The following is a 461,373-nucleotide window of genomic DNA, read 5'->3' as shown; positions in this document are numbered from 1 at the left end:
CATACAATGCTGAGGAATTGGCGGAATACCTGCATAATGTATGGATTGGGTTAAGGGTAATGGCAAGAACCTCGGCTTCCAAAGAAAAGCTTCACCGTATTACTCATATTTCGATGAAGCTCTTGGAAGAATAAGGGTAATTGTGGTAGTCAGTTCAGATGTGAAGTCTCCCTTCTGCTAATCCATGCTCTTTGCGATCGAGTTATCTTACGCCTATTTTAGAATGAACATTCTCAAAAATAATCGCCGAAAGAAGCTCTAAAGCATAGTTTATAATGAAGTTTATCAGCGCAGTTAAAACAACAAACAACACAACACACAAAAACAACAGAGTAAGGCACGCAGCATTTTTTTTACGATATTGAGAATGATCGTTCTCGTTAGAAAACAAGTATCGAGTAAAACTCGCTTACCGTACTTACTACGTATCAAAACGCGGACCGAATAGCTTCAAGAAAACAATTTCATAAACAGAATACAATAAAAGGAGCACATGAAAATGAATATTTCTCAACAAGTTGCATTTGTCACTGGCGCGAACCGAGGTTTTGGTCGCCATCTTGCCCTTGAACTTCTATCCAGAGGGGCTAAGGTGTATGCCGGAGCAAGAAATCCGCAGTCCATTGACATTCCCGGTGCAATTCCTGTAAAGCTTGATATTACGAACCCTCAAGAGGTAGCTGCAGCTGCTATGGCCGCTCAAGATGTAACGCTTCTGATCAACAATGCAGGATCGGCTACAGGCGCTACTTTGCTTGACGGTGATCTCGATCAAATTCAGTTGGAATTTAATACGCACTTCTTTGGCACATTATCCATGATTCGCAATTTCGCACCTATTCTTATTAATAATGGTGGAGGATCCATACTGAATATCCTTTCCGCATTATCATGGTTCAGTAGTGGGGGGAGTGAAGGCGCTTATTCGGCTGCAAAGGCGGCTGCGTGGGCAATGACGAACGAGTTGCGCTTAAATCTGTATCCTCAAAATGTGAGAGTAGCTGGCTTGCATGTGGGCTTTATGGATACAGACATGACGTCAGGCGTTGAAGCTCCGAAGTCCAACCCTGCTGATATTGCAAAAATTGCAATTGATGGAATAGAGTCCGATAGCTTTGAAATTCTTGCTGATGAACCGAGCCGTCAAATCCAGCGTGCTCTAGCTGGCGGTGTAGCTGTTATTTACCCACAGCTTAAATGATGAGCAAAACTGTACTAATTACCGGAGCGTCGGGCGGAATTGGAAAAGAGCTGGCGGATCGTTTCGCCAAAGACGGATACGACTTGGTGCTGGTCGCACGCAGCGAGGACAAGCTCGTGGATCTCGCGAGGGAATATCGGGAAAAGTACCGTATCCAAACGACATACATCGCCAAAGATGTTGCGTTACCTGGCGTGGCGGAGGAAATCTACAGGGAGCTTAAAGAAAAAGGGATCACCGTCAACTTTCTTGTTAATAATGCGGGCTTCGGCTTGTACGGGGAATTCTTGGAGACACAGCTGGAGCAAGAGACGAATATGATCGACATTAATATCAAGGCTCTGACTGTAATGACGAAGGTGTTCTTACCGGATATGGTCAAAAGGCACCAAGGGGGCGTGCTGAATGTGGCTTCGTTGGTGGCTTTTTTTCCTGGACCACTGATGGCAGTTTACTACGCGACAAAAGCGTACGTACTATCGTTCACTGAGGCTTTGGAGAATGAGCTGCGCGGCACAGGCGTGACTGTGTCCGCACTCTGTCCGGGAGCGACAGCGACTGGCTTTGTCGATCGTGCTGGGCTAGCCACCTCAAAGCTGTTTAGAAGCGGCGTCATGGAGGTTGGGCAGGTGGCTGACATAGGATATCGCGAATTCTTGCGGGGCAAGACTTTAATCATAACAGGGGGGCGCAACAAGTTCATGGCGTTCTTGCCGCGGTTGCTGCCTCGCAAGCTCATGACAAATGCGGTCAGATCCGCACAGGCTAAAGTGGAGCGATAATCGAAAGAAACATTGGAGTTAATAAAATAGACTCAATTCAAAGAGGGGTTTTTAAAATGGAAAAACTGTGGAGCAAAACGAAAATTGGCAACCTGGAATTACCCCATCGGTTAGCGATGGCACCAATGACACGAAGTAGAGCGCAAGAGGATGGTACGCCGGGAGAGCTAACTTCCCATTATTATGCTCAAAGAGCATCAATGGGTTTAATTATTACTGAAGGCACACAACCTTCTGATGATGGTCAAGGTTACTTAAGGTCACCGGGCATCTATACGGAAAAGCATATTGAAGGTTGGAAAAAGGTTACGGATGCGGTACATGAAGCAGGTGGATTTATATTTATCCAATTAATGCATGTCGGTCGTGTTTCGCACCCCGACAATACACCACATCATCGTCAACCCGTTGCACCATCTGCGATCGCACCTGGTGTAGAAATGTTTACGGCTAAAGGGATGCAGGAAATACCCGTTCCAAGAGAGTTAAGTGAAGAAGATATCCAGACGACAATTGCAGACTTCCGGAAAGCAGCAGCGGCAGCTATTAAAGCAGGAGCTGACGGCGTTGAAATTCATGGAGCAAATGGTTATCTGATTAATCAATTTATTGGGGAGAATTCTAATACACGATCGGATAAATACGGTGGATCGATAGAGAACCGTGCTCGCTTTGCAATTGAAGTAACGAAAGCAATCGTTGAAGAAATTGGAGCAGAACAAACAGGCTTCCGTATTTCGCCGGGAACACCTCTTAACGGAATTGATGAGGGCGAACACGGTCCTGAAGTTTATCTTCACCTTGTAAAAGAATTAGCTCAATATAATTTAGCTTACCTCCATGTTATGCATTTAGGGAACGAAACACTGCTCCGTGAAATTCGCAACATCTGGCCAAATCCATTATTAGTCAATAGAGCTGGACGGGCTCTAGAAGATCTTAGTGTAGATATTGATAATGGCCTTGCTGATATGGCGCCAGTCGGGGTATGGTCATTAGCTAATCCGGACTTAGTTGAACGTCTTAAAGAAGGCTTTCCTTTAAATGAAGCAGATCGTAAAACATTGTACTCTGGTAACGGAAGCGAGGGTTACACAGATTATCCTACGATGAAAGAACTCAACAACAGTAAAGAATAACATGGATATTGCTTTATGATGGCGTACAAGTTAAAGTACGCCGTCAATTTTTCCAATAAACGAATGTGGAATTAAGATAAATGAGAAAAGGAGAAGATGAAGAATTGAAAGCTGCACAAATGGAAAAATATTCAAAACAAATCCAATTAGAAATAAACAATATAAAAATACCGGAAATCAATAACCATGAGGTTCTTATCAAAGTAAAAGCTGCAGGTGTAAATCCCTTAGACATTCTTATTTTAAATGGTAGTATTCGCATGATTGCCGATTATGACTTCCCTTTAACTTTAGGAAACGAACTATCCGGCGTTATTGAGGCTGTTGGAAAAGATGTTGTGAAATTCAAGGTTGGAGATCCCGTTTATACGAGGCTGCCAATAAATAAAATCGGAGCTTTTGCTGAGTATGCGGCAGTCCATGAGGATGCGATTTCCGTTATGCCTAAAAATCTTTCTTTTATTGAGGCCGCCGCGGTACCCCTCACGGCTTTGACTGCATATCAAGCCTTGCATGATGTACTTCATGTTCAACCCGATAAAAAACTATTTATTCCTGGAGGAACTGGCGGCTTTGGTACGATGGCTATCCCGATTGCCAAATCGATGGGGTTATATGTGATTACGAGCGGCAGTGAAAGAGGGAGATCACGTACACTGTCCATCGGCGCTGATCAATTCATTAACTATAAAGAGGAAAATTATTTTGATTTGCTATCTAATATCGATTATGTTATCGATACATTGGGGGCAAAAGAAATTAAAACGGAACTTGCTATTCTCAAACCCCAAGGGAAATTGGTATCATTGAAGGCTTTACCCAATTACCGCTTTGCTGCTGAAAATTACTTTCCAATATGGAAAAAGCTATTGTTTGGTTTAGTAGGTGCTCGTTTAGATCGATTAGCAGTTAAACAGAATAAAGAATATCGCTTCTTATTCGTGTCCGCCAATGGCAGGCAATTACAAAAACTGACGAAACTAGTTGAGGATGAAGATATTAAGCCCGCTATAGATTCAGTTTATAATTTTGATGACATTAACATGGCTTTAAATAAAGTTTCTACTGGCCACTCCGAAGGAAAAGTGATAGTAACCTTTTAAGGAGAGGATATATGAATTTTGGAAATACGCTCGAAAGGTGCCTTGGCATAACACCGCATTCACGCTTCGTAGCATTTGGCTGATTACGCTCCCTCAGAATAATTTAATTTCCTCACGCAAGCTCGTCTATTCGCAGGATTTCATCCTTTAGACTATGATGATGAATGAAAGATAGCGAGATATATTAGGATGTGTCGTTAAAAAGGTGTGCGGGAACAGAGGTGGAGTTGAATCACCCAATTCATTCCAAATGCTGCACGTATTCTCCACGATGCCCTTAGCGATTTTCACTCCCATGTCTCAACGGGTCAGTAGCCCTTACATTCCTTCGTCACATCTATCTAAGGGGTGGAGGTCGGTCTTTCTAACGGAACAGGTCAGAGCCTTTTTGCGTAACGTATCCCGATACTCCGTGCTTTCTTTGTCTCCTGCGAATAAGCCAACTTGCGTGAGATAAGGGTTATGTTAAGCTGCTAATGCAAAAATTTTATCGGGGTTGTAAGCTTCATCACTACGAGCCATTCCTACTAAGAGTCGAGCTAGCTTTCCACATAGCTTCATGATAGACTTCATCTTTTTAAGCTTTTTCACCTGAACATTGTAGTGGTGTAAGGCTTTAAATTCTTGGTTACTCATGACCATACACATCGTAATTAAATAGAGAAAGTGACGCAGGCGCGGACGGCCTCGTTTGCTGAGCTTCAGTTGCCCCTTCCATTTCCCAGAGCTTGCTTCGGTTATATTAAGTCCTGCATGACGGAGTAGAGCGTTCCCGTGCGCATAACCGCTAAGATCCCCCGACTCTCCTAAAACACCAGCTAGAGCAATTGGACTTATTCCAGTAATGGCAAGGATTTTGCCTGAATAGGGGATACGTTCAACAACGTCTTTGGCTTCTTTTTCGATCCTCTGCAGTTGTTTAGTGGCTAAGTCGTGCTCCTCAAGGAGCTGCTCTAGATGGAGTTTGTAAGCATGTGTTGCCTGCTTACATCCAACAGTTTTCTTGGCAAGATCGATGAGTAGATGAGCTCTGCGTACACCAGAATGCCGCTTCATTGATTTCTGCCATCCTTTAATTACATCGTCAGGATTTAGTTTACATAGGTCCGCCGGGAGCGGAAAAAGCCGAAGGGTTAACAATGCACCCTTGCAAGTTAAGATCTTAATGACTTGTCTGAGTTCAGGGAAGACAATGTCGACCCAGCGGTGGATCTGGTTAACGGCACTTACGAGTCGTTTAACGACCGTTTCTCGATTAACCATGAGCACTCGTAGCTCCTCGTATTCGGAAGAATGGAAGCGGACAGGGGAGTAGTAGCCGTTTTTCACCATGTCGGCAATAACTAAAGCATCTTTTTTGTCGCTTTTAGAGCGTGTATTGTCACGGTTTTCTTTATTCTTTTTAACTAGGTGAGGATTAACGAGTACGGCTTCAATGGCTTTGTTTTTGAGCCACCCGGCGAGGCTTAGCCAGTAATGGCCAGTCGGTTCCATACCAACGATAACTTGAGATAATTTAAATGAAGCTAACAAGTCGCGAATCCAACGGTCGAGGGACTTGAAACCATCCTCGTCATTACTAAACACAAAAGGATTTCCGAGAGCGACACCTCGAAAGTTAACCGCTCTGGCAACATGGGACTCCTGAGCAATGTCTACACCAACAACAATATGATTAACGGTAATGTTTTCAATGAGTTGATTTTGCTTATCTTGTGATTTAAACTTCATAGTAGAGCGTCCTCCTGGATGATGGAATTAAAGGGCTTTTGACCCGTAGCGTACTTCCATCGTACAGAGGCGCTCCTTTTTATACAAAGCTGAAATTTATCCATCTACAGGAATCTAACGGGAAACGTTTGTTCAATAACACCAATGGTAGGCAGCCGGTTTAGGGGCCTGTTTTTTTGTCAACAGGCCCTTAGGTCGGCAGCTTTGCTGTGCTCACGGGCAGAATACATACAATTATGTTATAAAGCACCATAAACTAAAGCCATTCCACACAAAATGAGGAAAATATTATATGATTGAATGAAAATGGCTTCTAAATTCTATGAGGAGGTTGGCTGATTTGAAAAGAATAGGGATTATTGTTGGTAGTTTAAGAGGAAATTCGGTTAATCAAATGATTGCGAATACGATCCCTGAACTCGTAGATTCCGCGAACTATGAATACATATCGATTGAGAATCTTCCCTTGTATAACGCGGATTTGGATCATGGAGAAGGGCCAGACCCAGTTATGCATTATCGTGAGGCGATTCAAAAGACGGATGGCATCATCATCGTTAGCCCAGAGTATAACTCAGGAATACCGGGTGTACTAAAAAATGCACTGGACTGGGCATCGACACCAACCAAAACAGCCGTCTTAATTCATAAGCCTGCAGGTGTGATAGGTGCAACGCCTGGCGCAAAAGGAACGATTTTGTCGCAGCAGCAAATTAGGCAAACGTTGGATGCCACCCAGTCATATGTTATGCCGTCTCAAAAAATGTATATATCTCAAGTTTTGGATAAGATTGATTCAGATACTCGCAAGCTCATAGATGAAACGACCCGCAAATATCTGCAGCGCTATGTACAATCGTTTATGCAATGGATAGACCAGGTACAACGGATGAATGAGTAGTACAGGTTCTACATCACATACAGATTTCATAGTTGATCGAATATTAAAAGAAGTTAAAAGAAGGTTTTCCTGACTTAACAAACAGAGACGAATTGGAGGAGCCTGCAGCGAAGCAGCTCCTCTTTCTCATTGAAGACGGGCAGGATAGCGGAATAAAGTATGGAATAATACAGTGCTCCATGTGACTTTTCTTGAGAAAGAAGATTACATATGCTATGGGTGATACAATAAAGAAATGTTTTTTCTGAATTTTACCAAAACTTTACCTCTACAAAACATTTAAATAATGAAAGTCTTCTAAACTAGTATTTGTAACCATTTACTGAGGCACAAATATAAAGGAGTGAAGAGAGTGAAGAAATTCATCATACCTGCACTTGCAGCATCATTTGTACTTTCATCCGTCGGTTCTGTTTTGGCTGCACCTCATGACCAACAGAAAATCAAATCGGTAGATTTCATAGGAATGGATGCACCGAAAACGGATCAAGAGAAGAATAATCTGATGTATTCGAAAGCATCGGTAGAAGTTACATATGTGGATGGGAGCAAAAAAAAACTTCCGCTAAGCTATGAAACATTGTTCAGACCTGGTGATGTGATTAATGGCAAAACAGCCGGTATCACAATGAATGCAAATGGTGAGATAATGACTAAAGCAGATGGTACTCCCTATGTGTCGACTGCACCGGATATGAATAGCTTAATGAAAGTGCCTGGGTTGCAGGAAAACACCTATTATATGATCAGTCACTATGAATCGATGCCGAAGAATGAAAATGGGCTTGAAAACCCAGGAACAATGAGCTTAAGTACGGTAAAAATGGATCCGGCTACTGGTAAACTTACGGTTGTGGATATCAAACCCATCGATTTTTCAGCCGTACACGGTATTTGGAAGCCATGTGCTGGATTGTTAACTCCTTGGAATACACATCTTGGTTCCGAAGAGACAGATCCGGATGCTAGAGCTCATGAAGCGAATCCTTCTAAATCTCCTGTTACAAATTTTATGAAAAACTATTATAATGATCCGACTATGATCGGAAATCCTTATTTTTATGGCCATTTACCTGAAGTTATGGTGAACGCGAATGGAGATACAAGTGTTGTCAAACATTACAGCATGGGTCGGATGGCATTTGAGCGTGTTAAGGTCATGCCTGATAACCGAACAGTGATTTATGGTGTTGACAGCAACCCGGGTGGATTCTTTATGTATGTAGCCGACAAAGCTCAAGATTTATCAGCAGGAACATTATATGCCGCAAAGTGGTTTCAGACTAGTACAGACAATGAAGTTTCAGCAAATCTTGAATGGATCAAGCTTGGACATGCAAGCGATGCAGAAATTCAGCAATTGGCGGAAACCAAGAAATTCAGTGACATTTTCGACGTGACGGATGACGCTGTTAAAGGGAAAGCTGAGGGATACACGCCAGTAAAAACACCAGCTAACGGTAAAAAAGTGGAATGGCTGAAAGTGAAGTCAGGAATGGAAAAAGCCGCTGCTTTCTTAGAAACACATCGGTATGCAGCTTACGTTGGTTCAACGGTAGAATTTAATAAAATGGAAGGTCTTGATTTCAACGAAAAAGATAATAAGGCATACTTAGCCATTTCCTATCAGGAAAACACGATGCTAGCTGAACCTACCGCACCTGCCGATGACATTCAATTGCCAAAAATTAGTGCGGGTGGAGTTTATGAGCTTTCCTTCCAACCAAACCGTAAAACCCAAGATGGCGAAAAGATTGATAGCCATTATGTTCCTGTAAGCATGGCTGGTCTTGTGATGGGTGAGGATCTGGCTACCCCGGATGCAGACGGTAATAAAGCGAACGTAGATAAAATTGCTAACCCAGACAACCTTGTCTATTCGCCAAAAATGAGAACCTTATTTATTGCTGAAGACTCTGATAAGCATGAAAATTGTTATACATGGGCTTACAATGTGGATACTAAGAAGCTTTCTCGCATCCTTTCAGTTCCAGGTGGTGGGGAGTCTACTGGATTACAAATGATCGATAATCTAGATGGATTTACTTATCTCATGAACAGTTCACAAAACCCTGGATATGTAGGGTACTTTGCTGGGCTTCCATCTTTAGATGGGGAAATTAAAGCAAAAAAAGATAAATAAGTGTGTATTTTCTGGAGCAGTCTTGTGAGCAAGACTGCTTTTTTAAATTTTTTTTATAATTGTACGTAGGAATAAAAAGGGAAAATCTCAGCGCTTATAAATCTATTCCAAGAATTTAAGATATTTTGGGGTTAATTAAAGTAGAAATATTCCACTAACGGGGATCGTTTTCTCAATAAACATACCTTAAAAGGCTGCCGGCAAGATCGGCAGCCTCATTACGTTGACGGGCAGGAAAGCCCCGAATGTATTAGTCTTGTAGCCTGTCTAACTATCTCTAGGTAATGTTCCAATATAATTGAATTCAACTAACTTCTGTCCGAATTACTTTGATATTATTTAACCAATGGTGGTTATGGGAGAACATTTAGTTGGTGAGCTGATCTTGCGACAGCTCCTTCTTTGTATAGTGAAGAGTAACTGGTAGAATAATTCAACTGTTTAAGTACAACACATTTGGAGGGGAAGAACTATGTCTTATCAAGTAGAGGTTATTTTAAGAATCTGCCCGTGCTGCTCGTTCAAATGGATGCAGGTGAGAAGCTTCCAAACGGGCAAGAAATGAATTTCGGCAAGCTCATTCAGGAGAAAATAACCGCTGCTCCAGCGCAAGCAGATACGGTCTCTCCACTCAAATGGACGACTATGGCCAGTGAACAAGAAGCCATCGATGCGATGAACAGAGAGCAAGCTTACGCAGCGATTATCATTCCTGCCGATTTCAGCCATAAGCTAGTAAGCTTATTGTCCCCTGGGCCGCAGGCATCCTCTCTAACGGTTTATGTGAACCAAGGGATGAATAACACGGCGGCTACGATGGCAAATGGCGTGTTGGGGCAGATCCTTAATGGCATTAACGGTCAGGTCAGAGAGCAGCTGCTGGCGCAAGTCAGCCAAAAAGGCGGAACCCTCACCGTTGACCAAACCAAAGCGTTCGCTTCACCTATCGTCGTCACCAGCAAAAACGTAAACGCTGTGGGCACAAACAGCGCAAATGGCAACGCCCCTGTTGTGTTGACACAGCTGGCTTGGTTTGGAGCGATGGTGACAACGCTGCTGCTCTTTATGGCTGCAGGCAAAGCTACACAAACGGGCTCCCGCCTGCATCGCTTCGGCATCCAAGTTTCCCAATTGCTCAGTGGTGTCGTGATCACCGCGGCTGCTGCTGCCAGTATTCTTCTGGTAGCAGGAAAATGGTTGGGCTTATCCATTCCAAGTTATTGGGAGATCGGTTTATTCCTTACTTTAGTCGGTTTCGCCTTCTTCCTGTTGCAAACGGCAGTCGTCAGCTGGCTTGGTTTAAAAGGAGTGCCGCTGTTCGTGCTCGTTTTCTTCTTCGGCGCACCGGTGCTTTCATTGCCGCCAGAGTTATTGCCTAGCTTCAGTCATGACTGGCTTTATTCTTGGCTGCCGCTGCGCTTCTCAGCAGAAGGACTTCGCGATTTGTTCTACTTCGGTCAGAACTTGAATTTGAGCAGCCCGGCGTGGACCTTAGGGGTCATTGGTGCAGTGGCTATCGTGGTTATTTTCTTATCCCTGTTGAAAAAGCACGAGCAACCAGCTGCTAAAGTAGAGGCTTCACGTTCGATGTAATCTGTTGTAGATACAACAGAAAAGTGGCTTTAGCAGAAGGCAGGGGTGTAGATACCTGACCTCATGTAAGTGATCAGCTCCCCAAAATCAGAAAAGCCTCCAACCTGAACACACAGGTTTGGAGGCTTTTCTCACTTTTGCAACCATCAACGCAAATCATTATAATGCTGCATCTTCATGAAATGAATGGTAACCGTGGTCCCCTCGCCTTCGGTCGATGTGATCGACAGATCATGGCCGAGCTTGATCGCCATTTGCTTGACTAAATAGAGCCCCATCCCGGTAGAGCGGCTGTGTGTTCGGCCATTTTTGCCTGTGAAGCCTTTATCGAACACGCGACCCAGATCAGCGGAATCAATCCCTATCCCTGTGTCCTGAATGATCAACCGTTTCTCGGAATCGGTTTCTTCGGAGCGGAAGGTGATGCTGCCGCCATTGTCGGTGTAGGTTAAGGCATTCCCCACGATCTGGCCCACGATGTAGCCCAGCCACTTGCTGTCACTATTCACATGGTGAGTGAGGTCTTCCATATCCGGACGTATACGTTTGGCGATAAACAGTTTGGCCACCTTCTTGACACTATCCTTCACAAGGGTGGTCAGCGACAACTCTGAGATGAAGTAATCTCTGGAAAAGGAGTCAATACGCGAGTAGTAGAGTGCTTGCTCAACATAGCTGTCGATCTTGCTAAGCTCATCTTCGAGCTTGTCCACGAGATATTCCGCGGTTTTGCCGGCGCGGTTCTCCATAATGAGGCGGCTGGCTGCGATAGGCAGCTTCACCTCATGAATCCAGGAGAGGATGAAGTCCTGATGATTACGGATCTCCGATTGCAGGAGATGCGTTTCATTCGCTTGGTCCTTCGACAGCTGAGTTAACAGCTGCAGATAGAGCTCTTGCTGGTTGGTTTGAGGGTCGGGCATTGCCGCGATGGCCCAATCTTGATGTTGGCTTTTGCCAAGAAACTCATTTAGCTCCTTATAGAAGGACTTCCGATAGAAGTAGCCAAAGATTATATACAAGGCAGCGAATAGAAAACAGCCCGCATTCGTGTAGGTGATATTGTTAAGGGCTGCCTGCCCTTTTACACTGACAAGCATGATCAGCGAAACGAATAGCATCGTCACCGCATACATCCCCATGAAATATCGTTTATCCTTCAAATAGGAGAGAAAGCTCATGGGATCATGTACCCTTGCCCTTTCTTGGTTGTGATGAAATCATCGCGTCCAAGTTCAGCAAGCTTTTTACGCAGGCGGGTAATATTAACAGTTAACGTATTATCGTCGACGAAACTTTCATCCTCCCAAAGTCCACGCATCATCTGCTCTCTGCTGACAATGGCACCTTGATGCTGCATGAGAATGGTGAGAATTTTGAATTCATTCCGGGTAAGCTCTGTTTTCTGATCCCCGCAGGCGATGTCACCATCCTTCAAATTCAGGACGACACCATTATGGGCCATTACATTGGCTGATGTCTCCATGTAGGAGTAGGTTCTGCGCAGCAGGGCATTGATTTTTGCCACGAGGACATCGGTGTAGAAAGGCTTCTGGATAAAATCATCGCCACCCATATTCATCGACATGACCATATCCATAGGTGTATTACGAGACGAGAGGAAGAGAATGGGCACGTTCGATACTTCCCTGATTTGGCGGCACCAGTAGAATCCGTCGAACGCCGGTAAATTTATGTCCATCAGCACGAGATGGGGATTTTCGTTCACATAAACAGTGAGTACGGAGTCGAATTGTTCGATAATAATCGTTTCAAACCCCCAGCGGCCAAGTGCTTCAGCTACCGTATCCCGTATCGTTTTATCATCTTCCACGATCATAATTTTCATAGACATTTCCATGCCTCCTAAAGGGACGAATGAGCCGATTATAACACTTCACCAGAAATGGTAGCATAATCATGACAAAATTGTAAGGTAACGCGGAGGAGTTGTAAGTTACTTCGATGGTTGCATGGTCTCGGAGATAGTAGGATAGAGGTATTAAGAAGCAAACCATGCTTATTGGAGGAATAACCGATATGAAAATAATCGCCCAAGCCAAACAACTGAAGAAAGTATACGGCACCAAAGGAAATGTATTTACGGCGCTGAAGGATATCGATTTAACGATTACCCAAGGTGAATTCGTAGGCATTATGGGGCCTTCCGGATCGGGCAAAACGACGCTGCTGAACTTGTTAGCCACGATCGACCAGCCCACCTCAGGGGAAATCATTGTTGACGGGATTAGTCTAATGAAGATGAAGGAGGCAGAGCTAGCGAACTTCCGGCGTGACAAGCTGGGCTTCATTTTTCAGGACTACAACTTGCTCGATACGTTGACTGTGAAGGAGAACATTATACTCCCGCTAGCTCTAGCCAGAATGAATGTAGCTGAATTGGAGCGCCGCGTAGAGGTGATCAGCAAGAAGTTCGGCATCGATTCGCTGCTAGATAAGTACCCGTACCAAATTTCTGGCGGGCAGAAGCAGCGAACAGCCGCATGCCGCGCCATCGTGTCAAACCCCAGTCTCGTACTGGCAGATGAGCCGACAGGGGCACTGGATTCCAAGTCTGCGACAGAGCTTCTAGAAAGCTTGCAGAGCTTGAATGTACAGGATAAATCGACCATTCTTATCGTGACGCATGATGCTTTTGCAGCCAGCTATTGTACACGTGTTGTCTTTATTAAAGATGGTCAATTATTTACGGAGTTAAATAAAGGGACGTCTTCGCGCAAGGAATTTTTTAATAAAGTCATGGATGTGCTCTCGGTGCTAGGGGGTGGGGCAAGTGACCTTATTTAGTCTGGCCAGAAGGAATGTCATCGGTAATCTGAAAAATTATTTGATCTATTTCATCTCGATGATTTTCAGTGTTGTGATCTACTATACGTTCGTTTCCTTGCGCTACAGTGAGGAGATTGCGGCGAATGTGCAGAAATGGGAGGGTATGAAGTCCGTTTTTACGCAAGCTTCGATCGTGCTCATTCTGTTCGTTGCGGTGTTTATCTGGTATTCCAACTCGTTTTTCACCAAAAAGCGGAAGAAAGAAGTAGGCCTGTACGCCTTGCTTGGCGTGAGGAAGCGTAAGATTGGCACGATGTTATTTTATGAAAATATGATGATGGGCATTGACGCCGTTGCGGTGGGCATTGTTCTGGGGACTTTACTATCCAAGTTGTTTGCGATGATGTTCCTCAAATTGCTGGATTCAGCCGTTGAAGTCAGCTTCAGTATTGCCTCTGAGGCGATTGTGAACACACTGATCGTATTTGCCATTATCATTGTAATAACTTCGATCCACAGCTATCGCTTGATCTATCGCTTCCAACTCGTGGAATTGTTCAAGGCAGAGCAAGAAGGGGAACAGGTTCCGAAGCCATCGGCTTTCTCAGCGGTTTTGGCTGTTGCGTTATTAATTATCGGCTATTGGACGGTGTTCCAACCTATGACGACTTCTGCTCAAATGGGGCGGAACTTCCTCATTATCTTCGGCACCTTGATCTCCGGCACGTATCTGCTATTTCGGTATGCGCTCATATATATCTTGAAAATCGCCCAAAAGACGAAGTCTCGCTACTATAAAGGCATGAACATGATTTCCACAGCGCAATTGATTTATCGCATTCGAGGGAATACGCGAATGTTCACGATGATTGCACTGCTCAGTGCGCTAACGCTTTGTGCAGTAACGGTAGGATCAAGCGCCTATTTCACGATAACCAAGGAAGCAGAGGAAGAAGCTCCTTTCAGCTACATGCACATTTCACAAGGAGCAAGCTTCGATGGGCAAGTTAGCGCCATTTTGGAGCAGGATAAAGAGCATCCGATCGAAAAGAAGCTGGATGTACCCATTATCCGAGTTACGGCGGACGTGACGAATTTCTTCTATCATCCATCGAGTCATTCGCCGAGTTCCGTTCCAATCAAGCTGGTGTCAGCCTCCATGTACAATCGTACCTCAGAGACGTTAGACAGAGAGGGTCAGGTTGTACTCCAAGATCATGATATCGCGGTCATTCAGCCGAAATATTCGACATTCACCTTGAATGAAGTGTTGGGAGACACGATTTCCTTTGAAGCTCAGGCAGGCAAGCAAACGCTAACGGTCCAGCAGATTATTGTAGGGAGAATGCTCCCTTGGAGCTTCCCTGATCTCGTCTTTATCGTCAGTGACACCCTGTATGCCAAGCTGCTGCCCGGATCAGAAGAAGTGACATACAAAGGGTATGTCGTTAAGAATCAAGGGTCAACGAAGCTGACCTCTAATTCCCTGATCAAGCTGAAAACAGAACAGAACGGAATGTCTACCTACTATTATCAATATCGCCAAAACATGGAGTCCGCTGGCATGGATATCTTCACGCTGGGCTTCTTAGGGCTTGTCTTCCTGGCCGCGACGGGATGTATGATTTACTTCAAACAGCTAACGGATGCGAACGAGGATAAAGAGCGCTATGCGATACTGCGCAAAATCGGTGTAAGCCGCAAGGAAATTAGGACGACGATCGCCAAACAGACACTGTTCGTGTTCATGCTGCCGCTCATACTAGGCGTTGTGCATAGCATCATGGTTCTCAAGGCTCTGACGACGATCCAGCTGATTAGCGGAGAGATCCTAATCCCGGTGCTTACGACGACGATCATTTATGCAGCTATTTATTTCTGCTACTTTGTGCTATGCCTCGGAGCCTCGAACCGTATTGTCAGCAGGTAAAATGGTGAACGCGACGCCATCGCTTTCATTCCGAGCCTGAACGCTCATCCCGTGATGATCCATAATTTGTTTCACGATGGCTAAGCCGAGTCCGAACTGCCCCTTGCCGCCGGTGCGGAAAGGCTCGAACAGATTATCCGCGATTGTCTGATCGAGCAGCGGACCGTCGTTACTCATTTGAATTTCAAAGTGAGGAGCGGGACTCATGCGAATTCGAATACAAGTTTCGGCATAACGAAGCTGATTATCGAGCATGTTTTCCAAAGCTATCTTCCACTGTTCCTGATCTCCGATGAGCTTGTAAGGAGCTAAGTGCAGATCCCAGTTGATCTCGGGACGCTTATAACGGAGTCGTTCTACAACATCTTCGATGACCGCTTTGATTTCAAAAGCATGGAAAGGCTTCTCTTTGGCCGTGAAATAATTCAATTTGTTCAGCAATAACAGATCGCGGATGCGCTTCTCTAGGCGTTCGCCTTCTTTCATAATGACGCCTAAGCTTGCACTTAACGTGCCTTTCGGAAAAACACCGTCTTGAATGGATTGCGCATAACTGCGGATCACCATGACCGGTGTTTTTAGTTCGTGCGACGTATGCTGCAGGAAGAATTGCTGCGCACGATCTTGCTTCACAAGACGCTGCCGCATCCCTTCAATCGCTTTGCCTAGGCGGCCAATCTCATCATTGCGGCGGCCTGTATCGATAGGTTCATGCCAATCGCGTTCAGCCATGCGTCCCACATGCTGTTCCATCTGAACGAGTGGACGCGTGAAATACCGAGCTAACAATAAGCAGGGGAGCCAGCTGATCACGATAAGGCCAACCATCAATAGGATCAGTCGGAAGAACATCGACATGATGAGATCATTGCGGTAGTTGCCCCAAGCATAGGAAACGATAAAGTTGGGTGCTCCTTGGACGACCTCTTTGCGGATGACATAAAAGATACTGTTATTATCGATACTGCGCGTATACTTGGCAACGGGCTGCATCTGGGATAGCGCATCTTTCTCCATGGCTGCAATGAAAGGCTCGGTGCTGGAGGCCGTTGTCTCGATCGCTTGTGCGGCTTGTGCACCGTTAATCATAAAATGACGAATAGACGGGCCAGTTAGTGTAGCCTGTACAGGCAAGGTGAGCTGCGTGGCCAGCGTCGAGGGATCTATCGCTGCGCCAGCTTCCAATGGAACCCTAACGGGTGCTGCTTCCCCACTGACAATACTCGTTCCAGCGAGTACTTGTGCTTTCTGTGCGACGACCACACGACTTTCTAACGTTGGAATCGGATTCGTAGTGATTTCCACGGGCTGAGGGGATAAAGGGAAAGCGAAAATAGGACTCGCTATCGCCTGCGCCTGGGTTGCCTCTACTTGTAGACCACTTTGGGTATCCATCAAAATATCATATAGCTGCTCGGTGAAAAACCCTTTTAACGTCCAAGGCAATAGCACGGCAAGCAGTGTGAAAATGAACAGTGTCAGCGCGGCGAAAGCCCCCCATAATTTCATGGCGAGCGGCCACTGGCCTAGTCGAAGACTCATGATTTCACCATCCTATACCCGTATCCGTATACGGTTTCTAATCGCATGTCTGGCAGCTTGCGGCGCAGTCTGCGTACTAAATCGTCGACGACACGATCCGTACCGAAGTAGTCGATGCCCCAAACAGAGCGTAGAACTTGTTCTCGTTCAAGCACGTGTCCCTGATGTTGAATGAAGTAGAGCAACAGCTCGAATTCCTTCGAGGTCAAATCGAGCGTGCTCCCATCACTATCGGTTACGGTGCGAGCGGGCTCGTCGATGGTGTAAGAAGCTAACGTAGTAAGCTGCGCGCGGCGCTCCATGGAAGCTGTCAGTACGCTGTTTCCTTGCCGCGCATATACGCGTTCTAGCAGCTTGCGACAGCGGATCACTAGCTCGCGTGGCAGAAACGGCTTCGCCAAATAGTCATCGCTTCCAAGCTCAAGTCCAATAATGCGATCGATATCGGCATCGCGGGCCGAGATGAAGATCACGGGCTGTGACGGTTGGTCGGCTTTAATCTCACGGATGAGTTGGAAACCATCCACGCCCGGCAGCATAATATCGAGGACCCACAAGTCCGGCCGCTCCGAGATCGCTTCTCTGGCTGAGGTTCCATCGGGGAACGAACGCACCTGCCACCCCTCTTTCTCCAAATAGGCTGCAAGCACGCCTCTTAAATGCTCTTCGTCTTCTACTAAAAAGATGCTATACATCGTATATCGCTCCTTCCATGCCTGATAACATGGGGAAAAGTGGAGCCGAATCGCTTGTCGCGATCGGTTCCACCTTTCGTTTTACTTATTTATTGTCAGCTTCAGCTGATTGTGTTTCTTTGATTTTTTTAGCTATTTCACGCATGTCTTCGGTTCCCTTTACAAAATCCTTCAATAAATCCGGAAGGATAGCACGGATCGCTTCTGCATCATCCGCTTCTACCGCCTCTGTTAATTTTTGTTGAAGTTTCATGCTCTCAGACTCCACAGGCTTAGCTACCATTATATCACTCGCAACCCCAGCCTCAACTGGAAGAACACGGGTAATCTGCTCAGTCGTCGTTCCATCGGCCGGCGCAGGTCGTGTGATGAAGACTTTTTTAGGAGCGTCTGCCCCTTGTGGAAGATTATCGATCTCTCCTTGCGTTAGAGCGGGCAATGGAGGTAAAGCTTCAATCGCTTCTCCACCTTCAAATGTAGTAATGAAAGTAGCATCTACAGAAGGGAATACTTGCACTTTACCATCTGCATCATCTTTGGAAATCGTTACTGTCTTAGCGAAAGTAGGCTTTGGCAGATCTGCTTCTGCTTGCTTCCGATCGTCGAGCGCTTTCTTCCAGTCAGCGAGGGTATCCGGAGCGTATGTAGTAGCAAGCAGCTTCAAGTAGTTGCGCTCATGAGCGGGTTGGCCAAGCAAGCCTGCACTCGCAGAGCGGATGTGAAGGGCTGGTACTGCTCCAACAGCTTTCACCATTTGAATAGCTTTCGTAGGTTTCGCTTCCGTTGTCGTATCTGCCGCAGATGCGCTTACAGCACCGAATGCGATGGTTGTCATAATAGCGAGCATGCTCGTTTGAACGGCGCGTTTTTTCCATGTTGGTTTCATAGTGAGATGAACTCCTCTCGATTTATGTAGCATGTAGGGATAGTTGATTTCCCTTACACCTTTACTGTATCGAAAGATTATGGACATCCTATCGTAAGATTGTGGGAAATTATGTGAAAGAAAAATGAGGTGCTGTTTCCAAACGGTGAGCGGGGAAGCAGTTAATATTTTAGACTTAGAGATCTAGCGGAAATGATGGAAATGTATATACCGATATTCCCCAACGGATGCCGGCTTTGGAGGTAGTTAAGAAAACGTTGGCAAAGGTAAGGAGGACGAAAGTAACGGTTAGGTCATTGTGCAGGAATGAGAAAGAAGAGTTGAATAACTACAAACAAGAGGCTACCGGCGAAACCACCGGTAGCCTTATTAACGCTCTAGGGCACGATATTTGAATATATATCAATAAGAAGATATGCAAAGTAGGCTCGGACTTCCTTAAAATACCATCCATAGAAAGCGCTTTACAAATAAATATCAATCACATATAATCATAAACGACAACAAACAATCAAATTAATGACTGTATATGCGCAATTTATTATTGGGATAGGAGGGGATCATGATACTGTTTGAAGAAGAACGTCAGCATAAGATTGCCGATTATGTTCAAGAAAGAGAGCGTGCGTCCGTTCAGGAACTGGCCCAGCATTTTCAGGTGTCTGAATCAACGGTCCGCAGAGATTTAAAGATCCTTGAGGAAGAAGGCAAGCTTCGCCGTACGCATGGAGGAGCAGTTGCTTTTGTCAGTGATAATTCAGAGCCAACTTTTGTAGAAAAAGAAGATCGCTATCGTTTACAAAAGGAACTGATTGCCAAAGAAGCCGCTTCTATGGTTCGAGAAGGCGATTCCATCATACTCGATTCGGGAACTACAACTTATTATTTAGCTAAGGAATTGAAAACATTCAAAAAGCTTACGGTTGTAACCAATTCCGTTGCGGTGGCTCAAGAATTGTCTGCCAACACAGGAATCGATTTGATTCTTACAGGCGGTACCTTACGTCATGAAACGTTGGCAATGGTAGGTCCGTTAGCGGAGAAAGCGCTGGAATCCGTACATGTTGATAAGGCCTTCGTGGCGATCAATGGTCTAGATCCTGTCATTGGATTGACAACGCCGAATATGTTGGAGGCTTCGACCAAAAGGGCTTTCTTCCGTTCAACCAAGCAAGTGATTTTACTCATGGATCACAGCAAATACGGACGAGTATCTTTTGCTAAGGTTGCGGCATTATCCGAGATTGACCAACTGTTGACGGATGATGGTATATCGGACAATGCATTGAAAGAGCTGGATACGGCTGGGATTACTGTTACCATCGTACAGACGGATGGGAGGAAGTCATGAAGCCTGTCTTAACAATTACACTGAATCCAGCCTTGGACAAAACAGTAACGGTGGAAGATTTTGTTCTTGGCGGATTGAACCGAATTAAAGAATGGCGAATGGATGCTGGAGGAAAGGGTATCAATGTTGCCAAAGTTCTTAAGAATTTTTCCGTTGAGGTGTCAGCTTGGGGCTTATGTGCAGGACGTCAGGGGAATGTGCTCACGGATACACTTACGAGCCTAGGCATCCCGAACTGGTTTGTTCAGGCTAAGGGTGAAACGAGAACGAACCTGAAGTTGTATGTGGAATATACCCGGGAAACAACAGAGTTGAATGAGCCAGGATTCACGGTAGACGATGACGTGTTAGGTCAATTTCTTAATCGATTCAGAACAGATGTTCGCCACGTTTCCTTGGTTGTCCTGGGGGGCAGTTTGCCAAAGGGAATACCTAGTGATTTCTATAAGACACTTATCCAGATAGCTAATGAGGCAGGTGTTCGGACCGTATTGGATGCCGATGGCGAGCCTTTCGTCCATGGGATTGAGGCTGTTCCCTACGCGATTAAGCCTAACATTCATGAGCTGGAGTCGTTCTTCGGAGAGTCTTTCCAGACGGATGAAGAGATTATCGATGCGGCAAGAAGATTAATCGTTAAAGGAATTGCTTACGTGGCCGTTTCTTTAGGTGGAGAGGGATCGATTCTTATAACGGAGACGGAGGCCATTCGCGCCAAACCTGATCCAATTACGCCCCTAAGTACAGTGGGGGCTGGAGACTCCATGGTAGCCGCGCTCATTTATTGCATGCTGCATGGCATGTCGCTGGAAGAAGCTGCGAGGTGGAGCTCGGCTGCAGGAACCGTAACGGCTTTAAAGCCAGGAACACAAGTTTGTACGCTTGCTGAAGTTGAACAAAAACTAGGCAGTGTGAACATATGGTCAATACCAAAAACAACTAATTCGAATTGAAGGCGGGGGCGTCTATGAAAAAGATTCTTGCGGTTACAGCTTGTCCAACCGGTGTTGCTCATACGTACATGGCTGCTGAATCCTTAGCAAAAGCAGCTAGAGAAAAGGGTATTACGATTAAAGTAGAAACCAGAGGAGCCGTTGGTGTAGAAAATGAATTTACCGAGCAGGAAATTGCCGAAGCTCATGCCATTATTGTAGCTGCGGACACGGATGTATTAGAATCCCGTTTCGCTGGAAAGCCGGTTGTTAAAGTCCCTGTGGCGCAGGCGATCAAAAATCCGGCAGGACTTCTCGATGAAGCTTTAAATAAAGAAGCGGCCTCTGCGGATGATTATCTGAAACAAGTAGAGCAGTCGAAATCTCAGCGCAGCGCTTCACGAACCGGAGCCTATAAGCATCTGATGACAGGTGTTTCAAACATGCTTCCTTTGGTTGTTGCTGGCGGATTGCTCATTGCACTTTCTTTCATTTTCGGAATTGAAGCATTTAAAGAACAGGGTACATTTGCTGCTGCTTTAATGGACATCGGCGGCGGAGCAGCTTTTGCACTAATGGTACCGATCTTAGCGGGATTCATCGCTTTCTCGATTGCGGAAAAGCCAGGCTTGGCACCTGGGCTTGTTGGCGGGATGCTCGCTTCAAAAATCGGTGCAGGTTTCCTTGGTGGAATCATTGCCGGATTCCTCGCAGGTTATGTAGCGAAGCTGTTGAAAGATTATATCAAGATGCCAAAGAATTTTGAAGGCTTGAAACCTATTCTAATTATTCCTTTACTGGCTACTGGAATTACTGGACTTTTAATGATCTATGTCATTGGCGAACCCGTAAAAGCAATTATGGATGGTTTGACGGTATGGCTCAAATCGCTAGGATCCACGAATGCTGTATTGCTCGGTCTTCTATTGGGAGCGATGATGGCCTTCGATATGGGCGGCCCTGTGAATAAAGCGGCGTATACGTTCGCGGTAGGGTTATTGGCCAGCAGTGTATACGGTCCGATGGCAGCAGTAATGGCTGCCGGTATGACACCTCCGCTTGGTCTGTGGCTGGCAACGATACTGGCTCCAAAGAAATTTACGAAGGAAGAGCGGGATGCCGGTAAAGCGGCTTCTGTTCTAGGAATTTCATTTATCACGGAAGGTGCCATTCCGTTTGCCGCAGGCGATCCGTTCCGCGTGATCCCTTCGATCATGGTCGGCTCCGCTTTAACAGGCGCTCTATCCATGTTGTTTGGTGCTACTTTACGCGCACCTCATGGAGGAATTTTCGTCCTGCCGATCCCGAATGCGGTCAGCCACTTGGGTATGTATGCTCTTGCTATCGTAGCAGGGACCGTTGTTACAGCTATCATGCTGAATATATTGAAGAAGCCTGTAAAAGACTAAAATTTTACTTAAAGCTAATCACGCAGGGGGAATCTCTTCCCCCTTTACTTTTAGGGAGGATACGATTATGAATATTCAAGAACTGCTGAATGAACAAAGCATTTTGATCCCTTTGGAGGCAACAAGTAAAGAAGAATGTATGAAATCCATGATCGACGGACTTGCAGCCGCTGGCTGTATTTCGGATAAAGCAGCATACCTAGAGGCGGTCTTGAAGCGGGAAGAGACAGGTTCGACAGGTATAGGCTTCGGTGTCGCTATCCCTCACGGAAAGTCGAATGGAGTTAGCAAACCGGGCGTTGCTTTTGCTAAGTTGACTGAGCCTCTTGATTGGAAATCTCTAGATGAACAGCCTGTTCGCATTGTCTTCATGATTGCTGTGCCGGAGGCTGCTGCAGGCAATGAGCATCTGCAAATTTTGATCGCTCTTTCCCGTAAGTTGATTCATGAGGAATTCCGCGAAAGCTTATTGAAAGTGACTGAAGCGCAGCAATTAATAACGATTCTACAAACCATCTAAGAGGAGAAGACAACAATGATTTCAAAAGAACTTACGATCCGGAACGATTCCGGCTTTCATATTCGTCCTGCCCAACTGTTTACGGAAAAAGCGGGATCTTTTCAATCAACAGTAAAGATTGAATATTACAATGAACCTAATAACGCGATGATAGACGGAAAAAGCATTCTTGGTCTTATGACGTTAGGGCTGGAGAAAGGCTCAGTTATTAAACTGACAACAGAAGGACCGGATGAACAAGCGGCGCTGGATGCTTTGGCTGAATTAGTGGAAAGCGGCTTTGGAGAAGTATAAGAGCTGTTTATAGCAGCTTGAGGGATAGGAGATGCTAGCATGACGGAGAGAGTATTGAAAGGTCTAGGGGTATCTGCCGGCATTCGCACTGGTAAAGCATTCGTGTACGCACCAGTGCGGCTAACGGACGTAGAGAAAAAGAAAACGCAAGATACCGATACCGAGGTTGAACGGCTTCGCAAAGCCAAAACTGCGTGCGAAGCTGAACTGCAAGTTCTGATTGAAAAGGCGCAGCGTACACTTGGGGAAGAAAAGGCTGTGATTCTGAAAGGGCAGATCAGCTTTTTGCAAGATCCAACCTTTTATCCACCCATGGAAAAATTAATAGTAGGCGTACAGTTGACAGCGGAAAGTGCGATACATCAAGTGGTCACGCAGGTTGCTGCTCTGTTCGAAAGCATGAAGAATGAATATATGCGGGAGCGCGCGGCAGATGTTCGTGATGTAGGAAACCGGATGTTCGCTCAATTATGTGAACGCAAAGGAACACAGCTTTCCGATATCGGGGAGCCTGTCATTCTCGTAGCGGATGATTTGACACCTTCGGATACGGTTCAGTTGGACAAAAATTTGGTGCTTGGGTTTGTCACCCGTATCGGCGGCAAGACTTCCCACACGGCTATTTTGGCCAATTCATTAGGGATTGCTGCGATCCTGGGATTGGGGGATGGGGTTGATCAGATTCAGCATGGAGATGAGCTTCTTATTGATGGCTCGACTGGAAACTGCATCTTAAACCCATTGGTATCAACCAAAGAATCCTACCACGCTCTTATGCAGCGGGATGAAGCCGAAAAGGCTGAGCTGCAAGCCTATGTTGATCGGGACGCTGTTACGAAAGACGGCTTCCGTGTCGAACTGGCAGCAAACATCGGTACGGTGGAAGAATCGGTAAGCCTGCTGAGCCAAGGGGCTGAAGCGGTAGGACTGTACCGTACTGAGTTTTTATTTATGGGACAATCTCAGATGCCTGACGAGGAAACCCAGTATAAGGCTTACCGGCAAGTAGCAGAAGCAATGAAGGGGCGTCCTGTTATTATTCGTACGCTCGATATTGGGGGCGATAAGGAGCTTCCTTATCTGGATTTGCCGAAGGAAATGAATCCCTTTCTTGGCTACCGAGCCATTCGACTTTGTCTAGACCGCAAGGAACTGCTTATTACTCAGCTTCGTGCTATTTTGCGGGCAGGGGTTCACGGCGATGTGAAAATCATGTTTCCGATGATTTCGGGCATGGAAGAATGGCGTCAGGCGAAAGAAATATATGAGCAGGTGCGTGAACAGCTAAGCACAGAAGGAATCTCTTATGCGGATTCTGTCGAGTTGGGGATTATGATTGAAATTCCGTCAGCAGCATTGCTCGCTTCCAGATTTGCCAAGGAAGTAGACTTCTTCAGCATCGGGACGAACGATCTTGTGCAGTACACGGTTGCCGTCGATCGTATGAATGAGAAGGTAGCTTATTTATACGATTACTTCCATCCTGCCGTCATTCGTCTGATCAAGACAGTCATTGATGCTTCTGGCGATGTTGGCAAATGGACCGGAATGTGCGGAAGCATGGCCGGAGATCCCCTTGCCGCACCGCTTTTGCTCGGCTTAGGTCTGCATGAATGGAGCATGGCTGCTTCATCGCTTTCCAAGGTGAAGAAAGTGATTACGGATTTGAACCGCAGCGATTGCGAGGCTTTAACAGAAAGGATTTTGGAGATGGACACGGCGGCCGAGGTTAGAGAGGCATTGCTGGCGTTCAAGCCATAAAAAAGGGGCTTCCCAAAAGATCAATTGATCTGGACCCTTTTTTGTCAAGGACACTTGAAAAAAGAGTTGTTTATGTCTAGGAGACCAACAATAGATGATTCCTGTATTGCGTAATGCACAGGGGTCATCTTTTTTTATGCCCATTATACCGATAATGGAGGGACAACTATGGTGGTAAAAAAATGACCCGCAGCAACGGGCTGTGGGTCTAAGTTTATATATTTTAAAGGGGGGTTGGTCTTTATTATAGGCAAGTTACATTAAAACAACATGAAAGTTAGATTTCATTTTCATTACAAATTTGTCAGTGGTAAAATAAGTTGGAAAGCTAAGCAGAAGCTTGAGATAGAGAGCGGGGTATTTTCCTATTGAAGCATTATTCCATGAGATCACATCTAACGATTACCTTCGCCCTAATGGCCTTGATACCAATCCTGATTCTAGGCGGTTTCCAGGTTTCTCAAATCAAGCATATTACACAGGAAACGAATCAAAACCAGCGCCAAACGACGTATCGTCTCGGAGACGCGGTAGAAGCTTATATGTTCTATCATCGCAATGCCGTTGAAACCTTAGCGGCTACGATCTCGGCTTCGGATGCGGCTTTTCGAACCCGGGAGAGTCTGACTTTGAAGCTGCAGTCGTTGCAAGAGAATCTGGAGGGATTCACAGGCATTTATGTGGTGGACGATAAAGGGACAATCAAAGCAACACACCAGATGTCGACGGATCTGATTGGAACGGATGTTAATGATCGTGACTATACAGCACGTGTGAAGGCTGGACAGAAAGCGATAATATCTTCGTTATTTAAAGGTCCTGAGAGCTTAAACCAACCAGCTATAGCAATTACCGTACCGATATACAAAGGCAGTAAACAAGTGGACGGCTTCGTGTTGGCTGTTCTAGAATTAGCGCCAATTAAGACGCTCGTTACGAAATACGATTATGGGACAGAAGCCTATCCTGTCGTGCTGGATCATGCGGGCAAGCCGATTTATCATCCGAATGCAGCGTTGACGGAATCCATGGCGGATTTATCGAAGGAGCCAGTCGTAGCAGATGCTAAAAGGCAAAAACAAGGCGAAGGTACCTATACATTAGGCACCTCTTCACATAAAGAGCTCATTACTTTTAAGCTGATTCCTGATTTGAATCTCATTGTATGGGTAAGCAGGTCGACAGCAGCTGTCAATGCAGCATTCAACGAATCTTTACGGATCACGCTGCTGTTGTTAGTGTTCACGCTTATCTTAACTGTGCTGTTAGGCAGTCTATTGGCTAAAAGATTGAACGGTACGATCCATGCCTTAGTTGGGTATACACAGCGATTAGCTGGAGGTTCGTTCGCACAGCCTGACCAGAAGGTCGTACCGCGCGGAGCGCCCTCGGAGCTGCATCAGCTTGCTGAGCATTTCTTCCGCATGGCAGCGCAGATCAAGGAAAACCAACGCGCCTTGCTGCAATTGAATAGCGAGCTTGAACATCGCGTGGAGGAGCGAACACAGCGATTGCAGGACGAGCATGCGACGTTGAATGCCGTCCTAGAAAGCATGTCAGATGCGATTGTGCTTATTGATGTGCAGCATAACGTGCTGTATGCCAATCATCAGATGGCGGAAAGCTTTGCGATTCCGATGGGGGAATTGGCCCATATGCGAGAAGCTGATTTATTTGAACGGATAGCTGAGCTATTGCCTGACGATCAGGACGAGCTACAGTTGCGTAAGTTGACGGCGGAACCGAGGGTGCAGAGCGCTTTAACGGTGAAAACAGAGCAAGGCAAGCCACGCTTTATGATGGTATCCGCGTTTCAGGTTGCGCGGGAGGGGCGGGTGTTTGGCCGCGGTTATGTGTGGCGTGACAGAACGAAGGAGCATGAAATCGACGCGCTTAAGAACGATCTCATCTCACTCGCATCGCATGAATTCAAAACTCCGATCACGAGTATCCGCGGTGGTGTGGAAACATTGCTGCGCAGGGATGCGCACTGGGATGAGGACTTTAAGCTGGAGCTGCTTGAAGGCATTCATGAGGATATAGGCCGTATCCAAGATCTTATCGATGAGTGGCTGGATATATCCAAAATCGAATCAGGTGCAATGGGCATTCATCCGCAGCCGTTGAAGCTAGCCGCCGTGATCGAAAGTGCTAGACATAGACTGCCTGAAGATATCAGCGCTGCTCGGCTTCAGTTCGAGGTTGAGCTGCCTGCATATACACCTCTTGTTTTTGCAGATAAGCTCCGTATGGAGCAGGTATTTTTGAACTTGTTTATAAATGCGGTTCGATATAACGAGCGGGAACCGCTCATTAGGGTGACCACGCACGCGGATGAGGAGTATGTCTACGTTTACGTACAGGATAATGGAATCGGCATTGCCGAAGAGCATTTGGCTAAATTATTTGATCGCTTTTATCGTGTAGATGTGTCATCTAGCCGCCAAACCGGGGGAACAGGACTTGGTCTGGCGATTTGTAAAGGAATTATGGAAGCCCATGGCGGAGCCATTCAGGTCGAGAGCCAGCTTGGTGAGGGTAGCCGATTCCTACTAACGATTCCACGGTTTAATGGGGGAGATGAACTAGCATGAGCGCAAAGAAAATCATGATCGTTGACGATGAGCCCAAAATTATTCGTTTTATCGCGGCGAATTTGAAATCCTTAGGTTTCGAAACGGTGGCCTGTCAAAGCGGGGCCGAGGCGCTGGAGAAGGCAGAAGCCGTCGATCCAGACTTAATTTTGCTGGATCTAATGATGCCGGGGATGGATGGCTTCGAAGTACTGCGAAAGCTGCGCACCTATTCAAGTGTGCCTGTCATTATGCTAACAGCAAGGAGCAATGGTGCGGATAAAGTACAGGGGTTAAATCTCGGGGCAGATGATTATTTAACCAAGCCATTCTCGTTGGACGAGCTATTTGCCAGAGTCAATGCCGTGTTGCGCCGCTTGGATGGACGCATGCCAGCACCATCTACCGTCAGTGAATTAACCGTTGGACCTGTTAACGTCAATCTAGCTCAGCGACGTATTCGACTGAGTGGAGCGGAAGTGAAATTCACCGAGACGGAGTATAATCTGTTCGTTCTACTGTTGCAGCATGAAGGCAAAGTAATGACGCATGAGCAGTTGTTGAGCGAAATTTGGGGAAGCGAATATCGCGATGAGGTCGAGTATTTACGTGTTACCATCGCGCGGATTCGGCAAAAGCTGAAGGCCCACACCGAGGGGCAGGAGCTGATTGTGACCTACCCTGGTGTTGGTTATATGGCGAAGGGGGATTAGTGAAGACGATATCTAACGTACAAGCTATGAAAGCGGTTCTTAACATGTAGAACTTATGAAGCATTTTCTTGCCTAAAATCAGATGATTTTAGGCTATTTCCATTCCCCTAAGATATATTTGAATCATTTCTGTATGGTTTTTTCTAAAAAACTAGTCGTTTATATGCAGTTTAAAAAGTTATTGTATGCTATGCACACAAATACAAACATCCCGGGAGGAACGAATATGAAAAAAAATATCTTAGTTAGCGGAGCGAGTTTCGCCGGCCTCTCAACAGCCTACTGGATGAAGCAGTTGGGTTACAACGTAACCGTTGTTGAGATCGCCGAAGGTCTCAAAAAAGGCGGCACACCTGTAAATATCCGCGAAAATACCGTCGAGATCGTGAAACGTATGGGGCTGCTCGAGCAGATCCAGTCGAACAAAATAGACATGGAAGTGACGGAATTTAAAAATTCCGATGATGTCACTGAAAGATTGGAATTGCGTGAGCAGCTCGCAGAAGATGAATATGAAATCGAGCGAGATGTATTGCTGAATATCATGTTCGAGACTGTCAAAGATGATGTCGAGTTTATTTTCGGCGATAGCATAACGTCGTTGAAGGAAGGAAGTAATGGCGGCGTCGACGTAGCTTTCAAAGGGGGAGAAAGGCGCTCGTATGACCTGGTATTCGGCTGTGATGGTATTCATTCGGTCGTCAGAAAATTGTGCTTCGGCGAGGAAGCGGAATTTTCGCATTTTCTTAAAACTTATTTCTCTATCACGATCGTGGATAAGTTGTTGATCCGGGAGAATACGACACAGATGTACAATGAGCCGGGCAAAGGGGTCATGCTCAACACCTACAACAATAAAACCGATATTGTCCTCTGCTTTTCTTCGGATAAGGAAATCCCTTACGATTACCGAAACGAAGAACAGCAGCGGAAAATAATTTTGAATCAGTTTTCCGGACTAGGCTGGCGAACGCCAGAATTGCTGGAAGAAGTGAAGAACTCGAAAACTTTTTACTTTGACAAACTTTGCCAAATGAAAATGACGTCATGGACAAAAGGCAGGGTAGCACTAGTCGGTGATGCTGGATACTGCGCCTCTCCGGCTGCTGGCATGGGTGGATCACTGGCCATAGATGGGGCGGCAGCCCTGGCTGATGCCTTCCAAAAAAGCCATGGAGATTTTGAACTTGCGTTCCAAGAATACAATAAGAGTTTCCGTCCATTCATCGAGGAAGTGCAATCAAACGCGGCAATGTTTGTAGATTTTCTTGTCCCACGAACTGAAGAAGCCATTCGCGAAAGATATTCGAGCCAGCATAATTAACAGCAAGAACGTATTGAAATATATCAGCTGAGACTATTTATTCGTCAGAAGCTGCACATCAAGCGGGTAATCGGGCAGTTCGAATTCGCGTGTCGTACCTGCTGACAGGTCAACCACCGTCATCCCATTCCAGCCGGTATCGGCATAAGTGACGCCCCCTGTAAGATAGGCATAGCGACCATCGGCGCTGCTGGCGACCATTTGGTGCATGCGGATTAACGGAAGGACTTTCTCTGTATAGGTGTTCACATCGAGTATAGTCAAATTAGGCTTGCCTGTGGCGCTGCCAGCTGAACCAATACCAACGATCAGTAGCTGCTTGCCGTCCGGGGTAAGCGTAACACCCTCCTGATGTGTGTTGCCCGTCAAGGGTTCAGTTGTGTAGCTGCCGCTCTTCGGGTCAAGCACCACAAGACCGCGGCCTTGGTAAGGCAAAAGTAAGCGGCCGTCAGCTCGAACTGCGGCGTAATGCGGCTTCTCGAAGCCGCCTTTACCGAAGGGAGCAGCCTCTAATGTGCGACCTTTTAGGTTAAAAGGATCGACAGCCGTCACCGTGTACCCGTCGTGGTCGATACTGTATACTTCACGGCCATCTAAGCTAGTCACAACATCAAATGGTCGAATGCCAACAGGAACATGCCCCGTCATTGCGAGCTTTTCTGTATCCAGGATCTCAAGCTGACTTTTACCGGCGTCGAGATACACACCGACATATGTGAATTTACCATTTGGCGATACCGCAATCCCCATGCCACCCGAGCGATATTCACCAAAGCGTGGTTTACCGACATTGGCCTGGTAGGGGACAAGAGCGATCCGTTTACGGAGCTTCGTATCAATAACGGCTACCCCTTCGGCTGTCGACACATAAGCGCGATGATTCGGACCCTCTGCGATGGCAAATGGGGCCTTACCTACGACAAGTTTCTCCATACGGCCTGAAGCGGGATCAAGGAAGGACATATAGTCACTTTTCGAATGCGTCACCATGAGAGTTGTAGCCGTAGCCGCTGAAGGCGAAGGGCTCACTGTCGCAGGTAACGAACTTGTCGTTGGTGTTTGTGTTGCAGCAGCGGTAGGTGATGGTGTTGTTGACTTTGTCGGGTTGAGGCTGTTGACTGGAGGCGACTGTTGGCTGCTACAGCCAACTAAGACAAGAAGCAGTGTGAGCGGTGTTAAGCGTGCGAATAGGGATCTATTTGTGAATACCATATAGATGGTCACCTCTTGATTTAGAGTATATGAAGCTAAGAATACAGTATCTGTGGATAAGTTTAGCAAACGAAGGTAAGGAAGAGAACCTGATTGCAGGTCATCTTCCTTATCTTTTTGTCATTCGATTGTAAAGTTACATTTACTTTTTCAAGTTTAAAGTGACTCCTGTTGCCGTAGCCCATGCACCCACTGGCGCAACTGAGTACGTTGTATCTGGAGCCAGCCCAGCATTATTCAAAAGCGTGAACGTACCAACGGCACCTTTGCGTGTCGTCAAGCTGTATTCAGCAGTCAGAACTGTGCCATCGGCAGCAGTTAGGGTTACGCGGCGTGAAACGAAGATTTCATCCTTCGGATCTTGCGTTAGTGTGACTGCAATCGTCTTCGCATCAACCGCGGCAGCGGATTGAAGCTGGAGCGGAGCGATTTCTTTTGCCGTAAAAGTAGGGTTCTTCAGCGTCGCCCAGTCGGCGGAAACCGTATATTTTACACCAGGGTGGAATTTCTCTCCGTTAGGCAAAATGAACTTAGGCGCTTGGCGACCATCTGTTGCTTGCGTGAATGGCAAGTAATTAGCCGTCATCGTTGCTCCACCCTCAGGGGTGATTTGAACTTGGCGATTGCGCATGGAAGATAGGATTTGGTAGGTCGTACCGTTGTAACGATTCCATGCATCAACGATAAATGAACCTGGACGGCCCTTGCTGTAAGCCGCGATGACATAACCATAATCCGCTACACCATCAGTTAGATGGGATTCTACTTCAAATAGGTCATTGGCAACCTGAGCAGTGGAATCCAAACGGATTTTCTCTGTGCTAGCTGTGAAAGTAACGGCAGGTTGACCTTTATACGTCAGCGAGTACGTCGTGCCTGCTTTCTGTGTTGGAACCGGTACAATATACGTGGATACAGAGCCTGTTTTCAGGCGCGGCACGTTATTGATGGCAAGGCCATTGTCAAAAACAAAGTTTTTGGACGCTGGATCCAGCTCTAATTCTGCAGTAGGAATCGGTGCTGAGAAGGTCACCTGCAGGGAAATTGCATTCAAAACTTCAAGCTTTGTCACACGAACAGGAGCTACTTTCTGAGCTTCAACCAGAAGCAAGGCAGCTTGACCGCGTGTTACTTGGCTGCTGAGTGATGCGTAGCTTGGCAACTGACGAATCGTTGCAGTGTCTACTTTAAGCACCGATGCAATGATACTGCTCAACTGCTCGGCAGTGATCGTTTGCGCCCCGGCGAATTGTTGGCCGGACACACTATTCATAGCACCTAGTGCCTGTAAGGAAATGGCGTAGTTATAGTACCAATCTTGTGATGTTACATCTTGAAAAGGATTAGCTGTCGTTGTATCCACAGCCGTGTTTACGTGGAAAGAGAGGGCTACCATTTTGGCAATCTCACTGCGTGTGACGGCTTGATTAGGTTTGAAGGTATTGTTCTCATAACCGGACAGCACCTGCTGCTGAGCTAGTTGCTCAATTGCAGTCTGGATTTGTGCAACACTTGCGGAATCCGTGAATGGATTGGCTGCTAGGGCATGGTAAGGAAGAATGGCGGATAGTCCGACAGTTGCTGAAATCGTGAGAGCGGCTAGAACTTTTTTATTATTTTTCATCGAGAAACACTCCTCAAGTGGATTGGATTTGTTTGTTGCGCTGTTGTCTACAGGACTAAGCTTACTAATTCGCGCATAACAATCGCATAAAAATGAGGGGCGAGACATTACAATTTCGTAAAATTTTTTTCATAACATTTTGGCTAGTGGTAATATAAAGCTATCTTAATTTCGAAGGTGGACTGAAACCAATTGAAGCAGAAGATAGAGTATGACAATCTCATTCCAATTAATGCGTATCTTTGGTGTCCAAAACCGTATCCACAGCCTCTTCATTTCCATTCTAGCTTGGAAATTGGCTATTGCCTGGGAGGGCGAGGGCAATTTATTTTTGAAAATAAGCTTTACGAAGTTCGCAAAGGCGATGTCTTTATTGTTAATAATACGGAGCTTCATATTGCTCAATCCGCGCAGCATGATCCAAGCCGATATATTTTTTTGAATTTTGATCCGAGCCTCTTCCTTGAAGAAGATGAAAAATTATTGCTGCCATTTGCCTATCGGTCTGAGAGATTTGAGAATCATATTGGGGCTGGAACACCGCTTGCGGGGCAAATCGGCGTCCTTATTCAACAGATTTATGAGGAGCTTAACGCGAAAGCGGAGGGGTATCTCACGATTTCGCGTTGCAAATTGCTAGAGTTGGGTGTTATTTTGCTGCGGCATTACAGGAGTGCCTTCAGCAATGAGCAATGGAAGCATATGTCCAATTCGCAGCGCGAGATCAAAGAAGTGATGCTTTTTGTGAAAGAACGGTATCAAGAGCCCCTTCAACTTACCGACGTTGCTGAGCATCTAGGCTGGAGCACCGCGCGGACAAGCCGCCTTTTTAAGGAGCATACAGGCATCTCCTTTATTGCTTATATGACACAGCTACGGATTAGCGAAGCGAAGAAACAGCTTGTCACGAGCCTGGATAGTATCGCAGACGTTAGCTTTTCCAGTGGGTTTCAGAGCTTGGCCTCCTTCTATCGCGCCTTTAACTTGGATGCCGGACTATCCCCTCAGGAATATCGTAAACAATTTGGCGTCAAGCAATTATTTTGAGAAGTGTGAAAGAAATTGAGAAGATTCGCTGAGGCCAAATTCGTATAATCAGCTTAAAATCTTACATAAAAGGTGGTTTTACGATGGCTGGCTGGGAGCATTTAAAGGGAATTGTACATGCTGAAATCAAACAAAGGGGAGAAGAAGGCTGCGATGTCAGCGGATTTCTAGACAAGTGGGCTGAAGCTGAAGATGATGACGCGAAGCTAATGGCTGTGTACCAGCAGTTGATGGCGCTTGAAATTCGTGCAGACTTTCCCTATCAAGAGCCTTCCGACTTGCCTGGCATTCGTGCGACTCGGCCCGAAGGGCCACGGCAATTACCGGCGGATAAATCAGAAGCTGCATGGCTCAATCAATTTCAAGGTGCGTGGCTCGGCCGAAGTATCGGGTGTGCATTAGGTAAACCGTTTGAGAATGGTCAATTTATGTATGGCAGTGGTGGAAGAGACGGATGGAAGAATATTGAGCTATGGTTCAAGGGCGCAGATGCTTGGCCAATTAGCGGCTATACACCAGGGACTTCACGAGCGTCAGCCGAGTATGATTTGAAAGTGAATGACTGGTGCAAGAAAAGCTGGAAAGAAAACATTCAGTTTATGGAAACCGACGATGATATCCGTTATACCGTGTTAGGTTTGATTCTTTTAGAGGAAAAAGGATTGAATTTTGATAGCTGGGATATTGGCAAGCTGTGGCATAAATATCTTAGCTACCAGCAAGTATGTACAGCGGAGACGCAGTCTTATTTGAATTTCGCCCAGGTGACCTCGCATATGCAAGGTGAAAAAACAGAGGACTGGGCACAGAAGAGTGAATGGGTACGAACATGGTTAAATCCGTATCGGGAGTGGATTGGCGCTCAAATCAGAGCCGATGGCTTTGCTTACGGTGCCGCGGGAAATCCAGAGCTTGCAGCTGAATTAGCATGGCGGGATGCTTCCTTTTCCCATGTGAAGAACGGTATTTACGGGGAAATGTTTGTGGCTGCCATGATTGCAGCGGCTTTTAACGAAACTGATAATGAACGCATTGTGGAAATTGGACTTAGTGAAATTCCTCAAGATAGCCGACTGGCTCATGATATTCGACAAGCGGTAGACATTGCACGCAGTGCGGTTGATCAATTAGATTTAGTCGAGCGGATTTGGAATGCGTTCGAGCACTATCATTGTGTGCATACGAACAATAATGCAGCCTTAGTTGCTGCGTCGCTGATCTTTGCTAAGGACGATTTTGAGCTAGCTGTTACGACATCGGTTCTAGGTGGTTGGGATACCGATTGTAACGGCGCTACCGTTGGATCGATTATGGGTGCGAAGCTAGGGGCTGACAAACTTCCGGCCTCGTGGGCCGAGCCGCTTAACGATACGTTATACGCAGAGGTGACAGGGTTCCATCCGATCGCGATTTCGGAATGTGCCAATCGCAGCTATGAGGTATTTAAGAAGATATCGGCTGAATATGCTGCTGGAAAGTAGCTTATATCCACGTAAAGACCCAAATGAAAGAGCCATCCTCAAGTAGATCAGCTACTTTGAGGGTGGCTCTTAATTGTTTGACGAATATGAGGTAAGGTACTAGGCCGATTAAGAGTGATTAGTGAATCAACGCATCCTGCGAATTCTCAGTTTTCACGATACTGTGTGAAGATGAACCGGTAAGACGCTGTGGAGGGAAGACTTGGCGAACGGGCGCAATGATAAGTGCAGCTACGAACGCTTTAATCGCATCTCCAGGAAGGAATGGATAGCAGCCTTGGGCAAGTGCTTTTGCTAGTGTGTAGGAAGGCACCTTATACATTAACCACGGTACGCCGGCCAAATAAAGAAACAGGGAACCGAAAACTTCAAGAACAAGAAACGCAGCGACATAGCCCATGATGCCATTTAAACGAATACGAGGTAAAATAAAACCAATGAGCATCGCGGAGATAGGCCAAATCATAATAAAGCCACCAGTAGGTCCGAGGACAACACCTAGACCACCACTGCCATGAAGGAGTGGGAAACCAACGGCAGTAAGTACAACGACAAGGGCCATACTTAGAAATCCGTAGCGCGCGCCTAGTAAACCTCCAGCGAGCATAACAGCTAATGTTTGAAGGGTAATGGGTACTTCTGTGCCAACTGAGATTTTGAAGAAGCTGAATAACACGAGAATAGCTGCAAATAAAGCACTGAAAATAACACCACGTAGCGTAAGTTTCATATTGTTGACCACTCCTGTTTCTGGTATTGTTAATCTATTGTCAACCGATTGGTTTACAACAAAGTTGACAATACAGATGATAGCACAACTGCTAGAAAAGTGAAAGGAACTTTTTTACATATGCGTACAAGAGAGAAATTAGTGTCATTAAAGAATGCTTCGATCGTCTATCGAATGGAATCGGGAGAAGGGCGACGCGTATGGTCAGGTGTCTCGCTAGACATTCATAGAGGTGAGTGGGTTGCTGTTGTGGGGCCTAATGGGAGCGGGAAAAGTACACTTGCTAGTGTGCTGCTAGGTATGAACCCATTGTCGGAAGGGCAAGTTCAGCGTAGAACGGACGATGTGACTTCGATGACAAGAGGCGTTCTCCAATTGCCGGAAGCCCAATTCATAGGGGAAACGATAGCGGAGGAACTAGACTTCTTACCGCAAGCGCAGCAATTAACGGCCGAGGGACGCAGGAGTTGGTATGCGGAAGTTTTAGCTGCGGTAGGCTTGTCACTTTCGCCGGAGCGTACAATGGCTACCTTATCTGGGGGGCAGAAACAGTTGGTAAACCTCGCTGCCGCACTCGCAACAAGTCCAGAAATTCTGCTTTTGGATGAACCGACAGCGATGCTGGACCCTGCTTCTCGCAAAGAAGTTCGCGAAGCTGTGCGCCAGGCGCATCAAGGTGGAACGACGATTGTTTGGATTTCACATCGGCTGGAAGAGGTGGCGGATGCGACTCGTGTGATCGGTTTTGGAGCGGGAAGGATTACCTTTGATGGGGAGCCGCGGAAGTTCTTTTATGGGGAAGTTGGGGAGAAATCAGAGAAATTTGAGAAAATCAAGAAATTCGAGAAATCATCGCCTTGTGTGGAACTTGGTTTTGATCCGCCCTTTGTGATTCAAACGGCGATGCATCTGCTAGAACAGGGACTCACTTTACACCCTCTTCCGCTGAACATGGAAGAATTGGCAGAGGTGATTTCATGTCGATAGCCTTGAAGGGAATAGAGGTTACAGCCCCCGAGTCACCTGAGGTGACACTGCTCCAGGATATAAGCTTTACCCTAGAAGAAGGTTCCATGACGTTGCTTATCGGGCATGCAGGGTCAGGAAAATCTACGCTGCTGCAAGTGATGTCGGGTCTACTTAAGCCGCAGGCTGGATCGATTACGCTGGATGAGCAGCCGATTTGGCTGAAGAATAACAAGGCTGATTCGAAACTGCTGCTTCGCTTCGGGTTAACGTTCCAATTCCCCGAGCAGCAGCTGTTCGCGAGGAGCATACGCCAAGAATTCGCCTACTCGCTCCGGCCGTACAAGCTACCTGCGGAAGAGCGGGATCGCCGCATCCGCGAGGCGACTCATGCGCTCGATCCCCATGGCGTCTTCGCCATGGATCGCTCGCCCTTCGCGCTCAGCGGCGGCGAGCAGCGCCGGCTCGCGCTGGCGACGACCTTCGCCACGGCGCCGGATTGGCTCCTCATGGATGAGCCAACTGCAGGCCTCGAGGCGGCCGCCGTCCGCGAGCTGCTGCGCATGCTGCGCGCGCGAACCCGTGGCGGACTCGTCGTCGCCACACATGACCTGGACACGTTCTTTCCGCTAGCGGACCGTGTCCTCGTTCTAGACCATGGCGAGCTCGTCTTCGACGGCTCGCCGCAAGAGCTCTGCCGCGCGCCCGAGGTGCTGGCGCGCGCCGGGGTGGGCCTCCCGAGCAGCGCGGAGGCCTCGCAAGAGCTGGCGCGCGTTGGCATCGCCATCGCGCCGGATCAGCTCACGCCAGCGCTTGCCGCGGCGGCGATCTTGGCTGCGCTGCGCGAAGGCAGCAGCGCCAGCGCTTCGGCGCCTGCGGAAGCGGCGCCGTCAGCTGCCACGCGCGAAGCAAGCGTGGCGGTAGAGCAGCAGCTGGCGAAGCCGCTGCTGTCTGGGCCACCCGCGCCGCAGGCGGGGTGGCTGGGGCTGGACCCGCGCGCGAAGTGGCTGCTCTACCTGCTGCTCGCCATCGGCACGATGGGGCAGCAGGGGTGGGGCAGCCTCGCGGTGGCCGCGGCGCTTGTCGGCTGCGCTTTTCTCGGCCTCCCGCGCAGTGTGTTGCGCGGGATCCGCAAAATCGCATGGTCCTATGCGATTTTCCTGATCTTTTCCGTAGCGCTGGCGGGGATCGAATTCTCACCGCTCGGCTACTCCGTTGACAATGGCTGGAGCACCACCTTCTTACTGGTACGCTTATTTGTTGTCTTGTTGGCAGGCTACTGGCTTGCCATGTCGACCCCGTACGGTCAGCTCGTGCAGGGGCTTAACTGGGCATTGAAATATTTGTACAAGGTGAAGCTGCCCGTGGCATCCTTCTCCTTGGCGGTTTCGTTTGTTTTCCGCTTCATCCCGCTGATTCTGCGGGAATGGCAGCAATTCTCAGCCATTGTACGAGCACGAGGTAAAGCCTCAGTCCGCCCAGGTAGTGTTCGCGTGCGTGACATCCCTGCACTGGTAGTTCCACTATTACTAGGCATGTTCCACAAAGCGGAACAAATGACCGTCGCGATGGAGATGAAACAAATCGACGGTACAACGTTGCTGCTACGGAAGAACACGTTGGAGTGGCAGAGAGTGGATACGATCTTAGTGGTGGTTGCTTTACTTGCTTGGGGGCTTTTGCTATTTACGTAGTAGTATCAGCAACCTAGTAGCATCAGTAGTCTAGTAGTAGCCAGCAAGCAGGCTGCTAACGGACAGGGCAGATGCTATTAGGTTGTATTTAATTGTTCAGATAGGCTAACGGACACAGCTGCTCTTATTTGCCTGAAATCAGGCAACTATCGGCTTGCTAGAGCCATTTAACGGCTATGGTGTCCGTTAGTTCCTGAAAAGCCCCGTTCTGGCACAAATAACGTCACTCGTGTCCGTTAGAATTTGCTCTCTCTAGTCCTCCGTTCTTTTGATCTGTTCCTACGCTTCTTTGCTCTCTCTAGTCCTACGTTCCTTTGATCTGTTCCTACGCTTCTTTGCTCTCTCTAGTCCTACGTTCCTTTGATCTGTTCCTACGCTTCTTTGCACCTCTCTAGTCCTCCGTTCCTTTGATCTGTTCCACGTTTCTCCGTCCCTCCGAGTCCTCCGCCTCCTCTGACCCTGTCCCCACGCTTCTCCATTTCTCTATAGTCCTCCGCACCTCCGTTCTCCTCCTAACTCCCCACCCATTATCGAAATCTAGGAATATTTCTCTCAATCACTGCTTACAAATAGAGTGATAGATGATTCCTTCAGAAATGGGTGGTTTGCTATGAACGTCCGAAGGAAGAGGTTCCTATTTTACACGTTACTAGCGGGGTTGTTCACGCTTCTTTTTCTCTTAGTCATCAGTGCTCTTAATTCTTCAACAGCTCCCACCCTCATAGAAGTACAAGCCGAGGAATTAAGCCAATCTCCCGTGTCTGCACCTGTGCCTGTGCCCTTTGAGGAGGTGTCTTCCGTTCCACCGGACAAGACTGAGCAGCCACTCCCAGCTCAAGCGGACACAATCCCAACGCCGACGCCATCCGTTCAGATGGACATGATTCCAGCACCAACACCAACACCATTCGTCCAAGTAGTCACGGCCCCACCTAAGACAACATCCGTTACAGTGGATACTTACATGCCCAATGGGGTTGTCACTCCTTCTGCCTCATCAAAAGTCAGCATACCCGTCCTTAACTACCATAGCGTGACGATTGACCCAGGCAATGTGGTCGTTATTTCCCCAGCGAAGCTGGAGGAGCAGATGAAATATCTGCATGATCATGGCTATACCCCTGTTTCACTCTCTACGTTCATTGGCCTTATTGAAAATGAAAGTGGGCTCACAGCCCCCAAAAATCCGGTACTGCTCACGTTTGACGATGGCTATGTGGATAATGTGGAGGAGGCTATGCCTATTTTGGCCAAATACAATTTCCCTGCGACACTCTTCATGTCACCAGGCATGGTTGAGGACACTGGTTATCTGAATTGGGAACAGGCTAAGCAACTGCATGAAGCCGGTTGGGACATTCAACCACATGGCATGACACACCCGCATCTTCCCCGACTTTCAGCGGAACAACAAGTATTCGAGATCACGGAGGCTAGAAAGCTAATCGAGGAAAAACTAGGCACACAAGCAGACGTATTCTGCTATCCTTATGGGGAATATAACCAAACAACGTTGAAGCTCTTGAAAGAGCACGGCTTTCGTTACGCGTTTACGATTGACCAAGGTTTCACGACCAATCAGCAGTCCCCTTACTTGCTGAAAAGGCTGTTTATCAACGGGGAAGAAAGCCTGAAAGCCTTCATAAACAAGCTACCGAAAGCCAATTAGGGAGATGTTTCCTTATGTCCCCTTAGGTTTAGACAAGACAAAAAGAGCTAACCACATTGTAGGGGCTAGCTCCTTTTTGTCATGTTTGGGATTTCACACCATTACCTCAAACGATTGCAATAAGCTTCAAGTTCATGGAACGGTATCGTAAAGAGGGCCAAGGTGTTCACGATGGATTTTGTGGAGCCGGGAAGAGCGAGGAATTTGGCAATGAGTCGATCTAGTTCCTCTTCGGCCGCGGAAGCCCAGAACTGAACCTGCCGGACGTCGGGATTGCCTGCTTTGATGGCATGTACCAGTGCACGTAGTCCTTGTGCGAATAATGTTGTACTCCGCAGCTCTTTCTCAATAAAAGCCACCTCGATCTGACAAATATACTGATCCTCATAATCGCCTGGACCGGTGCCGTAGCCGAAACCGGCCGCGCCGACCATATCGTAGGACTCTTCGCTGATGATGAGCATGGCTTTACCTAGAAAGAGAGGACTACTGATGAAACTGAGTGTCATGCCGAACGTGTAAGGCAAATTCAGTTCGTCGTGATGACGCAGCAGGAAGTCCATATAGGCTTCATGATCCATTTCAAATTCGCTGACTCGGAATTCATAAGACATTACTGTGGCTGTACGCGAAGAGAATCGTTAACCTTAACGATCTTACCGAAGCCGCTTCCTTTTTTAGAACCTTTGTCGAGAGTTGGGGGGACTGGGAACATACGGATTGCCTCCTTTATGTCGGAATTTGTCTTGCCTTTTTCCATTATATCCTAGTAAATTTCTTTAGGGTATCCCTGAGAATGTTAATTTTCTCACAAAAAACGACTTCTTTGCCGTGGCTGCCTTCGCGTTCGAAGCGTGATCTTGTAAATTTGGCATACAACCGACAGAGATAGTCGTTCTCGGCCAAGGCGGCAAGCCTGAACTCCTGGACCTGCGGATGTCCCTCTATGATCTGATTCACCATATAATTTAGTCCCTGGATAAATAAGCGTGACCCTCGATAAGCTTTATCGGCAATGGCAATATCTACTAAAGCAACATCCTTATCCTGAAATTCCTGGTTTGGCGTTCCGTAGTAATAGGCCACGATGCCGACCACACGGTTATCGGCATCCCTCGCACAAATCAGATTGCCCTGAGTCACGTAGGAATAGATGAGAGTAATCATTTCTAACGTGGAATAAGAAGCATGCAGGTCGCGCTTATGGGCTAACATGAATAAACTTGCCTTGGCGAAATCGTCATCGCTTACACACTTGTGGTAGCTTAACGTCATCGTGTGTCTCCTTTCAGACTTCCAGTCATTATCGGATTCGTTTCTGAAGTGTTTGTTCCAACGATTGTAGAATCTGCGGGTGTTCGGCCATTAAACGGTGAAAAGCTTCTTGTCTGACGGATAACAGTACCGAGGGCCCCATTGCCCTTACGGTAGCGTTTCGGGGTACATTGTGAAGCAAAGCAATTTCGCCGAAATGATCCCCATCTTGCAGCACAGCGACCCGTCGTTCCCCACCATCGGGCATACGTTTTATAATCTCAAATTTACCACGGACAATAATGTAAAATTTGTTGCCCTCATCGCCCTCGCTCACAACATTCTCGCCTTCTTTGCAGGTTTCGGTTGTACATAACATAGCGATGTTCTTAAGCAGCGGAGGTGCAATACCTTCGAAGAAGGGAATCTTGTTAAGTCTGTCCATATCGACTGTGGCATAGAGCCCGTCCTGAGAAAGGTTAAATCCGACCTGTTTATCCCACAGGTTGCGGTAGAAATTGCTCTTATGTAGCAGCTCATGGTGAGTACCGGAGTCCACAATTCGGCCGTCATGGAAAACATAAATGCAGTCAGCGTTTTTAACTGAGGATAAACGATGTGTCACGGATACAATGGTCTTCTCGGATCTAAGCCGATCAACGAGTTGATTAATGTCCGCCTCGGTAGCTGGATCCAATGCTGATGTTACTTCATCGAGCAGCAAAATGTTCGGCTTCCTGAGGAGCGCTCTCGCAATCGATAAACGTTGGCGTTCGCCACCTGATAGTGAGCCCCCTTCATGATGCACCTGTGTATCGTATCCGTCAGGCCAACTTGCAATGACATCATGGATGTTCGCCTGCTTGGCCGCCTCGATCATTTCATCTTCCGAAGCACCGCTATCCAGCAGCAAGTTATCCCGAATGGTCGTATTAAATAAAAAAGTATCCTGAGTAACGAGTGTGGACTGTCTTCGTAAAGAAGCTTCACTCAGGGTGCGAATGTCGTAGTCATCCATAGAGACAGAGCCTTGCTTCGGATCATAAAAGCGGGACAATAGCTGCAGTGCAGTACTTTTGCCAGAGCCACTGGTGCCAATGAAAGCCACATAGCTCCTAGCTGCAATTTGCAAGCTTACATGTCGTAATTGATCGGAGTCCTCGTTATAACCGAAGGTCACATCATTCATCCGAATCGAGGGAAGAGAAGAAGGAAGCTCTAGAGGATGAGGGACCTCCTGAACGCTAGGTTGATGATCCATAATTTCTTGAATGCGCCGAAAGCTAATATTGGAATCGATAAGGTTCGGAATGATGTAGGCTAAATTAGAGCCTGACTGTCCTACACTTAAGAATAAGGTGAAAAAGGCCATAAAATCGCCTATGGTCATCATGTCATGGAAGATCAAATAACCGCCGAAACCAATCATAATTCCGTTCAAAATCAAAAGTGATATAAGAGGGAGCCGCTCCATCATGGAATTGGTAAGTTGCAATTTTAGGCCAAAGGAAAAGAGCTCATGCACCTGTTTACGGGCTCGCTCTTGAAACCTGGCTTGCAGATGCAAACTTTTAATCGTTTTATGTCCCTTAACCATCTCATCAATCGTATTCGTGAAACGTTCCTGCGCTTCTTTGTAGTGAATATTGGCGGCTTCCGCGCGTCCTTGTAGGAGTCTTGGCCCGATAAACATTAGCGTGGAGCCAGCAAGCATAGCTAGTGTGAGTTTCCATTCAATAGAGAATAGTAAAATGAGTCCAAGCAGAACGCTTAAAGCTTCCTTCAGAAAAAATGGGAATGCGATGCGAACCACTCTTTCTACGGAGCCCATATCTGCCGAGAATCGGGTGACAAGATCGCCGACTCTGTATGTTTGATAGAATGGGAGCGATTGCCGCTGTAGGTGTGTAAATAGCTTGATCCGTAGTTTTTTGATGATCTGGCCGCCGAGATTTCCTAGTGCGTATTCTCCGCCAATACTTGCACAAATATTGAGAAAGCCGGTGCCAAGGAGTATGGTCAAGATGATTGCGAAATTTTGAAGATTTTTGGGTATAAAAGCCTCGTCCACCAGATATTTCAGGCTCACAGGAGCGGCCACCGAATATCCGACTTCTAGGAGTAGGCAGAATAAAAAAATGCTAGTCAGTCGCTTATAGGGAATCCAAAGATTCAAAAGGGTTCTTAGGAAATTCAGGAATTATCGCCACCTTTCATAGAATTAGATTACAGCAGTTTTTTAGGGTTGTAAACGACACGATTTGTCATAATTCGGAAAAAACGGAGGTGGTTTTGATCGGAGAACGCTATTTCCCAATTCCACTGCCCCTAATGAATTCCATCCTACCGGGATGTATAATAGGCATATACCTTCATCCCTTTAAAAGGAGTCGCTATGACCCAGAGCAGTTAGACGGCATCCTGCCCAATAAGGGAGATATAAGAATCTAACCGACGGTGGTGAAGCCATGGAACAGCCGTACACAATCTACGAACAGCAAATGAAGGCGAAGCTGAAGCGTTGGGAAATTCGTTTGCAAAAGAAACCTAACCTGATCGAGCGCGCCTCCAAATCAGTTCAAAATCGCATCAATCAAGTGATTCCCGAGAAGATACACAATACGATCACCGCGACGGTAAAAGGGATTGTGCAAACGACTTTGTTCGGAATTAATTATATGCCTGCAACGGAGCCGCTGAAGGGCGTATCCATGGCAGACCTCGATGCGAAAGCCGAGGAGTTGCTGTCACTTTACAAAAAAATCGCCGCCGCCGAGGGTGCAGGTGCAGGGGCCGGTGGGATTTTACTTGGCCTAGCCGATTTCCCGGTTCTCATCGGGATTAAGCTGAAATTTCTTTTTGAATTAGCACATATTTATGGGTATTCCACCAAGGATTATAGAGAAAGATTGTTCATTCTGTATGTGTTTCAGTTGGCGTTCTCGAGTGCGAAGAAGAAGCCGGATCTGCTTCATACGATTAAGAATTGGCCTACAATTTCGCAGACGTTCCCGCCTGCCGCTGACTATATGAACCAAGTGGATTGGTTGCAGCTGCAGCAGGAGTATCGAGACACGATTGATTTTCGTAAAATGCTTCAACTCATCCCCGGCATCGGAGCAGTAGTAGGCGCATGGGCTAACTTTGGCTTGCTGGAGGAGCTCGGGGTGGCAGGCATGAACTGCTATCGGCTGCGCAATTTGCAAGACAAAGCTAGGAACGCCAGCGAGTAATAATTGCATGACATTTATCTTGGTGCCCTGATTGAAATGGAACACAAAAAAACCTGAACGACAGTCGGATTAATGTCCAACTATTGTTCAGGTTTTTCTTGTTGTGTTTATTCATGATTCATCTGAGGGTAAGTCCTTGGGAACCAGCTTGAAAATATCCCCCGACTCGAATGAATCAATAAGCCTATCAAGCCATTTGTAATAATGAATAGCTGAATCTATTTTATCCAAATCCTGTTTAACAACAGCTTGTAAAGGGAGACTGTCAGGAAATTGTTCGTTCAGCTTTCGGAACTCATTTTTGGATTTGGTAAGCGCAAGCAGGTTAACTTCTAAGGCCTTTCGCCATTTGAGGCTAAAGAAATCAGCGAAAGTTTGGAACCAGTCGGATTCAACCTCATAGAGATCCTTACGGGAACCTTTTTCCCACACTTTATTAACCATTTTCAGATCAACCAGCGTCCGCACGCCTGTGCTCATGCTGGTTTTGCTCATTTCCATAGCTTTTCCCATTTCGTCTAATGTCATCGGCTTGTCTTGAAATAAAAGTAAACCGTATAAATGACCGGTAGATTCACTAACACTATATAAATCCATGTTATTTCCAATAGATTCTATGATTCGTTTTCGAGCCTTCTGTATGACGAGATCTTGTTCTACGCTGATGCCCTCTATATGATTCATTATCTCCTCACCCTACCTTTAGGTTTACATCGTTATTGTAAGAAACAATTTTGAAAAAGTAAAGAAAAACACCTACTAGGAATAGTATACTAAACTTCGTTATAGTTTGTACAGTTTTTTCTGTTTGAACTGTTTGTACAGAATTTAAGGTTGACACAAATGATGATTATTCGTTAGACTTGGTGAAGTGGACGACATGCAAACAGAAGAAAGGAGTGAGCATATGTCGGTTATCCAAGTTAATCAGGTGACAAAAATATTTGGTCCCGATCCCGCATCTGTTCTTCCGTTGCTTTCTCAGAAACAAACGAAAGAAAAGATTTATAAGGATACGAAGCATACTGTAGGAGTCAATCAGGCTAGCTTCTCTGTTGAAGCCGGTGAAATATTTGTAATTATGGGTCTCTCAGGTAGTGGTAAATCAACATTGGTTCGACTTCTGAATCGGTTGATTGAGCCAACGAGCGGAAGTATCACAATTCACGGTAAGGACATTGTTCGCATGAATGATGAGGAGCTTAGAAATGTCAGACGAGAACAAATCTCAATGGTATTTCAGAAGTTTGCGTTATTTCCTCATCGAACAGTCGTTGAGAATGTGGAATACGGGCTAGAGGTTCAAGGGTGGGATAAGCAAAAAAGGCGTGTGAAAGCGCTAGAGTCTCTGAATTTGGTAGGATTACAGGCTTGGGTAGACAGTAAGCCTTCGCAATTAAGCGGCGGCATGCAGCAGCGGGTGGGGCTTGCGCGGGCTTTAGCCAATGATCCGGATATCCTTTTGATGGATGAGGCTTTCAGCGCATTAGACCCTCTTATTCGGAAGGATATGCAAGATGAACTCGTAGAGTTGCAAGATAAAATGAAGAAGACCATCATTTTCATTACACATGATCTGGATGAGGCTCTTCGTATTGGAGATCGAATTGCGCTAATGAAAGACGGCGTTATTGTCCAAATCGGCAAACCAGAAGAAATTATGATGAACCCAGCAAATAAGTACGTCGAAAGGTTTGTGGAGGATGTTGATCTATCCAAGGTACTGACCGCAACGACAGTCATGCGCCGGCCTGAGACCATAGGCCTTGATAGAGGGCCGCGTGTGGCGCTGCAGCTCATGAGGCAAAGCGGGATATCTAATTTATTTATTGTAGACAAAGGCAAGAAGTTAATTGGTGTTATAACGGCGGAGGATGCTTCGGGTGCTGTTCGCTATGAGAAGAGTCTCGAGGATATTGTGATTCGAGATATACCAACTGTTGGCCCGGATCAACTGCTGCATGAATTATTTGAAGTTTGCAGCAATGCCAAGTATCCTGTGGCAGTCGTGGATAGCGATGGGAAAATTAAGGGTGTTATTGTTCGCGGCGATGTTCTTGGGGCTCTTGCAGGTAACGTTGTGGCAAGAGAGGATGTGAATAACGAATGACTAAAGTTCCATTGGATGATTGGGTTGAGAAGGTTGTTGATGGGTTAGGAGCTAATTTATCATGGCTCTTCGATTTCATGTCACTCCTCATAGAGGGAGTTGTGGATGCATTTTCTGCCGTTTTTCATTTCCCTCCAGCGCTGGTACTTATCGCTTTGATTACGATTCTTACTTATTATCTTGGCAAATGGCCATTCGCGCTATTTGCCGCCGTAGGATTGTTATTAGTCGATAATCTTGGCTTGTGGGAACATACGATGGACACACTGGCACTGGTTATGACCTCAGCAGTCATTTCCATTCTCATTGGTATTCCTTTAGGCGTATGGTGTGCCCAAAGCGACCGAGCACGAGGGATCATCACACCAGCGCTTGATTTCATGCAAACCATGCCAGCTTTCGTTTATTTAATCCCTGCTGTTACCTTTTTTGGACTGGGTGTGGTACCTGGGGTCATTGCATCCGTTATTTTTGCTGTACCGCCGACGATTCGGCTGACGAATTTGGGTATAAGGCAGGTTGCTGAAGATTTAGTTGAAGCCGCAGATGCTTTCGGTTCAACCCCTATGCAAAAATTAGTAAAGCTGCAATTTCCGTTAGCGATGCCGTCTATTATGGCGGGAATTAATCAAACGATTATGCTTGCGCTCTCGATGGTTGTTATTGCTTCCATGATTGGGGCACAGGGCGTAGGGGCTGATGTGTATAGGGCTGTTACTCAAATCAAAATTGGTCAAGGCTTTGAAGCCGGATTGGCTATTGTTGTATTAGCTATTTTACTTGATCGCATCACACAATTATGGATGAAGAAAAAAAGGAGTGTTTAAAGATGTTGAAGAAAGCCGCTAAGACATTAATATTCACTAGCTTGACCAGTTTACTTGTCGTGACAGGCTGCTCGAAAGATAATGCTTCAGAATCTAGTGTAGGCAGCAGTGTGAATCACCAAATTATCGGAATTGACCCTGGTGCAGGATTAATGAAGCAGACGGATCAAGCGATGAAAGATTATGCGCTTACCGATTGGAAATTAGTTGAAGGCTCTAGCGCAGCCATGGCGGCAGCGTTAGATAAAGCGTATAAAGCAAAGGAACCGATCATCGTGACGGGGTGGACACCTCATTGGATGTTCGCTAAATATGATTTGAAATATCTGAATGATCCTAAGGGTGCATTTGGTAAGGATGAAGAGATTCATACGATTGCTCGCAAAGGTTTGAAGGAAGCAGCGGCGTCAGCATATGCAATGCTAGATCGATTTGAGTGGACGCCGGAGGATATGGCTGTGGTCATGTCAGCTGTGGTTGACGGTAAGAAGCCCGAAGATGCAGCTGCAGATTGGGTTGTGGGCAATGCTAGTAAAGTGGATACTTGGGTGAAAGGTCTTTCGCCAGAACAAGGTAAGAAGCTGAAATTAGCTTATGTGGCTTGGTATTCGGAGATTGCCAGCACGAATGTCGTGAAAACCGTATTGGAAATGAAGCTCGGGTATAAAGTAGAGATGCTGCAAGTTGAAGCCGGACCGATGTGGGCTGGACTTGCTGATGGAAGCGCTGATGCGATTGTGGCTGCATGGCTCCCGACTACACATAAGGATTATTTCGAGAAGTATGCCGCTAAACTAGAAGATCTTGGTGCAAACTTAAAAGGGACCAAATTGGGTCTAGTTGTACCTGCCTATATGACAATCAGTTCTATTGAAGATTTGAAAACGAAATAGCCTAAATAGTAGAGAGAAGACTATCGATAATCTTATCGATAGTCTTTTCAAATTATAGAGGGGACAATCCCAGATATTTAGGTCATTTGGAAGTGATATTTGCAGAACACATGCATACACTAGAAGAGAGTCGGTTACCGGCTCACCTTGTGAGAAGATGTGATTATTTTCACAAGCATATATGTGATTAATTTCACAAACGGAGGAGTGTTGAGGCAATGAGCAAACCCAAAATCGTGATCCTAGGCGCAGGCTATGGCGGACTTGTCACAGCGATAAGGCTGCAGAAAAAGATGAGAAGAAATGAGATGGATGTGACACTGGTTAACAAACACGACTATCACTTTATTACGACACATCTGCATATGCCGGCTGCCGGTACGGATCATCATGATAACGCACGCGTGACCATTTCGGACTTGATTGATGAGCGGAAGATTCGATTCGTGAAGTCGACGGTAAGAGAAATTTTGCCGAGTGATAAGAAGATTGTGCTGGAAGATGCTACGCTTGACTACGACTATCTCGTGGTAGGACTCGGGAGTGAGACGGAAACCTTCGGGATCCCGGGTATGCATGAATATGCCATGTCGATCAAAAGCATTAACAGTGTCCGCTTTATTCGGCAGCACATTGAGTATATGTTCGCCAAGTCCAAAATGGCCCCGAAGCGCAAAGATTATCTGACCTTCGTCGTTGGCGGCGCGGGTTTCACGGGTACGGAGTTCGTTGGTGAGCTGGCGGACCGCATTCCTGTTTTGTGCAAAACGTATGATGTCGATCCGACAGATGTCCGGATTTATAATGTGGAAGCTTCTCCGTCGGCGCTGCCTCCCGGGCTGCCGGAGGATCTGGTCGAATATGGGATGGAAGTGATGCGCCGCAAAGGGGTGCAGTATAAGCTATCAACCGCAATCAAGGAATGCACATCGGAAGGGGTTATTCTGAGCAACGGCGAGTTCATTCGTGCAGGCACGGTAGTCTGGTCGGGAGGGATACGCGGTAATTCGCTGCTGCAGGAAGCGGGTTTTGAGGTTCAGCGGGGACGGGTGAAAGTGGATAGCTGCTTGCGCTCCTATCAGTTCCCGGAGATTTTCATCACTGGCGATTGCTCCATCGTCACGAGTCCAGAGGGTACACCCTATCCGGCCAATGCGCAGATTGCTGTCCAACAAGGCTATAATGCAGCTAGGAATCTCATCCAGACAGTTCGAGGCAAAGAGATGAAGCCATTTGTCTATGATTTCAAAGGCACGGTAGCAACCTTGGGGCGCGGTGAAGCCGTTGGTTTACTCAAAGTTAAGAAGGTGAAAGGCCGCTTGGCCTTATTTATCAAAAAAATGATTGATGCCCGTTATCTATTTCTTATCGGCGGCATTCCACTCGTTTGGAAGAAAATGATTTGGAAGCAGAAGTCTACGACTCGCAATTATCATGTACCGAATTAACCCGAATGGACATATCCCCTCCAAGTAGACACTCAACAAAAACCTTATGGTAGCATAAGGAACGAGTTGCAGCTTGGAGGGGATTTTTTATCTAGTACCCACTAACTATAGCGATTGGATCGATATTGAGTGGGAGACACGCCTTCTCGTTTACGAAAAGCTCGGGAAAAATTATTTTCGTCTACAAACCCAACCTGCTCAACAATTTCCTTAATAGAAAGATGGGTGGTTTCGAGTAACTCCTTGGCTTTTTCAATGCGAATTTTTGAGACATACTGCATCAAGGGAAGGCCATTTTTATTTTTGAAATAACGTGTTACATAAGATGGTGTAAGGGACAACTCTTCAGCAACGGTAGAGAGGCTGAGATTAAAGTCCATATAATTCTGGGAAACGTATTCTAGCATAGACGTATATAAGCGATTATTCGTTGAATCTTCGCCTAAGCTGTCTTGTATGCTGCGTGCTGCATCAAGCAGACTAGCGCAAGCTTCTGCAACGGTTTTGGACTGGAATTCCGCAAGCGATTCTAGTTTATATTTGATCGCTTCGCGGTGGGACAGCGGGATATTATTGACGAGTTGGTTTAATGTGAAAATGATTTGTTGAAACGTTAGGCGGAAAGTTGGAGCATCCTCCAGCCGAGTAAATCGTTCTTCCATCTCTTGGATTAGCAGTTGCAGATCCTCTGAGTTCTTGGAGCAGACGACAGTATGGAGTGCATCTGCTGAGTCAGAAATTTGCTGCTTATCCATCGTCGTATGCTCGATTTTCTGCTGAGACCACTCAGAAGGTGTGATGATGGATTGTTTACCAGCAAAAATCCGATATTCAGCAAGCGATGTTGCCGAGTTGAAAGATTGATGCAAGTCATTCGTAGGTTGAGGTTCTCCTACCATACAGGATAGCGAGAGGGCAAAATGCCTATTCATGAACGCGATGATTTGCTCTGAAAAAGCACGACTGCGAGCTTCCCATTGATCTGCAAATTCGTTATTCCACGAAACAATACCCACAATGCCATTATCGATAGCCAAATCAAGCGCATAATTGACGCCGTGCACACCTGATAAATTTTCCAAAACGTTGCAAATGGTATATTTCATCAACCACTGTTCACTAAGCGGTTCTTTACTTACCTTTGAATTGTAATCATCAAAAATAATGACAAGTACACTGCTCGTATGCCGTGTATCAAATAGTTGATGCAGGGCGTTTCGGTTATCCTGTGTCGTATTATCTACATTCAGCTTCCCCATTAATACCGCAAGCAGCAGCTGGTTCCTCGTTAAAACCTCTTGATTATGCATCATATTGGACAAATGGATGCTCTCATCTCTCATCTGCTCGATATAGCGAGTAAGTTGGTCTAATTCATCGGTATTGCCTTTCGGCATCTTGTCCGATGGCAAGGTAGGGAAACGGTTAGATAACTCTTGGATCGGTTGATAACTCTTGCGTGCAGACCTGAAACAAAGCACAATCCCTAAAGCAAGCGATATGAGGAATATGGTTAGTGAAACCGTGAGTGCCACATCATATTCGTGAAAATAGTCACTACGGCGAATGGCGTTAACCACATGAATGTTCTGTTTCGACGACGTTTCCTGCATGAAGAGATAGCCAGGGATTCGTGCTTTCGAGTTTTTCGCTGCTATTGCAAGTTCACCCCAGGCTAGATCAGAAGCTCCTTTTACATACAGAAAAGGCATGTTGGATTGGTCAAAGGCAATAAGGCTGCTATTACTGTCAATTGTCTGTTGGAAATTACTTAACAGAGCTGAATAGTTCAGTTTGTAGATCATAATTCCACTAGAGTAAGGCGTGCTGTCAAGCGGAACTAAGAGGAGCAACACTTGTTCTTTCCCATCAGGATTGTCTTCGTTGGCCAATGAGGATAGCAGCATAGGTGATCTTAGATGCTCCAACTTGCTCTGCAAGCTTTCTGGCGAAATTCGGCTATCGCTGACGAGTCGGCTGTAGCTCTCCGGTGTATAGATCCCCGTATCCGTAAAAATAGTATTTTGAAGCGAGCTATAAGCTGTGTTTCGATAGAACAAACCAATGGAATCAAGATCAGCAGACAGCGCCTTTAACTTTTCAAGTTCATCGGCAATGACATACGGATATTGTAAGGACTCTTGTAATTGATAGGGAAGCAATTTGGTATCCCGTGACAAGGTTAATGTCAATTTTTGCAGGTCCAAAATGCGCGTATCCAGCAGACTGGTCGTATTGGCCATAGATCGCTGGGTATTATCCATTAGCCGATTATAGGTATTTGATAGCGAAATGATATTGGTCACTAAGAATAACAGACCGGTTACGGCCAGAATCAGAAGGTGCCCTAGAAGAAATTTTCGATAGAGCTTGGACTGAATCGCTTTCCGCAATATAAACACATCCTCTGGTCGAATAGGTCTTGATTTCTTACGAGTATATAAATTTTGCGCTATGTTATCAATTCATGGCAGGCAAAAAGCTGAAAATTAACTAGGTATTGAGAAAAATGCAGGGTGCCATTTATGTGCTAAAACCATTTTTTGCTGTGAAAAGCCGATTATCAATTGTTGTAGGGGGTTCCAAATTTATTTATACTCGGAGCCATAGGAAACCGATTCTGGCGCCGAATCGATTCTGGCTATCCACTTTTCTATCGTTCGACGAAGGAGGCAGCTATATGACTGCGAAGACCAAGGCTGCACATGCCCCCATACCTAGGTCTAACAAAAAAAGGTTTGGGTTGCAAAACAATTGGGATTATCTCATCTTTGTTATCCCCGTTGTCCTTTATTTTCTTATTTTCTGCTACGGACCTATGTATGGTGTACAACTGGCATTCAAACGCTTCAATCCGATTCACGGAATCATGGGCAGTCCTTGGATTGGTTTGGATAACTTTGAAAGGCTTTTCAATTCATTTCAGTTTTATCGCATTGTTAAGAACACGCTGGTTATCAATCTATTTAAAACACTGATCAGTTTTCCCATTCCGATTATGCTTGCTCTTATGTTCAATGAGATGAGAAAAGAGAGATTGAAGAAGACGCTTCAGACGATCACTTATGCACCGTACTTCATCTCGACGGTCGTCTTTGTCGGCATTATCAATTTATTTCTCGGCGGGGAAAATGGGTACTTGAATCATTTGCTGGGGATGATCGGAATCGATTCAATGCCTTTTTTAACGAGTCCTGACTACTTTCCTGGTGTCTATATTGGTTCTGACATCTGGCGGAATAGCGGTTGGAATTCCATTATTTTTATCGCGGCGTTAGCTGCCGTAGATCCCCAGCTTCATGAATCTGCGCAAATTGATGGGGCTAGTCGGTGGAAGCGGATGATTCACGTGAATCTGCCTTGTATTATGCCAGTCATTGTCATTCAATTTATTTTACTCATGGGGAAAATGATGACTCTCAGCTACGAGCGTATTCTTCTTATGCAAAATAGCTTGAATATGGAAACCTCAGAGGTCATTTCCACTTATGCTTACAAGACAGGTCTAATCAATATGGATTATGGATTCTCTACCGCTGTGGGCCTCTTTAACAATGTCATCAACATCATTTTGCTGCTTGCGGCCAACAAGATTGCCAAACGATATAGCAGCAGCAGTCTGTTCTAAAAGGAGAGGTGAACATGGAGGTCGTTTCCCACAAAATTCGAGAGTCTAACGGAGATCGGATTTTTCTGGCCATTACGTATGTACTTATCGGGATTCTTGTGTTAATTGTGCTGTACCCGCTGATCTATGTCGTTAGTGCCTCATTCAGTGATCCCAAACTGGTGATCGCTGGCAAGATAGGACTGATCCCAAGCGGATTCAACGTGGAAGCCTATCGACGGGTATTTACGAATACGGAAATATGGATTGGCTATCGAAATACGCTGCTCTATACGACCATAGGAACGTTAGTCAATATTTCATTGACCATGATGGGGGCCTATCCGTTGTCACGCAAAAATTTTCGATGGCGTCGCGGGCTTATGATATTCTTCACCATTACGATGTTTTTCAGCAGCGGTATGATACCGATGTATCTACTCGTTAAGAATTTGGGACTTTATAATTCGATGTGGGCATTAATATTGCCAACGGCGATCAGTGTATACAATATGATTGTTGCCCGAACGTTCTTGGAAACCAATATTGATGAGCAACTCTATGAATCGGCCTATATGGATGGCAGCGGCAACATCAGATCTTTTTTCTCCATCGTGCTGCCCCTGAGTGCGCCGATCATGGCTGTTCTTGTGTTATTTTATGCCGTGTATCATTGGAATTCCTATTTCGAGGCGATGATTTATTTGAAGGAACGTTCGCTTTATCCGCTGCAGCTCTTCCTGCGGGAAATTCTAGTGATGAATCAGTCGGATAACGTGATGATGGATTCGATTGAGATGGATACAAGCAAATTTCTAGTTGCAGAAGGTGTCAAATATGCCGTTATTATCGTATCCAGCGGACCCATTCTTATGCTATATCCATTCCTTCAGAAGTATTTCGTTAAAGGTATGATGATTGGTGCCCTTAAAGGTTAATGTGATTAATAATGAAGGAGATGACTAACGAATATGAAAAGAAAATTAGTCTTACTGACAGCTGCCATGCTGATTACATCGATTCCAGTACTAAGTGCTTGCAGCGATAAAGATAAAGGGACAGAGCCCGTTGCAACCGGTGCGAATAAAACAGGTGCTAACATTACTAAGACAGGTATGCCGATTGCTAGTGAGCCAGTTCAATTAAAAGGTCTGGTCTCCAAATATGAGCTGGTCAAGGATTGGAACGAGCATAAAGGCTTGAAAAATTATGAAGCGAAATCGAATGTCATCATTAAATGGGATACGGTACCGCAAAACGCCTTTGATGAGCGCAGAAATCTGATGTTTGCCTCCAATGATCTGCCAGACTTTGTCATGCGGGCGAATTTGTCGCCGCAATTGATTACTTCTTACGCAGCAGCGGGTCAGATTATCCCTTTGGATCCTTTGATTGAGGCGGGATATGCGCCGAATCTGGCAGCACTTATGAAAGGAAATGACGGGATTCGCAAATCGATTACTTCGGCTGATGGCCATATTTATTCGCTTCCGAATATTAGTGAAGCAGATGGACGTATTTCTTCCTCATGGATTAATAAGAAGTGGTTGGACAAGCTTGGGCTTAAAATGCCGACAACAACGGACGAATTTTATAAGGTGTTGAAAGCCTTTAAGGAACAGGACCCTAATGGGAATGGCAAAGCAGATGAAGTTCCGATCTCAGGGTACAAAGAGGGCAATAAGAACTACGGTGATCAATTTATTAAATCGTTCTATGGCAGCTGGGGATTCGGAGGGAACTCCGGGATCATCGCTCCTTTTATGGATGTTGATAACCAGGGCAAAGTTCGGTATATCGCAACGGACAATACCTTCAAAGACATGATTACTTTCTTTAACAAGCTTTGGCAGGAAGGATTAATCGATAAAGAAATTTTATCGCAGGATATGAAGCAGGAAATCGCGAAGGTTGATGATGAACGTGTCGGCTATGTAGCGAAGGGTAACAACAATTTGTGGATGGGCAAAAATCGAAATAATTACGTCCAGAACCCTGTCCTAAAAGGCATCGACGGTAAAGTGTATTGGACGGGTATCTCTCCGAAAGTTCGGGACCTAGGCTCATTCGTTATTACGAGTAAAAACCCGAATCCCGAAGCAACGCTGCGCTGGGGAGATTATTTCCTAAGTGAAGAAGGGACGGCTCTGGCTAGACTTGGTATCGAAGGTGTGACGTATACGATTGGCAGCGATGGATTTTATAAGTTAAAGGACGAATTTGCGAAAAATCCGAACGGACTTACGGTGGATGAGGCGCTCTCCGAATATACGATTTTCCAAGGTGGCGGTATTCCACAGCGCGTGACGCAAAAGGTTGATCAAAGTGCTGCTGTTCTTCCAGAAATGATTGCGAATAAAGATGTCATTCGTCCAAACTTAGTGCCTGACGCGAAATTGATGATTCCTACTTTTACCGAAAAAGAGAATATCGAATTAAGCTCGTATGCAACGGATATCGAAGCTTATGCAGATGAGAATATTGTTAAATTTATTACTGGCGCTAAACCGCTTAGCGAATGGGATAAATATGTAAGTACGTTAAATAAAATGCAGCTCGATAAATATCTGGCGATCTATCAAGCAGCGTATGACCGCTGGAATCAGAAGTAATCAGCGTATAGAAGGAGGGACTAACAATGAGGTTTTACGGTACAAGCGCAGCCGAAGGAATACCGAATCCATTCTGCTTCTGTTCCGTTTGCAGCCATGCGCGCAAGGTAGGAGGGGCAGAGATACGCCGACGTTCGATGTTCCGAATCAATGAGCAAATGTGTATTGATTTAGGCGCGGATTCTTTTCAACAAGCAATCGAATATGGCGACTTTACCAAGCTTCGGCATGTCTTAGTGAGTCATACTCATGAAGACCATTTCAACTATATGATGATGAATGTTCGAAATATGTCGATTGAACGGTTGAAGGAGCCTCTGCATTTCTACTTTACAGATCAAGCTTATGACATCGTCGACTTCTATCGTCAAAGCCGACCGATCATGAAAGGGATGACTTCCGATTTGGAGTCGCGCGGCGTAGTGGCCTTTCATAAGCTGGCGTTTAACAAATCGGTGACCATCGCTGGCATGGAAGTAACGCCGCTTCGTGGGAACCACTTGGGTAATATGGGGGAGAACTGTGCGAACTATCTGATTCATAACGAGGATGGTCAGAAGCTTTACTACGGCGTGGATACAGGCTGGTACTTGCCGGAAACGTTCAAGGAGCTGGAGAATGCTTCACTGGATGTGTTGATAAGTGAATGCACCTTCGGGCTGACCAACGGCCGGGGCCTCCATCCAAACGGCCATTTGGACGCCTTTAGCTGTATGGAATTATTTCGCAAACTGTTAGCGCAAGGGACTTTACATGCTAACTCTCGCATTTATCTTACGCATATTAACCACTTTACCTCTACACATGCAGATCTAGTAGGCTGGATTCAGGAACAGCAATTCCCATGCCCGATTACGGTCGCATGGGATGGCATGATCATTTAAACGGAAAGAGCGACCTCCATCATACGGAGGTCGCTCTTTTTTGTGGAACAAGCATTTATTCAACTGCGGTCTTAGGAATTCCCGTTTTTCCTACCGTTTCTGTTACCGAATGCTCAGTAAGCCTCTTTTTCGCATAATTCCTGTATAAGATCGAGCTTCCTATCGTTAAAAGCGCAACCACCGCCATCCCCCAGATGAGGTTGTCAAAAGCACGTTCGAGCGGCAGTGATTTCTGCCAGACCAGTGCGCTCCCCGAGAGCGCAACGGCGAATGCGCCGCTGAAAAATTGCAACAATTGGAACAAGCCCATGCCTGATCCGATGCGATCTTTGGTCAATTGCCGGGATAGTTCATTGGATACAGCGCTTGAAAGTGTCGTAAAGCTGATGCTGACCAAGATGTAGAGTGCAGCAATCCAGTAATAGGAATAGCTAGCAGTCAGGGCAAGCAGTACGGTTGAAGCCAACATCAACCAGGGTACATAGCGGAGCAACGCTGTATTCCCATAACGGTCGATGATGCGACCCACGCGGTTGGAGACGAGCATGGCTAACAGAGCGCCAGGGAAGAGCAACAGTCCCGAAGTAAGCGGAGCTAAGCTGAAAACCCGTGCAAGCATCTGAGGAGCAAGGAATAAGAAGCCGAAGCTGATCATGTAGGAAGACACGCCGATTGCGCTGAGCGCCATATAAGGTCTGTCGCCAAAGAGAGCAGGCAGCACGAACGGTTGTGAGGCTCGGCGAATCCGCAGAGCGAATAAGGCAATCGCAAGTACGCCTGCTATGAGGGCAACGATGCTCTTGGAAGTTAGGAAGAGCAGCAACCCCGTCGTCCCAATCCCGAGAAGCAGAGCACCGATGAAATCGAACGAGCCGCTTTCTGGTTTTTCTTTTGGGAGCAGGATGAGAAAGATGGGAATAAGCAGCAGCGTGACCCCTGTAATGACGAACAGGAAATGCCATCCCAAATACTGAACGATGGAACCGCCTGCAACGGGACCTAGTCCCAAGCCAAGTGAAGCCGCGGAAAGGATAAGCGACATGGCTCTTCCCCTGCGAGACAACGGAATGTAGCGGGTTACGAGTACGATACCAAGCGAGGGGATCGCACCTGCGCCGGATGCTTGAATCAGCCTTGTAAGCAGCAACAGTCCGAAGCTGTCCGTGAACAGCCCTAGAACGGAGGCGCCGCCTAGCGAGAGAAGGGCGATGACGTAGAGCCTGCGAATAGGCACGAAGTCGGACAAGCGGCTGTAGGTGATCGAAGCGATGGCGAAAATGATCGAGTACCCCGTAACAATCCACGACGCCGTTGAGGGACTGAGTTCGAATTGTACGGAAATTTTAGGCAGGGCCAGATTGAACATCATCGTGTTCATGATGACAAGTACAATAGTAAAACAGAGCAACCAGGAGACAGGCGTTTCTCGTAAGCGACTAGGCATCTCAGGTTGAGCGTGTGTTGTTCCTTGAGCTGATGAGGTCGCGTTGTCTGACATTGTACACCTTCCGATCCGAAACTATAATTTTAATTTTTACAGTTTATCATGACCGGTAGGGTGTGTCAATGAATTGACCTGTATTAAACCAATAAGGATTGAATGTTTATACTTATAATTGTATTATTATTCACAAAACACATGGAGAAATACGATGGGACACGTGATAAGAAAAGTGGAAATCGAAGATTTGGAGGCACTAACAGAGCTGATGTGTGCCTATATTGTAGGCTTTTATAAGAAGCCACAGCCGCTGATCTCTTCTATTCATCGACTGATTAATAACTTGCTTCAGGAACAAGGCGGTATACAGTTTGTTGTCGACAAAGAGGGGGAACTCGTCGGCTTTGCGACCCTGTATTTTGCCTGGAGTACGATGAAGGCAAATCCCATTACGATCATGAATGACCTCTTCCTTCTCGAGTCTTTTCGGGGAACCGCTGCAGAAGAAGACTTGTTCCAGAAGTGCCAAATCTATTCCAAGGAAAACGGCTATGCCTACATGTCATGGATCACCGCGCCGGACAATCATCGTGCACAACAGTTTTTTGACAAAATGGGCGGAACTCGCGTGGATTGGGTGAATTACACGATTGTTTAAAGGAAGCGGTTGTTAAATAACTGGGTTTCATACACTTAATTTCAGCCATTTCTGCTCTTTTTGAAAATTAACTGGATTTTCTGTATTTATTTTCGATCAATTTGCTCGGATACTGCAAAAACCACTGAAATAGATGGAGTTTTTCCATTAATTCAGTATAAAAATCTAGATATACTAGAATTAAATGTATTTTTTCCATCTAAACGACGAACCTCTCACTTGGCAATCACGTTACCAAGGTAGTGTCATAAAGTGAAAATTCCCTACATCCAACGGAATATTCGCACGAACCAGTAACCTTGGCGGATTGCAACCTTGCTGTTTAGTCAAAATACGCCGATTACCTATGAAAATGGAAGATAATCAATGATTCAGTTAATTGTAAGCGAATTAATGATGGAATCAAGAGGTGGAAGAGAGCTTTTTACGTTTTTTCCCTCCTTTACTATGTTGGTAGAAGAGAGTAGTATTCAACACGTACATGAACAGTTGAATATTTCGCTTAATTTTCTTTTAAGAAAAGCGGGGGAACCACGAGTAACATGGGGTGAATAATGGTACGGATACCTAGTACTTTTTAGGGCAGATTTCTCGCGGCCCGAACCCGGCAGCTAACCTCGTAAGCGATCGTGAGAAAGGAGAACATGTGTTCAAAACACAAGGTCTATCCTTGTGTTTTTTTGCGTCCATTTTTCAAATGTGATGTGTGATATTCGTATTAATTGGAGGAACAAAGGCGAAATGACAAGTGATTCATTGAAAAAAATTGTGTTTGGTAAGCCGCTAAAGTCGAGTGAGATTGAGTCGGAGAAAATGCCTGTCTGGAAAGCTCTCCCTATCTTGTCGTCAGATGCCTTATCATCCGTATCGTATGGGACGGAGCAAATTCTGTTAGAGCTCGCGACAGTAGGGGTTGCTGCTTTTGCCTTCTCGTTGCCGATTGCGGTTTCGATTATCGCGTTGATTCTACTGCTCGTGTTGAGCTATAGACAGGTGATCGAAGCGTACCCGATGGGTGGCGGCGCTTATATGGTTACGAAAGAAAATTTAGGCATGGTCTGGGGACGACTAACAGGTGTCTCTCTGCTAATCGACTACACCTTAACCGTGGCCGTTTCGATTTCGGCTGGTGTCACGGCGATTACCTCTGCATTTCCATCAGCTGTACCGTACATTGTTCCGCTGACCATCTTACTGGTTTGGATTATGGTCTGGCTGAATTTACGAGGTACTTCCGAATCAGGAACCGTATTTGCGATTCCAACGTACTTTTTCATTTTTTGTATCCTTTTGTTAGTAGGTAAAGGTATTTTCGATTTACTGACAGGATCAATGAATACACATGCGATCGAATTCGCACCAAGCGCAGCGACGAACTCGTTAACGTTATTCGTACTTCTCAAGGCGTTCTCATCCGGTTGTTCAGCTGTAACGGGGATCGAAGCGATTTCCGATGCCGTACCGCATTTTAGAACGCCATCAGTCAAAAATGCCAAACGAACACTTATCTCTTTAGGCGGCTTGTTGGCCATCGTGTTCGGCGGTGTGACGCTGATTGCCTTAGGGTATGGAGTGGCACCTGATCATAATGGTCATACGTCGGTTCTATCGATGGTGACGGAGCAAGCCTTTGGCCGAGGCGTCATGTACTATGCGACGCAGATCGCGACGATGCTTATCTTGGTGCTGGCTGCGAATACAAGCTTCAACGGATTCCCGATCTTGGCGTCGATCATGGCCCAAGACAAAAACTTCCCGCGCATGTTTTCATTCCGTGGGGATCGGCTTTCGTATCACTATGGCATTATTACACTAGGCGTATTGGCCAGCCTGCTATTGATTGGCTTTAAAGGTAAAACCGATGCACTCATTCCTCTTTATGCGATTGGCGTATTTTTATCTTTTACACTTGCTCAGGCAGGTTTGGTTCGTAAATGGCTCAAAGAGCGCGTATCTGGCTGGATCGGGAAGCTGATCATTAACGGTCTAGGCGGTATCGTTTCCCTTGCTGTTCTTATCATTTTCTCAGTCACTAAATTTAGCGAGGGTGCTTGGATTGTCATTATCATTACACCGATACTCCTCTGGCTCATTACGAAAATTAGTCACCATTACGACGACGTAGCCAAACAGCTGCGTATTGATATCACACAAGACCGTGTGTGTACCAAAGAACCGGTCATTATCGTACCTGTAGCTGGGATTCACAAAGCTGTAGAGCAAACCCTGAATTATGCCAAATCGCTTTCGCCTAATGTCATCGCGTTCTATGTATCCTTCTCGGATGAGGAGGAAGAATCGATGCAGGAGAAGTGGCAGATCTGGGATCCTGGTGTTCGACTCGTTGTGTTCAAATCACGATACAGGACGATCCTGAAGCCGCTGGCCGAATTCATTGATCGCATCGACACCCATGTGTCAGAGAAGCAGTCGATCATGGTTATTCTTCCGCAATTTATGCCGAAAAAATGGTGGCATCGTCTGCTTCACAATCAGTCTGCCGCGCGTATCCGCTCGAAGCTTCAAGCCGATAAGGATATCGTTGTTGCGACAGTGCCGTATCATTTACACCAATAGACGTGTACGTGTACAATAATAGGGAGAACATGTAGACGAGGTGACCTTATTATGGTGAAAAAGAAAGCTAAAATGACGCCAGTTGCGGCTAGCGTGCAAGATAAACCTGCAACGCTGAAGGATCTGCTGCGTCCGGAAATACTGGAAGGGCTCAAAGCCCAGGCTGACGCGATGAAAGCGGAAGAACAAGCGAAGAAGGACGCAGAGAGAGCCAGGGTAGAGGCGGCTCGCAAGGCGGAAGAGAAGCGTCTGGAAAATGACTTTGCTTACCAGCTGGAGAAAAGTAAATTAGACTGGCGGAAACATAAATGAGGGGGCGCACGATGTGCCTCCTTTTCTTTTTGAGTGTGATGATTGCGCTTGCAGGCTGTGAGGTGGAGCAGCCTGCTGTGAAAGTGGAAACGGCGGTTGCACCTACCACTGCAGGGACTACATCTTTGGCATCAACACCCATAATTGAACCATCAGCCGCGCCTACTGTGAACACAACACTAACAACCCCAGTGAGCAGTCCAACAGAGTCACCTGTCTCAACGACCTCATCCCATCCTTCATCCGATAGTCCATCAGTTAAAACGGAAAATATTGAGGCTGTCCCAGCCTTTGCGTCGGTGGAACAATCATTGATCGCTCGTTATGCCTCTGTGATACCAACGAAGTGGGGAGAGCGTGTCACTGGCGTGAAAACACGTTTACAAACGAAAGACAAAGTGATTGCCCTTACCTTTGATGCCTGCGGAGGGAAGGAAGGCAGTGGCTACGATGAGAAGCTGATCCAGTATTTGATTCAGGAGCAGATTCCAGCTACGTTATTCATCAATGCAAGATGGATTGCTGCGAATCCGTCTACTTTTCAGCTACTTGCCGCGAACCCCTTGTTTGAGATCGAAAATCATGGGACCGAGCACCGCCCCTTATCCGTGACAGGCAAGCTGGCATACGGTATTGCGGGTACGAAGAACGTCAAAGAAGTCATTCATGAAATGAATGACAATGCGGATCAGATTGAGCAGCTAACGGGGAGAAGGCCCGCATTTTTCCGTTCGGGTACGGCATTTTACGATGAGGTTGCGGTGTCTGTTGCTCATGAGCTTGGCTTCGAGCTAGCGGGATACTCTGTACTCGGGGATGCTGGAGCGACTTATAATACGGAGCAAGTGTACAACGCTATATCGAAGGCTCCGAGCGGGTCCATCGTCCTCGCACACATGAATCATCCTGAGAAGGATACAGCGGAGGGTGTTATCAAAGCGATCCCTCATCTGCGGCAATCAGGCTTCCGCTTCGTTCAGCTAGCCGCAATGGAACTTATCGGATAGTAAGAGGAAGTAGTTGTAATTTCTTTTAGCTCACTATGCAAGTAGTCGCACAGTTCAAAGAGCCCCTGAGAGGGGGATACGTGTGTAATAAATAGTTTACAGGTAAGCGTTTTCATGATACTATCTTCCTAATTTGTTATATTCTCATCTACGGGGTTGTTGTCATCATGAATAGAATGAAATTGGAAAATCCAACGAATTTGGCGTTTACTTTTCTACTAGTTTCTAGCGTTTTATTTTGTCTCTATGTTTTAGTGCCTACGACATCGCCGAAGTCTTTGGAGCAGACAATAGTGCCAGAACAAGTAATAAGCGAAGAACGACTTGTGCCTTCTTATGATCAGTTACCTGAACAAGCAGCAGAACAAGAAGTGAAAAAAGAAGTAAAACAAGTAGTACAACAATTAGAACTTGAAACGCAACAACCCCAACAGCATCAAGTAAATACACTATCTTTTATTCAAGCAGATTATAGTAAACAAAAGGTTCATTATACAGACAAAGTCATTGTACTGACCTATCATCACATTGATGAAAAAGAAAACGGGATTACCATTTCCCCAAAGAGATTCAAAAGTCACATGCAAAGATTGAAGAAAGAAGATTACAATGTCATCTCTATGGAACATTTTCTTCATTTCATGAAGGGTGAGGCAGCGGTACCTCAAAATGCGGTTTTAATCACGTTTGATGATGGCTATGAATCATTTTATACCCAGGCGTATCCTGAATTACTTAGCTTAGGTTTCCATGCTACTAAATTTATCGTTGTTGATTCTATAGATCATCCTAAGGCACCGCGTTTAACATGGGATCAGATGAGAGAAATGAAACAGAATGGGATGAGTTTTTATTCTCATACGTACGATCATCATGATAAAGTCAAGGCGGGTTCAAGCAATACACTAATGCCAATGCTTACAAATCCCATTTATTTGGAAGCTGAGAAGAGATTAGAAACCGACGTTGAGTACCGAAATAGAATAAAACACGATCTGATAAAGGCTGAAAATCGAATTGAGGAAGAGTTAGGACCACAGTATCGTCTACTTGCTTTTCCTTTCGGTGCCTATAATGACACTGTCATTGGGGTAGGTAAGGAATTGGGAATTGAACTTTTCTTTACGACCAAAGAGGGGATCAATACCAAAGGAAGTAACGAGATTTATAGAGTTCATGCAGGCACAGCGTATATGTCAGAAGATGATTTGATGTGGAAAATGAAGTTATATCATAAAAAATAAAGTGAAACGATAGCTAGGAGCCGCATTGAAGCGGCTTCTTTTTCGTTCACAAACAGAGCCCTACCTTTTTTTCATCTCAAAAAACTCACAAGCTGCCCGATCATAATAGGTCAGATCGCTTACGCGTGTCTGCACAACGACCGTCGTATCACTGAATCGTAGAACAACGGCATTGGAATCGACGATATGGTCATCTTTGAATATTCGAACAACACCCTGCCGATCAATGACCTCCTGAAAATCTGAATCCGTATGTAAACGTTGGTTCCTTGCCATGTAGATTCTCCCCTTACTTCGTTAAAATCGCTTTTAATATTGTACCACAATGTGGCGAAATGCCCGAATTTAGATGAACGCCTACGCCTAGCCGAGCATAGTATGTAGCACCAATTGCTGCTTGGGCTGAGAGGGTGTGGTGCAGGATGGATATTCAACTTTTACCGATTCATTGGGTCTATTTAGTGTTCATTGGTTTCATTCTTACGCTTCTTGTTAAACGCAGAGATACGACGATGATTTGTGTGGTGGGTATTTTTACACTAGGGTTGTTAGCAACGGAAACATTGAGCGGCTCTGTATCGGGGGTATTTAACAGCTTTATTTATGCAACCAAAGAGTTGATGGGGACGATTATGATTATCTCCATTATCGTGGCCATGAGCCGCGTCTTAATTCGCACGGGGATCAATGAAACGATGGTGGCGCCGCTGACCAAGTTTCTGAGAACCCCAGCACTCGCCTTCTGGGGTATCGGCATCATTATGATGGTGACATCTTGGTTTTTTTGGCCTTCACCAGGTGTTGCGTTGATTGGCGCCGTGCTATTGCCAGTTGCTGTTCGCGTTGGCTTGCCAGCACTCGGTGCCGCGATGGCGATGAATCTCTTCGGTCATGGGATTGCACTGTCTGGGGATTACATTATTCAAGGGGCGCCCAAATTGACAGCGGATGCAGCTGGATTGCCGGTATCCGCCGTAATGGAAGCGAGTATACCGCTCGTTATTGTGATGGGGCTTGTTACGACGATAACAGCTTTCTGGTTCATGCGGCGCGATATGAAAAGTGGCAAATGGCGCAGTGGGCTCATCGATACTCGCTTAGAGGAAAGTGGCGGTCTTGTTGCCGTAGAGGAAGAGGGCAAAGTGCTGATCGGACAGCGTTTGAAGCGGAGCTTAGCTATTGCAATCCCTGTGCTCTTTGCTTTAGATGTCATTGCGATGTTCGTCTTGAATTTGCAAGGCGGTGATGCAACCGCTCTCGTTGGCGGTACAGCGGTGTTTATTCTAATTGCTGTCACCTTAATCGCTCATCGTAATGCAGGTGTGGAGAAAATAACTTCCTATTTAATAGAAGGCTTTGTATTCGGCTTCAAAGTTTTCGGACCCGTCATTCCGATTGCGGCGTTCTTCTATCTAGGTGACTCTGCGATTACGGATCTATTCGGCAAAATACTGCCAGAAGGTTCACACGGCATCGTGAACGATCTAGGCGTGGCACTCGCAGGTGTCGTGCCGCTCAATGGAGCCATTGGTGCCGTGACGTTAACCGTCGTCGGCGCAATTACCGGCCTCGATGGCTCCGGCTTCTCGGGTATTTCCTTGGCGGGCTCCATCGCGCAGCTGTTCGCGACCGCCATTGGTTCCGGCGCAGCGGTGCTGACCGCGCTAGGGCAAGTAGCCGCCATCTGGGTCGGCGGCGGGACTTTGATCCCGTGGGCGCTCATTCCAGCTGCGGCGATCTGCGGTGTGAGTCCGTTCGAGCTCGCGCGGCGGAATCTGAAGCCCGTGCTCATCGGCTTAGCGGTGACAACAATCGTGGCGATGTTTTTGGTTTAGGTAGTGGGCGGAGAAGGAAGAGCACGACGGTGGAAGGGGCTCGAAGCCATGTATGTGGCGGGGGGCTCCTTTTTGTCATTTTTAACCTCAACCGCAGAAGCACTGGACGTATGTAGAGTGGTACCTATTTCCGCCAAAAAGTTGAACAATCTGCCTTATCCGCCACATTAAACGCGATCATTTTCTCAAGTAATGAATAATCAACCGGGCTATTCCACTTGATACGCACCAACTCCTTGGTGTGATCATAGCCGGCTTGTACAATGTCATCAGCGAACTGAAGAATCCCCGCCTTTTCAGGGGCGATAGCCAAATGAGGTTTGGCTACGCTAAAGCCAATAATAAATGTGCCGTGGTCGGTAAACATAGGCTGATTCCACGCGATTTTTGGCTCCAAATTTGGGAACTTCTCAGATACCCAAGTCAAAACTTCTTCCGTTCGATCCCGATGTTGCGGGTTATCAATACGCCCTAAAAACTCTGCGAAAACTTCCATGGCATTTCCTCCAATTTAATTGATGTGCTTTACTTGAATTCTTTATTTGTTATTTTTCGAAATAAACTTTTTTATACTAACACTTGAAGCTTACGTTACGTAATGTTTTATACTCTAGTTATCGGTAATGATTGTAGGACGTTCTGAGAAATCAAAGTTAAATTCATTTTGGAGGGATTAGACATGAGTCAAAATAATGAAACAAACAAAACCGCAGCGCAAGTTGGTGACCGCGAAATCGTAATCACCCGTGTAATTGATGCTTCACGCGAGCTTGTGTTTGAAGCTTGGACGAAAGAGGAGCACCTGTCGAAGTGGTGGGGACCTCAAGGTTTTACGACAACTTTTCAGACGTTTGATCTGAAACCAGGAGGTACATGGCAGTTTATCATGCATGGTCCTGATGGGGTTGATTATCCCAACACCAACGTCTTTGTTGAGATCGTTAAACCTGAGAGAATTGTCATCAAACATGATGTGTTCCCCCATTTTCAGGCGACAGCACTTTTTGAGAACATGGATGGTAAGACCAAACTTACGTATAGCTCCGTTTTTGAAGAAAAAGCGGATGTATTCGATAAGGTGAAAGTATATGCCGTTCCAGGTGCCGAACAAACGATGGATCGTCTTAAGGAGCATCTAGCAAGTATGTCAAAGGAAAAGATGTAATTAGGATACCACAAAACGGAATTACAAGCCCCTGGGCACGACAGTTAAAAAAGGATATATTATCCAGTTACAACCATTTTTGTCTTAAACATATGAAACCACTTGGGCCTCACATCGTATCAGTGAGTATATGAATGCACAAGGAGGCAATTTACACATGTCCATGTTCAAACGAATGCTCGCAAGCGTCGGGATCGGCGCGGCCCAAGTAGATCTTATGCTCCATCAAGATACAGTGAATGCGGGGGATGAAATCAGCGGTGTTGTCCGGATTCAAGGGGGGCGCGTGGATCAGCAAATCAATGACGTTTATGCCTTCGTGATGACGCGTTACCTGAAGGAGCAGAACGATACAAAGATGCAAGTAGAAGCTCCCGTGGCCAAATTCCAGCTTACTGGGGAATTTACCGTAGAGGCGGAGCAGGTCTATGAGTTCCCGGTCTCGTTCCAGCTTCCAAACATTACGCCAGCAACTTTAGGGAGAACCCCTGTATGGATACAAACAGGACTGGATATTAAAGAAGCGATTGATCCGAAGGATCAAGATCAGCTTCAAGTAAGACCACATCCACATTCCGAGGTTGTACTGGAGGCTGTCAATGAAATTGGATTCCGACTCCGCGAGGTAACTTGTGAATACGCGCCAGCTATCGGTAGAGAGAACGGATTGCCTTTCGTTCAAGAATTCGAATTCGTGCCCACCATGCAATTTCGGGGCCAACTGGATGAGTTGGAAATCATCTTCTTCCCGGACGAGGACGGTGTCGAATTGCTGCTTCAGATCGATCGCAAAGCGCGCGGTCTAGCCGGCATATTTGCCGAAGCGACGGGTACGGATGAAAGGTTTGTAAGGGTACGATTCGACCGTAATCAACTTGATTCCGGTACTGGCTATGTTGCCGATGAACTAGCCGAGTTGATCCGCAGGTACTTATAAGATTTCATAGTCATCCCAATAGTGATAAACGCTAAGAAGCCTTTCCCGTTGTGGGGAGGCTTTTTTCCCGTTCATATTCCCAGCCAAATGATCAGTAAACCCACTAATACAGGGTTGCCTATGTCCATCTTTCGCAGTATCCTTGCATATAGATGATTAGACGATGGATGACTAAGGGAGCTGAGAAAGATGGAAGCCAAATTTTGCATGAGCTGCGGAGCTGCCATGGAGACGCGTGATGTGGATGGAACGGAGAGACGGGCCTGCACAGCGTGTAGTTTTGTTCATTGGGGGAACTACAGCATCGGCGTCGGTGCGCTTGTGATGAAGGATGAGAAGATTTTGCTTGTGCGTAGAGCGCAAGAACCAGGTAAAGGGCGCTGGACGAACCCTGGTGGCTATATTGAGCAGCATGAATTGATCCAAGATACGATTGTGCGAGAAGTTTTGGAAGAATCCGGAGTCGAGGCGTCAGTCACACGACTGGTAGCTGTGCGCGATCTGCCAAGAAGCATACATAATGTGTACATCGCATTCGAAATGTCTTACATTAGCGGAACCCCGCAGCCGGATGGCATAGAGGTAGATGCGGCAGGCTTTTATAGCCTAGATGAAATGGCTTCCATGCCAGTGGCCGATTTCACCAAGTGGCTCATTGATGTCGCTTTGCATGCTAAAGGGGATGGTCTTATTGAGGATAAAGAACCTGTTATTCCGATGGCTGGATACGGATTGTACCGTGTGCCCAAGGTTAACAACGTATGATTCAACTTCGCGGGCATCACCTGCTCTGTTTGTTAGGCTACCGAGGAATGGGGTATTCACCAGCGTTTTGTGAAAATATGACGACGGTCTACGAACAGCTGCGCACAGTGCCTGAAACAATGATTCGCGTCGTGCTCGGTCCTGATGATTTGTGCGCGGAATTTCCGCAGGATCAAGTTGCGCATTGCGAGAATCGGACCGTGTATCAACGTGACGCAGAAATCGTTGCCAAGCTCGGCTTGGAGGTAGGGATGGAGCGGACTTGGTCCACCATTTGCGCTCAAGTTGCCCTTGAAGTAAAGCCGACAGATATCAGCAATCTCTGTGCGACATGCCGTTGGGAGCCTTACGGTGTTTGTGCGGAAGGCGTACGTATTATAGGGGAAGGCGGCGCATTGCCACCTGTACCCAAGAGAGAAAAGGACTTGCGCGTATGCGCAAGTCCTTTTCTCTCCACATAAGAATTTATAAGATTCCGGAACTCGGAAGAGCTAATTCTTATTGGCGATAAAAACTACATTTAAAACGCGGTCGTACATCTTCGAAGTACTTCGATAGAAGTTTTTCTCATACAAAAATGCTGACATCTGAGCCGATTTCCAGCTTCTCAGCTGGGGAAGTAAGAATATTAGCAACCATCCGCATTTCATCGATGGGTTGTAGATAGGATCTTAACTGGCGACTATCCTTCTGGTCAGGCTGCAGCCATTTCTCCATCTGTTCCTCATCAAGAATAGCTGGCATGCTTGCGTGGTATGGCGAGACAACGGAGTTGGATTCCGTCATAAGCATCATACACGTACGAAGCTCCTCTTCCCCTGAAGGGGCTTGCCAAATGTCGTACAGCCCAGCAATACCGAACGTGCCGCTTCGCATTTTGAAACGAATCCACTCCGTCTCCTTACCTTCCGTTCGCCCTACATAGAAGCTGCTGCAGGGGATGACACAACGCTGCTTTTTGACGATGCGCTCGAAAACAATGTTGGAGAAAATGGAATTGCGATCACCGCATACAGCATCTTTCGCCCAGAAAGGCATCAAACCCCAGCGGAATTCATCTAATAAGCGTTCTCCCTTGCGATTGATCATCACCGCAGACACAGATTCAGTAGGGCGCACTTCATACCGATTGGAACTGTAGGATAAGAGCCGATCGACGCGGAATTGTTTCATGACTTCTTGAACATCAGCCAGAATGGCTATGGAATGACACATCATTATCACCTCATTTAATTTTTGGTTACCACATAAGTAAGCGCTAAGTTTTTGGCTTCCGAAAACAGCTTGCTTATTGGCGATAAAACCTACATCTACACGCGGTCGCTCATCTTCGAATGGCCTCGATAGTGGTTATTATCATTATTTTCCTAATGCAACCAATTCATGTATGAGGTTTAACACTTTTTTCCACGGCAGCTCAAATGAAAAAACCAGAAGCATTTCGCTCCTGGTTGTGAAGGTTATTCGGCTATTTGCACTTGAATATCGGAAGCATGGACATGTATGCGGTTCTTGCCGTTGCGTTTGGCGGTGTACAAGCATTCGTCGACAAGCTGAAACCATGCCTTTTTCATCGTATTCCGATTATAGGTCGCGAGTCCAATACTCATCGTCAATCTCTGATCAGGCATTTCAGGAATGACAGTTTCGCGTATCGATTCCATAATTTTTTCGCAAATGACTAGCACATCTTGATGCGATTTCCCAACGAACAATACGGCAAACTCCTCCCCGCCATAGCGAAAGGACATATCATCTGGACCAAGCACTTCCTTAAGAATGGAGCCGATTGTTTTGAGAACAACATCGCCAACCCAATGACCGTAATTATCATTAATGTACTTGAAATTATCAATGTCCATCAAAGCAAGCTCCAGCGCTGTATCATGGGGCATATGCGAAATAAGGTGGTCCGTATGCTCCTGAAAAGAGCGGTGATTAAACAACTCGGTAAGCGCATCGACCTTGGAAAGACGATCAATCATGACGTTGCGAATCAGCAGATCTTGCTCGCGTATGACGGAGTGCTTAAGCTTGGCAAGCAGGTCGAGTCCACGGCTCATAATGGTAAAACAAAGCATTGAAGTTGCGCTTAATGTGGTCAGAGAGACGATGATTTCGTAAGGGGTCGTTGTTTGTCCCTGTTCCTTCTGTATAAGCAATAAAATGAATAAACAGGCAGCACCCAGACTGTAGGCGAAAATAACGTATTTTTTATGAAAATAAATCGAGGCCAATAAAATGGGCATGCAAAGCAGCTGATAGCTGTGTGTCATTTCAGGAATACAAAGGATGAATATACTAACCATGGTCATTGTCCATAGGATCATGATAAACTCACTATAGCTCTTTAAATAATGCATGGACAAATAGCCTATGCCCATAAGAAGAAGCTGTAACATCGTAGGATAAAGTTGAAAGCGCATAAAGCTATTAAACCAATTCGACGGCTGTTCGTTGATTTCAAAGCATAAAGCAATCGTAGCAGCTACTTCATAAATGATGAGGATCCACCATAACGTTAGAATGAGTTTTCGATTCCAAGTTGGATCATGTGTTGGAAATTGTTCCATCAAAAAGTGGCCACTTTCCTTTCAGGGCAGTAGATGTCGAAATGATTTGTGCCTTATCCTGATATTGTAAAGAATAACACCCTCTTTAGGCAAGCTATTAATATTGTTAATCGATTTGATTTGAACAAAAATATATTAAAGTCATTGGGGAGGCCTATGACAGCTCAAGGGTATGTGCATGCATGGGAACATTATAAGGATGAGCTTCAACTGTTAGATAAAAAGCTGGAGCTTCTCTATAAGCGCCGTCAAAAGCTTACACCAGATCCGCAAACGGATTCATTCCGCGGGATGTTCGTATCGGAGGACGAATTTATTCGTCTCATTGGCGGGTTTGGCAGTGCCGAAGAGAGAGATGAGGATGAGCAAGAAGTACTGGGGATGATCGAGCAGCTAGAAAGTGCTATCATTATTCGCCTTACAAAAAGCCGCAAGGCAGGCACATTTCTGCCTTTGGCTTACCTATCGACTGTCTTCGGCCTTACTTCTATAGAAGAACGCTTCGTCATGCTGGGGCTTGCCGTGGAATTAGATCGGAAATATGAGCGGATTTTTGGCTTTCTATTGGACGATCTAACTAGCAAAACGCCGAATATTAGCTTGGCGCTGCAGATTGCTTGTCCTAGTCCGGAGGACATGCGGGCTGCGCGTACGACCTTCATGGCACCGGACGGTAGATTGGCTCGCTATGTGCTGCATCCAGACACATTGGTCGCTAGTGGCCAGACACTGTTGTCCAAATCCTTGCAATTGGATAAACGGATCGTGACCTTCTTGCTGGACTCAGGTGAGTTGGATCCGAAACTCAAGCCAGCAGTCGAGATCATCTATCCGGATGATCAGATCTCACCGTTGCTTGTGCAGGAGGATTTCCAGCAACGGCTCCGAGGCTTTATTACAGACGTGTATGAAGCGCCGGCAGCTGAGCGCAAACGCCTTGCCTTCCATCTGTGGGGGAATGCCGGGGCTGGCAAAAAGCTGCAGGTGAAGCATCTCAGCCGCTACTTCCATAAGCCGCTGCTGTTGGTGGATCTTGCTGATGTGCAGCTGCATGCGGCTAGCTTTGAAGAATCGCTTAGCGTTATTATACGCGAAGCGATTCTTCATCAAGCCTTGCTGTGCTTCACACGGCTGGAGGTGCTTTACCCCGCTGAGCCGGATCTGGCAGCGCAGCAGCGGCTCGGGCGGTTCCATGAGCTGCTCGATGGCTATGGCGGCATGATCTTTCTCTTAGCCGGGCGATTCAACCGGCTAAGCTGGAAGCCCAAGGAGCGCCTGCTCCTTGAGCATGAACTTGCCGTGCCCGACGAAGGCGGGCGCGAGCGCCTTTGGCAGGCATTCGCGCAGGAACTCGGCGTCGCTGCCGATGTGGACTATCGGGTGATGAGCGGGAAATTCCGCTTCACCCCGGGGCAAATACGCCGCGCGCTCACGCTGGCGCGCGGGTACTCCTCCTGGCAGGCGGCATCTGCCGGGAATGGCACTTCGGGCGCTCTGCGCAGCGACGCGCTGTATAAGGCGTGCTACCAGCAGGTGCAGCACAAGCTGGAGCGCAAAGCGACGCGCATTGAGCCTCGCTACGGATGGGGGGATGTCATCCTCCCGCCCGAGCAGAAGGATCAGCTCCGCAACGCGTGTAATCAAGTGAAGTATCGCGGTGTCGTTTACGGCGAATGGGGATTCGAGAAGAAGCTGGCCTATGGCAAAGGGCTCAGCATGCTCTTCGCCGGTCCGCCGGGCACCGGGAAAACGATGTCGGCGCAGGTCGTAGCCGGCGACTTGCAGCTGGAGCTGTATAAGGTGGACCTCTCGCAGGTGATTAGCAAATACATCGGTGAAACCGAGAAGAACCTGCACGAAATCTTCGAAGAAGCGCAGCTGAGTAACGCGGTGCTGTTCTTCGATGAAACGGATGCGCTTTTCGGTAAACGTTCCGAAGTGAAAGATTCACACGATAAGTACGCGAACATTGAAACAGCGTATTTACTCCAAAAAATGGAGGAGTACCAAGGTATCACTGTGCTCGCTACCAATCTATTAAATAACATTGATGAGGCCTTTCTGAGGCGGATCAATTATGTCATTAAATTTCCATTTCCGGATAGTGAATATCGCGAAAAAATTTGGCAGTCGATGTTTCCGCCGACTGCGCCGCTTAGCCATGATGTTGACTTCAAATACCTCGCACAGCGATACGAGATTGCGGGAGGGAACATCAAGAACGTCGTTCTCTCTTCTGCATTTTTGGCAGCGGAATCAGGTGAATCCATCCGAATGCAGCATATTATCAAATCAATTCGGCATGAGCTGCAGAAATCGGGCAAAATCCTCGCACGACAGGAGTGGGAGGATTACTAGATCAGTAGACAAAGGACAATCTTACAATTTTGTGAGATTGTCCTTTGTCGGTTATATACACCGATTTTCAGTCAAAAATCGCCATTTTCCGGGATAAAAACATAAATAAATACTAGAATCCTATAGTCAACCTGACGGTTTACATTTATAATAGGAAAAGATACACAATGTGACAGATTAAGCATCTTTTTTACATGATTTATAGGTATTTAGAGGCAGGAAGTGACACTCATAGGCAATTATTCTGTCATCGCTGATGTAAGTGCATCTTTAGTCAAGCTACTTAGAGAAAACATGACCCCAGATCCCATTCCGCAACCAGAAATGATTGGTCTCGCATCACCTGTAGATAAAGGGGATTTCTATCTTTCACTCTATCTATATAACGTTCGTGAGAGCGGCAACAATCGCCAAACCCATATGATTGCTAGAGGAACGAACGAGATTCAGTTTCCACCTATGGTTGTCGATTTAAGTTACCTGCTTACCGTGCAATCGCCGGCTGAACTCTCATCCCGTGCGCTAGATGAGCATCGGATTCTAGGCAGAGCCATGCAGGTATTCTACGATCATTCTATCCTTCGAGGTTCGATGACAGTAGGCACATTAGCTGAGCAAGATGAAGAAGTTCGTATCGTCATGGAGCCTTTCAAGGGTGAAAGCCTCATGAATATGTGGAATTTCTCAGACACCCCTTACAGACTCTCAGTCGCCTATACGGTTGGGCCTGTACATATTGACTCTACGCGTATTAAAACAACAAAAAGGGTTTCGGAAACCGATTTTCGTATTCAAGGTTAGGAGGATTCCACTCGTGGATCAGATTCGAATATCACAATTGAGATCCCGTGTTTCCCTGGTTGTGTGTGTGATTGACGCACTCACCTCTCAAGCTCCTCTTGGCAATAAGACCACAGTTCACCTAGAAGGCACCCGTTCGAAAGCAATTCGCAAATCGAATGGTTCCTATATATTCAACGATTTATCCCCCGGCGAATACCGGTTATCGGTACATAGCGAATACTATTTTCAGGAACAAACACACATCACGGTTAACGCACATAATTTTATTGAAGTTGTTCAAATGAAACCGCTACCTTCGTACCCTTTTTCTCAAGGGGCAGGACTGATTCGCTTCATGCTTCAGAACGCAGCTGGCGCTCCAATTCGCGATGCTCACTTACAGTCAACCGTGCTGACGGAGGACTGCGCGCGCGCGCGCGTAATGGTTGATCAAGCCGACAAAGGTGCTAGTGAAATGACATTAGGTTCATTTACAGGAGGCATTGTAGTTGGCGATGCGTACCTGCTGCGAGGGAGAGGTTCCCAACCGGAGGAAGAAGTCATCCGAATTTCGGAAGTGCTGGAGCACCAGAAACGGTTTCGACTTGCGAATCCATTGACGAAGTCGTATATGCGTGGCGCTATGCTGCTGCCCGTTCAAGAAACCCGTAGTACGGAACGCGGAGAGGTTGTGATTGCTTTTCGAGGCAATCGGATTCCGACGTTTCATACCCAATTGGTTATTACGTACGGGACGGATAGCGAGCATAAGATCAAGGATCTCGCAGTGGCAGAAGGAACAACCACTAACCTTGGCACGATACATCTCGCGTAACCCTAATTAGTAGAATGGACACGTCCATCTTCTATACAAAATGACAAGCAGAAAGGAGAGAACTGGTTTCATGTCTTTGGCCATATTTATTGAGTAAGCAGTGCCATCTGACTGAACTGGGGAACAATGGCTGACTATTTATCACCTGGAGTCTATGTGGAAGAGTTTGACAGCGGAGCACAACCGCTTGAGGGTGCAAGCACAAGTACGGCCGGGTTTATAGGGCTTGCGCAAAGAGGGGAAATTGAAGGTGTCCCTCAACTGGTTACGAGCGTAGCTGATTTCCACCGTTTATTCGGGAGCTACTTGTCCGAGAATGAATTCGGCGAATATCGTTTCCTTTCTTATGCAGTAGAGCATTTCTACTTAAACGGAGGTAATCGCTGTTTCGTTATGCGTGTAGCGCCAACTGACGCGAAGGTAGCAACGAACAAAGCGGCTTCGAATAAAGAATCAGCAATTCTTGAGATTGCTTCCAAGAACCCGGGAACATGGGGGAACCAAGTACGTATCGTTGTTGTGCCAGCTAGCAAAGCTAAGACGCAAATCTATGAAGTGCTAAGCGAGTCACAATATCGCGTGAAAAACAACGCTGGCTTTAACGTTGGCGACGTTGTTGCATTTGAAGCAGCAGGTGTGAAGCAATACAGCAAAGTTGTCGCTTCCCAAGATAACATTATCTCGCTATCTGAAGCTCTTGATGGCGATGTTGTGGATAGCGGACTACTTCCAGCTAAAGTATTGACGACAAGTGAATTCACTCTTCACGTATTCTATGGTGACGAAGCTGAGACGTATGAGAAGGTTTCCCTGAACATTACGGCAGCGAATCACATTGAGAAAATTATTTCCCGCTCGAACATTATCACAGTGAAGGATTTGACAGAAGGTCAAGATCTTGGCGCAATTGCTCCTTTCGAGGTGCTTTCCGGCGAGAACGAAACAGCTGGCAAATTCCAAATCGCTTTGTCTGGCGGCAGCAACGGTTCCATCGCGAATGTAACGCCTGATATCTACATGGGTGTTGACCGTGGTCCTGGTAAACGTACAGGAATTCAGTCCTTCATCGATAACGATGTTGTGTCCATCATTGCAATTCCAGGTGTAACTGAGCCTACGGTTCAATTATCCCTTGTAGCGCACTGTGAAAACTTGGGCAGCCGTTTCGCGGTTCTCGATATTCCACGCGAGAAAACAAAGGTAGCGGATGTTATGACACACCGCAACATCTTTGACAGCTCTTATGCAGCGATGTACAACCCATGGTTGCAAGTATTCGATCCATTAGACAAACGCAACATTTACATACCGCCATCTGGCTCCGTTATCGGTATCTACTCCCGTTCCGACCAATCCCGTGGCGTGCAAAAAGCGCCTGCGAATGAAGTTGTTCGTGGTGCAGTAGGCCTAGATTGCCAATATAACAAAGGCGAGCAAGATATCCTAAACCCACAGGGCGTAAACTTGATCCGTCATTTTGCTGGACAAGGTATTCGTGTATGGGGTGCTCGTACAACATCGTCGAACGGTTTATGGAAATATGTGAACGTTAGACGTTTGTTCATCTTTATCGAAGAGTCCATCAAGAACGGCACGAACTGGGTTGTCTTCGAACCGAATGACGAACAGCTTTGGGCACGTGTACAGCGGACGATTGATGCGTTCTTAACGCGGGTGTGGAGAGATGGTGCTTTGATGGGTGGAAGTCCTTCAGAAGCGTTCTACATCAATATTGGCCGCAGCACAATGACACAGGATGACATCGATAATGGTCGATTGATCTGCGTAATCGGGGTTGCTCCGGTAAAACCTGCCGAGTTCGTGATCTTCCGCATTACTCAGAAAACAAGAGAAGAATAGTCTAACGTTAGATATTACGCATATTAGGAAAGGGGTATACTATGGCTGGCGAACGTAGGGATCCATACCGCAATTTTAGATTTAGAATTGAAGTAGAAGGTATTCAACAAGCTGGATTCAGCGAAATTTCTGGATTTGATGCTTCCTTATCGGTAATTGAATACAGAGAAGGAAACGAAACCATCACGCCTCGGAAGCTTCCGGGTCTTGCTAAATACGGTAACATCTCATTGAAATGGGGAGTTACAGACTCCATGGATATGTACAACTGGATGTCAGAGTCCATTCAAGGCAAAATCTCCCGCAAAACGGTCACGATTATCGCGATCAACGAAGAGGGCGGAGACGTAGCTACTTGGCAAGTTATCGAAGCATGGCCATCCAAGTACTCAGCACCAAGCTTCAAAGGGACTGGGAACGAAGTTGCTATCGAAAGCTTAGAACTTGCACATGAAGGTATGACACGTACGAAGTAATGTTTAGCTAGAGTAGGTGCCGGAGCGAATACCTCCGGTTCCTGACTCTTCTTTTTGTTAGGAGGCTTGGCTAAGCCTTATCATCACGAAGGGGGTAAAGACAACATGGCTTTCAAAACAGAATATGAATTTGAACTTCCTAGAGGGTATGTAGATGACAATGGTACGCTTCACAAAAAAGGTGTTATGCGCTTAGCGACAGCTGCGGATGAAATTTTACCGATGCGTGACCAACGTGTTCAGCAAAACCCAGGCTATTTAACGATCATTTTGCTTACACGTGTCATTACAAATTTAGGGGACTTGCGTGCGATTGATACACGTGTCGTTGAAAAGTTCTTCACAGCAGATTTAGCATTCTTGCAAAACTTTTATCGCCAAATTAACGAAATGGACGTGCCAAGGGTTCATACAAGCTGCCCAAAATGTGAGCACGAGTTTGATGTGGATGTGTCTTTTTTGGACGAGATGGCGTAACGGGCTATCCCATTGACAAAATATATGAAGAAGTAGGCTTCATTGCATATTATTTTCATTGGTCACATGATGAAATTATGTCCATGGAACACCGTGAACGCCGTACGTGGTGCGAGGAAATTTCCCGCATCAACCGTAATTTGAACGAAGAAGGTAAAAAACAGCCAGACAATCCTTTTGATGTGTTTCGGTAAGAGGTGAGTAACAAACAATGGCAAAGAATTCATCCAAATTGCATAATGTAGGTGGCAATTTTCGATTTCTAGTGGAGCTTGATGGGCTAATCGTCGGAGGTTTCTCTGAGGTGACAGGCATGAAGTCAGAGATCGAAGTCAAGCCGTATTGGGAAGGTGGCTTGAACACGCATCCACACTACATGGTTCAACATACGAAGTATCCGAATATCGTGCTCAAAAGAGGCATCAGCAACTCCAGCGAGTTGTGGGATTGGTACAATAATGCTGCACAAGGCAAAATTAGTCGCAAGAATGGCTCTATTCTTTTGTACAACATTGAGGGTAAAGAGATGTGCCGTTGGGAATTTACAAGTGCATTTCCTGTGAAATGGAACGGACCAGATCTGAATGCGAGCAGTGCCAATGTCGCGATTGAGTCGATCGAGCTGGTGCATGCGGGGTTGAAGACAATTTTTAAGAAATAAGTAGGAAATTCAAGTACCAGTACAAGCATATGCTTACGAAGTCAGTTTTCTGACGAAAACTTTTAGGGGGATTGTTCATGAACTCTCGACAATCGCATAAACCCCGTAGGAACAAGAAGAAGGGTTCATTACGCTTTGCTGAAGGTAAACGCACGACAACTGTTGGTCAGACTTCTCGTCAGGCGAAGCTGTTTGCTTCAGGCATTATGGGCAAGTATGGATTCGATCGGAATAATTATTTAGGTATGTTTGCTCTTATTTTTAAGAGCAAAGGATTACTGACAGACAAAGAATTAGCATCTATCAAGAACCCTAGTGATCGGGCTTGGATTCTGCAATTACAGCTACAACTGCAAAGTTTGAAACATCCAGACTCAGCACCTTTTATTACGAAGCAGCAAACGATTCAGCAAATTCAGAAGTTAGTGACACAAAGTGGATATCGGTTACCGAAGCAAGACCTCATTGATGAAAGTCAAAAAGAAGAAAAAAGAGTGTCCTCTGAACAAACACCGGCAGCCGTTGATGTGCCTGTCAAGAAGAAGAGGGGACGTAAAAGCAAGAAGGAGAAGGAATTAGCAGCCCAAATCCTAGCGGAACAAGAAATGATTAATGCCGCTAAACGTAATTTTGCACAATCTAAACAAGAAACAATTAACGTCGTTAATAAACGAAACTCACCGATTATGCAGCGTTCGATGAGGCAGCTCGTTGCTTCGATAGGTATGTTAGCTCATTCTACAAGCAGCAAGATGAATCAACCGAGCCCTACGGTGAATGGCGTTCAACATACAGGTCATACAACGAATAGTAGCCAGAAAACAGTAAATTTATTATATAAACAAGCTTTACGTGACAACAAGGATAGCAGTCTAGTTCGTTCACGTGAGCAGGATGGACATACAACAGTTAGGGCGAATCATTCTAACGTCGCTCAGCATGTGGACGCCATTCGAAGTACTTCCGTTTGGCTTGAGCAGTTCCAGTCTGGGAAGTTGAGTTTGGGACGAAACGACGATGAGGCTTTTGGTGTCCGTTTATCTGGGCAAACCTTGCTGCAGTCGAATCCTTCTTTTTTGAGTGTGGCTAAGCTGATCTTACAAGAGGTAGCGCAAACACCAATGAGTCACAGCGGGTCGTCACAGCAAGGTTCACGCAACATGAGTGATTCCGAGCTGCCAAGATCGAGTTTTACAGATCCACAAACAATTGGAATTAGAAAGCCGTTAAAGCTGGGAGAGGGTCCTTTTTCGGAAGAATCATCGCCAAGTACGGTTCGCTTTATTCGTAGTTTACTACGCAAACATGCTGAAGGGCAGGATGCACAAGCGAGTAAACAACAACCCGCTAAACTAGATCAGGCAGAAAGTTCAATACGCACAAGAAGAAGTGAATCTTCCATTGCGAAGGGGTTTCTTTCTTCCAGCCTACAACCAATGGCAATTAATGCTGCAAGCTTAACTTCACGTTTACCTAGATCTATGCATGCTTCTGTAAATTCAACTAGTCCTAGTCGTTCTAGAAATAGGGAATTTGATGCGAGCACGACAAGGATTTGGCGTAAGGCAGGTGAGCAACAGGAAGCCGCTCAGCCAAAGCCGTCTTCACATGTGTTGCAAGAGCAAGGGGCACTAACAGAAGTAGTCCAACAATTACAACAAGAACGTGATGAAATAAGGCTTCAGGAAGCTGCGTCAAGTCAGTCGCCAGTGATCGAACAACTGCGTATTCAACAAGAGCAGCAAGAAGTTCAACTACGGGTACAACGGGAAGAGTTGCAAGAGCAGCAGGAAGCACAACAGCGTAGACAAAGAGTAGAGCTACAAAAGCAGCAGGAAATTCAACAACGAGCACAACGTGAAGTGTTGGATGAGCAGCAAGCAGCGAAGCAACGGGTACAACGAGAAGAACTACAAGAGAATGAGCAGACTGCTAGTCTAGCGCATGAGCGGGAACGACAAGATCACAACCAGAGGCAAGTTAGAGATGATTCGCATGAAGTGTCTGAACTACAAGCAACACAAAACACTAATGAACTTGGCTTACAACGTGAGCCTCAAGTTAATCTAGGGCAAGAAGAGCAACGCGTTCAACAAAAGCAGCAACTAGGGCAGGTAGAGCAAGTTCAACAAGCTAAACAAGAGCAACAAAAGCAAGATGTGGACATTGCAGAATCTGTGATTTTGCAACCGATTGAGCAGCCTGTTAAGCGAAAAAGAGGACGACCACGCAAAAATAGCGGTGTCCCACAGACAAGTAAAGAAACAACGAAAGAAACAATCGTCGGCTCCCACGAGAGTTCACCTATTCCTTCAGATGTGCAATTACTGGAGAAGACGATATCCGATTCTGAGACTGTGGGAATGCCAGAGCAGGAAAAAGCAGCATCCAGACACGTTGAGGTTGTGACAGCTCATCCGAGTCAGATGTACAGGAAGCCTGTGCTTATGGAAAATAGACGTCCAAAGGCTCAGAAAATTCAAAGCAACGAGAGCTGGTTGCAGCAGCTCGTTACCATACAAAGACAACCCTCTTCTAATAACGATTCTCTCATTAGGAGTACAAATAGTGTTAACAAAGATGGCAAGCAAGCCGTAACTAATAGGGCTTCTGCCCAATTATCCGTAAACGTAGTTAAACCTGATCTAGGTACAGATGTGTTGGCTAGATCAACAAGTAAGCTTAGAGATCAGCGTATAAGAGAATCTGCCATAGTTCCTAGGAATACTAGTCGAACTTTCAACGGAAAGGAACAGCGTGGAAGTACTCGGCTGCACCGTCAACAGGAGAATCGAAGCGTAGATAGTCAAAGCCTACATATCCAACGAGAGCTGGGAATATCACAAGGGCTGCAAGAAGATAAGACTAGACAACAACAGATAAAGCAAGAAGACCAGCTTGAAAGCAATATGATAGTGGTAAGTGAGAAGAGTCCTACTGGAAAGTTAACCCCTGAGATTGCAGCTAGAATCGCAGGAGCGAGCGCTCGATCCATAGGAACTTTGCTTTCAACACCTATACAACAGAGAAGTACAGAAAACAGAGAAGTTGTTCGTCTATTGCGGACTACATTACGCCCATCCGGAGTAAGCAACAACAGGATGGCAGATCAACAACAGCCTGATTTGAGAGTGGATCATGCAGGATCGGGTCCACAAGGGATGACAATCAGACGAACCTTAGCCGCTGAAATCGCAGCAAAGGTGGCACAAAGCAGCATGACCTTCGTGAATTCAAGCAAAGTTGCACTGGACGGTTCGCAGCTACTTCAACGCAGCTTACACCAACCAGCTAGTTTAGTTCAAGAGGGTCGCAGCCTTGTTTCAACAGAAGCGTCGAGGGAGAATGGGCCTCACAGTACTGTTGGAGCAAGTAAAGTGAAATCAAGTGTCAAAGAAAACGCTACTGTCAAACCAACGAATGAAACAACGGAGCTTGGAGTTGTTCAATCAGCTAGTCTGACTCCTCTAGTTATGGTTAGGCGAGCTGGAAGTCCGTCCCGTGTTAATCAGGTGAGAGAGCAGCGAGCTAGTATCCAGCGTAATATCGACTTAGGACAGTTTATATCGCGAAAACCAACACTTAGCACTCGTACCAAATCATCTTTAACAAGTAGTGAAAGTGATACCACGATTTCGCGTTCAACTGGTTCATGGGTGAGAGATCAGCTTACACTTCGGGCAGGACGAATAGAGAATGGCACGGTAACAAGACGAGCAAACGGTTCGGATTATACGCAGCCATTGGAAATGATAAGTGCTGCGGAGCAAGGAAGTGTGCAGCGGTTAGCTGATGCTGATCAGAAGGACGAGAGACAGCATACCAGTGCTGAAAGCCTTGAACTAACAAGTGAACCTGTATCAGGGGAAGTAGTAGCACGGACTTCTTCGGTCAGGGAGAATCGAAATCCAACTAGCAGAATGGATGCACATATCGAACAACAGAATTCCGATGCTGCTGCAGAGATTCAATTGAGACGAATGGATGGAGCGGTGGATACGCAACTTAGTCAGCCGGCAAGAGAGGTTGTACGTGGGGAGCTTATGCAACGGCCGTATTTTGTAGAAAAAAGCAGGCAATCGAATCAGATCAACGGAATTGAACATCCTCTGCAAGCTAGAAGTATAAGCAATTTAGTATTAGGAAAGCTCGTTCAACGCTCGCTAGGGATTACGAATGGTATTCAGGTAAGAAGAGCTAATCAAGCAGACAACGTTCAATCACGTAGTGCATCGGGTGAACTCGTACGTAGAAATCTTGTGCAAAGATCACCTGAGAACGAAATCAGGCAGAATGCAAGACAAGTTTCTATACGTGAGACAGAAGGACGGACGGACAGAGCAGTTGATTCAGAATCAATACGATCTGTGCAACGCGCTTCTGTAGGAACAACAAGTTCGTCTCAGATTAAGCGATCTGTTGAGCTAACCAGCCGTCAGAGGCTTGGTCAGAATACGATGGAAAGTTCGAACCGGATACAAAGTACAGGAAGCATTGGTACTGGCAATCCGATTCAACGGACGAGTGAGACGAGAATTAGGCAAGGTGTTACCCAGCCTGCGGCTTCCCAAACTTCGCCAAAGCGTAGCGCAGTACATCGGACTGGGGCGCAAGCCGAACATGTCCAGAGACGCGTAGCTGTCGATGGCAGTGAGCGCGCGCCTATGCGGGAAGCGCATGGTTCGGAGAACCACTTGGAAGCGGATCGCTTCCAAGTGGATTCGGCGGAGCAAACCATTAGGGCTATGGTGAGCGCGCAGGTAGAAGAGCAGCGCGCGCAAGGGCTAGAGCCTGCGGCCGCTTCGCGGGCCGCAGAGACGGTCACGGCCGCGCGCGCCGCACGCGCGCCGAGGGCTCGCCAGAGCACGAGCATGACACCGCGTGTCATGCCGCTGCTGGCGAGCAGCGCAGGAGCGCTTCGCGCTGCTCCTGCGGGGATGGCTGCGGCTTCGCCTGCCGCAGCGGAACACCGACTGCCCGCCCGCGGGACGGGCAGTCTCCTACAGGCGGCTGCCTCTGGCGGAGCCGCCGCAGCAACAACTGGCGCGTTAAGTAGCGCCAGCATCACGAACAGCAGCAGCCAAGGCTGGGCTGCTGCTGCATTAACCAAGCCGCTGCCCACGCAGGTGCAGCGGTTTGCCAGAACCGTCGGCGGTATGCAAGGCAACGCCGCCGACATGCACCAAGGCACGCCAGCGATGAGCGTGCCGATGCAGTCCCGCACGCAGCAGCCGTCCATCGGCGCGAGCCACCAAGGCTCGTCACCTATGAACGTGCTCCTGCAATCAGCAAGTCAAGAGCATCTTGCTTCACCACTCAGCATGCTGGAGCATAAACAAGCTCCAACGAGTCAACTTGCGAACGCACCGCTGGACATGGACTGGCTGCGCACCAAAACGAGCGCAGACTCAGAACCAATGCCAACAGCGCCTGTCGATCAGACGCCGCCGGAGCTAAGCGAAGAGCAGTTGAAGGAGCTGATCAAGCAGATTCCACAGCTAGACATCTCCAAGATCGCAGATAAAGTGTACCGCGAAATCGAGAAAAAAATGAAATTCGAACGGCAACGCCGAGGAATATAAGCTTTTATATAAATTTCACATAATAAATTGACTATATTTCTCCACAAGGAGAGGAGTTAGTCGATAAAACCGACTAACTCGAGCGCGCCGGTGGCAATTGTAGTGAAGTTAGTCGATAAAACCGACTAACTCCAGCACTCCAGCGGCAATTCTAGTGAAATTGGTCGATGAAACCGACTAACTCCAGCAAGCCACACTCGATATGTAATTAATTATTATGGCAGAAAGGACAGATTCCTATGGCGCTCAAGAAAGCAATGATTATCGTTCACAAAGGCAGCAAAACCGAAAATGTGCAAGTCATGTTCAATCCGGGCGAGTATACAATCGACACCGGTAATGAATATTCTTGGAAAACAGTGCCGGGTCTGTCCATGCCAATCGCTCAATTCGTTAGCGGGGGGACGACGTCACTTACGATGGATTTTTATTTTGACACCTATGAAAAAGGTACGGACGTTCGACTGCTAACGAAGAAAATTTCAGGTCTCCTCGATGTAGAAAAGGAAATTCATGCACCGCCGCTTTGCCGTTTCGTCTGGGGTTCCTTGGATTTCAAAGGTGTCGTCGTGAATGTGAATCAGCATTTTACGATGTTCCTAGATACAGGAGTACCAGTGAGGGCTAAGCTGAAAGTGACATTTAAATCCACACTAAGCAAGAAAGATCAACTAAAGCAAATTCCGCGTCATTCGGCAGATCGAACGAAGTTGAAGATGCTTAATCAAGGGGATCAACTGTGGACGATAGCTGCCAATGAGTACGAGGATCCAACGATGTGGCGAGAAATCGCCAAAGCGAATGGGATCGATAATCCAATGAAAGTAGCCACGGGACGCCGCATTTCAGTTCCGAGGTTGGATTAAGCCGATGGCCTTAGATCTGGATACGAGTTCTTTTACCTTTGACGACCTGGCCAAAAAATATGGTGATTTTTACGCCCCATATTACGATATTAAAGTGGATGGCACGAAACTGTCCGATGATATCGCACTGGATAATCTACGTGTGGAGACAACGATTGATGGCACGGCTGACTCTTTTTCTTTTCGAGTAGCAAATGCGTACGATATTACGAAGAATGAATTTCAATGGCTATCTACGTTCTCATTAGGTAAAGCCATTGATATCGGCCTAGGTTATGTAGACAAATTTACCGCTGTTTTTACGGGACAAATTACTTCTGTCGTCGTGGATTTTCCCGAAGACGGCGCCCCTGGTCTCGTTGTTCGTGGGATGGATATTTCTTATCTCATGATGAAAGGGACGAAGTCTCGCTCTTGGAATAAGAAGAAATACAGTGAGGTCGTTGAAGAAATCGCCAAAACATATGGCTTCAAAACCAATGTGGATGCCACGACAACGGTATTTCCGGCACTTTCACAGAGTCAGATCAATGACTATCACTTCATTCAAAATCTAGCGAATTTAGTTAACTATGATTTCTTCGTTGTGGGGAAAAATTTGTATTTCCGTAAGCCATTAACGGCGATGACAGCCGTGATGACGTTGGAAATGGGAAAGACGCTCCGCAGCTTAATGATAGATCACAATTTGGCCGAGCAAATTACGGGCGTAACAGTACGAGCTTGGGATAATAAAGAATTAAAAGTCATCGAAGGCAAATCAGCCAGCGTGACGAAGCTCGGTGGTAACAGCAAGACGGGCAAGGATATTTTAGGCTCAAAAGGTGATTTCATCGAGCATATGTATACGAATGTAACCTCTGTGGAGGAAGCGAAAAGCTACGCAGATGCGATATTAAATCGCCGAGCCATGAAGCTGGTTAGCGGCAGCGGGGAATGCATTGGGATTCCAGAGATTCGCGCGGGGCGTTATATCAAGCTCAGTGGCGTTGGCAAGACGTTCGACCAACCGTATTATATTACGGGAGCAACCCATATTTTTGATGATGAAGGTTATACAACTCGGTTTCAGCTGGGAGGGAATGCGGTCTAATGTTCAAAACTCCCGATATTACAATTGGTGGCATATCCGATTTTGCCAGTCAGAAGATTGGCGGCGTCATGGTGGCTGTGGTTACGAATAACACCGATCCTGATAAAATGGGACGTGTAAAGCTTAAGCTGCCGATGCAAGAAACCGAAACAGAGACAGATTGGGTCCGTATCGCGACGTTAATGGGCGGTAAGGAAATGGGCAGTCTATTTATCCCGGAGGTTGGGGATGAGGTGTTGGTTGCTTTTCATTTAGGCGAGCTGCGGATGCCATTCGTGATTGGTATGCTGTGGAATCCGAAAAATATGCCGCCAACACCCGCAGAGAAGAATGATTTGCGTATGATTAAAACAAAATCAGGTCATGAGCTGTCTTTCAATGATAAGAGCGGTGACGAGAGTATCACAGTGAAGACGAAAAAAGGCCAGATCATTGAACTTAAGGACAAGGATCAGAGCATTTCGATTGCTGATTCCAGCGGGAACAATAAGATTCTGATCAAAGGCGGATCGGCGAATGAAATTTCGGTCGTCAGCCAAACATCGAAGATTACCTTGAACGCCAAAGGCGAGGTCGGCATTGAAAGCACGAAGGAAATCAAAATTAAATCTACGCAAATTAACATAGAAGCTTCAGCAACAATGGCTTTGAAAGCAGGGGCGACTTTAGATCTGAAGTCCGATGGTATCATCAACATTAAAGGCAGCATGGTCAAAATTAATTAGCGAGAGGGCGTGGCGAGATGTCGGAAGCATTTTTGGGACGAGGATGGAAATTCCCGATTCAGGTTGATCCTGCAACAGGAAGAATCCGAATGTCCGAGTATGAGGAAGACATCGCTGAAGCGATTCGCGTAATTTTGGGCACCACGCAAGGAGAACGTGTTATGCGTCCTTCTTTTGGATGCGGTGTTCAGGAATTTATTTTTGGCCTAACCGACGATACCACTCTTCATTTGCTGCAAAGTAATATTGAAGAAGCGATTCGCAACTGGGAACCGCGGGTTCACGAGGTTGAAGTGAAGGCCATTCCTGAAGCGGATGATCCCGCTAAAGTCATGATTCATATTGCCTATCAGGTGCGTACAACGAACAACTTGTTTAACCAAGTCTATCCGTTTTATTTATTTGAAGGTTCGAAATAGAAAGAGGATGCGGAAGCGATGACGATACGTGTAGAGAGGAGGTGGAGCTGTGCAACCTCCCAAAATTGATCCCAGAGACATACCTGATCTGATCGCCCAAATGAAGGAAATGGCGCCGTATTATACGCCTGAGTGGCGATTTACGCCTGAGAACCCGGATCCGGGTTCAGCGCTATTCCTGATGTTTGCTGATATGTTTCACGACAATATTAAACGATTGAATCGGGTACCTACGAAGAACCTGATCTCGTTTCTGAATATGTTCGATGTCACGCTGCTTCCAGCAAGACCGGCTAGCAGTTACCTGACATTTGCATTGAATGAAGGAACGAAAGAATCTGTGTTCATTTCGGCTGGCACGCAAATTGCCGCTGCAATAGAGGCCGATACGATTCTATATGAAACGGCACGCAGTGCGTTACTGACGCCGGCCGTGCTCTCGAGCATTTATGTGACGAGTCGTAAACAGGATATCATTGTCAGGATTGCGGATGAGTTCTTAGTTGCAAGTCGTCAAGGCTATGCAGCGCCGAAGAAGTTGTTTCGTCTTCAGGATGGCGACAATTTACAGGAGCATGCCCTGTATTTAGAGCACAGCTCACTCTTCACCCTGACCAATCCGGCACAAATTGAGATCGAATTCCGCAACTCGACGAAGCGTTTTGAGGAATTCGCGATGGCCAGTCAACTCGCAGATCCCGAACTTACCGAGTGGCTGTACGCAACAGCAGATGGTTGGCATGAATTTGACGCCGTGGAAGCGAAGGGAAATCGGGTTATTTTGCTCAAAAGTGTCCGTAAAGAGCTTGCTCCCAAAGAAGTGAATGGCCTAAGCGGTCGCTGGATTCAATGTCGATTAAAGCCACACCAATCGGGTCGTACTACGCTCGCTGACAGCAGACTTTCTATGGATCATATTTCTTTCAAAACAGACTATGTGGATACACTCGAAACGGGTGGTATTCAGCCTGATCAGATGTTTTACAATGATATTGATGCGGATCCTTCGGGGTTCTATCCATTTGGTGATCAATTCGCTCTGTATGGCTCCTTTTATATTGGCAGTCAGGAAGTGTTCACGAAAACCAATGGTGATATTAAGCTAAGCTTCGGGCTGCAGGCGATTGAGAATCGTTTTGGAGCAGAAAACGCGGATCAAGTTGACTGGAAAATGGTCATGAAGAAGAATAAGTTCGATAAAGCACCTGTTGTGCATGTGACGGTTCTTCAAGTGGCTTGGGAATATTGGAATGGTACGACGTGGGTACGGCTTGATGTGGGCAAGGATGCGGAGAAGCTCTTCTACTACCCTGTGCAACAAAAAGTACGCAAAGAGATTGAATTCCGCTGTCCACCTGATCTCCAGGCTACCTATGTGAACGGGAATGAGAACCGCTGGATCCGAGCACGGATCTTACATATCGAAAATGCGTATATCGCACAGGCCTTATATCTATCACCTTGGATAGACGAAGTAGCGCTGACCTATCAATATGAGGATCGTCTTTATCAAGCGGAACGCTGTTTGTCCTTCAATAACACGGTTTTCGAAGAACGGACCAAGCATAGCCGTCAATTGGCAGGCGGATTTGAACCCTTCCAGCCTTTGGAGGGAAGCCATCCAGCACTATGTTTTTCTTTTGATACACCGCCTGTGAGAGGTCCAATTTCGATATTCGTCTCGATTAAACAACAGCGATTCTCGGAGCATGATGTCCCTATGCTGGAGTGGGAATATTTGCGGGCAGGCTTGCTCCCAGGAGCTCCACCGGAGTGGGTGGCACTCAAGGTTATTGATGAAACGAAAGGCTTGACGCAAAGCGGAACGGTCCAGTTCGTGGGTCCATCTGATTTTGCAGGCGTCTCTTTATTCGGTCAAGAGGGTTACTGGATTCGGGCTACGAATCGGGATGATATCTATGATGATGTGACGGGGCGCGTACAGATTCCCACGATTCAGGGCGTGTATATGAATACGGTTTATGTCCTCCAGCAGGAGACAATTATAGGTGAAGTTCCTGAGGTTAAAGGACTGGAAGAAACGGAATATCAGCTGAGCAGGCAAGGAATCGTATCGGAGGAAGTATGGGTGGATGAGACCGAGTTTGTGACGGAAGAGGATATCTCTGAGTACGAGTTATCTGGAGCACCTCTCATGGACATTCGCCGTGATTCTGAAGGTAATATTCTGCAAGTATGGGTTCGTTGGACGGCTGTTCGCGATTTGACGTTATCGAGTAGCCGAGATCGACATTATGTGATTGACCACACCTTTGGACGCATACGTGTTGGGGATGGTGTTCATGGGATGCACCCACCGAAGGGCGGACTAGAGCAATTGAAGGTCACCTACCAAGTTACAATGGGCCAAATCGGTAATGTCGCTGCTCGTCAGATCAATCAGATGCAGGATTCGATTGCTTTTGTGGGAGAGGTATATAACCCTGAACCTGCATCGGGCGGCTGTCAGGCTGAGAAGCTGGAGTCTGCGCTAGTGCGGGGGCCAGAGATGTTGAAGCATCGTAACCGAGCTGTTTCGTCCAAAGACTATGAGTGGCTGGCTAGAGAAGCCTATCCGAACATCGCGAAGGTGACGTGTATTCCGAATCGGAATGCATATATGCAGAAAGAAATCGGAGCGATGACGCTTGTTATTTTGCCAAAAGAGGGTCAACAAGGCAGTTCAACGTTTCCTGAGCTGAAAAAACAAGTGGAACGATTCATTCTAGGGCGTGCCTCAAGTCTAGTTGCTTTCCCGGAACGCTTACAGGTCATTGAGCCGGTGTATATGGAAATATCGGTTTCTGCTGTTGTCGCTGTTGAGGGAATGGATACGGTCGTTCTCACGGAAATTCAGGCGATTGAGAAATTAAATCGATTCCTTGATCCGTTGACGGGTAATTTTGATAATAAAGGTTGGGCTATCGGTGCGCAGATTCATCCTTCCGTCTTTTACGCGCTGTTAAAATCGATTCGGGCGATCAGCCATGTCGAAAAGCTGTATATGACTGTCTACAAAATTGAAGACGGCGAGCGCGTGGAGTTGGATGTTAATCGTCTGCCTTCGCTGCCGCATAGCATTATTGTGAGCGGAAAGCACAAGGTGGTTGTGAACGTACTTTAGGAAAAAAACATAAAGCGTACTCTTACGAAGCTAGTTTTCTAACGAAAACTTAAGTGTATGCTTACGAAGTCAGTTTTCTAAAGAAAACTTTAAGGAGGTGAGCACAAGTGCTGCCAATTCCCAATTTAGATGACCGGATGTTCGAACAAATGGTGATGGAGGCGCGGAAGTCGATTCCGAAGCTTTTTCCAGAATGGACAGATGAGAATGAGCATGATCCCGGGATTACGCTGCTGGAGTTAATGTCATGGATGACTGAGATGCAGCAGTATTACTTAAATCGGGTGACGGAGCGCAGTGAACGTAAGTTTCTAAAGCTGTTGGGGATTCGTCCTCGCGATGCGGTGTCCGCGGTTTGCGATGTGACGTTTACTGGCGCTACGCAGCAGCTTGTGCTCCCTAAAGGGACACCGCTGACCGCGATGGATCTGCGTTTTGAGACGCAGAATACGGTACAGTTAGTTCCAGCTGCATTGGAGAAGGTGCTCGTACGTACGGAAACAGCTGCTGCCGATTATACGTCGAACAATCAGGCCAAAATTGCTTACTATGCTTTTGGTGCTGATGCTCGCAAGGGAGCTCATCTGTATCTTGGTTTTGATCAAGCATTGCCAATGAATACGGAGATTTCGATCTATTTTAATTTGTTTGATCGTTACCCTGTGACCGTAAGTCATCATGCAGAAAAGATGGCGCCGATGATTTCATCAGCGAAAGTAGCTTGGTCTTTCGCAGGTGCAGGCGGAGATGGACAGTCGGAGAGCTGGCTGCCGATTGAGCCAAAGAGCGATTCCACGGTTCATCTATCGCAAAGCGGGGAGTTTAAGTTTTTTATTACTTCGGAAATGAAACCGATGTCCTTGTATCCGGCTGATGATCGTAGCCGCTATTGGATCTGCTGTACATTGGAGGAGGACGGCTATGAGCTTGCTCCCAAAATTGAGAAAATCACGCTCAATGCTGTTAGGGCTGTGGAACAGGAAACCTTTAGCGAAGTGACGGCTTTTAGCAGCTCAGGTGAGCCTGGGCAAAGCTTCGAGCTAAGCTCGCATCTTGCTTATAACGGCCTGCACACGATTCAAGTGCTGGACGAGCAGGGGCGTTGGCGCGACTGGCACACGGTCGCTGACTTAAGTGCCTGCGGGCCTACTGATCTCTGCTGCGAACTGCAGCAGGATTCGGCCCGTAGGATGACCCGTCTTCGCTTCGGCGACGGGGTGTATGGCAGTATCCCGCCGCAGGGTGCGCAGCGGGTGCGGCTTGTTGCTTATACGGCTGAGTTTGACTACAGCCGGTATGTGGGAGGCAGCAAAGGTCTGCCTGGGCAGACCTTTGAGATTAGCCGTGGACGTGTGTATAAGCCTAGCAGCATGCTGCTGCAGGTTGGTTACCGTCCGCGTGGTGAGGATGACTTCGTCTGGGACGACTGGACGGCCGTGGATGACTTCGATAACTCGAAGTCAACGGACCGCCACTACGTCTACGACGCCGCTGCAGGCACGATCCGCTTCGGGAATAACGAAGCGGGGTTAGTGCCGCGCAAGTCCGGGGAACCGAACATTCGGTTCCTGGTCTTGCAGGCAGGCGGGGGCGTGCGAGGCAACGTGAAGGACGGCCTCGTGACGGGGTTCACGGCTTCGCCAGGCGTGAGCGTGACGAATCCGTTCCCGGCGCGTGGCGGCCTGGAAGCGGAGACGCTTGCGCAAGCGAAGCTGCGCGTGCAGCGCGAGCTGGCTGCGCCAACGCGCGCGGTGACCGCCGAGGACTACGAGGCGCTCGCGAAGGCGGCGCCGGGTCTCCGCGTCGCGCGGGTGAAGGCGATCCCGCTGTATAAGCCGGGGATGCGGGATTTCCCGCGGGTATCGGCGCCGGCGCAGATGACCGTGGTGGTTGTGCCTTACAGCGAGAGCGACAAGCCGAAGGCTGGTAAGGGCTTCTTGCAGACGATCAAGCTGCATCTGGATCGGCATCGGCTTTTGACAACGGAGCTGCATGTCATTCCAGCGGAGTATATCAAAATCACCGTCCACGCTGTGGTGGTGATGGAGCCGAAGTATAAGAACGAGCAACGGCGCATCGCGCTCGAGCTCAAAAATCTGCTTCAACCTATGGATCATGGCCAGGGCGCGGAGGGTTGGCGTTTTGGACGGACCGTGTATAAGGGAGATATTTACGGCGTCATTTCCCGCATCAAAGGTGTCGTGTATGTGCAGGACATTTGGCTCGATGCCGAAGGCACGGGCTTCCACAAAGATGGCGCTGGGGATATTCATATCCCGCCGTATGCGTTAGTCTACTCCGGCAATCATGAGATCGAAACGATTAGTCAGACGGATTTGTAGGTGCCGGTGTGGCTGGCGGTTGGGGATGTGTGTTAAGTAGAAGTAGAAGTAGAAGTAGAAGTAGTGATCAGTTGAGTAGCTAGCTTTCAAATAGATGCAAAATATACAGCTAATTTTGCCGTATTACCTGAGCTTTAGCGATTAGATGGAAAATGTACAGTTAATTTGAGCAAGATTGGCTGTTTGGTGGATTTTGGCGGAAATTAACTGTAGGAAATCCATCTAATGCTCCCAGATGGGGAGAATCAGCAAAATTAGCAACATAAAATCCATTTAATTTGTTTGGGGCGGCGAAGAGTTGGCCAGGGCAGGTTGTGGTTGCAGTTACAGTTGCAGTTGTAGTTGTAGTTGTAGTTGTAGTTGTAGTTGTAGTTGTAGTTGTAGTTGCCGTTGTTAATTGAATTTGCACTTTCTAATTGTACCCATAGAAGCAAACCATAGAAAAGAGGTGACGAACGATGCAGGATGGACAAACATTTTTTTCGCTAAACAAGAGAATGGATTGGGAAGAAGGCTTTGATGCGAATGTTCATATGCTGGAGCAGGGTTTTTCGATTCAGCAGTCGGAGAAGTATAGCATTCATCGCATCGTTCGCACAGATGAGCTGGAAGGGATTCCGCCTATTTGCGAGATGACGGTGGGGCCTGGCCGTAAGTTGATTTTGCTAGATGAGTCAGCGAATGTGTGGATTTATGATGATGAAAGCCGACACAGGGAGTTACTGTTTCGCCATGGTCACGAATTATTTAGCTCGCAAGCGATGCTTGCATCGATGTCGGATCTTCTCGTGATTGCAGATAGCAGTGAGGGTACGGAGAGAAGGCTTGCTGTCTACTCCATCTCGAATGGTCAGACCATGTGGGCGGTTCAAGATTGGGATGGTTTAAGTTTATATCCACTATCCCTGAATACGAAGCTTCAAACCGCGAATACGCTATTTATGGCGGTTCCTCTGGACATTGCGGTTGGTATGAATGGAAGTCCCGAAGTCCCGAAGGACGGTCGGATTGGCATTATACAGTGGAACTCGGCTGGTGAAGTGATACGTGTGTATGAGCATGACGCACATCGTATGCCGGAAGCAATTCCGATTTCGAAGTTGCAGGAGCGCTATTTTACTGCGGCAGCAGATGGCACTATTGCCCTACTGGATAACCAGCTTCGGTCGGTGACGGTGTTCCATGAAGATGGGCGAGAGCCGTTCCATTTCCAATTGGAGCAGGAGGGGCGATTTGCTGGAATTTCCATTGATACGAATCATAATCTCTATATAGGGGATAGCGGTTACGCGCAGCAAGAGGGTGTGACGGAGCGGTTTATTTTAAAATATCGCGGCAACGGCACCCCCTTGGATAAGGTAACAGGCTTCCGAGGACGAACGGATAAATTAGTGCAGGATGGTCGTAATCGACTGTATGTGTTTGATCGTATGAGCGGTCAGATCAGCTTGCTGGACCTTCGAGCTCGAACGATGCTGCTAGAGGATACGCAATTGCCGGAGGCAGTATACTTCTCATCTGATCTCGATACGACCGAGACGGAGACGACGTGGCACAAAATACGTCTAGAAGCAGATATCCCAGAGGAGACGCAGGTTCGGTTTTCGTACTTTGCCTCGGATGCAAGTGAAGGGATGGTTGATGGCGATTACGTAAATCTCACCAGCTATTTCACAGATCCGGATATCTCGGTCAAAGAAAAGCTAAGAGCGACGCGTGACCTATGGTCGGAGCCGATTCTGAATCCGAAGGATGCGCTGCTGATGAATGCGAAGGGTCGATATCTTTGGTTCAAAATCGAGCTCGTCGGCAGTGAGCAGAAATCACCGTTTATTCGTAAGTTGAGGGTGTATTACCCTCGCACCTCACTTATCGCGTATTTGCCCCCGATGTATCAGCAGGATGAGGAACATAGCCCTTTCCTGGAGCGATTCCTAGCGATGTTTAGTACGTTTTTTGACGATATGGAGGATACGATTGATCGGATTTCGGGTCATTTTGATCCGGATGCGGTGTCGGGGCCGTACTTGGAATGGTTGGGCGGTTGGCTTGCCATTACGGAGCACGAGGCCTGGGGTGAGAAGAAGCTGAGAGAGCTAATCAAGCGGGCGCCAGAGCTATACAAGCTGCGGGGGACGCGCGAGGGCTTGTTGAATATGCTCCAAATTTACACGGGCGCTGAGCCATTCATATTGGAATATTTTCAATTTAAGCAAATGCAAGAAACGTCAGAGCTGCGGCAGCTTTTCACCCAGTTATATGGCGATAATCCGTATACCTTCTGTGTCCTGTTGAGGCCAGAAAGTGTGCGTACAGATGAACAGCGCTTAGTTATTGAGCACATTATTGAAGATCAGAAGCCGGCTTATACCGAAGGCAAATTGATTGTGCTGCAGCCTTGGATGTATGCGGATATGCATACCTACCTAGGTATTAATACGTACTTGTCTGAACCTACTTTATTAACCCTCGATCAGCGCTCGTCGATGCCTTACAACACTGTGCTGATTGATGTGGATCGTGATAAACGAATGGATATACATACGCGCTTGGGACTAGATTCCGAAATCGAATAAATGAAATGAGTCAGAGAAGGTGAGGGGATCGTTATGAAAAAATCACGTTATTACCCGTTTGAACGCAATCGGTATTTCTATGGGAAGCTGCTGACGGTCAGAGATTTCGAGTCCGAGCAAAAGTATTTCAATGATAAACGCAGAATGATGAACCGGTTGCTGCATGGTTCTGGCGTTCTAACCGGCTTGCAGGTCGTAGCGGTGGATGAGAAGTCCGTTTCGGTCGAAATGGGTGCCGCCATTGATGCCTTAGGACGGGAAATTGTTGTGCCATCTCCGATGACGATGAAGCTGTCCATGATGGATGGGTTCAGCAATAATCAGTACGCTAAGAACGTTTACCTGTGTATTGCCTATGATGAAAAAGAAAAAGAGCCCGTCCACGCTGTAGCGAACTCTTCCGTCCGTTCGGACGAAATTAATGATTATAATCGTGTGTTGGAAAGCTATCGTCTGTTTATCCGTGAGGATGCGCCAGACCCAGCTTCATTGCCGCTGGCTACGTTGTCAGATCAGACGATTGTGCTGTATCAGGATAAGCAAGTACGTGTCCTGCAAACGACACCTCGCTACGTGAATCCGGGGCAATTGTTCGAGATGACGCTGCGTTTTGAGAAAACGCTGAAAGCTGGCAGATTATCCTTCCAATATGAGCTTGATGCTCGTCGTGTAGAGGCGATCAACGGGACGACCATTGTGTTTCAAGAGCCGCAAGATGCGCAAGAGAGCGAATATGAAATGAAAGTGCTGCTTCGTGCCGATAGTACTGCTGCCGTGAAAGCGTCAGTTGGTGTAAAAGCGGGTACAGGGGCTTTGAAGCTGGATGATCGGCAGTTAGAGCTGCAAGCACAATCTATCGGTGAAATTAGCATCGTGACTGAAGCGGTGAAAGAGCGGTTAATGTCGGATTTCGTGAAGCAATCCTTGGAAGCGTCCTTGGAAGCCCCGTCGGAGCCGTGCATTTATTTGGCCAAAATATGTTTGATCCAAGTCGGGCCGACTTATGTCATAGAAAGTGTTGACCAAGTACCGTTCGGTGAATACGTCTACAATACGTCCGTTATGTACCGACTCGGTCAAGCGAGTCAATATCGGGAAGAAACGTCCGGGCAATTCGTAACGAAGTCCAAAGTGAAAACCTTAGCTCCAGGACAAATGCCAGAGCTGAATGTCAATTACAACCCCTTGATCAGCGAGTTGTCTTTCGATTTGGGAATTCCAGCTGGCGGCGGCAGCGGGATTGCAGGCATTGTAAGCGGATATGTCGACATCCCGATTGAACCTTTCACGAAGATTGCCGTTTCGCCATTCGGGCGCGCGATGAAGAGCTTCTATTCCGGTGAAATTGTTCACGGATTAGGGGAAGGCAATGTACTGATCATTACGAGCTTGGAAGAGCGGAACGGCGATTCTTTCTCCGATATTTTGGCAAGTGGCGATCGCGTATATGGCGGTGCTTCTGAAGTATTTAAAGGCAGCGAATTTGAGCCGGATGCACCTGAAGTAAAGATCGGAACGATCGCATACCCGCAGAAGGGCACGTTCCGTATCGGGGTGAAAGTGCAGCAATCAGGTGAGCAAGGCAATGTACGTGTGCGTTGGTGGGCATACAGTGCTGAGATGGCAGGCGTAGCGCAAGGTAGTGGCGGAAGCGGCGATTCCTTGGACGAAGCGCTGTCAGCAATGAGAGAAGCGGCTTCGGCAGGTAGTGACGCGGAGTAGCATGTAAATAGACCGTCCTGAACAAGTTTGACTTGTTCGGGACGGTTTTTTTTGGCGTCGTCGTGGGAGGTAAGTCCTTAACGGACATGTATGCTGCTATTTCATATATATGCTGGCAGTTATGGTGATAACGGACAGGAGTATCGCTATTTATTGAAAAGAAGCCTGTTGGACAAGCAAAATGATGGGATAACGTCGCTGCTGTCCGTAACATCAGAAAAGGGGGCATATTGCGTGGAATAACGTCTCCCTTGTCCGTTAGGATACGGGTGACGCAATCATGTTCCGCGATTTGCATGAAGGGAATTAACGCGTTTTCACCAGTTGTTACAGCAGCCACTTCGCCTAATGCGATGATGGGAAGGGTCCATAAACACGTTGCCAAGTACAAAGAAGACGGCCGATTGGCCGCCTACTTTAATTTCTTGTTTTGTTGTAGTTGGACTTAGCGCACAGCCCTTACTGTACTTTGTTCAACAATCGGTAAATCACAACCGCCGCCTGTGCTCTAGAAGCGTTATCCGAGGGAGCGAATTGTCCCCCTGTTGTTCCGCTGAGTAGACCTAAGGCAGAAGCGATTCGGACGTAGGATCTAGCCCATGTACTAATCGTGCCTTCGTCGGCATATTTGACTTCTTGTGTGGTGACGATATCTTCAAGCTTTTTACCTGTTGCATGTAAATAAGCATTGACCATGGTGAGGGCCATTTGTTCCCGCGTGATAGGCGCATCCGGAACAAAGGTTTGCTCGCTCATGCCGCTGATAATACCCGCAGAATAGGCTGCATAGACGGAATTCCGATACCAAGCATCCGAGGATACATCTTGGAATAGGGATGCCTGGTCACTTTGCTGTAATTTTAACGCTTTAGCGATGATAGTGACGAATTGTGCTCTTGTCAATGTGGTATCAGGTTGGAAGGAGTCTTGATCGATGCCATCGATAATCCCTTTGCCAGCCAAGTTTTCAATTTCTTTTTGTGCCCAATGGTCCTTAATGTCCTTAAGGATCGTATCGTTTTGCTTCTCAAGAACGGCATATTTGGAGAAATGAGCAAGTGAAGCCGTCATGGTGCCATCCGAATTGAGGGTGCCGTCGATTGGCGTCCAAGCACCTTGTGCCTCATCATAGACATAGACGCTAAGTTTATGAACATCTTTGACCTTTTTCGTATCAAAAGGAATCGTGACCTTCACAGGTGAAGCGAATGTGCTGATCTTCGACCCATCCTCGGTTACGGAGAAATCATAAATAGCGGATGCTGATGTGAAATTCGGGATGGATGTATTGGTTTTGCTTGATGTAAATAGGATTTTGCCAGTCGAAAGTTTGATCGGCCAAGCATTCGGTGGAATCTGTAAGTTGATATCATTAGACGCGATAACGATGGGTCTGTTCATTTGCGAAGCCTTTTGAACAATATCAGCATCCATCTCGACGGAGAGGATATCAACGTTTTCCTTTGTTTTGGCATCCAGGGTTAAGTCTGACAAAGCTTTATTTAATAATATTAATAAATCAACGTGTGCAGGTTTGAACTCATAAGCCATTTTCCCATCGGCATTGAGGGAGGGCGGTTGTTGTGAGCTGCCACCGCCGCCACCGCCACCGCCGCCTACGACTGGAGCTTTAACCGGAGGAATAGTTGGCGGAACAATCGTATACGTGTATATAGCCGTATCACTATACACATGGTTTTTTAAGGAATAAGTCACAAGCGTACTATTTTTATTAATGGTTATCGGGCCTGTATACGTTTTTGTTGTCTTATCATTGTCACTATTAAGTAATACATAGCTGATTTCTGAACCCTGCGTACCGCTTAACGCAACAGTGATATTTTCATTATAACTACCTTCGTTATGATCTGCTTGTGGCATATTTGGTTTTTGGATAAGAGTTATTTCGTTCGAACGTATATGTTTTTGGTAGCTGGAATCCTCTACGTAAAAGATATAATGGTAAGCAGCTGATATAGAGTCTGATAAATGGAATGTCGTAGATCCTTGCCCATTAATTAAATGCACGAGACTTCCATTAACATCTAAATCACTGCTTAAAATGGCATCCCTAAAAATAGAATCTTCCATAATAGAGTAATTATATACACTTACATAAAAGTTTGAATCTGTTATATTCCCATAAACATCTTTATCGTATACGTTCAACGTGACCGTATTGTCAGTACCGATGACAGGATTGATTTCTAATCTGGGAAGTGTAAAAAGTTTCTTGCCATTGATTAGCCCATTACCATAGAAGTCAGATCCTCCTAACACATTATTTCCATAGCGATTCACATTAGCAAACGGCAAGTTTAAATTAGGCATTGGGGTTGCCGTATTTTCAATAAGTGAAGTTATATTCGCAACAGATATAGTAGGGTTATTCGCTTTAATGAGGGCAGCAAGTCCTGACACAAATGGAGTTGCTTGTGAAGTGCCTGCATAAACTTGATATCCGCTATTTAAATAGGTGCTATAAATATTAACGCCGGGAGCAGCCACATCAACTTTTATTGTATTTGAAAAATCAGCAACAGTTAAACTTGTGTCATCTAGTTGTTCTACGGCTCCAACACTAATGACTTCCTCATATAATGCTGGATAGTCAGTTATTTGTGCTTTTCGGGTAATATCTGTTTGAGGATCGTCTAGTTGACCAGATTCGGTCTTAATCCAATTATTACTTCCATTACCAGCAGCAGCTACAACTAAAATATTTCTGCTCACAGCTTGTTTTATTATCTCATGTAAAGCCTGACTGTTTTCATCGGAACCCAAACTTAAATTAATAATATTAGCATTATGGTCAATAGCATATTGAATGCCTGCTATTACGGTTTCTGTTGTACCAGCGCCTTTCTGATCCAAAACCTTAATTGGCATGATTTTAGTCCCAGGCGCAACGCCAGTGTATCCAGAAATATCATGAGCTTTTGCAGCTATAATCCCAGACACGTGTGTTCCATGACCATTATCGTCCTGGGGAGTATTTTTGTTATTAACAAAATCATATCCCTGTTCGATAGAATCCTTTAGATCTAAGTGTGTTAAATCTATACCAGTATCAACAACAGCTACAACAACATGGGAACTTAATTGTTGAGGCGTTTTAGAAGAGGCATACGTGAGCTCAGTAACTGTTTTACCCCAATTCTCCATGTATGCCATGTTATCTCCATCATAATAAATGGATTGAGTGGTGATTTCAGACTGAGGTACTCCGCTGATTTGGAATTTATAAACCGGCTCCGCATACTCCACATTCGGATCCTCTTGAAGTTCGGCGAGCTTATCTGAGACAGAAAGCTCATTGCTGAAGCTGAGCGTTGTCCATGAAGAAGCTGAGCGTGCGGACAATGCCTGGAAGCCGTTAGCAGCAGGCTGTTTGTATTTCACGAGCACCTTCCCCGGAACGATGTCGTTCTCATTGAAGGAAGGTGTAGTGGATGTGCTAGCTAGTTCATTCGGTTCTTGAGCAAAGCCGAGTGATCCAAGTGAAAGATTAAAGACGGTAAAGAGTGAAACGAGTGCAAGAAGTAACTTTCTTTTATACAAAACCATGACATCCCCCTAGTAAATGTAATATAAATATGAAATTAAAAGATCCATTTCATATTTTACATGGCGAGAGGGTGGAGATTTGTCGGAATATGTCGACGTTCTCTAAATATTCGATAAAACACTTGGTTGAGTCGTGTTTACTCGACGTTGCTGTCTTCCGAACGAAATATAGTAGAGACCGAGTATGATAAGCTGTGAACCGACCAACACAACATAGATATTGCTAAAAATAGTATCAGATCCTTGGCTGAAAAGTGGATTCCAGCTAGTCATCGAAGCCGAACCTAGATCGACGGCCTTACTATATAGACCGATGGCAATACCCTGCCCAATGAAATTGGCCATCGACAACATGCCCATCCCCACGCCGACCTGATCCGCCGGAAGTGTTCGGGAAACGGAATTATTCACCGCAATGACGATGAAGGACTGACCCACATTGCCAAGAACCAGGAAAACGGCAATAAGCAGCGGTGAGCTGCCAGTAAATGTGGCAAGCAGAAGGAAGCAGGCTAACAATAAGCTGGAAGCAATGTAAGCAACGTACGAGTTGCCTTTGGCATCGGCGAGCTTGCCACCTCTGCGGCCAAATAGGGCAGACGCAGCAGCGGCAGGAACCAAGGCAAAGCCAATCCATACGGAAGGAAGCTGTTGAACATCCGTTAACAGCAAGGGACTAAGTACATAGAGTGAGCAGCAGCTTCCGCTAATGAGGAACGAGAGGGTAAGCCCGAGTGTGTATTTTCGATTTTGAAATAGCTTCGGTGCAATAAATGGCTCACCCGCGGTGCGAATACGCACCATGAATAATCCAAGAACGAGCAGTGCGCCGAGTAAAAGCCAGAAGCCGTTCGTCACGCTGAGCAGCAGTAAAGCAATTGTGATGCCTAGCAAACTACCGCCAATCCAGTCGAATTTGCTTGAACTTACGGGTTGTTCATTGCCTAGGTATTTGCGGTAAAAGGGAAGAGCGACCAGCACAACGAGAGATACAGCGAACAACCAACGCCAGTGTAGTGTGCTTATAATGAGGGCTGCAATAACAGGCCCAAGCGCATTGCCAAAAGCTAGACCGACAGCTGTCATGCCAAGGGCAGCTCCTCTTCGCTCGGGAGCGAAGTAGCGTAACGGGATAATCATGGCAATAGCCGGAATGACCGCGGCACCAGCGGCTTGTAAGCATCGGCCAACTAACGCCATGCCAAATGTTTGCGACGTCAGTCCGATTACGGAGCCTAGTGCGAATAGGAGGAGTCCGAAAGTAACTAAATCTTTTAATCTATAACGATCAGCGAGCTTTCCATATGTGACGGCGCCAATGGCGTAAATCATAATATAAGCAGAAGATAACCAGCTCACTTGGGCTATCGTCAGCGCAAATTCCTTACTGATTTTTGGGAGGGCTATGTTGAACATAACGCCGCTCATCATGGATAAGGTCATGGTGAACATGAGCACACGCATTAATTTGTCAGCGGTTTGCAGTGGAGCTTTGATTGCCATAAGAGGGCACTTCCTTTCAAAGAATGACTGTCAGTACTTACTGTCATGTGAGTGAGAAAAAAACTAGGGCCGTAAAGCCCTAGCAAATAATTTAACACTCTCCTGAACGAAGGGTGCTAAGGTAATGCCGGGATAGCTTTTTTGAGCATCAAGATCATTCATGAAAGCCCCAAAATGCATCATAATAAAGGTAAAGGCATGCATCTCTGGATTCGTTGTGACGATTTTCCCTTTTGCAGACATTTCGATAAAATAATTTGTCAGGATCTCCAACAGCTGTTGAGGATGCTTCTGGGTACGAGCGCGAAAGCCGGGCAATTGACCCTCATCTTCTTTGAGGGAGATCTGAATCATTTTCCGATTCCTATTCATAATCTCATGATAGGTCGTACTCACGAGGAGAAGATCTGTCTCCAAATCCCAGACGAGCTTCTCGGCAAACAGTTTCTTCATCTCTTCCGCATAATGATAACGGTCGAAAGCCGCTTCGAGAAGTTTCTGTTTCGTGCCAAAATGGCGAAATAAGGTCTTCTCGCTGAGGCCAGCCGCGGTGGCGATTTCCAGCGTCGTTACGCCGTTGTAGCCTTTTTCCGCGATTAAATGGAGTGCTGCTAATAGAAGTTTATCGCTGCTTCCCAGCTTGCTGCTACTGCTGTCGTTCATGGTATCCCTCTTTCGAACAAAATGTCAGTACTCACTGACATTTATATTAAACGGGTTAGACGTTATAGTCAATGACGATTTCAGATTGGGCTTGTTAGCGTACAGCCAGCACAAACGAGAGTGCTCATAAATGGATATGAAGGATCCTTACATGTTAAAAAAAGTGCATGGAAGCGATGGAGAAACCTGTAACAACGGGCTTCTCTTTTTTGGTCTTCGACTATTTACGAAGCAATAATTGGTCATTGTCACGGAAGAAGCGGTCGGGTACGATCGGATATGTGCAAAGCAAAAAGACTTAACCTACATAAGGAAAAGAAATTTGTTCCATGTTCTGTATGATCGATAGAATGTGATCGGGAGGATGAATTCATGAAGAAGATCAAAAAGAAAGTCAGTGTGCTGCTAGCTGCGAATTTGCTTTTTAGTCTGGTTGCCTCGATTGTTCCATTTTATGAAAGCGCAACCAATAAGGCGGAAGCTGCTACGGTGAATCTGATGACGAACGGGAGTTTCGAGCAGGCGACAACGGCAACGGATACTAATTGGAGCAGTGTAAATGCACCCGCGGGTTGGGGGCTATGGATTCCTACTGGAAGCGGGAAGGCTCCAAACAAAACCGTAAATGTAACACTGGATTTGGCGACAGCCCATGAGGGTAGTAAGTCGGTATTGGTAGATGCATTTGCAACAAGCAGAGTATCAATTAATCAAACGGTAACAACGGTGACCGCGGGGAAATCCTATCGATTGAAAATGTGGTTGAAAACGGAGAATGTTACGGGTACGGGTGCATACTTCAGAACGCAATTTTATAATACAAGCAAAGTTGGAGACGGCCCCTCATCCCCGAAATTGTTAGGTACGAACGGTTGGACGATGCAGCAGGTATTTATGACGATACCAACAAATGCAACCAAATTGGTCATCGAACCATTTCTTGAGACCGGTATGGGGAAAGTATGGTTTGATGAGGTAAGTCTGGAGGAATATAACGGAATTACAGGAATTGCTTTGGACCCATCCGTGATGTCCATGACAAAAGATACAATGGCTACGCTCACTGCGGCTCTCACTCCGACGAACGCAGTGGATAGAACGGTAATGTGGACTTCCAGCAATCCGGATGCAGTCACCGTGGACAGCAATGGGAAAGTGGCGGCCGTAGGAGTTGGGACGGCAACGATTACTGTTTCAACACCAGATGGGACGATTTCAGCGCAATGTACAATCAACGTTGAATCAGCGGAAATGGCCGCATCATACAGTGCGCTTCGACAGAAATGGACCGATAAATTAACGGGAGGTGCCCTGTTCAATCCTGCCGATTCGGATATGGCCGCTAACCTCACTAAACTGGCAGATAGTGTATCGAATACAGCTCAAACGGGCATCTGGGATCGATTGAATAAAGCTACTAATCGGACAAATGTATGGAGCGATATGACGAGCACAACCGATTCGAGCCAGATTAGCACCTCCTATGCTCGTTTAAAAACGATGGCATTAGCCTATTCCATGCCTGGGACTCCTTTGTATCAAAGCACTTCGCTGCGAGATGATATCGTAAGCGCTATGGAATGGATGTACACGAACCGATATAACGAAAACAAGAGTCCATACGGTAATTGGTGGGACTGGGAGATTGGTATCCCGCAAACATTAAATGATCTCATCGTGCTCATGTACGGGCAATTGACACAGGGGCAGATCACCAAGTATATAAAGCCGATTGATAAATTTTGTCCAGATCCGAAGGTAGGTTCCGTTCTTGGTGTCAAAGGAAGCAAAATGACGGGGGCTAATCTGCTGGATAAAGCACTGGTTGCTACGGTTCGGGGTGTGATTGGAAATAACAGTGCAAAGATTATTCAAGGGCGCGATGCGATGGGTCCAGAATTTGTTTACGCGGATCATGGGGACGGCGTTTACGAAGACGGTTCTCTCGTTCAACACACCAATATCGCGTATACGGCGGGATACGGAGCAGTTTGGCTAAGCCGAGCAGCTGATATGACGTACTTGTTGAACGGTTCCCCTTGGCCTGTAACAGATCCCAATGTCAATAACGTTTACAAATGGGTGTCAGATACGTTTGAGCCGGTGATTTATAAAGGCGTCTACATGGATATGGTCAATGGCAGAGGCATGTCGAGGCAAGCGTCAGGCAGTGCCAGAGGCACGATTACAACATTGCTTCGCTTAGCTGAAGGGGCTCCGGCTGATGTAGCGTTATCCATTAAGCGTATGGCGAGTGAGTGGATCTTGTCGGACACAACTTATAGCAATTATTTTGATGGATTATCTGTCTACGAATTGAGTCTTGTGAAAAATCTCTTAAACGATGGCTCGATTCAGCCTAGAGGTGAATTGATCAAAAACCAGGTATTTGCTGGTATGGACCGTGTTGTCCATTTGCGCGAGGGGTACGGCTTCGGAATCAGCATGTTCTCCAATCGAATCTCAGCGTTTGAAAAAGGTAATAACGAGAATTTAAAAGGTTGGTATACGGGGATCGGTATGACGTACCTTTACGATCAAGATCTCAACCAATATCGCAATGATTTCTGGCCAACTGTAGATTCATTTCGTTTGCCAGGTACGACAACAAATGGTTCAGGTAAAGGCGTGACGCCAGGTGAATGGACCTCGTACATGAATGCGAAAGAGTGGGTGGGAGGATCCACAATCGATGGGCTTTACGGTGCGTCAGGGATGGACTTTTCCTTGGCCAAAGTGACCGGAAGCGACCTGCAAGGCAAAAAGTCGTGGTTTATGTTCGATGATGAAATCGTCGCATTGGGCGCAGGCATTTCAAGCAGCAAAGCCGGGCCGCAGCCTGTAGAAACGATCATTGATAACCGCAAGTTGAGTGATGCTGGGGATAATAGGCTAACCGTGAATGGAGCAGCCAAAACAAGTCAGCTCGGTTGGTCGGAAACGATGGAGAACGTCAAGTGGGCTCATTTGGCTGGCAATATGCCGGGAACTGACATTGGCTATTATTTCCCAGAAGCGGCCAATGTTTATGGACAACGCGAAGCGAGAACAGGCAAATGGAGCGACATTAACAGCGGCCAATCGGCGACGCCAATCACTCGGAATTATATGAGTCTAGCTTTTGAACACGGGGCAACGCCTTCAAATGCTGCGTATTCGTACGTGATGCTGCCTCATAAAGACACACAGGCTACTGCGCTTTATAGCACCGCGCCTGATGTAGAAGTTTTGAGCAATACGACAGATGTACATGCGGTTAGAGAGAAGAAGCTTGGTATTACCGCAGCGAATTTCTGGAATCCGGGTACAGTTGATTTTATTACAGCACTTAATCCTTCATCTGTCATGGTGAAGGAAAACGAATCCGAGTTAAACATAGCGGTATCCGATCCAACACAAAAGCAAAGCACGATTACGCTTGAGCTGAACAAGGCTGCGTTATCCCTCGTGCGTAGTGATGATACAGTTACCGTTGTACAAACGTTGCCGACTTTAAAGCTCCAGATTAACGTAGCTGGTTCAGTAGGCAAAACGCATGTCGTAACGTTCAAGAAGGATACCACAGCTCCGAGTACGACAGATAACGCAAAGCCAGATTGGCAGCGTAATGCTCAGACTGTGACATTGATGGCAAACGACGAGGGCAGTGGCGTGCTGAAGACATTCTACAAACTAGATAATGGCACGTATACAGAAGGTAACTTGGTTACAATCGTTGAAGATGGCCTGCATGAAATCCACTATTATAGCGTCGACAGTGCCGGCAATCAAGAATCGGTCCAAACAGCGATTGTCAAAATCGATGCATCAGCTCCCGTCATCGTTCCAACCGTTTCGATGAATGTCTACTGGACGGCTGGCGGCAGCCTGAATTTCGATGTTTCCGATTCTATAAGCGGAGTAGCGGGGAAGTCGCTCACACTGAACGGCAGTGAAGTTAGTCTACCCTACACGTTCAGTCCTATAAGTCTGTCAATTGGCGATCATCCCGTAGTCGTTACGGCAACGGATATAGCGGGGAACGAAACAAGATCAGCGTTCACGCTAAAAGTAATGATGGATGGGGATCACTTGGATGAATTGGTAAGGTATGCGTACCAGCAAGGCTGGATTACCAACCAAGGCATTTATAACAGCTTGCTAGCCATGATTGATGCTCTTCAAAAGCATTTGAATCAGACACAAGATCAGAATTCATTCAATGCGTTAGAAAATCATATTCGTGCACAATCAGGTAAAAAGATCGACGCAGGATTCGCTGAAAAGTTGTTAAACGCTATTGCCTTTTTAAAGTCATAAGCTTACTAAATTCATTCAAACATATACAGCCCGACTTCGTCTATTTGATGAAGTCGGGTCATCCTTATTTCTCGTGATACTTGATTTTATATGGCTAACCGATTAAAATGCTCATTATTCAGTTAGCGAGGTGATTGCCCTGCGCAAAATAATAACGAATTTTTGGAAGCGTTTTTTTCGACGCAAAACGATCTTTCGCAATATGGTCACTCTTTCCTTGTTCGCTGCAATTATTCCTGTCCTCGTTGTTGGGATTGGGAGTTATTTATATTCAGCATCCGCTGTACAAAGTGAAGTGAACCAATCGAATGTTCGGATCTTAAATAACGTATCTTCCACCATCGATTCCACGTTAGATCGCTTGCAAAACAATGCGATTCAAATGTTGCTAGGTTCATTTTTTAGTTCCAATTTGGTGGAATTGAAGAGCACGAATTACACGGGTTTTTACTCAGGGATTTCACGTGAATTATCTGCACTCATCAATGGTAACAAAGAAGCTAGCGATGTTGCTGTGTACGTGCCGGATGAAGGCTATTTGATCTCTCCGATTTATGGGGGGAGACGAATTGAGGGCATGGGGGAACGTGAGGCGCTCCTTAAAGAGCTTGCTGTGGATGATCAGCTCAAATGGGTAAGCGGACCCTACCCTTCCTTACCTGGCTATAACGACAATGGCGTTACGTTAGTTGCCAAATTGCCACTACTTGCTAAACAGCCCATCGGGCTCATGTTTATTCGTATTAATGAAGATCTCTTTAAAAACATTATGAAACGTTTTATCAGCTATAAAGGTGAACAAATGTTCATTTTGGACGAAAAGGGAGCACTTGTGACCTCGATGGGAGGAAGTGACGTTCCAGAGGGTTTATTTGATCGGGTTGCCCATAAAGGTTCCGAACAGCGTTTCCAGTTCGCCTTCAAGGGAACCGAATATATGGTGACCCCCATTACTTCTTCTTTGAATCAGTGGCAATATATCAACATGGTTCCGATCGATCAATTGAATGCCAAGTCCAATGGGATCAAATTAATCACACTGATCATCGTTCTCATATGCTTGGTGTTCGGAGCACTTATAACGCTATGGGGAACACGTCGTGTATATCGCCCTATTCAGAATCTTGTCGCTTATGTGAAAGACGGACAAACGGATGAAGTGGAAACCGATGAAGTGGGCTTTGTGCATAAACGATGGGCGGAGCTAAGCAATACAGCTAATGACATGCAGCAGCAGCTGAGTGACCAGTTGCCGCTGATTCGTGAAATCTTTGCTCTGCAGCTCTTGCAGGGACGCTTTCTCTATTATTCTGAGGATCAGTTAGCGGCTATGCTGCGCAGATATAACGTGCCTGCACATAAGGAAAGTAGCGTCATCGTGATCGCCTTCGATTTGCAGTCGGAAGGCAAGGTGCGTTTTCAAGAAAATGACCGTGAGTTAATCGTATTTGCTGTAAAAAATATTGCGAGTGAACTTCTACAAACCCATGAGATGGAAGGGATCGGCATCAATCTGCTGAATGATCAGGTTGCTGTTTGGCTGTATCGGGATCCTCTGCAAGCTGAAGACGAAGAGTCGGACATCAAACAATTTGCTGAGCGGCTGCGGCTGCTTGTATCTGACTATTTACGCCTTCAAGTTACGATTGGGCTAAGTGGCAAAAGCGAGCAACTTAGCGAGTTGCCTGAACTGTACGAGGAGGCGCTGCTCGCAGTCCGTTCACGTATGATCGTTGGTGGGAATCAAGTCATTGCCCATACGAGTGGTAAAAGGCATGTAGACATGCATTATCGATATCCTTTGGAGATCGAGACGCATTTTGAGAATTCGTTGCAACTGGGTGATCGTGATGAAGCGGTCAGGATGATGGACGAGTTTGCGAAAGCGATGGGTGCTGCTATACAGAAGCCTGAGCTTATTCAAATGTCGTATTATCGCTTGCTTACCGCTGCGATTCGAACTGCCTACATGCTTGGATTGGATACCGCTCAATTATTTGGTGAATCGAATGAGGATCCGTATCTCCATATTCGCAATATCAGTACGACCTATGAATTGAATGCCTGGTTTAAAGAACAATTGGTCGAGCCCATTGTTGCCTATGTGCATGGCAAGCAGCATCAGGAGCATGAGCAGTTAATTGCGAAAGTTGTTCGGTATATGGAAGAGAACTATCACTTTGATTTGTCACTGGATCAGTGTGCACAAATTTGTGGGTTAAGTCCGCAATATTTAAGCAAGTTGTTCAAAAAGAAAAAGGATGTCTCCTTTATTGAATATTTGACCAAGGTAAGGATTGAGAATGCCATCGAGTTGCTGCGTACAACGGATTTATCGGTTTCAGATGTTGCTGAGCGAGTGGGGTATCAGATGAAAAACTTTATTCGGGTATTTAAAAAGCATATGGGCGTAACGCCAGGGCAATTCCGAGGATCAGACGAGGAAAATTAGAATGCCCAAAAATCGTTTTATCAATTCATATGGAGGCGAAAAAAGAGGAAAAAGTGAGGAGAAACCCCGTAGTTACGGGGTTTCTCCTTTTTTGTCTTTACCGCAAAGCGTGGATAAGAATTGGTCATTGTCCCTATGACTTACGATCAAGTACGATCGTCTCAAGCAAAACAACGAGATGCAAACGTAATAATGAGAGGTGATGACATTGTCACATAGTCAGGTGGAACAGTTTCAGAAAGTGATGCCGAGTGGACTAGAAGAAAGAAAGACATCTAAGAAATCATGGGTACACGAGTGGCAGGTCGCGCTGAAGCGTGACAAATATCTCTATCTATTGGCAGCGCCAGGATTACTATTTTTCCTCATATTCAAGTATGTGCCGTTATGGGGATTATTACTTGCTTTTCAAAATTACTCTCCTTATTTAGGTTTCTGGGAAAGCGAATGGGTTGGCTTGAAGTACTTTCATGAGTTTTTCACGAATCCCGATTTTATGTTGTTGTTTCGAAATACGATGGCGATCTCACTTCTCAATATCGTGTTTTTCTTCCCCATTCCCATTGTGGTGTCCCTATTGCTGAATGAGGTGAAGAGTTTACCCTTTAAGAAATTCGTACAAACGGTCATCTATTTGCCCCATTTCTTATCCTGGGTTATCATCGTCGGTATTTGCTTCCTAATATTGGGTCAAAGCAGTGGGGTCATTAATCAATTGATCGTCGAGTTCGGTGGGCACAAGATTGAATTCCTATCGGAGCCCAATTATTTCTGGGCCATGCTCACGGCTCAAAGTATCTGGAAGGAAGCGGGTTGGGGGACAATCATTTTCCTGGCTGCCCTTGCAGGGATTAACTCAGAGCTCTATGAAGCAGCACAAATTGATGGTGCGACAAGATGGCAGCAGATGAGGAATGTCACGATTCCCGGTATTAAAAGCACGATTATTGTTTTGTTAATCCTACGTTTAGGTCAAGTCATGGATGTAGGCTTTGAACAAATATTCCTTATGGCAAGCGGACCTGTATCGCAGGTGGCTGACGTATTTGATACGTATGCTTACCGCGTTGGTATTCAACAAGGTCGGTTCAGCTATGCCACGGTTGCTGGATTGTTCAAATCAGTTGTAGGACTCATACTGGTTGTTTCTGCAAACCGTGTAGCCAAGAAGTTCGGGGAGGAGGGACTTTACTAATATGGATAATCAGATAGGTTCTAAGATATTTAATGTCCTAAACTATACGGTATTAACAATAATTGGACTTGTTACATTACTGCCTTTCATTTACGTTGTCATCATTTCATTTACAGATCCTACTGAGTATCTGACGAAGTCTTTAGTTCTGATTCCTGAAAAATGGAGCTTGTCTGCTTATGAATACATCTTCTCTACGAATGCTTTCGTTCATGCGATGGGCATAAGCGGAATACTAGCGGTGTTCGGTACCTTACTAAGTTTAATTGTTACAAGTGCGTTAGCCTATGTGCTCTCTCGCAAACGGTTGAAAGGGAAGAAGTTCTTTCTAGTTGCCATCCTAATGACCATGTTGTTCAATCCGGGCATGATTCCGAACTACTTGCTCGTGGATAGTCTTGGTTTAATGGATTCCATTTGGGCACTTATTTTGCCAGCATTGACCAGTGCTTGGTACGTGTTCTTAATGAAAAACTTTTACCAGGAAATTCCTGATGAACTAGAGGAAGCAGCTAAAATGGATGGTTGTTCGGATATCGGCGTGTTTTTCCGCATTATGCTGCCGATTTCCGTCTCGGCGCTTGCCGCTTTCGGGTTATTCTACGCTGTAGCGTATTGGAACACGTACTTTAGTGGCGTACTTTACATCAATAGTGACAGCTTGCGTCCGTTGCAGGTACTCCTTCAAATGCTGCTCATTTCTGCATCGCAAATGGCTGATCCTTCGATGGCTGCTATGTTGGAAAGTGAACGTACCGTGCCGCCACAGGTGATCAAGATGGCTGCCGTTGTAATCTCCTCTTTACCGATTGTCATGGTGTATCCGTTCTTACAGAAATATTTTGTTAAGGGTATGATGGTTGGTTCCGTGAAGGGGTGAGAGAACTGTACGGAGAGGGGTGATACAGGCAGGGAAGTATTGGACATGCAGGTTGATATTACGGATTGTATAATAAGCATATAAACGGGAGGTCTTTACATGAAACCAATGGTCAAAAAATTGGCAGTACTCTTAACAGCAACGGGGCTAGTCGCTTCTTTAGCGGCTTGTGGTAAAGCGAATGAAGCTGCGCCAGCAAGTTCGGCAGCGAGTACAACGGCGGCATCAGCTAAACCCGCTGCAAAACCAACCGATATTTCCATTACGACACTTGCTTTCGCTGCTGCACCTACAGGTGAGTTGGAAGCTGTGAAAAAGCTAAATGAGAAGCTAAACGTCAATCTAAAGTTAAATTGGATTCCAGCAGCCCAAATTTCAGAGAAATTGAATGCACTTCTTGCTTCCCGCGATTTGCCTGATGTTCTATTCGTAGAAGATTTTAACTTAACGCCTGCCTTCTTGAATGCGATCGATCAAGGCGCTTTCTGGGATCTAGGTCCTTATATTAAAAACTATCCAAACTTAGCTAAGTATCCAGAAAACGTATACAAGAATGCCTCTTTGAAAGGTAAACTGTACTCCCTTCCACGTGTAAGACCGTTGGATGGCCACGAATCCATGCTAATTCGTAAAGATTGGTTGGATAAGCTAGGCTTACAACAACCGAAAACGATGGATGAGCTAGCTACAGTTCTCGAAGCCTTCACACAGAAAGACCCAGATGGTAACGGCAAACCAGATACCTACGGTGCTGTCATTCCAGGATCTCCTGGACCTGCTAGTTATCTGCTCTCGATGTTTGGCACGGGCACGAAGTGGAAAGAAGAGAACGGTAGTCTAATCCCGTATTGGTATACACCACAAGCCAAAGATGCGCTAGCTTTCTGGAATAAATCATTTAAAGCAGGCGGCATTCTTCCTGATTTCCCTGTACTCAAGGCAGCGCAAATTAAAGATATGCTCGTTCAGGGCAAAGCAGGTGTAGCATTTGCCAACGTGATTGATGCTTATAAATATAATTTGGAATTGCAAAAGGTAACTCCGCAAGCGAACCTTATTGCTGTGGAATTACCAAAAGCACCAGATGGCAAGGCCTATTATGAGCAAGCAAGTGGTTATTATGGACAATTCCTGATCAATAAGAAATCGGTTGATGAGGCGAAGCTGAAGAAAATCCTAGAAGTCTATGATTATACAGCTTCGGTTGAAGGGTATAACCTTGCTACTTACGGCATACAAGATGTTGACTATAAAGTGAAGCCTGACGGAAGCGTTGAGCAAACCGAAGAAGGCAAGAAAAAAGGATATTCCGGTGATACGACAGGCCAATGGGTAACCGGCTACTTTGATAAATATTCGAGAGCAAAAATCTCGGGTATTCCAACGGATGTTTACGAAGCCAATAAAAAAGTGGTTGATGCGATTTCCTCTATCACAGATCCGACTTACGGCTTAATGAAGTCAGCGCCATTTAAGGAAAAGGGAGGCGACTGGGATAAAAAGCTGAACGATATGATGGTGAATGTGGTTTTCGGCAAAAATACGCTTGAGGATTGGGATAAATTGGTGAAACAGTTCAAAGATGATCCAAGCTTCCAACAGCATCTCAAAGAAACGAACGAGTTCTACAAAGAAAAATCCAAATAAGTCTGATGAAATAAAGGACCCGATCGTGCCTGTTGATGGCTTGATCGGGTTTCTTTTCAAAAAGTAGGGTGATCCTTATTGCTACACAAGAGTTGAAGTTATGGTATCGAGGGCCCGCAGAGAAGTGGGTAAACGCCCTTCCAGTAGGGAATGGCAAGTTAGGAGCGATGGTATTCGGAGGCGTAAAGCAAGAACGGATTCAGATCAATGAAGATTCCCTCTGGTATGGCGGACCCAAGAAGAGGGAGCAACCTGACGCCTATAAACATTTAGGGGAAATTCGCAGGCTTATGTTCGAGGGCAAGCCGCAGGATGCCGAGTATTTGGCGCGTATGGCGATGACATCGGGACCCAAATTCTTTGCACCCTATCAAACACTAGGTGATATAAACCTTTATTTTCGACAATCAAATGGGGAAACCACCAACTATAGGCGTGAATTGGATTTGCCGACGGGTATTGCTAAGACTTCATATACCTTGGATGGGACGACGTATCAAAGGGAGATCTTCGCAAGCGCTATGGATCAGGTGCTTGTTATTCGGTTGAGCTCGAATCGACCGGGAACAATCAGCTTCTCTACGAATTTGAGTCGCCGGCCTTTTGAAGGCACGTCAGGTAAAGAAGGCGCAGAAAGCATCGTCATGCAAGGGCAATGCGGGCCGGATGGCGTGCATTATGCGACGGTTTTGAAGGCTGTAGCAGAAGGTGGTAAGGTGCAGGTTATTGGCGATTTCGTATCTGTGGAAGAAGCAGACAGTGTTACGTTGTATGTAGCTGCTGCAACTACGTTTAGACATCAAGATCCCCGTTCCGTGTGCCAATCACGGATAGACGCTAGTATGGCCAAAGGGTTTGAGGCCATTCGTGAGGATCATGTGAAGGATCACCGTTCCTTATTCGAACGTGTTCAATTGGAGATTGAAGATCCCGATGAAGATGATGTAGTGGCTTTGCCGACGGATGAAAGGTTAGTGAGGATTCAGGAAGGCCATACGGATCACGGGCTGATTTCACTATTTTTTCAATATGGCCGCTACTTGCTTATGGGGAGTTCGCGAGCAGGCTCGCTGCCTGCCAATTTGCAAGGCATATGGAATAAGAGTCACACGCCGCCTTGGGAAAGTGATTTTCATTTAAATATTAATTTGCAGATGAATTATTGGCCGGCTGAAGTGTGCAATTTGGCTGAATGTCATGAGCCAGTTTTCGATCTGATGGATCGACTTATGGAGAATGGGCGTAAAACAGCTAGGGAGATTTACGGCGCCAGAGGCTCTGTGGCGCACCACGCCACGAATCTTTGGGCGGAAACAGATATTTGCGGTACGTATGTTCCGGCTATTTTCTGGCCGATGGGCGGGGCATGGATGTCCCTACACCTATGGGAGCATTATCGTTTTGGCGGAGATAAGGTATTCCTGCAATCAAGAGCGTATCCCATTATGAAGGAAGCAGCGTTGTTTTTCCTTGATTTTCTCATAGAGGATGAACAAGGTCGTCTAGTCACAGTTCCTTCTCTTTCGCCGGAAAATACGTATCGATTGCCGAATGGCAATGAAGGCGTTCTAAGTATTGGGCCATCGATGGATTCGCAAATTATCCATGCTCTTTTGGCAGCTTGTATAGAGGCTGGGGCAGTTCTAGGCATAGATAAGGAGTTTCTTGAAGAGCTGGAACAGGTAAGGAAGCGATTACCAGAACCCGCTATCGGCAAGCATGGTCAATTAATGGAGTGGGCGATTGACTATGAAGAAGTTGAACTCGGTCATCGCCATATCTCACACCTGTTTGCCTTACACCCAGGTGAACAAATAACAGTTCCTCATACGCCAGAGCTAGCTGAGGCTGCTCGTCGAACGCTGGAGAGACGACTCGCACACGGCGGTGGCCACACAGGTTGGAGCCGCGCATGGATCATCAACTTCTGGGCGAGATTGCAAGATGACGAACAAGCCTACATCAATTTGATGGAGCTGCTTAGTCATTCCGTGCATACGAGTCTGCTTGGTGACCATCCCCCTTTCCAAATTGATGGCAACTTTGGCGGTACGGCTGCTATCGCTGAGATGCTCCTACAATCCCACAGGGATGAAATCTTGCTTCTACCAGCCTTGCCAAAAGCATGGCGTCATGGCCGAGTTAGCGGCTTGCGCGCGCGTGGCGGCTTCGAGGTTGAGATTGGGTGGCAAGATGGTCAGCTGAAAGAAGCGGTGCTGCATGCCACACAGGATGGCTTGTGTACGATCCGCAGTAAATCATCCCTTATGATCAATAGGGAGGAAGGGGATGAGCTGGTGGTGAACACTATAGGTGGTTCAGTTTATTCCTTTAAGGCAGAGTCAGGAGCAAGGTATTTGGTTCGATGCGCAAATACGGACTTTGCAATTCCTTCTATATCGAAATAAGGAGAGAACGAAATGGTGAAGAAACCAAGTCTCACGTTCGTAGTCTTGACAGATACCCATATTAAAGCCACTTTAGAGGGGACTGAAGCCCAGAATTTTGATCGGGCTCTCAAGGATATCTTGGCAACTTCCCCAGATTGTCACGGAATCATGCATGTCGGTGATATCACGGACAATGGGGAGCGAGCGGAATTTGAAATCATGGAACAGATTTGGAAAGCTAACATGGAGGGGCTGCCGCCAATCAATTTTACTTACGGCAACCATGATGTGCGTTGGAAAGATCTGGATAATCAGATGTTGTTATTTACAGAACATACGGGGATTCACTATGCATACTACGATTTATGGTTGGAAGGGTATCATTTTATATTCCTTGGCACAGAAATTGGCTTGAAAGACTGCGCTTACTTATCCGAGACCCAGCTCAGGTGGTTGGATCAAAAGTTGTCCGAACAAGAAGTGACAGAGAAGCCAGCATTTATTTTTGTTCATGAGCCACTATTGAATACGGTCGCAGGGTCCCAAAGTGAGTTCGGCTGGAATGGGATCAGGCAGGATGCAGAATTAAAGTTGATTTTAGCCAAACACCCGCAATCCATTGTCTTTACCGGTCACACGCACTGGGAGCTAGGCGCCAAGGAGACGATGTACAATAGGAAGTATGCGACCCTGTTTAATGCTGCTTCTGTCGCTTATTTATGGACGGATGACGACGTCCTAAAAGAGGGTTCACAGGGTTTTTTCGTTGAAGTCTACGAGGATAGGGTTATTGTAAAAGGAAGAGATTTTTCCTCAAAATCGTGGGTTATTGATGCAGAATATACGGTACAACTGCCAGTGACCATTCCGGTTGTGGATCTGACGGTAGATCCGGATTGTACGCTCCGTAATCCTGCCATGAATATGAGTAAATCTGCTTTCAGCCCCATGAACAAATTGAGGTTACTTATGTAGGTTCGCTAAGAGAAGATGCCTTCGGCATTTATCTAAGAGGAGCTAAACCGAGTGAGACAGAACCGATAAGTCCTATTGTCCACGTACAGACCAAAACGTTCGGCCAGCCAGATGGCAAGTTGATTTTCAGTGATCTGGATCTTCCAGTTGGCAGTTACGATATGATTTATTTGGGTGAAACGCTGAATACGGAACTCACTCGTTTACCTTTCGATGTAGTAAGTAGATCTTGAAAATTATGACGCATGAGGAGCATGAATAAGATGGCAGTTTCCATAGAAGAAGCAGTAAAGGTCGTTCCCACTCTACGCCAATTGGCATGGCAAGAGATGGAGTTTTATGCTTTTATTCATTTCGGTATGAACACATTTACGGGGAGACAATGGGGATTAGGAGATGAGGATCCACAATTGTTTCAACCGACGGCGTATAATGCTGCGCAATGGGTCGAGTACTGCCGTTTAGCAGGAATGACAGGCGTCATTCTGACCTGTAAGCATCACGATGGATTTTGTCTCTGGCCAAGTAATTACACGGATCATTCGGTCAAATCCACCACATGGCAGGATGGGCAAGGGGATGTTGTAAGAGATGTAGCTGAGGCTTGTCGTGAGCAGGGCTTGAAATTTGGTGTTTATTTATCACCATGGGATCGGCATGAGCCTAGTTATGGGGATTCCCCAAGATACAATACTTATTTCCAGAATCAATTAAGAGAACTTCTTACGAACTATGGTGAAATTTTTAGCGTTTGGTTTGATGGTGCTTGCGGTGAGGGGCCGAACGGTAAAATGCAGGTATATGATTGGGAAGCTGCTTATCGAATTATTCGCGAACTGCAGCCTAAGGCTGTTATTAATATTTGTGGACCTGATGTTCGTTGGTGCGGCAATGAAGCCGGTCATACCCGCGAATCGGAATGGAGTGTAGTGCCTGCTGCTCGATGGAATATCGAGGAAATTCAATCCGAATCGCAACAGGAGGATGATGGTACTTTTTCGCAAAAAATAAATGCAGAAACAGAAGATTTGGGGAGCCGATCTGTTTTGGCGGAAGCTAATCGAATGATTTGGTATCCGGCGGAAGTGGATGTATCGATCAGACCCCAGTGGTTCTACGATCCTGTTGACGATGATAAGGTGAAAACAGTCAATGAATTGATTGATCTGTACGAGAGTACAGTTGGCGGTAACAGCGCACTTCTGCTGAACATTCCACCGGATCAACGTGGGCTCATTCATGAGACAGATGCACGGCATTTGCGTGAATTTGGGCAATGGCTCCGGGCTACCTACGGACAGGATCTAGCCAAAGGAGCGAACGTGTGGGCTTCTCAGACAAGAGATACAAGTGTTGATGCGGGGAATCTAACAGATGGTCGGTCCGATTCCTATTGGTGTCCTCAGGAAGGGATTGAGCAGGCTGAGCTTGTGATTGATCTTGGTAAGGAAATGACGTTTGACCGTATCGTATTCAAGGAATATATCCAATCGGGACAACGGATTGAACGCTTCCAGTTGGCCTACAAACAAGGCGAAGAGTGGGTAAGCTTGTACGCAGGCACAGTGGTCGGGTATAAGAAGATTTGCAGCTTCCAACAGTTGAACGCGAGATACATTCAACTGAAAGTGACCGAATCACGGATCAATCCCACATTAAGCAGCTTCGGTGTGTATTGCAGTAGATAGGTTAAGACGAAGTATAGCCCGACATGGCCATTTTGGACAAAGTCGAGCTTTCTTTGCGTTGAGGCGATTACAAGTTAGGAAACAAACCGTCAGGCAGTTTGCCCTCCCAAGAAGCGGGCGCATCCAGTCCGAGAGCATGGGCGACGACGGTTGCTGTGTCGGCAATGTTGACATTGTCGAGCTTGGTGCCAGGTGCGATGCCAGGACCTGTGCAGCTCCAAAAGATGGTTTTGTCTAAAGGATGATCACTGCCATGATTAAAAGCATTCTCACCACCACCGCCGTGATCGGTGACGGCGATGATAAGGCTATCTTTTAACAGATCAGCCTGTTCAAGTGCTTCTAAAATAACCCCGGTTTGACGGTCCGACTCTTCAATAACGCGAAGCTGTTCCGGCATATTGTACCCGTACTTATGACCAGCGGCGTCAGGGAGATCCAGTTGCACATAGAGCAGCTTGAAATCCGGGTTCTCATGTATGTAGGCAGCTATGGCTTGGACTAGCTCATCATCCGGCATTGAAACTTTATGAACGCCGATTGAGGACTCAATAATCCCATCATTGATGGGCTTCCAGGCGCTGTAGGCTGCTAACTTAGCAAGTGGAACTGCTTCTCTAACAACGCGGAAAATAGACGGATAGGGTGAGTCGTCGGGGAAGGCTTCTACTTCAGCTTTGGTATTCGTGAGTCCATGTTTCACAGGATTAACGCCGTGCAGCAGCGTCCCCCAACACTCCGCGCTGATCGTAGGCGATACGGTTTGCGCTTCAAGCGTGAAAGCCCCAGCTTCAAATAAACGATCTAAATTTGGTGTATGCGCATCTCGGACAAAGTTGCCGGCGCCATCCCAACCAATGATAATGACACGATGATAGGTGCTCATTGATGTTCCTCCCCTTTTTCAACCCCAAAAGCTGATAATTAGAATCCCTAATAAAATTAGAATAGAGCAAAGAATGCGTAATGCGCCTTGTTTCTCTTTGAGGATAACGATGCCTAAAATGGTGGCAAAAACAGTCCCTATTTCGCGCAGTGGGGAAATATGGGCAACAGGCGCGTATTTCATGGCGAAGAGAAATAATAAATACGATGCTGGATTGAGAATTGCGCCGAGAGCAATCGTTTTGAAGTTTATTTTCCACTCTCTACGCAGTTGTTTGGACGCAATGACAAGCGGTGTGAGCCCTGCGACGAATCCAATATTCGTTACTTCTAATAAAGCGATAGGCGAGATATGTGCGAGATTCAGCTTATCGACAAGTACGTAGCAAGTCGTGCACAGCCCTACACTAAGCGCCATTAGGAAGGGCTTAACGGATTTGTCAGACGTCTGTCCAGAAGATCGCGAACTTGTGAAGATTCCGCTGAGTAACAGGAAGCCAATCACCATGCACAACAGTCCCGTCCATCCGAGTGGCGATAAGGATTCGCGTAGAAACAGAACACCGACAATCGGGATAAATAAGGTGTTGGTACCTCTCATAATCGGATAGATCTGCGAGAGATCCCCCATATTGTAGGTGCGCGAGAGCAAGAGAGCGTAAACAGCTTGTAATGCGGCGGATAGTAAAAGTAGTCCGTATGCAGATAAAGTTAAGGGAGTGAACCATAATTCTTTGATCAAATAGGGAAGCAGGATAACGGTGGTAACCATGATGATGGACCATAGGAAGACGCCTTTGTTCAGGCTGCTTTTGGTAAACAAGCTCCAGACGGCATGGGCAAGTCCTGACGCAATAACGAGTAAAATTGACGCAGTTAACAAGTAATCAGCTCCAAACGTAAGTGGGGTTATAGCGTTGGTTGGTGTTCGGGTTGATCACGGATGACGGTGCCGTCAGCGAGTCGCAGCCAGGTCTCGAACGAGCGCTCACCTTCGCGGAGGCGAATCATTCTGGCACCGCGGTGAAAGCCTTCTTTGCCATAGGTGTTGTAGCCAGTTGCTCTGCCATAGCAGAGGCGAATTCCATGAAGCTCGCCCCAGTAATCGTTGATATGGTCATGTCCACAGAAGGTTCCAACGACATTGCCCATTTCAACCATAGCTGCAAAAAGGCCAGAATTCACAGGAGCACAGCAGACATTCTCGTGCTTATTCCCATAGCATGTTGCACGCTCCCATACTTGCTGATACTCCGGAAGCGGGATATGGAAAAAAGCGAGAACGGGCAGTTCACGTTGCTCGTTACGGGACTGTTCGGTATACCAGCTGATTTGGTCATGGCGAATCCAGTCATAGCCTTGAATATGTGGTACGGTTGAATGACTGCCTGAATCGAAAAAGTATAAGCTCGCTGCAGACTGTCCGTCACGGCCATGGAGGGAGAGACGGTAGTTGCCAACTCCGCTAATCTCGGCAGGGCCAGGCTGAGTTACTGAATAGGGATACGTGAGGACACTGTTCATGAGTTCTTGTCTTGTGATGAGAGTTTCGGTGTCGTGATTACCAAATACCACAGCCCATGGGATTTTGCGAGCTTCCACAGCTTGCACGGCGTCGCGAAAAGCTTGGAGTGGCTCTTTACAATGGTGTTTACCCTCAGAAACAGGTCCCGTATAAATGACATCTCCCGTAAAAACGACGAGATCGGGCTGCTCCGCATCGAGTACTTCCTCCATCAGACGAAGGGTTTCTTGATCTTCATCTCTGCCATCGATCCAGTGTAAATCTGTAAACTGCGTGATCGTAAATGTGGAATCTTCACGAAAAGTCAGCTGTTGCGGCTTGAACATGATTATAGCCTCCGATTTGAGTGTTGTTTGTGGAATTGTGTTGATTTGATTAATAATGTTGTTGTTTGTTGCCAATTGTAAACGGGTTAGGCAAAGCTGTCAACGAGCAATTTTTATTGAGATGGGGGGAGCGGGTTCCCTAGATTGACACACCTAGCACGAACACCTAAACTAATGAAAACAACATAAAACAACAACATATATTAGATATCGGTCATACTAGGAGGCCATTATGTCATTAACCTATGAAGATCGCAGGTTGACGATTCTTCACCATTTGGAAATGGAAGGAAAAGTACAGGTGCATCATCTGTCTGAGCTGCTTACCGTTTCCACGGAAACGGTGCGTCGGGATTTGGACCGTTTGGAAAAGGAAGGAAAACTGCGCAAAGTGTATGGTGGCGCCGTCAAAATGCGCATGGAGATGGTCGAGCCTCCCTTCCTAAACCGCGTGCAAATGATGAAACCAGAGAAAGCAGCGATTGGGCAATTAGCTGCGTCCCTCGTTCAGGATGGGGAAACGATCATGCTGGATAATGGGACAACCACGATTGAAATCGTCCCCTTTTTGAGCGACAAGACGAATGTGACGTTAATTACGAACTCCATCCCGATTCTTAACCTGGCGATGGAAACGTTCCGCGGACGTATTATTTTTGCTGGCGGAGAAGTTAATCAAGAATGTAGGGCTGTGACAGGTACGCTGGTGGATCAACTGCTTGATCAATTTAAAGTAAACAAAGCGTTTATTTCGGCTGGCGGCATCTCGTTAACGGATGGAATTACTGATTTTCATTTGGCTGAAGCGGTGATTTCGCGCAAAATGATGCAAAGAGCGGAAGAGTGCATTCTAGTTGCAGATCACAGTAAATTCGGCCTGTCTACATTTGCTAGAGTCGCGAAGTTGGAGGAAATCTCTATGCTGATCACGGATACCGGCTGCCCGAAAGAGTGGGTGGATACGATTGAGGGGCTTGGTATTGAGGTGCGGATAAGTGAGTGATGTGAGTAATGGTTATAGTTGAGACTAATTTGGTCGATAAATGAGATAAATATGGGTACATGTTTGAGACTAAATAATGAAGATAGATGAATCAATCCTTTGATTTGTCTGTCTTTTTTTATTTTCTAATAAAAGGGACTGGGAATTATGTCTATCCAAAAAATGAGATTTTATGCTATTATAAAAACACACTTAAGTTGGTAATAATTGATACTTTTTGTGACGGAGGAGCAACATGAATTGGTCAAAGAACGACTGGAAAGAAGAAGATAATCTCTATAGTCCTAAGCGAAAGGTAAATAATAAGGGAAGTCGTTATCACCCTCATATCATTGGAAGCTTCTACAGTCAAAAAAACAAGCGACCTGTTGAATATGAGTCATTAGGAGAACGATTATTTTATTATTATCTTGAGCTAGATACTTCAGTACTCCGATATTATGTACAACCAATTGTAGTTCCCATTTTTTCTCAAAACGATGAATGGCCACATATACCAGATGTATTAGCATTTAAACTAGGGTTTCAACCTCTTCTCTATCAAATTAAAGATAATCCTGATAATGAACTCACCCCAAAAGAAGAGTTATGCAATCGTTATTGTAGATCGTTGGCTTTAGAAAAAGGATGGGAGTACAGCGTTATATATCCTAAAACTATGCCTCAAACTTTAACGAGGAATATTCGGTTTTTAAAAGGTTTTTTAAAGATGAGAAAATACTATCCTGATTGGTATGAAAAAGTCGTAGATCGGCTCTCATTTCTAGAAAATGGTTCTATTGAGTATCTTGCAATTTCATTCAAAGAAACAATTGACCCTCTCTATCTAAAACCACTTATCTATCATTTGCTTGCAAAAGGAACCTTTTTAACAGATGTAAATGAAATAATCAATTCACAGAGCATAATAACGGTAAATTTTCAAATGGTTGAACCATCAACTCTTTCAAAAGGGGCTGTTAACTTTGTCCTTTAACCAATTAAAAGTATATGATGAATGCTCCTTATATGGAAAAAAGTTTAGAGTTATCACTATAGATGCACCGAATGTGTGGTTAAAAAGACCCGATGGGGAAGATTTAAAGATAACTTACAGTGCATTAATTAATCACCCGACATTTATTCCAGATATAAAAATGAAACAACTTCGGCAAGAAAGTCGAGAATATGAAAATGCACTCGCTAAATTAGATGAGAAGAAACGAGATGAAGTAAGCAAAAGGTTTGAAATTATCCAACCACTTATACTATTGGATAAAATCAAAAATAATAATAGGCAATCCATCTCTCAATTTAACGATAAGTTCAAGGATCTATTAAAAGACAATGAACAAATTATCGACTTAAAGCAAGATGAATTAATAGAAAGAATAAAGAAAAAACATGGTAGTTCAAGGGCAACTATTATGAGGTATCTGAAAAATTATAGAGATGCTGCGGCCGCTTCTCATAATCATGATGGAATGGAGGGACTCATCTCAAATAAAGGTAAGGGCTATACAGGGAGGAAAGACAATAAATTGGTGATGATATGCCACCCCGATAACCCAGAGATAATACTGGATACTATATCTGTTAGGCAATCTGAGAAACAGATTGAAATTTTGAAACAAACGATAGAAAATGATTATCTAACTAAGTACAGAGTATCTAAAGCATATATTCATGGGCTTATAGAGCGTAGGTGTGGAAAAAATAATGAGCAAGGAATAAAGTATAGTACTGTCTCAGATATTATTGATAGAATTGATGAAAAAGCAAAAGAACGATTACGAAACATGAAGAAGGCAAAAGCCATTTATGATGAAGTTGCGCGTGGATATGCGGATCGAGATGCTGACTTCCGATTAGATATTGTTCAAATAGATCATACACGATTAGATATACAAGTGATTGATGATGCGACAGGCTTAGTTATAGATCGACCATGGATCACTTTAGGGATTTGTGTTCATTCTCGAATGCCCTGGTGCTTCTATCTTTCACATGAAGGACCTTCCTCCAATGTTGTAAGAAAAGCAATTCAACACGGTGTATTCGCGAAAAACACGGTTGGGGAATATGGGACAGATTTAGATTGGGAAGCTTTCGGTATTCCTAATATTATTTATGTTGATAATGGGATGGATTTTAAAAGTTCGGATATCAAACGACTTGTAAATGAAACTTTGCAAACAGAGATTATGCATCGCCCTGTGAAAACACCGCATTATGGATCAGTTATTGAACGTTTGTTTGGTACAATAAATACGGAGTTGATTCATAATATTTTAGGCACGACTAAAAGTAATATTTTCAAAAAGGGTGATCTCGAACCAGAGAAGGATGCAGTCCTTACACTAGACCAACTTAGGAAGATATTAATTCATTACTTAACTGATATTTATCAAATTCGCCCTCACAGAGGTCTAGGCAATAACATGTCCCCAGTTGCCAAATATCGTGAAAGTGTGAATGAGGTAGGGTATCCTGAATGGATTTTCCCGGGGGATGAAGAGAAATACAAAATTGATTTCATGTTAACCAAACAAAAGCCTTATACACGAGATGGTGTTCGTTGGGATAACAAAATTTACAAGTCAAAAGAATGTGAGGAAATCATTGGATCAAAAGAAAAGAAATATACGGTGAAATATGATCTGGATGATATTTCTAAGATATATTTATTGCATCCAAAGCAAAACCAATTTGTCGAATTGTTCTGCGAAACACCTCCATATGAGACTGTAGCCGGTGTTAATCAATATACATATAAGAAACTCTTGCAAGCACTTAAAAAGGATGGGGAAGAAAAATTAAAGTTGCTGCCAGGTAAAGCACAAATGCATCGGGCCTGGGAAAGAATTGAGGCATTTATTAAGGAAGGAATTAAAAACAAGAGAAGTGTAAGGCAAATAGCTTCAAAAATGACGGGTATTGAAGTAAATGTAACTACAGCGTTTCAAGCAAATCAATTGTTACAAAATCAGGTTTCTGAAAGTGCAATAAGTAAAGAAGAAGAACTCTTTATGGCAACGATCAAGGCAGAAGAACTGAGAAGGAGTAAGAGAAATGAGTAGGGAAGAAGTAAAGGGATTTGCTCGTAGAATAAGAAAACTATTTATTGAGCATAGGGAGGTAGAAAGAATTTGGAAGCGATTAGATTCAATGAGAGTGTACATTGAAGATGATGAAATAGATGATGAAGATGATGATAAAGATCCAAGACATTTGTTTCTCACAGGATTATCTGGTGTGGGTAAATCCCAGATAGGTAAACGATATAAAAAGCGTAATCCGGGTTATACAGCAGTATTTGATGACGAAGAGATTGATATCATGCCCGTCATATATGTAAAACTTCCATATCCTTTTACACAGCATGCCTTTTATAGGAAAATTCTGAAGGCATTAGGAACTGACAATTTAAGGAATGATGCACGTATAAACATGGTAAAAGATCGAGTGCTCTTTCTCCTAAAGAAACAAAAAACAAAAATGATTATTTTTGACGAAATGAACTTTATTTTAAGAACTAAAAATTTCGATAACCAAACAGCAATGGAAATGTTAAAAGATTTAACGAATGAACACCAAGCAAGTATTGTCTGTATGGGTACTCCACAAATAGAAGTACTCCATACGATGGAGGACGAGTATATTAGAAGATTTGGAAGAGATCATATTAAAAAGTTCGAAACTTGTGATAAAGAATTTTGTGATCTTCTCAAAGACATTGAAGATACAATTAAACCTCCTTCTTATATTGGTTTGCATGAGATCTATTCGGAACTTTTACATGAGTACTCCCAAGGCAGAATTGGATATTTACATTTAATAATTAAAGAAGCTTATAATATTCTAGGTGTTTTCGATGAAAATTGTACTGATTTAAGCCAAGCTAATATAACCGCAGCTGTTTTAAAGCAAGCAAAATACAACGTATTCCGTGTTGATGACCATTTAATTAAGCCAACGAATTAATCTATCTAATTATTATTAGATAAAATAATGAAAACGAGAATTTGGGAAGAAGGATCAATAGTAATATGGATTCAATAAGTCTAACAATACGTCCTAGAGTGAAGTCAGGGGAATGCCTGACTTCTTATTTGTTTAGAGCAGCAAATTCAAATAAAATCCCAATATTGGATATATGGAGATATATTCAAACTGATTATGGATATTTCCTCGGTAGAAGTAGTCTTTTATTTCGACTTGAATACGATATTCATAGTTTTTGTGACAAGAAGATCTTGAACTTGTTAAAGAAAAATATAATAACCATTATCTCCATGACCTTTTTTATAATGTCTTACAAATTTTTTGATGATCCGGAAAGTGAATATAATCGTGCACAATTAATGATTAATGCGAAAGTAGAGAGTAAAAAACGGAAGTTTTGTCCAGTATGTTTAAGTAAAGACCAATGTTTTCAACTTATTTGGCAAGTTAAAGAAATAGAAATATGTTATAAGCATTTAGTAAACCTTCAAACTGAATGTCAACACTGCTATAGACAAGTGGAATATTGGGATAATGTTTTTATCAATGAAGAGGATGCAATTTGTTTAGAATGTATGCAGAGTTTGACCCGAAGGGTTGAGAAAATTAAAAATGAAAAGTATACTAGCACCCAGATTGAGTTTTACAAGGATTGGATTTTTTTACTTAATCCAGACAAGACATTAACAAAATTGATAGAGGGTTTCTCTTTAGAGCAATCAATCGCAATAAAAGTGTTATTCTTAGCACAATCTAAATCAGAAATTTACAATAGAAGTGAAATTAAATTAATGAGTTTAACAGTAATTAAAAACTTAATCTCGCTAATAAGAGGGACTGCCGAATTAAAAAAGGTTTCAATTGGAGATGTTCTTAGTCTAACAAGATATTTAGGTATTAGTCTGGAAGAGTTCAGTGTTATTAAAGTACCAGATATATACGTTTCCTCTCTAACATTAAAGAAAGAAGAGAATAGGCCAAAGTGTTGTCTAGCAAATTGGTGCAAAATGTATAAAAAAGAAGGAAGTATGAATAAAATCAATAATCGAATCGAACCAAGAATGAAAGGAATAAGATATCCTAATTATTACTATTGTACCTATTGTTCAATAAGATACGGATTTGATCCAGCAAATAATAATTGGCAAGAGATTGATGGTAATATTCAAATGCTGAAGAACGTAGAAGAATTAGTTAACAAAGGGTTAACTCGATCGGAAGTATCTAAGCATCTTAAGATTAATTTTTTCAGAGTAAGTGAGATTTTCGGGTACTTAGCATTCCATGGTATTTTCTCGATGGATATCTCGAGGAGATACATCCCGAAAGATTTGATTGAAAATAGTTTGGATTACTTTAAATCAACTCAAATCAGATACGGTTCATATCCCGAAGCTAAATATAAAGAAACAAATGAAAAGTTCGGATGGTCTTTAGTTGAATATAGTTATTATTTTGCAGATAATTATGTGCAAGCGTATCTTATGGAAAAAGAATCAGATTTAAAAAAACCATTGAAGAAATATTCTTCCTTAGAAGAGGATGTTATAAAAAATGTAAAAAACATGGTGACTGGTGAATTAACAATTTCATTACATCAAGTAGCTATGACGCTTGAGTGTAGCGTAAGGACTCTGAATTCGCGTGGACTAAAAGAAGTAATTAACTCGACTAAAGAGATGCAAAAGTCATACCGGCTGAATAATGAAGAAAAAGATTTAAGGGAGAAATTTGATGATTATATGATTAATGCAAAGCACATGAACATACAAATAACATACAAACAAATATATAAACATATTGGGAAAAGTAGGGATTACATTTTCGAGAATTATCCAGGATTCTTCAATTATCTAACAAAAGAAGTTAACTCACATAAAGCGATGATTCATGAAAATGAGATGAAAAAACAACAACTCAAGGTGAAGCAGGCAGTTTACGAAACTTTTTCAACATACGGTAGATTAAATCTTTCTTTAGTTGGGAAGCAGATGGGGATTAAGTTTGTATGTAGTTATCCAATAATTAAAAAGATGATTAGTTTAGAAATTGCTTCATTTTTTTTATTAGAAAAATAGTATAGTTGGTTAATCTCCCTCGGAAACAATAGCATTCCTGTAGAGCGTTAATTATAGCTTTGGAAAAAGAAAAGCGCCTCGGTACGATGGAGTACGCAACGGGTCATAGCCCTTAAAATCCCATCATCCAGGAGGACGCTCTACTATGAAGTTTAAAGCCCAGGACAAACAAAATCAACTCATTGAAAAAATTACCTCTCAGCATCTCGTCGTCGGAATCGACATCGCACAACTAACGCATGTCGCGCGTGCTGTAAACTTTCGCGGGATCGTAATCGGCAATCCGCTATCTTTCTCTAATGACGAAGTAGGGTTTCAGATACTTATTCGATGGATTCAATCGTTGCAAGCAGCCCATAACCTTAGCTCTGCTATCATCGGCATGGAACCGACGGGGCATTACTTGCTAAGCCTCTCCAGATCAGATGGCTATCCGAGAAGCAATTTGAAGTTGTTCTTGTTAATCCTCATCTCGTAATAAAGAACAAGGAAAACCGCGACAATACACCATCGAAGAGCGACAAAAAAGATGCTCTCGTCATCGCAGACATGGCCAAAAACGGCTACTACTCGTTGATTCGCTGGTCATCTGAAGCGTTTGAAGAGCTTCGAGTCTATCTCTCAAATCGAGACTCCGTCGTTACGAGACTCGTTAGTACGAAGAACCAAATACATCGTTGGGTGGACGTTGTGTTCCCTGAACTGAGACAAGTATTTAAGAACCTAATGTGCAGAGGCTCATTGGCCACATTACGACTTTTCCCGACGCCTGAAGAACTGACCGTTTCGTCGTACGAAAGTTGGCTTATTCGCGGGATTTCAAAAGAAAGCACGGGGTACCGGATGGATTGAACCAAAGGGCACAGACCCGTAACTATAGCAAGACCGGCCTCCACCCCTTGGACAGGCGTAACGAGGAATGAGAGGGCAAAGACCCGTTGAGACATGGGAGTGAAAACCTCCAGGGGCGGCGTGGAGAATACGTGCTGCATATGGAATGATATGGAATTTCAACATACCCTCTATTTCCTCACGCCTTCAAGTTGTCCTGGTCTACAAAAAGGGTTCTCTGTCTATCTTTCTTCAATTCTGGCAAGGGTGAAAAACTGCGAATAAGCGAGCATTCGTGAAAAAATTGAATTGTACTGAGGGAGTTCAATAACATCAAGAGAAGGCTATCGACATCAAATGATCGGTAGCCTTCTCAGCTAAAGAGTAGTTTAGTTGAATAATGTGAAAAATAAGTCTACGGATTTACAATTCAACAATTGTTCTTCCACGGGTATCTCCTTTTAATATCTTAGAAAGAACCCCAGGTATCTCCTATAATGAAAATAACGTTTACAATTTCAACGTTTAGATTATCCGGTTTTAAGTCAGTTCCAAGGTGCTTCCATTTTATATTTCGAAGATTCATCGAACAAGAAACTGAATCGATGCCCAGCCAATTTACACCTCAAGAAATAAAGGATGCATCGTAGTAGTTACATTCATACCACCAGTGAAACCGCTAGTATCTACGAATCCATTCACCTGAAGTGTGCTTAGTATATACAGTAACGTGCTTCCTCCTACGCAATCTACTGTCCCTGCCCATCGTTCTTCACGAAGAGGAGTTTGTTCAATTTCAAACATGTCCTCACGATGAATAATTTGTTTTGCTCCCAATCGTCTTTGATAGTCATATTCACTTTTTTCCCTGTACCTGCTACAACTTCATAACCTCTTTTGGAAAGAATATCTACTGCTATGCTATGCTATCTATGCCTCCAGTTGCTCCGGTTACAAGAACCTGACCTTGATTTGGTTTTAAACCGTTTCTTTAAGTTTTTGAATGCACAAAGCGGCGGTAAACCCTGCCGTACCAAGAATCATTGCTTCCCTTGTATTCGATCCATGAGGCATTGGAACTACCCATTTTGCAGGTACAGGAGCAATTTCGCTGAATCCACCATAATGGGATGTACCTAGGCCGTAGCTTGTTACAATGACAGGATCTCCAGACTGGAATGGTTCATCTTTGGACTCTAGAATAACCCCTGCTAAATCAATACGATCGCTACAAAATTGAAGCCAAGAATAGCAAACTCAAACACAGGCACGGGTATGATGTAGCCACATCCTCGGGTCTATTAGGCATGGAGTTCCAAGGCGCTATGGCCATATTCACGGTTAATCTAAAGCGAACATTAAAGCTGATGTAGTAAGAACCACCAGCCAACAGGCTCTCTTAGATCATAAAAAGATGACCCTCATCCCCAAAAAAAGGGGATGAAGGTCGTCTTATTATGAGGTAACCATGCTCTAATTTCCAGAAAAGATCGGTGGCGGGAATATAGGTTGAGAAGCTACAACACTGAAGAAATTTTGTGTCCTTTATAGCAAGATAAGGTTGACGCAAGCAAAATAGAATCTGCTTATGACAGCCCTTATCGATTACGGCGCTTCATCCGGGGATTCGGATTTGCACAGCGGTACCGATACCCAGTTTGCTGAAAAAGGTTACCCCGTAGTCATTTCCGAAGGTGAGCTTAATTCTATGGTCTATATTTTGAACACCGTAACCGGACATTTTAAAGTCCTCTTTGAGCTCGTCGGAAGGAATGCCCATTCCGTCATCGATCACCTTCAATACAATATCCTGTCCATCGCGGTAAGCCTTGATGACGATATTGATTCCCTGCTTGTCATCCCAAATGGCGTGATTGATGCAGTTTTCAACCAGCGGTTGAAGCGACAATTTGACGATTGGACAAGGAAGGACCGTTTCTTCGATATTATAATGCACCCGGAGCAGCCCTGCAAACCGCACCTGTTGGATCGCGATGTAGTAGCGTGTTAACGTGATCTCCTCATGGATCGAAAGAACATTTTTTCCATTGTTCAAGGAGATTCGGTAGAACTTTGCGAGATCAGCCACCATCTTGTTGATCCGCATGTCCCCGTTTTGAATCGCGAGCGATGAGATGGATGCGAGCGTATTGTACAGGAAATGCGGATTGATCTGCGCTTGGAGCACATTCATTTCCGCTTCTTTCTTGTCAATTTCTTTCTTGTACACTTCGGTAATGAGTTTGTTGATACGCTTCGCCATCTTATTAAACGCAAAGCCAAGCTGTCCGATCTCGTCATGGCCAAGCGATTTCATGTTAACGTTAAAATCTTCCTTTTCTACCCGCCGGATCATCTTCAGTAAATATTCCACCCGCTTGGTGAAAATCCGGGAAGCGGTGTAGATAAGCAGCGCGGACAAAAAGATATTAAGCAGCGCGATGGTCAATGACCGCGCTGTCGCAGCCTGGGCTTTGGCCATAAAGCTTTGATAAGGAATGACGGAAACAATCTTCCACCCGAATTTGGTTGTATTATATGCGACAAAAACGTTTTCCCCGTTAAACCGGTCGTTAAATTTACCTTCTAAGGATTCGCTGAATTCATCCCGGATGAACGATTTGAGGTTCATGTTCAGCATTCTTTTATCTTTGGAAGAAATGATGTTTCCCTCCGCGTCCACTATAAAAATCGATTTGTCTTCCGACTCTTGAGCCATCAGGGAATAAATATCTGATTCTGGAATGTTAATGGTTAGGATTCCGTATGGATATTTATCGTAGTTTAGGAGCCGGGCGAGCGTGATTGTAGGAATCCCCCCGGATTCGGTCTGTTGAGTCACGAAACGAATGTCGCCGAACGTATTTGCAAGAGAGAGATACACATGCGATTGCTCAAATTTAGAATCCCATCGCTTGATGTAAACGTTGTCCGCCGGAAGCGTTTGGTTTCTCGTATATACGGTCAATGATTGTATTCCGGGGTTGGTGGTTAAAACATTTTTGATCGTATTGTTGAAGTATTGATAAGCATCCACAAACAAGCCCATGTCTTCCGAGTAGTCCCGGATTAAATAGGCGCGAAGGATGTTGTCCATATACAATGTGCTTGAAATTTTGGAGTACGCATCCAATTTGCTTTCCAAATTCAAATTGATTTGCTCCAAGGAAGTCGCCATATTGGCATACGTCTGATCGGTCAGTTCCCTCTTGATGGTTTGGTGTGAGTAATAAACAAAGGACAGAAGCGGTATGATAGCCACAAAGAAAAACATTATGAATAGTTTTTCTCTTAATCGAATGCGGGAAAACAATTTGTTATGGAACCATTTTACGATATTCATTGGGCGTGCTCCCTTTATGCTTCTGAAAGACGGAACAAAAATACGAAACATTCTCGTAACCGACGGCATGGGCGATTTCGTGTATTTTGAGCGACTTGTCTTTTAACATCTCCGTAGCGTGTTGGATGCGAATTTTTGTCAGGCAGTCAAGAATGGTCTCTCCTTTCTTCTCCTTGAACAGCGTCCGAATATAGTTCGGTGATAAATACACTTCTTTGGCCATATCGTCTACGGTGATCGGAAGATGGTACCGGTCCTCCATAATTTGGACAATATGTTCGACCAAAAGCAGGTTACGGTCCTTGCTGCGTTCCTTCAGTAGAGCGGCAATCCGGGAACAGTAATGGACGACGTATTTCTGTATGTGCATGAGAGAAGCCATGGACGATACTTCTTTCCAATGGTCCGTATACAGAAGATTGTTATTCGAGCCGCCAAGCAGCATGGAAAACTGTTGTTCGATCGCGGCCATCATTCGAATAACGGCATAGATGGCTTGATTTCTCCTAATGTGTGTTTCCCTCAGCTTTGCAAAAAACGAATCTGCAATCGCTTCCGTTTGAGAAGCATTCCACTGTTTTATGGATCGAATCAATTCCTCGGCATACGGTTCGACGTCGACCTCGAGTGTCGCCGTATCGCACGAATCTTCCGGCATGATGACGCTTCCCATATGGCTGTAAAACTTGCATTCATTGGCTTGCTTTGCGGAATCATAAGCGTACGGAAGCCGCTCTAGCCCGCGTTCCGGAGAGGATAATCCGACGGTTACGATCCCGTCCGTATATCTGTTCAGATTCTGACGAATCTGTTGCCAGAAAGAACGCTCAAGAACGGGTTGAACCCGCAGCGGATCCGCATGCGCCAAGACGGCAATGCAGCCCGGTTCCGTATCCAGGGCGATGTAATGGCCCGGCTGTTCCTGCAGAACGGAATGTAGCAATGGAAGCAAATCGGTACCGGCAGGGAAGGCATCCCGTTTTACGCTGTTTTCAAAGGGAGGATCGATAGAGAAGACAGCGATTACATAATCTCCATAAAGAGGAAATCCGGATTGCAGCAAAACGAGCTTGCGAATCCAATCTTGGCGCTGTTCTTCATCCTTTTCGCGAATCAGCCGAAGGACCAGCTTTTCGCACATCGATTCCTGGCTTTGGCTGGCAAGCCGATCTTCTTCGCATTTCTTCTTGACCCGATTCATAAGCTCGGTAAGCTCCTCCAAATCCATCGGTTTAAGCAGATAGCCGACCGCCTCCATGGTCAGCGCAGATTTGATATACTGGAATTCGTTATGGCCGCTCAGGAAAACGATTTTCACGTATTTGTCGATCTGTTTGGCCCTTTTGGCGAATTCCAGGCCGTCCATGATCGGCATGCGCACGTCGGTTAGCACGATATCCGGTTTAAGCTCCTTCAGCTTTGCAAGGGCTTCCTTGCCGTTGTTCGCCGTTCCAGCCACTTTGATCCCCATTTCTCTCCAAGGGGTATAACCTTCCAGTGTCTCCAGTTCCAGTTTCTCGTCGTCCACCAACAAGATCGTGTACATCTCCATGTCACCTCCCCTAGTTTAAATAGTGTCCAACAGTAATTTGTATTATTTATTTTAAGTGCAATAACACATTCCAACAATGCGTGATGATAAATTGTGTAGTTTTCGGTTATGAATCTGAAGAAGCTTGTATGGATTGACGTTACCGGATGCACCTATAATTAAAACAGAAAGCGGTAACATGTGGGAGGGTTCTATGGAAACAACAACAAAGCAGAGTACGGTTCCAATTCGAACGTCTGAGATGCTAAAGCAGAAGCGTCAGCGATCGGAATGGAGCAGATTGAAGGAGCAGAGGTTATTATTCTTGTTGATATTACCTGCATTTATTATTACCTTATTGTTTTCATACGTTCCGATGTTCGGGTTGTATATGGCGTTCACCAATTATTCGCCGGCCGGTGGATCGTTCTTCAAACAATTTTTCACAGCCGAATTTGTCGGATTGTCATGGTTTAAGTATTTCTTCACCAACGGCGATTTCTATATGGTGATGCGCAACACGCTGGCACAGAGCTTTCTGTCGCTGCTATTCGGATTCCCAATGCCGATCCTGCTCGCGCTAATGATCAACGAGCTTCGGAACGGTTGGTTCAAGCGGACGTTTCAAACCGTATCCTATATGCCCCACTTCATCTCTTGGGTCATTGCGGCGAATATTGTCATTACTGTGCTATCCTCGAACGGAGTCGTGAATAACCTGCTCATCGGTCTGGGTTTCATTCAAGAGCCAATCCAGTTCATGCAGAGCGGTCCGATGTTTTGGTGGATCATCGCCTTGTCCAATACATGGAAAGACATGGGGTTTAACGCCATTATGTATCTTGCGGCCATCGCGGCGATTAATCCCGAGCTGTACGAGGTTGCCAAAGTGGACGGCGCAAGCCGATTGCAGCAAATGCTTCATATCACGCTGCCATCGCTTCGTCCGACGATCATCATCTTGGCCATTCTGGCTGTCGGCGGCATTCTCAATGCGGGGTTTGATCAGCAATATTTGCTGCAGAACAATACAATATTGAATTATGCGGAGGTAATCGACACCTATACGTACAAATATGGGCTGCAAAACGGCATGTTCTCGTACGGTGCGGCGGTCGGATTATTCAAATCGGTTGTAGCTTTTATCCTTGTCTTATCCGTTAACACACTTGCGAAAAAAATGAACGAACAATCGCTGTTCTAGTTCGGAATGAAAAAGGGGTGTCAGACTTCATGCACAAACAAAGAAATGACATTGTATTTTTAGCGGCTGTCTATCTTTTCATCATACTGGTATTTCTCATTACCTTCTACCCGTTTTGGAATATATTCATCATTTCCATGAACAACGCAGAAGATACCATTCGGGGCGGACTCTATTTGTGGCCAAGGGATTTCAGTCTGGAGAGCTATCGGCAAATCCTGTCTGACAGCGAAATCTGGAACGCGATTAAAGTAACGCTGGCGAGAACGCTGATCGGCACGCCGCTCGCTGTTATCGTCATCAGTATGCTGGCGTATTCCCTCAGCAAGCGGGAGCTAGTCGGCCGACGGGCTTTATCAATGTACTTTATCTTCACAATGTACTTCGGTGGAGGCCTGATTCCTTACTACATGGTGCTCAAAAGCCTGCATTTGATCGATAATTTCATGGTATTCATCCTGCCGAGCATGATGAATGTCTTCTATATGATAATTGTCCGTACCTTTATGCAGGAGCTTCCGCAGGAGCTGGACGAATCGGCTAAGATGGACGGCGCCAACTACCTGCACATCTTCTTTCGGATCATCCTGCCGCTGACGACGCCGGTGCTTGCGACCATCAGCATGTTTACGGCGATTATGCATTGGAATTCCTGGTTTGATTCCTATGTGTTTACTTATAAGCCGGATCTGAAAACGCTTCAAGCGGTTCTCGTCAAAATTTTGAACCAGTATCAGACAGGCTCTATGGTGAACGCTGCCCAGCAATTGGCCGATTCCTCCAAGCGGATGTCCGTATCGCCTGATACGATCCGGATGGCCGCAACGATGGTTGCGACGCTGCCAATCCTCATGGTCTATCCTTTCCTGCAAAAGTACTTTGTGAAAGGAATGACGCTTGGAGCGGTCAAAAGCTGATGCAGGCAATCGAATTTTCCGTAAGGGGGTGAGAAATGGGGAACAATATTTGGAAGGAAGATTTTCTTGGCTTGGGAACGTTAAATTGAAACTATGAGGGGGAAGAGTTTCCATGAAAGTGAACCGATTGTTAAGTCTTGTTATATCCGTGGCTCTACTATTTACCTTCATCATTGGCTGCTCCGCGAAGAAGGATTCCCCGGACAACAGCCAAGCGTCGAACAACCCTGCAGGCAGCGAAGCGACGAAAGAGGAAAAGCCGATTAAACTGACCTTTTTTGATAAAAATACGGGGGACACGTTCACCAATCCGGTAGCTCAGGAAATCACGAAACGGACTGGCGTAACCATCGAGATTCAACAGCCGACAGGGAACCCGGCGGAGAAGCTGAATCTGATGCTGGCGAGCAACGACCTTCCGGATATCATTCTGATGGAACGCGGCAGCGATTTGGTGAACAAGTACATTTCTGCAGGGGCCATCATTCCGTTGAATGATCTGATCGACAAGTACGGCCCGGACGTGAAGAAAATGTATGGGGATACTTTGAACAAAACCCGGTATAAAGACGGCAAGAATTATTACCTGTCGAATTGGTACGGGTTGGAGAAGGAACCGGTACTCGCATTCAGCATTCGCAAAAATTGGCTAAAAGAGCTCGCCCCGGACAAGGCGGAAGGCGGCGTCCCGTTTACGGCTGACGAATTCAAGAAATTACTGCAGGATTTCAAAACCAAATATCCACAAATCGACGGCAAAGAAACAATCCCGCTCACGATGAACGGATCCGATTTCGGCACATTCAAGGGCATGTTCGGGATGAAGAGCTTCTTTGAAGACAATGGTGTGATGAAATACGACGTAAAAGATCCGAAATACCGCGAAATGGTGCTGTACATAAACGATCTGTTCCGTTCCGGATTGCTGGATAAGGAGTGGGCGATTAACAAGAAGCAGACGTGGGAGCAGAAGCTCGCAAGTGGCACCGTTCTGGCGACGACCGGCGCTTATTGGGATCCTAATAACGCCAACAATAGTCTTCAAAAAGTCGGCGGGGAAGAAGCCAAACTGTACCCGTATAAAGTCGCCGCTCAAGGCGTCGATCCTTCGAAGACGACGTACGGTCCGCGCGGCTCGCTGGGTTGGGACGCCATTGCCATCACGAAAGCGAACAAATATCCGGAACGGACGATGAAGCTGATCAATTTCCTGGCCAGCGAGGAAGGACAGTACCTGCTGATGTGGGGCATTGAAGGCCAGCATTGGGACATGAAGGACGGCAAACATGCGCCGCGTCCGGAAGTGCTGCAAGGTTTCAAGGACGACTGGGATAACTACGCCAAGAAAACGGGAATCCGCAAGTGGACCTGGTTTGTGAAGAACGGTTTGGGTTCCGACGGCACACCGTATGATCTTCCAGGGCGTTATGAACGCAACGCTATAGATAAGATGGCGCTCAAAAACTTGTCCGATACCGTATTCGATAGTGCTTCTTATGAAGGGCTAGGACCTCAAGGCGGAACGCCGGAAGCATTAATCGAGCAGAAAGTGAAGGACATCATGACGCAAGGAGTCACGAAAGCCATTATGGCTAAATCGGCGGATGAGGCAAACAGCCTGTTCGACAAGATGCTGGCTGATATGAAAACGGCCGGTGACGAGAAAGTCGAGAAAATTATCGATCAAAACTACAAAGAGCGCATGAAGCTCTGGAAGTAAGTGTGTTTGATGGAGAAAGCCGGAATGAAGCCCGGCTTTCTCTATTCTTGCTGGGAGGGGGAAGTGAACGTTGAGCAGCCAAGAGATTCGGATAGAAATGCATGCGGCGGCAATGGCCGTGGATAATGGCTTGCTGCGAATAGAATCCGACTTGAAGAGCGGCACGGTAGAGTTCCGGTGGCTGGACGGACTGGCGATTCGGGGCTTGTACGGGGAAGTAATGCTAGGCTCCGAGCGCATTCGCACGACCTATTATGCAACTCATCGGGTGGACAAAGCGTCGATACAGCACGTGGAAGACGGGTTCGGACGAGGCATTTGCTGGTCCGTCGAGCACCTGGAGCCGGGTAAACCGGTCCTGCGGCAGCGGTTTTGGTGTTATGAAGGTCTATCATACGGATTCGTCCAATTGGAGGCCGAGCAGGAAACGGAATGGGAAACGAATGAAATGACTCCGCTGGCGGCGCTGCTTAACGACGGGTCGGTCTTCGATTTCGGTTCCGGCCAGGATGGCGAAATCCGCGTTCAGTTCATCCCGTTTGATAATGACAAGTGGGTCCGATACGGATCGTTCGCGATTCCTTGCTCCATCGAAAGCTGCGAAGTGACTGCGGTGTATCAGACGGAGAGCCGGAACGGTTTCGTTCTCGGTTCAGTGACGCACGATACATGGAAGACCGGTTTGCAAGTCGAAGGCACCTTCGCGAAGGAGGTTTCCCGTCTACAGGTGTACGGCGGCGCCGCAAATCTGCAAACGCGCGATACGATTCCTCACGGTTCCGTTTGCAATAAGAAAAACGTGTCCACACGTATTTTTGTAGGCGCTTTTGATGATTACAGAGATGGGATGGAAGCATACGGACGGGCGAATGCCGTCCTAACGCCGGCGCTTCCTTGGGACGGAGGCGTCCCATTCGGCTGGAACAGCTGGTCCGCCGTCATGGGTAAGCTGGATCTGGAGGTGTATGTCCATACGTCCGACTTTATCAAGAAAGAGCTGCAGGACCTGTGGGGTTCGAAAGATGGAGTTGTCTATATCAATTTCGATGCCTACTGGAACAACCTGACGCCGGAAGAATTGCGGGAAGCGGTGCGCCGGGTACGTTCCAACGGGCAGAAGCCGGGCATTTATTTTACCCCGTTTGCATACTGGGGCAACGATCCGGATCGTTCAGTGGAAGGCGTAGACGGCTCGTACACCTACCGCGAATTGCTGCTTAAGGACGCTGCAGGCCGCCTGCTGCCCAAACTGGACGGCGCTTATGCGATCGATCCGACCCATCCGGCCGCACTGCAAAGGATTACCCGTCAGCTTGACCGGTTCGTGGAATGGGGCTTCGAGTATGTGAAGCTCGATTTTCTTTCGCATGGGGCACTCGAAGGCCGGCACTTTCTTGAGACGGTTCGGACGGGGATTCAAGCTTATAATTTGGGAATGTCCGCGATCCGGGATACGCTCGCGCCGGAACGGATCGACCGGCCTTTTTTTATCAATCTGTCCATTGCTCCGCTCTTTCCGCACGGATATGCGCACAGCCGCCGCATCTCGTGCGATGCGTTCGGCATGCTGGACGATACCGAGTATATGCTGAATGCGTTAACTTACGGGTGGTGGATCAACGACACGCTGTACCGGTTTAACGATCCCGACCATACGGTGCTGTACAAAAGCGAGAACCAGCGGGAAACATCCGAAGAAGAAGGTCTTAGCCGTTTAAACGCCTCCGTCATTGCCGGAACGTCGCTTTTGCTCGGGGACGATTACCGAATGGAGGAAGCGGCCCGGAGAGCCCGCGAATGGATGACTCGCCTTGAAGTGATGGCTCTTGCGAAGACAGGGAAAACGTTCCGGCCGGTTGAGGGGCGGAGCGGCGACCGTGCCGAAGATGTGTTCACGTTGGATGCGGTGGACGGCGAAACATGGGTTGCCGTCTTTAACTTTGACGCATCCCAGGAGGCGGTAAAGGTCATTCCGCTTGAGCGGATCGGAATGGCAGGGGAAAGGGTGTTTGAGGTGAGGGATGTATGGAAGGGCTCTGGAGCAGCACCGAGAACCGGAGCGGACGCGCTGGAAGTAAACCTGAAGCCGGCTGAATCCAAGCTTCTGCGCTTGATCCGAATCTCAACATAAGAAGAGCGGATCATCAATACCAACGGTAATCACACGGCATTAAGTTGCTCCGGGCGGTGATTACGTCACAGGCAACATCAGTTGGCAGGAAGATGAAGATGATAAAGAAATATCGATTCATTCCTATTTTCCATTAATAAGCATAAGGAGATCTATCATGGCCATTTTTCATAGCGAACAAGAAGGGTTATTTCATCTACAATCCAAGGACATGAGCTACGTCATCCAATTGGTTAACGGCTACCCGGCCCATGCATATTGGGGTAAAAGATTACGGCAGCAAGGGAACTTGAAAGGCTTGATTCGTACTGTAGAGCGCTGCTCCTTCATTCCGAATTCAGTTCCGGAGGACACCAGCATCTCCCTTGATACCCTTCCGCAGGAATATCCCCAATACGGAGCCGGCGACTTCCGGAATCCGGCTTATCAGGTGGAGTTGGAAGACGGAACGCGTATAACGGAGCTGAAGTACCGCGCTCACCGGATTTTTCAAGGAAAACCACCGTTAGAAGGGTTGCCTGCTCTGTATACGGAAGAAGGCGATGATGTGCAGACCCTGGAGCTGGATCTTGCGGACTCTTACTCGGGTCTTGTGGTTGTGTTGACCTATACCGTGTTCGGGACGTTCAGCGCCATTGCACGATCCGTGCGGTATTTCAATCAAGGGAAGCAGCCTGTCCGCCTGCTTAAGGCGTTAAGCGCCACTGTGGACTTCCAGGATGCGGGTTACGACTGGCTTTGTCTCCATGGGTCTTGGGTAAGGGAGCGCCAGATCGAGAGAAGGCCGTTGGGACACGGAGGGACCTCCGCGGAGAGCCGCCGGGGCTCCAGCAGCCACCAAATGAATCCATTTGTTGCCCTGCTCCGTCCAAATACGGACGAGGATCAAGGCGAGGTATTCGGCTTCAGCCTTGTATATAGCGGCAGCTTCGAGGCGAAAGCGGAGGTGGACCAGTTTGATCATACGAGGGTATCAATTGGGATCCAATCCTTTGATTTCTCTTGGCTCTTGAATCCGGGGGAGAGCTTTCAGACACCGGAGGCCGTCTTGGTATTTTCGTCGGACGGGATGGGCGGCATGTCCCGAACCTACCACAAGCTGTACCGGACCCGTCTGTGCCGGGGTATCCACCGCGATCGGGAACGCCCGATTCTGGTCAACAATTGGGAAGCGACCTACTTTAATTTCAATGCGGATAAAATCGAAGCCATCGCAGTAATGGCGGCGAAGCTCGGCATTGAGCTGTTCGTTCTGGACGACGGCTGGTTCGGAAAACGGGATGACGATACCACCTCATTGGGCGACTGGATTGTGGACCGGAACAAGCTGCCGAAGGGTCTGGAGGATTTGGCACGCCGCGTGAATGAGCAAGGCCTTCAGTTCGGGCTTTGGTTCGAACCGGAAATGATCTCTCCGGATAGTGATTTGTACCGGAAACATCCGGACTGGTGCCTTCACGTCCCGGGTCGGCGCCGTACTGAGGCTAGGAAGCAACTGATTCTGGACATGTCTCGGCAGGATGTACGGGATTACTTGTTTGATTCGCTCAGTGAGGTGTTGTCTTCCGCGCCGATTTCCTACGTAAAGTGGGATATGAACCGGAACATGACCGAAATCGGCTCCGCGCAGTCGAATGCGGACCGGCAGACAGAGACGGCCCATCGGTATATACTCGGGCTATACGAGCTGTTGGAGCGTTTGACGGCGCGTTTCCCCGACATTCTGTTCGAAAGCTGCTCCGGCGGCGGCGGCAGGTTCGATCCGGGGATGTTGTATTACATGCCTCAAACCTGGACCAGTGACGACACGGATGCGGTAGAGCGTCTGAAAATCCAATACGGCACAAGCATCGTCTACCCTATCAGTACCATGGGTGCGCATGTGTCCGCGGTTCCGAACCACCAGGTAGGTCGGGTTACGCCGCTTGAAACCCGAGGCGACGTGGCAATGTCGGGAAACTTTGGCTATGAGCTTGATTTGACTTTGTTCACAGAGGAAGAGAAAGCCGTTGTCCGGGAGCAGGTAGCAGATTACAAGGAGATCCGGTCACTGGTGCAGAAGGGTGATTTCTACAGATTAAGAAGCCCGTTCGAAGGAAAGGGTAACGAAACGGCGTGGATGTTCGTCTCCGAAGACCGCAAGGAAGCGCTGGTCTTTTTCTACCAGGTGCTTGCAGAGCCGAATGCGCCTCTACGGCGTTTGGCATTGAAAGGTTTGAATCCCGAGCTGGAATACCAAGTGGAAGGATTGGATGCCCCCCTCGGAGGCGATCGTCTCATGCAGGCCGGTATACATCTGCCGTTATTTCACAGCGATTACGCAAGCAGATGGTGGAGGGTAAAGGCAATTGACTACTATTTTCATAATTGATTTTGGACGAATCAAAGATGCAAATCTTCTAGGGTAATGCTCCGTTTATTCAACTACCATGAAAGAACGGGTTAACTTTCATGCTCTGTGGTGCATTGTAGGGATGCATGGACGGCTAGCGGGACACGATTGTGCAATGACTAAACATGAGAAGGCAGCCGAGCAATGTCGGCTGCCTTCTCAGCTAACGAGCAGGGTAGTTATAGTGAGGAGTTAAGAGCAGTTGCCAGCGACGGCAAACTGCTCCTTATTGAGTGTCCAATCAGGTTATAAAATTCTATCTAACAATCTTCCTACTTGTTCAGCAAGAACACGAGGTGAATAAGGCATGCCATTTTTTAGCCACCATTCCACTACACCTACGTAAGCATTTGCAACAAATTCGACAATTACATCTTCACTTTGATCAAAATTCTTGCCTTTTGTTATATCCACGTCTTTTTTGAACTCTTCGATATTATGTTGAACAAACCGGCTGCGAAAATACGGAGCTCCTCCACTCGCCAACATCGTCGCAAAAAACAAATAATTACTTTCAAGATATTCTATGCAATGTACAGTCGATTCAATCCAATCCATTTCAGTTTCCGACTCACAAAGATTACTCATGTTATTGATATGTTCTTCCATGATCTTATCCAACAGATCAAATTTATCCAAGTAATGAAGATAAACAGTTGCACGGTTAATATTTGCCCTGTCAGAAATATCCTGAATGGTAATACTATCGAAACTTTTTTCTGACATCAATTCAAGAAATGCTTTTTTAATTGCTTCTTGAGTCCTAACTATTCTTCTATCCACTGTTGCCATGTTATTAACACCATACCTTTCTTGAGAAACTCGACAATTTTTGTTGACTTGTTGTTTAGACATCAAATCTGATTAAATTAACGATTGTTTTTATTATATTTATTGTATAAATTATAGACAGATGTCGAGAATGCATCAATAGTAGTTTTTTATTTAACATGAAAGGATGTTATTAAATTTGCCAAACATATATTTTTGAGTTAAGCGATAAGGTAACAAGGAAATCAGTTTCATACAAAAACAGGTTTGGAATCAAAATTGCGGCAGATCTCTACTTGCCTAAAGACTTTGATGAGTCAAAGAAACATGCAGCCGTTATTATAGGTGCGCCCTTTGGTGGTGTTAGTTAAAGAGCAGGGTTCCGGTATCTATGCTCAAAATATGGCTGAGCGTGGTTTTGTGGCTCTTGCTTTTGACCCATCGTACAACGGATACAGTAGCGGAGAGCCACGGCACCTTTCTTCGCCTGATCTATTCGTAGAAGATTTCAGAGCCGCCGTTGATTATCTAGGTACGCGTCCATTTGTAGATAGAAATAAAATTGGGGTAATTGGTATGTGTGGTAGCGGTGGTTTTGCGATCAGTGCAGCGCAGCTTGATAGGCGCATCAAGGCGGTCGTCACGGTCAGCATGTATGATATACACCATGCGGCACGCAACGGCTTTAAAGACTTGTTCACCGAAGAAGATCGCAACAGAATGCTCGATGCAATTGCCGAGCAACGCTACGCGGATTTTGAGGGCCACCAGCCATCGCTGACCCCGCGAGGCGCGCCTATTGGATTTGATGGAAATACAAACCCAATCGGTCGCGAGTTTGGCGAATTCTATTCTACGCCTCGTGGGTATCACCATAACTCAATTACTCAATTTACCTGACAAGCAGCATGTCATTTATGAACTTCCCTCTGGTTACTTACATTAAATCGATTTCGCCGCGACCAATTTTGTTCATCATGGGCGAGCACGCTCAATCAAGATACTTTAGTGAAGATGCTTACGATTGGCGGCAGAACCAAAAGAGTTGTTCATCGTTCCAAATGCAGGACACGTTGATTTGTATGACATGACGGATTTGATTCCATTCGACAAGTTAGAAGCATTCTTTACCGAGAATTTGAAGTAACAATCGCTTCAAAAGTAAGAAACGATCAACATTGAAAGCTGATAACGTACAGGACTTACTACCTATGAATTGGTATTATTAAAGCACCATTCTTGGTAAATCCTTAGATAAAGAAATGAAGTTTAAAATACCGACATTAAATTTGAAAGGATGAAAAAACGAAATGACAATTGAAAACAAAGTAGTTATAATCACTGGAGCTTCATCAGGAATTGGTGAAGCAACTGCAAAATTATTGGCCAGTAAAGGTGCTAAAATTGTTTTGGGCGCTCGTCGCGAAGACAATTTAAAAGCATTGACTGAGGAAATTCAAAAAGCTGGTGGACAAGCTGCTTATCGCGTCACGGATGTTGTTAATCCAGATGATAATCAGAAGCTTGTTCAACTAGCTAAAGACACTTTTGGTGGTGTCGATGTAATCTTCTTGAACGCTGGAATAATGCCTAATTCACCACTTTCCGAATTAAAAACTGACGAGTGGAACAGTATGGTTGACGTTAATATTAAAGGTGTATTGAATGGTATCGCAGCAGTATTGCCAACATTTACATCGCAAAAGTCTGGACATATCATCACTACTTCGTCGGTAGCTGGGCTTAAGTCTTATCCGGGCACTGCGGTTTATGGCGCAACAAAGTGGGCTGTCCGCAATTTAATGGAAGTATTGCGCATGGAATCTGCCCAAGAAGGTACGAATATCCGCACAGCAACTATTTATCCAGCAGCAATTAATACAGAATTGTTGACTGCTATCACGGATAAGAATACTTTAGAAGGTGCAACTGCGTTGTACGAACAATATGGTATCTCACCTGATCGAGTTGCCAATGTTGTTGCATTCGCGATCGATCAGCCAGAAGATACGAACGTTAATGAGTTTACAATTGGACCAACAAGTCAACCTTGGTAATAATTACAAGATAAGATGAAACTAAGCTATTCATTTTCTAAGCCAGGCGGTGACGCCAAATGAAATTTATAGCTTCGCAAGGAGAAATAGCGGTGAAAAAATTCTTATGGCTTGTTCTCGGAATGGTAACAGTTTTCACATTATCTGCATGTGGAAGCAACTATAATGACACAACTGATAATATGGGGCAGATGGAAACCGCTGGAGAGGACAGTAAACAATTCGTCCAGGGTCAAGGTAAACACCCTGAATTCCCTGAAAAATACGAGGGTGGTGTGCTCTATTCGACATTAAATCGAGGAAATATCACAGAGCCGCTATATACAAGCCGGGAAGCTATTGAGGCGGCGAAAAAAGGAGAACCGTTCCCTGATGGAACTGTCATTACTCTTGTGATATACAAAGATGAGAAGCTTGATGAAACCCTCGTAGCGGAAAAGCGCAGCGACTGGGGCGACCAGACCTCTTCAGAGAAGCAAAACGGTGACTGGCGCTATCAGGCTTTCAACCCCGACAAGTCGGTTAATGAACAGCGTAGTATCCCTAGCTGTATTTCTTGCCATGCAGGCCGGGAAGTGGATGATTTCACGTTCACGAGAGATAGGATGAAAAGCTTCAAACTTGAGGATTTTACAGCAACAAATGATAACAGTACGAAAACTAGTAATAAACGTATTACTTTGGAGGAAGCACATGCTTTATCCGCTTATGTGGCTGAACTAACAAACGAAAAATGATTATTAATATGGAGATACATTCAAAGGGAGATGTAATGAATAGAAATATGTTAATAAAGCCGGTCATTGATTGTATGATGCTGGTTTTCATGTTAGTGGCGCTGGCTTATGCTATTACCGGCAATCGAATCCATGAAATGCTTGGAATGTTACTATTTGTATTGTTTATAGTCCATAATATCTTGAATCGTCATTGGTATAAGACGATCTTTAAGAGCAAGTACACATTACAACGAATTGTTGGTATAGCTGTGAACCTGTTATTTCTTGTAACAATGGCTTTAGCCCTAATCAGTTCCGTACCTATATCTCAGGAAGTATTCCCCTTTATTTCTACTAATCAGGACATGCTCGCGAGAAAGATACATGTCCTTTCAGCATACTGGGGATTTATACTCATGGCAGTACATATAGGCATATCCTGGGGAAGAATCGTCCAAGCAGCGCGAAAAATGACTGGAATAACCACTGAAAATCGTTTGCGTACTATTATGCTTCGTACCCTAGCGGTATTGATTGTTCTCTATGGTGTACAGGCTTCCATTAATGGGAATATGGGCTCCAAGCTCTTCATATATAACCCTTTTGGCTGGGGCGGAGAAGGTTCTCTTTTAAACTTTATCAGAGATCATCTAGCTATCATGGGAATCTATATCTGTGGGACTTATTATACGTTGATATTTATTCGGAAGCAGCGAAAGATCAATCATTAGGTTTTGAAACGGCAAATGGCTAAATAGTCCTTCCTACATTGAGGGGAAAGCTATTTGGCTTATTTCATATAATCGACATCTCCACTATAATCAAAAATTTAATGCTCCCGCTTTTAAAGTAACCTGCAGGCTCGACCATTCAGGGTTCGCAAACGGAGATACCGGCGGATTATTCTTATTCGGTTAACAGGTATAGCTACCTGGCTGCGCGAAAGCTGGAAGGCCATACACAAGACAAACCGCTATCTTTATTCTTGGCAAGGGGGACGAGACCGGGGAAGAGAAGGTATGGTCAGTACCGATGGATGAAACTGACAGCATCGACTTGCGAGTTGAAGTGCAAAGTGGTGCAGTTTGTAGTTACAGCTATAGTTTAAATGGTATCGAATTTACAGCATTACCAGTAGAACCATTTGTATCCAGCGAGGTTCGCTGGGTAGGGGCGAAGATGGGAGTGTTCGCCTGCGGTTCTGGTGGAGGATATCTCGATATCGATTGGTTTAGGGTTACTAAATAAAATCTGAATACATATGAGAATAACCGAAATAGCTGTTTAGTTTAAAAAGAAATTCAAAATTTCAAGGAATCCGGGAGAATAATCCCCCGGACTCCTCGTATTGTACGCCCAGCATGGGCGTCATCTTTAGGTGGAAGTCCCGAATGGGAGCTGTTGAGTCACCAAGTCATGACGAAATCCAAAGTCGCCAAAGGCTATTGAGTGCGATGTTAAATATGTCCTTACTCTTATGCTTATACTGGAAATAACGTATCCAAAATACCATTTACAAATTCAGCCCGCTCTTCTTGCGACTCCTCACTACCTAAAAAATTCAATTGGAACGTACGTTGAAAACAACTTCCCAGCAATAAATCCGCTACAGCTCTTGGATGCAGTTTCTCGCTGATTCTACCGATATTTTTTTCTTTCAATAAATAAGCTTCCACCGCCTCATTTGCCCCATACGGACTTTCATTTCGTAGAGTAAAACCTTCTCGATAGCGAAGCAACATTTCCGGTTCCGAGAAAATAGAACAGATTAAGGGCATCGAACTATGATAATCCTCCAACGCTGCAAGAGCCACCTGTTTCAGATTACTCCGCACCGTTTCTTTACCAGCTAGGCTATGCAGCAATGTTAAAGTTTCCATCAGATTTTTCAATTTTCCCTGTAAAACATGGAGAAATATATCTTCCTTGTTTCTAAAATGATTATACAACGATCCTTCGGAGCAACCGGCTACCCGAGCGATTTCCTTAGTCGTGGTCTTGGCAAGTCCGTTCGTTAATAATACTCGCTCAGTAGCTTCAATTATTTTGTTTTTTAAATCCAAAATTTATCCCTCGCTATTGACATGACGTTAAAAGCCGTTTATGCTCTTATTATGAGTGCGTACTCACTCAAAGTCAAGTGCTTGATATTATTCATTAATGAGTGAGCAATGGCTATTATTGAGTGTGTGCTCACTCATAAACTGGTGTGAAAGGAGGTTGCTCAATAAAGTAGCGAAATTACCGCAATTACGTTGGCCATCTCCAGTGTAATAACCATTTCTGCTATAGAACTTTCCGTAACGTTGAAGGTAAGACCTGAACGTTTAATGGTTGAGAAGCAGTAATACAAATACCAATAACGGGGCAAAATACTGGTGAACATCAATGTTAATCAAAATGCCAATACTTGCTCTTCTTGATTGAGCTATTTTTATCTTTGATTATTTTATACAGTTCGGTTCAGAAATTAAAGGAGGAAAAAAATTTATGACGTTAGAAATTTTACAAGCAAAATTAGAATTAAGAGAATTAGTTGATGCTTATTCAAATTTGGGAGATGAAAAAAAGATTTCAGAACAAATGCTTTTATTTACGCCTGATACTAGTTTTAAGGTTTACTTCGGTGGCCAATTGGTGTCTGATGTTTCAGGAACAAAACAGTTAGAAGAGGAGTTCACAGGTCACGCTTCTCTTGTAAAACGTTATTTCTCCATTAACGCGCAACACGTTGCGAAAGTGGATGGCGATACTGCAACTGGTGTTTCGTACTCTCAAATGAAAATGGTGAGAGAAGAAGAGGGCAAAGAAGTTATCACTGACTATAGTGTTAAATATGATGACACATATATACGTCAAAACGGAAATTGGTTAATAAAGGCACGTATTTCTCACTTTTCAATCATAGAGGCAAGAACATTACAAGGCTAATTTGATTAATACTTGGAATCATAGCTTAAAGATGGAATGTTTGTAAGTTGTAGAATAATGCAAACAGAACCTGAAAAAAACTTGACTAGTTGTGAAATATCTGAGAGCCTTCAAAGGTAAGTGCGGCTACAATTGACGCTGTAAGGCAACAGTGGACAGACGAATCCTTAAAGGAAATGCGTAATGTGTTTGGAATGGACTTTCCGAAGGCGACAGCTCTTTCGTTTCTTATCAAGCATATCATTCCAGCCGAATAATCACACGGAGATCGAGCTGTTTGATTTCACGCCACCTCGTAATGAGTGTGCACTCACTCAAAGTTAAGTGCTGTAATATTATTCATTAATAAGGAGGAAAAAATTTATGACGTTAGAAATTTTACAAGCAAAATTAGAATTAAGAGAATTAGTTGATGCTTATGCAAATTTGACAGATGAAAAAAAGATTTCAGATCAGATGCTTTTATTAACGCCTGATACTAGATTTACGGTTTACGTAGGTGACCAATTGTTTTCAGATGTTTCAGGAACAAAACAATTAGAAGAGGAGTTCACAGGTCATGCTTCTCTTGTAAAACGTTACTTCTCCATTAACGGACAACATGTTGTGAAAGTGGATGGTGATACTGCAACAGGTGTTGCATACTCCCAACTTAAAATGGTGAGAGAAGAAGATGGCAAAGAAGTTATCACTGACTATAGTGTTAAATATGATGATATATATGTACGTCAAAACGGAACTTGGTTAATAAAGGCACGTACTTCTCACTTTACAATTATAGAGGCAAGAACATTACAGGGCTAATTTGAAAATCATAGATTAAAGATGGAATGTTGAAAGCCGTTTATGCTCCACTGTGAGTGTGCACTCACTCAAAGTCAAGTGCTGTAATATTATTCATAATAAGGAGGAAAAATATATGACGTTAGAAATTTTACAAGCAAAATTAGAATTAAGAGAATTAGTTGATGCTTTTTCAAATTTGGGAGATGAAAAAAAGATTTCAGAACAAATGCTTTTATTTACTCCTGATGCTAAATATAAGGTTTACTTCGGTGGCCAATTGGTGTCTGATGTTTCAAGAACAAAACAGTTAGAAGAGGAGTTCACAGGCCATGCTTCTCTTGTAAAACGTTATTTCTCCATTAACGCACAACACGTTGTGAAAGTTGATGGCGATACTGCAACTGGTGTTTCGTATTCTCAAATGAAAATGGTCAGAGAAGAAGATGTCAAAGAAATTATCACAGACTATAGTGTTAAATATGATGATATATATGTACGTCAAAACGGAACTTGGTTAATAAAGGAACGTACTGCTCACTTTTCAATTATAGAAGCAAGAGCATTACAAGGCTAATTTGATTAATACTTGGAATCATAGCTTAAAGATGGAATGTTTGTATGTTGTAGAATAATGCAAACAGAACCTGAAAATGACTGGACTAGTTGTAAAAAGCTATCCGGTCATTTTTTTTGAAATAGAATAGTTTGAATTTAATTACGAAAACAATACATTTAGTTTAATCAACATAAAAGAACATAATAAATACATTAAAATACGAGGTGAATAAAATATGAAAGTTACTATTTTTGGCGCTACAGGAAAGACAGGCTCATACTTAATCGAAGAAGCTCTAAAACGCGGAATAGAGGTTACGGTTTTTGCACGATCTAGCAGTCCATTTACCCATCCCAAAGTACGGATTATCAGAGGTGACCTGACTGATAAAAAAAGTTTAATGGAAGCGATCCGAGGGGCCGATGCTGTTCTCTCTGCTCTTGGTCCTACCTCGCTGAAACATCCTAAGGATTTGCCAATCACTCAAGCTCTTAAGGCAATTATCTCAGTCATGCAGCAAGAAGGCTTAAAACGACTCATTACTATTTCTACTGGCACTGCTGTAGATCCAGGTGATGGCTTTGATTTGAAAATTTGGCTTCCTGCTTTACTTGTTAAGCTGATGCTTCCGGCGTCTTATGACGACATTATTGAATCGGTAAAGGTTATTCGTGAATCAAACTTAGATTGGACATTGGTTCGTGCAGCAGTTTTAAAAAATCGTCCGGCATCAAAAAAACTGAATCTAGGGCTGTATGGACACACTAAGCATTCGTTAACGGTTTCCAGAGAGGAAATTGCAGCTTTTATGTTTGACCAGATATCAAGCCGAGATTTCGTACGTCAGGCACCAGGAATCAGTTCTCAGTAGATTTTGCTAAAGGAACCCTTATTATGCATTCATCCTCGTTTAGCGTCAGACAGAACTGAAACATAATCAGGTCATTATTCACTGGAGTCCGCTGAATCGCGAAAGCTACGATGCTTGATTGCCCAATCGCTAAGCGACTTAAGCGGCTCAATCAGTGTGTACCCGTGGGGCGTCAGTTCGTAATCAACCCGTGGAGGGATGGTAGGAAAAACCGTCCGTGACACAATCCCTTCTTCTTCCAAACGACGCAACGTCAACGTCAGCATCCGCTGCGATATACCGCCAATCAAACGCCGTAACTCGTTAAAACGCTTTGGTCCATCAGATAATCCCCCAACGATCATAACAGTCCATTTATCACCGATTAGTGAAAGAACATCGCCTAAGACCCGGCATTCGGACTGTTTATCAGTATCACTTATGTTCTCTGGTAACAAAAATGTGCCTCCTTGTGCATTCGCACAACAGTATATATTATTTACTTAGTATCACTTAAATACTATCAAATTATTAGAGAATGGAGAAGCGAATAATGAAAATTGGTGTAAATGGTGCTAGCGGACAATTAGGTACAGCGACGGTAAAACAACTGTTGGAGCGAGCGACTTCGCATAGTGTTGTCGCCATTTCGCGTTCCCCAGAGAAAATTGAAATTAATGGCGTGGAAGCCCGATTCGGGGATTACGATCAACCATCATCGCTGGTCGAGGCTTACAAAGGCTTGGACCGACTACTACTTATCCCCTCGACCAATTTACAGCCCGGTGTTCGTGCGGCTCAGAACATTGCAGCTATTGACGCAGCCGTAGCAGCCGGTGTGTCCCACATTGTTCTTATGTCATCTGCTGGCGCGCGGAACGTGCAAAAACCGAACATCGGAGCCGACTACTTTGCCAGCGAACAGCATCTGATGTGCAAGGCTCGCCAGTGGAGCATACTGCGCATGAGCTACTATGCAGAGGCTCTTATAGCGGAAGCACAGATGTCTCTTGCGCATGGCGTACTTACGGGTCTTACCGAAAACAAAGTCAGCTTTGTCTTGCGCGACGACCTAGCTGCAGCAGCAGTCGGTCTGCTGGTGGGCGAAGGTCACGATGGTGCAATCTACACGGGAACTGGACCAGAAAGCCTGACTGGTGCAGAGCGAGCAGGGGCTATCGCTAAAGCTAGCGGTAAACCATTGACGTTCGTCACACTGCCAGCCGAGACGCTCCATGCACAGCTCCAGCAGGTGGGACTTCCGGCGGAGGTCATCACTGCTGTTGTGAGTATTCAACAGAACTTTTCTAATGGGGACTTCGATATCGTTACGGGAGACATTGAGAAACTGTCTGGTCGTCCAGCGCGAAATCTTGAATCAATCCTGTCAATCGCATTCCAGTAATTGGATCGTGAGAGATAAAAGTTGCAATTTGAGTTGCAATCTTGATTTGAGCAGGAGGGAGAATCTTGAGTACCGCATCTCGTGGAGTTCACATTGGTCCCCCTCGTCTAAAAATAGCGATTCATGCCATTGTTTGGCTAGCCAAAAGCGGCAGTATGCTAAGCAGTGCGATGATAGCGAGCCAAGTCGATTCGCATGCTACCTTTATGCGCAGAGTTATGCAGTCATTGAACAATGCCGGAATCGTTGAATCAAAAAGTGGGCGGGATGGAGGATATTTTTTAAAGAAAACATCTACAGAGATTACATTAGGCGATATTTACGAAGCTATAAACAGTTTCTCCAATGAAGTCGAAGTTGATGTGGATTGCGGAGAAGCCGGGGAACAGTTAGATGTTGAACTTGAAAAGATTCTCCACGAAGCCGAATTAAAGACAATTGAGTATTTGCGGAATTATACGGTTGCTCAATTAATGGATCGTGTCCAATTCGTTAAAGAAGAATAAAGCTGGATATATAACATTAAGTTGCAGGATTACATGCAACTTTTTCTTAGAAATAAAATGTGCTTATTATAAGCACACAAAAAGGAGCCTCAATGTACATTACTATATTTGGTGCCAGTGGAGCTATTGGCAAGATTGTGCTCGAACATGCGCTAAGTGATAAAGAAAATTCGGTTACCGCATACGTCAGAAGACCGGATAGCCTTAAAATGTCATTTCCTAATTTGAAGGTTATCGTCGGAGAGTTAACCAATCAAGCTCTAGTTGGGCAAGCAATTGAGCAATCGGATGTCGTAATTAGCACGCTTGGTCCAGCGTTAGATACATCGCGCAAAATAAAAGGAACTCCCATAGCAGACGGACATGAAACGATTATACATGCCATGGAAAAGTTGAATAAAAAAAGATTCATCACTTTAGCTACTCCCACAGTGAAATCAAACGAAGATAAAAAACAGTTTAGTACAGTTATACCCGGAATAATGGCAAAGCTTCTCTTTCCGGGCGGTTATCTTGAGATGAAGAAGGTTGAGAAGCTTATTAAAGAATCCTCATTGGATTGGACTGTAGTTAGAATTATTAATCCAAACGTAAAGCATAAGAACAATGAATATGAATTTTCGTTCGGTGATAAGCCTGCAAAAATGGCAGTATCACGAGAAAATGTAGGAAAGTTCATTTATCGTGTGGCAACGGAAAATTTATATATCAAGAAAATGCCAATTATTTTTAATCGCTAAGGAGAGATTTAGATGACAGTATTTTCGATTATTTTGCAAAGCTTATTAGCACTCATGTTTTTAATGGCGGGGTTAGGGAAAATTGCAGGCTCCAAGATGCATGTTGAGGGCTTCAAACACTGGGGAATGCCGCAATGGTTCCGAATTGTAACAGGCATTATTGAATTTGTAGGTGCAGCCGCATTAGTCATTGGCTATTGGGAATCAAGCTGGGTCGCCTTAGGAGCGTTAATACTCGGAATTACAGGTATCGGTGGTATTATCACGCACATTCGGGTTAAGGATTCCTTTAAGCAAACATTTATGATACTATTTCTTGCAATCATCGGTATTGTTTTGTTTGCAATTAACGCTTCCGATCTTGCAGATCTTCCGGGGTTTAAATAATGGAGGATATTGAATTTGAGTTTGGAATCTATTCGTTAGGAGAAAGAATCCCCGGTTCATCGGGACAGGCAATAAGCGCAAAGAGTCGGATTGACGATATTATTGCCGCAGCAAGGCTGGCTGATGAAGCTGGTCTTGATCTCTTTGGAATTGGGGAACATCATCGATTGGATTTTGTTACTTCTTCCTATGCCATGATTCTGTCGGCCATCGCTCAAGCGACAAAGAACATTCGCCTAACGAGTACCTTGTCCGTCATTAGTACGGCTGATCCGGTACGAGTATTTGAAGATTTTGCAACGCTTGACCTTGTATCTGGCGGACGTGCGGAGCTTATTGCGGGTCGTGGAGCTTTCTTGGAATCATTCGAGATCTTTGGAGCGGATTTAAGAAAATACGATGAACTATTTGAAAGTAAACTTGATTTATTGCTGAAGTTAAACGAGCAAGAGCGAGTGTCCTGGAATGGACAATTCAGGCCAGCGCTCAACGATTCGCAAATTGCCCCTCGACCGTTTCAACCTAAACTTCCGATTTGGATTGGAGTTGGGGGCACACCAGAGAGTACCGCTAGAGCTGGGAGATTGGGTCTTAACATGGCACTTGGTATTTTAGGCGGAGATCCAAGAAGGGTTAAACCGCTTGTGGATATTTACCGAGCCGCAGGCAAAGCGGCAGGGCATGATCCATCAAAGTTGAGGATATCTGTCACAGGTCACTCATACATTGCCCGGACATCCGCTCAGGCACTCGATGAGTTCCACCCACACTACATCAATTATTTTTCATATTTCTTAAAAGAACGCGGTCAGCGGTTTTGGGTATCACGCTCGGATTTAGATGCAATGACTGCCCCAAACAATGTTCTTGCGGTCGGAAGCCCGCAGCAACTCGTTGAAAAGATTCTGTTGCAGCATGAGCTTTTTGGTCACAGCCGATTTATGGGGCAATTCGACATGGGTGGTCAACCACTGTCCAAAGTTGAGAAAGCTATCGATCTATTGGCTACAGAAGTTGCACCAGTTGTTCGCAGAGAAATCCGAAAGAAACAAATGACTGTGTAATCATGCATGTTGTAAAATGGAACGACACCTTTTTGGGTGTCGTTTCGCGTTTTGCAGGAAAACGGCAATCTGTTAAGCATCGGTGAGATGCAATTTAAGTAAGTTCATGTCGCCTCACAATAGTCCGAAATTTCCACGAATCCCTGTCCGTTAGCGTAATCCCCTCAATACAAAACCCCGATTCATTATCTGAATCGGGTGCCCTTTTCAAATTTATACTCCGCCGCGAGAAACTTGTAACCCGAATTCACGTATGTCAAAAGCTGCCTTAGGGAGCACCATTCTTTCTGTTTGTTTGCTTCAGGTTATATAGAATTTCTATATTTGAATAGATCCTTTCGATATACGATACCTCCTACTCTGGAATTATACTTTAAATACGTAAGAGTAAAAGGTGGAGGTATATCATGATAAAAACTGTTGGGATTATGGGAGGCATGGGTCCGCTTGCCACAGTCGATTTGATGAACAAAATCATACGATTAACACCTGCCCAGAATGATCAGGAACATATTCATTTAATTGTGGATAATTATCCGCAAATTCCTGACCGTACATCAGCAATTATGGGTAAAGGTAATGACCCGCTCCCCTATATGAAGCAATCAGCCAAGACATTAGAAAAGGCTGGGGCAGATTTAATCGTAATAGCTTGCAATACTGCACATTATTATTTGCAAGACATTCAAGATACGATTCAAGTTCCTATTATTAATATGCCAAATGAGACGGCAAGATTCATTGATGAAGTCGGCCTAAAATGCGTTGCGTTGTTAGCGACGGATGGCACTGTGAAAACCATGCTTTATCAGAAATCCCTCCGTGAAAGAGGACTAGATGTACTGTTGCCTGACGAGATTACACAAGCAAAGATAATGGAAGGCATTTATGCAGTAAAAGCCGGGGATATTGCAAAAGGCAAAAGTTTATTAATTCACGCATCTCAAATAATGATTGAAAAAGGAGCGGAAGCGGTTATTGCTGGTTGCACTGAGATTCCGATTGTTTTAAGTGATGCGGAAGAGATTAGCGTGATTGATCCGACCCATATTTTGGCTAAGCAGGTTGTTGATATCGCTAACCAGGAACATGTGTTGTATAAAGACTTTGAAACTGATAGAAAGGGAGCAAAAAACTGAAGAGCCAACTTCGAAAGGAAAAAGATTTTCTTGGAGAAATAGAAGTTCTATGTCATGCCTATTACAGTATTCAAACGATTTGAGCAGTAGAGAATTTCCCCATCACCGGCTATCGTATACATGAATCGTTAATTCGTGCAATGGCAAACGGCTATTTGCTTTTTGAAGGCGAGGGCTCCAAAACCGTTGTGGTTGCAATTGTTAAGTACATGACTGTAAATTATTGTACGTCGAGAAAAAATCTGTTGTATCCGTCATTTGGATGAAAGAGTGTCTAAATTGACATAGGAAAAAGAAAAATTTTTGAGTAAAACAAAGGAATAGAAAGTTCCCCATCTCCTAACACTGAATCAATAAAAGAATCAAAGTATTTTGTCGATATATTCATGTATATTTCTATAAATGCTATGTTAGAAAGGCGGGGGCATTATGAATATTGAAAACATTGAAGCGTTTGTTTATATACACCATTTAGGAAGTTTCAATAAAGCGGCCCAAGCGCTCTTTTTGACGCAACCTTCCGTTTCGGCGCGGATCCAAACCTTAGAACGGGAGCTGGGAAGTCAGCTATTTTATAGGGAAGGCAAGCATATCCTGATCACAGAAAATGGGAAACAGTTTCTTCCTTATGCGCAGCAGATCATGACGGCTTATCAGGAAATCAAAATCAAACTGCAGCAAAATTTGGCGATATCCTATGAATTTAAAATTGGTTGCGCTATTTCCGTTTCGAATTATTTGGTACCGGACATCCTGCCACTTTTTAGTGAAAAATTCCCCGGTGTGAAGATAAAAATTACGACAGGCCATTCCAACATTATTCTGGAGAAGGTCTTGAATAAAGAAGTCGATTTGGGCATTGTCCGCACTGTTACACATCCTAATATTGACAATATACTGTTTCATAAAGACCCCATCGGATTGTTCGTACCTCCCGGACACCCTTTATTAAAAAAGGGAAGCGCTGCAATAGATGAGATCAGCCGGTTTCCTCTCATTTTCTTTGATTACGGCTCCATGGACTGGCTGATGATTACTCGGCTTTTTGAAAATATGAAGCCTAACATCGTCATGGAAGTCGATAGTATGGAAACGGCTAAGAAGCTTATCCAAAAGGGGATGGGGATCAGTTTTTTGCCTGAGCATTGTGTCAGGAATGAGTTTGAAAACGGTCTATTGTATCGTGTCGAGATTACTCCCGAAGTTGATATTTCTATCAGAATCGATTTGATTTATTTGAAAGGTTCGAGCAACCCTTTTTTGAATTTTTTCCAGCAGATATCGTTTGGAAAGACTTAACGCAGAGTATGATTGCTGATCTTGATTTTGAGTTCCAAAGTGTGACAAAATAGGCGCACGCTAATCTAAGGTGTATATTATTACAAATCGATTCGTATTCCATCTCTGAAGAATTCTCCGTTAGGTCCTTCAGGTCCAATCGTCGCTAACCAAAGGATAGATTCGGCAGTTTGCTCAGGGGCTCTTGGAGCAAATGGTCCACCCATATCTGAGCTTACCCATCCCGGATCGACTGCATTTATTTTGATATCACCATGGGTTTCTGCAGCTAGCAATAGTGTCAATCCATTTAGATCAAATTTAGACAACATATAAGCTCCTACTCCTGGATGTGAGATCTCGCTCATCACCCCATATATCTGAGGAAACATTAATAATTCTCCAGTATCCTTGTTTTTCCATGAGGGGAATGTCAAATAAGAATATGATGTCTCTTTACATGAGACAAATCGATAGTCAACTGGATGATGCGGACAAGCACGTGGTCAGCCTTGCCGCTACGGATCTGGATATTCAAACGTTTGGAGCACTCGAATCGGATACTGCCTATCAGTTAGCCAAAGATAGCATAGTATTGTTGAAAAGCGCATTTATTCGAATGATTGATTTTGAAACAAAAAAGCAAGCAACTGAATTATTAGTTGCTTGCTTTTTTATGGTGTTCGAGAATTTGTTTTTCCTTCACCTATAGTGATTTGAAGCTAATATTTAATTATCATAAGCCCTTAGGACATCTTCAACTAATCTTGTTATCGTTGCTAATTCTCTTATGTTCCGGTGTTTAATTAAATTATTCAGAAAATCAATAAGCTTGTCCTTCTCTATTTGATCCTTAGATTTTGAATCATCGTAAGAAATAAATAGATCACCTGGTCGAATGTCTAAGGCTTCCACGATTCGCTCTAATGTATCTAGGGATATATTTTTCTCTCCACGCTCTATTCCACCTATGTATGATTGCGGTTGACTTACTTTTTCACCAAGCTGCTCTTGCGTAAGTCCTCTATTCTTTCTGAAGACCCTAATTCTTGCACCTACATGAACTGATAATTTAGGCAAGGAACCACCACCTTCTATATCAGCTTAAGTAAGTGGGCTCTTAAGTTAAATATACCTATAACATATATAACCAATTGATTTTAGATGTTATAAGATCTATATTTATAATTAATAATTCACATAATAAGGGGTACCAGCATGAATACACTACCTAATCAGATCGTTATTGAAAATGTAATACAATGCAAGATGCGCGGCAAAGTGGCATACCAAAGCCATTTCCCATCATCTGTAGGATTACAACTCATATATGTAAAACCTTTTGATCTACCATCAGGTAAGGGATATCAGCGCCCTGTAGACTCAAAAAGATGTGAAGACTTTGCAAGTTACTTGTCCAAAGGTGAAGATGCGCTATTCACACCGATTTTATTAAATGCTGCATCGAGCTGGGAGTTTATTTGTTACGATCGACATCGTCCATCTTATGGCAGATTGTTTTGCAAAGGTAAAGCTTCATTAATGGATGGTCAACATCGAATGGGTGGCATAGATAAGTACACGAGAGAAACAAATTCGGATTTAAACGTACCGTTTCTTGCTTTTCACTCTTTGGATGAAGATGAGGAAGTTAAACTATTTGATACGATAAATACGAAAGCAAAGGGGATTGGGCCTTCACTTAGTAAATTTTTACGCAGAGATTCGGATGACATCAGTTGGGTTGCAACGGAGCTTATGATCCGTAAGGATAGTCCATTTTATAATATTGGTACCATTATCGGTAAGCGTAGTAAAGGTCGCCACGTGACACTTCAAAATGTGTATAGAACGCTTCACTTACTTACAGCGGATTACCGAATATCGAGTATATCGAAAGAAGAAAAATTGACTGTTGCATTAACCTACTATGACACTATTAGGCAGAATTTTGCCGCGGAGTGGTCAGATTACAAAGAATTTAGATTAACACATATTGTATGTTTAGATGCTCTTTCATTGGCAGGTAACCACGTTCTACTTAAATGCATGAGTGAAGGTAAAAAGCATATTGATCTCACTGCAATTCAGCGGCACGTGAAACGTTTATCTTTGGATTGGTCATCACAAGGTCCACTTAAATATTTAAAAGGTATGAGTGGTTCCAGGACGTTAGCAACGGATTTGAAAGAACAAATGCTTCCCCATTAGTGGGGAGCAAGGGCTGGTGAGGATTTCAAATGTTTACTGTGCGACTTTTACCTAAACCGGGTGAACTATTAAGTAGCTTCTTGCTTCGTTTTGCCAAAGCAAACGGAACAAGTTTATTGACTCTTTGGAGAAAAACTAAGAATAGTGAATTAGTAAATTCTAATAAAGTGGATTTACTTTTAATTGATTTTGCACCATTAAATGCATTTGATATTAAGCTACTTTCAAAAGCCACAAAAATTGCAGTCGAGAATTTACTGGAGATGTCATTTCATTTTGCATTAAAAAAATTCTGCCATAGCAACGAGCTGGTAAGATCTCGTTTTCTAAAAGGTGTTATTCGTGTTCATCTTCATTACTGCCCTCAATGCCTTAATGAAAAAGTACCTTTTATAAAAAAAGAATGGAAGGTAGAGGGGAACGATTACTGTTTAAACCATCATCTACGTTTAATTAATGTCTGTAATATCTGTGGTAATAAGATTAAGCTTACTCAAATCAATGAAATCTCCAATTGCCCTCTATGTGAAGCATCTTTAGGTTTTGATATGCATGAAGAGATTATTTCTGAAGAGGAGCATCGCATTCAATCTTTCCATTCAGAAATATGGAAGGAGCTTTGTGAAAATAATAACGATTATTTAACCCCATCGGAGACTGCAACAAAATTATTATATATATTAAATGAAAAACAAACAGAATTAAATATGAGTATAGTACAGCCGAAGTTACATGAATTGGGAACGAATGCAAAAACTTTCATGCAATATGTAAGAAATACACGACGTGGTCAAAATAGAACATTACATATTAACTTATTAATTAATGTGTTTTATAGAAACAAAATTCCCTTAAGATATCTATTTGAAATGAAGATACCAAATGGTTTTCGTAAAGCTATTATTCCAATTAAGAAGAATGAATTTAAAAATGCTATTTGTTTATCCCCTTGGTGTAATAGCTATATGAAAAATGAACTTCTTGTGAGATCAGGGACAGTATCAAAAAAAAGAAAAAATGGTGAAATACTGCGGGGCTACTCAGCTTGTTTGGCATGTGGTTGTAGGTTTGCTTATGATGAGGAAGGAGAACTTCAAGCAATTGATTTCTTTGCTCAAGGGTATGAAGTATTAAACTTGATTAATTTTGAAGAAGTCTCATCGGCAGAATTAGTTAGACGGACAGGTCTTAGCATAAGTACTTGGCGAAGAATTATTATTTATTTTCAAGTAAGAGGTTTGTATTTAAGTAATAGTGATATAGCGGGAATCATTGATAATTTTTTGTTGGATAAGTTCACAAACGCAATTAATTGTAATGTAGACCTTAATACTATTGCAAAGTGGGAGTGCTGGAAGTCAAAGTTACACTTTCTTTTTCATAGGTATCACCCTGAAATAATGAAGAAATTAATTTTACACAAGAGGCCAGCAATGGAACGGCGGATTGATAGGGATGGGATCAGAGGTGAAATAGTACAGATTTGCGAAGAATTATTTAAATCAGGTCAAGTCATCACAATCGGTGTGGTGTCTGAAAAGCTTAAAGTAAGGAAAAGTACCTTAAGTAAATGGGGCTTGAATGATTACATTCATTCTATGAAAGCTAAGCAACACAAAGAAAATGTAACAAAACTATTACCTAATTGGTACAGTTTAATCGATGAATTCTTTAATTTACATAATGGAGAAAAAGTGCTTACTGAAGAGGTATATGCTTATATAAAATTGAGTCAATCGTATATACGTAGAGTAGCTCCTGAAGTGAATAGATATATTAATGAGATGCGACTTAGGTATAATAGTGAAAAACATAATTTGAATACTTTATAGAACGAGAGAGGATCCTGGTTTGAGTCTAAATCAAGGATCTTCTCTCGTTTTGTTGTAAAATGATATAAATCGGTTTTAGAAGAAAGAAAACCTATGAATTACTCTAGTTTTTATAAAAGCTATTAACTGTCTAATTACTATTTCAAGGAGTAGAAAATGAAGCTATTTACAGTAAGACCAAGACCTCGACCAGGGGAATGTTTAAGTGGTTATTTTCTGAGAATTGCAGAAGCTAATCTGGTTAATTATTTGGATATTAGAAAAAAAATTAATATCGGCTCGACAAGTTATTTCAACTCAGCCGCTATGTACAAAGTAGATTCGTCTCTACAGCTTATTAATTTTAAAATATTTGCGCTTTCGCTGCACCTGGAAGAAAAAATAATAAAGGATCTTACGTTTTTGCCAATATTAGATAAGTTTTTTGATAATCCAAGTCAAGAAGAAAGGCGATTCAGGTCGTTTTTGAATTCTTTAATAGTTACAGATGTAAGAAGATTTTGTTCACATTGTGTAAGGGAAAATAGGTATTTTAAGCTTATTTGGCAGATTAGGGAAATTAAAATATGCTTAGAACATCAAGTTGATCTTAAATCGAATTGCTGCAACTGCAATCAACCACTTCCATATTTTTATGATCATATGAATGAGTTAGTCTGTAACAGTTGCGGTAATTCAATTTATAGCGAATGTGAAATTAAAAATGCACAGAATGAAGAATTTATCAAAAAACAATTTCAAGTTATTTACGATTGGAGGTTTTTGTTGAATTCAGAGTTGTTTCTTACATCGAAATTAGAGAGGTTTACATTAGAACAATCCTTAGCAATTAAATTGCTATATATTTCACAAAACAAGGCCACTACTTTTAATAAACTTGATATCAAGTTATTTTCTCCTGTCGTGGTTCAATCTTTAGTCGCATTAATACGTAATGGTAAATCTACGAAAAGAGTTTTATTAAGTGATCTATTTAAACTAACAGATCACTATGGAATGAATCTAAAAGAGTTTTCGGCAATAGAAGTATCTACAGTCTATATTGCCTCAATAAATTTGGTAAGTGATCATTTAGATTTAGCCCCTAGTTTTTGTTGCACACCTTGGTGCCATTCTTATGGAAAAGATACAGCTATGAAACACATTAATGTTCGCAAAAAAGGAGCTAATAATATTTACTTTAAGCAAGTACATGTTTGTATCGATTGTTATTTATATTATGGCTATTATCAGAAAGAATGGAGAGAAATAAAAGGTGATATTGAGCTATTCATGGATGTAAAGGAATTAGTTAGACAAGGAATAAGTAGGCGTAATATTACATCCACTTTAAAGATTGATTATCATCGTACTTCTTTAATAATAGCTTACTTATTGCGATTTTTTCTTTTAGACACTAAGCAATTTGAGTTAGTTAGAAACGTATCAGATAGTAAGTTAAGTATTCTGTTTGATTCAATTATAGAAGAATACTGGGAATCACCAGAAACGATTTATTATAAAGCGAAAGAAAGGTATGGTTGGGGAGTTATTGAGTTTTATTATTATTTTTTTGATTCCGCGGTACAGAATATTTATTTATTTAGAACTCAAACGAGTAGAACAAAAATCTCGAAAAAAAGGGAACAAGTGAATAGTGAAGTAGATAATAAATTAAAAGACATGATTAATAACAATAGGACGGTTACTGTTAAAAAAGTAGCTGCTTCATTAAAAGTTGGTAGAACTACTATTAATTCGCCGAAATATGCAAAAATTAAAGAGGAGATTACAGAAGAAAAAAAGAAACAACGCTTAGCAGTGAAGGAACAGCAAATTCATTTTTATCTTACTGTTTTTGAAGAGTATAAACAGATGCAGAATGATTTAGGAAGACCTCTTCGTTGTGATGAACTTTACAAGCATCTGGGTGTAAACCAGGCATATATATGCAAATATCACTATGAAATCCAAATGTTTTTTTCAGAAAAGGTGGAAGAAAGCAAGGAATTATTTTTGCAAAAGAAAGTGATAGAGTTAAGTTCAAAAGTACGGAATATCATTCCTATTATTCATAAAGAGCAGGGGAGATTAAGTCAATCTTTAATCGGTAAGTACCTCGGCTTCTCTTATATGAATAGAAAAAGCCGGTTTTATTCGTTACTTATAAGCGTAATTAAAGATGAAATTGATAAGTTTCTACTGAAGAGAACGAATGAATATTAATTAATAAGTTGATTTTGTTTTTGTGATTTAGACTTTTTTTAGTAGAGCGTCCTCCAAGATGATGGAATTTATGTGCTTTTGACACGTAAAGTACTCCCATCGTGCCGAGGCGCTCTTTTTTTATAAGCAAAGCCGAAAATAATTAAATAAACATTTCACTCGAAGCTATAAAAATGAGTAAATCTAAGCCTGATTTGACATAACGGGGTTTATTTTTATTTAGACAAGATAATACAGGAATTTACATTTACTTGTCGAATATTAGGTTAAATATTCCATTAGAAGGAGGGGTTGTATTGGATCTAAGGAAAGAGACCTTATCATTTGGCAAGGTAATATGTGTTGATGGAAGTAAGTTAACAATAAAAGCCGAAACATTAAAAACTGTTGATGGAGAAATTGCGCTTCATGCAGAAGTAGGCTCTTTTATAAATTGTGGTGGTTTTCATGGAGATACAATATGTACTATAACTCGAGTTTTAATTGAAGAAGTTGAACGTAGAGATCGAATCGTAGAGAATAAAATTGTAGAAGTAGCAATAGTTGGTAGCACGGAAGCGGGTAACAAATTTACACGCGGAGTAAATAAATTGCCATCCATAGGAAGCGACTCATATTTTCTAAATGGGGATCAAGTTAATTTTCTTTTGGGTATAAATCTAGATGAACAGGAGAAAAAGAAATACTTTAAAGTGGGTCAACGTTCCATGAGAGGAGCTGGGGATGCTTATTTAAATCTTGATAAGCTCCTAGGTAGACATACTGCTATTGTTGGCACAACCGGAAGCGGAAAAAGTAGCACGGTTGCAAGAATAGCGCAATCCATTTTAGAAAGCTATCCACAACCTAGATTAATCTTTTTTGATATTCATAATGAATATCAAAATGCTTTTTCAGGTCAATGGGAGGGGAAATCCAATTGCATTGTTTGGGATAAGTTCTCCTTACCTTACTGGTTCCTTGATTTAGACGAGTTTATCAGTATTTACTATCCAGAGGCTGGCGGCACCCAGAAAATGTACATTAAAGAATTGATTGAAGAACTAAAGAAAAATGAAGTTGAAGGAACAGAAAAAGCAAAGGTTTCTGTTGACAGTCCTATTTTTTTTAACATGGATGTTCTTCTGGAAAATATTATAGAGAAACGCGATAAAGAAACTACAGAAGCGAAAAAAGATCCATTTAATAAAATGATTTTAAAAATACAAAGCATTCATAATGATACCCGCTTTTCATTTCTAAAAAGCGATATAGTTGAGAAAAAGAGCCTAGCTTACTACTTTAAATTTCTATTAGGACTAAATCAGGAAGAACAAAAGTTTATTTCAGTTTTAGATTTGAGCGGTCTGCCAGCAGAAGTAAGGACAATATGTGTTGGTATTTTAACAAGATTATGTTTCGATTATCGTTACTGGGACATGGATCCAGAAAATTTACCGATGGCGTTAATTTTAGAAGAAGCACACACATACATCCCAGAAGATTCTTCCTCAAAGTATTCTCTTTGTCTTGAAAGGGTTGAAAAAGTTGCAAAGGAAGGGCGAAAGTATGGATTAAGTCTAATAGTGGTAACGCAAAGACCATCAAGTATTTCCTCTACCGTTCTATCTCAATGTGGTACATTTATTACTTTGAGATTAACAAATGATCTTGACCAGAATAAAATTCGACGACTACTTCCAGATACTTTGGGTGATCAGGCTGATATTTTATCAAGCCTAAGAGATGGAGAAGCCTTGATTACTGGCGATGCAATGACCTTGCCGGGAAAAGTGCAATTTGATCCACCAATACCAAAGCCCAAAAGTAATGATGTTAGGTTTCATAAAGCTTGGGTAACCGGACCTCCTCCAGGTTACAGCGTTGATGAAATTTCTAATTGGTGGATAACAAGAGAGAGAAAAAATACTCAAAGGGAATAAAACTATGAATATTAAGTCGATTGAACTTAAAGGTTGGAGATCCTATTCTGGAACGGATGGAGTTACCCTTGAAAATCTAAGAAAAATAAATATTATAATCGGACCAAACAATTCAGGTAAATCAAACTTGTTTAAGTACCTATTTCACATAAGGAGCATTGTGAGGAATACAACGCCAAGACAAGTGAGAAGAAATGAACTGGACCATTACGATCTTCTTAATTGTGTACCTTCTGCTTATAGTAATAGTGATACTTGGGCGGAGGAAGGTTCCGACATTGTTTGCAAATTAGAACTAGAAGAAATTCATGGGTTTAAGAATGATGGTAATGCGCCAACATTACATTTATCGAAGGATATTCAATTAAAAGCACACCACAAAGTAAATGAACAAAAGTCATGTTTTTCTGTTGTATATGAAAATGGCCAATGTTTGTTAGAGGAATTTCAAGAAAACAATCCCAAAATTCTTAATCCTATGCTAGGTCAGTTTATTAACGTTGTAGAAGGAATAGGATATCCACAGGACACGGTTTTATATTGGAAAGCATTTTTAGATACTTTAGTTTTTGTTGACCCAGTAAGACATTATTCTAGGAACAGGTCGGAATTTAATGAAAGTGACTTTGATGGTAGTAACATTGTTCAAGAAATAATCAAGGTACGAAATGAACAAGATGGTGAATGGCGAGAGTTTAAAGGACATATTGAGGCTTGGTTAAGAACCATTCTTCTTGAACCAGAGGTGGTTTTAGATCCTACTAATGATAAATTAAGATTCTATATAAAGCGAGGAACTAAAGAAATAGCGGCTTCTTTTGAAAACATGGGTACTGGAGTATCTCAATTAGTTATGTTACTTTCATACCTCTATTTAAATCGACACAGACATCTTAATGTTTTTATAGAAGAACCAGAAAGCAACTTGCATCCTGAGGCTGTTATCCAACTAGTGAAAATAATGGAAACAAATTTCCAAAATCACCGTTTTTTTATAACAACACATTCTTCAATATTAATAGACCAGGTGAATGATAACTGGAGCATCAACAGGGTTTACCGTAAGTCTGTAGATGCGTCTAAGATAATACCTTGTACTGAGGTGTTGCAACAATACGGGTTACTTGATGAACTTGGGATACGCCCATCACAATTGTTACAAAGTAATGCTGTTATATGGGTAGAGGGACCAAGTGATCGGACATACGTCAAAAAATGGATTACGGATAATTCTGAATTGGTTGAGGGAAAACATTATAGCTTCCTTATGTATGGCGGTTCTAATTTGGCTAATTATGACCTTATTGATGATGATGAGTATATAAATCTACTAAAGACAAGTAGATACTCGATTATTATATGCGACTCTGATAAAGGTAGCGAAAATGATGAACTTAAGGAAAGAGTTACTAAGTTAGTTGAACGAGTGGCTAACATGACATTCTATGATGGGCGATGCCTACGGGATTATGTACATATTTGGATAACCTCCGGTAGAGAGATAGAAAACTATGTACCAAAAGTTTTGCTGGATAGCATCTTGTTTTCTGAATTATATGTAAGAAAATTTATGTTTGTTGAAAACGGTGATGGGCAAAAAGAAAGAAAAAATCTAAAGTATTCACTAGATGGAACTGTATTTACCCCTTATATCCCATTCGATAGCTATTATGCAAATAAATACAGTTTTGAAGATGATACCCCACTTTCATTGGGGCAAAAAACAAACATATCAAACGATTATTCAAAGAAAAAAGCAGGTATTGCCAAAGCTGTAGTTGCTGGATGGCAAACTGAGCACTACGGTGCAGATGATTTAAGCAAGAATATTGCAGATATTATTGAACATATTAAACGTGCTAATTATTTCGGAGCAATTTAAATGTGTTTAATGGTCTGCAATATTTCGGAGGTATTTGTGAAACTGTGGCGCTCAGCAAAATAGACGATCATTAAAAAGGGTGAAAACATGGCATTACCATTAGACTGTGATACAGTAACTCCAAAAGTTGAGAAAAATTCAATTAGGAATGAAGTTAAACGTGTAGTCAAAGAAATTAATAGTATTCATAGTCAATCTGACGAAGTGTACGATGGAATAAAACTCGCTATTGACCAAATTAAAAACGGATCTATTATAGAAATATCCAAATTAATTTACTTTCGATCTATGTTGAACTCTAGAATTGAATCACAAAAAAACTTTACTCCATTTTCCTCTTTGGTTGCAATCACTTGTATGACCACAGCAATATTACTAGCATGGATTGTAAATTCAGTAACAGTAAACAATATTTTGATTTATCTTGGCATACCAAGATTTGTTTTCTTGTTCCTAATTGTAGTTGGTCTATTCGGAGGATTTTCTCTTGCATTCATACTGGTTAATGGCTATTACAAAGCGCTTCGGAAAATGGTGTTAGCCAAAGAAATTATTGATCTTGCAGTTGCTGAAATTAGTAAACAATGAGAATAAAATAATTTATGGAAATCTCTTCACGCCTTAACATGAGGCGTTTTTTTTTCTTGGTTTATTACAAGGGGAATAACGAAATAATGTTTATACCAACTCTGAAGAGAGGATCACTAGTTAGGGGACAGTTTGCAGCCATGTAGAAAAACTTCTAATAAAATTAGAAAAGAAGTGATTAAATGGATTTATTAGATATTATTCAATTTGAGAACGAACATACTTCTGTAGATTTTAAAATGATTTCTTACGAGAAAAAACAAAACAAAAAAGAAGATTTTTTAAAAGATTTGCTTGCAATGGCTAATGCAGAAGTAAACGGCCAACGATACTTAATTATTGGAGTGAAATTGCTAAGTGACGGGCAACGTTCATTTCACTCAATTGAAGAGTACATAGATGATGCAAATTATCAGGAGTTAGTCAGAGAAAACATCGAACCACAACTTAATTTTCGGTTTGATCCCATACGTCTTAATGAATATAATCTTGGTGTATTCACTATTGGTCCGTGTGAAAATAAGCCTTATATGATGAAAAAAGACTGTGGAACGCTTAAAAGAGGAATGTCATATATACGTAGAGGTTCCCAACAGAAACTCATTATTCGAACTGACTTGGAGAACATTTACGAAGATCGCTATAAAAAAAGGAAAGAGGCCGAAATAAAGGAATCATATTTGTATCTTCTTGAACAAGAGTTTCGATATATCCAAGCTCAACTTTGGCAGTTGAAGTCATTAGTTGTAGAGGGCCCATTAATAGAAGAATTATGGTCGCCAGCTTATGAATTAGCAAATCATCTTATTTTAGAAGCATGGGAAGCTATAGTGAAATCAGGGCTTATTTCTACAATAGATTTTGACGAAATGGAAACATACCACGCTGCTGTAAAATCGACTAGAGCTGCATTTAGAAATGTATGTCTTTCCGCAGCAAAATGGCCAAGGTTTCTTCAATGGGATAAAAATATTGAAAAGGGTGAATTAACGCAGATTATACCTCCCAATCTTTATTTAAAACAAGAGGTAGACCAGTGCAAAAGAAGTATTTCTTACGCGGAACAGGCCATTATGAAAGCAATAGAAAGAATATCAATTAGAGAAGGATGATGTAATATTTTGCGTGAACTACTCCTTAGTTTAACAACATGAAAGTATCTGCAACGAAACCTTGTTAAATCAAGGTTTTTTGACTTTGTAGGGAGTTTCTTGTTGTTTTATTACGAAATGAAACTTTGTTTTTCAATTTTCGTAACATTACCAATAAGTGCTAATTAGTAACACCAAAAAGTATGGGGTAAAAATTAGGGGGATTTATGAGCGGAAATTAATGAAGTCAAATACTAAAAGTTATTTATAAATTTATAAGGGTCAGGAAGGTTGGATCTAAATGGGTACTAATTTACTTGCAAACTTGATAGACAATCCAATTGCTTTAATAATACTTGGAGTTTTAGGTGTAATTATTTGTATACGTACTGTTATCTCTAGTTTTTCTTTGAAGAGTATTGATGAAATTTTTTTACCCAAAGAACAAGTTAATTGGTATAGTTCAATAAAAACTGTTTTTGGATGGATTATTTATTATTCTTTTCTATTATTGATTTCCTGGATCTCTTTAAGTTCTACTTCAATTAAAATATTAGTAGAGTTTTGTGGAACTATATCCTGTTTGTTTACTGTATTTGCACTTATTTTTTTAGTTGTTCTCCGAGTATATAAATGGAAAAAATCAACTAGAGAAGCACCATATCAATTTGTAAATGTAAAAAGGATTTCTAGTATACTTGCGTTAAGCTTTATGTCAGTATTTACTTTTTGGACATGTGCTATAATTATTTCAACAGCTAATTTGTATAATGCGTTTCAGATCTCAGATATATTTTATTTCTTAATTATTGGATTAATGCCTATACCATTATTCAGTGTGTCAACTAATGATATTCCTAAAAGTTTTGGTGTAAAGAAGATGCAACCTGATTTATTTATAACTACTTTAGCTGATGGGACAGAAATGTTTCTTATAAAAAGTCTTAAAAATGATATGTTAGTTTTAGGAGATAAATCTACTGAAGGAAAATCAGAGTATTTTAAAGTAATAAATATGAATGTACAAGCAGAATTTGAATTTCGACGTAGTCCTAGTGAATAAAAAATTCACAAAGAACTGGTGTATAATCAAGCTCTATTTTTATTAGAAATTGCAAAAGTACTTCCCGCGGACATTTTTTTAGGGAAGTGTTTTTTTTGTAGTCGCTAAATTGAGAGAACACATGATTTACAAGCCTTTTTGTGTGGAGCAGACTCACTAAAAATAGGCAAAAACTACATGAGATGAAGACGAATATACTTAAATATCCTAGCGTTTAGCGAAAATAAAGCATTAGAGTAGATGGTGTTTAAGGGTCCATTTTAATTTTGTAATATTTTGGTTGTTTAGGAATAGGATAATTGCTATAGTAAATGTGAGAACGTACATTCGATTTTTGTTAGGTTGTAGAAGATGATGCTTATTAGTGAGAATTTTATTTCGAACTTATTTTGGGTATTTCAATATTTATCTTAGTGTTTATTTATTTCCAGTAAATAGAAAATGGGGGATGTGTTGATACCTCATTGCTGATCGTTACAATTACAACTTGAAACTTAATTAATAAATCACATAGGAGGAAATAATTATGGCAAGAAATGTGACGCAATATGATTTATTGGTGTCTTGCCCTTCAGATGTAAAAGAAGAACTTGAAATAATAAAAGAAACGGTTGATAGTTTCAACCGAATGTTTGGAGCCGCCAATAATGTTTCTATAGTCGCAAAGCATTGGTCTACGGATTCTTTTCCTGAGTCAGGTGGTCGTCCACAAGAATTATTAAATGAACAATTTGTTTTTGGTTGTGATGCAGCAATTGCTGTATTTTGGACAAGATTTGGCACTCCTACAGATCAATATGGTTCGGGTACGGAGGAAGAAATTGAGAAACTCATACAAAGTGGGAAACAGGTTTTTCTGTATTTCAGCGATTGCGCAGTTAACCCTTCACAAATAGATAATAACCAATATCAAAAGATATTGTCATTTCGTGATAAATACAAAGATAAAGGAGTTTATGGAACCTATTCAAATATTAATGATTTCAAAAAAGATTTTTTGAATCATCTCTCTTTGTATTTTGTACGGTTATTAACTGACAAAGATAGTACGATCACTACGAAAAGCAAAATGTCAATTAGTGGAGTAGTGAATGGTAAAGTTTCTGAACAACCAAAGTTGTTTATTAAGAATTATTCGAATTCCCAGTTTATACAAGGATTAAAAGATATAATAAGGGAGAAATTCGAGGATATAAAAAGAATTGTCTTACCTGTAAAATTAGTTGAAACAAATGAGAATACGAAAAATGAAATAGTGGCTATTAATAACAAGTTAAATCCTGAATTGAATCGTAAATTTGGAGAACTCGCTTTGATGTTTAAAGATCAATTAAAGGGCATAAATAATATATTTCCATCCTCAAAAGTAGAACTTAGCAATGAGTTTAAGCATGAGATAAGGAAATATTCAATGGAACAAAATATTAATATGCATGACGAGCTCGATTTCTTCTATTTTGGAGAGTTAACAAAACAGCAACAACCTTTTGGTGGAGGTCCACTAGGTACAAATCCATCTATTAATATATCTGGTAGTGATGATGAAAAAAGAAAATATGAACTGTTAAAACAACTGAAATGGAAAATAAATGAATATCAGCAATATATAAATTACTTTTCTGCAATTGATTCGAAATATTATCTTGAATTAGCACTCTCAAACTTCGGATCAAGATACGATGAGGATGTCGATGTAAAGTTATACCTAAAAAAGGGATGTATATGTGATTCTACAAAACTTCCTATTCCAGAAGCTAGTATTGTAGTAGAGGCAAATAGATATATTGGTTCAATCTTCAAACCCAAAAAAACAAGTTCAGTTACTGAATATAGTGATTATCAAATAATTCCTCCCTCACTAAAACATTACAATATATCATACGCTGACGAAGTTGAAAATGAGAAGAAAAATTACAAACAATTGCTTGGAAATATATTTTGTTATGATTATTTTCAAGATGATCATCATGATATTTTGACATTTAACCTTAACTATATTAAGCAGAATACCAGTATCTACTTTCCCTCGGTATTAGTCTTTAATTCACAGCCGAATTTAATTCGATATGAAATTTTGTCAAAGCATTATCCCGATATTATTAAAGGTGAGTTACAAATTATTAGCGCTGAGCGCGAGTGGTAATTGGAGGAAACAACGTGGCGCCTATATACTCTGTTTATCTGGTGGTGGTTTTCGAGAGACTCTGTTCCATCTAGGAGTCATCCGCCAACTACTATTCTTAAATGTATTTAATCAAATTGCAAGGTATTAAATTCATTGGCTAAGTAATAAGCTAATTATTAAACCTAATTAGCATTAACTACAACAAATCTTGTTTATAATTGTAATTACAACGATAAATCTTATTTATAATTAGAGTATATCTCAAGTGGACGTTGTAAAAAGCACCCATTCGGGTGCTTTTCTGTCTCACTTATAACCGTTACTCATAAGTGATGTGTAGTGAGTAGAGAGTAGTAACTAAAGAGCAGCGAGTAAAGAGTAAAGAGTAAAGAGCAAAGAGAAAGACAGAGAAAGGCCAATAGGAGGAACGGTAGCCCGTTCTCTTATTGGCCTTTCTGCGTAATCGACTGCTGATGGGACTGCAGTGCCGAGTAAGTCGATATAATCGACTTACTCGTCGCCAAACGCGGCAAGGAGCCGCTGTAAGTCGAATAAATCGACTTACAGTCGCCGAGCACGGCAGAAAAGCCCAAGTTAGTCGGTTTTACCGACTAACTGCTCACCAAGCAAGGCAAAAGAGCTCGAGTTAGTCGGTTTTACCGACTAACTGCTCGCCAAGCGAGGCAGAAGAGCCTGAGTTAGTCGGTTTTACCGACTAACTACTCGCCAAGCGAGGCAGAAGAACCTGAGTTAGTCGGTTTTACCGACTAACTACGCGCCAAGCGAGGCAGAAGAGCCTGAGTTAGTCGGTTTTACCGACTAACTGCGCGCCAAGCGTGCCAGCTTACTGCACCGTATGGTGCTTCGGCCGGAACTCGCTTGGCGACTGACCTGTCCAGCGGCGAAATTGCCGCGAGAAGTGGCTGGCGGATTGAAAGCCAAGCTTGTCGGCAATATGGCTCATCGACAGGTGCGTTGTAACGAGCAGTTCTTTGGCCTGCTTCAGCTTCAGCTGGCTGAGATACTGGCGCGGTGATAGGCCGTACACCTTGGTGAACAGCTTGCTGCATTGGCTGCGGCTCATGTTCAGCTCTTTGGCGATCCCTGCTACGGAGGCTTCCTCGCCGAGACCAAGCGACAGCTTCTCCTCGATCGCGTGGGCGACGTCAGTTGAGAACAACGACGCATCGCGGTTCGTTGTTTTCACTTCTGTGTGCTGCTGGGCGCGAAGCAGCGCGAGCACGTCATGAATGATGAGCAGCGTGTAGGACTGCAGCAGCAGCTTATCTTCAAAAAGCAGCTGAGACGACCCAGCCTGCTCAGCATTTTGCTCTAACAGCCGGTTGCGCGCCACAACGGCTTCTAATTCACCTACGTAGCTGCGAAGCTTGCTCGTGGAGGCTTGCTTTTGACGGATCAGCTGGAAGGGTGTTGCCGCTAGCAGACTGCGAATTTCCGTATCGTCGAGATCAAAATGGACATTAAAATATCCATAATGCACAGCTGAGGGGTTGGCGGATTGATGTCGGACACCAGACTTAATAAGCAGCCAGTCGCCTGCGAACATGGTGATGGATTGGCGATTGATCTCATGCAAGACTTCACCCTCCGAGCAGTACAGCAGCTCAAATAAATGATGATGGTGCCTCGGATAGGCCCACCCTGGGGGCTGCAACCCAAAGTGACAACCGACGACCTGCAGCGTCTGAATCATATTCGGAAAACGGTAAATATCCCTATATAAATCCTCCATGCGGATTGCCCCCAGTTCGTGTTCGATTGGTGGTATTGATGACTCTAGTTCGCGTTTGTTCGTTGGTTTTAATATTTCTATCATAGCATCCTTTGGCACATTTGGTATAGAATTTGCGCTATTTGGAGATTGAGTAGAACGGTAGGAATCAGCGATGATGAGAGAAGAATAAAGAACATTCATACGGATAATTCGGAGGGATCATCGTGGCGATTTTAACAGCGGGAAGTAAGCAATTTCTATTAGATGGGGAGCCTATCCAACTTTTGTCAGGAGCTATTCATTATTTCCGCGTAGTACCGGCCTATTGGGAAGACCGTTTATTAAAGCTGAAGGCTTGCGGTTTTAATACGGTTGAGACGTATTTACCTTGGAATTTGCATGAACCGAAGGAAGGTGAATTCAACTTCAGCGGCCTTGCGGACGTGGAGGCATTCGTAAAGCTGGCAGGAAACCTTGGTCTACATGTGATCGTGCGGCCTAGTCCTTACATTTGTGCGGAGTGGGAGTTTGGTGGACTGCCGGCTTGGCTGCTTCAATATCCTTCGATGAAATTACGTTGTATGGATACTATGTATTTGCAAAAAGTCGATCGCTATTACGATGAGTTGATTCCTCGTTTGAAGCCACTGCTGAGCACGAATGGCGGGCCGATTCTAGCGGTGCAAATCGAGAATGAATATGGCAGCTACGGGAATGATACTGCGTATTTAACCTATTTAAGAGACGGCCTAATTAGCCGTGGTGTGGACGTGCTGCTGTTTACCTCAGACGGTCCCGAGGATGGGATGCTGCAAGGCGGAACGGTGCCGGGGACGCTGGCTACGGTTAATTTCGGCTCACAGCCGGAAGAAGCTTTCGAGAAATTTCGTCAATATCGCGAGGATGAGCCGCTTTTTTGCATGGAGTACTGGAACGGGTGGTTTGACCACTGGTTGAAGCCCCATCACACGAGGGACGCTGGGGACGTCGCGGATGTGTTCGATCGGATGCTGCGAGCGGGTGCTTCGGTTAATTTCTATATGTTCCATGGTGGGACAAACTTCGGATTCTACAACGGTGCGAACTATCAAGAGAAGTATGAAGCGACAATTACTAGCTACGATTACGATTCACCCTTGTCCGAATGCGGTGATGTGACGGAGAAATATAGCGGTGTGCGTAAGGTAATCGCCAACCATTTGGGCATACCGGTAGAGGAACTTCCCGCGCTGCCTGCGCCAATTCAGAAGAAAAGCTATGGGCAAATTGCTTTGACGGAAAAGGCTGATTTGCTGGAATCTTTGGCGTATCTGACGAAACCAGTCAAGCGTACCTATCCGGTGTCGATGGAGCATCTCGGACAAGATTATGGTTTCATCGTCTACGCAACGAAGATATCCGGGCCTCGAATCGGCGAAAGCTTGCACCTGCAAGAGGTACACGATCGTGCGCAAGTTTTCCTAGATGGCGTGTACCAAGGTACGGTAGAACGCTGGGATCCACGTCCACTCCAAATGGACATTCCTGCTGGGGGAGCGAAACTAGAAATCGTCGTCGAGAACATGGGACGCGTTAATTACGGTCCGCGGCTTCGAGATTGCAAAGGGATCACAGAAGGCGTGAGAATGAATAATCAGTTCCTTTTTGACTGGACGATTCATCCACTGCCACTAGACAATATAGCGGCGGTTCCATTCGTTCAGACGACAGGAGAAGACTTATCAGGAGTCAGCGTGGATAGCGAATTCATAGATCGTCCGACCCTCTATCGCGGGGAATTCCTTGTAGATGGAACAGGAGATACGTTCGTCAAGTTGGCAGGCTGGTCCAAAGGCGTCGTATGGATCAATGGCTTCAACCTCGGCCGCTTCTGGGACAAAGGCCCCCAAAACACGTTATATCTGCCAGCTCCTCTACTAAAAGTAGGGCGCAATGAGATCATCGTATTGGAACTGCACCATACGGAGAATGCCATCATTGAACTGATAGATACGCCTGATTTGGGTTAATACCTAGAATACGAAGCACCTTCGGCTGCAATTGCGGCTGGAGGTGCTTTTTGGTGAGAGCATGGCTGTATCTGGATAATCTCGCGAAACTGGTAAATACTAACGGAAATGTAGTTGGACGGAGGACGCGGTATGGAAATGCAGCAGGATTCTCTTCTGATCTCTGATGAGATCGAGACGAATATACAAAACCTATTCCAGTATTTCCATTCTTCCGACGATGTGCGCTCCAGGGAATTCACCATGCAAAGCCTAAGGGGAAGTCTTCTTTATTTATCAACCATTACAGATACAGATAAGCTGCAATCAGACATTCTCAAACCGTTACTGCAATCTCACGAAGGCCGTCTTGAGGATATACTTCCTATTTTGGATATTGAGATTGTCACCGATTTGAAGACTGCAGCAGCAGGGATGCTTCAAGGTAAGTGCGCTATTCTGTTGGAGCAAAGAATGAATATTGTATTGGTAGATGCAAGTGCAAGAGTCGTGAATACTGTGGGTGAACCACAAAATGAACAAACGATTCGCGGATCACATGTCGGATTCGTGGATGACGTTTATATCAATGGGCAGCTGGTCCACCAACGGTTGAAAAATGCGAACCTAGTTGAGCGGCATTTCACCTTAGGCTCCGAAAGCCCGACGAACGTAAAGCTGTTATACATGTGTGATATTGCCGACATGACAGTTGTTGACGATATTATCGCCAACCTGCTCACGAATCAGGCTACCTTCATTAAATCGTCTGGACAAATTACCGATCGGTTGGAAAGCAGTCATTTATCGCCATTCCCACAATTGCTGTTAACCGAGAGACCCAACACGACTGTTTCGCACTTAATGGAAGGACGTATCGCACTACTCATAGACGGAAGTTCGTTCGCGACGATTCTTCCTGTAACCTTCTTTATGTTTTTTCAAGCGGCAGATGATTTTAATGTCAGGTGGTGGAATGGGACCTTTTTCAGATTCCTCCGGTTCATCAGCGTTATGATCGGTATCGCGCTACCGTCCGTATATATATCCATTGTTTCGAATCATTTTGATATCTTGCCGATTGATTTGGTGTTCTCATTGAAGGCCTCGTTGGAAAATATCCCATTCAATCCGCTCATGGAAGCGATGTTCATGATTACCGTGCTAGAGTTGCTCAGGGAAGCCGCGATCCGATTGCCGAAATCAATCGCAGCTACGCTGTCTATCGTAGGAGGTCTCGTGATTGGAAGTGAAGTTGTGAATGCCAATTTGGTTTCAACGACGATGATTGTTGTCATTTCATTGACAGCAGTCGCTTCATTCAGCATGCCTTCCCATGAAATGCGCCTTGCTATTCGGCTTATCTCTTTCCCCATCATGCTTGCATCTTCGCTGCTTGGTTTTGCGGGTATTGCCTTTAGCTTCTGTCTCTTGTTCATGCATCTAAGTAAACTCGAAACATTCGGTGTGCCTTATTTCTATCCGTTCACGCCTTTCGAACCAAGACGCATTCTGACTACGCTTGTTCAGTTGCCAAAACGGATCTTCCGCCGTAAAGCGTCAGATAGGAGGGCATCATGACTAGGGTTCAATTATTTGCCTTCATTTTGCAAACACAGATCGGTATCGCTGTGCTTTCTTTCCCTTATGATTTGCATAAAGCCGCGGGTGCAGATGGGTGGATTTCAGTTCTTGTGGCTGGAGCTTGCGTCCAACTCATTCTGGTAGCATACGCATTGTTATGCCAGAGATTTCCCCGACAAAATCTATATCAATTTGTTCCTCTCATTGTGGGCAAATACTTCGGGAATGTGATTAATATGGTATATATCTTACATTTTACCTTTACGAGCTGTCTGATTTTATTGATGGAAATGACGTTCGTAGAGTTATGGATATTACCCCACACGAACCCCGGGCTCGTCATCGTTGCGAATTTTATTGTTTGCTTATACATGGCCAAGGAGAATATTCGGATTATTGCCCGTTACAATGCGTTAATTACTCTATTAGTTTTTGTGATGCTGGCGATCATGATGACGAACTTTAGCACGATGGATTACCGCTATCTATTGCCTGTTGGGCAAGAAGGGCTCCATGCCATATTGTTGGGAGTAAAAAGCTCTTTGCTATCCTTTTTGGGATTTGAAGTAGTTTTAGTGCTGAATTCCGATATTCAAGCAAAAGGAAAGAGCTTGATTCCTCCTATTCTGTGGGCAAATGGATTGGCAACCGCCTTCTTTCTGATCATAGTTCTCATCTGCTATACAAATTTCAGTCCGGAATCGATTAACTACATTCCGCAGCCCGTGCCGTACTATCTCAATGGAATTTCCTTGCCGTTTCTAGAACGATTGGATCTTCTTTTTCTTTCTATCTGGCTGGTAAAAGTAACGTCAACACAGATCAGTTATCTTTACAGTGCAGGGAAGGGATTGGGGTACTTATTTCATCGAAATGAGCACAGTAAAGCGATTTACTATCTGGTCCCACTTGTCTGTCTAACGGGGATATTCTGGCGATCGGAGAATAAAGTCCAGTTCTTAGAGCAGATCACTCAATACGATAGCTTTATTATTTTCGGGATTCCGATCGTGCTCCTACTGGTAGCCTGGCTGAGCGGGGAAAGGGGACGGATGCCACCGATATGAGAAAATTAGTGATTAGCTGCCTTAGTCTCCTAATACTATCAGGATGCAACTATCGAAATGAGCTCAAAAACCTGCAGCTCATCTATGCAGCCTCGATTGATATGAACGATCAGCAGGATATCGTCACTACCGTAACCATTCAATCGCCTGGTGGTAAGGAACGAACGGCACCCGTCCATGAGGTGTTAACGGCATCGGGACATACGCTGCAAGATGCGTTATTCAAAAAAATTGGGTTGCAAATCGCAGGCCCGATAGGTACCTCCAAAAATCAAGTCATGCTGCTCGGGGAGAAGGTGGCAAAAAAAGATTTAGCGCAAATGCTGGACTCGTCCTTTCGGACTTCAAATGTTCCTATGCTTGCAAAAGTGGCTATTGTTCGCGGGCAAGCTGGCGACTTGATTCGCCTCGATCGAATTGGGTCTGCAACGGCAGGTGAATATTTGCGAAAAATCCTTAGGAGTGCTAGCTATGAAACGATCATTCCTTCAATGACGCTGCATTCACTCTATCCCATGCTGCATGATTCAGGGCGAGATCCCGTCATTCCGATTCTAAGAAAGGAGACTGATAAAGCTGTGGTTGACGGATTGGCTCTTGTGCATGAACGCAAGTATACAGGTTATTCTTTATCGCCAGAGCAATCGATGTTGTATCTATTAATGAACGGAGATAAAGGTGACATTTGTGTGATCACAAGAGATATTGAGGAGGAAGCTGCCAATGAAAAAGACGAACCCTCCGATTATTTAGCACTTAACATATCGAACTTAAAGCGAAAAAAAGAGGTCTGGATTGACGCGGAGGGGCAAGTGCAGATTCAACTCAACCTGAAAATGAAGGGAAGAGTCATTGAATATGCAAAGAATGACCTAGCCGACAAACAAAAGGTTGAACAATTGAATAAGCAATTCTCCGAGGTCATAACAAAAGAGGCCAATGGGATATGCAAGCAGCTTCAGCAGGCAAATTCCGACGCTTTGGGTATTGCGAGGGATGTGATGGCTTTTTATCCAAATGAATGGAAAAAGATGGACTGGGAGACTGAATATCCGAAGGCGAAATTTCAAGTTTCGATGAAAGTTGAAATTGTTTCCCATGGGATTATTAATTAAGAGTAGGTTTCCTAAAGTATACCCGGTATCTTTAAAGTGCCTACTTCCAGTCGTCCGAATTAATCGTTATACTGATGAAGTTACGTTAAGTAAGTAATTCACTTTATTTTAGGAGGTAACAAAGATGTCGAACGAGCAACTGAAAATTGGTATTATTCTTGGCAGCACCCGTCAAGGTCGTGTTAGCCCGCAAGTAGGCGAATGGGTTAAGCAAATTGCTGACGGGCGTGGAGATGCTGAGTACGAAATAGTTGATATTGCCGAGTATAAACTTCCTTTCTTCGGCGAAGGTACAGGGCAAGAACCTGGACTTGCAGCTTGGAATACGAAGCTTGGAAGCCTGGACGGATTTGTATTCGTTGTTCAAGAATATAATCACAGCATTACAGGTGCTTTGAAAAATGCATTGGACTCCGCACGTGAGCCGTGGAATAACAAAGCCGCTGGTATCGTGAGCTACGGATCAACAGGTGGTGCTCGTGCAGCTGAACATCTGCGTGGTATTCTAGGCGAGCTTTTGGTAGCAGACGTTCGTGTGCATCCGACGTTCTCCTTGTTTACAGATTTCGAAAACTTCTCCGTATTCAAGCCAGCTGACCTACACAAAGACAACGTGAATGCGATGCTCGATCAAGTGAAAGCTTGGAGCGGCGCGTTGAAAACGTTGAGATAAATAGTAGCATAGAAATACCCCACAGGGATGAGCTGTGGGGTTATTTTTATTTGTGGAGGATGACACATCACCTGTATCTAGGTCAGCAACAGCTTGAGTTGTCGTAAATACGAGCGAAGCTCGGGAACGGCTTCAAGATGAGCCTTGTTGGAGGTTTCATAATAAAGGATTATCACGACCCACACAATTTGTAAAATCGCTAAGGCTGCTGAGAAGATCGGCGGCTTTTGTTAAGTATTTTAATAGGCCCCTAACGAGGAAGTGTGTTAAGTTGATATGGATAATTTTTCCTAATGGAGTGTGACGTTCATGATTAAAAGGCCACGAGTACTATCCGTTTCAGGCGTTTCTGGTGGAGGTAAGACAACGACAATCAAACAGTTAATCCATAGATTAGATAATGCTCACGCCCTTTATTTTGATGATTATGAGTTTGAGAATTGCCCAGATATATGTGATTGGGTGGAAGAAGGGGCAGATTACAATGCATGGGTGCTCTCTCCTCTTATTACAGATATTCAGTTGTTACTTAAAGATCAATCACTCGACTATATTGTCCTCGATTACCCTTTTGCCTACTTGAATGATGCCCTGCGTAACTTTATTGATTTGGCATTCTACATTGACACCCCGTTGGATATTGCCATGGCCAGACGTATCTTACGCAACGAGCAAAAACATGCGATGGATGAACTGCAAATCGATTTACAGAACTATTTGGCTAGGGGAAGAGCAGCTTATTTAGAAATGGTAAAGACGGTGAAAACAAATTCGGATGTCATCATTCAAGGTGATTTGCCTACTGATCTCATCGTTGATCGGATGATAGAGGAATTACAGAAGTCTGCTGTTTAACCTTTGATTATTTTACCTTGGGTAAATTCTTGCTTGAATGGGAACATCGTGCGAGAATAGGTGTTGGACAAACCATTAATTATTCATACACAAGAGGAGTTCATTTACATCATGTTGCATTTGAGTTGGGAAATGATGATTTTCGTTATCGTCGGCGGTTTCTTGGCAGCCTATGTAGATTCGGTTGTTGGGGGAGGCGGGCTTATTTCGGTGCCAGTCTTACTTGCAACAGGAATGCCACCAGCGCTGGCGTTAGGTACGAATAAATTAGCGGGGACGATGTCGTCGCTGACAAGCACGATTTCGTTTATGCGGACAGGGAATGTTGATCTCAAAGCGGTACGCGGATTGTTCGTGCTATCCTTGGCTGGAGCGGTGTGCGGGGTATTCGTGCTGCGGCAAATTCCTTCCGATTTTCTAAAACCACTGGTTGTGGTGATGCTGATTCTAATTACGATTTATACGATATTCCGCAAAAATTGGGGAGACATCTCGACCTTCAGTCAGTACTCGGCGAGGACGGCTTTCCTAATGGGTTGCGCTGCGTTTGTCTTAGGTTTCTATGACGGATTCTTTGGCCCAGGAACAGGATCTTTTCTTATTTTCGTTTTTCTGATGGTCGGCTTCGATTTCGTCAAAGCAGCAGGCAACGCCAAAATTCTCAATTTCGGCAGCAACATCGCAAGTTTAATTACCTTTATGGCGCTGGGCTCCATTAATTATTGGATCGGCATCCCGATGGGACTTGCGATGGTGTGCGGCGCATTACTTGGCTCTCGCATGGCGATCCGTAAGGGATCGGCTTATGTGCGCCCGCTTTTTATAACGGTATGTGTGCTGTTGGTGGGTAAGCAGATTTGGAGCTTGATGTAGGGGCAATCGATGCCATGCATGTCCTGACTCATCAGTACCCATTGCGAATTGACCGATGGTTATGATATGCTTTTAGCAGAGTGTAAATTGAAGGAGGTGAAGGTAGGATGAATCGAGAGTTCGTAAACAACCGTGTTAGCCAGTTACCCATTGCGATGGCTGGCATCGTTCATGCAGAAGTCAAAGACGCGAGAGGTCTGTCCACTTATGCGCATACGGTTTACCAACTCACGAAAAGACACCTACCTTAACCCTCTACGGAAATCATCCGAAAGGTCGTAGGAATTTTCCTGCGGCCTTTTTGTGTTAGCTACGTGCAGGTCAGGGTCTGTCTTCAAACCAAGGAGGATCCTTTATTATGTTAATTGTTAATGGTCAAAATATAAAAAAATACCACGGTGCCCAATTGGTGCTCGAGGATGTTACATTTGATATCCATCAAGGGGAACGTGTCGGACTTGTCGGTCGTAATGGCAGTGGGAAATCAACGCTGCTGCGCCTAATTGCCAAAATGGAAAAGCCTGAAGAAGGGCAGCTGACGGTGCGAAAGGATACGGGGATCGGATATTTGGCCCAAATCCCAAGTGCTTGGGAAAGCTTCACGGTGTATGATGTGCTGGCTGCGAGCTTTGGGGAGCTGCTTGCGTGCCGGGCAACGATGCGGGAGCTAGAGAGTGAAATGTCGAGTCCAGCGGTCATGAACGATGAGAAACGGATGGATCAGTTGTTGAAGAGATACGCTGGATTGCAAGAGCGATTCGAGCGTGAAGGCGGCTACGAGCTGGATGCACGGATTGATCAAGTGGCGAATGGACTGAGGATTGCAAAAGGGTTTTATGAGCGAGGCTTTGCCTCGTTATCGGGGGGAGAGAAGACGAAGATCACTTTGGCTTCCCAGTTAATCGGCAAACCAGACCTGTTACTGCTGGATGAGCCGACGAATCATTTGGATTTGGCAGGTGTGGAGTGGCTGGAGGATTACCTGAAGCATTATGACGGCGCTTGTATCATCGTCTCCCATGATCGTTATTTTCTGGACCTAGTCGTCACGAAAATCGTGGAATTGGAAGACGGTGAGTCGACAACGTATCACAGCTCTTATTCGGGCTATGTGAAGGAGAAGGAAGTACGTCTGCTTCAGCAGTTTGCGGAGTACCAAGAGCAGCAGAAGGTGATCAAAAAGATGAAAGAGACGATCAAGCAGCTGATCGAATGGGGGCGTATAGGCGGGAATGAGAAGTTTTTCCGCAGGGCATTCTCCATGCAGAAAGCGCTGGATCGGATGGAAAAGCTCAAGCGCCCTGTGCTCGATCCGAAGGCGGCTGATTTCGATTTGAAGCCGGAGGATCGCTCCGGCCGCAAGGTGCTGCGCTTCGAGAATGTCACGAAGCGATATGGCGAGAAGATGCTGCTAGGGCAGGCGAGCGGCTCCCTCGAATACGGCGAGAAGGTGATGCTGGTCGGGCATAACGGCTCAGGGAAAACGACGCTGCTGAAGATGCTGCTCGGTGAAGTGCAGCCGGATGGCGGGGACCTCGAGCTCGGGGCTCGCGTCGACATCGGTTATCTAGCGCAGCAAGCGTATCCGGCGGATGACAAGAAATCCGTGCTGGCGTATTTCTGCGAGGAAGCGAAGCTGGAAGAAGGGGAAGCGCGAGGGCGGCTGGCTGCGTATTTATTTTATGGCGCGGATGTGTTCAAAGCGGTAAGTTCCTTGTCTGGCGGCGAATGGACGCGATTACGCTTAGCCCTACTTGTACTTCGCAAGCCAAACCTGCTGATCTTGGATGAGCCAACGAATCATATGGACATCCCTTCGCGCGAAGCGCTCGAAGATGCACTGGAGGAATTCCCCGGCACGGTGCTGGCGGTGACGCATGATCGGTATTTTATGAACCGGCTGGCGCGTAAAATATGGGAGTTGGATCAGGGGAAGATTACGGTGTATTTAGGTGATTTTGATGCTTATAAAGAAAAGAGCGGCGAGCTTCGCGCGCGGGAAGCACTTTTAACCGAGGAACGAAGCAGGCTCACCACCGTGGATAAAGCGAAAGTGAAAGAGAAAGTGAAACAGCCTGAGGCTTCCGCTGTTAAGCGGGGGAAACCAGCGGCGGCGTCTGGAAAAGCCGCTCTGGAGAAAAGGATCGCGAGCGTAGAAGCGGAGTTGGCAGCGTTGGATGAGCGGCTGCAGCAGGAAAGCGAGACCCTGACACCGGCGGAGCTCACGGAGCTTTGGGAGAAGCGGGAACTCGTGCAGGGGAAGCTGGAAGCACTGTTTGAGCAGTGGATGTTGGAGGAAGACTAGTCGCAGACCGCAACATTAGCTGATCATCGTGGCTAAGGGACATGAGAGGCCTTAAATCGTGCAAATGAGGGATTTTGAAAAACTAACGGACATAGAAGCTGCTATTCAACGGAATTTGGCCTCAAATGAGGGTAGGATGCTGGGATAACGGTTATAGTGTCCGTTAGTTCATAGAAAGAGCTAATTTGTTTGAAATAACGCCCAGTGTGTCCGTTAGGACACCTGACGCATACAACCCACATGGACTTCGTCACAAAACTGGCTTCGTTCCGCCATTGTTCCGACATGGAGTCCATACCCTGAGTGTGATAAGCTAGAGGTACTTATAGAAGGAGGCGATTGCTGTGATCCAAGTTTTCCCGGCCGACACGCGTAATTCAACTGATTTGGGGTGGCTCAAGAGCCACAAAAGCTTCTCATTTGGCGACTATTTTGATGAAGAAAACGTCAGCTTTGGTGTCATGCGTGTGTGTAATGACGATGATATCGCAGCAGGACGGGGCTTTGGCCCGCATCCCCATAGTGACATGGAGATCGTCAGTATCGTGCTCAGCGGAGCAATTAAGCATGAAGACAGCCTTGGCCATGTAGCTATTACGGCTTCTAATGGTGTACAGCGAATGTCCGCAGGAAGCGGCGTGATTCATGCCGAGTATAATGCATCGGAAACGGAACCGATGAGTCTATTTCAGCTATGGTTTATGCCTGCGAAGCGAGGAATTGAGCCTTCTTTTGAAAATGTGACATATGAGCCAGAGGCGATGGTTAATCATCTGTTGCCGGTCGTAACGCCTGAAGGCGGCCCTCACATCGCAAAAATCCATCAAGACATGAGTATCTACTTGAGTAAACTGGATGCAGGGAAAGAGTTAGTGTTCGAGCAGGGCGAGGGTCGTCGTATTTTCCTTATGCTCGTGAGCGGGAAATGCTCGGCCAATGATGCGGTACTTGAAACAAAGGACAGTGCGCGTATCCAGGCGGAGTCAACGTTAACAATTCGTGCGCTCGAAGATACACATTTCATGCTTATTGATCTGCCATAAGGCGATATTGGAGAGATAGAGGAGGTTGCAGTGATGAAGGAAACGTTTCTAGTGAAGCATGCGGTTGGCGGTCGTGCTTTTATCGATACAAGTAAGCAGTCTGTGCCCTATACGTGGGAGCAGCAAGGCGAACAATGGTTGTTCCGTGTTCAGATTGATCAGCCGGAGCGGATTGCGGAGCTTTTGAAATGGAAAGAGGAGCTTAATGTATTTGTTTTCCAAGAGTTTGAGAATGAGCCTACACGGAAATTATGGTTCTATGTCGGTGATGATGCGGTTCAGTTTGAGGAGGATAAAGGCGAGTTAACGATCGTCGCAACTTCCCATATCAGCTATATTCCCGACCAATTTAGTGTGAAATGATTGGAGCTATACCATGAAAGTTCAGGACCAGCAACTAGAGAAAGCGATCCCTTTTATACAAGAATGCTATACCGAATTAGGCAAAAGTGAGGCTCAAATCAACTCGCGTATTACTGAGATTACGCAAGTGATTCAGTATAAAGGGACGTATGAACATACGTTAGAAGAGCTGACGCATGGTGCGAAAATGGCTTGGCGCAACAGCAACCGGTGCATTGGGCGCTTGTTCTGGGAGTCGCTTCGTGTACACGACGCTCGTCATGTGGAAACAGAAGAAGCAGTGGCTGATGCGCTATTTAAGCATATTGAGGAAGCAACGAATGGCGGCAAGATCCGCCCCGTCATCACGATATTCCCACCTTCGCGTGAAGGGAAGCCTGTTGTTCAGATCAAGAATGAGCAGCTGATTCGCTATGCGTGCTATGAGACAGAGCATGGCATCGTCGGCGATCCTGTTTCACTGGCTTTGACCAAGGCATGTCAGGCACTTGGCTGGCAGGGAGCCGGTACGCATTTTGATGTGCTGCCGCTCATGATTCAGGTAGGCGAGCGTGCGCCAAGACTGTTCGAGATCCCGAGAGCGTTGATTAAGGAAGTGGCGATCACGCATCCGGAGCTGCCAAACTTCGCGGAACTGAACCTGCAATGGTATGCGGTGCCGATGGTGGCCAACATGTACCTAGAAATAGGCGGCGTGATGTATCCCGCGGCACCTTTTAATGGGTGGTACATGGGAACGGAAATCGGCGCGCGGAACTTTGCCGACGAGGCGAGGTACAACATGCTGCCGCGGGTGGCGTCGATCATGGGACTCGACACGCGGCGCGAGTCAACGCTATGGCGGGACAAAGCGCTGGTCGAGCTGAATGTAGCGGTGCTGCATTCATTCGCGCAGCAAGGTGTCGCCATCGTCGATCACCACACGGCCGCGAAGCAATTCAAGCGCTTCGAGGACAACGAAGAGAAAAGCGGGCGCGACGTCACGGGTGATTGGACGTGGCTGATTCCGCCGATGTCCCCGGCAACGACACATATTTTTCATCAGCATTACTCGAATGAAGTGAAGATGCCTAATTTCTTTTACCACAGTAAGAAGCGCTAGTTACGGTTAGTACTTGGAGTCGATAAGTCTACTCACCTTATTCACATTTGATGTGAAGGGTGGGTGGACTTTTTTTGGTTAAAGCCCTGGTCCCACTCGCGCAAGTCGAAAAAATCGACTCACAGCGTGCGAAAGCTGCCGCAGCGCTCCCGTAAGTCGAAAAAATCGACTTACAGCGTGCGAAAGCCGCCGCAGCGCTCCCGTAAGTCGAAAAAATCGACTTACAGCGTGCGAAAGCTGCCGCAGCGCTCCCGTAAGTCGAAAAAAACGACTTACACATATGTTCCATCCCACTCACCCAATAGTTTAATAGCCAAACTAACTCGTATGTAGTATGATTTGGCATATTGAAAGCACTCATTATACGCGAAAAGGGGAACTCCGCTTGTGGCAGAAGCTGGCTAACTGGAATACATTGCGCAATCAGATGTTAACGGGATTTATTGCCGTGATGATCATCGTTCTGGTCTGTGCTGGCGCGATTACGTACAATTCGGTGTCCACCCTCCTCAATACGAAGGCGGAGACACAGATGAAACAAATCGCCAGTCAAGCGAACGGTCGACTGGAAGCGATCATTACACAAATCGATACGTTGACGTTACAGGCTGTAAATGATGTGTATTTGCAGCAATTGTTTTTATCATCGGTTCAAGGGAAGGCACCAAACTTCAGCGAGCGGCAGTCGCTTTTGAAAATCGCCAATCATATCCAAGCCTATAGTGGTGTGAGCAATGTGGAGTTGTATACGACGGATTTTGCGCGTATGTTTCCGCTGGATGAGCAGAGGCTAACGGATCTTATCGAGCCGAACTGGATTGAGCAGGCGGATAAAGAGAAGGGCAGGCTGGTTTGGATTGGGAACGATCCGAAGAATCCGGACTCGGTTCTCGCCATTCGTCGGATCAATTTAATTGACCGATGGTTCTCGAATGGCGGGTATCTGATGGTGCGGATTAATCGCAGCTATTTCGATTTCCAAAGCCAGCTCCCCGATACGGGGCATCGCGAATTAATGCTGTTAGCCGATAGTTCGGCAAGGCCCATTGTTAACGATGGAGCAGCGCTTGCTAACATCAGCGGATTGATGCATACCGATTCGCAGCAAGTTACGCTAGATCAGAATCGGTATATTTTGGTGAAGCAGCTCTCCGAGCAGACGGGCTGGACGTTGATGATTTTGTATCCGGTGAGTGATGTTACTGATGGGATTTCTGTTCTGCGTTTGGCGATTATCGTATCTGGGACCATCGGGTTGGTGCTGTTTATTATCCTGTCGTTCCTTCTATCTTCGATGATAACGAGGCCAATTCTCAGGTTGATGCGAGCCATGAGGAATACAAGGCAAGGGGTGCTTACGCCCAATTTGACGCAGTCTTACACCACAGAGTTGAATGACTTGAACGTGACCTACAATCAGATGGTAGATAATATGAATCGACTCATTAAACTCGTGTACGAGAAAGAAATGATCCAAAGTCGAACAGAGCTGCAAGCTCTTCAAGCGCAGATTGATCCGCATTTTTTGTATAACACTTTAGAAGCACTTTACTGGTCCCTACAGGAAAAAGAGGAAGAAGAGCTGGCTGATCTTGTCGTCGCCATGTCTGATTTATTTCGCTATGTCATCGGCAATCCGAACAAGGATGTCTGGGTCAACCTATCGGAGGAACTGGAGCACATTAAGCGTTATCTTAGCATTATGAGTGTGAGGTTCGGCTCGCGCCTCGTTTGGGAAATTGACGGTGATGAGATGTACAGTCACGTGCATATTCCGAAGCTGCTGATTCAGCCTTTGGTGGAGAATGCAATTTTACATGGCTTGGAGGGCAAAATAGGAGTGGGACTGATCACGATTCGCGTGGAGCCGTCGCCGCTCGAGCCGTCGGAACTGCGCATCACGGTAAGTGATGACGGTCCCGGGATGAATGAACAGACACTTCAAGCTGTGCTAGAGTCGATAGAACGCGGTGGCGCAGCAACGAGCATAAACTCAAGCTCTGGCCCTAGTTCACCGCCTAACATCAATGCCCCATCGGCCAAAGGAAAAGGCATGGCCATCTCCAATGTGCAGCGGCGTCTTCAGCTCTACTACCCGTCACTTCCAGATACGTATCGTGGCTTAACAATCACGAGTAGCCTTGGTCAGGGTACCAGCGTGAGCTTCGATATTCCGATGCAAACGAATGATTTCGAGGCTAGTTATTCAGGTGAAAAACGTTTAGGAGGAAAATGACGATGAATCAATCGGGGAAAACCATTCTCATCGTTGACGATGAGCCATTAACGAGAGAAGGCATACGCAAAACCTTAGAAGCCTGGTCCATTGGGCGTTATGCGATACTCAGCTGCAGCAATGGTACTGAAGCTCTCGAACTTTTACAAACGCGACCCGTACATCTCTTAATTACAGACATCCGTATGCCTGAAATCAACGGTCTGCAAGTCGTGGAAGGTTCGCGAGGTTTCGCCCACAAGCCTGTAGTCATCATCATCTCGGGACATCCGGATTTTCAATATGCACAAACAGCGATCGAATTAGGTGTCGTTAATTATCTGCTCAAACCGATCCAGAAAAGCAAGCTGATTGACGCCGTCCAGCAAGCGCTGCGCATTGAAGAAGAACGTGGGCGTGTAGAGACGATGGAGAAAATGGTGGATACTCGCCTGATGCAGGCGAAGACTTCAGCCAAGAGTTACAGTCCACCTGTCCAGCAAGCGGTGGATTACGTGGAGGTACATCTACAAGACCCCCTCGGCATGAGCGAGGTAGCAAGCCATATTCATCTGAATCCGAGCTATTTCAGCGCTCTTTTCAAAGAGCAAACCGGTTTCACCTTCAGTGAATATGTCACGAGAAGCCGGATCCAGAAGGCGAAAGAGCTGCTGCTGCAAACAAGATTAACGATTGCGGATATCTCGGAGCAAGTAGGCTATCAGACGTCGAAATATTTCATCAAGTTGTTCAAAGAGTACGAAGGGACGAGCCCGAATCAGTATCGAAAACAGATGATGGATACCGATAATCGGATAGATACCTCGAAATAGTGGAATATTACCCGATAGGTGTTACTCCCTGTGGCCTCTATGTAAGCGCTACAATAAAACACGTAGCACACAAATAATTAGGGGGAAACAAACATGGTAAGAAAAACGCTTACATGGTCGCTAACTACGATGCTCGGCCTATCAATGGCACTGACGGGCTGCTCGAGTTCTAGTTCCACAGATAATGCGAGTCAAACGACAGCTCCTAAAGAAACAGCGAAAGCAACCGAAGCAGCAACAGCGCAACCCGCGAAAAAAGTAACAATTAAAATGATGCACCTTTGGCCGACAGGAAACTCGGCAACGCAAAACAAAATTGTAAACGATATCATCAAAGAGTATCAAACAGCGAATCCGAATGTGACGATTGAGCAGGAAGTGCTCGAGAATGAACAATACAAGAATAAAATGAAAGTGCTTTCCACTTCAAATGCGCTTCCTGATGTGGGCTTCACGTGGGCAGCAGGCTACATGGATCCTTACGTAAAAGGCGACATGTTCGCTCCGCTGGATGACTTGCTGCAAGGGGATTTGAAAGATAAGTTCGTGAAAGGCACAACGGATGCTTACGCATTCGGCGGCAAAACCTACGGTCTTCCGGTTGAATTGAACATCGTGCCGGTGTATTACAATAAAGCCCTATTTGCGAAGTATAACCTTGCACCTCCTAAGACGTATGATGAGTTCAAAAACATTGTCAAAACGCTTAGCTCGAACGGTGTAGCCCCAATCGCACTCGGCAACAAAGACCGTTGGACAGGTTCACTCTGGTACATGTACCTTGCTGACCGAATCGGCGGGCCTGAAACATTGAAAAAAGCGATTGACCGCTCAGGCTCCTTCAACGATCCTGGCTTGGTTCGCGCAGCTTCGGAAGTTTCCCAGCTTGTCGACATGAACGCGTTCAACAAAGGCTTTAACGGCCTTGGTAACGACGAAGGTAAAGCCGAGTTCATGAACAGCAAAGCTGCGATGTATATGATGGGAACATGGGAACTACCGAACTACACAACGAACAAAGATGTGCCGCAAGCGTTTAAGGATCAAATCGGATTCTTCAAATTCCCAACGGTAGATGGCGGTAAGGGCAACATGGATAGCTGGGTTGGCGGACCAGGCGTAGGCTTGTTCGTAGCAAACAACTCCAAAGTAAAAGAAGAGTCCAAGAAATTCGTCAGCTTCTTTGTATCGAAGTGGGGCGAGCACGCGATTTCTGAAGCAGGCGTTATCCCAGCAACGAAAGTAGACACATCCAAAGTGAAACTGCCGCAATTGTACATTGACCTATTGAACGAATTGAATAAAGCGAGCAACATTACGCTGTTCGCGGATGTTCAAATGAAGCCTGCTTCCGCAGAAGTTCACTTGAATATGATTCAAGCGTTGTTTGGTAAAGCGGTGACACCGGAAGCATTTGCAAAGAATCATGAGGATGCCTTGGCGAAGGAAGCGAAGTAGCCTAACGAATACGAACGATTTGGGAAAGGACATATCCCTCCAAGTGGTATGTCCTTTGTCATAATCACTGAAAGGGAAGTGCCTGCTATGGATAAAGTCATGTCTAACAAATCCATGATTGCGATCTACGTGATTCCCTCGTTATTTCTGCTGCTAGCCTTGATCTATATGCCGATCATTATGACGGGCTACTACGGACTTATGAAATGGGATGGCGTAGGCAAAATGAGTTTCATCGGTTTGCATAATTATGCAGAACTGCTTAAAGATAAATTATTCTGGGGAAGCGCGAAGCACTCATTCTTGCTGGCGATTTTCTCAACGATCTCCCTGCTTGGCTATTTATTAGTCGCCTTGGTGCTTTCCGCAAACATTCGCGGGGCTAATCTTTTTCGCAAAATTTATTTAATTCCTATGCTGCTTTCTTCTGTTGCTATTGCTCAACTATGGTTGAAAATATTCCACCCAACGAACGGGGTATTGAATGCTATCCTAACGTCTCTGGGGGTCACGCATACACCGGAATGGTTGTCCAATCCATCCATTGTTTTATACGCCATTTTTATGCCGATTTTATGGCAGTACGCCGGATTTTATATTTTGATCTATTATGCCGCGTTGAAAAATGTACCGACCTCGCTGATCGAAGCAGCGCGCATTGATGGTGCCAGCCCATGGCGCATTGCGATCTCCATTCGCGTTCCGTTAATCGCAGAGGTGATGAAGGTTACAGTCGTTCTGGCTGTCGTCGGATCTCTGAAATATTTCGACCTCATCTATGTGATGACAGGGGGCGGACCTAACGGATCCAGTGAAGTGATGGCTTCCTACATGTACCGCAAAGCGTTCAAAGGCTATGATTTCGGTTATGCCAGTGCCATTGGCTTCTTCCTGCTCTTGATTTGCCTCGTGGCTACTTGGTTAATCCGTAAAGCAACGGCTTCCAAAGATGATATTCAATACTCGTAACGAAAGGAGATTCCGATTCCGATGCAACTAGAAACCACCCGTCGTCAGGCACAGGCGCTAACTCTACGAAGCAAGTTACCTGGACAAATCGGATATGGCGTATTGTATATCGTGTTATCGATTGTCGCCGTGATTCAGATTTTTCCGCTCTTGTGGCTTATGCTATTCTCTTTAAAAAACAATGAGGAAATCTTCAATCTCGCGCCGATGGCGTTCCCAGAGAGACTACGTTGGGAGAATTATGAGAAGGTCTGGACGCAGGGCCATATCAATAGTTACTTTTTTAACAGCGTCTGGATGACGTTGGTGTCGGTTGGGGTCACGGTTTTATTAGCAAGCTTGGTGACATTCGCTTTGACCCGGATGAAATGGAAGCTGCAATCCTTTGTGCTGGGTCTGTTTATGGTAGGGATGATGATTCCCGTGCACTCGACGCTCATTCCCTTATTCAGTATGTTTATGAAAATGAACCTAACCAACCATCCGTTGTCGATTATTTTGTCCTACATTGCTTTTAATCTGCCGATTACCATCATGATTATGCTCGGCTTTTATTACACACTGCCGCGTGAAGTGGAAGAAGCTGCCGTTATGGACGGGTGCTCCGTGAATCGAATCTTCTTCAGCATCACGCTGCCGATGACGGCATCTGTGTTATCTACCGCTGTGATCATCAACATGATTTACAACTGGAATGAGTTTATTTTCGTGAATACGTTCATTTCCTCGGAAAAGTATAAGACCTTAACCGTAGGTGTTCAGAATTTCGTCGGCCAATATACGACCGATTGGGGTGCGATTGGCGCGACCCTGATGATCAGTATTTTGCCTATTATGATCGCGTTCATCTTGTTGAGTAATCGGATCGTAGAAGGTATAGCAGCTGGTTCAGTAAAAGGATAATGATCGTAGAGGAGTCCCCGTAAATCGGGGACTTTTTTGCAATAGCCGCGCTGCATGCACCGCTTCGAAAGCATTTCTCCCGCATTAGGATCAGTCACTTCATGGGTCCCATACTTCCTAATATAACCTTAACGGAAACATGAATGTCTGCCTCTGACAGCGCTTCTCCCCAATGATCCTCCACTTTCTTGTATTGATGATATTCATGAGCCCGTGCGTAGAGACCAAGCCCGATCGGGTCGATTTGATGCTTCTGAAAGTTCTTAATGAGGTTCTCAAATTGCTTTTGGACATGTTCGGAAATCATTTTCTCTAGCTCTTTTCCATTCTTTCGCACATCAAAAGGGAATAAACGTTCAGTAAGACCAGCTGTCATTTTAATGTTGATATCGAACCGAAACTTGTTCTGATTGTACGAGGTTTTTATTTTCGGTTTCATTCCTTGAACCGATATACTTAAATGGTCTGTATGTAATGGACCGCTCTTCTTTTGACCAGGAATTGGAAGTGTTAAGCTTACAGGCTTCTTGGCGTTTTTATTTAATATTTGAAGTAAAACGGTTTCCTCTGCACTCAGAGAAGCCACATATTTACCTTTATGATCTAGCAATGTTACGCCAGCCAGCCTGATCTGTTTGGCCGTGTCCAACTGGATTTCGGAGATATAGGGTGTCACCCCCTTCTCATACATTTGCCAATGCAGCTTCTGCAGCGTTGTTTTTGCCGTTTCCGATCTAGTACTTTTCGTATCGACCATCCCCCGCAACAATAAAGGTAACATCGGCTGATCTTTCGGTTGTAGGTAGATAATGTCGGAGATAGATCCATTGAAAGCGATGACTCTTAATGTTAATGGATTTTTCATATCACGAAAGAAAGGGTCCAGTATCGGGAACCAGTCTTCATGTTCAAGTATGCGTTTCCCGATAAGCATGACCTGAACCTTTTTGCCTGTAACAACACCTGGTGCAAATTGATCTTGCTGCTCTCTCGCTTGACGAACAGTGTGCGACTTCGTTTCGATTTCAAGTGTTGTCTTCTTTATATCACTACCGTACGAAGGGCTGTTCGAATATACAAGCAAGTTGTTTTCATTGTCGAGATCCAGACCGAGAGCGAGGTTATTGGTAGAATCTTCCAAATCCAACCGGTCACTACACCCCGGAGCGATAGCCATCATCATAATGATGGCAAAAACGTATAGTGGCCGCTTGTTCATAAGTGCTTTCTCCACCCCAAACGATCATGTATCCATACATATAGGAGTAAACAAGCAGGAACCATGTACTCGACAACAAGGCCGATCTGACCAAGCCAAGTATTCATTCGTTCGCTCTGAAAAAAAGTAGGCATGAAGAAATACGTGCCCACAGCGATGAATAGCCAAAGCAGACGCAAATGATTGCGGTGGTCCTGCTTTCCGATTAGCCAAGTTGTGCAAAAAACGCTCATGTACATCGTCGGTATCCATGATAATGAAAAGATAAGTAAATAAAACGCAAGAAATAACACTTCGATCCGCGCAATAAACTTAAACTCAATCGTTTTCAATACATTGATTGTCGGTTCGTTGTAATCCATAATTTCGTCTGAACTGAAATACACGAAACAGATAACGGTAATGAACAAATACATGAGCATCGTGAGTAAATACGAGATAACAATTCCGGCTGAGGCCTTCTGCTTGTTTTTGAGAAATGGATAGAGAATAAACGTAGTTGAAAAACCAATATGATAATAGAAAGTGCTAGGTACCGCTGAGAACACAGGCTTCCATCCTTCATTAAGCACAGGAAGCAGACGGAGCCAATGGGCGTCCTTAACTGGAATCAAATAAACGAAGGGGATCCATAAGGACAGGAGCATTATCACTTCCGCATATCTGCCCAAGATGCGAGGGCCGTTCCGCACAATGACATAAGTGGGAATGAGCAGCAGAAGCATAATGATATACGCCGGAGTTTGCGGCAAAAGATATTGTTTTGTAATCATTATTGTATAGATAAGACCGGTGTATCCGTAGAAAAAAAGATATAGAGCAAACAGGACGGCTCCCACTTTGCCTGCCCATTTGCCCAAATAAGCCGTCAATAGATCTAACAAGGTGCCATCTGGGTACTTCTTCATCACCTGTATGACGATCAAACTCGCTGCAGTAGAGATCAACCAAACGATGATGAGAGCCATCCAGCCTGACGTACCTGCCTGTTCGGCTAATACTCGCGGCAGCGACAAAAAACCGATGCTCACTACCATACCAAAGTTGAGAAAGATATACTGCATGAAGGTGATTTCATTCAATGCATATTTTTTCACTTGTTGTCCTCCCTTAGAGGTTTTATTTCACTGTTCCCATAGAGCCTAGGATTGTTTTCACGGAAACATGAATGTCGGCTTTGGCCAGCGTTTCACCCCAATGATCTTCCACATTCTTGAAATGGCTGTATTCGTGCGCCCGTGCGTGGAACCCAAGCCCAATCGGATCGATTTTATCCGCTTGTATTTTCTTTATGAGGCTTTCCAACTGCTTTTGTATTTGATCGGATATCTTATTCTCCAACTCTTTTCCATGACTTCGCACGTCGTAAGGGAACATAAGCTCCGATAATCCAACGCGCATGGTAATGTGCATATCGAACTGAAAGTTGTCCCTGAGGTAGGAGGTCTTGATTTTCACCTTTATTTTATCAGCGATTAAACTTAATTTGTCTGTATGAAACGGTCCGATCTTCATTTCGCCGGGAATGGGGATTGTTAAGTTGACGGTCTTTTTCGTACTGTTTTGCAATATTCGCAGTAGAATACTTTCCTGTATGTTCAGGGAATCAGCAAAATTCCCTTTATGATCTAGCAGTGTTATGCCTGTCATCGCAATCTGTTTATTTTTCACTCGAACTTCAGAGATGATGGGAGTGCCGCCCTTTTCACTTATTTGCTCGTGAAGCCCTTGCAAAGTCGTATTTATCGTTTCCGATCTGGCGTCCTTCGTATCGATCATTTCCCGCAGTAATAAGGGCAGCATCGGCTGATCTTTCGAATTTAGGTATATGATTTCAGAGAGAGGTCCATCGAAAGCAATGATCCTTGGAGTTAACGCATTCTTCGGATCACGAAACCAGACATCCGTTAGTTGGAACCAATTTTCTTGCTGCAGGATTCGCTTAGATAACAGTATGACTTGAATACTTCTGCCTTGGAAAACACCCTGTGTATAACTGTCCTGTTTTTCTCTTGACTGACGATTCGTCTGTGGTTTCACCCTAAGTTCACGCGTTTTTTTCTCGACATTTTTACTGAAAACAGGAGATGTACTATATACAATGAACTCGCCTTCCTTATCGAGATCAAAACCTACTAATAAGGCAAATGAAGCATCTTCCATATCTAACCTGTCACTGCAGCTTGAAATGATGACGACAACCATCGCAATGAGAATAATCTGAAGGGGCCGTTTGTTCATAAGTTCTTCCTCCACTGAAAACGATCATGCATCCATAAATAGATGAGTAGGCAACCGGGAAAAACGTATTCGATTCCAAAACCAACCCGAATAAGGAAATCATTCATGCGATCGCTCTGATTAAATGTTGGGATGAAGAAAAACGTACTCACAGCAGTGAATAACCACAATAGCCGCAAATGATTACGATGATCCTGCTTTCCGAGCAACCAGCTTGTGCAAAAAACACCCATGTAGATAGCGGGTATCCATGCTAATGAAAAAATAAGCAAAAAAAATGCGATAAACAGCATTCCTATCCGTTCTACAAACTTAAACTCGATAGATTCTAAGATACTAACCATGGGTTCATTGTACTTCTGAATTTCATCCGGGCTGTAATAGGTAAAACAGATAACCGTAATGAACAAATACCCAACCATCGTCAGTGTATCGGAGATCATAATAGCGCTAGAAGCCTTTTTTTTATTCTTCAAAAACGGGTACAAAATAAACGTAGTAGCAAATCCGATATAAGAAAAGAACGTTGTTGGTACCGCTGAAAATACAGGCATCCATCCTTCCTTTAATATAGGAAACATATTAAGCCAGTTAACGTCACTGAGCGGAAGTAAATATACAAATGGTATCCACCAGGAGATCATAAAAACAATTTCCGCATATCTGCCCAAGACGCGAAGTCCATTACGTGCAATCACATAAGTGGGAATGAGTAATAACAGCATGACGATAGATGCCGAAGTTTGCGGCAAAAGCCATGCCTTCGTAAGCAATACCGCCTGAATGAGCCCCGTGTAAGCGTAATAAAAGAGATAAAGAGCAAAAAAGATGGCAGCCGCCTTACCTGTCCATTTGCCCACATATCGTGTTAGTAGATCAAACAATGTTCCTTCGGGGAACCTTTTCATCACCTGAATAACAATTAAGCTTGCTGCTACCGTAACAGCCCAGCCGATGATGAGTGCGATCCAGCCATCCGTACCTGCCTTTTCGGCTAATTTCCGTGGCATCGACAAAAAGAAAACACTTATCTGAATGCCGCTATTCAAAAAAATATATTGCATAGAGGTGATCTCGTTGAATGCATATTTTTTCATTTCCCATCACCTTTTGGACGATTTGATCCTTGCTTCTGCGATTGAGTCGCTCTTGTGCCTAAAGGTCGCTTGACCATTGTCCACAGCGGTAAACGGACGATCGTATCTTTCCAATCGGCAAATCTTAACGGTGCGAACGGGGTACTGTATGGTGTTCCAAGCGATTCGAGCGCAATAAGATGCCCAATCATGGTCATCAATGCAATAATAATGCCAACAAAGCCGAACATGGAGGCAGCTATCATCATGACGAAGCGGATTAGCCGGACGGCCGCGACCATATCATAATTAGGCAGGATGAACGATGCAATGGCCGTAAAAGCAACGATAATTACCATGGTATTGCTGATGAATCCTGCCTGAACGATTGCCTGTCCAATAACAATGCCCCCGACGATACCAACGGTTTGCCCAACGGGAGCAGGGAGACGCACCCCAGCCTCCCGCATCATTTCTAGCGTTACCTCCATGATGATCGCTTCCAAAAACGGTGGGAATGGTACGCGGCCTCTGAACTCGCCAATCGTGAGCAGTAATTTAACAGGAATGATCTCGAAGTTATAGGAAATAACCGCAATATAGAACGCCGGCAAAAAGATAGCGACGAAAAATGCGAACATCCGCAGCAGCCGTATAAAAGTAGAGATCGACCAGCGTGTGCTGTAGTCGTCGATGTTTTGAAAAAACGACATAAATGCTACCGGTGCTATCAATACGCTTGGTGAACAGTCTACGACAACAGCGAATCTTCCTTGCAATATTTGTGAAGCCGCAGCATCCGGTCTTTCTGTTGTAATAAATTGAGGAAATGGCGAATACGGATTGTCCTCGATAAACTCTGCTAACTCGCCTGTGTTAAGGATGACATCGACATCAACTTGCTGAATCCGGTCTTCCAGCTCTTTCAGCACCTCAGGATTAGCGACATCAGCTAAATATAAGATAGAAACTAAGGTGTTTCCTCTTCGCCCAACCACCAGTTCTTTAATTTTCAATTCACGGTTTTGAATATAGCGACGGATTAAGGCAATATTCTGACTGCCTGTTTCAACAAAGCCTTGATGCGCTCCCTTTAAAGAAACCTCGATCTGTGAGTCTTCAATCGCCCGCTGTGGCCAGCCTTGCGTTCCTAAGGCGGAGGCTTTTGTCCGCCCATTAACAAAGAGAACACTATTGCCTTGCAATATGGCATTCTCGACATGCGACCATGTAAACAAGCTTTGAATTTGGCCTACATTTACCGTAATATCGTCAACCGCATTACCGTTTCCCGTTTCAAATTGCAGCGGGCGGAGCACATTATTATTAATTGAGTTTTTATCTACTAGTCCATTTAGGTAGACTAGCGCTGCTTGGTCCCCAGACTTCTTAATGATAAAATGCCGCACAACTAGGTCGGGGGTTTGACTGAACTGACTATGTAAATAGGTTATGTTTTGCACCAAAGACGTACTTATCGTGTTACTAGGCGGCTGATTAACTTGCTCTTGGACCGAACGATACTTCTTTCTTCCGAACCAGTTTGAAAATAGCATCGATCTTCACCACGCTCATCCCATATTCTTTTCTTTTATTATGCAAGATTATGGGAATTTTATTCATGCTTGCTCCCATTTCGAGAAGTCTCTTAAGGGATTGTATAATCTATTTTTTACAAAAGCCCTACACTGCATTACAATGGAGTAGTTATTAACCTGCGGACAAATTTTATGAGAATTGTGGTACTTGAAAGTGAAATGAGGGCTTTACGATGAAAAAAGGGCTTGGTTATGCCATTATTGCCTACATTGCTTGGGGCTTGCTGCCTGTGTATTGGAAGCTTTTTGGGTCGTTGATGGCTGGAGAAATATTATCGCATCGCGTGATTTGGTCATTCGTCTTTATGGCGATTCTGATTGTCGTTGGAAAAGGGAAATGGCAGCAATTTCGCAGTCTCATTACCAATCGCACCACCTTATTACTGGTTGGAGCGAGTAGTTTGTTGATCAGCACCAATTGGCTGATCTTTATTTGGGCCGTTAATAATGGGCATGTGATCGAGACGAGTCTCGGATACTACATCACGCCACTCTTTAACATTATGCTGGCAGTGTTGTTCTTACGTGAGAAGCCGACGGGCCGACAATGGCTGGCTGTGGCTTTGGCAGGAATCGGTGTCTTGATTGCCACCATAGACTACGGCAGATTTCCATGGGTATCGCTCACGTTAGTAGGTACCTTTGGCTTATATAGCCTGGTGAAAAAAAGAGTAACCTACGACGCATCAATCGGGCTCGCGGGAGAAACAGCGTTCGTTTTCCCGATCGCCATTGCCTACGTCATCTACTTATTTGCAACGCATCAGGATGCTGCATGGACACTGCCGCCGATCACGCTGATCATGCTGCTCCTAGCAGGCGCTGCCACCGCGTTGCCTTTGCTATGGTTTGCCAAAGCTGCTGCACAACTGCCACTATCTATGTTAGGTTTTATTCAGTACATTGGCCCGTCGATCACACTACTGCTGAGTATTTTTATGTTTAAAGAGAAGTTCTCGCCTGTACTGCTAATTAGCTTTGCGTTTATCTGGAGCGCACTCGTGGTGTATGCGTTGGCGTCGATCAAGGTGGCACGAGTGGCCAAAGAGGATGTATCGCTTACATGAGGTTTCCGATATTCGACAATTTCATTAAGATTTCATCAATTTTTGAGTGATGGTCATAAGTCATCTTGCTAGTGCAAACCGCCCTATTTTATAATATAGGCATATATACCCAAGGAGGTGAATCACGCATGTTGCTGGATGAGAAAATCGTGTATCAAAACGAAGAAGAAGGCTCAGAAGATAACGGTGAAGAAGGAAACTAATCACCTCCAGTCAGCGTAGATCCACCGAACTCATTGCCTAAAAAAATGCCCCCAACCTTTACAGGTGGGGGTTTCTTGTTTGTTAGAAGTGATTACGGTTCAATTCTCGAACGGGGTTTTTCTATCTCGCGAACCGCGGTATTTATAATTCATTTTGCGATATTTAATTTCAATTCAATTCACTTAATGTGAAATAAAATTCCATTAATGACATTAAATTTTACAGAAAATTTACACGCGTATCTTGTGTTTTTACCTAATTATCCGTATGATGAAGGTGATTTCAGCTTGGATAATCTATGGTGAGTAGGGAACCTATATGTCAATAAATGATAATATTTTGATCAAAATTCGCGATATGAAAGATAGCCTAACTCCCGTGGAGAAGTTAGTAGCTGAGTATATACTAGATAATGTGGACGAGATTCCACATCTCTCGATTAAGAGTCTCGCTCAATCGACGAAAACAAGTGATGCCTCTGTACTGCGCTTCTGCAAAACGATGGGATATAAGGGCTATCGCAACTTTATTGTAAGCATTTCAGCATCGTTGGGATCGATGGATGATGAGCAAAAGGACCAATACACCGATATTCAACCTGGTGATGATCTCTCTACGATTATCTCTAACATATCGCATAATAATAGTAAATCCATTGAAGACACGTTGAGTGTCATTGATCGAAATGAAATTGCCCGCGCGGTCAGGGTGTTAGTGGATTGCAATCGCATTGTTTTCTTCGGAATCGGTGCTTCGGGTCTAGTCGGGATGGATGCTGAGCAGAAATTCTCTCGCATCAACAAGATGTGCCACACCTATACGGATGGCCATAGTCAACTAACAGCAGCCACGCTGCTTGGGAAAAGTGACGTCGCGATCTTCATTTCCAATTCGGGCAGCACGATTGAAATTCTAGATACGCTCGAAATCGCCAAGAAGAATGGCGCCACAATCATTGCCATTACCAAGTATAATAAAAGCTCCTTGGCGGATAAAGCGAATATTGTACTCAGCATTTCGACACCGGAAGTCACGATTCGAAGTGGAGCTATGGGTTCGCGCATTGCGATGTTGACGGTGATTGATATTCTTTTTGCAGGGGTAGCAAGCAGCGAATATAAGCATGTGAAGAAGTATTTGGCCAAGACACACGACATTATTGCCAGCAGCAAGCATAGAAAATAAGCGAGTCGAACACACTAACGATGTCCTTTTAGGCGTCGTTTTTTTGTCGAAATTTAAGAAATAAAAAATCAATATTTTATTTTACCATAAAATAAAATTTCAAAAAGTATTGACCATCGTGAAATTTTTCGTTAGTATTAGACCAGTAAAGAGTACAGCAGGCAGGAGGACAGCAGCTATGGATGAGTATCTATCGGGTTTAACTACGGAAGAGATTAATGAGAAGACACAGACTATTGACGAATGTTCAACAGAGCAAATGCTTCGGATGATGAATGAACAAGATGCATTGGTTCCAGCAGCAGTCGGAGCCGAAATACCGCAGATCATGAAAGCGGTTGATATTTTGCATCAAGTTCTCAGAAACGGTGGCAGGATGCTCTACGTAGGAGCTGGTTCTTCTGGCAGACTCGGTGTGCTTGATGCCTCTGAATGTCCTCCAACCTTTGGCATTGATCCAATGTTGGTGCAAGGCCATATCGCCGGTGGTGATGGGGCACTACGAACAGCAGTGGAAGGTTTTGAAGACAACGCTGAGGAGGGGGTCGCCCTCATTGAACGATGCGGAGTGACAGATAAGGATGCGGTAATTGGGATTACGGCCAGCGGAAGTGCACAATTCGTAATAGCTTGCTTAAAGAAAGCGAAAGAAATTGGTGCTGCAACGATTGGTGTCGTGAATAACAAGAATTCCAAATTGGTAGCTGTTACGGATGTATGCATCGCGCCAGTGGTTGGGCCGGAAGTGATTATGGGATCTACTCGTCTGAAGGCGGGTACAGCACAGAAGCTGGTTCTTAACATGCTGACAACTGGAACAATGGTTAAGCTTGGAAAGACGTATAATAATCTCATGGTTGACATGAAGGCTAGTAATATCAAATTGTACGATCGCTCTGTTCGCATCATTCGGATTGCGACTGGGGTGGATGAATCCACAGCGATTGCCCATCTCGAGAAAGCGTCCATGAACTGTAAACTTGCCATTATGATGATTAAATCCGGCATGGAAGTGAACGAAGCAGAAGAAGCACTGGAACAGTGTGAGGGTAGTTTGAAGAGAGCCATACGTACCTTTGTAAAAGTTGTTTGATCATCTTTAAACAAATAAGGAGAGACTTGAACTATAATCAAGGCTCCCTATCCTAGGAGGTTTGTTTTTCATGAAAAGAAAAATGCCCATTTTAGCTTCTGTCGTAGCTTTAACAATGGCTCTAACAGCTTGTGGTGGTACTTCCGGTACAAAAGAAACGACTACACCAGGAGGCACAACAGCTCCAGCGGCTACTGCCAGCACTGCGAAAGACACCATTACAGCATTACTTCCACCGGTTTCACCAAACTATCAAAAAACGTTTGAACAATTGTCGAAAGACTTTACGGCTTTATATCCAAATCTAACGTTGAAAATCGAACCAGCTAGCTGGGAAGATATGAAGCAGAAGTTAGATACGCAAGTGAATGCAGGCAGCCCTCCGGACATCGCTTTCGGTGGTTCTGGAACGATTCCAAAATATTTGGAACAAGGCTTGCTGATGGATGTTACAGATGCAGCTACACCAGAGATGGTGGGCGATTACGATAAAACGGCATTGGATTACATGAAAAGTGGTAAAGGTCTATACGGTTTCCCAGCTTACATGGAAGTTCATGCACTTGGCGGTAACAAAGAGTTCTTAGAGAAAGCAGGCATCGACTGGAAAAAAGTACAGACGAATGGCTGGACTTACGATGAATTCCGTCAAGCGATCAAAAAAGGCGTAGTTACTGAAAACGGTAAAACGCGTTATGGCTTTACTTTCGCAGTAAAAGGCGTAGCTGCGGTTGACTACTTGGGCATTATGTCTAAAAACGCTGGTATGCCTTATGCATTCACACAAGATATGAAATATTCGTACACAAGCAAAAAGTACCTGGGCTTGCTGAAAGATCTTCGTCAACTGATCGATGACGGCTCCATGCCGAAAGAGCTTAGTTCCGTAGATGCAGGTAAGCGTTGGAACATGTTCTTAACAGCTCAAACGATGATTACGGGTAAAGGTCTTGCTGTATTTGAGAATTCCGCAAAGGCGAACAATGCTAAGCTTAAAGCAAATGACGCAAGTGCTGTAAAAGACAGCGTGCCTGTTGATTATATCGTATTGCCTGCTCCGACGTTCCAAGGTGCAAAAGCTTCTGCTAACACAGTCGTTGACGGATACATGACGTTCCGGGGTAAAAAAGAGCCGACTGCTGAGCACAAAGCAAATGTTGTGAAAGCGGCTTACTTCTTGGCTAGCGGAAATGTTGCAGCTGCGACGAATAACGATCTGTTCGCTGCGCATATTACGAAAAGCGCTAAAAAAGCTGCTGAGAGCATGAAGATTGATAGAAATCCTGACAATGTTGCTGCAGTAGATAACATGCTGAAAAATGCAACACCAAACCGTACGGATATTCCAACAGATTTGGCTGCTAAAGCAATTAAGTTGGAAACTGAAGTTATCGTTCCTAAATTCCAAGGTCTTCTAGCTGGTGAAGTTACGCCTGAAGCTATGTATGAAGCTGTGAAAGCTGCAGCGATCAAGGAGTTCGGCGAGAACGGAATTGCTAAAGACTAAGATGTATAATTAACCATCGGATAGGCGTGCAGCGGATGCTGCGCGGCTATCCGAACTACTTTTAAGAGAAAGTTCTGAAACGGGGTTGAGAATTATGGACAATATCGCAAAACCGATAAAAAGAAAGAAGTTTCAAGGGGATGCAATGTGGGGTTATGCGTTTATTGCCGTCTCTCTAATCGTGTTTGTGTTATTTCATGCGTACCCGGTCGTAAGTGCCTTTATCATTAGTATGCAGAAATACAAGCCGCTCGGTTCCACTTTTATTGGATTCGATAATTACGCGAATTCATTGAAGGATGCTTTGTTTTGGAAAGCGATGTGGAATACGGTTGTCTACACGGTGTTGACGGTGCCCGTTAACTTGATTCTATCTTTCGTTCTTGCCATTTTGATTTTGCCGCTTAGGAAGAAAACGCAATCTTTCTTCAAAGGCATTTATTACTTGCCTATGGTGGCTTCAGGTGTTGCTTTGGCAGTCGTATGGCTCTGGATTTTCGATCCGATGGAAGGTGGTATCATGAACCATGTTATCGCTCTTTTTGGTATTGAGAATCAGAATTGGCTTGGCCAAAGCGCAACGGCGATGTTCTCACTGGTGCTCATGTCCTGGCTATCGAGTCATGGCACAAGCATTATTATTTACTTAGCTGGTTTGCTTGGTATTGACGAAACGTATTACGAAGCGGCTGAGCTCGATGGAGCGGGTTTCTTCCTAAAGCTGTGGCACATTGTCATTCCTTGTCTGCGGCCAGCAACACTTTTTTTATTGGTTACTGGCGTCATCGGTTCGTTCCAGGTGTTTCAGAATGCATTCCTGATGACTGGTGGAGGACCAAACCATGCGACCACGATGGTTGGATTACTTATTTTTGATAATGCGTTCACGCTATTCGATTTCGGTAAAGCGGCAGCACAATCACTGCTACTGGCTCTCGTTATTGGCGTAATTGCATTCATTCAGTTTAAATTCGCGGGTAGAGACGTCGAGTATTAAGAGAGGGAGGATAATAATGGCATTGTATAGCAATCACGCAGGCAATCCCAAAGTAAAAAAGATTAGAAATGGGATCATTTTTATCGCCCTTCTACTTTTTGCTTTGGCGACGATATTTCCAATTTACTTCATGTTCATTTCATCGCTCAGTGATCCGGTTGCGGTCGGAGAGATCGAGTACTCTATTTTTCCCAAAAAGTTTACGCTTGCGTCCTATAAATACTTCTTTGACTTTAACGAGCATTCCGTTCGTTGGCTGCTGAACTCGCTTATTGTAGCTGTCACAGTTATGATTTCGAATGTTATTTTTGCCAGCATGGCGGGCTACGCATTCTCTAAAATTCAATTTAAAGGCAGAGGATTTCTCTTTGCTTTGCTGCTAGGTTCCATGATGATTCCTCATCAAGTAACGCTTGTCCCTCTATACATTTTGATGGTTAACGTGTTTGAACTGCAAAATACGTACAGCGCATTGATTTTGCCAGGCTTCGTTACCGTATTCAATATTTTTCTCGCCAAGCAATTTATGGGCAGCATACCGAACGAAATACTAGAGTGCGCCAAAATCGAAGGCTGCAATCAGTTCCAAATATATGGGAAAATCATTCTACCTTTGTCCAAAACAGTTCTGGCCGTTATGGCGATTCTGACGTTTATGGAGAGCTGGAATACGTTCTTCTGGCCGCTTCTTGTGACCAACACCATGGAGATGCAAACCATTCAGGTCGGATTGAAGAGCTTCCGCTTTGCGAATACAACCCTAATTGCGCCAATGATGGCAGGGGCAACAATCTCTGCATTACCTATGTTTGTTCTGTTCTTTAGCCTACAAAGATACTTCTTGGAAGGCGTAACCGTAGGTGCGGTGAAGGGCTAATTTCGGGTCAAAAGGAGGCAGCTGCAGCATGCTGGTAACGTGGGATGATTCCTATCGGTACGCCGTCATCGCTTTATGGAATGATGCCGCGGTGAAGGATGGCTATAAGGAGCTTACAGAACAAAGTTTTGATGGGATCTTTGCGGGAAATCCTTATTGGGATAAGGAAAGCACGTTTCTTCTACTTGCCAATGAGGAGGTCATCGGTTTTGCCTGTGGATGTACGGGAGATGATCTTCCGCTTGGTGACGTGGCCGGGTACATTACGTGCATCGTGTTAGCGAGCGGTTTTGAAACAGATGCTAATTATTTAATGCTATTAACTGCTTTAGAAAAGCGCTTTAAACAGTTGGATAAAAAGCAAGCAGACATCCTCTTTTTCAATCCAATGCTATTGCCATGGTATATCCCAGAAACACCTAAGCATGAGCATAACAATGCCCCAGGTGTACCTGTGGAAAGCAAGCTTTATGCTTTTTTGCTGAAGAGTGGTTATATTGAGCGTGCGAAGCAATGTGCTATGTACCTCCATTTGTCAGAATTTACGATGCCCGATGAAATCAGCGTGAAAGAAGCAAAGGCCAGCGCCCAAGGGTACACCATCGAGAGGTTCGACCCGGGCAAGCACGCAGGTGTGGATGACATGCTCTATGGCTTTGGGAATCCGTTATGGCAAAAGGAGATCGGTGCATCTACGGCAAATGGCGTGCCAGTTGTCATTGCAGCGTATCAGGGCAGGACCATTGGCTTCGCAGGCCCAGTTATTCGTCAAGCGAACGGACGGGGTTATTTTGCCGGTATCGGTGTGCTCCCTGATCACGAGGGTCATGGTTTGGGCAGTATTTTATTTTATAAACTATGCGAAGCGTTTCGGGAAATTGGGACCGATTACATGTCGCTCTATACAGGCATGTCGAACCCAGCCATCCGAATCTATGAACGGGCAGGTTTTCAAACTGTGAAAATTTTTGCTGTCATGAGAAGGGAGTTTGCATAATGAGCGAATCAAAAATGACTATTCTAGCTATCGGAGGTCACGTCGGAGATGCGGAATTAACGGCAGGCGGCGTACTGGCCCACCACTCTCTGAAGGGTGATCGAATTGTTACTTTAGCGTTAACTGCTGGAGAGCGTGGCGTTCCTGCAGGGCAAGACATGAAGGAATATCGTGTGCAAAAAGTAAATGAGGCTAGGACCTTTGCTGAGATGCTTGGTGGTGAATCCATCGTCTTTGACATTCCGGACGGTGAACTGCAAGATAACGAAGAAATGCGCTATCGCGTATGCGATGTGATTCGCGACGTGCGTCCGAATGTTATTATCACTCATTTTAAGAACAGCATGCATAAGGATCATATGACGACTCACCGTATTGTGAATGATGCGCGCTTTTTCGCAGGGCTAGCCTCGTTTGAACGTGAGAAGCCTGCGCACTTTGCAGCTAAATTGTATTACGCTGAGAACTGGGAGGATGCTGTTGATTACGTTCCTTACGTCTATGTCGATTTCCCGAAAGAGGCGTTTGATCTCTGGGTGAAGGCGGTTTCGACGCATTGGTTCGTGACAGGCAGTAAATCGTTCCAATACTTGGAATACTACAAGCATCTGATGCGTGTACGCGGTCTTGAAGCGAGAAAAGAATATGCGCAGACGTTCATGGTCCCAGAAGAAACGATGCGAATTCGTCAATCGGAATTATAAAACTTAAATTATAAAACTAAATGATAAAAACTAAATCGTAAAAAAATACCAAATGACTGTAACGAGGCTTAAGCTTGTTGCAGTCATTTTACCAAAATAGAAAGAATATGTTTTCGGTTCCCGAAAACCATCTTTCTATTTGGCGATAAAACCTACCTCTAAACGCGGTCGCTCATCATTGAATGGCCTCGATAGAGGTTTTCTCAAAATCAAGGCGAGTTGGGGAGGCAGCGATGATCTTAAATGGTATCGATTGTATAGATAAGTATGCTCACTTGTTCAAAGGGAAACGTGTAGGGCTAATTACAGCACCTACGGGATTAAACAAGGATTTTGTATCAACGATACAAATTTTTCGTGAGAAATTCAACCTGGTGGCCTTGTTTTCGCCGGAGCATGGGGTTCGTGGGGATTTAGCAGCAGGTGCTTTGGTCGACACGTATGTGGATTCGTTGACGGGAGTTCCCGTCTATAGCTTGTATCGGAAAGATTCCAAACGTCTGACCCAGGAAATGCTGGATGAGGTCGACATCATCGTCTACGATATCCAAGACGTAGGAACCCGTTATTATACTTTCATATATACGATGCTTTATGCTTTGGAAGATTGTGCGCAAGCGGGCAAAGAATTTGTCGTTCTGGACCGTATCAATCCGCTGGATGGCATTACGGTAGAAGGCAATGTGCTGAAAAGCGGCTTCGAATCCTTTGTCGGCAACTACCCGCTCAGTGTTCGATATGGATTGACGCCAGGAGAGGTCGCTATGATGGCGAATGATGAAAGGGATTTGAACTGTAAGCTGCATGTCGTACGCTGTGAAGGTTGGGAGCGAAACATGCTGTTCTCGGACACAGGACGTCCATGGATTATGCCTTCTATCGGCATTCCTCGATTTGAGACAGTAGTGCTGTATCCGGGCACTTGTATTATTGAAGGAACGAATCTGTCGGAAGGCAGAGGAACGACAGCCCCGTTTGAGATCATAGGTGCTCCGTTCATTGATGCGCACCAGTTAGCGGATGAAATGAATGCGAAAAAGCTGCCAGGTGTCGTGTTCCGCCCTGTATATTTTAAACCGACTTTTTCTAAATTTCAGGGAGAACAATGCGCAGGTGTGCAAATTCATGTCCTCGACAACCGTGCGGTTCGCCCCATCGATATAGGCGTTACGTTGATGTACACGATTCAGAAAAATTATGAGCAATTTTCATTTCTACCACCTTTTAAAGAAGGCTCAAGGCCATTCATTGATTTACTTGGCGGCGGCAGCCATTACCGTGAGACTCAGGTTGATATTCCAGCTATGTTGGAACAATTCCGTGAGGAGAGTCGTGAATTTGCTCAAAGAAAGCAGCCATTTCATCTGTATTAGAAGCATTAGGGGGTGACGTTCATATATGAAGAAGTATGCAGTGGGACTTGATGGCGGAGGTACGAAAACCGCAGTAACCATCGTCGATGAGAGCGGTAACGAGGTTCACACGTTTACATCGGGGGCCATTAACTATAATGGCCAAGACGTGGCGAGTGTTCAAGCAAGTTTAGCGGAGATTTTTCGGACAATTGATAGCGTATGCGATGGACTTCATCATTGCGCGCAAGTGTGCATCGGGGCGGCTGGCATCAGCAATCCCACGGTCGCGACCCGTTTGGAAACCAGTGTTCGGGCATGTGGATATAAGGGACCACTGTTCATTACAGGCGATCAAGATACTGCGCTGTGCGGTGCGCATAACAGGGAACTAGGAATCATTTTAATAGCAGGGACAGGTTCGATTTGTTATGGCAAAAATGAAGCTGGTGACACCCATCGTGCTGGCGGTTATGGCTACCTCATTGATGATGAGGGCAGTGGCTACAGTATCGGTAGAGATCTGTTGTCTGCCGTCGTACGGGCTCATGATGGACGGTTGCCTGCGACGGTCATTGCAGGAATGGTGTTTGAGCAATTAGGCATGACAACGATTGGGCAAATCATTGGATTTGTCTATGATAAACAGACCAATAAAAAGGATATCGCTGCGCTTGCACCTATTTTATCCAAAGCATGCGAGCTTGGGGATGAAGCGGCACTGGCTATCGCCGACAAAAGTGCCCGTTCGTTGCTTGAACTAGTTGTACCCGTAGCGGAGAAACTTTCGATGCAGGAAGGCGTCCTTGCGATGGCTGGGAGCGCGCTGCTGAAGAATAGCTTCATACAGACCGCTTTTATTGATGGGCTCAAAGAACGTTATCCAGCTATGACCTGTATAACACCGAAGAGAGATGCCGCTAGCGGTGCCGCTTTAATGGCGCTGAACCGTTTGCAGTGATTAAGTGACGAAGGATGGTAGTAGATATGAGAGAGATTCACGAGATGTCGCTGCAGGAGAAAATCGGACAGATGATTCTTTGCGGGTTTGAAGGCACGGAACCGTCAGAATCGCTGGAAGCGCTAATCGCGGAACAGCGTATCGGCGGTGTTATTTATTTTGCCCGGAATGTACAGAATACCAAGCAGATTGCTGAGTTATCCGGCAGTTTGCAGGCGATTGCGGAGCGTAATGGCACGTTGCCGCTCTGGATTTCCATTGATCAAGAGGGTGGCATGGTAGCCCGCATTACCGAAGGGGTTGCTCTCATGCCGGGGTCTATGGCGTTGGCTGCCGGGGATGCAGGTCCGAAGGGAGCTTATGAAGCGTCCCTTATTTCGGGTAAGGAGCTGCGCTCGCTCGGTATTAATCTGAACTTTGCACCGGATCTGGATGTGAACAACAACCCAGATAATCCGGTTATTGGTGTGCGGTCGTTCGGCGAATCACCAGAGAAAGTTGCTCGATATGGCCGAGAGGCTGTACGGGGCTTCCAAGATGCGAACGTTGTTGCAACCGCCAAGCACTTTCCTGGTCATGGGGACACGAATACGGACTCCCATCTGGATTTGCCGACGATTACACACGATGAAGAGCGGATTCGCACTGTTGAGCTTGTACCTTTCATAGAGGCGATTGAGGGTGGAGTCGATGCGATTATGTCCTCGCATATTTATTTCCCAGCATTAGAGTCTAAGAAACTGCCGGTTACACTTTCGAAGACTGTTCTGACTGGACTACTTCGAGAAGAGCTTGGCTATGACGGCGTCATCATGACCGATTGTATGGAGATGAATGCCATATCTGAGCATTATGGTACGGTTGCGGCTGCCGTTATGGCGGTCGAAGCAGGGGCTGATCTTGTGTTAATCAGCCATCGTCGCGATCTGCAGGTCGGCGCCATTGCGGCGATCGAGCAGGCTGTGCGCGAAGGGCGTATTACCGAAGCGCATATCGATGCTTCGGTTCGTCGGCTGCTTGCACTGAAGGCGCGGCGCGGGGTCATTGCGGAGCAGCCACGTGCGACAGCTGCACAAGAGGTCGGGACCGCGGCGCATTGTGCGGTTGCCGCGCGCCTCAGCGAAGCAAGCATCACGCTCGTCAAGGACGAGCAGCAGCTGCTTCCGCTGCCGCGTGTGCGGACGCTAGCGATCACCGTGGCCGCGGCCATTTCGTCGGGCGTCGACGAAGCGTACGCGGGCGTCGCAAGCTTGGGCGCTGAGCTGGCCGAACACGGCTTGGACGTGATCGACCGCGTGCTCCCGCTTGCGGAGGTGAATGAGCGCCGCGCAGCGGTGCTTGCGGAAGCGGCAGCAGCGGAGCAGATCGTTATCGGGACGTACAACGCCCGATTCCATCCTGCGCAGGTCGAGCTGGTGCGCGAACTGCAAGCGCTCGGCAAGCCGCTGGTCGTTGTCGCGCTGCGCGTGCCGTACGACCTGCTGGAGTTCCCGGACGTAGCGACGTTCGTCGCGGCCTACGAAAGCCGACCGTTAGCGCTGCATAGTACGGCGCGTGCTCTGCTCGGAATGGTGACACCGCAAGGACGTTTGCCAGTGTCGCTTGGGGCTGACTATCCAGCAGGCTGGAGATGGGCGAACAGATAATGACCCAGCATGGACTTTTGGAGTCTGTAAGTCGATTTTTTCGACTTACGCATGTCAGCAAGGGCTATTGGAGATGAGTAAGTCGATTTTTCAAGGTCTTTCTCGACGAACTCCTCGTGCTCTGCTGCTTCGATTATTTCACTCGCGGGTTCATGGCAGGAAAGTGGAGGGAGATTGCCGTTATGTCCAATTGGGATATCGCTAAGATAAGCAACTTCATCGAACAAGAAATTGCCGCAGGACATCTCCCTGGTGCGGTCCTTTATATTTCTCATAGAGGAAAGGAAGTAGTGAAGCAAGCCTATGGGAGCCGAGTTATGTATCCGGAAGCTGCTCCGATGAGAGTGGACACGGTTTTTGATTTGGCTTCTCTGACCAAAGTGGTTGCAACGCTGCCAGCAGTGCTTCACTTGATGGATCAAGGGAAACTTACTTTGGCTGATCCGATTGGGAGCTTTTTACCACAATTTCGATTCTTTCAAGAGGAACCCATCCGAATCGTACATCTGCTTACACATTCTTCAGGGATTAGGGCGGATATCCCAGGCATGAGATGCCTGATGCATCTATCCCGGGATGAGCTGGTGGACCTGATCTTAAACGAACGACCGCTTCATCCCCCAGGAACAAAGGTCGTGTATAGTGACATTGGCATGATTTTACTTTATCTAATCATTGAATCTGTGACCGGTGAAGAATTCGACACCTATCTCAAACGAGAGATATTTGAACCGCTGGAGATGTCGGAAACAGGGTTTTGTCCAACTTTCGAGGATACACGCTATGCGGTTACCGAGTTTTCGGAACAGCGCCAAGCATACAAGTCAGGCATTGTTCACGATGAAAAAGCAGAGCTCATGCATGGTGTAAGCGGTCATGCGGGGTTATTCTCGACGGTTCACGATTTAGCGAATTATGCTGAAATGATCCGGCAGAATGGCGTCTTCAAGGGGCGAAGAATTATTTCCAGGGCAGCCATCGAGCTGTCATCCCGCAACTTTACACCTTATGACCAAGAGTTTCGAGGGCTGGGTTGGTTGCTAAGAAATCCGAGAAGCTTCTTGTTTAGCGGTGACTATGCCTCCGAGCAATCATTCGGGCACACAGGTTTTACAGGCACGAGCCTGTTGTTTGATCCTGAGCAGGATCTGCAAATCATTTTTCTTACCAACCGGGTTCATTATGGGCGAACAGAACACATCTTACAGCTTCGGCCAAGGCTGCACAATCTCATTTTTTCTCAATTTAAATAACCCCAGTACCAAGGAGATGAATCGTGTGTTGCGAACACTTCTGAATAAAGCTTCCCTAACCATAGCAGGGCTTATGTCTGGCACCTCCCTAGACGGCATTGATGTAGCCATTGTCCACATAGCGGGCCGAGGCATAGAAACGAGCATCAAGCTGCTGCACTTTGAGAGTCTACCTTTTGATGAGGAGATGCGAGAAAAGCTTAAGCAATTGTGCACGATAGAGCATTCTGATGTTGCGCAAGTGTGCGGCATGAACTTCGCCATAGCGGAGCGTTTCGCAGATGCCGTAATCCAAACAGTGAAAGCAGCCAACATGAGCATGGACGATATCGATCTTATTTCGACTCATGGGCAGACAATCTGGCACATCCCAGTAGCGGATGATGCGGATCGTTTTCTGCCCAAATCGACGCTGCAAATCGGGGACTTGTCCGTGATAGCTAAACGAACAGGCAAACCTGTCGTAGGCGATTTCAGGACCGCCGATATAGCCGTTGGCGGACAAGGCGCGCCGCTTGTGCCTTATGGCGACGATCTCATGTTCAGAGATGCGGTCAAAGGCCGAATCCTTCAAAATATAGGCGGAATTGGCAATTGTACGGCTCTACCAGCCGCTGCTGCTGATGGCGGCATGATTGCTTTTGATACGGGCCCAGGAAATATGGTGATGGATCAGGTGGTTTATGAACTATCCGAAGGGAAGCTCTCGTACGATGCCAATGGCGATTGGGCTGCCAAAGGCAAGGTGCATAACGAATTGCTAGTGGACATGCTCGCACATCCGTATTTCCAAGAACCGCCTCCGAAGACGACGGGACGCGAAATGTTCGGGAAAGCCTATGCGTCGGAATGGCTGGCATCCGCATTGGAGTGCGGACTTTCGCACGAGGACATCGTGGCGACGGCGACAGCTTTTACCGCACATACGATTGCTCGCGGGTATCAGGATTATATTTTTCCGCATTGCAGCATTGCGGAAGTGATCGTGAGTGGAGGCGGTGCGCATAATCGCACGCTGCTTAACATGCTTGGTGAGCTGCTGCCAGACCAAACCATACTCACGTCAGACGAACTCGGCATATCCTGCGATGCGAAGGAAGCGATACTGTTTGCCTTGCTCGGCAATGCATTCATCCAAGGAGAGCCAAACAATGTTCCTGCGGCGACGGGAGCGGAAAGACAGACGATCTTGGGGAAATTAGCTTTGCCATAGGCAATAAATAAGACCGAAGCCAACTGAACATCAGGTGGTCATACGGTCTTTTTTTTGTTTAGGAGAAGTGTCTACTTTTTTGGTACAATGTTTACAACTTACTAGAGTTGTAAAGGAGAGAAGTATGCATGCCGCCTATCCTCAAAAGTATTCTTAAGCTTATCGTTGTAATTATCGTAATCGTTATGGGATTTAAGGTTAACTGGCTAGTTGGGGTAGCTGCCATCTTGGTTATTCTGGGCTACTTTGTTTATGTGAACCGCTCCGCTATGTACGCTCAGAGGGGCAATCTGGCCTATATGAAGGGTGATCGTGAGCAAGCGTTGATTTGGATGGAAAAAGCGTATGTCTCGAAAGCTTTTCTGCCGAAACATCAGATTGGATATGGCTATTTGCTAATGAAGACAGGTGATCTTGCCAAGGCTGAGCAAATGTTCCAAGAGGTCTTGCAATCAACGAATGCAACGGATGTCCGCATACAAGCAAGGCTCAATGTGGCCACGGTATACTGGTTGAAGAACAAGCGGGACGAGGCTTTGAGCATGCTGCAGGAACTAGCGAACGAGGTCAAGAACACGCTGGTTTATGGGAATTATGGTTATTTTCAAATACTGCAGGGAGACTTGGAAGCAGCACTTACCTATAATCTCGAGGCCTACGCCTACAATGACAACGATATCACCATTATGGATAACTTAGCGCAAAACTATTATATGCTCGGTCGTCTGAATGAGGCGGATGAGATGTACACCAAGGTGATCGCCAAAACGCCTAAGCACGCGGAGTCCTATTATTACTATGCGCGAACGCTTCAACAACTTGGTCGAACACAAGAAGCACGGGAGCAGCTTGAAACGGCGCAGGGGAAGGAACTTGCCCTCGTTACTCCTTTAACCAAGGAGGATATAGCGTTATTCGCAAGTCAGTTGGGTAATGATGCGGTTGAGCAAAAGGTGTGAAAAAGAGCCCGTTCGAGTAATGAATCTCGAACGGGCTTTGTTGGCTGGGAGCGGCCCTTCTAACGGACACGGGAGCCGCTATTTGACTACAAAATAGGGAAAACAAATTCTAACGGACTACGCGGCTGTTATTTGCATTTATCAGCGCTAAATGAGCGCACAAAACAGTAAATAACGCTCCTTGTGTCCGTTAGCAATTGAAATTTGCTGAATTTCAGTGAATAAAGGCCGTCAGGTCCGTTAGCATGACCGAATGGGGATCAATCATAAGCCGGAGGCTCACCTCAGGCTTATTTCAGTGTTCAAGTAGTTTCTAAGCCAGAAGACCGCTCTTCTCCTGCTGGAGAAGAGCGGTCTGTGTGCGTCCGGGCGACAGCCCGTTTCATTTACCCAGAAATCAATTCATCGCGATTATAAGTGAGTTGTGATGCTGGTGACGCAGTGTTCATCAACTTTTTAGCCCAGATGCAGTACCCCATGCCTACATACGACAAGCCCCAGAAGAAAGCAAAATATTTGTTGTCGGCAATGGGCAGGAACATGGCGAGAATCATAATCAGCATAAGTGCGGGTACCCAACGAGGGAAAACTTTTGCCAAGAAAGTCAGGATCATGAACACCAAAGTGCCTCCAAGGAAACCAATCATACCGAACATTCGTGAAATGTTAACCAGCAACCCCTCCGGTTGGACCGCATCTGCGCCGCCAGCAGCAAATTGGGACCACAGCATCGCCGTTGTTAGTATATTTCCAATGATGATGGCGAGGATCGTGATAAAACCAGTGACCCCTGTTTCACGGGATTGTACCTGGTAAAAAGCGATTGATCCGACGGACATTAGAATGCAAGCAATTAAGCCTGTCGTCAATTCTTGTGTGCTATCCGTTCCCCAAATTAGAGAGGCAGGGGTCATCCCCATTCTTGCAATTCCTGCTAAAATACAAATCATGCCTAGCCATTTGATTACTTTTTGCTCAGTCATTTTTACTCATCCTCCATTTGTTTAAGTGTGTTGCTCTTGTGATTAGATTACTGGATGGGAAATCACGGAGAATAGAGCATCGTGTTCCTGGTTTTTGGGAATATTTGCGGGTACGATTTGGGAATTGACGGTCCGAGTCGGGAAATTGCTCAATATCCATATTCAGCTAGCGATCCAGCAAGCTATAATACAGATAGGCAAAGATTCATGAAAAGAATGGCGGTGTGATAAGCATGTTAAATCTGAGCAAAGCAGGCAGTCCGGGAGTTATTAACAAGCAGCAAGTGTTATGGTCGATGCGGATTGCTCAGCTTTTTGTAGTCAGCTTCAGTCTACTGACAGTTGTGCTATATGTAAGCGCAATTCCACGCTATTACAAGGTACTTGTAGGGAAATGCATCATGCAAGGCTGTGGTAATCTCGTTCCTGCCATGCCTTTGCCGGCAAATGGGTTTAGCTTGGAGCAATTTGGACTGTTATTCGTACTCATTGATGTTTTGTTTACATTCGTTTTTTATATGACTTCAGCGATCGTGCTTTGGAAAGGATTCCGGGAACCAATGGGGCTGGTGGCAGTCGTCGCGATGGTGTCTTTCGGATCATCGTTTCCATCGTTGGTCATGGCGGCTTCCGAAGGAACTGTTTTTACACATTATTGGTTCTTAGGTGTCTCCATGCTAAGTTGGGTTTCCTTGTCCTTATTTCTCTTGCTATTTCCGAATGGCAAATTCGTGCCCAATTGGTCGCGTTACGTTTTTATACTCATTATGATCGTGGATGTGATGACGCTCGTTTATGAAGGGCAGATGTGGGAAAAGTTTCATATCCCGCCTATATTCCAGTTACTTTGGTATGGCTCATCCACGCTTATTTTGATCTATTCCCAAGTCTATCGGTATCGAAATAGGGCTACTGCTGCCGAGCGGCAACAAACGAAATGGGTTGTTTATGGAGCTTCCATTGGCATTGTTGGATTCATTGGCATTAGTGCGTTGTTTGACCCTAGTCTTAATGATGGAACAGCGATGACTTATGTGTATTTAAACGGCGTATTGAATGCCTCCCTTACGGCTATTCCCATTACATTAATGTTCGCCGTACTGCGGCAAAGACTGTGGAACATTGATCCGCTGGTCAAACGAACCCTGGTTTATATATCTTTGTCAGTTTCCATCGTGCTCATTTATACAGTGACCGTTTTATATTTAAGCCGTGTATTTCAAACTCAGGATCATTATGTCGCTTCGTTACTGGCAACCGGGGTTGTGGCGGTAGCTTTCGCTCCTCTGAAAGAATGGTTGCAACGGCAAATAAATCGGCTGATGAAAGGGCGCCACGACGATCCTTACACGGTGCTGCTTGAGCTAGGCAATCAGTTGATTCAACCTCAGGATCCAGATGCCATGCTGCATGCTGTAGTAAGAACGGTGAAGGATGCGCTGCGAATTCCATATACGGCAATCTATACCGGTATCGGCGGACAGACTACATTAGTGGCTTCGGCTGGCAGCCTGCTGTATGAGCAACATGTCCTGCCGATTATTCATCGCGGGATAGAACTGGGAACTTTGCACATTGCCAGCCGATCAGCAGGGGAAGTATTTACGGCGGAAGACAATAAATTTTTGGATGTTCTTCTCAGGCAAGCTGGTCCGATTGTGGAGAATTGGCATATGACGCAGGGGATGAAGCTGCTAGCACAGGATTTGCAGGAGTCTAGGGAAAAGCTGGTGTTAGCGCGGGAAGAGGAGCGCCTGTACATTCGTAATAATTTGCACGATGATTTGGCGCCTAAGCTGGCCGCCCTTGCGTTGAATGCAGCGACTGCTCAGATTTATGTCGAGAAGCAGCCTAAAGTAGCGATTGACATGCTGGCTGACTTGCGCAAAGTCATCCGCTCAACGGTGGATGAAATTCGCACACTGGTTCATGACCTGCGTCCCCCAACACTGGATGAGCTTGGGCTAATCGGGGCTATACAGGAACGGATTACCCTTCTGTCCAAGCCTGCGGTAATGCTTGCAGGGGAGAAGGGCGCTGAAGCGCTGAACATTGGGCTACATGCTCCTGGGCCGCTGCCTTCCCTTCCAGCCGCTGTTGAAGTAGCGGTGTATCGAATTGTCACGGAGGCTTTAGTGAATGTCGTAAAACACACGAATGCTACCTCCTGTACGGTAAGGCTGGAAGTGCCCGAAACCGGTCAGCTTCAGGTAGAAATTAGAGATAATGGATCACACTTTGCTCCTTTGTCAGTCAATCCAGTTGCTGGGGGGAAAAGCGGGATCGGGCTGGTTTCCATGCGGGAAAGGGCGGCTGAATTGGGGGGGCACTGTAACATTGACCGGCCTGCTGGCGGAGGGACCAGGGTTTTGGCGGTCATCCCCTTGTCTTGAACGTATATAAAACGGTGTAGAGGAGAATGACAGACGATGAATATCATGATTGCAGATGATCATCCGATATTTCGAAGCGGTGTCCGAAACTTGCTTCAAACCACGGAAGATTTGATAGTCGTGGGTGAAGCGGCATCTGGAGATGAGGTTTTGGGGCTTGTGGAACAATGTCAGCCTGATTTGATTTTAATGGACATACGAATGCCAGGGCTCAATGGGATTGAAGCGACCCGACTAGTCAAAGAAAAATATCCGCACATTCATGTGTTAATTCTCACTATGTTCCGCGATGACCAATCGGTCTTTACCGCTATGCGCGTTGGAGCCAAAGGATATGTGCTCAAAGACGCTGACGAAATCGAGTTGCTTCAGTCTGTCCGCATGGTTGGCAATGGCGGCGCTGTCTTCAGCTCCGATATTGCGGCACGCATGATGCATTTCTTTTCGGAACCGAGAACACTCAATCCCTCGGAGCATCCGGCACTATCTGAACTGTCCAAACGTGAGATGGAGATTTTGGAGCGGATTGCTGAAGGTCACACCAATGCCCAGATCGGTGCACGTCTAAATATTAGCGCCAAAACCGTTGCCAACTACGTTTCGATGATTTTGAATAAGCTGCAAGTCGAGGATCGCAATGAAGCGAGCAGAATCCTGCAAGAATTTCGGGAGAGTTAGTAGGCAGTGCAAGCGTTGTAAAAAAAGAAGCCTCAGCCACGGAAAGGTAACCATGGCCTGAGGCTTTCTATTTCGTTGAGCTCACCTGTAGGAGGTGAGCTTCTTTGGATGTATTGAAATGGGTGAAGGTGAACAGATAATCACCTTTATAGTAACTGTTCTTGTACGCGCCAGCACCGGCGCCGACTTCAAGCTCCATAACATTGTAGCCAGCTTCATTCGGCTCGTTCAACTTCTTGAAGGTCTCGATGCCTGACTGCAGCAGCGCTAGAGGCTTCGAGCCCCAAATGCTAAGGGAGGTGACCACCGCTTCCTTCGGGTTGGTCTTTGACGGCTCTACCAGCAGCGACAGCTGGTAGGCCGGGTAGCTCAGCAGCAGCTTAACGCCGCCAGCCGGCGGCGACGCTGCTGCGCCCGCGCCAGCCTCTGCGGCTGGCTCCACACCGGAGGCGTCTGCGCCCGCCGCCTCCTGGCCCGCGAGCATGACGCTGTCATCCTGCAGCGTCACTTCCGCCGGTTTGCCCAGCAAGTCTTCGACTTTCTTGCTGGACAAACCGATGAAGCTCTGCAGGCTGACTGCGCCGCCTGCCCAAAAGCTCCGCAGCAGCGGCGCGCCGTCTGCGTCAAACAACGTGCCAACGCCGTCGTAGACGCCGGCCTTGAAATCCCCTTTGTAGACGAGTTTGCCTAACTCGTCATACGCTTCACCGGCGCCGGTTAGGGCGCCGCTCTGGAACGCGCCTTTGAGGCGCGGTACGCCTTTTTCATCAAAAGAGGTGCCCTCGCCGTTATACAAACCAACAAGGAATTGACCTTTATATTTCATCATGCCGCTAGGGTAGAACTCCGTGCCCTCGCCTGAGTAGCTGCCATTTTTGAAGCCACCTTCGTACATGAGAATGCCCTTCGCATCAAAAAGCTTGCCAGCCCCATTATACAAACTTGCGGAGAATTCTCCCTCGTACTGGGTGATTCCCCCCGATGAGAAGAGCTTGCCAGCGCCATTATACATGCCGCCATTGAAGGCTCCTTCATAGAGCAGGTCACCGCTGGGTACAAACAATTTGCCAGCCCCGCCGAATTTGCCATTTTGAAACTCGCCGATATAGATGACCCTCTGCTTCTCATCGTACAAGGCGCCAGCGCCATTGTAGACATCGGCCGTGAAGGCGCCTTTATACACTAGGTGTCCTTGCTCATCATAGAGAGCGCCATTCCCATTTTTCAAACCTTTTTCGTAATCGCCCTCGTACGCGAGGATACCGTTGTCATGGTAAAGCTTACCTTTACCAGAATAAAGACCATCTACCAGATCGCCAACATAGCGAGCATCTTTTTTGTCTTTTTTGGGATCAGCAACAATTTTACCATTCCCCGAAAAGCTGCCCAGTTTAGGTGAGTTTTCCTGAAGCACGGGGACGCGGTTAAGCCATTTGTTCACGATCGCGGGCGGGCGTATAAAGATGAAGTAAGCCAGAACGAGTAGGAATAATAGGATGAAAATAAGCAGTCTTTTGGAGATGTAGTAGGAGCCGATCAAAACGTAGTTTTTCAAAGAGGATTCGCGTGTTTGCAGCATGATTCGCATCATTTGCTGAAATTTAATAATCGCTAGTTTAGGCAGCCTTCCAACAGTTAAGATGGCCTTCATAATATGTCCGATGAAAGGTGCTACGATAGGCTTTAGCACTTTCTCAATCGTTTTAATCGGCTCCAATGCTCTCACTCCTTATTTCAATTGTTAAAAGAAGAATTTATGGGACCTGAATCGTCATCTGACCAGGTTGTTGAACGGAAATTACGCCGCCCCAGTTACACATGCATTTGGAGCTATTGTTAAGCGCGGGCATATTTGCGACAAGGACAGTCGGAGCTCCGGGTGCCCAAGGGGCTGCTGTGACTGGGATGCAGGGCATCGGTGTCAAAACGCCAAAAGCCGCAGCTGTTGCCGCTGCAACCATCGGATTGGATGGGGAATTACACATGCCAAACGGCAGTATATTCACCATGGGCTTATTATCCATGATATTGGCAATAGGCATCGCGGTCATGACCATATTCGCAGGAAGCACCATTAACGAGCTAGGTGCAGCACCGAACGTGCATTGCAGCATCGCGCCGCCACATACGATATTCCCCATGATTCAAGCTCCTTCTTTGAAATTATTTCCCGTGCAATATTTCGGCAAAATGTGCTTTCATCTTCCTTTTATACTACTAGAAAAGGTTATATGCGGCAATCTAATCCTCTATTCGCTAGATTTCGCTGTTTTTCTCCAAAGAATGGATGCGAGAGTGGTAGAGATATTGTACTATAAAGAGAGAGAAGTAGGTGAGCGGAGGGGTTTATTCTGAATGGTTTGAATATGGTGAAAATAGGGCTCGTAGGCATACTTGCGACATCCTCAATCCTGGTGGCAAGTGCTCGAGTGGAAGCTGCAGGGGTGAAGGCTTTGACCATGCAGGAGGCTATTAAACAGGGGCTCCAGAAGAGCCCTCAGCTGCGCGATGCCAGAACAGATGTCCTGAAGAAAAGAATCGAGCTGGAGCAAGCGCAGCATACGGTTAACAATGAGGAAGCCAAAGCAGCCGGATTGTTCGCCAAACCTCATAACTTAAGCCAGGATATTGGTACGCGAATGAAGGTGCCAGATGCCAGATCTCAGTTGTATATAGCGCAGGAAACCTTGCGGCAGCAAGGGGACTCAGCTCGATATGAGATCGAGAAAAGTTATTTAACTGCTTATCAAGATGCTGTGGCCGAGGAGCGTTCTCGAAAGAAAGTTGAGGAAGCGAAAACAGCCGTCGACACGGTACTTAAGAAGCGGAAATTCGGTCTCGCAGATGCTGCGGAAAAAGATAAAGTGGATAAAGCGCTAGAGAAGGCAGCCTCCGATTACAAACAAGCGCAATTGACGGCGAAGTCTAGTCGTTTGGCACTGGGTAAATTACTGCAGCTCAATATGGAAAATCTAGTGGAGCTTTCGTTCCAGCCGGATTACGCGGATTTGAATCAGAAGATGCTTCCTACCTATATCGCAATGGGGCAGAAGACAACATTAAGCCTGTTAAGAGATACGGAGGCTCGTCGTTTGGCGGATGAAAAGCTGAACACGACTCGTAATTTATATAGTGGTAAATTTGGCCCGGCCCGCATGAGGGTGATGGATGGGTTATTTAAAGAGCAAGAGATCGATATGGAGCTTTTTCAAGCAAGCTATGATGAAACACTTGGACGGGTGAAAGAGGATTGGCAGGGCTTTTTTATGCTGCTTGGGTTCATTCCCATTCCGAAGTCGCTGCTTCAAGGTGAATTTGATGGACTGCGCTATTTGGATGACCTGTCGAATGCTTTACCACTTGCAACGATGGAGCAGAATAAGGCGCAGCTGCAGGAAAAAGAAAGTCGGAATACGGTTATTGCGGATGTGAGGCAATCCTTTTTGGAGGCTAAGGGAGCTGAAGAAGCCTACGCGCAAGCGTTGCGTGATAAGGATAATGCGGTATCCAATTTAACGAAGGCCAACCAAAAGGTGAAGCTGAGCTTGATGAAATCAGAGGAGCTTCAATCCTATAAAGATGCAGTGGATCAGGCGGATCAACAAATTATGGCAGCGCAAATTGCCTATAAATTAGCGATTGGAAAGCTCGATCTTGGAACAGGCGGAGCTGTGAATCGTACGCTTCGCGAAGGCATACTGCCTTATCGTGATATCGATGATGGCTTGTCTCCGATAAAACCGCAGAAACCGAGAGCACCACTAGGTACTTGGAAGCTGAAACCGGCGGTTGGACAGCTGCTTAGCGATTTCAGCGTAAGTGTGAGCAAGAAACTGGGTGCAACGGACTACGCCGTATTGACCAAAGACGGTAAACGCGTCGGGAAGCGGACGAAGATCAATAAATCGATACGGAATTTAACGCTAAAATTCAGTCAAATTGATCAGCTTAAGGTCGTGCTTTATAAAAAAGGGAAAGTCATTCAGACGCTGCCGCTTGACGGAAAAGGTAGTGCAGGGCAATTAGTTGCAGCTAGCGCTGAGAACGGCGCTACTTCAGGAGACGCAAGCGGGAGTGCTGGTGCGGATGGAAGCACGGGTACGGACGGACAAGCGGGAAGCGATGGCAGTACTGGGAATAACGGAAACACAGGAAATACTGGAACTAACGGAACTAACGGTGGCAAAGGAAATACAGGTGCCGGTGGCGTCAATGGTCCTAATGGTGGAGATAACTCTGCTAATGGGCAGACCGGCACTGGGAACGGTGACGGAGATGACAGCGGTACAGATGACAACGCCGAGAATGCTGGGCAGGGTGAAGACTCTGAAGGTGAGGATGAAGGCTTAGGAACGGTCATTATCGGCTCGTACAAAGTGAAGCTAGAAGCGTTGACGCCTGCGGCTTTTAATGCAGCGACTGCTACAATGGCGACTTCTGGACAAGGGATGGTGTATCAATCGGATGCGCCAGGCGCTCCTTGGATTGGCATGGATGAAGTCTTAGATCCGGAAGCTTTAACGATCCCTTCTAGTTCAGCTGTTCTTTCCTCTAAAGCTGTGGATGCGATCAAGGTGACCGTTGAAATCAAGGAGCCAGGCACGATTGCCTCCCTTGAGACCCCTGAACAGCTTCAAGGGAAAATAGATACGTTAAAGCAAGACATTGAGAAACTAGAAGCGGCCAAAACTGCCGCTGTTGCCGCCATGAAGCTCAGCGAGATCGCGGATCTCGCTGTGCAGATCAAGGACGCGCAGGCACAACTGGGCATGCTGGAGGCGCTGCTCAAAGGCGACACCAAAGCCGCGCTCTCGCAGATGGCGCTCGTGAACAACCCGGACGCGCTGATCGCAGCGCTGTCTGAGGAGGCATCGCCGGCTGAGCCGGGCGATGCCTCTACAAGCAATGGCGGCGACGGTACCCCCGCCACCACAGATGGCCAGGCCAGCGAGGATCAGCTGGCCGATCAAGCCGAGCTCCAGCAGGAGAAGCTGGAGCAAGCCCTCGCCGCCGGCGAGCCGGAAGCCGCTGCAGCCATGCTGCAGCAGCTTCTCGCGACGCAGGCGCAGCTCGCGGATGCGGGGTCAGGCGCATCCGAGGGTCTGGCTTCGCTCGAAGCAGCGAAGCAGAAACTGCAGGCTGCGCTGAGCGCAGCGCAGGCGCAGCAAGACACGGAGCGGGTGGCGACGCTGACCCGCTCTATAGAAGCCGTCGACGCAGCGAAGCTGTCGACGCAGAAGGCCGCGCTGTTCGCGAAGCTGGACGCGGTACAGGTATTGCTGGCGGAGCTGCCAGCAGGTTCGGCCGTACAAGCGCAGCTGGAACAGCAGGTGGAGAAGCTGCTGGGCGAACTGCAGCTCCAGGAGAAGATGAAGTACGCTCCGGAGGAGCTGCAGGAACTTGCAGAGGTCGCTGATAGCTTGGCGAGTATAACTTCTATCCCTGCTTCTTCTGGCCTTGCTGAGGTTCCTGTCACGATTCAACCTCTTTCGGCAGAAAGCGTGCTTTCTTCCAATATTTCTATCAAATTTGCCGCTCCGCCTGTTATAATAAATGGACAAGCCTATTTACCTATCAGATCTGTTTCCGAATCGTTTGGAGCGGCGGTAGATTGGGACCCGGAGAGCTTTACAGTCACGGTGAGCACGGAGTATACAACCATTACAAGCTCTATTAATCAAGTTACTGCTTACATAGATGGACAGCCTATCGTGATAGATGGACCATCCTTGCTGCTAGAGGGTAGGACCTATGTGCCATTAAGATTCATTTCCGAGTCCTTAGGCCTAGGTGTCGACTGGAACGCAGCTATGCAAATCATTCAGATTACAAATTAAGAGGAGATTACAAGCGATGAAGAAATCGATTGTGGCATTGCTGCTCGTCTTGCTGCTACTGGGTGCTGCAGGTACTTACCTGGGCACACACCAAGATAGCATCCAGCTGTGGCCATGGAAAAAAAGCATGCCTTTCGACGGATTATCGAAGGCCATCTCAGACTCGCAGAATAACTTATTCGTCATCGATAACGCTAAGAAAACGATACATAAACTGGATGCCCAAGGTATTCTTCAATTCTCCATTACGAGTGAAACGGGGAAGAATGGTGAAGTCTATCGTTTTAACGATATGGCGGTCGATGATCAGGGCTATTTATATACGATTCGTACGTTATTAGATCCCTATGGGATTGCTGTTAAATCGGAACAAATTGTACGCTATAAGCCAAACGGTGAATTTGATCGCAGCCTCTTCACGCAGGAATATGGCGACGCTCAGGTTAAGCGATATCGACTTGGCTCCTTGCGCAATGTGCAAGTGCATGAGGGTATGGTGTACTTTTTCAATGATGAAGTGAAGAAGTTATCCTTATACGAAACACCAGTTGGCAACAGTACAACCACTGAGCCTAAGTTAACGTATTCGATTACGCTTCCAGACAACAAATACGTGTCAGAAGCAGACGGATTTAAGCCAGGTGAAATTTATTATTCCACGCGAAGCGGTGAAATTTATCGTGCTTGGAGCGAAGGCCGATCCGAACTGGTCTATCCGCTGCCTGGGATAGATCGCACACGACGCAATTTCCCAGAGAGCTTCCACTTGGACCATCAGGGACGGTTGATTTTCATAGATTTTAACTCGCGTATGATTACAAGGCTGGATCCGAAACAACCTTATGTATTAGAGGGGATTGTTAACGACGAGAAGGCCAAAGCGAGCGGTGTGGAGCTTGCTTTTGACGCGACTACGAGCAGTATTGGTCCTGATGGCAGTCTTATTATCGTAGAGTCAGCTCAAATCAATCGCCGACTTCCCGATGGTACGATCACGCCTTCCTTGATTGAAGCGCAATATAGTCGGTCTGCTCAAAATCATGCAATCTTGGTATGGGCAATTGCTGTAGCATTCATTTTACTGGTGCTTTATGCCATCAAAATCATATTCGTTAACCTGCTTAAGAGACGTTTGCCGCTCATGGTGAAGCAAATTTTCATTCTCATTCCTGTCATTGCTTTCTCGATGATTCTTCTCTCTACCGTCATTTACAACAGTTTCTCTAAGAAAATGGAAGAAGAGACGTTTAGTGAGCTGATTTTACTTGCCAAAAATGGGCAAAACCTTGTTGATGGCGATAAATTGGAAAGCCTCACATCCCCTTTGGATTACGGGGGTACCACTTATCAATCATTCCGCAAGAAGATTCAATCTGTTTTCGAGAATAATGCACTGGATGATAATCAAGGTTTTTATAAGGCTGTATACAAATATGAAAATGGCGTCATTTATCGCATTTTGGAAGATGATGATGGCATGCATATGTTTAATCCATTCCAGCAAACGCCTGAGAATCAGCAGGTTGTACTGGAAGGCAAACCAGCAACAGGCCAATGGGAGGATTTCTCTGGAGAATGGCGCTATGCCATTGCGCCTATTTTTAACTCTTCGGGTAAAATTGTTGGTGTTTTCGAAACGAGTAAGAACTTAGATGGCTTGCTGAAGCATCGCCAATCGGTCCTTAATTCGATTATTCGCAATATTGCCTTTATCTCGGTAGGCTTACTGCTTGTGCTTGTCATCATGACGTATGTTCTTCTCTCTTCCATTCGGAAACTCCGCAACAGTGTAGGTGAAATTGCCAAAGGGAACTGGGATACCGTCGTTACGATTCATACACGGGATGAAGTGTCGGACCTGGGCGACAGTGTTAACACCATGGCTGCGCGTATTCGAGATTACATCACCAAGGTTGAGAATTTCAGTCAATCCTACTATCGATTCGTTCCACAGCAGTTTCTGCGCTTTTTGAATAAAGACAGCATTCTGGATGTCGAGCTTGGGGATCAAGTGGAAAAGCACATGTCCATTCTCATTTTTAACATCCGAGGATTTTACCAATTATCCAAAAGGCTGACGCCAGAAGAAAATTTTAATTTCGTCAATTCATTCCTCAAACGATTCGGTCCATATGTCCGCAAGCATGAAGGGCTTATGAATAAGTATTTGGGCGCAGGTTTTATGGCTTTATTCCCGAATCAGACTGATGAAGCGCTGTTTGCTTGTGTGGAGATGCGGAAGGAGCTAGATATCTACAACTCGCATAGAATGAGTGTAGGTTATTCGCCGCTTGATTTCGGAATCGGTCTACATAAAGGGCCTCTCCGCCTTGGTATCATTGGAGAGGAACAACGTTTGGAGGGAAATGTTATATCTGACGGAGTGAACCTTGCGACCATGCTGGAGAAGATGACTGAACCGCTTGGATCATCCATTCTTATCACGGATTCCGTGGTAAAGTCCTTGGAAAAGCCTGCGGACTTCCTCTATCGAGATCTTGGTTTAATCCAAGTGGATGGTGTGAAAGAGCCTCTTCACTTGTTCGATGTTTATCAAGGTGATGCCGAAACGATCCGCGCTTTGAAAGAGAAGACGAAAGCCTTGTTCGAGAAAGCTGTTACATATTATCAGGTTGGACGGTTCTATGATGCACGCGAAGCATTCTTGATGGTTATTAAACAGAATCGTCAAGATAAAGCAGCCCAATTGTATTTCTATATGTGTGATGAATATTTCCAAAAAGGTACGACTGGTGAATGGAATGGTACATTATCTGTTTCTTAATGAGGTGGTTGTGAGATGCAAGTAAGTAGTTGGACTGTGCATGAATTAACGAAGGAGAAAGATGCGTTACGGATTACAGATTTCTATTTATCACCTGTATCTTTCGATGATCAACGTCATACACCAGGTGAGTTGGATCATTTCCGTCATGCGCCAATGCTTAGTTTATCTCAGCGCAATCACCGGCATTGGTATATTGAGAATGAGACTGGTGACATTATCGCGGTGACGAGCTGCAAAGAGAATGAGCATCAATCCGGCGGATTTCTCTGGGATTACTTGGCTGTTCACCGTGAATATCGACGACATGGATTTGCCAAGGTGTTATTCCAGGCGTTAGAAACGTTTGCCCGATCTGCTGAAGGACGTTACATTTTAACGTACACGTGTGATTTGCCGGAATATCTTCCCATTCAGAAAATGTTCAAGGCTAATGGTTTTGAACTAATTGGTACCTATCCGAATTATTATTATGAAGGTGAAGCTAGACTAGCGTTTTATAAACCACTGTCCCCTTGACAGATAGACTAATAGATTGGACCTGATGATATGCAAGGAACCTTAAAAGGGTGGATGGGGCTGCGCACAGAAGACAGTCGTAAGCTTTGGATGATGCTGCCGATCTTTTACTTTAGCGGAATTGCCGAATCCTTGAATTACACGGCGTTCATGGCACTTTTTAATCAGCGCTTCGGCGTGCAATATTTGCCCTATATTTATATGGTTGAAGCTGCTATCATGCCGCTTGAAGGCTGGCTCCTAGCCAAACTGGCGAACCGACTGCCGAAGGCTAAGATGATGACGACGCTCTATGTCATTCTGATGGGGCTTCTCTTCCTGAACGGTGCTGTGCTACTGGGATTTAAGCTTGGCGGCATCGACTATCGATACTACTATCCTATTCTTTTTCTCACTTCTAATTTTGTCGTAAGACAGCTAACCTTGCTCCTATGGAGTACAGCGTTTGACTTGTGCCCTACCCAACAGGCGAAGCGACTTATGCCCGTTTTTATCGCTGCTACAACGACGGGTGGAATTACCGCAGGCTTGTTGGCTCATCAGCTTGGCAAACTACTAGGCACGGAAGCCGTGTATGCACTCGCGCCAATTCTCATGGTGTTCGGCTTCGTCTTCTTCCGAAGGGCACTCATGCGATACTTAGTTCCGCTCACCTTGAAGGAAGACAAGAGATTGAATAGGGCCCAGTCAGTCTCTCTCACTGATGACGAAGAGAAACAGCAATCTTCCGGCTACTATGCGAAGCAGATGCTGCGAAGTCCTTTCCTGCTGTGTGCGGTTGCTCTGATGACACTGATGCCGGCTGTTTATTTTATGATGGAGTATCAATATTTTACGGCTGCGGAATATAAGTTCTCAAATGAGGGGGATTTGACCTCGTTTTATGGCTTAATCACGGCGATTCAATTTACATTCTGCCTATTGCTGCAAACGGTATCTACTCGATTAATGAACTGGTTAGGCGCCAGTAATATTTTATTAGGCATCACGATCCTCTTCTTTGGCGGATTTGGTCTTACGGCGTTATTCATGAATCAGTCGCTCGGATTGGTCATGGTTTCCGGGTCATATGCGGTTTTTTATATTTTGCTGTATTACATTGCAGAGCCTTGTTATCAGCTCTTCTTCAAAATGATGCCAATATCCAAACGGGATGGCTATCGTTATTTCGCGCAAGGGGTTGCTGCTTCTGGCGGTATTCTCATTGGCTCACTTTTCTCAATGCTGCATTCGTTTGGTCTCCTTCAATTGTCGCCTCTAGCGTGGCTAGGAGTGGTGATTGCAGGGATTCTAGTCGTTGTAGCGTGGTTCGGCCGGAATCTATATATTCGTGAATTGGTCAAAAGCGTTCAATCCCTACACGGGGATTTATCAGAAATTGCGAGCTCTTTTATCGGGGGCATTCGCAGCTCCAAAGCATTATCGGCTATTCTAGCCTATCTGAAGCACCCCAATGATTACGTGCGAGAACTAGCCTTGGAAATTATCGGTAAAGCGAAGGATTCCGCGTTCTTGCCGCATTTGATCCAAATGATTGGGGAAGAGAGCTCGCGGATTCGCATTGCGGTATTACGTGCGATGAACTTGCAAGGTGCCACGATTCAGGACCTCGTGCAGGTCGCGTCCTTCCTGGAGGATGAGGATCCAGAGGTTCGCGCCGAGTGCGTGAAGTTGATTTCTAAGGCTTCGCATCTGAAAAGTCAGTCCCATTTCTTTATCCGTGTGAAGCTGTTGGATACGCATCCGAAGGTCGTGCATGAAGGCGTCAAAGCCCTGTATGCACTAGAAAGTGAAGAAAGCTACGCGGCTTGCGACGAAGCTATTATCAAAATGCTAGATACAGGCGGCGAATGGGCCGTCTATGGCTGCCATACCGTAGCCGATCTGAAACTGAATACGTACGCTGCTTGGGTTGTTTCTTTACTCGATGAGGAGCGTCCCGCAGTGAAGGTAGCAGCTGCGCATTGTATCGGTAAGCTTCAGCATGTGGAAAGCATTCCAATGATGCTGGGTATGGTGTCCATGGCGGATCAAGAGCTGCGCAAAGCCATTTTGCAAGCTTTTGTGGATATGGGTGATAAAGCACTGCCAACCTTGCTGGAGTATAGTCACCATCCGAATCCATTCATTTGGAATGCCGTTGTAGCAACACTCGCTGAGTTATTGGATGAAGGCAGACTGCATTCACTGCTCGTTGAACTATGTGCGCAGCGTCTGCAAGCATCAACGCAAGAGCGCGCACTGCCTGCTGCGTTAGAGAAGCTTGGCCTGATGGGCCTAGCGGAATTGGCGAAGGAACGATGTGGAGAGCTGCATGAAGCACTCATTGATGGAGCATGGGCCGTCATGGCTAAACTCGTCGATGAGCGGATCATTATGACGCTGCGTGAAGCGATTCAAGACGTGAACATCGAACTTCGCGAGAACGGTTTAGAGGTCCTTGCGGAGGGGCTCGGCGATCGTAAATTGGCCTATGCGTTATTAGACCAATTGAAGCAGCAGGGCGTGACAGAAGTCATGGAGGAATTACCGCCGCTGGGGCTGCTTCAAGAGGCAACAACATGGTCAGATAGCTGGCTCAAGGATATTTCGATCTATGCACTAAGCGCATTGGAGCGTGCAGATATGAAAGAAGAACGTAAATTTTTAACGATGCTGGATAAAGTGATTTTCTTGAAGCAAGTTAGCTTATTCGCGGATTTGTCCGTCGATGAGTTAGGGTTAATTGCGGGTATTGCGACTGAAGAAGTTCACGAAGATTTAACTTACTTATTGCGGCGGGGAGAACCGAACGCAGCCATGTATCTCCTTATCGAGGGGCATGTTGAATTAAGCAATGAGACAGGTGTTGGAGAGACATCGACGATCGGTGTTTTGGGACCTAAGCAAGCGGTTGGTGAAACGACTGCGTTAGATGGCTCCCCGTCATCTGTTACCGCACAGGTCATTTTTGATGAGGTACGTGTCCTTACCTTGCAGGGGGAGAGCTTGTCTCGCTTAGTGAGGTTATATCCGGAGATAGGAATCGGGATGCTTCACGCATCAAGTGCAAGAGTACGATTGCTTGAAAACATGCTGTTGAAAATGTCGTAGGAGTGGGTCGTCGTGGGTATTGAGTCCATCGTATTACGCAACGATTTACAAGAGCTAGAACGTCTAGCAGCCTTTATCCAAGGCTTATCAGGGTCCCTCGGCATGGACGAGAAGTCTCTGTTTCAAATCAATTTGGTCTGCGATGAGCTCGTAACAAACATTATTCTATACGGCTACCCATCTGCTCAACAAGGGATGCATACAATTCGCCTTGATGTTGGGCAAACAGCAGATGGTTGGGAGCTTTGTCTGAGCGATCAGGGGATTCCTTTTAATCCACTGCTAAAATCCAGCCCCCGCACCGATCTGAGCATTGAGGAGCGAGGTATCGGCGGGCTGGGTATCCATTTTGTCAGGCAAGTTATGGACGAACTTCGGTATGAGCGTTTGAATGAGGAGAATGTGCTTCTAATGAGGAAAAATCGAATCCATGAGGAGGGTGTTTCATGAATATTACCGAGCAGCTGCAAGATGACATTGTGCTACTGAGCTTACAGGGCAGATTGGATGGGAATACATCCGCAAGCTTGGAATCGGCATTTGCTAAGCTAGTGGAGCAAGGTAAGGGCAAGTTCGTATTTAATCTGCAAGGACTGGATTATGTCAGCAGCGCTGGACTAAGAAGCTTATTATCCGCTGCCAAAATGGTCAAGGTGATTCAGGGTAAGCTTGCTTTAGCTCGTATGAATGAGCATGTGAAGGAAGTTTTTGATATGTCGGGTTTTAGCAGCATTTTCAAGCTGTATGAGACTGAAGATGAAGCGGTTAATGCCATTAAATAATTCGATTGTGTGAGTGCACTTACCAGAATAGAGCTTGTTAAGTAGGTTAATTACATAAGGTACAAAGGAGCTGAGCTGGATGGAGATAGTCGTAGGCGTGCTTGTTATCCTGTGTCTTGTGGCTGTCATCCAGTGGCAGCTTGGGAATCGAAAGCGCCAATCAGCGGAGCTGGAGCTTGAGCGGACGATGCAGCTTTTTGACGTGAGTCTGGAAGTGAACTCAACCATTCGCAAACAGGACCTGCTTATCAAAATCATGGAAACCTCCTCCCGCATCATGAACGCAGAGGCTTCGTCCGTTATTTTGGTCGATGAGGAGAAGGGCGAATTGTTTTTCGACCTCGCGCTTGGTGCCAAAGGTGATGAAGTGCGTGAAATTCGCCTTAAGATCGGCGAAGGTATCGCAGGCTGGGTTGCACAGACAGGGAAGTCGGTCAAGATTGACGATGCTGCGCGAGATGAACGCTGGTCATCTAAGGTCGCAAAGCGCGTCGAATATCCAACTCGCAATATGCTCTGTGTACCGCTTGTCAGTAAGGGGAAAATCATAGGCGTGCTGCAGGTGTTGAACAAACGAGGCGATGCACCGTTCACGGATCGAGACTTGCAGTTATTGGAATCGATCGCGTCGCCAACAGCAGCATCTTTAGAGAATGCCATGCTGTACGATGCACTCGAGAAGTCGGTACATGCGTTGAAAGTTACAACGGCAGCTAAGGAACGTATGGAAAGTGAACTGCGTATCGCAACGGATATTCAGATGGGGTTTCTTCCTCGGAAGAGCTTGAGTCTACAAAGCCGTGGTGAGGATGCGCCGCTAGGAACTTCCTCGTCGGAGACGCTCGGCAGGGCTCAGGCAGATGCGCAGGCGATCATTCGACCCGCGCGCGAAGTAGGCGGCGATTTCTATGATTATTTTCGTATCGACGAGAATCGTTTGTTTTTTGTGCTTGGTGATGTCTCAGACAAAGGTATTCCAGCCGCTCTATTCATGGCGGTGACAATGACGCTGCTCAAAGGAAAAATGTCCGTGGAGTTGACGCCAGGTGAGCTGCTGACGGCTGTTAATCAAGAGCTGTATAAGGATGACTCGACGATGTTTGCGACGATATTTTGCGGCGTATTGAACGTAGCGACAGGTCAACTTCTTTACAGCGATGGTGGTCATTGCCCTCCTTACATCGTGAGAGCTAACGGTGAGGTGGAGCTTTTGAAAGGAAAAAAGGGCCTTCCTCTTGGTGTTATGGACGACATGCTATATATGGATAATGAGGTCACGTTAGATTTAGGAGATCGCATTATCGTGTATACGGATGGCATTACGGAGGCTGAAGACCAACTTCAGAACCAATATGGTTTTGTCCGCCTCAAGGATGTATTGGTGAGGGAGCAGGCAAGTTTGCCTGGGCAATTGCTCGGTCAAATGGTGCAAGATGTGGACTTGTTCGCAGATGGTGCCGTGCAATCCGATGATATTGCTGTGCTCATTATCGATCGCAATTCGATCAAATAGTAAACTCCGCTATATAGCGTTGTGATATAGTTAATACACAGACTTCTTGCACTGAGGGACGGACATGTAGAAGTGCAAACCAGGGTTGATTGAATGTTTCCATCAAAAGCTCGCTAGGAGGGTTATGCCATGCAAAAATCCCATATTAACCGGCAACCAGATTCTTCTTTGCATACGAATCAGAAAAGTAATAAAACAAATTCTCCCGTATCGTCCGATCTAATGAACATTCAACGTGCTATCGGCAATCGCGCTGTTGGTAATATGTTGAACATTCAGACCAAAATGACCGTTGGTCCAGCTGGTGATGCATATGAGCAAGAAGCTGATCAAATGGGGAAACAGGCGGCTGACCATATCGCTGCTTCAGAGAGTAGTGGCGCTTCTAAACCAGATGTTCAGCGCTCAGAAGGTGCCGAGTCAGAAGATGAGGAGCTGCAGATGAAGCCATCAACAGAGTCGATTCAGCGCTCAGAAGGCGCCGAGTCGGAAGATGAGGAGCTGCAGATGAAGCCATCCTCAGAGTCGATTCAGCGCTCAGAAGGCGGCGAGTCGGAAGACGAAGAGCTGCAGATGAAGCCATCAACAGAGTCGATTCAGCGCTCAGAAGGCGGCGAGTCGGAAGATGAGGAGCTGCAGATGAAGCCATCCTCAGAGTCGATTCAGCGGTCAGAAGGCGGCGAGTCGGAAGATGAGGAGCTGCAGATGAAGCCATCAACAGAGTCGATTCAGCGGTCAGAGGGAGGCGAGTCAGAGGATGAGGAGCTGCAGATGAAGTCATCATCGGAAAGCGGCTTTGAAGCGGATGCAGGGATTGAATCGCAGATTAAAGCGAAACAAGGCAGCGGCAGCAAAATGGATTCAAGCATTCAAGCGAAGATGGAATCGGCGTTCAAAACTGATTTCAGCAACGTAAATATACATAACGATTCAGAGTCATCCAAAATTAATAGATCTTTAGGTGCAGAAGCTTTTGCTACGGGAAATGACGTGTTCTTCAGGGAAGGTCGATATAATCCAGATTCACGCGAGGGGCAAGAACTACTTGGTCATGAATTAACCCATGTTGTTCAACAACGAGGCGGTAAGTAAAGCGAACAAGCAAGATTTTATAACATGAAGGAGCTAGGTAGAGATGCCCCAAGGAAAACAAGGCCAGACCAAACCAACGAGCCCCTCGCATCAGCAAATGCAGCAATTGCAATCGGGCTCGACAAGTACGAGTGCCACACAAATGTCACCTATGGGGACAAACATCTTTATGCAGATGCAGCGCACGGTTGGTAATCGTGCTACACAAGCTTACGCGAATCAGCTCATTCAGCGTAATAATTCGCAAACACAAGCGCCAGTGCCCATCGTGGCACCAACAGTCGCCTTCCATCGCCGCAGGTCAGGGACTGGCGCACCTCCAAGGCCATCTACACCTGTGCCAACTACAGTAATAGCACCGCAGGGGACGTCAACGGCACAAACGCCAGCGCCAACTACGGTGTTAGCACCGCAGGCAACGACTACGACACAGACCCCAGCCCCAACAACGACGACAACATCGCAGACAGCGACAACCAGTCAAACACCAGCCCCAACAACCCTGACAGCACCACAAACGGGGACCGTGCAAACACCAGCTCCAACGGTGCAAACACCAACGATACCTGCCGCTTCTACTTTGCATCCTACGGGTGACGATACGAAGGATAATGCAGACATGACAGCTGGGGTCGGCGGAACGTTCTCCGACAGCTTCGGTAAACGTGCCGATGATTTGAAAGAGTCCTACGATAAGACGAAGGATGCTGGAACAGCGCAGCAATCAGCTACCATGGGGGCAGTTGCTTCTACAGCAGATCTTGTAAACGGGCCATTCCAGATTATGAGTGCGATCAGAGAAACAATTGTTGCTTCTCGCGAGCGAGAAGGACATGATAAACGCTTTCAGTATGCAGGTACAGGTTCGACTATGATCGAGGCAAGCGGGAAAATGGTCAGCGGTTCAGCTGGTCTTGTTGATAAGGCAGCTAAATCAACTGGTCATAAGGATGGTGTCGGAGGCTCCTCATCCGTCAGTGACTACACAGGGACGGTAGAGGAAGCGATCTCAGCAGTTAAGAATACGATTATGGCCGTTAAATCGATTTACGATATGTATAAAAAGAGTGTGGACAATGGTGGTCTTGATAAAGGCGAGAAAGCAAGAGGGACGATCGAGATCATTAGTAATGCTATCCAAGCTGCACAATCCGGTATCAAAGTGGCGAAGGGCATTATGGATATCATGGAGACGAGTACGGCTAGCTTAACAGCGGTTATACCGGGCGTCAGCATTGCCGTAAGCGGTGTGAAAATTGCGATTAAAACGGTTGATGTGATCAAAGCAGGCTTAAATCGCAGCGCGATGACAACATTGAAACGTGATTTCAAAGGCAAGGCTGGGAATGCCGATGTACTCAAAGAAAAACGCTGGTACACGCGAAATGCTGGTGTAGATAAAGCGAAACTAGCTACGAAAAAGCAGCAACTGCAAGCTGATATTGCATCCGGTGATCCAGCTAAAGTAGCAGCAGCCAATCAGCAACTCGATGAAATTGCCCAATATGAATTAGCGAAAGAAATGAAAAAAATTAATGTGAAGCGAACAGATCGTGGAGCTATTCAAATTGGGCTAGAGCTCACGAAGATCGCTGCCGACATTGCTACGCTTACAGGGGTAGGAGCTCAGGTAGGAACGCCGTTGAAAATCGTGGCTACAGGCATTGGGGCAGCGATGCCAATTGCTAGATCCTTGAAGCAAGCCGGACGTGATCGCGCATCGAAAGCAGGCGCTTGGGGTATTACTAAAGCAGTATTTAATGCTGATAAATCGACAGAGAAAAAGAAAGAAAAACGAGCCCATGACACAGATCTTATTTTTGATATGTTCGATAAGCTCCCACTTTACGATGAACAGGATGCAGCATGCGTCGCACGTTACAAACAAGTTGAGAGCTTCGTAGAAGCAGCTGGTGTAAGTATTCAAGCCTTGTATCAGTTCGATGGCGATCCAAAGAATCTGAAAAAAGCCATTGTTGAAGCAATGGGCAAGAGAGAATAGGAGATTAAACAGATATGTTGACTGAGCTTGCACATGCGCGCCACTTGGCGCAATTAGGGCAATTGAAAGAGATTTTGGATGAAGCAGAGCTCGCCACGAATTTACTAGAGAAGTCCGAAGCGATTCCGCTGCATGTGCTAATGGCAGGGTTTCAAGAGGATAGCCAAGGAAGGGATCGTTTCCTTCATTTTAGCTTTTTACCATTGAACGATGAGGAAATTGTCGCCATTCAACTGTTGCAAATCTACAGTACACTGCCGTTTCATCTGCAAGCAGGTGCTCGTGAAGGTGTAGCTGCGCTCTTGCTTGAAATTAATACACGATTGCCAATTGGCCACTTTGGCGTTAATGAGGAAGGCGAGATTCACTATCGTTATGTGTATAGTCTATCGGCTTCGCGTACGTTCGAGAGTGATGAAGTCTTAGAAATTCTCACCCTTTTTGTGTATATGTGTGATATGTTCGCTGAGCACATCGAGCAAGTTGCTAGCGGTGAAGCGGATGCAGAGCAGGTTATTCAGGCGTTAAGAGCATAGCAATGAACTGCGAAAAGACCTCCAAACCCACAGATTGTGGTGTTGGAGGTCTTCCTCTTATTTCACATTAATTTACAGTAATGAGCTGAGTCGAATGTCCAGTCTTGCTGCCACGCCTGCGGGATTGCTTACACTACGTGGTCCGCCAAAGTTGAAGGCGATGATGACGATATCATTGCGGCCGCGTCGTAAAAATCGTCTTATATTGAAGCTGCGCCCGGTGTTGTAGAAAGAAGGGGTGTTCTGTGGCGCGTCATAGACAAGGGGTACACCGTTGATGATGACAACCGCGTAATTGTCGACTGATAAAAAAAGAGAAGCGCTCAGAATAGATCTTCGTTGCGAGAGCGAGAAGCGTTCCGAAATGACCACATTCTCACTGCTCAGGTTACCGGAGAACCAAACATAGTTGGCGTTGCTCACTGGTATCCATGCTGGGTCACGGGGAATTTCCTGAGCGTTGAACCAGGAGTTATCCGTACCAATCGAGATTATTCTTTGGCTCGGAAACAATCGGCCTGCTCCTAGTTTGTTATGCTTCTTCAGTTGAGCACGGTACAGCTGCATAGCTTTCATTTTCGGCAGGCCTGCGCTTTTGGGAAGTCGAACAATTCTACTCAGTTTTCCTGCGATACGTTGTTTATTAGTCATCTCGCCATCTCCTATCAGGATAAGAAATACTTACCAAACTATTCTATGCTTGACAGATAGAATTGCATGGGTTGATAGATGATAGAGATACTAAATGTATGATAACCCACGTCTCATATCAAATGGATGACTCCTCATATTCGGAATGAACTGGATTGTCCGTAGGACGTTGTGATGCACTAACGTTCCCATTCTCGCAATTTGTAAACAACTGAAAACCCTGAGTCCAATAGGACTCAGGGTTTTATCATTTCCTCGGAAATATTCGACTTATTTCACCTTGTTTTGCAATAGTTCAATGAACTGTTTACCAATATCTCCCATTTGCCCGCCTGCAGGACGATTGCCGCCACCGAAGCCGCCACCATTTTGACCTCCGCCACCACCTGTACCATTTGGTTTTTGGCCGCCGGATGGCTGAGCACTCGCTGTCCCATCCGTGGTATTCGCTTTAGGCGCAGCGGAAGCATCTGGCGCTGGAGCTTTACCTGCATCGCCGGAACCACCGGTCCGATTGCCTTGTCCGTTTGGACCACCATTGCCGCCGTTACCACGACTACTCATGCGTGTTTCCGCATCAGTTAGGAAGGTCTTCTGAGCATCTGTCAAACTTGCCAGCAGCTTGGTTTTATTGTCATCGCTGAGCTCATTCTTCGTGACAATATCCTGAGCGACAGGCAGCATGGCTTGCGCTTGCTCTTTCGTGATGGTGAGCCCATCCGCTTTATCAAGCATCGTCAGCATTTGAAACGTACTGAAGAGCTGTCTCTGTGCGGGATCCATCGCAGGGCGATTTTGCCCGCCGTTCTGCTGGCCATTCCCTGCCGCTTTCTCCGTTTGCTGCCCAGGCTGGGAGGTGCTTGCAGCAGCACTCTGTGTGTCAGATTGATTCCCGCATCCAGCTAGAAGAATGGGGATCAGGATGCATATGCCTGCTAGTTTTTTCATACTCATACGTGTATGTATCACTCCTATTTTTGTTTGTCCACGTTGTCATTATACGATGTTAATATGAAAGAATAGCGAATAAATGCTGAAAGCCAGCTTAAAATTAGTGATTAACATGCCATGAGGGGGGCGGCACCAATGGAGTTTAGGACGATTGATGTGGAGAAGGATCGAGAAACGATTATAGCCTTTCGGAAAGATTCCTACGTGGTGAGCTTCGGCAGTGAAGAAGGCTTCGGGGATGAGGATGACTACGTGAGGCGGATTGCCGATCGCGCTAGGCGCTTTCCAGATGGACTTGTGCTGATTGAAGAGGAAGGACAGCCTATTGGTCAATTGGAGCTTCAAATCGTTCTTCATGAGGGCAGTTATATCGGCTATGCCAACTTATTCTATTTAATTCCGTCCTACAGAGGGAAAGGATACGGTCGACGGTTAGTGGCGTATGCGGAAGGTTTCTTTGAGAAATATGCTGTGAAATCGTATCATTTACGAGTGGCTCCAACGAATTTACCTGCACTGAATTTGTACGAGAAAAGTGGATTTCGCCTCTTAGAAAAAGAAGAAAATCAACCCTACGCTGTATGGCGAATGGTCAAGGACCTCTAGGTCGAGGCGCTCCACATACAATTCGGCTACTCGCGACTGAAATGTGCAGGGCGAGTTAAGTACGATGGCAGCTTCGTGTGCATATCCCCTTTGGCGGCATTCACTTGAAACTGAGTAAGAAACAAACTGTCACTCAAATCCGCCCCACGAAGGTCGGTGTCCCTGAAATCCGCTCCGATAAGGTCTGCTTTCCGCAGATCGGCATCTCTTAAATCAGCGGCAATCAGATACGAGCCTCGTAAATTGCAAGCCCGCAAGTCTGCTCCTTTAAGTTTTGCGCCGATAAGATCCGCTCCTCTGCCGTAGGTTTTTCGGCGGCCTTTGGGGATTTCTAGCTCGCGCAGTGCTGCTTCGCGTACAAGCTCGCTAGCTCGAAGCAGCAAAGCATTCACGGCGGCGCGATGTGCGGCAATGTCCAGATCACGTAGAAGCTCTGGCTCGAGGTTCGTGAGCCGTTCAGTTTCTGCCAGTGCAGCACGAACTTCGTCGTGGATCTGACTTGCCGGCTGCAAGGTTAAGGCCTCCGTCAAATACCAGAGCAGCTCATGAAGCTGGCGCATCAGAGGAAATACCTCAAACATTATCTTCGCGGTGTCAGGTGCTTTCCGCCAGTCCTGACCGCCGAAGGTGCTCTGCGACACCTTTTGTCCCGCACCAAAGCAGTCATACACGGTACAGCCTCGAAAGCCAATCTGACGAAGCTGGGTATGAACACCACAACGAAAGTCGGTTTGCAGGTTCGAACAGGGCTGTCCAGCATCCTTATGATTAGCGAAATCCGTAGAAGCTGCGTAGGGCAGCGCCACACAACATAAACCAAAACAGTTCTCGCAATCTCCTTGCATATGCAGGCGTTTACCAGCCGTTGTTATTTCTGAAAAGTTTTCATTTTCTAGCATAAATGAGGATCTCCTTGTTTCGTTATCATTTTTACATTATACAATGCGAAGGCCATATGCAAAAATGGGGACTTATGCTATAACTGGTGAAAAAGCTATTTCACGAACAATGTGGAGAGGGTGACATCCATGAGCACATTAACGAAAGCCATTTTAATCGCAGCGAAGGCCCATGATGGTCAGGTAGACAAAGGGGGTAGCCCCTACATTTTACACCCAATTCGATTAGCTAGCAGGGCCAAATCAACCGAAGAATCTATTGTCGCTGTCTTACATGATGTCGTGGAGGATTCGGATCTTACGCTATTTGATTTGAAAAAAGAAGGTTTTAGTCTACCGATCCTAGAAGCGCTAGATTGCCTTACTAGAAGGCCGGATGAAACGTATGAAGGATTTATTAAGAGGATTAAAGGAAACCCCTTAGCGTCGATTGTGAAGCTTCTGGACTTAGAAGATAATTGTGACCTCAGTCGAATTGAACAACCTACCCGTCAAGACTATGAACGAATCGATAAGTACAAAAAAGCGATAGCTGAATTGAAATATAGAAGCTGACACCTGAGGTGTCAGTTTTTTTGTCGAAAAAGACTTGAAGAGACAGGACATCAATCGACATACGAAATGAGCTTTTTGCAATATGATAAGTGTATGCGTACAGGCTGACTATATGAAGAAAGGGTTGATCGCCATGAACAACATAAAAATATCCTCAAAAGGTATCGAAAAAGCGCTTCGTAAGTTTGATTATTTGCAAGCTATTGCCGAATACATTTGGAACGGTTTCGACGCTGAGGCTACGGCGGTAGACATAACCCTTCATAAAAACATACTAGACGGCGTCGATCAAATCGTCATTGCAGATAATGGCTATGGCATTAAGCTGAAGGATTTAGAAGGAAAGTTTACGCCTTTCTATGAATCCGAGAAGAGTGTGGATCCTGATAAACGGGGGAGAACAACCTCGGCCATGCATGGGAAAAATGGGATAGGACGCTTAACCTTCCATCATTTTGCTTCTGAAGCTATTTGGCAAACCACATACGAGGATGGTCTCCTGCTCAAAAATACGTATAAGATTCATATTCAAGCGAAACGATTGGATGCTTATGAAGTGACCAAGCCTGATCTAACGGATAGGGACAGAGGAACAACCGTCACATTTAACAATATCATCAAAGAATTCGTGGTTGAGGATTTTCTGGCATTCTTGAGCAGGGAATTCGGATGGTTCTTGGAACTGCACGCGGACAAGCCTTACACGATTCGTATTGATGGTGAACCGCTGGACTATGCTAGCTTGATTGCGGAGAAGGAAACCTTCACATCCGTGCATGCGATGTCGCAGACGAAATTTCGAATTACTTATATTCGTTGGGAAGATCGCATGAATCACGAATATTCGAAGCTGTATTTTATCGATTCGAAGTTGAAAGAGCAGCATAAACAGCCCACAACGTTTAACAATAAAGGGGATTCCTTTTACCATAGTGTCTACATTCAGAGTAAGCTATTTGATCAGTTTGATTTTAGTAATGAGGATCTGAGCGGGCAGCAGTCGTTTACATTCGGTGCGAGTCGCAAAAGTGATGCCTTTCAATATCTACTGGATGAGTTGGGCACGTTCATTAGTGAGAAAAGGCAGCCCTATCTGCGGAAATTATCCGATTCTGTCATCAAGGAATTTGCTGAGGCGAAGGCTTTTCCGATGTTTACTGGTGATCCTGAGGCGGCGAGTCGTCGGGATGAGCTCGAAGCTGCGATTCGTGAGTTGTGCCACGCGGAGCCCAAGGTATTCGCTCGATTGAATCCGGAACAGAAGAAAGTGCTTGCGCACCTGATCCACGCTGTAGGGGCAGAGGAACGACAATGGTTGATGGCGGCTCTATAATGTATACTAGAACGCTATGAGGACATGAATTCCTCGATGTCGGAAACGTCCGAGATTGCAAATCATTTCAATAGCGATGAGGTGTTAAGAGGCCTCCAGCACCATCAGAAGCATCTTACGCCTTATGCGGATTTCTTGAAGGATATGGCGAAAGCCGGAGTTCATTATTACATCGTTGATATGGTCGGCCGTCAGGTAACCTATACGAGTGGCAGACCGGAAGAAGCCTACACAGAGGCTATTCCTGTCTTTCAATAGTGTCAGGTAGCTAAGCTGCGTCCTCAAAGGGGCGTGGCTTTTTTAACGGGCCATCTAACTGGATTTTCTCCATCTATTCCCAGTAATCAGTTAGATTCATGGAAATTAGCTGTAGAATATACAGCTAAACACTGGACTGGCGCTACAGGATTATCCAGTTTCATCTCGAATATTTGGATACGGCATTTTTTAGGGGAGAACGTGAGGCATGAGGGGAGAGCCTTATAATGCTTGCGATAAGGAGTGTTAACCATGCAAACTGTTTATCTGATATCTGGATCAGCGGGGGTGGGAAAATCCACGACTTCACGGGAATTGGCCAAAGCTTTGCCCAATTCCGCATATATTTCTGGAGATGCTGTCAGTCATATGCACGTGAATGGTCGGGAGAAACCATGGGAAAGCCGATCTGAGCTATCACTCATATGGCATAATATTTGGCGGCTTACTGCTAATTTTATTGTACATGGCGTAGACGTGGTCGTTGATTATGTGACGTTTCCTAAAGAGGCAGTATGGCTCCAAAATCAATTAATGGCATTAAACGCTAATGTCGTTTATGTTGTTTTGTGGACAGACAAAGCGACGCTGCTGCAAAGGGATCAAATGAGATTGCCTCAGCATCAAATGGGTGAACGTTGCCTAATTCTCATCGATGAATTTGAAAACTCGGGATTAGAACCGAAGCATGTATTGGATACGCGTCAACACCATGTTGAGGATTTGAATGAGATTGTAGAAGACATTCGGAGCAACGAAAGATATAGGCTGAAATTCGAATAAACGAACATAACAAAGGAGCCCCAACAATGAACAATCCCGCAACAGGGCTGCATCACATCAAAGCAATGGTTGAGAAAAAAGTGACCTGGCTGGAGCTATTCTACGACCTGCTCTTTGTTGCAGCTGTTTCCAAAGCAAGTCATGTCTTGGTACATGTGCATCACGGAACGATCCCACTGGAGTATTTAAGCAAATTCGTTCTGATCTTTATTCCGATTTGGTGGGCCTGGGTGGGGCAGTCACTATTTGTAAATCGATTTGGGCGAGACAGCACCTCGCATCGCGTTTTTCTCATTCTGCAATTATTTTTCGTGTTAATTATGACGGCAAGTCTTTCGGTAGACTTTGATCAGTATTTTGTGCCTTTTATCATCGGCTACCTAGGCTTGCGGGCGATGACGGCGATTCAATACTTGGCTGTACATAAAAAAGAAGAAGATCATCGACGGATGACTGCACGTTATTTAGGCAGCCGTTTTTGGATCGGATTAGCCATATCGGCACTCTCCCTGTTTTTTGACTCTTGGATTCGCTACGCAGTGTTGTATGCGGGCATTATGGTGGATATTTTGCTCCCCCTATTGGGTCGGAAGTACTTGGTGAAAAGCCCGATTAATACGCATCATTTATTAGAGCGTTTCTCGTTATTTACACTGATTTTGCTTGGTGAATCGGTCATAAGCATACTAACTGTCTTACAGTCGAGTGATTGGACATGGCGATCCATACTTTTCGCATCGCTCACCTTTCTGCTCATCATTGCGATGTGGTGGCAATATTTCGAGAACGTGGAGAAGAAAGTGAACAAAGCTCTAGAAACGGCGGGGCAGACCATCATTTATGGCCATTTATTCATCTATTTATCCTTGTGTATGATTGCCGCATCGATCCAGCTGTTATTCTTGGAGCAGTTGAATTATGGGTTTATGTTAAGCTTTATTTTCGGATCCGTGCTCCTGTACTTTTTCTCAACATCCCTGGTCTTTCATAAATATAGACATGCACATCAACGTTTAAAGATAGCACATCTAGCCGTATTTCTAGGGTTACTAGCCGTATTTCTAGGGTTGGATCTGATGTTCGAAATGCCGAATTACGTAATTATCGGAGAAATGATGTTATTTTTTGCAGTTTATGCGAAGGGAACGACTTGAGAAATGACCTGGAGGGGAAGATGGTATGCGCATTGAACTAGATGCCGATCTTACACTTAAATCTCTTGAGCCCAAGGATGCCGAAGCGCTATTTGCTTTAACCGACAGCTGCCGTGATTACCTGAGAGAATGGCTGCCTTGGGTGGATGCGACGCAGAATAGCGATCATTCAAGAGGTTTTATCCAGCATTGTCAGCATCAAGAAGCATCCAATAATGGCTTTACTGCTGGCATTTGGTTTAAAGGAGAGTTCGCAGGCTGCGTCGGATTTCACCCGATTAATTGGGCTAATCATTATGCCAGTCTAGGTTACTGGTTAGGAGAAGGCTATCAAGGTCAGGGTATTATGACGCGGGCCTGTCATTGGCTTGTGGACTATTCGTTTAACGAATTGGGCCTAAACCGAGTGGAAATTAGATGTGGGGATAGCAACTTCAAAAGCCGAGCCATTCCGGAGAAATTAGGGTTTACGAGAGAAGGTCAGATTCGCGATGCCGCATGGCTGAACGATCATTATATCGACCTTATTGTGTATGGCATGCTGAAGCGTGAGTGGAAGTGTGGTTAATCAGTAGGGGATACAAGAAAGCAGGTTGCCTTAGCAACCTGCTTTCTTGTGTATATGGCTATTTCGCCGTATTCATGATATCCCAATCCCGCTGTGAGATAATTCGTTCGCCCACTTGGAAACGAATGGTTAAATGATTCATCCCTGGCTGAAGAGGTTGATCCAATGAAATGTCATAAAGCCCATTGTTATAGCCCAAATCATAAAGAAATTTCATCGCGGCAACTTGTTCGGTTGTGGATGTTTCGCCCAAATCTCGGTTCTTAACCGTGATTTGAAAGGTTGGAGCGATGCTAGTGCTTTCGATATAACGATCATGATAAAGCAGACCTGACATATGCCAATGATTAGCATCGGCAATAGGAGGCAGTTGAAGATGATCAATCTCATACTGGCGTGCACTTAAAGTGATAACCTTGCTATCATTATAGCCTATGTTGACGTTAGTGGTGGCTCCAAACAAAGTCCTTATATCGGTGAGACTAAGGTATGGAGGGCCTTGATCGTTAGGGGAATCAGGTGAAGACGCAAGTTTCAATTGTTTAGCTAGTTTACCGTCCCAGAGGGTTCTAACCTGAAGATCCTCTGCTTTTATTTGAAAAGCATAGCCCGATTCGTTCTTTAACGTCCACCAGCCCGCGACGTCTGGACCTGTTAGATCGAAATGATACAAACGCGCTAGAAAGGCAATATCTAAGAAAGGTTCACCTTGCATGTTGTCGTATCCGATAGATTCACTGCCTTCGGTATAGACACCTTTCTCATTTTGATAGAAAGCCCCTTGATAGGAAGTATCACTTTGGATTACTGTATCCGATTCGCGGTCTTTCAGAATCACCTTATCATCCTGATAGGGACTAAGCTGAATCCAAGCTTTACCAACGAATGAGTTAACCTGGAACCAACGGACACCATTCGGGTCGTTCCAAGCAGCTACTGGATGGAGAGTTTGTGGGCCAATCTGTCCATGATTGAGTATAATGCCTGTATTTGGATATCGAAAAAGTGTCGTGACAGGAGAGTTCAGCTGTATCGTTGCGGTCTCGGCGACAGCATCCTCAGGTTCGGAAAATGTAGGATTAAACCAGCCTTCACCCTGCGCAGTACGAACGTGATACCAATCACCGTCATAGCCATAGTTCGTGATGTACTCGTTATACGTTTTTTCAAAGACAGGCAAGTCTCCATTAAGGATTAACTTAGGCTCATCCTCATACTGGGAGGAAGGATACGTATATAACGCACTTGGCCGTGTTCGTTTAATGAGCTTTGTTTCGGCTACGATCGGTTGTCCGCCGCCTAAAGCCCATTTCACACCATCAGCTGTTTCAACCTGATAGTAGGTTCCGAGTAAAGAACGAAATTTACCGATTACATGCACAAATTGTTTAGAAAGAGTCCCGTCTGTTTGATAGGTTTGATAATCAAATTGAGGCTTAAGATTAAAGTAATAATTTGAATAAAAGCTCATTTGATCTGCTGGATGGAAGGTGCCAATTTGATCTAGATTCAAATGAACCCATTGATCCCCTAGCCAGGTTGTGTGAATTTTAAGCCACTTCTTCGGATTGTAAACATCGCCAGTACCAGAGCTATTCCTGAACCAACCTTTTTCAGCGTCAACCACTTGGACATCTTGTGGGGAAAGGGCTGCTGTAGGTTGGCTATTTTCCGATGGCTTCGCATAAAGAGGAGTCTCGGTCATCAAACTAATTGTCGTTGGCGGCGGGGTTTCGAATTGCCAAGGAGCGGTTTTAATCCATCGATCTCCGACGTCGGTATGTATTTTCCACCAATTCCATCCCCCTGACCAGTGGGTTTCGGCTTCAATGACCTCGACGGTTTGGGGGGAGAAGGACCCTTCCGCTTTGTTCAACAGGGCATTCGGAATCACATAATATGGAATGTCTTCAAGAAGGGTTAGCTTTCTGGGGATAAGGATCCCGTCCGCGACTTCTGTTGGTGTATCTGCAAATTCATAGGCGTTTCCTGAAGAAGTCCCAAGACTGACTTGCAAGCCTACAGCGACTAACCCTAGTGCTATCATCTTTTTCCACATCATCTTCATCTGCCACATCCTTATTCGATTATTTCAATCACCTAGTATGTTCTACTATAAAATGGATAATAAGTTGTGCGGAAGTGTCAAAAAGTGTAATCGAAGTGGTTAAAGGATGCTCTGCGGATAAGCTGGCTGTACCAGTTAAAGAGAACTTTTTCAAAGCAAAAACGATTGATGAACTGATCCTCTCGAGTATTGTACATGAGGTTAATCACGAGAGCATGATGGCTTCGATGCTGAAAGTATTGAAATGACCGGGTTTCGAACTCAAAAAAGGTACCTTCACCCCGTGATGGGGAACGGAGGTACCTTTATTCATACGGAGCTTGTTTCCGTTTCTATTTGGCTGCTGCACGATCCTCAATACCAACCCGCATCCCCGATAGCCTGTACCACAGAAGTATCCCGAGGGAACAAAGCCCAACGACGACTAATAAACCGTACACATGCTTGTACGAATGTAAGAGCGACGTATTCCGCTGGATTTCAAGTAGAATGCCGCAAATCGCGACCGACATGGATCCCCCAAAAAACTGGATCAGCTGCATAAGTCCCATCCCCGAACCAATTAAATGCTTCGGCAGGATGCGTGAAGTCTCATTATTTAATGATGCGATCGTCGCGGAAAATGCAGGCGAGAAACAAAGATAGCCGATCATTATAACAAGAGGCGAAGCACCAAGCAGCGTCGAGAATGCGATCATCACTAGTGATAAAATCCCGTGCCCGATGAGCAGAAACCTCATATTACCGAACTGATCAATCCAACGACCAACGAAGCGGGTGAGGAACGCGGACAGAATCGCTCCTGGCGCAATCGTTAAACCGATGGTCATTGCTGACTGATTGAACACCTTGGCGAGAACGAGTGGCATTAGAAATAGATTCCCTAGGTTCAAGACCAAGATACAGAACCCGATCACTACAAGCTTCCGAAACGCAGGATTCGCTAGTAATAAGGGGTTAATGAATGTGTCACTTGATCGCCTCAGGTGCCAGATATGCAGGGCAAAGGAGATGGCGCTGATGGCAAGCCACACGCCAGAAATCTGCGTGACCGCGAGTAGTAAGGTCGCGGCATTGACGACTGTCAATAGCGCCCCTAGCATGTCAAATCGGAACGGTACAGACTGTTCTTTGGGAAGCAAGCGCAGGAGAATGGGAAGAATGACTAAGACCAGACAGGTAATGGCGAACAACCCATTCCAGCCGAAGTATTCACTTATCAAGCCGCCAACGATCGGGCCGAGCCCGAAGGCCATTGCGCTGCCCGCGGAAATCATTGCAATCGCCGAGCCTCTTCGTTCGATTGGAATGTAGCGGCTGGCGAGAACCAGGCCTAGACCGGCCATAACACCTGCTCCTGCGGATTGTAGAATACGTGCCGCCAGCAGGGTGTGGAACTCCCTTGCGAACAGTCCGAATATCGAAGAAAGTCCAAGTACAACAAGACCTACGGTGAGGAGTTTACGTATCTGCACCACATCCGAGAGTCTACTGTATATAACCGTAGATAAGGCATAGCCAATGGAATAGCTGGAGATGACCCATGACCCGAGATCCGCAGTGATGCTGAGATCTTGAATAATACTGGGAATCGAAACGTTGAACATCGTCGTATTCATAACAACAATGAACAGGCCAATCGTCCAAACGGGCATTACAATTTTATCATTCATGTGAATCCATCCTGTCTACGGTGCGAGAAGTATGTATGTTTTCTTTACCACATAAGAAAGTATAAGTTTTCGGTGCCCGAAAATCTCTTTCTTATTGGCGATAAAACCTACCTCTAAACGCTGTCGCTCATCTTCGAATAACTTCGATAGAGGTTTTCTCATTATAAACCTACATCGTCTAATAGCCAAAATAGATAAAGACACATACCAATTGACAGGTGGGGAAAATGGAGGTAATATTTAATTATACATTTAGATAAACGTCTAAATAAGGAGGGACTTCCATTTGAATGAGGCATTTAAAGCGCTAGCGGACCCGACTCGTCGTGAAATTTTGCAACTGCTGCGAGAAAAGAGTATGAATGCTGGTGATATTGCTGATCATTTCAAGATTAGTAAGCCGAGCATATCGCATCATTTGAACCTGCTTAAACAGGCGGGACTCGTTATGGATGAACGTCATGGACAACATATCCTGTATACCTTGCACACTACAGTTGTTGAAGACGTCATCGGATGGATGTTTAACATACTTAACAAAAAAGATGAGGAGGAATCGTCATGAAAAAATGGAAGGAAATTTTGTTACTTGTGATTAGCCTTTCCCCAGCGATAGGGGGCTTCATTCTGTATAACCGTCTTCCGGACACGATGGCGAGCCATTTTGGCGTAAATAATGAAGTGAACGGGACGATGAGCAAAGAAATCTCGCTGCTCATGCTAGTACTGCTGGGTCTGCTGCCGCTATTCATGCGGGCTATGAGAGCGATCGATCCGAAGAAAGCAAATTTCGAGAAATTTCCTGCAGCATTTGAGGTGACGCGGTTCGGAGTTACGATCCTTTTAGCTATCGTAGGTTGGGCGATCATTGTCTTTAACTTGGGCTACAGCTTGGACTTTAAGAAAATGACGATGATTTTGCTGGGCGTGTTGTTTGCCGTGATGGGGAACTTTTTAACACAAGTGAAGCCCAACTATACATTTGGCATACGGACACCGTGGACGCTCGCTAACGAAGAAATTTGGAGAAAGACACATCGTTTGGGAGGTCCACTGATGATGATTGGCGGCATTGTTGCCTTCATTGCAGCGTTTTTAACGAGCTCAATTGCGATCGGCATATTTATAGCCGCTATCGTCATTAGTTCTTTCATTCCGATTATTTATTCGTATGTGATGTTTACTCGGTTATCGAAATAATGAGGAGCATTTAGGCTGCCAGCGATTGCTGAGCAGTCTTTTTCACATTTGTTTAACACCATTAACATGTAAGCTTGGCGTATCACTTTTCAAGGCATATTTCCGATTCAGCAGAAAGCCGAAGAGAGAAGCAAGGGATTGCTGGAACAGCATACCAAGCACGACTGGGATCGCCACAGGTGGCGGGAAATAAGCGACAGCGAGTACCGCGCCCGCACTAATATTACGCATACCACTGTTAAAAGTAAGGGCAACCACGACATCTTGTTCCCAACGGAATAATCTAGCGACAAGCCAACCGATCATGTAGCCAAGTGAGGCCACGATGAGCACAAAGCCTGCCAACCCGAGTAGCTTCGCGTTGAAGTCACGCAAATAGGGAGCGATGACGGAGCTATTAATCGCAACGACGACACCCATGAATATTTTAGAGAATGGACCTAAACGGCCTCCCCATTGCTCCTTAATTTTCCCTCGCGTCCATTGATTCAGGAGCATCCCAATGAGTGAAGGAACGACGATCATGAAGAATAAGCCCTTCATCATCGCGAACGTATCGAGTTGCACTTTGGTGCCAACCAAAACAGAGAGCGTGTAAGGCACGACGAAGGGTGAGAGAATCGTATCCATCAGGATAATAGACAGCGTCAGCACAATATTGCCTCGATAAATCGCCACCCAAACGAAGCTTGTAATACCAGTTGGAATGGCTGCGGCCAAAATAAGTCCCGTAATCGTCAGCGGTTCGTGACTATAGACAGCATGACCGAGTCCGAGTGCAATTAGCGGCATCCCGACATGCAAAATGAACAGGGTAGTAAGAAGAGGCAGCGGCCCAACGACGACTTTGATGAATTCTTTGAAGCTTGAAGCGATGCTCCCCGAAAAGGTCATGAAAGCAAACAGCCAAGGAGATAAATAGGTGAATCCAGATAAGTGACTTCCGAGCAGAACCCCGATAAGGACACTGATGGGAGTGATGAGCGGCAAAATCTTTTCTAATTGACGATTCAACTGAGGCAGCATCTAGGTGAACATCCTTTCGTGATCAGCCTAGTGCAGGCAAGCTATTTGACTTGTCCGATGGAAAGACTGACTTTGTAATTGCCATAGGTGAGAAGCTCATCCAGGAAAGCGTTCAATTCAAGGGGCGTGTGAACGCGCACTCGCATCCAATAACAGCCTTCGCCACTGACGCGGTGCGTCTCTATAACACTCTCTTGATGTTGAATATACGAGAGAAACGCTTGATGAGCTGTATTTGATTTCATGAAAACAACGATAAACGCATGCACGACTTGACCTATTTTTTCGGGATTCCAGCTTATGGTGTAGCCCGTAATAATGCCGAGATCCTGGAGCTTACGTATACGTGCGCCGACCGCTTGGCCTGTTAAATGAACCTGTTGACCAATCGCTTTGTGCGATTGAGTGGCATCTTGCAGCAATTGCTGTAAGATACGAAGATCGATCTCATCGATCGGTTGGTTGCTTAGCACGAGATGAATTCCTTTCACAATGAAATGGAAAACCGTTACTTCTTTTCACCAGATTGTATGGGAAACACGCCAATTATTTTACAATTGTATCAGAACAACAATTATAAGATAAGAGGTGCTTTGAAAATGAACCTTCAATTTATTCGCCATGCCACATTATGGCTGGATTATGCAGGATTAAAATTTCTAATCGATCCGATGTTTAGTGACCAAGAAGCCAATCCGCCGATCGTGAATACAGCCAATCCTAGGCGAAATCCAATCGTGCCTCTGCCAGTTCCGTTAGCGGAAATAGGTCAACCAGACGTGATCATCGTCACCCATCTGCACGGAGATCATTGGGATGGAGCAGCAGCGGAAGCATTGCCGAAATCAACGCCAATCCTATGCCAACCAGGGGATGAAGGAGCATTTACAGCTGCGGGTTTTACGTCTGTTATGGCTATTCAGGAGTCGTTTACGCTACAGGGAGTGACCTTGTACCGGACAGATGGGCAGCATGGGACGGGCGAGATTGGGAAGTTGATGGGACAGGTTTCGGGCTTTGTTTTCAAAGCAGAGAACGAGCCGACACTATATCTCGCGGGAGATACGATTTGGTGTGACGACGTACAGCAAGCGTTGGAAACGCATCTGCCAGATTGGACAATCGTCAATGCGGGTGGTGCACAGTTTGAAGTGGGGGATCCCATCACAATGGATACGAACGATGTGGTAAGCCTGTGCCGCTACGCGCCCTTCACGAAAATCGTTGCCGTGCATATGGATGCGATCAATCATTGTCATGTGACGCGGGAGGATCTGCGGAATAGATTGGCAGTGGAAGGGTTGCTGGAGCAGGTCGTGATTCCGGAGGATGGGGCTTGGGTGACCACGTTCCGCAACTAGAGAATAAGTAAAAAGCACACTCATCTTAGGATGAGTATGCTTTACGGCGTTAACCAATTTTATTTACCAAGTAAAATTTTCGTATACGGAGAATCGATAGGCAGCATGATGACCGGCTCCCCTTTAAATGACACCAAGTAACTATCCAACGTACGGTAGAAATTGTAGAAAGCAGGGTCCTGGCCGTAAGCCGAGTTGTAAATTTTAGCCGCTTCTTGCTCGCCTTCAGCTACAATTTTCTTCGCATCCGCTTGGGCTTGAGCAATCAACTCACTTGCCTGTCTGTCGGCTTTGGAGGTGATTTTCTTGGACTCCTCATCGCCCTCGGATAAGTACTTCGCCGCAATGGATTGGCGGTCGGAGATCATCCGTTTGTACACGCTTTGCTTGTTAGAATCAGGCAGATCCGTGCGCTTGATGCGCACATCGACGATTTGAATCCCGTAGTTATCGCGCGCCATCAACTCGGAAACTTCCTTCGTAATCTCATCGTTCAAGTTACCACGTTGTGTGTTCTCACTAATGATATCGCTGTAATTGATCTCTGATAATTTCCGTCTAACGGTGTTATACACAGCGGCATCAATACGCTCTTCCCCGCCTGTGATCGATTGAATCGTGCGCAAGAATTGCTGAGCATCATCAATGCGCCATACCGTATAGTTATCGACTTCGATGGGCTTTTTATCTTTGGTCAAAATAGAAGTAGGTTTGCTGTCATACACCATCTGATATTTAGGAAGCGTGCGAACCGATTCGATGAATGGAATTTTAAAATGAATGCCAGGCTCCGTTTGAATGCGAACGGCTTCTCCGAATTTGAGCACGACGCGGTATTGTCCTTCTTTGACAATAAAGATGGAGATTAGGAAGAAAAAGACGAGAACGACACCAAGGATGGATCTCAGAATCCATTTGCTTTGTAAGGTCATTTCGCAGTCCCTCCAGTCGTACCAGTTGCAGCAGCAGGTGTGCGCAACAGCTCATTAATTGGTAAATATTTGACCGTTTCGCCGGTGCTGTCGCTGATGAAAATTTTGGCGTTCGGTAATATTTTTTCTAACGTCTCGATGATAAGCCTGCTCTCTGTTACCGATTTATTATTGGCATACTCCGCATACAGGGCGTTAAACTTTGCCACATCCCCCTGCGCATTCAAAATCCGTGATTTCTTCTGGGCTTCGGCATTCTCAAGCAGTGCCTGAGCGTTACCGCGCTCCCTTGGAAGGATATCATTTTCGTATTTCGTCGCTATGTTAATCTTCGTGTTTTTCTCTTCACGTGCGTTGGTTACATCTTTAAAAGCATTCTGTACATCGCCAGCTGGCGGCTCGATATCTTGGAATTTCAAATCGACAATATGAATTCCTGTTTGATATTTCGTTTGCATCTCAATCAAGCGTTCTTTGACCTTGCCTTGGACCTCGGTTTTTCCTTCTGTAATGGCAAAGTCGAGCGCAGTAGCGCCGATAACCGAACGAATCGCTGCACTCGCGGAGTTACGTAGGAATAATTCTGCATTATCAATATTGTACAAGTAGTTGCGCATGTCACTGATATTCCATTCCACGACGGCATCAGCGGATAAAATATTTTCATCCCCCGTAATCATCATCGCTTCTTCTTCTACGGGAGTGATTTTACCACCCACTTCACGGAAGCCAATTTGGATACGTTGTGTTTTTTTGGCAGGAAGTACAATGACCTGTTGAATAGGAAAAGGGAGTTTAAAGTGAAGCCCAGCTTCCTTCTCGGTCGTATATTTGCCTAATGTTAAAATAGCCGCCTTCTCATGCTCTTGTACCGTGTAGAAGGTGGACGATCCAAAAATAAGGACGAGAACGATAACAAGGCCGATAACAATTTTGGTCATCAAGCCCGGCGGGAGTGAGGAGGGTCTTCGTCGATCGGGTTCTGGCAGTACAAATGGTTCCATGGCAAACACCCCTTTAATATAAGATTTACTGATATGCTATACGGGAAGTTTTGGAAATGGTTTCAATAGGAAAATTGTTATTTCCAAGAGTTGGCTGTCATGCTATGATGGTTAGTAATTGCATACGAATGAATCCCTAGGGGCGCCGAGAGGCTGAGACAGTGCAGACTGAACCCTTTGAACCTGATCTGGTTTATGCCAGCGGAGGAAAGTGGAACGAGCTTTGGAGCCGATTTTATATCTGTTTACGATGAGGCAGCCTACAACCACTTTCCTGAGGAAAGTGGTTTTTTTTGTATTTACTTGCAAAGTGGGGATGGAGAGTACTGGTTAAAGAGAAGTGTTTCGTGGAGAGGAGTCGAGCTTTGCGTGTCACAGAAAGAACTGCATGTCATATCGGGCGGTAAACATACATGGTCAGAGATCGCAAAGATTGCGGCGCAGATTCACCCGTATGTCACGGCGATTCATATTCGCGAGAAAACGAAGTGCTTGGACGAAGTATTTATCGGCGTTCAGTACTTAGTAGAGCAAGGTATTCCTGCCAAAAGTCTGTACGTTAACGGCTTTCCTTCTATCGCTCTAGCCTTGCAAACAGGGGGGCTTCAGCTTCCAGGCACGACGCCATCTCTTGTTACTCAGGATGAGTTTTGCCGGGGGATACAGCGCATTGGAGTCTCTGTGCATCATGCAGATGAGGCGAAATGGCGTGAAAAAGAGGGGGCCGATTATGTCATGTTCGGTCATATCTTTGCGACAAACTCCAAGCAAGGAGTTCCGCCTAGAGGTTTGGAGCAGTTAAGACAACTAGTTAATCAGGTTAACATTCCTGTGATTGCGATAGGCGGGATGACACCTGCGAGGGTAAAGCCCGTTCTGGATGCAGGAGCATCTGGGATCGCGGTGATGAGCGGAATATGGGAAGCAGCGGATCCTCTTGGAGCCGTTCTAGCCTATCATGATGAGCTTCAATAAATAGAGGTGAGCGAAATGTCAGCAGCAAGATCAGATGTCATCATCGTTGGCGGTGGTGTTATCGGTACATCCATCGCGTATTACTTGGCTAAAAGAGGGCAATCCGTCACGCTGCTAGAGCGCAGCCAGCTAGGCACAGAAGCCTCGGCTGCGGCAGCCGGCATGCTCGGCGCGCAGTCCGAGATGGAAGACACGGGCGCCCTGTTCCAGTGGGCGCGCCAAAGCCGATCCATGTTCCCCGAGTTGAGCGGGGAACTTCGAGAACTCACGGGCATCGACATCGGTCTCGTCCGTGAGGGGCTGCTGAACGTCGCGCTCAGCGACGTTCAAGAGGAGGAGCTGCGCGCGCGGGAGAAGCTTCAGCGCGCCGCGGGCGAGAAGGCCCAGTGGCTCAGCGCAGCTGAAGCCACGGCTATAGAGCCCGCGCTGAGCGGGGCGACGCGCGGAGCCCTGTACCTGCCGGGCGATGGGCAGGTAGATGCTCCGCAGCTGGCGGCGGCATTCGCGCAGGCTGCGCAGGTACTTGGGGCGAAGGTGCAACCGTTCGCCCAGGTGCAAGGGCTGCTGACCGCGCAGGAGCGCGTCATCGGCGTGCAGACGGCCGCCGGTCCGCTCTATAGCGACCACGTGGTCGTCGCCGCAGGCACGTGGAGCGGTCAGCTGCTTGGGAGCATCGGCATCGAGTTGCCGATGTATCCCGTGAAGGGCGAGTGCTTCTCCGTTAGGACGCCGAAGCCATTATTGAAGAAAACCCTGTTCACACCAGGGTGCTATATCGTTCCGAAAGCCGGCGGACGGCTGGTGGTTGGCGCGACAGTCGTGCCGAACAGCTATGACCGCAAGGTGTCGCTTTCGGGGCTAGCCGAGCTGATGGATCGCGCGAGGGGGCTGATGCCCGCACTCGGCGATGCCGAGTGGGAGAAGGCCTGGTCGGGGCTGCGCCCGCAGACCGCCGACGGACTGCCCTACATCGGCAAGGTGCCGATGGTGGAGGGGCTGTATACAGCGTGCGGTCATTACCGCAACGGGATATTGCTGAGCCCGATCACCGGGAGGGTGATGGCGAATTTGATTTTGGGCGGAGATGGCGCAGGTGAACAAGGGAATGATGCGATAGCCCCTTGGCTGGATGCCTTCAGCCCGGATTTTTCGCCAAAGACCACACGTGTGAGTCAGCAGGGTCAGGACGGATTTTCAGCCATAGGAAAGGAATTGATAAGCATTGAAATTGCACATTAATGGTCAGCAGGTAGATGTACCCGATACGATTCGGACCGTTGTGGAGCTGCTTGCGCATTTCGACCTAAGCGACAAAATGCTCGTGGTTGAGCATAACGCAGCCATTTTACATAAAGAGGATCACGCCGGTGCTGAGCTGGCGGAAGGCCACAAAATTGAGATCGTTCATTTCGTTGGAGGAGGATAAAAACATGTTAAAAATTGGTCCATATGAGTTTCGTTCACGTTTGCTGCTAGGTACGGGGAAGTTTCCTGATTTTCAGATTCAAAAACAAGCGGTGGATATCAGTGAGTCACAAATTTTGACGTTTGCGGTTCGTCGGATGAACATTTTTGAGGCGAGTCAGCCGAATTTCTTGTCGATGCTGGACACGTCGAATTTCACGTTGCTGCCGAATACCGCTGGTGCCAAAACTGCTGAAGAAGCCGTCCGCATCGCACGTTTAGCAAAGGCTTCAGGCTTGTGTGACATGATCAAAGTCGAGGTTATCGGGGATGAAATGACGTTGCTGCCCGATCCAGTGGAAACGCTGAAAGCTTCGGAAATGCTGCTGGAGGAAGGCTTTATTGTACTTCCATATACATCGGACGATGTGTTATTAGCTAAACGTCTGCAATCACTTGGCGTACATGCGATTATGCCTGGTGCATCACCGATTGGCACGGGGCAGGGTATTATTAACCCGCTGAATTTAAGCTTCATCATCGAGCAGGCGACGGTTCCGGTCATCGTGGACGCAGGGATTGGTGCACCTTCCGATGCGTCATTGGCGATGGAAATGGGAGCAGATGGTGTGCTGCTGAACACAGCAGTATCCGGTGCAAAGGATCCTGTCAAAATGGCGTATGCCATGAAACTCGCCATCGAAGCGGGACGCGCGGGCTTTGAAGCGGGGCGGATTCCGAAGAAGCGATATGCGTCGGCGAGTAGTCCGATGGATGGATTGAGTCGGGTCTAGGTTGCAGGGTTAGGTTTGTAGCTTTAGGTGTAGCTTCAGGTCTTGGAGTTGGTCTTGGTCTTGGTCTTGGTCTTCCCTTGGCTAACGGACACAGGAACCGTTATTTGGTATATATATGAAGTTTTGAAAAGCTAACGGACACAGAGGTCGCTATTCAGTCGAATTTCCTGCTCACTTGGAGAATTCAGCTGCAATAACGACTGCCGTGTCCGTTAGATTATAGAGATAGTGATATAGGCAGCGATAGCGTCTGTCATGACCGTTAGAACATAAAGTTACGAAAAGTTAGTTAAGTAGGGGGGAGTACCGTGGCGATATACAAAGCATTGACGATTGCTGGCTCGGACAGTGGCGGTGGCGCGGGCATTCAGGCAGATTTGAAGACATTCCAAGAACTCGGTGTGTACGGAATGTCCGTGATTACGGCTGTAACCGCGCAGAATACACTAGGTGTGCAAGGGGTTTACCCGATGAGCGCGGAAGCGATCGAACGCCAGCTGGCGTCTATTGGTGAAGATTTGCGGCCCGATGCGCTCAAAACAGGGATGCTTTTCAGTGGAGACATCATTCGCATTGTCGCGGCGGCGATTAAAAAGTTTGGATGGAAGCAGATTGTTGTAGACCCGGTAATGATTGCCAAAGGCGGAGCATCGCTCCTGCAACAGGAGGCGATTGACGCCATGATACAAGAGTTGCTGCCACTAGCTGATGTGGTGACGCCGAATATCCCCGAAGCAGAGGCGCTTAGCGGGATAACGATTACGGATGGGGACTCTCGGCAGAAAGCAGCATTGCGAATTCATGCCTACGGCTGCAAGCATGTGATGATCAAAGGCGGCCATGAGGCGAATACGGAGCAGGCGACGGATCTGCTGTATGATGGAGTTTCCTTTACGGAGTTCACTTCGAAGCGATTGGTAACGCAGCATACGCATGGAACGGGCTGCACATTTGCAGCTGCGTTAACGTCGGGATTGGCGCAAGGACACACGACGAAGGCGTCCTTGCAACTGGCGAAAAGCTTCATCCATGCTGCGATTTCGGAGCCTTTACATATCGGAAGTGGGCATGGACCGACGAATCATTGGGCGTATCAGCGAGGTGTTCGGGCTGCTGATGTCAAAGATATTGCCACGCGAGGTGTACGATGAGTGTTGTCATGAGTAAGGAGCAGCTGCGCAAGGCGCTGCGTTTGTATTTGGTGATGGGCAGTCCGAATTGTGGCGGGGCTGACCCGTATGAAGTGCTGGAAGCCGCCATCGACGGCGGCATCACGATGTTTCAGCTGCGCGAGAAGGGCCCCGGCGCCCTGCAGGGGCCGGAGCTGCTCGCGCTGGGCGCGCGGCTGCGCCGCCTTTGCGCGCAGCGCGGGATCCCGTTCATCGTGAACGATGATGAACGGCTGGCTATAGAGCTGGAGGCCGATGGTATCCACATCGGCCAAGAGGATGCCCCAGCCGCCGCTGTGCGGCAGCGGCTGCCGAACATGATCGTGGGCGTATCGGCCCACGATCTGGGCGAAGCCCAGTCGGCGCTTGCCGAAGGCGCCGACTATCTCGGCGTAGGCCCCCAGTACGCCACGCGCACGAAGCTCGATGCGCGTGAGGTCCAGGGGCCTGCCGTACTAGCGCGGATGCGCGCAGGCGGCATCCTGCTGCCGCTCGTGGGCATCGGGGGGATCGATGCCACGAATGCAGGCGCCGTCATCCGCGCGGGGGCGGACGGCGTGGCAGTGGTGAGCGCCATCGCGGGTGCGCGCTCACCGCGCGAAGCAGCAGCGGCGTTGCGCGCACGCTGCTTTTCCTGTAGAGAAGCGACAAGCCCTCATTGGGATTATCCACCACAGGGCTAACAAGTGACAAAAATCATTATTTGTTAGCTGAAATTACTAATTTTGAACTATTGATAGATGAGAGAGTTCCCATTTGAATGACCCATACAACCTAGCTCGTTATTTTATTGGAGACGTTTCTACCTTTAATGGTGACAGAAACGTCCCTTTTTGCTACCATAGTAGAAAGCTTAATTTCGGTAATCCTTTAAAGCGGTGAAATGTCGCGTAGTTTAAGGCCTCGTACTGAATCATTAGGTAGTCAGAAACCGCAATTGACATAGATTCTGTTTAGCATTATGATACGGTTAAAAAGATTTGACCGTCGTTTAATTAATCTCTTTAAGAGATTATAAGTTGACCAGGAGACGTTTGCAGCAAGGCTTTTTCGAGATGAAACTCGTTCTAGCATAGGGTACATTCGTTAATCTTGGTACTGGAGAGGGAGGTCGGATCCACGATGAAACTGCAGCCTGTTTATATCATTGAAGAACTCGAACAACTCAAAACAATTAGTGATCCACTTCGCGCTAGAGTACTGCTATATCTTATAGAGAAAGCTTATACTGGCCAGCAGTTGGCTAAACTGTTAGGGATGGCGCGTGCCAAGGTGCATTATCATTTGAATGAGCTTGAGCGTCATAATTTAATTTTCGTTGTACGTACGGAGCTTAAGAATGGAATTGTGCAAAAATTTTATCGTGCCGTTGCACGTGGTTTTGTACCTAGTGAGAACTTGCTTCCGTATGTTTCGGAGGTAGAAAATTATTACCGAGAACGTACATTAAGTGTACTTGGACATGCTAGAAACAGAGCGATTAATGCCCCCGAAGAGGCGTTTCAAATTCCATCGCCCGACCGATCCCAGTGGCCGATTATCATGACGCAGGTTGAAGTCAAAATGAGTAAAGCGAAATATGCCGAATGGTTAAGGAAATTCCGCGCTCTTATTTATGAGCTAGATGCCGAGCAAGAGGAGAATGGGGAATGGTTCTATTTGACGACGGTCGGCTTTCAGACACATGAAAGGGGATTTGACCCCATCGAACCCGCCAATGAAGAGGAGAGATAACACATGCTGGATCCTAGATTAACTAAGCTTGCAGATGTATTGGTCAATTATTCAGTTAAGGCACAGCCTGGTGAAAATATTTTAATTGAAGCTTATGGGATTGATTCTGCTCTTGTAAAAGAAATCGTCAAAAAGGTTCACGCCGCGGGTGCGCATCCTTTTGTTAACTTACGTGATCATGCTGTGATTCGTGAACTCGTTATGAATGGTACGGAAGCTCAAATGCAAACTTGGGCGAATGCGGATGCTTTCCAAATGAAACAAATGCAAGGCTATATAGGGGTACGTGGTGGAGCGAACATTTATGAGCTGTCGGATATTCCGGCTGATCGGATGAAGCTTTACAACTCTGTGTATTATCAACAGGTTCATTTCGATGTCCGTGTGAAGGATACGAGATGGGTCGTTCTGCGTTACCCAACGTCTTCGATGGCTCAGCTTGCTAGCATGAGCACAGATGCATTCGAGGATTTCTATTTCAATGTATGTACGATGGATTATGGCAAAATGTCCAAAGCGATGGATCCGTTGAAAGAGCTTATGGATCGCACAGACAAAGTGCGTCTTGTCGGCCCTGGTACGGATTTAACCTTCTCGATCAAAGGCATCGGCGGCGTGAAATGCGACGGTGAGCTGAACATCCCAGACGGCGAAGTGTACTCCGCTCCCGTGCGCGATTCCGTTAACGGTATCATTTCATACAACACACCGTCACCTCATGATGGCTTTATTTTCGAGAACGTGGTGCTTCATTTCGAAAATGGTAAAATCGTCAAAGCGACGGCGAATGACACGGATCGTATCAATGAAATTTTCGACATGGATGAAGGCGCTCGCTATGTAGGTGAATTCGCGATCGGTGTGAATCCTTATATTCAGCACCCGATGAAAGATATTCTGTTCGATGAGAAAATCGACGGCAGCTTCCACTTCACACCTGGTAATTGCTATGATGATGCCTACAACGGTAACAAATCTTCGCTGCACTGGGATATGGTGAACATCCAACGTCCTGATTATGGCGGCGGCGAAATTTGGTTTGACGATGTGTTGATCCGTAAGGACGGTATCTTCGTATTGCCTGAGCTTCTAGTTTTAAATCCTGAGAACCTGAAATAGGTCCTGCATACCAAAAAGGATGCCCAAGTCTTTAAGACCTGGGCATCCTTTTTTTGTAATAAACAACGGGGTTATGACATTGTGGCTTTCAACTGCTGGACAAGCTTCTTAGGTGCCGTTCGCGCGTACCCTTCTATGATCAAATCTTCGATCTCTGCCCATGGCACTAGTTCAATGTTCAGAATGCTAACCCAGCCATGCTGGCCGATATAAGGTGTCTTCTTATAAGCCGTGCCATCCTGACCTAAGAGGAACTCTTGTGTAGTAAGGTTTGTTTTGAGCGATGTTGAGACTTGGCCATCGGTCTCACCTATAAAAATAAAAGGTTTGTCTTTGACACGAAAGGTGGTGTGTCCAAAGCCATCAACCTTTTCTTCTACTTCCGGCAGTTTTGTGCAAAAATCACGGATTATGGCAACAAGCGCCAATCCTTGCGGGGATGCAATTTGACTGTGGGACAAGAGGATCAACTCCTTAGGATGGATTGGGATTTCCAAGATGAGCAACTGCTTATCACACTCGTCGTTGCTGCGATTGGTACTGACGTGGGGGCAGGCCGACGGCCTTTTTAAAAGTCCGAATGAAGTTCGAATAATCGTTGAAGCCGGCTAGCTGGCATGTGTCGGTGACGGTGGAGCCTTCGCGCAGCAAATGTTTGGCCCTGGCGATGCGCTTGAACAGGATATGCTCGTGAATGGTGCTGCCTGTATGTTTTTTGAATAGTCGGCATAGGTAGGAGCGATTCATGAAGACGACTTGTTCGAGTACCTCGAGCGAAAGGTCCTGATCTAAATTTTCATCAATATAGGTGAAGAGAGAGGAGAGCTTGTCTGGCATCATGACCTGTTCTTCTTGTTTCCCTTGATTTTGAAAGATCCGATTAATAAAAACGAGCAGCTCAATAAAGGTAGTAAAATAAAGGATCTCTGAACCTGGTAGTGCCTGCGGGCGGCGGTGCATTTCCATGCGATCATAGAGTTTCATGATATCGTCAATTTGAGGCGGCGTCAGTCTCATGCGATTTTGCTCACCAAAAACACGATTATTGAAGCAGTTCAACAAGTCGAACTGTTGAGAATTCATATGCTGCAGTAGAGCTGGATTGAAATGGATAACAACATTCTCATAGCGCTGTTTCTTCGATTGAAAATTAGGCCGATGCAGCTCATTGCTATGCATGATCAGCAGGTCGCCGTACTGTAAGGGATACACTTGCTTTTCTATGAAATAATGAACATCGCCGGTAAGGAAGAAATAGATTTCATAATGGTCTTGATGCTGGTGGAAGTCCAACGGAATTGGATTATGGGTTACAGCATGTCGAAAAGTCAACAGCTTATTGAGATTCTTGTACATTTCCTGCATGTGAAGATCTCCTCTGTTAGTTGGAGTCAATATTAGCAATCTTTTGCCCAATTAATGCAATGAATACGTTTTTATTATACTGCAAAATATAGAAGAGTTAAACATTCAACCTGATCTTGCTTATATTTAAGGAGGCTTATATATGAAATTATCCGTATTTACTGTAGCTACACCTGATTTGACGCCTGAAGAGCTTGCTAAAGCTGCTGCCGCTGCTGGTATTACTGGCATTGAGTGGCGCTTCAAAGATATCCCTGCGGACGCGGTGGGGCAGAAGCCTTCCTTCTGGGGAAATAATCTGTGCTCGATCGATCCGGCTTCTTCCGATGCAGAACTTGAGCGTTTTAAGCTTGCTGCGCTGAACGAGAACTTAGTTAACCTAAGCATTACACCTTATTTGAATAATTGTGATGTTGCTGAGACGGAGCATGTGTTTAAAGCGGCTCAAAAAGTAGGCGTTCCGTTCATTCGTGTAGGCGTACCTGGCTATAATAAGAGCCAAAATTATAATGATTTGTTCGCCAAAGCTGTGGACTACCTGCACCATGTCCAAGAGTTTTCTCAGCAGTACGGTGTAAAAGGCTTGGTTGAAACGCATCACCAAACGATTACAGCAAGTGCAGGTCTGGCGCATAGACTCGTATCTGGTTTCAAACCAGAGCACATTGGTGTGCTTCACGATGCCGGCAACATGGTTCATGAAGGCTTTGAGAATTACCGGATGGGTCTTGAATTACTCGGACCTTACTTAGCTCATGTACATGTTAAAAATGCGGCTTGGTCGCTTACAGGCGGAGAAGAAGATGGCATTAAGCTTTGGAAAAGCGAATGGGCACCGATTGATGCTGGTATCGTGAACTGGAAGCAATTGCTTGGCGATTTGAAAGCAGTCGGCTATGATGGGTATCTGGGTATCGAGGATTTCAGCGGTCAATTCGGTTCACAAGAAATGCTGAATAACTTCTCAGCGAAAGTGAAGCAATGGTTAGCGTAAACCACATGCAATCAGCGAAAACCTTCACCACCACTGAAAAGTGGGGCTGAAGGTTTTTTTTATATTATAGTAGAAAAGACCGTCAGGAAATCCCTGACGGTCTTTTGTGTTAATTGTCATCCGTATTCAATTTCACAATCGCACGAATCGCAGCATCAATTTCCCGCTCAATAGCACCAGAAACGACATCTGTATGCGGGTTGTACACTTCCCGCAGATCGGCATCAGCGTAGCCATCCAAGGCAACAATGGCGCCAGCACGCACACCACGCAGCGAAGCAATGACATAGAGGGCGGCAATTTCCATCTCCACGGCCAAAGCGCCAGCTTGCTTATATTTACGATGAGGGAATTCCTCGACACCTTGGAAGAAAGCATCCAAGGTAACGGTAATCCCTTGCTTCACGAGTCCATCCGTTTCAGAAGCCGCTTCATACAGCGCACGCGTAACAGCGTGATCAGCTACAGCGGGGAAGCCGTGAGGAACTAACTGGCGAGTTAAGCCTTCTTCACGTACCGCAGCTGTGCTCACAACGAGACTTCCTGGCGGTACGTCGGCTGAGTAAGATCCAGCGGTTCCTACGCGAATCAGTGTCTTTACGCCGCCTTTGATGAGCTCCTCAAAGCAAACAGCTGCACCAGGTGACCCGACACCATGACTCACGACGGTGATGGGTACGCCATTCTTTTCGCCCACGAAGGTTCGATATTCTCGGCTGAAGGAGAGCTCACGCGCATTGTCCAACTTACGTGAAATGGCCTCTGCTCTGAACGGGTCGCCGCACACGATGGCATAGGGAGTTAAGTCCTCCGAATTGACTTGTAAGATAGATAAAAGCAAATTAATCGAACTCCTTTCTGACCCACTCATCTTCGGGGATTGGAATGGCTTCACCGGAGAAGCGCTGTTCTTCGAACGGATCTGCGACGTTATGGAAGCCATTGCGTTCCCAGAAGCCTTCGCGATCTTCCGCCATGAACTCGATGCCGCGAATCCACTTGGCACTTTTCCAGAAATACAAATGCGGAACAACGAGGCGAAGCGGCCAACCATGCTTAAGCGTGAGTGGCTTGCCATCGAAGGTCGTTGCCAGCAAGATATCATCACCCATGAGATCTGCGAGTGGAACGTTCGTTTCATAGTCATTGTCAGCATGGATCATGACATATTTTCCTTCTGGTTTTACATTGATCAGTTCAAGGAAATCTCTGAAGCGCACACCTTCCCATACCGTATCCAGCTTGGACCAACGGGTCACGCAGTGAATATCGCATTGGATTTGTGTATGTGGTAAAGCCAATATGTCGTCATAGCTGAATGTTTTCTCTTCGGCTACTTCTCCAAAAACACGCAGCGACCACGCTGTCATATCATACTTCGGGACTTCTCCTTCATGTAAAATAGGAAATCGGTCCGTCACGACTTGACCAGGTGGAATCCGACCAGCAAGTTCTGGTGGAACGTCTACAGCGGGGATTTGCATGCGCTTAATGCGCTCCGCTTTGGTGTCTTTATGCATCTGCCATCCTCCTTAAGCTTATCTTGCTAATTTCTCAACGCGAACTGCCATTCGCTTTTTGTGCATCTGCTAAGTAATTGCTTTTACGGAAAAATAGCATTGCGAGCAGTGTAACAATATAAGGCAGCATTTGTGTGAAATGGGTTGGTAATGAGAAGCCCTGTAATCGGATACTGAATGCATCCATTAAGCCGAACAGTAAGCTGGATGCCATGACGCCAATCGGATTGGCTTGTCCCAGCATGGTAGCAACGAGTGCGATGAAGCCGCGGCCAGCCGTCATGCCCTCGGTGAACATGGTCACTTGTCCGAGAGAAAGCTGCGCACCAGCGAGTCCGCAAAGGACGCCACAGATGAGCACAGCTATATATTGCATCCGATTGACCTTAATGCCGATACTCTTGGCGGCAACAGGGTTTTCACCGACAGCGATCATACGGAAGCCAAGGACGGATTTGAATAGCAAATACTGAAGAGCAAATACAAGTACAAATGCTAGATAGACAAGAGGGGAATGCCCGGAAATAATCCCGCCAATGACAGGGATATCTTGAATGAGGGGGATGTCCCACTTCGGCAGTCCGATCATATTTTTATCATAGTAAGCGCCTTTTACGTTGAAAATAGCCTTCAAACAGAATGCTGTCAAACCTAAGGCTAGGAAGTTGAATGAAATCCCAACGACGATGACATTCGCCTGTAAATGGATACTCATATAAGCAAAAATCAACGAAAACAGCATGGTTACGGCTATGGCGATAAGCACGGCTAGGAATACGTTGCCTGTGTAGTAATTACCAACAATTGCGGAAAAAGCACCGACCAAGACGAACCCTTCCAAGCCGACGTTAAACAAACCGACGCGCGAGCAGATGGCTCCGCCAAGTGCTGCAAGAAGAATCGGAGCGACCATGCGAATCATGGAGTTAAATAAAGAAACATCAAGAAGATGCTGCATCGCCCTTGCCTCCTTTCCGGCGTTTCCATAAGGTTAAGCTGATTTTAGCTGTTACAAAGAGAATGAGCAACGATTGAATAACACTGGATATCTGCAGTGGAATGTCCGTATTGCGTTCAACACCCATGCCTCCGGTTTGCAAGGCAGCAAGCAGAATGGACGCAAGTGCTGTGCCTAATGGATGCGCGCCTGAAAGCAAGGTCGCCATGATGCCTGACCATGCGTAGCCTGGATTCGAAATCATGCCATCGGTATACCGATACTGCATGCCGAGCACCTCAACCGCGCCAGCAAGTCCCGCGAAACCGCCGCTGGCAAACATACTCGTCAGCATGACTTTCCGTCTATTAACCCCGCCATAGGCCGCGAATAGCGGATTATAGCCCAGCATGCGGACCTCATAACCAGCTACGGTATATTTAATAAATAGAAACAGGAGAATGGCGAGTGCAATGGCTATAATAAAGCCGCCATGGATGCTCATGCCTTGAAACAATTTGGGCAGCCATACGCCTTTATCGATCATCATTGTTTGGGCTAGCGCAGCGGATCCTGATTTATCTTTGAGCGGATACGCGACTAAATATCCTGCGAATAAAGCGGCAATATAGTTAAGCAGCAGGGTTGTAATGATCAAATTCATTCGGAATTTAGCATCCAGCCAGCCAGCGAAGGCCGACCAAATTCCGCCTGCCAAGATGCCGCTGAGAATCGCGGCGAGCAATTTAAATAGCAGAGGCCCAGGCAGGTATAGCGCAACCATGGCGCTGGATAAAGCGCCAAGAATCATTTGGCCCTCTGACCCCATGTTGAAAAATCCAGCACGAAACGCGATCGATACACCTAACCCGACAAGAATGAGTGGAGTGGCGCGTGTTAACGTATTCGTGAAATAGAAGAAGTTGCCGAAGGCACCTTTCCACATCTCTGTGTAGGTTTCAACGACGGACCCGCCAATGAGCAGAATGGCAATCGCACCACCGAGCAACCCGATGACGATGGCAAGCAGCGGCTGAATCCAAGCGCTTAGGTTAAATAGTCTTTTAAGCATTTGAAGTTCCCCCTGCCATCCATAAGCTGATTTGCTCCTCTGTTGCCTCTGCGGCGGACAATTCGCCTACAATTCGCCCCTCGTACATAACCAAGATACGATCAGACAGTTGTAAAATCTCTGTTAATTCGGAGGAGACTAAAAGAATCGCACCTTGCTCGTCCCGTTTACGAAGCAGTTCCTCATGAATCAATTCCATGGCGCCAATATCAACACCACGAGTCGGCTCAGCAGCAATTAAGAAGGGCTGCTTTTGTGCAAGTTCCCTCGCTACAATAAGCTTCTGCAAGTTACCGCCGGATAGAAACTTCACTTTGGCATCTTGAGATCCCGCTTTAATCTGAAATTGCTGGATGAAGCCGCTAACCATGTTGCGGAGTTCTTTTCCGTTAAGAAGACCAGAGCGGCTTGTGGTTTTATGATGACCCATCGTGCCATTTTCTAACACCGTACCCTCTTTAGCTGCGCCCCATTGATAGCGATCCTCCGGTACATGGGAAAGTCCGATTTCTCTGATTTCGCGAACGGCTCGTCCACGGACAGGCTTCCCTAATATTTGGATGTCTCCCTGATCAATCGTCTGAAGTCCAGAGATTGCTTGAATCAATTCCGATTGACCATTACCTGAAATACCGGCAATACCAACGATTTCACCGGCTTTCACCTGTAAATTGACACGATCGAGCACAGGCTTTCCTTTATCTCCAAGAATGGAAACGTCTTGAACTTGAAGGACGGTCTGACCGACTGTGAGCTCTCGTTTCTTAAGCTGCTTCAAATCTCTGCCAACCATGAGCTTGGAAAGCTCTTCAATGTTCGTGGCAACTGCATCCACCGTACCCGTCATTTTGCCATCGCGAAGCACGGTAACGCGGTCAGCAACTTCCATGACCTCATGGAGCTTGTGCGTGATGATGATGAAGCTTTTGCCCAGATTGGCTAAGCTTTTCATAATGACGAGAAGTTCCTTGGCCTCCAGCGGCGTGAGCACACCAGTGGGCTCGTCCAAAATAATAATATCTGCACCTTGATATAACACCTTCAAGATCTCAACTCGTTGCTGCAAGCCTAGTGGGCAATCAGAAACTTTCATGCGCGGATCAATAGGGAGGCGATACTTAGCACAAAGCTCTTCGATTTGCGTGATGGCTTTTTTTCGGTCAAATGCCACACCAGCCCTTGGCTCGTTACCAATCACGATATTTTCAGCCACAGTAAACGAAGGAAAAAGCATAAAGTGCTGATGCACCATCCCAATACCATGCCGAATCGCATCCGTGGGATTGGTGAAAGTAACTTCATTGCCGTTCAAGAGAATACGGCCAGCCGAAGGCTGCTCCATGCCGTACAAGATGCGCATTAGGGTTGTTTTACCAGCACCATTTTCCCCAACTAATGCATGAATCTCACCTTGACGCAGCGAGAAATCAACGTTTGAATTCGCTGTTAAATTGCCATATGTTTTCGTAATTTGACGCATTTGAAGCAGCATAACGGTTTTTCGCTCCTCTACCTAGACATGAGGAAACTGCTTACGTCTCCGTAAACAGTTTCCGAGTTAAACATATGTGATTGAAGGGGTTATTATTTGACTGGATTTTCTACTTTCACTTTACCAGAAACGATATCATCACGTATAGCTTTTACCTTCGTAATGACATCTTGTCCAACGAAAGGACTTAGGGCCGATTTCGTTTCTCTTGTAACGAATGTAAGACCAACGCCATCTTCTTTCAAACCGTAGTCAACAGCACCGAATTTGAACGTGCCATTTACGAAATCTTTCACGGTTTGATAAGCAACAGCATCTGTTCCTTTCAATTGGGAAAGCACGATATGTTGTGGATCTGTTACCGTACGGTCAATATCTTGTCCGGAAGTAAAGAAGCCTTTTTCTTTCGCTGCTTCAAATACACCAAGATCGCCTACAGCCGATGCGCCTGCAATGAAGTCAGCGCCTTGCGAGAATTGTGTTAATGCCAATTCTTTCGCTTTAGCTGGATCCGTGAAGCTACCTACATAGTTAACGATGAATTTCGCATTCGGGTTCGTTGATTTCAAACCTTCTTGGAATCCAACTGTATATTTCTTGATAAGTGGGATATCTACGGCAGCAACCATACCTACCACATTTTTCTTCGTAGATAGACCTGCTGCTGCTCCAAGCAAGTAAGCTGCTTCATGTTCACGGAAAACAACGCTGCGAACATTCGGAAGATCAACAACGGTATCAATAATCGCGAAGGATTTCTTCGGATTCTCAGTTGCTACTTTTTTAAGTGCATCCTCAGCTGTGAAGGAGCTTGTAATGATTAGATCATAATTGTCAGCAACAGCCGCGCGCAAGTTTTGCTCGATTGCACTTGCATCTGCGGATTCTACTGTTTTAACGGTAACGCTAAATTCTTTGCTAGCTTTCTTAACACCCTCATCCATTTGTGTGAAGAACGGGTTCACACCGATTTTCTCAGGTGTAATAAGGATAATCTTCTTATCTGATTTAGCTGCTGGTGCACCCGATGCTGCAGGTGATGCTGTGTCTGTTTTCGCAGCCCCACAGCCCGTTAGTAAGACAGTTGCGGCAAGAACTGAAAATAGTACTTTTTTCATGATGTATCTCTCCCCTAATCTATTTATGTATGAATTAACCATTGACATAATTATATCCTACTAAAAAAGTCGGATATAGTCAAAGGGATTATTTTTCGATTCGACAAAATCATCCAAAATTCTACAAGCTCGAAAGCCTAACGGTTATTATACTAAAATGTTCGAGCACAATCCATCTATTTCAATTAACTACCAGTTGTAACAGGTGAAAGTCAGAAAAGTTTAAGAAGTCATTTTACAAAATAACGGGAAAACATACAGGTAATTCCGCGCATATACTCGATTTCAAAGGAATAAATGGAAAACATACAGTTAGTTTCATGCATTTACACAAGAAACAGCAGAAACTCAAAAATTACCTACCTATTTTCCAGTTATTCGTCAAAATCTAGCTGAAAGCGGAAAATTAACGGGAGGTTTTCCAGTTAGTGTTGCATGTGGCGTCGTAAGTAGACACCGTGATGCGTTAAGCATTCTCTTGTTTGTTTCTCTCCGTCTTTCTTTCCCGCATTCGAAGCGTCATCCACGCACTCCCTCCATAAATTGCTGCACTCACGTAAAACAGCACATCAATCGTCAGCCAATCAATGATATAACCGCCAATAAGAACAGCAAATCCTGATGCTACGGATGTCCAAAAGTGGTAATTGCCAAGCGCACCGCCACGATTCCCGGGTTTGGTCCCGTCAGCGAGCAATCCGCGCTCGCTCATCTTCTGCATGGCATTGCATACACCCATGAAAGCTTGGAGGAGCAAGACGAAGCCGTAGGAAGGAATCCAAGGGAAGATGAGCATCGCTGCCATCATGCCTAGAGAGCTTCCTGCCATGAGCTTTTCCGATGAGCGGTCTACGAGCTTACCCAGCCAAATGGCTGATGCTGCAGAGCTTATTGTGAATATGGCAAAAGCGAGGCCATATGCGGAATACGTACTTCCGAGATTTTTCAGAAACAACAAGTAATAGGGATATATCATCCCCGCCGCCAATGTCGCTAAGCTTTGGGATTTGATGAGCATACGTACATTCATCCTAGTGCCCCCTATAATCGTCGTAGAATTGGTTCATAAAAAGATGCTGTGGATCCCACTGATCTTTGGCTTGGAAAAAGGTTTCCGCCTTAGGATAAATCGTTCGGAACTGCTCTACCGAAGGGAAGGGAGCATAAGGCAAATAATAAGAGCCATTGAAGAGCTTCAATTGTTCAATGATTCGCCGGATTCCATGGGTCATACGAGCTTGCGCCGCGTCACTTAGCGGGGTATTGAATAGACACACAAGGGCGAACATGTCGCTCTTCGCATACGAGAGCATCGCTTCTTCATCATGATTAACGTAGCGAACCGTAATATTTAATAGGTTTAATTGTTCTTCTTGCAAGATAGGTTTCATGTGGTTAATAAAATCTTCAAAATGATCCACGGGAATGAAGTATTCTTGGAGCAGATCGTTTTTGGTATCCGAGTTATAGTCCATAAAATCAGATTCAGAACGCATAGCGTTGTTGCGAGTTAGGATTGTGCTGCGACCAATTAGGAAATACCGTTGTAAGTCCCAGAACGCATTTTTCGCCCAATCGAAGGATCGATTGAGTCCAAAGAGGAATTTCAGCGGCAACACATAGGTATCCTTCAGCTTTAATTGATTGTAGTCAGTAACAGGGAGATCAGGTCGTGTTCTGTAATTCGTAGCATACATTTCCGATAAGAAGGTATCCGGCGCCACAGAAATACGTGCGAGATGCATGTGGATGTCGGGATTTTGTTTAACCTGGTTAAGGAAGTAGTCCGAATAGGCTTCTGTCGTCATTGTTTCGCTTGTCATCTCGTAGACTTCGTTATCCGTAAGCGACAAAGTCACATCTACGATGACACCGAACAACCCATATCCACCCAGTGCCAGCGGGAATAGCTCCGCATTTTCAATGCGTGAAATATTTCTTATTTGGCCGTCAGACCCCAATAGCCGGAAGGATTCAACCGAACGAATGAGTGAGCCATTCCGAATGTCACGGCCATGTGCATTGACGGAGATTGAGCCTCCGATGGTAAAAATATTTTGCGACTGCATGGTCTTCACAGCAAGCCCATACGGGTTAATAACCTTCTGTACATCCGCCCATGTGGCGCCGGACTGAACGGTAATCGTCTTGGCCATCTCGTCGAAGGCGAGAACCTTATTAAATGGCGTCATATCCAGCACAATGCTGTCCTTGTAGTACGTGTGCCCGCCTTGGCTGTGCCGTTGGCCGGCAATGGAGATCTTGAGCCCTTTCTCCCGGGCCTCGCTTACAATCTCTTGAAGTTGGCTTACTGCTTTGCTTGGAACTACCCGCTCAATCTTCACAGGCCGAAGCTTACTGTAATCTGATCGCAAGAAGGGATCGTCGCCAGCGACCGAGGTTCTCATATACTGCCAGAGGCATAGCGCAGTTAATAGAAGTAGAACTACAATCTTCTTCATGTGCGTATCTCCCAACTTGTTGGATATGGCAACTGTTTGTAAGAGTTGGCTCCTCAAAAGAAGAAATTCTAATATATTCCTATAGTGTAAATTCCCGCCTTTCGATGTGTCAATTGTAATAAGATCACTTCAGCAATGCCAAATTGGCTTTAACATTAAACATTTATACCTCATTAACCTTTGATCGCACCGAATATTGGATATGCTTGAGAGAAGATGGGGGCAGTTTATCAAATAACTGTCAGCATCAATGATTTCCTTTGTATGTCTTAAAACTGTCCTAAAATCGCAGCGAAAATATGACTATCATAGCAAGTTGATATCGACCAACATATTTGTGTAAGATGGAGGTAAGATCCATCCGCTACTAGAGGAATTGGAATCAGGAGTATGAAGGAGGCGAGCCATGGCGCGTTCAAAGCCGCTTTGGTTGCTAATTAGTTGGTTCGTTCTTGCCATTCTGGGATTACTCATATTGAAATGGACTGGTGTATGGGAGCATGTAGATCTGAATTGGGTCACGAGATGGCTTCGTGATTTGGGCCCGCTTGGGGGTCTGCTGTATATCCTTGCGTATACGCTGAGACCGTTGGTTTTGTTCCCGGCAACACCTTTGACGCTCTATGGGGGCTATGTGTTTGGTGCCTTTTGGGGGACCGTTTACGATATTATTGGTGCGGGTACAGGGGCATTACTGTCTTTCTACATTACACGCAAATGGGGTCGCGGTAGCTTTCAACGCATTTTACGAAGCCCTAAGCTGTTATCCTTTGATCAAAAAGCAGAGGAAAAAGGCTTCATGGTGGTTCTGTATATGCGGCTTATGCCTTTCTTTCCTTTCGATGGAATCAGTTATGGCGCCGGATTATCGAAAATTCGTTTCTGGGACTACACGTGGGCTACGTTCATCGGGATTATTCCAGGAGCGATTGTTTATAACGTTTTTGGTGCTTCCTTAAATGATATCTGGTCATGGAAGTTTCTCGGAGCCGTAGCGATGTATGCGGTTTTTGCTATCGTTCCACTGATTATTAAGAAAAGACAAGGGCGTAAAGTGCGCCAAGCAGCGTAAGAGTAGGAATGAATAAACAATTCGCCGTGGGAGGCATGGAAGAGATGAAAGGGAAAGTGGTTGCAAGCGATTTGATCTGGAGTATAGGGGGAGCAGGTGCTCTGCTCCTTATTTTTATTGTGTTGTCACAGAGCTTTTCGGCGAAATGGCTGCAAGCTTTTGATCAACATGTAGGCGGTTACATTCAGGAGATGAGAGGTGATCTGTGGACCTCTGTTGCAAAAGTTTTCACATTTATGGGAAGCGGTTCGACGGAATTTATTCTCTTTTTTCTAGTAGCTGGACTATTGTATTTTAAATTCAAGCATAAGTGGGAAACCCTTGTCTTATTCTTTGGCGTACTTGGCGCATGGCTATTAAATACAGGCTTGAAAAAGCTCGTTGAGCGCGATCGTCCATCTGCAGAGGGATGGTTAGTGGAGGTGGATGGTTTCAGCTTTCCCAGCGGTCACGCGATGGTATCGATACTCTTCTATGGATTGCTTGCCTATTTGTTATGGGTAAATGTACGTCAATCGTGGAGAGCGGCTTGGTTGATACCAACATTCGCTATCCTAGTCATTCTATGTATCGGGCTTAGTCGTATTTACCTCGGCGTGCATTATCCAAGTGATGTGGTGGCTGGCTACACGGCTGGCGGTCTCGGACTTATCGGCTGCATGCATGCAATTCGTACGATTAGGCGCAGGAAAGTCATGAGATCTACCAAGAAAGGGAAATTCACAATCTTGGAGAATATGTAATAAATAACTACACATAAAAACGATATCACGGGGGAATGGGTATGGCTATAGATACATCTCGATTTTTTACTTATGAAGATACCAAGAATCAAGACATATTCTATCGGTTGCCTGATCATTGGTGGAGTAGACATTACGAGTACATCTGGGCCTCCCATTTTGTTGAAAAAGGTGACATTGTTCTAGATGCTGCATGTGGCTTGGGCCATCCCTTTAAGTATTATCTAGCAGACAGATGTAAAGAAGTGTACGCTTGCGACATGGATGAACGCATATTAGATACAAACGAAATTATCAAAGAGCTGGAATATTATATTGGGAAAGAGAATATAGATCAAATTAACCTGCCCACTTTAAGTATTCCCAAATTCGCTGTTTCTGACATTTCAAAGTTGCCGTATGAAGATGCTAAGTTCGATGTAGCCTTCTGTATTTCTGTCATGGAGCATATCGACGACACAGAGGTGCAGCTTCGTTCCCTGCAAGAGTTTAAGCGAGTTTTGAAAGATGACGGAAAATTGATTATTACCGTTGATTATCCGGATGTAGATGTTGAAAGCTTTTTAAGTTTGATTGCGGATTCGGGGTTACAATTGGTCGGAGATCATGACTTTACGAAGCCAGTTAATGCGATTACTTCTGACTATTATGGCAGGGACTTATGGTGCATTCGATTTGTACTTGAAAAAATATGCGTTTAAAATCACGAACACGGTAATTACTCATCTCACAGGACAACGCCACTTCGGTTTGTCCTTTTTTCTTTTGTGAGCCGAGCGTTGTATAATTATCAATGTCATCATTAGCAGAAGAATCAGAAAGAAGGGATGCCTATGCTAAAGCTAAGTATTCTTGATCAGTCACCGGTATCATCCGGCTTTACCCATAGTGAGGCATTACAACAAACGATTGCGCTGGCACAGCTCGCTGACCGACTCGGCTACACCCGATTCTGGGTGTCAGAGCACCATAATTCAGCAGGGCTAGCAGGTTCTTCTCCAGAGGTACTCTTATCCACGCTAGCTGCTCGCACAAGCCGCATTCGGCTTGGTTCTGGCGGCGTGCTGCTTCCTCACTACAGCGCCTACAAGGTCGCTGAGAACTTCCGTATGCTCGAGGCGCTCTATCCGGGGCGCATCGACCTAGGTATCGGGCGTGCACCTGGCGGCACGCCGCATACGGCCAAGGCGCTGCGTGGCGTCAGCGCCGATCTGTTCGAGGGACTTGAGCGGTTCCCCGCGCAAGTCACGGATTTGCTGCGGTTCCTCACCGACACGGTGGAACCTGGGCACGTGTTCGAGGGCATCCGCGCCACCCCTTTGGTGGCCTCGATGCCTCAGGTGTGGCTGCTCGGCTCCACCGGGCAGAGCGGGGTGTATGCGTCGCAGGCAGGCGCAGCGTTCTGCTTCGCGCACTTCATCAACGGCGCGGGAGGTCAGCATGCGGTGCGAAGCTACCGCAGCTCGTTCCAGCCGTCCGCCTTGAATGTCGTACCGCAGGCGACGGTGTGTATTTATGTGCTGTGCGCCGAAACGACAGATGAGGCGGAGGAGCTCGCGACCTCGATCGATTTGCGCATTCTGCAAATGGAAAAAGGCGAGTTCACCGGAGTGAAATCGCCGAAGGAAGCAGCGGAATATACCTATTCCGATTGGGATCAAACCCGTGTGCGAGACAATCGCTCGCGGATGATCGTGGGAAATCCTGGCCAGGTCAGGGAACAAATCCTACGACTCGCTGAAAGCTATGGTGTCGACGAAGTTATGGTCGTCGCTGGTGGACACCAAGTGGAAACAAGACTGCGGACCGTGGAGTTGTTGGCGGAAGCTTTTGAGCTAAGCTATCAGCACAGTTACGTGATCTAGGCAGTGCGAGGGGTTCGCTGGCCTGATCGGATAATCGATTGCCTAGCGCGTGCGCTTCGGTCGCTTATCGATTTCTTGCGTCACAATGAACGCCAGCTCTTCATTGCCAAAGAGGGAAAGAACGCCAAGTAAAGTGTCATCCGGTACCTCGCCAGCTTCCTCTTTCGGCACCGTTAGTTCAAGAGCTTTCTCAAGCGCTTCATTATTCGGCTGGTCTGGATAGGCGCTATGATATAGTGCTGCTGGGTCCAGACCATGGTTAATACACCACTGTGCAAAAACCAAAATCATCATATGCTCTTCACGTTTGTAATTTTCGATCATTTGTTCTTCTAATTGTTTATTATTCATCGGGTAACAGACAGCTCCTTATACAACCTTATTGCAACACGCGTTAAAACTAAGCCAACCTCTATCCACCTACGGGTGGATGGGTTCATTATAGCGAAAGATTAGGTGTATTCACAATGATTATTAAGAATGAGAAAATCAAAGCTTCCGAGGTTCAGGTTACGGGGCTGCAGGGTGAGGATTTAGGCGTAATGTCCACGAAAGACGCGCTTCTTCTTGCCAAAAAGTTAAAAGTAGACCTCGTCTGCACCTCGCTCATGAGCAGCCCGCCTCCTTGCAAGTTGATTGGAGCGGGTGCAGCCAAACAGGAGGCTTTGCAGGAAAAGCAGCAGGCCCGGAAGCAAGAGCAAGGCCCGAAGGTCAAGGAGATTCGCTTGACGGCGAATATCGAGGATCATGATCTCGAGACGAAGCGTCAGCAAGCTGAGCGCATTTTGAAGGGCGGGGACGCCGTCCTTCTGGTCGTTAAGATCTCCGGCAAGGAAGGTGCGAAAGCCAAGGAATTGCTAGAAACGCTGGTGAAGGAGCTTGGCTCCCACGGCAAGAAGCATACCGGCATTCAGCTGAGTGGCAAGCAAGCTGCTGTTCAGCTGGATCCTTTGTAAAAAAAAGCATGGACAACCCCTAGGGAAGTCCATGCTTTTTTGGTGGGGTTAGTGGTGAATGTATGTTATGGGGAGAATGGAGTAGGCAAGAAGTTTGCTAACGCTATTTAAATTAACTAGGCTGTACTAGCCCCCGTGGCTACCTAAGTAACCTAATCACCCCAGACGCTAGCTGCAGTGATTAAATGTAGAAAGTACAGTTAATTTCTTGGTATTTAACGAGTTTAAGCAAATACCTGGAAAAACTCCATTTAATCTGGAGATTATAGCCGAAAAAGTGTAACAAAAGAAAATTAAATACATAAATTCCATCTAATGGTTAATTCTGAGAATGAACGAAATTAGATGTACTTTATCCAGTTATTTTGAGGACGCAAGGGGTAAGAGGTAAAAGGTTGCTTGGTTTGACGGTGGCATTAGCGATGCGTTGGTGATGATTATGGTTAATAGCCAGGCAGATGCCACGTTATCAATAGTCATATGGGGGCACTGGACAAGCTTTTTGCTCTCTATCCGATGATCGTGATTGCCTGGGAACCCATGAATTCCCATACTTCTTTGAAGGGAGCGAGTGGAAAGGCCTCTTGTTCACCAGTCATCGGATCGTTCATATAAGCATAATCATCATCCCAGCCAGTTAGTAACAAGGCATGTTCGGGCTGATACCACGGGACAAGCTCACCCGTCTCATCCTCCCACTCCAAGTCAAAATAAGGGCTATCCATATGCTCAGTTGCCCAAATCATGGCAGGACTGCCTTTGGCAATGACGCCAAGCAAATCCTCGAAGGAGGTTCCTGTCAGATCGCGAACGTGACCAGGTAACCACTGATTCATCAGCTTAGCAACTGGGGTATGATAAATCCCATAGCCGATATCAAAAGGATCGCCAACGAAAACATCTTTGGGATTGGCACCCACAAAGGCACCGAATTCATTCACGTAGGGCATATCTCCCGTGGGGAGAGCATGAGCCACTTCTTCCTTCGTTATTGGCAGCCCAGCCCAATTCAGCAGCATCGTCGCAGCGACAGCTTCACAACCATTTGGCAGCTCGGGGAGTTGCGAAAGCGCGGGAATCGCTTGTATTTGAACATGATGCTTAGTGAGAGTAGGGGCTTCATCGGTTGATGTCTGGTTAGTTGTGGATTCTGCCTCGGCTACGACAGCTTCAATGGGGGATGCGATTTCCGTTGCGGCTTCTCCTGCAAAATACGGATCTGGAACTTCTCCAGCTTGAACGGATAACGTGAGGAGTTGTTTCCCATCAGGGGAATTTGATTTTACGAGTAGAATAAGTGTAAAGCTGGCCACAGCCAGTAATAGAAGTGTGAGCAATTTCAATTTCTTCATGTAGCACGTCCGTTCCTATCAATGTTCTCATTACATCATGGGTGGCTAGAGAATGCAAGACATGACATCCAAAATATGCCTTGAGACACATACGCTACAGCCTTGCTCGCATAGACTAGGTAAACAAGCTATTAATCTCTATAAAAGATGAGCCTGTCAAGATGACCGTGGAGGCATGGGATGAAACGTTTCTATTTGTGGTGTACAGCTGCTTTTGTTTGTTATGCCGTTGTTGTGATTTTATATTTCTTGAAAGGGGATTTATTTCAAATCCCTTTGACGCTAGTTGGATCTGTTGCTGATCCGAATACATTCATGACCCATGCGGAAATTACTAAAGCAGAATCACTTTCAAGGATTCATTCGCTAACCTTCTTTTTAAGCACTCCATTAAAAATGGGTGTGACCGTTGCCTTATTCGGCATAGCCGTCAGCTTCCGTCAACTCGCGGAGAAAGTATTCCGAGCTTCTTTCCTGCAAATGCTCCTATTTGTGGTACTTTTTACGCTCGTCATGGACGTGCTGTTCCTACCCATTGATGTATTCCTGTTCAAAATCGACCAAGCCTATGGCATCTCCAATGAGACGCCTCTCCTTTTTCTAAAGGATTATGTCAAAACCTTTCTCATTGATATCGTAGGCACGGTAGTCATGGTAGGGATTTTCAGATGGATCAGTAAGTGGAGTCCTAAGCGGTGGTGGGTATGGCTGTGGTTGATTTCAATCCCTTTAATCTTATTCGTTACGTTTATTCAACCTGTGGTACTGGACCCGTTGTACAATCAGTTCCAGCCACTACAAAATCAGGAACTGAAGACGCAAATTCTTGATCTTGCTGCCAAATCGCACATCCCGACTGATCAGGTTTATGAGGTCAACATGTCAGAGAGGACGAATGCCATTAACGCCTATGTTAATGGGATCGGCGGGAACGCGCGTATTGTGCTGTGGGATACCATTTTGAATAAATTGCAGCCAGATGAAATCCTAACAGTGATGGCGCATGAGATGGGGCATTACGTAGAACGACATATCTATTGGGGGATTGCCTATGGTGTCGCGCTAAGCTTCGTTGGCTTTTGGTTGGCTTTCCATACGTACCGTCTAATATTAAAACGCTGGGGCTCGCTTTGGGGCATGCGAGGGGAAAGTGACTTAGCGGCATTACCAATTCTTCTGCTGCTCATCTCGTTGATGAGCTTCCTGTCATCACCAGCACAAAACGCGTTCTCAAGGGTAATCGAGCACCGAGCAGACGTCTACGCGATGAAAATGACGGGGGATGGGGATGCAGCCATTCGGGCTTTTCAACATATCGCCAAAGAAAATCTCAGCCCAGTTACACAACCTAAGCTGGTGCAATGGTTCCGGGGTTCTCACCCGACGATCGAGGAGAGAATTATGTATTTTGAGCAGTTTAAGAAGTAAGGGAGTTTAGTAGGCAAAATCGAAAAAAAGCACGAATGCCAATCTTCCACTTAGGGGAGTAGGCATTCGTGCTTTTTAATTTATAGGGTTAATCATTTCTGCGTGTCATTTGCTGCCAGACAGAGCCTTCAGCCGCATGACCGCCTTCGATACGCTCGAGGGCAATCTTTACCTGCATCCGTACCTCGAACTCGGGGTCGTCTGCAGCTTGCTTCAGGTCCGGAAGCACCGTGTGGTCCCCGACTTCGTAAAGGAAGCGCGCCGCGCGCCAACGGACCAGCTTGTTGCGGTCCTTGAGCGCCTTGGCCATCGCCGGCATGGCGGCGGGGTCACCAAGATCGGACAGTGTATCACCTGCCGTCCGACGAACAGAAGCTGTATCGTCCTCGAGGGCACGATACAGATAGGGCAATACCTCGGGTTCCTTGATATCCCCGAGGTACACCGTGGCCAGTCGCCGAAGCGACGTGTTTTCGTCCTGCAAGGCATGGACGAGAAGCGGCAGCGTCTCAAGCGACGGCTGGATCTTCTGAAGCGCGGCGTAGCGCAGCTTCCAATCGCTGTGCCGCAGCTGCTCTGCGGCTGCGACAAGATCTCCTGTGGCGGCTTCCTCCACAGGGGCATCTGTGGTCTCCTGCATCGCGCGGGAGACCAGTTCTTCCACGCGGGCATCGTCGTAAGAAGCGTCCAGTTCCTGGACGACTTCGCCCGCGATGTCCGACAGCTCGCCGTATCGGACGCCGAGCTCCTCGAGCTTCCGCTCTTTGATCAGGTTCGGCGATGCCGTACCTGCGCGGACCGCGGCCTGAGTGAAGCGCTCCGGCATAGCCACGCGCGCTTCTTCTGAGCCTGCGCGCACCCGCACCTGGAGCGGAATACCGCGAAACATCTGTACGAGCACCTGCGCCTCGCCAAAGGCGGCGTCAGCAGCAGGCTGCTCGGTAGGCAATCCAGCGCCAGACGCCCCCTGAGCTTCACCATAAATCTCGCGCGCCTGCGCCAGGATGAACTGCCAGTCACCCTTAGAGCTGCGGTCTACCGCGATGAAGTCGGCTGCGTGAAACACACTGATAACGCCGGGCACAGCAAGCAGCTTCTGCACTTCCTCGGGAGCACCAATTAGATTCTTTTTTGTATACGTTTCTCGCACACCGGCAGGCAAGGACTCATCCATATTGAGTTTCATGGAGTTGGGGCTGGGTGTAGGTTCGATGGAAATGATTTTCATTACGTTCAACTCCTTAGTAGGAACGGACCCATCACGACTTCGCCGTTCTTTGGTTAGATGAAAAGGCCCGGACGGGGGACCGTCCAGGCCTTATTTCGGCATCTAGTGGCTGTTCAGAAAATCCACTTTTGATCACGAAGTAGTTCAAGAAGCGTATTCGACATCGAATATTGAATTCACCCGGAAATTCCGGTGCTCACGTAGCATTCACTACGCTCCGCTCCTCATTTCCTAGCTTCTTTCAATCTTCTCGGTGCTGAAAACCGGATTTTTGAATACGCGCTTCTAGTCTAAGTCAACTAGATTACGATTTAAATAGTGATCCAATGTTTTAGTAAGATCAAATACCGTATGAGCCAAGTCCACATTTTCAAAAACATGATCACAGTGGTCACGGTAGGCTAATTCATTTTCGTAGTCAGACAAATATTTAGAGGCGATTTCTTCGGAATCTCCGCTTTCCTTCATCCTCTCTTCAAGTGTGTCCCTTTGGGCATAAATGAAGATTTGGACGACACGGTCGCCATATAGCTTTTTGAGCGTTTCGGCACCGAAGCGGTTCAAGATCAAGTAGATGCTGCCGCTTTGTTGGAACATGAACTCAATATCTGAGCTTTTGATGCCATATAGATGGTCATTCACAGTACTAACTTCAATGAATTCGCCGCCAGCTTGTGCTTGAACAAATTGAGCGGGTGAGATGAAATGATAATCTTGACCATCTTCCTCTGTTGCTTTCGGAGGTCGTGTGGTGTACGAAATCACTTGTTTCATCCCCAGCGTGGAGCCGGACATTTCCGCAACGGTTTTTCGGCCTGCCCCGTGTGGGCCAGTGAATACAAAAATCATTTCCTTATCCTTTAATGCGTACATGGAACATACCTCCTTTGATTGGATGGGGGGTAAATCCTACGTGCGAGCACGGGTTGAAACGATTTTTATCAAATAGAATCTGAATAAACCATATCTATAGTTTACATCGTAAGGCTTCATCGGTAAAGACTTGCATGAAATCGCTTCATCAGCCTAGCGTTTGCTGCCACCGCCGCGAGTGCCTCTTGGCGCAGTTCCACGAGCGCCACCTTGCCCGCCTCGCGGACCGCTTGGTCTGTCACCGCGCGGAGCACCGCCGCGTGAGCCGAAGCTGTCGCCGCGAGGTGCCGCGCTGCGCGCGCCACGCTCATCACTTCGTCCGCGAGCTGCGCCGCTTGTGCGAGCGCCAAAGCCCTCGCCGCGAGGAGCGCCGCCTGTGCGAGCGCCAAAGCCTTCGCCGCGAGGAGCGCTGCTTGTGCGAGCGCCAAAGCCCTCGCCGCGAGGAGCGCCGCCTGTGCGAGCGCCAAAGCCCTCGCCGCGAGGAGCGCTGCCTGTGCGAGCGCCGAAGCCCTCGCCGCGAGGAGCAGCACCGCGTGCAGCACCATCGCCACGGCCTTTGCCTCCGCGAATGTTGCGAGACGCGCTAGCCGCGTCATCACGACCTGCGCCAGCATACTTGTTGTATGGCGAGTAGGACTTATCGCCATGTGGAGCTGAACGCTTGCGTTCCGTACCTTCACCACCACCGCCATTATAGGAACCTGTTACGCGTGCTTTCGCAGCGCCCATGTTCGTTCCGCGTGCTGGAGCCGAATTCGTAGTTGCCGATTCGTGGACAACCGTTGCGCGGCCCCATGTATTCGGACTACGCTCCGAGTTCACTTTAGCCGGTCTTTCGCCTGTGCGTTTTGCGCCAGCAGAACCGCCGCGCGCTCCGAATTTGTCGCCTTTGGCACCAAACCCTGAATTCCGTTCGCCGTACTGTACATTCGAACGATCACCGCGCAATTCGCGTGCTCCAGGTCTTCCCGCACGTCCGCCGCTGCGTTGTTCTGGTGCACCAGTGCGGTCATTACGTCTGCCACCGCGTGAAGAAGTGCCAGCTCCACCTTTTCTTGCAGACCCTCTGCCATCTTGCTCGATGTAATCTTCTGTTTTGGAACGAACAACACGTCTTTGCTGTCCATCAGCACCGCGCAATGACATTTTGATGCCTTTTTCGATAAGTTCAATCGTTGGCATATCACGTTGCGTTGCGAAAGTCACAGCAACGCCTGACTCACCGGCACGACCCGTTCTACCAATCCGATGAATGTAGCTTTCAGCATCTTGAGGTACATCATAGTTGAAGATATGCGTTACGCCTTCCACATCTAAACCACGAGCAGCGATATCGGTAGCGACCAAGAGCTCAATGCGTCCTTCTCTGAAACGCTTCATCACTTGTTCACGCTTCGCTTGAGACAAGTCACCGTGCAGCTCATCGGACATCAAACCGATTTCTTGCAGCGTTTCATTGAGCGCAATCGCTTTGGCTTTGGTCCGACAGAAAATCATCGCAAGATAAGGCCTATATTGTTTGATTGCTGCAATCAGAGCGTCCTGTTTATCACGATCAGTCGTTGGAACAAGCACCTGTTGAATTTCAGTCAAAGTGACTTGTTTACTTTGGATTTTAATTTCTTTTGCTTCCTTCATATAAGCCTTAGACAGATTGATGACCTGTTCGGGCATTGTTGCAGAGAAGAGCAGCGTTTGGCGGTAAGGTGATGTTTGCGCAATGATATCTTTGACTTCGTGTAAGAAGCCCATGTGCAGCATTTGATCCGCTTCATCTAATACAAGTATTTTCAATTTATAGAAGTTGATAGAACCGCGGCGGAGATGATCAAGCAATCTTCCCGGTGTTCCTACTACTATATGTATGTTGCCTTGAAGCTTTCTAAGCTGTTTTTCTACATCTTGCCCGCCATAAGCAGCAAGAACCTTTGCGCCAGTAATCGGAACTAGGGTTTTCAACTCATTGCTGATTTGAATCGCTAACTCACGAGTAGGGGTAAGAATAAGCGCTTGAACATCCGAGCTTTCTACATCAATTGTTTCTAATATAGGAAGTACAAAGGCAAGGGTTTTACCTGTACCTGTTTGAGCTTGTGCGATAACGTCCGAACCTTTTAACAATACAGGAATCGCTTCTCGTTGAATGGGGGTCGGTTCTACGACACCTTGATTTTGCAAAACTTGAACTAATTGTTCTCTAATACCTAATGAGGCAAATCCATTTGACATGGGTAATTGGCCAGCTCCCTTTTTCCTTCTTAGTAAAGACGATTCCCTCATTGTACAGGAATGAAAGACAAATGAAAACAGGAGCCGACCCACAAGCAGAAATAAACTACTTTATTAATAGAAGTTTTACATTGCTGGGTGTGCTCCAAATGACAGAGCAAGACCTCCTATTACATGGGAAAGCTTCTAATAGGAGGCGAGCCCTAATCTATCTAGTCATGGGGTAGTGATTGTGCCGTTCCAAACACACGTGTCACTGTCTGATTGAAGTCGGTTAGAAGTGGCATAAGCGAATTGCCTTTCCAACTTTCCTGAGCGAAGCTATTCATTTTATTAAGGAAATCTCGATTCGCTGAAATGTAAACGTCCATTAGATCTGGTTTAAGCACCCGAAGCTTCTCAGCAATGGCCTGTTTAAATGGATGAGAAAGTAAATCATGATGAATGGCCGTTTCGTAACTATTGTAACCTTTATTCAAATCATTAGCCGGTAACGAGTCATCGTAGGGATTATCATCGTTGTAGAAGCCCTTATTCGTTCCTTGATTATTCGTTTCTTTGGTCAAGCCCTTTGTACCTACCGCACTGCTATCCATCATTAAAGCGACATAAGCATTCTGATTCGTAATCATGACAAAAGCCGTATTAACCCCATCCATAGTGTGCAATTGATCCGAAAGATATTGACTGTATTCCAGCTTGGTATTGTCGTGTGTCACTGGACCGGAGAGCTGTTGTACTTGATAGGCTCTTTCATTTTGATCAGCTTTTTCGACATGAGCGCCATAATTCGAGCTAGTGGAGTTATTAGGATTGCCTCTGTACTCTTTTCCGCTAGAGCCACATGCGGATAATATAAGTAGGAGGAATATGATTCCACAAATCGGAAAACCTAACTTCCTGAACATAATTAACAGACCTCCCAATGCGATTTATTGTCTATAGGATGAGATGTTTCTGTCTAATTATTCGTGTTCACAAATAAAGGCTTTTATGCATAAAGAGGTGGGTGTATGGAAATAACCATGAAGGGAAATATATCGCTACAGACGCTGTTTAAGAACAATTTGTGAACTCTCCTACAGCGATTGACAAAAAGTTTTCACGAATTTATAGTTATTAAAGTGAATTGACATGGGCATGGCCTTCGTGGTAAAAATATTGTTTTAAAAGTGGGGTTGATACAATGAGTCAATTGAAAAAGTTCTGGCGTCTGCTACCCCTTATAGCGGTGATGACGTTCATGCTAACTGGGTGCGGAGACCCAACCTTATCTGCTTTAGTGCCAAAAGGTCCTGTGGCGACGGAGCAGCTTTATTTAATGAAATTAAGTCTCTTTATCATGATTTTTGTCGTAATTGTCGTATTTGCGATTTATGTGTACGTTTTAGTTCGCTTTCGCAAGCGTAAAGGCGACGAAAGCATACCGAAACAAGTCGAAGGAAGTCATGTTTTGGAGATTATCTGGACGGTAATTCCAATTCTCTTGCTGTTAGTACTTGCGGTGCCAACAGTGTCCTACACGTTCAAACACTCCGAGAACTACAATAAGAACAAAGACGCTATCCATGTGAAAGTCACTGCGCATCAGTTCTGGTGGCAGTTTGAATATCCAGACCTTGGTATCGCAACAGCTCAACAGCTCGTGATTCCTAAGGACAAAATCATTGCTTTTGATGTCGTTTCTGCTGACGTTGCTCATGCTTTCTGGGTCCCATCCCTAGGTGGTAAAGTTGATACGAACCCAGGTATCCGTAATACGCTTTACTTGCAAGCGGATGAAATCGCAACTTTCCAAGGTAGATGTACAGAGCTTTGTGGAGCTTCACATGCTTTGATGAACTTTACCGTTGCGGCTAAATCTGAAGCAGACTTTAATGCTTGGGTTGCGAAAATGAAAGCACCTTCTACCGTGCCGGCAACTGCACAAAAGGGTGAAGAACTTTTCAAAGAAAACTGTATGTCTTGTCATGCTGTTAATGCTAGCGGTCCAGGGGTTGCACCTAACCTTAAAGGCTTCGCAGATCGCGACACACTTGCAGGTATCCTAGAGAAGACACCTGAGAACTTAGCATCGTGGATACATAATCCGCAAGATCTGAAACCGGGCAATAAAATGCCAGCTTTCGGTAAAGAAGCTAACGGTAAACTTGATGACGCTCAAATTAAAGATATTGTTACGTACTTACAAACATTGAAATAAACTCTTGATGTAAAGGAGGTTCATACGTTGGCTCACTCTCATCCAGTAAAAAAACATACCGGGCTTATGGATTGGCTTACTACTGTCGATCATAAGAAAATCGGTATCCTGTATTTACTAGCGGGCGGCTTCTTCTTCCTTGTAGGAGGACTTGAAGCGATCTTGATTCGGATACAACTCGCTTATCCTGATCAACAAATTTTCGTTGGAGATTCATTTAACCAATTAACAACGATGCACGGAACAACGATGATTTTCTTTGCGGCAATGCCGGTCATCTTCGCTTTCATGAATGCCATCGTACCACTACAAATTGGTGCAAGGGACGTTGCGTTCCCATTCGTTAACTCGCTTGGTTTCTGGTTGTTCTTCGCCGGCGGTGTGCTAATGAACACTAGTTGGTTCTTAGGAGGAGCTCCAGATGCGGGTTGGACAGGATATGCACCTTTATCCTCGATCACCGATTCAAACTGGGGGGCAACTCTTGAAGGCAATTTGCAAGGAACTGACTTCTACGTTCTTGGTTTGCAAATTGCAGGTATCGGTACGCTAATCGGGGGGATTAACTTCCTCGTAACGATTATCAACATGCGTGCTCCTGGGCTTACATACATGCGTTTGCCTATGTTTACATGGTCTGCTTTTGTAACTTCAGGTTTGATCGTTCTTGCTTTCCCTGCGATTACGGTCGCATTGGTTGAACTTATGTTTGACCGCGTTTTCGGTGGTGCATTCTTTGATGCTGCCAGAGGCGGTAACAACGTGCTTTGGGAACACTTGTTCTGGATTTTTGGGCATCCCGAAGTTTACATTCTGATTCTTCCAGCCTTCGGTATTATTTCTGAGATCGTTTCTACTTTTTCGAAAAAACGTCTGTTCGGATACAGCTCCATGGTATTTGCAACAGTGCTAATTGGTTTCTTAGGATTCATGGTTTGGGTTCACCATATGTTTACAGCAGGTCTGGGCCCAGTAGCGAACTCGATCTTCGCGATTGCTACGATGGCGATTGCTGTTCCAACAGGTGTGAAAATCTTCAACTGGTTGTTCACACTATGGGGTGGTCAAATCCGTTTCACAACAGCGAATATCTTCGCAACAGCGTTCATTCCAACATTCGTTATGGGTGGAACTACAGGGGTTATGCTTGCGATTCCAGCGGCTGACTTTCAGTATCACGATACGTATTTCGTAGTAGCGCATTTCCACTATGTTATCGTTGGTGGTCTAGTGCTTGGTTTGTTCGCAGGTCTTTACTACTGGTGGCCGAAAATGTTCGGTCGTATGCTAAGTGAAGGTTTAGGTAAACTGCATTTCTGGTTGTTCTTCATCGGCTTCCATCTGACATTCTTCCCGCAGCATTTCTTGGGACTAATGGGGATGCCGCGACGTGTCTTTACGTATCAGCCAGGATACGATCTCGAAGTCGGTAACTTAGTTTCAACGGTTGGTGCATTCTTAATGGGTATTGGTACGTTGGTGTTCCTCATCAACATTATCTCTACAGCAAGAAAACCAATGACAGCTCCTGCAGATCCGTGGGATGGACGCTCCTTGGAGTGGACAATTCCATCACCTGCACCTGAGTATAACTTCAAACAAACTCCGCTTGTTCGCGGTTTAGATGCTTTCTGGAAAGAAAAAATGGCTGGTAACAAGCAAATGACACCAGCTGAGCCAATTGGTTCGATCCACATGCCTTCGGCATCGATCTTGCCACTTGTGATGTCTGTTGGTTTGTTCATCGCTGGTTTCGGCTTTATGTACAAAAACTACTATGTAGCTGCTGCAGGTATCGTAGTTACTTTCATTGCCATGTTCTTGCGTTCCGTATATGACGACCACGGTTGGCATATTGAGCCGGAAGAACTTGAAGACGATCATAAGGGGGTAAAGGCATGAGTAGTCATCACACGGGCGCACTGCCTGCTAATCCGGAAACGGCTACCCTCGAAGGGAAAAATAAAGTTCTTGGTTTCTGGCTTTTCCTCGGCGCTGAGGTTGTATTGTTCGGTTGCTTATTCGCAACTTACATTGCCCTTCGGAACTCTGTTCCGGATGGCCCAACTGCCGAAGAGATTTTCAAGCTTAAAACGGTTGGTTGGTCAACGTTCATTCTCTTGACAAGCAGCTTGACGAGTGTATTCGCGATTATTGCGATGCACCGTCAAAAAGTAGGTCAATTGCTGGCTTGGTTGGCAGTTACTGTTCTGTTCGGTCTTTCCTTCTTAGGAATGGAGATCTACGAGTTTTTCGAGTATGTTCACGAAGGACATAAGTTTACTACAAGTGCTTTTGCTACCTCGTTCTATACGTTGGTTGGCTTCCACGGTGCTCACGTAGCATTCGGTGTTTGCTGGATTACTCTGTTGATTTTGCAAGGACTCAAGAAAGGTCTTACAGTTGTTACGGCACCTAAGTTTTATGTCGCATCCCTGTACTGGCACTTTATCGACTTAGTCTGGGTATTTATCTTCACAGTTGTTTATCTGATGGGGAAGGTGGGTCACTAAATGAGCAGCAATTCTCATGATACACACGCACCTAGCAAGCGGGTTAAGCACGATTCACCTGTGAATCACTATTTGACTTACATTATCTCGATTCTACTCACGATGTTGGCATTCGCTGTCGTACTTTACGGAGATTTGGATCGTTCGTTTATCTTGATTTTCATCGTATCCCTTGGGATCGTGCAAGCACTCGTTCAGTTACTTTTCTGGATGCATGCCAAAGAGAGAGGACATTTGTTCCCTCTAATCTTTATCTTCGCAGGAGCATTCGTTGCTCTTACCGGTGTAATCACAGCCGTATATTGGGTTTGGTGGTAAAAAAGATAGAAGAGGCAACTTTGTCTAGACAAAGTGCCTCCTCTTTTTTTAAGTAGAGTTATTCGGAAGTAGTCAGCTTGAAAGGAGATAGATGCAGGTATGAGTCAGATTGGTGGATTTTTTGATTTGTGGAATCCTGTTTTATTGTTGATCGTCGTCGTGATCGGATATAGTTATGGTCGATTTGTCGTGAATGGGAATGGGAGCGCTGCGAAATCAGAGCCACTTTCGATCTCACAGCAGCTTCTCTTCTACGCAGGGCTAGTCTTATTCTATATTGGGCAAGGAAGTCCAATAAACTATATTGGGCATCACTACTTGTTCAGTATGCATATGCTGCAACAAACGATTCTTTACTTGATTGTGCCGATCTTCATTTGGTTAGGAACACCGGCTTGGTTGGTTCGTTCTTGCATGAAAAATATCGTGTTTCGCGGTTTATTTTCCTTCTTCACTCGGCCTCTGATCGCATTATTCATGTTCAATATGCTTTTCTCCATCTACCATATGCCTTTTATTATGGATTACTTGATGAAGAATGATGTACCGCTTCTTGCTTATCATACGATGCTCTTAGTGACGGCCTTTATTATGTGGTTCCCGGTATTTTGTCCGCTTCCTGAGCTGAATCGCTTGAACGATTTGAAGAAGATGGCATATATTTTCGGAAATGGTGTCTTGCTGACGCCCGCATGTGCGCTTATCATTTTTGCGGATTCGATTATTTACGATATGTATGACAACGTCACTGTTCCTTTTGCTCATTTGTCACCGATCGATGATCAACAGCTCGGTGGTGTAATCATGAAGATATTGCAAGAGATTATCTATGGTACTACATTAGCTTATATTTTCTTCCGCTGGTATCGCAGAGAGCGCAAGGATGAGGATGAATTGGATCCTATTCCATCACAAGATAGTTTGAATAATCAAGGCGGGAACTGGAATCGCGCTTAGAGAGAGGATTAGAAAGATGCACATATTACCCACGATTTCTACGATGTTTATTGTGATTAGTGCCATTTTTGTTGGGTTCGGATGGTATCATATCGTCAAAGGGAACCGGGATACGCATGAAAAGCTGATGGTTCTGGGCGCGATTTTCGCTTTAGCCTTTTTTATCATCTACATGTCTCGTACCTTATTTGAAGGAAACACGGCATTTGGTGGGCCGGAAAGCTTAAAGTTGCCTTACCATTTGTTCTTGTTCTTCCATATCACGTTGGCTACAATAGGAGGCGTTCTTGGCCTCATAACGCTTTGGTTCGCTTACAAAAAGAAGTTCCTTAAACATAAGAAAATCGGTAAAGTTGCCGCATTTGTGTGGCTGCTAACAGCTCCTACAGGTGTGATGGTTTACGTATTGTTGTATGTCTTGTATCCAGGCGGAACTACGAAGCCAGTCATTGATGCCATTTTTGGTTTGTAAAGAATAGATATAGCACGGAATGATGTGTAAGATCATCGTTCCGTGCTATTTTTTTGTCTTTATAAGGGTTGATTTTGTGATTTCGCCCATCGGTTTGTTGAAATCAACAATTTAACATGACGAAATGAGCATGCCATTCTTCATATTGCTCATAGGTTAATCCACTTGATTCCACTACGCTTAAGGAAGAGATGCATCTCACCATAACATGTAGTGGAGGGTCAACGAATGAAGAAAATCTTAGCGTCAACCATGATTGTCATGATGATGGGTACAGCCATTGCCTGTTCCTCGAAGACGGAATCGACGACAACAACGAGTGAGTCACAGTCACCAGCAACAACTACCGCGACGACGTATCCGATGACAACAGATAAAACCCTGACCTATTGGGGTGAGTTGAATGGGAACTTAACAGGTGTGAAAACGACACATGCGGATGTCCCCTTTTTCCAAGAGTGGCAGAAGAAAACGGGAGTTCCGCTTAAATTTTTAGCACCGCCTACGGGACAAGCCAAAGAAGCGTTAAACGTGATGCTGGCATCTGGAGATTTGCCGGATATGATCGAATACAACTTCTTGAGTGACTTCCCAGGTGGACCTGAGAAAGCCATTAAAGATGGTTACATTTTGAAATTGAATGATCTGATTGATAAATACGCGCCAAACCTGAAGAAATACCTCAAAGAGCATCCAGACGTCGACAAAATGGTGAAAACAGATAACGGCAGCTATTATGCGTTCCCTTTCATTCGTGGAGATGAGTATCTGCAGGTTTTCCAAGGCCCGATGATTCGAAAAGACTGGCTAGATGAGTTAGGACTACCAGTACCTGAAACGATTGATGACTGGACAACGACATTGAAGGCTTTTAAAGAGAAGAAAGGTGCAGCAGCGCCACTATCCTTTATCAGCAAACCTAGATTTTTTAATGAATCGTACAACGGTGCATTCTTAGGAGCCTTTGGCTTGAACCGCGGCTTCTATTTGGATAATGGGAAAATCAAGTTCGGACCATCGGAAAGTGGCTTCAAAGAGTACTTGAAGACGTTCCACCAATGGTATCAAGATGGCTTGCTAGATAAGAACATTGCTACAGTGGATACGAAGGCTTTGGATGGCAGCTTCGCAACGGGAGCGACAGGGGCAAGTATTGGTAACGCAGGCGGTGGTATGGGCAAATGGCAGCCACTAGTCCAGGCCAAAGATCCTAAAGCACAACTGGTAGCAGCGCCATATCCGGTACTTAAGAAAGGCGATACGCCGAAATTTGGTCAAAAGGATAACCCGTATTCCTCTGGAGGCATTGTCGCGGTAACAGCGAAGTCCAAGAATCCAGAATTAGCTGTGAAGATGCTGGATTATGGGTACAGTGAAGCTGGTCACATGTTCTTTAACTTCGGGACAGAGGGTGTTAGCTACTCGATGGTGGATGGCTATCCGAAATACACCGATTTGCTGATGAAGAATCCAGATAAGTTAGCACCTGCACAAGCGATGTCCATGTATATTCGCGGCAGCTACAATGGTCCATTTATCCAAGACAAGCGTTATGCGGAACAGTTCTTTGTACTGCCAACCCAACGTGATGCCATCAATGTGTGGAAGAAAACCGATACGGCCAAATACAGCTTGCCGCCGCTTACACCAACACCGGAAGAAAGCTCCGAATATGCGAAAATCATGGGCGACATGAACACGTTAGTGGATGAAATGACGCTGAAAATCATTTTGGGCAACGAGCCCGTAGATGGCTTTGAGAAGTATGTGGATAAAATGAAATCTCTGAATTTAAGCCGCGCTATCGAGATTCAGCAAGCAGCATTAGATCGCTATAACAAGCGATAAGTTTGATAAGCATGGCGAGATGAGGGGGATCTAGAATCTCCCTCTTCTACAAGTAAACTGGTGAGAGGGTGAGGATGGAGATGGAGATGGCGAATACACAGCCACTGGAGGGCGTAACGCTAACGAAGCAACGAACGGGGACAAATCGATATATCCGTGATTTTATCGCCAATAAGTACTTGTACCTGATGATGGTACCCGTGCTCGCTTATTATTTGATTTTTCATTATGCACCGATGTATGGTGCCTTAATTGCCTTCAAAGAATATTCACCAATGAAGGGAATTCTAGGAAGTGATTGGGTAGGTTTTAAGCATTTTCATGATTTTTTCAGCTCGTTTTACTTTTGGCGCATATTGAAAAATACGCTGGTTATCTCCTTGTACTCTTTGGTATTTGAGTTTCCTGCTCCGATTATTTTGGCCCTCTTGATTAATGAGGTACGGAGTAAGACGTTCAAACGCGTTGCACAAACGATTACGTATATGCCTTATTTTATATCGCTTGTTGTTATTTGTGGGATCATTACGGACTTTACGAATGCGGATGGGGTTATTAACAATATCGCAATGTCCTTCGGGTATGACGGGCAAGCCATGCTGCAGAAAGCGGAGTTGTTCCGACCGATCTACATTTTATCCGAGATTTGGCAGCGAATTGGATGGGAATCTATTATTTATATTGCAGCATTAATGAGTATTGATACGGAACAGTATGAAGCTGCACGCATGGATGGCGCAAGTCGCTGGAAACAGATGGTATACATCACATTGCCAGGTATTATGCCGACTATTGCGATTATGTTTATTTTGCGTATGGGTAATTTGTTGAACGTGGGCTTTGAGAAGATCATTCTGCTCTATAATCCTGTCACGTATGAAACGGCAGACGTGATTTCCTCTTTCGTCTATCGCAAAGGGTTGCTGGAGTTTGGATGGAGCTACAGCTCAGCTGTTGGCTTATTTAATTCCATTATCAATTTAATCCTACTCATTACAGCGAATTATATTAGTCGTAAAGTAAATGAAAGCAGCTTATGGTGAGGTGATGTTGATGAGAAAAGGACCTAGTTTCGTAGAAAGACTATTCGATATTGCTATTCATTTGATTTTGACGCTACTTGTAGTAGTTACGTTGTACCCTTTGCTTTACGTTTTATTTGCTTCGTTCAGTAATGCGAATGAATTAGTTGCTCACAAAGGGATTTTATATAAATCACTTGGCTTTAGTTGGGAAGCCTATAAAGGGGTTATGAAGAACCCCGGAATTCTCATCGGTTACCGAAACACCATGTTTATTGTGGTTGCTGGTGTTATCGTCAACCTTCTGATGACAGCATTAGGTGCATACGTGCTATCTAGAAAAAATGTCATCTGGAATAAGGCATTTATGATCATTATCGTGATCACAATGTTCTTCCATGGGGGCTTAATCCCACTCTATTTGATCGTTAAAAATGTAGGCTTGCTCGACACCCTATGGGCGACGATTATTCCATTCTCCATTAGCACATTTAATTTGATTATTATGCGAACAGCATTTATGGCGATACCAGACAGCCTAGAGGAGTCGGCCAAAATCGATGGGGCCAATCACTTTACGATTTTGTTCCGAATCATCATCCCGCTGTCCATGCCCGTCATTGCCGTCATGATTCTGTACTATGCGGTAGATAAATGGAATGGTTGGTTCTACGCATCGATCTTTATCAAAAATCGCGACCTCTTTCCGCTGCAGCTCGTTCTCAGAGAAATCTTAATTTCCAACTCAACAGATGGTATGTCCGTGGGAGCCGATGCGGGTGATCGCTTCCAGATTGGGGAAACCATTAAATATGCGACGATCGTCGTGGCGACATTGCCAATTCTGTGTGTCTATCCATTTGTACAACGATTCTTTGTCAAAGGGGTTATGGTAGGTTCCCTGAAGGGATAGACCATGTAAATAGGGACCTAGTAGCGCTTTTATCAATCGGATTTGTCATTTTGGACATTCCTCCCCTTGCGAACAGAGGTATAATAGAGTGAAGGAGACAATCCCTTCAGAGGAATTTTCAAGGTGGCGCAGCGGGAGGAGATCCATGTGAAGCTTCGATTTTTTTGGCCCAAAAGAAAAAGTATTATATTTACCTGGTTGTTATCCTACAGTGCCGTATTATTCGTACCTATGCTGATGAGCATCCTCATATACTCGCAGTCTAGTCATGCATTAAAGAGTGAAATTCATCGTGCGAATGATTCATTGCTGAAACAAGTCCGTTACACGATCGACACGCAATTCGATTTGATGAAACGGTTGAATATGGAAATTACTTGGAATGCTAAACTTCAAAGTCTGATGTACACCAATATACGAACAAATGATGATCAATATCTGGCTTTTCAGCTCGTAAAAGAGTTTCGGATGTATCAAACCTCATATGCGACGATCGATGAATTTTATGTGACTTGGGATCAGGAGGCTTCAATTCTCCGTCCAGGCAATATGCGAGATCTGCATACAGCGTTTGATACGATCCACAATACAGGTACCCTCCGGTATGAACAATGGCTGGATACGATCCACCAAGCTACGAATAACCAATTTTTGATCCTTCCCCGTGTAGATGCAGGTCCGTCTGCCTCCTCCATCGCGTATGTCACACACCTGCCCAAGGATTTGAATGGTAAGCAGACAGGTACAGTCGTTGTGATGGCTGATAGGGAACGGTTCGAGAAGGCAATTGAAAGCATTTCAGGGTTCAGCGGTGGGCAAATCGTCATCCTTAATCATGACAATCAAGTTCTCCTCTCCAATGTCCCTGTGACGGTGAATAAGAATCTCATTTTGGAGCAATTGCCGGATGAGGATAATGTGACGTATAAACCTTCGCAGGATGGAGAATCAGAGCTTTTCTATATTCAATCGGCTGTTTCTGATTTGAAATATGTACTGATCATTCCAAGCCGTATGTATTGGGAAAAAGCGGAGTATGTCCGCAAGTTTACTTATATCAGCATACTGATCAGCTTATTTGGTGCAGCGGTGCTAACGTGGTTCTTTCTGCGCCGTAACTACTCACCGATCCAACGTTTGGTTCAATCGATTTCTGACAAAAATGCCTTTGAAGAACGCGCAGATGGGAATGAACTGCATTTCATTCAGAAAGTGATCTCGCATACGCGTAATGAGAAGGATCAAATAGCGCTGCAGCTGCAATCTCACCATCACGTACTCCGTTCGAATATGTTAAATCGGCTGTTGAAGGGGCGAATTGATTCGCTCGTTTCGTACGAGGAAGCTTTCAAAACCTTTCATATGGATTTGATTTCGAATCATTTCGCAGTTATCCTGTTTGCGGTTGAGAATTCCGATAGTATATCTACGAATTTGCCAGGTATGGACATCAGTGAACGCAGAAAATTAATGCAGTTCATTATCACGAATGTCGTTGAAGAGCTCGTCGGTCATCGCCAGCATGCCGGTTATGTGGCTGAGATCGATGACATGATGGTTTGTTTGGTGAACTTTGCAGAAGCGGATGCGGCAGAGCGAAAGGTCGATCTGGATTGGATTGCCGCAGAAGCACAGCGGTTCCTAACAAGGTTCCATATGGATTTAACGATCTCCATCAGCGGTGTTCACCCTTCTTTCATTGGCGTTGCCGAGGCATACAGTGAAGCTTTGGACGCGATGGAATATAAGATGGTTAGAGGGAAAAGAGAGATCATCACCTACGATGAGATCCGTATCGACACGGCAGATAAGCTGCAGCTGGGTTATTACTATCCGCTCCAAGTGGAGCAGCAAATTATTAATCTCATCAAAACGGGAGATATTGATCAAGCTTCAGCTAGTATGAACGAGATTATGGGGCGCAATTTCGATAAGCCGCTGGTGTCGCTTACTTTGGCCAGATGTCTTATCTTCAATCTTGTAGGTACGATGGTGAAAGCGATGAATGAGATTGGGGACGGAACTACGCAGCCTTGGCTAGGGGACAACCCGTTATGGATGGATAAAATCATTGCCTGCGACACTATCCTGGAAATGCAGCAAGAGCTGCAGCTGCTGCTCAGAGAGGTATGCGCGTTTGCCGCTTCCAAAATAGAAGCGAACCAGACGAAAGAACGCACGGAAACCTTGCGCGAGCTAATCGCGAAAGTTATGCAATTTATCGAGGAGCAATATCAAGACGCTAATTTGAATGTGAATACGATTGGTGAAAACTTTGCCTTAAGAGGCAGCTACGTGTCCAAATTATTCAAGGATCAGACAGGTGAGGGTTTACTCGACTACATTACAAAATACCGCATTCAACAAGCGAAGAAGATGATCAGCTATAAGCAAGATTCGATCTCGGAGATCGCGCGGCTAGTTGGCTATAATGAAGTGGCTACATTTATTCGTGTTTTCAAGAAATACGAGGGAATAACGCCTGGGAAATATAAGGAAATGAACTGATGAGGGTAACACGATCAGATGCGGGGAGGGGAACGGAATGAGCAGACGAGCCAGCAGTAAGACGCTATTACTTCTAAGTATAATCACCCTTGGACTGACGGCATGCTCATCTGAGAGCCCGACGAATCTTACGACACCGTCAGGGCAGCCTACAGCTACGGCCAAGGATAAGGAGCCGTCTGTGCCAGCAGCTGCGAAGCTGACCTATTGGTCAGAGCTGAATGGGAATGCCGCGAGTGTGAAAGCGAAATTCAAGGATATTCCCTTTTTCCAAGAATGGCAGAAGCGAACTGGGGTCCAGCTTTCCTTCATACAGCCATCAGCGAATCAGGCCAAGGAAGCGATGAATGTCTTATTAGCCTCTGGCGACTTGCCCGATATGATGGAGTACGAGTGGGACAGCTTCCCTGGCGGGCCGGAAAAGGCGATCAAAGATGGCTATATTTTGAGACTGAATGAGGTTATTGATAAGTATGCACCTAATCTGAAGAAGTACTTAAAGGATCATCCCGAAATCGATAAGCAAATTCGGACCGATGATGGCAGCTATTACGTTTTCCCTTTTATTCGTGGTGACGATAAGCTTCGTACCTATCAAGGGCCTATTATCCGGCAGGATTGGCTTAACGAGCTCGGGCTAGAGGTGCCAACCACGATAGAGGAATGGCATACGGTGCTCAAGGCGTTCAAGGAGAAGAAGGGAATTGCAGCTCCATTGACATTCCTGGGGGTGCCGAATCCGCTGTTCGGGATTGAGGGCGGCGCTTTTGTAGGGGCATATGGGATTCGAAAAGGGTTCTATCAGGATCATGGTGAGGTAAAATACGGCCCGATGGAGAAGGGCTATCAAGATTTCTTGGCCACTTTCCGAGGGTGGTATGAGGAAGGATTAATTGATAAGAATATCGCTTCCGTAGATACCAAAACGATGGACTCCAATATGGTAACGGGGCGAAGTGGAGCAACGATTTGGAATGCGGGGGCAGGCATTGGGAAATGGCAGCCACTTGTCGAGGAGAAAAATAAGTCGGCTTTGTTTGCTGCGGCCCCTTATCCCGTCTTGCATAAAGGAGAGAAGCCTAAATTCGGGCAGAAAAGCTACGCGTATGTCGGTACCGGTGGGGTAGCTATATCAAGTAATAGTCAACATGCGGCGGAGGCTGCGAAGTTACTTGATTACGGCTATAGCGACGAAGGTCATATGCTCTTTAATTTCGGGATTGAAGGAACGAGCTACACGTTGAAAGACGGTTATCCAACCTATACGGATTGGATCCTGCGGAATCCAGACAAGCTGGCACCTTCGCAAGCCTTATCAATGTATACGAGAGCAAGCTATTTCGGGCCGTTCGTTCAGGATGTTCGGTATGTGGAGCAATATTACACCTTGCCTGAGCAAAGGAAAGCAATTGGAATCTGGGCGGATACGCAAGTTGAATCGTATACGTTACCGCAAATTCCGAAGACGGAGCTTGAGAGTGCTGAATTTTCTTCCATTATGATGGATGTGATGACACTCGTCGATGAAATGTCTCTGAAGATTATTCTCGGCGTCGAGCCGCTTGATGCGTTCGATAGCTACGTTAGTAAGATGAAAGCATCCAAAATTGATCGAGCCATTGAAATCCAAAAGTTAGCGTTAAATCGCTATGAGAAGCGTTGATGGCTTCTCTTTTTTTTGTTTTCTCGAAGAAAAATTCATTGTTTTTCCATTTTCATGTAAAATAGTGTGCGTAAGCAATTTCATGAGGGAAGGCAGGCTCAGTTGATGACATACCCTTTGATTGTTCAAGAAGTATCGAAGCAGTACGGGGATAAAACCGCCGTGAATCGGATCCAACTGCAAGTGAAGCAGGGAGAAATTTACGGCTTGTTAGGCGCAAACGGGGCTGGTAAAACGACAACGATGCGGATGGTTCTCGGACTTATATACCCAGATGAAGGTAACATATTGTGGAACGGACAGGGATATCGGGAAGAGCTGAGAAGCTTAATGGGGTATTTGCCTGAAGAGCGTGGCTTATATCCTAAAGTTAAAATTAGCGAGCAGATCTTATACTTAGCTGAACTTAGGGGCATGAAACGACGCGAAGCAGAGCGCAGCTTGAAGATATGGTTAGAAAGATTTGAGGTTCCTGACTATTACAACCGCAAGGTTGAGGAGCTATCCAAAGGGAACCAGCAGAAGATTCAATTCATTGCAGCGGTCATTCATAATCCCGAGATTCTTATTCTAGATGAAGCCTTCAGCGGGCTAGATCCGGTGAATGTTGAGTTGCTGAAGAAAACGGTGAAAAGCCTCCGTGATGAAGGGAAAACGATTTTATTTTCCAGTCATCGGATGGAGCATGTGGAGGAACTTTGTGAGAATATCTGTATGCTGCATCGCTCAAATACGATTCTTCAAGGGTGCTTAAAGGACATTAAAGCGAGCTTCCCGAAGGAGAGAGTTGTGCTGGAGACAGCGACGAGTGTAGAGGGGTTAGAGAAGCTTCAAGGCGTAACCTCGGTGAACCAAGGGCTAAATGGGTACGAGCTTCGCATCGCACAACCGGAAGCCGCGCAGCGTATTCTGCAATACGCGATGGAACGGTCCACTGTGCAGCGTTTTCAAATTATGGAGCCAACCTTGAATGAAATTTTTATCCAGAAGGTGGGAAGCCAAAATGAATAGTATATGGACAGTCATTAAATTTACATTCCTGTCTCGCTTTCGTACGAAATCGTTTCAAGTGATGAGTCTCATCTTACTAATCCTCATGTCACTTTTGATCCATCTTCCAGCCATTATTAAGCATTTTTCTTCCGATGAGGCGATGAAAATAGGGGTATTTGGTACGCAACAAGCGATTGTGGCGTCCAAATTAGAAGCTTTTTATAACAATCAGCCGAATGCAGAGATACAAATTGTACCCCTTTCAGATCAAGGCAGTGTAGAAGCAAATGAGGCGTATGGGAAGCAGCAAATCGCAGATAAAAAGATTAAGGGATACTTAGAGTTCACGGATGGGAAACAGGGCGGATTCCCGAAGCTGCGCTATAAATCAACAGGAACGCTGGATTCCTCACCAAAAAATAAGCTGCAAACGGCACTTCAGCTAATCAAGACGGATATGGTGCTGCAAGGAGCTGGTCTGCCAGATACGCTAAAAACCGATATCCAAACACCTGTGTCGTTGGAAACCGTGCAAATATCCACAACGGATCAAGCTGTTACGGGCAAAACAGAGTCCCAAATGAGGTTGTCTTATATACTGGTTTATATTCTACTCTTCATGCTTTACATGGGTGCAATTGGATTTGGGAATCTCGTTGCAACAGAAATCACAGCGGAGAAAAGCACGCGCGTCATGGAATTACTCATTACAAGCGTGACACCGCTGAAGCAGATGTTTGGTAAAATTATTGGCATTTGCTTGCTGGCTCTAGCACAAATTGCTGTACTCATCGCCGTTTCTGTCCTTAATATCCAGTTAAGCGATGCCTCGGCCATCAAGGATCTGAATATCAGTTGGAGCGATTTAGAAATATCTCTGATCGTTTATTTCTTAATTTTTTACTTACTCGGTTTCTTCATCTATGCGACGATTTTCGCAGCAATAGGCTCGCTTGTCAGCCGCACTGAGGATGTGGGGCCGGCCATTATGCCAGTTACCTATATCATCGTAGCGGCGTTCATGATTGCGATCTTCGGACTTAACTATCCGAATGCCCCGTTCGTGGTGACGATGTCATTCGTGCCATTTTTCTCGCCGATGATTATGTTCTTACGTATCGGAATGAGCAGCCCGCCGTTCTGGCAGGTAGCGCTTTCGATCATCATTCAGCTGCTTTCGATCGGCGCGATGGCATGGCTTGCGGCTAAGATCTACCGCACCGGCGTGCTGATGTATGGCAAGCGGCCGACGTTGAAGGAATTGCGCAAGGCGATGCGGGCGTATCGGTAGGGAGTTAACCCAATACAGGAAGAAGACACCCGTGTTTCAGAGTTGTCTTCTTCCTGTATGTTATTTCGGTAGCATAGTTGGATCAAACCCTTGTGGGAAGATGTCTTCAAAACGGTCCTTTTTCTCGTATAAGTTGTACCACGCTTCAGCAATGACATCTGGATCTCCTGCTGTCCCTGCTTGTATGAGCGTTCCGATTGAAAGATGTCCGACGAATATGCCTTTTTCTTTTAATGCATTGTACAGATTAGTAGCATAATTACGAATCCCCGACATTACAATGCCGCCATTCCCGACAAAAGGTAAAGGAAACATAGCCGATATGCCTGTTGTAAACAGAATGGCCCCTGAACCGTTATTCATCATATCTGGCAATACTTCATTGACCGAAAGAACAGCAGGCAGCAAGTAGCTGTTTACTTGCTCTACTACACTTTCAGGCGTTGTTTCTAGCACATTTGTAAATGTACCCCACCCTGCATAAGGACTAAATTCTAACACATCAATAGACCCGAAATCTTTCTTAATAGCTTGAATCGCTTGTTTTAACGCAACCAAATCGGTGACATCCGCTACGTAAGACTTCACCTCAATATTTAGCTCTTTATTGTCGGGTAAGGAGAAGGTAATGGCGACAAAAGTGATGAATGTACGAATGACACACACCAAGCAGCATTTAATAAATGCTTTTTTCCAGTTAGTATCTGAGAAGGATTTTGAAAAAAAAACAGTAGCGGATATAACCCAAAGAGCACAAGTTAATCGGGCTACATTTTATGCACACTTCAATGACAAGTATGAATTATTAGACTACATTTTGGGGGATTCCGCATCAGCTGCTATCGAAAAACGTACTTCAGGCGTAGTGAAATTTGATCAAGACAGCATGAATCAACTCGTGCTAGCGGTATGCGATTTTTATCAACAACCGAAAATACAATGTCGCAGCAGTTATATAGGTTTAGTCGTACCTCAATTGAAAGAAAAAATTGTAAATGAGTTGAAGATCTATTTGTCCAAAAGTTTAGAAAACACGCATACAGAAATAATGAAGAGTGTTTATGTGCCTATTTTTGCAAAAATCATACACGAAGGAGCTTTTCAATGGGCTTCTGGAAACGTAGGAATGAATAAAGAGGAAGTTGCCAAGAGGGTCTCATTATTAGTATTAGGAGGATATCGGTCTTCCGAATTATCGGTAGGGGAGGAACTAGAATAAAAAAGCGACCTTCAGCCAGCATGGCTAGAGATCGCTTTTTTGTTTTACTAAGAAAGCTTCAACAACATCGACGCATGCGGGGCAAGTGTAAAAGAAAGTTCTTGTGGCGTACCGAGTTCCTCGCGATTCCATAGGTCACGCACACTTCCGATCGAATCGGTACCAAGCTGGGAAGGTGTCACTTTAACGGTCTGGATTTCATCACCAGCATTGAACAAAGCGACATAACGAACACCGTCAGCGCCATTCGAAGTCCAGACAACACGTTCATTCTCTCGGTACAATTGACGGGCATCTCGTCCGTTACGAAGGACATCCAGCACTTCTTCATTCGTAAGTAGTGACAATGTCCACTCATCATTGTCCCTTAGCTCTCCTCCAAACATAAGTGGGGAACGGAAGATTGCCCAAAGCGTCATCATTGTTTTCTGCTCGTCCTTTGTGAATCGCGTCCAGCGGTCGCTAGCCCCACCGTCAACAGAACGAATGCCGATGTGACCGAGAGGCAGCATATCGCAATCCGGCCAATTTCCTGAGCCAACATGCGGTGCCCATTTCTCACACCGTTCGAACATGCCATAGAGTAGTCGCCAGATATCCCAGAAGTCATCGGTCATACGCCAGAGGTTGGCGTTCTCCTTCAACTCTTCAGCGAACTCAAGCGGCGCCGGACCAGGAGATAGGCTCAGCACCATCGGGCGGCCACATTTATCTATTGCCTTCCGAATAAGTTGAATTTCGTCTAGTTGAATGCCGTAGAGCAACGAATCTGCGATATCGTCGACTTTGACATAATCTACGCCCCACGAGGCATATAGCTCGAATAATGAATCATAATAGGCCTGTGCGCCTTCCTTGGACGGATCGACGCCGTACATATCTGTATTCCACTTGCAAATCGCGCCATTCCACGTCTTTGCAATGGACCGCGCGCTTGCATGTGTCCCAAGTATGGGGGTATCAGCATGAACCGCTTGTCGTGGGATTCCTCTCATGATATGAATACCAAACTTCAACCCCAGGCCGTGAACGTAATCAGCCAATGGCTTGAAACCTTGTCCATCTGCGGCGGAAGGAAAACGATTTGAGGCCGGTATGAGACGGGAAAACGCATCCATCTCGAGTGGAACATAAGGACGATAAGCAGAAGAAACAGCTCCAGGCTCGTACCACTGTATATCGACGACAACATACTCCCAGCCGTAAGGTTTTAGATATTCAGCCATATAGTCTGCGTTCCCACGCACTTCTTCTTCATTAACGGCTGCGCCATAACAATCCCAACTATTCCAGCCGAGCGGCGGTATAGCAGCCCATTGGTGATGATTAGTCATTAGATGAACTCGTCCCTTCTCGATTAAAGTAATAGCCATATAATAAGACGAAGCAGTTATGGAAGCTAGCGTAATGTTTTGCTGTCGTATGTAAAATATTGCGGTATGTGTCTAATTGAATACGATCTGATCGATTGAAAGAAGTTCCTTTCCTTCACGGAACCTGCTTGGCGAGTAGCCGGTCCAACTGCGGAATACTTTGCTAAAATAGCTGCCATTTTGGTAGCCGACCTCCCTAGCGATCTCTTCAACTGTTAAAGAGCTGCTACGAAGCAGTTTCACGGCAAGTTCGATTCGGAGTTTAGAGGTGTAGGCCATTGGTGAAAAGCTAGTCGCTTGATGGAAGGTACGCGCCAGATGGTACTTTGAGCTGCCAGCTGCTTCCGCAATTTGGTCAAGTCCTTCCAGTATTCGAAAGTTGATCTCAATATAATCAGCCGCCCGTCGAACGATCTCTGGCCAATTACTTCGCTCCTGGCGTTGCGCACTGCTGCTTCGAAGAAGCTCCATCAGGAAGCTATAAACAAGGGAAGATGCGTAATAACCGTCTTTTATTGCGCCAATTCGGGCTTCTGAGTAGATGGTTTCTAGCCGACGAATGGCTAAGCTGCGGGGTTCGAACTGTGGCATCGGTCCAAGCTCCTGGAGGATTTCCTTCCACAAATGCTGCAGATGGCTCTGCCTAAATAAAGCGAAATAGAACGACCAATGTGAGCTGTCCTCAGGTAAATAGTAGCGATGCCTGCCGGGTATTTCAACCAAAAAGGAAGTTCCCTCCGGTACATCGTGATGTTGGCCGTCTAGCTCGATCTTCCCGCGTCCGGAAATCGTATATTGGAACAAATATAGGGGCCCGTCTATTCGCTTCATGCCGTCCCAATCATATTCTTGCTGCCGAATATCCTGAAAACCAACGGCAAATAACTGGTAAAGCGGAAGCACGGGGTTTTCTTGGAAACGGTACCCGTAAACGCCGTAGTTATCTTTTATTAACATAATCGCTGGTTTCCCCTTGTATAAATATTTGAATTCGAATACGTCTTATCCAATATTACCATGATCGTCCTGCTTGTAAGTAATCATGTATGCTTGACTTGGAGTTAACTCCAGAGAGTAAACTATAAAGGTGAGAATTATGAGCTATTGAAAGCGAGGAGTAATCAAATGGATTATGTGAAACTTGGAAATACAGGTTTGGAAGTATCACGGATAAGTCTTGGTTGCATGAGCTTTGGCGTAGCAGAGCGGTGGACGCATCCATGGGTGCTGAATGAAGAGAGCAGTCGTCCTATTATTAAAAAAGCGCTCGAGCTTGGAATCAATTTCTTTGATACAGCAAATATCTACTCAGATGGAACAAGCGAGGAGATTGTTGGACGAGCGCTGAAGGATTATGCGAATCGTGATGAGATTGTCCTCGCGACAAAAGTTCATTTCCGAATGCATCAAGGTCCAAATGGGGCTGGTCTTTCCCGAAAGGCCATCCTGAGTGAAATCGATAAGAGTCTTAAGAGACTGGGAACAGATTATGTAGACCTATATCAAATCCATCGTTGGGATTATCATACGCCGATCGAAGAAACGATGGAAGCCTTGCATGATGTAGTGAAAGCGGGGAAGGCAAGATACATTGGCGCTTCTGCGATGTACGCATGGCAGTTTCTCAAGGCACTGCATGTAGCTGAGAAAAATGGATGGTCACGATTTGTGTCGATGCAGAATCATTTAAATCTCATTTATCGTGAAGAGGAGCGGGAGATGATGCCGCTTTGCAAGGATCAAAAAATCGGCGTCATCCCATACAGTCCTCTGGCATCCGGAAGATTAACGCGTGATTGGTCGGAAACCACGCACCGTTCGGAAACGGACCAAGCTCAGAAAATGAAATATGACGCATTTGCCAATGTGGATCGATTAATTGTAGATCGACTTGCAGTAATAGCAGAAAAACGCGGCGTTCCTCGCGCGCAAATTGCACTTGCCTGGTTGCTGCAGAAGGAACCCGTAACAGCACCGATTATCGGTGTTACGAAAATGTCTCATCTTGATGATGCGGTAGCTTCGCTCTCGGTTACGTTAACACCTGAAGAAATTACATCGTTGGAAGAACAGTATGTTCCACATCGGGTAGTTGGTGCCATCTAAATGTTGATCGCAGAAGTAAGTGAGAAATTTGAATTATCACAGGACACACTGCGCTATTATGAACGAATCGGACTTATCCCACGGGTGAACCGCAATAAAAGCGGAATTAGGGACTATACGGAAGAAGACCTCAGATGGGTTGAATTTATCAAATGTATGCGAGGCGTAGGGCTTCCCGTTGAAACGTTGATTGATTACGTGCGACTGTATCAACAGGGTGATGAAACGTTGGAGTCTAGGAAAGAACTTCTAGTCGAGCAGCATAAACAACTCATAACAAGAATGGCAGATATGCAGATAGTCCTTGAGCGACTAGAGGGTAAAATAGATAGATATGACCAGATGATCGGCACTGCTCATCAGATAACTGGATTTTCGCCTGTTAATTTCGCAGAAAATAAGGGGAAATAAAGAGGGGTTCCAAACTGGCCCGTTTCGGCACTGTAAGGGTGTTTTTCACCGTTACAGATGGTGGGGCATTCGAAACTGGCCGATGTCGCCCCCGCTGAAGCTACAATTGCACAATAACTGAAGGTATCCGCAAAAAGCCAAAAGGAGCTAAGCGCAAACACGCTTAGCTCCTTTTCATTCCAATTATGGCTTTTTATGAAAGCCACTTCTTTCAAGTCAGCTGCCTATCTGCCCGGCAGCAGCTGCTTGATCCAACCGCCGAAGCTCTTCGGATTCCGCGTTTGAATGAGTACAACGCCTTCGCCGCGGAAGCGGCAGACGACGCCTTCACCGCTGGTAAGGCTGGAAATCCAGCCTTTAGCGGCTTTTTCAATCGTATACTGCGTATAATCCGGCCAAGCGACAAGGTGTCCGTTATCGATGAGCACTTCCTCGCCTGGTTTTAAGTTCACCGCATGAATCGCGCCGTAAGAGGAAAGGAACACGGTGCCTCTACCACTGATTTCCACGATGAAGAAGCCTTCGCCGGACATGAAGCCGCTCATTAGATTTTGCATCTTCGTGTTCACTTGGATACCGGAAGTGCCGGCAAGGAAGCCGTCCTTCTGCACGTAAAGCTTGTACGATCCATCTAGCTCAACGGCCTCAATGTCGCCAATAACAGCGGGAGCGAGTAGAACCTCACCTGATCCGCGATTGGGGGTTAATTCTTGAAAGAAGAACTTCTCTCCGCTGAGCATGCGGCCGAGTCCTTTCATGATCCCGCCATCCACCGTACCTTTAAGCTCGATATTCGGGGACATGGAGACCATCGCGCCAGCTTCTGCTTTAATATTCTCACCAGCTTCAAGCTGAACGCGCAGCATAGGAAATGCGCCTTTATATAAAATTTCGTGTTTCATCGTAAACCTCCAGTAGTATTATTTTAGAATAGAAATGTCCTTATTTCTCTACGCCTCTTTGGGTCGTATGGTTGCATCTAAGCTGCGATTCGCATACACGAATACCGCACAGATTAACAGAATACTCATCGTGACATAGAACACGGAAGTGAAGCCGTACGCAGCTGCCAAATGACTGCCGAGCAGGGGGCCGATTAGATTGCCAAGGAATAGCGAAGACGTATTGAATCCATAAGCGGTACCTTGAAACTCCGGGGCTGCAAGCTTCATCACAAGGGCGTTCAACGAAGGAATCATGCCGCCGATGAACAGTCCGAGCAGGAATCTGCCGACCAACAACATTGTGATATTAGTGGCAAAAGCCTGCGGGATAAAGGCGACTGCCGCCATAGCGAGGGCAATGACCAGCGTCATGCGTTGACCGATTCGGTCACCAAGCCTTCCCAATGTAGGTGCCCCGAATAAATTGGCAATACCGGTGATCGCGACGATAAGTCCGGCAAAAAAAGCCAAGTGCGCCCCTGTATATAAGGTCTTGGCATACACCGTTACGATCGGTTCGATGCTCATCATTCCGATCTGTGTGATCAGGGATGCGGCGAACACAGGCAGCAAGGGTCGAAACAAGCGCCACTGTGTTTTCTGTTTCACTTTTTTGTCAGAAGCGGGCTTCCGTTCCTCTTTGATGAACAACATGACGATAAGGCTGGCGCATAGCATGAGTCCGCCTGTGAAGAAGAACACATGGTGGTACCCGAGAAAGCTTGCCAGCACGCCGCCAATTAAGGGACCAATGAGTGTGCCTGCAATAGCCCCAGTTTGCAGCGTGCCAAGCGACTTCCCTGAATGCTCTCGCGGTGTCAGAGAGGCTTGCAACGAAACCGCCATCGAGATGAAGCCCGAGAAGAATCCGTTCAGCAACCTTAGCGATAATAGCTGCCAGGGTGATGTGACAATGCCCATAAGTGCTGTTACGATGGCCATCCCGAATCCAGCGCGAAGCAGCATGATTTTGCGCCCGCGTCGATCCGCAATGGCTCCCCATAGTGGCTGAGTCAAAAAGGAAGTGATGAATTGGGCAGCTACGATCCAGCCTGTCCAACGGACAACATCGCCTAGGTCGTGAACCCCTAACTCCCCGATGTAGAGAGGTAAGAACGGAAGAACTAGATTCATGCCACACGTAATGGAGAAGTTCGCGCCCCAAAGGATCCATAATGACTTTTTCCAATGTAAGGGGGTTGCCATGAAGAGGACTCCTTATCCTTTTTTTCTCAGTATATCATAAATGGGTTGATACCCAAGTATTTAGGACCCGTGTGAAAACTGCTGACGATAGGATCGAGGTGACATCCCTTCGAGCTTAGTGAAGCTTGCTGCGAAATAAGCAGCCTGCTCAAAGCCAACCTCCTGGGCAATATGAGCAATGGGTAATTCCGTTTGCAAGAGCAATAACTTGGCGTGTCCCACTCTTAATTTCAGGAGGTAGGTAATAGGGGAGCAACCGTACTCTTTTTGCATACAGCGAGCTATGTATACGGGATGGAAATTGAGCTCGTCCCCCAGCTGTTTAGCAGAAACCGATTCGCGAAAATGCTGCCTTAAGTACGAGGCCGCTTTCTCAGCGCAAGCTCTGGAGGCGGAGGTGTGATCAGTCTCTGCCGATGCGGCCAGCTGATGCAGGATTTCTTGGAATAACTGCTGCTGGGCAAAACGAACACTGCCCACATGCGCACGAGGCTGAAGCTGCAAAAGCTGATCGAAGACCTCGTACATTTTCTCAGGATGCTGCAGCGTCGTAAATTGCGGAATACGCATCGTGAAGGGTTCCACAGCGAAAGCTTCCACCATCGTTTCCTCTGGAGCTGGATCCTCAAAGGAGACAGGAGCAACGGCAGCAGGATTAATTAACTCCCATGCACCGCCTACATGAAAATGCAGCCAGTAGGTGTGGGTTGGCTCGGAGCATACCTTTGTCGCAAAATGGTAGCGGTCAGGCCGTAAAATGACAGCCTGCCCTACCCCAACCTCGAATCGGGCATCCTCCTCACCGATGTAGAAACAGCCGGAAGTTGTGATAAGCAGATCAAAGACTTGGATGTTGCTGCGACTAGGGTGTTGCCCTCCCTTCGGGATCGTGTTCAATCCACTGGCGATATAGTGAGGTAGAGGAGGGATCGTGATTTCAAGAAATGCCATGAAAGCCACCTACTTTTATCCAGAATGAAAGTTGGAATTGTATAAGTTTCAGTTGCGATGTTGATACATGAAATCAACTATAACAGCTATAATTTGAACTGACTACTAAGTTTCATTTTCATAACAAATAGAGAATCATACTGGATGGTGGCGTGAACATGAAGGCTGAGAAAAACAAATTTTCATTATGGTTTCTAGCATGGCCTATATTTGTAGAATTACTGCTGCAGCTGCTCCTGGGGGCAGTTGATACGCTTATGGTAAGCCGCGTCTCTGACGATGCGGTTGCGGTAGTTGGCTTAGCGAACCAGATCTTTCAAGCGGTCATGATTTTATTCATGACAGTGGCAAGCGGCGCAGGTATACTCATTGCGCAGAAAATCGGGGCCAAACAGCAGGAATCCGCACGAACGGTCGGAATTATGGCGGTCACGATAAGTGGATTCATTGGTGCGATACTCAGTGTGATCCTGTATGTAGAGGCAGTTCCGCTTGCCAGGCTGTTTCAATTAGAAGAGCGCTTAATTCCGTTAGCTCATACGTATATCTCGATAGTCGGCAGTGGAATGGTATTAACTGCATTAACAGCTACACTCAGCACAGCGATTCGGAATACAGGAAACACGAAGGGGCCGATGATTATCGCGATCGGGATGAATGTGATCCATGTCGTGTTGAACTACGCCTGGATCAATGGTGCTTTCGGATTTCCACAGCTAGGCTTAACGGGGGTTGCGATCTCAACGTTAGTGAGTCGGTTACTTGCGACTTGTTTGCTTCTCTATATGTTTGTTTCGATCTTTGAGCGAAGGATCAGATGGCGTGATCTTGGTGTGTTTAACCGGAAGCTGTTTAGTGAGATAATCCGAATTGGCTGGCCGCTCGGCGTCAATATGTCGTCCTGGGTGCTGTCGCAGCTCGCGATTTATAGCTTTTTGGCAACCATGGGTGCTGCGGCTTTGGCAGCGAGAACGTATATGAATACACTGGAATCCATCTGTTTCATGTTAGGTTACTCGATTGCCTTATCTGCACAAATCCAGATTGCGCATCTGTTCGGTTCTGGGCAAACGCAGGCGGCGTATAGAGCGGGTTATCGCGGCACGTGGATTGGGCTGGGCTTGGTTGGGTGCAACAGCATTCTTCTTTTGATCATCGGGAAAAGCTTCTTGGGCTTCTTCAGTTCAGACCAAGCGATCATTGAGCTAGCCCTTTCTTGCTTAGTGCTAACAGCGATACTTCAGCCAGGCAGAATGATCAATATGGGCTTTGGTAATGCACTCAATGCGATAGGTGACACCCGTTTTAATATGGTGATTTCGCTGATCTCCATGTGGGGTGTTGCTGCGGGTCTCTCTTATGTGCTTGGACTGCATTATGGGTGGGGGTTAGCGGGCATTTATGTTGCAATGATGTGTGATGAGTATCTTCGCGGTATTCTGGTGGCTATCCGCTGGCGGCGAAAGAAGCATTTGCGTTTGGCGGAAGGAAGAACGAAGGGGTTGGAAGCTGCGAGGGGAAAAGAGGGAACTGAGTGGAGTGTACATAGTGCTTAGCTTATGTATCTGCTCCACCCCCCTGTAGTGATGAAAAACACGCTTACAGGAGCGAGATTGGCCGTCTTTCTCTCGCTCCTACCTCCGATAAGTCCGAAACCGAATATCCTGATTGTAGTTGCCGAAGCCTTCCCCATAGAGCGTCAATCCACCGACATGCTCGGCATGCTCGGGTACTTCTAATCGTAAGGTCCACTCGTTGCGTGAGATGGGAAGGTCCTGAATGGTAACCGAGGAAAGTTGTTGCCCGTCTAGGTATGTCCCCTCTTCGGTGATGCGTAGTACCTTCAACCAACCATACTGGTTCGTATAGTCCGACCACCAAGATGGAGTAAGAAGACCTCGGCCAGCACCGGAATCGCCAGGGCTTGTCCAATAGCCAAGCAATGTATCATTGACATAAAAGTGAATATCGGATGGCCAATTGGCTGCGATACCCGGTGCCTCCGAGCCGATTTCCAGCGAGATTTCGATTTCCTCCAACGTCTGACCTGGAAGCATATAGTTGGGGACGCGATATTCAACGAAGCCCTTGGCGAACCACAGGATTTTGGCATGCATGCGCTCTGGCTCGAAGAAAAATCGTGGGTCGTCAAACTGACCAATCAGTCGCTCAGCTGAAGCTAAACCGCAGGTCGGATGGACCTCATAGCGAGTATAGTGACCTACAGGTACAGATACTTCGTTGAATAATCGCTGCTGTTCGGTGGTCTGTGGAAGCTGAATGTCGATGCGCGAGAGCGCTAATGTACAGATTTTGTGCGTACCACCTTGCTTACGAACGAGCTTCGTATGAATGAGTCCGCCGTTCTCCAGCTTTTTGACATGCATCGTCACGATCGCACTGCTTAACGAAAGACGATGCGCCAAATCCTTCACGTTCATCTCTTCCTCAGCCAATAGTTCCAAAATGTTAAGCCGCACATCGCTAGCCAAAGCTTCATATAAGGGCAGCCATTTGCGGTCTGTTGTCGTGTGAATCATACCATCAACTCTTTCCTCGTACCCTCTGATTAACATAAATGTAAATGCAACAAAATCAGGTGAAAGGTCTTGATCTTCATCCTTTTTTATTGTTTAATATGAACTAACATAATGATTTTATTAACTGATTTATATTTTTATTAATTATACTATGAGGTGAGCTTAATGTCTATGAAAGCAAGCATGATTATTGATAAGGATTTTAAAGTAGGAGAAGTTGATCCGCGTTTGTACGGTTCCTTTATTGAGCACTTGGGACGCGCCGTGTATGGCGGGATTTATGAACCTGGGCATCCCCAAGCAGATGAACAGGGGTTTCGCGGAGATGTGCTGGAGTTAGTGAAAGGTCTGAATGTGCCGATTGTTCGTTATCCTGGTGGGAACTTTGTATCGGGTTACAATTGGGAGGATGGCATCGGGCCTGTCGATCAGCGTAAGAGACGTCTTGATCTTGCTTGGCGCACGATTGAGCCGAATTTGATCGGCCTTAATGAGTTTATGGACTGGTGCCGCAAAGCGAACACGGATGCCATGATGGCTGTGAATTTGGGAACTCGTGGTCCCGATGAGGCAAGGGACATTATTGAATACGCCAACATCACTGGAGGCACCTATTGGAGTGATTTGCGAATTTCCCACGGCTACCGTACGCCGTATAACATCAAAACGTGGTGCTTAGGCAACGAAATGGATGGCCCGTGGCAAATAGGAAGCAAAACAGCTGTTGAATATGGCCGCATCGCCTGCGAGACAGCGAAAGTAATGAAGTGGGTCGACCCTTCGATTGAGCTAGTGGCTTGCGGTAGTTCGAGCTTGGTCATGCCTACCTTCCCAGATTGGGAAGCAACCGTTCTTGAACATACGTATGATCATGTTGATTACATTTCGCTCCATCAATATTATGGCAATCGTGACCAGGATTCTGCGAATTTCTTGGCTCAATCCTTAGGCATGGATCGATTCATTCATACCGTGATTGCTACAGCTGACTTCGTGCAGGCGAAAAAGCGTGGTAAGAAGAAGATCAATCTCTCTTTCGACGAATGGAATGTGTGGTACCACTCCCACGATGCGGATCGTAAAATCGAGCCTTGGTCCATTGCCCCGCCACAGTTGGAAGATATCTATAACCATGAAGATGCACTGCTAGTTGGCTGTATGCTGATTTCTATGCTGAAACGTGCGGATCGTGTCAAAATGGCCTGCTTAGCCCAATTGGTTAATGTAATTGCTCCAATTATGACCGCGAGTGGCGGCGCCGCGTGGAAGCAAACGATTTACTATCCTTATTTGCATGCTAGTGTGTTCGGTCGTGGAACGGTTCTCGTACCGCTCATTAAGTCACCGAAGTATGACGCGAAGGACTACACGGACGTGCCTTATCTCGAAGCTGTTGCCGTGCACAATGAGGAAGCATCGGAGTTGACTATTTTTGCAGTGAATCGCCATTTAGAAAAAGCACTCCCCTTAGAGATGGATCTTCGCAGCTTTGGCGGCTTCCAAATTAAAGAGCATATCGTATTGGAGCATGAGGATCTCAAGGCTTCGAATACGTTGGAAGCGCCAGATCGTGTGAAGCCACATTCCTCAGGGAATGCGACTATCTCGGCTAGTGGACAAATTGAGGCGGTTCTAGGGAAGGCATCTTGGAATGTGATTCGTCTTAAGCTGGCGTAAAAATATCGGATAAATTCAAAGATACACACCTATGAGAAAACTTCTATCGAGGCCTTTCGAAGATGCGCGACCGCGTTCTGAGGAAGGTTTTATCGCCAATAACAAAGCAGTTTTCGGGTAGCGAAAACTTAAACTTTGTTATGTGGTAAAAAGCCGCGATTTGTACCATAATAATCATATGAGAAGCCTTGATCGGTAGGATAAACGAGGCTGCCCATGTGATGGTGCACGCGGCTCTTCTTTCTTTTCCAATCTACGCTCTGGTATGATGAGAGAAATGAGATTGAAGGAGTTTGCGCACATGAAAATGAGAGTAGGCCCAGTTGGCGGCTTCTTGCTGGTGGCAGCAATAGGCTTGACTGCTTGTGGAGATAAACCATCGGCGACGCCGAGTGCGAGTGTTTCTGCGAATGTAGACGTTCCGAAGCTGTATCAAAATTATTGTATCTCCTGTCATGGTAATCAATTACAAGGCGGACAAGGCCCGAATATTCAAAAAGTGGGAGAACGCCTCACGGAAGTTGAAATCGTAAAGCGGATACAAAAGGGTGGTGGCGGGATGCCGCCGTTTCAGGTCACGATGAAGGAAGAGGAATTGAAAGCACTTGCTGTCTGGTTGGCTGGACTGAAGTGAATGGAAGGAAATGGAAGGGTTAAGGTTCCTTTAAGGTTATCTACATAATTCCTTCACAATTGACATTTACAATAAGGGGCATGAGGAGAGTGATGTAAGATGCACTTGAATTTGAAGCCCCGGAAGCGTCTTTCGAGTAAAAAAAGCTCAAGCCGTCTGGGAGCATCGATTTCACTAGTTTTATTTATGATCGGTTTACCGATTCTGTCTGTTGTAGGGATGGAATTTCTTGAACGTGGTAATCTACCTGAAACTATGCAGTGGATTACAGCTAATCAACCATTATTTATGTTAAATGTAGGGTTAACCTTCTGTCTGTTGGCTTTCGTATATGCCCTCGTAGGATCTTTGGCAATCTCTGGCTCCATCACGACCTTATTACTTGGTCTGATGGCAATTATCTCGTATATGAAAGTGAAAATGATCGGGGAGCCATTCTTCCCTTGGGATATATTGCTGAACAAAGAGAGTATGGATATTGCTTCATTAGTCACTGGTAAAGCTGCTTTAATTCGAATATGTGCTGTAGCGGCTGCGATTCTCATCGTCCTTGCGTTTAGATGGGTGATCCCGCGTGTTACAATACCCGTTATCGCTCGAATTGGCTTAGGGCTTTTTTCGCTTTATGCCATGTATGCGTTTGGGATCAAAACACCATTAGCTGGCAAAGTATTAGACCACGCAGGTGTCAATGAAATTGTTTGGGATCAGCAGCAAAACTATGCGAACAATGGTCTCACACTAGCATTTACGCTAAATGTGAAAAACTCGATCGTTCAAAAGCCTGAATCATACAGTGAATCCGCAATGGCGTCGGCCGCGGCGAATATTCAAACTGTGCAGCAGGATTCAGGTGTCCGAAAAGCAAAAGCAACCCTAGCTGATGGGAAACAGCCGAATGTTATTTTCGTGATGAGCGAAGCATTCTGGGATCCTACCCTACTAGAGAATGTCACGTTCAGCCAAGACCCACTGCCAACCATTCACCGTTTGCAAAAGGAGTCTAGCTCCGGTTATTTGCTTTCCCCGCAATATGGCGGCGGTACGAGTAACGTGGAATTTGAAGTGTTGACTGGGAACTCGATGAGCTTCTTACCTGGTGGATCCATTCCGTATCAACAATATATCTCGAAGCCTATTCCAAGTTTGGCGAGTTATTTTGCCGATCAAGGATACAAGAGCATGGGGATTCACTCCTATGAAGGTTGGTTCTGGGATCGGAACAACGTTTATAAGGAACTGGGTTTTGAATCCTTTAAGAGTAGTGAGCATTTCGACAATCCGGAAACGAAGGGTTACTTTATCTCCGATGCTGAAGTTTCCAGAAATGTGATAAGTGAAGTAGATAAAACAGAAAACCCGATGTTTATCTATACAGTGACCATGCAGAATCATGGCCCGTATGATGATCCTCGTTATGGGGAAAATAATTTCAAGGCAACTGGAGATCTTTCCGCGCAAGCGAAAAGTATTCTAGAAACGTACACGCAAGGTGCGCATGACGCAGATCAAAGTTTGGAAATGATGATTGATCATTTCAAGGATTCGGATGAACCGACAATGATCGTCTTCTACGGTGACCATTTGCCGATGTTAGGCATGGATTATCAGGTGTATAAAGAAGCAGGCTTTATTTCAACAAGCGATGCGAATAAATGGTCGTTGGAAGAAATCAAGAAGATGCATAGCATCCCTGTTGTGACATGGTCTAACTTTGATATGCCGAAGCAGGACATTCCGCTGCTGAGTGATTCTTTCTTAGGGGCTCATGTCCTTGATATGCTTCATATGGAAAAGCCAGCGAATTTCGCTTTGAATGCCGAGTTGTCACAGCAAGTACCAGGCTTGCTTAGCAACTTGATCGTCGATCAAGATGGGCAGCTGCATGCAACTACACCGGAATCCGCGGCATCATTAATCGATGATTACCGAAACGTCCAGTACGACTTAATGTTTGGCAAGCAATACTTGGCTGACCATTTGGATCATGATTATTTGACGAAGGGTACGCAGGCGGACTACAATGCCGAATTTGGCGGCATAAGCGCTGCTAGTTCCGAAGCTCAAGGCAGCGAAGACGCTAAGCCAGCTAGTACGCAGTAGAATAATTTAAATAAGGCCGTCTTTTCAAGTAGATGCTACTTGTGAGGCGGTTTTTTTGCGATCAACCCAACATTAGAAATGCCCCCTGTACTACTTGGCGCTTGCGCAACGACATTAACTGGAAAACCTCCATCTATTTTCGCGGAAAAGGCCGAAATAACAGATTAGATGGAAAACGTACAGTTAATTTCCCCGATAACAACCATTTCAGCGGAATCTAGCGAAATTAACTACAAGAAATCCAGTTAGTCTATAAAAAGTGAGAATAGTTGCTGAAATAGCTGTAGTTTTTACAGTTAGACAATTGGGGGAGGGGGTGGTGAGGATGGCGGGCTATTTCTTCATACTATGCTCCTACCCATATCTCCACGAACAAGTCAATACCCGCGTCGAATCCCCAAAGTGAGAGCCGTCAGCGAGGGGATGATCGACTAAAACCTACACAAGAAATAACTGTTGCCAGGGGCAGGGTTATTTTGGTAATATGGGATTCCGTCTCTACGCGGCGACTGCACGAAAAACGAAAAAGCAAACGAATCTTGAACGATGAAACAGGAGGTGTTTTATGCTTTTCGCGGTTTTAGCGCGCAAGGCGTATGCAAGAAACTTGCAGTATCGTGGCTCGCATCTGCTGCATAATGCAGTAAGTGCGGTGTTCGGCTTTATTTATGCCAGCATCTGGACCAGCTTAGGCAGCGATGCATCGCTAGGCGAATACGGTGCCAAAGGCATAGTAGGTTACATTGCTTTTAACCAGGCGATTCTGTGGATTACACAGTTTACGACGAATGGACTCGGGCTCGAGCAATCGGTTCGAACAGGTCAAATAGCGGTCGATTTGATGCGGCCCGTGCATTTATTTTATCAGGCGATGAGCCGTGAATGGGGCCAAGTGTGGTATCAATTTTTATATAAAAGCATTCCGATTTATGTCCTCTATGTCTTCATCTTCTCCTTACAGCTTCCACAGATCGCCTCGGTGTATGGATGGACAGCTCTCTCACTCGTCACGGCCTCTTATATTTCCATCTGTTTGAATTACTTAATTGGCGTAGCCGCCTTATGGACAACGGAATCCCGTTGGTTTTACTGGGTTAACTATTCGTTCGCTATGCTGTTATCTGGCTTTTTTATCCCTGTGGAATGGCTGCCAGACTGGCTCCGGACCATCAGCTTATACACGCCATATCCCTATTTACTTTATTACCCGACTCGGATCTACCTGGGACTTGAACATGGAACTGTTGTGCTCGGCGCTCTCCTATGGGGCATCGGGTTTACTTGTGTCTGCTTGGCCGTTACTGGGGTGGTTCGCAAGAAGTTGGAGGTGCAGGGCGGATGATCTCGATTCGGCTGTTTATGCTGCTCATTAGGGCAAGTTTGCGTAGTCGCATGCAGTATAAGTTTAATTTTGTGTTCTCGACCCTCATGTCTTCGTTCATTCAAATCTCTGAATTCCTGATGGTGGCGCTGGTGATGATGAAGTTTGGCCATATACATGGCTGGACATTGTATGAAGTGAGTTACTTGTATGGGGTGATGATGATTTCCAAAGCGATCTATCGCACACTCGCCTCCGATGTGCATCATCTCGAGAAATATCTTGTTTCCGGTGACCTGGATGCCATTCTGATTCGTCCTGTTCCTGTGTTACTTGCTTTGATGACCCAAAATTCACGGATTCTATTTGCCGAAATCGGTCAAGGCTTGATCCTGTTGATCATTTCAATGAAAGCGCTTATCGGAAGCGGGCAAATTGGATGGATTGCTATACCCTTAACGGGGTTTATCATCCTCACAGGTGCTGTGATTTTATTCGCGATTGGTTTGGCCACGGCAGCTGCCGGATTCTGGCTCACACGTATTGAGTCCTTGCAAAATATGACGGAGGACGCCTCTCAAACAGCGGCTCGTTACCCGCTCAGCATCTATCCCAAATGGCTGCAAGGCGCTCTTCTAGTGCTTGTTCCAGTAGGTTTCGTCAATTACATTCCTGCTCTATATGTGCTTAGGAATCAAGGTGGCGTGGGAATGTTATTAGGCACATTAACGGTCTCCGTAGCCGTATTGTGGCTAGCGATGCGATTCTGGAAGCTAGGACTATCACGCTATCAAAGCACAGGCAGTTAATTATTAATCACATGAATTAAAAAGGAGGGCAAGGCACTAATGATAACGGTCAGGCATTTGCGCAAAACCTTTCAATCCCCTGTCATCCAGGGAGGGAAGTTCTCGGGGATCCGAACTCTATTCTCTAGGGCATACAAAGAGAAAGAAGCCGTGCGCGATGTGAGCTTCAAGATTGAAACCGGCGAGTTCGTCGGGTATATTGGTCCTAATGGGGCGGGGAAGTCGACGACGATCAAAATGCTCACAGGCATCCTGCACCCCACCACTGGTGAGGTTTTGATTCATGGCAAAAGTCCGCAGAAACAACGGAAGCAGGTCGTTAGACAGCTTGGTGTTGTCTTTGGACAACGAAGCCAACTATGGTGGGATCTCCCTGTGAAGGATTCCTATGAAATTCTCCTCGCGATGTATCGCGTAGAAGCGGCAGATGCGCACAGACGATTAGGTGAATTGACGGAGCTGCTCGATTTAAAAGAAATTCTAGATACTCCCGTTCGCAAACTCTCCCTCGGACAGCGAATGCGAGCCGATTTGGCAGCTTCGATGCTGCATGATCCGGATATTTTGTTCTTGGATGAGCCTACGATCGGCCTGGATGTGGTAGCCAAAAGGAATATTCGCGGTTTCTTACAGACGCTGAATCGGGATTTCGGGAAAACGATTTTGCTAACGACGCATGATATGGACGATATTGAGCAGCTTTGCCCAAGAGTTATCGTCATTAATCATGGGGAAATTGGCTATGATGGTTCCATAGACAAGCTGAGAGATCGTATTGGATTACCGACGATGATGAAGGTGTCCTTTCGGGGTGAGATTCAAGTACCGGATAGCTGGGAGCTGCCGTTTCGTGTGATCGCGCAAGAAGCAAACGTGCTGACGATTGCTTGTAATCGCCAAGAACTCAAGGCGATGGATGTCCTGCGGATTGTGAGCAGTTGGGGCGATATGGACGATGTACATATGGAAGAACCGGAATTTGAAGAGGTCATACAGAACGTGTATCTTTAAAATATAGAAATCACTGGGAGTGGAGTGGACTGAAACCATGGCGATAGGGAATGAAGAACGAGAGAAGGAAGCGCAGCGCGTCTCTGTGGTGCGAGCCAATATTCAGCGGCGCATTATAGAGCTGCGCCAAACGGTGGATGACCGCAGATCGGAAGCGACGGCTATTGGCCGGAGCTTCTGGGATGATATTTCCGTCAATGCAGACAATGACGATGATTTGATTGAAACGGCGGCGAGTATGGCTCAGCAGGAGCATGTGCTGCAAGGGCAGGAGCGCAGCTACCGATTAGCACAGGATGCGCTGCGGAAGTTGGAGCGCGTCGTCGATGCGCCATATTTTAGCCGGATTGATTTTCAAGAGAAGGACGAGCAGGAGCGGGAGAAAATCTATATCGGTTTGACGTCATTCATCGACAGTAAGACAGATGAAATTCTGATTTATGACTGGCGAGCACCGATCGCCAGCTTGTTCTATGACTATCCGCCAGGCCCGGCAACATACCGCACGCCAGAGATGGACGTAAGCGGCGAGCTATGGCTCAAGCGCCAATATATCATCAAAGCTGGCGAGCTGCAGGATGTGTTCGATACGGGCATCTCGATCGGTGATGAGATGCTGCAGAAGATGCTCAGCCGCAGTGCGGATGAGAAGATGAGCTCCATCGTCACAACGATTCAGCGTGAGCAGAATCAGATCATCCGGGATGACCATCACAAGGTGCTGGTCGTCCAAGGTGCGGCGGGCAGCGGTAAAACATCCGTTGCGCTGCAGCGCATCGCGTATCTGCTCTATAAGTATCGAACGACACTTAGTGCCGATAATATGATCCTCTTTTCGCCGAACTCGCTGTTCAGTGATTACGTTTCTCGTGTCTTGCCTGAGCTGGGCGAAGCGACCATGCAGCAAACGACCTTTCAGGATTATTTAACACATAAATTAACGGATACCGGGCTGAAGCTGGAGGATCCGTATGATCAGCTCGAATTTATTTTGACTGGCACAGAACTGGATCCTTTATATGCTGCACGGTTGCAAAGCATTTCCTACAAGACCTCCGAGGCTTTCCTAGGTGTGATTGAAGCATATGGGGATAAACTGAAAGAGGGCGGGATCCGATTCTTTGACTTGGCTGTGGGTAAGAAGGTGTTGATCACCGCTGATGAGCTGAGCGAACGCTTCTACGGCAAGCCCTCGATTCTTGCCATCGGTGAGCGCATGGAGCAGCTGTCAGAATGGATACTTACGAGGCTAGACGTGTTTCAAGCTGATGTACAGAAGCGGTTTTATCGCAAGCTTGTGCGCGAGCCGAAATACATGGGCACAGAGCCCGAGATGAAGAAAATGAGCAGAGTGAAAGCGCACAAAGCGATCACACCGCTCAGGGAAAAAGCGCAGAAACTAGCCTACGTCGACGTGCTCGGCATGTACATGGAGCTGTTTACGGATACAAGCTTGCAACAGGAGCTTATGAGGCTTGCAGATCAGCCTTTGCCTGAAGCATGGCCGACAATTAGCACATTCACCGTTGAGGCGCTCACGCAAGGCCATCTGCGGTATGAGGATGCAACCCCGCTTGTCTATCTCAAAGGGTTAGTCGAGGGCCAGCTGCGCGTGGGTACGATCCGCTATTGCCTAGTCGATGAGGCACAGGATTATTCACCGTTTCACTATGCGTATTTGAAAAAGCTGTTTCCACGCGCCCGTTTCACACTTCTTGGCGACTGGAATCAAGGGATCTTCACACACGCGAACGCGAATGTGAATGAACTTGTAGCTGCGAGTGCCGGTGCAGGCACCAGCACCGCACAGCAAGAGCAAGGCTACAGCTCGATTAGCGAGCTGATGGGGGAAGACGAGACGGAGACAATTCGTCTCGTCAAGAGTTACCGCTCGACACGTGAGATCACCGAGTTCGCGTGTCAGGTCCTGCCGGGCGGCGAACCGGTGGAACCGTTCAGCCGCAGCGGCGAAGAGCCGCGCTTGCTGCGCGCAGCAAGCGAGCAAGACCTGATCCGCCTCGTCGCAGAGGCGGCGGGCCTTAGACGCGACGGCGGTTCAAGCTCCGTCGCGATCATTTGCAAGACCGAGCGCGAGACGGAGCACGCGCACGGACGATTGAAGCCGCTGCTGCCGGACCTCGCGCGGATCAGCAAAGATACGCTGCACTATGAGGCAGGCGTCATGATCCTGCCGGCGTACCTCGCCAAAGGGCTCGAGTTCGACGCGGTTATTCTCTATGATGCTGGAGCAGCTGTCTACGCGGAGGCGAAGGAACGCAAGCTGTTTTACACGGCTTGCACCCGTGCACTTCACTATTTAGATGTCTGTTATCTAGGTGAATTAACTCCGTTTCTTCCACACAAATAGACATACGTCCATACACCTCCGCCCTGCCTAACATAGAATAAATGGAGCAACAAGATCAGGTATAGCAGGCGGAAGGGGGAACTAACCATGTCAAACGTTGGATACTCCAGCACAGCAGTTGTTTTGGTACTGTACATTTTGTTGGTTATCATATTGGCGACATTCTATTAATATAGTTGGCCCATAAGCCGCCTTCCGACCCTTGGAAGGCGGCTTTGTTGCGTGTTTACGCATAAATTCCCAGTTGCGGGAAAACTTAACGATACCTGATGTTATATGTCCACCTCATACCAAAGTGGGAGAACCTTATGCTTGTAAAAAATCGGATTACTACTCTCCAACTATATAGTATAGTGATCATTTCGATCGCTATAACGAATCATGTCCTGCTAATCCCTGTGCTGCTGCACTTCGGGAGGAGGGATTCCTGGTTTGGGGCCGCATTGGCCATCATACCCATGTTTTTTATGTCCTGTCTGATCTATTTCCTCGTGAGACGAACGAAACAGGGAGAGTTGATCGAATGGATCAGAATGAGGGTGGGAAAATGGGGGACGTATTTCGTTCAATTGATCTTCATATTGATCTGTTTTACGCATGCCATGGTTACCATCAAAGATGTAACCATGTGGACCCATATTACTTATCTTCCAAGAACTCCTGTATTTCTGATTATGTTGTTGTTTATCGTATTTTGCTTCTTTGCGGCAAGAGAAGGAATTAAAGCGATTGCGATTACATCGGGTATCTTGTTACCAGCTGTTGTTGTCCTAGGTTACTTTGTAATGGGGGCGAACTTTCAATATAAGGATTATACGCAGCTCACACCACTTTTTACACATGGGTATGGTCCGACTTTCATTTGTGTGTTTCTAACCTGTAGTGCTTCCTTCGAGATTTTGAGTATTCTCGTTTTGCAGCATCATGTTCGAACACGTATCCGATTACGAGGATTGATAATTCTGTCAACTTGTGTAATTGGGCTTACAATTGGTCCTTTAACGGGGGCGATCGCCATATTTGGTCCTTTCGAGGCGGCAGATTTACGGTTCCCAGCTTTTGAACAATGGCGAATGGTGACACTTGGGAAATATATTTCCCACTTGGACTTTCTATCTATTTTTCAATGGATTTCTGGTGCCAGCATGCGTACCTCGATATTGATGTTCATTAGTGTGGATATCATGAAAGTGCAGAAGAAATCGACCAGAACGCACATCCTCATTTGGATTAGCTTAGGTCTGCTAGGTCTATGCATGTACCCCATATCAGATAACCAAATGGTGCTGTGGCTGCAAAACTATTACTATACAGTCATGTTGGCAGTTGGCTTGGTATTGCTGTCGTTCCTGCTTGTAGTCGCGATGCTGCCTATACGGCGAAAGGAGAAGGATGCTTTGTGAATGAGCAAGATTTCCGTGAATGGTTTGCTCTTTCGGACGACATCATTATCAAAACATATCCAGTGACGTACGGGGAAATGACCGAGCGTGTTACGATGCTGTATTGCGAAGGCATGGTAAGGACCGACATGATCAATGGTCTCGTACTGCCTAAGATGCAGGCTTTTGTTGAAAGTGATTTTTATCGAAATGAAGACGCTATGGATGTAAGCTCGATGCTGAAACTGGTGCAGTTGACGGGTAATCAAATGATATCCGACATGAAATTAGCTGTTTATGCGGGACAACTGATCTTATTTTTTGAAAATACCCAAGCTATATATGCCATGGATATTGCCGCACCTCCGAATCGTTCACCAGAAGAATCTAGTACGGAAACTTCAATTAACGGACCACGCGATGGATTTACGGAAGATGTGATCACAAATATCGCCCTAATCCGCAAACGGTTGGCCACACCGAGCTTATGCTGTGAGAAGATACATTTGGGGCGAAAAAGCAACACAGTAGTTGCCTTATTATATCTAGGCGACGTCATCAACGAGTCGATTATCCAAGAGGCGAGAGACCGATTGCAAACGATTAATGTCGATGCGGTTATTAGCAGTGCGCAGCTCAATGATGCCTTATCAGGGCGATCTTTTTCTTTATTTCCGCTGTTAAATTATACGGGGAGACCAGACTTTGTGGCGGACAGCCTGCTTCGTGGACGATTTGCGGTCATCGTAGACGGCTCGCCGATGGCACTCATTGCGCCAGCTTCCTTGAGCTTTATTTTAGACTCTCCTGAAGATGTTCATAATCCCTTCTATTTCGTCGCATTTGAGCGAATACTGAGAGTGCTAGGTTTGCTGATCTCGGTATTATTACCTGGATTGTGGATTTCGGTTTCCAGTTTTAATTTGGACCAAATTCCGTATCAACTCGTGGCCACGATCTCCTCATCAAGGTTAGGATTGCCTTTATCCGGACCGATGGATTTTATCGTTATGCTGCTGTTATTTGAATTGTTCCGAGAAGCGGGTGCCAGATTGCCTAAAGTTGTTGGACAAACCGTCACAGTGGTTGGCGGTTTAATTGTTGGGGATGCGGCGATCCGCTCAGGGATTACTAGTCCTACAACGCTGGTTGTTACTTCCTTGTCCACAATCTCGATGTACACGCTGGTCAATCAATCCCTCGCTGGCACAATTACGGTATTACGTATCGTTATTCTATTGATTTCCACTGTGTTTGGTATCTACGGCTTCATGATCTCTCTCATGGGTCTTATTCTCTTCATGTCTACGCTCGAGTCGTTTGGAGTACCCTATCTATCTCCACTTTCGCCCCCCCAATTCGGGGAAATGATCGCCTCTTTATTGGCCAAGCCTTGGAAGAAGTTAAAACGACGACCGCATGCTCTCAGTCCGCAAGATGACACCAGACAAGGCGGGGAACCTTCATGAGGAAAACAGCTCTGTTGAAATTGGCTGCGGGCGTAGTCGTATTGATTAGCCAAACAGGCTGTTGGGATATGAAAACCATTCAAGATACGAATTACATGACGGCGATTGGTTTTGATTTTAAAGATGGGAAATACATTGTTTATGGACAAATGCTGGATTTCGCCAGCGTGGCGAAACAAGAAGGGGGGCAGTCCTCGCAACCGCCTTTGATTTGGGTAGGGAAAGAGGAAGGAACAACGGTAAGTGATGCGTTCAATAAGCTCTACCGTACTTCTCAGCAGCGCGTTTTTTGGGGGCATGTCGCTGCTTATTTGTTCACAAAGAGTGCACTAGATCAGGGCATTCGTAAATATACCGATGGAGCCGTTCGTTATAGTGAAACGCGGTTTACCCAATGGGTATATAGCACGGATGAGTCGATCGAGGCTGTTTTTTCCGTTATCCCGTTCTTTAATGTCTCACCGATGAGCTCTATTTTAATGCAACCGGTAGAAAATTATCGTCAACATTCGTTCATTCCTCCACATCGCTTGTTCTGGGTGGCTTCAAAATTGCGGGAGCCTGGGTATACCGTGATGTTGCCCACTTTAGACATCGAAAAAAAGACATGGGCAAAAAATGAAAAGCCAGATCCAAAACTAAAAGTGAGCGGCGCTTATATGTTAGACAAACAAAATAAATTAGAATGGTTATCTGATAAGCAATCTATTGGTGCTAGATGGTTAAATAAATATACGAGTCGTACTCCGATCGTTGTGTATAGAGAGGGAAAGGCAGTTCAAACTGTGAATATCAAACCGAAGTCTCATATCAAGGTACGAACGCAGGGAGGGCAAGCCATCTTCGATGTTGAGATTAAAGCACCCGTTGGCGTTGCTGAAATATTTGAAGAGATCAATGAGATGGAGTTGGAAAAATTAGTTTCCAATCAAATCAAGGAGGAGGTTGAGCAGACATTTAAGCTTGGTAAAAGCCTCAGCATTGACGTGTATTCTTTAGAGCATGTTTTGTATAGAGATGAGTTCAAAGTATGGGCGAAATTAACCAATTATGGTGAAAAACCGCTAAATGACTATGAGCTCGGTAACATTACGGTGAAAGTGAAGCTTCTCCACTCCGGTATGCTCAAAATGAAAGAAAAAACGAAACAATATTAGTTTACAAATAGGCTGCCTACTGACGGTTCGATGCTCAGGAGGCGGCTTTTTATTGTGGTATACCCCGCCCTCCGCTGCACGCCGTACGCCAACCCCGCCCGCCGACCTCGTACGCTCCAGCCCGCCCCAGTTGGGCAGTGTCAGTAAAATAACTGGAAAACATACAGCTAATAATGCTTAATTCCGTGGAAAAATGAAAAATAACTGGATTTTATGTTGTTAATTCCGGCTGATAATAGTAGTTCAGGGGATTCCGTAGAAATTAACTGTATATTTTCCATTTATTGTTGATTCGCATGCCAAAATCGCCAAAATAACGGGAGTTTTTCCAGTTATTTTTTTGAGGCCACTTTAGCAGCACAGACACCAACCAATCGCACCCCCCACCAACTATTCACTTAAGACACACCAACCAATCGCGCCCCCACCAACTATTTACTTAAGACACACCAACCAATCGCGCCCCCACCAACTATTTACTTAAGACACACCAACCAATCGCACCCCCACCAACTATTCACTTAAGACACATCGAACTACCGCACAACTACCTACTCTTTGCGCACTCACACATACGCTCCCACCCCCCAGTTTAGAAATATTTAAGAATTGTTTTAGGCCGTGTTAATAGGAGCTTTAGTGGCAATTAAGTCTTGAGGTCTAAGATAGTCAATATGGAAGCGCAGGGCGCAGCCAAATTAGAGAAAGCGTATGAATTACGCGGAGGCAGGACGAGATGAATAAGAAGTTAGCGATGTTAGGATTAGGCGTAGCGGTAGGCAGCATGATGCTAGTGACCTCAGTATATGCAGGTGTGGGAGAAGCTCCCGGATATGAAGCTTTCAAAACAGCAGTGAAGCAAACAGCGACGATCAAGAACGTCACGCGTCAAGTGAACGTGTCCCTACAGGACAATGGAGCTTCTTTGCTCCAAGTAAAATCAACGATTAAAACCGGCGGAACCGATCACGCTGGAAGCGCGGAAGTGAATGTACTTAATGGCACTAATGAGCAGCAAACCATTCAATTCTACAGCCAAGATGGCAAGCAGATTGTCAAAACAGCCGATTCTGACGTGTACAAAGTCATCGAAGGTGATGACGCGCCAGCGAAGTTCAAAGGACATAACAAAGGCAACCATACCGCAGACCCAGAAGTCATCAGCGAAGTGGAGAATGTGGTGGATGCCCTAGTCGGCAATTTGAAAAATTATGTCACGATGGACGACGCAGCTGGTAACGGTAAGGAAATTCATTTCAAGCTTTCCGGCAGCCAGATCTCACCGATTGTCAATACCGTGGGTTCACTTGTCATCAAACATGGTACGATGGCTAAAGATGAACCAATGCCAACGAAAGCGAACACACTGGGGATTGACCTCGCGACACTAAGGAACAGCCTCCCGCAGCTTTCTTCCGATATCTCTATGGATGAAGTGGAAGTAAATGCGAGTGTGGATAGCGATGATCACATTACGAGTCAGTCAGCGCAGATTCATTTGTCTGGAAAAGATGAGCAAGGCGCTGAGCATGATGTCGTGCTTCGCATTGATATGACACTGTCCAGCCTGAACTCGACAACGCCTGATACCGTTGATTTGAGCGGCAAGCAAGTAGAGAACGTGAAATTCGATGACATGTCCAATCACAAAAAATGGGGCGACAAGAACTAAGTTCTAATCACTAGCTCTTAGTTCCTTTTCACCACGCACCACATGACCCAAAGAGGAGCCGTCAACCTCGGTTGACCTCCTCATTCCCTTTTGAAAGGCGGAACGGCATGAAACACGTCGTTGAACTAGGCAATGTGACGAAAATATTCAGTAACCTCCGCGGCATCCATCAAGTCAATATGACGGTGCAGCGCGGCGATATATATGGCTTTTTTGGCCCGAACGGAGCGGGGAAAACAACCGTCATGAAGATCATGACAGGTTTATCTAAGGCGCAGCAGGGTCAGGTAAAGCTGTTTGGCTACGACGTGAAAACACAGTATGAGCAAGCGATGGCGAAGGTCGGCGTATTGATCGAAACGGCAGAAGCCTACACCTACATGAGCGGCAGAAGGAATCTGAAGTTAGCGGCGCGATTGTATCCCGAAGTGAGCAAGCAGCGAATAGACGAAGTGCTGGAGATCGTTGATTTAACCCCTTTTCAACATGAAAAGGTAGCGGGCTATTCACTAGGCATGAAGCAAAGGCTCGGACTAGCGGCAGCAATGCTAGCTAAGCCGGAACTCCTCATTCTCGATGAGCCGACGAACGGCCTTGATATTGAGGGCATGGTTCACATTCGTGAAATCATCCTGCGATTAGCAAGAGAAGAACGGATCACGTTCTTAATAGCCTCTCACCTCATCCACGAAATGGAGCTGATGTGCAATCGCATTGGCATCATCCATCAAGGAAAGCTCATCCGTGAGGGACTCGTTTCCGATTTGATCAAAGGCAGCCCAACTTTAGAAGCCGCTTACCTGCGAGAAATTCAAGAAGTTAGGGGGCTTGCCGCCAATGCCTAGCATTTTAACAGCTAACATCTGGAATGAAACGCTGAAACTAGCCTACAAAAAGAAAACCATCTTTTTCCTTGCGGTCACCTTGCTGCTGCCCATTCTAGCGGGAATTTTGCTATCAAGGTTCCAGAATGGTATCGGCATTGGCGCGATCGCCGCGAAGGATTTCCCCATCGTAATGTTGGGCTTATTCACGACGATTTTCCTGCCTTTGTTTGTGTTCATGGGGGCTGCTGATGTGTTCTCCGGTGAAATGGGGGACCGTACGATGAAAAACATCCTAACCCGGCCACTCTCCCGTTTCAAAGTATTTGCATCCAAACAACTAGCGCTTGCCATCTATATTGCTCTCTATTTAGTTGTAGCGCTCATCGCATCGATGCTCTCGGCTTTGCTGTTTCAACATTTCGGAGGCATAGGAACGTTTGCCACTTGGCTTCTAGCCTACGGCGCAGCTTTCGTCCCCCTGCTGGTGTTGAGTATCGCCGCGGTATGTCTGGCGCAATTTTTCTCGAGCAGCAGTTCGGCTCTGACAGTCAGCATCCTTCTATACTTGGCATTCAAAGTAGCGGCGTTCTTCCTCCCACAAATCGCAACTTACTCACCAACAGCCTACATGGATTGGCATATGCTTTGGGTTGGCGGTTCGATGGTGACGAGCAAGATCTTCTCGATCTTTATGTTTTTGATAGCGTGCAGTATACTATTTTTTACAGCAGGTTATTATTTGTTTGATAAAAAGGAGCTCTGAACCTCATGTCGATTCGCGTACGGCTAGTTCTGTCCTATATTGCCATGCTGCTTGTACCGCTTGTGCTCTTTGGGCTAGCCGTCATTCTCATCAGCATCGCCACTTTTGGGAGCCTGAAATCCGGCTTTGATGTCGACTTTTCGCATGGCAACCCCATTAAGCGCGTCGTTGATCAGGAAGCGGAAAATGTCGCTTATATAAAGGCCAAAATTGAAACCGATCCCGATGCCTTTCTACAGGAGGCGTTTGTAAAGGACTTGAACGAGCGGTTTCACAAAATCAACATGGGACTTATCATTCGAAAAGATCAAACCATTACGTATTTATCTTCCTATCTGAAGGATAGAGAAGCTGGGGACACCTCGCAGCTCCCGCTTTACGGTACTCCATCAGGGAAATTTCAGCGTAATCAAGGTTCCCTGTGGATAACTAGACAGCAGGATTTCTTATTTTCGGATAAGAGTAAAGGAACGGTATTCGTGTTTCTAGATGGCGGGCCTTTTCAGAAATATTTGCACCAATTCTCAAAAACGGTTTTCTTAACTTTTATATTCATCCTGATCGCTACCAATGGCGTGCTGACTTACTTCGTTTCACGCAGCATTATTCGACCTTTACGCGCTTTGAAACGGGCGGCTGAAGACATTAAAGAAGGCAACTTGGACTTCGAAATCGTTCCACATCGCAAAGATGAGCTTGGCGAGCTCAGCGTTGCTTTTGAAGAAATGCGCCGTAAACTCAAGAAATCCGTGGAGCTTCAACTCCAATATGAGGAGAATCGCAAAGAGCTTATTTCGAATATTTCCCATGATTTGAAAACACCAGTCACTGCGATCAAAGGCTATGTGGAAGGTATCATGGATGGTGTCTCCAATTCGCCGGATAAGCTGGATAAGTATATTCGAACCATTTATAACAAAGCGGCGGATATGGATCGGCTGATCGATGAGCTGTTTCTATTTTCCAAGCTGGATCTGGGCAAAGTTCCGTTTCAATTCGAAACCGTTGATCTAGGAAACTACGTGCAGGATTGTACGCAGGAATTGCAGTTTGATATGGAGAAAAAAGGGGTCCAGTTTACGCTGACCGAGCTGCCACAAGAGCCGATATTGGTTACAGCAGATCGTGATAAGCTTAGACGCGTACTTCTGAACATTATAGAAAATGCAGTCAAATACAGTGAAGAGGGTAACTGTCAGATCACGTTAAGCGTGATGACACAGGGCGATTTCGCGGTAATTCAGATCAAGGATAATGGCCAGGGCATCTCAGAGGAGGCGCTTCCGCATATATTCGACCGGTTCTATCGTGCAGATCCTTCGCGCAATACAGCAACAGGAGGCAGCGGGCTAGGATTGGCAATTGCGAAGCAAATCATTGAAGAGCATGGTGGGCGCATTGGCGCAACGAGCGTGCTGGGGCTGGGCACTACCGTGTTTATGGCCTTACCACGCCATCAAGGGAAGGGAAGCGAAGCATGAGTCGGATTTTAATCGTAGAAGATGAACAAAGCATTGCCGAGCTAGAACGTGATTATTTGGAAATTAACGGGTACGAGGTTGATATTGAAACTAGCGGCGAGCGAGGGCTGGAGCGGGCACTAACGATCGAATATGATCTGGTGATTCTTGATCTCATGCTTCCGATTATGGATGGCTTTGAGATTTGTCGGCGCATTCGAAGTGTGAAGGACATTCCAATCGTCATGGTTTCTGCTAAAAAGGAAGACATCGACAAGATCCGCGGTCTCGGCCTTGGAGCCGATGATTACATGATCAAGCCATTTAGCCCAAGTGAGCTAGTTGCTAGGGTGAAAGCCCATTTGGCTCGCTACGAACGGTTAATGGGTAAGCGCGAGTCGAAGAACGATGAAGTCCGCATTCGGGGTTTGATGATAGATAAAACGGCGCGACGCGTATTTGTGAATGATCGGGAGGTCATGTTCACCACCAAAGAATTCGATCTGCTGACTCATCTCGCAATGAATCCGAATCGGGTGTACAGCAAGGAACAATTGTTTGACTTGTTGTGGGGTATGGATGCCATGGGGGAGATAGCCACTGTGACTGTGCACATACGCAAGCTGCGAGAGAAAGTAGAGCAGGACCCATCGAATCCACAATATATTGAAACGATATGGGGAGCGGGCTATCGCTTCCGAATCTAACTTGCAAAGCTTGGGGGAGTTGCCTAACTCATCTCAGGCTTTTTGGTTGGTGGCATAAACATTTTCATATTTGACAAATGGTTATTTACTTCGTTACTTTGTTAAGATATTGTAAAGGTTACTTAACAAGAGGAGTCAACGATGATGGAATTTACTGTAGATCTACATATTTTAATGAAGCTTGGGATTTCAGCAATATTTGGATTAATTATTGGATTGGAACGGGAAATTAGAAATAAACCGCTTGGACTTAAAACTTCATTGGTCATTTGCCTGAGCAGCTGTTTATTGACCATCGTGTCGATCGAATCTGCTAATAAATATGCAGTAGCTGGATTACATGTCATGGACCCCATGAGGCTAGCGGCGCAAGTGGTGAGCGGGATCGGTTTTCTCGGAGCAGGTGTTATTCTTCGCAAGCACAATGATGTCATTATCGGTCTGACAACGGCTGCTATGATTTGGGGAGCTGCAGGACTTGGGATTGCAGTTGGGGCGGGATTCTACGTTGAAGCTTTTTTCGGACTAACGCTCATTCTCATCAGCGTAATCGTGTTACCTTATTTTATTAAGAAAATGGGTCCAAGACCTCTGATGATGAAAGATCTTCGTGTGCGTCTGATCGTTTCTCATGAGGGGAATTTAACAACGATTATTAAAACGATTATTGCCAAAGGGTACAAAATGAAAAGTGTTCATATCAAAGAGTTGAACCAAGAACTGCAGGAGCTTAACTTCATCGTGTATGTCGATCGGAAATATGCTTCTGAAGTGTACGATGAGATGAAGAGCATGGCGTACATCGAGATCGCTGAAGTTGAAACGTTGTAAGAAAGGGACCGGATCGTGGCCGCAGGGGCTGCTTTCCGGTCTTTCATTTTGGAGAAGTGTAGATGCTTAGGCTAGTGCTGCTGCAAATTTAAGACCTAGTTCATGGCACAATTGTTTCTCATCCTTGGACGGATTAAGTTCCACTTTGAAGCCATCAAATACTTTTTCCCCGCCAATTTCAGCTAGCTTTTCTTCGAGTGTATCAACCGCTTTGCCAAAATACGTGTAAGAGGAATCAGCAGAGCCGAATACGCCGAACTTGCGTCCTTGCAGATTAACGTCATCCATCTCCTCGTAGAAATCTTCGTACTCATCCGGTAAATCACCATCTCCCCACGTATAAGCTCCGAGTAGAACACCTTCATATTGCTCGAGCTCACTCGCGTTCGTATCCATGACGTTTTTGAGAACAGGCTCGATCCCTGCCTCTTGAATGCCGGCTGCAATCGCTTCGGCGAGTTCTTCCGTATTTCCAGACATGCTTGCGTATACGATGATAATTTTGGACATGGTGGGCCTCCTATAGGTTTAATAAATTTTGGAATCAGGATCAAGGGAATAACGGCAAAGCTACGGTAGTTCAGAAAGTGGTGCTAGTAGCAGAACGGTAGATGTTAAATAGCCAATTGTGCAGCAACCGATAGTCCAACAGGCGACCCATTAACTTCCATCATATTAGTTGATAATGATTATCATTGTCAATATAAAATTTTAAAGGGATCGTACTGTGAACCGATACGACTAAGCAAGTGTTCATGCTACAATAGGGATATGAAGGGGGCTGCGCCATGGAGAATGTTCTACAGCATTTGAAAAACCTTGGCTTCACAGATCTGGAAGCCAAGTGTCTGCACGTGCTTGCCGTGAACGGCACGCAAACTGGCTACGAAATTGCCAAGGGGCTTGGCGTATCGCGCTCGAACGTGTACGCAGCTTTACAAAAGCTCGCGGAAAAAGGCGCAGTGCTCACGAGTCATGGTGAGCCCACTGTATATCAAAGCGTACCGATTGAAGAAATCGGCGAGCGAATGGAAGCGGAGCTGCAGGCATCCATCCGCTATGTGAAAGAGCATCTGCCCAAGCAAGAAACGCATATGGCTGAGTATTTCAGCTTGGAGGGTGAAATCAAAGTTATCGAACGTATCCGCTCGGAGCTGAGGAAAGCGAAGGAGGAGGCGTTCTGTGATCTGTCTTCGGAAGAAGCAAGACTGCTAAAGGACGATATTCGCGAGGTGTCAGCGCAAGGCGTGCGTGTCATCGTCATGCCGACACGCGATGCGGGAGTCGGTTTCTACCCTTTTGCACGTAAACGGAGCGAGGGTCTGAAGGGTCAGCAGGGACGTAAGTTCACGATACTTATTGATCGTAAACTAGCGATTATTGGCACGCGTGGCGTTGAAGATCCAACGGTGGCGATGATAACCGAGCATCCTGCGATGGTGGAGCTGCTGTATAATCATTTTTGCAGCAGTGTCGTGTTGCAGGAGCTTCAGCAGGATATGGGTACGAAGCTTGAGGATAAATACGGTAAAAATTTCAAAAAAATCATACAGAAACAGATAGATGGGAAAGTGCCTGAACCGAAGAAAACGGATGAGGGCAAAGTGGTTGTGCTTAAGCTCCACGCAGGCAATGAGATCGCCGGAGAACTTGGAAGTCTCGATGAGATCAAGGATGGCGATGAGAAGACTGATGCAGGCAGGATGCTAGAGAACTCTGGCGATGACAGGCTTGATGAGAAGCCTGAAGTAGGAAAGTCTGAACCAGGAAAGTCTGGAAATGGGAAGAGGAAGAAGAAGAAATGATGCAGTTTGAGGGTAGAGAAGATGGAGAGAGAGTAGTAGATCAAGAGCGAGTGGTAGATCAGGAGAGAGTAGCAGAGCAAGGGAGAGTGGTAGATCAAGAGCGGATCCTACTCGCGGCGGAAGCGCTCGTGAAGGAGAAGCTGGAGCGCGATAGCAGCGGCCACGATTGGTGGCATATTTATCGCGTGGTGCAGACGACCAAGCGCATTGCCGCCCAGGAGGGCGCTGACCGCTTCGTCTGCGAGCTTGCGGCGTTGCTTCACGACGTCGTCGACGAGAAGCTCAACGCCGATCCAGCTGCGGCTCAGCGCGAGCTGGAGGCCTGGCTCGCTGCCAGCGGCACGCCGGCAGCGCAGGTAGAGCACGTGCTAGAGATCATCAGCACGATGTCGTTCAAGGGCGGCGCGCGGCCGCCAATGCGCACGCTTGAAGGCCAGGTCGTGCAGGATGCCGACCGGTTGGATGCTATTGGCGCGGTGGGCATCTCGCGCGTGTTTGCCTATTCGGGCTGGAAAGGCCGCCCGATTCATGATCCTACCGTCATCGCGCGCGAGCACATGACGGAGGCGGAGTATCGCGGGGGCAACGACACCGCGATTAATCACTTTTACGAGAAGCTCCTCAAGCTGAAGGAGCTAATGAATACGGCCTACGCGAGGCATCTCGCGGAGGAGCGGCATCGCTTCATGGAACTCTATCTGCAGCAGTTTTATGCGGAGTGGGAAGGCGAGCGATAAGAACTTTCGGGAGAGCCAGTGGTGGGCTCTCTTTTTTGTGGTTTCTTTATATGGCGTACAGAATGCAGTTGCATTCGTCATTCTTCTGCTGTCATTTGTCATCCTGTCACTCGTTACCCGTCACCCCACCACTCATCACCCGTCACCCGTCACCTCAGTCACCCCACCATTCATCACTCGTCACCTATCACCTGTCACCCCACCACTCATCACCCGTCACCCATCACCTCAGTCACCATATTGGCGATTAAATGGATTTTCTCCAGTTATTTCAGCAGTATTCTCCCATCTACAACAAATAACTGGATTTCCTCCAGTTATTCGAAGCCAATTCGAAGGAAATGAAGAAATCTAGCGAAATTACCTACATATTTTCCAGTTAAATTCCAAATAGAGCGAAAAAGCACATAATTACCTACATAAAATCCAGTTATTTCGTGCGTAGAAGTGTGGGGTGTCAGATCAACCACTGGATCTCCATCTAGACAGCGGACTTATCCGCTAGCAAGAAGGTAATATGAACTTGTTTGAAACAAATGTGAGTCACTGAGACGGATAGACGCACATTTTGCAATTAGCTTCAGCGATAGAGGGAAGTAGCGGATGTCTCGGATATTGCTGTTGTCACTATTGTCACTATTGTCTCTGTCGTCTCTGTTGTCTCTGTCTGTCCCTGTCTTTCTCTGTCCCACTATTGTTTTCCGACCTAATTTGCTACACACAAAGCGCAACATTACGTCACCGATGCATATTTTCCCCAACAAACAAGTGGCCGTCTGCACCCGATTTCCTCCCCCTCCAACCCGCTACCACCTTTCTTTCCAATTTGTGATAAAATAGAAAGAATGATTCATCAACCTCACGCGGAAAGAGATGTTACAACAATGAAAAAAGAAGCAAAGTATATAGCAACCGTTTCACTTGGCGTCATGGGCGCGGGCTTCCTGGCTACGCTGCCCTCAGCAGTTTCCTCTACAGTATGGGGCACGTTCCTGCAAGGTGGGTTCGAAGCAGGGGTTGTCGGCGGTTTGGCCGACTGGTTCGCAGTCAGTGCCTTGTTCCGTCATCCCCTTGGCATTCCCATCCCGCACACGGCGCTGCTGCCGAATAATAGGGAGAAGATCACGAAGGCACTCGTCTCCACCGTGCAGAATGAGCTGCTCTCCAAAGAAACGATTCGTGCCCGCTTGCAGCAAATCCGTTTCTTGGAGCGCGGTCTAGAGCTGGCAGACAAGCAGTTGGACAATGCATCCCTGCACAAAGGGCTCACTGTGCTAGCCAAGCAAGCCCTACAAGCAATTGATCTAGAGAAATTAACCCCTCTCTTAGCAGAGGAAATACATAAAGCGCTCCAAGACGTTGACACAAGCCGACTCATACGCACCTTCGTGGACAGCATTGAAGATGGCGGATACGACGGCAAAACATTCGATTTTGTCCTAGACAAAGTGGCAGCCTGGGCGATCAAAGCGGACACGCGGGATCAGCTGGGGGCTATGGCGATCAAAGCGTTTGAAGGCTTGCAGTCGAATGGCTTCATGGCTTTTGCCGTGAATGCGTTTATCGGTATGGTGAACGAGGAGAAAATTGGCGGTATTATCCAGAATTTCGTACTCAGTTACATCGAACAAATGCGTACGAAAAACCATCCGCGCCGGGAATCAGTGCTCTCGTTTATCCGTAGCGAACTTCACAAGTTAGAGCGTAATCCACAGCTGCTAGCTGAACTAGAGAAACTAAAAACGAAGCTTCCAGAACTATTCGATCTCGATGAGAAGTTAGCGCATTTACTAACTAAATTAAAAGAAAAAGCTGAAGCCTTCATCGATGAGCCCGACTTTGTTCCTCAGCATGTGGTGCCCATTATACGCAAAATGCTTACATCCATACGCGAAAACCCCGAGATGCTGCACAAGGGTGAAGATTGGATTCAAGAGCAGATCGCTTCCTATGTGGAACAAAATCACAGTAAAATCGGCCAACTGGTGAAAGAGAATCTAGACAAACTCGACAACGAGAAGTTGACGGTGCTCATGGAAGAGAAGATCGGCAGCGATCTGCAATGGATTCGAGTGAATGGTGCCATTTGTGGATTCATCATCGGTTTAGGCTTGGCAGGCTTGAAAATGTTATTCTAATGCGACAACGTAGGGGATGAGAGAGCTTGATCGAGATTAAGGGAGTCAGCAAGACGTTCGTTCAGCGCATCGGCGGTAGCTATAAGGCGTTGGATGACATCACATTGACGATAAAAAAAGGGGAGTTCGTATCGCTGCTAGGTCCTTCAGGCTGTGGGAAATCGACGGTTCTTAACCTTGTAGCGGGTTTTGATACACAATCTGAAGGCGTCATTCAGGTTAATGGGAAAAAGGTAACAGGCGCTGGTGCGGATCGCGTCGTTGTTTTTCAAGAGCATGGTCTGTTCCCATGGCTGACGGTTCTAGACAATGTCGCCTTCGGCCTCAAGCAGAAGGGAATCGCGAAGAAAGAACGACACGAGATGGCGATGGAGCAGATCAAATCTGTGCATCTAAGCCGCTTCGCGGATCGCTATCCGCATGAGCTTTCAGGCGGGATGAAGCAGCGGGCAGCGATTGCAAGAGCGCTCGCGATGGATCCGGAAATTTTGTTGATGGACGAGCCTTTCGCGGCATTAGACGAGCAAACACGCCTTATTTTGCATAAAGAATTGGAAGAAATTTGGATGCGTACGCGCAAAACGATTCTCTTCATTACCCACAACATTCGCGAAGCGGTCATCCTGTCGGATCGGGTTCTGGTGATGTCTACACGTCCCGGCACGATCAAGAAGGAGTTCGCTGTCAAAGCAGCGAGACCTCGCGATAGCAGCGATTCCGTGCTCCATCATATGGAGGCGTTGATTATGGACGCACTGGCGGATGAGCTGGAGAAAGTTGTGAGAGAGGAGACTGGCGATGAGTACAGCATTAAGAAGAACGATTTTTCTGGTACTGCTTCTGATAGCTTGGGAGGCGGGATATAGGATTTTCGACTGGGGATGGAAATTTCCTTCAGTTTCCCAGACTTTGCAAGCTTTCTATGACGGCATCGTGCATGGGGAACTGCTGCAAGCTGCTGGAGCGAGTATGCTGCGGCTGCTCATTTCCTTTGCTTTGTCGCTCGCGATAGGGACGACGTTAGGCTTTTTATTTGCTAGATATCGTTTGCTCGATGATACGTTAGGTTTCCTAGTCGTTTCTTTGCAGACAATTCCGAGTATTGCTTGGTTGCCTTTTGCTATTATTTGGTTCGGATTGAACGAAACCTCCGTTATTTTCATCACCACTCTCGGGGCAACTTGGACGATGGCTTTGGCAAGCCGTACAGGGATCAAGAATATCCCGCCGATTTACTTGCGCGCCGCTCAGACGATGGGGACGGGGAATGGCTTCAACCTGTTTCTCCAGGTGATGATTCCGGCTGCTTTCCCTCATCTGATCAACGGGGTACGTACAGCATGGGCATTCGCTTGGCGGGCACTTGTTGCGGGTGAGCTGATTGCGAAAGGCGCGGGGTTAGGTCAGCTTTTGCAGGATGGACGGAATCTCGGTGACACCTCGCTCATGCTCTGTATCGTCATTATTATCGCTGTGCTAGGCACGGTTTCAGACCATTTCTGCTTCAAAAAACTAGAAGATAAAGTGCTAGAGCGCTACGGCCTCGCTGGCTCCAAGTCGTAGGGGAGTGGGCGTGATGACAAGGCGCATTAAAGTACTTCTGCTGTTACTCTTCGCTATGACACTCTTGAGCGCCTGCGAGGAAAAGCTGACAGCAACCGGCAAGCCACAAGTCGTTCGAGTCGGTGTGTTCAAAAATGTGACCCACGCCGCTGCCTACATCGCGCTGGAAAAAGGCTACTTTGCCCGCGAATGGGGCGACGAAGTGAAGATCGAAGTGACGCCCTTCGATAACGGTTCCGATCTATCGATTGCGATGGCGACGGGTGACATCGATGTAGGATTCGTAGGTCCAGGACCTGCGACCACCTTTTTTCTGAAAAGCGGCAATTTTCGCGTAGTCTCCGGATCCAACAACGGCGGTGCCGTGCTGGTAGCGAGATCGGACGCAGGCATCCAGTCGACCGCAGACTTGCGAGATAAAACCATCGCAATCCCAGCCAAAGGGAATACGAATGAAATTTCACTGCGTTTGCTGCTTCAGCAAGCAGGCATTTCGCTAGGCAGAGGCAAGGATAACGCACATCTCATCGTCCGTTCACCAGCGGATACCCTGATCTCTTTCCGTCAAAAAGAAATCGATGCCGCCTTAGTCCCAGAACCATGGGGAACTCAGATTGAGAAGGCCGGGCTCGGTAAAGTCGTTGCCGATTGGCAGGCTATTCCGCCCAACAACGGCGACTATCCAACTGTTATTATGGTTGCGAGTGACGCGTTTATCGCCAAGCATCGTGACATCGTGAAGGGTGCGATCAAGGCTAATCTGGACGGCATTGCGTTCATTCAAAGCAGCCCTGACCAAGCCTACGATCTGATTAACAATCAGTTGAAACAATACAGCGGGAAGGGCATGGACAAAAGCTTGATTAAAGCCTCGCTGAGCCGCCTCAAGCTGACAACTGACGTCGATGTCAAAGTGATGGAAGAGATGGTGAAAGTATCCATCGGCGCTAGATACATCAAAGGCATTAAGCCAGAGGCGCTGGATCTTAGCCGATTTGTGGACCTCTCCATGTTGGCCGAAGTGAAAGCTGGGAAATAAGAGCAGGGAAATGAGAAGAGCTCGTCGCACCCGCCGTATGCGGATGAAGACGAGCTCTTTGTATATAATGCTGCTCTAATTTCCACCAGAAGCAGCTTGTTGCTCATTTTTTTGCTGCTTATGCGCCTTGGCATCGATCACCTTGGCGCCTCCGATTTTCTCATTTTGCACCGCAGCCGCATTCATCGCACTACTTCCCTGGAAGATGCCGCCCTCCTCAATAATGACGGACCGCACATCAATATTTCCAATCAAGACGCCAGAGCTTGTCACAATCAACTTGCCCTTCGTATAAACATTACCTTTTACTTTACCGGCCACAATGACATCACGCGCATGGATATTGGATTGTACGACAGCGTTCTCACCAATCGTGATGTCACCGGCACATTCAATGTCACCGTTCATTTGACCCTCAATGCGAAGGCTGGCTTCGGACATGATTTTGCCTTCACAGATCGTACTGGCTCCAATCAGGGTGTCTGTTGTTTTTGTATCGATTCGTTTCAATTTCGAGCTTCCAATCATTTGCGTTCATCCTTTCGATCTGAAATGAGATAAGGTTTAGGGTCAATCTGGATACCGTTTTTATGAACTTCATAATGAAGATGGGAGCCCGTGCTGCGTCCAGTAGAACCAACGAGACCGATATGCTGACCTTTTGTTACAGATTCTCCGCGTTTTACCAATATTTTATTCAAATGCATATACTCCGTCTCAATACCTCTGCCGTGATCAACGATGATATAGTTGCCAAGCTCGCCATCAAAGCCCACTGCAATGACTTTACCTGCGGCAGTTACATAGACTGGATCATTGTATTCACCATCAATATCATACCCAGTATGCATAGAGGGCCTTGAAGTGAAAGGATCTATGCGGATACCGAATCCAGAAGTAATACTGTGTGAGGCGATAGGCCAAAGCGTAGGCGTAATACTGCGTAAGTGCTCAGCTTCTTTAATTTTGGCTTCAGACTGACTCAAATGTTCGAGCAGTGCATGAATATCGCCGACTAATGAAAAAAGCCCTTGCTTCGTATTGCTCACGAGGGATGATATGTCTTGTGTAGTTACCGGGAGATCGCTGCCGCCAACATCAAGGTTAGATCCATGTACAGGCGTACCACTGGAGGGACTCGAAGTGCTTGCTACTTTTTTGCTTGTCCCGTTCACAGTTTCTGGTTGACTCATAAGTTCTAAGACATGATCTAATTTCTTAATTTCTTCAAGCTTTACCTTAAATTCATCGGCCTGCTGAGCGAGGTCAATCAAATCGATTTGCAGCTGCTCAAGCTCACTCGTTTTATGTGTAATTTGATCAACTAACTGACGTTCTTGTCCATCGAAAGCTTGCTGCATGTTGTTTTGAGTTTGATGAGATTGGGTATTCATGATATAAATCGTCAAGAAAAACCCGATCAGCACAAGTAGGATCACACTAGGCACAATATACAAAGAGCTGTGTGGAAGCTTGAATCTTACCGTACGGCGGTTGGCACCCGGAATGATCATGAAGGTGAGTTCCTTTTTGCCCCAAATGAATTTCAACAGATCCTCCTCCCTTTCCGTAACCTAACAATGTCCCCCTTCTTGTTTACGATTGTATTCCTCTGTGGGGTGAGTCATGCCTAATTTCTCGGAAATGGGGGAAGATGGTAAGGATGTAGTTCAACTTTTCCCTCCTAGGTAACGTCTATGAAATATCAACTACACAAGAAAGTGAAGGGAGCACGGATGATGTTAAAAAGAACGCTGCTGCTGTTGGCAATAACAAGTCTCGCCTTAACAGGATGTAAATCTACCGGACAGACGAGTGGAAATGTGACGGTTTCAGAATCACCGATATCGAGTGCAGTGGCTACATCGGAGCCAACAACAACCCCTGCGACACCTGGACCGGATCCGACAACCGTGCCGACCAAAGGCAGCGAGGAATCAACGCCTCTTATGAAAGGGATAACTGCGCTAAGGCTCGCGGATGCGCAAAAGGGCTGGATTGGCGGTAAAGGGTGGATCGCTCATACCGATGACGGTGGTGGGAAGTGGAAGGTGCAATACACGGGAATTAGTGAAGTCGGTCAGCTATTTGCCTTGAATGATCAGGATGCCTGGGCAACTGAAGAAGGTACAGGGAAGCTGTTAAGTACGAAGGATGGCGGGGCCCATTGGTCAACAGTAGGAACCGTCCCCAATCAAGCGTTCCTCCACTTCGTATCGAAACAGGAAGCCTTCAGTGGTAATGCCCAGACTGTGGATGGTGGTGTCAAATGGGTAAAGCTGCCTGTTCCGACAGGCATGCAAGGGGACGCTTATTTTCATGATCGCAAGAACGGCTGGGCGGTTAGGCAAGTGGGAGATACGATCGAGGTCTTGAGGACGCAGGATGGGGGACAAAATTGGAAACCCGTCATGTCACGCAAAACCGTGGCGACATTGACAGGCAACGTTATTCGCTCTGTTGGCGTGGATGACGCGTGGATTGAGCTGATTGGGGAATCGGGGATGACACAAACCTCGTATTCGCTGTTTCACACGAGAGACGGCGGGAAGACCTGGCAAACCGTGCTGGTGAACAGCACAGCAGGCGGTGGTCCGGCCCCTGGATTCCCTATGGGGGATACGACGGGGCCGAAGAACACGGGCTCGAAGCCCGGCCCTCTCTACGTCGTGAACACCGACGTAGCGTTTATGGGCGGCAGCTGCCCGGCGTGCGACAAGCCGAACTCCGTCGGTTGGACGAAGGACGGCGGCAAAACCTGGGTGAACGGTACAGAGTCGTTCACAGGGTATGGCGAGCTGCTGCTTGGCATGGCAGACGCGAATAGCGGCTGGCTCATCACGAATGATAATGAGCAGCCGAGCGTCATGTACACCACCCGAAGCGGTGGTGTGAACTGGAATAAGGTGCATACGTTCGATTCACCTTGATACAAAAGAGGCCACCGCGGCTTTTTTCGCGCGGTGGCCTCTTTGTTTGTTTTCTGGACACATAGCTACTCGCACCCCACATTGCCCTCCGCAGCACACTCAGCTATCGCTACACCTATCGCACCCCGCAGCAGACTCCAACACAAGCTCGTCACCGCAGCAGATTAAATGGATTTCCTCCATCTATTTCAGCCGAATTTTCGTGTTTTCAGTGATTAGATGGATTTCCTGCAGTTAAATAAGCCGATAGTTGTTGAAATGCTACATTTTGATGAAATTTGCTGTATTATTTACATCTAAAACCAATTTGATGTGAATTCAGTAGTAAATAACTGGAGGTTTTCCAGTTATTCGGGTGTCACAAACTACCCCACCACCAACCTAATCATTTCGTAGGCGTATCACTCCCGTTTCCATTCCCATTCCCGTTCGTTCCATTCGTATTCTTCCCGTTAAAGAATGTCGCGGTAAGATCACGCAGCTTCTCCATGAACTTCCCATATCCGTAACCCGTCAGAAAGGCAATGCTGATACGTGCCGACATCGAGTCGTCCACTTGCAACAGCATAATGCCGCTCTCAAATAGAATAATTGTGATGATCGCAGAGCCGAAGCAAAGCACAGGCCGCATAAGGTACCAGTAGATCCATTGAGTGGTCAGCTCTTGATAATGCTCGTGGAACATGCGCAAACCATATAAAGCACCACCCAGTGACCCTGCGAAGCCAAAGATGGCATATTCATGATAGATAGCGAAATCAATGCCCATTATCTTGCGTTCGAAAGATGCGCTTCCAAGCACAGCCATCATCCATAGGCTGCCGACAAACCAGATCACTAAATAAGCAAAAATAGCCTGCTTGCCGAATCGGTGAATGGGATTCATAGCAAAACACCGCCCTCACAATGGATACTACCATTGTATGAGCGGTGTTTTTGATGATGCCTGAATATAGGAACGCTTATCCGACTGCTCAAGGTATTCAATGATCGCTGTTGCACAGCTTCGTTCTTCCTCATTGTAGCCTTCACGGATGTCTGTTCTCCGTTTAGCAAGCTCGGGATATTGCTCGAGCAGCAGCTTAAACCAGTGGTCAATCATCGCGACGGATGTGATGCGCTGTCCGTAGCCATTTTCCTGAAAATAAGTGCAGTTTTTTTCTTCCTGTCCGGGAATCGGGCTATAGAACAGCATGGGGATACCTTTGGCCATTGCCTCGGTACAGGTCATCCCACCTGGCTTCGTAACGAGCAGATCGGAGATATCCATCAGCTTGCTAATCTCGGTGGTATAGCCAATGAGATGGACATTCGGCTGACGGAAGGCATCTTCCTCCAGCAGCTGAAGGCGTGCTTTCTCATTAGTGCCTAGACAGATTAGCAGCTGAATATCTTTGCTCCAGCTAGCTAAATAAGTCAGCATTTCTTCTTTTTCTTCTTTCTTAAAAACACCCCAACCGCCGCCCATAACCATGACCGTAGGCATGGCTTTGAGTCCGAATTCCTGCCGAATCTGCTCCTTGCTATGCGCTTTGCGGAAATTGGGGTGAACAGGAATCCCTGTCACCTCAATACGCTTGTCCTGAACGCCGCAGTCCATGAGACGCTCTCTAACAAGGGGAGTGGATACCAAATATTTGTCTACCGCTGAGTCTATCCACGTCCCATGAACATCATAATCGGTGATCACGGTGAAGAGAGGTACATTCAGTCCCGCGCGTTTCAACCTAGAGACAATGATACTTGGAAAAGGATGCGTGCAGACGATCATATCCGGCTTTAACTGCTTAATAACCGCTTTCGTCTGCGAGTAAAAGATACGATGCAGCACGAGACTCGCTACGCGGCTCGGCCTTTTGTCATAGTGGTTTCGATACAGCATACCATAGAGTCTAGGTTGAGAAGTCACCGTGCGGCGGTATGCCGAGAAGACCCAAGGTGCTAAGGTAGGATGCAAAAAAGCGCCAAGCTCAATCACGCGTGTAATCATGTCTGATGAAGATTGCCGAAGCTCGCCAGACAGCGCATGAGCAGCTTGTGTATGTCCTTTCCCGAAGCCCTCAGATAATAGCAAAATCCGTTTTTTACGCAAGGAACTCACCTTTCTTTGTAAATCCCATATCCAGCTAGATGTGATCTATTTTCTTCTTTGATGCATAGCATTTGCGACATACAGGAACGTAGCTTTCATTCCCGCCAATCTGGATCTGCTCGCCATGGAAGATAGGAACGCCGTCTTTGCAGCGCATATTCATGATGGCCTTTTTATCACAATACCAACAAACGGTTTTAATTTCCTCGATCGTATCAGCCACAGCCAAAAGCGCATTGCTGCCTTCAAATAATTGTCCCATGAAATCAGCGCGAAGCCCATAAGCGATAACGGGAATATCCAGCTCATCAACGACTTCAATCAACTGAGAGACTTGGGCTTTGTTCAAGAACTGAGCCTCGTCGACCAAAATGCAATTCGGACGCTCGGTCTGCGCTAAAGCGACCATATCCAAATGTTCGTCTACGACGATTGCTCCTTTTTGCATACCGATGCGGGAAGCGACCTTACCAACACCGAAGCGATCATCCACAACGGAAGTGAGGAGAAGCACCTTTTTGCCCTGTTCCTCATAATTATGAGCAACGCGTAAGACTTCAATCGATTTACCGCTATTCATCGTGCCATAACGAAAGTACAATTTTGCCAAGCTGGGACAGTCCCTTCTGCAGATGTTTATATGGTGAAAAAATAAGTTGCGGCCATGCTATCCAGTTCAGCCAGCTTCACTGCGGCTTGGAAGCTAACTTCTGAGGCGAGTTTTTCGCCAATTAGCGGTTGCTTTTTGTAAACCTTACCGATCTTGACCTCGATACTGCCAGGTACGGGCTCTTGTGTAATTTGAATTCGGTGTGGCTCATACATGAGCACATGAATCGTTTCTCGAGCCGTATCGTTGTTACTCTGCAGCAGTTCCTGAATCAATTCATGATCCATGAGTGCGGGAATTCGATCCTTCATTCCTGGGTGTGCTTCGCAATGATGTGCTGTTGCTTTCGCTAGCAGCGCGTCCATAGCTAGAAACTGCGGGTGCAGGATGAGACGGTGCTCTTCAACAATCGCATCAATAAGCGCCGCGGCTGAAGCCTCATTCGCTTCTATGTAGGGTCCGCGCAAGCGAAGTCCTTTTACTAATTCCGAAGGTTGCAGCGTCTGACGACCAGCATAGTAAGTGTCGCGCAGGAAGCTATCCAAGTGATCGAGTCCAATAACCGTAGATTTGTTCGTTAGCGGTGTTTCTTGTTTCAAAAGATCAATAATTGCCCGCGGCGAAATGCCGTGCTTGATCAAAATATCGGCGATGACGCCTTGCCCGATTAACTGTTCGGTCTGACGGTGGTGATTATACCCAAGTGTCCGCTCAACCGCATGGGAGAAGGGCAGGTGCCCGATATCATGGAGTAATGCCGCAATGCGCAGAAGTGGTTCTTCTGGGCAAAAGTGAGCCATGAGTGACCAAACGCCAACCGTATGTTCGAATCGTGAATGTGTAAGTGGTGAAAATAGAGCCGATGCTCCGAAATGATGTAAAAACTTCAGGCGGCGTACCGGCTTTGAGCGGAAAAGCTCAATTTCAACCGGATGGGCTTCTAGCTGCCATTGATAAAGAGGCTCCCTAATCATGCCGTCCCCAAAAGTATGCTGTATACTCAAACAGAGCTCCTCCTAAGATGTGGGATCTGGATGTATGTTCTTGCAGCGGTATTAGCTATCATAGCATGAAACATAGAAAGTTTGCTATCACATGCACAGCCTGTCGTATTTATATAGGAAATGAGATAATTTATCGTGCCTTTACAATATGATTCTGCTGGCGATTCTATTAAAATGAAAACCTTTTCAATTTAAATATTTTTAAATTGAACTATAGGAAATCAAGTGTTAATATAATATAAAAAATATTGAGAATATTTCCTCTACTTATTGCGGATGTGGTCGAAATATGGAGCATTGAATTTTTACTTTTTAGCACTTTAAAGCATGCGTCCAAAATAAACGGCTGCGCCGTCCAAATTAGACGGGCGCGTTTATCAAGAAATATAAGCATTGTATAAGGTGAAACCTATACGTTCTTATATTCTAACAAAGTCCAGCGAAAAACGAGGGAAGAAAGGTTGCACAACATGACTATTAATGGATTACCTCCCAAACAGGGATTGTACGATCCGAGGAATGAGCATGATGCTTGCGGTATAGGCTTTGTTGCCAATATCAAGGGTGTCAAATCTCATGCCATCGTCAAGCAAGCGCTTCGAGTACTTTGCAATTTAGATCATCGCGGTGGTCAAGGCAGTGACCCGAATACGGGAGATGGCGCAGGCATTTTGATGCAAATTCCAGACACGTATTTTCAATCTGCCTGTGAACAAGAGAACATCAAACTTCCAACAGCGGGCACCTATGGTGTAGGTATGGTGTATTTGCCACAAGAATTAGAGGCTCGTCAAGCTTGTGAAAGTACCATTGAGCGAATAGTCAAACAAGAAGGACAACAGTTTCTTGGATGGAGAACCGTTCCAACAAATAACAGTTCGTTGGGAGCTTCTGCAATATCCGCTGAACCGTATGTTCGTCAGGTGTTTATTGGCCAAAGCGCAGATACTCCGACGAATCTCGATTTTGAGCGCAAGCTATATATTATTCGTAAACTATCTGAAAACGCTATCAAACTATCCCATCCGGGATCGCAATTTTACTATTCTAGCTTGTCTAGCAGGACGATTGTATATAAAGGGATGTTAACACCTGAGCAAGTGGATGCATATTACGTGGAATTGCAAGATGAGAAGGTAGAATCTGCCTTAGCGCTAGTTCACTCCCGTTTCAGTACAAATACGTTCCCAAGCTGGGAACGTGCGCATCCGTATCGCTATTTGATTCATAATGGCGAGATTAATACGCTTCGTGGAAACGTCAACTGGATGCACGCGCGTCAAGCGATGTGCGATTCCGATTTATTTGGTGAAGATTTTGGGCGCATTCTTCCTGTTATTGATACCGATGGTTCCGATTCCCAAATGTTTGATAATACACTAGAGTTCCTGATGCTTTCAGGCCGTTCATTGCCGCATGCGGCTATGATGATGGTACCTGAGCCTTGGTCCAAGCATGAAGGTATGGATGATGAGAAGAAAGCGTTCTACGAGTATCACAGCACCTTGATGGAGCCGTGGGATGGTCCTGCAGCGATTGCCTTCACAGATGGCAGCCAAATTGGCGCAATTCTCGATCGCAACGGCTTGCGTCCTTCTCGTTATTATGTAACGACCGACGATTTGATCGTGCTTGCTTCTGAAGTAGGCGTGCTTGATATCGAGCCTGAGCGCATTTTGTACAAAGACCGTCTGAGACCGGGACGTATGCTGCTTGTGGATACCGTAGAAGGCCGTATCGTGACTGACGAAGAAATCAAGAGCGGCATCGCTAGTGAGCAGCCGTATCGGGATTGGTTAAATGAGCATCTTGTATCCTTAGAAGATTTGGAAGATGCGCCAATTGTACTTGGCTCTGACCATGACACGATTCTTCAGCGTCAGCAAGCGTTTGGTTATACCTTCGAACAACTGCGTAAGACCCTTGAGCCAATGGGCAAAACAGGTGTGGATCCGATCGGTTCCATGGGTACGGATGCGCCACTTGCGGTGCTTTCGGATCGTCCGCAACTGCTTTATAACTATTTTAAACAATTATTCGCACAAGTAACGAACCCGCCAATTGATGCGAACTTTGAGGAAATTATTACGGCACAGGGCACGACAATTGGACCTGAGCGCAACCTGATTAAGCCAGAGCCAGAGAGCTGCCGTCAAATTCGTTTGAAATCGCCGTTCCTTTCCAACGATGAGTTGGCGAAGCTGCGTCATATTCAGCGTGATGGTTTCAAGACGGTCACGTTGCCAACGCTTTTCGAAGCATCGGCAGGCACAGCGGGGCTCGAGAGTGCCATGCAAGCCTTGTACACGGCTGCAGATCAAGCCATTGTCGATGGAGCAACACTCCTTATTCTGTCTGACCGTGGTGTAGATAGTGTCAGCGCGCCGATTCCAGCACTTTTGGCAACGTCGGGCTTACATCACCATCTGATTCGTCAAGGTACTCGTACGAAGGTCAGCTTGCTTGTTGAGTCTGGTGAACCGCGTGAAGTGCACCATTTTGCCTTATTGCTCGGCTATGGCGCAGGCGCGATCAACCCGTATCTGGCGTTAGAAACATTAGATGACATGATTCAGCGTAAGCAGCTAGTAGGTGTTGATCACGAGAAGGCGATCTATAACTACATCAAAGCGGTCACAAAGGGTGTAGTCAAAGTGTTGGCGAAAATGGGTATTTCTACCATTCAGAGCTATCGCGGGGCGCAAATTTTCGAAGCTATCGGTCTGAGCCAAGAGCTTGTAGACAGCTACTTCACTTGGACGTATACGCCTGTGGGTGGTATCGGTATCGAAATGGTTGCGAAGGAAGCCTTGATGCGTCACAGCCGTGCGTTCTCTGAGCAAGAGGGACGCGATCGCGTGCTGGATACAGGCGGCGACTTGCAATGGCGTAGAGACGGGGAAGATCACATTTATACCCCAGAAACTGTGCATGCCTTGCAATCTGCTGTTCGCACCAACAATTACGGCATGTATAAAAACTTTAGTAAGCTCGTCAAACGTGAAGACGAGAAATATATGGCTTTGCGCGGACTGCTGAGCTTCAAGGCAGGTCGCACACCGATTCCGATCGAAGAGGTTGAGCCGATCGAATCGATCTTTAAGCGCTTCAAGACGGGAGCCATGTCCTACGGCTCCATCTCCAAAGAAGCGCACGAAACAATCGCGATCGCGATGAACCGTATCGGCGGCAAGAGCAACACCGGCGAAGGCGGCGAGCATCCGGAGCGCTTCACGCCAGATGCGAACGGCGATCTTCGCCGCAGTGCCATCAAGCAGGTGGCGTCCGGTCGCTTCGGCGTCACGAGCCATTATCTCGTCAACGCTGACGAGATTCAGATCAAGATGGCGCAGGGCGCGAAGCCCGGCGAGGGCGGTCAGCTTCCGGGAACCAAGGTATACCCTTGGGTAGCCGAGGTTCGCGGTGTTACGCCAGGCGTAGGCTTGATTTCGCCGCCGCCGCATCATGATATTTATTCGATCGAGGATCTCGCAGAGCTGATCCATGATCTCAAGAATGCGAACCCACGGGCACGAATCAGCGTTAAGCTGGTATCCGAGGTGGGTGTTGGCACGATTGCTGCCGGTGTAGCCAAAGGGAAGGCGGACGTTGTCCTCATCTCGGGCTACGACGGAGGCACAGGCGCGTCACCGCAGACGAGTATTCGTCACGCGGGACTGCCGTGGGAGCTCGGTCTGGCGGAGACGCATCAGACACTCGTGCTGAACAACCTGCGCAGCCGTATCGTCGTCGAGACGGATGGCAAGCTGATGACAGGGCGCGACGTCGTCGTAGCTGCCTTGCTCGGTGCCGAGGAGTTCGGCTTCGCAACGACTCCACTGATTACCATCGGCTGCGTGATGATGCGTGTCTGCCACTTGGACACTTGTCCGGTTGGGGTTGCTACGCAAAATCCGGAGCTTCGCAAGAAATTTGCTGGTGATCCGCAGCATGTTGTTAACTTCATGACCTTCATCGCTAACGATGTGCGTGAGATGATGGCAGAGCTTGGCTTCCGCACGATCGAAGAGATGGTTGGACGTACTGATATATTGGAGTCCAAGCCAGCGGTTGAGCATTGGAAAGCCAAAGGCGTCGATCTTACGCCGCTGCTGCACCAACCGGATATGGGCGAAGAAGTGGGTCGCTTCTGCCAAATGCAGCAGGATCACGGCTTGGATCGCTCCCTGGATATGACGAAGCTGCTCGATATTTGTGAACCAGCAATTGAGCGCAAAGAGCACGTGCACGCGATTCTGCCAATTACGAACGTGAACCGTGTTGTCGGAACGATCGTGGGTAGCGAAGTAACACGTCGTCACGGCGTAGATGGCTTGCCGCACGATACGATTCGTCTTCACTTTGAAGGCTCTGCGGGTCAAAGCTTCGGCGCATTCGTTCCGAAGGGGATCACACTCTCCCTCGAAGGAGATGCCAACGACTATGTAGGGAAAGGATTGTCCGGCGGTAAGCTGGCGATTTTCCCATCAAGTAAGTCGACTTTTGTACCAGAAGATAACGTGATTATTGGAAATACGGCATTTTACGGTGCAACAGACGGGGATGCTTACATCCGTGGTATCGCTGGTGAACGCTTCTGCGTAAGGAACAGCGGTGTGCGTGCTGTCGTTGAGGGTGTAGGTGATCATGGCTGCGAGTACATGACTGGTGGTCGAGTCGTTGTTCTTGGTTCAACAGGGCGTAACTTCGCAGCGGGTATGTCAGGCGGTATTGCCTACGTACTGGATATGAACGGTGACTTCCAAAGCAAAGTGAATAAAGAGATGGTTTACCTCGAGCAGCTGGAAGAAACATATGAGATGAATGAGTTGAAAACGATGATCCAGCATCATGCCACATTTACGGATAGCAGCGTTGCCCACCAAGTTATTCAGCACTGGGATGAGTACGTTTGGAAGTTCGTGAAGGTTATACCGAAGGACTACAAACGGATGTTTGATGCTATCGAGAAAGTGAAACGCTCCGGTCTAAGCCAACAAGAAGCGGTCATGGTTGCTTTCGAGGCGAATATGAGAGATGTTTCCCGTGTCGGTGGAAATTAACGAAACTCAGGAGGGATTAAACGTAAATGGGTAAACCAACCGGTTTTATAGAACACGCTCGTGAAGTGGCATCCGAAGCTTCTCCTCTGGTCCGAATCGGCCATTGGAAAGAGTTTGCGACACCACTAACGCAAGACAAATTACAGATACAAGGCTCTCGCTGTATGGATTGCGGGATTCCTTTCTGCCACACAGGGTCATTAATCAGCGGCATGGCCGCTGGTTGCCCGGTAAACAATCTCATTCCAGAATGGAATGATCTCGTGTATCGCGGTCAATGGCGCGAAGCCTTAGATCGTCTGCACAAGACGAATAATTTCCCGGAATTTACAGGCCGTGTATGTCCGGCGCCTTGTGAAGGCTCATGTACAGTAGGCTTGAAGGACACGCCGGTTACGATCAAAAGCATTGAGAAGGCCATCATCGATAAAGGCTTCGATGAAGGCTGGATCAAGCCTGAACCGCCGGAAACGCGTACTGGGAAGAAGGTTGCGGTTGTTGGTTCAGGTCCTTCTGGACTTGCTGCAGCAGCGCAGCTGAACAAAGCTGGGCACTGGGTTACCGTTTTTGAACGGGCAGACCGCGTTGGCGGCTTGCTGATGTACGGTATCCCGAACATGAAGCTGGACAAAAAGTATGTCCAACGCCGTGTGGATCTACTTGAAGCCGAAGGCATCGCCTTCGTAACGGGTGCTCACGTCGGTGTGAACTATCCTATTGAGAAGCTGCAAGAGGAATTCGATGCGATCGTCCTGTGCGGCGGAGCTACGAAAGGCCGCGATCTACCGATCGAGGGTCGTGAGCTTGGCGGCGTGCATCTGGCGATGGAATTCCTGAGCAAGAACACGAAGAGCTTGCTCGATTCCGAGCATGCGGATCGTGAATTCATTTCCGCCGAAGGCAAAGACGTCATTGTCATCGGTGGTGGTGACACGGGAACCGACTGCGTAGGAACTTCCATTCGTCATAAATGTAAGAGTGTGACGCAGTTTGAGATCATGCCGAAGTCACCTGAGACACGTCCAGCGAACAACCCTTGGCCGGAATGGCCGAAGGTGTTGAAAGTGGACTACGGTCAGCAAGAGGCGGCTGCGCTTCAGGGTGAAGACCCGCGGACGTACTTAATCAACACGAAGAAATTCGTGGGGGATGAGAACGGCAACTTGAAGGAACTGCACACGGTTTTGATCGAGTGGCAGAAGAACGAGAAGGGCGCGTTCGTACCTGTTGAAGTGCCTGGCAGCGAGAAGGTTTACCCAGCGCAGCTGGTCCTGATCGCGATGGGCTTCACAGGCCCGGAGAGCACCGTACTAGATCAGCTTGGCGTAGCCAAAGACGAGCGCTCCAACGCGAAAGCCGATTACGGGAAGTTTGCAACGAACGTAGACGGCGTTTTCGCTGCTGGTGACATGCGTCGCGGGCAAAGTCTCGTGGTATGGGCCATCAACGAAGGCCGTGCCGTAGCGCGTGAAGTGGACCGCTTCTTGATGGGATCGTCAAATTTACCATAAGGTCGTTAGACTGCTTGCAGGTAGATCGTTACCTGTAAGCAGTTTTTTTGTTGTTTAGTCAGGAGCGTCTCCCAAAGCCCTCGCCACGCACGAAATAGTCGATATCATCGGGTTGTTCCTATTTTTCCGACTAACTGGGGTCCGATTACTCCCAACGATACCCATTAGTCCGCAATTGTCGAAAGCACACCAGCTGGTTTGCCTCATTAGACTAATAAACGTGAACATTTCCGAAATCTCATGTACAATAGGAGAAAGTGTAGTCCAAATATGGACGCAAGATGTACGGGATGGAGGAAAGCACATGAAGAAGGAAGAACTCTTAACACCAGCGGAGCTGCAGGCACTACTAGCAGGGAATGAGGAATTCGCGGACGAGAGTGAGCAGGACGAGCCACTCAGGGCGAAGGATCTGTATTCGTTGCAAAAGACCGTTTTGCTTCTTTCCAAGCAGGTAGAAGAACTCCAATTGCAACTTCATGAGCAGTTTGAACTCCAGAATAGACAGCAAGAGCAATTTCTGCGACTATGCAGGCACCAGCTTGAGAACAAACTGCATGAGCAGCTGGTTAACACCATTGTTGTCCATCAGCATGCGGTGAACCAAGAAGATAAGATGGAGCTTCAACATACGCCAGTTATATCGGAGGAAGTCAACTTCAGCGGGGGGCCTATCCATGATTCGTCAGCGGATGATACGCCCTTACCATTCTCTAGAGTAAAGAGCTATAGTAAGATTCGCAAAAGAAAAAAGGGTTTTCTCGAGAAGCTCTTCGAATAGTCGTTTAACAGCAAAGACCGCTTCTTCTTAGATGAAGAGCGGTCTTTGTTACATGTCAGAACGGATTCTCTTTAAATTTGCATTAACTGGAAAACATCCAGCTATTTACGATGTATTTACTCGAAAACTCGATTTAACTGTAGAACATGTAGGTAAAACTGTCTCTTTTGTTCAAATGGGGTGAAATGGATTAAATTAACTGTACGTTATCCATTTATTCTACGTTTGTTCGGGCAATCGCAAAATTTAACTACATAAAATCCATCTAATGGCGGGCACAGGCTACTGCGTCTTATGGAATTCCCCTCGATTACAGAATCCCCTCATCATGCGCTTTTTTCGAAGCTTGAACCCGGTCTCGGACGTCCATTTTCGAGTAGATGTTGGAGATATAGTTTTTTACAGTACCCTCGGACAAGAATAGTTTCTCAGCGATTTCACGATTATTGAGGCCATCAGCGATGCTATGAAGGACCTGCAGCTCACGTTCGCTGAGGCCATAAGTCTCTGTACGAATGCTGCTCTCTTCCTTATCTTCAGAGGAACCTCCACCACCACCGCCGTCACGCGCTTGCTGAACGAGCATTTTGGCAATATCATGCGGAATTAAGGTACCGCCTTGATGAACCCATTTAATCCCTGTGGCTAAATCCTTGGGATGAATGGCTTTGAGTAAGTAGCCTTCAGCTCCTGCACTAAGTGCATCTACTACATAGCCAATTTCCTGGAAGGTGGTCAAAATAATGACACGAATATGCGGCCAAGTAGCTTTAATCTGACGTGTAGCCTCAACGCCATCCATAATCGGCATATGAATGTCCATTAGAACGACATCGGGTTGCACTTCTTCACTCAGCTTTACAGCAACACGCCCGTTTTCGGCTAAGCCGACGACCTGAATATCGGGGTCCATACCCAGTACAATATGTAAGCTTTCACGTATCAAATCCTGATCATCGACCAGGAGCAGTTTGAGCGGGGCTTGGTTTACAGTCATAGAGAATCCTCCTCACAACGATTAATAGGTTGGAAAACGTTTGACAGGAATAAAACAATGGACGACTGTCCCTTTTTCAGGCGTGGAGCGTACCTGCAAAGTGCCTTGCAGCGCAGATATCCGTTCTTGCATTGCCGTAATACCGAAGCCCATTTTCAATTGCTCGGTGCCAATGCCATCATCTTCAATGCGAAGGGAGATTTGGTCATCGGCATAGGTTAGAACAATTTCGATAGAAGCTGCTTTGCCATGGCGTTTGGCATTCGTCAGTGATTCCTGCAGACAGCGAATTAATGAGAGCTTGGTTTGTTTGGGAATTTCGAACTCTTCACTAACCGTCGTGAAGTGAATCTGTGTCCCCGTGTGCAAGGCAAATTCATTGGCAAGTCGTGACAGTTGCTGAGATAACAGCAAATCGCCCTCGCTCGGGACCATCTGATGAATACTGCGACGTACTTCTTCTAGGCCGCCCCTGGTTACATTGCGTAGGACGTCTAGCTTTTGCTTAGCCTTCTCGGGTGAAACCTCAATGAGATACGAGACAGCGTCCATGCCCATAATGACGGAAGTAAACGTATGTCCCACGGTATCATGCAGCTCACGAGCCATCCGATTGCGCTCTTCAACTAAGGTAAGCTGCTCAATCTGATTAGCGTACTGCTCAAGGACGTTATTTTGCTCATGAATCAAATGGTATTGACGTTGGTTCTCGCCTAGCAGCTTCTCGGTTTTCTCGTTAGAGGTAACGGCACGTTGTAAGCTTAATCCGATTGCGAAGAAGAGAACAGCATTCAGGATAAAACTAAATAGTTGCCCGACGCCCATGCCGCTGTGTAGAAGGAAAAAGTAGGTCATTGGCATGCCTAACATGAAGATGGGGGCGGTCCACCAAGCATTTTTTCGATCGGTGAGGAATCCAATGACCATAATTGGGCAATTAATGGTAAGTAAGGCGTCCTGCTCCATCCAAGCCAAGTAAATTTGTAGGGGAATGCCGGTGAGTAGAACAGCAATCGGATAGCATGTCGGATTAATATAGTGGGGTCGCCAGAATATAAAAGGAGCCCCATAAGAGAGTAAAATGGCCAGTATGGTTAACAGGATGTGGGAGAATGGTTGTTCATAGATGTGAAGGCAGCTATACAGTAAACCAAGCAGTGCAGCGCCGGTCAAGACGATAAACAATGACCACTCTACACCGTGCCACGGTCTTCTTTGGATCATAGATGAGCTCCTTTTACTAGCAGTTCTTATCTTATCATTGTACATAAAATTAGGAAAAAGCCATAGTGAGCACAGTCATATGACTGAAAAATATCTAGGCATGACAGCAGAAGTAAGCTAGGATTGGATTATATTGGTTAAAAAGAGAGGAGATGTCGAATGTCAGCATCACAAGAGGTTGTTACGCCTATCGTACAGGTGGATCATATTTCCAAACGTATTGGTTCTAAGACCATTATTGATAAGCTGAGTTTCGATGTACCGCGCGGTGAGGTGTTCGGATTTCTTGGGCCGAATGGCGCGGGTAAAACGACAACCATCCGTATGATGGTTGGACTGATGTCGATATCCGAAGGGGATATCCGCATTGGCGGTTATTCCGTTCGCACGCATTTTGAACAAGCGATTCGTCATATTGGGGCGATTGTAGAAAATCCAGAAATGTATAAATTTTTAAGCGGATATAATAATTTGGTGCATTATGCCAGGATGATTCCAGGGATTGGCGAGGAGCGAATCCAAGAGGTGATCGATCTTGTCGGGATGACGAATCGCATTCATGACAAGGTGAAAACGTACTCACTGGGAATGCGGCAACGATTAGGTATCGCGCAAGCCCTTCTACATAAGCCTTCGGTTCTTATTCTGGACGAGCCTACTAACGGGTTGGACCCCGCTGGCATACGGGAGCTTCGAGATCATTTGCGTAAACTTACCCGCTATGAAGGAATTTCAGTTATCGTTTCTTCGCATCTGTTAGCAGAGATGGAACTGATGTGTGATCGTGTGGCCATTATTCAGAATGGGAAATTAGTCGATGTTAGACTTATCAAGGAATTCGCCCAGGAGGATGGCAAACATCGGGTCGTCTACGAAGTAGATGCCGTCCAGCAAGCGGTGAAGCTAGCCTCCGATCAAGGTATTCAAGTAGAAGTCGTTGATAACGAACTTGTTATGCATCTAGACAAAGAAGAAACGGCTGGCTGGAATAAGCGATTTGTCGAGGCGGGAATTGCCATTTATGGAATCCGTAAAACGGCGAAGTCGCTGGAAGATCAATTTTTAGAAATGACGGGAAGTGATCCAATTGCTTAATCTCATCAGGAATGAGCATATGAAAATTTATCATCGACTCCGGACATGGATTCTAGCGATCTTGTTAGTTGTCATTGTCGTGCTCACTGGTTTGTTATCTCATTCGAATTATCAGAAAGACGATAGCTGGAAGGTGCGAGCCGCAGAAACCATCCAGCATAATAAGACGGAGCTGGCTAATTCCGACATTCCAGAGAAGTTTAAGAAGCAAATGCGTGAAGATAGTGCGCTTCAGCAATACATGCTGGATCATAATTATCCGCCTATGGAGAATACGCTGTGGGGGGGAATGATGACCGCGGCGGGTTTAATTGTGCTGGTTGTGACCTTATTCGCCGTTATCATTGCAGGTGATATGGTGGCAGGGGAGTTTACTTGGGGGACCATCAAACTGCTGCTCATTCGTCCTGCCAGCAGGGCGAAGATTCTGTTATCGAAGTACCTGACAACATTGATATTTGCAGCTACCTTACTAATTCTCTTATTCCTTACAGCTTTGATCGTCAACGGCTTCCTATACGGCTTTGAGCGATTAAGCCTTCCACATCTAACTGTCAATGAAGCCGGCCAAGTGCTGGAAAAAAACATGTTGATCTATGTATTCGCGACGTATGGACTAAAACTGATCGAGCTCGTCATGATCGTCACGCTGGCCTTTATGATTTCGACAGTGTTTCGCAGCGCCTCCCTAGCGATCGGTCTTAGTATTTTCATTATGTTCGCAGGTCAAATCATCACACTCGTGTTTATGCGTTACACATGGGGCAAATACTACCTATTCGCGAATACGGATCTCACCCAGTATCTAGAGGGACAGCCGCTAGCGGAAGGGATGACAATGGGATTCTCCATCACCGTGCTCGTTCTCCATTTCTTATTGTTCAATGTCCTTTCCTGGGAAATATTCCGCAGACGTGATGTCGCAGCGTAAGAAAATTCTATCATTGCCATTCAAAAAAGAACGATCCTTCCGGTTCAGCTCACCGGGGGATCGTTCTTTCTCATTTCTTAATATACGATTGAATGGCCTCTGGCACTTCCAGCAGGGAAGGCAATTGGTAAAACGCTCCCTTAGGCGTGACGTCAATCGTCCCATTGTTAAACACCCAATCATCAACAACGGGGATGTGAATCGCATGGATACCTGCATGGAGCGCGGGCAGAACATCCGTTGTAATCGAGTTACCGATCATCCACGTGTGCTGTCGGTCAAATTGCTTTTCCTGCATCAGTGTATTCATAAACTCACGTGTCTTGTGAACGGTCACGAAGATGCGATCCTGAAAAAATTGGTCGAGACCAACATCCTTGATTTTCTTCATTTGAATAGAAACATCTCCGCCTGTATACAGAAACAAGTTGTGGCCAGCTTGTTGAAGGCTGTGAAGGGTTTCATTCATCAGTGGGTAAGGCTCTACGGTGTAACTATAAACCGTGTGGCCGAGCTGCATGAGCCAGTCCACCTCTTTGCTACTTACAGGACGGTTGTAGTGCTGCGCGAACCATTGGTACGTCTCAACGAACGATTGCGGAAACCGTTCCGGCATAAAACCGTGAATTTGAATACCAGCAAGGTCGATATCCAACTGCTTTTTCTTAATATCCTGCATAGTTAGACCATGCCCAGCATACCAAGTCAGCATCAGATCAACGAACTGATCGATCACAAAGTCAAAATATTTATTGCAATGCACTAACGTGTCATCTAGGTCAAATAAGATGGATTGTTCTCTCATAAGTTTCCGTGTCTCCTACATCAGTTAGAAATGAATTTCCAACTAGTATATCATGCAGAAAGCTTCTATCCTAGCTACGAGGAATTACATGGCCACTGTGTTGCCTTTATACATATTTTCGGGCGCAGCAACAGGTTTATTCCCTGTTTCATGCTCGTTGTTTGGCGCAGGTACAGGGGCGGCCGATTTCGTTTCCATTTTACTGCTGCCTTGGAAGACGCCGCCTTCCTCAATAATGAAAGAAGCGGCGCTAATATTGCCATGCAAAGCCCCCGTAGAGGTAATAGTCAGCTTGCCCTTGGTCGTGATATTGCCATGAACGCTTCCAGCCAGAACCACATCTCGCGCGGAGATATTGGATTTCACTACACCGTGCTCCCCAATAATGACGTCGCCAGCACAGTCGATATCCCCAGTAATTCCGCCTTCAATACGAATGCTAGCCTCTGATTTAATGCGGCCTTCAAAGCTCGTTCCCTCACCTATCAGCGTATCGGTTGTATTAGGATTGATAAGGCTTTTCGTCTTTTTGAACATGTTAGTTGTCATCCTTTCGAATCGATTTAAGATAAGGTTTGGGGTCGACGCTTTCTCCGTTTTTGAGAACTTCATAATGGAGATGTGCACCTGTGCTGCGGCCCGTAGATCCGACTAAACCAATGGTGCCGCCTTTTTCTACGGAATCGCCTTTGTTAACTAGAATTTTATTTAAATGCATATACCAAGTACGTAAGCCCTTGGAATGCTCAATCACAATGTTATTGCCGTGGTAAATGTCTTTGCCTGTACTGACGACTTTACCAGCAGCAGTTGCATATACGGGATCATTCTCATGGGCACCGAAATCAATGCCGGAATGATAGCTGGGTATTTTGGTAAACGGATCTGATCGGTAGCCAAAAGGGGAAGTAACAACCTTCGTGCTAGTTGGCCACAACGTTGGTGTTATGCGAAGCTGCTCCTGTTTATCAGCAACTTTTTGCTTCGTGGCTGTCAAATTCGTTTGCAACGCCTGCACTTCACCGTTAAGTGCCGAAAAGGAGGCAAGTGTGTCTTGACCCAGCTTGAGAATGACATCTTGCGTTACGGGATTCGGACTGCCTCCCACGCCGGTTGATGCTGACGATTCAGCAGCTAGGGGCTGATTGGCATCTTTCTTAGCCTTGCCTTCGGATGATTTGCTTGCAACGGCGACGCTACTTGGTTCGTGATCGATGCCAGCTATGGTTTTGAGATCACTCTCGAGCTTCTTTACTTCTTCGACCTGTGTTTTCATCTGTTCAGCCTGCTGGGACAGTTGAATCACTTCATTTTGCAATTGTTCGATGGCCTCATTCTTAGAAGTTAGGGTTGCGCTCCATTGCTGGTTGACACCGCTTAGCTTCGATTGTAAATCACTTGCCTGTTTGACGGTATGTGCGTGAAGGAAGTAAATCGATATGGAAATCAGCATTAGCAAGGAAAAGCATGCTGCTGCGATATAGGCTACTAAATGGGGAATACGAAACCTGACGACTGATTGATTAGCGTCTGGTATGATAACCAGTGTCAGTTTTTTTGGTTTCCACTTAAGCTTCATAAGGGCTAGATTATCTCCTGTCGTGGTTGAATTTGGTAAAGGTCTGTACAACATTCGTCATATTGTGCTAAAAACCTTCATTCCTACCTACTAGTCCCAGGAAAATGAGTCTAAAGTAGGAAGGAATCCTGTCGTATATGATCGAATTTACTAATACAATTACAGAAGCTGTAAATTTGGAGTGGAGGCACACATGATTAAGCTTGCAGGTATTGACATAGGGAACGATAGTATTAAGCTGGTGCTAGATGGGTCTAGAGAACCATTAGTAATTCCGAATATCATAGCGCCGGGCTACGAAAGACACATTTTGCAAGAAGAAGATTCACCTTGGAAAGCATTGGATGTCGTTATATACAGCCCAAGCCTTTCACAGAGGAATCAACGTTATTTCGTAGGGCAGCTTGCCTTGGAGCACGAGGATAACCTAGAGCTAGAAGATACGGATAATAAAGCGCTATCGGATCAATCCCTCATTGTAGCACTGACTGCACTTGCTTATCAGGGTCTCACGAATCAAGCAGCTAACCCTGGTTACGGCAACGTTGACGAAGTTGAATACACATTGGGCACGGGTTTGCCTGTTCGTTCCTTCCCGAAATACAGTCAGACATTTGAACATCGACTTCTGGGTGAGCACGAAGTGACATTCCTTTCCACACCGCAGTTCCATAATCGTAAAATTAAAGTTTCGATCCGCAAAGTAGCTGTCTCTATTGAAGGTGCTGCGGCCATGTTCCATATGGCAACACACGACAGCCTGCAGGTGAAGGACGAAGAAATATACAACGGATGCATAGGCGTCTGCGAAATCGGTGCTTTGACGACAGATTTCCCTGTCATCAAACGCATGGCGATTGATAACCATTTTAGCCATGGCGAGCAAATCGGAATTGCAACGTATTTGGATGCGATCATTCGTGATGTTGAAGATGCATACGGTCATTTGTTCCCGAGTCGTGCGAAGCTCGCGCAACGGGTGAAGAATCGTCAATTTACGATTCAGCTACCAGGAGAAGGCCAAGTGGATATTCGGCCAATCGTGGATCTGCATTTCCGTCGAGCTGCCGTACGCATGGTGGAAATGATCAAGAAGCGCTGGCGCAAATGCCCAGATATTCAATGCTTTTACGTGATTGGCGGCGGTGCAACTGCACTGAAGCCGTATATCCAAGACGCCGCAGGAGCAATGAAATTACGGTTCACAAATGATAGTGAATTCTTAAACGTTCACGGCTACTTAAAGGTCGCGAAAAGCCGTTTAAATCAATCCGTTCCTGTTTAGCTTACAAGGCACTCGCTAAGGCGAGTGCTTTTTTATTTATTTATTTATAAGCATTCCTCCAAATAGAATTTCACGGTAGCAGTTCAAATTACTTACTGTCTTCGGCTTGTTTCAGCTTGGTAAGTTCCATATAGGTGCTTAAGTTCGCCAGGATTAAACAACTGCCGAAGCCTATCGCACAAATCATACCAACCATCGTAGATTTCTCACCCAACATAAGACCAATTAGAACAAAAGCAACGCAAATGACCAAAACTAGATTTCCTCCCCAGAGCCATTGCGTGTAGGTCATACGTTGGCTAAGTTTGCCTGAATTTTGTTTGGGATCCTTCTTTACATGAGTTCCTCCAGAGGAATCAGGATGGGCACTCGGATATTTCTGTTTCTTCCGATACCCGATTACAACAAGGAGGACCATGATGAAGGGCTGGTAAGCCAGAACAATAACGGGTGAGCTGAAGTTGGAAAAGGAGAGCAGCTCGGTTGTGCTTTTGAAAGAAAGACATGTGCTTAGTGCTATTAGCAATGCGATAGGTTTGTTGATCATCGGATAATTTCGCTCATTGAAAAGGGAACTAATGCCGAGCAGGAGTGCCAAGTAAATGGCGATTATTTTGCACACAATCGTTGGATACCAGATCATAAGCATGACAAGATCAAGTCGATCTAGAAAATCAGTGACATGAATCGTTTGAACCAGATTATAGCTAGGATATGAGAAGTTTGCAGGCATCTTAGGGCCGAGCACAGCAATGATAGCGAAGAGAATAAATGTAAGTAGAAAAAAACCAAGCAAGGAGCCATGTCGAATAGCCGATCGAACGTGATTGGCATTGGACAGCATATGAAGAAAGGCGCCTAGAATGAAAATATCACCAGCACTCCCGAGCGTCAGAATGGAACTTGCCGTCCAATTCTGAAGTGGCATCGTAAGCAAAGGCGTCGTGAGCCGCAGAAAGAATTCGTTTGATAAGAGCAGTGGCATGATCATCGTTGTTATGACAAAAAGGGGGTAGAACAGGTCATTTACACGTGCTATGACCTCTACACTTGTTTTTCCGAAATAAATAAGTAACAAACAGTTAAGTAATATTAGAATTTCCAAAGGTGTTGTATGTAGTAAAAGTGTAGAACTAAATCTAGATACGGAGGAAATATCACGAACGACAATCTGCCAGAAATGAAACAAAATGAGTAGATTTATACAGGTGCCGAGCCATTGACCTACTACGTCTTTGGATATTTCAAAAATGTTCTTATTAGGGTATAACTTTGCCATATAACCAAAGAAGCCAGCAATCAGGAATACATAAAGAATGGAAATTAAATAGCTGAACCAAGCATCCATTTGATTAATGCGAATTAATTCATTTTGCAACGTGAGGATGCCTCCGCTGGTGACTATGGAAGAAGCTAGCCACGACAACTGACGTTGGTTAATGATTTGCTTATTATCGATGATAAACACCACCTTTCTACTTATATGCCAAGAACTCGGATGAGCCATGGAGAAACCTTTTGTACGAAAAAATAAGCGGGCATCGGTATACTCATGTGGAAATATTTCATGGTGAGAAAAATAAGGATTATTCCAATGGTAAGACCATAGGTTATTTTGTTCCCTTTTTTCGCCCGGCGCAGCACTTTGCGATCTATGAGGAAGGAACCGATCAACATGCTGAGAAAGCTGATGACGAAGATCCCATCCATCGACTAGATCCCTCCTTTGGTTACGTTGTGGTTAATCACACCGGTATCAGGAATAGAGGCTTTCACTACAATATTGAATTCGGCTTCTTTAAAATAGCGCTCCCAATCCTTGCCGAATTGCTCGTTCCACTTCTGAGGATATGTTCGCCAAACCATGAGACCAAGCTGAGCTGAATCGGTGCCTTCTTTTTGCATTTGTTTAATCGTTGCGAGTATGGATAGTTTGACTTGTTCTGCGAATTTCGTTTCAATCTTGTGAAGGATATCGGAATTGTACAAATCCTCATCAGACAGGTCCTCTCGCACAGCTCCTCGAGCATCTACGATAATGTTGAACATAACTTTGTCCTCCAGGAGCTTAGGCGTTATGGCTGTCTTTCCGCCGATAACTCCAATGGAAATATTTTTGCCTTCCTCAATGGAGAATGTGAGCTGCTGCTCTTTCACTTGATCTCGGAGCCACAAAAGCCCCGATGCTTCTTTCTTTTTATAAATGCCAACCATCTTATCCCCTTTGAACTGCCCATAGCCAACGAATTGGATTTCATGGGAAGGATCTTTAGAGACTTGACTATCTCGAGGTTCCAAATAGCTCATGATTGGATCACTATTAAAGCTTAAGGACATCCCAACATCCTTCATTGTTGTAGGCATTGCATTGCGAGACTTGGTTAACTCACGAATGACTTCAGCAGGAAAACGCTCGAACTTCGGCTCAGCATTCAGGAGGTCATAGCCCTTGCCTTTGGTTACAATCAAGTAGCTCGTCATCCGATTCTCTGATGAACGCGGAAGAACATCGAACAAGGAAGTGATGCCAGCTTCCGCTAGTTTTTCGCCAATGACGATCGTTCTGCGGTGTGAGAGAAAGATGCGTCTAGACATACGCATTTGAAGCTTACTGACTGCATCGCGGAAGGTGGTCCCGACCTCGGAATCGATGTAATAGCTCTTACCTCCAGCCGTGCCACCGCCGCCGCCGCTAGCTCCACCCATGGAACCAGGGAGAGGGAACATATAAGTAACACGATATCTGCCGTCATCCTCTAAATCAGCTGATGAAGTAAGTACAAATGCGACGTCATTGGTCTCCGTACGATCCCAACAACCGGTAAGTAGAGTGGTGGAAAGCAGTAAGGTCATCACCAACCTAATGTGCTGCTTAGGATGTATCATTCGATTGCTCCTCCTTACTGGCTTTGTGTACATGATCTATGTTACTGCCATCTAAACCTCCCGCTTTCTTGATCTGCATCGGCAGTTCACTACTCTGACTGGTGTTATCTTGAACAGCCATAAACTCGGGACGTTTCTGTATTTGCCACCATGGCGCACGGATAAGAACATCCTTCATATCCTTAGCGGATAGGGGGCCGACGGGGGATAAATAGGGAACTCCGAAGGAGCGGAGATTTGCCATGTGTCCGATCAGGATCATTAAAGAGAAAAAGATACCATAGAATCCGAAGATGGATGCGGCAACGAGAATAGGGAAGCGCAGCATTCGAATCGCAATCGCACCATTAAATCGTGGAATGGTGAAGGAAGCGATACCTGTAATCGAGACGACAATAACCATAGGTGCCGATACAATTCCAGCTTGGACGGCAGCTTGTCCTACAACGAGCGCACCTAAGATGGAAACAGCGGAGCCAACCGCTTTGGGGAGTCGGATGCCAGCTTCTCGCAAGGCTTCAAAGGTGATTTCCATAATGAAGGCCTCAACGACGGATGGGAACGGAATAGCCTCCCGAGAGGCAGCTACGCTGAGCATCAATGCTGTTGGTAATAGTGCTTGATGGTACGTTGTTATAGCAACATAAAGCGCTGGTGTCGTTAACGACAGAAACATGAAGACATAACGAAGCAAGCGTAAGAGCGTGCTAATCTGGAATCGTTCATAGTAGTCCTCGCTCGTTTGCATAATTTGAATGAATACGAAAGGAACGATGAGAGCAAAGGGGGTGCCGTCTGTTAGGATGGCAACTCTCCCCTGGAGCAAGGCGGAAGCAACAACGTCAGGGCGCTCCGTATATTGCATTTGTGGAAACGGCGAATAGGCGTCGTCTTGAATAAGTTCTTCAATCATGCCTGATTCGAGAATGGCATCAATCTTGATCTGTTCTAGACGTTTGACGACTTCTTCAACTAGTGAAGGCATAGCTAAGTCATCCATATAGCAAACGACAAGATTCGTATTGCTTTCTTTACCTACACTCATGGATTTCATCTTGAGTTTAGGTGTCTTTAACTTGCGGCGAATCATGGAGGTGTTCGTCCGGATACTCTCTACGAAGCCTTCCTTCGGCCCGCGCACGACTGTTTCAGTCTCCGGTTCCCCGACGGAACGTTTCTCTGTACCACGTATGCCGAGCAGAATGGCTTTCGCGTTCCCCTCAACGAGCAAAGCAGCATCACCACCAAGCACAGAAGTCAGCAAGTCTCCGTAATTATCAGAAATCTGCGTTTGTGACACCGGCAGGATGACATTAGCAATACGCTCAATAGAGGTTTCACCGCCTCCGATCAGCATGAGTGATTTCATCGTATCGTTCAGAAGCTGTGTATTGGTTAGACCATCTACGAAAAGAAGCAGGGCTGGAATATGGGGGTCAATTTCGAATTCCCTGACAACGACATCGGAACATTCCTGGAACAAGTCCTTTATAAATTTATGATTCTCGTCAAGCAGCAGCGAAAGTTTAGTCTGTTTAAGGTCCTCAATAAACTGGATATCAAGAGCTTGATCCAAATCAGAAGGAGGATTTCCTTCGCTGGAAGGTGTCGCTTTACGTCTATGCAGGATGCTTTTCATCAAATAGTTAGGTGTTTTGGCCAAGCGAGAGGCACCTCCTGCCTTGATCAAGTTGAAGAAATAAGAATGCGTAGATTATGTTCTGCGAAACGACAGGATTTTATTACGAAAGTTGGAAAATTTTATTTGTATTGGTTTCGTTGGAAGGAAAAGGTATAGCGTCGAAGGCCTTGGCAAAAGCTATCTCAGCATGAAGATGTAGGGATAGGAGCTGATGTTGTTGGTATGGATCATTCTATTACTGTTGTTATTTATATTTCAGGCAGCTACGATTTTAATTTGTGAGTATAAAAGGCCAGCAAAGTCAATAGCATGGCTGAGTATTTTGTTTATTTTTCCAATTATTGGATTTATTATGTATTATTTCATTGCAAGGGAATATGCTCGGCGGAAGAAAGTTCATGGACATGGCAGCGATAACACGGATAAACAAGAGATCCAGGGCGTTCCGTACAAAGTCAGCTTAGACTCAAAAAAAGGCGAGGAGAGCTTCTTACCGGGGGAACAGCGTCTGCGAGATTGGCTGCGTCAAGTGCCTCGTGCACCGATTACCGAATTGAACCGAGTTGGCATACTGACGAATGCAGACGTTACGTACGAAGCAATGCTTGAAGAGATAGGGAAGGCACGAGATCATATTCACTTCGAATTCTATACCATTCGCGATGATGCGATTGGCAGGAGGTTTCTAGAAGCATTGATTGCTAAAGCAAAGGCAGGGGTAGCTGTAAGGGTCATTTACGATGGTGTTGGCAGTCACACGCTTTCTAAGGCTTACATTACTTCATTGAAGCGTGCGGGCATTGATGTAAAACCTTTCTTAAAACCGCTGATTGCTTTCTTTGATAAACGGTTGAATTATCGGAACCATCGCAAAATTGTGGTTGTCGATGGTTTGGTTGGTTTCGTTGGAGGCATTAATATCGGGAATGAATACCTTGGTGGGGACCCTAAGCTTGGTTTCTGGCGAGATACGCACGTCATGCTGCATGGGGACGCGGTATATGATTTACAGCGCACCTTTCTGACGGACTGGTTTTTCGTAAGTGGGGAAAGCTTGGTGGGAAACCGCTATTTTCCAGCTCATTCCGAACAGGAGCCTTCGTTCGTTCAGGTTATTTCTAGTGGTCCTGATGCCAGATGGGATGCGATTCAGGAAATGTATTTTGCAGGATTGATTGCGGCGAAGAACCGGATTTGGATTACAACACCATATTTCATTCCCGATCCCAGCATCACGATGGCCCTCAAAACTGCCGCAATCAGTGGTGTTGATGTGCGTATCATTCTTCCATTCAAAGCGGATTCTGCCATTGTCCAATATGCGTCAAAGTCCTATCTACAGGAATTATTACAAGTAGGCGTCCGATTCTATTTGTATCGGAAAGGGTTTATTCATGCCAAGGTGATTATCGTGGATGACATCATGGCGACGGTGGGTACGGCTAACGTGGATATGCGCAGCTTTTTCAGTAACTTCGAATTAAATGCCGTGATGTTTGATGGAAAGGTAATTTCCCGCTTGGAGAGCGATTTTGAGATGGATTTGGAGGCTTGTACGGAAGTTAAACGAACTGAATTTGAGATGAGGTCGCGGAGTGAGAAAAGAAAAGAGAGGATTGCGCGATTGTTGTCTCCATTATTTTGATTAAAAAAGAGTAGTTCTAATTAGAACTACTCTTTTAATTTGGTTAAAATTGCATCTAAATTCTGGGGTGGAACACGATCAATCAGATCCCCGTAGGTACGTAACCGATTCATTATCGTTAGTTGATTAAACTCGTAAATGCTTGGGCGAAGCTCAACTTCTTTCCAAAACAAGGGCGTTGAAACAGTCGCGTCCTTTTTGGCGCGCGGCGTATAGGGAGCTGATAGTGTTTTTCCATACCAGTGCTGGAGGTAGTCAATATAGATCTTATCACCGCGATTTTTCTTTAAGCGCTCGATTGTAAATAGCTTCGGGTGCTTGTTGACGGCATAAGTAGCGATGAATTGACCAACACTTCGGAGCTCCTCGAACGTATAACCAGGTTGAATTGGAATGTAAATTTGTACACCTGTTGCACCTGAGGTTTTGGGGACCGACTGAATACGCAGCGAGTCAAGCACTTCACCGATGATAAGAGCAGCCTCCATGATGCGAGGTTCTTCTTCCAAGGTTGGATCAATATCAATCAGCCATTCTGCGGGATTGGTCTCCCCGATGTAATGGAAGGAAGGATGAAATTCCAAGCAAGTCAGATTCCCAAGCCACATGAGCGTAGATAAGGAGTCCAAATTCACATAGTTAATACCATCTAGCGGGGCTAGCTTAACGAAGCTCGGCACAGGATTAGGGGCATTTTTCTGATAAAAGGACTTATCATCATACCCATGAGGGAATCGAATCGTCGTTAAGTGGCGATTACGGCAGTAACGTAGGAGGTAGGGTGAGAGCGCACTTAATGTCGTCAAGTAATCCGCCTTCGTAATGCCTAAATCAGGCCATAGCGGCTTATTCGGATTCGTGATCGTCAACTCGTTGCCCTCCACGAGAAGCTTAGCTTTCTCTGCTTTGAACGCCATAGGCATGGAATCGCTCCTTCTGAGCTTTTATTCACAATTATTTCCTAGGTGAATGGTTCTCAAACGGAGTCACGCAAAAGCCTTTACCGCAGATCAGGAAATGACCTGCAACCAAAGGTATAAACCGATTAACGTGATAAGTAAGGTGGGGATCGTCAGGATTACGCCTGCTTTCATATAACCGCCCCACGTGATTTTCACCCCTTTTTTGGCAAGCACATGAAGCCAAATCAGGGTGGCAAGCGAACCGATTGGTGTCATTTTTGGACCTAGATCGGTCCCGATGACATTGGCATAAATAAGGGCTTCTCGGAGGATGCCCTCGGTTTGTGTACCTTGAATGGCTAAAGCATCTATCAACACAGTCGGCAAATTGTTCATGATCGAGGAAAGGATCGCTGCAAGGAATCCCATGCCTATCGTGGCAACGAACAGACCTTCACCAGAAATGATGTCGATAAGCTCCCCAAGCGCATCGGTAAGACCGACATTTTTAAGCCCATAGACGACCACATACATCCCGATGGAGAAGATGACAACCGTCCACGGAGCTTCTTTCAAAATCTTTCTCGTATTCATCACTTCGCTCGATCTGGCAATGAGGAGGAAGGCAACAGCAGCAGTCCCAACGAGCAGGGAAACGGGCACTTGGATAAATCCGCTGCAGATATAGGTTACTAATAGGATGCCGAGAATCCACCAAGACAAACGGAACAGATTTAGATCTTTAATCGCTTCCGCTGGGCGTCTCAGCTCCGTGATATCATAGCTCTCAGGGATTTGTTTGCGATAAAAAAGGTAGAGAACCAGCAAGCTTGCGCCTAACGAGAACAGACTCGTCACGAACATTCGGCTTGCATAGGTGACGAAATCGATCCCGAAAAAATCCGCAGAAAGGATGTTTACCAAATTACTAATGACAAATGGCAGTGACGTGGTGTCTGCGATGAAGCCGCTCGCCATAATGAAAGGGAGAATGGCGGCATCCGGCAATTTCATAGCTCTGACCATGGCCAACACGATAGGCGTAAGGATCAGAGCGGCACCATCGTTCGCAAAAAAGGCCGACACCGCTGCCCCGAGCAGGATCACGTAGATGAACATAAGTTTTCCATTGCCTTTGGCCAAGCGCGCCATGTGGAGCGCGGACCATTCGAAGAAGCCGATCCCATCTAAAATAATGGAGATCAAAATAATGCCGACAAAAGCGAGCGTCGCGTTCCACACGATGCCTGTAACTGTGGCGACATCCTGCAGCGAAACGACTTGGAAAGCGAGGGCAAGCAAAGCTCCTGCCGATGCTGACCAACCAATGCTTAAGCCTTTCGGCTGCCAAATGACGAAGGTGATCGTTAGTAAAAAGATGATAATAGCTAAATAAATCATGGTATCCTCCCAGCAGACAGCAAATGAATGTAGATGTAAATATCTCAAATTTATAGATGTCTGTATAGATTTAATTTTTGGGAGGGGAAGGATGAGTCGAATTATAAACTAAAAACATGCCGATTAGGGAATCCCTAGTCTGCATGTTCATGAGTGGGCAAGCAACTTAATTCTGATTAAAGGTGCATACTTGGCTATCTATATGGATAAAAGATTGTATGCTCGGGTGTCTTAATGTTTTGTTATGTGTCCATTCCATATAGCTAACTTTCACAACGAGTTGCGGGGTTATCCATACCGCTTCTTTCGACCTTTCAGGTTCGTTGATAAAAGGGCGCTCTAGCGTTGTCATGCTTTGAACAATCTCGGTGACATGTTGCCAGTCTTTCACGGTAAGTTTGCCAGTACCTGCGTGGCCAATATACCATAACAGCCCCTGATCGTCATATAAGCCTAATAAAAGGGAATTCACGATCTTGCCTCTATAGGTAACACCACTTACGACGGCATAGAGATCCTTAAAAATTTTTTTCTTCAGCCATCGCTTATCCTTACCGTTGATGACATAGCTGCTAGTCAGGTCCTTAATCACAATGCCTTCTAATTCATGCTGCTTCACAATCGTGAATAGTGCTTCCATATCATCATGATTTGTGACGAGTTGGACTTGGTGGTTCGGCTTCATGATGGACTCTAAAATAGCTTGTCTCTCTTTCAGGCTCAAATGTATCAACCAATCTCCATTTAAATAGAGGATATCAAAGACCATGTAAGTGATGGGGACTTGCTGCATGGCTCGAGTCACTGTGCTTGACTTCCTAGCGCTGTCTCGTTTCATGATCTGGTAAAATGAGGGCTTGCCATCGGATATTGCGATAATCTCTCCATCTAAAATGACTGAATTCGCTGAGCAGAACGCCTGCGGATTCGTTAACTCCGGGTATTGCAGGGTTCGATCATTGGTTCTGCGATTGATTAATTTGGTCGTACTTCCGTCGAAGTACAGCAGCATTCTTACCCCATCCCACTTGATTTGACTCGTAAAATGAGTGCCAACTGGCCATTCATTCGTGCTAATAGGCTCGAATGGGAGGATTGGTTTAAAATCCAACGGTATTATCCCCTTTACATTGTCGTTATCCTACCATTCTTCACCAATAAAGGTGCTTTCAAGCAAGTTGTGATGGATTGTTTGTTAAAATACTCCTGCTTTGGTAACAACTGAATAGCCGTGTGATTTTGAGAGCATAACAATACTTAAATGAATGCGAGTATTAAAGGGGAGTTGTGTATGTATCAACCTTTTCCTGAGGATCCGAGTATAGACAAGGAAATTTACCATACCCTGGTGTCAACTGAGCTTTCCTCGAATATCCTTCATTTGCAAAACTTATTTACAGCTTGTGATGATGTTATTTTCGCATCGATACATCTGGAGAGTGGCCGACAAGCATCCGTCCTCTATTTACGGGGAATGGTGAATGTTGAGCTGCTTGATGGTCATGTTCTTGAACCTCTTAAGAAAGCTAGCACAGAAACCGTGGCATCCATGGACAAGGTGATGAGCTGCATTTCGGTGTCAGATTTTAAAGAACTGCGCATAATTGGTGAAGTTATCGATGAAGTGCTTGGAGGTAAGGCGGTTCTACTGTTAGACATGATCGAAGGGGCATTATCTATTGAGTTATCGCAATTTGAAGGTAGGGCAGTAGAAGAGCCATTAGCAGAGTCTGTTGTCCGTGGTCCTCGCGAGGGTTTTGTAGAATCCTTAGTCGTGAATACGTCATTAATTCGAAAAAGGTTAAAGACACCTGCGTTGAAATTCGTTTCCTTCACTCTCGGTAATTATTCGAAGACAGATGTCACAATGGCCTACATCCAGGGGATTGCCAAACCAGAAATCATAAGTAAGGTTTCGGAGCGAATCTCCCGAATCAAGCTGGATGGGGTACTTGAGAGCGGCTACATCGAAGAATTGATCGAGAACAACATCTATTCGCCTTTTCCCCAATTACAAACAACGGAACGCCCTGATGTTGCTGTATCAAGCTTGTTAGAAGGCCGCGTTGTTATTATTACGGATAATACGCCCATTGCTCTCATTGCTCCAACTACATTTTGGTCCCTCATGCAGTCTCCTGAAGATTATTATCAACGTTTCCTTATTGGGAGCCTCATACGTTGGCTTCGTTACACTTTTTTTCTAATTGCGATGTTAGCTCCGGCGATCTATGTGGCTGTGTTAACGTTTCATCATGAAATGGTGCCTACGACATTGCTTCTTCGAGTTGCTAAATCTCGGGAGGAAATCCCTTTCCCAGCCTTGGTCGAAGCATTGTTTATGGAAGTCACCTTTGAAGCTTTACGTGAAGCAGGTGTTCGTCTACCTAGACAAGTTGGTTCAGCCGTTAGTATCGTTGGCGCACTCGTCATTGGACAAGCGGCTATCCAAGCAGGATTAGTATCTGCTCCTATGGTTATGGTCGTAGCCATTACGGGCATTTCCTCGTTTATGATGCCGCAATACTCGGCGGGTATCTCCTTACGAATTCTTCGTTTTCCAATTATGATTCTATCCGGCATCTTAGGTTTATTTGGTCTTATTCTGGGGCTGCTGTTAATCATTAGTCATCTGTGTATACTCCGTTCTTTCGGTGTACCTTATTTGGCTCCACTTGCCCCGATTTATCCCAAAGGAATCAAAGATGTTTTGCTTCGTGCTCCCATTAGCAAAATGAATACACGTCCTGCCTTTTATGCTGATAAGAATAATTTGAATAGGCAGCGCGAGCATTCGGATGAACGGAATGAGAATTAAGCGGTTAGGAGTGGCTAGCTATGAGGTTATACGTATCTGTTCCAGTCATTTCACTGTGTGTCCTGCTCTTAACTGGTTGTTGGGATCGTGTCGAGGTGAATGACATGGCTTTTATCATAGCCGCTGGGATCGACAAGAGCACAGAAGATGAAATTGAAGTGACTGTTCAAGTCTTCATACCGAATCCTGCTGCTTCTGCGGGAGAAGGAGGTACTGGGGAAGGTAATGTGTACACGGTATCGTCCAAAGGAAACTCCATGCCAGATGCGTTATCGGAATTACAAAAGAAGTTTCCTCGCTATTTCTCTTGGGGGCATGCCAAAGCTTACTTCTTTGGGGAAAAATTGGCTCGGAGCGGGATGTTTGATGATTTCGATTTCTTATTCAGGGATATTCAACCACGGGAACAGGCTAATTTCTTTGTATGCAGAGGAACAGCTAAGGAACTGTTAGAAGCGCAGAATGATCCTAATACCTATGAAACCTTAATTAAACTTTCGCAGAAGCCATTGATTCAGTCTGCTACCATGCATGATATCGAGGAAGTATTAGGTGGGGAATCCGGTGCTTTCCTGCTGCCGGTTGCGAATAGGAGCAAATTGATCTCGAATCAAGCTAAAAAAACGATTCTGACCGTAGAAGGAATGTCGGTGATTAAAGAGGGGAAACTAGCTTGTTTTCTATCTCGAGATGAGCAAATGGGAATTCGGTTGTTTATTCATGAAGATCTGGGCCGTAATATTACGCTCACCGAACATGAAGCGGTTGGGAAAGTGGTGATCAAAATCATTACCACGGATCTCCATCTTCATCCTTCGATTGAAAACGGTATTTGGAAAATGACTGTTAAATTGGATTTAGAAGCGGATGTCGTTCAAAGTTCGACCCAGCTTCTCCTCGCTAACGGCTCTGACAATATGAGAAAGTTAGAAGAGCCGTTCGATAAGAAGATTAAAGAGATTTTGAGGGAGACGTTGCAACAATTACAACATGATCAAAAGGCGGACGTACTCGGCTTTGCCCGGGCTTTTCATAAAAAATATCCGCGGGAATGGAAGCAGGCCAAAGCGAATTGGAGCACTATCTTTCCAACGATGGACGTTCAGCTGGAAGTGAAAAGCACCATTCAGAGACCGGGTATATCGAATTTTCCTTTCATGACCGGTCAGAGATAGATAGGTGGGGTCATCAATGAGTGATATGGCATTATCGAACCGGCAAATATTCTGGATGATGGTTAGCATGCAAATTATTATGACTATACTTCTCACGATTGCTCCTGCTGCTCAAATTGCCAAACAGGACGCGTGGATTTCCATCATAATCGCGACAGTAGCAGGGATGCTCGTTGCTTATATATGTGGCAAACTCAGTACGATGTTCCCTGGTCTGACCGTAGTCGAATATAATCGGATTCTGCTAGGGAAATGGTTTGGCGGCTTAATTTCTGCCCTCTACATCTTAGTGTGGCTTGTCATACTTACCGTGATTTTGAGACAATTCGGCTTATTTATTACAGGGACCATTATGCCCAAAACTCCTCTCTATGTGATTCAGGTGCCAATGCTTCTCGTCGTATTGTACCCTACCTTACATGGCGTTGGTGTATTGGCACGTATTTGTGAAGTTACAGGGCCGATTATCTTACTCTGCGTGTTGGGCCCAATGTTTCTTAGTATTAATCAATTGAATTGGGATCGACTTCTTCCGATTTACTTAGATAATGACATGATGATCCTAATGAAAGGTGCGTTACCGACAGCCGCTTTCTTAGGAGATTGCATTATGATTATGATGTTGATCGCTTTTGTTGGTAAGCGGAAGAACACTGTTCGATATGCCGTAAGAGGTGTCATGCTTTCAGGTGTGCTTACCATGTTATCGATGATCGTCAGCATCTTGATGTTCGGCCCTAATGTCGCTGCTGGTTATCCCTATCCCATGCTCATGATCGTCCGTTCCATATCCATTGGCGGCATTATTGAGAATCTGGATGCGATTGTCGTTACCATCTGGATCATGAGTATATTCACCAAATTGGCGCTGTATTTATTTGTAGCGAGTTATGGAACGACACAACTGCTCGGCTTGAGCAATTGGAAGATCGTCACCTGGATTACCGCTATCGTTGTGATGCTTTTAACCTTCATACCTGTGAATTATGAGGAGATAACGATCATTTTCCCTTTGAAGATAGCTGTTCCGTACATTTTCCCTATTTTTATGGTTGTATTGCCTGTGGTTCTGCTCATGCTGGCACTGTTGAGACGAAAAAAGCTGATTCCTCGAGGATGAGTAGCTTGGTTAGCAGAGAAGAATTGACTGGATTAGCTAGTAGAGATGGGAGATGCGAATTAAGTGGATTTCCTCCAGCTATTTAGGACGATTTGGCAGGATTTAATAGAATAGCTGGATTTCCTCCAGCTAATTGCAGAGAAAAGCGTGGAAATTACCTTAAAATCCAAATTTAACGGGAGGAAATCCAGTTAATTTTAAAATAGGGGGGATTATATCGGAATTAGCTGTAGTTTTTCCATTTAACTCGACCCAACCCAAGTCAAGCCAAGTCAAGCCAAGTCAAGCCAAGTCAAGCCAAGTCAAGCCAAGTCAAGCCAAGCCAAGCCAAGCCAAGCCAACCCTACCCTACCCTACCCAACCCAACCCAACCCAACCCAACCCAACCCAACCCAACCCAACCCAACCCAACCCAACCAACCCCCACAGAATAAAAAAGTGCCCCATCTTGGATACCAAGATAGGGCACTTCTTTTATAGCAATCAAGTGACAGGCTCTTTGGCCTTTCTAGCTCGTGGCTTTGCCGCGGGCTTCTTCTCCACCGTTATCGACTCGGTCAATGAAGCATCCGCGCCAAGTGTTATTTTGCCATCGGACGGTTTCGTCGCATTTAAACTAGCTTGAAGCGCAGACATAAGGTCGATGACGCTTGTTTTTTGCATCTGCGGTGCGGTCTGGATTTCTTCGCCAGCCACTTTATGCTCGATCGCGTCGAGTAAGCGAGCACGATACTCATCCTTATATTTCTCGGGTTCAAAAGGGGTGGAAAGCTGATTGATCAGCATTTTCGCCATCTCCATTTCCCGCTCATTCACAGTAACCTTCTCAGGAAGGTTCGGCACTTGCGAAATCGGACGAATTTCATCCGGATAGAATATGGTTTCCATGGCAAGGCAATTTTCAATGACACGAATAGCGGCTAGCGAGCTTTTGGAGCGGATGGACACCTTGGCGATTCCGATTTTACCCGTCTGGCGCATGGAATCAAGAAGCAGCATGTAGGCGCCAGCGCCTGTATCGCCAGGGCCGAGGTAGTAAGTCTTTTGAAAATAAACAGGGTCAATATCAGTTAAATTTACGAAGTCCAAAATCTTAATTTCTTTGTTCGCTTCGCCGGAGATTTCCTCAAGCTCATCCTTTTCAAACAGAATAAATCGCCCGGGCTCAAACTCGTACCCTTTCGAAATTTCCTCCCACTCTACTTCCTTCTCGCAAGTCTGGCATTTCCGGACATAGGATAGCGGGGTAATACAAGTTTTGTGAATATAGCGCATAGAGATATCTTTATCCTCTGTGGCCGAAAACATTTTGACAGGAACATGAACAAGTCCGAAGCTGATCGCGCCTTTCCACACGGTATGCATGGATAGCATTCCTCCCTCAACATACATAATTGTACTAGTATTCTCTGGATGTATGACCTTTATACGGCAGTCTTTTGAGAGAATGGTTAGAGGGGAGAATGGAAATCTTATAAATGCAACATGATAGCCCAAAAAGCGAACCTAAGGAGGGATTACGGATGGCATCAGCGTCGGATTTGTCACAAGATACGAACAATGAAGATAGAGACGATTGTTATATGGACATTGATCGTATGATTAATGAGGGGCTTGGAGGCGGTAACGTCACCATGCAGGGTGGGTTAATTGAACACTCAACCACGGATACGATGACAGCTCCGGAATCCGTACTGGATGAACCATGAATGTTCACCGTGCTCAGGAGATTTTAGCTGCAGATGAGAAAATTGAGGTAGATCTGAATGGGCTGGCTGTCTGGATTGACAGTGTAGATTCCGGTAAAGGTCTCGTCAAAGTACATGCGGAAGGCAATCCCGCAGATGCTCGGGTCGTTCCAGCTAGGGAGCTCGAAGAGGTACACTAAAGGTCCGTATGGGCAAATAGCCTTCTCCGATTGCTGAATCGGGGAGGGCTTTTCCTAATTTCGCATGTCCTAGGATGAGGATTTCACAAATAAAGAATTTATATATTTCACATAAGTCTGCTTTATTTCTGATAAATGCTCCCGTCCAAGTAGGACGGCGGAGCCGTTTATTTGGATAGACAGGTTGCTGTCACCTGCTAGCGAGGACTATAATAGAAGCAGCACGCGCACACGGAAGAAAGGGATGAGATCATTGACTCAATCCACATTTAAGTTTCATTCTCACCATGAAGCAGATACGGATAAACTGGGAATCCTACTATCAACGTATCTACAGCCAGGAACGGTCTTAACGTTAGACGGAGATTTGGGTGCTGGCAAAACGAGATTCTCGCAAGGATTCGCCAGAGCGATGGGGATTTCGGAGCACGTTAACTCGCCTACATTTACCATTATCAAAGAATACGAGGGAGCTGGACTCCCTTTCTACCATATGGATATGTATCGCATTTCGCAAGAGGAAGCAGATGAGTTAGGGTTAGAGGATTACTTCTATGGGGCAGGGGTTACGCTGATCGAATGGTCGAGCTTAATTGAGGATCTGCTGCCACCCGACAGATTAAGTATTACGATCACCCAAGAGGTTGATCAAACCCGCGTATTTCACTTGACCCCACACGGTTCGCCGTATGGGAGCTGGTGTGTACAGATGAAGGAGAACGGACATTTACATGACGGAACGGATAACTAATACGGGGCGATGCTTAGCGATCGATACCTCAACATCGGCAATGACTGTTGCTATATTGGAAAATGGACACCTGCTCGGGGAGATTAGCTCCCATGCAGAACGGAATCATTCTCTGGGGTTGCTTCCCCACATTCAAGATTTACTAGCTCGCTTAGGAATGAAGCCAAGAGATCTGCGCTCGGTTGCTGCCGGCCAAGGGCCAGGCTCATATACAGGTGTGCGGATTGCTGTTTCCGTAGCCAAAACATTTGCATGGTCGTTAGGATTAGACTTGATTGGCGTGTCTAGTTTGGAGGCTATGGCAATTGGTGGTTCTGTACAGAACGACTATAAAGGTGCGGGTTTAACATGGGTTATACCTCTTATGGATGGAAGGCGTAAGCAGGCTTTTACGGCTGTATATGCTTTTGAAGGGGCGACTGCTGTTACAGCTGCTCGAGAACCTGATGCGACTTGGCGTGAAGTGTTGCCTGATGGTATTCGGGTTATCGGAGCGTGGACGGAGCAGATTCTCTCGCAAGCTAGTAGTTTAGCACCTGATCACATACTTTTCGTCGGTGAAACCACGGGATTTGCGCTTGAGCTGGAGCAGTTTGCGAAGGATTTTGCGGGTCATGTGAGCGTTGTTCCCTATGGCATTGAAGCGGAATATATTGGTCTACTGGCTAATCCAAGATTAGCGGGAGGCGAGAAGGCAGACATTCATTCGTTTGTACCGAATTACACTAGGCTTCCAGAAGCGGAAGCCAATCTGCTAGCTGGTCTGCAGACGAAGAAAGGGGAACAGTAATCATGGAACAGAGACAGCCGCATGCCATAGAAAATTCGTTGGTATTCCGCTCAATGACCATGGAAGACATTCCTTTTATTGTTGAGATCGAGCAGGAAGCGTTCACGACTCCTTGGACACGAGGTGCGTTTGAGAATGAGCTGACAAACAACCAGTTTGCGCATTATATGATCATGGACATCGATGGGGAAGTCGCGGGTTATGGCGGCATGTGGCTCATCATGGAGGAAGCACATGTCACGAACATTGCTGTAAAAGATACCTATCGTGGACGCAAGCTTGGAGAAAGGCTCCTGCGTGAGTTGATGAAAACGTCCGCTTTCCTAGGTGCCATCCGCATCACCCTTGAAGTGAGAACTTCGAACTATGTGGCACAAAATTTATACGAAAAATTAGGCTTCCGCTCCGTTGGTGTGCGTAGAGGCTATTATACAGATAATCGCGAGGACGCTGTCGTCATGTGGGCAGATCTGCCCAATCGTAGAAAGGATAGTCTCAGTGACTGAGGCTTTCAAATAGGTGAATAGTGTGAGTAATGAACAGATGCAACAGGATGGACAGGATCAACAACAAGATAAACAAGTACAAGATCAAAATAAAACCTCAACAAAGCCGGTGTACATTCTTGCCATTGAAACGAGCTGCGATGAGACTTCCGTGGCCATTGTTGAAAATGGGAAAATCATTCGCTCGAATGTGATTTCCAGCCAGATTGAAACGCACCAACGCTATGGCGGTGTTGTGCCGGAGGTGGCTTCCCGGAAGCATGTGGAGTCGATCACATGGATGCTGGAGGAAGCCGTCACAGAAGCGGGCGTCTCGCTCCATGAGCTCTCCGCCATTGCCGTAACCGAAGGCCCCGGATTGATCGGGGCTCTGCTCGTTGGCGTCGTTGCGGGCAAAGCGCTCGCTTGCGCCCTAGACCTCCCGCTGATTGGTGTTCACCATATCGCGGGACATATCTACGCCAACCAGCTCGTGCATGAGCTGGTGTATCCTTCGATTTCGCTCGTCGTGTCCGGCGGACACACCGAGCTCATTCTCCTCGAAGGCCCCGGCCAGTTCCGTATCATCGGGCGTACGCGCGATGATGCCGCCGGCGAGGCCTACGATAAAATTGCCCGGGCAATGGGATTGCCTTACCCGGGCGGCCCGCACGTGGATCGGCTTGCACAGGAAGCCGATTCCGAAATCAAAATGCCTCGCTCCTGGCTCGAGGCAGATTCCTACGACTTCAGCTTTAGCGGATTGAAATCCGCGGTGCTTAATGTCGTCAACCAAAGCAAGATGCGCGGCGAAACCGTCCAGGTCGCGCAGATTGCCAAGGGCTTCCAAGCATCCGTCATCGACGTGCTTGTGGAGAAGGCAAGTCGCGCCGTGAAGGAATACGGCGCGAAGCAGCTCTTGCTCGCGGGCGGAGTCGCCGCGAACAAGGGGCTGCGCAGCAGGCTCGCCGAGCGCTGCGAGCAGCTGGGTGTACCGCTGCTGGTGCCGCCGCACCGACTCTGCACGGACAATGCGGCGATGATTGGCGCCGCCGCTTTCTTGAAGTGGGACAAGCAGGAGTTCGACTCCATGGAGTTGAAAGCTGAGCCACAGCTCAAGCTAGAAGAGTGGTAAATGGTCTCGTCCCATCCCCTTGTGATTACTTCTGTTGGGGCAGGCGTAGGACTTCTTGAAGTGATTAGTTAGGGGGAATCCTTCTAAATCAGCTTCTGCTCACATATCGCACTTGAAATTTTGTTACTCAGGAGCATGCCTAACGGGTAACGAAATAAAATTAATTTTCAAACATGGTGTATTGACTTTGAAAAAAGTGCATATTATAATCACAATCAATACTTTCAAACGCAACGAACGGGAATAGTAAGGCATGACCAGTTTCGCTCAGAGAGCTGTGCGCTTGGTGAAAGCACAGACGAAACGTCACCTGAACTCGCCCAGGAGCGGTAGGACTGATAAGGATGCCAAGGATCCAGCACCCAAGTAGGTCTTGACGGTTGACCCCCGTGATCAGGTACATGAGTGGTTTCGAGCGTAACAGCTCGGATCAATTAGAGTGGTACCGCGGAAGGTTCAAGCCTGTCGTCTCTTTTATAGAGATGGCAGGCTTTTTTGGTTGTTCTGAAACTGATTTAAATTTGGTAAAACACATATAAATAACGCGATGAACAAGAGTAGTAAGGGCTCCATGTCTTCGGTACAGAAAGCTGCGGGTTGATGCGACGCAGACCGAGAACGCCCCGAACTCGCTTGGAAGCGGTCATCCTGATCGGCTGTCGTACAGCTGTTAGGGATGAACGGATGACCTCCGTGATCGGGTGATGTAGCTAGCAGCTTGCTGGCTATATCTGAGGTGGGCTCCTTGACGGAGTCAACAAGAGTGGTACCGCGCTGGGTGAAGACCCGTCGTCTCTTATGTGGAGATGACGGGTCTTTTTGTCGTCTGTGGAAAGTGCGCTGCAGCCACTGAACACATCTGAATAAACAAGCCGTATCCTGCTAACCACATGCTGTAACGGTGAAAAACACGCTTACAGCACAAGAAACACGACGCATCCGACCAATCACACGCTGTAACGGTGAAAAACACGCTTACAGCACAAGAAACAAGCCGTATCCTGCCAACCACACGCTGTAACGCTGAAAAACACGCTTACAGCACAAGAAACAAGCCGTATCCTGCCAATCACATGCTGTAACGGTGAAAAACACGCTTACAGCACAGGAAACAAGCCGTATCCTGCTAATCACACGCTGTAACGGTGAAAAACACGCTTACAGCAGATGACACCGGGCGATACGCTCGCCCTAGAATTTCACAGCCCGACACGGGCATACCTTGAGGAGGAATTAACCATGGAAAACAGTACAAATACTAATCGACGCATTCGCATTTTTGATACAACACTTCGTGATGGTGAGCAAGCGCCGGGCGCATCACTCTACCCAGAGGAAAAGATTCGCATCGCGAGACAGCTTGCCATCATGGGCATCGACACTATTGAGCCGGGCTTCCCGATCTCAAGTCCTGGCGATTTCCAAGCCGTGCAGCAGATTTCACGCGAGCTGCAAGGTGTCGAGATCTGCGGCTTCGCCCGGGCCGTCAAAGCCGACATCGATGCAGCTGTCAAAGCTACGCAGGACGCGGCATCCAGACGTATCCACATGTTCCTGTCCTCGTCGGACATTCATCTGGATTTCCAGCTGCGCAAATCGCGTCAGCAAGTGGTGGAGATGGCTCGCGCCATGGTCGGCTATGCGAAGCAATTTGTTGATCGTATCGAGTTTTCTCCGATGGATGCGACGCGTACAGGGGATGAGTTCCTTTTTGAAGTGCTGGAAGCGGTCATTGCCGAAGGTGCAACCATTCTTAACATCCCCGACACAGTGGGTTATGCGCTTCCTGAAGAGTACGGTGCGATGTTCCGCAGAGTGCGCCAAAGTGTAAGAGGTGGCGATACGGTCGAGTATAGCGCCCACTGCCATAATGATCTTGGTCTAGCCGTTGCCAACAGCCTAGCTGCTATTGCCGCAGGCGTCACACATGTGGAGGTAACGGTGAACGGCGTCGGCGAGCGTGCCGGTAATTGCTCACTGGAAGAGCTAGTCATGGCGATTGAGACGCGGAAGCATTCGATGGGTGTGGAAACGGGCATCGTGACGAGTGAGATTTTTAACACCTCCAAAATGGTCAGCCGCATCATGGGTTTCCCGATTGCATACAACAAACCGATTGTCGGCCGCAATGCCTTCCAACACGAAGCGGGTATCCATCAGGATGGACTTCTGAAAAACCGTAGTACCTATGAAATTATGGATCCAGAAAAGCTGGGCATCCCACGCTCCATGATTATCCTTGGCAAGCACTCAGGTCGCCATGCGCTGAAGCATCGTGCTCAGCAGTTTGGCATCGAGCTTACAGGCGAGGAACTGGATACACTTTATACACGTTTCAAAGAAAAAGCCGATGAGCAGAAAATGGTCACTGACGACCAACTAATGGAGCTTGTAGGCAGCACGGTTGATGGACAAATGGAGCCATTTACACTGTCGCATATGCAGGTTATTTCAAGCAGTGATCGCAACCGTGTTGCTTCCGTATCCGTTCGAAATAATCAAACGGGCACAGAGAGTGTCTACTCCGGCACAGGAGAAGGACCGATCGAGGCGATCGTGCATTGTCTACAGCAAGCCATTCCGATGGATGTAGAGTTCTCGGATCTTGAGCTGCACTCGTTGTCCACAGGCGAGAAAGCAACTGGGGAAGCGGAGGTTACGATCTCAGTTGGCGGCCAGACCTACAAGAATACTGGGATCGACCAAGATGTCCTAGTTGCGGTAGCCAAAGCGTTCATATCGGCTTGCAATCAAGCGATTCGGATGCAAAATAGCGTGACCTCCGAAACAACGGAGACGGTTATTCCAGCTTCTTAATTAACAGATTTCGTCGCATGCACACGAATTGTAAGAAAACTTAGATATATACACATCATGTGAGCAAGGTTATGCACACCCCCTGTGTACAGTGTGTATAACTCGAAGAAAACCCGAGAGATCAACCTTTTTAGAGGGCGTGTAAGAGGGATAACTTTTTCGTGAAAAAATGTGGGTAATGTGGATAACCTTGTGGAAAAATAGAGAAAAGGCTGATGGGAGGCGGAAAAAGCCTCCCTTTTTCTGTGGATAACGTTGTGTATAACAAAACGGGGTTCCACAAAGACCAATTGAAATTATCGGAACAATTCGTCATTATTTTTTTGTGTATAAGGGAGCTCTACGAAGTGTAGATGTACGGTTTCAAAGGGGATCTTCAGGACATTTCAAGACAAAGTAGAGGAAATCTGTCGCTCCTGTGGGTAACTTTGAACATTTTGTGAACTTGTCCACAGGACAACGCTCGCAAAAAGACAAACAACAAAAAAGCCCACATCATCAGACGTGGACTCTTGCTATTTTAAGCCAATAAAACTTCCCATTCCTCATAACAAGCTGCAAGTGAACTCTTACGCTTATCAACCTCAGCCGTTTTCTCCTGCACAAGCATATAGTCATTATACACAGCGGGATCAGCAAGCTCAGCCTCAAGAGCAGTAACTTCCTCTTCAAGTCGCGCAATATCAAGCTCTAGCTGTTCCAGCTTCCGTTGACGACTGCGTTCTTCACGCTTGGCCAGCTTGTCCGCCTCGTAACTGCCACCACTAGCGGGCTCAGCTTTTACCGCAGCAACAGAAGATGAATTGCCGGCAGATTTCTTCTCCGCCTCTTTGGCCAGACGATTCGCTTCCATTTCAGCGAGCTCCGCTTTTTTCTCTACATAGTCGTCATAGTTGCCGAGATAGCTCGTTAAGCCATCCTTTTGCAGATCTAGCATGCTCTCCGCCATTTTATTGAGGAAATACCGGTCATGGGAGATGAATAGCAAGGTGCCCTCGTAATCCATCAAGGCCGATTCCAGCACTTCTTTACTGTACAAATCCAAATGGTTGGTAGGCTCATCGAGAATCAATACGTTGGCCTTCTGAAGCATGAGCTTAGCGAGGGAGACTCGAGCTTTCTCGCCTCCGCTCAACGCTGCAATCTTCTTAAATACGTCCTCGCCGCTGAAAAGAAAGCTGCCAAGCACCGTGCGAATACGCGCTTCCTCCAAGTGAGGATACGTGTTCCACACTTCCTCCAACACGTTGTTGGACGGATTCAAGCCTTTCTGCTCTTGATCGTAGTAGCCGATCGTGACGCCAGCTCCCCATTTGAACGTACCAGCGTCTTGCTTGTGTTGACCGATCAAGGTTTTGAGCAGGGTGGATTTCCCGACCCCGTTAGGCCCGATTAGCGCAGCGGTTTCGGAACGACGAAGCTGGAACGAGACGCCATCGAGAAGACGTTTTTTGCCATCATATGAAAGAGAAAGACGGTCTACTTGCAACACTTCTTTCCCGGAAGTCTGTTCAATTTCAAAAGAGAATGAGGCACGTTTCAAATCGCCCATGGGCTTATCCAAACGGTCCATTTTCTCCAACTGCTTACGGCGGGACTGCGCTCTCTTCGTTGTCGAAGCACGAACAATGTTACGCTGCACGAAATCCTCCAGTTTCGAGATTTCTTCCTGCTGTTTTTCAAACTGTTTCAATTCAATTTCATAGTTCGCTTCTTTAATCTCGATAAAACGGGAATAATTGCCCGTATACCGTTTGGATGCATGGCGTTCAATTTCATAAATGGACGTCACCAACGCGTCAAGGAAGTAACGGTCATGTGATACGACAAGAATAGCGCCAGGATAGCCGCGCAGATAGCCTTCGAGCCACGTCAATGTGGCGATGTCCAAATGGTTGGTAGGCTCATCGAGCATGAGCAGATCGGGCTCTTCCAGCAACATTTTAGCTAAAGCCAATCTCGTCTTCTGCCCTCCGCTGAGGGTGTTGACCAAGGTTTCTGGTGCGAACTGTCCAAAGCCCATCCCGTGCAAAATACCGCGAATCTTGGCTTCAATTTCATAGCCGCCATGTTCACGAAACCATTCGGAGCGCAGCGCATACCGATTCATGGTCGTTTCATATTTTTTCTCATCGGAGATGAGGTCAGGGTCAGCCATCAAGGCTTCCAGCTCGCGCAGCTCACGTTCTGTTTCCAATAAGGAGCTAAATACGCTCAGCAGCTCATTCCAAATGGATTTGTCGGTGTTAAGTCCGCTGTTTTGCTTTAAATAGCCGATCTTGGTTTCCTTGGCTTTGAAAAGATCACCGCTATCATAGGACATCTCACCCGCGATGATTTGAAGAAGAGTAGACTTCCCAGCGCCATTGACACCGACGAGTCCGATGCGTTCCCGATTTTCAATTTGAAGCGTTATATTAGAGAGTACAGAGCGTACCCCATAGCTTTTGGATATGTTAGAAACTTGTAATAGCATGTTGCTGCTACCTCCTGCGTTTTAGATACATATTAATGTAAGAACCTAGTTAAGTTGACCTTCGGTCGCTGTTTCAATCCCATCAAATCATTAGTATACACGAAGAATGGGGGCAACGCCTGCTTAATTTAGACCTGAAATAGAGGCGATTCGACGGGGTCTCAGGTACGAGTATAGTTTTTTACTTTATTTATGTTAAAATGGGGGAAACCACTCCTCGCTAGGAAGGGCTGTAGCTTATGATGAACATCCGAGAGCGGAAAATAGAATTACGCAAGGAAATGGAAGTACGACGTGCTTCGATTGTTGCCGAGATACGTGATGAGAAGCAACAACTAATAAACCAAAGAATGGTGAAGCTGTGTTCGGATAAGCTGTTTGAACAGGGGCAAATACCGTCCAATTCTCAGCCTACGCTGATGAGCTATATGCCTTTCCGTTCTGAACCCGACGTTGCGCCATTAATGGAATGGTGCTGGCAGCAGGGAATTCGTGTGCTGATACCGAAGGTAGTGGCAGACACGAAAACGATGAACTTGCACATCATAAGCCGTTATGAGGACCTTGAAAGTGGTGCTTATGGGATCAGAGAGCCTCGGAGTGACGTTCCTATTGAACATGATTTGGGCACGATTTCGATGATTGTGGTGCCAGGGTTAGCCTTTGATCTGGATTTCGGTCGCTTAGGTTACGGCGGAGGCTTCTATGATCGCTTTATGCAGTTATTCGCTGCGCGCGGGTTGAAAAGACCTTTTGCCGTTGCAGCTGCTTTCGATAATCAATTGATTCCTGCTGTTCCTTCTTCTTGGCATGATTTCAGAGTGGATGGCATCGTAACCGAAAGTAAGATGGTGTTCAAAACAGAAACCTAATATAGAGGTGATTGCAGTGCCCGATTCTTCACCATTGACGCATTTTAATGAGCAGGGACGAGCGCGAATGGTCGACATATCGGATAAAGATGAGACGAAGCGCACGGCCACAGCTCGCTCTACCTTATTAATGAAGTCAGACACGCTTAATTTAATCCTAGAGGGTAAAATGAAAAAAGGCGACGTCCTCGCCGTGGCTCAAGTGGCTGGTATCATGGCCGCTAAGAAAACGTCAGACTGGATACCGATGTGCCATCCCATTGCGCTAACTGGGGTAGATATTCAGTTTTCGAATAATGGCATTAATGAACTATACATAGAAGCAACTGTACGTACAACAGGTCCTACAGGCGTAGAAATGGAAGCTCTAACGGCTGTTTCTGCCGCGGCATTGACCGTGTATGACATGTGCAAAGCTGTAGAGAAAGACATGATCATTAACTCGACCCTGCTTGTTATGAAAACAGGCGGTAAAAACGGGGATTTTCACAGGCAAGACATGAAAGCGTGAAGGGACTAAGATCCAGCGCCAACATACCGATATTCGGGTGAGGTTCTGCGTATCACGCAGGTTAGTGGGTTGATCTCATTCAGTGAACAAGGGAGAGGTGACGAAGGATGCACTGGAAAGTTGCGATTTTGACAGCCAGTGACCGCGGTTACCGAGGAGAACGAGAAGACACTAGCGCTCAGGTAATCCGCGAGCTGATTGAAGAGGAAATTCAAGGCGAGATCATTGAGTATCGGGTCGTCCCGGACGAGATGGACGAAATTATGGCTTCATTAATCGAAATGACTGATTATTATCAAGCTGATTTAATATTAACAACAGGCGGAACAGGTCTGGCTCCACGTGATGTCACACCAGAAGCAACGCTCAATGTGATTGATCGTGTTGCACCTGGTTTTGCAGAAGCAATGCGCATGATCTCGATGCAAAAAACGAAAAAAGCGATGCTCTCCAGAGCGGTCTCTGGCATTCGCGGACGCACGCTGATCATTAATTTGCCAGGCAGTCCGAAAGGTGTTCAAGAGAATCTCATGGCGATCATTGATCAACTTCCACACGCGCTGGGTATTCTGACAGGCAAAGAAGGCGATCACGGGTGAAGAGTAGAAGCGAGTGCAAGACCATAGTGAAAAGCAGAGCGATGAACGTAAGACAGGGCAAGAGGGTGACTCATGATGAGTAAAGACACTTCCATGCTGCGCGAGGTGAAAGTGGAAGATGCGATCGGCATGATTCTGCCGCATGATCTCACGCAGATCTTGCCAGGTGAGTTCAAAGGCCGTCTGTTCCGCAAAGGTCATCAAGTGACGGAAGCGGATATTCCTGCCTTGCTGAGCATCGGTAAGGAACATATTTATGTGATGGAGCTGCAGCCCGGCTATCTCCATGAGGATGAGGCTGCCTTGCGCATGGCGCGGGCGATTGCGGGAACAGATAAGTGCTCGGATCTCAGGCTTACTGATCCGCATGAAGGCAAAGTGAACCTGAAGTCGGAGATTCACGGTTTGGTGAAGATCGATAAGGCGTTCGTGGATAGTGTGAACGCCATCGATGAGGTCGTGATGTCGACGATTCGTAGCAATACGGTCGTTCAGGGCGGCGCTTCGCTGGTCGGTACGCGGGTGATCCCGCTGATCGTCGACGAAGCGAAGGTTGAAGAGGTCGAGCGCCTTGCGGCCGCTCGCCGTGCGGAGGGCTTCACCTTGCTCGAGGTGAAGCCGTTTCGCAAGCTGCGCGTCGGCGTGATCACGACGGGCAGCGAGGTCTTCAAGGGCCGAATCCAGGATAAATTCGGCCCAGTTGTGAAAGAGAAGGTCGCGCAGCTCGGCTCCGAGGTTGTGGACCAACGCTTCGTGTCGGATGACAGCGAAGCGATTGTGGGTGAGATCCACGCGCTAGCCGCGCTGGGCGTGGATCTGGTGTTGGTCACGGGCGGCATGTCCGTGGACCCGGATGATCGCACGCCGGGTGCGATCAAGGCGGCCGGCGCCCGCGTGGTCAGCTACGGCACGCCGATGCTGCCGGGCTCGATGCTGATGATCGCCTATCTAGGCGATCTGCCGATTATGGGCTTGCCGGGTTGTGTGATGCACGACCCGTACACGTCCTTTGATGTGCTGCTGCCGCGCATCTGCGCAGGCGAAGTGATCGTGCGTAGTGACATCACGGAGATGGGCTACGGCGGTTTTTATCAATGTTAGAAGTTATCCACTCAGTATGATTAAAATAAGCCATATTTCGGGCGTTACCGGGAACTATATTGGATTTATCCAATGAAAGTTCCTTTTCGAGCGTTAAATGTGAGATTTTAATGGATTTATCCAATGAGTATACAGAGGCTTCCTTAATTTGCATTCCTTTATTGACTTACTGTATTTATAACGCAACACATAATGGAGATGAAGTCCATGTTTCAAAATATTGGATTCACTGAGCTTTTATTGATCGCCGTCGTAGCGCTTGTCATATTCGGACCGCAGAAGCTGCCGGAGATTGGCAGAATGCTTGGTAAGACGTTAAGAGATTTTAAGCAAGCGACGAATGAACTGATGAGTGACGGGCCCAAAGCGCCGATAGCATCAAATACACCTATTGTACCAGACCCGATAACACCTGTTGAGGTAGCCAAAGTGGTTGCACCAGATGAGGGTGCAATAGCTTCTCTTACGAAATCACCACAAGGCCCGATCAATGAGCAATTTGTGGCAGAACCAGCAGGCTCATCTGAGGTGAAACCTGCAGTGGCTTTCGTAACAAATAAGTCCTCCGAGGTTGTACATGTTATAGGTGCGCCAGTTGAAGCTGCAGAAGCAACCTCCATGCCAATAGCGTCATCTGACACACAAGCAGCAAGCGATGTGTTGTCCTCCGCTCCTGCTCAAGCCTCGGCCCCTACCCCGGCGCCAGCGCAGCAGTCAGGCAACACAGGTAATTCCCGGCGGTTACCGGATTAGTTTTTGATCAAACAGATGAAGAAGTGGTTCAGCCTGCAGGCTGAATTCACTAGATTAGGTAGGTGAAATCGGTTGAAAAATGAAGAAATGTCTCTTGTAGAGCACCTTGGTGAGTTGCGCAAGCGAATCATGTGGATCTTAGTTGTTCTGGTTATTGGTATGGTGGGTGGGCTTGTTGCTGCTAAACCTATCATTCGATATCTCAAAAGTATCCCGCCAGCAGATGGCATCGGTTGGAACGTTTTCTCCCCTTGGGATGCCTTGCGTTTGTATATGAATTTTGGTTTAGCTGTCGGTCTTCTTATCACATTACCCGTTATTCTGTACCATATATGGGCTTTCGTTAAGCCAGGTCTACGAGAGACGGAGCAGAAGGCTTCGCTCCTCTACGTACCCTATGCATTTTTGCTCTTTCTATTGGGACTGTCTTTCGGGTATTGGGTTGTCTTCCCAATGGCGTTTTATTTTACTTCGTCGATTAGTAAGAGTCTAGAAATTACGGAGATGTACGGTGCTGCTCAGTATTTTACCTTTATGTTTAACATCATTCTTCCGCTGGCCTGTGTGTTTGAGATGCCGATCGTGGTGATGTTTCTCACGAAGATTAAGCTCCTGAACCCGAAGCGTCTGCATAAGTTTAGAAGATATGCTTACATGCTGATGGTCATTCTTGCAACCGTAATTACGCCACCAGATGCGATTTCAGCCATATTAGTTGCGGTTCCGCTCATTATTTTATATGAATTCAGTGTCTTCATGTCGGGCTTCATTTATCGCAAACAGCTTGCGAACGATGCTGCTTGGGAACTGGAGTTTGGTCCTAAATAAGGAAATGGTTGAACACAGTCCGCCTTCGTGGTGGGCTATTTTTTTTCATGCACAGAGGGAATATTTGGTTATCATTTGGGTAGAATGAGGGGGGTGTCCATAAGAATGAAAAATGTGTAAAAGGACTTGCAAATTACTCCCAGAATGAGTATCATAAGAGGTGTTGTTAGCACTAAACACATTCGAGTGCTAATAACAAAGAAATATACCCAAGACCAATTTTCTAAAGGAGGCTATTTTTCCATGATCAGACCGTTAGGTGATCGAGTTATCATTGAAGCCGTTGCGAAAGAGGAGACTACAGCAAGTGGCATCGTGCTGCCAGATACAGCTAAAGAAAAACCACAAGAAGGTAAAGTTGTAGCCGTTGGCGCTGGCGCGTTGAAAGATGGCGTACGTGTTCCGCTTGAAGTAAGCGAAGGCGACCGCATCATTTTCTCCAAATACGCTGGAACTGAAGTGAAATACGAAGGCCGCGAACTGTTGATCTTGCGCGAAAGCGACATCCTCGCTGTATTAGCCTAAGTTAGAGCAGCATATAGATCGGCTTTACGTTATTAACAATTTATCTAGGTTTTTAATTAGAGGAGGTTTCCTATCGTGGCAAAAGAAATTAAGTTCAGTGAAGACGCACGCCGCGCGATGCTTCGCGGGGTAGATGCTTTGGCAAATGCCGTTAAAGTAACATTAGGTCCAAAAGGCCGTAACGTTGTACTTGAGAAAAAATTCGGTAGCCCGTTGATCACTAACGATGGTGTTACAATTGCGAAAGAAATCGAGCTTGAAGATGCTTTCGAAAACATGGGAGCTCAACTTGTTAAAGAAGTTGCTACCAAAACGAACGATGTTGCTGGTGACGGTACAACAACTGCAACGGTTCTTGCGCAAGCTATGATCCGTGAAGGTCTGAAAAACGTTACTGCAGGCGCTAACCCAATGGTTATCCGCAAAGGTATCGAGAAAGCTGTTAAAGCGGCTGTAGAAGAGCTTCAAGCTATTGCGAAGCCAATCGAAGGTAAACAATCCATCGCACAAGTAGCGGCAATCTCCGCTGCTGACGAAGAAGTAGGCGAATTGATCGCTGAAGCTATGGAAAAAGTAGGTAAAGACGGTGTTATCACAGTTGAAGAATCCAAAGGCTTCTTGACGGAGCTTGAGGTTGTAGAAGGTATGCAATTCGACCGTGGGTACACATCCCCATACATGATCACTGATACGGATAAAATGGAAGCAGTTCTAGACAACCCGTACATCTTGATCACAGACAAAAAAATCTCGAACATCCAAGAAATCTTGCCTGTTCTTGAAAAAGTGGTTCAATCCGGTAAACAACTTCTGATCATTGCTGAAGATGTTGAAGGCGAAGCACAAGCAACACTTGTTGTGAACAGACTTCGTGGCACATTCACTTGCGTAGCTGTTAAAGCTCCTGGTTTCGGTGACCGTCGTAAAGCGATGTTGGGTGATATCGCTGCTCTAACAGGTGGCCAAGTGATTACAGAAGAGCTTGGATTGGATCTGAAATCCACAACTCCTGATCAATTGGGTAGCGCTCGTCAAATCCGTGTTACCAAAGAAAACACAATCATCGTTGATGGTGCTGGTAACCCGAAAGATATCGCAGCTCGCGTTACACAAATTCGTTCCCAACTGGAAGAAACAACTTCCGATTTCGATAAAGAAAAACTGCAAGAGCGTTTGGCTAAACTTTCTGGCGGTGTAGCTGTTATCAAAGTTGGCGCAGCGACTGAAACTGAATTGAAAGAGCGCAAGCTTCGCATCGAAGATGCTTTGAACGCGACTCGTGCAGCAGTTGAAGAAGGTATCGTTTCTGGTGGTGGTACTGCCCTAGTTAACGTATACAACGCAGTAGCGAAAGTAGTAGCAACTGGTGATGAGCAAACGGGTGTTAACATCATCCTTCGTTCCCTTGAAGAGCCAGTTCGCACAATCGCAGCTAACGCTGGTCAAGAAGGCTCCGTTATCGTTGAGCGCTTGAAAAACGAAAAAGTAGGCATCGGCTACAATGCAGCAACTGGACAATGGGTAAACATGTTCGAAGCTGGTATCGTTGACCCTGCGAAAGTAACACGTTCCGCACTTCAAAACGCAGCTTCCGTTGCAGCTATGTTCTTGACAACTGAAGCGGTTATCGCTGATAAACCAGAACCAAGCAAACCAGGTATGCCTGATATGGGCGGCATGGGTGGTATGGGCGGCATGATGTAAGAAGCTCCTCAGAGCTTCTGCGCATGCAGAGAGAAAGGCTCCTTCGGGAGTCTTTTTTTTGTTTTCTTAAAATAAAAATTTTAGCATTTATTCGCCAAAATAGAACCTATGTTCTATTTTGATGAAATTAAAAAGCCCATAGGGCTACGAATGTTATCTGTTTTTTAACTTGTCGATTTCAATTGCGTGATCAACGAGTTGTTTATCGATGACATTAAAATGATGTACGAATGTATGATGTTCTGTCACTAAATGTCTTTGAACGCTTCTAGTTGTTTGACATCATCACGTGTTTCTAGTACAGCTTGTCTAATTAAGGGAATGTCCGATGCAAGAGCTTTGATTTCTTTCAATTGTTCTAAAATTTGAATCAATATTTGCTCACTCATGTGCTTATCATCCTTTCCTAATGTTTTTGTTTCAGTAAGTACAGGTCTTCTTCGGTCTTGGAGATCTTGTCCCTTTGAAAGTCTAAGCGGTCATTGGTTGTGTGAATCGCTGCGAGAAGACGGTTATTTGATTCGATATTTTCGATATGATAAGAGTCTAATGTAAGCTGAATACGGTCGATTTTTGATTCCACGTTTTCTAGCTGCAGCATTATTTTTTTTAGTAGTTCTTCCATGTATTGCACCTCACTTTTTAAAGTTTTTTTATATATGATGTGACAAGCACCTACAGTTAATTCTACAGCGTAATTCCCAGACTGTGAATTGATAACCTAAATTCACTTTTGTTTACTCCTAGGTACTCGCCACATAGCCTGGCTCTCGTCCGTTTGCTTGGACCCCATGCCTGCTTGGCCCAAGTGAGTCAGCCCATTTATTGGAAAGATAGGCATTTGTACACTCTCTGGACTAGGGTTAGACGTATACTATCTCAAACTAACAGAGGAGTTGACGCATTCATGGCTTTACAACCAAATCAAGGAAAACAATTTCAGTGTCCACCTGCTGACCCTATAATGACAGATCCAGAAAGAGTAGTTAGAGACTTCTACCACCCACAAAAGGTTCAAGTCATTCATCCAATCCAAATTGTAAATCGCCATCACTGCGTACCGGTTTATGAGCACGTGTATACGTGTAGCGAAACCGATGAGTATTGCGGAACTCACCCGCATCCACATCAAGGCATGCTCAGGAAGTAACGGATAAGCACTTCTCGTTAAGAATCATTCGATGATTCTGGCGGGAGGTGTTTTTTTGTTAGGGGAGTTGATTATATAATGAGGGAAGGATGTTGATTGGGTAACGGGGGATAGGCACATGCAAGAGTTAGAAATTGATTGGCCGTTCTGGATAGAACGGATACGTCCTAAATTTGATAAAGTGATCCTCGCGAGAGGTTGGGCCTATTTCAATGAAGGTGTTGTAAGGGATATTCAAGTTGAAGGTACCTCGATCATAAAAGCGAGAGTGGACGGAACCAAAAGGTACAAGGTTACTTTGGATCTCAAGAGCTTCACAAAAAGTGGCTGCACGTGTCCCTACGGTTATTATTGTAAGCATATGGCTGCGGTGCTGTTAGAAGTGGCGAAGCAAGCGGGATATGACCCAGAGGAATTTCGTTTTGGTAAAGTGAAGATGGCGCAGGTAGATCAGAAAATTCCACAGAAATCTAAGTCTACAACTAGGCTGCCAGAGCCGACAGATAGCTGCGCAGTGTGGCTGACTTATTTTCATAAACAATATGGCAATGCCAAGATTTATAATGCGTTCAGTCTCGAGGAAGTCTGTATGCGTGCGTGGCGTGAGCTTAATAAGCTGGCTGATACGTGGGAGCCGACCATTCGGGGTGTGTATGATATTCATGTGGCGCTGTATGTCATACAGCTATGCGATACAATGGCGGGATCGAAGGCGATCACATACGATTTTTATCAAAATACGAGCTACTATGTCAAACGTGTCCTGACCCATGCTCACGAGCAATTGGAAGCGACGCTTCACGAGCTGGATGTTAACAGGGCATATAAGCAGTATGGTGGACATTTGAAGGAATTATCAGCGTATGTGGCTGACATTTGCGAGAATGGCTCAGGCTTGTACCCCTATGATTGGATCGATTTGTATAAGCTGTTATGGTCACAGTTATTTCAGGATAAGGACATTCTGGAGGCAGAAAAGGCTAGGCTTAGGCAGGTGCTTGCGGATCCGCGAGTGAGTCAACAAGCGCATCAAGTCGCTGCTCTCGGTTCTATTCATTTTGATATTAGCCGAAGTGAAGATGAAAATGCCTGGGAACGAGCAGAAAGTGGGATGTTTGAAATTGAGCCTGATTATTGGTTCGATTATTTGAATGGATTTGTTTTTGAGAGTCAGTGGGAACGTCTGTTGACCTGGTTGCGGTGGTTAAAACCGAAGATGGCGTGGAACGAGGGATTGTATGCGAATGAATTTTTGCATTACTGGCGATTGGCAGCGGAACAGCGAGATGTTGAGAAAGAGCAGCGGGAAGTCATGGTTTCGCTTTTACCTGCAAGCTACGATCACTATGCGAAATTCCTACTGTCAAAAGGCGAGTACCAGGAATGGGCAGATCTCTGTCTCCTTTTGGATCTAACGACGGTACACATCGATGCAGCGCAGCTAAAACTCGTCGAGAAAGCGAATGTTCGCTTCCTCCTGCCGATCTATCACCACGCCATTGAAGCATTCATACAGGGGAAAAATCGTCCCGACTATATACAAGCCATTAAGCTCTTGAAGAAATTAGCGGCTGCATATAAAAAGTTGAAGCTAACCCCTCGTTTCGAAGCCTACTTGGAGCAAATCGTGAAACAATACGCTCGGTATCGCGCTTTTACTGAGGAATTACGGAAAGGAAATTTAATACCATGATGACTTTGTCACCGATTCATATGAGAATTCGAAGGCTTGCATCGGGAAGCTTTGCTCTATATGGCGAAACGGAGCAAGCTAATGAGGTTCCTGGATATATGCTGCGTAAGCTGCTTTTTGCCTGGCATGAACGCTCATTCTATGGGACACAACTGGAAGTGACTCGGATTCCTTATGGTGATGCGATTCTGCTGTCTCCTGTCATGGCTTTGGATTATTTACGTGCACCTGGCGTGCTTCTACACAGCAGTTTAACTTGGGAAGAGGGATTTGAAGAGCTGCAAAAAGGAGCGCACTTTCTAAGTGAGGCGATCGATGCCCGCTGGTATTTGCCTTCCTACGAGCTTTGGCGTGAAGGGAAAAGTGGCTGGAAGTTTAGGGTGCCAGTAGGGCAAGTTGAGAGGTTTAGGGAGCTTTGTAACGGGGATTTTCCTGAAATCTTTTGGCAGAGCTGGTTCAGCGAAATCGTTGAAGAGCTGCTTGAGACTGATGCGGATTTTGAGCTATCTCCGGGGTGGAATGGATTAGTTCAAGAGCATAAGCTGCTGCAAGTTAACGCCCGAGGGTTCAATGTTCTGCTGTCTGAATCGTCTTGGATGCAGGAAGAGGATTGGCTCCTAGCGATTGGTTGGACTCATGGCGATGATACGCCATATCGAATTTGTGTGCAGCTCGTTGAACCCTATGCCGAGACATATGTCGACGGGACGACGACGGCCAAGGATAACGCAGCGGATTGGCGACTTCGTTTCATTGCACAGGATCACCGGGATGCTAACCGATTCGTGGAGTTCAGCTCAACGGGAAATGTGTTAGTCGGCGAGATACCACTTGCTTGGCAGTCAGATATAGCTGATAAGCTTCATGAACAAACGAAACGTATTTTGCGGATGCTGCCCGAGCTTGAGAGTGCATATCAACCAGGCAAAATCATCGAGCAATTGTCAGATGATGCAGCGTGGACGTTCCTAACCGAATCGAGTATGCAGCTTGTGGCGGCGGGTATTTCCGTCTTTTTACCATCATGGTGGGAAGAGATTCAGAAGATGCGTCGTCCTCAGTTGAAGGCGAAAATCAAAAGCTCCGTGGGCTCAACGCGTAAAGCCATGTTTGGAATGGATCAGATCATACAGTTTGATTGGCGAGTGGCGCTAGGCGGCATAGATTTGACTGAGGAAGAATTTGGGCAAATGGCTTTGGAAAAGAAGCGCTTGATCTACATTCGAGGTAAATGGGTGCAGCTGGATCCTGCGTATTTGGAACAAATTCGCGATACTATGAAGCAGGTCGAGAGGAAGAAGGGGCTGTCCTTCCGGGATGTGTTGGAAATGCATCTGTCAGAAAGCGAGGAGACTCTCGCGGCGGATAGCGATGAGAAGGACAAGGCGGTAGATGTTAAAGTAGAGCTAAATAGTCATCTGCGTGGTTTGATGAAACAATTGGGTCAGACCAAGTCTATTCCACTTGTTGAGCGGATTGATGGTTTACACGCTGAACTTAGGCCTTATCAGGTGCAAGGGGTGTCGTGGCTCCTTTTTCTACGTAATATGGGGCTAGGTGGCTGTCTGGCGGATGATATGGGGCTGGGGAAGACCATTCAGTTTATTGCTTATTTGTTGAAGGTGAGGGAGCAGGGGAAGACAGAGGAGAAATTAAAATCAAAACCCTCCTTGCTCATATGTCCGACCTCTGTGCTTGGTAACTGGCAGAAGGAGCTCGCGCGTTTCGCACCAACCCTCCAGATTCAACTTCATTATGGTGCGCAGCGGGCAAAAGGAGAAGCTTTCGAAGCATCGCTTGGTGATGCTGATTTGGTGATAACGTCCTATACTCTCGCACAGTTGGATGAAGAGGAACTGTCGAGCGTTACGTGGGATACGCTTTGCTTGGATGAGGCACAGAATATCAAGAATGCATATACGAAGCAATCGCAGGCCATTCGTAAACTAGAAGCGGGTCAGCGAATTGCGTTGACTGGCACACCGATTGAGAATCGATTGACCGAGTTGTGGTCGATTTTTGACTATGTGAACCCAGGGTACCTGGGGACGTTGACTCATTTTAACCGACAGTATGTAGGTCCAATCGAGAAAAATGGGGATGGCGCTAAGGAATTGACGGGGCGCGTTCAGCGTTTGATAAGGCCGTTCCTGTTGAGACGGCTTAAGAAGGATCCAGCGATACAGCTGGACTTGCCGGATAAGTACGAGGGGAAGGCGTATGTGCGCCTCACCACAGAGCAAGGGGCGCTGTATGAGAATGTCGTGCAGAGCTTGATGGAGAAGATTGAGGACTCGAGTGGGATAGAAAAGAAGGGCCTCATTCTTACCTCGCTGATGAAGTTGAAGCAGATTTGTGATCATCCGGGTTTGTTTTTGAAGGAGATTGGCGGAGCGAGCGCGAGTGCAGGCGCAAAAGCAAAAGAAGGGCGCGGCGCACTCGCCGCCGCGGTTGATGTGAGAGCACGCTCAGCGAAGCTGGAGCGGTTGGTTGAAATGATAGACGAACTCAGGAGCGAAGGAGGCAGCTGCCTCATCTTCACCCAGTTCGTCGAGATGGGCCACCTGCTGCAGGCTACGCTTGCGCAGGCGCTAGGAGAGCCCGTGCAGTTCTTGCACGGGGGTGTTTCAAAAGCGAAGCGCGACGCGATGATCGCGCGCTTCCAGGACGCGACGCTCCCCGCGGAGGAGCGTTGCCACATCTTCATCCTCTCGCTGAAAGCAGGAGGAACGGGGTTGAACCTGACAGCGGCGAATCACGTGTTCCACTACGACCGCTGGTGGAATCCGGCCGTGGAGAATCAGGCCACGGATCGCGCTTTCCGCATCGGGCAAACACGCAACGTGCTGGTGCACAAGTTTGTAACGCTCGGCACGCTCGAAGAGCGAATCGACGAGATGATCGGGCGTAAGCAGGGCCTCAGTGACCAAATCGTCGGCACCGGCGAGAACTGGGTCACTGAGATGTCGACAAGCGAGCTGCGCGAGCTTTTTGCCTTAAGGCGTGAGTGGATGGAGAAGTGAGATCGAGGTCGTATCAAGAAAGGCGAAAGGCTATCCATCCTTGATGGTTGTAGCCTTTTTTGCTTTTTAGGAACAAAAAAAGGCGCCACATCTCTGTGGCACCTTCTCTATTTAGCTGGAAAAACAGCTGCAACAATCGCATCAACACTTTGCTTCTCAGTCGGATCCTTCGCAATTAACTTGTTCATTAATGCTTGGTCTGGCGTACCTTGCTTCTGTAAGATGGCTAGATACCAGCGGACTAATAGGCGGTTCACTTGGTCATCCATATTCTCAGTTATATGTGGTTGAATTAGTGCAATAGCACCTTTATAATCACCGCGCATATAGCTGATTTGGCCAATGTTGAGTGCCATAGATGGAGTGACTGCGAATTCGCGTCCTTGAGCTTGTTCTTTTGGTAGGTTTTTCAAGGAATCAATGCGCGCAAGAACATCTTTATACGTGGCAAGCGCATTCTCTAATTTCGAGTTGAACTCTTGTGTGTTGCCTTTGGCATTGGCTTCTCCTGCTAGCTCAATATTCAGTGAGATGCTCTTCTCATACATATCCATATACCAAGGATAGTTTGAAATTTGAGCATTTGACCACTCCAAAGCCCCTTGTTTATTCCCTTTGATGAGAAGCATATTTAGCTGTTGCATGGCGACTACGCGGTTATGGGGCTCTTTTTTCAAAAGTTGAGTCATTAAGTCTTGGGCCTGATTGAAAAATGGCTCGCTCTTCGTAGGGTCATTCGGGTTTTCCTTCTGCATTTGATTATAAACTTGAAGGAGGAGTCCAATTCGGCTCACTTGCCCTGTTAACAAATAATCTGGATGACCAGGATGCAACGAAATGGCTTTATCAAGAGGTTTCACAATCTGATTGTAATCCTTACTTGTTTTTATAACTTCAATAGTTTGTTTGTAGGAACCGTTGGCTGAAAGAAGCTGAGCTGAGATGAAGAACATTACAAGCGACAGTACCGCAATACTTGCAGGGAATATCTTGTGAATAACAGCTGATTTTGACTTTAACCGCAGCTGACCTGAGGAACTGTTGCTCAGCATACCGCCAAGAGCGAGGAACAGAATCGCTCCCATGTAAACATAGCTCAAATCAAAGTCGATCATACTGTGGACCAGAAGGGAAATCATGATAATGAAAAATAGGAAGTGCAAATCTCGCTTCTCCTGAGAGCTTCGAATGTAACTTCGGATATAGAACCAACAAACGGCAATGACAAATCCGATAAAGGCTAGGAAACCAAGCGCACCGGCTTCAACCAAATATTGCAGAGCAAAGTTATGCGCCTGACGACTTGTGTAAGGATTATTTTGATACTTTTCATAAAGGGAAGCCCAAGCTCCGCCACCAGCACCAATAATCGGATAGTCCGACCAAAGCTTTACAGCATCTTTATAAAACGTTCCACGCTCCAATACACTGTGCTGCTGGAAATTAATATTCTCAACACGTGTTTTTACGTTCTCAGGAAGAATGTTCTTAAATCCAGTATCACTTAGGATAAGAATGGCTCCAACCACAGCAATCAAGACAGCTGCGATCGGAAGAATAAATGTTGCATATTTCTTAGTATCAAAACGAGCTGTTATGCGCTCCAACCATGGCTCACCAAAGCGTTGTATAGCGACGGACAGTCCAGCAAAAACTAAGGAAGCGAGTAGTAGAATCCACCAACCATGCCAAGATTCTGAAGCACTAGGTTGCTTTTGTAGCCCGATGCCAATATCCGTTACCTTTTCTAAAATAATAAGGGAAGTGCCGAATGCTAGTCCCAGTTGAACTAGAGCTAAGATCTGGCGACTCATTCGGAAGAAAAACATCATGATGAGGAATACCACTGGGATTACGACAATGGCACCACGTGACAAAGTCAGCCAGAAAGAAACGATAGTTGGAATCAATAAAAACGCATGAATAAGTACTACGTACCATTTACGAGATTTGATGATGAAGAATAAAGAACTAAGCGTTATCGTAATTAAAAAAGCTGCATACGTGTTAGCGTATTGGAAGACCGAGGTTAAACGTAGACCGTTGGAATCTGTCATGATCGCATCGCGGTACAGATTTGTATCCGTTCCATCCATGAGAGCAAACCATCCGACAAGGTGTCCTGCGAAGGTTTTGTTGCCTAACCAGTACAAAAGTCCAAATAACACGATGAAATATCCTGAGATCATGAATAATTGGGCAACTATCGACACACCGAGCTTGTTTTTTGTCAAAAATACACCTAAAATGAAGAAAGTTGCATACAGCATTTGGATGTAAACCATATTTGTTGCCAGATAATGAGATGCCGAATTCGACAAAGAAATAACATAAGTAAGCGGCATGATGAAGACAAGAATGGTAAGGATATCTTTCTTTTCTTGAAGCTTAAACACAAATAACGCTAGAATCGCAACAAGTAAAAGGATGATGGAGGACCACACGGAAGCAGAGTAAATGCTTCGCTCAAACTCAGATGTACCGCCATTAAACAGCGCCCTTTGAAAAGGTGCCCAGAACATAAATAAGCCTGTAAACACAGCCAATACCCAAAAGATGACAGAGCTTTTATCCGTCGTTATCGTTCCATTCGATTTTGCACGCGAAGCCGCGTAGGCATTCTTACTTGCACTCATTCCAGATAGTCTCCTTCTTCGCTAAAGTTCGACTTTATTTTAGCATACTGGAAGAGGGTTTCCAAATGGTTGTTTATAGATTAAAAAATCTTGTGAAATTAATAAAATGAGAAATTTTTATGGGAATTAGATAAGTAATTATTCCAGCTGCGGGCATGGAACAAGATTTTTACCTGCTTCAAAGGCATATCTAAAGAATTGCTACCCATTGAAAGTAATATTATATCTCGAAGTAGCAGTTACTTCAGGTATAAAGGTATTATGAGAGGAATGGAAACGAGCAATTGAAGATCATTTGATAAGGGTTTTGAACAAATAAAAGTAAACTAGATTTATTAGCTGAGAAGTTCATAAATCAACAGATATGGCAATCATTTAGGATCAATATATTACGTACATGAAAATATGGCTAATAACAGGGGAGTATAATGAGGATTAAAAAGCTCAAGAAAATGTCAGTGCTAGTCTTTTCAATATTCTTGTTTTTTATTATTTTTAAGATGGTAACAGCTCAAAATATGAATTCCTTTAATATCGCTATTGAGATGAAAATCCCACAAAACGATACTATTCAAATTTTTTTTGACAATGGAAATGATACTTACTTTGATGAGCAACATTCAAAAAAAATAGATGTAGTAGGTTCAGAAGGGTTTCAGGTAATCAAAGTGAAAATCCCTTACGATAAACTGAGCAAAATTAGACTGGATTTAAGCGATGGACGCAATAAAGAAGTATTGATTAAAGAGATTAGATATGAAAATGCGTTGTCCAGCGAAATGTTAAATGCTGAAAAAATAAAAAACTATTTCTTAGCATTTAACTTAACACATTACGAGATTACAGATAATGTCATTGTTGCAGAAATGGATAGCAACGACCCATATATCTATTCAACCAGTGATGTTGCAGTGGGGAATCCTTTTAATTATAAGAAAATTACATTATCTGCAATAATAATTTGGCTTGTTCTAATAAGTATCATATCCTTTTTACTTAGACAAAGATCAATAAAGAGTTTTTTTACAGATATTTATACGAATCGAACGCTAATAATCACTCTTGCTACAAACGATTTTAAAACCAAATATGCAGGTTCATATTTAGGTATTGTATGGGCGTTTATTCAACCGTTGATGACGATACTCATTTATTGGTTTGTTTTTCAAGTTGGATTTAGAGCGCAAACAGTTAGCGATGTACCATTCATAATATGGCTAACTGTGGGGATGGTGCCTTGGTTTTTCATTTCTGAAGCACTTAGTAGTTCAAGCAATATCTTTATAGAATACAGTTATCTTGTGAAAAAGGTTGTATTTAATATTAAAATATTACCTCTTGTAAAACTAACATCATCTCTTTTTGTGCATCTTTTCTTTTTAGTCATAATAGCATTTTTATTGGTGTTCTATGGTTATTCTCCTGGAATTACTTTTATCCAGATAGGTTATTTTAGTGCTTGTGCTTTTTGCTTAGCTCTTGCAATTTCATATATTGTTGCTCCAATCATGATATTTTTCAAGGACTTAATGCAAATAATTAATATCATTTTGCAGTTCTTTATGTGGCTGACGCCTATAATGTGGGATCTAAGTATTGTGCCTGAACAGTATAGATGGATTTTTAAATTAAATCCTGTTTACTATATCACAGAAGGTTATAGAAACTCCCTTATACATCATAAGTGGATGTGGCATAGTTATGTGGACACCTTTTATTTTTGGACATTAACGATTGCACTTTTCGGAATTGGGATGATGATTTATAAAAGATTAAAGCCACACTTTGCAGATGTACTTTAATTATGTCGTTAGGAGAATATGATGAGTGATACAATAATTGAGGTTTCTAATTTATCAAAGACTTATAAAGTTTATGATAAGCCGACAGACCGCTTGAAAGAATCTTTGAGTTTTGGTCGGAAATGTTTTCATAGGGATTTTCATGCGTTATCTGATGTTACATTTAATGTTCGCAAGGGTGAGATTTACGGAATAATGGGACAGAATGGTTCAGGTAAATCAACTCTATTGAAAATTATCACTGGGGTATTAAATGCCTCAAGTGGTAAAGTTAACATTAATGGCAGAGTTTCTGCGTTGTTGGAGTTGGGAGCAGGCTTTAATTCTGAATATACCGGCATGCAAAATATATATTTAAATGGTGCAATGCTTGGTTTTACAAAAGAGGAAATTGCAAATAAAGTGGATTCAATCATTGAATTTGCAGACATAGGCGATTTCGTAAATCAACCTGTCAAAACTTATTCAAGCGGTATGTTTGCCAGACTAGCTTTTGCTGTTTCAATAAATGTTGATCCAGATATATTGATTGTTGATGAAGCACTATCCGTTGGTGATTTCTTCTTTCAAGCAAAGTGCTATAAAAAGTTTGAAGAGTTTAAAAGTAAGGGGAAAACTATATTGTTTGTATCACATGATATGAGTAGTATTCTGAAATATTGTGATAGGGTTCTCTTACTTAATCATGGAAGAACTATTTCAGAGGGGTCGGCGGACCATATCCTCAATTTATATAAAAAACTTTTAGTAAATCAAAATAAAGATGATGTCACGGAAAATACAATGAGTCAGGAACAGTTGACGGATAATGAGGGGACATTATTTAAGAATAGATTAACCGTTAATCCTTTTGTCTTAGATTATGGAAGTAAAGAGGCAGAAATAATTGATTTTGCTATTAAAGATAAATCAGGAACGGTAACAAATTCTATAATGAAAAACGAACATTTTGAAATATATATGAAAATACAGTTCAACAAAAAAATTATTACTCCTATATTTGCGTTTACAATCAAAGATATTAAGGGTACAGAACTTATTGGTACTAACACACTTATAGAAAACAAATCAATTGAACATATTAATGAGAACGAAACCATTGAAATATCTTTCAAACAAGAAATGAATTTACAAGGAAGTACTTATTTACTATCACTTGGTTGTACGGGTTATAGTGACAGTGAATTTAATGTTTACCACAGGCTATATGATGTGTGTAATATTAATGTTGTTTCACAAAAAAACACGATAGGTTTCTATGACTGTAATTCTGACATAGAAATAAAAAGGATGATTCAATAATGAATGAAGAGTTAATTGGTAAAGTAAAGCTGAATTATTCTTACTACAAGGGAACCGATTTATATTCAGATGGTATCATTGAAGATAAAATGCTTGAAATTGCTAAGACACATGAGAATTGTGAAGATGTTCTTGCAGAGGATTCAAGATGGCCTATACTTTATCATTTCTCCACAATAAGACAAAATATATTAGAATGGTTTCCTTTTAAAAAAGACGCAGAAGTGTTAGAAATTGGAGCTGGATGTGGTGCAGTTACAGGTGCGCTTTTGAAAAATGATTTAGTTGTTACTTGCATCGAGCTCTCTAAAAAAAGGTCTATGATTAATGCGTTCAGGCATAAAAATTACGAAAAATTAGAAATTATTGTTGGGAATTTTATTGATATAGAAATTACAAAAAAATATGATTATATTACTTTAATTGGTGTCTTAGAGTACGCAAAATTATATATTGAAAACAATGATAATCCTTCTATTCATTTTCTAAAAACAATTAAAGAATATTTAAAAGAAGATGGCAAACTTTTTATTGCAATTGAAAATAAATTTGGATTAAAGTATTGGTCTGGAGCTAAGGAAGATCACACAGGTATACTATTTGATGGTATAGAAGGTTATACTACTAATAATAACAGTGCTGAAACCTTTTCTAAAAACGAACTAAAATCAATGATGGATGAAGCAGGATTCCATGGCATTGAGTTTTATTACCCGTATCCTGACTACAAATTTCCTCTACATATATATTCTGATAAAAGATTACCACAAATAGGCGATATGGTTCTTGATAGATATAATTATGATCAAGATAAGCTTTCTCTCTTTGATGAAAAGAGTGTATATGACAATTTAATAAAAAGCCAAATGTATGATATGTTTTCTAACTCTTTTTTAATTGTAGCAGAGAAGAAAACAATAACAAAAACTTAGAAGGTGAATGGTATGTCGATTGAATATGTGAAATATAATCCATTCAGAAGAAAAGAGTTTGCACTGAAGACTATCATAGAAAATGTAAATGGGAAAATACAAGTAAAAAAGAAGAGTTTGGACATTCAAGCGGAGAAGTTCGTAAAAAAAATTATTGAGAACCGTCAACTACTTACAAATGAATATAAGCAACTTGTCGTTTGCGGAGCTGAAGCTAATAATAATGATAATGAAATTATATTTGATTATGTAAAAGGTATAACACTTCAGGAATCAGTTCTTAAAACGATTGAATGCAATGATAAAAAGGGTTTTATAGATATTTTATACGTATATAAAGAGATCTTGACGGATCAAGGGAGAATTCCATTAAAAAAGACTTCTGAATTAACTGATGAATTTTATTCAGTTTTTGGAGTTGTTCCAAATGGGTATACTTTTGAATATTTACCTGTTTCAAATATTGATATGTCTTTTGATAATCTAGTGGTTAATGATGATAAATTAACTATGATTGATTATGAGTGGGTATTCTCATTTCCACTACCAATTAATTATGTTATCTATAGGAATGTTATCACGTTCTATAACAAGTTTAAAAATAAATTAGATAAGAACAAGTTTATTAGTGTCGAGGAAGTATTTAAACTTTTTAATATCTATGAAAATGATATAAATATTTTTGCTCAAATGGAAAATAGCTTTCAAAATTATGTACATGGTAATAACTCTAATATCTATAATAAGTATTTAAAGGAAACTTATTATTTAAATGATATATTAGAGCTTAAACAGAGGGAAGCTTCTAATTCTATAGCACAATTTTTTTGGGATGATGGTACCAGTTTTAATGAGGTAAATGCTTTAAATATTGACATAAATATTCAAAATCGAAATGAACAGTCTATTGAATTTACTGTGAATGAAATAAAATCAATTTTTCAAAATGATTTTAGAATTGATATTTGTAAGCTACCTTGTGCGATCAAGATTATTGAAATTTATGTTAAATACGCTGATTTTAATCGAAAACTTAATATATCTCACACCAATGCTAATGTAATTGACGGGAATTGCTATGCATTTTTTCATGACGACCCACAATTTATATTTGATAAATTAGAGAATACTGAAATAGAGATTGAAAAAATTATTTTGAAGGTTCAATTTATTGATTTTAATTTGTATGCAAGTACAATAGTTCATAAATTTAAAGAAAAAGAAACAGAACTTTTAATGATTAATAGCCAGTTATTGGATGAAAATTCAAATATGCTTAATAAAAATAATGATTTAACCAATACAATTGACGAATTAATAAGTAAGAATAATAAATTATCTATTACAAGTGATGAAATAGAAAGTAAAAACAATGAATTATCAGTTAGTTTGCATGCGATAGAATTGGAGCTTAATAACAAAAAAGAGGAATTGATTAAAGTTTATAGCTCGAAAAGGTGGAAGTTGATTAATATTTTAGGGAAATTCATTCTTTACAGAAGATAATAATATATTAATGTTCGTTAATATAAATTCATTTTGGAGGAATTATGGTAAATATATCTGTAATAATTCCGACCTATAACAGGCACGATTTACTTCCCGAATTAATAGAATCATTTCGTTTCGTAGAAAAAGCAACAAAATATAGCTATGAAATAATATTTTCGGATGATGGATCCACTGATGATACCATTACCTTTTTAAAATCTATTGAGCTTTTACCTATAATAATCTTAAAAAATAATCATGGCGGGGCTTCACATGCAAGAAATGCAGCATTAAAAGTTGCTAAAGGGGAGCTTATATTATTTATAGGCGACGATATTTATCCGAATCCACATATATTAAATCAACATTACGAAAAATACTTAAGCCTTAATCGCAAAACAGCTATTTTAGGAAATATTAAATGGCATCCGAAATTGAAAATTAACCACCTAATGAAACATATAACTGAAATAGGTGGTGAGCAATTTTCATTCGAGAAAATGCCAAATAATGAGCTAGTTGATTTTAGACATTTCTATACATCAAATGTTAGTGTCCCTAAGAAACTAATAGGCAATATGGTTTTCGATTTAAGTTTTGACAAATATGGTTATGAAGATATTGAATTTGCTTATAGATTAGCCAAAAAGGGAATGGAAATTTTTTATTATCCTGATGCCACTGTATATCATTATCACTCATTTGATCTTGAAAAATTTAGTAGAAGACAAGAAGCTGCAGGAGAAATGGTAGTAGTTTTCAGTAATATTCATCCTGAATTAGATAATCGTCTATTTAAAATTACGCATTTGAGATTAGAATATGAGAAGTGGGTAAAAAAATATGAAGATCTAGCACGAAATATTGATTCTCAATCCATACTAGATCATATTTATAAAGATATAATAAAATTTGAAAATAATAGTATTAATGAAGTAAAACTTTCAAGCTTCTATTCTAGAGTATTTATGCTTCGATATGAATTAGGAACTTTATCTCGTTTAGGCTATTTTGATGCAAATATGGTTAAGGCTTTTCTTATTAGTAAATTTTTTCTTGAATATATAAATATTAAAGTTGACGTTAAAGATAGGAGACGGTATATGCTGAATAAAGCTAAACAATATTTGCGTCAATTTAAGTTTTTAAGGTATATTAAATCCGTTTTTTTTGATAAACAACGTACCGTAAAACAAGTTCAATTTATAGATGTGCATCCTGGAAGGAAAAAGATCGGATTTTGTAAATCAAAAGACACTACTTTTACATTTAACTATGATCTTTTTGGAGATAATTTTGAAGTTATAGAATATATGTTAGATGATGATGCTTATTTTGTAAATAATAAAGCTGTATCATTTACAGAATTAGTAACGAAATATGAATATATTTGGTTCATACCAGAAAATTATAAGTTACCAGATGAATTATTTGCTAATATTCTTTTGATGGTTAACAAAGTCAAAATGGATTTTATATTACTTTCTTTTATGCTCAAAGATATGCCTTATGTGGCTGTATTAAAAGAGTTTAGAAGCAACATAATAATAGCTTCAGAAAGAATCATGGCAAATAGAGAAATGAATTTTAATAATAGTTTAGGGAAAATAGTTAAAGTTTTTCATACTGAGAACGAACAAATTGAGGTTATGAGATGTGAAACTTTTTTTTCAGAATACTTTGATATAAAAGAGGATTTATCATACGACCACAAACAAGTCATTATTGGTAATAATGCCGTCAATTATAGCAAATTCTCAGAAAAATTCGAACTAAATAATATACAAAACAAGCCTTGTATTTTTGTCGTTTCAGTCTACTTATTTGTAGGGGGAGTGGAACGTAATACAATAGAAGTAATGGAAAAGCTCGTTGATAAATATGATTTTATTGTCATAACACTTGAATGGATTGCAGAGCAGCATGGTTCATTGCACTATAAAATGAGGGATTCTGCTAAATGTATTTATGATTTTCATGAAATATTGGATTACTCATTATATCTTGACGCACTTAAAGACTTGAAAAATATTTATCAACCAGAGGCTGTTTGGATTTGTAATGGTTCTAATTGGTTATGTGATAATGCACTTGAAATAAGAAAAGTTTTTCAAAATATTCCTATTATTGATCAGCAAGTTTATGATACAGAAGCAGGCTGGATTACCAGATATATGGAAAAAGGTATTCAATCATTTGATAGATTTATTGCAATTAATAGAAGAATTTATGATAAGTTCGTTAATCAATTTAAGATCCCTCAAAGTAAGATTGATATTATATATCCTACACTAAATCTTAGCAAAGCTAATGCGCATTTGTATAATGCTGAGAAAATGAGAGAGAAATACAATATACCAAATCAGAGGAAGATTTTTGCATTTATTGGAAGAATGGCGGAGCAAAAACGGCCACTCTTATTGCTTAAACTAATTGAACAAATAAATAATAAACAAGATGACAATCATTTTATGCTTATTGGAAACGGGCCATTAAGAGATGAAGTTAAAGTATTTATCGATGAACATAATTTGAGTAATGTAACAAGAGTTGATTTTATTGACGATGTTTGTGAAGTTTTTTGTTTTTTGGATGGGGTTATTTTTGTTTCTGAGTATGAAGGGTTACCAATTGCAATTCTTGAATCAATAATCAATTCTGTACCTGTGTTAAGTACCGATGTTGGAGACGTTAAGCTTGTTTTGGATAAGTATAACGGTGGATTGATTTTTAGAAATATGTCAGAAACTGAAATTAATTCAAAAATTCAAGACTTTATGGAGTTTAAAGAAAATTTAGAAATTTATAAGCAAGCTTTGGATAAAAATAAAGAAGATATAATAAATGAATTTTCGATAGATACTATCTCATGTCAGTGGAATGATTCGTTTGAACGCGCAATTAAACATTATAAGAAACGATAGGAGGAAGATAGTAAAATGAATAAATTAATTAGTGTTGTTATTCCATCATACAACCATGAGAAATTCATTGTCGATGCGATTGAAAGTGTTTTAAATCAAACCTATAGAAATATTGAATTAATTATTATTGATGATGGCTCTAAAGATAAGTCCTGGGAATATATTAGCAGCATTACTGATGAGAGGGTAATAAAATATAAACAAGAAAATCAAGGTGCTCATAACGCAATAAATAATGGTCTTAAACTAGCAAAGGGAGATTATCTTGCTATATTAAATTCTGATGATACATTTTCACTTGATAGGTTTAGTAGAATCATGGATGAGTTTGAGAAAGACAACGCTTTAGATTTTGTTTGTTCCTATATTAATATTATAGATGCTGATGGCAATTCTTTAGGTGTAAAAGAGGGATGGAACAATTGCGAACCTTGGCCTATTCCTAATTGGCAGCAAAGCTTTAAAGTACAAGATAATTTTTATACCAATATAATAATGACTAATTTCGTTTCAACAACAAGTAATATGGTTTTTAAAAAAGAAATATTTGAAGAAATAGGCGGTATGAGAAACTTAAGATTTGCACATGACTGGGATTTTATGTTAAGACTTGCTTTCAAATATAAATGCAAAATCATTCAGAATCCAACAATTAATTATAGGCTGCATGGAAATAATACTATTAATACTAATAGAAAGTGGTTATTATTCGAAAATTGTATTGTCATAGCGGCAAATATAGATAATTATTATGGTAATTATATTTTTAAAAATTTCAGTGAAAAAGAAATTATGGAACAAAGCACTCTTTTATATAATTCCATGAATTTTCAAGGAAATGATAAAGTTTTCTGGGTAGTAAAATCATATATTGATGCTTATAGAAAAAATGGAATAGAAAATCCAGAAGAATTACTGTTTGACAATAAAACAGTAAGAGATGTTTTTGTAAATATGATATCTGATGGAAATGATAAAAATGAATCTGGAATTGGATCAAGATATACTCTGCTTAGTAAAATAAAAAAAGCTATATTTAATTAGAGGTGTTTATGTATAATATATGTTTTGTAACAAGTGAAATCGAGGAAAAAAATCTTGCACTTTATGAAATATTAAGTGAAATACATAAAGTGATAATTCTTTGTATAGGAAATGATAAGCATAATGATCAAGGAACTTTTAGAAATCATTACGATAAATTGAATGTTGAATATAGATTTTTAACAGATGATATGACGAATTCTCCAATAACACCAAAAAACGAATTTACACTTTCTTCATACTCAGCTTTTGAATATTTAAAGAAAAATCAATTCGATTTTGTACTATTTGGAGTAAAAGGTGGACATGGTTTTTTTTCAATACAAGCAAAAAAAACAAGTAAATATCTGAATGATACTAAAATAATTATTCTTGCTGATAAGCCATCCCAATGGATTAAAGAAGAAACACGAAGTTGGAATGAACATCCAGTAGATGATATAAAATTATGGTATGCCGAGAGATACTCTGTTGAAAATGCAGATTTGATGATAATTCCTACAAAAGAAATCCATAATTGGTTCAAAGAAAATAATTGGAAATATACAGAGAATTATGTGATTAATCCTATTTTTCAAAGTATTATTGAAAAATCAGCTTTGGATACCGAGATGAATATGCAAGTTGAAAATCTTTTTGTAGAAAGAAGTATAAATGATGATATAGAAATTAAGACTAGAATAGAGAACGAAAAACCCCTAGTTTCTATTTGCATTGCTCATTATAATCATCATGAGTATTTACCGACTGCATTAGAATCAATTTTAAATACTACATATCATAATTATGAAGTTATTGTAGTAGATGATGGTAGCACGTTAGAAGAAGCACATAGAGTTTTTGATGAACTTACTAAAAAATATAATTTACCAAACTGGAATTTTTATAAGAAACAAAATGAATATCTAGGTCAAACTAGAAATTATTCTGTTGATAAAGCAAATGGGGAGTATATAATTTTTGTTGATGCAGATAATGCTGCAAAGCCCCAAATGATTTATGATTTTTTATATGGAATTTACAAAAGTAATGCAGATTGTTTAACATGCCATATAAGCACATTTTTGGGCAAACAAAAACCAAATGAAGATACTGAAATATCTTCTATATTGCTACCTTTGGGACCAATTCTTGAACTTGGATTTACAGAAAATGTATTTGGAGATGCGAATTTTATTGTGAAAAAGAAGATATACGAAGAGCTTGGAGGTTTCGCAACGGAACGTCTCTCACTAGATGATTGGGAATTTTTGGCTAGATTGAATTTGAAAGGCTTTAAGCAAGATGTTATACCTGATCCCATTTTTTGGTATAGAATTGTGGAAAATAGTATGGTTAGAACTGGTGATAATTACAAAAGTCAGCATAGAATATTTAAAGCCTATAGTAAAGAACTTCCTAATTATATGAGATTTATGATAAATGGATTTATTATTCCGCTTTATTACAAAGCAGAAATTTTGGGTAAAAAAGCTTCATCAAATATCGTGATTAATCCGAATGAAATTTTAGAAAGCTTGAATAGAAATCAGAAAATCAAATTACTTTTAAACATTATTTTTCCAAAATCAAGTTTTAGGGGGCAAATTTCAAGGAAATTATATCGATTTATTCAGAAAGCTAAGTTTTGGAGGAACTTATGAACAAAATAATCTTAAAAGAAGTAAATAATATGTTATTTGAATTCATTAACTTTCTTAAACTAAATAAAATAATGGTTCTGTTCGTTGGACTTTTAATGATCTTGACTTTTGGATATGAAATTTGTAACTTTACTCTTTCAATTGATGAAGAGATTTATATTTTTGCAAAAAAAGAACCTTTCATTTGGTTTGCTGACGGAAGATTTGGTATTGCTATATTTAAATGGATATTTATGGCTGGTGGAATGTTTCCACCATTTTTTGCTACAGCAATAGCTTCTCTATTCTTAGTAATGTCTGGACTAATGTGGTGTTATAATATATATCAAGCTTCAAACAAAAATATAAAAAGTAAGTTTGCTTTTTTTATATGTGTAGGACTTTATATATCAATACCTACTGTTATTTCGGAATATATGATGTATTCAAGCTATAATATTGAAGTTGGAATTGGTTTAACTTTGCTAGCTATAAGTTCTAACTTCGTTATTACATATAACAAGACAAAATTTAAGCAACATATCCTTTTTGCCATTATTCTATTATTCTGTGCTTTTTCAATTTATCAAGCATTTACACTTGTTTTTATTACTTCTACATGTTTATTTTGCATTTGCTATCTCGTTTTAGATAAAAGCATTAATAGCTTTAAAGACTTTCTTAATAAGCTTTTTTCATTTGTCATTGTTTTTATAATAGCAATAATATTGTATTTTATAACAAATAAAGTTATACATATTTTTTATCCGAGTAGAGGATATTTAGATAATTTTAATGGCTGGAAAGTAAATTCTGATATTACTAGTAATTTATACAATGTAATTCGTGGTATAGGAAAATATTATTTCTATCATTCAGAAACTGGCTCTAACGTTTTCATTGTAACTTTTGGAGTTATTTTGTTGTTAATAATATATTCTCTATTTATTTTTAATTCATGGAAAAAAATAGTTATCCCCATTTTATTTATATGTTATTCAATTGCTCCATTTTTAATGAATTTCATTTTTGCTTGGAATATGCCCTATAGAACGATGCTCTCCTTATTAGTATTAATATCTGGAACTTGGATTATTGTTATATCAATAACACCTAAGAAGTTTTATATAAATATAATCTTATATCTCATGATTTTTATTATATTAATACAACAGGTGCAAAAATTAAACTATATATTTTATTCCGATAATTTGAGATATAAAACTGATTTGAGAATTAGCGAAGAGATAATGAGTGAAATAGTTGAAATGAATGGAAACAAATTTCCAGATAGACCCATTGTATTTTTAGGAGCTTATAATCCAGACAATAGGATAAATGTTATTCATGTTGAGGATGTTGGTAGATCGTATTTTAGTCTTAAAAACACTCACAGATTAACTTTTTTATTGGAGGCTACAGGATACAATGTACCACATGCAACAGGAGAGCAAATTCAAAGAGCAAACACTTATGCTGGAAAGCTGACGAATTGGCCTCAAAAGGAAAGTATAAAGATACTTGATGATATAGTTGTGGTGAAACTTTCGGATCAGTAATATTGCTATTCAATTGATATAAGAATGAGATTAAATCTAATTACTAAGGAATACTAAAATATCGTAAATGCATAATCAATTATATGGAACGGAAAACTTATTATTAAGAATTGCTAACCCATATGGAAAAAACCAGAATGTGGATATTGATCTGAAATAGCAATTCATTAGTGAACTAATATCCATTTATATACATGTTTAAAAGAATTTTTTGTAATTCTTAGGGGGATATACTAATGAATCAAAACATTTTTAAGGCAAGCAGTAAGATTATTGAAATATCACAACTTGGGGATGAACGCGGCTATTTATCTGTTGTGGAAGAGAATTTATCAATTCCATTTGAGATTAAGCGTGTCTTTTATATTTACAATACAAAAAAAACGGTAAGAAGAGGATTTCACGCTCATTACAAAACAAGGCAGGCATTAATTGCTGTGTCTGGCTCATGTAAAGTATATTTGGATGATACTAAACGAAAAACTGATGTTACACTAGATAGTCCATCAAAGATATTAATATTAGAACCGAATGACTGGCATGAGATGCATGATTTTTCAACGAATTGTGTTTTGCTCGTACTTGCATCTCATTTATACGATCCTGAAGATTATATACGTGATTATAAAAAATTTGTAGAGGTGTATGATTCATGAGTTATTTTCAACATGCTCAATCAATTGTAGAAAGTAGTAATATAGGGAACAAGACAAGAATTTGGGCATTTGCACATATTCTTCCTGGCGCAGTTATTGGTGAGAATTGTAACATTAATGATCATACATTTATTGAGAACGATGTTATTCTTGGTAATAATGTTACTGTGAAGTCAGGTGTATTTATATGGGATGGAATACGCATTCATGACAATGTTTTCATTGGACCAAATGTAACATTTACAAATGATCTTAGACCTCGATCTAAACAGTATCCTGATAAGTTTCTTACGACTACTATAGAAGAAGGAGCATCAATAGGTGCAAATGCAACTATTATAGGTGGAATTACCATAGGGAAATATGCAATGATCGGAGCTGGCTCAGTAGTAACAAAATCAATTCCAGCTAATACATTATGGTATGGTAATCCAGCTCGTTTTAAATCTTATATTTGTAATTGTGGAGAACAATTAAATATATCACTAATATGTGAGCGATGTGAAATGACATTAACAATAAAGAACCTACATATTTCAGGAGAGGATACTATATGATTTCGTTTTTAGATCTAAAACAAATCAATTTGCGACATGAAGAGCAAATAATGGAGGCAGTCTCTCGTGTACTCAACTCGGGTTGGTATATTTTGGGGAATGAAGTGACAAAGTTTGAAGAAGAATTTGCTCAATATTGTGGGACAAAACATTGTATTGGCGTTGCAAATGCATTGGATGGTTTAACATTAATTTTGCGAGCATATGGTATAGATAAAGATGATGAAGTTATTGTTCCTTCAAATACATATATTGCCTCGATTTTGGCGGTTACTGCAAATGGCGCTACTCCAGTTTTGGTTGAACCTAATTTATCTACATTTAATATTAACCCCGCGGCAATCGAAGAGAAGATTACTAACAAGACAAAAGCTATTATGGTTGTGCATCTATACGGACAATCATGTAATATGCAACCAATTTTTGAAATAGCTAAAAAGTATAACCTGAAAATTATTGAGGATTGCGCACAAGCTCATGGTGCAGAATATCAAACTAAGAAAGTAGGTAATATAGGAAATGCAAGTGCCTTTAGTTTTTATCCAGGTAAAAATCTAGGAGCATTAGGCGATGGCGGTGCAATTACAACAAATGATGAACAACTATACATGAAATTAAAAGCACTACGAAACTATGGTTCTCATAAAAAATATGAGAATATATATAAAGGAGTAAATAGTCGACTTGATGAGCTACAAGCTGCAATATTAAGAGTAAAACTAAAATTTCTGGACGAAGACAACTCATCTAGACGGAAAATTGCGGACTATTATTTAAATAATATAACAAATAAACATATTATTTTGCCTATTGTTGAAAATAATGTTGCTTCATCACATGTATGGCATATATTTGCAGTCCGCACTTTGAATAGAAGTAATTTACAAACCTACTTTGAGGAAAAAGGTATCCAAACTTTAATTCACTATCCTATTCCTCCCCATAAGCAAGTAGCTTATCAAGAGTGGAGAAACAGAAGTTATCCAATATCTGAGCTTATCCATGAACAAATACTAAGTTTACCAATAAGTCCTGTTATGACATTAGATGATGCAAAATATGTAGTGGAGGTTCTCAATGCCTACAGGTAAGAAAAAATTTAGTATTGTAGTGCCCATATATTTTAATTCATTAAATATACCAACAACTGTTCCAAGACTTCAGAATCTCCAAGAATTATTTCCAAATTTTGAATTGGAGTTCATATTTATTGACGATGGTTCTAAAGATAATTCTTTAGATCTGTTATTACAGTTTAAACAATCTGATCCAAGGATTAAAATCATCAAATTAAGCAAAAATTTCGGATCAATGTCAGCAATTCAAGCGGGTCTACATCATGTTACAGGTGATTGTGTTGGTATTATTTCTGCAGACCTTCAAGATCCTCCTGAACTATTTGTAGATATGGTAGCAAGTTGGGCAAAAGGAAATAAAGTGATACTAGCTACAAGATCCGATAGAGAAGAGTCTTTATCACAAAAAGTATTTGCTAATTCTTATTACTTTTTTATGGATAAGTTAGCGCTAAAAGGATATCCCCCAGGTGGATTTGATTTTGTTTTGCTCGATAAACAAATTGTTGAGGAATTAAATCAAATTAATGAAAAAAATACGAATATTATGAGTTTAATTTTCTGGCTTGGTCATGACCGTGATTCAGTTACTTATGTAAGGCAAGAGAGGAAATTAGGAAAATCGCGTTGGACCTTAAGCAAAAAAATCAAATTATTTGTTGATTCTTTTGTAAGTTTTTCCTATGCTCCAATACGGTTCATTTCCGTTGTTGGTTTTATAACAGCATTTCTAAGTTTTTTATATGGTATTATCGTTATTATTAATGCAATAACAGGAGTAACATCATTGCAAGGCTGGACAACAATAGTAGCATTAGTAACATTTTTATTAGGATTAATTATGATAATTCTTGGAATAATCGGAGAATATTTGTGGAGAATACTGGATGAAAGTAGAAAAAGGCCTTCATTTATTATTGATGAGATTTTTGACTAAAACATTTATGAAGTTTTTGATTGTAGGGCTAGCCAATACTTCTTCGACCTATACATTATATTTGTTATTGTTAATATATTTACCCTACACATACGCATATACAGTATCTTATTTGGTAGGGATACTTTTTTCTTATTTACTCAATTCTCTTATGGTTTTTAAACAAGCTTTAAGCCTCAAGAAATTTTTTGAATTTCCAATCGTTTATGTCGTACAGTATATTTTCAATACTGCAATTCTTTTATTGTTAGTTGAAAATCTACATTTTAATGAGAAATTGTCATTGATTATATCCATTTGTGTAACTTTTCCAGTAACATATCTACTAAGCAAAAAAGTTCTTACAAAACCAAGTAAATAATTGTATTACTATTAGAATGCATAATGTTGTATACAGGGAGGTCATATAATTGAAAGGTATAATTCTAGCAGGCGGTAGTGGCACACGATTGTATCCACTAACAAAGTCGATTTCGAAGCAGTTACTACCTATATATGACAAGCCAATGATTTATTATCCTTTATCTGTGCTAATGCTTGCTGGTATTAAAGAAGTTTTAATTATATCTACACCAGTAGATACTCCACGGTTCGAACAACTGTTAGGTGATGGATCTGATCTCGGTATATCCATTACATATGCAATTCAACCTTCACCAGATGGTTTGGCACAAGCGTTTTTAATAGGTGAGGATTTCATTGGAAAAGATTCGGTATCACTTATATTAGGTGATAATATTTTCTATGGTCATGGGTTTACGGATATCCTAGCACGAGCAAGTAGTAGAAAAAATGGAGCAACTGTGTTTGGCTATAATGTTAAGGATCCTGAGCGATTTGGTGTGGTTGAGTTTGATAGTAAAGGGAAAGTCCTTTCAGTTGAGGAAAAACCTAAAAATCCTAAATCAACATATGCTGTTGCGGGATTATACTTTTATGATAATCGAATTGTAGAAATTGCTAAAAGTATAAAACCCTCTGCTCGTGGCGAGTTGGAAATTACAGATGTAAATAAGGTGTATTTGGAGAAAAGCGAATTGCATGTTGAATTGCTTGGGCGTGGATTTGCCTGGTTGGATACTGGTACTCATGAGTCCTTGCTTGAGGCGTCTACGTTTATTGAAACGATTGAGCGGCGACAAAGTTTAAAGGTGGCTTGTCTCGAAGAAATAGCATACCGCAAAGGATATATTACACGGGGGAAATTGTTGGAACTTGCGGAACCATTATTGAAAAATGCTTACGGTCAATATTTATTAGACCTTGCTGACCGTGTGCAGTTTGGAGTTGATTAAATGCAAGTGGCAAAAACATTTTTTTTAGATGTTTTATTATTAGAACCGAGGGTGTTTTCGGATAACCGAGGTTTTTTTATGGAAAGTTATAATCAACAAAAATTTCTTGAGCTAGGGATGGAATATTTATTTCTACAAGATAATCATTCGCTCTCGGTTCAGTCTGGTGTGATTCGAGGTTTGCATTATCAGTTAAACCCCAAAGCACAGACAAAACTTGTTCGTGTCGTTGCTGGTGCAATTTATGATGTTGTGGTGGATATTCGTCGTTCGTCCCCTACATTTGGACAGTGGGCTGGCATTATTCTAAGTGCAGAGAACAAGCGACAGTTGCTAGTACCAAAGGGTTTTGCCCATGGTTTCTGCACACTTGTTCCAAATACAGAAGTAGTATACAAAGTAGATCAGTATTACTCTCCTGAGCATGACCGTGGTATATTGTGGAACGACCCTGCGTTGAATATTGATTGGCCGACATCTAAGCCGATTTTGTCAGATAAAGATCAAAAACTTTCGTTGTTAAAAGATGTTGAGATTAATTTTCAATAATATTAAGTAAAGGAAAGTTGATGAAAGTTTTATTGACTCTTAGGAAGGATTTTTTGCAGTATTTAGAGTATACAACTTTGAACTTTAATGAGGCTTGCATGCAAAGTTACCATATAATTGGGACATCATCTTCTTTCACATTGGTTGTGTAGGAACCATCCAATTCACTGTAAAGAGTCGATGTCCTTATTTACTTTAACAAAGAATCCATTAGGGCTTAATGCAGTCCTACATTGTATTACATGAGAAGCTTTTGCAAGAGTCAAGTTTAATAATATTATTATTCTATAAATGATTATAAAAGAATAAATAACTTGGTCAGATTAAGCCTGTGGGAAAGCTTGCACTGGCTATTTCTGTTCTTGGAGGTTACCCATCACTGCAATGAATGGAATACCTTCTTCAGGTATCTCTAAATTCTGATATATTCTATAATGCTATTAGTAGAATTATAAACAAGATAATACATAGGGGGAAATATAGTTGTTAACCAGTCGTTCTAAATTGATTTTTACAACGATTACTTGTTTAGTATTGATAGTAGTGACTGATAACTATCTAAATCATCGATTAGATATAGCTCTAAAACAGCTTGGATCATACTACCAATTACCTGATGATACAATTCAACCGCTTGAAATGTACATTCAATATATTGAGAATTGCAAAAGAAACGGCGACAAAGTAATTGTGTTTATCGGGGATTCCACGATCCATACCGGTAAGATCCCTTTTTCTTTCGAAAATAAACTTTCCGAGAAAGGGGTAAAGGTATTTGATCTTTCTCAGGATGGGTTTGGAGATGTAGAAAAGTATTTAATATTAGAAAGAGTTGCGCCGATTGTTGACGTTGTGTATTTGAATATTCTTCATTCAACCGGTTATCTAGGTAACAATGCTCCTTGGTATAAATGGATAGAAACGCCTTCCTTGTTAAAAAGAAATTTGACACATATAGAGGAAAAACTCATAGCAGGACAACAATTAAGTAAAGAGGAAAAGATCCAACTCAGAAATGAAATCAGTGGACATGTTAAAAGCACAATATCCTTTGAAGAACGTTTAAGCGAGTTTCTTAAAAGTAAATGGGTACTATATGGGAAAAAACCACTATTGGAACAGATCATATTTGAATCTTCCCCACAAAACTGGGTGTACAACGCAGCGAATGGTGATAAACAGAAGCAGAATATCATAAAGTTTTGGACTAATATTAAGAACTTCGCCAGTGCAACGGCACCAACTACTTCGAAGTTTATCCCAAATAACAATTCTGAAAATGAGAAAAATAAGGTTGAAATCATTGAGAATCTATCCGAGGTTGAAAGCAACAAAATAATCGGTTGGGCAAAACATGAATTGAAAGATATGCCTATAATTGATCAGGAAAATTCAAACACTTATGCTTGGTTCCGAAAGATGAATGGAGTCATGCAAAACAATCCTGATACTAAGTATGTAGTGTTCATGAACCCTTACAATACCGATGTTGTGAATCATTTTGGTTTACTGAATTGGAGCATTTATGAATCAAATACAGAAACATTAAAGAACCTCTTCAATTCAAAGAACATTCTTTTCCTTGATTACAATAACAAAGAGATTGATTTGACATCTACATTATTTGCTGATACTCATCATTTAGGGGAAAAAGGTGGGGCTATTTTCGCAGAACGTCTATTAAAAGATACAAGGGAATTCATTTTGGAGGTTAATAAATGATTTTCAATGAATGGGCATACGCGATTATTTTACTGATTGGAGTTCCAATCTTTTATTTTGTCCCCCTACATTATAAATCAATTTGGATAACTTTAATCGGAACAGTTTTCTATATTTTCTTTGCTGGTAGTTTCGCTTTTCTCCTACTATTGGAGGCTATTGTCGTCTACTTCCTTGTTAGAAAAATGAAGAGTTGGAATGGATCGTTAATTATTACATTAATTTTTACGATTGGTATCTTGGGTTATTATAAATACAAAAACATGGCCTTACTAACGTTTTCAAATGTTTTCAGTTTGAATTACACGGTTGAATCTCTAGTCATACCATTAGCAATTTCTTTCTTTACCTTTGAATTTATTCATTATGCGGTGGATGCAAGAAAAAAAAAATTACCAGAGCATTCGTTTTTAGATTATATGGCCTTTATTATGTTCTTTCCGACTATGGTAGCTGGTCCAATCAAAAGGTTTCAACAATTCATTCCCAAAATAACTGAGATTGAATTTTCTTGGGAGAATATTAGAGCAGGTCTACAACGAATTTTAATCGGTATGTTTAAAAAAGTAGTTATCGCCGATACAATGGATGTGTGGACTATTCATCTTCAATCGAACGAGATCTACAGAGTAGATGGACAAACACTCTGGGTATGGGTGATTGCCTATGCGATTAAAATTTATATGGATTTCTCAGGTTATTCAGATATAGCAATTGGATCTGCAAGATTGTTTGGAGTTAATGTTCCAGAAAACTTTAACTGGCCCTATTTAGCCCAAAATCCATCGGATTTTTGGAGAAGGTGGCATATTTCGTTATCAAGATGGATAACAGATTATGTATATATTCCATTAGGAGGAAGTCGAAAAAGTTTATGGAGAAGTTCACTTAACAGCGTTGCTGCTATGGGTATCTCTGGACTCTGGCATGGTGCAGCTTGGAACTTCGTCGCATGGGGAATTTATCATGGATTATTACTGACGCTTTACAGAATATGGCGCAAATTTATTAATATAGAAAAATACTCCATACCTAACTTCATCACAACGCCAATTGCTATTGTAATCACATTTTTAGCTGTTGCTATTGGTTGGGTATTTTTTATCTTGCCGATTCAGCGAGCATTCTATGTAATTCTGAAGATGATATTCATAAGATAAAGGTGATTAATTATGATAAAAGATGTATTTAAATCAGTATTGACTGGTATATTTGTCTGGATACTAATAACTGCGATTGTGATTTTTACCGGTGTAGGCTCCAAATTCATCTATATTGATTTTTAAAGTAAACCCACTGAAATTAAAGATAATACATACTCTCATGAGATCGTCAATCAAATATGTAATATTTCTAAAAAACACATTATTTTGGGGGGACCTCGATTATACAGGTTAGAAATTCAAAAAGGGCTCTCGTATCGTAAAACGAACGCTTTTTCGATATATTCTAAGACTTTTAGGAAAAAGTAAGTGATTGTTTACTCATTGAAATATGTAAGAAAGAGTGATCCAATGAAAGTTGCGGTTTTGTTATCGACATATAATGGAGGCAAATATTTGCCTGAGTTTCTGAAATCGCTGAGTAAACAGACTGTTCAGGGTTATAAACTCTTTATCAGGGACGATGGATCGACAGACGAGACACTAGAGATTATTCAAGCTTATATGGCTGAAAATCAACAAGTTGAGATAGTATCTGCGGCAGGAAATGTGGGGGTCATTCGTAGTTTTAGCCTTTTACTGGAACATGCGTTGGAATGGAGTTCATTTGAATATTTTTTGTTTGCTGATCAAGATGATGTATGGCTTCCTCATAAGATTGAGATTTCGCTCTCCTTAATGATGAGAATGGAAAGCCTCCATTGTAAGCAGCCAATTTTAGTACATTCGGATTTAGTGGTAGTGGATAAACAATTGACACAATTAAATTCTTCTTTTTGGCGATATCAGAACCTGAATCCACAATATTGTCAATTAAATCGTCTATTAGTACAAAATATAATTACTGGTTGTACGATGATTATTAATCTACCTTTGGCGAAGTTAGGTGTGCCATTTCCGCGCGGTGTGATTATGCACGATTGGTGGTTAGGGTTGGTTGCTGCGGTATTTGGTGAGATTTCCTACATTGCAGAGCCGACAATGTTATATAGACAACATGACATTAATAGTGTGGGGGCGAAAAAGTTCAACATACTTTTTGCTTTTCAAAGAATGTTTGCGCCTATAATTTTCTCTAAAAATTATAAACAAGCTCAATGTATTGTTGATTGCTATGATGCAATATTGAAAGAGCCGCAGTATGCCATACAACTTGCTACGGTAGAAGCATATTTAAGTATGGAGAGTGCATCGTATTTCGGTCGTTTAATGACAACAATACGTTTTAAATTTTTTAAACAAGGTTTATTACGAAATATTGGATTGTTACTTCATTTGTGGCGCTAACGTGGCCTAGAAAGATTTGTCCATATCTACAAGAAGTTCGAGGCGTGATGAGTACAGAATAACGCTTTAGTTATGATATAATTTCCATTGAGACTACACATATAAAGGGTACGTATGATTCAATAAATAGATAACTACGGTACTAACTGATAAGGTTTTCGCCTCCAAGTCGATTTGAACAAAGCTTATGAAAAAAATGTAGATCAACTTTTAGATAAGGGAGAACATGAAATGAAACTTTTAATCACAGGCGGGGCTGGTTTTATTGGCAGCAATTTCGTTAATTATATGCTAACTCGTTATTCGAATTACCAAATTCTAAATCTAGACGCATTAACTTATGCTGGCAATTTAGAGAACCTTACTGCAATAGAAAATAGCAGCAATTATACGTTTGTTAAAGGGGATATTGCCAATACAGAGTTGGTTGATGGGCTCTTCGAAAAAGGTGTAGATGCGGTTATCCATTTCGCCGCGGAATCACATGTTGACCGAAGTATCTTGGAACCAGACGTATTCGTGAAGACGAATGTACTTGGAACACAAGTTTTACTTGAAGCAGCCAGAAAGTATGCGGTTGAGAAGTTTGTTCATGTTTCCACCGATGAGGTATATGGTACGCTTGGAGAAACAGGACTTTTCACGGAAGAAACCCCACTAGCTCCAAATAGTCCATATTCAGCGAGCAAAGCAGGTTCTGACTTACTAGTGCGTGCATATTATGAGACATTTGGACTCAATGTCAATATCACGCGTTGCTCTAACAATTACGGTCCTTTACAGTTTCCGGAGAAGCTAATTCCATTAATGATTGCTAATGCCTTGAGTGACAAGGCTCTGCCTGTGTATGGTGATGGGCTAAACATTAGAGATTGGTTATACGTGGAGGATCACTGTAGCGCGATCGATTTGGTTTTACATAATGGAGTCAGTGGCGAAGTATATAATATCGGCGGTAATAACGAAAGAACGAATATTCAAATTATCCAAACCATTCTTCGCGAGTTGGGTAAGCCGGAGTCTTTGATGAAATTTGTGAAAGATCGTCCTGGCCATGATCGCCGTTATGGAATCGATGCGTCGAAAATCACGAATGATCTTGGCTGGAAGCCGAAGCATAATTTTGAAACAGGGATTGTCGAAACGATTCGCTGGTATTTGGACAATCAAGATTGGTGGAAGAGAATTCAAACTGGTGAGTACCAGAATTATTTTGACATGCAATACGGATCCCGCTTAGGTAAGCACTCATGAGTATTATCGTAACAGGGGCTAGTGGGCAACTGGGTCAAGATATTGTTAAATTGTTCGGAGCTAAAAATGAAGTTCATGGTTTAGGTAAGAACATGCTTGATATTACGAACGAGGTGCAATGTTTTGAGATTATCAGCGGTTTAAGGCCTGAGGTTATCATACATAGTGCTGCGTATACGGCAGTAGATCTGGCAGAGATGGAAGAAGAAAAAGCTTTCAATGTGAATTCCAACGGAACACGGAATCTTGCCCTTGCAGCTGAGCACATTGGGGCTAAGTTCGTATATATTAGTACGGATTATGTTTTTGACGGGACAACTTCAGGAACTTACAGAGAAACTGATATTACTAACCCGCAAAGTATATACGGAAAGTCCAAAAGAGCTGGAGAAGTTCACGTTCAAGCTATATCATCAAAACATTTTATTGTTAGAACATCTTGGGTTTATGGTTTATACGGCAATAATTTCGTGAAAACCATGTTGAACTTAGCAAAAACAAGAGACAAACTGAAAGTTGTCAATGACCAATATGGCTCACCCACGTACACAGTTGATCTTGCTTTATTCCTAGAAAAGTTGATTCAAACCGATCGTTACGGCATTTACCATGCTTCTAATTCGGGAGTTTGTACTTGGTATGATTTCGCGTGCGCCATTTTTGAAGAAAGCGGCGTGAACATCAAGGTGGATCCTTGCACCACAGAGGAGTTTCCAAGACCTGCTCCAAGACCCCGGAATTCTGCAATGGAACATGCAGCAATTCAAGCGAATGGATTTGAGGATTTGCGCCCTTGGCGGGACGGGCTACAGGCTTTTATTAACGAGTTAGGGGAGAATAACTAGTGAAAAACGCGCATCGATATTCAACCGATGCGCGTTTTTCACTTTTTGTTATAACTATTGGTTTCTCTTCGAAACAGCTAATCTTGGCAGTCAGATCAACAATCTGCTATGCAGGCATAGCCCTTTTCTGTTCTACTATGGTAATATTGATATTTGTCGATTGATTTTCTTTACTCTATACTTCGACAGCCATTCCGTATTCTTACAAAAAAAGTGGACAACTTTTGAAAGTTTAGCTTTATAGTACGAACAGAGCTGTAAATTGCGGTTGTGCTTATTTTTGTTCCAGCGACAAAACGTCAAAGAAACCAACACAGTTCACGAGGCCGTGATTGCCGTAGACGAGCTTTAGATTCTGCACGCCAGCAAATTGTGTCACGTTTTAAAAAACAAAAGCAAGTGGCAATTTTCTGCTAGAAAATAGTATATATAATCGAGATAACTAAAAAAGTAATGCGGAGGACGTATGAGAAATTTGGGACTTGATATAGCGAGAAGTTTAGCACTATTGATGGTTTTGGTAAGCCATAGTCGCATGTTCTTTACAAAGTTTGGAGACGTTCAATTCTTATCTTTTAACGGTTTGCTAGGGGTAGAATTGTTCTTTGTACTAAGTGGTTTTCTGATTGGTGGAATCATTATACGGGATTTAATAGAAGGAAATGGTTCTCTTGTAAATTTCTATTCACGGCGATGGCTTAGAACCCTTCCAGCGTATTTTCTCGTTCTAAGTATTGTAGTAATAATCTCCATATGGAACCAACAAAAATGGTATTTTCAACATTATTTATTCATCCAGAATTTTAATTATGAACAACTAGGTTTTTTCGGGGTAGCTTGGAGTCTTTCTATTGAGGAATGGTTTTATTTGTTAACTGCTCCCTGCTTTTTAATTTTAATGACTATTTGGAAATTAAATAGAAAAACGTTGTTTTTCGGGTTTTGTATTAGTGTAATTCTTTTATCTATAGCAGCAAAGATCATCTACACTTACCAGATTAATCCTCCTTGGGATGCAGGGGTAAGGAAACAAATTTTTTTGCGAATGGATAGCTTAATGTTCGGGGTGTTGTTAGCTGGGATAAGGCATTACTTCAAGACTTTTTACGAAAGGATTAGCAGCACTCATTTATTCGGTGTTTCATTGACAATAACAATATTCCTAGTCCTTTATTACGTATTTGAACTAGACAGTGGTAAAGACAGAATGAACTATTCTATCATCGGAAGAACTATTCTCTTTGATGCCATATCATTTGGTTTCATGCTAATGATCTGGTCACTCGAAAAAAGTAAGAGATTAAATAATCTCAAAGGAAGGTTGCGTAAAGTAGGCTCAATCATAGCTTTAACAAGCTATGCCGTGTATCTTATTCACTTGGAAATTTTCTCTTTTGTTAATCAAAAAGTAGAGTCGATTCATTCAATTCCGTCAATGTTCCTTGTGTTATTTTCGACACTGGTGATAACATTTATTTTGGCATTTGGACTTCATCAATATTGGGAAAAACCATTTATGAAACTTCGTGAAAAGAGATCAACAAGAGTGGCAAACCGAAAAGCAACTCGGCTAAAAACACATAGACAATAAATAGGAGCTGAAGGGGTGAAGGTTAACAAAAGGACATTCAGTGTGTCCATTTCGTAACTTACAATAGCACCGAGTTATTTAGGATTGTTTGGACCGCATAAAGAATGCATCAACGGATAATACGGAGCAACGGTAGGATAAATGTACGATCTTTCGTAAAAGGCAAAAGAGGAATATCAATCAAAACAATAAAAGAGTCGTGAGATCTGAAATGAATAAATAGTTCGCAATATAAATTAGTTAAGATTAGCATAAGCTGGGCTTATTTTTTAGGTTAATTTTAATATACCCGTGTTATAATGACAGATATCAACCTGAAAATGAGGTCATCCCTTGGATTTATCTATTATTATTGTTAACTACAAAACCCAAGATTTGACGCTGGCTTGCATCGCATCTGTCTTTGTGTCAACTACAACATACAATTACGAAATCATCCTAGTCGATAACGCTTCTAACGACGGAACGCCAGAAGAGGTGAATGACCGATTCCCACCAGTGGTCACAATCACTAATGCGGACAACGTAGGATTTTCCAGAGCAAACAACCAAGGCATACGCATCGCCAAAGGGCGTTACGTCCTGCTACTGAACTCCGATACCATTGTCCAACAAGATACGCTCCAAACAATGCTCCACTTCATGGACGAGAATCCTATAGTAGGGGCTAGCGGCTGTAAAATTGTATTGCCTGACGGTTCACTCGATAAAGCCTGCAAGCGTGGCTTCCCAACGCCATCGGCATCTTTCTACTATGCGTTCGGATTTGCCAAGCTATTTCCGAAAATCCATAGATTTAATCAATATCAGCTTGGTTATTTAGATCCTGACCAACAATATCCCATCGATTCACTAGTCGGAGCATTCATGCTTGTTCGCCGCGAGACGATAGAGCAGGTCGGAATGCTGGATGAGGAATTTTTTATGTATGGTGAAGATATCGATTGGTGTTATAGAATTAAGGAAGCTGGCTGGGTGAATTATTATTACCCTAAAACTCAGATCGTTCATCACAAAGGGGCTAGCAGCCGAAGAAAGCCATATAAGATTATTTATGAATTTCATAGAGCGATGATTTTGTTCCATAATAAGCACTATCGCAAGAAGTATTCCTGGCTTACTAATGCCATAGTATACATAGGTATAGGTGTGAAATTCACCCTGACACTAGCTCGAAATAAATTACGTCCAACGAGGTGATCCTGTTTGATTCGTCAGAGTCAAGGTTTCTTAACCCAACTATACACTTTGGCTGATTTCATATGTATCCAGCTCGTGTTTCTCTTTTCATGGTGGTTGAAGTTTAAAAGCGGTTGGATTCCCTATGGTTCGCCTCTACCTTTTAAACACTACGTGATGTGGAGTATTACTTACGCAATTATCGCGATTTTTATAAGTTATTTGGTGAATTTCTATACGCCTAAGCGGAGAAAACGGTTCTCTTTTGAGGTTTTAAAAATCATTCAAGTACATGCATTTAGCTTACTGATGCTACTTAGTGTGCTTTTTATCCTCAAGGAAGTCGACGTTTCACGGTCATACCTATTACTTTTCTTAGTAAATAATATCCTACTCATCAGTTCATATCGCTATTTCATCAAAATCACACTTAAACGTGCCCGGCAAAAAGGTTACAACAAACAATTTATCCTCATTCTCGGTGCAGGCTCACTGGGCCGCAAGTTCTATACGAAGCTGAAGCAGCATCCCGAGTTAGGGTATGAAGTGGTTGGTTTCCTCGATGATTATCAAGAGAAACACGAGGTCACTTACCAGAGTTACAAGCCGATTATTGGAAAAATTGATGAGTTGGAGTCGATCCTGAATGATCGTATCGTGGATGAGGTTATTATTGCTCTTCCTTTGGATGCACATCAGAAATTCGGCAGCATTATTAATGTTTGTGAAAAGATTGGCGTCAAAACGCTGATTATCCCTGACTTTTATGACTTCCTACCATCGAGGCCTTATTTTGATAATTTTGCTGATATGCCACTAATCAATGTGCGTGATATCCCTCTAGATGAATTCCGTAACCGATTGTTCAAACGGGCTTTCGATATTGTGTTCGCATCTGTTGCGGTATTGGTGACAATGCCAGTTATGCTCGCGGCGGCAATAGCTATCAAACTCACCTCCGATGGCCCCATCATTTTCAAGCAAGAGCGAGTTGGTCTGAACCGCAGACGCTTTATGATGTACAAGTTTCGCAGTATGAAGAACCTTGGAGACAAGGTTTCAAATACAGAGTGGACAGTGGAAAATGACCCGCGGCGAACGAAGGTTGGTACATTTTTGCGTAAAACGAGTCTCGACGAGCTTCCACAGTTCTTCAATGTGCTATTTGGGCATATGAGTGTGGTTGGGCCAAGGCCGGAACGTCCTTATTTTGTGGAACAATTTAAAGAGGAAGTACCGAAATATATGGTGAAGCATCACATTAGACCTGGGATTACGGGTTGGGCGCAGAGCAACGGCTTGCGCGGCGATACATCGATCGAGGAACGGATTAAGCATGATATTTTTTACATCGAAAATTGGACTTTTTTATTTGATATTAAAATTATTTGGAGAACTGTCGTTAAGGGCTTTATTAATAAGAATGCCTATTAACAAAAAAATATTGAAAACGACCGCATGATTCGCCAACATTTTCCCCATACTATTGCATATACTGTGTATGCGGGGAGGTTTTGGGTATGATTGATCATGAAGACGCTTATCAGGATGAACATGTGTTGATCGGCAAAGGCTTGATTGTCGGTGTGGTCTTCGGTTCCCTGATTTGGGCAGGTATAATTGCGGGTATCGTGTATATATGGTAGTTGCATCACATACAAGGAAGAGGCTGCTGGGGCTGTGAAGCTCTTGGTGGCCTTTTTACGCTTGAATAGAGCCCAAATGATAGAAGGGGAGATCACCTGCCTATAAACGGTTGTCTGAGGCTTTCTACGACTCTCTTGCATATGTTAGAAACAGAGGTGAGAGAAAGTATGAAAATAACGCCAACAGCTTTAGCTGGGCTTGTAATCATTGAACCTGAGGTCCATGCGGACCATCGGGGATTTTTTATGGAAAGTTATCATGCCGCGAAGCTAGCAGTGCAGGGGATCACGATAGATTTTGTCCAGGATAATCATTCGCTTTCTGAAGAGATAGGTGTACTGCGCGGACTGCATTATCAATTGAACCCACATTCGCAAACGAAATTAGTGCGAGTAGTAGCGGGCTCGATCTACGACGTGGCTGTAGATATTCGTCCTAGCTCACCGACATATGGCCAATGGGTAGGTGTTACCCTTAGCGCCGACAATAAGCGGCAGTTGCTCGTCCCACAGGGCTTCGCGCATGGCTTCTGTACAATAGAGCCGAAGACGCAGGTTCTGTACAAGGTGGATGCCTATTATTCGCCGCAGCATGACCGCGGGATTCTGTGGAATGATCCGGCAATCGGAGTAGCCTGGCCGACGAAGAGTCCAATTTTATCAGCGAAGGATGAGAAGCACCCTTTGTTGAAGGACGCGGAGATTAATTTGTAAATTCAAGGCCAAGCCGTAAGCTTGGCTGCATAATCGAACAAGTCCCCTCATATGCATGTACTATGTTGATGTTAATCATGAGTGAGGGGATGATCGAATGCGCCGGGTCACATGGATGGTAGCAGTGGTAATGTGCGTAGCATTGGTTCTCGCAGGATGCGGGATGGGTAAAAAGGATGCAGGATCTATCGTAAAGGATTTGGATCATGTGATGGGCAAGTCGAGCAGCTATCAAGCATCAGGGAGCATGATTTTAAACACGGGGCAGCAGCCGCAAGAATATCAAGTTGAGGTGGCGTTCTCGCCAGATCATTTCTATCGAATATCGCTGACAAATGCCACGAAGGATGTTACTCAAATCGTTCTACGTAATGAAGAAGGTGTATTCGTCTTGACGCCGCATTTGAAGAAGAGCTTCCGCTTCCAAAGTGATTGGCCAGAGAATCAAGGTCAAGTGTATCTGTTCCAATCTTTAGCGAAGAGTATCATTGCGGATAAGGATCGCCAATTTACGACGGACAAGGATGCCTATGTCTTCGATGTTGCCGCGAACTACCAGAATGAACAACTTTCTCGCCAGAAAATCTGGCTGAATAAGAAAACACTTGCACCTGCGCAAGTCCAAGTGTCAGATGCGAACCAAAATGTGTTAGTGCAAGTGAATTTCACGAATTTTGAATTCGATACGAAGTTCGATAAGGATTACTTCCAAATGGAGCGCAACATGACCAGCTGGAATTTGCAGCAAACAATGCCTACTTCTGCTGACGTTGCGGTTACAGATGCGGATCACCCGGCAGCAACTGGGGGTAAATCGGTAACGGACAAAAACCTCTCCGCGACAGGTGGACAATCCGATCAATCCAAAGCCACGGGCACTACTACGAAACCGGATGCGACGAAAACGGCGCCAGCAGCTGCCAAAGCTCAAAGCATTGGCATTGTTGAGCCGTACTACTTGCCGAAGGATGTTGTGAAGCAGGACATCAGTGATATGAAGCTTGGTGAGGATGCTGCGGTACTTTTACGATATAAAGGGAAATACAACTTCAATTTGATTGAGGTTAGACCTCAAGCCAAATCGGTTTCACTGCCACCAGGAGACATCGTTGATCTCGGATTCACGGTTGGTGTGATGACGGGGAATGGCTCGAAGGATGAGCCTAGAACACTGACTTGGACGAACGATGGTGTTGAATTCCGGATGTTTACGGGCGATATGCCAGTGAATGAAATGATTCAAGTCGCGATGGCAACGGATGGGCAGTCCGGGAAATAAGTTTGAATCCTTAAAAAAAAGAGAAGGCTCTGCGCCTTAGGTGCAGGGTCTTTTTCGCATGTATAGCGATAATTTTCACAATAAATTTACAAGAAGATTTATCCAACTCCCACGAACGGCCGTTTTTTTGGTATAATGCAACTTTGGAGCGAATAGATAATTGGAGTGTTTAAGATGAATACAATTGATAATGTGACTTTGGAAGAGATGCAGCTGTTCTGGGAAAACGAGACGAAGGCATTTGCAACGTTTCTGAATGATGAGGGAAAGTTGAAGCAAGAAACGGCTAACAAACATGTGGATCGCATGGGCTTTGTGATGACCGAATATTTCGTGCGTTATGGAATCAGCTATGAAGATGTACAAGGTGAAACGATTGTCGATTTTGCAGGCCGTTTCTTAATCAGCCATGTACTTAGCACAAAAGAATCCGATATCGGTGCTTATTTGACTTCTTTCAAAAAGTGGATTCAATTCCTACAGGTGACATCTAGAATTTCAAAAGAACAATACACTTCACTGAATGAAGTATGTAAGCATAAAACTTATTTCGAAGAGCGCTTCGAGCAGTACATGGAAGCAGATAATGACTATGCACTGGAACGTTGGCTGAACTCGAATGATATAGAAGCATACATTGAAGAGCATACGCCTCCTTCCAAGCGCAAGCTGAAACCACTTGTAGTTGACCAAAAGCTGCTTCAGCTTTGGATGGATGGGCGGACACCAGTACCACAAATCGTTCAGGAATTCAGAGCTTTTCTTGAGGCCGTACAGACTGGAAAGAACGTCAAGTTGTCCGCTGCGCGCAAACATTTGCCGCGGAAATTTTGGAGCGAGTTCGATGAGCAGCTGGACCTGCAGCTTTTCCGCAAACCGACATTGAATCAAGACCAGGAGCCGGTGTACCAATTCTTTTTCTATGCAGCGGTAGTGTTAGGACTGACGGAAGAAGAAACGCAACTTACGGTAAATACGAAGCAATTAGCCTTTTACTTGGCGCTTACAGAGCAGGAACAAGCCGCTGTACTCTTGGATACACTTTGGAATCGAGTAAACTGGGGAATTCTCGAGGAAGTGAACGAAGGTGGTCGCCCAGAAGATATCCAAGCCTGGAGAAGAGCCATCGCAAGTGTGTTAGCCAGCTGGCCAGTAGGACCCCCGCACAATGTGAAAAAAGAATGGGATAAGCATCGCCAATCCGGCATTTTGTTGGATACAAGTGCTGATGTGTTTTTACATGCGGTAGCAACCATATTGGTTCGTTTCGGTGTGATACAGGCACAATTCTTGCCAGATTCAGAGATGAAATATGGGTTTGAGCGAAAACCTGTCACCATGACAGTTCTTGAGCCTGGAAACCGCGTCTTCCGTTATTTCGTAAATGAGGCAGCCTATGTGCTTAATCATACACCTATGATTGCTGCCGAACCTAAAATCGGACGTAACGAACCATGCCCATGCGGCAGCGGTAAGAAATACAAAAAATGTTGTTTGTAACAGGATAGAAGAGGTGAACGCTGGTGGATGCTTTTTATCGGCCCACGTGGGTGGAAATATCGTTAGATGCACTGCGAAGCAACATTGAACAATTTCAGAAGGTACTGCCTGCAGGGATGAAGCAGATGGCAGTCGTTAAAGCGGATGCTTACGGACACGGGGCTGTAGAAGTATCCAAAGAAGTTCTCGCCGCGGGTGTGGATTATTTGGGTGTTGCGTTCTTTGATGAAGCACTGGAGCTCCGAAATGCAGGGATTACTGCGCCAATTCTTGTACTCGGCTATACGCCTCCTGAGGGGATTAATCGAGCACGGGAGTTGGATGTAACGATTGCTGTATATAGCCGTGACGTGCTTGAAGCGCTGCGTGAGCAAGGGCATAAGCAGGAGCCTACTTCGCAGAAGAAGTTGAAAATTCATATTAAATTGGATACCGGTATGGGGCGACTCGGCTTGCACACGGAAGCGGATGCGATTCCCTTTATAGAGGAAGCGTTACTGCTGCCAGATGTGGATGTAGAAGGTCTCTTTACACATTACGCAAATGCAGATGAAGTCGATAAGAGCTATACGCTAGAGCAATACGGGCGGTTTGAGCGGATTGTGAGCTATTTTACGGATAAAGGGGAAACGTTCCCTTATATTCATGCTGGAAATAGCGCGGCAGCCATTGACTTGCCTGGCTTGACTTATTCGATGGTGCGTCTGGGAATTTCGATGTATGGTCTGTATCCCTCTGAGGATGTGGATCAAACGAAAATTGAGCTAAAGCCAGTCCTGAGTCTCAAAACAGGGATTGTACATCTCAAAACGCTGCCTGCGGGTTCTGGTGTTAGCTACGGAACAATTTATCACACCAAGGGTGATGAGCAAATCGGGACCTTGCCGATCGGCTACGCTGATGGATATTCCCGTATGCTTTCGGGTAAAGCGGAGGTGCTAGTTCGTGGCAAAAGAGTGCCGATCGTCGGCAGAATTTGTATGGATCAATGTATGATCAATGTATCCGATGTGCCTGATGTAGGTGCGCTAGATGAGGTTGTCCTCATTGGAGAGCAAGGAGAAGAGCGAATTACCGCGGAAGATGTGGCTAGTCTGCTAGGGACGATCAATTATGAAATCATTTGTATGATTTCACACCGTGTTGCGCGCGTGTATGTGCGTAATGGGGAGCGGGTCGAAGCTTTGAATCCTCTTATGAGACATCGTTACTAGTAGTCGGGGAAAATACTTCATGAATTTACCATGTCAATTTTGGAGTTATTGGAGAGGATTTTCATATTAGGGTATAGAATACTATGTATTAACAATCTTATATCTTATGGTGTAACATAATTGATATACCGGAGGCATATATTCTATTGTATAATTTGGTTTTTGGAATGACATACTGGTAATATTGTCTTTGTATCGTTTCTGGGGGTGCGAGAGTGTGAGCAATGCGCATAATACGAAAAGGATCATGATTAGCTTGCCTGACAATCTGTTGCAGGAAGTGGACGGAATTGTCGAGAAGGAAAACTCCAATCGGAGTGAATTCATTCGTCAGGCAATGAAGCTGTATTTAATTGAACGCAAAAAGCGCAGTCTACGCGAATCCATGCAGCGTGGGTATATGGAAATGGCGAAAATAAATCTCAGCATGGCATCTGAAGCTTTTCAAGCGGAGGAAGAAGCGGACGGAACGCTTGATCGCTTAGTAAGCGGGGTGTAAGACGTGATTGTGAAACGTGGCGATGTATTTTTCGCAGATCTTTCGCCGGTCGTAGGATCGGAGCAGGGAGGAGTCCGTCCTGTTCTAGTGATCCAAAATGATATCGGCAACCGCTTTAGCCCCACTGTGATTGTTGCAGCGATTACAGCTCAAATCCAAAAGGCAAAGCTTCCCACGCATGTGGAAATCGATGCGGAGACGCACGGTTTCGATCGAGATTCGGTCATTCTGCTTGAGCAAATCAGAACAATCGACAAGCAAAGATTGACGGACAAAATTACGCATTTGGATGAAGAAACCATGCGAAAGGTTGACGACGCTTTGCAAATTAGTGTGGGACTGATAGAATTTTGAATAAGGTCTGGAACGGACGAGGGCGATAGTACCCTCGTTTTTTGGTTTGTACATACATATACATACGATCAATAGAAAAGAGGTATGACTGTGGCAAATGTGGAGACGGAAGGACTAAAGGCAAAAGCAAGTGCTGGGACGACTGAAGGGCAAGTGACGGATAACGTAGGAACACCAAAAGCAAGTGAGTATGAGGAACCGAAGGAGAAGTTACAGATTCCTGCGGAGAAGAAAGCGGAGATTCAGGAGCGGATCCTGAAGCAAATCTCCGCTGAGTTACAGCTGCCTGCCGGCAAAGTGAAGACGACGATGGAGCTGTTGGATGAGGGGAACACGATTCCGTTTATCGCGCGTTATCGGAAAGAGATGACGGGCGAGCTCGACGAGAATCAGCTGCGGGATATCGAGGAGCGTTTGCAATATTTGCGTAATCTCGAGGATCGCAAAATCGAGGTTGTCCGTTTGATCGACGAGCAGGGCAAGCTGACGGATGAGCTGCGAAGCTCGATTGAGCGTGCTGTGAAGCTGCAGGAAATCGAGGATCTCTACAGGCCTTACCGCCAGAAGCGGAAAACGAGAGCAAGCGTTGCGAAGGAACGCGGATTGGAGCCCCTTGCGGCGTGGATTTGGAAGCAGCCTCGTCAAGGCTCGCTGGAGCAAGAGGCTTCGCATTATATTAACGCGGACAAGCAGGTTGGAAGCGCCGCAGAGGCGATTCAAGGCGCGATGGATATCCTAGCGGAGAATATCGCGGATGATGCGAAAATACGGGCCTGGGTGCGTCGATACACGCAGGATAACGGCATTATGCGTACAGAGGCAAAGGATGCGAAGGTTGAATCTGTCTATGAGATGTATTATGCCTATCAAGAGCCTGTGAAGCGTCTGCCGCCGCACCGTATTCTCGCGATTAATCGCGGGGAGCGGGAAGAGATCTTGAAGGTTGGTCTGGATGTTCAACCAGATAAAATTCACGACTACATGTTGCGTCAAATCGTGAGAGGCGATTCGGTCGTAAGAGACGTGCTGCGTAACATCGTTGAAGACGCATATAAAAGGCTGCTTGCTCCGTCCGTTGAGCGCGAGGTGCGCGGTGAAATGACGGAAGCGGGCGAAGAGCAGGCGATTAAGATTTTCGCGGAAAATCTGCGCAATCTCTTGCTGCAAGCGCCGATTAAGGGCCATGTCGTGCTGGGTGTCGATCCGGCCTACCGGACAGGCTGTAAGCTGGCCGTCATCGACGACACCGGTAAGATGCTTGAAATCGCCGTCACCTACCCAACCCCACCGAATAATAAGGTGGCGGAAGCGAAGGCGAAGTTCAAGCAGTTGATCAGCCAATACAGCGTGGAGCTGATTGTGATCGGGAATGGGACGGCGTCCCGTGAAACGGAGCAGTTCGTTGCGGAGCTGATCGGTGAGATCAAGGAGCGGAAGCTCAAGTACTTGATCGTCAGCGAAGCGGGCGCGAGCGTATACTCCGCGTCGAAGCTGGCACAGACGGAGTTCCCTGAGCTCGACGTGGCCGAGCGCAGCGCGATTTCGATCGCCCGGAGGCTGCAGGACCCGCTTGCGGAGCTTGTAAAAATCGAGCCGAAAGCCATCGGCGTCGGTCAGTACCAACATGACGTTTCGCAGAAACGTCTGGACGAGAACTTGAAGGCCGTTGTCGAATCGGCCGTTAACCATGTCGGGGTGGACTTGAACACGGCGTCCCCGTCCTTGCTTTCGTACGTGTCAGGGGTAAACGCGACACTTGCGAAAAACATCGTGAAGTATCGCGAGGAGAACGGCAAGTTCAGCTCCCGACAGGAGCTGTCGAAGGTTCCGCGCCTTGGCGCGAAATCCTTCGAGCAGTGTGTCGGGTTCATGCGGATTCCGGGCGGCCGGAACCCGCTCGACAACACCCCGATCCATCCGGAGTCTTACGACGTGGTGGATCGGCTGTTCAAGGAGCTGCGCATCGAGCTCGCGCAGCTAGGTTCACAGCAGCTGCTAGCGCTGCTGCAGACGCTGGAGCCAGAGGAGCTGGCTCCTAAGCTTGGCGTCGGTGTCCCGACGATGCGGGACATCCTGGACAGCCTGCAGCGGCCTGGGCGGGATCCGCGGGACGAAGTCCCCGCGCCGATCTTCCGCACAGACGTGCTGCAGCTGGAGGACCTTGTGCCGGGCATGGAATTGACCGGCACGGTGCGTAACGTGATCGACTTCGGCGCATTCGTCGATATCGGCATTAAGAACGATGGGCTGGTGCACATCTCCCAGCTCAAGAATGGTTTCGTGAAACATCCGATGGATGTAGTTTCCGTCGGAGACATCGTCCAAGTTTGGGTACTGAACGTGGATCAGAAAAAAGGCCGCGTAGGCTTAACCATGAAGAAACCGCAATAGTAAGTTTTAGGATAGTGGTTGTTATTTAAATGGCAGTTGGGATGTAGGTCCCAGCTGCTTTTTTGCGTGAACCTTGTCTTCATGGACGCTCATCCGTAGAGCCAAGGCAGAAGTGTTCATAATTTGTCGTGTGCTAGCATACTAACTGGATTTTCTCCATCTAATTTTCTCGGTCACCTCCACATTTACTGATTTAACTGGATTTCATGTAGCTAATTTCAGAGTATTTCTTCAAAATCGCCAATTTGTGTGGAAATAGATGTAGGTTTTCCAGCTGATCTCCGCAAAACGCCGAATTCACCAAAATTAACTGTAGGTTATACAGTAAAACGAGGGGAAACGAGTCTACTTGTTCGAAGCATCCTACTTCTGAGTACCTCCCACCTCCTTCACCAAATAAGTCATCGTATAGCGCTGACCAGCAACAAGTGATAGCATTCCTTCCATCGAAAGGCGGATAAGCCACTCAGCAGCGATACGAATATTTACATTGCACTCGGATGCGACTTCCAGGAGCCGCACTTTACCATTACGCCGATTGGCGATTTGGAGAATGAACTGTTTTCGAAGCTCCCACACGTCTGCCTCAAGCTCAGCAAGGGTGGGCGGATGTGGTTTGCTGCTAGAGGCAATCCTTCTTTGTTCCAAAGCGATAACGTTGTTTCGATTTCCAGTCTGTTGCACTTGATCCACTCGCTTTCCAGTCTGTTGCACTTGATCCACTCTCTTCCCGTTCTCTTGCACTCGACCTGTTTGCTCTCCTTTCTTTAGCACTTGATCTACTCTTTTCCCATTCCCCTGCAACCGACCTGCACTTTCTCCTTCCTGCACCACCTGAAACCGATCCTCCAATCCCCTTTTCCAAAACAACCTGCGATGCTTCTCGCGCATTCTGCGCAGCCACTGACTACTATTTGTATGCATGTAAATAAGCCCCCTTTTTCAAAATAAATACGCGAAAAAAGCACAAACGAACGGCAGATCAATCTGCAAGCTCGAGTGTGCTTCACTCATGTATTCATATTTGTATTTGTTTTTTTTGTTTTCGTATCTGTCTAACGTTTTGTTTCTACTGTAGTTATATTTACTTTTTGTTACATTTATTTACAGTATAGAGGGCGCATTTCAAATATGCAACTATTTTTTCGTGTTTAGTCTTTCTATTTGGGTTTTATGTACACAATGGCAAAAAAGCCAGCACTTGTAGCACAAGTACTAGCTTTTTTATCAAAATTTACGTTTGCTCGGTCCGTCCGTCGATTGGCTGTCAGGCCACTCCTCTTGTGAGCGGCGAGTGCGGTAAAAGTACCAGCTATCGTTCAATAATCGAATTTGTCTGCGGTTTTTGTTCTGGAAGGCACGCATTAATTGATTACAAAGCCATTGTGGCATATGCCCATCCCCTTCTTCGCCATGTACTTATAGCATATGAAGAATGAGGGTATTGGGTGCAGGTCCCGATTGTTTAGAGATCAAATTCCTCTTCGTACCATTGCTCAAGCTGAGCTTGCAGCGCGCGGATTTCAGTCAACAACGAGATCAGCGGATACGATTTCTCTTGGATACCAGCGAACGTTTTCTCCAAACCATTGATGTAATCCAAGCCTTGGATGAGCGTATGCGTTGTACCAATCAATTCCAAGTCGTCACACTCCGCAATTACGCGTGGAAGCTGTGGCACATGGTCAGCGGTTAATTTCTCTAATTCTTTGTGCAAACGTTGGTTCAAAGCCGTTAATTGATAGGAATAGGAGGAAGGCATTTCGACGAATTCCAGTTGTTGGTCAAGCTTTAATATCGCATAGCGCATTTGTGGCATGAGGTGGTTCAAATCCTTTCTGTATAGAGCGTTCGATCTTCTTTTCTACTTGACAGTATAGCCGTACATACGGTACAAATTCAAGTAAGAACTTGTCATGAGCCGTGCTCGTGACTTGTCATTGGGAGTGTTCGTAGATGGAGGATCAAGAGCTGCAGCAATGGATCGAGCAGATTTCTATGGAATCGTTTGGTAGACCCTTCGTTCACCAGGCACGTTTTAACCGAAGATTGCGGTCGACGGGTGGACGTTATTTTATGAAATCACATGATATTGAGATTAGTTGGAGCCAGTGGGAGACCTTTGGTCGAGATGAAATCGAGAAGATCATCAAGCATGAGCTCTGCCATTATCATTTGCATATTTTGAAGCGAGGCTATCAGCATCGGGATCATGATTTCAAAACTTTGCTGGCTCAAGTCGGAGGTACCCGATATTGCCAATCATTACCGCGGCCCCGGGCGAAACAAGCCTATAAATATAGGTTAGAGTGCGTAAATTGCAAGACGGAGTATTATCGCAAACGTAAAATGGATGTTCGTAAATTTGCTTGTGGAAATTGCAGGGGAAAATTGAAATCCTATACACTTGACTTAACCGCGCCTTCATAATAAAATAAAACTTGTTCATTCCCTGATAGCTCAGTTGGTAGAGCACTCGACTGTTAATCGAGTTGTCACAGGTTCGAGTCCTGTTCGGGGAGCCATATGGAGAGATACCCAAGTGGCTATAAGGGGACCCTCTGCTAAGGGGTTAGACTGCGTAAGCGGTGCGAGGGTTCGAATCCCTCTCTCTCCGTCACGAAATAAGTTCAATGGCATTTATGCCGTTGGGCTTATTTTTATTCATCCTAAACTCAACCAATTCTAACAATTTTCTAATATCCGTTAAACGTTTGTCCTCTATAGTTGAATAAAAAAGCTTCGCTATGGGGGAACTACTAGTGACTAAATTATTCTCGATACGTGTGCGTCTTATCTTATTGCTTTTAATTCCTTCGCTGTTGTATTTAGGTTCGAGTGTATATCTCCTACAGGTAAACAAGTCCAATATGGATACGCTGTCCTCCTCTTTGTATGAGACGACAGAGAAAAGTGTGTCGCTTATTCTGAATGCAGACCGGGATATGTATCAAGCCTTGAACGCTTATCAGTTGCTAGTGTCTGGTACCTTGACTGCGGAGGAGAAAACGAACCAGTTGAAGGTGCTTAAAGACAATATTGATCAAACGAATACAAGGGTCGGACAGGCAGTTACTATTTTAAAATCAAAGGAATTTCTGCAAACGGCACATACGGAGAAGAAAGCGACGATTGAGCAAAGTGCCGCTAGCTTCCAAGCTTCTTTCGATCAGTGGGTCAAAGAGGCGAATGCCGTTGTTCAAGCGGGGAGTGTTGGCAAAGGCGTTTTGAATGAGTCGAAGTTGGCTGCCACCTTTGAGAAGGGGCGCGAGGGACTGAATGTCATTGGTGAAATTCTAGACATACAAGCTAAGCAGAGTATTGTTGATATCGAGCAGGAAAATAACGCAACAGCAAAAGGGGTCTACATCGGTGTGGCGGTTATCGTCGTCCTTCTGTTTGGAGCAGGTGGATTCGTGATCAGGAAAATCATCTCTGTGATTCGTAGGATTTTGATCATTACGGGTGAGGTTGCTGCAGGAGATTTGCGCCATGAGCCTCAGTTGACGTATTCGCAGGATGAGTTGGGTCAGATTTCAGCATCGGTTGATCATATGGTTGCCAAAATGAGAGGCTTGATCGGCACGATTGCACACAATACACAATTCGTGCACGATGCTTCCGTGGAACTGTCGGATAGCTCCAAAGAGTCTGCACATGCTGCTGAACATGTAGCTTCGAATATTCAAGAAATGACGCAGGAAGTCGAAGTCCAAGTAAGAAGCAGTGAAGAGACGAGCCGGGCGATCGAGGAAATGGCGATTGGGATTCAGCGCGTAGCAGAGAACTCGAACGTCATGGCGGATCACTCCTCACTAACCTCCCAGCATGCATCACTGGGTAATGAACTGCTCTCGAAGCTGCAGCATCAAATCGTGAATATACTGAGCTCGGTCGAGCAGTTGTCGATGACGGTTCAGTCACTGACCCGTAAATCGGATGAGATTGGGCAAATCGCATCGAGCATCACTAGCTTCGCGAACCAGACCAATCTCTTGTCGTTGAATGCTTCCATTGAGGCTGCTAGAGCAGGTGAGCATGGCAAAGGGTTTAATGTTGTTGCGCAAGAAATTCGCAAGCTGGCTTCACAATCGATCGAATCTGCAGACGGTATCAACGAGTTGATCCATGAGACGAGAGTCGAGATTGCCAGCGTATCCCAGTCGATGAATACGACGAAGCAGGAAGCGAGCGCAGGCTCACAAATGATGCAGGAAGTAAACCAGAGCTTCGAAACCATCATGCAATCTGTGACACATATCGTCACGCAGATTCATGAGACATCAGCTATAACACAGCAAATGTCGGCTAGCTCGGAAGAAATTTCAGCGACGATGGATCAGTCAGCGTCAAGCTCATCCCAGATTTTGATGAGATCTCAAACGGTAGCAGCGGCAACAGAGGAGCAGCTTGCCATGATGCAGAATATTGCTGCCGCGTCGGAACAGTTGAAGTCTGTTGTGGATACATTGAACGAATCAGTGACCTATTTCAAAATTAAATAGTTGTTTACAAAGAGGAGTTCTCATGGTTGATGTAATGTAGACATGGGGGCTCCTTATTTGTCATCTTCGACTGGCTTTATTTCCAAGAATTAGGCTTGTCAAAGCAGGAAGAATCCTTTATAATAACACTTGTCGTCCTTAACGGGCTGAAATGTTCAATGACGATATTATGGCCCGTTGGTCAAGTGGTTAAGACACCTCCCTTTCACGGAGGTAACAGGGGTTCGAGTCCCCTACGGGTCATTGTTTTTTCTCTCTTGCGGTCGTGGTGGAACGGCAGACACACCATCTTGAGGGGGTGGCGCTCACAAGGCGTGAGGGTTCAAATCCCTCCGACCGCATCCCATGAAAACCCTTGTTAATCAAGGGTTTTTGTTATGTATATAGAAGTATAGACCAGTTCCTATTTTGGGGAAGTGGTCTATTTTTTTTGTCCGAAGCTGGGGCTGTTGCTTATTACAAAGATATAAGTGCCATAAAATAGCAGGATTGTGCAGGAAGTTAGCTATTGTCTGCATTAAATCACTTATATTTTCACGATATAATGAAGAACGAATAGAATTGTAAGCGCAACCAATTGACTGACGATCCATACGATCGGAGGAGGTGAAACGGGAGGTTCGCAGATGTCCCGAGGTAAAGTGAATGTAGATCTATATTGACTACCTGGAGGTTGTAGAAATGTTTAAACATGCTAAGCAACTGATTAAAGCAACTTGCTTCATTACATTAAGCTCACTCCTCATTTCTTCTTTCGGTATCCAAACACCTTCCGCACACGCAGCGGTTGCTAGGCAAATGGAGAAATTAGACCGCGGTCTAGTGGCAGTTAAGGTCAGCACGGGCGTCCTCGTCAGTTGGCGACTTCTCGGAACGGAGGCAGCGAGCACTTCGTTCAATGTCTATCGAAATGGCGTTAAGCTCAATGCTTCACCAATCACGACAAGCACGAATTATCAAGATAATTCGGGTACCACGAGCTCCAGTTACACGGTCAAAGCCGTTGTTGGTGGCGTGGAGCAGACCGCATCAGCTGCCGTTACGCCATGGGCGAACAACTATTTGGATGTGCCGCTACAGAAACCTGCGGGCGGCACGACACCAGACGGTGTTAGTTATACCTATAACGCTAATGATGCAAGTGTTGGCGATGTGGACGGTGACGGCCAATATGAAATCATTTTGAAATGGGATCCTACGAATTCCAAAGACAATTCACAGGATGGCTATACGGGTGAAGTGTTTGTCGATGCTTATAAACTGAATGGTACGCGGTTATGGCGGATTAGTATGGGTAAAAATATTCGAGCTGGCGCTCACTATACGCAGTTTATGGTCTACGATTTAGATGGGGATGGCAAAGCGGAAATTGCTATGAAAACGGCTGATGGAACCAAGGACGGCACTGGCGTGGTCATTGGCAGTTCAACTGTGGATTATCGAAACAGCGTGGGGAGAGTTCTGAGTGGGCCGGAATTTTTAACCATCTTTGAAGGGGCGACAGGAAAGGCATTGACCTCAACGAGCTATGATCCACCGCGCGGCACAGTCGGTGACTGGGGCGATACGTACGGCAACCGCGTAGATCGTTTCTTAGCGACGGTCGCTTATCTGGATGGGCAGAAGCCCAGCATCGTCATGGCACGCGGCTATTACACAAGAACCGTTCTGGTAGCGTACAATTGGCGTGGTGGAACACTATCTAAACTATGGACTTTTGACAGCAACACCTCAGGCAACTCGGCTTATGCAGGGCAAGGGAACCACAACTTAACAGCTGCCGACGTTGATGGTGATGGCAAAGATGAAATCGTCTATGGCGCGATGACGATTGATGATAACGGAGCTAAGAAATACAACACAGCATTGGGTCATGGTGATGCCCTTCATGTCGGCGATTTGGATCCGAACAGCGCTGGACTTGAAGTATTCAAAGTGATGGAAAGTACTAGCGCTACTTATGGCGCAGCTGTGTGGAATGCGGGAACTGGAGCCATCAAGTGGGGAGTGAATACAGGCGCTGATACGGGAAGAGGTATGGCTGCTGATATTGACCCACGTTATGCCGGAGAAGAAGTATGGGCAAGCAACGGTGTCGGGCTTTATCAAATTAATGGTACCAAAATCAGCTCCACGACCCCTTCATCCATTAACTTTGGTATTTGGTGGGATGGCGATATTTCCCGTGAGCTTCTTGACCACAATTGGGATGGCACGAATGGGGTTGGACGCATTGATAAGTGGAATTACACAAGTCTCAATACAACGACCTTATTAACCGCAACAGGAACCAATTCGAATAACTACACGAAAGGGAATCCAAGCTTGCAAGCCGATCTATTAGGCGATTGGCGTGAAGAGGTCATTTGGCGGAAATCGGACAGTTCAGCTTTACGCATCTATGCAACGCCATATGAAACAACGACACGCCTGTGGACTTTAATGCATGATCCGCTTTACCGTCTGGATATCGCTTGGCAGAATGTAGCTTACAATCAACCCCCTCACACAAGTTACTATCTCGGGACAGGCATGGCCACACCGACGCAGCCGAATATCTATACCACACCATAAAGTGAAAATGAGAGAAGCGTTCGGGTCACTCCGGCGCTTTTTTCTCTCCACATAAGAACTTATAAGTTTCCGTTACACGGAATAACAAATTCTTATTGGCGATAAAAACTACATTTAAAACGCGGTCGCTCATCCTCGAAATACCTCGATAGAAGTTTTTCTCATTCCATTCTTAACTGTTGAATGCGCTTTCTACATAGGGCAGGGGATGTCCCATAGAAAGCGGAAAACTGACGAGAGAAATAAAAGGGATGATTGAACCCGACTTCCTCCGCAATTTCGGCCATCGTTAATGAAGTTGTTTCTATGAGTTTTCTAGCTTGGCGAAGTCGAATTTTATTTAACATGTCCATGACGGATTCACCGGTCTGTCTTTTAAAGAGATGGGCGAACCTAGAAGCAGATAAGTTAACTACAGCAGCCAGTTCAGCAACCGTATAAGGTTGATTATAATGTTGTGTAATCAGCGCTAACGTACGCGCTATGCGTGAATCGAGCGGATATTCGGTTTGCATGGCACTTTTGGACAGGAGAAGGAGGACTTTTTCTAATGCGTTGATTGCGAATCTTTCTGAGTAGTGATCCGTTTCTTCGTTATATTGAATTAAATTGTTGAAAGCGTTAGTTAACTGGAGCAACTCCTTTTCACAATGAAACCGAGCTAATCGTATGCCTTTAATCGCCTCTGGCAGCTGTAAAAGCGGTAACCATTCTTCCTTCGGGACAAAATGACACCAATAAAACTCCCATAGCGTGTTCTCTGGCGTTCCGTAAAAATGGGGGGTGCCTGGTGTGATTAATGTGACCTCATCCTGTTGGCATTCATAGGTTTCTTTACCGTTGTTAAATAAACCCGTCCCCTTTAACGTCAAGGTCAAATAATAATCTTTCGTACCGTTGGACCGTTTAACCTTGTAGCCAAATGATTGGCGATAATGGCCGGAAATCAGCTTTCCAGGGATCGTAGTTAAATTCTCAGTGGCAGAAAAAGATATGAACTCAGTCATAATAGGGTTGCCTCCATTTCCTATATATCTACTAGTATATAGGATTTTATGGAAAAATAATTGGAAATTGAACGCGAGGATGTCATGCGATTCGCAACAGGGGCTTCAGTTCTTAAGCTGTTAGATGGATGAAGATGCAAAAATTGATCTTGCATGCACCAGCCATTACAATGGAATTAACATGTTAGGAAATATTCTGGAGGTGCAGGAATGGCAGATCAGGCAGGAATTCAACCGTTTATTTTGGATATGGACGTTAATGGGAATCCATTCACCGTACATGCAGCATTAATTTGGGACGAGCAGGATGTCATCCTTGTTGATACGGGTATCCCTGGCCAGTTAAGACTTATTCGCGACCAACTTGCTGCAGCATCCTTTCCTTTTGAAAAGCTGACGAAAATCATTATTACGCACCAAGACATGGATCACATTGGCAGCCTGCCAGAACTGGTGGGCGCTGCTGAGGGACGGATCGAAGTGCTGGCGCATGAACTTGGCAAGCCTTATATTCAAGGGGAAGTGCCCTTGGTTAAACGCAAGATTTTGGCTACTCCGACGAAAGTGGATGTGACGCTTCAGGATGGGGATGAACTTCCTTTCGGCGGGGGCATTCAAGTCATTTATACACCTGGCCATACGCCGGATCACATCAGTCTGTATCACCCGAACAGTAAAACATTAATTTCCGGAGACGCGCTGACGTCGCAAGACGGTGTGCTAATGCCTCCGAATCCTCAGTTCACGCCGGATATGCCGTTAGCGCTGAAATCAGTAGCAAAGCTGCTGGACTATGACATTGAAACTGTCATCACTTATCATGGTGGCGTTTGTACGGAAAATATTAAGGAGCGTCTCGCTCAAATTGCACAAGGTCAGGCCTAGGAGTACGCCATGGATCCCAAAGTCAAACAAGCTTTTGAGACGACACTTCATCACTGGCAGGTCATGACCTCTTATCAAAGCGATGAGAAAGAAGCGGTAGCTGATCAGTTTCAATCTTCGTTCTATGTATTCATTGATACCGTCCGTGATTGGGTACTCCGTCAAGATCCCATGCCCCTAACTCTGGATGATATGCTTGCAATTGATATGATCCAAGATATTTTTGACGTATTGCCTGCTCCTTTGCATCTGAATTTGGAGACGGAATTAGAATTAATGATAGACGGGGTAGAACGAGAGGATGAAGATAAATACGATTGAGGATTGACTCAACCCATGAGATATATGGCGTTGGGTCTTTTTTATTGGAGACGAATTCCATTGTTTTCTATCTCACCTTGATGGTAAAGTGATTGCAAGACAAGCATGATCTCACTTGGCACATTACTTATAAGGGATTGAGAAACCATGAAGCTGATCATTATTGAAGATGAGCAGGATATATTGCAAGGCATGGCCGAAGCAGTGGCTGCGATTGCCGCGCATGAGGTAGAGATCATCACCGTTACGAATTCGGAAGAGGGTACGGAGCTCATCAGACGTCACAAACCGGAAATCATTATTTCCGATATTGTGCTGCCACAGCAGTCAGGGATTGATATGCTTCAAGCGATTCAAATGTCAGACTATCATCCCAAAATCATTATGGTAAGCGGTTACAGCGACTTTCAGTATGCGCAGCGCAGTATGCAGCTTGGTGCGATGGATTATTTATTAAAGCCATTCTCGAAAGAGGAATTTAGCACGAAAATCAAGCAGGTCGTCGAGATGATTGAAGGTGAACGAAGGAATGACCAGTACATCTCGGGGCAAATGAAGCAGGCGGAGCTAGGGAAGAAGCTGCTACAGAATAAATTTTTGCTAAGCTTATGTATGACGCCGACTGTCTTACAGGAGCATATTTTCCACCGCTTGCAAATGTGGGAGCTCACTTGGCTCGCTAGTGCTAATTTCTCTGTGATTGCCTTGGGTATTGTGCGACAAGATCGGCCGAATCCAGTGGATAAGCAAGCGGAGTTAGAAAACTTTGCCGTCGGGAATATTACGGAAGAACTGATAGAGAGTTTTCAGCCATCCGTCGTGTTCCCGAATATCCATCACAATTGGATACTCATTGCGCCTAGTGAAGTTACCGAGCAGTTAGTGGCAGAGATTCAAACGCACGTATGGCAGTATCAAAAGTTAACTTTAGGCTTCGGGATTAGTGAAGAACAGTTCTCTTTCCAAAGCATCTCCACAGCTTACCAACAAGCCTTGAAAGCATTGAAGATGGTCTATATGACCCCAGGCCATAACGTCCATACGTATGCTGAGGAGCTTCAGTCAGACCAGGAGCCGAGTCGATTGTCCTTTGAATTAGCTGCGAGTGGCATGCTGCAGGGGGATTTGGATCAAATCAGCAAGACAGTCGATCACATTGTTGGTTACTACGTCTCCGCACAGGAAGTTAAGGACTATCAGGATGTTTCGAAGAAATGCCTGGAATGGATACTGAATTTGCATAGTGTGCTACGTGATAAATATGCGGTTCCCGTGAATCAAATTCCGATGTCATTGTGGGAAGATCTCGAGCAGTGCGAACAATTGGAACAATTAAAGGCGCTCATGCTGAATTACTTAACGGGTGTAGCCAAGCGAGTGGCCAGCAGTCATTCCAATGCCATTATTGAAAAGGCTAAGAACCTGTTGGACACGCAGTATGCGCAGCATATTACGTTACAAAGTGTCGCGGATCAGTTAGCGATCCATCCCGTCTGGCTCAGTCAGTTATTCAAGAAGGAGACGGGCACGAACTTCTTGGATTATATGACAGAGCTGCGCATCGAGCAATCGAAGAAGCTGCTGCGGGACAGTCAGCTGAAAATATATGAAATCGCCGAACAAGTGGGGTATCAGGATTTACAGTATTTCGGCAAGCTGTTTAAAAAGCGGACAGGGCAGACCCCGAAGGAGTTTCGATACGGAAAATGAACTTATTTCAAAAACTGCTGCTGCCCTTGATGGTAGCCATTTTCATCCCTGTCGTGCTGCTTGGCTACTTGTCCTATGAGCGTTCGAAAATGCAGGTTGAGGATGTCACATCTGCCTTCTTACAGGATAATCTCCAACATAATACGGAGAAAGTGAATGAATTTCTGACGGAACTAGATACGGCAGGCTTTCGTGTCATTGCCTCATCGAAGCTGCAACGCATGCTGCAGAATCCGCCGCCGCAGGACTTTTTTCAAGAAGCGGAATTCATCAATGAGATGAAAGGAATCACGGAGGAGCTGCGAGGTTCCTATGAGTTGTTCATTTTACCGAATTATTATGAGAACTATCCGAACTATATGAACAGCCATTCTTCCTTCGGGTTGGAGCTGACAAGAGAGCGCATTGCGAAATCCTTCGAGTTAGGCGGGAAAGCCTACTGGGCCTTCGAAACTGGACAAGGAGGAGCGTCCAAAGATCTCTATTACGTCCGAGCGATTCGCACGCTCACTGATTTTCAAAATGCCGGTGTGATGGTGTTCAAAATCTCACATACATGGATGGCTAAGCAGCTGATTACGCCTTCACAATACCCGCACTTCCGGTTGCTGCTAGCGGATGGGCAGGCGAATATCCTTGCTTCTAATTTGCCAATGAGGCCGGAAGAGTCGATATCGTTGCCATCCTCTCCCCTTCAAGGTCAGAAGAGCACATTTGAAACAGAGGAGATGCAAGGGAAATCGTATTATGTAGCTTCTCAAGCCATAGCGGATAGCGGGAAGGATCTGTGGAGTCTGATTGCCACCATTCCAGTATCTGACTTAACCGTTCGGATTGATGGAATTAAGGCGTTTACCTTCTGGATGTTTGTTGGGAGTCTATTTATTATTTTCGTCATGCTATTCTTCATTGTTCGGCAGTTCACCACACCGATCCAAGAGGTTGTCCGGCATATGCGGCAGGTTCAGCTTGGACGACTGCTTTATTTCACGAAATTCGCTACGAAGAAGGACGAAATCGGGCAAATGGTACGTGGCTTTAACTCGATGATTCAAGGGATGGAAAGTCTGCTGCAGACGACCAGAGAAATCGAATCCGAGAAGCAGCAGCTTCAACAGCGCATGTTGATTAACCAAATTAACCCTCATTTCCTCTATAACACGCTCGATTCGATTAAGTGGAAAGCAGAGTCGGCGCATGAGAAAACCATTGGCGATATGGTGACGACGCTGGCCAATATGCTTCGGTTCAGCATGAATGAGGAGAACGAATGGACAACCATTGAGCGAGAACTGGAGCATGTGAGAAACTATCTGAACATTGAGCTCATGCGCAATAATCAGGCCTTTCAGGTCCTATTCGATGTTCAACCGTCTTTACTCCATCTGAAAATATTAAAGCTGCTCGTTCAACCGCTCTTAGAAAATGCCGTCCGACATGGCATGAATAAATTAACGGAACGCAAAGGAAAGATCCTGGTGACGGTGTATCAAGAAGAGGCCGATCTGATCATCCTCGTTGAGGATAATGGGAATGGCTGCGAAGCAGATCAATTAGAGTCTTACAAGTGGACGTCTCCCGTCCAAGGAGCCACGGAAGGCGGTATCGGGCTGTACAATGTGCACCGAAGGTTACAACTGCACTACGGCCGCCACTATGGCGTAGAGGTGGAGAACAGGGTGCCACATGGGTTTAAAGCAACATTGCGCCATCCGATTTTGGAATCAAATGAATAGCAGGTAGAAAGCGAGGGAACGTGGCCTTGCTTTTTTTTGCCTTAAAAATGTCATGTGTTTCTTTAATTCTGACCTGTTACCCCCTATCTGGAAAAAGCTTATCATAAATCTATCAGGAGGCAAGGTCAACCAGATAGAAAGCGGGGACACAGCGATGCAGAGAACATCGACACTTACAAGAAAGCTTAGCGTCATTTGGTCATTTCGTGTCTTATACGCCATGCTGCTGCCAGGCTTGATTTATTACGCGGTATATCGCTATAGTCCGATGTTTGGCGCTATTATCGCGTTTAAGAATTTCAATGTCATGCTTGGGGTATTCGACAGTCCATGGGCAAGCCCGTGGTACGCACATTTCAAAACGTTTTATGATTCACCGTACTTCTTCACTTTGCTAAGGAATACTTTCCTTATCAGCATTTATAAACTGCTGTTCGGTATGTTGCCGGGAATCGCCTTAGCTATTTTATTAAGTGAAGTCAGGGCACGTTTCTTCAAAAGATTCGTGCAAACCGTCACGTATTTACCGCATTTTCTATCCTGGATCATTATTTACGGGATTGCGGCAGCTTTTCTCTCCGAAACGGATGGATTGGTCAATCTGTGGGTGAAGAATATCGGCGGGGACGCGATTTCGTTCCTAACTTCGACCACGTGGTTTCGTACGATTCTTGTCGCATCGGATGTTTGGAAGGATATCGGTTGGACGGCAATCATTTACTTGGCAGCTATTACGAGCATTGATCCGACTCTGTATGAAGCGGCACGCATCGATGGTTCAGGAAGAATTCGTATGATTTGGCATGTGACTCTCCCAGGTATACGCCATGTCATCATCCTGCTCCTTATTCTGAAGCTTGGACAGATTCTCGATGCTGGTTTCGACCAAATTTATATTATGTACAATGTACAGGTTTACGAAGTTGCCGACATTATCGATACGTGGGTATTCCGTACAGGGCTAGAAGAGTTGAATTTTAGCTTAGCTGCGGCTGTAGGATTGTTTAAATCAGTTGTCGGTTTCGTGCTAGTCATCACAGCAAATCGCATAGCTAGACGTTGGGGGGAAGGCGTATGGTAAAAAGTAAACAAGAGGTCTGGTTCGATGTCCTTGTCTATCTGATCCTTGCCCTTCTCGTCTTATCTGTCATATTCCCACTCATGTATGTGTTGTCGGTGTCGTTGACGCCGCTTAGTGAGGTTCTCAAAAATGGCGGCTTCGTAGTCTTTCCAAGGAAATTAACGTTAGAAGCCTACTCGGCCTTCATCCATGATTCTACGATACCTAGAGCGTATGGGGTTACGATATTCATTACGGTAGTGGGGACATTGCTGAACCTGCTAATCACAACGATGATGGCTTATCCGCTTAGTAAAAGTAGATTGCCTGGAAGGAACATTCTCCTGTTCTTGGTTGCTTTCACGCTTCTATTCAATGGTGGTGTCGTGCCGACCTATCTAGTTGTCAAAGCGACAGGGTTAATTAATTCCGTCTGGTCGTTAATTATTCCAAGCTTGGTTTGGTCCTTTAATTTATTGATTATGAAAACATTTTTTGAAAATCTCCCTGAAAGTCTCGATGAGGCTGCCCGAATCGACGGTGCTGGTGAGCTGCGGATCCTTTGGACCATTGTGCTCCCACTCTCATTGCCCATTATTGCGACAATCGGCCTCTTCTATGCGGTTGGTCACTGGAATGAATTTTTTCAAGCGATCATGTATGTCAATGATACGAGTAAGTATCCGCTCCAGGTCGTCTTAAAGACGATTCTGATTAACTCGATGCTGCCGCCAATGGATATAGAGAGTGTACTACCTACGCAATCCTTGCAAATGGCTGCTGTTGTCCTATCTGCGGTACCGATCATTATCGTGTATCCGTTCATCCAGAAGTATTTTACACAAGGGGTACTGCTTGGCGGCATTAAAGGTTAATGGGGTTAATGTTTCTATTTATATGAGAGGGGTTTTACAGATGAAAAAAAAGCTATCAGTCGTCCTATCCACAATGTTAATTAGTTGTATTGTAGTAACCGGTTGTTCGACGAAATCCGAAAGCGGTCAAGTGAAAAGCACAGCGCCAAGCACGACAGCGGCCACAGGTCCGGTGAAAATCAATTTGTTCATAGGCGGATCCAACTATCCGGGGATGGCTGACGATTTTATTTTGAGCAAGCTGAACAAAGATTTGAATATGGATTTGCAATTTAACGTCGGCGCGACGGATTATGATCAACAATTGAATGTGAAAATCGCCGGTGGATCAACGCCTGATATTTTCTCGGTGTCCAAGGTGCAGCTTGCGAACTATGTGAAGCAGGGGATTCTGCTGGATTTGACCCCTTATATGGATAAGATGCCGAATATCAAAGCGAAGCTGAAGGACGTTGATTTGAATAAGGGAAAGGTAGATGGCAAACAGTACGCTATCGCTAAACGTGCCTATCTGCCGATGTCGAGCTATTGGGTTCGCCAAGATTGGCTGGATAAACTGGGCTTACAGTCTCCGAAAACGTTGGACGAATTGAAGGCTGTAGCGAAGGCTTTTACAGAGCGTGATCCGGATGGCAATGGCAAAAAAGATACGTACGGCATTACTGGAATTGGTATTGGAACACCAGATGCTGTGAATACACCAAGTACATTTGACCCGGTATTTTCCGCATTCGGCGTGGCCTCCCCAGGGCAGTTCATGATCAAGGACAATAAAGTAGTGTATTCCACCACACAGCCAGAAACGAAGCAAGCCCTATCCTACATTAAGGATATGATTAGTGAGGGTTTGGTCGATCCGGAATTTATGACGAACAAAGGTCTGAAGCATCAGGAGAAAGCATTTAAAGGGCAAGCGGGCATTCTATATATCAACTGGGGCGAGATGACCAAGGATGATTATATTGCGCAGTACAAAGCTGTGAATCCTGCAGCTAATTGGGTACAGATGGATGCGCTAACAGGTCCAGGCGGTAAGTACCAAGGTTATTTTGACATCAGTGCTACAGGTGGACGGTTTGCTGTGTCCAAGGAAGTCGCGAAGGATCCTGCTAAGCTGAATAAAATCCTGGAGTACTTCAACTATATCGCAGATGGCCCGGGCTATTTAACGACAATGTACGGAATTGAAGGTACGCATTATAAAATGGAGAACAACATCCCTGTCGTGACGGACAGCTCCAAAACAGGCTTCGCCTTCAATCATCAATTAACTGGTCGAGATGAGAAAAATTATTTGAAAGCGAAATTTACGAAGCAGCTGCCATTTATTGATTTTGCCGAAAAACAACCGCGCATTGAAACATATACGGAGCTTATTCCGAATCCGGAAGGCGTATCAATCAGCGATAAAAATCGCTTCGAAAGCGAAGAGATTACGAAGTTCATTTTTGGGAAAAGTCCTTTAGACAGCTTCGATACGTTCACCAAAACATTAGAGACGAACTATCAGCTATCGAAATATGTGGAGCAAGGCAACTTGGTTCTGAAGCCGCTCGGCTATATCAAGTAGGAGTTAATTAGGCATGTTGAGCGGGGCTGGAGCAGGCTGACAAATAGCTTTCGTTTCAGCCCTTTCACTTATTAAGGACGAATGAGGAGTCGGTGCTGATGAATACAAGTGAAACTATTTTGGAGGAAGCGAAGTCGGTTCCGGTCATTGAAGATGTGGATATATGTGTGCTTGGTGGAAGTTGTACGGGAGTCTTTGCAGCGGTACGAGCAGCGAGATTAGGGGCACGTGTGGTCATCGTGGAGAAGCAAAACAATTTCGGCGGTGTTGCAACCTCAGGACTAGTCAACATCTGGCATAGCTTTTATGATACGGAGTTCAAGCAGCAAATTATCGGCGGATTAACACAAGAAACTGTAGAACGATTGGATCGGCGTGGGGCTGTGGCGGAAGAGAAGAAAAGCCATTCTGTCGGCTATGTGCTGAATACGGAAGAGCTGAAAATCGAATTGGATGAGCTCATCACAGAGTCGGGGGTTCAACCCTATTTGCATACGATGTTCGTGGCGCCGGTCCTTACTGATGGTAAATTAACGGCTATCCTCATGGAAAATAAGTCAGGCAGAGGTGCAATTAAAGCGAAGATGTTTATCGATGCAACAGGTGATGGCGATTTGTGTGCGCGTCTTATGCTGCCTTTAACCACTGCTGATCATAGGCAACCGCCTACAACATGCGCCAAAATCGGCGGGTGGGGCTCTGGCCCAGGGTTTAATGATGTAACAGGGTTCAATTCACTGAAAGGTTTGGATTTAAATGATGCTCTCATTCAACATCAAGCTGAATTCGACTTGCCCGAGGGCTTTGGTTGGGGACGCTTCGTGCCCGGCAGTAAAGATGTCTATATGTACGCAGGAACAAGAGTGTACGACGCGGACTGCAAGGATGGGCTCTCTTTAACACAAAGCGAAATGGAAGGGAGAAGACAGGTTAGAGCCATCATGGATATGGTGCGCAAATACGGACCCGATAATAAGCTGACGCTGCTCTCACTCCCCTCGTACATTGGCATTCGAGAAACGAGGCATATCCATTGCCAATATCGACTTACTGGCGAAGATGTGCTCCACGGTGTTCGTTTTGAGGATGCTATTGCCAACGGCAGCTATCGTGTGGACATTCACCATGATGATAAGCCAGGTATTACCTTTCAATATTTAGATGGGGAGCAGGCGTATGTGCGTCCAGGTTATCCCGTTGTCAAAGGCAGATGGCGGGAGAAAACGGATCACAATCCCACTTTTTATCAAATACCGTATCGTAGCTTAGTTCCCGGAGGTTATGATAACCTGCTGACCTGTGGTCGAATGATTGATGTGGATCAAGTTGCTTATGGAGCAGTTCGCGTGATGGTGAATATGAATCAGACTGGCGAAGCAGCCGGCGTTGCGGCTTATCTAGCGCTTCGTGCGGATATCAGCGTTGGCGACGTGAATACGGAGGAGCTTCGTTCGACGCTGCGAGAGGGGGGATCCATTATTTTGTAAGTGAGGCCGGATATTCGTACTACCATTATGAGAGGGGATGTTCCATGGTTAAGGGGAAAGGACTGCGAATTGGGTATGTAAGTCTTATTATGTTGATGGTGTTTACCATTGTGAGCAGCTACGTTCCGCAAAAAGCTTATGCGACAGATGAATTCGATACATTAAGGGCGAGATGGAAAACCATGCTGACAGGGGGATCCTCCTACAACAATTTGGATGGTGATATTAGTCCGAGAATCGCAGATATCACAGCGAAAGCCCAAGGATATTGGGACAGCATGAATAAGGCGCCGGCTGCGCCTACGAACTATCTGTGGGTCGATTTGCCCGCTGGAGATCGTACATCCAGTCAAGTGACCTCCGGATTCCGTCGCATCAGGGATATGGCGTTGGCGACACAGACTTATGGATCTCCGCTGTATGGGAACGCTCAACTTATCGCAGATGTTATCATGGCGTTGGATTGGATGAATACATGGAGATATAACGATACCAAAGCCTCCTATGACAATTGGTGGGATTGGCAGATTGGTGCCCCAACGGCGCTGAATGATACCGTTGTACTTGTTTATGATTCACTCAGTGCGACGCAAATAACGACATACATGAATGCCGTGATTAAGTATCTCCCATCGGTGAATAAAGCTGGTGCGAATCTATCATGGCAAGCGGCGGTTCTCATCTTGCGTGGTGTGATCATCAAGGACAGCGCGAAGCTTATTGCCGCACGCGACGCATTAACGACTCTATTTCCATACGTGACTACGAGTGATGGCTTCTACGCGGATGGTTCTTTCATCCAGCATAATATTTATGCGTACACAGGTGGATATGGCGCTAACATCTTGATAGATACGGCCAATTTGATGTATTTGTTAAAAGGGTCAACCTACGAGATTACGAATGCGAACCAGTCGAATGTGTATCAATGGATTTATAAGTCCTATCAGCCGCTTCTATACAAAGGGGCTATGATGGATATGTCTCGAGGCAGGGAAATCGCTCGGTACACTTCGCAGGATCGGGATGCAGGACATTTTATTATGCAGGGAATTATCCGTCTATCTCAAATTGCTCCTGCTGCGGATGCCAACGCCTTCAAAAGCATGATTAAATATTGGATTGGGGCGGAAAATCTAGGCAGTACCACGAACAAGTTCTACACGGATGCGTCGATCAACATGATCTTGTTAGCCCAAGGTATCATGAACGATTCCGCTGTAGCGCCAGCAAGCGAATTGGTAAAATATCAGCAATTTGCTGCGATGGCTAGAGCGGTCCAGCTTCGTCCTGGTTATGGATTCGGCCTTGCTCTATTCTCGAATAAGATAGGAAGCTACGAAGGGGCCAATAGTGAAAATTTGAAGGGCTGGTATACTGGAGTAGGTACGACTTATCTATATAATAATGACCTGAATCAGTTTAGCGAGGACTTCTGGCCGACGGTTGATAAGTATCGGTTGCCCGGTACAACGGTAGTTTCTGCGACGTATGCTTTAAGCCAGTATAATACGAGTAATTGGGTCGGAGGTACAGATCTCCTCAATGTTTATGGGACAACGGGCATAGAGATGGGGATTACTTCGAATACCCCAAGTACGTTAACTGCCAAAAAATCGTGGTTTATGTTCGACGATGAGATTGTGGCATTAGGTGCTGGAATTACGAGCACGGATACAAAGTCGATTGAAACTATTGTTGAGAATCGCAAACTTACGAGTGCAGGTTCCAATGCCTTGACGGTTAATGGGGTTGCGCAATCCACTGCGCTGGGCTGGTCGCAATCGCTGCTTGGAGTGAACACTATTCATCTGGATGGCAATGTGCCTGGCTCGGATATTGGCTACTATTTTCCAACGGCAGTGGCGGTCCAAGCAAAACGAGAAGCGAGAACCGGCAAATGGAATCAAATCAAGACGACGGGTGTTACGTCTGGCACCAGCATTACGAAGAATTATTTGACACTCTGGTTGGATCATGGCGGGAATGCAACGAATCAAGCGTATCAGTATGTTATTCTGCCTAATAAGTCCAACGTAGAGGTAGCTAGCTATGCAAGCAATCCGAATATTACGGTATTGGAGAATTCGGCCAATGCGCAAGCAGTGAAAGAGAATACGCTGAATGTAATAGGTGTTAATTTCTGGAACGATGGGCTTAAGACGGTTGATCAGATAACATCGAATAAGAAAGCTTCCGTCATGACGAAGGAAACATCAGGTGAACTGGACGTCTCTATCTCAGATCCGACGCAAGCGAATACGGGCAGCATTCAAGTTGAAATTAATAAAGCAGCAGCAGGAACGCTACTTGCAGATGCAGGAATTACGGTAACGCAGTTGAGCCCCACGATTAAATTCAGCGTGAACGTGAGTGGGGCGAAGGGGAAAGCGTTCAAGGCTAAGTTCAGTTTGGCGCCCGTTGCCGCTACCGTCATCGTGGATGATGCCAATAGTACGGGGGTTACGCTTGCTGGAAGTTGGTCAATTGGCACGAATCTGACCAATAAATATGGCACGAGTTACTTGCATGATGGTAACACCTATCATGGATTAAAGAGTGCTACCTTTACTCCGACATTAACGGCAGCTGGGACGTACAAGGTGTACATGTGGTGGCCATCCCACACCAATAGGGCAACGAATGCCCAGGTGGATATCCTTCATGCCGGCGTAACTTCAACGGTTACCATAGATGAAACTCAGGATGGCGGACAGTGGAATTTGCTTGGTACGTATACGTTTAATGCTGGGACTTCAGGAAATGTGAAAGTGCGCAATGATGGTGCAGACGGTTATGTAACTGTGGATGCGGTTAAATTTGAGCCGGTTCCTTAGTGGGATTAGGAAAGAAGAAGCCTAGGGGCTTCTTCTTTTTTTGGTCTAATGACTTACACGCCTCCAGCGTAGCTGTTTCGCACCTCAGGCAGCTGTGTTATCCACAGCCATCTATTTTCGCTTGTGCGACGCATCGGTGCGTCGCGTGTAAGTGATAAACCCGACTAAAACACTCAGTCCAAGGGGTTATATAGGTATTTAGCAAATATTAAAATATAACACAATCATTTAGCTAAAAGCAATATTTTTTCGGAAAAAGACTTGATAAAATTATTCAAATGGGTTAATCTTCTAATTGTTGGAAAACAAATAAAGTAGAGAGAAAGGAGTGGAACGAATGGAAATGATGAGCATGAAAATGATGATGTCGATGTGTATGGAAGAAATGATGTGTAAAATGAACAACATGAAGATGATGATGGATTGCATGCAAGGTATGGAAATGGCGGACATGATGGATATGGATATGATGATGTCCAAGATGCAGTCTTGCGATGAGATGATGACGATGATGATGGGTATGATGCGTGAAATGAAACAAACCGCTGTGTAAGATTCGTCCTTATACAAGGAGTTATCGAACACACACGGTTATCATTGGATTCATACGATGAAATTTTTATTGCAAGTACATATCAATCTGCAAATTGATGCGTACCGTAAGATGCAATTCTGCAGAGCAGATGACTGCATGCATGGAAATGACGAATAGGCATGAACCGATGTCCGGTAGAGCGGTAATCCGCATACGGGATTTTTTGCATTTCTAGCTATGATAAGTCGCGTTCAATTGTTTGCCAATTTCAACCCGCTGTAGTTTCAATCCCCAAACTTCCTCGATCAACCGAGAAGAGACATACGCGTTATCGGTTTCCCTCAACTGTCTGTAAAGCTCCAGCATCTTCTTATTGACGGCATCGAATCGTTGCCATAGTTGGTTTATTTGATATTCAAGTGTCGTTTGTTGCATATATAAGGCTGATTTACTCAGCGTCTGTATAATTTCGTTCTGCCATTGGGCGTCCCCGATTTGCTTCGCATAATTTAATAAATCCAAATAATCATCTTTCCAGCGTTGCTCTAATGTCACGGTTTCTAGCATGGCGGTTACCTCATTTCGGCTTTATACCTAGTATTATACTCGGAATTAACGGAATTGCAAGTGCGAAAATTAATTTCATTCAATAGTTAGTAAAATCGTAATGCATTCTTAAGCAATAAATCCACTATTCCTATGTTATTCCAGCTAATATGTCTCTCTTCTTTGCCCAAGAAAGCACGCTGCAGTCGATGAAATAAGGGATAGGGGTAGAGTTGAAATGTAAAATTGGAGAGCTCATTAGGGATATTTTTAATATTTTCTATTGGTTGTAATTTCTAAAAAAGTGGTTGTAAATCTTTAATTAAAACTAGGCTATCACATGTATTATAATTAGTAGCGCTTTCATTAAGAAGGCGAAATTGATAAAAGGGGCACACCTGATGAGTATTATATCTATCTCAACACCCGTTCAATTGAAGAACGTGATAATCCAGGATGACTTCTGGTCCCCTTATATTTCATTGATTCGCGATGTTGTCGTACCTTATCAGTGGGAGGCGCTTAATGATCGAATCGAAGGCAACGAGCCGAGTCACGCTATCCGGAATTTTAAAATCGCTGCTGGATTGGAGCAAGGCGATTTCTACGGCATGGTGTTCCAAGATAGCGACGTGGCCAAGTGGCTTGAAGCTGTCGGTTATCTATTGGAGCAAACGCCTGATTCCGATCTGGAAAAGGTAGCGGATGAAGTCGTCGATCTGATCGCTAAGGCGCAGCATGCGGACGGATATGTAAATACGTATTTTACACTTAAAGAAAAGGCAGGCAGATGGAAGAATCTAGCGGAGTGCCACGAGCTCTACTGTGCGGGTCATCTGATCGAAGCAGCTGTCGCCTATGAGAAGGCAACGGGGAAGGGCAAGATTCTGGAAGTGGCTTGCAAGCTTGCCGATTGCATTGATGCGACGTTCGGGCCAGAGGATGGTAAGATCAAAGGTTATGACGGGCATCAAGAGATCGAGCTGGCGCTAATGAAGCTCTACAAAGCCACCTCCAACGAACGTTATATGAAGCTGGCGAAGTTCTTCTTGGATGAGAGAGGGCAGAGTCCCCACTTCTACGACTTAGAGTTCGAACGCCGGAATGGCGAAACGCATTTCCAAGCGCTGAAGATAGCCAAGGACAAATCTTACAGCCAAGCGCACGTCCCGATTCGCATGCAGCAGACGGCTGAAGGTCACGCGGTGCGGGTCGTCTATATGTGCACGGGTATGGCCGACGTAGCGGCCGCGACCGGGGACGAGGAGTTGTTGAAGGCATGCCGGGCGCTCTGGCATAACATCGTGAACAAGCGGATGTACATTACGGGATCGATCGGTTCGATGTCTTACGGCGAGTCATTTACGCTCGATTATGATTTGCCGAACGATACGGCTTACGCCGAGACTTGCGCATCGATCGGACTCATCTTCTTCGCCCAGCGCATGCTTCAGATCGAGCAAAGAAGCGAATACGCAGACGTCTTGGAGAGAGCGCTATATAACACCGTAATCGGCGGAATGTCTCGCGACGGACAGCACTTTTTCTACGTGAATCCATTGGAAGCTTGGCCTGAAGCCAGCGGCAAGAATCAGAATTTCGATCACGTGAAGATGCAAAGGCAGCGATGGTTCGGTTGCGCGTGTTGCCCGCCTAATATCGCTCGGCTGCTCGCCTCGCTCGGCAGCTATATCTACTCGTTCCATGGGCATACCCTTTATGCTCACTTATATATTGGGAGTCAAGTTACCGTGAAGGTGGATGGCGGCGCCGTTGGGCTCATCCAGCATTCCGAGCTCCCTTGGAACGGTAACATTAAATTCGAGCTGAAGATGGATGAACCCAAAATCTTCTCCTTGGCTCTACGGATACCAAGCTGGTGTAGGTCTTGGGATGTCAGGGTTAACGGGCAACCAGTAGAAGAATCCGCTATGCGCCTGATTAACGGATATCTTCATCTCGAGCGGGAATGGAACGCAGGCGATATCGTCCATCTAGTTCTACCAATGAACGTTAGTCCAATGAAAGGCAATCCGGAAATTCGAGAGACCGTAGGCATGGTCGCCATCCAGCGAGGGCCGATGGTGTACTGCCTAGAAGAAGCTGACAATGGCAAAGGGCTTCATAAGCTGATCATCCATCCAGGCTTCGAAGATCAAGTTAGCTTTGATAGCAGCTTGTTAGGCGGACTGCTTACCATCGACTTAACCGCTTATCGGATTCAAGACGAGGGCTGGAAGGATCAACTGTACCGCGTGAAAGACGAGGATCACTTAGAAGCGACTACGGCCCGATTTATCCCTTACTTTGCTTGGGCGAACCGGGGAAGCGGCGAGATGAGAGTGTGGATTAGAGAAAATACGGTTTTACCCTCATGAGGTGCAAGGATAGATCACGCTTGTTAACTCTGGTCAAGGAGGGAAGGGAGCAATCGACAATATAACAGTCGTAATAGACAGATGAAATATTCCCCGCCCACGCGGGAGGAATCAAGGAGTGACGGCGAATTATATATGATGGAGGGGTTAATATGAAAACAATGAAAAAAGGATTCATGGTTAACG

396 protein-coding genes, 4 tRNA genes, 3 pseudogenes, 2 riboswitches and 2 other annotated features (2 of these 407 cut by a window edge) are annotated in these 461,373 nt (G+C 45.2%); of the genes and pseudogenes, 298 read left to right on the top strand and 105 right to left on the bottom strand.

Features of this window, described 5'->3' with window-relative positions:
- The 5 genes from ACSQ8P_RS32155 to ACSQ8P_RS32135 form a co-directional block, all read left to right on the top strand.
- Positions 1-134: the 3' portion of a TetR/AcrR family transcriptional regulator gene (locus ACSQ8P_RS32155; RefSeq protein ID WP_436238904.1), read on the top strand. The gene continues 445 nt to the left of window position 1, outside the view; the window shows 134 of its 579 coding nt (coding positions 446-579); its start codon lies off the left edge, out of view; it ends in the stop codon at positions 132-134.
- 365 nt (positions 135-499) lie between these two features.
- The gene (locus tag ACSQ8P_RS32150) at positions 500-1,201 is read left to right on the top strand and encodes an SDR family oxidoreductase (RefSeq protein WP_436238903.1); all 702 of its coding nucleotides are present in this window, start codon (positions 500-502) and stop codon (positions 1,199-1,201) included.
- On the top strand, positions 1,198-1,983 hold the full coding sequence (locus ACSQ8P_RS32145; protein WP_436238902.1) for an SDR family NAD(P)-dependent oxidoreductase: 786 nt from the start codon (positions 1,198-1,200) through the stop codon (positions 1,981-1,983). The genes ACSQ8P_RS32150 and ACSQ8P_RS32145 overlap by 4 nt, the downstream gene beginning before the upstream one ends.
- A 56-nt stretch (positions 1,984-2,039) precedes the next feature.
- Positions 2,040-3,122, top strand: a complete 1,083-nt coding sequence (locus tag ACSQ8P_RS32140; protein ID WP_436238901.1) for an alkene reductase — start codon at positions 2,040-2,042, stop codon at positions 3,120-3,122.
- Positions 3,123-3,202: 80 nt separating this feature from the next.
- The gene (locus tag ACSQ8P_RS32135; protein ID WP_436238900.1) at positions 3,203-4,225 is read left to right on the top strand and encodes an NADP-dependent oxidoreductase; all 1,023 of its coding nucleotides are present in this window, start codon (positions 3,203-3,205) and stop codon (positions 4,223-4,225) included.
- Positions 4,226-4,690: 465 nt separating this feature from the next.
- Here the strand turns inward: ACSQ8P_RS32135 and ACSQ8P_RS32130 are convergent, their stop codons facing one another.
- Complete coding sequence (locus tag ACSQ8P_RS32130) at positions 4,691-5,956, bottom strand: IS110 family transposase (RefSeq protein ID WP_436238899.1); 1,266 nt, start codon at positions 5,954-5,956, stop codon at positions 4,691-4,693.
- 340 nt (positions 5,957-6,296) lie between these two features.
- On the opposite strand from ACSQ8P_RS32130, the gene ACSQ8P_RS32125 reads away from it, so the two are divergent.
- The 3 genes from ACSQ8P_RS32125 (at position 6,297) to ACSQ8P_RS32115 (ending at position 10,593) form a co-directional block, all read left to right on the top strand.
- Positions 6,297-6,857 carry an NADPH-dependent FMN reductase gene (locus ACSQ8P_RS32125; protein ID WP_436238898.1) on the top strand — a complete coding sequence of 187 codons (561 nt, stop codon included), beginning with the start codon at positions 6,297-6,299 and terminating at the stop codon, positions 6,855-6,857.
- A gap of 352 nt (positions 6,858-7,209) precedes the next feature.
- Positions 7,210-9,000 (top strand): PhoX family protein, encoded by a 1,791-nt coding sequence (locus ACSQ8P_RS32120; protein WP_436238897.1) that lies wholly within the window; start codon positions 7,210-7,212, stop codon positions 8,998-9,000.
- 456 nt (positions 9,001-9,456) lie between these two features.
- The gene (locus tag ACSQ8P_RS32115) at positions 9,457-10,593 is read left to right on the top strand and encodes a YhgE/Pip domain-containing protein (protein ID WP_436238896.1); all 1,137 of its coding nucleotides are present in this window, start codon (positions 9,457-9,459) and stop codon (positions 10,591-10,593) included.
- Between the two features lie 146 nt (positions 10,594-10,739).
- Here ACSQ8P_RS32115 and ACSQ8P_RS32110 read toward each other — a convergent pair whose 3' ends face one another.
- Together ACSQ8P_RS32110 and ACSQ8P_RS32105 are read right to left on the bottom strand one after the other, a co-directional pair.
- Positions 10,740-11,774 (bottom strand): sensor histidine kinase, encoded by a 1,035-nt coding sequence (locus ACSQ8P_RS32110; RefSeq protein ID WP_436238895.1) that lies wholly within the window; start codon positions 11,772-11,774, stop codon positions 10,740-10,742.
- On the bottom strand, positions 11,771-12,442 hold the full coding sequence (locus tag ACSQ8P_RS32105) for a response regulator transcription factor (RefSeq protein WP_436239662.1): 672 nt from the start codon (positions 12,440-12,442) through the stop codon (positions 11,771-11,773). Before ACSQ8P_RS32105 ends, ACSQ8P_RS32110 begins: the two co-directional genes overlap by 4 nt.
- Before the next feature lie 191 nt (positions 12,443-12,633).
- Between ACSQ8P_RS32105 and ACSQ8P_RS32100 the strand changes: the two genes are divergently transcribed.
- Together ACSQ8P_RS32100 and ACSQ8P_RS32095 are read left to right on the top strand one after the other, a co-directional pair.
- Positions 12,634-13,401 carry an ABC transporter ATP-binding protein gene (locus ACSQ8P_RS32100; protein WP_436238894.1) on the top strand — a complete coding sequence of 256 codons (768 nt, stop codon included), beginning with the start codon at positions 12,634-12,636 and terminating at the stop codon, positions 13,399-13,401.
- Positions 13,388-15,313: an FtsX-like permease family protein gene (locus ACSQ8P_RS32095; RefSeq protein WP_436238893.1), complete on the top strand. Its 1,926-nt coding sequence runs from the start codon at positions 13,388-13,390 to the stop codon at positions 15,311-15,313. Before ACSQ8P_RS32100 ends, ACSQ8P_RS32095 begins: the two co-directional genes overlap by 14 nt.
- Here the strand turns inward: ACSQ8P_RS32095 and ACSQ8P_RS32090 are convergent.
- The 3 genes from ACSQ8P_RS32090 to ACSQ8P_RS32080 form a co-directional block, all read right to left on the bottom strand.
- Positions 15,275-16,855 carry a HAMP domain-containing sensor histidine kinase gene (locus ACSQ8P_RS32090; protein ID WP_436238892.1) on the bottom strand — a complete coding sequence of 527 codons (1,581 nt, stop codon included), beginning with the start codon at positions 16,853-16,855 and terminating at the stop codon, positions 15,275-15,277. The two genes, ACSQ8P_RS32095 and ACSQ8P_RS32090, sit on opposite strands and share 39 nt — an antisense overlap.
- Positions 16,852-17,550, bottom strand: coding sequence for a response regulator transcription factor (locus ACSQ8P_RS32085; RefSeq protein WP_436238891.1), 699 nt, complete (start codon positions 17,548-17,550; stop codon positions 16,852-16,854). The genes ACSQ8P_RS32090 and ACSQ8P_RS32085 overlap by 4 nt, the downstream gene beginning before the upstream one ends.
- 85 nt (positions 17,551-17,635) lie before the next feature.
- Positions 17,636-18,436, bottom strand: coding sequence for a hypothetical protein (locus ACSQ8P_RS32080; RefSeq protein WP_436238890.1), 801 nt, complete (start codon positions 18,434-18,436; stop codon positions 17,636-17,638).
- Positions 18,437-18,663: 227 nt separating this feature from the next.
- On the opposite strand from ACSQ8P_RS32080, the gene ACSQ8P_RS32075 reads away from it, so the two are divergent.
- From ACSQ8P_RS32075 to ACSQ8P_RS32030, 10 genes are all read left to right on the top strand, one after another.
- On the top strand, positions 18,664-18,831 hold the full coding sequence (locus ACSQ8P_RS32075) for a hypothetical protein (RefSeq protein WP_436238889.1): 168 nt from the start codon (positions 18,664-18,666) through the stop codon (positions 18,829-18,831).
- Positions 18,832-18,998: 167 nt separating this feature from the next.
- Positions 18,999-19,787: a DeoR/GlpR family DNA-binding transcription regulator gene (locus tag ACSQ8P_RS32070; protein ID WP_436238888.1), complete on the top strand. Its 789-nt coding sequence runs from the start codon at positions 18,999-19,001 to the stop codon at positions 19,785-19,787.
- Entirely contained in the window at positions 19,784-20,740 is a 957-nt protein-coding gene (gene pfkB / locus ACSQ8P_RS32065; protein ID WP_436238887.1) for a 1-phosphofructokinase, read from the top strand. The genes ACSQ8P_RS32070 and pfkB overlap by 4 nt, the downstream gene beginning before the upstream one ends.
- 14 nt (positions 20,741-20,754) lie before the next feature.
- Entirely contained in the window at positions 20,755-22,128 is a 1,374-nt protein-coding gene (locus tag ACSQ8P_RS32060) for a PTS fructose transporter subunit IIC (RefSeq protein WP_436238886.1), read from the top strand.
- Positions 22,129-22,195: 67 nt separating this feature from the next.
- Entirely contained in the window at positions 22,196-22,648 is a 453-nt protein-coding gene (locus ACSQ8P_RS32055; protein WP_436238885.1) for a PTS sugar transporter subunit IIA, read from the top strand.
- A 15-nt stretch (positions 22,649-22,663) separates the two neighbouring features.
- Positions 22,664-22,942 carry an HPr family phosphocarrier protein gene (locus ACSQ8P_RS32050; RefSeq protein ID WP_436238884.1) on the top strand — a complete coding sequence of 93 codons (279 nt, stop codon included), beginning with the start codon at positions 22,664-22,666 and terminating at the stop codon, positions 22,940-22,942.
- Positions 22,943-22,981: 39 nt separating this feature from the next.
- On the top strand, positions 22,982-24,703 hold the full coding sequence (gene ptsP / locus ACSQ8P_RS32045; RefSeq protein ID WP_436238883.1) for a phosphoenolpyruvate--protein phosphotransferase: 1,722 nt from the start codon (positions 22,982-22,984) through the stop codon (positions 24,701-24,703).
- 383 nt (positions 24,704-25,086) lie between these two features.
- A complete protein-coding gene (locus tag ACSQ8P_RS32040) occupies positions 25,087-27,297 on the top strand; it encodes a sensor histidine kinase (protein ID WP_436238882.1) in 2,211 nt (736 codons plus the stop codon).
- On the top strand, positions 27,294-27,989 hold the full coding sequence (locus ACSQ8P_RS32035; protein ID WP_436238881.1) for a response regulator transcription factor: 696 nt from the start codon (positions 27,294-27,296) through the stop codon (positions 27,987-27,989). Before ACSQ8P_RS32040 ends, ACSQ8P_RS32035 begins: the two co-directional genes overlap by 4 nt.
- A 226-nt stretch (positions 27,990-28,215) precedes the next feature.
- On the top strand, positions 28,216-29,313 hold the full coding sequence (locus ACSQ8P_RS32030) for an FAD-dependent monooxygenase (RefSeq protein ID WP_436238880.1): 1,098 nt from the start codon (positions 28,216-28,218) through the stop codon (positions 29,311-29,313).
- Positions 29,314-29,346: 33 nt separating this feature from the next.
- Here the strand turns inward: ACSQ8P_RS32030 and ACSQ8P_RS32025 are convergent, their stop codons facing one another.
- On the bottom strand, positions 29,347-30,525 hold the full coding sequence (locus ACSQ8P_RS32025) for a YncE family protein (protein ID WP_436238879.1): 1,179 nt from the start codon (positions 30,523-30,525) through the stop codon (positions 29,347-29,349).
- Between the two features lie 142 nt (positions 30,526-30,667).
- Positions 30,668-32,149: an S-layer homology domain-containing protein gene (locus tag ACSQ8P_RS32020; protein WP_436238878.1), complete on the bottom strand. Its 1,482-nt coding sequence runs from the start codon at positions 32,147-32,149 to the stop codon at positions 30,668-30,670.
- 192 nt (positions 32,150-32,341) lie between these two features.
- Between ACSQ8P_RS32020 and ACSQ8P_RS32015 the strand changes: the two genes are divergently transcribed.
- Together ACSQ8P_RS32015 and ACSQ8P_RS32010 are read left to right on the top strand one after the other, a co-directional pair.
- On the top strand, positions 32,342-33,196 hold the full coding sequence (locus ACSQ8P_RS32015) for a helix-turn-helix domain-containing protein (protein ID WP_436238877.1): 855 nt from the start codon (positions 32,342-32,344) through the stop codon (positions 33,194-33,196).
- A gap of 83 nt (positions 33,197-33,279) precedes the next feature.
- Entirely contained in the window at positions 33,280-34,677 is a 1,398-nt protein-coding gene (locus ACSQ8P_RS32010) for an ADP-ribosylglycohydrolase family protein (RefSeq protein ID WP_436238876.1), read from the top strand.
- A gap of 118 nt (positions 34,678-34,795) precedes the next feature.
- On the opposite strand, the gene ACSQ8P_RS32005 is transcribed toward ACSQ8P_RS32010, so the two are convergent.
- Positions 34,796-35,407 (bottom strand): biotin transporter BioY, encoded by a 612-nt coding sequence (locus ACSQ8P_RS32005; protein ID WP_436238875.1) that lies wholly within the window; start codon positions 35,405-35,407, stop codon positions 34,796-34,798.
- A 120-nt stretch (positions 35,408-35,527) separates the two neighbouring features.
- Between ACSQ8P_RS32005 and ACSQ8P_RS32000 the strand changes: the two genes are divergently transcribed.
- The 3 genes from ACSQ8P_RS32000 (at position 35,528) to ACSQ8P_RS31990 (ending at position 39,736) form a co-directional block, all read left to right on the top strand.
- Positions 35,528-36,394, top strand: coding sequence for an energy-coupling factor ABC transporter ATP-binding protein (locus ACSQ8P_RS32000; protein WP_436238874.1), 867 nt, complete (start codon positions 35,528-35,530; stop codon positions 36,392-36,394).
- Positions 36,385-38,067 carry an ATP-binding cassette domain-containing protein gene (locus ACSQ8P_RS31995; protein ID WP_436238873.1) on the top strand — a complete coding sequence of 561 codons (1,683 nt, stop codon included), beginning with the start codon at positions 36,385-36,387 and terminating at the stop codon, positions 38,065-38,067. The genes ACSQ8P_RS32000 and ACSQ8P_RS31995 overlap by 10 nt, the downstream gene beginning before the upstream one ends.
- Positions 38,068-38,677: 610 nt before the next feature.
- Positions 38,678-39,736: a polysaccharide deacetylase family protein gene (locus ACSQ8P_RS31990; protein ID WP_436238872.1), complete on the top strand. Its 1,059-nt coding sequence runs from the start codon at positions 38,678-38,680 to the stop codon at positions 39,734-39,736.
- A gap of 101 nt (positions 39,737-39,837) precedes the next feature.
- Here the strand turns inward: ACSQ8P_RS31990 and ACSQ8P_RS31985 are convergent, their stop codons facing one another.
- The 3 genes from ACSQ8P_RS31985 to ACSQ8P_RS31975 all read right to left on the bottom strand — a co-directional run bounded on the left by ACSQ8P_RS31985 (position 39,838) and on the right by ACSQ8P_RS31975 (position 43,166).
- Positions 39,838-40,350 carry a hypothetical protein gene (locus ACSQ8P_RS31985; protein WP_436238871.1) on the bottom strand — a complete coding sequence of 171 codons (513 nt, stop codon included), beginning with the start codon at positions 40,348-40,350 and terminating at the stop codon, positions 39,838-39,840.
- A 145-nt stretch (positions 40,351-40,495) separates the two neighbouring features.
- Positions 40,496-41,011: a hypothetical protein gene (locus ACSQ8P_RS31980; RefSeq protein WP_436238870.1), complete on the bottom strand. Its 516-nt coding sequence runs from the start codon at positions 41,009-41,011 to the stop codon at positions 40,496-40,498.
- Positions 41,012-41,039: 28 nt separating this feature from the next.
- Positions 41,040-43,166 (bottom strand): ABC transporter transmembrane domain-containing protein, encoded by a 2,127-nt coding sequence (locus tag ACSQ8P_RS31975; protein ID WP_436238869.1) that lies wholly within the window; start codon positions 43,164-43,166, stop codon positions 41,040-41,042.
- A 292-nt stretch (positions 43,167-43,458) separates the two neighbouring features.
- On the opposite strand from ACSQ8P_RS31975, the gene ACSQ8P_RS31970 reads away from it, so the two are divergent.
- Complete coding sequence (locus ACSQ8P_RS31970) at positions 43,459-44,223, top strand: EcsC family protein (protein WP_436238868.1); 765 nt, start codon at positions 43,459-43,461, stop codon at positions 44,221-44,223.
- Between the two features lie 111 nt (positions 44,224-44,334).
- Here ACSQ8P_RS31970 and ACSQ8P_RS31965 read toward each other — a convergent pair whose 3' ends face one another.
- Positions 44,335-44,907: a GbsR/MarR family transcriptional regulator gene (locus tag ACSQ8P_RS31965; RefSeq protein WP_436238867.1), complete on the bottom strand. Its 573-nt coding sequence runs from the start codon at positions 44,905-44,907 to the stop codon at positions 44,335-44,337.
- 223 nt (positions 44,908-45,130) lie between these two features.
- Between ACSQ8P_RS31965 and ACSQ8P_RS31960 the strand changes: the two genes are divergently transcribed.
- The 4 genes from ACSQ8P_RS31960 to ACSQ8P_RS31945 all read left to right on the top strand — a co-directional run bounded on the left by ACSQ8P_RS31960 (position 45,131) and on the right by ACSQ8P_RS31945 (position 49,501).
- Positions 45,131-46,333 (top strand): quaternary amine ABC transporter ATP-binding protein, encoded by a 1,203-nt coding sequence (locus tag ACSQ8P_RS31960; RefSeq protein WP_436238866.1) that lies wholly within the window; start codon positions 45,131-45,133, stop codon positions 46,331-46,333.
- Positions 46,330-47,160, top strand: a complete 831-nt coding sequence (locus ACSQ8P_RS31955) for an ABC transporter permease (protein WP_436238865.1) — start codon at positions 46,330-46,332, stop codon at positions 47,158-47,160. The genes ACSQ8P_RS31960 and ACSQ8P_RS31955 overlap by 4 nt, the downstream gene beginning before the upstream one ends.
- 5 nt (positions 47,161-47,165) lie before the next feature.
- On the top strand, positions 47,166-48,053 hold the full coding sequence (locus ACSQ8P_RS31950) for a glycine betaine ABC transporter substrate-binding protein (protein ID WP_436239661.1): 888 nt from the start codon (positions 47,166-47,168) through the stop codon (positions 48,051-48,053).
- 218 nt (positions 48,054-48,271) lie between these two features.
- On the top strand, positions 48,272-49,501 hold the full coding sequence (locus ACSQ8P_RS31945; protein WP_436238864.1) for an NAD(P)/FAD-dependent oxidoreductase: 1,230 nt from the start codon (positions 48,272-48,274) through the stop codon (positions 49,499-49,501).
- 101 nt (positions 49,502-49,602) lie between these two features.
- Here the strand turns inward: ACSQ8P_RS31945 and ACSQ8P_RS31940 are convergent, their stop codons facing one another.
- Positions 49,603-51,894, bottom strand: coding sequence for a helix-turn-helix transcriptional regulator (locus tag ACSQ8P_RS31940; protein ID WP_436238863.1), 2,292 nt, complete (start codon positions 51,892-51,894; stop codon positions 49,603-49,605).
- 287 nt (positions 51,895-52,181) lie between these two features.
- On the opposite strand from ACSQ8P_RS31940, the gene ACSQ8P_RS31935 reads away from it, so the two are divergent.
- The 4 genes from ACSQ8P_RS31935 to ACSQ8P_RS31920 are packed head-to-tail and all read left to right on the top strand — an operon-like array spanning position 52,182 to position 56,604.
- Positions 52,182-53,129, top strand: coding sequence for an ABC transporter permease (locus tag ACSQ8P_RS31935; RefSeq protein ID WP_436238862.1), 948 nt, complete (start codon positions 52,182-52,184; stop codon positions 53,127-53,129).
- Between the two features lie 14 nt (positions 53,130-53,143).
- Positions 53,144-54,046: a carbohydrate ABC transporter permease gene (locus tag ACSQ8P_RS31930; protein WP_236289856.1), complete on the top strand. Its 903-nt coding sequence runs from the start codon at positions 53,144-53,146 to the stop codon at positions 54,044-54,046.
- Between the two features lie 33 nt (positions 54,047-54,079).
- Positions 54,080-55,720 (top strand): hypothetical protein, encoded by a 1,641-nt coding sequence (locus tag ACSQ8P_RS31925; RefSeq protein WP_436238861.1) that lies wholly within the window; start codon positions 54,080-54,082, stop codon positions 55,718-55,720.
- Between the two features lie 26 nt (positions 55,721-55,746).
- Positions 55,747-56,604 carry an MBL fold metallo-hydrolase gene (locus ACSQ8P_RS31920; RefSeq protein WP_436238860.1) on the top strand — a complete coding sequence of 286 codons (858 nt, stop codon included), beginning with the start codon at positions 55,747-55,749 and terminating at the stop codon, positions 56,602-56,604.
- A 55-nt stretch (positions 56,605-56,659) separates the two neighbouring features.
- On the opposite strand, the gene ACSQ8P_RS31915 is transcribed toward ACSQ8P_RS31920, so the two are convergent.
- On the bottom strand, positions 56,660-58,102 hold the full coding sequence (locus tag ACSQ8P_RS31915; protein WP_436238859.1) for an MFS transporter: 1,443 nt from the start codon (positions 58,100-58,102) through the stop codon (positions 56,660-56,662).
- 154 nt (positions 58,103-58,256) lie between these two features.
- On the opposite strand from ACSQ8P_RS31915, the gene ACSQ8P_RS31910 reads away from it, so the two are divergent.
- The 5 genes from ACSQ8P_RS31910 to ACSQ8P_RS31890 all read left to right on the top strand — a co-directional run bounded on the left by ACSQ8P_RS31910 (position 58,257) and on the right by ACSQ8P_RS31890 (position 63,843).
- On the top strand, positions 58,257-58,703 hold the full coding sequence (locus ACSQ8P_RS31910) for an N-acetyltransferase family protein (protein WP_436238858.1): 447 nt from the start codon (positions 58,257-58,259) through the stop codon (positions 58,701-58,703).
- Positions 58,704-59,192: 489 nt separating this feature from the next.
- A riboswitch (cyclic di-AMP (ydaO/yuaA leader) is annotated at positions 59,193-59,344 on the top strand.
- Positions 59,345-59,444: 100 nt separating this feature from the next.
- A complete protein-coding gene (locus ACSQ8P_RS31905; RefSeq protein ID WP_436238857.1) occupies positions 59,445-61,280 on the top strand; it encodes an APC family permease in 1,836 nt (611 codons plus the stop codon).
- Positions 61,281-61,331: 51 nt separating this feature from the next.
- Positions 61,332-61,592: a YqkE family protein gene (locus tag ACSQ8P_RS31900; RefSeq protein WP_436238856.1), complete on the top strand. Its 261-nt coding sequence runs from the start codon at positions 61,332-61,334 to the stop codon at positions 61,590-61,592.
- Between the two features lie 38 nt (positions 61,593-61,630).
- Positions 61,631-62,599, top strand: a complete 969-nt coding sequence (locus ACSQ8P_RS31895) for a polysaccharide deacetylase family protein (RefSeq protein WP_436239660.1) — start codon at positions 61,631-61,633, stop codon at positions 62,597-62,599.
- Between the two features lie 293 nt (positions 62,600-62,892).
- Positions 62,893-63,843, top strand: a complete 951-nt coding sequence (locus ACSQ8P_RS31890) for a polysaccharide deacetylase family protein (protein WP_436238855.1) — start codon at positions 62,893-62,895, stop codon at positions 63,841-63,843.
- A 60-nt stretch (positions 63,844-63,903) separates the two neighbouring features.
- Here the strand turns inward: ACSQ8P_RS31890 and ACSQ8P_RS31885 are convergent, their stop codons facing one another.
- Entirely contained in the window at positions 63,904-64,119 is a 216-nt protein-coding gene (locus tag ACSQ8P_RS31885) for a hypothetical protein (RefSeq protein WP_056612196.1), read from the bottom strand.
- A 146-nt stretch (positions 64,120-64,265) separates the two neighbouring features.
- Between ACSQ8P_RS31885 and ACSQ8P_RS31880 the strand changes: the two genes are divergently transcribed.
- Positions 64,266-65,678: a hypothetical protein gene (locus ACSQ8P_RS31880; protein ID WP_436238854.1), complete on the top strand. Its 1,413-nt coding sequence runs from the start codon at positions 64,266-64,268 to the stop codon at positions 65,676-65,678.
- A gap of 124 nt (positions 65,679-65,802) precedes the next feature.
- On the opposite strand, the gene ACSQ8P_RS31875 is transcribed toward ACSQ8P_RS31880, so the two are convergent.
- On the bottom strand, positions 65,803-66,174 hold the full coding sequence (locus ACSQ8P_RS31875) for an iron chaperone (protein WP_436238853.1): 372 nt from the start codon (positions 66,172-66,174) through the stop codon (positions 65,803-65,805).
- A 183-nt stretch (positions 66,175-66,357) separates the two neighbouring features.
- Between ACSQ8P_RS31875 and ACSQ8P_RS31870 the strand changes: the two genes are divergently transcribed.
- The 4 genes from ACSQ8P_RS31870 (at position 66,358) to ACSQ8P_RS31855 (ending at position 69,006) form a co-directional block, all read left to right on the top strand.
- The gene (locus ACSQ8P_RS31870; protein ID WP_436238852.1) at positions 66,358-66,843 is read left to right on the top strand and encodes an SRPBCC family protein; all 486 of its coding nucleotides are present in this window, start codon (positions 66,358-66,360) and stop codon (positions 66,841-66,843) included.
- A 157-nt stretch (positions 66,844-67,000) separates the two neighbouring features.
- A complete protein-coding gene (locus ACSQ8P_RS31865) occupies positions 67,001-67,780 on the top strand; it encodes a sporulation protein (RefSeq protein WP_436238851.1) in 780 nt (259 codons plus the stop codon).
- Positions 67,781-67,969: 189 nt separating this feature from the next.
- The gene (locus tag ACSQ8P_RS31860; protein WP_436238850.1) at positions 67,970-68,545 is read left to right on the top strand and encodes an NUDIX domain-containing protein; all 576 of its coding nucleotides are present in this window, start codon (positions 67,970-67,972) and stop codon (positions 68,543-68,545) included.
- Positions 68,542-69,006: a DUF1284 domain-containing protein gene (locus ACSQ8P_RS31855; RefSeq protein ID WP_436238849.1), complete on the top strand. Its 465-nt coding sequence runs from the start codon at positions 68,542-68,544 to the stop codon at positions 69,004-69,006. Before ACSQ8P_RS31860 ends, ACSQ8P_RS31855 begins: the two co-directional genes overlap by 4 nt.
- A 106-nt stretch (positions 69,007-69,112) precedes the next feature.
- Here ACSQ8P_RS31855 and ACSQ8P_RS31850 read toward each other — a convergent pair whose 3' ends face one another.
- Both ACSQ8P_RS31850 and ACSQ8P_RS31845 read right to left on the bottom strand, forming a co-directional pair.
- Positions 69,113-69,760 (bottom strand): SOS response-associated peptidase, encoded by a 648-nt coding sequence (locus ACSQ8P_RS31850; protein ID WP_436238848.1) that lies wholly within the window; start codon positions 69,758-69,760, stop codon positions 69,113-69,115.
- Between the two features lie 245 nt (positions 69,761-70,005).
- Positions 70,006-71,118, bottom strand: a complete 1,113-nt coding sequence (locus ACSQ8P_RS31845; protein WP_436238847.1) for a GGDEF domain-containing protein — start codon at positions 71,116-71,118, stop codon at positions 70,006-70,008.
- 48 nt (positions 71,119-71,166) lie between these two features.
- On the opposite strand from ACSQ8P_RS31845, the gene ACSQ8P_RS31840 reads away from it, so the two are divergent.
- The 15 genes from ACSQ8P_RS31840 to ACSQ8P_RS31770 all read left to right on the top strand — a co-directional run bounded on the left by ACSQ8P_RS31840 (position 71,167) and on the right by ACSQ8P_RS31770 (position 92,719).
- A complete protein-coding gene (locus ACSQ8P_RS31840; RefSeq protein ID WP_436238846.1) occupies positions 71,167-73,476 on the top strand; it encodes an ATP-binding protein in 2,310 nt (769 codons plus the stop codon).
- A 222-nt stretch (positions 73,477-73,698) separates the two neighbouring features.
- A complete protein-coding gene (locus tag ACSQ8P_RS31835; RefSeq protein ID WP_436238845.1) occupies positions 73,699-74,277 on the top strand; it encodes a DUF4255 domain-containing protein in 579 nt (192 codons plus the stop codon).
- A gap of 13 nt (positions 74,278-74,290) precedes the next feature.
- Entirely contained in the window at positions 74,291-75,094 is an 804-nt protein-coding gene (locus ACSQ8P_RS31830) for a carboxypeptidase-like regulatory domain-containing protein (protein WP_436238844.1), read from the top strand.
- 126 nt (positions 75,095-75,220) lie between these two features.
- Entirely contained in the window at positions 75,221-76,954 is a 1,734-nt protein-coding gene (locus tag ACSQ8P_RS31825) for a phage tail sheath family protein (protein ID WP_436238843.1), read from the top strand.
- Positions 76,955-76,995: 41 nt separating this feature from the next.
- Complete coding sequence (locus ACSQ8P_RS31820; protein WP_056612231.1) at positions 76,996-77,430, top strand: phage tail protein; 435 nt, start codon at positions 76,996-76,998, stop codon at positions 77,428-77,430.
- A gap of 105 nt (positions 77,431-77,535) precedes the next feature.
- The gene (locus ACSQ8P_RS31815) at positions 77,536-77,907 is read left to right on the top strand and encodes a phage tail assembly protein (RefSeq protein ID WP_436238842.1); all 372 of its coding nucleotides are present in this window, start codon (positions 77,536-77,538) and stop codon (positions 77,905-77,907) included.
- A gap of 11 nt (positions 77,908-77,918) precedes the next feature.
- A complete protein-coding gene (locus ACSQ8P_RS31810) occupies positions 77,919-78,101 on the top strand; it encodes a DUF6760 family protein (protein WP_081787256.1) in 183 nt (60 codons plus the stop codon).
- A 17-nt stretch (positions 78,102-78,118) separates the two neighbouring features.
- A complete protein-coding gene (locus tag ACSQ8P_RS31805) occupies positions 78,119-78,568 on the top strand; it encodes a phage tail protein (RefSeq protein ID WP_436238841.1) in 450 nt (149 codons plus the stop codon).
- Between the two features lie 77 nt (positions 78,569-78,645).
- A complete protein-coding gene (locus tag ACSQ8P_RS31800) occupies positions 78,646-84,150 on the top strand; it encodes a hypothetical protein (protein ID WP_436238840.1) in 5,505 nt (1,834 codons plus the stop codon).
- Positions 84,151-84,389: 239 nt separating this feature from the next.
- Positions 84,390-85,016, top strand: coding sequence for a CIS tube protein (locus ACSQ8P_RS31795; protein WP_436238839.1), 627 nt, complete (start codon positions 84,390-84,392; stop codon positions 85,014-85,016).
- 4 nt (positions 85,017-85,020) lie between these two features.
- Positions 85,021-86,109: a phage late control D family protein gene (locus ACSQ8P_RS31790; RefSeq protein ID WP_436238838.1), complete on the top strand. Its 1,089-nt coding sequence runs from the start codon at positions 85,021-85,023 to the stop codon at positions 86,107-86,109.
- Positions 86,109-86,834, top strand: coding sequence for a phage baseplate assembly protein V (locus tag ACSQ8P_RS31785; RefSeq protein ID WP_057309158.1), 726 nt, complete (start codon positions 86,109-86,111; stop codon positions 86,832-86,834). The genes ACSQ8P_RS31790 and ACSQ8P_RS31785 overlap by 1 nt, the downstream gene beginning before the upstream one ends.
- A gap of 17 nt (positions 86,835-86,851) precedes the next feature.
- Complete coding sequence (locus ACSQ8P_RS31780) at positions 86,852-87,253, top strand: GPW/gp25 family protein (RefSeq protein WP_068664321.1); 402 nt, start codon at positions 86,852-86,854, stop codon at positions 87,251-87,253.
- Positions 87,254-87,302: 49 nt separating this feature from the next.
- A complete protein-coding gene (locus tag ACSQ8P_RS31775; protein WP_436238837.1) occupies positions 87,303-90,377 on the top strand; it encodes a baseplate J/gp47 family protein in 3,075 nt (1,024 codons plus the stop codon).
- Between the two features lie 107 nt (positions 90,378-90,484).
- Positions 90,485-92,719, top strand: a complete 2,235-nt coding sequence (locus ACSQ8P_RS31770; RefSeq protein WP_436238836.1) for a putative baseplate assembly protein — start codon at positions 90,485-90,487, stop codon at positions 92,717-92,719.
- Positions 92,720-92,879: 160 nt separating this feature from the next.
- On the opposite strand, the gene ACSQ8P_RS31765 is transcribed toward ACSQ8P_RS31770, so the two are convergent.
- Positions 92,880-93,128: a hypothetical protein gene (locus tag ACSQ8P_RS31765; protein WP_436238835.1), complete on the bottom strand. Its 249-nt coding sequence runs from the start codon at positions 93,126-93,128 to the stop codon at positions 92,880-92,882.
- Between the two features lie 88 nt (positions 93,129-93,216).
- Here ACSQ8P_RS31765 and ACSQ8P_RS31760 point away from each other — a divergent pair, with 88 nt between their 5' ends.
- From ACSQ8P_RS31760 to ACSQ8P_RS31750, 3 genes are all read left to right on the top strand, one after another.
- The gene (locus ACSQ8P_RS31760) at positions 93,217-95,295 is read left to right on the top strand and encodes a phage tail protein (protein ID WP_436238834.1); all 2,079 of its coding nucleotides are present in this window, start codon (positions 93,217-93,219) and stop codon (positions 95,293-95,295) included.
- Between the two features lie 33 nt (positions 95,296-95,328).
- Positions 95,329-97,017: a hypothetical protein gene (locus ACSQ8P_RS31755; protein ID WP_436238833.1), complete on the top strand. Its 1,689-nt coding sequence runs from the start codon at positions 95,329-95,331 to the stop codon at positions 97,015-97,017.
- A gap of 296 nt (positions 97,018-97,313) precedes the next feature.
- Positions 97,314-97,466: a hypothetical protein gene (locus ACSQ8P_RS31750; RefSeq protein WP_436238832.1), complete on the top strand. Its 153-nt coding sequence runs from the start codon at positions 97,314-97,316 to the stop codon at positions 97,464-97,466.
- A gap of 10 nt (positions 97,467-97,476) precedes the next feature.
- Here the strand turns inward: ACSQ8P_RS31750 and ACSQ8P_RS31745 are convergent, their stop codons facing one another.
- From ACSQ8P_RS31745 to ACSQ8P_RS31735, 3 genes are all read right to left on the bottom strand, one after another.
- The gene (locus ACSQ8P_RS31745; protein WP_436238831.1) at positions 97,477-100,578 is read right to left on the bottom strand and encodes a S8 family serine peptidase; all 3,102 of its coding nucleotides are present in this window, start codon (positions 100,576-100,578) and stop codon (positions 97,477-97,479) included.
- A gap of 108 nt (positions 100,579-100,686) precedes the next feature.
- Positions 100,687-102,087 (bottom strand): MFS transporter, encoded by a 1,401-nt coding sequence (locus ACSQ8P_RS31740; protein ID WP_436238830.1) that lies wholly within the window; start codon positions 102,085-102,087, stop codon positions 100,687-100,689.
- 63 nt (positions 102,088-102,150) lie between these two features.
- On the bottom strand, positions 102,151-102,750 hold the full coding sequence (locus ACSQ8P_RS31735; protein ID WP_436238829.1) for a TetR/AcrR family transcriptional regulator: 600 nt from the start codon (positions 102,748-102,750) through the stop codon (positions 102,151-102,153).
- Between the two features lie 167 nt (positions 102,751-102,917).
- On the opposite strand from ACSQ8P_RS31735, the gene ACSQ8P_RS31730 reads away from it, so the two are divergent.
- From ACSQ8P_RS31730 to ACSQ8P_RS31690, 9 genes are all read left to right on the top strand, one after another.
- Positions 102,918-103,052 (top strand): hypothetical protein, encoded by a 135-nt coding sequence (locus tag ACSQ8P_RS31730; RefSeq protein WP_436238828.1) that lies wholly within the window; start codon positions 102,918-102,920, stop codon positions 103,050-103,052.
- A gap of 70 nt (positions 103,053-103,122) precedes the next feature.
- Positions 103,123-107,049, top strand: a complete 3,927-nt coding sequence (locus ACSQ8P_RS31725; protein WP_436238827.1) for a polysaccharide lyase family 8 super-sandwich domain-containing protein — start codon at positions 103,123-103,125, stop codon at positions 107,047-107,049.
- 202 nt (positions 107,050-107,251) lie between these two features.
- Positions 107,252-109,501, top strand: coding sequence for an AraC family transcriptional regulator (locus tag ACSQ8P_RS31720; protein WP_436238826.1), 2,250 nt, complete (start codon positions 107,252-107,254; stop codon positions 109,499-109,501).
- Between the two features lie 244 nt (positions 109,502-109,745).
- Positions 109,746-110,696 (top strand): ABC transporter permease, encoded by a 951-nt coding sequence (locus ACSQ8P_RS31715; protein ID WP_436239659.1) that lies wholly within the window; start codon positions 109,746-109,748, stop codon positions 110,694-110,696.
- A gap of 1 nt (position 110,697) precedes the next feature.
- Entirely contained in the window at positions 110,698-111,576 is an 879-nt protein-coding gene (locus tag ACSQ8P_RS31710) for a carbohydrate ABC transporter permease (protein ID WP_056617698.1), read from the top strand.
- 99 nt (positions 111,577-111,675) lie between these two features.
- Positions 111,676-113,223, top strand: a complete 1,548-nt coding sequence (locus tag ACSQ8P_RS31705) for an extracellular solute-binding protein (protein ID WP_436238825.1) — start codon at positions 111,676-111,678, stop codon at positions 113,221-113,223.
- A gap of 92 nt (positions 113,224-113,315) precedes the next feature.
- Positions 113,316-115,631 carry a glycoside hydrolase family 95 protein gene (locus ACSQ8P_RS31700; protein WP_436238824.1) on the top strand — a complete coding sequence of 772 codons (2,316 nt, stop codon included), beginning with the start codon at positions 113,316-113,318 and terminating at the stop codon, positions 115,629-115,631.
- A gap of 12 nt (positions 115,632-115,643) precedes the next feature.
- On the top strand, positions 115,644-116,588 hold the full coding sequence (locus ACSQ8P_RS31695; protein ID WP_436238823.1) for a metallophosphoesterase family protein: 945 nt from the start codon (positions 115,644-115,646) through the stop codon (positions 116,586-116,588).
- A gap of 263 nt (positions 116,589-116,851) precedes the next feature.
- Positions 116,852-118,276 (top strand): alpha-L-fucosidase, encoded by a 1,425-nt coding sequence (locus ACSQ8P_RS31690; protein WP_436238822.1) that lies wholly within the window; start codon positions 116,852-116,854, stop codon positions 118,274-118,276.
- 67 nt (positions 118,277-118,343) lie between these two features.
- On the opposite strand, the gene ACSQ8P_RS31685 is transcribed toward ACSQ8P_RS31690, so the two are convergent.
- From ACSQ8P_RS31685 to ACSQ8P_RS31675, 3 genes are read right to left on the bottom strand one after another with little or no spacing between them, the layout of a single operon-like run.
- Positions 118,344-119,162 (bottom strand): alkaline phosphatase family protein, encoded by an 819-nt coding sequence (locus ACSQ8P_RS31685; RefSeq protein ID WP_436238821.1) that lies wholly within the window; start codon positions 119,160-119,162, stop codon positions 118,344-118,346.
- Between the two features lie 18 nt (positions 119,163-119,180).
- A complete protein-coding gene (locus tag ACSQ8P_RS31680) occupies positions 119,181-120,044 on the bottom strand; it encodes an EamA family transporter (RefSeq protein ID WP_436238820.1) in 864 nt (287 codons plus the stop codon).
- 26 nt (positions 120,045-120,070) lie between these two features.
- Positions 120,071-121,012: a metallophosphoesterase family protein gene (locus ACSQ8P_RS31675; RefSeq protein ID WP_436238819.1), complete on the bottom strand. Its 942-nt coding sequence runs from the start codon at positions 121,010-121,012 to the stop codon at positions 120,071-120,073.
- A 232-nt stretch (positions 121,013-121,244) separates the two neighbouring features.
- Between ACSQ8P_RS31675 and ACSQ8P_RS31670 the strand changes: the two genes are divergently transcribed.
- The 6 genes and pseudogenes from ACSQ8P_RS31670 to ACSQ8P_RS31645 form a co-directional block, all read left to right on the top strand.
- Positions 121,245-122,015, top strand: a complete 771-nt coding sequence (locus ACSQ8P_RS31670; RefSeq protein WP_436238818.1) for a DeoR/GlpR family DNA-binding transcription regulator — start codon at positions 121,245-121,247, stop codon at positions 122,013-122,015.
- Positions 122,016-122,250: 235 nt separating this feature from the next.
- Positions 122,251-122,991, top strand: a complete 741-nt coding sequence (locus ACSQ8P_RS31665) for a hypothetical protein (RefSeq protein WP_436238817.1) — start codon at positions 122,251-122,253, stop codon at positions 122,989-122,991.
- A complete protein-coding gene (locus ACSQ8P_RS31660; protein WP_436238816.1) occupies positions 122,981-125,074 on the top strand; it encodes a Mu transposase C-terminal domain-containing protein in 2,094 nt (697 codons plus the stop codon). The genes ACSQ8P_RS31665 and ACSQ8P_RS31660 overlap by 11 nt, the downstream gene beginning before the upstream one ends.
- Positions 125,067-125,978 (top strand): TniB family NTP-binding protein, encoded by a 912-nt coding sequence (locus ACSQ8P_RS31655; protein WP_436238815.1) that lies wholly within the window; start codon positions 125,067-125,069, stop codon positions 125,976-125,978. Before ACSQ8P_RS31660 ends, ACSQ8P_RS31655 begins: the two co-directional genes overlap by 8 nt.
- A gap of 65 nt (positions 125,979-126,043) precedes the next feature.
- The gene (locus ACSQ8P_RS31650) at positions 126,044-128,077 is read left to right on the top strand and encodes a TniQ family protein (RefSeq protein WP_436238814.1); all 2,034 of its coding nucleotides are present in this window, start codon (positions 126,044-126,046) and stop codon (positions 128,075-128,077) included.
- A gap of 145 nt (positions 128,078-128,222) precedes the next feature.
- A pseudogene (locus ACSQ8P_RS31645) lies at positions 128,223-128,857 on the top strand (IS110 family transposase); the annotation flags it as partial.
- A gap of 669 nt (positions 128,858-129,526) precedes the next feature.
- Here the strand turns inward: ACSQ8P_RS31645 and ACSQ8P_RS31640 are convergent.
- Positions 129,527-129,745, bottom strand: coding sequence for a hypothetical protein (locus tag ACSQ8P_RS31640; RefSeq protein ID WP_436238813.1), 219 nt, complete (start codon positions 129,743-129,745; stop codon positions 129,527-129,529).
- A gap of 386 nt (positions 129,746-130,131) precedes the next feature.
- Here ACSQ8P_RS31640 and ACSQ8P_RS31635 point away from each other — a divergent pair.
- Positions 130,132-130,281: pseudogene (locus ACSQ8P_RS31635) on the top strand (IS5/IS1182 family transposase); the annotation flags it as partial.
- Between the two features lie 242 nt (positions 130,282-130,523).
- On the opposite strand, the gene ACSQ8P_RS31630 reads toward ACSQ8P_RS31635, so the two are convergent.
- Complete coding sequence (locus tag ACSQ8P_RS31630) at positions 130,524-132,251, bottom strand: cache domain-containing sensor histidine kinase (protein ID WP_436238812.1); 1,728 nt, start codon at positions 132,249-132,251, stop codon at positions 130,524-130,526.
- Positions 132,226-133,797 carry a response regulator gene (locus ACSQ8P_RS31625; RefSeq protein WP_436238811.1) on the bottom strand — a complete coding sequence of 524 codons (1,572 nt, stop codon included), beginning with the start codon at positions 133,795-133,797 and terminating at the stop codon, positions 132,226-132,228. The genes ACSQ8P_RS31630 and ACSQ8P_RS31625 overlap by 26 nt, the downstream gene beginning before the upstream one ends.
- A gap of 247 nt (positions 133,798-134,044) precedes the next feature.
- Between ACSQ8P_RS31625 and ACSQ8P_RS31620 the strand changes: the two genes are divergently transcribed.
- The 5 genes from ACSQ8P_RS31620 to ACSQ8P_RS31600 all read left to right on the top strand — a co-directional run bounded on the left by ACSQ8P_RS31620 (position 134,045) and on the right by ACSQ8P_RS31600 (position 142,125).
- Positions 134,045-134,986, top strand: coding sequence for an ABC transporter permease (locus ACSQ8P_RS31620; protein ID WP_436239658.1), 942 nt, complete (start codon positions 134,045-134,047; stop codon positions 134,984-134,986).
- Between the two features lie 29 nt (positions 134,987-135,015).
- A complete protein-coding gene (locus ACSQ8P_RS31615; RefSeq protein WP_436238810.1) occupies positions 135,016-135,903 on the top strand; it encodes a carbohydrate ABC transporter permease in 888 nt (295 codons plus the stop codon).
- A gap of 112 nt (positions 135,904-136,015) precedes the next feature.
- Positions 136,016-137,623, top strand: coding sequence for an extracellular solute-binding protein (locus ACSQ8P_RS31610; protein WP_436238809.1), 1,608 nt, complete (start codon positions 136,016-136,018; stop codon positions 137,621-137,623).
- Between the two features lie 70 nt (positions 137,624-137,693).
- Entirely contained in the window at positions 137,694-139,754 is a 2,061-nt protein-coding gene (locus tag ACSQ8P_RS31605) for an alpha-galactosidase (RefSeq protein ID WP_436238808.1), read from the top strand.
- Positions 139,755-139,911: 157 nt separating this feature from the next.
- Positions 139,912-142,125, top strand: coding sequence for an alpha-galactosidase (locus ACSQ8P_RS31600; RefSeq protein ID WP_436238807.1), 2,214 nt, complete (start codon positions 139,912-139,914; stop codon positions 142,123-142,125).
- 267 nt (positions 142,126-142,392) lie between these two features.
- Here ACSQ8P_RS31600 and ACSQ8P_RS31595 read toward each other — a convergent pair whose 3' ends face one another.
- Positions 142,393-142,938 (bottom strand): TetR/AcrR family transcriptional regulator C-terminal domain-containing protein, encoded by a 546-nt coding sequence (locus ACSQ8P_RS31595; RefSeq protein ID WP_436239657.1) that lies wholly within the window; start codon positions 142,936-142,938, stop codon positions 142,393-142,395.
- 336 nt (positions 142,939-143,274) lie between these two features.
- On the opposite strand from ACSQ8P_RS31595, the gene ACSQ8P_RS31590 reads away from it, so the two are divergent.
- The 6 genes from ACSQ8P_RS31590 (at position 143,275) to ACSQ8P_RS31565 (ending at position 146,941) form a co-directional block, all read left to right on the top strand.
- Positions 143,275-143,817, top strand: coding sequence for an alpha/beta hydrolase (locus ACSQ8P_RS31590; RefSeq protein WP_436239656.1), 543 nt, complete (start codon positions 143,275-143,277; stop codon positions 143,815-143,817).
- 124 nt (positions 143,818-143,941) lie between these two features.
- Entirely contained in the window at positions 143,942-144,064 is a 123-nt protein-coding gene (locus ACSQ8P_RS31585; RefSeq protein ID WP_436238806.1) for a hypothetical protein, read from the top strand.
- A gap of 163 nt (positions 144,065-144,227) precedes the next feature.
- Entirely contained in the window at positions 144,228-144,974 is a 747-nt protein-coding gene (locus ACSQ8P_RS31580; RefSeq protein WP_436238805.1) for an SDR family oxidoreductase, read from the top strand.
- Between the two features lie 59 nt (positions 144,975-145,033).
- Positions 145,034-145,711, top strand: coding sequence for a cytochrome P460 family protein (locus tag ACSQ8P_RS31575; protein WP_436238804.1), 678 nt, complete (start codon positions 145,034-145,036; stop codon positions 145,709-145,711).
- A gap of 35 nt (positions 145,712-145,746) precedes the next feature.
- The gene (locus ACSQ8P_RS31570) at positions 145,747-146,424 is read left to right on the top strand and encodes a DUF4405 domain-containing protein (protein WP_436238803.1); all 678 of its coding nucleotides are present in this window, start codon (positions 145,747-145,749) and stop codon (positions 146,422-146,424) included.
- Between the two features lie 244 nt (positions 146,425-146,668).
- Positions 146,669-146,941, top strand: coding sequence for a hypothetical protein (locus ACSQ8P_RS31565; protein ID WP_436239655.1), 273 nt, complete (start codon positions 146,669-146,671; stop codon positions 146,939-146,941).
- Between the two features lie 233 nt (positions 146,942-147,174).
- On the opposite strand, the gene ACSQ8P_RS31560 is transcribed toward ACSQ8P_RS31565, so the two are convergent.
- Positions 147,175-147,756 carry a TetR/AcrR family transcriptional regulator gene (locus ACSQ8P_RS31560; protein WP_436238802.1) on the bottom strand — a complete coding sequence of 194 codons (582 nt, stop codon included), beginning with the start codon at positions 147,754-147,756 and terminating at the stop codon, positions 147,175-147,177.
- A 427-nt stretch (positions 147,757-148,183) separates the two neighbouring features.
- Here ACSQ8P_RS31560 and ACSQ8P_RS31555 point away from each other — a divergent pair, with 427 nt between their 5' ends.
- The 4 genes from ACSQ8P_RS31555 (at position 148,184) to ACSQ8P_RS31540 (ending at position 150,837) form a co-directional block, all read left to right on the top strand.
- The gene (locus ACSQ8P_RS31555; protein ID WP_436238801.1) at positions 148,184-148,624 is read left to right on the top strand and encodes a nuclear transport factor 2 family protein; all 441 of its coding nucleotides are present in this window, start codon (positions 148,184-148,186) and stop codon (positions 148,622-148,624) included.
- 363 nt (positions 148,625-148,987) lie between these two features.
- Positions 148,988-149,428: a nuclear transport factor 2 family protein gene (locus ACSQ8P_RS31550; protein WP_436238800.1), complete on the top strand. Its 441-nt coding sequence runs from the start codon at positions 148,988-148,990 to the stop codon at positions 149,426-149,428.
- Positions 149,429-149,543: 115 nt separating this feature from the next.
- Positions 149,544-149,984: a nuclear transport factor 2 family protein gene (locus ACSQ8P_RS31545; protein WP_436238799.1), complete on the top strand. Its 441-nt coding sequence runs from the start codon at positions 149,544-149,546 to the stop codon at positions 149,982-149,984.
- Positions 149,985-150,201: 217 nt separating this feature from the next.
- Positions 150,202-150,837: an NAD(P)-dependent oxidoreductase gene (locus ACSQ8P_RS31540; protein ID WP_436238798.1), complete on the top strand. Its 636-nt coding sequence runs from the start codon at positions 150,202-150,204 to the stop codon at positions 150,835-150,837.
- A gap of 74 nt (positions 150,838-150,911) precedes the next feature.
- Here the strand turns inward: ACSQ8P_RS31540 and ACSQ8P_RS31535 are convergent, their stop codons facing one another.
- Positions 150,912-151,274: a winged helix-turn-helix transcriptional regulator gene (locus ACSQ8P_RS31535; protein ID WP_436238797.1), complete on the bottom strand. Its 363-nt coding sequence runs from the start codon at positions 151,272-151,274 to the stop codon at positions 150,912-150,914.
- Positions 151,275-151,369: 95 nt separating this feature from the next.
- Between ACSQ8P_RS31535 and ACSQ8P_RS31530 the strand changes: the two genes are divergently transcribed.
- The 8 genes and pseudogenes from ACSQ8P_RS31530 (at position 151,370) to ACSQ8P_RS31495 (ending at position 157,356) form a co-directional block, all read left to right on the top strand.
- The gene (locus ACSQ8P_RS31530; RefSeq protein ID WP_436238796.1) at positions 151,370-152,221 is read left to right on the top strand and encodes an SDR family oxidoreductase; all 852 of its coding nucleotides are present in this window, start codon (positions 151,370-151,372) and stop codon (positions 152,219-152,221) included.
- Between the two features lie 65 nt (positions 152,222-152,286).
- The gene (locus ACSQ8P_RS31525; RefSeq protein WP_436238795.1) at positions 152,287-152,727 is read left to right on the top strand and encodes an RrF2 family transcriptional regulator; all 441 of its coding nucleotides are present in this window, start codon (positions 152,287-152,289) and stop codon (positions 152,725-152,727) included.
- 92 nt (positions 152,728-152,819) lie between these two features.
- Complete coding sequence (locus ACSQ8P_RS31520; protein ID WP_436238794.1) at positions 152,820-153,467, top strand: NAD(P)H-binding protein; 648 nt, start codon at positions 152,820-152,822, stop codon at positions 153,465-153,467.
- A gap of 12 nt (positions 153,468-153,479) precedes the next feature.
- Entirely contained in the window at positions 153,480-153,854 is a 375-nt protein-coding gene (locus ACSQ8P_RS31515; protein ID WP_436238793.1) for a DoxX family protein, read from the top strand.
- Positions 153,854-154,918, top strand: coding sequence for an LLM class flavin-dependent oxidoreductase (locus tag ACSQ8P_RS31510; RefSeq protein WP_436238792.1), 1,065 nt, complete (start codon positions 153,854-153,856; stop codon positions 154,916-154,918). Before ACSQ8P_RS31515 ends, ACSQ8P_RS31510 begins: the two co-directional genes overlap by 1 nt.
- Before the next feature lie 407 nt (positions 154,919-155,325).
- The gene (locus ACSQ8P_RS31505) at positions 155,326-156,057 is read left to right on the top strand and encodes an aspartate/glutamate racemase family protein (RefSeq protein ID WP_436238791.1); all 732 of its coding nucleotides are present in this window, start codon (positions 155,326-155,328) and stop codon (positions 156,055-156,057) included.
- Positions 156,054-156,203: pseudogene (gene aspA / locus ACSQ8P_RS31500) on the top strand (aspartate ammonia-lyase); the annotation flags it as partial. The gene ACSQ8P_RS31505 and the pseudogene aspA, both read left to right, overlap by 4 nt.
- Positions 156,204-156,486: 283 nt before the next feature.
- Positions 156,487-157,356: a LysR substrate-binding domain-containing protein gene (locus tag ACSQ8P_RS31495; RefSeq protein ID WP_436238790.1), complete on the top strand. Its 870-nt coding sequence runs from the start codon at positions 156,487-156,489 to the stop codon at positions 157,354-157,356.
- An 80-nt stretch (positions 157,357-157,436) separates the two neighbouring features.
- Here the strand turns inward: ACSQ8P_RS31495 and ACSQ8P_RS31490 are convergent, their stop codons facing one another.
- Positions 157,437-157,667, bottom strand: coding sequence for a hypothetical protein (locus tag ACSQ8P_RS31490; protein WP_436238789.1), 231 nt, complete (start codon positions 157,665-157,667; stop codon positions 157,437-157,439).
- A gap of 128 nt (positions 157,668-157,795) precedes the next feature.
- On the opposite strand from ACSQ8P_RS31490, the gene ACSQ8P_RS31485 reads away from it, so the two are divergent.
- Positions 157,796-158,047 carry a hypothetical protein gene (locus ACSQ8P_RS31485; protein WP_436238788.1) on the top strand — a complete coding sequence of 84 codons (252 nt, stop codon included), beginning with the start codon at positions 157,796-157,798 and terminating at the stop codon, positions 158,045-158,047.
- Between the two features lie 17 nt (positions 158,048-158,064).
- Here ACSQ8P_RS31485 and ACSQ8P_RS31480 read toward each other — a convergent pair whose 3' ends face one another.
- Positions 158,065-158,415: a helix-turn-helix domain-containing protein gene (locus tag ACSQ8P_RS31480; RefSeq protein ID WP_436238787.1), complete on the bottom strand. Its 351-nt coding sequence runs from the start codon at positions 158,413-158,415 to the stop codon at positions 158,065-158,067.
- Between the two features lie 138 nt (positions 158,416-158,553).
- Here ACSQ8P_RS31480 and ACSQ8P_RS31475 point away from each other — a divergent pair, with 138 nt between their 5' ends.
- From ACSQ8P_RS31475 to ACSQ8P_RS31435, 9 genes are all read left to right on the top strand, one after another.
- Positions 158,554-159,546, top strand: a complete 993-nt coding sequence (locus ACSQ8P_RS31475) for a DGQHR domain-containing protein (RefSeq protein WP_436238786.1) — start codon at positions 158,554-158,556, stop codon at positions 159,544-159,546.
- Positions 159,547-159,575: 29 nt separating this feature from the next.
- A complete protein-coding gene (locus ACSQ8P_RS31470; RefSeq protein WP_436238785.1) occupies positions 159,576-161,378 on the top strand; it encodes a TniQ family protein in 1,803 nt (600 codons plus the stop codon).
- Positions 161,379-161,534: 156 nt separating this feature from the next.
- Complete coding sequence (locus ACSQ8P_RS31465; protein WP_436238784.1) at positions 161,535-163,583, top strand: TniQ family protein; 2,049 nt, start codon at positions 161,535-161,537, stop codon at positions 163,581-163,583.
- Between the two features lie 296 nt (positions 163,584-163,879).
- Positions 163,880-165,505, top strand: a complete 1,626-nt coding sequence (locus ACSQ8P_RS31460; RefSeq protein WP_436238783.1) for an ATP-binding protein — start codon at positions 163,880-163,882, stop codon at positions 165,503-165,505.
- Positions 165,506-165,509: 4 nt separating this feature from the next.
- Positions 165,510-167,387, top strand: a complete 1,878-nt coding sequence (locus tag ACSQ8P_RS31455) for an ATP-dependent nuclease (protein WP_436238782.1) — start codon at positions 165,510-165,512, stop codon at positions 167,385-167,387.
- An 87-nt stretch (positions 167,388-167,474) separates the two neighbouring features.
- Positions 167,475-167,975, top strand: a complete 501-nt coding sequence (locus ACSQ8P_RS31450) for a hypothetical protein (protein ID WP_436238781.1) — start codon at positions 167,475-167,477, stop codon at positions 167,973-167,975.
- A gap of 182 nt (positions 167,976-168,157) precedes the next feature.
- Positions 168,158-169,087 (top strand): AlbA family DNA-binding domain-containing protein, encoded by a 930-nt coding sequence (locus ACSQ8P_RS31445; protein ID WP_436238780.1) that lies wholly within the window; start codon positions 168,158-168,160, stop codon positions 169,085-169,087.
- A 280-nt stretch (positions 169,088-169,367) separates the two neighbouring features.
- Positions 169,368-170,129, top strand: a complete 762-nt coding sequence (locus ACSQ8P_RS31440; RefSeq protein ID WP_436238779.1) for a hypothetical protein — start codon at positions 169,368-169,370, stop codon at positions 170,127-170,129.
- A gap of 526 nt (positions 170,130-170,655) precedes the next feature.
- Complete coding sequence (locus ACSQ8P_RS31435) at positions 170,656-172,272, top strand: hypothetical protein (RefSeq protein WP_436238778.1); 1,617 nt, start codon at positions 170,656-170,658, stop codon at positions 172,270-172,272.
- Between the two features lie 425 nt (positions 172,273-172,697).
- On the opposite strand, the gene ACSQ8P_RS31430 is transcribed toward ACSQ8P_RS31435, so the two are convergent.
- Both ACSQ8P_RS31430 and ACSQ8P_RS31425 read right to left on the bottom strand, forming a co-directional pair.
- The gene (locus tag ACSQ8P_RS31430) at positions 172,698-172,847 is read right to left on the bottom strand and encodes a hypothetical protein (RefSeq protein ID WP_436238777.1); all 150 of its coding nucleotides are present in this window, start codon (positions 172,845-172,847) and stop codon (positions 172,698-172,700) included.
- 251 nt (positions 172,848-173,098) lie between these two features.
- Entirely contained in the window at positions 173,099-174,007 is a 909-nt protein-coding gene (locus ACSQ8P_RS31425; RefSeq protein WP_436238776.1) for an AraC family transcriptional regulator, read from the bottom strand.
- 206 nt (positions 174,008-174,213) lie between these two features.
- Here ACSQ8P_RS31425 and ACSQ8P_RS31420 point away from each other — a divergent pair, with 206 nt between their 5' ends.
- The 17 genes from ACSQ8P_RS31420 to ACSQ8P_RS31340 all read left to right on the top strand — a co-directional run bounded on the left by ACSQ8P_RS31420 (position 174,214) and on the right by ACSQ8P_RS31340 (position 193,335).
- A complete protein-coding gene (locus ACSQ8P_RS31420; RefSeq protein WP_436238775.1) occupies positions 174,214-175,998 on the top strand; it encodes a glycoside hydrolase family 35 protein in 1,785 nt (594 codons plus the stop codon).
- A gap of 132 nt (positions 175,999-176,130) precedes the next feature.
- Entirely contained in the window at positions 176,131-177,558 is a 1,428-nt protein-coding gene (locus ACSQ8P_RS31415; RefSeq protein ID WP_436238774.1) for a spore germination protein, read from the top strand.
- Positions 177,555-178,628 (top strand): GerAB/ArcD/ProY family transporter, encoded by a 1,074-nt coding sequence (locus ACSQ8P_RS31410; RefSeq protein WP_056617733.1) that lies wholly within the window; start codon positions 177,555-177,557, stop codon positions 178,626-178,628. Before ACSQ8P_RS31415 ends, ACSQ8P_RS31410 begins: the two co-directional genes overlap by 4 nt.
- A complete protein-coding gene (locus ACSQ8P_RS31405) occupies positions 178,625-179,743 on the top strand; it encodes a Ger(x)C family spore germination protein (protein WP_056617736.1) in 1,119 nt (372 codons plus the stop codon). Before ACSQ8P_RS31410 ends, ACSQ8P_RS31405 begins: the two co-directional genes overlap by 4 nt.
- A 124-nt stretch (positions 179,744-179,867) precedes the next feature.
- On the top strand, positions 179,868-180,416 hold the full coding sequence (locus ACSQ8P_RS31400; RefSeq protein WP_436238773.1) for an NADPH-dependent FMN reductase: 549 nt from the start codon (positions 179,868-179,870) through the stop codon (positions 180,414-180,416).
- Between the two features lie 309 nt (positions 180,417-180,725).
- Positions 180,726-181,271: a hypothetical protein gene (locus ACSQ8P_RS31395; protein WP_436238772.1), complete on the top strand. Its 546-nt coding sequence runs from the start codon at positions 180,726-180,728 to the stop codon at positions 181,269-181,271.
- A gap of 111 nt (positions 181,272-181,382) precedes the next feature.
- Positions 181,383-182,144, top strand: a complete 762-nt coding sequence (locus tag ACSQ8P_RS31390; RefSeq protein ID WP_436238771.1) for a sulfite exporter TauE/SafE family protein — start codon at positions 181,383-181,385, stop codon at positions 182,142-182,144.
- A gap of 107 nt (positions 182,145-182,251) precedes the next feature.
- On the top strand, positions 182,252-182,395 hold the full coding sequence (locus ACSQ8P_RS31385) for a hypothetical protein (RefSeq protein WP_310500822.1): 144 nt from the start codon (positions 182,252-182,254) through the stop codon (positions 182,393-182,395).
- Between the two features lie 107 nt (positions 182,396-182,502).
- Entirely contained in the window at positions 182,503-184,449 is a 1,947-nt protein-coding gene (abc-f, locus tag ACSQ8P_RS31380; RefSeq protein WP_436238770.1) for a ribosomal protection-like ABC-F family protein, read from the top strand.
- 344 nt (positions 184,450-184,793) lie between these two features.
- Positions 184,794-185,492, top strand: a complete 699-nt coding sequence (locus ACSQ8P_RS31375; protein WP_056617751.1) for a pirin family protein — start codon at positions 184,794-184,796, stop codon at positions 185,490-185,492.
- Positions 185,493-185,525: 33 nt separating this feature from the next.
- Positions 185,526-185,855 (top strand): hypothetical protein, encoded by a 330-nt coding sequence (locus tag ACSQ8P_RS31370; protein WP_436238769.1) that lies wholly within the window; start codon positions 185,526-185,528, stop codon positions 185,853-185,855.
- Positions 185,856-185,868: 13 nt separating this feature from the next.
- Positions 185,869-186,957 (top strand): nitric oxide synthase oxygenase, encoded by a 1,089-nt coding sequence (locus tag ACSQ8P_RS31365; RefSeq protein WP_436238768.1) that lies wholly within the window; start codon positions 185,869-185,871, stop codon positions 186,955-186,957.
- Between the two features lie 385 nt (positions 186,958-187,342).
- Positions 187,343-189,193 carry a sensor histidine kinase gene (locus ACSQ8P_RS31360; protein WP_436238767.1) on the top strand — a complete coding sequence of 617 codons (1,851 nt, stop codon included), beginning with the start codon at positions 187,343-187,345 and terminating at the stop codon, positions 189,191-189,193.
- 2 nt (positions 189,194-189,195) lie between these two features.
- Positions 189,196-190,005 (top strand): response regulator transcription factor, encoded by an 810-nt coding sequence (locus ACSQ8P_RS31355; RefSeq protein WP_436238766.1) that lies wholly within the window; start codon positions 189,196-189,198, stop codon positions 190,003-190,005.
- Between the two features lie 93 nt (positions 190,006-190,098).
- Positions 190,099-191,463: an extracellular solute-binding protein gene (locus tag ACSQ8P_RS31350; protein ID WP_436238765.1), complete on the top strand. Its 1,365-nt coding sequence runs from the start codon at positions 190,099-190,101 to the stop codon at positions 191,461-191,463.
- 87 nt (positions 191,464-191,550) lie between these two features.
- The gene (locus tag ACSQ8P_RS31345; protein ID WP_436238764.1) at positions 191,551-192,432 is read left to right on the top strand and encodes a carbohydrate ABC transporter permease; all 882 of its coding nucleotides are present in this window, start codon (positions 191,551-191,553) and stop codon (positions 192,430-192,432) included.
- Positions 192,433-192,453: 21 nt separating this feature from the next.
- Positions 192,454-193,335: a carbohydrate ABC transporter permease gene (locus tag ACSQ8P_RS31340; protein WP_171632206.1), complete on the top strand. Its 882-nt coding sequence runs from the start codon at positions 192,454-192,456 to the stop codon at positions 193,333-193,335.
- A 94-nt stretch (positions 193,336-193,429) separates the two neighbouring features.
- Here the strand turns inward: ACSQ8P_RS31340 and ACSQ8P_RS31335 are convergent, their stop codons facing one another.
- From ACSQ8P_RS31335 to ACSQ8P_RS31315, 5 genes are read right to left on the bottom strand one after another with little or no spacing between them, the layout of a single operon-like run.
- Positions 193,430-194,554: a Ger(x)C family spore germination protein gene (locus tag ACSQ8P_RS31335; protein ID WP_436238763.1), complete on the bottom strand. Its 1,125-nt coding sequence runs from the start codon at positions 194,552-194,554 to the stop codon at positions 193,430-193,432.
- On the bottom strand, positions 194,551-195,651 hold the full coding sequence (locus ACSQ8P_RS31330; RefSeq protein ID WP_436238762.1) for a GerAB/ArcD/ProY family transporter: 1,101 nt from the start codon (positions 195,649-195,651) through the stop codon (positions 194,551-194,553). The genes ACSQ8P_RS31335 and ACSQ8P_RS31330 overlap by 4 nt, the downstream gene beginning before the upstream one ends.
- A gap of 22 nt (positions 195,652-195,673) precedes the next feature.
- The gene (locus tag ACSQ8P_RS31325; protein ID WP_436238761.1) at positions 195,674-196,795 is read right to left on the bottom strand and encodes a Ger(x)C family spore germination protein; all 1,122 of its coding nucleotides are present in this window, start codon (positions 196,793-196,795) and stop codon (positions 195,674-195,676) included.
- Positions 196,792-197,892 carry a GerAB/ArcD/ProY family transporter gene (locus tag ACSQ8P_RS31320; RefSeq protein WP_436238760.1) on the bottom strand — a complete coding sequence of 367 codons (1,101 nt, stop codon included), beginning with the start codon at positions 197,890-197,892 and terminating at the stop codon, positions 196,792-196,794. Before ACSQ8P_RS31320 ends, ACSQ8P_RS31325 begins: the two co-directional genes overlap by 4 nt.
- On the bottom strand, positions 197,889-199,427 hold the full coding sequence (locus ACSQ8P_RS31315) for a spore germination protein (RefSeq protein WP_436238759.1): 1,539 nt from the start codon (positions 199,425-199,427) through the stop codon (positions 197,889-197,891). The genes ACSQ8P_RS31320 and ACSQ8P_RS31315 overlap by 4 nt, the downstream gene beginning before the upstream one ends.
- A gap of 215 nt (positions 199,428-199,642) precedes the next feature.
- Between ACSQ8P_RS31315 and rarD the strand changes: the two genes are divergently transcribed.
- The 15 genes from rarD (at position 199,643) to ACSQ8P_RS31240 (ending at position 215,484) form a co-directional block, all read left to right on the top strand.
- On the top strand, positions 199,643-200,536 hold the full coding sequence (gene rarD, locus ACSQ8P_RS31310) for an EamA family transporter RarD (RefSeq protein WP_436238758.1): 894 nt from the start codon (positions 199,643-199,645) through the stop codon (positions 200,534-200,536).
- A gap of 71 nt (positions 200,537-200,607) precedes the next feature.
- The gene (locus ACSQ8P_RS31305; RefSeq protein ID WP_436238757.1) at positions 200,608-200,739 is read left to right on the top strand and encodes a hypothetical protein; all 132 of its coding nucleotides are present in this window, start codon (positions 200,608-200,610) and stop codon (positions 200,737-200,739) included.
- 319 nt (positions 200,740-201,058) lie between these two features.
- The gene (locus ACSQ8P_RS31300) at positions 201,059-201,925 is read left to right on the top strand and encodes a MurR/RpiR family transcriptional regulator (protein WP_436238756.1); all 867 of its coding nucleotides are present in this window, start codon (positions 201,059-201,061) and stop codon (positions 201,923-201,925) included.
- Between the two features lie 178 nt (positions 201,926-202,103).
- Positions 202,104-203,018 carry an N-acetylmuramic acid 6-phosphate etherase gene (gene murQ / locus ACSQ8P_RS31295; RefSeq protein ID WP_436238755.1) on the top strand — a complete coding sequence of 305 codons (915 nt, stop codon included), beginning with the start codon at positions 202,104-202,106 and terminating at the stop codon, positions 203,016-203,018.
- A gap of 70 nt (positions 203,019-203,088) precedes the next feature.
- Positions 203,089-204,525, top strand: coding sequence for an ABC transporter substrate-binding protein (locus tag ACSQ8P_RS31290; protein ID WP_436238754.1), 1,437 nt, complete (start codon positions 203,089-203,091; stop codon positions 204,523-204,525).
- A 94-nt stretch (positions 204,526-204,619) separates the two neighbouring features.
- The gene (locus ACSQ8P_RS31285) at positions 204,620-205,522 is read left to right on the top strand and encodes a carbohydrate ABC transporter permease (protein ID WP_436238753.1); all 903 of its coding nucleotides are present in this window, start codon (positions 204,620-204,622) and stop codon (positions 205,520-205,522) included.
- 16 nt (positions 205,523-205,538) lie between these two features.
- Positions 205,539-206,399, top strand: coding sequence for a carbohydrate ABC transporter permease (locus tag ACSQ8P_RS31280; protein WP_436238752.1), 861 nt, complete (start codon positions 205,539-205,541; stop codon positions 206,397-206,399).
- 28 nt (positions 206,400-206,427) lie between these two features.
- Positions 206,428-207,396: a GNAT family N-acetyltransferase gene (locus ACSQ8P_RS31275; RefSeq protein ID WP_436238751.1), complete on the top strand. Its 969-nt coding sequence runs from the start codon at positions 206,428-206,430 to the stop codon at positions 207,394-207,396.
- The gene (locus ACSQ8P_RS31270) at positions 207,396-208,100 is read left to right on the top strand and encodes a PIG-L deacetylase family protein (protein WP_436238750.1); all 705 of its coding nucleotides are present in this window, start codon (positions 207,396-207,398) and stop codon (positions 208,098-208,100) included. Before ACSQ8P_RS31275 ends, ACSQ8P_RS31270 begins: the two co-directional genes overlap by 1 nt.
- A gap of 233 nt (positions 208,101-208,333) precedes the next feature.
- Positions 208,334-209,473 carry an exo-beta-N-acetylmuramidase NamZ family protein gene (locus ACSQ8P_RS31265; RefSeq protein WP_436238749.1) on the top strand — a complete coding sequence of 380 codons (1,140 nt, stop codon included), beginning with the start codon at positions 208,334-208,336 and terminating at the stop codon, positions 209,471-209,473.
- Between the two features lie 25 nt (positions 209,474-209,498).
- Positions 209,499-210,413, top strand: coding sequence for an N-acetylglucosamine kinase (locus ACSQ8P_RS31260; RefSeq protein ID WP_436238748.1), 915 nt, complete (start codon positions 209,499-209,501; stop codon positions 210,411-210,413).
- A 26-nt stretch (positions 210,414-210,439) separates the two neighbouring features.
- The gene (gene nagZ, locus ACSQ8P_RS31255) at positions 210,440-212,059 is read left to right on the top strand and encodes a beta-N-acetylhexosaminidase (RefSeq protein WP_436238747.1); all 1,620 of its coding nucleotides are present in this window, start codon (positions 210,440-210,442) and stop codon (positions 212,057-212,059) included.
- A 182-nt stretch (positions 212,060-212,241) separates the two neighbouring features.
- A complete protein-coding gene (locus tag ACSQ8P_RS31250) occupies positions 212,242-213,312 on the top strand; it encodes a serine hydrolase domain-containing protein (protein ID WP_436238746.1) in 1,071 nt (356 codons plus the stop codon).
- A gap of 25 nt (positions 213,313-213,337) precedes the next feature.
- The gene (locus ACSQ8P_RS31245; RefSeq protein ID WP_436238745.1) at positions 213,338-214,525 is read left to right on the top strand and encodes an anhydro-N-acetylmuramic acid kinase; all 1,188 of its coding nucleotides are present in this window, start codon (positions 213,338-213,340) and stop codon (positions 214,523-214,525) included.
- Positions 214,526-214,653: 128 nt separating this feature from the next.
- The gene (locus ACSQ8P_RS31240) at positions 214,654-215,484 is read left to right on the top strand and encodes a tetratricopeptide repeat protein (RefSeq protein WP_436238744.1); all 831 of its coding nucleotides are present in this window, start codon (positions 214,654-214,656) and stop codon (positions 215,482-215,484) included.
- A 386-nt stretch (positions 215,485-215,870) separates the two neighbouring features.
- Here ACSQ8P_RS31240 and ACSQ8P_RS31235 read toward each other — a convergent pair whose 3' ends face one another.
- A complete protein-coding gene (locus tag ACSQ8P_RS31235; protein ID WP_436238743.1) occupies positions 215,871-216,467 on the bottom strand; it encodes a hypothetical protein in 597 nt (198 codons plus the stop codon).
- Positions 216,468-216,700: 233 nt separating this feature from the next.
- On the opposite strand from ACSQ8P_RS31235, the gene ACSQ8P_RS31230 reads away from it, so the two are divergent.
- Positions 216,701-218,860, top strand: coding sequence for an ATP-binding protein (locus ACSQ8P_RS31230; protein WP_436238742.1), 2,160 nt, complete (start codon positions 216,701-216,703; stop codon positions 218,858-218,860).
- Between the two features lie 36 nt (positions 218,861-218,896).
- Positions 218,897-219,538, top strand: coding sequence for a response regulator transcription factor (locus ACSQ8P_RS31225; RefSeq protein WP_436238741.1), 642 nt, complete (start codon positions 218,897-218,899; stop codon positions 219,536-219,538).
- Between the two features lie 67 nt (positions 219,539-219,605).
- Here ACSQ8P_RS31225 and ACSQ8P_RS31220 read toward each other — a convergent pair whose 3' ends face one another.
- The gene (locus ACSQ8P_RS31220; protein ID WP_436238740.1) at positions 219,606-221,255 is read right to left on the bottom strand and encodes a hypothetical protein; all 1,650 of its coding nucleotides are present in this window, start codon (positions 221,253-221,255) and stop codon (positions 219,606-219,608) included.
- Between the two features lie 37 nt (positions 221,256-221,292).
- Positions 221,293-221,679 (bottom strand): DUF4280 domain-containing protein, encoded by a 387-nt coding sequence (locus ACSQ8P_RS31215; protein WP_056617835.1) that lies wholly within the window; start codon positions 221,677-221,679, stop codon positions 221,293-221,295.
- Between the two features lie 225 nt (positions 221,680-221,904).
- Between ACSQ8P_RS31215 and ACSQ8P_RS31210 the strand changes: the two genes are divergently transcribed.
- The 10 genes from ACSQ8P_RS31210 to ACSQ8P_RS31165 all read left to right on the top strand — a co-directional run bounded on the left by ACSQ8P_RS31210 (position 221,905) and on the right by ACSQ8P_RS31165 (position 237,697).
- Entirely contained in the window at positions 221,905-225,375 is a 3,471-nt protein-coding gene (locus ACSQ8P_RS31210; protein ID WP_436238739.1) for a stalk domain-containing protein, read from the top strand.
- A 16-nt stretch (positions 225,376-225,391) separates the two neighbouring features.
- A complete protein-coding gene (locus ACSQ8P_RS31205) occupies positions 225,392-228,160 on the top strand; it encodes an adenylate/guanylate cyclase domain-containing protein (RefSeq protein WP_436238738.1) in 2,769 nt (922 codons plus the stop codon).
- A gap of 15 nt (positions 228,161-228,175) precedes the next feature.
- The gene (locus ACSQ8P_RS31200) at positions 228,176-228,679 is read left to right on the top strand and encodes a GNAT family N-acetyltransferase (protein WP_436238737.1); all 504 of its coding nucleotides are present in this window, start codon (positions 228,176-228,178) and stop codon (positions 228,677-228,679) included.
- A gap of 30 nt (positions 228,680-228,709) precedes the next feature.
- Positions 228,710-231,772 (top strand): MFS transporter, encoded by a 3,063-nt coding sequence (locus ACSQ8P_RS31195; protein WP_436238736.1) that lies wholly within the window; start codon positions 228,710-228,712, stop codon positions 231,770-231,772.
- A 12-nt stretch (positions 231,773-231,784) separates the two neighbouring features.
- Entirely contained in the window at positions 231,785-232,222 is a 438-nt protein-coding gene (locus tag ACSQ8P_RS31190; protein WP_436238735.1) for an ATP-binding protein, read from the top strand.
- Positions 232,219-232,554 (top strand): STAS domain-containing protein, encoded by a 336-nt coding sequence (locus tag ACSQ8P_RS31185; protein WP_436238734.1) that lies wholly within the window; start codon positions 232,219-232,221, stop codon positions 232,552-232,554. Before ACSQ8P_RS31190 ends, ACSQ8P_RS31185 begins: the two co-directional genes overlap by 4 nt.
- 79 nt (positions 232,555-232,633) lie before the next feature.
- Positions 232,634-234,067: a PP2C family protein-serine/threonine phosphatase gene (locus ACSQ8P_RS31180; RefSeq protein WP_436238733.1), complete on the top strand. Its 1,434-nt coding sequence runs from the start codon at positions 232,634-232,636 to the stop codon at positions 234,065-234,067.
- A gap of 129 nt (positions 234,068-234,196) precedes the next feature.
- A complete protein-coding gene (locus ACSQ8P_RS31175; RefSeq protein WP_436238732.1) occupies positions 234,197-235,159 on the top strand; it encodes an eCIS core domain-containing protein in 963 nt (320 codons plus the stop codon).
- 43 nt (positions 235,160-235,202) lie between these two features.
- On the top strand, positions 235,203-237,161 hold the full coding sequence (locus ACSQ8P_RS31170) for a hypothetical protein (protein WP_436238731.1): 1,959 nt from the start codon (positions 235,203-235,205) through the stop codon (positions 237,159-237,161).
- Between the two features lie 14 nt (positions 237,162-237,175).
- Entirely contained in the window at positions 237,176-237,697 is a 522-nt protein-coding gene (locus tag ACSQ8P_RS31165) for a YbjN domain-containing protein (RefSeq protein ID WP_436238730.1), read from the top strand.
- A gap of 72 nt (positions 237,698-237,769) precedes the next feature.
- On the opposite strand, the gene ACSQ8P_RS31160 is transcribed toward ACSQ8P_RS31165, so the two are convergent.
- Together ACSQ8P_RS31160 and ACSQ8P_RS31155 are read right to left on the bottom strand one after the other, a co-directional pair.
- Positions 237,770-238,348, bottom strand: a complete 579-nt coding sequence (locus tag ACSQ8P_RS31160) for a hypothetical protein (protein WP_436238729.1) — start codon at positions 238,346-238,348, stop codon at positions 237,770-237,772.
- Positions 238,349-238,618: 270 nt separating this feature from the next.
- Complete coding sequence (locus tag ACSQ8P_RS31155) at positions 238,619-239,302, bottom strand: hypothetical protein (RefSeq protein WP_436238728.1); 684 nt, start codon at positions 239,300-239,302, stop codon at positions 238,619-238,621.
- 132 nt (positions 239,303-239,434) lie between these two features.
- Here ACSQ8P_RS31155 and ACSQ8P_RS31150 point away from each other — a divergent pair, with 132 nt between their 5' ends.
- Positions 239,435-239,905, top strand: a complete 471-nt coding sequence (locus tag ACSQ8P_RS31150) for a GNAT family N-acetyltransferase (protein ID WP_436238727.1) — start codon at positions 239,435-239,437, stop codon at positions 239,903-239,905.
- A 26-nt stretch (positions 239,906-239,931) separates the two neighbouring features.
- Here ACSQ8P_RS31150 and ACSQ8P_RS31145 read toward each other — a convergent pair whose 3' ends face one another.
- On the bottom strand, positions 239,932-240,804 hold the full coding sequence (locus ACSQ8P_RS31145; protein WP_436238726.1) for a pentapeptide repeat-containing protein: 873 nt from the start codon (positions 240,802-240,804) through the stop codon (positions 239,932-239,934).
- A gap of 129 nt (positions 240,805-240,933) precedes the next feature.
- Between ACSQ8P_RS31145 and ACSQ8P_RS31140 the strand changes: the two genes are divergently transcribed.
- The 6 genes from ACSQ8P_RS31140 (at position 240,934) to ACSQ8P_RS31115 (ending at position 245,455) form a co-directional block, all read left to right on the top strand.
- Entirely contained in the window at positions 240,934-241,359 is a 426-nt protein-coding gene (locus ACSQ8P_RS31140; protein WP_436238725.1) for a GTP pyrophosphokinase, read from the top strand.
- A 133-nt stretch (positions 241,360-241,492) separates the two neighbouring features.
- Positions 241,493-242,692 carry an ATP-binding protein gene (locus tag ACSQ8P_RS31135; RefSeq protein WP_436238724.1) on the top strand — a complete coding sequence of 400 codons (1,200 nt, stop codon included), beginning with the start codon at positions 241,493-241,495 and terminating at the stop codon, positions 242,690-242,692.
- Between the two features lie 24 nt (positions 242,693-242,716).
- On the top strand, positions 242,717-242,950 hold the full coding sequence (locus ACSQ8P_RS31130) for a DUF1398 family protein (RefSeq protein ID WP_436238723.1): 234 nt from the start codon (positions 242,717-242,719) through the stop codon (positions 242,948-242,950).
- 252 nt (positions 242,951-243,202) lie between these two features.
- A complete protein-coding gene (locus ACSQ8P_RS31125) occupies positions 243,203-243,733 on the top strand; it encodes an AAA family ATPase (protein WP_436238722.1) in 531 nt (176 codons plus the stop codon).
- Between the two features lie 65 nt (positions 243,734-243,798).
- A complete protein-coding gene (locus ACSQ8P_RS31120) occupies positions 243,799-244,887 on the top strand; it encodes a low temperature requirement protein A (protein ID WP_436239654.1) in 1,089 nt (362 codons plus the stop codon).
- 25 nt (positions 244,888-244,912) lie between these two features.
- On the top strand, positions 244,913-245,455 hold the full coding sequence (locus ACSQ8P_RS31115; RefSeq protein ID WP_436238721.1) for a GNAT family N-acetyltransferase: 543 nt from the start codon (positions 244,913-244,915) through the stop codon (positions 245,453-245,455).
- 58 nt (positions 245,456-245,513) lie between these two features.
- On the opposite strand, the gene ACSQ8P_RS31110 is transcribed toward ACSQ8P_RS31115, so the two are convergent.
- Positions 245,514-247,523, bottom strand: coding sequence for a hypothetical protein (locus ACSQ8P_RS31110; RefSeq protein WP_436238720.1), 2,010 nt, complete (start codon positions 247,521-247,523; stop codon positions 245,514-245,516).
- Positions 247,524-247,597: 74 nt separating this feature from the next.
- Between ACSQ8P_RS31110 and ACSQ8P_RS31105 the strand changes: the two genes are divergently transcribed.
- The gene (locus ACSQ8P_RS31105; protein ID WP_436238719.1) at positions 247,598-247,771 is read left to right on the top strand and encodes a hypothetical protein; all 174 of its coding nucleotides are present in this window, start codon (positions 247,598-247,600) and stop codon (positions 247,769-247,771) included.
- Positions 247,772-247,855: 84 nt separating this feature from the next.
- Here ACSQ8P_RS31105 and ACSQ8P_RS31100 read toward each other — a convergent pair whose 3' ends face one another.
- Entirely contained in the window at positions 247,856-249,196 is a 1,341-nt protein-coding gene (locus ACSQ8P_RS31100) for an MFS transporter (RefSeq protein ID WP_436238718.1), read from the bottom strand.
- 286 nt (positions 249,197-249,482) lie between these two features.
- On the opposite strand from ACSQ8P_RS31100, the gene ACSQ8P_RS31095 reads away from it, so the two are divergent.
- Positions 249,483-249,761 carry an autorepressor SdpR family transcription factor gene (locus ACSQ8P_RS31095; RefSeq protein WP_056608162.1) on the top strand — a complete coding sequence of 93 codons (279 nt, stop codon included), beginning with the start codon at positions 249,483-249,485 and terminating at the stop codon, positions 249,759-249,761.
- Positions 249,758-250,396, top strand: a complete 639-nt coding sequence (locus ACSQ8P_RS31090; RefSeq protein ID WP_056608165.1) for an SdpI family protein — start codon at positions 249,758-249,760, stop codon at positions 250,394-250,396. The genes ACSQ8P_RS31095 and ACSQ8P_RS31090 overlap by 4 nt, the downstream gene beginning before the upstream one ends.
- A 42-nt stretch (positions 250,397-250,438) precedes the next feature.
- Here ACSQ8P_RS31090 and ACSQ8P_RS31085 read toward each other — a convergent pair whose 3' ends face one another.
- Both ACSQ8P_RS31085 and ACSQ8P_RS31080 read right to left on the bottom strand, forming a co-directional pair.
- On the bottom strand, positions 250,439-251,422 hold the full coding sequence (locus ACSQ8P_RS31085) for a bile acid:sodium symporter family protein (RefSeq protein ID WP_436238717.1): 984 nt from the start codon (positions 251,420-251,422) through the stop codon (positions 250,439-250,441).
- 41 nt (positions 251,423-251,463) lie between these two features.
- Positions 251,464-251,913, bottom strand: a complete 450-nt coding sequence (locus ACSQ8P_RS31080; protein ID WP_436238716.1) for an Lrp/AsnC family transcriptional regulator — start codon at positions 251,911-251,913, stop codon at positions 251,464-251,466.
- 108 nt (positions 251,914-252,021) lie between these two features.
- Between ACSQ8P_RS31080 and ACSQ8P_RS31075 the strand changes: the two genes are divergently transcribed.
- Complete coding sequence (locus ACSQ8P_RS31075; protein WP_436238715.1) at positions 252,022-252,783, top strand: MBL fold metallo-hydrolase; 762 nt, start codon at positions 252,022-252,024, stop codon at positions 252,781-252,783.
- A 59-nt stretch (positions 252,784-252,842) separates the two neighbouring features.
- On the opposite strand, the gene hflC is transcribed toward ACSQ8P_RS31075, so the two are convergent.
- Positions 252,843-253,715, bottom strand: coding sequence for a protease modulator HflC (hflC, locus tag ACSQ8P_RS31070; protein WP_436238714.1), 873 nt, complete (start codon positions 253,713-253,715; stop codon positions 252,843-252,845).
- Positions 253,712-254,719, bottom strand: a complete 1,008-nt coding sequence (gene hflK / locus ACSQ8P_RS31065; RefSeq protein WP_436238713.1) for an FtsH protease activity modulator HflK — start codon at positions 254,717-254,719, stop codon at positions 253,712-253,714. The genes hflC and hflK overlap by 4 nt, the downstream gene beginning before the upstream one ends.
- 128 nt (positions 254,720-254,847) lie before the next feature.
- A riboswitch (TPP riboswitch) is annotated at positions 254,848-254,946 on the top strand.
- Between the two features lie 142 nt (positions 254,947-255,088).
- Here hflK and ACSQ8P_RS31060 point away from each other — a divergent pair.
- The 8 genes from ACSQ8P_RS31060 to ACSQ8P_RS31025 all read left to right on the top strand — a co-directional run bounded on the left by ACSQ8P_RS31060 (position 255,089) and on the right by ACSQ8P_RS31025 (position 261,914).
- Positions 255,089-255,694 carry a thiamine phosphate synthase gene (locus tag ACSQ8P_RS31060; protein ID WP_436238712.1) on the top strand — a complete coding sequence of 202 codons (606 nt, stop codon included), beginning with the start codon at positions 255,089-255,091 and terminating at the stop codon, positions 255,692-255,694.
- Positions 255,695-255,709: 15 nt separating this feature from the next.
- Positions 255,710-256,933 (top strand): glycine oxidase ThiO, encoded by a 1,224-nt coding sequence (gene thiO / locus ACSQ8P_RS31055; protein WP_436238711.1) that lies wholly within the window; start codon positions 255,710-255,712, stop codon positions 256,931-256,933.
- On the top strand, positions 256,917-257,120 hold the full coding sequence (thiS, locus tag ACSQ8P_RS31050; protein WP_056608183.1) for a sulfur carrier protein ThiS: 204 nt from the start codon (positions 256,917-256,919) through the stop codon (positions 257,118-257,120). The genes thiO and thiS overlap by 17 nt, the downstream gene beginning before the upstream one ends.
- Positions 257,121-257,124: 4 nt before the next feature.
- On the top strand, positions 257,125-257,892 hold the full coding sequence (locus ACSQ8P_RS31045; RefSeq protein WP_436238710.1) for a thiazole synthase: 768 nt from the start codon (positions 257,125-257,127) through the stop codon (positions 257,890-257,892).
- Between the two features lie 308 nt (positions 257,893-258,200).
- On the top strand, positions 258,201-259,043 hold the full coding sequence (thiD, locus tag ACSQ8P_RS31040; RefSeq protein WP_436238709.1) for a bifunctional hydroxymethylpyrimidine kinase/phosphomethylpyrimidine kinase: 843 nt from the start codon (positions 258,201-258,203) through the stop codon (positions 259,041-259,043).
- Positions 259,040-259,744, top strand: coding sequence for a thiamine phosphate synthase (gene thiE / locus ACSQ8P_RS31035; RefSeq protein WP_436238708.1), 705 nt, complete (start codon positions 259,040-259,042; stop codon positions 259,742-259,744). Before thiD ends, thiE begins: the two co-directional genes overlap by 4 nt.
- Before the next feature lie 439 nt (positions 259,745-260,183).
- Positions 260,184-260,795: an ArsR/SmtB family transcription factor gene (locus ACSQ8P_RS31030; protein WP_173118901.1), complete on the top strand. Its 612-nt coding sequence runs from the start codon at positions 260,184-260,186 to the stop codon at positions 260,793-260,795.
- A 3-nt stretch (positions 260,796-260,798) separates the two neighbouring features.
- Entirely contained in the window at positions 260,799-261,914 is a 1,116-nt protein-coding gene (locus ACSQ8P_RS31025) for an aminopeptidase (protein WP_436238707.1), read from the top strand.
- Between the two features lie 71 nt (positions 261,915-261,985).
- On the opposite strand, the gene ACSQ8P_RS31020 is transcribed toward ACSQ8P_RS31025, so the two are convergent.
- Both ACSQ8P_RS31020 and ACSQ8P_RS31015 read right to left on the bottom strand, forming a co-directional pair.
- The gene (locus ACSQ8P_RS31020; RefSeq protein WP_436238706.1) at positions 261,986-262,375 is read right to left on the bottom strand and encodes an MmcQ/YjbR family DNA-binding protein; all 390 of its coding nucleotides are present in this window, start codon (positions 262,373-262,375) and stop codon (positions 261,986-261,988) included.
- A gap of 52 nt (positions 262,376-262,427) precedes the next feature.
- Positions 262,428-263,279 carry an AraC family transcriptional regulator gene (locus ACSQ8P_RS31015; RefSeq protein ID WP_436238705.1) on the bottom strand — a complete coding sequence of 284 codons (852 nt, stop codon included), beginning with the start codon at positions 263,277-263,279 and terminating at the stop codon, positions 262,428-262,430.
- Positions 263,280-263,421: 142 nt separating this feature from the next.
- On the opposite strand from ACSQ8P_RS31015, the gene ACSQ8P_RS31010 reads away from it, so the two are divergent.
- Positions 263,422-264,273: a sugar phosphate isomerase/epimerase family protein gene (locus tag ACSQ8P_RS31010; RefSeq protein ID WP_436238704.1), complete on the top strand. Its 852-nt coding sequence runs from the start codon at positions 263,422-263,424 to the stop codon at positions 264,271-264,273.
- Positions 264,274-264,382: 109 nt separating this feature from the next.
- Here ACSQ8P_RS31010 and ACSQ8P_RS31005 read toward each other — a convergent pair whose 3' ends face one another.
- The 8 genes from ACSQ8P_RS31005 to ACSQ8P_RS30970 form a co-directional block, all read right to left on the bottom strand.
- Positions 264,383-265,114: a nucleoside phosphorylase gene (locus tag ACSQ8P_RS31005; protein WP_436238703.1), complete on the bottom strand. Its 732-nt coding sequence runs from the start codon at positions 265,112-265,114 to the stop codon at positions 264,383-264,385.
- A gap of 1 nt (position 265,115) precedes the next feature.
- Positions 265,116-265,793 (bottom strand): sulfite oxidase-like oxidoreductase, encoded by a 678-nt coding sequence (locus tag ACSQ8P_RS31000; protein ID WP_436238702.1) that lies wholly within the window; start codon positions 265,791-265,793, stop codon positions 265,116-265,118.
- A 34-nt stretch (positions 265,794-265,827) separates the two neighbouring features.
- The gene (locus ACSQ8P_RS30995) at positions 265,828-266,751 is read right to left on the bottom strand and encodes an ABC transporter permease (protein WP_436238701.1); all 924 of its coding nucleotides are present in this window, start codon (positions 266,749-266,751) and stop codon (positions 265,828-265,830) included.
- A complete protein-coding gene (locus ACSQ8P_RS30990) occupies positions 266,735-267,802 on the bottom strand; it encodes an ABC transporter permease (RefSeq protein ID WP_436238700.1) in 1,068 nt (355 codons plus the stop codon). Before ACSQ8P_RS30990 ends, ACSQ8P_RS30995 begins: the two co-directional genes overlap by 17 nt.
- Positions 267,795-269,294, bottom strand: coding sequence for an ABC transporter ATP-binding protein (locus ACSQ8P_RS30985; protein WP_436238699.1), 1,500 nt, complete (start codon positions 269,292-269,294; stop codon positions 267,795-267,797). Before ACSQ8P_RS30985 ends, ACSQ8P_RS30990 begins: the two co-directional genes overlap by 8 nt.
- A 92-nt stretch (positions 269,295-269,386) precedes the next feature.
- Positions 269,387-270,412: a BMP family lipoprotein gene (locus ACSQ8P_RS30980; protein WP_436238698.1), complete on the bottom strand. Its 1,026-nt coding sequence runs from the start codon at positions 270,410-270,412 to the stop codon at positions 269,387-269,389.
- A gap of 466 nt (positions 270,413-270,878) precedes the next feature.
- Positions 270,879-271,442 (bottom strand): MFS transporter, encoded by a 564-nt coding sequence (locus tag ACSQ8P_RS30975; RefSeq protein WP_436238697.1) that lies wholly within the window; start codon positions 271,440-271,442, stop codon positions 270,879-270,881.
- Position 271,443: 1 nt separating this feature from the next.
- Entirely contained in the window at positions 271,444-272,874 is a 1,431-nt protein-coding gene (locus ACSQ8P_RS30970) for an FAD-binding oxidoreductase (protein WP_436238696.1), read from the bottom strand.
- A gap of 406 nt (positions 272,875-273,280) precedes the next feature.
- On the opposite strand from ACSQ8P_RS30970, the gene ACSQ8P_RS30965 reads away from it, so the two are divergent.
- The 4 genes from ACSQ8P_RS30965 (at position 273,281) to ACSQ8P_RS30950 (ending at position 276,554) form a co-directional block, all read left to right on the top strand.
- Entirely contained in the window at positions 273,281-273,946 is a 666-nt protein-coding gene (locus ACSQ8P_RS30965) for a TVP38/TMEM64 family protein (RefSeq protein ID WP_436238695.1), read from the top strand.
- A gap of 8 nt (positions 273,947-273,954) precedes the next feature.
- Positions 273,955-274,689 carry a phosphatase PAP2 family protein gene (locus ACSQ8P_RS30960; protein WP_436238694.1) on the top strand — a complete coding sequence of 245 codons (735 nt, stop codon included), beginning with the start codon at positions 273,955-273,957 and terminating at the stop codon, positions 274,687-274,689.
- A 41-nt stretch (positions 274,690-274,730) separates the two neighbouring features.
- Positions 274,731-275,390 (top strand): class I SAM-dependent methyltransferase, encoded by a 660-nt coding sequence (locus ACSQ8P_RS30955; protein WP_436238693.1) that lies wholly within the window; start codon positions 274,731-274,733, stop codon positions 275,388-275,390.
- Positions 275,391-275,522: 132 nt separating this feature from the next.
- The gene (locus tag ACSQ8P_RS30950; protein ID WP_436238692.1) at positions 275,523-276,554 is read left to right on the top strand and encodes an LLM class flavin-dependent oxidoreductase; all 1,032 of its coding nucleotides are present in this window, start codon (positions 275,523-275,525) and stop codon (positions 276,552-276,554) included.
- Positions 276,555-276,596: 42 nt separating this feature from the next.
- Here the strand turns inward: ACSQ8P_RS30950 and ACSQ8P_RS30945 are convergent, their stop codons facing one another.
- Positions 276,597-276,905 carry a hypothetical protein gene (locus ACSQ8P_RS30945; RefSeq protein ID WP_056608254.1) on the bottom strand — a complete coding sequence of 103 codons (309 nt, stop codon included), beginning with the start codon at positions 276,903-276,905 and terminating at the stop codon, positions 276,597-276,599.
- Positions 276,906-277,024: 119 nt separating this feature from the next.
- Here ACSQ8P_RS30945 and infC point away from each other — a divergent pair, with 119 nt between their 5' ends.
- A complete protein-coding gene (gene infC / locus ACSQ8P_RS30940) occupies positions 277,025-277,510 on the top strand; it encodes a translation initiation factor IF-3 (protein ID WP_436239653.1) in 486 nt (161 codons plus the stop codon).
- 509 nt (positions 277,511-278,019) lie between these two features.
- On the opposite strand, the gene ACSQ8P_RS30935 is transcribed toward infC, so the two are convergent.
- Entirely contained in the window at positions 278,020-278,862 is an 843-nt protein-coding gene (locus ACSQ8P_RS30935) for a C39 family peptidase (RefSeq protein ID WP_436238691.1), read from the bottom strand.
- Between the two features lie 180 nt (positions 278,863-279,042).
- Between ACSQ8P_RS30935 and ACSQ8P_RS30930 the strand changes: the two genes are divergently transcribed.
- Complete coding sequence (locus ACSQ8P_RS30930; protein WP_436238690.1) at positions 279,043-280,290, top strand: M48 family metallopeptidase; 1,248 nt, start codon at positions 279,043-279,045, stop codon at positions 280,288-280,290.
- Positions 280,291-280,378: 88 nt separating this feature from the next.
- Here the strand turns inward: ACSQ8P_RS30930 and ACSQ8P_RS30925 are convergent, their stop codons facing one another.
- The 4 genes from ACSQ8P_RS30925 to ACSQ8P_RS30910 form a co-directional block, all read right to left on the bottom strand.
- Positions 280,379-281,518 carry a conserved virulence factor C family protein gene (locus tag ACSQ8P_RS30925; protein ID WP_436238689.1) on the bottom strand — a complete coding sequence of 380 codons (1,140 nt, stop codon included), beginning with the start codon at positions 281,516-281,518 and terminating at the stop codon, positions 280,379-280,381.
- A 285-nt stretch (positions 281,519-281,803) separates the two neighbouring features.
- Positions 281,804-282,391 carry a guanylate kinase gene (locus ACSQ8P_RS30920; RefSeq protein WP_436238688.1) on the bottom strand — a complete coding sequence of 196 codons (588 nt, stop codon included), beginning with the start codon at positions 282,389-282,391 and terminating at the stop codon, positions 281,804-281,806.
- Positions 282,392-282,544: 153 nt separating this feature from the next.
- Positions 282,545-284,620 (bottom strand): DEAD/DEAH box helicase, encoded by a 2,076-nt coding sequence (locus ACSQ8P_RS30915; RefSeq protein WP_436238687.1) that lies wholly within the window; start codon positions 284,618-284,620, stop codon positions 282,545-282,547.
- A gap of 212 nt (positions 284,621-284,832) precedes the next feature.
- Positions 284,833-285,528: a YhcN/YlaJ family sporulation lipoprotein gene (locus ACSQ8P_RS30910; protein ID WP_436238686.1), complete on the bottom strand. Its 696-nt coding sequence runs from the start codon at positions 285,526-285,528 to the stop codon at positions 284,833-284,835.
- Positions 285,529-285,806: 278 nt separating this feature from the next.
- Between ACSQ8P_RS30910 and coxB the strand changes: the two genes are divergently transcribed.
- The 13 genes from coxB (at position 285,807) to ACSQ8P_RS30845 (ending at position 301,321) form a co-directional block, all read left to right on the top strand.
- On the top strand, positions 285,807-286,823 hold the full coding sequence (coxB, locus tag ACSQ8P_RS30905; protein WP_436238685.1) for a cytochrome c oxidase subunit II: 1,017 nt from the start codon (positions 285,807-285,809) through the stop codon (positions 286,821-286,823).
- Between the two features lie 66 nt (positions 286,824-286,889).
- Complete coding sequence (ctaD, locus tag ACSQ8P_RS30900) at positions 286,890-288,725, top strand: cytochrome c oxidase subunit I (protein ID WP_436239652.1); 1,836 nt, start codon at positions 286,890-286,892, stop codon at positions 288,723-288,725.
- Entirely contained in the window at positions 288,722-289,336 is a 615-nt protein-coding gene (locus ACSQ8P_RS30895) for a cytochrome (ubi)quinol oxidase subunit III (protein ID WP_436238684.1), read from the top strand. Before ctaD ends, ACSQ8P_RS30895 begins: the two co-directional genes overlap by 4 nt.
- The gene (locus ACSQ8P_RS30890) at positions 289,337-289,654 is read left to right on the top strand and encodes a cytochrome C oxidase subunit IV family protein (RefSeq protein WP_057315113.1); all 318 of its coding nucleotides are present in this window, start codon (positions 289,337-289,339) and stop codon (positions 289,652-289,654) included.
- 99 nt (positions 289,655-289,753) lie between these two features.
- On the top strand, positions 289,754-290,611 hold the full coding sequence (locus tag ACSQ8P_RS30885) for a cytochrome c oxidase assembly protein (RefSeq protein WP_436238683.1): 858 nt from the start codon (positions 289,754-289,756) through the stop codon (positions 290,609-290,611).
- A 16-nt stretch (positions 290,612-290,627) separates the two neighbouring features.
- Positions 290,628-291,083, top strand: coding sequence for a DUF420 domain-containing protein (locus ACSQ8P_RS30880; protein ID WP_436238682.1), 456 nt, complete (start codon positions 290,628-290,630; stop codon positions 291,081-291,083).
- Positions 291,084-291,311: 228 nt separating this feature from the next.
- Positions 291,312-292,931, top strand: coding sequence for an extracellular solute-binding protein (locus ACSQ8P_RS30875; protein ID WP_436238681.1), 1,620 nt, complete (start codon positions 291,312-291,314; stop codon positions 292,929-292,931).
- Positions 292,932-293,017: 86 nt separating this feature from the next.
- Complete coding sequence (locus tag ACSQ8P_RS30870) at positions 293,018-293,974, top strand: ABC transporter permease (protein ID WP_436239651.1); 957 nt, start codon at positions 293,018-293,020, stop codon at positions 293,972-293,974.
- Between the two features lie 10 nt (positions 293,975-293,984).
- Positions 293,985-294,866, top strand: a complete 882-nt coding sequence (locus ACSQ8P_RS30865) for a carbohydrate ABC transporter permease (protein WP_068663236.1) — start codon at positions 293,985-293,987, stop codon at positions 294,864-294,866.
- 147 nt (positions 294,867-295,013) lie between these two features.
- Positions 295,014-297,374, top strand: coding sequence for a helix-turn-helix domain-containing protein (locus ACSQ8P_RS30860; protein ID WP_436238680.1), 2,361 nt, complete (start codon positions 295,014-295,016; stop codon positions 297,372-297,374).
- Between the two features lie 37 nt (positions 297,375-297,411).
- The gene (locus ACSQ8P_RS30855) at positions 297,412-299,037 is read left to right on the top strand and encodes an extracellular solute-binding protein (protein WP_436238679.1); all 1,626 of its coding nucleotides are present in this window, start codon (positions 297,412-297,414) and stop codon (positions 299,035-299,037) included.
- Between the two features lie 105 nt (positions 299,038-299,142).
- Positions 299,143-300,048, top strand: coding sequence for an ABC transporter ATP-binding protein (locus ACSQ8P_RS30850; RefSeq protein WP_436238678.1), 906 nt, complete (start codon positions 299,143-299,145; stop codon positions 300,046-300,048).
- Positions 300,041-301,321, top strand: a complete 1,281-nt coding sequence (locus ACSQ8P_RS30845; protein ID WP_436238677.1) for an ABC transporter permease — start codon at positions 300,041-300,043, stop codon at positions 301,319-301,321. The genes ACSQ8P_RS30850 and ACSQ8P_RS30845 overlap by 8 nt, the downstream gene beginning before the upstream one ends.
- Positions 301,322-301,381: 60 nt before the next feature.
- Here the strand turns inward: ACSQ8P_RS30845 and ACSQ8P_RS30840 are convergent, their stop codons facing one another.
- Positions 301,382-301,987 (bottom strand): SDR family NAD(P)-dependent oxidoreductase, encoded by a 606-nt coding sequence (locus ACSQ8P_RS30840; RefSeq protein ID WP_436238676.1) that lies wholly within the window; start codon positions 301,985-301,987, stop codon positions 301,382-301,384.
- On the opposite strand from ACSQ8P_RS30840, the gene ACSQ8P_RS30835 reads away from it, so the two are divergent.
- Entirely contained in the window at positions 301,977-302,540 is a 564-nt protein-coding gene (locus tag ACSQ8P_RS30835) for a TetR/AcrR family transcriptional regulator (protein ID WP_436238675.1), read from the top strand. The two genes, ACSQ8P_RS30840 and ACSQ8P_RS30835, sit on opposite strands and share 11 nt — an antisense overlap.
- A 47-nt stretch (positions 302,541-302,587) precedes the next feature.
- On the opposite strand, the gene ACSQ8P_RS30830 is transcribed toward ACSQ8P_RS30835, so the two are convergent.
- Positions 302,588-303,874 carry a glycoside hydrolase family 27 protein gene (locus ACSQ8P_RS30830; RefSeq protein WP_436238674.1) on the bottom strand — a complete coding sequence of 429 codons (1,287 nt, stop codon included), beginning with the start codon at positions 303,872-303,874 and terminating at the stop codon, positions 302,588-302,590.
- A 111-nt stretch (positions 303,875-303,985) separates the two neighbouring features.
- On the bottom strand, positions 303,986-304,870 hold the full coding sequence (locus ACSQ8P_RS30825) for a helix-turn-helix domain-containing protein (RefSeq protein ID WP_436238673.1): 885 nt from the start codon (positions 304,868-304,870) through the stop codon (positions 303,986-303,988).
- Between the two features lie 168 nt (positions 304,871-305,038).
- Between ACSQ8P_RS30825 and ACSQ8P_RS30820 the strand changes: the two genes are divergently transcribed.
- Together ACSQ8P_RS30820 and ACSQ8P_RS30815 are read left to right on the top strand one after the other, a co-directional pair.
- The gene (locus ACSQ8P_RS30820; protein WP_436238672.1) at positions 305,039-306,019 is read left to right on the top strand and encodes an aldo/keto reductase; all 981 of its coding nucleotides are present in this window, start codon (positions 305,039-305,041) and stop codon (positions 306,017-306,019) included.
- A complete protein-coding gene (locus ACSQ8P_RS30815) occupies positions 306,020-306,430 on the top strand; it encodes a MerR family transcriptional regulator (RefSeq protein WP_436238671.1) in 411 nt (136 codons plus the stop codon).
- Positions 306,431-306,654: 224 nt separating this feature from the next.
- Here the strand turns inward: ACSQ8P_RS30815 and ACSQ8P_RS30810 are convergent, their stop codons facing one another.
- Genes ACSQ8P_RS30810 through ACSQ8P_RS30800 form a run of 3 tightly spaced genes read right to left on the bottom strand, consistent with a single transcriptional unit; the run spans position 306,655 to position 309,531 of the window.
- The gene (locus ACSQ8P_RS30810) at positions 306,655-307,332 is read right to left on the bottom strand and encodes a TIGR00266 family protein (RefSeq protein WP_056608336.1); all 678 of its coding nucleotides are present in this window, start codon (positions 307,330-307,332) and stop codon (positions 306,655-306,657) included.
- 48 nt (positions 307,333-307,380) lie between these two features.
- Complete coding sequence (locus ACSQ8P_RS30805; protein WP_436238670.1) at positions 307,381-308,580, bottom strand: MFS transporter; 1,200 nt, start codon at positions 308,578-308,580, stop codon at positions 307,381-307,383.
- 60 nt (positions 308,581-308,640) lie between these two features.
- Entirely contained in the window at positions 308,641-309,531 is an 891-nt protein-coding gene (locus ACSQ8P_RS30800; RefSeq protein WP_436238669.1) for a helix-turn-helix transcriptional regulator, read from the bottom strand.
- Between the two features lie 158 nt (positions 309,532-309,689).
- Between ACSQ8P_RS30800 and ACSQ8P_RS30795 the strand changes: the two genes are divergently transcribed.
- A complete protein-coding gene (locus ACSQ8P_RS30795) occupies positions 309,690-311,087 on the top strand; it encodes an MATE family efflux transporter (protein ID WP_436238668.1) in 1,398 nt (465 codons plus the stop codon).
- A 78-nt stretch (positions 311,088-311,165) separates the two neighbouring features.
- Here the strand turns inward: ACSQ8P_RS30795 and ACSQ8P_RS30790 are convergent, their stop codons facing one another.
- Positions 311,166-312,071, bottom strand: coding sequence for an ArsR/SmtB family transcription factor (locus ACSQ8P_RS30790; RefSeq protein ID WP_436238667.1), 906 nt, complete (start codon positions 312,069-312,071; stop codon positions 311,166-311,168).
- Between the two features lie 165 nt (positions 312,072-312,236).
- Between ACSQ8P_RS30790 and arfA the strand changes: the two genes are divergently transcribed.
- From arfA to ACSQ8P_RS30710, 16 genes are all read left to right on the top strand, one after another.
- The gene (arfA, locus tag ACSQ8P_RS30785) at positions 312,237-313,748 is read left to right on the top strand and encodes an arabinosylfuranosidase ArfA (RefSeq protein WP_436238666.1); all 1,512 of its coding nucleotides are present in this window, start codon (positions 312,237-312,239) and stop codon (positions 313,746-313,748) included.
- Positions 313,749-314,049: 301 nt separating this feature from the next.
- Positions 314,050-314,382 (top strand): c-type cytochrome, encoded by a 333-nt coding sequence (locus tag ACSQ8P_RS30780; RefSeq protein WP_436238665.1) that lies wholly within the window; start codon positions 314,050-314,052, stop codon positions 314,380-314,382.
- Positions 314,383-314,481: 99 nt separating this feature from the next.
- Positions 314,482-316,485 (top strand): LTA synthase family protein, encoded by a 2,004-nt coding sequence (locus ACSQ8P_RS30775; protein WP_436238664.1) that lies wholly within the window; start codon positions 314,482-314,484, stop codon positions 316,483-316,485.
- A gap of 565 nt (positions 316,486-317,050) precedes the next feature.
- Positions 317,051-317,827, top strand: coding sequence for an ABC transporter permease (locus ACSQ8P_RS30770; RefSeq protein WP_436238663.1), 777 nt, complete (start codon positions 317,051-317,053; stop codon positions 317,825-317,827).
- On the top strand, positions 317,824-318,615 hold the full coding sequence (locus tag ACSQ8P_RS30765) for an ABC transporter permease (RefSeq protein WP_436239650.1): 792 nt from the start codon (positions 317,824-317,826) through the stop codon (positions 318,613-318,615). Before ACSQ8P_RS30770 ends, ACSQ8P_RS30765 begins: the two co-directional genes overlap by 4 nt.
- Positions 318,616-318,654: 39 nt before the next feature.
- Entirely contained in the window at positions 318,655-319,626 is a 972-nt protein-coding gene (locus ACSQ8P_RS30760) for an ABC transporter ATP-binding protein (protein WP_436238662.1), read from the top strand.
- A gap of 37 nt (positions 319,627-319,663) precedes the next feature.
- Entirely contained in the window at positions 319,664-321,994 is a 2,331-nt protein-coding gene (gene helD, locus ACSQ8P_RS30755; RefSeq protein ID WP_436238661.1) for an RNA polymerase recycling motor HelD, read from the top strand.
- A gap of 308 nt (positions 321,995-322,302) precedes the next feature.
- The gene (locus ACSQ8P_RS30750; protein ID WP_436238660.1) at positions 322,303-323,397 is read left to right on the top strand and encodes a GerAB/ArcD/ProY family transporter; all 1,095 of its coding nucleotides are present in this window, start codon (positions 322,303-322,305) and stop codon (positions 323,395-323,397) included.
- Positions 323,394-324,845 carry a spore germination protein gene (locus tag ACSQ8P_RS30745; protein WP_436238659.1) on the top strand — a complete coding sequence of 484 codons (1,452 nt, stop codon included), beginning with the start codon at positions 323,394-323,396 and terminating at the stop codon, positions 324,843-324,845. Before ACSQ8P_RS30750 ends, ACSQ8P_RS30745 begins: the two co-directional genes overlap by 4 nt.
- Complete coding sequence (locus tag ACSQ8P_RS30740) at positions 324,842-326,002, top strand: Ger(x)C family spore germination protein (RefSeq protein ID WP_436238658.1); 1,161 nt, start codon at positions 324,842-324,844, stop codon at positions 326,000-326,002. The genes ACSQ8P_RS30745 and ACSQ8P_RS30740 overlap by 4 nt, the downstream gene beginning before the upstream one ends.
- A gap of 736 nt (positions 326,003-326,738) precedes the next feature.
- Positions 326,739-327,674: a hypothetical protein gene (locus ACSQ8P_RS30735; protein ID WP_436238657.1), complete on the top strand. Its 936-nt coding sequence runs from the start codon at positions 326,739-326,741 to the stop codon at positions 327,672-327,674.
- A 107-nt stretch (positions 327,675-327,781) separates the two neighbouring features.
- On the top strand, positions 327,782-328,519 hold the full coding sequence (locus ACSQ8P_RS30730; protein ID WP_436238656.1) for an ABC transporter ATP-binding protein: 738 nt from the start codon (positions 327,782-327,784) through the stop codon (positions 328,517-328,519).
- Positions 328,512-329,264, top strand: a complete 753-nt coding sequence (locus ACSQ8P_RS30725; protein WP_436238655.1) for an ABC transporter permease — start codon at positions 328,512-328,514, stop codon at positions 329,262-329,264. Before ACSQ8P_RS30730 ends, ACSQ8P_RS30725 begins: the two co-directional genes overlap by 8 nt.
- Positions 329,265-329,269: 5 nt before the next feature.
- The gene (locus ACSQ8P_RS30720; RefSeq protein WP_436238654.1) at positions 329,270-330,745 is read left to right on the top strand and encodes an ATP-binding protein; all 1,476 of its coding nucleotides are present in this window, start codon (positions 329,270-329,272) and stop codon (positions 330,743-330,745) included.
- Positions 330,742-331,431, top strand: a complete 690-nt coding sequence (locus ACSQ8P_RS30715) for a response regulator transcription factor (protein ID WP_436238653.1) — start codon at positions 330,742-330,744, stop codon at positions 331,429-331,431. Before ACSQ8P_RS30720 ends, ACSQ8P_RS30715 begins: the two co-directional genes overlap by 4 nt.
- A gap of 144 nt (positions 331,432-331,575) precedes the next feature.
- Complete coding sequence (locus ACSQ8P_RS30710; protein ID WP_436239649.1) at positions 331,576-332,262, top strand: MgtC/SapB family protein; 687 nt, start codon at positions 331,576-331,578, stop codon at positions 332,260-332,262.
- 66 nt (positions 332,263-332,328) lie between these two features.
- Here the strand turns inward: ACSQ8P_RS30710 and ACSQ8P_RS30705 are convergent, their stop codons facing one another.
- A complete protein-coding gene (locus tag ACSQ8P_RS30705) occupies positions 332,329-332,772 on the bottom strand; it encodes a flavodoxin (protein WP_436238652.1) in 444 nt (147 codons plus the stop codon).
- Between the two features lie 278 nt (positions 332,773-333,050).
- Between ACSQ8P_RS30705 and ACSQ8P_RS30700 the strand changes: the two genes are divergently transcribed.
- The 6 genes from ACSQ8P_RS30700 to ACSQ8P_RS30675 all read left to right on the top strand — a co-directional run bounded on the left by ACSQ8P_RS30700 (position 333,051) and on the right by ACSQ8P_RS30675 (position 339,544).
- Positions 333,051-334,067: a TrmB family transcriptional regulator gene (locus tag ACSQ8P_RS30700; RefSeq protein ID WP_436238651.1), complete on the top strand. Its 1,017-nt coding sequence runs from the start codon at positions 333,051-333,053 to the stop codon at positions 334,065-334,067.
- A gap of 128 nt (positions 334,068-334,195) precedes the next feature.
- Entirely contained in the window at positions 334,196-334,804 is a 609-nt protein-coding gene (locus tag ACSQ8P_RS30695) for an HD domain-containing protein (protein ID WP_436238650.1), read from the top strand.
- Between the two features lie 884 nt (positions 334,805-335,688).
- Complete coding sequence (locus ACSQ8P_RS30690; protein ID WP_436238649.1) at positions 335,689-336,942, top strand: DUF445 domain-containing protein; 1,254 nt, start codon at positions 335,689-335,691, stop codon at positions 336,940-336,942.
- A 26-nt stretch (positions 336,943-336,968) separates the two neighbouring features.
- Positions 336,969-337,808, top strand: coding sequence for an ABC transporter ATP-binding protein (locus tag ACSQ8P_RS30685; RefSeq protein WP_436238648.1), 840 nt, complete (start codon positions 336,969-336,971; stop codon positions 337,806-337,808).
- A complete protein-coding gene (locus tag ACSQ8P_RS30680) occupies positions 337,741-338,505 on the top strand; it encodes an ABC transporter permease (protein WP_436238647.1) in 765 nt (254 codons plus the stop codon). Before ACSQ8P_RS30685 ends, ACSQ8P_RS30680 begins: the two co-directional genes overlap by 68 nt.
- A gap of 13 nt (positions 338,506-338,518) precedes the next feature.
- Positions 338,519-339,544 (top strand): ABC transporter substrate-binding protein, encoded by a 1,026-nt coding sequence (locus ACSQ8P_RS30675; protein WP_436238646.1) that lies wholly within the window; start codon positions 338,519-338,521, stop codon positions 339,542-339,544.
- 75 nt (positions 339,545-339,619) lie between these two features.
- Here ACSQ8P_RS30675 and ACSQ8P_RS30670 read toward each other — a convergent pair whose 3' ends face one another.
- Together ACSQ8P_RS30670 and ACSQ8P_RS30665 are read right to left on the bottom strand one after the other, a co-directional pair.
- A complete protein-coding gene (locus tag ACSQ8P_RS30670) occupies positions 339,620-340,072 on the bottom strand; it encodes a bactofilin family protein (RefSeq protein ID WP_436238645.1) in 453 nt (150 codons plus the stop codon).
- A complete protein-coding gene (locus ACSQ8P_RS30665; protein ID WP_436238644.1) occupies positions 340,069-341,094 on the bottom strand; it encodes a M23 family metallopeptidase in 1,026 nt (341 codons plus the stop codon). The genes ACSQ8P_RS30670 and ACSQ8P_RS30665 overlap by 4 nt, the downstream gene beginning before the upstream one ends.
- 147 nt (positions 341,095-341,241) lie before the next feature.
- On the opposite strand from ACSQ8P_RS30665, the gene ACSQ8P_RS30660 reads away from it, so the two are divergent.
- A complete protein-coding gene (locus tag ACSQ8P_RS30660) occupies positions 341,242-342,474 on the top strand; it encodes a WD40/YVTN/BNR-like repeat-containing protein (protein WP_436238643.1) in 1,233 nt (410 codons plus the stop codon).
- Between the two features lie 385 nt (positions 342,475-342,859).
- On the opposite strand, the gene ACSQ8P_RS30655 is transcribed toward ACSQ8P_RS30660, so the two are convergent.
- The 4 genes from ACSQ8P_RS30655 to ACSQ8P_RS30640 are packed head-to-tail and all read right to left on the bottom strand — an operon-like array spanning position 342,860 to position 346,180.
- Positions 342,860-343,360 (bottom strand): hypothetical protein, encoded by a 501-nt coding sequence (locus ACSQ8P_RS30655; RefSeq protein ID WP_436238642.1) that lies wholly within the window; start codon positions 343,358-343,360, stop codon positions 342,860-342,862.
- A 27-nt stretch (positions 343,361-343,387) separates the two neighbouring features.
- Positions 343,388-344,566 (bottom strand): MGDG synthase family glycosyltransferase, encoded by a 1,179-nt coding sequence (locus ACSQ8P_RS30650; RefSeq protein ID WP_436238641.1) that lies wholly within the window; start codon positions 344,564-344,566, stop codon positions 343,388-343,390.
- 34 nt (positions 344,567-344,600) lie between these two features.
- Positions 344,601-345,176 carry a thymidine kinase gene (locus ACSQ8P_RS30645; protein ID WP_436238640.1) on the bottom strand — a complete coding sequence of 192 codons (576 nt, stop codon included), beginning with the start codon at positions 345,174-345,176 and terminating at the stop codon, positions 344,601-344,603.
- A 26-nt stretch (positions 345,177-345,202) separates the two neighbouring features.
- A complete protein-coding gene (locus ACSQ8P_RS30640; RefSeq protein WP_436238639.1) occupies positions 345,203-346,180 on the bottom strand; it encodes an HD domain-containing protein in 978 nt (325 codons plus the stop codon).
- A 470-nt stretch (positions 346,181-346,650) separates the two neighbouring features.
- Here ACSQ8P_RS30640 and gltB point away from each other — a divergent pair, with 470 nt between their 5' ends.
- The 3 genes from gltB (at position 346,651) to ACSQ8P_RS30625 (ending at position 353,535) form a co-directional block, all read left to right on the top strand.
- Positions 346,651-351,243 (top strand): glutamate synthase large subunit, encoded by a 4,593-nt coding sequence (gene gltB / locus ACSQ8P_RS30635; protein ID WP_436238638.1) that lies wholly within the window; start codon positions 346,651-346,653, stop codon positions 351,241-351,243.
- A gap of 26 nt (positions 351,244-351,269) precedes the next feature.
- Positions 351,270-352,754, top strand: coding sequence for a glutamate synthase subunit beta (locus tag ACSQ8P_RS30630; protein ID WP_436238637.1), 1,485 nt, complete (start codon positions 351,270-351,272; stop codon positions 352,752-352,754).
- Positions 352,755-353,058: 304 nt separating this feature from the next.
- Entirely contained in the window at positions 353,059-353,535 is a 477-nt protein-coding gene (locus tag ACSQ8P_RS30625; RefSeq protein WP_436238636.1) for a hypothetical protein, read from the top strand.
- A 310-nt stretch (positions 353,536-353,845) separates the two neighbouring features.
- Here ACSQ8P_RS30625 and ACSQ8P_RS30620 read toward each other — a convergent pair whose 3' ends face one another.
- Positions 353,846-354,532, bottom strand: coding sequence for a response regulator (locus tag ACSQ8P_RS30620; protein WP_436238635.1), 687 nt, complete (start codon positions 354,530-354,532; stop codon positions 353,846-353,848).
- A 21-nt stretch (positions 354,533-354,553) separates the two neighbouring features.
- Positions 354,554-355,756 (bottom strand): sensor histidine kinase, encoded by a 1,203-nt coding sequence (locus tag ACSQ8P_RS30615; RefSeq protein ID WP_436238634.1) that lies wholly within the window; start codon positions 355,754-355,756, stop codon positions 354,554-354,556.
- A gap of 159 nt (positions 355,757-355,915) precedes the next feature.
- Between ACSQ8P_RS30615 and ACSQ8P_RS30610 the strand changes: the two genes are divergently transcribed.
- Together ACSQ8P_RS30610 and ACSQ8P_RS30605 are read left to right on the top strand one after the other, a co-directional pair.
- On the top strand, positions 355,916-356,851 hold the full coding sequence (locus ACSQ8P_RS30610) for an ABC transporter ATP-binding protein (protein ID WP_436238633.1): 936 nt from the start codon (positions 355,916-355,918) through the stop codon (positions 356,849-356,851).
- A 19-nt stretch (positions 356,852-356,870) separates the two neighbouring features.
- Positions 356,871-357,782 (top strand): ABC transporter permease, encoded by a 912-nt coding sequence (locus tag ACSQ8P_RS30605; protein ID WP_436238632.1) that lies wholly within the window; start codon positions 356,871-356,873, stop codon positions 357,780-357,782.
- A gap of 70 nt (positions 357,783-357,852) precedes the next feature.
- Here the strand turns inward: ACSQ8P_RS30605 and ACSQ8P_RS30600 are convergent, their stop codons facing one another.
- The 3 genes from ACSQ8P_RS30600 to ACSQ8P_RS30590 form a co-directional block, all read right to left on the bottom strand.
- Positions 357,853-358,587, bottom strand: a complete 735-nt coding sequence (locus ACSQ8P_RS30600) for an HAD family hydrolase (protein WP_436238631.1) — start codon at positions 358,585-358,587, stop codon at positions 357,853-357,855.
- Between the two features lie 84 nt (positions 358,588-358,671).
- Complete coding sequence (locus tag ACSQ8P_RS30595) at positions 358,672-359,124, bottom strand: bactofilin family protein (RefSeq protein WP_436238630.1); 453 nt, start codon at positions 359,122-359,124, stop codon at positions 358,672-358,674.
- A 1-nt stretch (position 359,125) separates the two neighbouring features.
- Entirely contained in the window at positions 359,126-360,220 is a 1,095-nt protein-coding gene (locus ACSQ8P_RS30590) for a M23 family metallopeptidase (protein WP_436238629.1), read from the bottom strand.
- A gap of 139 nt (positions 360,221-360,359) precedes the next feature.
- Between ACSQ8P_RS30590 and ACSQ8P_RS30585 the strand changes: the two genes are divergently transcribed.
- Entirely contained in the window at positions 360,360-361,451 is a 1,092-nt protein-coding gene (locus ACSQ8P_RS30585; RefSeq protein ID WP_436238628.1) for a ParM/StbA family protein, read from the top strand.
- A gap of 88 nt (positions 361,452-361,539) precedes the next feature.
- On the opposite strand, the gene ACSQ8P_RS30580 is transcribed toward ACSQ8P_RS30585, so the two are convergent.
- From ACSQ8P_RS30580 to ACSQ8P_RS30565, 4 genes are read right to left on the bottom strand one after another with little or no spacing between them, the layout of a single operon-like run.
- The gene (locus ACSQ8P_RS30580) at positions 361,540-362,919 is read right to left on the bottom strand and encodes a GerAB/ArcD/ProY family transporter (protein ID WP_436238627.1); all 1,380 of its coding nucleotides are present in this window, start codon (positions 362,917-362,919) and stop codon (positions 361,540-361,542) included.
- Between the two features lie 11 nt (positions 362,920-362,930).
- Entirely contained in the window at positions 362,931-363,161 is a 231-nt protein-coding gene (locus ACSQ8P_RS30575) for a hypothetical protein (RefSeq protein WP_436238626.1), read from the bottom strand.
- A 3-nt stretch (positions 363,162-363,164) separates the two neighbouring features.
- Positions 363,165-364,337 (bottom strand): Ger(x)C family spore germination protein, encoded by a 1,173-nt coding sequence (locus ACSQ8P_RS30570; RefSeq protein ID WP_436238625.1) that lies wholly within the window; start codon positions 364,335-364,337, stop codon positions 363,165-363,167.
- The gene (locus tag ACSQ8P_RS30565; RefSeq protein ID WP_436239648.1) at positions 364,324-365,976 is read right to left on the bottom strand and encodes a spore germination protein; all 1,653 of its coding nucleotides are present in this window, start codon (positions 365,974-365,976) and stop codon (positions 364,324-364,326) included. Before ACSQ8P_RS30565 ends, ACSQ8P_RS30570 begins: the two co-directional genes overlap by 14 nt.
- A 220-nt stretch (positions 365,977-366,196) precedes the next feature.
- Between ACSQ8P_RS30565 and cls the strand changes: the two genes are divergently transcribed.
- The gene (gene cls, locus ACSQ8P_RS30560) at positions 366,197-367,624 is read left to right on the top strand and encodes a cardiolipin synthase (protein WP_436238624.1); all 1,428 of its coding nucleotides are present in this window, start codon (positions 366,197-366,199) and stop codon (positions 367,622-367,624) included.
- 26 nt (positions 367,625-367,650) lie between these two features.
- Here the strand turns inward: cls and ligD are convergent, their stop codons facing one another.
- The 3 genes from ligD to ACSQ8P_RS30545 form a co-directional block, all read right to left on the bottom strand.
- Positions 367,651-368,547: a non-homologous end-joining DNA ligase gene (gene ligD, locus ACSQ8P_RS30555; protein ID WP_436238623.1), complete on the bottom strand. Its 897-nt coding sequence runs from the start codon at positions 368,545-368,547 to the stop codon at positions 367,651-367,653.
- A gap of 87 nt (positions 368,548-368,634) precedes the next feature.
- On the bottom strand, positions 368,635-369,927 hold the full coding sequence (locus ACSQ8P_RS30550; RefSeq protein ID WP_436238622.1) for an arsenic transporter: 1,293 nt from the start codon (positions 369,925-369,927) through the stop codon (positions 368,635-368,637).
- 166 nt (positions 369,928-370,093) lie between these two features.
- Positions 370,094-371,038, bottom strand: a complete 945-nt coding sequence (locus ACSQ8P_RS30545; protein WP_436238621.1) for an ATP-dependent DNA ligase — start codon at positions 371,036-371,038, stop codon at positions 370,094-370,096.
- A gap of 180 nt (positions 371,039-371,218) precedes the next feature.
- Between ACSQ8P_RS30545 and ACSQ8P_RS30540 the strand changes: the two genes are divergently transcribed.
- The 3 genes from ACSQ8P_RS30540 to ACSQ8P_RS30530 are packed head-to-tail and all read left to right on the top strand — an operon-like array spanning position 371,219 to position 375,040.
- Entirely contained in the window at positions 371,219-372,745 is a 1,527-nt protein-coding gene (locus ACSQ8P_RS30540) for a spore germination protein (RefSeq protein WP_436238620.1), read from the top strand.
- A gap of 20 nt (positions 372,746-372,765) precedes the next feature.
- On the top strand, positions 372,766-373,920 hold the full coding sequence (locus ACSQ8P_RS30535; protein ID WP_436238619.1) for a Ger(x)C family spore germination protein: 1,155 nt from the start codon (positions 372,766-372,768) through the stop codon (positions 373,918-373,920).
- A gap of 16 nt (positions 373,921-373,936) precedes the next feature.
- On the top strand, positions 373,937-375,040 hold the full coding sequence (locus ACSQ8P_RS30530; protein ID WP_436238618.1) for a GerAB/ArcD/ProY family transporter: 1,104 nt from the start codon (positions 373,937-373,939) through the stop codon (positions 375,038-375,040).
- A gap of 483 nt (positions 375,041-375,523) precedes the next feature.
- Here the strand turns inward: ACSQ8P_RS30530 and ACSQ8P_RS30525 are convergent, their stop codons facing one another.
- Positions 375,524-376,405 carry a Ku protein gene (locus ACSQ8P_RS30525; protein WP_436238617.1) on the bottom strand — a complete coding sequence of 294 codons (882 nt, stop codon included), beginning with the start codon at positions 376,403-376,405 and terminating at the stop codon, positions 375,524-375,526.
- 158 nt (positions 376,406-376,563) lie between these two features.
- Between ACSQ8P_RS30525 and ACSQ8P_RS30520 the strand changes: the two genes are divergently transcribed.
- From ACSQ8P_RS30520 to ACSQ8P_RS30490, 7 genes are all read left to right on the top strand, one after another.
- Positions 376,564-376,749: a hypothetical protein gene (locus tag ACSQ8P_RS30520; RefSeq protein ID WP_436238616.1), complete on the top strand. Its 186-nt coding sequence runs from the start codon at positions 376,564-376,566 to the stop codon at positions 376,747-376,749.
- Positions 376,746-376,928, top strand: a complete 183-nt coding sequence (locus ACSQ8P_RS30515; RefSeq protein WP_056608515.1) for an H-type small acid-soluble spore protein — start codon at positions 376,746-376,748, stop codon at positions 376,926-376,928. The genes ACSQ8P_RS30520 and ACSQ8P_RS30515 overlap by 4 nt, the downstream gene beginning before the upstream one ends.
- 244 nt (positions 376,929-377,172) lie before the next feature.
- Positions 377,173-377,679, top strand: a complete 507-nt coding sequence (gene tsaE, locus ACSQ8P_RS30510; RefSeq protein ID WP_436238614.1) for a tRNA (adenosine(37)-N6)-threonylcarbamoyltransferase complex ATPase subunit type 1 TsaE — start codon at positions 377,173-377,175, stop codon at positions 377,677-377,679.
- Positions 377,660-378,469 (top strand): tRNA (adenosine(37)-N6)-threonylcarbamoyltransferase complex dimerization subunit type 1 TsaB, encoded by an 810-nt coding sequence (gene tsaB / locus ACSQ8P_RS30505; RefSeq protein ID WP_436238613.1) that lies wholly within the window; start codon positions 377,660-377,662, stop codon positions 378,467-378,469. Before tsaE ends, tsaB begins: the two co-directional genes overlap by 20 nt.
- Positions 378,470-378,471: 2 nt before the next feature.
- Positions 378,472-378,975, top strand: a complete 504-nt coding sequence (gene rimI / locus ACSQ8P_RS30500; RefSeq protein ID WP_056608522.1) for a ribosomal protein S18-alanine N-acetyltransferase — start codon at positions 378,472-378,474, stop codon at positions 378,973-378,975.
- A gap of 37 nt (positions 378,976-379,012) precedes the next feature.
- Positions 379,013-380,089: a tRNA (adenosine(37)-N6)-threonylcarbamoyltransferase complex transferase subunit TsaD gene (tsaD, locus tag ACSQ8P_RS30495; protein ID WP_436239647.1), complete on the top strand. Its 1,077-nt coding sequence runs from the start codon at positions 379,013-379,015 to the stop codon at positions 380,087-380,089.
- 224 nt (positions 380,090-380,313) lie between these two features.
- Positions 380,314-380,565, top strand: a binding site (T-box leader).
- A gap of 62 nt (positions 380,566-380,627) precedes the next feature.
- Positions 380,628-380,889 (top strand) — a binding site (T-box leader).
- A gap of 439 nt (positions 380,890-381,328) precedes the next feature.
- Entirely contained in the window at positions 381,329-382,906 is a 1,578-nt protein-coding gene (locus tag ACSQ8P_RS30490; RefSeq protein WP_436238612.1) for a 2-isopropylmalate synthase, read from the top strand.
- 520 nt (positions 382,907-383,426) lie between these two features.
- On the opposite strand, the gene ACSQ8P_RS30485 is transcribed toward ACSQ8P_RS30490, so the two are convergent.
- A complete protein-coding gene (locus tag ACSQ8P_RS30485) occupies positions 383,427-385,382 on the bottom strand; it encodes an ABC transporter ATP-binding protein (RefSeq protein WP_436238611.1) in 1,956 nt (651 codons plus the stop codon).
- 239 nt (positions 385,383-385,621) lie between these two features.
- Between ACSQ8P_RS30485 and ACSQ8P_RS30480 the strand changes: the two genes are divergently transcribed.
- The 8 genes from ACSQ8P_RS30480 (at position 385,622) to groL (ending at position 392,275) form a co-directional block, all read left to right on the top strand.
- The gene (locus ACSQ8P_RS30480; RefSeq protein ID WP_436238610.1) at positions 385,622-386,254 is read left to right on the top strand and encodes a 5-formyltetrahydrofolate cyclo-ligase; all 633 of its coding nucleotides are present in this window, start codon (positions 385,622-385,624) and stop codon (positions 386,252-386,254) included.
- Between the two features lie 16 nt (positions 386,255-386,270).
- On the top strand, positions 386,271-386,765 hold the full coding sequence (moaC, locus tag ACSQ8P_RS30475; RefSeq protein ID WP_436239646.1) for a cyclic pyranopterin monophosphate synthase MoaC: 495 nt from the start codon (positions 386,271-386,273) through the stop codon (positions 386,763-386,765).
- A gap of 107 nt (positions 386,766-386,872) precedes the next feature.
- Entirely contained in the window at positions 386,873-387,364 is a 492-nt protein-coding gene (locus tag ACSQ8P_RS30470; RefSeq protein WP_056608535.1) for a MogA/MoaB family molybdenum cofactor biosynthesis protein, read from the top strand.
- A gap of 75 nt (positions 387,365-387,439) precedes the next feature.
- Positions 387,440-388,465: a molybdopterin-binding protein gene (locus ACSQ8P_RS30465; protein ID WP_436239645.1), complete on the top strand. Its 1,026-nt coding sequence runs from the start codon at positions 387,440-387,442 to the stop codon at positions 388,463-388,465.
- Between the two features lie 207 nt (positions 388,466-388,672).
- A complete protein-coding gene (tatA, locus tag ACSQ8P_RS30460) occupies positions 388,673-389,218 on the top strand; it encodes a twin-arginine translocase TatA/TatE family subunit (protein WP_436238609.1) in 546 nt (181 codons plus the stop codon).
- Between the two features lie 87 nt (positions 389,219-389,305).
- On the top strand, positions 389,306-390,046 hold the full coding sequence (gene tatC, locus ACSQ8P_RS30455; protein WP_420851967.1) for a twin-arginine translocase subunit TatC: 741 nt from the start codon (positions 389,306-389,308) through the stop codon (positions 390,044-390,046).
- A gap of 243 nt (positions 390,047-390,289) precedes the next feature.
- Entirely contained in the window at positions 390,290-390,571 is a 282-nt protein-coding gene (gene groES, locus ACSQ8P_RS30450) for a co-chaperone GroES (RefSeq protein WP_028553854.1), read from the top strand.
- A gap of 75 nt (positions 390,572-390,646) precedes the next feature.
- Entirely contained in the window at positions 390,647-392,275 is a 1,629-nt protein-coding gene (groL, locus tag ACSQ8P_RS30445; protein WP_436238608.1) for a chaperonin GroEL, read from the top strand.
- A gap of 248 nt (positions 392,276-392,523) precedes the next feature.
- On the opposite strand, the gene ACSQ8P_RS30440 is transcribed toward groL, so the two are convergent.
- Both ACSQ8P_RS30440 and ACSQ8P_RS30435 read right to left on the bottom strand, forming a co-directional pair.
- The gene (locus ACSQ8P_RS30440; protein WP_436238607.1) at positions 392,524-392,664 is read right to left on the bottom strand and encodes a hypothetical protein; all 141 of its coding nucleotides are present in this window, start codon (positions 392,662-392,664) and stop codon (positions 392,524-392,526) included.
- Between the two features lie 17 nt (positions 392,665-392,681).
- Positions 392,682-392,900 (bottom strand): hypothetical protein, encoded by a 219-nt coding sequence (locus ACSQ8P_RS30435; protein ID WP_436238606.1) that lies wholly within the window; start codon positions 392,898-392,900, stop codon positions 392,682-392,684.
- A gap of 643 nt (positions 392,901-393,543) precedes the next feature.
- On the opposite strand from ACSQ8P_RS30435, the gene ACSQ8P_RS30430 reads away from it, so the two are divergent.
- Together ACSQ8P_RS30430 and ACSQ8P_RS30425 are read left to right on the top strand one after the other, a co-directional pair.
- Entirely contained in the window at positions 393,544-395,118 is a 1,575-nt protein-coding gene (locus tag ACSQ8P_RS30430; protein WP_436238605.1) for an SWIM zinc finger family protein, read from the top strand.
- A complete protein-coding gene (locus ACSQ8P_RS30425; RefSeq protein ID WP_436238604.1) occupies positions 395,115-398,141 on the top strand; it encodes a DEAD/DEAH box helicase in 3,027 nt (1,008 codons plus the stop codon). Before ACSQ8P_RS30430 ends, ACSQ8P_RS30425 begins: the two co-directional genes overlap by 4 nt.
- A gap of 107 nt (positions 398,142-398,248) precedes the next feature.
- Here the strand turns inward: ACSQ8P_RS30425 and ACSQ8P_RS30420 are convergent, their stop codons facing one another.
- On the bottom strand, positions 398,249-400,777 hold the full coding sequence (locus ACSQ8P_RS30420) for an O-antigen ligase family protein (protein WP_436238603.1): 2,529 nt from the start codon (positions 400,775-400,777) through the stop codon (positions 398,249-398,251).
- A gap of 428 nt (positions 400,778-401,205) precedes the next feature.
- Here ACSQ8P_RS30420 and ACSQ8P_RS30415 point away from each other — a divergent pair, with 428 nt between their 5' ends.
- The 31 genes from ACSQ8P_RS30415 (at position 401,206) to ACSQ8P_RS30265 (ending at position 437,161) form a co-directional block, all read left to right on the top strand.
- Positions 401,206-402,579: an ABC transporter permease gene (locus ACSQ8P_RS30415; protein WP_436238602.1), complete on the top strand. Its 1,374-nt coding sequence runs from the start codon at positions 401,206-401,208 to the stop codon at positions 402,577-402,579.
- A gap of 21 nt (positions 402,580-402,600) precedes the next feature.
- Entirely contained in the window at positions 402,601-403,881 is a 1,281-nt protein-coding gene (locus ACSQ8P_RS30410) for an ABC transporter ATP-binding protein (RefSeq protein ID WP_436238601.1), read from the top strand.
- Positions 403,881-404,813, top strand: coding sequence for a class I SAM-dependent methyltransferase (locus ACSQ8P_RS30405; RefSeq protein ID WP_436238600.1), 933 nt, complete (start codon positions 403,881-403,883; stop codon positions 404,811-404,813). The genes ACSQ8P_RS30410 and ACSQ8P_RS30405 overlap by 1 nt, the downstream gene beginning before the upstream one ends.
- Positions 404,814-404,825: 12 nt before the next feature.
- Positions 404,826-406,319, top strand: a complete 1,494-nt coding sequence (locus ACSQ8P_RS30400; RefSeq protein WP_436238599.1) for a hypothetical protein — start codon at positions 404,826-404,828, stop codon at positions 406,317-406,319.
- A gap of 44 nt (positions 406,320-406,363) precedes the next feature.
- Entirely contained in the window at positions 406,364-409,228 is a 2,865-nt protein-coding gene (locus ACSQ8P_RS30395; RefSeq protein ID WP_436238598.1) for a glycosyltransferase, read from the top strand.
- A 15-nt stretch (positions 409,229-409,243) separates the two neighbouring features.
- Complete coding sequence (locus tag ACSQ8P_RS30390) at positions 409,244-410,272, top strand: glycosyltransferase (protein ID WP_436238597.1); 1,029 nt, start codon at positions 409,244-409,246, stop codon at positions 410,270-410,272.
- A gap of 8 nt (positions 410,273-410,280) precedes the next feature.
- Positions 410,281-411,915, top strand: a complete 1,635-nt coding sequence (locus ACSQ8P_RS30385; protein WP_436238596.1) for a glycosyltransferase family 2 protein — start codon at positions 410,281-410,283, stop codon at positions 411,913-411,915.
- The gene (locus tag ACSQ8P_RS30380) at positions 411,912-413,453 is read left to right on the top strand and encodes a glucosyltransferase domain-containing protein (RefSeq protein ID WP_436238595.1); all 1,542 of its coding nucleotides are present in this window, start codon (positions 411,912-411,914) and stop codon (positions 413,451-413,453) included. The genes ACSQ8P_RS30385 and ACSQ8P_RS30380 overlap by 4 nt, the downstream gene beginning before the upstream one ends.
- Positions 413,454-413,689: 236 nt before the next feature.
- Entirely contained in the window at positions 413,690-414,109 is a 420-nt protein-coding gene (locus ACSQ8P_RS30375; RefSeq protein WP_436238594.1) for a sugar 3,4-ketoisomerase, read from the top strand.
- Entirely contained in the window at positions 414,106-414,666 is a 561-nt protein-coding gene (locus ACSQ8P_RS30370; RefSeq protein WP_436238593.1) for an acyltransferase, read from the top strand. Before ACSQ8P_RS30375 ends, ACSQ8P_RS30370 begins: the two co-directional genes overlap by 4 nt.
- Complete coding sequence (locus tag ACSQ8P_RS30365) at positions 414,663-415,757, top strand: DegT/DnrJ/EryC1/StrS family aminotransferase (protein ID WP_436238592.1); 1,095 nt, start codon at positions 414,663-414,665, stop codon at positions 415,755-415,757. Before ACSQ8P_RS30370 ends, ACSQ8P_RS30365 begins: the two co-directional genes overlap by 4 nt.
- Entirely contained in the window at positions 415,744-416,679 is a 936-nt protein-coding gene (locus ACSQ8P_RS30360) for a glycosyltransferase family 2 protein (protein WP_436238591.1), read from the top strand. Before ACSQ8P_RS30365 ends, ACSQ8P_RS30360 begins: the two co-directional genes overlap by 14 nt.
- Positions 416,630-417,040 (top strand): GtrA family protein, encoded by a 411-nt coding sequence (locus ACSQ8P_RS30355; protein ID WP_436238590.1) that lies wholly within the window; start codon positions 416,630-416,632, stop codon positions 417,038-417,040. The genes ACSQ8P_RS30360 and ACSQ8P_RS30355 overlap by 50 nt, the downstream gene beginning before the upstream one ends.
- A gap of 49 nt (positions 417,041-417,089) precedes the next feature.
- A complete protein-coding gene (rfbA, locus tag ACSQ8P_RS30350) occupies positions 417,090-417,974 on the top strand; it encodes a glucose-1-phosphate thymidylyltransferase RfbA (RefSeq protein ID WP_436238589.1) in 885 nt (294 codons plus the stop codon).
- Entirely contained in the window at positions 417,975-418,523 is a 549-nt protein-coding gene (gene rfbC / locus ACSQ8P_RS30345) for a dTDP-4-dehydrorhamnose 3,5-epimerase (protein ID WP_436238588.1), read from the top strand.
- Between the two features lie 483 nt (positions 418,524-419,006).
- The gene (locus tag ACSQ8P_RS30340) at positions 419,007-420,245 is read left to right on the top strand and encodes a hypothetical protein (RefSeq protein ID WP_436238587.1); all 1,239 of its coding nucleotides are present in this window, start codon (positions 419,007-419,009) and stop codon (positions 420,243-420,245) included.
- Positions 420,242-421,405: an MBOAT family O-acyltransferase gene (locus ACSQ8P_RS30335; protein ID WP_436238586.1), complete on the top strand. Its 1,164-nt coding sequence runs from the start codon at positions 420,242-420,244 to the stop codon at positions 421,403-421,405. The genes ACSQ8P_RS30340 and ACSQ8P_RS30335 overlap by 4 nt, the downstream gene beginning before the upstream one ends.
- A gap of 354 nt (positions 421,406-421,759) precedes the next feature.
- The gene (locus ACSQ8P_RS30330; RefSeq protein ID WP_436238585.1) at positions 421,760-422,695 is read left to right on the top strand and encodes a glycosyltransferase family 2 protein; all 936 of its coding nucleotides are present in this window, start codon (positions 421,760-421,762) and stop codon (positions 422,693-422,695) included.
- 231 nt (positions 422,696-422,926) lie between these two features.
- Positions 422,927-423,949, top strand: a complete 1,023-nt coding sequence (rfbB, locus tag ACSQ8P_RS30325) for a dTDP-glucose 4,6-dehydratase (RefSeq protein WP_436238584.1) — start codon at positions 422,927-422,929, stop codon at positions 423,947-423,949.
- Entirely contained in the window at positions 423,946-424,794 is an 849-nt protein-coding gene (gene rfbD / locus ACSQ8P_RS30320) for a dTDP-4-dehydrorhamnose reductase (RefSeq protein ID WP_436238583.1), read from the top strand. Before rfbB ends, rfbD begins: the two co-directional genes overlap by 4 nt.
- 466 nt (positions 424,795-425,260) lie before the next feature.
- On the top strand, positions 425,261-426,385 hold the full coding sequence (locus ACSQ8P_RS30315; protein ID WP_436238582.1) for an acyltransferase family protein: 1,125 nt from the start codon (positions 425,261-425,263) through the stop codon (positions 426,383-426,385).
- A gap of 333 nt (positions 426,386-426,718) precedes the next feature.
- Entirely contained in the window at positions 426,719-427,585 is an 867-nt protein-coding gene (locus ACSQ8P_RS30310) for a glycosyltransferase family 2 protein (protein ID WP_436238581.1), read from the top strand.
- A gap of 6 nt (positions 427,586-427,591) precedes the next feature.
- Positions 427,592-428,998 (top strand): undecaprenyl-phosphate glucose phosphotransferase, encoded by a 1,407-nt coding sequence (locus ACSQ8P_RS30305; protein WP_436238580.1) that lies wholly within the window; start codon positions 427,592-427,594, stop codon positions 428,996-428,998.
- Positions 428,999-429,084: 86 nt separating this feature from the next.
- Complete coding sequence (locus tag ACSQ8P_RS30300) at positions 429,085-429,210, top strand: hypothetical protein (RefSeq protein WP_268795680.1); 126 nt, start codon at positions 429,085-429,087, stop codon at positions 429,208-429,210.
- Positions 429,211-429,378: 168 nt separating this feature from the next.
- A complete protein-coding gene (gene rfbC, locus ACSQ8P_RS30295) occupies positions 429,379-429,924 on the top strand; it encodes a dTDP-4-dehydrorhamnose 3,5-epimerase (RefSeq protein WP_436239644.1) in 546 nt (181 codons plus the stop codon).
- A gap of 97 nt (positions 429,925-430,021) precedes the next feature.
- On the top strand, positions 430,022-431,203 hold the full coding sequence (locus tag ACSQ8P_RS30290; protein WP_436238579.1) for a LolA family protein: 1,182 nt from the start codon (positions 430,022-430,024) through the stop codon (positions 431,201-431,203).
- A 174-nt stretch (positions 431,204-431,377) separates the two neighbouring features.
- Complete coding sequence (locus ACSQ8P_RS30285) at positions 431,378-432,703, top strand: YecA family protein (protein WP_436238578.1); 1,326 nt, start codon at positions 431,378-431,380, stop codon at positions 432,701-432,703.
- Positions 432,704-432,726: 23 nt separating this feature from the next.
- The gene (gene alr / locus ACSQ8P_RS30280) at positions 432,727-433,917 is read left to right on the top strand and encodes an alanine racemase (protein WP_436238577.1); all 1,191 of its coding nucleotides are present in this window, start codon (positions 432,727-432,729) and stop codon (positions 433,915-433,917) included.
- A 217-nt stretch (positions 433,918-434,134) separates the two neighbouring features.
- Positions 434,135-434,416: a CopG family ribbon-helix-helix protein gene (locus ACSQ8P_RS30275; RefSeq protein WP_028553892.1), complete on the top strand. Its 282-nt coding sequence runs from the start codon at positions 434,135-434,137 to the stop codon at positions 434,414-434,416.
- Between the two features lie 3 nt (positions 434,417-434,419).
- Positions 434,420-434,770, top strand: coding sequence for a type II toxin-antitoxin system PemK/MazF family toxin (locus ACSQ8P_RS30270; protein ID WP_028553893.1), 351 nt, complete (start codon positions 434,420-434,422; stop codon positions 434,768-434,770).
- Between the two features lie 216 nt (positions 434,771-434,986).
- Entirely contained in the window at positions 434,987-437,161 is a 2,175-nt protein-coding gene (locus ACSQ8P_RS30265; RefSeq protein WP_436239643.1) for a Tex family protein, read from the top strand.
- A 363-nt stretch (positions 437,162-437,524) separates the two neighbouring features.
- On the opposite strand, the gene ACSQ8P_RS30260 is transcribed toward ACSQ8P_RS30265, so the two are convergent.
- The 3 genes from ACSQ8P_RS30260 to ACSQ8P_RS30250 form a co-directional block, all read right to left on the bottom strand.
- Positions 437,525-438,085, bottom strand: a complete 561-nt coding sequence (locus ACSQ8P_RS30260; RefSeq protein ID WP_436238576.1) for a hypothetical protein — start codon at positions 438,083-438,085, stop codon at positions 437,525-437,527.
- A 303-nt stretch (positions 438,086-438,388) separates the two neighbouring features.
- Entirely contained in the window at positions 438,389-438,553 is a 165-nt protein-coding gene (gene cmpA / locus ACSQ8P_RS30255; protein ID WP_141692697.1) for a cortex morphogenetic protein CmpA, read from the bottom strand.
- 73 nt (positions 438,554-438,626) lie between these two features.
- Complete coding sequence (locus tag ACSQ8P_RS30250; protein WP_436238575.1) at positions 438,627-438,980, bottom strand: hydrolase/acyltransferase; 354 nt, start codon at positions 438,978-438,980, stop codon at positions 438,627-438,629.
- A gap of 137 nt (positions 438,981-439,117) precedes the next feature.
- On the opposite strand from ACSQ8P_RS30250, the gene ACSQ8P_RS30245 reads away from it, so the two are divergent.
- The 7 genes from ACSQ8P_RS30245 (at position 439,118) to ACSQ8P_RS30215 (ending at position 444,240) form a co-directional block, all read left to right on the top strand.
- Positions 439,118-439,591 carry a SprT family protein gene (locus tag ACSQ8P_RS30245; protein ID WP_436238574.1) on the top strand — a complete coding sequence of 158 codons (474 nt, stop codon included), beginning with the start codon at positions 439,118-439,120 and terminating at the stop codon, positions 439,589-439,591.
- Positions 439,592-439,610: 19 nt separating this feature from the next.
- Positions 439,611-439,686: transfer RNA gene (locus ACSQ8P_RS30240), tRNA-Asn, on the top strand.
- A gap of 3 nt (positions 439,687-439,689) precedes the next feature.
- A tRNA-Ser gene (locus ACSQ8P_RS30235) sits at positions 439,690-439,778 on the top strand.
- A 145-nt stretch (positions 439,779-439,923) separates the two neighbouring features.
- Complete coding sequence (locus tag ACSQ8P_RS30230; protein WP_436238573.1) at positions 439,924-441,666, top strand: methyl-accepting chemotaxis protein; 1,743 nt, start codon at positions 439,924-439,926, stop codon at positions 441,664-441,666.
- Positions 441,667-441,837: 171 nt separating this feature from the next.
- Positions 441,838-441,909, top strand: a tRNA-Glu gene (locus tag ACSQ8P_RS30225).
- Between the two features lie 16 nt (positions 441,910-441,925).
- A tRNA-Leu gene (locus tag ACSQ8P_RS30220) sits at positions 441,926-442,007 on the top strand.
- Between the two features lie 457 nt (positions 442,008-442,464).
- Positions 442,465-444,240: a rhamnogalacturonan lyase gene (locus tag ACSQ8P_RS30215; RefSeq protein WP_436239642.1), complete on the top strand. Its 1,776-nt coding sequence runs from the start codon at positions 442,465-442,467 to the stop codon at positions 444,238-444,240.
- Positions 444,241-444,401: 161 nt separating this feature from the next.
- Here the strand turns inward: ACSQ8P_RS30215 and ACSQ8P_RS30210 are convergent, their stop codons facing one another.
- Positions 444,402-445,247: a helix-turn-helix domain-containing protein gene (locus tag ACSQ8P_RS30210; RefSeq protein ID WP_436238572.1), complete on the bottom strand. Its 846-nt coding sequence runs from the start codon at positions 445,245-445,247 to the stop codon at positions 444,402-444,404.
- Between the two features lie 210 nt (positions 445,248-445,457).
- Between ACSQ8P_RS30210 and ACSQ8P_RS30205 the strand changes: the two genes are divergently transcribed.
- The 10 genes from ACSQ8P_RS30205 (at position 445,458) to ACSQ8P_RS30160 (ending at position 458,281) form a co-directional block, all read left to right on the top strand.
- Entirely contained in the window at positions 445,458-446,132 is a 675-nt protein-coding gene (locus ACSQ8P_RS30205; RefSeq protein WP_436238571.1) for an MBL fold metallo-hydrolase, read from the top strand.
- A gap of 9 nt (positions 446,133-446,141) precedes the next feature.
- On the top strand, positions 446,142-446,453 hold the full coding sequence (locus ACSQ8P_RS30200) for a hypothetical protein (protein ID WP_436238570.1): 312 nt from the start codon (positions 446,142-446,144) through the stop codon (positions 446,451-446,453).
- A gap of 147 nt (positions 446,454-446,600) precedes the next feature.
- Positions 446,601-448,163, top strand: a complete 1,563-nt coding sequence (locus tag ACSQ8P_RS30195; RefSeq protein ID WP_436238569.1) for a response regulator — start codon at positions 446,601-446,603, stop codon at positions 448,161-448,163.
- Entirely contained in the window at positions 448,160-449,899 is a 1,740-nt protein-coding gene (locus ACSQ8P_RS30190) for a histidine kinase (RefSeq protein ID WP_436238568.1), read from the top strand. Before ACSQ8P_RS30195 ends, ACSQ8P_RS30190 begins: the two co-directional genes overlap by 4 nt.
- A gap of 154 nt (positions 449,900-450,053) precedes the next feature.
- Positions 450,054-450,980: an ABC transporter permease gene (locus tag ACSQ8P_RS30185; protein WP_436238567.1), complete on the top strand. Its 927-nt coding sequence runs from the start codon at positions 450,054-450,056 to the stop codon at positions 450,978-450,980.
- Entirely contained in the window at positions 450,974-451,834 is an 861-nt protein-coding gene (locus ACSQ8P_RS30180; RefSeq protein ID WP_436238566.1) for a carbohydrate ABC transporter permease, read from the top strand. Before ACSQ8P_RS30185 ends, ACSQ8P_RS30180 begins: the two co-directional genes overlap by 7 nt.
- Before the next feature lie 40 nt (positions 451,835-451,874).
- Complete coding sequence (locus tag ACSQ8P_RS30175) at positions 451,875-453,404, top strand: extracellular solute-binding protein (protein ID WP_436238565.1); 1,530 nt, start codon at positions 451,875-451,877, stop codon at positions 453,402-453,404.
- Between the two features lie 98 nt (positions 453,405-453,502).
- Positions 453,503-454,891 carry an FAD-dependent oxidoreductase gene (locus tag ACSQ8P_RS30170; RefSeq protein ID WP_436238564.1) on the top strand — a complete coding sequence of 463 codons (1,389 nt, stop codon included), beginning with the start codon at positions 453,503-453,505 and terminating at the stop codon, positions 454,889-454,891.
- Positions 454,892-454,935: 44 nt separating this feature from the next.
- A complete protein-coding gene (locus ACSQ8P_RS30165) occupies positions 454,936-457,728 on the top strand; it encodes a polysaccharide lyase family 8 super-sandwich domain-containing protein (protein WP_436238563.1) in 2,793 nt (930 codons plus the stop codon).
- Positions 457,729-458,065: 337 nt separating this feature from the next.
- Positions 458,066-458,281, top strand: a complete 216-nt coding sequence (locus tag ACSQ8P_RS30160) for a hypothetical protein (RefSeq protein WP_056608664.1) — start codon at positions 458,066-458,068, stop codon at positions 458,279-458,281.
- A gap of 213 nt (positions 458,282-458,494) precedes the next feature.
- Here the strand turns inward: ACSQ8P_RS30160 and ACSQ8P_RS30155 are convergent, their stop codons facing one another.
- Entirely contained in the window at positions 458,495-458,830 is a 336-nt protein-coding gene (locus tag ACSQ8P_RS30155) for a hypothetical protein (RefSeq protein WP_436238562.1), read from the bottom strand.
- Positions 458,831-459,210: 380 nt separating this feature from the next.
- On the opposite strand from ACSQ8P_RS30155, the gene ACSQ8P_RS30150 reads away from it, so the two are divergent.
- Together ACSQ8P_RS30150 and ACSQ8P_RS30145 are read left to right on the top strand one after the other, a co-directional pair.
- A complete protein-coding gene (locus tag ACSQ8P_RS30150) occupies positions 459,211-461,187 on the top strand; it encodes a glycoside hydrolase family 127 protein (RefSeq protein ID WP_436238561.1) in 1,977 nt (658 codons plus the stop codon).
- A gap of 152 nt (positions 461,188-461,339) precedes the next feature.
- On the top strand, positions 461,340-461,373 hold the 5' portion of the coding sequence (locus tag ACSQ8P_RS30145) for an ABC transporter substrate-binding protein (protein WP_436238560.1). It continues 1,379 nt past the right edge of the window; only the first 34 of its 1,413 coding nucleotides appear in the window; the start codon lies at positions 461,340-461,342; its stop codon lies beyond the right edge, outside the window.

Source organism: Paenibacillus sp. LjRoot153 (genome assembly GCF_964253085.1).
Classification (GTDB): domain Bacteria; phylum Bacillota; class Bacilli; order Paenibacillales; family NBRC-103111; genus Paenibacillus_E.
The sequence above is the reverse complement of the archived record's forward strand: the minus strand, read 5'-3'. Positions and strand labels throughout refer to the sequence as shown.

Coding starts and splice junctions, on each gene's coding strand:
- ACSQ8P_RS32150 (WP_436238903.1), top strand. CDS start 500: ATGAATATTTCTCAACAAGTTGCATTTGTCACTGGCGCGAACCGAGGT.
- ACSQ8P_RS32145 (WP_436238902.1), top strand. CDS start 1,198: ATGATGAGCAAAACTGTACTAATTACCGGAGCGTCGGGCGGAATTGGA.
- ACSQ8P_RS32140 (WP_436238901.1), top strand. CDS start 2,040: ATGGAAAAACTGTGGAGCAAAACGAAAATTGGCAACCTGGAATTACCC.
- ACSQ8P_RS32135 (WP_436238900.1), top strand. CDS start 3,203: ATGAGAAAAGGAGAAGATGAAGAATTGAAAGCTGCACAAATGGAAAAA.
- ACSQ8P_RS32130 (WP_436238899.1), bottom strand. CDS start 5,956: ATGAAGTTTAAATCACAAGATAAGCAAAATCAACTCATTGAAAACATT.
- ACSQ8P_RS32110 (WP_436238895.1), bottom strand. CDS start 11,774: ATGAGCTTTCTCTCCTATTTGAAGGATAAACGATATTTCATGGGGATG.
- ACSQ8P_RS32105 (WP_436239662.1), bottom strand. CDS start 12,442: ATGAAAATTATGATCGTGGAAGATGATAAAACGATACGGGATACGGTA.
- ACSQ8P_RS32100 (WP_436238894.1), top strand. CDS start 12,634: ATGAAAATAATCGCCCAAGCCAAACAACTGAAGAAAGTATACGGCACC.
- ACSQ8P_RS32090 (WP_436238892.1), bottom strand. CDS start 16,855: ATGAGTCTTCGACTAGGCCAGTGGCCGCTCGCCATGAAATTATGGGGG.
- ACSQ8P_RS32085 (WP_436238891.1), bottom strand. CDS start 17,550: ATGTATAGCATCTTTTTAGTAGAAGACGAAGAGCATTTAAGAGGCGTG.
- ACSQ8P_RS32080 (WP_436238890.1), bottom strand. CDS start 18,436: ATGAAACCAACATGGAAAAAACGCGCCGTTCAAACGAGCATGCTCGCT.
- ACSQ8P_RS32075 (WP_436238889.1), top strand. CDS start 18,664: ATGCCGGCTTTGGAGGTAGTTAAGAAAACGTTGGCAAAGGTAAGGAGG.
- ACSQ8P_RS32070 (WP_436238888.1), top strand. CDS start 18,999: ATGATACTGTTTGAAGAAGAACGTCAGCATAAGATTGCCGATTATGTT.
- pfkB (WP_436238887.1), top strand. CDS start 19,784: ATGAAGCCTGTCTTAACAATTACACTGAATCCAGCCTTGGACAAAACA.
- ACSQ8P_RS32060 (WP_436238886.1), top strand. CDS start 20,755: ATGAAAAAGATTCTTGCGGTTACAGCTTGTCCAACCGGTGTTGCTCAT.
- ACSQ8P_RS32055 (WP_436238885.1), top strand. CDS start 22,196: ATGAATATTCAAGAACTGCTGAATGAACAAAGCATTTTGATCCCTTTG.
- ACSQ8P_RS32050 (WP_436238884.1), top strand. CDS start 22,664: ATGATTTCAAAAGAACTTACGATCCGGAACGATTCCGGCTTTCATATT.
- ptsP (WP_436238883.1), top strand. CDS start 22,982: ATGACGGAGAGAGTATTGAAAGGTCTAGGGGTATCTGCCGGCATTCGC.
- ACSQ8P_RS32040 (WP_436238882.1), top strand. CDS start 25,087: ATGAGATCACATCTAACGATTACCTTCGCCCTAATGGCCTTGATACCA.
- ACSQ8P_RS32035 (WP_436238881.1), top strand. CDS start 27,294: ATGAGCGCAAAGAAAATCATGATCGTTGACGATGAGCCCAAAATTATT.
- ACSQ8P_RS32030 (WP_436238880.1), top strand. CDS start 28,216: ATGAAAAAAAATATCTTAGTTAGCGGAGCGAGTTTCGCCGGCCTCTCA.
- ACSQ8P_RS32025 (WP_436238879.1), bottom strand. CDS start 30,525: ATGGTATTCACAAATAGATCCCTATTCGCACGCTTAACACCGCTCACA.
- ACSQ8P_RS32020 (WP_436238878.1), bottom strand. CDS start 32,149: ATGAAAAATAATAAAAAAGTTCTAGCCGCTCTCACGATTTCAGCAACT.
- ACSQ8P_RS32010 (WP_436238876.1), top strand. CDS start 33,280: ATGGCTGGCTGGGAGCATTTAAAGGGAATTGTACATGCTGAAATCAAA.
- ACSQ8P_RS32005 (WP_436238875.1), bottom strand. CDS start 35,407: ATGAAACTTACGCTACGTGGTGTTATTTTCAGTGCTTTATTTGCAGCT.
- ACSQ8P_RS32000 (WP_436238874.1), top strand. CDS start 35,528: ATGCGTACAAGAGAGAAATTAGTGTCATTAAAGAATGCTTCGATCGTC.
- ACSQ8P_RS31995 (WP_436238873.1), top strand. CDS start 36,385: ATGTCGATAGCCTTGAAGGGAATAGAGGTTACAGCCCCCGAGTCACCT.
- ACSQ8P_RS31990 (WP_436238872.1), top strand. CDS start 38,678: ATGAACGTCCGAAGGAAGAGGTTCCTATTTTACACGTTACTAGCGGGG.
- ACSQ8P_RS31985 (WP_436238871.1), bottom strand. CDS start 40,350: ATGTCTTATGAATTCCGAGTCAGCGAATTTGAAATGGATCATGAAGCC.
- ACSQ8P_RS31980 (WP_436238870.1), bottom strand. CDS start 41,011: ATGACGTTAAGCTACCACAAGTGTGTAAGCGATGACGATTTCGCCAAG.
- ACSQ8P_RS31970 (WP_436238868.1), top strand. CDS start 43,459: ATGGAACAGCCGTACACAATCTACGAACAGCAAATGAAGGCGAAGCTG.
- ACSQ8P_RS31965 (WP_436238867.1), bottom strand. CDS start 44,907: ATGAATCATATAGAGGGCATCAGCGTAGAACAAGATCTCGTCATACAG.
- ACSQ8P_RS31960 (WP_436238866.1), top strand. CDS start 45,131: ATGTCGGTTATCCAAGTTAATCAGGTGACAAAAATATTTGGTCCCGAT.
- ACSQ8P_RS31955 (WP_436238865.1), top strand. CDS start 46,330: ATGACTAAAGTTCCATTGGATGATTGGGTTGAGAAGGTTGTTGATGGG.
- ACSQ8P_RS31945 (WP_436238864.1), top strand. CDS start 48,272: ATGAGCAAACCCAAAATCGTGATCCTAGGCGCAGGCTATGGCGGACTT.
- ACSQ8P_RS31935 (WP_436238862.1), top strand. CDS start 52,182: ATGACTGCGAAGACCAAGGCTGCACATGCCCCCATACCTAGGTCTAAC.
- ACSQ8P_RS31930 (WP_236289856.1), top strand. CDS start 53,144: ATGGAGGTCGTTTCCCACAAAATTCGAGAGTCTAACGGAGATCGGATT.
- ACSQ8P_RS31925 (WP_436238861.1), top strand. CDS start 54,080: ATGAAAAGAAAATTAGTCTTACTGACAGCTGCCATGCTGATTACATCG.
- ACSQ8P_RS31920 (WP_436238860.1), top strand. CDS start 55,747: ATGAGGTTTTACGGTACAAGCGCAGCCGAAGGAATACCGAATCCATTC.
- ACSQ8P_RS31915 (WP_436238859.1), bottom strand. CDS start 58,102: ATGTCAGACAACGCGACCTCATCAGCTCAAGGAACAACACACGCTCAA.
- ACSQ8P_RS31910 (WP_436238858.1), top strand. CDS start 58,257: ATGGGACACGTGATAAGAAAAGTGGAAATCGAAGATTTGGAGGCACTA.
- ACSQ8P_RS31905 (WP_436238857.1), top strand. CDS start 59,445: ATGACAAGTGATTCATTGAAAAAAATTGTGTTTGGTAAGCCGCTAAAG.
- ACSQ8P_RS31900 (WP_436238856.1), top strand. CDS start 61,332: ATGGTGAAAAAGAAAGCTAAAATGACGCCAGTTGCGGCTAGCGTGCAA.
- ACSQ8P_RS31895 (WP_436239660.1), top strand. CDS start 61,631: ATGATTGCGCTTGCAGGCTGTGAGGTGGAGCAGCCTGCTGTGAAAGTG.
- ACSQ8P_RS31885 (WP_056612196.1), bottom strand. CDS start 64,119: ATGGCAAGGAACCAACGTTTACATACGGATTCAGATTTTCAGGAGGTC.
- ACSQ8P_RS31880 (WP_436238854.1), top strand. CDS start 64,266: ATGGATATTCAACTTTTACCGATTCATTGGGTCTATTTAGTGTTCATT.
- ACSQ8P_RS31875 (WP_436238853.1), bottom strand. CDS start 66,174: ATGGAAGTTTTCGCAGAGTTTTTAGGGCGTATTGATAACCCGCAACAT.
- ACSQ8P_RS31870 (WP_436238852.1), top strand. CDS start 66,358: ATGAGTCAAAATAATGAAACAAACAAAACCGCAGCGCAAGTTGGTGAC.
- ACSQ8P_RS31865 (WP_436238851.1), top strand. CDS start 67,001: ATGTCCATGTTCAAACGAATGCTCGCAAGCGTCGGGATCGGCGCGGCC.
- ACSQ8P_RS31860 (WP_436238850.1), top strand. CDS start 67,970: ATGGAAGCCAAATTTTGCATGAGCTGCGGAGCTGCCATGGAGACGCGT.
- ACSQ8P_RS31855 (WP_436238849.1), top strand. CDS start 68,542: ATGATTCAACTTCGCGGGCATCACCTGCTCTGTTTGTTAGGCTACCGA.
- ACSQ8P_RS31850 (WP_436238848.1), bottom strand. CDS start 69,760: ATGTGTCATTCCATAGCCATTCTGGCTGATGTTCAAGAAGTCATGAAA.
- ACSQ8P_RS31845 (WP_436238847.1), bottom strand. CDS start 71,118: ATGGAACAATTTCCAACACATGATCCAACTTGGAATCGAAAACTCATT.
- ACSQ8P_RS31825 (WP_436238843.1), top strand. CDS start 75,221: ATGGCTGACTATTTATCACCTGGAGTCTATGTGGAAGAGTTTGACAGC.
- ACSQ8P_RS31820 (WP_056612231.1), top strand. CDS start 76,996: ATGGCTGGCGAACGTAGGGATCCATACCGCAATTTTAGATTTAGAATT.
- ACSQ8P_RS31815 (WP_436238842.1), top strand. CDS start 77,536: ATGGCTTTCAAAACAGAATATGAATTTGAACTTCCTAGAGGGTATGTA.
- ACSQ8P_RS31805 (WP_436238841.1), top strand. CDS start 78,119: ATGGCAAAGAATTCATCCAAATTGCATAATGTAGGTGGCAATTTTCGA.
- ACSQ8P_RS31800 (WP_436238840.1), top strand. CDS start 78,646: ATGAACTCTCGACAATCGCATAAACCCCGTAGGAACAAGAAGAAGGGT.
- ACSQ8P_RS31795 (WP_436238839.1), top strand. CDS start 84,390: ATGGCGCTCAAGAAAGCAATGATTATCGTTCACAAAGGCAGCAAAACC.
- ACSQ8P_RS31790 (WP_436238838.1), top strand. CDS start 85,021: ATGGCCTTAGATCTGGATACGAGTTCTTTTACCTTTGACGACCTGGCC.
- ACSQ8P_RS31785 (WP_057309158.1), top strand. CDS start 86,109: ATGTTCAAAACTCCCGATATTACAATTGGTGGCATATCCGATTTTGCC.
- ACSQ8P_RS31780 (WP_068664321.1), top strand. CDS start 86,852: ATGTCGGAAGCATTTTTGGGACGAGGATGGAAATTCCCGATTCAGGTT.
- ACSQ8P_RS31760 (WP_436238834.1), top strand. CDS start 93,217: ATGGATTGGGAAGAAGGCTTTGATGCGAATGTTCATATGCTGGAGCAG.
- ACSQ8P_RS31755 (WP_436238833.1), top strand. CDS start 95,329: ATGAAAAAATCACGTTATTACCCGTTTGAACGCAATCGGTATTTCTAT.
- ACSQ8P_RS31750 (WP_436238832.1), top strand. CDS start 97,314: ATGAAGGGAATTAACGCGTTTTCACCAGTTGTTACAGCAGCCACTTCG.
- ACSQ8P_RS31740 (WP_436238830.1), bottom strand. CDS start 102,087: ATGGCAATCAAAGCTCCACTGCAAACCGCTGACAAATTAATGCGTGTG.
- ACSQ8P_RS31735 (WP_436238829.1), bottom strand. CDS start 102,750: ATGAACGACAGCAGTAGCAGCAAGCTGGGAAGCAGCGATAAACTTCTA.
- ACSQ8P_RS31730 (WP_436238828.1), top strand. CDS start 102,918: ATGGAAGCGATGGAGAAACCTGTAACAACGGGCTTCTCTTTTTTGGTC.
- ACSQ8P_RS31725 (WP_436238827.1), top strand. CDS start 103,123: ATGAAGAAGATCAAAAAGAAAGTCAGTGTGCTGCTAGCTGCGAATTTG.
- ACSQ8P_RS31720 (WP_436238826.1), top strand. CDS start 107,252: ATGGTCACTCTTTCCTTGTTCGCTGCAATTATTCCTGTCCTCGTTGTT.
- ACSQ8P_RS31715 (WP_436239659.1), top strand. CDS start 109,746: ATGCCGAGTGGACTAGAAGAAAGAAAGACATCTAAGAAATCATGGGTA.
- ACSQ8P_RS31710 (WP_056617698.1), top strand. CDS start 110,698: ATGGATAATCAGATAGGTTCTAAGATATTTAATGTCCTAAACTATACG.
- ACSQ8P_RS31705 (WP_436238825.1), top strand. CDS start 111,676: ATGAAACCAATGGTCAAAAAATTGGCAGTACTCTTAACAGCAACGGGG.
- ACSQ8P_RS31695 (WP_436238823.1), top strand. CDS start 115,644: ATGGTGAAGAAACCAAGTCTCACGTTCGTAGTCTTGACAGATACCCAT.
- ACSQ8P_RS31690 (WP_436238822.1), top strand. CDS start 116,852: ATGGCAGTTTCCATAGAAGAAGCAGTAAAGGTCGTTCCCACTCTACGC.
- ACSQ8P_RS31685 (WP_436238821.1), bottom strand. CDS start 119,162: ATGAGCACCTATCATCGTGTCATTATCATTGGTTGGGATGGCGCCGGC.
- ACSQ8P_RS31675 (WP_436238819.1), bottom strand. CDS start 121,012: ATGTTCAAGCCGCAACAGCTGACTTTTCGTGAAGATTCCACATTTACG.
- ACSQ8P_RS31670 (WP_436238818.1), top strand. CDS start 121,245: ATGTCATTAACCTATGAAGATCGCAGGTTGACGATTCTTCACCATTTG.
- ACSQ8P_RS31665 (WP_436238817.1), top strand. CDS start 122,251: ATGAATTGGTCAAAGAACGACTGGAAAGAAGAAGATAATCTCTATAGT.
- ACSQ8P_RS31655 (WP_436238815.1), top strand. CDS start 125,067: ATGAGTAGGGAAGAAGTAAAGGGATTTGCTCGTAGAATAAGAAAACTA.
- ACSQ8P_RS31650 (WP_436238814.1), top strand. CDS start 126,044: ATGGATTCAATAAGTCTAACAATACGTCCTAGAGTGAAGTCAGGGGAA.
- ACSQ8P_RS31630 (WP_436238812.1), bottom strand. CDS start 132,251: ATGAATATCGTAAAATGGTTCCATAACAAATTGTTTTCCCGCATTCGA.
- ACSQ8P_RS31625 (WP_436238811.1), bottom strand. CDS start 133,797: ATGTACACGATCTTGTTGGTGGACGACGAGAAACTGGAACTGGAGACA.
- ACSQ8P_RS31620 (WP_436239658.1), top strand. CDS start 134,045: ATGCTAAAGCAGAAGCGTCAGCGATCGGAATGGAGCAGATTGAAGGAG.
- ACSQ8P_RS31615 (WP_436238810.1), top strand. CDS start 135,016: ATGCACAAACAAAGAAATGACATTGTATTTTTAGCGGCTGTCTATCTT.
- ACSQ8P_RS31610 (WP_436238809.1), top strand. CDS start 136,016: ATGAAAGTGAACCGATTGTTAAGTCTTGTTATATCCGTGGCTCTACTA.
- ACSQ8P_RS31600 (WP_436238807.1), top strand. CDS start 139,912: ATGGCCATTTTTCATAGCGAACAAGAAGGGTTATTTCATCTACAATCC.
- ACSQ8P_RS31595 (WP_436239657.1), bottom strand. CDS start 142,938: ATGGCAACAGTGGATAGAAGAATAGTTAGGACTCAAGAAGCAATTAAA.
- ACSQ8P_RS31580 (WP_436238805.1), top strand. CDS start 144,228: ATGACAATTGAAAACAAAGTAGTTATAATCACTGGAGCTTCATCAGGA.
- ACSQ8P_RS31575 (WP_436238804.1), top strand. CDS start 145,034: ATGAAATTTATAGCTTCGCAAGGAGAAATAGCGGTGAAAAAATTCTTA.
- ACSQ8P_RS31570 (WP_436238803.1), top strand. CDS start 145,747: ATGAATAGAAATATGTTAATAAAGCCGGTCATTGATTGTATGATGCTG.
- ACSQ8P_RS31555 (WP_436238801.1), top strand. CDS start 148,184: ATGACGTTAGAAATTTTACAAGCAAAATTAGAATTAAGAGAATTAGTT.
- ACSQ8P_RS31550 (WP_436238800.1), top strand. CDS start 148,988: ATGACGTTAGAAATTTTACAAGCAAAATTAGAATTAAGAGAATTAGTT.
- ACSQ8P_RS31545 (WP_436238799.1), top strand. CDS start 149,544: ATGACGTTAGAAATTTTACAAGCAAAATTAGAATTAAGAGAATTAGTT.
- ACSQ8P_RS31540 (WP_436238798.1), top strand. CDS start 150,202: ATGAAAGTTACTATTTTTGGCGCTACAGGAAAGACAGGCTCATACTTA.
- ACSQ8P_RS31530 (WP_436238796.1), top strand. CDS start 151,370: ATGAAAATTGGTGTAAATGGTGCTAGCGGACAATTAGGTACAGCGACG.
- ACSQ8P_RS31520 (WP_436238794.1), top strand. CDS start 152,820: ATGTACATTACTATATTTGGTGCCAGTGGAGCTATTGGCAAGATTGTG.
- ACSQ8P_RS31515 (WP_436238793.1), top strand. CDS start 153,480: ATGACAGTATTTTCGATTATTTTGCAAAGCTTATTAGCACTCATGTTT.
- ACSQ8P_RS31510 (WP_436238792.1), top strand. CDS start 153,854: ATGGAGGATATTGAATTTGAGTTTGGAATCTATTCGTTAGGAGAAAGA.
- ACSQ8P_RS31505 (WP_436238791.1), top strand. CDS start 155,326: ATGATAAAAACTGTTGGGATTATGGGAGGCATGGGTCCGCTTGCCACA.
- ACSQ8P_RS31495 (WP_436238790.1), top strand. CDS start 156,487: ATGAATATTGAAAACATTGAAGCGTTTGTTTATATACACCATTTAGGA.
- ACSQ8P_RS31490 (WP_436238789.1), bottom strand. CDS start 157,667: ATGTTGTCTAAATTTGATCTAAATGGATTGACACTATTGCTAGCTGCA.
- ACSQ8P_RS31485 (WP_436238788.1), top strand. CDS start 157,796: ATGAGACAAATCGATAGTCAACTGGATGATGCGGACAAGCACGTGGTC.
- ACSQ8P_RS31475 (WP_436238786.1), top strand. CDS start 158,554: ATGAATACACTACCTAATCAGATCGTTATTGAAAATGTAATACAATGC.
- ACSQ8P_RS31470 (WP_436238785.1), top strand. CDS start 159,576: ATGTTTACTGTGCGACTTTTACCTAAACCGGGTGAACTATTAAGTAGC.
- ACSQ8P_RS31465 (WP_436238784.1), top strand. CDS start 161,535: ATGAAGCTATTTACAGTAAGACCAAGACCTCGACCAGGGGAATGTTTA.
- ACSQ8P_RS31455 (WP_436238782.1), top strand. CDS start 165,510: ATGAATATTAAGTCGATTGAACTTAAAGGTTGGAGATCCTATTCTGGA.
- ACSQ8P_RS31450 (WP_436238781.1), top strand. CDS start 167,475: ATGGCATTACCATTAGACTGTGATACAGTAACTCCAAAAGTTGAGAAA.
- ACSQ8P_RS31445 (WP_436238780.1), top strand. CDS start 168,158: ATGGATTTATTAGATATTATTCAATTTGAGAACGAACATACTTCTGTA.
- ACSQ8P_RS31440 (WP_436238779.1), top strand. CDS start 169,368: ATGGGTACTAATTTACTTGCAAACTTGATAGACAATCCAATTGCTTTA.
- ACSQ8P_RS31435 (WP_436238778.1), top strand. CDS start 170,656: ATGGCAAGAAATGTGACGCAATATGATTTATTGGTGTCTTGCCCTTCA.
- ACSQ8P_RS31425 (WP_436238776.1), bottom strand. CDS start 174,007: ATGGAGGATTTATATAGGGATATTTACCGTTTTCCGAATATGATTCAG.
- ACSQ8P_RS31415 (WP_436238774.1), top strand. CDS start 176,131: ATGGAAATGCAGCAGGATTCTCTTCTGATCTCTGATGAGATCGAGACG.
- ACSQ8P_RS31410 (WP_056617733.1), top strand. CDS start 177,555: ATGACTAGGGTTCAATTATTTGCCTTCATTTTGCAAACACAGATCGGT.
- ACSQ8P_RS31405 (WP_056617736.1), top strand. CDS start 178,625: ATGAGAAAATTAGTGATTAGCTGCCTTAGTCTCCTAATACTATCAGGA.
- ACSQ8P_RS31400 (WP_436238773.1), top strand. CDS start 179,868: ATGTCGAACGAGCAACTGAAAATTGGTATTATTCTTGGCAGCACCCGT.
- ACSQ8P_RS31395 (WP_436238772.1), top strand. CDS start 180,726: ATGATTAAAAGGCCACGAGTACTATCCGTTTCAGGCGTTTCTGGTGGA.
- ACSQ8P_RS31390 (WP_436238771.1), top strand. CDS start 181,383: ATGTTGCATTTGAGTTGGGAAATGATGATTTTCGTTATCGTCGGCGGT.
- ACSQ8P_RS31385 (WP_310500822.1), top strand. CDS start 182,252: ATGAATCGAGAGTTCGTAAACAACCGTGTTAGCCAGTTACCCATTGCG.
- abc-f (WP_436238770.1), top strand. CDS start 182,503: ATGTTAATTGTTAATGGTCAAAATATAAAAAAATACCACGGTGCCCAA.
- ACSQ8P_RS31370 (WP_436238769.1), top strand. CDS start 185,526: ATGAAGGAAACGTTTCTAGTGAAGCATGCGGTTGGCGGTCGTGCTTTT.
- ACSQ8P_RS31365 (WP_436238768.1), top strand. CDS start 185,869: ATGAAAGTTCAGGACCAGCAACTAGAGAAAGCGATCCCTTTTATACAA.
- ACSQ8P_RS31355 (WP_436238766.1), top strand. CDS start 189,196: ATGAATCAATCGGGGAAAACCATTCTCATCGTTGACGATGAGCCATTA.
- ACSQ8P_RS31350 (WP_436238765.1), top strand. CDS start 190,099: ATGGTAAGAAAAACGCTTACATGGTCGCTAACTACGATGCTCGGCCTA.
- ACSQ8P_RS31345 (WP_436238764.1), top strand. CDS start 191,551: ATGGATAAAGTCATGTCTAACAAATCCATGATTGCGATCTACGTGATT.
- ACSQ8P_RS31340 (WP_171632206.1), top strand. CDS start 192,454: ATGCAACTAGAAACCACCCGTCGTCAGGCACAGGCGCTAACTCTACGA.
- ACSQ8P_RS31335 (WP_436238763.1), bottom strand. CDS start 194,554: ATGAACAAGCGGCCACTATACGTTTTTGCCATCATTATGATGATGGCT.
- ACSQ8P_RS31325 (WP_436238761.1), bottom strand. CDS start 196,795: ATGAACAAACGGCCCCTTCAGATTATTCTCATTGCGATGGTTGTCGTC.
- ACSQ8P_RS31320 (WP_436238760.1), bottom strand. CDS start 197,892: ATGAAAAAATATGCATTCAACGAGATCACCTCTATGCAATATATTTTT.
- ACSQ8P_RS31315 (WP_436238759.1), bottom strand. CDS start 199,427: ATGCTATTTTCAAACTGGTTCGGAAGAAAGAAGTATCGTTCGGTCCAA.
- rarD (WP_436238758.1), top strand. CDS start 199,643: ATGAAAAAAGGGCTTGGTTATGCCATTATTGCCTACATTGCTTGGGGC.
- ACSQ8P_RS31300 (WP_436238756.1), top strand. CDS start 201,059: ATGTCAATAAATGATAATATTTTGATCAAAATTCGCGATATGAAAGAT.
- murQ (WP_436238755.1), top strand. CDS start 202,104: ATGGATGAGTATCTATCGGGTTTAACTACGGAAGAGATTAATGAGAAG.
- ACSQ8P_RS31290 (WP_436238754.1), top strand. CDS start 203,089: ATGAAAAGAAAAATGCCCATTTTAGCTTCTGTCGTAGCTTTAACAATG.
- ACSQ8P_RS31285 (WP_436238753.1), top strand. CDS start 204,620: ATGGACAATATCGCAAAACCGATAAAAAGAAAGAAGTTTCAAGGGGAT.
- ACSQ8P_RS31280 (WP_436238752.1), top strand. CDS start 205,539: ATGGCATTGTATAGCAATCACGCAGGCAATCCCAAAGTAAAAAAGATT.
- ACSQ8P_RS31275 (WP_436238751.1), top strand. CDS start 206,428: ATGCTGGTAACGTGGGATGATTCCTATCGGTACGCCGTCATCGCTTTA.
- ACSQ8P_RS31270 (WP_436238750.1), top strand. CDS start 207,396: ATGAGCGAATCAAAAATGACTATTCTAGCTATCGGAGGTCACGTCGGA.
- ACSQ8P_RS31265 (WP_436238749.1), top strand. CDS start 208,334: ATGATCTTAAATGGTATCGATTGTATAGATAAGTATGCTCACTTGTTC.
- ACSQ8P_RS31260 (WP_436238748.1), top strand. CDS start 209,499: ATGAAGAAGTATGCAGTGGGACTTGATGGCGGAGGTACGAAAACCGCA.
- nagZ (WP_436238747.1), top strand. CDS start 210,440: ATGAGAGAGATTCACGAGATGTCGCTGCAGGAGAAAATCGGACAGATG.
- ACSQ8P_RS31250 (WP_436238746.1), top strand. CDS start 212,242: ATGTCCAATTGGGATATCGCTAAGATAAGCAACTTCATCGAACAAGAA.
- ACSQ8P_RS31240 (WP_436238744.1), top strand. CDS start 214,654: ATGCCGCCTATCCTCAAAAGTATTCTTAAGCTTATCGTTGTAATTATC.
- ACSQ8P_RS31235 (WP_436238743.1), bottom strand. CDS start 216,467: ATGACTGAGCAAAAAGTAATCAAATGGCTAGGCATGATTTGTATTTTA.
- ACSQ8P_RS31230 (WP_436238742.1), top strand. CDS start 216,701: ATGTTAAATCTGAGCAAAGCAGGCAGTCCGGGAGTTATTAACAAGCAG.
- ACSQ8P_RS31225 (WP_436238741.1), top strand. CDS start 218,897: ATGAATATCATGATTGCAGATGATCATCCGATATTTCGAAGCGGTGTC.
- ACSQ8P_RS31215 (WP_056617835.1), bottom strand. CDS start 221,679: ATGGGGAATATCGTATGTGGCGGCGCGATGCTGCAATGCACGTTCGGT.
- ACSQ8P_RS31210 (WP_436238739.1), top strand. CDS start 221,905: ATGGTGAAAATAGGGCTCGTAGGCATACTTGCGACATCCTCAATCCTG.
- ACSQ8P_RS31205 (WP_436238738.1), top strand. CDS start 225,392: ATGAAGAAATCGATTGTGGCATTGCTGCTCGTCTTGCTGCTACTGGGT.
- ACSQ8P_RS31200 (WP_436238737.1), top strand. CDS start 228,176: ATGCAAGTAAGTAGTTGGACTGTGCATGAATTAACGAAGGAGAAAGAT.
- ACSQ8P_RS31195 (WP_436238736.1), top strand. CDS start 228,710: ATGCAAGGAACCTTAAAAGGGTGGATGGGGCTGCGCACAGAAGACAGT.
- ACSQ8P_RS31185 (WP_436238734.1), top strand. CDS start 232,219: ATGAATATTACCGAGCAGCTGCAAGATGACATTGTGCTACTGAGCTTA.
- ACSQ8P_RS31180 (WP_436238733.1), top strand. CDS start 232,634: ATGGAGATAGTCGTAGGCGTGCTTGTTATCCTGTGTCTTGTGGCTGTC.
- ACSQ8P_RS31175 (WP_436238732.1), top strand. CDS start 234,197: ATGCAAAAATCCCATATTAACCGGCAACCAGATTCTTCTTTGCATACG.
- ACSQ8P_RS31170 (WP_436238731.1), top strand. CDS start 235,203: ATGCCCCAAGGAAAACAAGGCCAGACCAAACCAACGAGCCCCTCGCAT.
- ACSQ8P_RS31165 (WP_436238730.1), top strand. CDS start 237,176: ATGTTGACTGAGCTTGCACATGCGCGCCACTTGGCGCAATTAGGGCAA.
- ACSQ8P_RS31160 (WP_436238729.1), bottom strand. CDS start 238,348: ATGACTAATAAACAACGTATCGCAGGAAAACTGAGTAGAATTGTTCGA.
- ACSQ8P_RS31155 (WP_436238728.1), bottom strand. CDS start 239,302: ATGAGTATGAAAAAACTAGCAGGCATATGCATCCTGATCCCCATTCTT.
- ACSQ8P_RS31150 (WP_436238727.1), top strand. CDS start 239,435: ATGGAGTTTAGGACGATTGATGTGGAGAAGGATCGAGAAACGATTATA.
- ACSQ8P_RS31145 (WP_436238726.1), bottom strand. CDS start 240,804: ATGCTAGAAAATGAAAACTTTTCAGAAATAACAACGGCTGGTAAACGC.
- ACSQ8P_RS31140 (WP_436238725.1), top strand. CDS start 240,934: ATGAGCACATTAACGAAAGCCATTTTAATCGCAGCGAAGGCCCATGAT.
- ACSQ8P_RS31135 (WP_436238724.1), top strand. CDS start 241,493: ATGAACAACATAAAAATATCCTCAAAAGGTATCGAAAAAGCGCTTCGT.
- ACSQ8P_RS31130 (WP_436238723.1), top strand. CDS start 242,717: ATGAATTCCTCGATGTCGGAAACGTCCGAGATTGCAAATCATTTCAAT.
- ACSQ8P_RS31125 (WP_436238722.1), top strand. CDS start 243,203: ATGCAAACTGTTTATCTGATATCTGGATCAGCGGGGGTGGGAAAATCC.
- ACSQ8P_RS31120 (WP_436239654.1), top strand. CDS start 243,799: ATGGTTGAGAAAAAAGTGACCTGGCTGGAGCTATTCTACGACCTGCTC.
- ACSQ8P_RS31115 (WP_436238721.1), top strand. CDS start 244,913: ATGCGCATTGAACTAGATGCCGATCTTACACTTAAATCTCTTGAGCCC.
- ACSQ8P_RS31110 (WP_436238720.1), bottom strand. CDS start 247,523: ATGAAGATGATGTGGAAAAAGATGATAGCACTAGGGTTAGTCGCTGTA.
- ACSQ8P_RS31100 (WP_436238718.1), bottom strand. CDS start 249,196: ATGAATGATAAAATTGTAATGCCCGTTTGGACGATTGGCCTGTTCATT.
- ACSQ8P_RS31090 (WP_056608165.1), top strand. CDS start 249,758: ATGAAAAAATGGAAGGAAATTTTGTTACTTGTGATTAGCCTTTCCCCA.
- ACSQ8P_RS31085 (WP_436238717.1), bottom strand. CDS start 251,422: ATGCTGCCTCAGTTGAATCGTCAATTAGAAAAGATTTTGCCGCTCATC.
- ACSQ8P_RS31075 (WP_436238715.1), top strand. CDS start 252,022: ATGAACCTTCAATTTATTCGCCATGCCACATTATGGCTGGATTATGCA.
- hflC (WP_436238714.1), bottom strand. CDS start 253,715: ATGACCTTACAAAGCAAATGGATTCTGAGATCCATCCTTGGTGTCGTT.
- hflK (WP_436238713.1), bottom strand. CDS start 254,719: ATGGAACCATTTGTACTGCCAGAACCCGATCGACGAAGACCCTCCTCA.
- thiO (WP_436238711.1), top strand. CDS start 255,710: ATGTCAGCAGCAAGATCAGATGTCATCATCGTTGGCGGTGGTGTTATC.
- ACSQ8P_RS31045 (WP_436238710.1), top strand. CDS start 257,125: ATGTTAAAAATTGGTCCATATGAGTTTCGTTCACGTTTGCTGCTAGGT.
- thiE (WP_436238708.1), top strand. CDS start 259,040: ATGAGTGTTGTCATGAGTAAGGAGCAGCTGCGCAAGGCGCTGCGTTTG.
- ACSQ8P_RS31030 (WP_173118901.1), top strand. CDS start 260,184: ATGAAACTGCAGCCTGTTTATATCATTGAAGAACTCGAACAACTCAAA.
- ACSQ8P_RS31025 (WP_436238707.1), top strand. CDS start 260,799: ATGCTGGATCCTAGATTAACTAAGCTTGCAGATGTATTGGTCAATTAT.
- ACSQ8P_RS31015 (WP_436238705.1), bottom strand. CDS start 263,279: ATGCAGGAAATGTACAAGAATCTCAATAAGCTGTTGACTTTTCGACAT.
- ACSQ8P_RS31010 (WP_436238704.1), top strand. CDS start 263,422: ATGAAATTATCCGTATTTACTGTAGCTACACCTGATTTGACGCCTGAA.
- ACSQ8P_RS31000 (WP_436238702.1), bottom strand. CDS start 265,793: ATGCATAAAGACACCAAAGCGGAGCGCATTAAGCGCATGCAAATCCCC.
- ACSQ8P_RS30995 (WP_436238701.1), bottom strand. CDS start 266,751: ATGCAGCATCTTCTTGATGTTTCTTTATTTAACTCCATGATTCGCATG.
- ACSQ8P_RS30990 (WP_436238700.1), bottom strand. CDS start 267,802: ATGCTTAAAAGACTATTTAACCTAAGCGCTTGGATTCAGCCGCTGCTT.
- ACSQ8P_RS30985 (WP_436238699.1), bottom strand. CDS start 269,294: ATGCTGCTTCAAATGCGTCAAATTACGAAAACATATGGCAATTTAACA.
- ACSQ8P_RS30980 (WP_436238698.1), bottom strand. CDS start 270,412: ATGAAAAAAGTACTATTTTCAGTTCTTGCCGCAACTGTCTTACTAACG.
- ACSQ8P_RS30975 (WP_436238697.1), bottom strand. CDS start 271,442: ATGAATGTACGTATGCTCATCAAATCCCAAAGCTTAGCGACATTGGCG.
- ACSQ8P_RS30970 (WP_436238696.1), bottom strand. CDS start 272,874: ATGAAGAAGATTGTAGTTCTACTTCTATTAACTGCGCTATGCCTCTGG.
- ACSQ8P_RS30965 (WP_436238695.1), top strand. CDS start 273,281: ATGGCGCGTTCAAAGCCGCTTTGGTTGCTAATTAGTTGGTTCGTTCTT.
- ACSQ8P_RS30960 (WP_436238694.1), top strand. CDS start 273,955: ATGAATAAACAATTCGCCGTGGGAGGCATGGAAGAGATGAAAGGGAAA.
- ACSQ8P_RS30955 (WP_436238693.1), top strand. CDS start 274,731: ATGGCTATAGATACATCTCGATTTTTTACTTATGAAGATACCAAGAAT.
- ACSQ8P_RS30950 (WP_436238692.1), top strand. CDS start 275,523: ATGCTAAAGCTAAGTATTCTTGATCAGTCACCGGTATCATCCGGCTTT.
- ACSQ8P_RS30945 (WP_056608254.1), bottom strand. CDS start 276,905: ATGAATAATAAACAATTAGAAGAACAAATGATCGAAAATTACAAACGT.
- ACSQ8P_RS30935 (WP_436238691.1), bottom strand. CDS start 278,862: ATGAAGAAATTGAAATTGCTCACACTTCTATTACTGGCTGTGGCCAGC.
- ACSQ8P_RS30930 (WP_436238690.1), top strand. CDS start 279,043: ATGAAACGTTTCTATTTGTGGTGTACAGCTGCTTTTGTTTGTTATGCC.
- ACSQ8P_RS30925 (WP_436238689.1), bottom strand. CDS start 281,518: ATGAAAATCATTTCCATCGAACCTACACCCAGCCCCAACTCCATGAAA.
- ACSQ8P_RS30920 (WP_436238688.1), bottom strand. CDS start 282,391: ATGTACGCATTAAAGGATAAGGAAATGATTTTTGTATTCACTGGCCCA.
- ACSQ8P_RS30915 (WP_436238687.1), bottom strand. CDS start 284,620: ATGTCAAATGGATTTGCCTCATTAGGTATTAGAGAACAATTAGTTCAA.
- ACSQ8P_RS30910 (WP_436238686.1), bottom strand. CDS start 285,528: ATGTTCAGGAAGTTAGGTTTTCCGATTTGTGGAATCATATTCCTCCTA.
- coxB (WP_436238685.1), top strand. CDS start 285,807: ATGAGTCAATTGAAAAAGTTCTGGCGTCTGCTACCCCTTATAGCGGTG.
- ctaD (WP_436239652.1), top strand. CDS start 286,890: ATGGATTGGCTTACTACTGTCGATCATAAGAAAATCGGTATCCTGTAT.
- ACSQ8P_RS30895 (WP_436238684.1), top strand. CDS start 288,722: ATGAGTAGTCATCACACGGGCGCACTGCCTGCTAATCCGGAAACGGCT.
- ACSQ8P_RS30890 (WP_057315113.1), top strand. CDS start 289,337: ATGAGCAGCAATTCTCATGATACACACGCACCTAGCAAGCGGGTTAAG.
- ACSQ8P_RS30885 (WP_436238683.1), top strand. CDS start 289,754: ATGAGTCAGATTGGTGGATTTTTTGATTTGTGGAATCCTGTTTTATTG.
- ACSQ8P_RS30880 (WP_436238682.1), top strand. CDS start 290,628: ATGCACATATTACCCACGATTTCTACGATGTTTATTGTGATTAGTGCC.
- ACSQ8P_RS30875 (WP_436238681.1), top strand. CDS start 291,312: ATGAAGAAAATCTTAGCGTCAACCATGATTGTCATGATGATGGGTACA.
- ACSQ8P_RS30870 (WP_436239651.1), top strand. CDS start 293,018: ATGGCGAATACACAGCCACTGGAGGGCGTAACGCTAACGAAGCAACGA.
- ACSQ8P_RS30865 (WP_068663236.1), top strand. CDS start 293,985: ATGAGAAAAGGACCTAGTTTCGTAGAAAGACTATTCGATATTGCTATT.
- ACSQ8P_RS30855 (WP_436238679.1), top strand. CDS start 297,412: ATGAGCAGACGAGCCAGCAGTAAGACGCTATTACTTCTAAGTATAATC.
- ACSQ8P_RS30850 (WP_436238678.1), top strand. CDS start 299,143: ATGACATACCCTTTGATTGTTCAAGAAGTATCGAAGCAGTACGGGGAT.
- ACSQ8P_RS30845 (WP_436238677.1), top strand. CDS start 300,041: ATGAATAGTATATGGACAGTCATTAAATTTACATTCCTGTCTCGCTTT.
- ACSQ8P_RS30835 (WP_436238675.1), top strand. CDS start 301,977: ATGACACACACCAAGCAGCATTTAATAAATGCTTTTTTCCAGTTAGTA.
- ACSQ8P_RS30830 (WP_436238674.1), bottom strand. CDS start 303,874: ATGACTAATCATCACCAATGGGCTGCTATACCGCCGCTCGGCTGGAAT.
- ACSQ8P_RS30825 (WP_436238673.1), bottom strand. CDS start 304,870: ATGTTAATAAAAGATAACTACGGCGTTTACGGGTACCGTTTCCAAGAA.
- ACSQ8P_RS30820 (WP_436238672.1), top strand. CDS start 305,039: ATGGATTATGTGAAACTTGGAAATACAGGTTTGGAAGTATCACGGATA.
- ACSQ8P_RS30815 (WP_436238671.1), top strand. CDS start 306,020: ATGTTGATCGCAGAAGTAAGTGAGAAATTTGAATTATCACAGGACACA.
- ACSQ8P_RS30810 (WP_056608336.1), bottom strand. CDS start 307,332: ATGAAACACGAAATTTTATATAAAGGCGCATTTCCTATGCTGCGCGTT.
- ACSQ8P_RS30805 (WP_436238670.1), bottom strand. CDS start 308,580: ATGGCAACCCCCTTACATTGGAAAAAGTCATTATGGATCCTTTGGGGC.
- ACSQ8P_RS30800 (WP_436238669.1), bottom strand. CDS start 309,531: ATGGCATTTCTTGAAATCACGATCCCTCCTCTACCTCACTATATCGCC.
- ACSQ8P_RS30795 (WP_436238668.1), top strand. CDS start 309,690: ATGAAGGCTGAGAAAAACAAATTTTCATTATGGTTTCTAGCATGGCCT.
- ACSQ8P_RS30790 (WP_436238667.1), bottom strand. CDS start 312,071: ATGATTCACACGACAACAGACCGCAAATGGCTGCCCTTATATGAAGCT.
- arfA (WP_436238666.1), top strand. CDS start 312,237: ATGTCTATGAAAGCAAGCATGATTATTGATAAGGATTTTAAAGTAGGA.
- ACSQ8P_RS30780 (WP_436238665.1), top strand. CDS start 314,050: ATGAAAATGAGAGTAGGCCCAGTTGGCGGCTTCTTGCTGGTGGCAGCA.
- ACSQ8P_RS30775 (WP_436238664.1), top strand. CDS start 314,482: ATGCACTTGAATTTGAAGCCCCGGAAGCGTCTTTCGAGTAAAAAAAGC.
- ACSQ8P_RS30770 (WP_436238663.1), top strand. CDS start 317,051: ATGCTTTTCGCGGTTTTAGCGCGCAAGGCGTATGCAAGAAACTTGCAG.
- ACSQ8P_RS30765 (WP_436239650.1), top strand. CDS start 317,824: ATGATCTCGATTCGGCTGTTTATGCTGCTCATTAGGGCAAGTTTGCGT.
- ACSQ8P_RS30760 (WP_436238662.1), top strand. CDS start 318,655: ATGATAACGGTCAGGCATTTGCGCAAAACCTTTCAATCCCCTGTCATC.
- helD (WP_436238661.1), top strand. CDS start 319,664: ATGGCGATAGGGAATGAAGAACGAGAGAAGGAAGCGCAGCGCGTCTCT.
- ACSQ8P_RS30750 (WP_436238660.1), top strand. CDS start 322,303: ATGCTTGTAAAAAATCGGATTACTACTCTCCAACTATATAGTATAGTG.
- ACSQ8P_RS30740 (WP_436238658.1), top strand. CDS start 324,842: ATGAGGAAAACAGCTCTGTTGAAATTGGCTGCGGGCGTAGTCGTATTG.
- ACSQ8P_RS30735 (WP_436238657.1), top strand. CDS start 326,739: ATGAATAAGAAGTTAGCGATGTTAGGATTAGGCGTAGCGGTAGGCAGC.
- ACSQ8P_RS30730 (WP_436238656.1), top strand. CDS start 327,782: ATGAAACACGTCGTTGAACTAGGCAATGTGACGAAAATATTCAGTAAC.
- ACSQ8P_RS30725 (WP_436238655.1), top strand. CDS start 328,512: ATGCCTAGCATTTTAACAGCTAACATCTGGAATGAAACGCTGAAACTA.
- ACSQ8P_RS30720 (WP_436238654.1), top strand. CDS start 329,270: ATGTCGATTCGCGTACGGCTAGTTCTGTCCTATATTGCCATGCTGCTT.
- ACSQ8P_RS30715 (WP_436238653.1), top strand. CDS start 330,742: ATGAGTCGGATTTTAATCGTAGAAGATGAACAAAGCATTGCCGAGCTA.
- ACSQ8P_RS30710 (WP_436239649.1), top strand. CDS start 331,576: ATGGAATTTACTGTAGATCTACATATTTTAATGAAGCTTGGGATTTCA.
- ACSQ8P_RS30705 (WP_436238652.1), bottom strand. CDS start 332,772: ATGTCCAAAATTATCATCGTATACGCAAGCATGTCTGGAAATACGGAA.
- ACSQ8P_RS30700 (WP_436238651.1), top strand. CDS start 333,051: ATGGAGAATGTTCTACAGCATTTGAAAAACCTTGGCTTCACAGATCTG.
- ACSQ8P_RS30690 (WP_436238649.1), top strand. CDS start 335,689: ATGAAAAAAGAAGCAAAGTATATAGCAACCGTTTCACTTGGCGTCATG.
- ACSQ8P_RS30680 (WP_436238647.1), top strand. CDS start 337,741: ATGAGTACAGCATTAAGAAGAACGATTTTTCTGGTACTGCTTCTGATA.
- ACSQ8P_RS30675 (WP_436238646.1), top strand. CDS start 338,519: ATGACAAGGCGCATTAAAGTACTTCTGCTGTTACTCTTCGCTATGACA.
- ACSQ8P_RS30670 (WP_436238645.1), bottom strand. CDS start 340,072: ATGATTGGAAGCTCGAAATTGAAACGAATCGATACAAAAACAACAGAC.
- ACSQ8P_RS30660 (WP_436238643.1), top strand. CDS start 341,242: ATGAAATATCAACTACACAAGAAAGTGAAGGGAGCACGGATGATGTTA.
- ACSQ8P_RS30655 (WP_436238642.1), bottom strand. CDS start 343,360: ATGAATCCCATTCACCGATTCGGCAAGCAGGCTATTTTTGCTTATTTA.
- gltB (WP_436238638.1), top strand. CDS start 346,651: ATGACTATTAATGGATTACCTCCCAAACAGGGATTGTACGATCCGAGG.
- ACSQ8P_RS30630 (WP_436238637.1), top strand. CDS start 351,270: ATGGGTAAACCAACCGGTTTTATAGAACACGCTCGTGAAGTGGCATCC.
- ACSQ8P_RS30625 (WP_436238636.1), top strand. CDS start 353,059: ATGAAGAAGGAAGAACTCTTAACACCAGCGGAGCTGCAGGCACTACTA.
- ACSQ8P_RS30620 (WP_436238635.1), bottom strand. CDS start 354,532: ATGACTGTAAACCAAGCCCCGCTCAAACTGCTCCTGGTCGATGATCAG.
- ACSQ8P_RS30615 (WP_436238634.1), bottom strand. CDS start 355,756: ATGATCCAAAGAAGACCGTGGCACGGTGTAGAGTGGTCATTGTTTATC.
- ACSQ8P_RS30610 (WP_436238633.1), top strand. CDS start 355,916: ATGTCAGCATCACAAGAGGTTGTTACGCCTATCGTACAGGTGGATCAT.
- ACSQ8P_RS30605 (WP_436238632.1), top strand. CDS start 356,871: ATGAAAATTTATCATCGACTCCGGACATGGATTCTAGCGATCTTGTTA.
- ACSQ8P_RS30600 (WP_436238631.1), bottom strand. CDS start 358,587: ATGAGAGAACAATCCATCTTATTTGACCTAGATGACACGTTAGTGCAT.
- ACSQ8P_RS30595 (WP_436238630.1), bottom strand. CDS start 359,124: ATGTTCAAAAAGACGAAAAGCCTTATCAATCCTAATACAACCGATACG.
- ACSQ8P_RS30590 (WP_436238629.1), bottom strand. CDS start 360,220: ATGTTGTACAGACCTTTACCAAATTCAACCACGACAGGAGATAATCTA.
- ACSQ8P_RS30585 (WP_436238628.1), top strand. CDS start 360,360: ATGATTAAGCTTGCAGGTATTGACATAGGGAACGATAGTATTAAGCTG.
- ACSQ8P_RS30575 (WP_436238626.1), bottom strand. CDS start 363,161: ATGGATGGGATCTTCGTCATCAGCTTTCTCAGCATGTTGATCGGTTCC.
- ACSQ8P_RS30570 (WP_436238625.1), bottom strand. CDS start 364,337: ATGATACATCCTAAGCAGCACATTAGGTTGGTGATGACCTTACTGCTT.
- ACSQ8P_RS30565 (WP_436239648.1), bottom strand. CDS start 365,976: ATGAAAAGCATCCTGCATAGACGTAAAGCGACACCTTCCAGCGAAGGA.
- ligD (WP_436238623.1), bottom strand. CDS start 368,547: ATGCCTATGGCGTTCAAAGCAGAGAAAGCTAAGCTTCTCGTGGAGGGC.
- ACSQ8P_RS30550 (WP_436238622.1), bottom strand. CDS start 369,927: ATGATTTATTTAGCTATTATCATCTTTTTACTAACGATCACCTTCGTC.
- ACSQ8P_RS30540 (WP_436238620.1), top strand. CDS start 371,219: ATGTATCAACCTTTTCCTGAGGATCCGAGTATAGACAAGGAAATTTAC.
- ACSQ8P_RS30535 (WP_436238619.1), top strand. CDS start 372,766: ATGAGGTTATACGTATCTGTTCCAGTCATTTCACTGTGTGTCCTGCTC.
- ACSQ8P_RS30530 (WP_436238618.1), top strand. CDS start 373,937: ATGAGTGATATGGCATTATCGAACCGGCAAATATTCTGGATGATGGTT.
- ACSQ8P_RS30525 (WP_436238617.1), bottom strand. CDS start 376,405: ATGCATACCGTGTGGAAAGGCGCGATCAGCTTCGGACTTGTTCATGTT.
- ACSQ8P_RS30520 (WP_436238616.1), top strand. CDS start 376,564: ATGGCATCAGCGTCGGATTTGTCACAAGATACGAACAATGAAGATAGA.
- ACSQ8P_RS30515 (WP_056608515.1), top strand. CDS start 376,746: ATGAATGTTCACCGTGCTCAGGAGATTTTAGCTGCAGATGAGAAAATT.
- tsaE (WP_436238614.1), top strand. CDS start 377,173: ATGAGATCATTGACTCAATCCACATTTAAGTTTCATTCTCACCATGAA.
- tsaB (WP_436238613.1), top strand. CDS start 377,660: ATGACGGAACGGATAACTAATACGGGGCGATGCTTAGCGATCGATACC.
- rimI (WP_056608522.1), top strand. CDS start 378,472: ATGGAACAGAGACAGCCGCATGCCATAGAAAATTCGTTGGTATTCCGC.
- tsaD (WP_436239647.1), top strand. CDS start 379,013: ATGCAACAGGATGGACAGGATCAACAACAAGATAAACAAGTACAAGAT.
- ACSQ8P_RS30490 (WP_436238612.1), top strand. CDS start 381,329: ATGGAAAACAGTACAAATACTAATCGACGCATTCGCATTTTTGATACA.
- ACSQ8P_RS30485 (WP_436238611.1), bottom strand. CDS start 385,382: ATGCTATTACAAGTTTCTAACATATCCAAAAGCTATGGGGTACGCTCT.
- ACSQ8P_RS30480 (WP_436238610.1), top strand. CDS start 385,622: ATGATGAACATCCGAGAGCGGAAAATAGAATTACGCAAGGAAATGGAA.
- ACSQ8P_RS30470 (WP_056608535.1), top strand. CDS start 386,873: ATGCACTGGAAAGTTGCGATTTTGACAGCCAGTGACCGCGGTTACCGA.
- ACSQ8P_RS30465 (WP_436239645.1), top strand. CDS start 387,440: ATGAGTAAAGACACTTCCATGCTGCGCGAGGTGAAAGTGGAAGATGCG.
- tatA (WP_436238609.1), top strand. CDS start 388,673: ATGTTTCAAAATATTGGATTCACTGAGCTTTTATTGATCGCCGTCGTA.
- tatC (WP_420851967.1), top strand. CDS start 389,306: ATGTCTCTTGTAGAGCACCTTGGTGAGTTGCGCAAGCGAATCATGTGG.
- groES (WP_028553854.1), top strand. CDS start 390,290: ATGATCAGACCGTTAGGTGATCGAGTTATCATTGAAGCCGTTGCGAAA.
- ACSQ8P_RS30440 (WP_436238607.1), bottom strand. CDS start 392,664: ATGAGTGAGCAAATATTGATTCAAATTTTAGAACAATTGAAAGAAATC.
- ACSQ8P_RS30435 (WP_436238606.1), bottom strand. CDS start 392,900: ATGGAAGAACTACTAAAAAAAATAATGCTGCAGCTAGAAAACGTGGAA.
- ACSQ8P_RS30430 (WP_436238605.1), top strand. CDS start 393,544: ATGCAAGAGTTAGAAATTGATTGGCCGTTCTGGATAGAACGGATACGT.
- ACSQ8P_RS30425 (WP_436238604.1), top strand. CDS start 395,115: ATGATGACTTTGTCACCGATTCATATGAGAATTCGAAGGCTTGCATCG.
- ACSQ8P_RS30420 (WP_436238603.1), bottom strand. CDS start 400,777: ATGAGTGCAAGTAAGAATGCCTACGCGGCTTCGCGTGCAAAATCGAAT.
- ACSQ8P_RS30415 (WP_436238602.1), top strand. CDS start 401,206: ATGAGGATTAAAAAGCTCAAGAAAATGTCAGTGCTAGTCTTTTCAATA.
- ACSQ8P_RS30410 (WP_436238601.1), top strand. CDS start 402,601: ATGAGTGATACAATAATTGAGGTTTCTAATTTATCAAAGACTTATAAA.
- ACSQ8P_RS30405 (WP_436238600.1), top strand. CDS start 403,881: ATGAATGAAGAGTTAATTGGTAAAGTAAAGCTGAATTATTCTTACTAC.
- ACSQ8P_RS30400 (WP_436238599.1), top strand. CDS start 404,826: ATGTCGATTGAATATGTGAAATATAATCCATTCAGAAGAAAAGAGTTT.
- ACSQ8P_RS30395 (WP_436238598.1), top strand. CDS start 406,364: ATGGTAAATATATCTGTAATAATTCCGACCTATAACAGGCACGATTTA.
- ACSQ8P_RS30390 (WP_436238597.1), top strand. CDS start 409,244: ATGAATAAATTAATTAGTGTTGTTATTCCATCATACAACCATGAGAAA.
- ACSQ8P_RS30385 (WP_436238596.1), top strand. CDS start 410,281: ATGTATAATATATGTTTTGTAACAAGTGAAATCGAGGAAAAAAATCTT.
- ACSQ8P_RS30380 (WP_436238595.1), top strand. CDS start 411,912: ATGAACAAAATAATCTTAAAAGAAGTAAATAATATGTTATTTGAATTC.
- ACSQ8P_RS30375 (WP_436238594.1), top strand. CDS start 413,690: ATGAATCAAAACATTTTTAAGGCAAGCAGTAAGATTATTGAAATATCA.
- ACSQ8P_RS30370 (WP_436238593.1), top strand. CDS start 414,106: ATGAGTTATTTTCAACATGCTCAATCAATTGTAGAAAGTAGTAATATA.
- ACSQ8P_RS30365 (WP_436238592.1), top strand. CDS start 414,663: ATGATTTCGTTTTTAGATCTAAAACAAATCAATTTGCGACATGAAGAG.
- ACSQ8P_RS30360 (WP_436238591.1), top strand. CDS start 415,744: ATGCCTACAGGTAAGAAAAAATTTAGTATTGTAGTGCCCATATATTTT.
- ACSQ8P_RS30355 (WP_436238590.1), top strand. CDS start 416,630: ATGAAAGTAGAAAAAGGCCTTCATTTATTATTGATGAGATTTTTGACT.
- rfbC (WP_436238588.1), top strand. CDS start 417,975: ATGCAAGTGGCAAAAACATTTTTTTTAGATGTTTTATTATTAGAACCG.
- ACSQ8P_RS30335 (WP_436238586.1), top strand. CDS start 420,242: ATGATTTTCAATGAATGGGCATACGCGATTATTTTACTGATTGGAGTT.
- ACSQ8P_RS30330 (WP_436238585.1), top strand. CDS start 421,760: ATGAAAGTTGCGGTTTTGTTATCGACATATAATGGAGGCAAATATTTG.
- rfbB (WP_436238584.1), top strand. CDS start 422,927: ATGAAACTTTTAATCACAGGCGGGGCTGGTTTTATTGGCAGCAATTTC.
- rfbD (WP_436238583.1), top strand. CDS start 423,946: ATGAGTATTATCGTAACAGGGGCTAGTGGGCAACTGGGTCAAGATATT.
- ACSQ8P_RS30315 (WP_436238582.1), top strand. CDS start 425,261: ATGAGAAATTTGGGACTTGATATAGCGAGAAGTTTAGCACTATTGATG.
- ACSQ8P_RS30300 (WP_268795680.1), top strand. CDS start 429,085: ATGATTGATCATGAAGACGCTTATCAGGATGAACATGTGTTGATCGGC.
- rfbC (WP_436239644.1), top strand. CDS start 429,379: ATGAAAATAACGCCAACAGCTTTAGCTGGGCTTGTAATCATTGAACCT.
- ACSQ8P_RS30290 (WP_436238579.1), top strand. CDS start 430,022: ATGCGCCGGGTCACATGGATGGTAGCAGTGGTAATGTGCGTAGCATTG.
- ACSQ8P_RS30285 (WP_436238578.1), top strand. CDS start 431,378: ATGAATACAATTGATAATGTGACTTTGGAAGAGATGCAGCTGTTCTGG.
- ACSQ8P_RS30260 (WP_436238576.1), bottom strand. CDS start 438,085: ATGCATACAAATAGTAGTCAGTGGCTGCGCAGAATGCGCGAGAAGCAT.
- cmpA (WP_141692697.1), bottom strand. CDS start 438,553: ATGCCACAATGGCTTTGTAATCAATTAATGCGTGCCTTCCAGAACAAA.
- ACSQ8P_RS30250 (WP_436238575.1), bottom strand. CDS start 438,980: ATGCCACAAATGCGCTATGCGATATTAAAGCTTGACCAACAACTGGAA.
- ACSQ8P_RS30245 (WP_436238574.1), top strand. CDS start 439,118: ATGGAGGATCAAGAGCTGCAGCAATGGATCGAGCAGATTTCTATGGAA.
- ACSQ8P_RS30215 (WP_436239642.1), top strand. CDS start 442,465: ATGGAGAAATTAGACCGCGGTCTAGTGGCAGTTAAGGTCAGCACGGGC.
- ACSQ8P_RS30210 (WP_436238572.1), bottom strand. CDS start 445,247: ATGACTGAGTTCATATCTTTTTCTGCCACTGAGAATTTAACTACGATC.
- ACSQ8P_RS30205 (WP_436238571.1), top strand. CDS start 445,458: ATGGCAGATCAGGCAGGAATTCAACCGTTTATTTTGGATATGGACGTT.
- ACSQ8P_RS30200 (WP_436238570.1), top strand. CDS start 446,142: ATGGATCCCAAAGTCAAACAAGCTTTTGAGACGACACTTCATCACTGG.
- ACSQ8P_RS30195 (WP_436238569.1), top strand. CDS start 446,601: ATGAAGCTGATCATTATTGAAGATGAGCAGGATATATTGCAAGGCATG.
- ACSQ8P_RS30190 (WP_436238568.1), top strand. CDS start 448,160: ATGAACTTATTTCAAAAACTGCTGCTGCCCTTGATGGTAGCCATTTTC.
- ACSQ8P_RS30185 (WP_436238567.1), top strand. CDS start 450,054: ATGCAGAGAACATCGACACTTACAAGAAAGCTTAGCGTCATTTGGTCA.
- ACSQ8P_RS30180 (WP_436238566.1), top strand. CDS start 450,974: ATGGTAAAAAGTAAACAAGAGGTCTGGTTCGATGTCCTTGTCTATCTG.
- ACSQ8P_RS30175 (WP_436238565.1), top strand. CDS start 451,875: ATGAAAAAAAAGCTATCAGTCGTCCTATCCACAATGTTAATTAGTTGT.
- ACSQ8P_RS30170 (WP_436238564.1), top strand. CDS start 453,503: ATGAATACAAGTGAAACTATTTTGGAGGAAGCGAAGTCGGTTCCGGTC.
- ACSQ8P_RS30165 (WP_436238563.1), top strand. CDS start 454,936: ATGGTTAAGGGGAAAGGACTGCGAATTGGGTATGTAAGTCTTATTATG.
- ACSQ8P_RS30160 (WP_056608664.1), top strand. CDS start 458,066: ATGGAAATGATGAGCATGAAAATGATGATGTCGATGTGTATGGAAGAA.
- ACSQ8P_RS30155 (WP_436238562.1), bottom strand. CDS start 458,830: ATGCTAGAAACCGTGACATTAGAGCAACGCTGGAAAGATGATTATTTG.
- ACSQ8P_RS30150 (WP_436238561.1), top strand. CDS start 459,211: ATGAGTATTATATCTATCTCAACACCCGTTCAATTGAAGAACGTGATA.